A 335,686-nucleotide genomic window follows, 5' to 3' on the forward strand; every position below is an offset into this window, starting at 1 on the left:
CTGTACGACGCGCGGGCCCCGGGCGGTGCGATCAGCGGCAGTGCGGGCAGCTTGGCCACGAGGCCGGCCAGGGAGCGGTCGCCCTCGCCGTCGTCGACCAGGTTCCAGTCCAGGCCCGCGGTGTGGTTGAGCAGGTTCAGGACGGTGATCTGCGCCGCGGCCTGCTCGTCGGCCAGCTTCAGCTCGGGCACGTAGCGCCGCACCGGCGCGTCCAGGTCCACCTTTCCCTCGGCGACCAGGCGCATCAGGGCGGTCGCCGTGAAGGTCTTGGACACCGACGCCAGGTGGAACAGCGTCTTCTCGTCGACCGGCGACGGATCGGCGAGGCTCGTGACGCCGTGCGAGGCGTAGATCTCCTCTCCGTCCAGGAGCACCCCGACGGCGACACCGGGCACGCCGAACTCCGTGGCCTGCGTGGTGACGAACTCCGACAGCTTGTTCTGCAACATGGCTCCCCCTTCGGGCACTTGAACTAAGTACGAGGAGGAGCGTAGGTCTCACTTGAACAAAGTGCAAGACGGCACGTGAACTAAGTGCAAGTAGGATGGCGGCCATGCCGCGAGACACACTGACCGCAGACCGGATCGTCCGTGAGGCCATCGAGCTGCTCGACGACGAGGGGCTGGACGGCCTCAACATGCGGAGCCTGGCGAAACGGCTCGGCTCGGCCGCCACGGCCGTCTACTGGCACATCAAGACCAAGGACGAACTGGTCCGGCTCGCCAGCGACGCGATCTGGCACGAGGTCGAGCTGCCCGATCTCGACACCACCGACTGGCGCACGGCCGCCACCGCCCACGCCACCGGCATGCACGCGATGCTCACCCGGCACCCGTGGCTCGGCCAGGCATTCGGCAGCCACCTCCTGCACGGCCCCGGCCAGGCCCGCCATAACGACCTCAGCCTGGGCATCTACGAGAAGGCGGGTTTCGCCGCCGCCGACGCGGACCGGGCGGCCGCCACCGTCCTCACGTTCGTGCTCGGCAGCACGCTCGGCCCTGCCGCACAGGTCTCACTGAACCGCCGGCTGAGCAAGAGCGGCGCGGACGCCGAGCAGCTGATGGCCGACGCCATGACCCGCGCCACCGAGACCGCCAGGCAATTCCCACGGCTGCGCGAACGCCTCGACACCACGGCCGCCACGGAGTACGCCGCAGCACCCGACGACACCTTCGCGTTCGGCCTCCAGTCCCTCCTCGACGGCTTCGAGGCCCGCCTCACCGCCGCCCACGCCCGTCACCCCGAGTGACCCGCACCCCGGCCAACACCCGCCCGACCAGGGCCCGTTTCCCCTGCCGCGTCTCCGCTGTCCCCCTGGCTGCCTGGTGGCAGGACCACTCCGCACACTCCAGACGGACGTATCCGCTGCCTAACATGGGCTCATGGGTGTCAACATCATGCTCGACTTCGAGGTGCACGGGCTGGCCGACGAGGCGCAGACCAAGTACGTCCTGAGCGGACTGGTCGAACTGATCCGTGCGGAAGGCCTCCAGGACCACGAGGTCGGCCTCGGGTGGAGCGTGGAGGGCGGACGACACTGGATCTCCGGCGAAACGGACCACCCGATCGGCATCAGCCGCTTCCATACGTGGCGCCCGCACTTCGAAGCCGCCTTCCACCAACGGATCCAGACACTCGCACCTGCTGCCACCGCTTCGATCAACTGGCGCTACCCGGACGACGACTGACAACGTCTGACGACTTGACGGCCGGAGCCACCCCGCCGAACTGCCCCGTACCGCCGGCGAAGTGACCGACGAACTGCAAGAACTGCTGACGTGGCGCTAAACGGCACACGGGATCCCCGGGAACCCCGTCGTATGCCAGGTATCACCGTCAGCCGTTATCGCGAGACCCTCGTAACCGTCGAGGCCCTCCAGCCAGTCCTGTGCCCCCGCGCCCATGGCGAACGCTGCGGTGGCGTAGGCGTCGGTCGTGGTCAGGTCGGGGCCGACCACCGTGACGGATGCGGGGCCGGCCGCGGGAGTGCCGGTGCGGGGGTCCAGGATGTGGGGGCCGCGCTCGGCGCTGCCGGAGGTGGCGACGGCCAGGTCGCGGCCGGTGACGACGGCGCACAATTCCCCCGGACGCAGCGGATGGGCGATCCCGATGCGCCAGGGCACTCCGGGCGCCGCCTCGCCGCTGAGCTGGAGGTCTCCGCCGCCGTTCACGCAGGCGTGCCGGGCGCCGGCCGCCCGCAGGAGCCGACCGGCGCGTTCGACCGCCCAGCCCTTCACCAGTCCGGACGGGTCGAGAGTGCCGCCCGGGGTGGCGCTGAACCAGCCGCGGGTGGCGACTCCCACCTGTTCGCAGAGGTCGAGGACCTCGCGCACCTCCGCGGGGCAGTCGTCGAGTCCGACCTCGCCGCGGGCGAGCCGGCTGATGGCGCTGTCGGAGCGGTAGGTGGAGAAGACCTCGTCGACGTGGTGGAGCCAGGCGACGGCGTCGTGTACGGCGGCCTCGATGGCGGGGGTGCGTGCGTCGCGGATGTCGAAGGAGAACACCGTGCCCATCGCCTGCTCGACATGGCGCAGACCGCGCCGGAGCTCAGACACCGGCCCGGTCCAGTGCGCTCTGCAGGGACCGGATGTATCCCGCACTGGTGTAGCTGGCGCCGGACACCGCGTCGATGTGGGCGCTGTGCGCGCTCAGTGCCTCCTGTGTCAGGCGCGGCAGGGCGTAGGCGGCGATCTCGCGGTCGCGACCGTTCCCGGACGGGGCGCGCAGCACCTTGACCGCGGTCAGCCGGCCGGCCCTGACGGTGGCCCTGACCTGCACGGTGCCGTAGCGGGTACTGATCGAGGCGCCGGTGTAGGTGCCGTCGGCCGGGCGGCTGCCCTGTGATGCGTGTCCGGAGGGCGTCGGGGCCGGTGCGGCGCCCGACTGGGCCGGGCCACCGGTCAGCCCGGCGGGCTGGTGGGGTTTGAGGGAGAGCAGGAGGACGACCAGTGCGCTGGTCGACGCTGCGGTCAGAACGGCTCGGCGCACGGCGGGCTCCTCAGAACTCGAACGACTCGTGGTGGATGTGGCGTCGGGGTATCCCGGCACCGCGCAGCGCCCGCCGGGCCGCGGTGGTCATGCCGGGCGGGCCGCACAGATACACCTCGTGCGCGGCCAGATCCGGCACCAGGCGACCCAGTGCGCGGGCCGTCAGCGGCGCGGAGTACGCGGCGGGTTCATCGACGAAGTAGTGCACGGCCGCGCCGCGGGCCGCGGCGATCGCATCGAGCTCGGTGCGCAGCGCGAGGTCCTCGGGGCGCCGCGCCCGGTAGACGAGCGTGACCTCGCCGGGGAGGGTTTCGAAGAGTGCCCGCAGGGGGGTGATGCCCACGCCGCCCGCGAGCAGCAGCACCTTGGAGCACCGCCGCCGCGCCTCGGTGAAGGCACCGTACGGGCCCTCGGCCCACACCCGGGTGCCGGGCCGCAGCCGTGCCAGGGCCGCGCTGTGGCCGCCGGCCTCCTTCACGGTGATGCGCAGGTGGTGGGGGAGGGGCGGGGCGGAGAGGGAGTAGGGGTTGGCGGTCCACCACAGGCCCGGCGCCAGGAAGCGCCAGCGGAAGAACTGGCCCGGCCGGGCGCCGAGTTCGTCCAACCGTTCGCCGGTGAGGTGCACCGAGACCACGCCCGGCGCCTCCGGGCGGACCTCGGTGACCCGCAGGCGGTGGCGCCGGGCACGCCATAGCGGAGCGACGAAGCGGTACCCGGCGACCAGCGCTGCCACCAGCGCGTACATGGCGTACCAGGCGAGCTGGGCGGGCCGTCGCCCCACGAAGTCGGCGCCGTTGGAGAGTTGATGACCGAAGGCGAGAAAGATCGCCAGGTAGGTGGCGAAGTGGAGGTAGTGCCAGGTCTCGTAGCTCATCCGGCGGCGGGCGAACCGCGCGGAGACGGCACCGGTGCCCACCAGCAGCAGGAAGCCCGCGGTGGCCTTGAGCATGTCCGGGTAGTCGAGGACGAGGGTGGTCGCCTCGTGCAGGACGCCGTTCCGCGTGGTGAGGGTGTAACCCCAGATGATCAGGAGGATGTGCGCGAGCACCAGCGAGACGGTGTAGCGGCCGCCCGCCGCGTGCCAGCGCGCCAGGCGGTCGGTGCCCAGGGTGTGGTCGAGCAGCGGAACGCGGGCCATCAGCGCGACCAGTACCGCGCAGGCGTAGCCGGCCAGCAGACCGGTGATCCGGCCGGCCCCGGTCAGCCAGCCCGCCGGACCCACGACCGACGCCGTACCGGTCCACCACAGGGCCAGCACGCCGGCCGCCCCCGCCCAGATCACGACGTGCGCGAGCAGGGGTGCCAGGGACGGCGGCCGCCGCGGCGGGCTGCTGCTGGTGGATGTCCGGCGGGTGGCGGAGACGGTGCTCATGGAGGCTTCCCTTCCGTGGTCGGCGCCAGCGTCGCAGCGCAACCTCTGAAGACCCTCTGAGCGGCGCCTCCGCCCGCTGATTCACAGGAAACTCAGAGCCGGCTCATACCTCCGCCGGCCACCGGGCGAGGGATGCTGGAGGCACCATGCACATGCACCGCACTCCCGCCCCGCTGCACAGCGCCGACGGCTCGCCGGTACGGGTCCTCGTGATCGACGACGAGCCGGACCTCACCGAGGTGCTCTCCGGCGCCCTGGCCGGCGAGGGCTGGGAGGTCCGCAGCGCGGCCGACGGCGCCTCCGCGCTCGCCGTGGCACGGACCTTCCGCCCGCACGCCGTCGTCCTGGACTGGATGCTGCCCGACATCGACGGCCTTCAGGTGCTGCACCTGCTGCGCCGGGAGCTGCAGACGGTCTGTGTCCTCTTCCTCACCGCGCGCGACGCCGTCGAGGACCGGATCGCCGGGATCACCGCGGGCGGTGACGACTACGTCACCAAGCCGTTCAGCCTGGAAGAGGTGCTGGCGCGGCTGCGCGGTCTGCTGCGCCGGGCCGGGATGGCTCGTGAGCCGGACGGCGACCGGCTGGTCGTCGGCGACCTCGTGATGGACGAGGAGGCGCGGGAGGTCCTCCGCGCCGGCGAGCTCGTCGAACTGTCCCGCACCGAGTTCGAGCTGCTCCGCTTCCTGATGCGCAACCCACGGCGGGTGCTGTCCAAGGCACAGATCCTGGACCGCGTCTGGTCCTACGACTTCGGCGGCCGGTCCCACGTCGTCGAGCTCTACATCAGCTATCTGCGCAAGAAGATCGACGTCGGCCGGACCCCGATGATCCACACCGTCCGCGGGGTCGGATACGTCCTCAAGCCGGAGTCCTCGTGACGCGGATCGGCCCCCGCACCCTGCGCAGCCAGCTCACGGCCGGTCTGGTCGCCCTGCTGGCGCTGGCCTGCCTGGCGGTCGGCATCACCACGGTCGTCGCGCTCGAAGGATTCCTGGTGAGCCGCCTGGACCAGCAACTCTCCGCCTCCGCGGGCCGGTTCGCGGTGAGCCTGGAGCACGAGGCCCGGCCGGACGCCGACAACCGGCCGGACACCCGCGGCCAGTCCGACGGCACCTTCGGCGCCCGGCTGCTGCGCGGCACACCCACCCAGGCGGCCGTCGTACGGGACCAGACGGATGCCGCGGTGCCGCTGTCCGCCGAGGACCGCCGCGCGTTGGCGGCCCTGCCCACCGACGGTTCCGGACACAGCGTCCGACTGGCGGCACTGGGGCGGTACCGCGTCAACGCGGTCTCGGGCGACGACGGCGACGTCCTGGTCACCGGCCTGCCGCTGCACCCCGTCGAGGAGACCGTGCACCGGCTGGAGGCGGTGGAGGCCGCGGTGTTCGGCGGGGCGCTCGTGGTCACCGGCGTCCTGGGCGCACTGTGGGTACGGCTGTCGCTACGCCCCCTGCGGCGCGTCACCACCACGGCCGCGCGGGTCGCCGAGCTGCCGCTGGCCAGCGGGGAGGTGGCGATGCCGGCGCCGGTGCCGGTGGCCGACCCGCGCACGGAGGTCGGGCAGGTCGGTACCGCCCTCAACCGGATGCTCGGCCACGTCGGTAACGCACTGGAGCGCCGCCACGCCAGCGAGAACCGGCTGCGGCACTTCGCCGCCGACGCCAGCCATGAGCTGCGGACTCCGGTGGCGAACGTCCGGGGGCACGCGGAGCTCGCCCTCCGGCACAAAGGGCCGGTACCCGGCGAGATCCGGCGTTCCCTGGAGCGCATCCAGGCCGAGTCGGAGCGCATGAGCCGGCTGGTGGACGACCTCCTGCTGCTCGCCCGCCTCGACGCCGGCCGTGCGCTGGAACGCAGGCCGGTGGATCTCACCCGGCTCGTGCTCGACGCGGTCGACGACGCGCGGGCGGCCGGTCCCCGTCACCGGTGGCTGCTCGACCTCCCCGAGACAGCCGTCACCATGACCGGTGACGAACACCGCCTGCACCAGGTCGTCAGCAATCTGCTCGCCAACGCCCGGACCCACACCCCGCCCGGGACCGCCGTGACGGTGCGACTCGCCACCGACGACCACGACGTCCGGTTGACGATCCTGGACGACGGCCCCGGCGTTCCCGAGGAGATCCAGCCGGAGGCGTTCGGCCGCTTCGTCCGCGTCGACCACAGCCGCTCGCGCGCGGCCGGCGGTACCGGCCTGGGGCTCGCCATCGTGGAGGCCGTCGTCACCGCCCACCACGGAGAGGTAGCCCTGACGAGTCGCCCCGGGCACACCGAGTTCACGGTCACCTTCCCCGCGACTCCTTCCGGTCCCCCGCACCGATGAGGTGGTACCACGGTGACCAACTGGGAGGGCCAGCGATTCAGATCCTTGGTGATGGTGCCCGCTGCCTGGGCTTTGTCGAGCTCGTCCGTCGCTCCCTGCACGCTGCTGGGTGCCTCGGGAATCGGGGTGGGGGAGGAGCCCCGTAGTCAGGTGAGGTCCCACAAGTTCCGGTAGAAGTCGGTGCGTTCCGGGTCGGGGGTGATGCCGTAGGCGTCGAGGAAGGTCTGCTCCCATCCGGGGCCGTAGTTCCACTCGGTGCTCCAGCTGGCGACGGCGATGTCCGCCCAGCGGTCCGCGACGCCGAGCGCGCCCATGTCCACGTGACCGGACCAGGAACCGTCCTCGCGAAGCAGCGTGTTCGGCGCGCAGGCGTCTCCATGACAGACGACGAGGCGGTCGATCGGCGGCGTCCTCAGATCTGCGGGGACGTCCATTCCGGCGCTCCGGGCGCGTTCCAGGCGGTGGGCGACCGACCAACGGAAAGGGCAGTCGGCCACCGGCAGTTGCTCGTGCAGGGCGCGCAGCCCCGCCCCCAGCGCACGTACCGCGGTGCCGGGATCGGCCGTCCAGCGCGGGCTGACGGCGCTGTCGCCGGGCAGCCCGTGGGTGACGAGCCAGGCCCCGTCCTCGTCGGCTCCGTGGTCCACAACGCGTGGCACCGGTGTGAAGCGGGCAGCCCAGCTCAGGCGGGTGACCTCGGCGGCGAGGTCCAGTCCGGAGCCTGCCGGTGCCCACTTGGCGAACAGGCGGGCATTGCCGGTGCCGATCTGGAAGGTCAGGCCGCCCAGCCCGTTCTGCCAGACAGGCCGCAGCGTCCGGTCTCCGGCCTGGGCGGCGATCGGGGCAGGGACGCTTACCTCGCACGTCGGCGGTCCGGAAAGATTCATCCGCTCATGCTGCTTCTGAGACGGCGCCTCGGGCGAGCGGTTTTCGGGCCCGGGCCGCACTCGCCGCCTGGGGTTGCCCGGCGCCACGGAATGCCTGGGCCGGAGGACCCGTGACCGCGTCAGAAGACCACAGTGATCTTGCCTGCCAGGCCGCCCTGGAGAAACCGCGTGTGGGCGGCTTGGATCTCCTGGAGGCCGAAGGTGGAGTGCACCCGTACCTGCAATGCGCCGCTGTCGACGAGCTTGGCCAGCTCGTTCAGTGTGCCGCGCCGTCCTCCCGCACCTGGTGGACAGTGGTACGGACACCTCGGGAGGACAGGTCGGGGACCGGACCTGCCTGGGTGGCGATGGAGGCGTATCGGCCGCCATCGGCCACTGCCTCGGTCACGAACGGCCCGAAGGTTTGTCCCGTGCCTGAGCCGTCGCATGCTTGGCGGGCGAGTCGTCGGCTCACCGACCGGGTCCGCCAACCTGGGGTACGATCGACCGTATGGGTAGTGCCACGGCAGATGTCGCAGATGTCACCGACAAACGCCTCCTGCGCGGCGCCCGGACCCGGAAGACCGTTCTGGAGCGGGCGGTCGACATCGCCTCGCTCGACGGGCTCGAAGGGGTCAGTTTCGGCCGTCTGGCCACGGACACCGGGCACAGCAAGGCGGGCATCCAGACGCTCTTCAAGACGAAGGAAGCGCTGCAGCTGGCGGTCGTCGACTTCGCCCGCGAGATGTTCATCGACCACGTCATCCGGCCGGCCAGGTCCGCACCGCGTGGCGTCGCACGTCTGCGCGCGCTGCTCGACGAGTGGGTCGTCTACGCCTCGACCCCGCTGTTCGCGGGCGGATGCTTCCGAGCCGCGAACCTCGCGGCGTTCGACGGCAAGACCGGGCCCGTCCATGACGCCCTCTTCCGCGACCAGCAGGAGTGGCTCGAAGTCATCGCCGGCGAACTCCGGCACGCCGTCGACAACGGTGAGATCGCGGACCTGGACGTCGAACTCGCCGTCTTCCAGATCGACGCGCTGCTGTGCGCCGCCAACACGGCTCTACGGCTCGGGGACGACAGCGCGGTGAGCAAGGTCCGCCGCATCGTCGAGGGCCTGCTCACCGCCCCGCAATAGCACGGTAATGACACGACGATGCGGCGGGCCGAGGCCCAACTCATCGTCGTGTCAGGCCACTTGGCCGCCTTAGCCGTCCTTCACCGTGCTGCACCGTGCTTCACCGTCCCTCATCCCAGCCGAGACGCGGACCTTCCCAAAGGCGGACGTCCGGGCAACCGACCTGCCCGGACGTCGCTACGGCTGGGCCCGCTGTCGACCGCAGCCTGGCCGTGACTGGTGATCCTCGCAGTCAGGCCTGGGCCGCCGGCCGCTTCGGCAGAAGGAAGACGGCGATGCCCGCGATGACTGCGAAGATCAAGACCCCGAAGGACGCGACGGCGAAGGCGTGACCGGCGGCGGCAACCCTGCCGACTGCCGCGGGATGGAACGAGCTGAAGAAGACCGCTCCGATAGCGGCAACGCCCAGCGCTCCGCCCACCTGCTGGGTCGTGGACAGGACCCCAGACGCGACACCGGCCGACTCCGGCTTGACGCGGCTCAGCACCGTGTTGAGTGCCGGCGTGATGACCAGTCCGCCACCGACGCTTTGCAGAACGAGGGTGGGGATCACCAGCAGTGGAGTGATCCGCGGACCGGACACCAGCAAGAGGCCGGTCGCCAGGTATCCGATCGCCAGGATGATCGCCCCCACCTCAAGGACACGTCGTCCGTATTTCGGGATGATCCGGCTCGCGACCATGCTGAACACGAAGAATGCTGTGGCTGCCGGTGCCTGGACCAGGCCCGCGCCGAGCGCCGACATGTTGAGCCCTTGCTGCATCGTTACCGACAAGGCCAGGTAGTACGAGTAGATCAGCGCGTACAGGGCGAGGACGAGAACGATCCCGAGCGAGAACGAGCGCTGCCTGAACAGCGTCAGCGGTACCAACGGATCCCCGCCCCGCCGTTCCAGCCGCCGTTCGATCGCGACGAACAATCCGAACGCGACCGCACTGCCCGCGAAGCAGGCCCAGACCCACCACGGCCAGCCTGCCTCCTGCCCCTGGATCAGCGGGAGCACCAGGAGGAAGAGAGCCGCGCTGAGCACCAGCACGCCGGGCATGTCCAGTGTGCGGGTGGCGGCTCGGCCTGTCTCCGGCACGTGGCGCAGGGCGAGCAGGAACAGCGCAATGCCGATCGGCACGTTTACCCAGAAGACCATGCGCCAGCCGGAGTCGAAGAGGTTGGCGCCGATGAGCAGCCCGCCGATGACTTGTCCGCCGATGGTGGCCATACCCATGACGATGCCGAGCACGCCGTAAACGCTGTGCCGTCGCGCCGCCGGCACCAGCACCGTGACGAATGCGAACACCTGGGGAACCATCAGGGCGGCTCCCAGACCCTGGATGACCCGCGCGGCAATAAGGTTGCCTGCGGTCGGGGAGAGCGCACAAGCGACTGATGACAGGGTGAACAGGGCCACCCCGAGAAGGAATATCCTCTTGCGACCGTACAGATCAGCCAGGCGAGTAGCGGTAATGATGAAGACCGCGTAACTCAGCTGATAACCCGCCAGAACCCACTGGGCATCGCTGTCCGAGGCATGCAGGTCCGCCACGATCGAGGGGTCGGCGACCACGACGATGAACGAGTCAAGGACCGCCATGAACAGCGCGGCCAGGACAACCGACATCGTCATCCACGGAATGGCATCAGGCTTCGCGGTCACTGCCCGCTGGCCTACTGCTTGCTGACTACTTGCCACGACAAGAAACCTCTTGATTCGTCAGGGTCTGGCAATGCCTGAACCCAGGAAGCTCGGCTGGCGCGTTTCGCCAGGCGGCGGTTATTACTGGGGGAGAATTACGCCGATACGATTCGCCAGGCGGCGGTCAGAACCGGGGGAGAGTCACGCCGATGCGAGGTGTCCCAGGGAGCCGGCCAGCTTCTTGACCACCTCGGCCGCCATCACGGCCTGACCCGAGGTCGAGAAGTGGATGCGATCCTCACTGAGCAGGTTGCCGCGGTCGTTGACCGGGTGATCCCACATGTCCACCACGACGGCGTCGTATTCGGAAGCCAGCCCGCGCACGATCTCGTTGACCGCGACAATCCGCTCCGGCCAGTCAGGGAAGACCGGGACGACATACGCCCTGCCGAGCGTGAAAGTGGTCAGCAAGGCGCCGGTGCCCTTCGCCAGGTCGTACATCCGCCGAAGCGTGCGCTCGATCTCACCGAAGTCCGGCCTGCGCCGCACGATGTCGTTGGCCCCGCAGGGCAGATGGAGCAGGTCCGGGGCGAACTCAACCATCCGGGCTGCCTGGTTCTCGAGCGTCCGGGCGGTTGTTGCCCCGATCTCGGAGGTATTGAGGTATGCCAACTCCGGCCGGACAGACCGTAAGACCCCGGCAACCCGGTCTGACCAGCCCTGATCCCCGTAGCCCGGCGTGGGGTCGCCGGTTCCCGCCGAAAGGCTGTCGCCGATAACGGCATACCTGCCCCACGGCGCCCCAGTCAGCAATGCCACGGCATCCGCCTGGTCCAGGCAGAACGGGTCGGTCGCTTCGGTGAAGACGGGTTGCTTCATGCAGAAGAGAGTACGGTCGGCCGTATGTTTTCTCAAGAGGCTGCCTTGACTGCCTCTTTCCTTCACCGCACCGGGCGGCGGCGCGCGGGCTGACGGCCCGCGAGCGGCACAGTTCCCGGTCCCCACTGGCGAGGTGCGCGTTCTCGCTGGCCAGGCGGGGACATCCCCACTCAGGACCCGAGCCCAGCCGTCCGCAAGAAGGCGGGCTGGTACGTACCCGGCGGGACCCTCTACGAACGGACGGCCCCACCCGGTTCCACGTGAGACCAGGCCCCCCGCGGGAAACCCTCCGGCGGCCTGACCAGGCGTCAGGACAAGGCCCAGCGGCTGGCGGCGCGCATCGTTCGACGAGAACGACCAGCTCGCCGCGGGCAGCAACGGCTCGGCCCGCGCCCACCGGGCGCCGGTCAACGACCCGCGCCCGGACCAGCGATCCGACGTTCTGGAACACGTAGCACGGCGCAGCCCCGACTGGCCGCTGGGCGCTCCTGCCGTGCACAGCAGGTCAGTTGACGTCCAGCACCGCTTTGCCGTGCAGGCGACGGCCGAGCAGAGCCTCGACCGCTTCGTCGTGGCGGGTCCACGGGCCGCGCCAGCTGATGCCCGGGTCGATGCGGCCTGCGGCGACTTCAGTGGCGAGCCACGTCAGGTCGGCGGAGAAGTCGGTGGCGGGGTCGCCGAAGAGAAAGAACGTGCGGATCGACCTGTCGTGCCGTCCCTCGGTCCCCAGGAGCGCTTCGGGCGGGAGGACCGCGTCCGTCACGGACGCACGCCCCACGCTGAACAGCGTGCCGTGCGCCTCCAGAGCGGCGAAGGCGTCCACCAGTTGTCGGCCGCCGACGTTGTCCAGCACCGTGAACACGGGCCGGTCCACGGTGGCCGGATCGGTGTGCACCTCGCTTGCGCCCAGCGCTCGCAGGCCGTTCGCCTGGGCAGGGTTCCCGCTGATGGCCACGACCTCTGCCCCCGCACGAGCGGCGAGCTGGATCGCGAAGCGACCGACGCCGCCGGATGCGCCGGTGATCATCACTCGGCGGCCGAGGAGGTGGCCCGCGCGGCGCAATACGTGCAGGGCGCTCAGTCCGGCCACCGGGAGCGTGCTCACGGCGCCGAGGTCGGCGTCGTCCGGCACCTGGCCCAGCAGGGAGGCCGGTACCGCGCGCAGCTCCGCCCATCCGCCCGCCGCGCCGAGGGTGACGACACGGGTGCCCTCTGCCGGCCCCGACCCGTCGGCGGCTGCCTTCACCACGACACCGGCGGCATCCCAGCCGATCACTGTGCCGTCCGGCGTCTCCGGGCTGGTAGCGCCTTTGACCTCGCCGTGGTTGAGCGAAACCGATGCGACCTTCACCAAGGCCTCATCCGGTGCCGGTATCGGAGCTGAGGTCTCGGCCAGTGACAGGTGCGTTGCTGCGCTGTGGTCGATAACGAGTGCTCGCATGTGCCCGTCTCCTCAAAGTGAAAGTGACACAGTGGAAGTGCCACAGTGTGGCGTTTGCGCCATTGAAGCACATGCTCGCTGGGGGCGTCGGCGGTAAGCTGATGTCCATGACGACCGCCCCGCAGCCCGCCTCGTTGCGTGAGCGCAAGAAGCTGCGCACCCGCCAAGCGCTGGCCGAAACCGCTGTGTCGCTGTTCACCGAGAGCGGCTTCGACGACACCCCGCTGGATGCGCTCCTCGAAGCGGTGGAGGTCTCGCGGCGTACCTTCTTCCGCAACTACCGGTCCAAGGAGGATGTGACCCTCACAGCCGTCAAACAGCTGTGGAGTACCTGCTTGGAGGTCATGGAGCAGAGCGAGCAGAGGGAGCTGACCGACCACACCGAGCACCTGGTCGAGGCGTTCCAGGACGCGATGCTGACCACCCTCGAGCGCATGGACGAGGACTGGTTCCCCCGGTTCGCGGCCACTTTGCAGCTGATCGACCAGTCGCCGTCTCTGCACGGGCACTCCCTGCGGCACTGCGCTGAGATCCAGGCCGGGATCACCCGCCGACTCGGCGCCCCGGACACGCTGGAAGCACGACTGCTCATCGAGTTCTGCGTGGCGACCTGGCGTTGCGCCCTGGACGAGTGGCTGCCCCAGTGCTCCCCCGCGGAGCTGCCCCGCTGCGTGCGACGCGCCTTCGACGCCATGCGTCACGGCCTCAACGTGGCGGCGTAGAACCGCCATTCATCCGGAGCGCGCCGTCGCGGCCGGACACCTGACGGGCGGCGTTCTCGCTCGACGAGTCAGTGGTGCGGGTTCCCGTTCGTCCTGCCGTCATTGACGGCGACTTCCAGGAGCTCGGGCAGTCAGCGGGCTCCGCATCGCGTGGGTCGAGCCACCAACTGCCGCCGCTGAACGGCCGGACTGCGTCCTGAGGGCCTCCCATTCCGCCTCGCTCGTCGTACCTGCGCGGACGAGTGCGCTGCGGATAGCTCAGGCGGTGCTTGACCTTGACACAGTGACAAGCCCTTCACTGCAGCCAAGGAGGTGGCCCACATGCCCATGCCGAAAGAGGACATCAACCTGCCGAAAGAGCACATCCACACGAGGCGTGTTCTCCAGGGGCTGGAGAGCAACAGCTCGTCGGTCCGGCTGCAGGCAGCGCTGGCGGTCGGCACGACGCCGGACCCGGGGTTCATCGGAAAACTCATCGAGCGATGCACGCTCGAACCCGACTTCTACGTGCGCGAAATACTGACGTGGGCGCTCACCCGCCACCCGGCATCGATGACGGTCCCCCTGCTTCTCGACGAAGTCCGTTCGACACATGCCCAGGCACGGAGCCAGGCATTGCACACGCTGTCCAAGATCGGGGATCGGCGGGCGTGGCCGGCGATCACACCGGCGCTACTGTCCGATGCCGACGACGAGGTGGCCCGGAGCGCCTGGCGGGCAGCGGTCGTGCTCGTACCCGAAGGTGCGGAGCGCGAGTTGGCCGTAGCGTTGGCGACGCAGCTCGGGCGGGGCGAACGTGAGACGCAGCTGAGCCTCAGCCGGGCGCTGATCGCGCTCGGGGAGGTGATGTTGCCGACACTGGCAGCCGCGACGACGGATCTCGACCCTCGCGTACGCGCGCACGCAATCGCCACGGAACGGCTGTGGCGCGACCCGGATGCCGGATTCGAGTTCGCGATCGAGGAGGCGAAGCGCATCGTGGCTCTCGGCGGGCCCGGCCAGGAGGGACGGTAGGCAGTGTTGATCGGTGATGTCGCGCGACGGTCCGGGGTCAGCGCCCGCATGCTCAGGCACTACGAATCGCTCGGCCTGGTGCGGCCAACGGGTCGTACCGGCTCCGGCTATCGAGAGTATTCCGGCGAGGACATCCGGCGAATCTTCCACATCGAGAGTCTGCGGTCATTGGGGCTATCGCTGCGCGACGTCAGGCGCGCGCTCGATGATCCCGGCTTCGCGCCCGCGGAGCTCGTCGACGACCTCATCCGCCAGACACGAGACCGCATCGCAGCGGAGACGGAGCTGCTCACGCGCCTTCGTCGGATCGGTGCCGCGGAACCCGCCGGCTGGGAGGAGGTCCTCCACATCGTCCCGCTCCTCCAGGCATTGGGGTCGAGCAGCGCGGCGGCGCGGCAGCGCGCGGCCCTGTCCGCGGTCGAGGACGTTCCCGTGCCGGTGGAAGCACTGGTCGAGGCCGTGCTGAGCGAGTCGGACCCGAACGTCGCCGGAGCCCTTCGGTGGGCTCTGGCGCAATCGGGCAGCGAAGACGGGCTGGCACTGCTGGCGGAGGGCCTTGGGTCACCCGCGGCCGAGGTGCGGAAACGTGCCGTCCAGTCCATCGCCGAGCTTCCGCACGGTGCGGCGACCGCACTGCTGCACGACGCCCTCACGAACCCCGACATCGTGGTCCGCAGGTACGCGGCTCTGGCGCTCGGGGCACGTGGAGTAGCCGACGCGGTCCCGACGCTCCTCGACATGATCGTCGAGGAGCGGAACGACGCCGACGCAGCCGACGCACTGAGCACGCTGGCCAGTGACCCCGCCTTGGCGGATCAGATCACTACCGGGCTCGTCGACCGCCTCGCCCACGACACCATTGGACCGCCTGCACGTCAACGGCTGACACAGGCGCTCGCGGACATCCCGGGGACCCCTGCGGCGCGTGCCCTCGCCGATCTGTCACATGACGAAGACCGTGCCGTTGCGCTTACTGCGACCTACATCCTCAAGTTACGCAACGCACGCGAGTGAAGCTCTCCTGGGGTGCGGGGTGCGGGGTGCGGGGTGCGGGGTGCGGTGTGGCGGTGTGCGTGCGGCCAGTTGTTGCTGGTCACGAACCCGCGAATCTGCGGGGAGAACCAGGACGGGAAACCTCGCCGAGACCGGGGCGGTCCGCCATCTTTCCTCACTCGCCGGCGACAGGCGGCGCCCGCCTTGAGCAACCTCCGCGAGCGCCAGATGGTCTTGCCAGATGCCGAGGTTGGGCAGTGTCCACGCCGGACCCTGAACCCCGAACCCCGGACCACCGGGACAGGGGCGGCAGACGCCTTTGCCGAGTGCCTGAGTGAGGGTGGAGATGACGCATCTGAACACCGTGGTGACGTGGGTCGACGCACGCGGGAAGCTGCCTCGCAGCGGTACACCGGTGGCAGCCGCGATCACGGGCCGGTACCCAGCTGACCGCACCACGGATTCCAACTCGCCGTCGGGTGAGGAATTCTGGCTGGTGCGGCCGATGTACTTCACGACTCGACACTGGAGCGAGGACGGAACGGAGCACAGAGACTGCTTCGTCGACTCCGACGGGGTCGTCCGGTTGCCTCACGGCCGCGCCAGTGCTGAAACCGTGACGCACTGGGCTGAGCTGCCCACGCTGCCAGGAGGGACGACGCACGTCGTCCTTGGAGAAGACGTGCAACCAGCCCTCCACGACGCCTGGGGCACTCGTCTCGAATGAGCTGGGCCAGTTCCTCGCGGAAGAACTTCGCGGGGCTGAGGGTCTGGTTGCGCCTGTGGCCATAGACCTCCAGTGACACCAGGCCGTGCAGGTGCCCCCAGATGCGCAGCGCGAGTGCGCCGGTTCACGATCGGCTACTGAGGCCCGCCGCCGGCATGCGCCATAGGGGACCCCATGCATTTCCCTATGGCGCACCACCGCGACCGACCTCAGCCCAACAACGCAAACCGCCCGACAACCAGCCCATACATCAGCCGCGGCTCACCGCCAGGCGACCCACGCCAAAATGGCGGCGTTCCTCACTGGCCGCGTTCCTCGACGGAAGCGCCTGCTCTGCTGGATGTTGACGCGTAAAAGAGGGGAAGACATCGGGAAGAGATCATCTGAGAACGCATCGCCGGCCGGTATTGCCATGCCGGGAATCGAGGAGAATACTCAATAGCCCTAGCGGGAAGCCGCCGGGAGCGCGCTGCGTGTGGAGAGATATCCTCACGCAGCGTTTGTCTATGCAGGCAACGGGCAGGTTCGACGTCTCATTCAGCGTCTCATTACCGAGCGGGACGGCGTCTGATTACCGTGGGTGGTAGCTTGATTTACCAGGCGCACGCGGATGCTCGCCGTCACTGGCGATAGCGGTTCCTCCCGTAGCCGCTCCGGTTGGCACCGACAGTGTCGAGAGAGACCGGGCGTTCAGACCTCAACGTTGTCGGAGAATGTGGGCTTCGCCTGGCCCCGCACATCATGAAGCCGGCCCCCGAGGACGGGGACCAGCCTCGCAGTTGGGTCGTGGGGTCGCTAGAAACGGCCTCCGCGACCGAATCCGCGTCCGTCACCAAAGCCGTATCCGCGGTCGAACCCGCGTCCGCGCCCATAGCCGCGTCCGCGTCCGTAGCCGCGTCCACCGCCGTAGCCGCGTCCGTAGCCGCGCCCACCGTGGTCGTGGCCCCAGCCGCCGTTGAGGGGAAGTATGCTTCGGATGCTCATCGTGTCCCTCCTTTGAGCCCGAAAGATGGTTCGACCCCTGTTCAGTTGAACCGCTTTCTACGCTACGCCGCGAGACCTGGCCAACTCAAACGGAGAAAGCTCGAAAGGTTGCGTAAATTCGCGTATTGCGGGTACGCAAAGTGGCCACTTGTCGCTCTACGGATTTCCGTCAACCCTAAGGGTTCAAACGAATTCGGACGTCATTCTCCATCCCTCAAGAAGGTGGTTGGTGCGGGCGGCGAACCTTAGCCGTAGCCGGCACGTGCTGCGCGCCGCCCTCCTGTCGTTCTGCTGCCTGCGCCGGTTCCACCGGTCCCCGGTCGGCTGCTGCTGTCTGGGTGTCGGCCGATCGAGGGACACCACGAGGCCGGCCCTTACACCACGCCATGCCGCAACGTCATGCCGCCACCTGACTCGTGCCGCTTGGCCGCTGCGCCCGGGCAGATCTCCTCGATCACCAGGACTCGCGGGCCGGTGCGCCTGCCTTTAGCGTCGCTGTGGCGACTGGATGTGCCCAGGCGTCGTGCCGCCGTCCCTCAGCGAAAGGAGCCGGGTCGTGGTGGAGCATGTCCTCGAACCGGAGGCGCAGGCACTCGCGGATGCGAGCGCCACGCCGCCCTTCCTCTACGAGCTCGGTCCGGAGGGAGCCCGCAAAGTACTCGATGACATCCAGGCCGCTCCCATCGACAAGGTCGAAGTCGGCGAGGACCGGTGGATCACCGTTCCGGCCCAGGTCGGAGACGTGCGGGTCCGGCTCGTCAAGCCGGTGGGTACCAGCGGGCCCCTGCCGGTGATCCTTTACATCCACGGTGGTGGATGGATCCTCGGCAATGCCGGCACCCATGACAGGCTCATCCGTGAGCTGGCCGACGGCGCCCGGGCGGCCGTCGCGTTCGTCGAGTACGACCGCTCGCCGGAGGCGCCGTACCCCGTCGCCATCGAGCAGGCCTATGCGACCGCGCAATGGATCACCAAGAACGCAACCAGCGAGGGCCTCGATGCCAAGCGGATGGCCGTCGCAGGCGACTCGGTCGGCGGCAATATGAGCGCGGCGGTCACGCTCATGGCCAAGCAGCGCGGGGACGTGCACTTTGTGCATCAATCGCTGTACTACCCGGTGACCGATGCCGGTCAGGACACCGACAGCTACCGGGAGTTCGCCGACGGACCGTTCCTCACGGCCCGGTCGATGGCCTGGTTCTGGGACGCGTACATTCCGCCGACCTCCCCGGCGAAACGAGCCGAGATCACGGCATCGCCGCTACGTGCCACCCTTGAGGACCTCGCAGGGTTGCCTCCCGCCTTCGTGATCGTCGATGAGAACGACGTGTTGCGGGACGAGGGCGAGGCCTACGCCGCCAAGCTCACTCAGGCAGGCGTCCCGACCACGAGTGTGCGTTACAACGGCATCTGCCACGACTTCATGATGCTCAATCCCGTCCGCTCCACCAGGGCATCAACCGCCGCCATCGAACAGGCCATTCACGTCCTGCGGAAGGCACTCGGGACACTGTGAATCAGGGGGCAGCAATCATGGCCCCGTGCAGCGGCTGGCCCCTTCAGGAGACTCGGCTGCGAGCTGCTCTGCAACTTTCTTCTGCGCCGCGCCTGATCTCAGGCAACTAGGGCCGGCCCGCCTGATCACGCACGGGGTGAACGGTCGCTCGCAGTCCGCTGACGGCGAGGACGATCAGTAGAGCAAAGGCTGCGATGGCGGTGAGCGTGCGGATGTCGTTGAACAGTTCCCAGCGCCGCAGGATCTCCGCGTGGTCGGCCGGGGCCCCGGTGAGCGCCCACTGCTTGATCCGTCCGTTGATGGGCACGTTGCCGAACCGGGTTATCAGGAAGGACGCGAGGGCCAGTAGACCTGCCCCACCCGCGAGCAGGCGGGCGCGGCCCGCTGTCAGGACGGCGAGCGTCAGGGAACTCAGGATCGACGCGCCCATCGCCGCCTGCATGGTGATGCCGTTCATCTTCATCAGTTCGGCGTGGAATGACAGCCGCATCTCCAGCGGTACGGCGTTGAAGGTGGGAACGAGATTGGCTGCGCCGTACCCGAACGCGCCGGCGAGAAGGCCGGTGCACAGCAGGGCGATTCCGTGGACGAGTCTGAGGCGCATATTGGTTGGCTCCGGTGCATTGGCTTGGGGCGGGCGGAAGTTCCTGCCCGTGGAGGTCGGCTCTGATAGGCGATGAGCCGGGAGTCGAGGCGTACTTCAAGGGTGGCCGGGCCTCCGCCAGAAGTCCAAGATCCTTCGCTTCTGGCATCCAGAACCCCCGCTTCTGGACCGTCGGTAGTTCTGCGGTGGAGCGGCGGGGGCGCAGGGCTACGACGAAAAATCCCCTTATGCCCAATCCCCTGACATCAGACCAGGTGGAGCGCTTCGTTACCGATGGCTTTGTCCATCTTGAAGGCGCCTTTCCGCGGTCGCTGGCCGACGAGTGCCGCGCGTTCCTGTGGCGTGAGACCGGATGCACCCCGGACGATCCCGCCACCTGGACCCGGCCAACTGGCTCAACCTCCGCTCACGCGAGCGGGCGCTGCTGATGCTCTTCCTGTTCTCCGACGTCGATGCCGACCACGGGCCGACCAGGATCAAGGTCGGTTCGCACGTGGACGTTCCGCGCTTCCTCGCCCCGGCGGGTGAGCGCGGCCTCGACGCCATGGAACTCTGCAGGACCATGGACGCAGCGGGCAGGCTCGACGCCCCCGACCGCCCGTTGGCGCTCGCCACCGGGCAGGCCGGTGACGTCTATCTGTGCCACCCGTTCCTGATCCATGCCGCCCAGCCCAACCAAGGGACCCGGCCCAAGTTCATGGCGCAGCCTCCGCTGATGGCGGCCGCTCCGCTCGACCTCGATCGCGCCGACGGCGCCTACTCGCCGCTCGAGCGTGCGGTGCGCCTCGGCCTGGGCCGGCCCGGCTGAGGGCATCCGACGTAGCCGGCCGGCCGGCAGACAGGCAGGTTCGTTCGGGCGCACGCGCTGCGTGCTGACGTACAGGGTCAGGCCGGACGTTTCCTCGCGGCGATCCGCTGCCGGGAAGCCTCGTACAGTACGGCGGTTGCGGCGTTCGCGGCGTTCAGCGAACTCGCCGAGCCGGTCATCGGAATGCTGACCGTGTGGTCGCACAGCCCCCGCCAGGCGCTGCTCAGCCCGGACGTCTCGTTGCCGATCAGCAGCAACACCGGCTGGGTGAAGTCGAAGTCGAAGACATCACAGTCCCCCTTCTCGTCGGTGCCGACCAGGACGATCGACTGCCCTTCGGCCCGCTGCGCCTCGACCCAGGCCATCACCTCGCCGGGCCTGGGGACGCGGACCGCAGGCACGGCGAACAGCGAACCGGTGCTCGCCCGCACCGACTTGGGGTCGTACACGTCGGCCGCGTGTCCCGACGCGATGAGCCCGTGCGCCCCGAAGGCGTCCGCTGACCTGATGATGCTGCCGATGTTCCCAGGGCTGGTCGGCCGGTCGAACAGCACACCCAGGAAGTTGTCGTCGGCGCTGAACCGGCCGAAGTCGTCGGCCGGCATCTCGATGACGGCGACAAGCTCCGGCGCGTGCTCGTTCTTCTCCCCGAGGTCCGCCAGCATGTCCGGCGCCATGGCGATCCGCTCGGCGTCGACAGTCCGCAGCAGGTCCTCCGCCCACTGCGACAGCGCCCGGCTGCCGTCGTATATCAGCGCCTTGACGGGCCAGCCGTACCGGACGGCCATCGAGATGGGACGGACACCCTGCACCAGGAACTCGCGCGCTCGCGTTCGCTTGTTGCGGTTGTTCAGCAGCGACTCCCACTGCTGAAAGCGGGCGTTGCGTGAGGTGATGCGCTGAACCGACGGCACACGTTCTCCAAGCTGAGCCAGTAATGATGCTGTGTTCAGGTCACCCTATGAGGGTTTACGGAGGTGTCGGACATGGCGCCGGGTCTTGGTCAGGATCGTGCGGGGTCAGGGGAGGGATGAGGTGTGGGGGCCGGACCACCGGGAGGGGGATCCTCGGCACCCGTTGCGCGCAACGTGGCCAGATGATGTGCCCCCGTACAGAGTCACCAGGACGACCGCTCCACCCCCGGGCGATGGCCCGACGACGGACTGCCTACAGTGAGGAGCGATTGCCGGATCGAACGGAGGCCGTTGTGTCGCACTTCGAGATCACCACCGTGCTCGCAGCGCCCCCACGCCAAGTCTTCGATGCTTGCCTGGACGTTGAGGCGCACACCCGATCGATGGCGTCGTCGAGAGAACACGCCGTTGGCGGCACTACCCAAGGCAAGCTCACCCTCGGGGAGACAGTCACCTTCCAGGCCCGCCATTTCGGGCTGACCTGGCGGCTGACCGCTCGCATTACCTCCTGGGACCCGCCGCACTCCTTCGTTGACGAGCAGGAAGCCGGGCCTTTCCGGTACTGGCGGCACGTTCACCACTTCGCGCCGCACGGTCAAGGCACCTTGATGACCGACGTCATCGATTTCGCCTCGCCATGGGGCCCCATCGGCCGGCTCGCCGACGCAACCCTCCTCAACCGGTACATGCCCCGGCTCATCCGGTCGCGCAACGCTTACCTGGCCGCCACCTTCTGACACGTTACGCACACCGGTCGATCTGCTGTCACTTTCCATGAACAGCATCGCCATGCCCGGGCGGTACAGTTTCCCCGTGGTCGCACGCCATTCGGGCTCCGCGACACCCAGCCCGGCCTTGGGCACACGGAACGTGGTGAAGCGGAAGTCGTCCGGCTGCTCCCTCCGGTACGGCCGTTCCGCGTCGGAACAGGTGAAAGTCCCGGGCCTGACCAGGCCTGGCGCCCGTAGCTCCGTCACCGGGGTCAGCCCCGCTGTTCGGGATCTCGAAGTCCGCGGCCGACCGCATCGTCGACCATCTCGGTCCGTCGCTCGCTCTCAAGCCGCGCCAGCGGTTCCGCAAGGACACCGTCCTGATCGTGGACGGCACGCTCGTGCCGACCCGTGACCACCGGGTTGCCGAGCAGTCGAAGAACGGATAAACCCTCAATGCCGTGCGTGGCGAATCTTCAACCGTCCGAATTCCATGGCCCCGGAGATCCGGATCGTCGGCCCGCCGGGGCGGGAGCGCCGCCGGATCTTGTGCAGTGGGTGTTTCCAACCGGTCCGCAGGCCCTCAATATCGACGATCGCGTCGCGAGGCACCGTGATCTTCGCCCTGCCGGAGCCGAGGTGCAACTCGATGTCCACTTCCGGATGTTCGATGATCGCCCGGGACAGGTCCAGGTACACCCTTCCGTAGGCGGATTCGACCTTGAGGAACCGAGGCACCCGCCACGCGCCGCGCCGCTGGATCCGTCCGCTGGCGGCAGCAAGTGTGGACGTGGAGCCCGCACTTTCCGCCGGGAGGGAGACCAGGGCCTGCGCGAGCTCATCGCGTGTCTTGGCAGTGAGCACCTGGTGAAGGCGTTCGTCCATCTCCTCGTGCGAGACGAAACCTTCGGCGTACGCCTCCTGCAGGCGCTTCGCGGCCCTGTCGCGGTCGTCGTCGCCGGCCAGCGGCCGCGGATCTTCCGGCAGAGAGGTCATCGCTTCACTCTAATACCGCGCCAACGATGGGAACCCGCCAACTTCCTTAGCCAGCAACGCCATTGAAGGTGGTGGGTGAGGAGCCGGGCGGTTCACCTCCGCGATCGGGTACGCAGAGGAGGCCGTCCAGCCGGTCATGAGCGAGGTGCCTGTGCAAGCGTTGAGCACCAGCAATTGCCCGGGCGATCCACAGTGCGGCGGCGCGGGTGCGCCGAGGCACGGTGCCGCTGAACGCGCCCGGTAGGCCGTCTGGGCAACGGTGGCATGACGGCACGGTCGTGATCGGCAGTGCGAAGGTGAGCCGGCCCGATCGGGTGACGCAAGGGTGGTGTTGGCGCGAGTGTCTCGACTCTTGGAGGCAGCAGCCGGATAGGTTGAGGGAGATCCGGCCGCTGAGAGTGGTCCTGACCAGGACGAATCTCCGGCCCTCGGAGTCCGGTCGCAGTAGGGAGTGCCACCACCGGCATGGACGTTCTCTTCATCACGAGCGTGGCGGTGGTCGTCGCCGACCCGCCGGTGAGCCGCAAGCTGTTCATCGAGGCCCTTGGCCTCCCCCTGGAGGGGGAAGACAACGGCTACTACTCCAGCGGGAACGTCCCCGGCAGCAAGCACTTCGGCCTGTGGCCGCTCTCGCAGGCAGCCGAGGCATGCTTCGGCACGGCCCAGTGGCCCGCCGACCGGGTGGTCCCGCAGGCATCGATCGAGTTTGAGGTGGCGAACGCGGAAGCCGTCGCAGCCGCCAGTGCCGAGCTTCAGCGCGCGGGCTTCGAGCTGGTGCACCAGGCCCGCACCGAGCCATGGGGCCAGACGGTGGCCAGACTCCTCACGGCGGACGGCTTGATCATCGGGATCTCCTACGCCCCCTCCTTGCACGACGTGCAGGACGACCAGCACCCCGGGGTGAGCCCGGCCCGAGACCCGTGAAGGCGACGCGATCCCCGGCGTACTCCTCGCCTGGGATGAACGTGTGACGAGCAAGGGCGGGCGTGGTGCTGAAGGCGAGGTGGGGTAGGTGGAGGACGCCGACGTGCGCGGGGAGTCCTCCCAGGCACTGTCGGCTGCTGTGGTGATGGTGTCGGCTCCTGGCGTTCGGTGGCTCCGGTGCCGGGGATTTTCTGGCGAACTCAGGGGCCGGGTGGTGGGGTAGATCCGCTGTAGGCCCTCGGTGGTGCACCTGGATACTGATCCCATGCGTACTGACTTTGATCCCGCTGTCATGTCCCGCAACGACTTCTACCGGCTGCTGACCGCCACCGTGGTGCCGCGGCCGATCGCCTGGGTGTCGACCACCTCGGCGGACGGGGTGCACAACATCGCCCCGCACTCCTTCTTCAACATTGCCAGCGTCGCGCCGCCCGTTGTGCAGTTCAGTTCGGTCGGACGCAAGGACACTCTCCTCAACATCGAGGCGACCGGGCAATTCGTGGTGAATTTTGCGTCCGAGGGGCTTTTTGAGCAGATCAATGACACGGCGACCGATTTTCCGCACGGTGTGAGTGAATTCGAGGCGGCCGGGATTGAGTCCGAGCCGAGTCTGCGGGTCAAGCCGCTGCGGGTGGCGGCCTCGCCGGTGGCGCTGGAGTGCGAGGTGCATTCCACCGTGGGCATCGGGGACTCCGTCATCGTATTCGGACGGGTCGTGCATGCGGCCGTTTCGCAGGACGTGCTGGTTGACGGGCATCCTGAGATTTCCCGGATGAAGCCGTTGGCGCGGCTGGGGCGGGACGAATGGGGGACGGTCGGTGAGGTGCGGGAGCTGTCACGTATTCGGCACGCGGACTGGCGGGGGCCGGCCAGCGACCGTTGAGGCTGATTCCGGGCACCTTCCCCTGAGGGTCACTTCCCGCTCACTGCATTCTTCGGGAGCCTGTGTGGGATGACCGACGTGACGGACGTAGCTGAGTGAGCTGAGCGCAGCGACGTAAGTGAGGGGGCTGGCGTGGCGGGTGCGATTGCCGGCGGTGCGGGTCGCCCGGGGTTTCGGCGGCGGGCCGTCGTGCGGGCGGTGGCGGCTGCGGCGGTCACCGGGCCGGTGGTGACGACGACGGCGTACGGGGCGGAGAGCGCGTACGCCGCCGACGTCGGGCCGGCGCTGCACGTGATGACGTTCAATCTGCGCTATGCCTCGGACGCCCGGCCGCATTCCTGGGCCGAGCGCCGCCCCGTGATGCGGGCCCTCCTTCGCCGGGAGGGCCCGCATCTGCTCGGCACCCAAGAGGGGCTCTACGGTCAGTTGCGCGACATCGCGGAGGACCTGGGGCCGCGCTACGCCTGGCTGGGCACTGGGCGGGGCGGTGGCAGCAAGGACGAATTCGCGGCGATTTTCTACCGGGTCGGGCGGCTCGCTCCGCTTGAGTACGACCATTTCTGGCTGTCCGATACTCCCTCTCTGATCGGGTCGGCGACCTGGGGAAATACCGTTATCCGGATGGTGACCTGGGTGCGTTTCCGGGATCTGCGCACGGGGAGCGAGTTCTACGCCCTCAACACGCATCTGGATCATGCACATCAGTATGCGCGGGAGCGGTCCGCGGCACTGATCACCGAGAGGCTGGACGGGCTTGACTCCGCACTGCCCCGGATCGTCACCGGCGACTTCAATGTGGCGGCGCACGGAAATCCCGTGTACGACGCGATGCTGCACGGCGGGGCGCTTGTTGACAGCTGGGACACGGCTGAGGAGCGGAGCGCGCGGTACGGCACTTTCCACGGATACCGGCCGCTGGTACCGGACGGGGACCGTATCGACTGGATCCTCACGTCGCCGGGCGTACGGACGCGGCGCGCGATGATCAACACCTATTCCGCACACGGTCAGTTTCCAAGCGATCACCTACCGGTGCAGGCGGTGGTCGGGTGGGGAGGGTGAGGGTGTGGGGAGAGTGAGACTGGGGGGCGGGTGAGTTTTGTGTGGTGGCGTGGCGGTGTGGGGCTACTGGCTGCTGGGCTGGCGGGTGCTGGAGCCACGGATCTGTAGGCCGTCGAGAAGGTCCTGGGTCGCTGCCGCCACCGCCTCCACCGCGTGATCGAACACCTCGCGGTTGTGGGCGGCCGGGGCGCGGAAGCCGGAGATCTTGCGGACGTACTGCAGGGCCGCGGCCCGGATGTCCTCGTCGGTGACCTCGGGGGTGATGGGCGGGCGGAGCGTCTTGATGCTGCGGCACATGAGTTCAGTGTGCGGGCTTCGGGCGTCGGAGTCACCTGGCCTGGCGGGCCTGGCCTGGTGGACCTGACGTGGGGAGTTCATCCCCTCCTTCTAGCCCTTGAGGCCCGTCATGCGCAGGGTGATGTTGAGGCGGCCGCCGGCCAGGCCGGTGGCGGGGGAGCCGGTGCCCGGTCGTATCTTGGGCACGCCGTGGTACGCGAAGCGGGACGGCCCGCCGAAGACGAAGAGGTCGCCGGAGGCCAGCTCGACGTCGGTGTACGGCTTGGTGCGCGTCTCGGTGTTGCCGAAGCGGAAGACGCAGCGGTCGCCGATGCTGAGGGACACCACGGGCGCGTCCGAGCGCTCGTCCTTGTCCTGGTGCATGCCCATCTTCGCCTGGTCGTCGTAGAAGTTGATCAGTGCGGTGTCGGGTGTGTAGGCGCGGGGTGTGCAGATGTCGGGTGGGTAGGTGGGGGACGGGTACGCGGCCGCTGCGGCGGGATCGTTGTCTTGGTATGCCGCGGCTACTGCCCTGCGGCCCAACTCGACCAGCCAGCAGGGGAGTTCGGCGACCTGTGCGCCGTTCACGTCGTCGGCGGTACGGGTGTAGGCGTACGGCTGCCAGTGCCAGCCGAGGCACACGGTCTGGACGGACATCACGCCGCCGTTCGGAAGCTTGGTGTGCCGGATCGGCGCGGGGCCGCGCGCCCAGTCCCGGCAGGCGACGACCAGCGCCTGCTGCTGCGCCAGGGACAGCCAGCCGGGGACGTGTACGGCGCCGGGGGCGATCTCCCGGCGGGCGCTCGTCGTCCTGCTGCCGGCCGGCTCGCGTGCGTCCTGCGCGCCTGAAAAAGCCTGCTCGCTCCCCGCAGCTGTCGGCTCTGCTGCGGAGGCGCCGAAGCTCTCGAAGCCGGGGAGTGGCGTGCTCATGTGTTCCTGCCTGGGGTCCTGCCCGTCCGCTGGCCTGGCCGACGGCGCCGCACACCTGTCTCGCTGATTGGCTGATTCTCTGCGGGCCCGATGCGGCCCTGGCATGGGCCGACGTTCTCCTGACCTTGTTTCGACTTCGTTTTGATCTTGGTCTGGTGAGCGTGCTGAGACCTTACGCGACCGCTTCCACCATGACGTCCGCGCCCTCTGACCGTACCGCCAGGGTCCAGACCTCCAGCAGTGCGGCGTACTCCGCCATGTCCTGCGCCGTCCACGTCAGACCGCGCCGAGCGCGCACGAACCGCCGAATCGATTCGTTCGCCTCGGAGACAGGGACAGGCACACCCATATGGGTAGAAGGAGTTGGGGACATATGAGCAATGCTAGGGGCAGACACTGACAACGCCTCCCCGCCTGCGGAGCGCTGTGGCTCACATGGCGCGATCCGGTCCTCGCCCCTGTCTCCCCCTCAACTCCCTGACCAGCCAGGACCGATGCTCCGGTGTACACAATGCGCTGCCTATATGTGTCCATTCCCACACGCTCCGCGTCCGGGCGCTGAGCCCGGCGGGCTCCAGGTGGACCGAGGGGAGGGAAGGGCGGGGGAGGGGAGAGGAGAGAGGAGAGGAGGGGAGAGAGGAGAGGAGTTGAGGTGGGGTCAGTCGCGGAAGAGGCAGAAGGGGTGGCCCGCCGGGTCGTACAGCACCCGCACATCGTCCTGGGGCTGGTACTCGGCTCGGACCGCGCCGAGTGCGACCGCGTACTGCTCGGCCTCGTCGAGGTCGTCGACACGGATGTCGAGATGCAGCATCTTCTGTTGCTCCTCGGGGCGTTCGGGCCACACCGGTGGTCGGTAGCCCGGTTCGGACTGGAACGAAAGACCGGTGCCGCCATCAGGGCATCGGAGCAGCACCCAGTCCGGTTCGCTGGCGGTGACCTTCCAGTCCAGCAGCCGCCCGTAGAAGCCGGCCAGCTGGTGGGCGTCCGGGCAGTCCAGGACGATCGTCGCGATCGCGAAGTGGGGTTTCCTCGTCACCTTCCGCTACCTCATTCATGGGGTGGGTCAGCTTTCCAGGCTTCTGCCCGGCTCGTCCCGGCTTGGTCGGCGCATGTGTCTGTAGTCGGCTGCGTCCGTCCGTTCTGTCGGGGTCCTGGGTTGACCGGAGGGTACTCCCCTGATCGAGTGATGCCCCGATGCCGCGCCGGGTCAATTTTCGGGTGGCCAGTCGCTGTCGGGGGTCGTCCGGGCGGCACCTCATGCTCTCTCCCGGCCCGCGATTGTCAGTGGTGGCCCGTACGGTGGGACCCGTAACTATCCGAGCTGCTGGCGCTTCTCGGACCCGCCCCGCTCCTGTGACAGCGCACGGGAGCGGGGCCCAAACACTCCGTGAGGGCACTGTGCGATCTTCCGCGTTGGCCTAGCGCCGTTTCCTCAGGCGCGCTCGGCGGGCCTGAGTCACGATGGAAGGGCCAAGCCGTATCGGGAGGCCGCCATGGATTACCCGGAACGCTATGAGCTGGTATTTCAAGCCCCCGCAGTAGAGGACGACGTGGTGGTCGTCCGCCGCACCGAGCGGGCCGGAGCGGGCGGCTATCCCATCTACGAGGACGAGTCGGGGATCGTCCGCGCCGAGATCAGCGACCGGGGCGAGGTCCGCATGCTGGCCAGCGGCGGACATCAGGCACCCCGCACGCCGCTCCTCGCGCGCCCTCTTGAGAGCCGCTGACCCCGCTCCGGCCAAGCAGGCGCTCGTCGGGCCGAAGCACCTTCGGGGTGCGCCTCTCCGTAGTGGAGCGAATACGTCACGCGAGGAGAGGAAAAGGGTGGGGGCGGGGCGCTCGGAGCCGGCGGTGACTGGTCAGAGGCCGCGGAGGTGGGGCCGTCGCTGGGGGGTCGGGTCCTCGTCCGGGGCTTGGCCTTCCTCGGGGGCCTCGCCGGCGTCCGGGGCCTTGCCGGCATCCGGGGCCTGGTCGGTATCCGGGTCATTGGGCTCGGCATCCGGAAGAGGACGGTCCGACTCGGTGGCGTGGTCGGTCTCGGGGTCGACCTCGGGGGCCGGGTCGGTGGCCTGTCCTTGGAGTACGGCCATGGCGCGTTCGAGCGTTTCCCCGGTGACCTGGATCCGGATTCTGGCCAGTCGTTCTAACTCGGTACGCGACACCACGTCAGAGTACCTGTCGCCACTTCAAACCTCGGGGCCGCTCGAGAATTCGTTGGAGAAAGGGTAGTTGAACGCGTGGCCCGTGTGGCGTGCCGGCGGATTCGCTCGCTCTTCGTGCCATGGCCGTACGTGAGTTTCAGGGCCGCTCGGCGGGCGGCGGCCGGCTAGCGGGCGGAGGGGACGGAGGGGGCGGAGGGAGCGAGCGCGTGGTTGACGGCTGCTTCGGCGTGCAGGCGGGTGGTGGGGAAGACGGGGACCGGGCTGTGCTCGGGGCCGATGAGCAGCTCGATCTCGGTGCAGCCCAGGACGATGCCCTCGGCGCCGGCCGCGACCAGATCATCGATGACTGCCTGGAAGGACGCCCGGGACTCCTCGCGGACGATGCCGAGGCAGAGTTCGTCGTAGATCACCTTGTGGACGGTGTTGCGGCCGGCGGCGTCCGGGACGAGGACGTCGAGCCCGTGGCGTGCGAGGCGGCCGCGGTAGAAGTCCTGCTCCATGGTGAAGGCGGTGCCCAGCAGTCCGATGCGGCGTAGCCCCCGCGTGCGGACGGCCTCGGCCGTGGTGTCGGCGAGGTGCAGGAGCGGGACGGAGGTCGCGGCGGCCACCTGATCGGCGACCTTGTGCATGGTGTTGGTGCAGATCAGCAGCAGGTCCGCACCGGCCGCCTCCAGGGCCTTGGCCGCCTCGGCGAGTATCTCGGCCGCCTCGTCCCAGCGGCCTTCGACCTGCAGTCGTTCGATCTCGGCGAAGTCCACGGAGTAGAGCACGCACTTGGACGAGTGCAGGCCGCCCAGACGCTCGCGGGTGAGCTCGTTGAGCAGCCGGTAGTACTCCGCCGTGGACTCCCAGCTCATGCCGCCGAGCAGTCCGATCGTTCGCATTTCCATGGGGTCACTGTGGCACAGGTGTGCGGGGCGGGGCGGGGGAGCGGCGAGGCAAGGCGAGGTGATCATTGCATTGGTCTGGACATGGCCAACTGCGGCTGGCTAGCCTTCCGTTGAGCTTCACTTGGTCTAGACCTTGGCTCGTCCCTCTCTGTATGCCCGTGCGCACGATTCCTGTCGCGGTTCCTGTCGCGAACCTGTCGCGATTCCTGTCCCCCACCCCTGCGGCCGCCCCGCCCCGCCTCGCTCGGCCCTGCTCCTGAGGCTCGCGGCGCCCGTCGGCCGCGTGAAGGAGTTTCGCAATGAGAACACGTATGGCCGCGGTGCTGAGTGCCGCGACGCTGGCCGTCGGTGTCGCCCTCGTCCTGCCGACGGGGCCGGTGGCGGCCGCGGTGGGCTGTTCCTCCTGTACCGCTGGTCCGGCCGGAGCCCGGGCCGATGCGCGAGCCGACGAATTCGTCGTCAGTGAGGCGCAGTTCCACCAGATGTTCCCGAACCGGAATGCGTTCTACACCTACAGCGGACTGACCGCGGCGCTCAGTGCCTACCCGGAGTTCGCGAACACCGGGAGCGACACCGTACGGCGGCAGGAGGCCGCGGCGTTCCTCGCGAACGTCGGCCATGAGACCGGCGGGCTCGTCTACGTGGTGGAGCAGAACACCGCCAACTATCCCCACTACTGCGACGCCGGCCAGCCGTACGGGTGCCCGGCCGGGCAGGCCGCCTACTACGGCCGCGGGCCGCTCCAGCTCAGCTGGAACTTCAACTACAAGGCGGCGGGCGACGCGTTGGGCATCGATCTGCTGCACAACCCCTACCTGGTGGAGCAGGATCCCGCCGTCGCCTGGAAGACCGCGCTCTGGTACTGGAACACCCAGAAGGGCCCGGGCACCATGACACCGCATCAGGCGATGGTGAGCGGGGCCGGTTTCGGCGAGACCATCCGCAGCATCAACGGGTCCCTCGAATGCAACGGGGGCAACCCCGGTCAGGTGCAGAGCCGGATCAACAACTACGAGAGCTTCGTGCAGATCCTGGGCACCCCACCTGGCGACAATCTGAGCTGCTGAGGGCGGCGGAGCCGGGCGTGGGCGCAGGCGTACGCGTACGGAGGCGGGCCCACGCGTACGGGGGCGAGCTCACGCGTACGGGGCGGACCGGCCCTGCCCCGGCTCAGTCCGCCCGTCAGGTCAGCAGCGGGCGTGGGCCGTGATGTCCGCGCCGAACTCGTCGATCATGGCGGGGGTGACGGACGGCCGGCACTGGGCGATGGCGGCGAGGTAGTCCTCGGTGCTCGCGCCGAACCGGCCGTGCGTGCCCGCCCCCGCGCCGACCGACTCCAGGTCCCGCTCGAACGACGCCTGCGCGGCCACCCGTGCGGCGTGTTCGATGTCGGCCGGGGTGAACAGTTCACTGGCCGCCACGAGCGCCGCGACGTCCACATCGGTCCGCCCGTCGGTGTACCGGGACCAGATCGCCGAGCGGGCCGCAGGGTCCGGCGTACCGATCGGGATCAGGTAGTCGAACCGGCCCGGACGCAGGAACGCCGGGTCGAGCGAGCGGATCGAGTTGGTCGCGCACACCAACAGCCGTTCGTCCCGCTCCCGGAAGCCCGGTATCAGCTTGAGCAGCTCATTGGTCACGCCGTGCAGCCCACCCGGCTGGGCGGGCTCATGGCGTACCGGAGCGATCTCTTCCACCTCGTCGATGAAGACGAGCACCCGTTCCAGCTCCGCGATCCGGGCGAACGCGCTGCGCAGCGCCGCCGCGAGATTGCCCTCGTCGGCCAGCCGGGACGGCAGCAGCTCGACGAACGGCCAGCCGAGCCGGGCGGCGATGGCCCGGGCGAAGGTGGTCTTACCGGTCCCCGGCGGGCCGAACAGGGCGATCGCCCGCGGCGGCCTGACCCCGTGCCGGGCGGCCCGCTCCGGCTCCGCCAGCGGCAGCACGACCCGCCGTTCGATCAGGTCCTTCTCCGCCTCCATCCCGGCCACCTTGGCCCAGAGGTCGGCGGGCAGGAACCGCCCGCCGAGGTCCTCCAGGAGGCTGGCCGCCGGACCGTGGTGCGGTTCGACCTTCTCGAAGTAGGCCACCGCGGGCTGACGCATGTAGCCGGCGTTCAGCAACCCCTCACCGAGCAGGTCCTCCTCCGGCAGGACGTACGCGATGCGGCTCACCCGGGCCGCGATCAGCCGCCGTTCCAGTTCCACCAGCAGCGCGCTCGCCAGGCCCCGGCCGCGCCAGGCCGACGAGATCGCGATCCGCATCACCCAGCCCCGCTCACCCGCCACACAGGCCAGGGCGGCGCCGATGGGCGCTCCCTGGTGGACGGCCACCACGGCGGGCTGCCGCGAGGTCAGCGCGCTGATGCACTCGGCGAGTGAGAAGACGGACTCCTGCCCGAGGTCGGCCGTGGAGTCGATCAGGTGGACCACTTCGGCGAGATCGTTCTCGCGGTAGTCATGGATGAGCCAGTTCACCGGTACCGCCCCTCGTTGGTCGTGCTCGTGATGTGGGTGCCTTTGGGTGACGTCGATGCCTTCTGATGTCGACGCCCCGCGACGTGGGTGTCGTCGTGATGTGGGTGTCGTGGTGATGTTCGTGGGGTGGCAGTGAGGCTAGGGCTGAGGGGGGAGCGCGGGCCTGCTCCACCGTGCACAACCGAGGGCGCGAACCACTACGGTCCGTACGTAGTCAGATCCCGTCCGGGCTTGAGCGGTGCGCGGTTCCCGCTGCCCCGGGCCGATCGCCGCGCCCGCCTCCCCACCGGCTGCGACCGCTTCCGCGGAGGCCGCCCGCCGAGGCGGAATCTGCTGGCCGGCCGGTCCCGTCCGATGACATGCTGTGCGACGTGAACGCACCGGTAGTCCACTTCAGCTTCGCCCCTGAGCTGCACCTTTTCGTCGCGGCAGAGCACAGCGCCGCGGATGTCCCCGTGGTGACCGACGGGACGTCGACGCTCGGCCATGTCGTCGAGTCGTTGGGCGTGCCGCTCACCGAGGTCGGCGGTCTGGTGGTGGACGGGGCCGGGGCGACGCCGGCCCACGTACCGAGCGCGGGCGAGCGCATCGAGGTGCGGGCCGTCGCACGCCCGCAACAGGTCCCCGGTGCCCCGCTGCGCTTCCTGCTCGACGTCCACCTCGGCACCCTCGCCCGCCGGCTGCGGCTGCTGGGCGTCGATGCGGCGTACACGAACCAGGACCCGGGCGACGCCGCACTGGCGGCGCTCTCGGCGAAGGAGCGGCGGGTGCTGCTCTCCCGGGACCGGGGGCTGCTGCGCCGACGGGAGATCTGGGCGGGAGCGTTCGTCTACAGCGACCGGCCCGACGACCAACTCCGCGACGTCCTCAGGCGCTTTGCGCCCGCGCTGGCCCCCTGGACGCGCTGCACGGCCTGCAACGGCGAGCTGGCGGACGCCGACAAGGACTCGGTGCGCGAGCAACTCCAGCACGGCACGCAGCGTACGTACGACGTCTTCGCGCAGTGCACCGCCTGCGGCCGCGTCTACTGGCGCGGCGCCCACCACGCCCGACTGGAGGCCATCGTCCAGGAGGCGCTTCGGGAGAACGCCGGCTGATACGGCGAGTGACCGCCCGTTGGCCATCGCCCGCTGCCGCTGGAACACGCGGCGCGGGCGACGCCTCCCGGGGCGGCCTCTTGGCCGTACGAATTCCTCAGGGTGGGTGACGAGCGGGAGGGCAATCGCGGGGCGGAGGGCAAGTGGGGGCAGGGCGTGCGGGCGCTCTGCGCTGTGTGGCGCAGCAGGAAGGCGCCGGTGCGCTGCACTGAGGTGATCAAGGTGACGCTTCGTCAGTGAGCACTCAACTTCCGGTCGCCGCAGGGAAGTTCACGGACCAGCCAGGCGGCGGCCCGGTCGGCGTCGGCTCGGTGCTGGGGTTCTCTGCCGCCCGGCCGTAGTTGACCGCCGAGGTGGCAGTTGCAGCGCCGCCGCAGTTGCCGTCGCAGTCGTTGAGTCGTGAACCATCCCGGTGGTGAGTGCGCCCTCGCACCCCTAGCCCACTCGTTGCGCGACACGCCGACGACGCGCGCCGTCCAACGGGTGAATCCGCTGCTTTCGGCCACCCGAAGAGCCCATCGGGTACCTCGAATGCGACGTTCTCCGGTGGTGCGCGGTCGCAATCCGGCTGACGGTGATCACGTCGCTACTGCGATCCGATGTGCCGACAAAGAGTCAGCCTTCGCAGTCGCGCCGAAAGGAACATGTCCCCATGCGCACTGCCCGCACCCTGTTCGCTTCGGCCGCCATCACAGCGGCCCTCGCAATCTCCGCGCCCGCCGCACACGCAATGATCATGGAGGATATTGCCTCGGGCAGCGGGTCGTCTGCCACCAACAACGATCACGACAGGAACGGCGACCGCGACCGCGACCGTGACCACGGCCGCGACAACCGTTGCGACTACGGCCGTGGCGGCGGACGTGACTACGGCCGCGGCGACGGACGTGACAACGGTCGTGACAACGGTCGCGACAACGGCCGGGACAACGGTCGCGACAACGGCCGGGACCGCGACCGTGACAACGGCCGGGACAACGGTCGTGACAACGGCCGGGACCGTGACCATGGTCGTGACTACGGCCGGGACGGTGGCCGTGACCACGGCCGGTACCGCAACTGCGACCACGGCAGGCAGCGGCCGAGCGGTGGTGTGCACACCGGTGGCGGCGCGCTGGCCCAGACCGTGCTCGCCGACTGGGACCAGGGCAGCGGCTACGGTGACGACGACCACGGCCGGGGCGGCGGCCGCGACCACGGCCGCGACCACGGCCGGGACGGCGGCGGCCGCGACCACGGTCGGGACGGCGGCGGCCGGGACGGTGGCCGGGACCACGGCCGGGACGGTGGCGGCCGGGACCACGGTGGCTACGGCGACCGGGACCACGGCGGCTACGGCGACCGCGACCACGGTGGCTACGGCGACCACCGCCGGCCGCACGGCGGCATCCACACCGGTGGCGGTGGCCTCGCGTCCGGCAGCAGCATGGCTGCCGGCTCGGTGCTGATGCTCGGTGGTCTGGGTGCCGGTGCCTACATGCTGCGTCGTCGTTCCGGCTCGGGCTCTGCGACGGCCTGACAAGACTGCCCCGTACGGAGGCCGCTGCGCCGTCGCGGCCACCGTTCCTCGTGGACGGTGGCCGCGGCGCTTGCCTTTCCCACCGCCTCCCCACGACTCGTCGCCGCCCGTTCATGAAAGGCATCCGCACATGACCGCCCAGCAGTCGTCCCAGCCGAAGAAGAACCCGCCCCGGACCCCCGCCTCCCGCCCCGTCGGGCGCGGCCTGTTGTGGTCCGCGGCAGCCTTTCTGCTGGGTTCGCTCCTCGTCTACAACTCCGTCGACACCTCGGCGGATCCCCAGCCGCAGTCCCACGCCGTGGCCGCCTCCGCGACCCCCCGGGCGAACGGCCACTCATCCGCTCCGACCGTCGCTCCGGGACTGGCCCTGCCCCGCTCCGCGCCGAAGCGGCTGTCGATCCCGGCGATCGCGGTCGACGCGCCCTTCACCCCGCTCGGCATCACCCCGACCGGCCAGCTGGAAGCCCCTCCCGCAGGTGACAAGAACCTCGTCGGCTGGTTCAAGGACGGGGCCACGCCGGGCGAACGCGGTTCGTCGATCATCGCCGGTCACGTCGACACCAAGACCGGACCCGCGGTGTTCATGCAACTGGAATCCCTCAAACCCGGCAGTACGGTCAACATCACCCGTGAGGACGGGGTGATCGCCACGTTCAAGGTCGACTCCGTGGAGACCTTCAGCAAGGCGAACTTCCCCAACGACCGGGTCTACGGCGATGTGCCGGACGCGTCGCTGCGGATCATCACCTGCGGGGGCGCCTACGACCGGAAGGTCAGGGACTACGTCGACAACGTCGTGGTCTTCGCCCACCTCTCCTCGTACAGGCGTGCCTGATCTGCCTCGTACGCCCTTCCCCCCTCCCGGCTCTCTCCCCTTCCTCCCGTCTCCACCCCAGTGCCCGTCTTCGTGTTCCGTTCCGCTGCAACCCGACGATGCCCGGGCCGGCCGCCGCGCCGGTCCGGGCACCGTCCTGTTTCCGGCCCGCGGGCGAGCGACACGCAGAACCGTGGATGCTTCCCCGGCCGGGAAGGGGCGAGGGAATAATGAACGCGCTCGGCCTCGCCGCTCGGTATTCGTGCGTTTTCCGCTTTCCGACTACGCGAAGTGCTCACCAGGCGTTCCGGTCGTGAGCCGTTTTGCCTGGCGATCACTGGGCACACGCGAGACGACGTGAGTACCGCAGCCCTGAGAAGCAGAGCTGCGTACCGCAATCGTGAGTGCGTCTGACTCACTCTGCTCGTGATGCCGAAACCTCGCCCTGATGACGGGATGAAATGAACCCCGGACGTCAACCACCGCCCACCCCGCGGCGGGGCCGGAAGCCGGCCCGCGGGGGTACGCCCGCGACCGACCGCATGCTGCGCATTCTGCTGCGCCGCCGCAAACAGCCACTGAGCCCCCAGGACGTCACCGTCACGGACCGGCCCGCGGTCCGCAAGGCGGTCTCGGCGGCCGCGCTGGGCAACACCATGGAGTGGTTCGACTTCGGCGTCTACGCCTATCTGGCGGGCACGCTGGGGAAGGTGTTCTTCCCGGCGAGTTCGCCCGGGGCGCAGGTCGTCTCGACGTTCGCAACATTTGCCGCGGCGTTTCTCGTCCGACCGCTCGGTGGCCTCGTATTCGGTCCGCTCGGCGACCGCATCGGCCGTAAGCGCGTACTCGCCGCGACCATGATCATGATGGCGATCAGTACCTTCGCGGTCGGCTTTCTGCCCAGTTACCACACCATCGGCTTCGCCGCCCCGATTCTGCTGCTGATCTGCCGTCTGGTGCAGGGCTTCTCCACCGGTGGCGAATACGCCGGAGCCACCACCTATATCGCCGAATACGCCCCTGATACCCGGCGCGGATTCCTCGGCAGCTGGCTCGACTTCGGCACCTTCGTCGGGTACTCGCTCGGTTCCGGACTGGTCACGCTGCTCACCGGCGTCCTCGGCACGGACGGTCTGGTGAACTGGGGCTGGCGGCTGCCGTTCCTCGTCGCCGGGCCGCTGGGGCTGATCGGCCTGTACATGCGGCTGCGGCTGGAGGAGACGCCGGCCTTCCAGCGCGAGGCCGAACAGGCCCACCACGACGCGGAGGCGGTCCGTGCCGCGGGTGGCGAGGACCCGGTCGAGGAGGCCCGCCAGTCCGGACACGGACGGCTGAAGGAGATCTTCACCCGGCACTGGCAGGCGGTGCTGATCTGCATGAGCCTGGTGCTGCTCTACAACGTCACCAACTACATGGTGACCTCCTACCTGCCGACGTACATGACCGAGACCCTCGGCGAGGACCCCCTCACCGCGCAGCTGCTGGTGCTCGGCACCATGGTCGTCGTGGTGCTCACCATCACCACCGTCGGCCGCACCTCCGACAAGTGGGGCCGGCGGCCCGTCTTCATGGCGGGCAGCGCCGCCCTGATCGCGCTCGCCGCGCCCGCGGTGCTGCTCATCCGGGCCGGCGGCATCCTGCTGCCCGCCTTCGGATGTCTGATCCTCGGCCTGCTGTTGGTGTGCTTCGCCGGGACGTCGGCCTCGACACTGCCGGCCCTCTTCCCGACCCGGCTGCGCTACGGAGCGCTGTCGATCTCCTTCAACATCTCCGTCTCGCTCTTCGGCGGTACGACACCGTTGTTCGCCTCCGCGCTGGTGCAGGCGACCGGCAGCGCCATGGTCCCGGCGTACTACCTGATGGCGGCCGGTGTCATCGGGCTGATCGCCACCTTCTTCCTGCACGAGACCGCCGGCAAACCGCTGCGCGGCTCCGGCCCGATGGTGGAGACCGAGGAGCAGGCCCAGGCACTCGTGGCCCAGAGCCGCACCGAGGCCGGCCGGCGGGCCAGGGACGTCTGGATCCGGCTACGGCACCCGTGGGCGAGGCACTGAGCGCGGTACCGTACCGCGCCCTTGCCCTCCACCCGACGCAGCCCGACGACGCACGTTCCCGGGCGGGATCGACGAGGGCTCCGTCGTCACGACAGGCTCCGTCGTCACCCCCTCGTCACCCCGTCGGCGCAGTCACCTCGGACTTCATCGGCGCACGCTGCTGTCCCAGCGCCAACTGGTCGGACGAGGACGCCCCGGCAGCGCACCGCGTCCGGTGGCCCACAACAGGACGGCCCACGGGTCGGGGGTCGCCGGGGCCCCCGCGTCAGCTGGAGCCCCCGGTGTGCCCGCCGCACCCGGGTCACCCGGATCACCCAGGACACCCAGGGCGTCCGGGAACAGCCGGGCGAGCACCCGTGTGCACAGGTCGGCGGGCGGCTCCCAGGTCAGCCCCAGCCCCTCGGCCAGATCGTGGGTGTGGACCAAGGTCTCCACCGCCCCCATCGCCGCGAAGCCCGCCGGGTCCGACAGCCCGAACACATGGTGAGCCCGGACCTCCGGAGACGCCGTGCGCACCATGGCGACCAACAGCGCGCCGCACGCCTCCAGCACCTGCAACAGCCCCGCCGGCCCCGCCGCGCGGTCGGCATGTACGGCGTTCGCGGGCCCGCCCGGCCGCCGGCTCTCCCACACGAAGGGCACCTCACCGTCCAACGGCGGCTTCCGCGGCCCGAGTTGGACGGCGTAGGCGAAGAGGTCGTCACTGAGATGCTCGACCGTCTCCCAGCAGTCCCACTCCAGCGAACCGGCTTTTTGCTGCCACGCGTCCGCGGGCGCCCGGCGCAGCGCGGCCACCGCGAGCTGCACGCAACGGTCGAGGTCGTCCGCGGTGACGGTAAGGGAGGACGGGGGCGGGGACAGGGGCAGGGGCCTGGACGCGGACGCAGGAGGCTCGGAAGCGGCGCCGCAACGGAAACTCGAACCGGCACTGTCGCTGGAACTGGCGCTGGAACTGGGCGTTGACCGGGACATGAAGGGACCGTATCCCGCGATCACGTGGACGAAGCGAGAGGACGCCGAGGAAACGCCCCCGCGGGTGGCCTCCTGAGGGCTGCCGTCCATAACTGACGGACTATCGTGGGCGCATGTCCGCCCCAGAACTGATCCGTATCGTCTCCCGCGACTCGCCGATGGCCCTGGCCCAGGTGGAGCGGGTACGCACCGAACTCGCCGCGCTCCATCCCGGCATCGCCACCGAGGTCATCCCGGTCAAGACCACCGGTGACCGCTGGATGGGCGCGCTCTCGCAGGTCGAGGGCAAGGGCGCGTTCACCAAGGAGGTCGACGCCGCGCTGCTCGCCGGTGAGGCGGATCTGGCGGTGCACTGCGTCAAGGACATCCCGGGCGACCGCCCGCTGCCGGCCGGGACGACCTTCGCCGCGTTCCTGGAGCGCGATGACGTCCGCGATGCGCTGATCGACCCGGGTGGCCGTACGCTCGACGAGCTCCCCGCCGGCACCCGGATCGGTACCTCCTCGGTCCGGCGGATCGCCCAGCTCGCCGCCTCGCACCCGCACCTCCAGTGCGTGCCGATGCGCGGCAACGCCAACCGCCGCATGGAGAAGCTCGCGGCCGGCGAGGCGGATGCATTGCTGCTGGCCGTCTCGGGCCTTGAACGCATCGGCCGTACGGACGTGATCACCCAGATCCTTTCCGTCGAGGAGATGTGCCCGCCGATCGGCGCGGGTGTGCTGGCGCTCCAGTGCCGTGAGGACGACACCGAGACCATCGACGCGGTCAGCGGTCTGGGCCACCCCCCAACGCACCAGGAGACCACCGCCGAGCGGATGCTGCTGCACGTCCTGCAGGGGCACTGCAACAGCCCGATCGCGGGTTACGCCACCACGGACCGCCGCGGCGAACTCTCCCTGCGCGCCTGCGTCTTCACCCCGGACGGCAAGACGGTCCTCAACGCCCACGAATGGGCCGGCCCGCTCACCCCGGAGACGCTCGGCACCTCCGTGGCCGTGACCCTGCTGCGCCAGGGCGCCCGCGAACTCATCGACGGCATCCCGCACTGAGTCCGCGACACCCCGAGCGGACGCGGGCTCTCCTCAGCCCCGGGGTACGACCACGACCTGGTCGTCGTCCTCGTAGATGATGCGGCCCGGGTCGGCGGACTCCAGTCGTTCGTACGGGACGCCGTGTGCGGTCAGTAGGTGCAGGTAGCCGTCCACGCGCTCTATGAGGTGGGTCGCAGTGGTCTTGAACCAGGCCACTGCGCACGGGTTCCGTTGCCGGTCGTAGACGAGTGGGTCGGTGTGGGACGGATCGGCGTAGTGGGCGTCGTACCAGTCGTTACCGGCGCGCCAGAAGCGGTACTGCTCCTCGCTCAGCCTGCCGTCCCGGGCGAGCCCGTTGGCGAGGGCGAAGATGCCGGGGAAGTGGCCGTGCGGGCTGCGCGTCGTGCCTTGGAACCGTAGGTAGCGGATCTGGGTCACGGGTTGACCTCCGGTGGGGCGATGGGGCGGGGTAATCGCGGCGGGCATGGGCATGGGCATGGGGTCGGGTTGCGGACTCGTGTGTCCTTCATGGTGCGCCATCCGTTCCATGTGTGTCGTGACTGACGGCGCGTCAGCTCTACCTGCCCGCAGGCCGGCCGGACCATGGCGCGATGGGCAAGGGATACGGCGGGACGGGCCGGTGGGGGTTCGCGGAGTGGGGGGTGCGGTTTCCGCGGCGGGTGCTGGTGGTGGCGGGGGTGGTGTGCGTCCTCTTCGGATGTGCTGCCGCGGGGCTGGCCGATCGGCTGTCCGTAGGCGGGCTGGCCGCGTCGGGGACACCTTCGGCGCGGGCCGAGGCATGGGCGGCGCGCTACGGGGCCGGCAGTCCGGAACTCGTGCTGGTCGTCCGGCCGGTCTCACCGCGGAATGCGCTGGACGGTCCGGCGGTGCGCGTCGCGGGACGACGTCTGACGGAGCGGCTGGCGGCCGAGGGAGGGGTGGCCGGGGTCCGCTCGTACTGGACGGCGGACGTGGACGGTGTGCACAGCCCTCGTGGTACCGGTCTTGCTCGTGATCTCGATCCTCTTGATCTCGGCCTTGAACGTGGGCGTGCGGCCGGGTTGCGGTCCAGGGATGGGCGGGCCGCGCTCGTGCTGGTCGATCTGGCGGGGAGCGAGACCGAGACGGCGCGTACCGCGGAGCGGGTCGTACCGCGCTACACCGGGGAGATCGGCCCGTTCGCGATCCGCGCCACCGGGCCCGCGTGGAGCCTGGCGCAGTCGACCGGACAGGCACGTACGGACCTGCTGCGGGCCGAACTGATCGCCGCACCGCTGACCTTCGTGATCCTGGCCCTGGCGTTCCGTTCGCTGGTGGCGGCGCTCCTGCCGGTGCTGGTCGGCGGGGTGGCGGCGGTGGGGGCGCTCGCGGTGCTGTGGGCGCTCACCGCCGTCACGGACGTCTCCGTTTTCGCCGTCAACCTCATCGGCGCGCTCGGCTTCGGACTGGCGGTGGACTACGCCCTGTTCATCGTCGCCCGGTTCCGTGAGGAGCAGGCCCGCGGGCGTACCGCACAGGAGGCGGCGCGGGCCGGCGTGGCGACGGCCGGCCGTACGGTCGCGGTGTCCGCCGGTACGGTGACCGCGGCCCTGGCGGCGCTGTTGGTGTTCCCCTTCTCGTTCCTGCGCTCGATGGCGTACGCGGGCATGGTGGTGGTCGTACTCGCCGCCCTTACCGCGGTGTTCGTGCTGCCGGCCGTACTGGTCCGCTGGGGGAGCCGGGTCACGGCGCTGGATCCCCTGGGACGGTTCCGGTGGGCGCCGGCGCCGACGATCGGCGGGGACAGTCCGCTGTGGGGCGCGGTCGCACGGGCGGTCACCCGGCGGCCGGTGTGCTGGGGAGCGGCCTGCCTGGTGGTGCTGGCCGTGCTGGTGGTGCCGTTCGCACACGGCCGCCCCGGGCTCGCCGATGAACGGATCCTGCCGGCCGGCGCCGAATCGCATGCGACCGCCGATCTCGTACGGAGGGAGTGGGGGATGTCCGCGGAGGGCACCCTGGTGGCGGTTCTCCCGGGCGTCGATCCGGCCGCCGACCGGACGGCGCTGGATGCGTACGGGCGCAGGCTGTCCGCGCTGGCCGGGGTGCGGGGGGAGGCGACGGTGACCGTTCCGGCGACGGGACGGTACGAGGGCGGGCGGCGGGTGGGGGGCGAGGGAGCGTATCCCTCGGAGACGGGCGGGGGAGCGTATGCGCCGAGGCCGGGCGGGGCAGCCCTCGGGCACGTGGTGCGGGGCACTGTGGTGACGTTGACGCTGCGGTCCGATCCGCAGTCGGCGCGTGCCGCCGCACTCGTGCACGCGGTCCGTCGGCTGCCGGCCCCCGGCGGCACCCTGCATCTCGCCGGCTGGGCCGCTCAAGTCGTCGACGCCCGGGCCGCGTTGGCGCACCGGCTTCCGCTGGCACTGGGACTGATCGCCGCCGGGACCATGGCCGTGGTGTTCCTGTTCACCCGCAGCGTGCTGATTCCGCTGAAGGTGCTCGCGGTGGCGGCGCTGAGCCTCACCGCCGCCCTCGGCGGTCTCGTCTTCGTCTTCCAGGACGGTCATCTGCGGTCACTGCTCGGCGACTTCACCGTCACCGGCACGATCGACATGACGATTCCGCTGCTTCTGTTCAGCGTGGCGTTCGGCCTGTCAGTGGACTACGAGCTGTTTCTGCTCTCCCGCATCCAGGAGCACTACCGGGCGACGGGCGACAATACGGCGGCGATCGTCCACGGCATCTCCCGGACCGGACGGCTGTTCACCGCGGCGGCGCTCGCGGTAGCCGTGGCCATGGGCGCGCTCGCCTCCTCGGGCGTGCTGCTGCTCAAGGAACTGGGAGTCGGTCTGGCGCTGGCCGTCGTGGTCGATGCCACGGTGGTACGGGGGGTGCTCGTCCCGTCGGTGATGCGGCTGGCGGGGCGGGCCAACTGGTGGGCGCCGGGGCGCGGCCGCCGTGATCGTCATCCCCGACAGGGGCACCCGCACCATGACGGCCCGTCAGTCACGTCCGGTCACGCCGATGTGACCGACCTGACCTCACCCTCGAGCCGAGCCTGATTCCGACCACGAGCGGCCGTGCGGCGGAGCGGGTGAGAGGCGGGCGCCGGTCACGACCGCACGGAAGACGTCTCGACGAGCGCTGTTGCCTCCGCGAGCGTCATACCCGGACGCAGCTCGGTCTCCCCGGTCACCCCGAGGCGTTCGCCCATGACGAGGGCGAATTCCAGGAGTGCGAGGGAATCGACGTCGAGTTCCTCGAACGTCGCGTCAGGACGCAGTTCGGCCGTGTCGATGCCGAAGGTCTCGCTCAGGGCCGCGCAGATGACGGCGTAGGCGGGGGAGGGAGCAGGGGGAGTGTGCGTCGGGCAGGAATCAGACACGAGCCGTCACGGCTCCCTTCTGTGGAGAGGAGAAAGAGGGGGAAGAGGAGGAGGGAGAGGGAGGAGGGGCGGAGAAGCCGGGCGACGAGGGCATGCTCATGCCCGCGCGGACGTACTCCCCGGACAGTTCCGGCGGTGGTGCCAGGCCGGCCGCCGCGGCCTCCAGGCGGGTCCGGTCGTAGTGGCGGCGGGACCACCAGTGCGGAGTCAGTCCGGCGGCCAGGCGGATGAGGAACCGCTCCAGCGGGCGCATGTCTTCGGCCGTCAGGTCCGGGTCAAGCGTGACATCGAGCCAGTCACATCCGCTCAAGGCGATCCGCACCAACTCCTGCACCGAGCAGTCCTGTTGGTGCGTCACGTGATAGGTCTCCACGGGTGACTCCGGGTCGGCCACCGTCTTCGCGGGGCGGGCGGCGGCGCAGCGCAGCATGGCCGTCACCGCCCAGTCGACCTGCAGCAGGTTGACGACGGCGTCCGGCCGGCCCGGCACGCGCGCCGTATAGGGGAAGCTGATGTCGCCGCCGGCCAGACCGGCGGCGCGTAGGACGAAAGCCGGATCCTGTCGCTCCAGCATGCTGATCCGGGCCGCCTGGACCGCCAGCCAGTGGCGCGGCTCACCTGCCTGGGACGGCCGGTCGGTCACCAGCAGACTCGGGCGGAAGACCACCGCCGGCCGGCCCTCGGCCCGTGCCCATGCGCGCACCAGGCTCTCGGCGCGGAACTTCGACTCCTCGTACAGGGTGGCAAATCCGTACTGCTCATCCAGCGTGTCCTCGTACACCAGGCCCGTTCGGCGCCCGCCCGCGACGAACGCGGTGCTGATGTGGAACAGCCGCCCGGTACGCCCGCCGGCGCTCAGCAGCTCCAGGACGCGGCGGGTGCCCTCCACGTTGGTGCGGTGCAGTGCCGCCGCCTGGCCCAGCGGGCTGGTGTCGGCGGCGCAGTGCCACAGCTCCTGCGTGCGCCGCGCCAGCACCGCGTGTTCCGCCTCGGACAGCCCCAGCCGCGGGGCGGACAGCTCGATCCGCATCGGGGTGACCCGCCGGTGGAACTCGTCGGCGTCCCACGCGATCCGCGATCCGGCCTCGCCCCCGGGCCCGGCGGCTGTGCTGCGTACGGCCCGTAGCAGGCGTTCGCGTGCGGAGACCGGATCGCCTCGTACGAGGGCGCAGACGGGACGGTCGTCCCTGCGCAGCAGCGCGGCGAGGAGCTGTGCGCCGAGAAAGCCGGTGGCACCGGTGATCGTGATCAACGACTCACTCCTTCGACCGCGCGGCCGGCCGCGGCGCGGCAGCGTCCGCACCGCGGGCCCGCACTGTGGCATGGGGCACTGACGTTATTCCTATTTATGAGGAATGTATTGCAGTATGTCGAAGTGTCAGGGATCAGCGGCCCCGGCGCACCGGCGCACCGTTGCAATGCGAGCATTCGCGTGATCTCCGGCCGCGTCCGTGCGCCCCCATCGGCTCCACGGCTGGACTGGCTCTACGACGCCGCGTGGAAGACCAGTACGGCGTTCTGGCCGCCGAACCCGAACGCATTGCTCACCGCCACCGCCATCGGCAACGGCCGTGGCGCCTTCGCGACCACGTCGAGCTCGATCTCGGGATCCTGCCGCCGCAGATTCGCCGTCGGCGGGATCACCTGCTCCGCCAGCGTCAGGACCGTGCACGCCGCCTCGATCGCCCCGGCGCCACCGGCCGAGTGCCCCAGGGCCCCCTTCACCGCGGTCACCAGCGGCGGCCGCCGGAAGACCTGCCGCAGTGCCAGCGCCTCCGCCCGGTCGTTGAGGACCGTCGACGTGCCGTGCGCATTGACGTGGTCGACATCGCCCGGCTCGATCCCCGCGTCGCCCAGCGCGGCCGACAACGCCTCGGCCGCCCCGCGTCCTTCCGGGTGCGGCGCCGTGAAGTGGTACGCATCGCACGACGCCCCGTAGCCGGACAGGTAGGCGTGCGGGCGGGCACCGCGCGACCGGGCATGTGCCAGCCGCTCCAGTACGAGCACCCCGGCCCCCTCCGCCAGGACGAACCCGTCACGGTCCGCGTCGAAGGGGCGGGACGCGCCCGCGGGGTCGTCCGCCCGCCGGGACAGCGCGCCCATCTGGTGGAAGCAGGCGGCCGGCACCCGGCTGCACAGCGATTCGCTGCCACCCGCCACCACCACGTCGCAGGCGCCCGCGAGCAGCAGCTGGCGGGCGGTGCCCAAGGCCGTCGCGCCGGACGCGCACGCCGTACTGACCGTCAAGTTCGGCCCCCGCACCTGGAGGTCCATCCCCACTTCGCCGGCCACCATGTTCGGCACACTGCGCGGAATGGCCAACGGGGAGATGTCCGTGGCCCGTCCCTCGGTGAGCTTGGTGAACTCCGCCTCGTAGCGCTCCATGCTCGCCGTACCCACCCCCAGGACGACCCCCACCCGTACGGGATCCCACCTGCCGGCGCCCAACCCGGCGTCCTTCACCGCCTCGCGGGCGGCCACCAGGGCCATGGCCGCGCACCGGTCCAGCCGCCAGGAGAGCCGGCGTCCGAGCTGCGCGGCAGCGTCGAAGTGGGGCACCCGGCAGCAGAAGTCCACCGGAAGGCCGGCGAGTGACGGCTCGGTCGCCGCGGTGGATGCGCCCGTCAGCAAGCCCTGCCAGGTCGCGGCGACCCCCACGCCCGCGGGCGTCACCAGCCCCAGCCCCGTGACGGCCACCTCTCGCGCGCTCATTCCGCCCCCACCCTCCGCACCCGCGCCTCAGCGATTTCCGGCATGCGCTCAGTATTGGCAGCCGTCCGCCCGCCCCGGGCGCGCCAAGCCGCAGCGTCCCCCGACCAGCCGCAGCCTTCCCGGGCATGGGCGGGGAGTGGGGGCTGTGGGGGGCGGCGGGGCGCGCACCGTGCCCCGCCGCGCCCCTACGGGTCCTCCGTGCGTACCCTTCGCACGTGCCTTTCGTGCGCACAAACCGTGCGTTCGATCATCAACGGTGATCAACAGTCTCAGGCTCTGGGATGATCTTTGCATGCTCGCCAGGCACATGACACGATGGCCAGCGCCGCACGGGGGAGCGGTGTATCAGTGGGGACAACCTCCCTTTGCGCACCAAGGTTTCAGTCGACCCACCGAGGCCGGCTGACCCCACCGGTGCTCCCTTCTTCCCGGGGCGGCGAATACCTACCGAGCCGAACCAGCGTAAGCACACGGAAAGAAGGAACCGCCGATATGAGCACCGCCACGCACTCCTCCGGCACCACGCCCATCTACGAAGAGCTCGTCGAGGAGCACGGCGACGTCCTCGCCGCAACCCGTGAGGCGGCCGAGCATTCCCAACTCAAGGCGTCCCAGGCTCTCGACTGGAGCGATCTGCGCCGCCGTCACCACCAGTAGGTAGCAGTCGTTCTCGATTGCGCCTTCTCGTGATTGTGCCTTCTCGATTACGCATTCTCGCTCGGGCGGAAGCTGTCCAACAACCGTGCCGGGGCGGCCTGCTTCCAGGAATCCACGAGGATGTCCCGGAGTTCGTCCACGTCCTCCAGCGCGGCCAGCCGGACCCGCACCCAGTGAGAACCTGCCTCATGCGGCGGCACCCAGAATTTGTGCGGTTCCGCGGCGATCAGCTCGTGCCGCTCGTGGATGGGGCAGCGCACGGCGAATGACGTCTCGTCGTCGGGAACGGTGACGAACATCTTCCCCGCCACCCGGAACGTGGGCATCTCCCAGGCTTCCTTCTCCACCGTTTCCGGGAGGGACAGGGCGATACGGCGGACGTCGGAAGAATCGATCACGTCACCACTTTAGCCCCGCCGACCACCTCCTGAAGCGTTCAGGAAGGCGCGGAGGGGCCGCGGCCCCTGATCAGATTCTCGACATGGTCGAAACGCGCATGCAGCGTCCGCAACTCCGCCCGCAGCGCCTCCGCATCCTCGCGCGTGTGGCTGCCGATCGCCTTACCCAGCCGGATCGCGTCCTGCTCCGCACGACCGACGAACCACGTGGCGAGGGCGGCCGTGAGGACGCCGAACGCCGTAATGGCGCCGAGCATCAAAAGGGACGCGATGACCCTGCCCCACACCGTCACCGGGTAGAAGTCCCCGTACCCCACCGTGGTCGCCGTCTCGATCGACCACCACACCGCTTTCGGGTACGACGTGATATTCGCCCGCGGTGCGCCCGATTCGGCGACGACCACCAGAGCAGCGCCCGCGAGCAGCAGCGCGCTCATGCCGACGGTCACCCAGAAAGCGGCCCGTGCGTGCAGCCGACGCCATGACTCGTTCCGGAAGAGGCGATTCAGGGCGGATACGAGAAACGACGGCACCAACGCGGGTCATCACCTTCCACTGCCGGCCTGACCGGAATTGAGATCTGCCGTGCGAAAACCGGCTCTCCGACGGAAAGCCGGTTTTCTTACGGCATTGCCGACATTAACAGGGGGCGATGCCGGGGCCTGGTCACGCGGAGGGAACGCGGGGTGCGGCCGGAGTGTCGCCGCGTACGGCGTGCAGATAGAGCGCCATCGTGTCGAGGGTGAAATACGAGCTGTAGGAGACGTCGGGGAAGTCCCCGCCGGTGTGGTAGCCGCCGATGACCCCGATCAGGGCGTAACCGGTGAAGTCCCGTACCAGGAACGGCCCGCCGGAGGTGCCGCCGATGTAGCCGGCGCAGGCGATCTCCAGGAAGTCGCCGGGGGCGGCCGGGTCGGTGCTGGTGTAGCGGTGCGTGGACGAGGTGCAGTCCAGCGGCTTGGGGTGGGTGGTGTCACTGTTGCCCGGGTAACCGATGAGCCGCACGTTCCGGTGGTTGTACCCGGGATACGGGACCAGGTCGTACCCGCCGGTGACGTCCTCCACCTCGGCCCCGTCGGCCCGCGCGCCGAGTCGTACGACCGCGTAGTCCCAGCGTGCGCCCCCGGCCGTACCGAGGTCGTAGTAACGCTGGTCGAGGTAGATCCGGTCGACGGGGTAGATCCCGTGGGGCTTCAGGCCGTCGTGGTACTGCGGCACGAACGACAGGTGGCGCTTCGGATTTGGCGCGCGCAGGCAGTGCGCGGCGGTGACGACGAGGTTGCGGAGTGGGCTGCGGACGACCGTTCCACCGCAGAAGCGGCCGGTGTTGGTGCCGTCCGTCCAGAAGAAGGTGCCGACCTGCGGGAGGCCGTCGAACGGGTGGCTGGGCGGAACCGGGTCCGCCGCGGTCGAGGGGCGCGCCGGGCGAAGGCTGTTGCTCCTCTTCGCCGGGCCACTCCTGTCGGCCGCGACCGGCTCGGCGGCCGCCATGCGCTGCGGGGTCCAGTACGCGTCGTCCTCCGAGGCGGACGAGGTTGCCGATGTCGACGTGGGTGACAGTCTTGCCGGCGCCGGATGAGGAGCGCCGGTTGCATGGGCGACGGGGGCGAAGGGGGCCGGCGGGGCGACGATGAGTGCCAGTCCGGCGAGACCGAGGAGGAGGTGGGTGAGGAGGAGGGGGCGGAGGCCGCGTACGGCGATCGGTCTGTGCATGATCGGGGTCCTCCCGAGGGATGCTGGCCGAGCGTGAGAGCCGAGGGTGCGTGAGGGGCCGAGCGGGCGAGCCATGGTCCTACGGGATGGTCCTACGGCGGGGCCCGGTGTGGCGAGAGGGCGTGCCGAGGGGCCCGGTCCGGGCGGCGTGACGGTGCGTTCCGGCGTGCGTTTCGCGGGGGGAGTGGGGGTGCGATTCGGATAGGGTGGCGAGGGAGGTGGTTCCCGTGGCCAGTGAGCAGGATGCGCTCTTTGCGTCGGTTGATGCGTTGCTGGCGCAGGCCGGTGCGCCGGATGCGCTCCCGGAGCCGGCGGAGCGCAAGCGACTGCGCGAGGCCGCCGGCCTGAGTCAGGATCAGGTCGCCGCGGCGCTGTCCGTCCGGCGGGAGACGATCACCAGCTGGGAAGCCGGCCGGACCGAGCCGCGCCAGCCGAAGCGCGCCGCGTATCTGCGGCTGCTGGAGGGTCTCGCGGAGAGATTTCCTGCCGGGCCGGGTGCCGACGATCGCCCGGAACCCGCCGAGCCTGCACCGGCTCCCGCGCCGATCCCTGCCCCGGTCTCCCCTGCCGCCCGGGCCGCAGCACCCGCATCGGCGCCCGCCTCCACGGCGCCCGCCGCGATTGTCCCTGCCCTCCCTGTCGCCCCTGCCGCGCCCGCCCCCCGGTCCACCCAGCCGCCCCGCCCCACCCGTACCGCCGCCCGTCCTGCCCGCCCCCCACGCACCCCCCAGCCACCGTCCCAGCCGTCCTCGCCCGACCCCGGCCCCGACTCCCGGTTCGCGCACGGGCCGCTTGCCGTGCTCGACGGGGACGGTTCCGCGTACTGCGTCGAGGGGCTGGTGCTGGACTGTCCGGCCAAGAGCGTGCCGGCGCTGGTCGAGTGGGCGTTGACCGAGGCGAAGCTCGGGGCGCCGCGGCTGCATCGGCACGGCAAGGACGCGGACCCGCTGGTCGTGATCACCTCCGGTGCCGCCGAACGGCTGGGGCTGCCCGCCGCCCTGGAGGACCGGCGGAGGCTGCGCCTGGCGGCCGACCACAAGATCGTCAAGCAACTCGCGCGCGCCAAGTGGCAGCTCACCCGGCGCGGTTTCGGTCCCTGGCCGCGGATCTACCGTCCCGCAGACGGTGGCCGGCGGCAGTGCGTGCAGCTCGCGATCCTCCCTTGGGGCGCGCTCGACGCCCGTTCCTGGGGAGAGGCGGAGCACCTTCCGGCGGCCGAACTCGCCCGCGTACTGGGCTCGTTCGCGACGAGGGTCATCACCCCGCGCGGTTCGACGGCCGTCTGCGGACTGGAGCTGATGACCGCGCTGCGCCCGCCGACCCGCGCCGTCAGGGACGACGGCACCGGCGCCTGGGTTTCCGGGCCCAACCCGGGCGCGCTCACGGAACCCGTCGATCCCGCGCCGCCCGAGGCGCCCGGCGAACACCCGGTGGTCGCCGCCCGCTACCCGCGCCATCATGAGCGCACCCCCGACCAGGTCCTCGACGAAGAGGCCTATGACTGGTTCCGGCCGCTCACCGACGAGGAGTGCGCCCAGGGCTATGCGTACGGGGTCGGCATCGACGTCAACATGGCGTTCGCCGCGGCGGCGAACCGCCTCACCGTCGGCACCGGCCCGGCCACCCACGTGCACGCCCCGGCCTTCGACCCCAAACTGCCCGGCACCTGGCTCGTCGACCTCTCCGGCATCGACGTCGACCCGCGGCTGCCCAACCCGTTCACCCCGAGGGGCGTCCGACCGGCCGGGCCGGCCTGGTACGCCACCTCGACCCTCGCGTACGCGGCCGAACTCGGCGCGCACGTCGAGCCGTTGGAGGCATACGTACGGTACGAGCACGGCTCCTATCTGGACGCCTGGTACACCCGGCTGCGCGATGCCTACATGGCCACGATGGCCGATCTCGGGGTCACCCCGGGAATGCCGGACGCCGACTTCCTGGCCGCCATGGCGCGCCACAAGGACGTGGACCCCGGGCAGGCGGCCGTGCTGTCGGCCATCAAGTCGACCGTCAAGGGCGGCATCGGCAAGCTCCGTGAGCGGCCGCAGGGTGTCGGCCACAAATACGGCGAGCGCTGGCCCGCCCTGGAACGGCCCACCTGGAGCCCGCACATCCGGGCGGAACTCATCGGCAAGGCCCGCACCAACATGCACCGCAAGATGACCAAGCTCGCCGCCGTCGGGCGCTTCCCGGTCGCGGTCCTGTCGGACTGCGCCGTCTACCTCTCCCACGGTCCGTCGCCGCTCGACTTCCTCCCGTACACGGAGGAGGGCAAACCGCTTCCCGGGGGTTTCCGGCTCGGGGTGTCGCCCGGCATGGTCAAGCACGAGGGCACCCAGGACTTCCTGTGGGTGGCCGCGATGATCGAGGACGAGCGGATGAACCCGGCCCGGCACATCAAGGGCACCGACGCCGCCGGAGACGGGGAGTAGGGGCACGCCATGGGCATCATCCAGGACAGCCTGGACAAGGCCGAGGAGCACACCGCCACCCGCCCCCTCCCCAAGTCGGCGCCGGCGCAGATGCGCTTCCTGGTCAGGTCGGAGAAGGGCTCGACCATGGCGGTGGCACGGCTGCTCGGGGTCTCCCAGCGGACGGTCGAGCGTTACGTCAAGGCGCAGATCAAGCGGCCCCGCCAGGACCTGGCCGCCCGTATGGAGCGCGAGGTCCGCAGGCGGTGGCAACCGCGGGTCCGCGAGCGGGCCAAGAAGCGGGCGGCGACCGTCGGCGGCATCGTCATCGAGACCCGCGCCCGCTTCGGCTTCACCGCCGCCCCGGGCAGCACCGACGACAGCCGCATCCGGCGCATCACGCAGGCCCTGCCCCCGGCCTACGCCGCCCGCCTCTTCGACGCCCAGGCCGCCGGGGCGACGGAGCAGCAACTGCGCGACATCGCCGCCGAGGGGCTGCAGGAGATCTACTTCAAGGACCACGGCCGCCGCGCCGACGGGCTGCGGGTGGAGTTCACCGACATCGAGTATGTGGAGATGGAGTTTTAAGGAGCGACCAAGCGACCTAGCGAGCCAGGTGGCTGGTGGCTGCGGTTCGTTGCCCTCGGCAACATTTGCGCCTGTCCCGCCCCCGCCCGCTGTCCCTGTCCCGCCCCCGGCCCGCTTCCCCGCCCCCTCCCGCGTCCCCGCCCCCGCCCGGCAACGTTCGCGGTGCGTCATGGCCCGGAGGTAACCTGAACGGAGCCCTCCTGCCCTCAGAGCCGGGGAGGTCACATGGTCGCCGGTGAGAGCCTGCGTCCCAGTAGGGCGGACGCGCCGCGCTACATCCCGATAGCCGAGCACGGTCTGATCGGCGATATGCGGACGGCCGCGCTCGTCGGCACGAACGGGACCATCGACTGGTACTGCTGCACCCGTTTCGACGCGCCGAGTGTGTTCGCGTCGATCCTGGACGCCGACCGTGGCGGGTCCTTCGAGCTGGCGCCGGACGTGCCCACGCGGACCAAGCAGTTCTACTTCCCCGACACCAACATCCTGATCACGCGCTTCTTCGCGGACAACGGTGTCGGCGAGGTCCAGGACTTCATGCCGATCGTCGACGACTCACGCGAGGCGGACCGGCACCGGCTGATCCGCCGGGTGCTGTGCGTCCGCGGCACGCTGCCGTTCATCGCCCGGGTGGCTCCCCGGTTCGACTACGGCCGGTGTGCGCACACCGTGAACAGCCACGGGTGCCATACGGTCTTCGAGTCGCCGGGGCTGACGCTGGCGCTGACGTCCAGCGTTCCGGTCGAGATCGACGGTCCGGACGCCTGGTCCTCGTTCAAGCTGCACGAGGGTGACGCCGCGGTGTTCGCGCTCGACCGTATCGGCGGGGGGCTGGAGCCGCGGGCCTGTCCGACGATGGAGGCCGAGGAACTGTTCGGCGCCACGGTGCGGTACTGGCGGAGCTGGCTGTCCCACTCCCGGTACCGGGGACGCTGGCGGGAGATGGTGCACCGTTCCGCGCTCACGCTCAAGCTCCTCATCTACGCGCCGACCGGCGCCATCGTGGCCGCGCCCACGACCAGCCTGCCCGAACAGATCGGCGGCGAGCGGAACTGGGACTACCGGTACGCCTGGGTGCGGGACGCCGCCTTCTGTATTTACGCGTTGCTCAGGCTGGGCTTCACCGATGAGGCCAAGGCGTTCGTGCACTTCCTGTCCGGCAACATCCGGTCCGAAGCGTGCGCGGCCGGGCCGCTGCAGATCATGTACGGCATCGACGGTCGCAGCGAACTTCCCGAGGAGGAGCTGTCCCATCTGGAAGGGCATCTCGGTTCGGCGCCCGTCCGGATCGGCAACAACGCCGTCAAGCAGCTCCAACTGGACATCTACGGCGCCCTTATCGATTCGCTCTACCTCTATGACAAGTGGGGGGAGCCGCTGTCCAGTGAGCACTGGGATGCCGTCGGCAACCTGGTCAACTGGGTCTGTGACAACTGGGACCAGCCGGACGAGGGGATCTGGGAGACCCGCGGCAAGACGCAGAACTTCCTGTACTCGCAGCTGATGTGCTGGGTCGCCATCGAGCGGGCGATGCGGATCGCCACCCACCGCGGTCTGCCTGCGGACATGCTCCGGTGGGGGCGGACCCGCGACGCGATCTACCGGCGGATCATGGACCGGGGCTGGTCCGCGGAGCGGAAGGCGTTCGTCCAGCACGAGGGCGACACCGTCCTGGACGCCGCCGTCCTGATGATGCCGCTGGCCAAGTTCATCTCACCCACCGACCCGAAGTGGCTCTCCACGCTGGACGTGCTGGGCGAGGACCTGGTGTCCGACTCGCTGGTCTACCGCTACGATCCGCGCAGCAGCCCGGACGGCCTGCGCGGTGAGGAGGGCACCTTCTCGATCTGCTCGTTCTGGTACGTCGAGGCACTCTCCCGCGCCGGCCGCGTCGACGAGGCCCGGCTCGCCTTCGAGAAGATGCTCACCTACGGCAACCACCTGGGTCTGTACGCCGAGGAGATCGGCCGCACCGGCGAACAGATCGGCAACTTCCCCCAGGCCTTCACCCACCTGGCACTGATCAGCGCCGCCTTCAACCTCGACCGGGCTCTGGGCTGACGACCGTCCCCGATGGGGCAGCCCCAGTGGCGGCCTCCCGGTGACGGCCTCCCCGGTGGCGGCACCGCCGACGGCTCCGCCTACCGTAGGGCGCTGCCGTTGATGCCGGGAGAGGTATGACCATCGAAGATTCCGTGTTCCGTGGGCGGATGCCCGGGCGGGCCGGTGACCTGGCGGTTGAGGGGCACGGCATCGAGCCGGTGCCCGAGGGCAACCGTTACGGGACGCCGGCGCGGCTGTTCACCGTCTGGTGTGCACCGAACCTCACCATGACCGGGGTCTTCACCGGCACGGTGGGCGTCTCGCTGGGACTGGATTTCTGGACGGCGCTCGTCGCCATGGTGCTCGGCACGGTCGTCGGGGCGCTGCCGGCCGCCTACCTGTGCACCTGGGGCAGCCGGACCGGCACCGGGCAGCTCCCGTTGGCGCGGCTCGCGTTCGGTGGTGGGGTGGTGCTGCCCGGCGTCATGCAGTGGCTCACCTCCGTCGCCTGGGACGCCCTCATCGGGCTCTTCGGCGGGGAGGCGCTGGCGCAGCTGCTCGGCTGGCCGTTCTGGCTGGGCGCGCTGGTGGTGCTGCTCCTGCAGGGGCTGGTGGGGGTCTTCGGGTACGAGGTCCTGCACCGGCTCCAGACCGTGATGACCTTCGTGCTGGGCGCGGCGTTCCTGGTCATCGGCGCCAAGCTGCTGACCGGTGTGCCGCTCCCGGTGCCCGGCACCGCGCACGGCGCCGACCGGGCCGGCGCCTTCGTGCTGACCAGTACCGTGGCGCTCAGCCTGGCCGTCTCCTGGGCGCCGTACGCCTCCGACTTCAGCCGCTATCTGCCGCGCGACACCTCCCGGCCGCGGATGTTCTGGTACTCGCTGCTCGGCATGGTGCTCTCCTTCGTCTGGGTGCAGACGCTGGGCCTGTGGGGAGCCGGGTTGTTCACCGACCAGACCGCGGCCGCGGTGCACGACCTGCTGGGCGGCGGGGCACTCGGTGCCTTCGGCCTGCTCGCCCTCGCGGCCGCGGCCGTGTGCAGCAACGCGATGAACGACTACAGCGGCTCGCTGGCCCTCCAGGCGGCCGGCCTACGGGTGCCCAGGCCGCTCGCCGCGGCGGCCGCCGCCGTCCTCGGTTTCCTGCTCGTCCTGTGGCTGCACGGCGCGCACACCACCGTCCGCTTCCAGAACCTGCTGCTGTTCGTGGGCTACTGGATTCCCGGTTTCGTGGGCATCGTGCTCGTGGACGCGCGGGTGCGGGCCAGGGCCCGGGGCGGCGCACCGATCGACGTCGCGGCCGAGTTCGCCCGGCCGCAACCGTGGTGGCCGGCCTGTGTCGCCTTCCTCGCCGCGTTCGCCGCCGCCGTGCCCTTCATGAACACCTCCCTCTTCACCGGCCCGGTCGCGGCCGCGCTGCACGGCGCCGACCTCGCGTACTACGTGGCCTTCGCCGTGTCGGTGGCGGTGTACGCGCCGCTGCGGTGGGTGGTGCGGAAGCGGGGCACGGGGGCGCCGGAACCGGTCGTGGCGGCACGCGGCTGAGCCCGCCCGCCGGGTGGCTCACACGGCCGGCGGGGCGCTCAGCCAGTGGCGGCCCCGCGCGCTCCAGCCCAGGAAACGGCGGGCCCGGCCGCCCCGGGCCGTGCCGTCGGGCCCGAAGCTGCCACCCCCGGCGACCAGGCGCAGGCCCGCAACGGCGGGCGCCAGCCGGGCGGCCACATGCCAGGGGTGGCGGGCCGCCTCGTCGTCCAGCCGGGCCAGCACCCGGGCCTGCTCGCCGGGGTCGCACAGCGCCAGATGGAACACCAGGTGGCGCCAGGCGTACGCCGCGTCCTTGATCGTCGCCAGCGGCCGCGGATGGCCGTGCACCCGGGCCGTCAGCCGGCACACCGTACGGAAGCAGCGCCGCGCCAGATCGGCCGGGCCCGGCTCGGGGGCGATGCCGACCCGCCCGACCAGGGTGGCCAGATTGTGCGTGGTCAGGATCTGCGCCTGCTCGATCACCGCACCGCACTCCGCCACCGAGCCGTGCCCCAAGACCCCGGCCCGCTCGCCGCACAACCGGGCGAAGCCCGGCGACGTCCGCGGCTGGTAGCCGCGGACCAGTGCGGTGCTCGTCTCGACGATCGCCAGATTGCGCAGCGTCGCATAGTCGATGCCGTAGTACCGCTCGTAGAGCGTGCCGCCCAGCAGTTCGCCGGCGATCCGCGCCGCCGTGAGGAACTTGCGGGAGAACGTGCCCATGAAGATGTCCGCGGCGAGTTCCTCCACCAGAGGGGCGTCGAAGTCTGCCTGGCGGGCCAGCGAACCGAGTTCACGGATCAGCGGGTTGGGCAGGAGCGTGCCCGGGAAACCCTGGACGGCCAGCTCGCCGAGGTGCCGCAGCGTGGTGAGCGCGTCGTCCTGGGCGGCGTCGGCCGTCCGCTGCCCGGCCACCGCCCGCATCCACGGCAGTTCCTCGACCCGCACCTGGCGCTCCAGGTTGAGCAGCAGCAGCGAACGGCGGCGCGCGAACGCCCGGTAGTGCGCGGCCATCAGCCGGCGCAGCGCCGCGTCCGGATAGGCCTGCGCGGTCGTCGTCGCCACCAACTGGGGCACCAGCTCGGCCAGTACCTCCGCCGACGGCACCACACCACGCTCGATGAGCGTGCCGGCCGGGGCGCTCAGGGTGGACTCGACGACCTGCCGGATCGCCGCCGGAACTGCGGCTCCCACGGGCAGTCCGGTTTCCCGGTGCTCCTCCTTTGTCACCGCGACGACCAGCGACTCGACATCGGCCGTCCCCACGTCCTGAGGCAGATCGCCGAGCCGGCGGAGCACCAGCTGCGCCAGCGCGTGGTGGGACGGCAGCGCCGCCTGGGCCGCCTGCCGCGCCCGCAGCGCCGTATGCGGAACGGAACCTGGGGCTCCGCGCCGTCGCACCATGGAGGACACGGCGTGCCGCAGCAGACCGAGCCGGCGGGCATCGAGGGGACGCCCGGCGACGGTGGTCTCCAGGGAGGCCCGCAGGATGGCGAGGTTCTCCTTGGGCTTGCGGTGCTTGCCGCAGTGGGTGTGGACCGCGGCCAGCTGCCGGTAGCGGTCCAGCAGTGCCGCGCCGCGCGCGAGCCAGTCCTCGCCGGGGGCGCGGACCAGCACCCGGCCGCCCTCGGCGGTCTCCAGCCAGTGGACCAGCAGCTCATCGGCGAACGGCTGCCAGACCGTGAGCGCCTCGCGCTGCGCCTCGACGGCCGCATGCGGCCGACGGCGTGCCAGGGCCTGCCCGGCCTCGGCGACCGTCCGGCGGTGCACCGCGGAGGCGTCCGGTGCGGGCGCCGCCGCCGGCCGCGGCGTGAACCGCAACTGCCCGGCGAACGGCTCCAGTACGTCGACGAGTTCCAGCGCCTCGGCCACTTGTCCGGAGCGCACCAACCAGGCCACGGTGAGCAGCGCGGCCTCCTCGGGCACCGCGACGTCGTAGCACCCGTTGTCCAGCAGCCGGCCCAGTCCGGCCAGTCCGGCCTCGGTCAGGGAGTACGCGAAGAGCGCCCGGCGCTCGGCCGGAATGCCCGCACGGCGCGCCGCGTCCCGCTCGTACGGCAGCAGCGGACCGCCCGCGCTCGCCGCACCGGTCGCGTAGCCGCCGCGGACGACCTCGGGGGTCACCCAGGCCGGCAGGCCCGCCACCGGGGTTCGCGACCCCACGGACAGGCGGCCGGTGGTGATTCCGTCGAGCACGTTCCGCCAGCGGCGGATCCGCTCCTCGGCGCGTCGGCGGGTGGCGGCGTCCTCATGGGTGAGCGCGGTGCCGAAGGCCCTGGCCAACTGCGCCTGGGCGTAGGGCGGTCCGTCGGCGAAGGGAAGCTGCTGCTCAGCGTCGTCGTTCATAAGCCGACGTGGCGGGTGCCGCCCCCGCGCCCTCCGGGTCCCGAGCCCGGTGCTCTGCTGTTGAGCTACACGTCGATGATCGGGGAGCGTAGGCGGCTCTGAAGTCGTCGGGCAAACGGATTTCCGGGGAGCGGGTGAGGCGTTGCCCGGGGCGTCCGAACCGGCCGGTCAAGGGCGGGTCGGTGCGGCCGGGTGCACCGGCTTCGATGCAGGTCAGGGGGCATTGTCAGACCCTGCGGCTACGGTCGTCGACATGAACGAACTGTCACCGCACGCGGCCCAGTTGCGCGCCGCGATGGCCGGACCGCCGCAGGACGCCGCGTGGTCCGGCGGCCTCTGGGCCGCTTGTGCGCAGCTGACGTCGGCGGAGCTGGGCATGCTGCTGCCGGTCGCCTACCGCACCCTCGCCGCCGAGGACGCGCCCGACCACGCCCGCCAGGTCGCCCGCGAGGTCACCTGGACGAAGGTGCAACCCTCGTTCACCTCCCTCACGCTCACCGAACTCTTCCTGGCGCTGGCCGAGTCCCCGCGGCCCCGCGATGTGCGGTTCGCGGCCGGTGGTCTGCTGCGCTGCACCGAAGCCTGGGACGAGGAGGCGCTGCGCAAGCCCGCGGCAGTCCTGGTGGAGGTCGCCGGCCGCAAGGCCGACGAAACCGCCGATGCCGCCCTGGCGGTGGCCCCGCTGGCCGGCCCGGAGGCCGAACGCGAGCTGGCCGGGCGTCTGCGGGAGCTGTACGCCGACAGCCCGTTGCGCTCCGCGGAGATCGAGGTGCTGCTCGCGACGGGCCCCCGCGAACGGGCCCTGGTCGCCGAGGACCGGCGGTACGCACCACTGACCGGCGAGTGGCCGCTGCTGACGGACGCCGCGCTCGGGCCGCCCGCCGAGGAACTGCACACCGAGCTGGCCCGCCAGGTGCTGAGCACCGCGGCCGACCACCTGGCCGCCCTGCACGCCGGCCGGGTCCCGTACGCCGCCGACAAGGCATTCACCGCCTCCGACAGCGACACCCTGTGGCGGGCGGCCCGGCGCGCCCTGCGGCGTGACGAACCATGGGCCGGGCAGCTCCTCGCGACCCTGCTGCCGCACAGCGCCGTGGCCCCGACCACCGCCAAGACCCTGCCGTCGCAGGCCGCCTGTATCGGCCTGGCACAGGCCGTCGAGACCCACCCGACCCCCGAAGCCGTCGCCGCACTCCGCGAGGCCCGTCGCGTCGTCCGGCACGCCGGCGTCACCAAGAAGCTCGACCGCACACTGCGGCGCGCCGAGCGGAACCTCGCCCGTCGCCCCGAACTCGCCCTGCGAATAACGGACTTGGGCCTCGACGCCGACGGTGTCCGGCGCCTCCCCTGCGGCCCGTACACCGCCGTGCTCACGGTCGGCGAGGAGGCCACCCTGGCCTGGGAGAAGGCCGACGGCCGGGCACTGAAGTCCCTGCCGGCCGCCGCCCGGCGGGATCACCCCGACGAGGTCGCGGCCGCCCGTGACCTCCTGGCGAAGGCACGCGCCCAGATCCGCACGCTGATCCGGGGAGTGGAAGGCGGCTATCTGGAGGGCACCGTCCATCGGTACGACCGCTGGCGCGATGCCCTCGACCAGAATGCCGTGGTCCGTGGCACCGCGCGCCGCCTCATCTGGGAGGTCGAGTACGCGCCGGGGGAGTGGCGGGCCGTCCTGCCCGCGGCGGGACCGGCCGACGACGCCCCCGAGCCGGCCGGGTCCGCCGCGGTCCGGCTCTGGCACCCGGCCCGCGCCACCCCCGCCGAACGTCACTATTGGCGCGACCGCATCGCGGAGCTGGGGCTGCGCCAGCCGTTCCGCCAGGCCTACCGGGAGCACTACCGCCCCGAGGACATCGGAGACGGCGCCTCCGGAGGCAGCCATACCGGACACGAGGCCACCAGCGACGGCCCCACCGGAAGCGGGGCTACCGGAAGCCCCGCCGCCACGGGCTCCGCCCACACCACGATCATGTTCCACGGTCATCTGCTGCGGATCGAGGCGGTCCTCGGGCTGGCCGTGCGCCAGGGGTGGAACATCGAGGACGACGTACTCGTCCTGCCGGTGGGGGAGTTGACCGCTTGTTTCGTGATCGCCGGGTCTCTCTATCCCGGGGCCAGTGGCTGGGCGGAGGCCATGGAGGTCAAGCTCTTCCGCGCCGACGGGAGTCCCCAGCCCCTGGCGGAGGTCGATGCCGTACGGCTCTCGGAGATCCTGCGCGCCGTCGATCTGCTCGTCAGCGCCGGCAGCTTCGGCTGGTGCGAGACCCACGCCCATGAACGAGGCGCCTGGCAGCAGCTGAACCGCCTCTACGACCAGCCGCTCGGCGAGGGTGCACGGATGCGCAGGGAGGCGCTGCGCCGCGTCCTGGCCGCGCAGATAGCCTCCGGCCGGGTCGAACTCGGCGCCCGGCAGCTGCTGTTGGACGGGCGTTATGCCGTCCACCTGGCCACCGGACGGGTCACCCGCGACGGCGATCCGGTGGAGATCAACCTGCCGACGGGGCGACGGGCCGTCCCCCTGCCGTTCCTGCCCTACGACGAGACATTGCTGGAACGTGTGGTGCGCACGGTGGAACACCTCATGTGAGGCAAAGGGTCCACGAGATGAGGGGGGGCTCCCCCCCCTCATGGCCCATGAGATACGGGGGGTTCGGCCGTGGCCCGGAAGGGCGACGTCCCCGCGCAGCCGCGGATCTGCGCGGGGACGGCCGTTGATGCGGAGGGTGCGCTAGGAACCACCAGTGGCCCACCGGTTGCCGATCAGTGGCCTACCAGCGGCCTACCAGCGTCGTGAGCGGCCCAGGGCGGCTTAGAGCGGACGGGCCCACAGGTCCCACATGAGGCCCGAGCCGTCGCAGAAGGGGTCGGCCCACTTGCCGCTGGCGACCAGGTCCGTGCCGGCCGCCTGGCAGCCGCTGAGGGTCCAGAACTTCTTGCCGGTCCACACCGTGCCGGGCGGACCGTCCATCGGCCGGACCTGCTGCCGCGCGGCGGCGGCGGGCTCGGTCGCCGTGGCATGGGACTGCGTGGCGGTCTGGGCGCCGGTGAGGGCGTGGGCCTGGGCGGCGCCGCCCAGGCCGGCGATCGTGAGCGCGGCGGCCGCCAGCGCGGTGGTGAGAACTCGCCTGTTACGCACGTGATGTCCTTTCCCCGTAGGTCCGGGCCCGGTGCGGGCCCGACACCCCGTACACGGAGGAGGGGGCTTGGGCGTATGACACCTCGCCATGTGACCTGGGTCACAGGGCGAGGGGGCTGTGAGGTGGCTCATCGGCCGATGGTGCCGTCGAGGCGTTCGCGCAGGAGGTCGGCGTGGCCGTTGTGCCGGGCGTACTCGGCGATCATGTCCACCAGGATGCTGCGCAGTGAGACCGGTTCGCCGGTTCTCTTGTGGATTCCGGTCTCCTCCAGTGACGTTGCCGAGGTGACGATCTGCCGGGACCGCTCGCACTCCGCCCGCCAGACGGCGAAGGCTTCGTCGACATCACCGTCGAGCGAGGTGAAGTCCTGGTCGGGGTCGTCGTCGGAGTAGTACAGCAAGGGGACCTCCTCGCCGGCGAACTGGATCCGGAACCACCAGCGTTCGCAACCGGCCAGGTGCCGGACCAAGCCGTGCAGGGAGAGCCCGGAGGGCGGCACCGCCTGCCGGGAGAGCTGCTCCGCCGACAGTCCGGCGCACTTCAGCGCGAAGGTCGCGCGGTGCCAGTCCAGCACCGCACTCAGGGTCTCCCGCTCCCCACCCGTCGCCGGTGTCGGGCGGCGGGTGTCGCTGTCCAACTGGGGGGAGTAGTGCGCAGGGGTCGATCGGTCGGTCATCGTGTGGCTCCCGTCGTCGTGCTCCCGGTGCCGGGCTCCCGGCGTCGGGACCCCGCCTCGCGGTCGTGCCCTCTCGGACGCGAACGGTTCCGGATGCGGATACCGCCGAGTGTGGCAGGGGCCACTGACAATCGCCGCTGACCTGCGCATTTACGGGCTCACCGCCCCTCCACTCCCCGAGTTCCGGAGCTGGCGGGGAGGGGCGGTGTCGCGTTCGAGGCTCGTAAGGGTCAACCGCCGCCCGGCGGACGGCGATTGACCCCGGCGGCCGTTACGGGGCGATCTTCCAGCTCAGCGCGCCCGACATCAGCCGGCGCACTGCCGGGTCGCGGACCGCGGCGGTCCGGTCGGCGGCACGGGCGGTGACGGTGTGCCGGCGGCCGTCGGCCGGGACGCCCAGGGCGCGCGGGACGACCGTGGTCCGGCCGCGCGCCGACTTCCGCTCCCGGCCGTCGACGTACCACTTGAGCTGCGCGGACGCGGGCACGGTGACATGGATGCGGGTGCCGCGGGTGAGCGTCCGGTCGGTGGGCAACGGGCTGCTGAGCACGCTCCCGAACCGGTAGAAGCCCGCGATCATCGCCTCCCGGCCGGGGAGGTTGAACTCCCGTCCCAGGCTCCGCATGATCGAGTTCTCGGTGGGGCGGTTGAGCCCGTACTGGTAGTAGCCGCCGCCCTCGTAGGCACCCACGGTGCCGCCGTCCGGGGATTGCCGGCCGAGCCAGCGGTACCACTTCTGGCGCTGTGCGGCCATCTGGTCGGCGGAGAGGGTGGAGAGGTTGGCCTGCTGGGGCTCGGGCCCGGAGTAGGTGCCGGACTGGCCGTAGTCGTACTCGTCGGCGAGCTTCCCGAGCGAATGGCCGGTCTCGTGCACCGCGATCTGGTCGGACCGGTCGTTGTCCGAGGAGGCGGTGGCGATCCCGTCGTAGCCGACCTTGGAGGAGATGTCGTTGTAGCCGGCGCCGCCGTATTTGGTGGAGTTGGAGAGGACGACGACCAGGTCGGCGGCGGGGGCCTTGGCGGCGTACGCCTCGACCTTCCCGGTGTCGACGCAGAGCAGCCGCTCGGTCCCGTCGCAGAAGAACGCGGAGCCGAGAGCGGTGTTCCGCACCACGTCCTGGGTCGGGTCACCGGAGACGCCGGAGTCGTGGGAGACGGCGTCCACCGCCCAGACGTTGAACTGGCCGGCGTAGGACGCGTAGGGCTCCACGGCACTGATCTTCGCCCACTTGGCGCGGACGTCGGCGTGGAAGTCCTCCTGCTGGGCGGAGGTGTAGCCGTCGCCGACGAAGACGACGTCGAGCTTGCTGCCGACCGGGCCGTTCTGGACGATCGGCGTGACCTCGCCGTCGCCCGCGGCGATCGCCGACTTCTGCGAGCGGGACAGCGGCTTCGGGGCCGCTACGGAGGTGTGCCGGGGGTGGCCGCCCGGGCCGGTGAAGTACTCGACCCGCTGGGTCTTTTGGGCCTGCGGGGAGGAGGGGGCCGGGGTGGTGGCGCCCTGTGCGGTGCTCGCCGCGGCCGTCCCGGCAGCCAGCGCGGCGACGGCCACCGCGCCGAAGAGGGAGGTGCGCAGCGACGGGCGGCGCGGAGTGCGTCCGGTGGCACCACGGTGCCGACCGGTGCCGGGTATGGAGGGGGAACGTCTGAGCATGGGGGGTTATTCCTTCCGAACGTCACCATGAAAGCGGTGAGTTGTGCCTTGTTCAGGCGCCGCTCAACGTAGAGGGTCGGAAGGGCAAGAGCAACGGGAATGCGCAGGGACCACAGAAGAGCGCAGGGATAACGGAAAACCCCACGGGTCACGGGAATGCCGCCACGGCCTCGCGGACCGTGACGGCACCCGGGTCACCCGGCACGGGCGGACGCGCCCGGCTCAGACCTCGATGACCAGCTTCCCCCGCACATGGCCCGCCTCGCTGAGCTCCTGGGCCTTGACGGCCTCGGCGAGCGGGAAGGTCTCGGCGACCGGTACGGACAGCCGGCCCTCCACGGCCAGCCGGGCCTGCCGGACCAGGCCCGCGCGCACCTGCTCCGACGGCGTACCGCCCGCGGAGAACGGCACGCCGTGCTCGGCCGCGTTCGGGTCGGCGATGGTGACGATGCGGTCCGTCGTCCCGCCGCGCAGGGCGATGGAGAGCGGCAGCACGTCCTGGCCGGCCGCGTCGAAGACGGCGTCCACGCCCTGCGGGGCCGCGGCCCGGACCCGGTCGGCGAGCCCCTCGCCGTACGCCACCGGTATCGCGCCGAGCGCCCGCAGGAAGTCGTGGTTGGCCGGCGACGCCGTGCCCACCACCGTGGCGCCCAGGGCCACCGCCAACTGGACGGCCACCTGGCCGACCGCCCCCGCGGCCCCGTGCAGCAGCAGCGTCTCGCCCTCGGCCAGGCCCAGTTGGTCGAGCACCCGCTGCGCGGTCTCCCCGGCGACGGGCAGCGTCGCCGCGGCCCGGAAGGACAGTTCGGCCGGCTTGGGCACGATGTCGCCGGCGAGGGCGTACTCGGCGTAGGCGCCGGTGCTGGTCCAGCCGAAGACCTCGTCCCCGACGGACACCTCGTGGTCGCCCGGGCCCAGCGCGTCCACGATCCCGGCGAACTCCAGACCGGGCACCGCGGGGAACGTGGTCGGGTAGTACTGCTCCACCCATCCGTAACGCCGCTTGTAGTCCAGTGGGTTGACGCCGACCGTCACCACCTTCACCCGGACCTGCCCCGGGCCCGGTTCGGGCTTCTCGGTCTCGCCGAACGTGAGCACTTCCGGGCCGCCGAAGCTGTGGTAAATGATCGCCTTCATGGTGGATCTCCCCGCTGATGGTGTGAGAACGCTTGTGGTGTTCGGGCTCCAGCCTCGCCCCCGGGGGCGTGCTTGGTCCCCGGCCATCGGGCCAGTCCCCGCTGGCCAAAAGTCCAGCGCCCGTTCCGCCGCGGCTGGCTAGGCTGATGACCATGGAGCTGACCGGAGCCGTCCCCGCACTGACCGCCGCCTACGAGGTGATCCGCCGGCCGCTGGGCGAGATCCTGCCGCGGCTCTCCGAGGTGCTGTCCGGGGCGGTCCCGCACCGTGCGGCGGCCGAACTCTCCACGCACTGCGCGCACTCACCGTTCAAGACGGCCGGTGATCCGGAGATCACCGGACGGCTCTCCACCGCCGACCTGGCCCCGCTGCTCGCCGCCGGCATCCCGGGCCGGCCGTGGCAGGGGACGCTCGACCTGGCCGGGGCCGAACGGCCGGTGCTCGCCGTGACCAGCCATGCGACGCCCCGCGGCGCGGTCCTGTTGCTGGTGCGTGACACGCCGGCCACCCTGGTCGACGAGAGCGTCACCGCGCTTGTCCAGGCCCTGTGGGACATCGTCACCAGCCACTTCGATCGGCTGGCGGCGGAGGCCATGCCGGGTGCGCTGGCCCGTTCGCGGACCGCCGCGGGCACCCGGGCCCGGGTGATCGCCGAGCTGGGCGAGGCGTACTCGGCCGCCCTCACCGGCGTGCTGGGCGTCCTGCGCAGCCGCACCCTGGACGATGCGGCCGCCCGCGCCACCGCAACGGACCTGGCCGTCTCCGCCCTCGTCGAACTGCGCGCCGAGGCCGAACGCGACCAGCAGATCGCCGAGGAACCGGCCGACCAGGCCTTCGCCCGGCTCGCCGAATCCCTCCGGCCGCTGGTGCGCTACAGCCCCGTACGGCTCGAACTGGGCGCGCCCGACTCCGTGCGCACCCTGGCGGCCGACGTCGCCCACACCGCACGGGCGGTCGTCCGGGCCGTACTGATGAAGGCACTGGAGCAGGAGGCGGTGACCCGGGTGCACGTCTGCTGGCAGATCAACGACGACGAACTGCGCGCGACCGTACGGGACGACGGGCCCGGCACCCTCACCCCCGACGCACTGGCTCCCGGCCGGGTCCGGGACCGGCTCGACGTCCTCAAGGGCCGCTTGGACGTCGACGCGGTGCCCGGCTGGGGCACCACGGTCTCGGCGACGATCCCGCTGCGGGTCTCCCAGGACCCCGCGCCCGACCCTCTCATCGCCCTGGGCGAACGGGAGTTGGAGGTACTGGCGCGGCTCGCGCTCGGGCACCGCAACCGGGCGATCGCCCAGGAACTCCACATCAGCGAGTCGACGGTGAAGTTCCACGTCGCCAAGATCCTCACCAAACTGGGTGTCGAGTCACGGGGCGCGGCGGCGGCGCTCTTCCACGCCGTGGCGTGAGGGCACGGGCGCGGCCGTCGCTGCGCCCGCTACGCGAGGTGCTTGCCGTTGCCCACGTGCCGGGCCTTGGGCACGCCGCTGAACCGCGCCGCCTGCCCGGCCGGTGCCGTGCGCATCGTCCGTTCCGCGCGGGCCCGGCGCTCCTCGCTCTCGTCCACCGGGGTCACCTCGCTCCAGTAGATGTCCAACATCGTGCGCAGCGAGGTCGGTTCGTTCGCCGGCCCTATCGGGACGGTGATCCGGTCCAGGGCGCGCCAGAGTTCGTAGTCGGCCTGGTCGGCGATGCCGCCGGACCGGGCGTGCGCGGCCTGGTGGCGGTGCACCGCACAGGCAAGGTCGCGCAGCCGGTCGCGGTGGTTCTGCGCGACCTGGTGGTTCATGGAGCGGTTGAGCTCCTTCTTCGCCTTGTTGATCTCCGACAGGGCGTTCTGCACCGTCCGGCTGAAGTTCGCCGCGCGGTGCCGCCAGGCGTCGTACTCCCGCTTCGAGGCGAACCACTCCTGTTTGCCGGCCGGTCCGCGGGCGAAGCACTCCAGGCGGAACCGCTCGCGCTCCTCCCGCCGCTTGCGCAGCACCGACGAACTGCGCTGGAAGAGGGCGTTGAGGGCGTCGCGGGTGCGGTCGATGAGCGCCGGGTCGATCAGGGCCGCCCACACCTCCGGGTCCCGTGCGGGCGGGTGGGCGTGGTCGAGGACGAGTTGTTCGTACGCGGCGTCGTCGAGACGGGACAGGCGGCCTGCGTCCATCAGTCGGCCTCCAAGCCGGTTGTGGGCTGCACCGCCCCATGGTGGCGGCTGGGTGCGACAGCCGACAGGGCGCACTCAGGACGCCGGAATGCGCCCGTGGCACAGTCCGGGCGCACGGTTCGCAAGCTCGGGGGCGGGGCGCGCGATGGTGACGCGCCGGCTCAATTCGGATATGGGGTACGGGTGAGCACCTCGCAGCCGTCCTCGGTGACCAGCGCCGTGTCGGAGCACGCGTACGTGCCCAGCCGCTCGTCCAGCAGCCAGGACTGGACGTGGAACGTCATCCCGGCGCGCAGTCGCAGCGGGTTGCCGGGCCGCAGGGTGCGGGTGCCGCCCATCCAGCTCGGCGGGAAGCCGATCCCGACGAGATACCCGCAGTGGTGGCGGCGGTACGGCCGGCCGATCGCCTCCTCGACGACCGCGCGCCAGGCGCCGAAGACCTGCTCGGCCGTGCGGTCCGGGCGCAGTGCCGCGCACAGGGCCCGCATCGCCGCCTGTGCTGCCTCGGCCGCCGGGCGGTGCCGGGCCGCCTCCCGGGGGTCGAGGTGGTGCAGCCGGGCGAGGGGTGCGTGGTAGCGCCCGTAGGCGGCGGACAGCTCCAGGAAGACGCCGTCCCGGGGCCCGAACTCCCGCCGGGTCCAGGTCAGATGCTCCTGGTCGAGCCGGTCGGTGCTGCGCACGAGCGGGGCAAAGCCGGGCAGGTCACCGCCGGCCCGGAACATGGCGTCGTGCACCGCGGCGGCCACCTCGTTCTCCCGTGCCCCGGCGGTGGCCGCGGCGAGTCCGGCGGCCATGGCCGTGTCGGAGAGCCGGGCCGCGGTGCGAAGGTGGCCGATCTCGCGGGCGGTGTGCACCGACCGCCGGAGGATGAGCAGGTCGCTGCAGTCCGTCCAGGTCACCGGGACATCGCGGCGCAGCCGGTCCCACACGGCGGGCGGCAGGGCGAGGGCGTCGGCCTGGTATCCCACGCGGTGTGCGGGCCGGGCCAGTTGGGCGAGCGCGTCGACCAGTGCCTCGGCCGGAGCGGTGCCGTCCGGGTAGCCGTGGTGCGCCACCTCATGGGTCTGTGCGCGGGCCGTGGGGGCCTCCATGGCCCGTTCGACGAGGACGGGTGTCCCGTCGAGGGGCAGGAGGAGGGCGGTGACGGCGAAGTGGCCCTGGTGGTTGAGGCCGCAGTGGTAGTGGATGTCCTCGGGGGCCGTCACGAGCAGCAGGTCCAGCCCGTCGCGCGCCATCGCCTCCCGCGTACCGGCCAGCCGCCGGGCGTATTCCTCTGGTGGGAAGCCGGGTTCGGGCAGGTCGTGGGGCGCGTCGGGCTGCCGGGGCGGTGGGGGAGGGAGATGCGGCATACGTCCAGTCTGCCCCGGGTGGTGCCCTGCCTCTCACCGGATCTGACGGGAAGTGAACGCCCGCGGGCCGTCGTCCGTATCTTCCGGCAACCGTGCCCCACGGGGGCATGGGCCGACGAAGTGAGGAGCGCCCATGACCGACGCCGGTAACCCGCAGCTCCAGGCCCTGCCGGAAGGTGATGCCCAACTGTCGCTGGTGGTCCGCCTCCAGTGGGAGGACGTCGCCGCCCTCGGCCAGGAGGCCACCCGGCTCGCCGCCCGGTTCAAACGCCCGGTGACGCTGGACGAGGCGGCGTCCCACCGGCTGCGGATCCGGCCGCCGGCCCCGCCCGTCAAGACCGTGCCCCAGGAACGGACGCCCCCCGCGGTCACCTCCACCACGGTGTCCCCGCTGCCCGCCCGCTCCCCACAGGAACAGGCCCGGCAGGCGATCGAGCGGATCAACGGCACGGCCGGACACGAGACGGCGTAGGAGGGGCACCGGCCGGGCGCGGAGGCCCGCGGCCGGCTGCCCGACCCGCCGTCAGCAGTGCCGGTCGACATGCCCCTTGGTGCCGGCCGGCCGGAGGTCCCGGTCGCGCAGGGTGACGGAGAGCCTCGGGCCCCAGGTGCGGCAGGCGTCGGCGAAGTCCTTCTCGCGGTACTCGATGACGAAGATCCGGTCGTCGTAGGCGTCCGCGAAATCGCCGCACTCCTTGTAGCGGGCGCATTCCTCGACGACGGCGAAGTCGAAGCCGAGGGACCGGCGGCGGGGCAGCAGGTCGGCGGTGTTCTTCTGGGCGACGGCCAGACCCCGCTGGTGGGCGCGGCGGACCAGCAGCCGGGCGAAGGCCGCCGCGTCCCCGGCGGTGAGCCGGCCGTCCGAGCGCTCGTAGGAATCGAGGTTGTCCGGTTCCACCGCCTCGTAACCCGCCGTGGCGCAGCCGTCGATCCACGGGCCGACGATGTCCATGAGTGCCGTGCGCTTGGCGGCCGTGGAGATGTCCAGCAGCGGCTCGTCCCAGTCCTCGTCGACGACGGGCCTGCCGTCCGCGTCACGGAGCAGCAGGTCGGGGTGGCGCCGCTGCCAGCTGCCAGTCTCGTCCGGCTGGGCCTGGAAGGCGTTGACGTAACAGACGTTGTAGCGGCCGGGGGCGGGCTTCGCCGTGCGGTCGCGGGAGACCGCACGGACGCCGCGGGGCGGCGGATAGGGGCCGCCGAGCTGGTAGTCGAACTCCGCGTCCGCGGCCGGCGGCCGCACCGCGCGGGGCGTCGCCGCGCCGGTGTCCTGTGGGCCGCGGCCGGGGGAGCATGCCGCGCCGAACGGCAGCAGCAGGGACAGCGCCAGGAGCAGGGCGCGGGTGGGGCGGGAAGGGTGAAGCTGCACGAAGTGGATCTTAGGTGCGAAGGCGATGTTCCTTGCCGCCGCGCTGCGTTCGGTGACCAACAGCACAGGTACTGACCAGTAGCGTTACCGGTCCGCGGGCCTAGAGTGAGGGCCCGATGGCGCCGCCGGACAGCCGGCGGCGGCCCGCACCCCTCTTTATCCGACCAGGGAGACTGCATGCGCTCTCCGAAGGACTTCTTCCGCCCACTGGCCGTCGGTGCACCGGCACCGGTGCGCGAAGTACCCTTCCGGCCGTCCCGGATGATCCACTTCTTCGATCCGGGCAACGAGAAGATGGCCGCCAAGGTGCCGGACATCGCGCCGACCGTGGACGTACTGCTCGGCAATCTGGAGGACGCCGTCGCCGCCGACCGCAAGGAGGCGGCCCGGTCCGGCCTGGTGAAGATCGCCAAGGCGACGGACCTCGGCGACACCCAGCTCTGGACCCGGATCAACAGCCTGGACTCGCCCTGGGCGCTGGACGACCTCCTGACGCTGGTCACCGAGATCGGCGACAAGCTGGACGTCATCATGGTGCCGAAGGTGGAGGGCGCCGAGGACATCCACTACGTCGACCGGCTGCTCGCCCAGCTGGAGGCGAAGGCCGGGATCGAGCGGCCGATCCTGGTGCACGCCATCCTGGAGACCGCCACCGGCGTCGCCAACGTCGAGGAGATCGCCGGCGCCAGCCCCCGTATGCAGGGCATTTCGCTCGGCCCGGCCGACCTGGCCGCCAGCCGCCGGATGAAGACCACCCGGGTGGGCGGCGGCCACCCCGGATACCTCGTACGGGAGGACCCGCACGGGGCGGACGGCAGCGCGCCGCGGGCCACCTTCCAGCAGGACCTGTGGCACTACACCCTCGCGCGGATGGTCGACGCCTGCGCCGCGCACGGCATCCTGCCGTACTACGGGCCGTTCGGTGACATCAAGGACACCACCGCCTGCGAGGACCAGTTCCGCAACGCCTTCCTGCTCGGCTGCGTCGGTGCCTGGAGCCTGCACCCGGTGCAGATCGCCATCGCCAAGCGGGTGTTCTCCCCGTCGCCCGCCGACGTCGCCTGGGCCCGCAGGGTCATCGACGCCATGGGTGACGGCACCGGAGCGGTGATGATCGACGGCAAGATGCAGGACGACGCCACCTACAAGCAGTGCCAGGTCGTCGCCCAGCTCGCCGACGCCCTCGCCGCCCGCGACCCCGAGCTGCGCGACGCCTACGCCGCGGCAGAGTCCCGGCAGAACAAGGAGTAAGTCCGTGTCCGACGCGATCCTGCGGCCGCGCCGCTCCGTGCTCTACATGCCGGGCGCCAACGAACGCGCCCTGGAGAAGGCCAAGTCGCTCCCCGCCGACGCCCTCATCCTGGACCTGGAGGACGCGGTCGCCCCCGACGCGAAGACCGACGCCCGCAAGCGGGTCGCGGCCGCCGCGGCCTCGGGCGAGTACGGCTACCGCGAGGTGACGATCCGGGTCAACGGACCGGGCACCGAATGGCACGCCGACGACCTGCGGGCCGCCGCCGAGGCCGGCCCGGACGCGGTCGTCGTCCCCAAGGTCGAGTCCGCGGCGACCGTGCGGGAGGTCGAGCGCGCACTGGAGGCGGCCGGCGCCCCGGACCGTACGGCCATCTGGGCGATGGTCGAGACCCCGCGCGCGATGCTGGACGCCCGTGCGGTGGCGGCCGCCAGCGAACGGCTCACCGTACTGGTCATGGGCACCAACGACCTGGCCAAGGAACTGCACGCCGAGCACGTCCCCGGCCGGGCCCCGCTGCTGACCGGGCTGTCGCTGGCGCTGCTGGCCGCCCGGGAGTCCGGCAAGGTGATCCTGGACGGGGTCTACAACGACGTGAAGGACGCCGCCGGGTTCGAAGCGGAGTGCGTCCAGGGGCGGCAGTTCGGCTTCGACGGGAAGACCCTGATCCACCCCTCGCAGCTGGAGCCGTGCAACCGGGTCTTCGCCCCCTCGGCCGAGCAGATCGACCGCTCCCGGAAGATCATCGACGCCTTCGAGGAGGCCACCCGCGAGGGGCGCGGCGTGGTCACCGTCGACGGCCGGCTGATCGAGAACCTGCACGTCGAGGACGCCCGCCGGATCCTGGCCCTCGCCGAGGCGGTCGCCGGCCGCGACTGACCGGCACCGGCCGGGACGTACGTCGAGCGCCCGCCCGTGGACGGCCGAAAGCGGCCCCACGCGGCGGGCGTCGGCGCTCGGGCACCTCCCCGGCGGCCCACGGGGCGGCCGCCCGTCAGAGCACCGGTGCGCGGCGCGACCGGCCCAGCCGCAGCCGGCCCCGGAGCTTGTCCACCAGCGGATACCTCTCCCGCTGCTCACGGGACTGCCGGTCCAGCTCCTCCACCAGCCGCTGGGACCGCTTCTCCACGTCGAGCTCGTCCAGGATGCGGTCGATCTCGGCCAGCAGCGCACCGTGCAACTGCCACTGCCGCGGATGCTCCTGCACCTCGTCGAGCAGCAGATGCGCCACCGTCTCGCGGCTCTCCCGGCTGGCGGCCAGCTCCTTGACCAATCGGTCCTCCGCCTGGTCCGCGTTCGCGCTGACCTGCGTCGTGATCAGCACGGCGAAGCTGTCCACCGCCCGGGCCATGTGCCGGAACAGCTCGCTCAGGGAAGCACCGATCCGCGACGAGAACAGCGACTCCTCGGTCCGGGCCTTGGCCAGGTCGGTCAGCGTCCGGCAGACCGTGCGCAGCACCACCGCGGAGATCTCCAGGGTGTCCAGACCGGTCCGCAGCACCACCCGGGAGAGCAGCCCCTCCTTGACCCGGGGATTGAGCCGCAGACTGTCCTCGGCCTGCCGCAGCGCCGCGTCCACCTGCACGATGTCGTGGTCCAGCCGCCGCGCCTCGTGCAGCCGGGCGGCGGCCTCCGCGACCGGCGTATGGCCCACCACCTCGTCGCTGAGGCTCAGCAGCAGCACCCGCATCCGGCCGGCCAGCCCCTCGATCGCCTCACTGGCGGGGTGCACCAGCACCGGCGGCACGAACAGCACGTTGAACAGCAGCCCGACCACCGCCCCGATCAGCGTCTCCAGCACCCGGTCCCAGGCCGTCGCCGCCACCCGCGTCGTCGTCACGCCCAGTACCAGCATCGCGCTGATCGCCACTTCGGGGACGAACTCGCCGGCCTTCACGAACCGGCCGATCACCAGCGAGGCCAGGATGATCAGCCCCAGGCTCCACCAGGTCAGCCCCACCAGCGAGCTGAAACCGATGGCGATGACCACCCCGACCACCACCGAGTTCACCCGGCGCATGCTGGTGGTCAGCGTGGTGTAGAGGGTGACCTGGACGACGAGGAGGGCCGTCAGGGGTGCGGTCAGCGGCGCCGGTTCGCTGCTGACCATCAGCGCGACGACGTACGAGATCACGGCGGCGATGGTCGAGCGGAGCGTCTGCGCGACCACGGGCTCGCTGTGCCGCCGGACGAGATCCAACAGCGGATCGGTTACTTCACGCACTCTTCTCCCCCTTCCCGCTTTCCGCACCGAGAGCAACATGCACGGCCGCCCTACCCGCATTCGGCCCCCTGCGGTCGTCCGGCCGGCCGTCGCCACCGATGATCGTCCGGAGAGGACGGACCGGCCCGGTCAGGGACGGCGGCGCACGGGAGTGGTGCGATGAGCGGCGACGACGCGGACCAGGAGGCGCGACCGCGCGCCCCGCACGACGGTCACGGCGGCCCCGCCGACGGGCCCGGCGGCCTCGTCCGGCGGCACTTCCTCGGGGCCGCGGCGGCCGGCGCCGCCGCTCTCGCCCTCCCCACGGCCACCGGCTGCGACACCGCCTCCGACAAGACCCCCGGCCCGGCCCCCGGCACCGGCCCCGACGACCTCGCCGCGGAACGGGCCCGGGCCGGCAACCCCGACTGGCGGCTCCACACGCCCGGCCCGCCGGAGGCCGTCGAGGGCTACACCGACACCGTCAGCGTCCGGCCGGGCGAGGAATTCGGCCTGTACGTCTCCACCACCGCGCCCGGCTTCCGGGTCTCGGCCTACCGCGTCGGCTGGTACGGCGGCGCCCAGGCCCGGCTCGTCTGGCGCTCCCCGAGGATCGCCGGACAGCACCAGCGCCGCCCGCGGCTGCTGCCCGGCACCCGGACCGTCCGCGCGGACTGGCGGCGCACCCTCGCCGTGCGCACCACCGGCTGGCCACCGGGCGCGTATCTGCTCCGGCTGGACGCGGACCACGGGCACCAGCGGTACGTGCCGCTGGTGGTCCGCTCCGCGACCGCCGCCGGCCGGACCGTGCTGATGCACGCCGTGACGACCTGGCAGGCGTACAACCGCTGGGGTGGCCACAGCCTCTACGCCGGCCAGGACGGCGCCTACCGAACACGGTCGCTGGCCGTCAGCTTCGACCGGCCCTACGACGCGAACGGCGCCGAGAAGTTCCTGGTCCACGAGCGTGCCGCGGTCGTCCTCGCCGAACGGCTCGGCCTGCCGCTGGCCTACACCACGTCCGTGGACGTCCACCGCTCCCCGTCGGAGCTGCGGGGCGCCACCGCCGTCCTCTCGCTCGGCCACGACGAGTACTGGACGCCGCAGCAGCGCGCGCATGTCACCCGGGCCCGCGACACCGGCGCCAACCTCGCCTTCCTCGGCGCCAACGCCTGCTTCCGCCGGGTCCGGCTGGACCCCGGCCCCTCCGGCGCGCTGCGCACCGTGACCTGCTACAAGACCGCCTACCGGGACGACCCGTCCTTCGCGGCCCACCACGAGCCGCCCACCCACGACTTCCGCCTGCCACCCGCCGCCGACCCCGAGTCGTCCCTCACCGGCGTCTTCTACGAGGGCTACCCCACCGACGCCCCCTACGTCGTCCACCAGCCGGACCACTGGCTCTTCGCGGGGACCGGAGCCGGCCGCGGGGCGTCGTTCGACCACCTCGTAGGGGTGGAGTACGACCGGGTCACCCCCGAAGCGCCCACTCCGGAGAAGCTGGAGATCATCGCCCACTCACCGCTGGTCTGCGCGGGCCGCAGCAGCCACGCGGACTCCGCGTACTACACCGTGGCGAGCGGCGCCGGGGTCTTCGCCACCGGCACGATGCGCTGGGTCGAGGCGCTGATGGCCGGCACCGGCGACGACGGCCGCGACCACGGGATGGACACCCGGACCAGGGCGTTCGTCACCCGAACCACCGAGAACCTGCTCCGCGCCTTCGCCTCGGGGCCGACCGCCCGGACCAGGCCCGCACCGCGGAACAACGTGGCCGCGGTGTACGGCGCCTGACGGGCCGGGGCGCGCCGGGCTCGCTCAGTCCTCGGCGCGCTGGGTGACCGGCGCCCCGGTGCGGTCGCCGAGGAACTCGTACCACCGGCGCTGCAGACAGACGTACCGGGCGTCGGCCTCGACCAGGCTGAGGAAGGCCGTGACGGTCTCGGCCAGCCGCTGCTGCAACCCGGAGTCGGCCAACTGCCCGTCGTCGGTGAAGCCTTGGTGTGCGGCGGCGAGACTGAACATGTCCGGATAGACCCTGGTGCCGAGGTGCTCCAGCGGCACCCGCAGCGCCCACAGCCCCCGGTTGCCGCCGACCAGCGAGGGAGAGGCGGAGACCAGCAGGGCGTGCTTGGTCTTGAACGGCTGCGGCCGGACCCGTGAGACCCAGTCGATCGCGTTCTTCACCACGCCCGGCACGGAGGCGTTGTACTCGGGCGAGGCGATGACGAAGGCGTCGGACCGCTCGATCCGGTCCCGCAGCGCCAGCGCACCGGCCGGCAGTCCCTCCGCCACCTCCAGGTCCCCGTCGTACAGCGGCATGCCGAAGTCCCGCATCCCCGCGAGGTCGACCGTGGCGCCGGCCTCGGTCATCATCCGGGCCACCAGGGCGGCCAGCCGGGCGTTGGCCGACGCGGCCCGCAGCGAAGCACCGAGGACCAGTACGCGCAGCGGACCGGGGTGGGCGTCGGCGGGCAGGGCCATGGTGTTCGTCCTTTCCGCACCCGGGTCGGGTCGCCCGGTGCGGGGGCAGCGTATCCGCGGCACGACCGGAAACCCGGCATCCACCGGGCCCGCCGTGCCACGTCACCGTGACGAGGAGTTGCTGCGGGCCCGCCGGCGGGCCATCCGGCGCCGCTCGGCGCGCCGCTCCTCCTCGTCCATGCCGCCCCAGACGCCGTTGTCCTGTCCGGAGGCGAGGGCCCAGTCCCGGCACTCGGCGATCACCGGGCACTGCCGGCAGACGGCCTTGGCCTCCTGGATCTGCAACAGCGAGGGACCGGTGCTGCCGACCGGGAAGAAGAGTTCCGGGTCCTCGTCCCGACACCGGGCACGATGACGCCAGTCCATGGGAGTACCTCCGTTCCGCGCCACGGGCGCGGTCGATGTCCGCTGCGGGGGCGGGCGGGCCTGGCCGCACACCGGTCGGCAAGTTCCGCACCGGGACGCCCCGTTGTGGTCGGGTGCCCCGTCCCGCCCCGGCAATGCGCCGGAACTCAGCGGACCACCCAGCCCCGGTCGCGCAGCGCCTCGGTGAGCGGGCGCGCCACGTCCGGGGCCACCCACAACTCGACCGCGCCGTCCGTCGCGTCCGGGACCGCCGGGGCATCCGGCAGCACCATGCCTTCGAGGTCCACCCGGGCCTCGGCCACCTCGCCGAGCAGCCGCTCCAGCTGCCGCTGCGGACCACCGACGGTTATCGAGAGCACCCGGTGCCGGCCCGGGCCGGTCGGCCCGTGCGGGGCGGCGATCCGTGCCCGTCCCGCGCTGCCCCGCCGCAGTACCCCGGTCAGTTCCGCCAGGGCGGCGGGGTGCTGTTCCGGAACGTCCTCGGTCAGCCGGGCGAGTGCCCCGGCCGCCGTGGTCAGGTCCCGGCCCAGCTCGGCCAGCAGCGGGCCGAGGGCGGCCGCGTTCGCCGCGAGGATGTCCGTCCACAGTCCGGCGTCGCCGGCCGCGGTCCGGGTGACGTCCCGCATGCCGCGGCCGGCCAGCCGCACCGCGTACTCCTCGCCGTCCACCAGCCGGGCGGCGGTGAGGCTCGCCATCAGGTGCGGCAGATGGGACACCAGCGCCACGGCCCGGTCGTGGTCGGCCGGCGGCAGCAGGACCGGCACCGCACCGCACAACGACACCAGCTCCAGCACCCGGTTCAGCGCGCTCTCCCGGGACTCCGGGGTCGGCGTCAGTATCCAGTGGCGGTCCTGGAAGAGATCGGCGCGGGCCGCCAGCGGACCCGAGCGCTCCCCTCCGGCCATCGGATGCCCGCCGACCAGACCGCTGGTGTCACAGCCGAGGGCCAGGCACTCGGCGTGCACCAGCGCCTTCACGCTCGCCACGTCCGTGTAGACCTGGGCCAGTTCGGCCTTCTGGTGGTCCGCGATGGTCCGGGCGACCTCCGACGGGGGGACCGCGATGACCGCGACGTCCACCGGGCCCGGCGGGGGACCGGGGACGCCCGCCCCGAGCGCGGCGGCGATCCGCACGCTGTCCGGGTCGCGGTCGATCAGATGGGTGGTCACGCCCCGGCCGGTCAGTGCCAGGGCGATGGACGTACCGATGAGACCCGTGCCGACGACGCAAGCGGTATGCAAGAGAACGCTCCTGGGCCGTGAAGGGGGAAGGCGGACGCGTCCGGGCCCGCCCGGCAGGGGAACGGGCGGGCCCGGAGGGTCCTGGGCAGGTACTACCGGTCGGCCGGTGCCTGGGCCGGGGCGGCCTGCTCCGCCGCCTCGGCCGGCCTGCCGAACAACCGCCGCACCAGCGCCGGATTGGTCAGCATCACCGCGTTGCCGATCAGGATCAGGGCGACACCCACCAGGTCCCGCACCGTCCAGTGGAAGCTCTCGAACACCGTGGACAGCAACAGCGCCACGATCGGGAAGAGCACCATGGCGTACGCGGCGCGCTCACCGCCGATCCTGCCGAGCAGCGTGAGGTACGCGCCGAAGCCGACCACGGAGCCGAACACGGCCAGATAGACCAGCGAACCGGTGTACTTCAAAGACGGGTCGAAGGCCGCCCCGTCACCGAAGACCAGCGCGAACGGGGCCGTGAGCAGCGCCCCGTAGGCCATCGCGAAACCGGTGCCCTGCACCACCGGAATGCCCGCTGCCTGGGTCTTGCCGGAGACGACGTTGCCCAGACAGAAGACCAGGGTGCCGAGGGCGGAGAGCAGGATGCCCTGACCCGACCCGGACGACAGCCCGAAGTTCTGGAACTCCGGCCAGAACACGGTGACGATCCCCAGCAGCCCGACCGCCCCGCCGACCAGCATCTTCGCGGTGATCGTCCGCCGGAAGAAGACGCGGGCGAAGACCATGTTCACCAGCAGCGACATCGCGAAGATGATCGAGACGAGGCCGGTGGTCAGATGCTGTTCGGCGAAGTAGAAGCAGACGAAGTTGGTGGAGAACATCAGCCCGCCCATCAGGACGAACTGCCCGTGCACCCGCAGGGGATAGCGCAGCGGCAGCCCCCGCAGCCGGGCCCAGGCGAGCAGGATCACCGCGGCCAGCGCGAACCGGTAGGCGACGGACACCGTGGGGTGCACATCGCCCAGCTGGCCCTTGATGGCCAGCCAGGTCGAGCCCCAGATCAGCACCGTCACCACATAGAGAACGGCGTTCACAGGCAGCTCCGTTCCAGCAGACCCACCAGCCGGCGGGCCCCTTCGGCGACCTGTTGGGGGGTCAGATAGCTGAGCGAGAGCCGGATGTGGCACCGGCCCCCCTCGTCGTCCGGGTAGAAGTAGTTCATCGGTGTCCAGATCACTCCGTGCTCGCGGGCGGACTCTTCCAGCAGCGCATTGTCCGCCGGCACGGGGAGGGTGAGGGTCAGGAAGAACCCTCCGTCCGGCACGTTCCAGCCGATGCCGGCCGCCTCCCGCCGCTCGGGTGGCAGCAGCCGTTCCAGACTCTCCAGCAGAACCGCCAGGTTCTCCTGGTAGAAGTCGGCGGCCGGCTTGTTGGCCTCGCGCAGCCGGAAGTCATGGGTGAGCAGCATCCCCCCGATGACCGCCTGGCTGAGCGCCGGGGTGTTCACCGTCACCATGCCCTTGATCTTGGACAGTTCGTCCGCCAGCAGGGTGCGGCGGCCGTCCGCGGCCTCGACCTCCTGGTCGGCGACGACATAGCCGACCCGGGCCCCCGGGAAGCAGGTCTTGGCGAACGAACCGAGGTAGACCACCCGCCGCCGCTCGTCCAGCGCCTTGAGTGTGGGCAGCCCGCTGCCGGTACGGGTGAAGAACCCGTAGGGGTTGTCCTCCAGGAGGAGCAGGTCCTCCTCCTCGGCCAGCTCCAGCAGCCGCCGGCGGGCCTCGACCGGCATACAGGTCCCGGTCGGATTGGCGAAGTCCGGCACGACGTAGAACGCCCGTGGGCGCTTCCCGGCCGCCCGGAGTTCGGCGACCGTACGGCGCAGCACCTCCGGGTCCGTCCCGCGCGGGCCCTCCGGCACGTGCGCGACGGACAGGTCCAGCAGCCGGGCCGCCCCGGTGATCCCGACGTAGCACGGGGACGGCACCAGCAGCACGTCCGACGGCTCGGCGAACAGCGCCCGCAGGACCAGGAACATGCCCTCCTGGCAGCCGACGGTCACCACCAGCGACTCGGGTGCCGCCTCGATGCCCTCGTCGTTGCGCAGCGCCCGGGCCACCAGTTCGTGGATCTGGCCGTTGGTGCGCCCGTACTGGAACAGCAGCGTGCGGACCTCGTCCGGGGTGCGGCCCAGGTCTTCCACGAGGTGGCGCTGGTAGGCCGCGAGGTACTCACCGATCCGCTCGACCTCGAAGAGCCCTTCGTACGGGCGTCCCGGGCCGAAGGAGATCGCCTCCGGATAGCGGGAGGTGACCTCGTTGAGGAAATTCATCACCTCCATCAGGGGGTCGCCGAGCGAGCCGTGCAGCTCGCCGGCCGGAAGTACGGTGGGGGTGGAGCCGTTGGTCACCGGGGGTCCTCCCAGAGGACGGGGCAGAAGTCCGGGTCGGTGTAGTCGGGGTTGCCGTGCGCGTCCGTGCGCACCAGCACGTCATTGTTGTAGACGACGAGGTCGCCGGAGGACAGCTCGTAGGGCCGCCACTGGTTGGTGCGGTCCTGGAGGTGCAGCGAAATGGCGCGCCGCGGACGGTCGCTGACGTTGTACCCACTGCCGTGGTAGGTGCGGCAGTGGTGGAAACTGATGTGGCCCTTGGGGATGTTCACCGGGACCTTGACCACTTCGGAGTTGTTGAACGCGGCGTTCTCCGCGAGCATGTCCTCCAGCTCCGACCGGTCCCGCTCGGCGAAGTGCCGGCTGGTGGTGTCGTCCCCGCCGGTCTCCTTCCAGCGATGGCTGCCGTCGACCATCGTGATGGTGCCCATCTCCTCGCCACAGTCGTGGAACGGGATGAACGCGGTCAGCATCTCGTCGGAGGAGCAGGTCTGCCAGTAGTGCCGGTCGAAGTGCCAGGGCACGATGTTGCGCTCGTCGTCCGCGCGCTGCGGCTTGTGGATCAGGGTGCTGTTCCACAGGCGTATCTGGCTGGTCTCCGCTATCCGCGCGGCGACCGCGGCGATGAGCGGCTTGGACAGGATGCTCCGGATCGTGTCGTCCTCGTAGAAGATGTAGTCGTTGTGCCGGTGCACATCGCCCTTCTCCGGCTCCCAGTACGCCAGCCGCGGCGGCCGGACCGGGAGGGTCCGGTCCCGGTGGCCGCCGTAGAAGCGGTCGGCCGCGGCATTGAGCGTGTCGACCTCGTCGTCGGTCAGCAGCTTCTTCGACAGATACCAGCCGTGCTCCTGGTAGAACTGCACCTCGTCATCGGTCGGCAGCAGCGCCTCTTCGGCGGCGGTCAGCGGGCGCGGGGCGTCATTGCGAGTCATGCCATATCCCTGTCGTTGGTGAGGAGGGGCTGGGAAAGGGGGCCGGGGGAGAGGTGGGGCAGTCCGGCGGCGGGTGCCGCCGCGGCGGGGGAGAGGTGCAGCAGGTCCGGGGCGATCGCGTCGAGGACGGGGCGGCCGGTCAGGGCCATCGCCTCCTCCAGCTCCGCGCGGAGGGTGGCCAGCACCCGTTCGGCGCCGGCCGCCCCGCCGACGGCCAGGCCCCACAGGACCGGGCGGCCGACCAGCACCGCACGGGCCCCCAGCGCCAGCGCCTTGAGCACGTCCGTGCCGCGCCGGATGCCGCCGTCGACCAGCACCTCACAGGTCTCCGGTACGGCCGCGACGACCTCCGGCAGGGCGTCCAGCGCCGCGATCGCACCGTCGAGCTGCCGGCCGCCGTGGGTGGAGACGATCAGGCCCTCGACGCCCAACTCGGCCGCCCGCCGCGCGTCCTGTCCGGTCAGTACGCCCTTGAGGACCAGCGGCAGGCTGGTCAGTGAGCGCAGCCACGCCAGGTCCTGCCAGGTGAACGCGGCGTCGTGGTGCCGGGCGGCGTGCTCGGCCAGGGTGGAGCTGCCGGCCCGGCTGCCGTGCAGACCACCGGCCTGGCCGTCGTCGAGGTTCACCGGCCGGAGGTGCGGGGGAAGGCTGAAACCGTTGCGCAGGTCGCGCTCCCGGCGCGCCATCCGCGGCGCGTCGACGGTGATCACCAGCGCCCGGTAGCCGGCCGCCTCGGCCCGGCGCACCAGCGACTCGGTCACCGTGCGCTCGCGCAGCACGTACAGCTGCAGCCAGAGCGGTCCGGACGCCGCCCGGGCGGTCTCCTCGATCGTCCGGCTGGCGAAGGTGCTGGTCACGGTGAGCGCGCCGACCGCACCGGCGGCCCGTACGGTCGCCGTCTCGCCCTCCGCGTCGACCAGGCGGTGGTACGCCATCGGCGCGACACCGACGGGGAAGGACACCGGGGAGCCGAGCAGGGTGGTGCCGGTCTCGCAGTGGGAGACGTCGACCAGGGTCCGCGGGCGCAGCCGGTAGCGGTCGTACGCCGCCCGCTCGCCGCGCAGCGTCACCTCGTCCCCGCTGCCGCCGGCGATGAAGTCGTACACCGCCCGGTCCAGCCGGGCGCGGGCCGCCGCTTCGTAGTCCTCCGGCGACAGCAGCACCTCCCCGGCGTCGGCCCCGGATTCCCGGCCGGCCCGCGCGGTCATACGCCGGCCTTCGCGGGCGCGCCGGCGGGGACCGCGTCGCCGCGGGGGTCGTCGGCCTCGTCGGTGCGTGCCCGCTCGCGCTCCACGGCCTCGTACAGCGCCTTGATGTTGCCGCTGCCGAAGGTCCGGGCGTCGAGCCGCTGGATCAGCTCGAAGAACACCGTGCGGCGGGCGTAGGGGGACCGGGTGAAGACCTGGACCAGCTGTCCCCACTCGTCCCGGTCGGCGAGCAGACCGAGGTCCTGGAGCACCGCCGGGTCGATGCCCACCTCGATGCCGCGCTCGGCGAGCGAGGCGTAGTAGCCGGCCGGGGTGGAGAGCAACTCCACGCCCGAGAGCCGGAGTTCACGGGCGGCGTGCACGATGTCGTCGGTGCTGTAGGCGACGTGCTGGACGCCCGGGCCGTTGAACCCGTCGAGGAAGTCGTTGAGCTGTCCGCGGCCGCCGACCGGGTCGGGCTCGACCATGGTGAAGGTGATGCCCCGGGTCTCGTCCTGGACGACCTTGGAGGCCATCGCCTGGCCGCCGACCACGATGTACTCGTCGTAGGTGTGCTTCAGGCCCAGCGCCCGCTGGTAGAAGTCGACCATGGTGTCCAGCGAGCCGGCCCGCAGGCAGAGGGCCAGGTGGTCGACCGAGCGGAGCAGGGCGGGGCCGGACGCCTCGGCAGCCTCCGCCACCGGCCGGTACCGCCCCGGCAGGAAGTGGGCCGTCGCCTCGTCGTCGCCGTCGCGCTGGACGAAGCTGTGGACCAGGTCGTTGGTCGCGGCGACGGTGGCGCGGACCACCCGCACCCCGTCGTCCTCGAACGTCTCCGGCCCGGCCACCGGCTCGGCCCCGGCGGCCAGCGCCTGCTCGAAGTCCGCGACGGCATCCGTGGACCGCAGGGCCACGTCCCGTACGCCGTCGCCGTGCCGGTGGACGAAGCGGGCGGCCCGGTGGTCCGCGTGCAGGGCGGAGGTCAGCACCAGGCGGACGCCGCCGTGCGCCAGGACCAGCGACCGGGCGCCGGCGAGACCGGTGAGCGGCCCCGCCTCGGCCACCACCCGGAAGCCGTAGGTCCCGCAGTAGTAGTGGGAAGCCTGATTGACGTCCCCCACATAGAACTCAACGTGGTCGATGGAGTGGGCGGTCACAGTTGATCCAATCTGTTGCTCGGGAGGTGGGGAGCAGCCGCAGCCGGCGCACCGCGGCTCGGCGCGGCGCCGGAAGCGTGCGGCGACGGAGCAGGGGGCAAGGGGGGAGCGGCGCTACCGGAGGGGACCGGAGGCCTCGGCAAGTGAGCGGAAGATGGCGGCGGTTGAGGTGGCGCCGGGGTCCTGGTGGCCGATGCTGCGCAGCCCCAGGTACGCCGCCCGGCCCTTCCGGGCCTGCAGCGGAACGGTCTCCCGCATCCCGGCCTCGGCGGCCTCGGCCGCGGCGTGCGCCGCCGTGCCGAAGGCGGCGCCGGACTCCGCGGCGGCCCGGAAGGCGCCGACCGCGGGGGCGTATGCGTCGATCATGGTCTTGTCGCCGGGCACGGCCGCACCCAGCTGCTGGATCTTCGCCAGCGCCGCGGTGAGCCCGGCCGCGAACCGCCGGGCGTCGACCTCGGGGGAGGAGCCGAGCGCCTCGCCGAGGGCCCGGAACGCGCCGCCGAACAGCGGTCCGGACGCGCCACCGACGACCGAGACCAGGCAGTTCCCGGCCCGGAGGAGGATCTCGCCGGGTGCGTCGGTGCCGTCCGGCGCCGCGAGGGGTGCGGACGGCACGGGCCCGGAGCGGGCCAGGCCGGCCTGTACCGCGGTGAACCCCCGGGCCATGTTCGCCCCGTGGTCACCGTCGCCGATGGCGGAGTCCAGACGGGTGAGCAGGTCCCGGTCCCGGTGCATCGCCGAGGCGACGTGCTGCATCCAGCCGAGGGCGAGCGCCGAGTCCACCGCTACTCCTCCGGTTCTGCCGATCATCCTGCACCGGCGGGGTCGTACCGTCCGGCTCGTCGGGTGGTCGCCCGCAGGAGCGTCCGGGCCGCCCGGCCACCGCGGCGGAGTCCTCGTCGACGCGCGGAACCCCGGCCACGGCACCGGCGTCACCGGCCCGGACCGACTTAAGTTGTCGCTCTTCTCCGCAGGCTTCCGCATGGCAGGCGCTCCTTCGTTCCCCCGGTGCCCGCGACCTTGAGGGCGAGTCGGATAACTAACGCTTTACCGAAAGCTGTTCGGCATTGCCGAATGGCCATAGGAAGCAAAACGCAGCGACCCCGGCCCCGTCAAGGGCTTGGGCGCATTGGCAACGCAGGCAACACAATCGCCGGGCAACCGGCCCCTGAGCACTGCGGGTTGATGAACCCGTGATGAAGTCGCGGGGTCCGCGGCGCCCGTCAACCGGCGGCGCGCAGCCCGGCGTTGCGCGGCGCTCCGAGATCACGCGACAGGCTTCGGGCCACCTCGCGGACCGCGATCGCACACTCCTGGCGAACGGTTTCGGCCAACAATCGCTCGACCGGTCCCACCAGCCCGAGCGCGCCCACCACCTCGCCGCTGCGGTCGAACACCGGCGCCGCGATCCCGGCGTCGCCGAGCGTCAACTCGCCTTCTTCCAGCGCGTATCCGGTCTCCCGGGCCCGGTCCAGCTGGGTCGCCAGCCGGTCCGGATCGTCGATGCTGGCCCCGGTGACCCGGGCCAGCTCGCCCGCGAGCAGCTCGCCGCGCCGCTCGGCCGGCAGGAACGCGGCGATCGCCTTCCCGATCGCGCAGGCGTTCCAGGGCAGGCTGGCCCCGGTCTCCAGCACCTGCACCGACCCGCCGGGCCGGAACGCATGGTGGATGACCAGAACCTGACTACCCGTCAAAATGCCTACCCAGACGGCCGCGCCGGCCTGGTTGGCCAGCAGGTCCGCCCAGGTCACGGCGCGGGTGCGGAGCTCGTGCGAGTCCAGATAGGCATTGCCGAGGGTCACCAGGCCGGGGCCCAGCCGGTACTTCCCGGTCTCCCGGTCCTGGACGACCATGCCCTCCGACTCCAGGGTGCGCAGCAGGGCGTGGACGGTCGGCTTGGCCACCCCGATGCGGTCGGCCAGCTCGGTGACGCCCAGGCGCGGCGTCGCCGTGGCGAGCTCCCGGAGCACGTGGATCGCCCTGTGCACAGCCTGGACCATCGATCAACTCCCTGTTCGGTATTGCTGAACGGCGTTCCGCTCCGTAGAGTCCTCGTTCATGACACCGCTGGTTGGCATCGTACTTGTGTCGCACCGTGCGGAGATCGCCTTCGGCGTACGGACCCTCATCGAGCAGATGGCCGGCCCCGGAGTCGTCGTCGCCCCGGCCGGCGGTACCGATGACGGCCGGACGGGCACGAGTTACCCCCGCATCCTGCGCGCGCTGCGCACCGCCGCCACCCGCGAAGCAGGAGCGGTGGTCCTCCCCGACCTGGGCAGCTCGGTCCTCGCCACCCGCCTCGTCCTGACCGATCACCCCGGCATCCACGCCGTCCTAGCCGACGCCCCCTTCCTCGAAGGGGCCGTGGCGGCCGCCGTCACCGCGGCCGGTGGCGCCGCCCTCCCCACCGTCCTCAAAGCGGCCGAAGAAGCCCGCCACACCTCCAAGTTCTGACCGGATCCGACTGCCCTGCCGCACTCCCGGTGCTATGTCTGACCGGATCCGAGCGGTCGCGGCTCACCCCCGGAAGCTGCGGACCAGGAGTTCGGTGTTGCGGTCCGCCGGCCGGCCCGCCATCTCCTCGTGCACCCCGCCCGCCATCCCGTCGGCCAGCCCCGGGGCGTTGTACGACAGCTCGCGGTACAGGGACGCGAGGCCGACCGCGGAGAGATCGCCGAGGTCGGTCCGGTGCGGTGCCGCGGACTCGATCAGGGTGGTGAACAGCGACACCGTGCCGTCGTGGTTGTCGACCAGCTCCAGCAGCCGGGCGTGCTGCGGATAGTCCACGTGTGAGGCGGTGTTGACCTCCCAGAAGGACCGGGCCGGCGTCGGGTGGGGGTGCGGGGTGATGCGGTTGACGTGGCTGTGCCCGTTGATCCACGCCACCACGTTCGGGAACCGGTTCAGCAGCGCGATGAGCTCGGCGCCGTCGTGCCGCGGCGCGTCCGTACGGGCCGCGTCCGGGCGCCGGGTCATGCTCGGACTGTGGTGGTGGCTGAAAACCAGAACGTGGGCGTCCGTCGCGCCCGGATTATGCACCGGACGGCCGTCCGCATCGAAGTAACGGGAACTGTGCGCCGCCAACGTCCGCGCCAGCCAACCGAGTTGCTCGCTGTCCAGGGACCCTTCGAAGTGGCCGCTGCGATACGTCGTGTCGAGGCTGATGCCGAGCACGTTCTCCGCGACCGGGAACGTGTAGTACATGCGCTCGCCGTCGAGATGGTTCTCGGTGTAGCCGTGCCCGGCCGGCCCCGCCCCGGCGTGGGCCGGATCCAGGTGCGCGCGCAGATACGCCTGCGGGGTCACCATCCGTCGCCGCTCATCGGCGACCACACTCCGGGCCCCGGCGGAATTGCGCTGCAGAATCTCCTTCAGCACCACGCTCTTGGGATCGTCACCGGTGTTGAGCACCCGGGCCAGTGCGGCCACATCGGCGTCCGGGACGGAGAAGATTTTGCGGGCCCCGGTGACGTAGTCACACAGCCAGGGATCGGCCGGATTCAGGCATCCGCCCGGCAGGTCGTCGTGGTTGCCCGGCGTCGAATACCAGGGAATGCGCAGCCCGGGGCTGGTCACCGGACGGATCGCGGCGTCGAGGAATCCGGGGATCTCCGGAAGCCCGCGCCGCTTGTCCTGGTCGCGCAGGCCGGCGTCCGGATGCCAGTAGAGCGGAAGCCCGGAATTCTGGACGCCCTCGTACGACGCCGGGGCTCCGGTATTCGGCGTGATGCGGCCCCCGCTCATCAGCGTGAGGAACCACTCCAGCTCCACCATCTCGTGATTGTCGATGTTGTCGCCGGTGGACATCGCGAAGGCCGGCGCCCGCCCGGTGTGCGGCCCGCCGCGGATCGCATTGACCTGTTCCACCAGCGACACCGCACCGGCCACCGACAGCGCCTCCTGCACCCGCCAGGACCCCGGCGACCCGGCGCGCAGGAATTCGGTCCGCAGCGGGCTCTGGACATCGGCCACATGCAGATCGGTGAGCTGGACGAAACAGGCCAGCGGGGTCCCCCGGTCCCGCCGTCGGGGCCCGGCCGCGGCCAGCTCGTCCCGTACGACCAGGGGCCAGCCGGGCCCGGAGGCCATGCGCCGGTAGCCGCTCGTGCCGGTGAGCCGGGCGGTGGTCTCCAGGGTCGTGACGCCGTACGGCGCCGGACGCCCGGAGGCGGGCCGGGCCGGCGACGGCACCGGGCCGGTCCGCGCGGGGCGGGGGTCGGCGGCGGCGCTGCTGCGGCGCTGGCCGGGCAGTGCCCAGGCGGCGCCGGCGCCGGCGACCGCGGCACCGGAGGAGAGAAGGAATCGACGACGGTCGGTGGGGGTGTGCAAACCGGCCATGGGGCCCTCCGTAGACGGCGGCCGGAATGGCGGGCCACCGTGGTGTCACCAAACGGAACATCTCGTTCCGAAGAGTGCGCGGGATGCGTGGCCGGAAGTTGAACGGGCCCGGAACGCGGAACACCCATCGCCCGTCGATTCGGGGACGCAAAAATACCCCGCGACGCATTTGACGTCCGGGGTATTTCTCTGCGTATATTGAGGGCTTCTGTGTCTTGGTTGCACAAGACCACTACCCAATGTTCCAAAGCAAACTGTACTTGAGCGGAGTCGAATTGTCAAACGAGGAATTGCGGCAGGAGCAGGAATTCATCGACCTGCTCTACGAGCGCCTCGCGGAAATGCGCGCGGAAGCCGCGACCGCGGTACGAAAGGCCCTGGCGCTCGCGGGGAACAACGCCCAGGCGCGGCTGGAGCGCGATGTCGCGGTGGCCGAGCAGTCCGGCGTGCTGGCCGCCGTCGACGCCGGGGAGTCCGGGCTCTGCTTCGGCCGGCTGGCCTTCCGCGACGGCCGCGACCACCACATCGGCCGGATCGGCATCCGCCGCGACGACGCCGACCACACCCCGCTCGTCCTCGACTGGCGCGCCGAGGTCGCCCGCCCCTTCTACCTCGCCACCGGCCACACCCCCATGGGCCTGCGGCGCAGACGCCACATCACCACCGAGGGCCGCCAGGTCACCGCCCTGCACGACGAGATCCTCGACCTCACCGACACCGTCCGCACCGGACACGAAGGTGCCGACGCGGACGCCGTGCTGCTCGCCGCCCTGGACACCGCCCGCACCGGCCGGATGCACGAGATCGTGCAGACCATCCAGGCCGACCAGGACCGCATCATCCGTGCCCCGCACCACGGCGTCCTCGTCGTCGAAGGCGGCCCCGGCACCGGCAAGACGGTCGTCGCCCTGCACCGTGCGGCCTATCTGCTCTACGCCCACCGGGAACAACTCGCCCGCCGCGCCGTGCTGATCGTCGGCCCCAACCCCGCCTTCCTGAGCTATATCGGCGAGGTGCTGCCCGCCCTCGGCGAGACCGGGGTGCTGCTGGCCACCCCCGCGGAACTCTTCCCGGGCGTCACCGCGACCGGAACCGACACGCCCCGGGCCGCCGAGGTCAAGGGCGGCGCGGCCATGGCCGAGGCGCTCGCGCGGTTCGTCCAGGAGCGGCAGACCCTGCCCGACCCGGAGATCGTCATCGAGCACGACGACGGCGAACTGCGGCTGGACGCACCGATGGCGGAGGCGGCCCGGCGCCGGGCCCGCGAGACCCGGCTGCCGCACAACCTCGCCCGCCCGCACTTCGCGTTCCGCATCATCGACGCACTCACCGCCCAACTGACCGACCGGATCGGCGCCGACCCCTACGGCGGCCCGAACCTGCTCGGTGCCGACGACATCGCCCAGCTCGGCAAGGCCATCGCCACCAGCCGCGAAGTGCACCGCGCCATCGAGGAGTTGTGGCCCGCCCTGACGCCCCGGCAACTGGTCGCGGACTTCCTCGCCGAGCCCGTCCACCTCCCCGAGGCGGACGCCGACGCGATCCGGCGGACCGGTGGGGAGTGGACGCCCGCGGACATTCCGCTGCTCGACGAGGCGGCCGAACTCCTCGGCGAGGACGACTCGGCGGCCCGCGCCGCCGCCGAGGCCGAGCGCCTGGAACAGATCTCCTACGCCCAGGGCGTGCTCGACCTCTCCTACGGCTCCCGCACCCAGGAGTTCGAGGACCGCGAGGACGAGGACTCGGAGGTGCTCGCCGCGCACGACCTGGTCGACGCGGAACGGCTCGCCGAGCGGCACGAGGAGGCCGACCACCGCAGCGCCGCCGAACGTGCCGCGGCCGACCGCACCTGGGCCTTCGGCCACATCATCGTCGACGAGGCACAGGAACTCTCCGCGATGGCCTGGCGGTTGCTGATGCGCCGCTGCCCGACCCGCTCGATGACCCTGGTCGGAGACCCGGCCCAGACCGCGGAACCAGGCGGCTGCGGTGCCTGGGAGACGATCCTCGCCCCGTACGTCGGCGACCGCTGGCAGCACACCCGGCTCGGCGTCAACTACCGCACGCCGACCGAGATCATGGAGGTCGCGGCCGAGGTGCCGCGGTCCCTGGACCCGGAGTTCGCGCCGCCCCGCTCGATCCGGTCCACCGGCGTACGGCCCTGGGCGCAGCGCACCGACGACCTGGCGGGCGCGGTGGCCGAGGCCGTCGCACGGGAGAGCCGGGCGGACGGCCGGCTCGCGGTGATCGCCCCGCGCTCCCGGCACGCGGACCTGCTGCCGCTGCTCCCGTCCGCCTCCGCCGGACCGGCCCCGGACCTGACCCGCCCGGTCGTGCTGATCGATCCGCGGCAGGCCAAGGGCCTGGAGTTCGACACCGTGCTGGTGGCGGAACCGCAGGAGCTGGGGGCCAGCGATCTGTACGTCGCGCTCACCCGGGCGACCCAGCGGCTGGGCGTGCTCCACACCGGGCCGCTGCCAGCCGGGCTCGCGGCGGCGCCGCTGGCGGAGGCCGCCGCGGCCGACCGGTGACGCCCGGCGCGGGCGGCGCGGGGCGGGGGAGCGGCGGCGGAATGCCCGCGCCGGTCCGCCGTTCCACGCCGCCCCCGAGCGCCGGTGATGCCCCGTCAGGCCCGCGGACCGGGGCATGAAGGCACCCGCCCCCGGCCAGGCACTCTGCGCCCCGCGCGCACCACCCGGCGAGCGGGCCCGTCCGAGATCACGGTCCCGTTCCGCCAAGGGGGAGTTTCGGCATGCCCGGACCGCACGGCACGCTTCCGCACCACGCCCGGCAGGGGAGGCGTCCGCGTCACGCCCTGACCCTCGTGCTCGCCGCCGCGGTCCTCGCCCTGCCGGCCGGCCCGGCCGCACTCGCCGCGCCGGGCCCCGCCGCTGTCGAGCGCCCGCCCACCGGCTCCCTGCGGCAGGCCGCCCACCAGGTCATCCCGCTGGTGAACGGAGAGCGGGCGGCGCACGGCTGTCCGCCCGTGCAGGGGAACGCGGCGCTCCAGCGGGCGGCGCAGCGCCATGCGGACGACATGGCCGCCCGCCGGTTCTTCGGCCACACCCATCCGGACGGTGCCGATCCGGGAGCCCGGATCACCGCGGCCGGCTACGCGTGGTCCGCGTACGCCGAGAACATCGCGGTGGGCCGGCCGGCCCCCGGCCGCCGTCATGAAGGACTGGATGAACAGCGCCGGCCACCGCCGTAACATCCTCCGGTGCGACCCGAAGGACATCGGCGTCGGCATCCGGGAGGGCACCGGCGGGCCGTGGTGGACACAGGACTTCGCCGCCCGCTGAGATTGAGAGCGGTGCGGAGGTCGGCGGTCCGGTCGAGCGAGGCGGTGACCCGGACGTCCAGCAGCCGGGTACCGCGGGCGAACGCCTTCGTCGCGAGGGCGGTGTTGAGCCGCTCGGCGGCGGACGCGGAGAGGGTGATCGGGGCCTTGAGGCGCAGCACCCGGGTCCTGGGGTTCAGCGCGGTCCTGAGGTCGGTGCGGGGGAAGCTGCCCAACGTGATCCGGGTGCCGCGGCCGGTGCCGGCGCTGAGCGTGCCCTGGCCGAGGTCGGCGGTGAAGCCGGTGAGCCGGAGGGTCTTGTGCGCCTTGGCACGTACGAGGGCCACTCCGCCTCCGCCGAACCGCAGTTCGCCGCCTGCCTTGCCGCCGCTGTTGGTGACCGCACCACCCGAGAGGGGCAGGCTCAGCGTGCGGCTGCCGTCGCGTGCGAGGCGCGGGCGCGGCTTGCCCTTCGCGCCGAGGGTCTTGGGCACCACACCGCGGGCGGCGAGCCGGGTGAGGAGGGCGGACGGGACACGGAAGCGGGCGGTGCCCCGTTCGACGGGAACCTCGGTGGTGCCGGCGTGCCGCGCGGCGGTGGTCCGGCTGTGGGGTGGGGGAGCGGCGCCGGGTGGGGGGCCGGCGGCGACGAGTGCGGTGGTCGTGAGCGTGAGAGCGGCGGCGGTGGCGAGACGGCGAGCGTGCATGCGGGACCTCGCTATGTCATGTGATGTACCGATCTGCCACCTTACGTTCCGATCGGTCGGCCGCGGCTGAACGGCGCAGTGCGGCTGACGGCCGGTCAGTGCCGGCCGGCCGGAACGGCCCTACCCTCCTCGACCACGGCGGCGGCGGACGCGGTGAACTCCGGGTCCGGTTCCAGGAACCGGATGGCGACCGCGGTCAGGAGGTGCAGTCCGGCGAAGATCCAGACGATCCCCTCGATCCCGAACGGGCCCAGGGCGAGCGCGACGACGGCCGGCCCGGCGAAGGTGCTGAGCCCCGCGCCGAGGTTGAGCGCGGACATCGCCTGACCCTTGTGGCGCGGCGCCAGCGCCGGCACGAGCGCCGAGATCGGTACGTAGCCGGCCAGTGCGATGCCGTAGAGCGCGGCGGCCACCGCGGACGCGGCGAAGGACGGGCCGGCCACCAGCGGGACGTAGTACAGCGCGAGGCAGGTCAGCGCACAGGCCACGGCGCCGAACCAGGTCATGGTGCGCTGCCACCCGAGCCGGTCCCCGACGGCGCCGAAGAAGAGATTGGCGAAGATGTTCGCGGTGAACATCACGCTGAGCAGCCGCAGCCACGCCGAGGTGGTGAATCCGGCCGTCTCCGTGAAGAAGAACGGCATGCAGACGAGGAACCCGAACTGGGAACCGGTGCTGACGACGCGTACCGCGGCACCCACGGCGACCCGCGGGCGGCGCCGCATGATCGAGACGCTGCCCGCCAGCGTCGCCAGCGGCCGTTCACCGGCCGGGGCGAGCCGGCACCGTCCGGTGGGTTCGCGCACCAGCAGCAGGGCGAGCAGTCCGCCGAGCGTCACCAGCCCGAGCGCGAGCCAGAGCGTGCGGTACGAGCCGACCTGCGGGATCGTCGCGCTGGCGAGCAGCGAACCGAGCGTCGGCAGGCCGCCGGTGAAGGCGAACCAGTACCAGCCGACCGCCGTGCCCAGCCGGTGCGGCGGGGTCGCCGCGGTCACCCACACCAGGAACCCGTAGGCGAACAAGGGGTAGCCGAAGCCGCGCAGTCCGTAGACGAGCAGCAGCAGCGGATAGTTCATGGCCGGCAGCGCGACCGACAGCAGGAGCAGCTGGAAGACGAGCCAGATGACGAACCCGGCGGTCATCACCCGTCGCGGTCCCCAGAGGTCGGACAGTGCTCCGGAGAGCCAGGCGCCGACGGCGACGGTGATGCCGTAGACGGCGATGACGACCGCCGCGTCGGCCTTGGTCAGGCCGTGGTCGGCCAGGTACTTCGAGAAGAACCCGGTCTCCACGCCGTCGCCGGTCATGAAGAGCAGGACGCCGACGAAACCCCAGGTCAGGGCCGGGGGGATGCCCAATCGTGCGAGGCGGGAGCGGTCGGTCGCCGGCCGGGGCGCACCGGCCGGGGTCCGGGCCGGGCTCGACGAGGGGGCGGGGCTGCTCATGGGCCCTCCAGGGCGGAGAAGGGAGGAGATGCGGGTTCCACCGCCGCGTCGGCGGAGTCGGAAAGTGCCGCCGGGTGGTGGACCGGCCGCAAAGTCTTCTCGTATTTTGTGCGAAATCAAGACTGCTCTGTTAAAAAAGAGCGCACATCCTCGAAGACCCCAGGGAGCCGTGCCCGCCATGACCGCCACCCCCGCACAGCCCGCCACCCCCGCGAAGACCGCGATCCCCGCCACCATGCGCGCCGCCGTCCTGCACGGCCCCGGGAAGCTGACGCTCGAAGAGCGCCCCGTCCCCGCCCCCGGACCGGGAGAGGTCCTGGTCCGCGTCGAAGCGGTCGGCACCTGCGGCTCCGACGTGCACTACTACCGGCACGGCCGGATCGGCGACTTCGTCGTACGGGAACCCCTCGTCCTCGGCCACGAGGCGGCCGGCACCGTGGTCGCCTGCGGGCCGGGCGTCGACCCGCGGCGGACCGGCCGGCGCGTCGCCGTCGAGCCCGGCACCCCGTGCGGCACCTGCGGCGCATGCCGGGCCGGCCGCTACAACCTCTGCCCCGGCATGCGCTTCCTCGCCACGCCCCCGGTCGACGGTGCCTTCTGCGAATACCTGGCCGTCCACCAGGATTTCGCCCATGACGTCCCCGACTCCCTGACCATCGAGGACGCCGCCCTGCTGGAGCCGCTGTCGGTCGCCGTCTGGGCCTGCCGCAAGGCCCGCGTCGCCCCCGGGGACCGGGTGCTGATCACCGGAGCGGGACCCATCGGCCTGGTCGCCGCCCGCACCGCACGCGCCTTCGGCGCCCGGGAGGTGCTCGTCACCGACGTCGTCCCGCACCGCCTGGAACTCGCCCGCGCGGCCGGCGCCACCGCCCTCGACGTCTCCCGAAAGCCGCTGCCCGAGGCCGGATACACCCCCACCGTGCTGCTGGAGTGCTCCGGCGTCCCCGCGGTGACCGGCGAGGCGATCCGCACCGTCGGCCGGGCCGGCCGGGTCGTGCTCATCGGCATGGGCGGGGACGAGATCCCGCTCCCGCTCGGCCGGGTGCAGAACCACGAACTCGAACTCACCGGGACCTTCCGCTACGCCCACACCTGGCCCACCGCGATCGCGCTGGTGGAGTCCGGTGCGGTCCGGCTCGACTCGCTGGTCTCGCACCGTTACGGTCTTGCCGAGGCCGAGCACGCACTGACCGTCGCCACCACGGACGCGACCGCCGTGAAGGCCGTCATCCATCCGCAGCGGTAGGCGTGCCGCTGCCGCTGTGCGACCGGGAAAGGGGCGGCCCCGATGGCTTCCACACGGTCGTCGCTGGCCGAGGTCGACCGGCGACGCCAGGACGTACTGGCCTTCGTCGTCGAACGCGGAGAGGTCCGGATCGACGAACTGGCCAGGCACTTCGGGGTCAGCCTCGCGACCATGCACCGCGACCTGGACCAGCTCGCCGAACGCCGGCTGCTGCGCAAGGAACGCGGCCGGGCCGCCCCCTTCCCCACCCTCACCATGGAAACCGCCACCCGCTTCCGCATCGGCGTGCAGCGCCCGCTGAAGGAGGCGCTGTGCGCCGCGGTCGCCGACGAGATCCGGCCCGGCAGCACCGTCGTCCTGGACGACTCGACCACGCTGTTCCCGCTCGCCGCGCGGATCGCCCGGACCGAGGCGGTCGCCGTGGTCACCAACTCCCTCGGCGTGGCCCGGCTGTTCGACGAGACGCCCGGCGCCGAGGTCACGCTGCTCGGCGGCCGCTACCGCGGCGAGTTCGGCTCCTGCGTCGGCCCCGACGTCCTGCGCGCCCTCGGCCGGCTGCGCGCCGACCTCGCGGTGATGTCGGCCGTCTCCGTCCTCGGCGGCCGGCTCTTCCACCCGATCCGCGAGTACGCCGAGATCAAGGAGGCCATGCTGGACTGCGCCCGGCGCTCCCTGCTCCTCGTCGACCACACCAAATTCGGCAAGACCGCCACCCACGTGTACGGCGACGCCGGCCGCTACGACCGCATCGTCACCGACCGCGCCACCCCCGCCGCCGAACTCACCGCCCTGCGCGACCGCGGCGCGACGGTCGACGTGGTGGACGCCTGACCTGTCCGCGCGCGCAGCGGCACGGTCGTCACCCGCCGGGGCGCGGGTCCTCCGCGGACGCCGGTGCGCGGTTGCCGGTGCGGGTGGCGCCGATACCGGCGAGCACGACGCAGACGACCCCGGCCGCCGGGCCCGCGCCGGGCAGCTGGCCGAGGGTGACGGCGCCGATGACGAGGGCGATGGCGGGTTCCAGGCTCATCAGGGTGCCGAAGGCGCTGGTGGAGAGCCGGCGCAGGGCCAGGAATTCGAGGCTGAACGGGATGACCGGGTGCAGCACCGCCAGCGCCAGGCCGGTGAGCACCAGCGGCCAGGTCACCGCCCCCAGGGCGGACGGTCCGGCGAACAGCGTGGCGACCAGGGCGGCCACCGGCATCGAGACGGCCAGGCCGTTCAGACCGGTGACCCGGTCGCCGACGCGCTGGGTCAGCAGGATGTACCCGGCCCAGCAGGCCGCGGCGGCCAGCGCGAGCCCGAGGCCCACCGGGTCACTCCCGCCGTGCCAGGGTTCGGTGAGCAGCACCACCCCCACCGCGGCCAGTGAGGCCCACAGCTTGCGGCCGCCCCTCGCCCCGAACATCGCCACGCCGAGCGGCCCCAGGAATTCCAGTGCGCTGGCCGTCCCCAGCGGGATGCGGGCGACCGCGCACATGAACAGCAGCATCAGCCCGGCCGTGACCACACCCAGCCCGAGGCAGGCGAACAGGTCCCGGCCGGTGAAATCGGAGCGGCGCGGGCGGACGAGGACCAGCAGGAGCACCCCCGCCCACGTCAGGCGCAGCGCCGTCGTTCCCACCGGCCCGAGCTGGTCGAAGAGCCGCACCGAGAGCGCGAGGCCCAGCTGGACGCAGCTCATCGAGGCGAGGGCCATCAGCACACCGGCGTCCGCCCCGCGCAAGGAGGGACGGCGGGCGGTGGTCGGGGACGTCAGGGCAGGTGGCGCGGTCATGGCCGTCAGTAGACGGTCTCGGCATCGTTGCCGTCCACGTGCCGATCATGGACATTCCGTTCGGGAAAGCTGAACAATGACGCGCATGGAGACGCGGCGCCTGGAACTACTGGTCGAATTGTCCCGGCTCGGGTCGATGCGTGCCGTCGCCGAGACGCTCGGAACGACCACCTCGACGGTCTCCCAGCAGATCGCCGCGCTCGCCCGTGAGACGGACACCACGCTCATCGAGCCGGACGGGCGCCGGGTCCGGCTGACCCCGGCGGGCCGGCGGCTGGCCGAACACGCCGTGACGATCCTCGCCGCGGTCGAGGCGGCCCGGCTCGACCTGGGACCCGGGGCCGAGCCCCACGGCACCCTCAGGGTCGCCGGATTCGGCACGGCGATCCGTACGTACCTGCTGCCGATCGTCACCGGGCTCGCGACGAGCCACCCCCAGGTGCGGATCCTCATACGCGAGCACGAGCCCGCCGAGGCCCTGCACGCCCTCGCCGCCGACGAGACGGACCTCGCGCTCACCTACGACTACAACCTCGCACCGGCCACCCTCGACCCGTCCGTCGGCGCGACGCCGCTGTGGACCACGGAATGGGGCCTCGGTGTCCCCGCCGGTACGCAGGTGCCCGAGGGCACGGCCCTGGGCGTCGTCACCCACTTCCGGGCGGAGAACTGGATCGTCAACTCCCGGAATTCCGCGGACGAGGTGGCCATCCGCACGCTCGCCTCGATGGCGGACTTCACGCCCCGGGTGACCCATCAGGCCGACAGCCTCGACCTGGTGCAGGCGATGATCGCCGCCGGGCTGGGCGTCGGGCTGCTGCCCGGGGACCTCGCACCCTTCCCCGGCGTCCGCATCGTCCGGCTCACGGCTCCGGAGGTCGTCCTGCGCGCATACGCCGTCGCCCGCCACGGCAGCATCAACTGGCCCCCACTGGCGCTGGTGACCGGCCTCCTCGCCCGCCGGACCCACGAGGACAGCCGCCCGCCGCGCCGGTAGCCGCCGGGCGGGTGACGTACGGTCGCGTACCTTCGGGGGAATGCCGGCCCGCGGGCGTTCGGGAACCGCTGCCGGGTGATACCACCTCTGGGTAGGCACGGGCGCGCGGAGGGCGGTGGCGGCCAGGTGCGGAACCGACCCGGCAGGAAGCGGGAGAGTACGTCCGGCGCCTCCGAAAGCGGCGGCCGGCCACGCGGCCGGCTCGCGGTCCTGCGGACCCGCGGCGGCCGGCGGACCGTGACCGTACGCCGGACGGCGGGCGGGGGACCGGAGCGCCGCCCGGTCGTACCCGCCGGGCCGTCCCCGATGCTCCAGGCCGCCGCCGCGTACGGGTGGCGCCTGATCATCGTGGGCGCGGTGGTCTACGCGGTCTTCGTGGCGCTGGGCAAGTTCCACCTGGTGACCCTGGCGGTCTTCCTGGGACTCGTCCTGACGGCCCTTCTGGAGCCGCTGACCAGCCTGCTCGACCGCTGGATGCCCCGGTCGGTGGCGGTCGCCTCCGGCCTGCTGCTCGGCATCCTGCTGCTCTTCGGTGTGCTGAGCCTGATCGGTGCGAACGTCGCGGGGGAGTGGGCGGGCCTGCGCCGGGAGTTCGACGGCGGTGTGGCCAGGATCGAGCGATGGGCCCAGGGCCCGCCGGTCCACCTGAGCCGCGAGACCCTCGCGCATCTGCAGACCTGGGTCCGCAGGTTCGTCTCCACGCACCGGTCGGCGCTGATCAGCACGGCACTGAGCGGCGTGGACCGGCTCGTCGAAGCGGCGACGGTGGGCGTGCTCGCGCTGTTCTGCTCGGTCTTCTTCCTGCATTCCGGCGGCCGGATGTGGCGCTGGTTCGGCGGCCAGCTGCCCGGCGACCGGCGCCGCCCGGTCCAGCTCGCGGGCCGTGCCGCCTGGACCACGTTCACCGGCTACACCCGCGGCATCGTCCTGGTCGCCGCGATCAACGCCGTGCTCGTGGGCGTCGCGCTGTTCATCCTGGGCGTGCCGCTCGCCGTCCCGCTGGCCGTGTTGGAGTTCTTCGCCGCCTTCATCCCGCTGGTGGGCTCGCCGGTCGCGCTGGCCGTGGCCGCCGTGGTGGCGCTGGCCGCCAAGGGCCCGTTGATCGCGCTGATCGTCGTGCTGCTGATCGTGGTCATCGGCCAGATCGAGGGCCATGTGCTGCACCCGCTCGTGATGAGCCGCGCGGTCCAGCTGCATCCGGTCGTCGTGGCGCTCTCGGTGGTCTGCGGCGCGGTCACCGCCGGTGTGCCCGGCGCGATCGTCGCGGTACCGCTCGTTTCGGTGGTGTGGTCCGTCTACAGCGTGCTGCGCGCGCTCCCCGCCGCGTCCTTCCGGGCCCCCTGAGCGCACCGCGCGCCCGGACGCCGATTGCGGCTGCGGCACCGTCCGGGGCACTCTTGCGTCATGTCATACGTGCGGCTCGAAGCCTGGATCGGTGGGGAGTGGCTGGAGGTGGACTCGGTGAGCGTGAGCCTCGTGGAGTCCGCCCTCACGCTCTCCTTCGAGCACCAGCGGACCGAATCCGGCTACCGGGATCTCATCTGGGAGCCGTTGGAGAAATTCCTCCGCGAGTACCGCGACGAACCGCTCGTCGTCGTACCGCGCCGACGCAACCTGCCGGTGATGTTCGGCCCCGGCGCCGCGGGGCCGTTCCGGCTCGCCGAGGTGACGACGGACGGCTGACCTCCGCTGACATCCCGTCAGCGGAGGGGACATTTCGTGGCCATCTACGGCCCGGCTGAGGGAATGCTCTCCTAGGGGCCCAGTTCCGTGCTGTCAGACCGAACGTACCGGGTCGGCAGCTACGTTCTCACCGCATTTCCGTCAAGAGGATCGTCGGAAACGAGCAAAACTGGCAACTATTTGACCGGACTGTCGCGTCCTCCGTGCAGAGTCATCAGGTGGGGGCTCCCGTCACCACACCGCCACCGCGGCGGGTGGGAACCGGGTCTTGTAAAGGAGAAAGCATGCGACCGTTTGCGTTGAGCTACGCCCGTCCGGCGGTGACACCGTCGACCGCCGCGCCGTACACCTATGACGCCGCGCGGCAACTCAACGTACTGCCCGACGGACGCCCGGCCACCTCCAGCCGGGCCGTGCTGCTGGCCACCGGCACGACCGCGTCCACGGCCGGCTCCAAGACCCACTTCGACGACTGAGCGTCCATGACCGTCCTGGTCCTCACGTGCGAGGAGGACTTGACCGCGGACATGGTGGTCACGATCCTCCACGACCGCGGTGTCCCGCTCGTCCGCCTCGACCCCGCCGACCTGCCGGGCCGGGTCGCCCTGTCGGCGGACTACGCCCACCACGTCTTCCACGGCCACCTGAAGGCGGACGAACGCATGGTGAGCCTGCGCAGCCTGCGGTCGATATGGGTCCGCCGGCCCGGGGCCCCGGGCACCCGTGCCGAGGAACAGTCCGCCTGGCTCGCCACGGAGGCCGAGCACGCGCTCTACGGCATGCTCACCTGCACCCCGGCGCGCTGGATGAACCACCCCGTCGCGGCCGCGCAGGCCCGCTACAAGCCCTGGCAGCTGCACCTCGCCCAGCAGAGCGGATTCACCATCCCGCCCACCCTGATCACCACCTTCCCCTCGGTCGCCCGGCAGTTCGCCGCCACCCACCGCGACCTCGTGGTGAAGTCGGTGTCCGGCAAACACCCCGGCGAGCCCCCGATGGTGCTGCCCACCACCCGGATCGGCCCGGACGTGGACTTCACCGGAGTGGCCGCCTCCCCCACGCTGCTCCAGCGCCACATCCACAAGCAGGCCGACATCCGGCTCACCTGCGTCGGCGGCCGGCTCTTCGCCGCCCGCAAGCAGGCCGATCCGGACGAGGTCGACAGCCGTTTCACCCAGAACGCCGCCTGGAAGCCCACCGAGGTCCCCGACACGGTCCGGCGCTCGGTCGCCGCGTACCTGCGCCTCGCCCAACTCTCCTACGGAGCCTTCGACTTCGCGGAGGACCGGGAGGGGGCCTGGTGGTTCCTCGAATGCAACCAGGGCGGTCAGTTCGGCTTCATCCAGCTCGACACCGACCAGCCCATCGCCCAGGCCATCGCCACCTGGCTGGCCGAGGAACCCGGGTGACGCCGGCACCCACCCCCTCGGGCCCCGCGGCCCGGTGACCGACTCCCGGAACGACGGGCTCAGCGGATCCATACGGCGATTGTCGCCCGGACGGGGCGCTGAGTGGGGGTGGGACGGTACGGCGAGTGTGGAGGGACGGTGTGCCATCCGGTGCGAAATCTCCCACGCAGGTCGTCCAGGACGGTGCGGCGCACACCAGCCGTCAGATTCCGCGCATCGCCGGCTTCCGGCTACCGCAGCAGCCACTTCCCGGTCATTCCCCTCACCTCCGCGCGGTGGCGCGGGCCGTGGTCGGCGGCGACGAAGTGGTTGCCGGTCCGCAGGGAGAAGGCGAGCAGGCTGCGCACCTCGACCTCGTCCTCGTCCTCGTCAAGCCCGACGGGCGGTTCGGCGCCCTCTCCATGGCGGCCTTCAAGCCCTTCCGCTACCTGGGCGTCCACCCGGCACTGTGCCGCGGGATGGGCCGCAGGTGGCAGGAGGGCTGACGCACCGGACCCCGTGCGGACGGCTCGTCAGCCGCCGTCGCGTGTCCCGCCGGTGCGGTCGCGCCGGGCCGGGACGAGCGCACCGAGCATCAGGACGGCGGTGACCGCGAAGGCCGCCGGATAGCCCGTCCAGCCGGCGATCACCCCGAAGCCGGCCGCGCCCACGCCCATGCCCGCGTCGTACGCGACGTTCCACAGCGCGCTCACCGTGCCGTAACCGGAAGCAGGCACCCGGGCGTACATCAGCGTCAGGGTGGCGTTCTGGACGAGGCCGAATCCGGTACCGAAGAGGGCGACCCCGGCGACCACGGCGGCGGGGCTGTCCGTCAGCACCAGGCCGAGCGTCCCGGCCGCGGACAGCAGCAGACCGGGCAGCACCAGCCGGGACGGGCCGTGCCGGTCGCCGTACCTGCCGGCGACCCAGCGCGCGACGACCGCGGCGAGCGGCTGGACGAACAGCGCCACCGCGACCACCCCGGCCGAACCGGACGCCACCGCGAGCGGCAGGAACGTCACGATGATCCCGGCCGCCAGCGCGGTCGTGGCGAAGACGGCCGCCGGCCGCAGCAGCGCCCCGTCCCGCAGCCCGGCGACCACGCCCACCGACGGCCCCGCCGCCACCTCCCGGTCGGGCAGCCCGGGGACCGCGGCGACCGACACCAGCGCGACCAGTCCGGCGGCCACCGCGACCGGGCCGTACCCCACCTGCGCCACGAGCCACACACCCAGCGGCAGACCGCACAGCGAGGGCACCGCCGAAACGACGCCGACCAGCGCCAGTCCCTCCCCGCGGCGCGCGGCCGGTATGAGCGAGGCGGTCAGCGCGCCACCCGCGACGACGGCCGCCGCGAACCCCAGTCCGCGCAGGAAGCAGACGGCGACGATCCCCGCCATCCCGCCCGAGAGGGGCAGCACCAGCGCGGGCGCCCCGAGGAGGAACAGGCCGCCACCCAGCACCAGCCGGTATCCGAAGCGGCTCACGAGGCGGGGAGTGGCCAACTCCCCCAGCACCGTGGCCAGCATCAACGTCCCGGTGGCCACGCCCGGCGCCCCGCCGCCTCCACCGGACGCCTCGACGTACCGCGGCACGACCGGCAACAGCAGGAAGAAGCTCGCGGAGGCACCGACCATGCTCACGAAGCGCAGCAGCAGCGCACGGGTCACCAGACGTGGCCGCGCACCGGCCGCGGTGTCCGGGCAACGAGGGTCCATCGATGTGGTCATGGGGCGACGCTAGAGTCCGGGTGGACCCCCGGTAAGCTCCAATTCCGTGTCGCCACAGTGGTCCGGTCTGTCGCCCGATCTCCTGGTGGCCCTCGACCGGAACAGCGGTGAACCGCTGCGCTCCCAGGTGGAACGCGCACTGCGGGACGCCATCCGCACCGGACGGCTCCAGGTAGGGGAGCGGCTGCCCTCCTCCCGCCAACTCGCCCGCGAGGCCGGGCTGTCCCGCGGCCTGGTCCAGGACTGCTACGCCCAGCTCCAGGCCGAGGGCTACCTCGTGACCCGGGTCGGCTCCGCCACCAGGGTCGCCGCCGGCGCCTGCGCACCACCCTCGCCGGCCCCGCCGTCCCGCCCCGAACCGCCGCGCCTGCTGGCCGACTTCCGCTGGGGCGTCCCCGACCTCCGGTCCTTCCCGCTCGGCGACTGGCTGTGGGCGATGCGCGAGGCGGGCCGCACCCTGCCCACCGCGGAACTCGACTACGGCGACCCGCGCGGCAGCGCCGTGCTCCGCGAGGTGCTCGCGGGCTACCTGCGCCGGGTACGGGCCGCCGCGGCCGCCCCCGAACGGCTCGTGATCTGCTCCGGCTACGCCCAGGGCCTCGACCTGGCCCTGCGCGCCCTCGCGCGAACCGGTATCCGTGCCGTCGCCCATGAGGACCCCGGCTCACCGGCCACCCTCACCGCGGCCGCGGCGTCGGCCGGCCTGGCGGCGGTGCCCGTACCGGTGGACGAGCAGGGCATCGATGTCGCGGCGCTGGCCGCCACCGACGCCCGGGCCGTCGTCGTCACGCCCGCTCACCAGTGGCCGACCGGCGTGGTCCTCGCCCCCGAGCGGCGGCTGGCCCTGCTCGACTGGGCGGAGCGCCGGGACGGCTTCGTCATCGAGGACGACTACGACGCGGAATTCCGCTACGACCGGGAGCCGGTCGGGTCGTTGCAGGGACTCGCGGCCGGCCGCGTACTGGCCGTCGGCACCGTCAGCAAATCCCTCGCCCCCGCGCTGCGCCTCGGCTGGCTGCTCTGCCCGCCCGCCCTTGCCGCACCCGTCACCGCACTCAAGCAACGGGCCGACCGCGGTTCCCCCACGCTCGACCAGCTGGCCCTGGCGAAGCTGATCGAATCCGGCAGGTACGACCGGCAGCTGCGGCGGATGCGGACGGTCTACGCGGCCCGCCGGGACGCCCTGGTGGCGGCACTGGCCACCCATGCCCCCGGCGTCGCGGTCACCGGCCTGGCAGCCGGCTTCCACGCCGTCGCCCACCTCGCCCCCGGGACCGACGAGCAGGCCCTCATCGCCGCCGCCCGCACCCGGTCCGTCGGCCTCCACGGCATGAGCGCCTGCCGCTCGACCGGCGCCACCGCACCCGCCCAACTCGTCCTGGGCTTCGGCGACCTCGGCGAGCGCGCCATCACCGCCGGTATCGCCGCAGTCGGGGACCTGCTGGGCGGGTGCGGGCCGAGGGAGGCCGACCAGGACGCGGGCGACCGGCCAGGACGAATTCCTGCCCTTCCACCGGTCGGCCCGCACTCTTCCTGATCGGACCGCTCCGAACTGGGCATCCTCATACGTGACCGCCTCGGTAGCATTGCCGCGGCGAGGAAGATCGCGAGCGGCCGGCGGCCGCTCGCGTGGACCGGACCGGGGCGGCACCGCCCCGGTAAGTCGTCAGAAAGGACAGGGGTTTGCGTACCACCGAGGCGGCAGCACGGGAGCGCATCGCGGCAGCGCTGCGCACGGACGCCGACGATATCGCCGACCGCTGGGTGCAGTTGCAGCTGGCCCGGGCGGCCTCGGGGGACGGGGTCGGGGAGAGCGCACTGCGCGAGGAGGCCGACGCACTGCTCGGCGCCCTGCTCGCCGGACTCGAAGGCGACCTCCCGGTGGAGCGGGTCTTCACCGGCCACCAGGCGCTGCGGCAGGCGGTGTCCGACCTCTCGCTGCGCCGGGCCCGCAACGGCGTGAGCCCCACCGTCACCGCGCTGGCGGTGATGGCGCTGAAGGAGGCGCTGCTGGAGGCCGTACAGCGGCACAGCGGGGACGGCGACGAACTCTTCGCCGCGTCCCTCCTCGCCAACCGTCTGCTGGACACCGCCGGCGCGCTGTCCTTCGAGACCTACGTCGACGGCCGGGAAGAGATCATCCGCCGGCAGAGCCGGCAACTGCTCGAAGTCTCCACGCCCGTGGTGCGGTTGTGGCGCCAGGTCCTCGCCGTTCCCCTGATCGGCACCCTGGACACCGCCCGCACCCAGGTCGTCATGGAGAACCTCCTGGAGGCCATCCAGGAGCACGAGGCGCTGGTCGCCATCATCGACATCACCGGCGTGCCCACCGTGGACACGGCCGTGGCCCAGCACCTGATGCAGACCGTCAACGCGGTACGGCTGATGGGCTCGGACTGCGTGATCAGCGGGATCCGGCCGCCGATCGCCCAGACCATCGCCCAGCTCGGCATCGACCTGTCCACCATCCTCACCCGCGCCACCCTCGCCGACGCGCTGGCCGCCGCGATCCAGCTCACCGACGCCGCGCCGGCCGTGACCGCACCGGGGGCGGACCGATGAGCAGCCCGCCCGCCACCGGAGTGCCGATCCTGCGCCTCGGGGACGTCCTGGTCACCGGCCTCCTCAACGAGCTCGACGACGAGTCCGCCGTGCTCTTCACCAGCGAGCTCACCGAGCGGATCGCCACCGAAGGGGCCCGCGGGGTGCTGATCGACATCTCCCGGCTGGAGATCATCGACTCCTTCGTCGCCCGCATGCTGATGGAACTCACCACCACCGCACGGCTGTTGGGCGCCCGGGTCATCGTGGCCGGCATGCGCCCGCCGGTGGCCATCACGCTCGCCGAACTCGGACTGCAGCTGAACGGGGTGGAGACCGCCCTCAACGCGGAACAGGGCATGGCGGCCCTGGGCTGGCACCAGAGCCCAGAGCCACCCGGAGAGGCTCGTCATGACCGGCGCCGGTGAGTCCAGGGGCACGACCGTGCTCGGGGACGCGGAGCGCCGCGCGGCCAACGGCGAGGCCGTCGCCCGGCCGGCCACGTACGGCGTGCGCAGCGAACAGGACCTGCTGACGGTCCGTCATGCCGTACGGGCCGCCACCCGCCGGGTCGGCTTCAGCATCGTCGACCAGACCAGGGTCGTCACCGCCGCCAGCGAACTCGCCCGCAACGCCTACGTCCACGGCGGCGGCGGAACCCTCACCATCGACTACCCGACCCGGCGGGACGCGGTCGGCCTGCGGCTGACCGTCACCGACGACGGCCCCGGCATCGACGACGTCCCCACCGCGCTCGCCGACGGCTACACCACCGGCTCCGGACTCGGACACGGCCTGGGCGGCGCCCGGCGGCTGATGGACGAATTCGACATCCGCACCGAGGTGGGTGGCGGGACGACCGTGACGGCCACGCGGTGGGCCGTACGGTGACCGCCCCGCCGCCCACGGCGTACGTGCCCATCGACCACTACAGCGCCGTCCACGTCGCCGCGGAGACCGCCCGCGCACTGGCCCGGGACTGTGCGCTGCCCGCACCGCTGCCCGACCAGGCCGCCGTCCTCGCCTCCGAACTCGGCAGCAACCTCGCCAAACACGCGGTCAACGGCGCCCTGTACGTGCAGCGGACCCCGCTCGGCGACGGCGTGGAGATCCTCGCCGCCGACCGCGGACCGGGCATGACCGAGCTCGGGCGGTGCCTGGCCGACGGCTACACCACCACCGACACCCTCGGCGCGGGCCTGGGCGCGGTCGGCCGGATCGCCACCACCTTCACGATCCGCAGCGCGCCCACCGACGGGACGTTCGCCTGCGCCCGGCTCACCCTGTCCGCACAACCGGCCACGGGCCTGCACGGACTCGGTGCGGTCTGCCTCCCGGCCGCCGGTGAACGGCTCAGCGGTGACGCCTGCGCCGTCGCCGACGGACCGGACACCCGCACCGCCCTCGTCGTCGACGGACTGGGCCACGGCCCGCCGGCCGCCGAGGCCGCACAGCTCGCGGTGCGCACCTTCCGGCGCGAGCCGCACGGCCCGCTGCCCGACATCCTGCACGCCGTCCACCGCGCCCTGCGCCACACCCGCGGCGCCGCCGCCGCACTGCTGCGGTTGCACCCGGACCGCGCCGAGTACTGCGGGGTCGGCAACGTCCGCGCCCTGGTGGTCACCCCGGACCGCGTCCACCACCAGCTCACCGGGCAGCCCGGCGTGGCCGGCCTGAACCTGCCCCGCGCCCATCCCCGCGAGCTGCCCATGGAGGACGGGGCCACCGCCGTGCTCCACACCGACGGCCTGGACCACCGCTGGACCCGCACCCCGCCGCCGTTCCTGCTGCGCCTGCCGCCGCCCCTGCTCGTCACCGCCCTGGCCCACGGCCACCGCCGTACCAGGGACGACGCCACCGTCCTTGCCACCAACCGCTACCAGAGACCCTTGTGACCCCACGCGTACTCCACACCCTCCCGGCGCTCCAGCAGGCCGTCCGCGGGCTGGCCGAATCCAGTGCGCTGCCCGTCGAGACCCGGGCCCGTCTGGTGCTCGCCGTGAGCGAATCGGCCGGTGCCGCGCTCGACGCCGGCCAAGCGGTGACCCTGGAGGTCACCCGGGAGACCGGCCGGGGCCGGGCCGCGGCGCCCGCCCTCGTCCTCACCCTCCGCACCCCGGGCGCGGCCCGCCCGCCGCGCGCCGGGCGCTCCCCGCTGCCGGCCCGCACCGGATCCGACGGGTCACTGACCTGGCGCGTCCCGCTCACCGACCCCGGCGGCGGCCCGGAACCGCACCGCCCGCACGGTGCCGCGGACACCGCGACGACCGAGACCGCCGCGCTGGAGGAGGAACTGCGGGCGGCGCTGGGCCGCGTGGACGCCCTCGTGGCCGAAAAGCGCCGGCTGACCGAGGAACTGGAGGAGACCAACACCGGTGTGCTGGCCCTCTACGTCCAGCTCGAAGAGCGCGACGAGCGGCTCCGCAACGCCCACGGCCAGACGCTGCGCGAACTCGAGGACGCCCTGCGGCCGCCGCCACTGACCGTCGACGGCCTGGAACTCGCCGTCCACTACGCACCGGCCGGCACCGACGCCCCCACCGGCGGGGACCTCTACGACTGGTTCCTGCTGCCGGACGGCACCGTGCACATCACCATCGTCGACGCCCTCGGCCACGGGGTGCGCAGCACCCGCAGCGCGCTCAACGTCACCCACGCGGTCCGCACCCTGGCCCTCGAAGGCCACCCGCTGGAATCGATCGTGGCGCGCACCCACGAGATCCTCACCCCCTTCGACCCCGAGCTGATGGCCACGGTCCTGCTCGTCCGGCTCCACCCCGCCACCGGCGAACTGCAGCTGGCCAACGGCAGCCACCCGCCGGCGCTGGTGGTCCGCCGCGACGGGACCGCGGAATTCCTGGAGGTACGCGGCCGCGGCGTGGGCTTCCCGCTGCCCGGCAGCGAACGGCTGCTGCGCACCCGGCTGCACGAGCAGGACCTGCTCGTGCTCTACACCGACGGCCTCACCGAAAGCCGCCGGGACCCGCTGGAGGGCGAACAGCGGCTGATCGAGAGCGTCTTACAGCACCGGCACCGCCCGATAAGGGAGATCCCCGGCGCCCTGGCGGAGGACATGCACGCGGTCATCCTGCACTCCGACGACACCCTCGCACTGACCCTCCGGCGGGCCCCGCAGCCGGGGTAGGCAGGAGCACCTCCGGTGCTCACGGGGTGGCGCTCACCGCTCCCGCCGGCGGCACGGGATCAGCGCGTGCACCGTCTTGCCCTGGTCGGTCAGGCACACCGACGTGGCGATCGCGAGCCGCTGGACCATCGGCCAGCCGAAACCCCCGGTGTCGCCGTCGACATCGGCCACCCGTCCCACGGGCGGATCGCTGGACGCGTCGGTCACGCCCACCGCGAGCGCATCGCCGCAGACGGCCAGCCGCAGCGAAAACGAGGAACCGGTCGCGTGCCGTACGGAGTTGGTGACGAGCTCGCAGACCACGAGCACCACCGCGTCGGCGGCGCGGGCGTCCACCGGGGGCCGCAGGCCCGCCAGGAACTTCCGGGTGACCTCGCGCGCGGTGGCGGCCGCCCTGGGCCGCCTGGCCATCGTCGTCACCTGCGCCGACGGCGAGGGGGCCGACGGCGTCATGCCGTGGTGCCGGGCCGTGGTGCTGCTCAACAGGATCACCTCGTTCGTGTCGTCCTCGAGACGGGCCACCGGGCCGCCACATCGTCCTCCGCGCATGCCTCCGGTCCGCCGGACGGTGACCGCCGGCAATCCCGTGTGCCATACACGGAGAGTCACTCCCCTCGTGTGTCCGTCGCAGCACAGGTCAAGAGCATGGCCCTGACCTGCTATTCCGTCAGCCTCTTCAATTGCAGATCCTTACTACCCTGGTCACACTGCGTTAATCCGCCCGTTTGGTAAGGGATCACCAGAGCTTGTCGATCGTCCCCGGATACAGCGCGAGACGGGCATACCGGAACGCGGCGCGGTGCCGCCGGGCCTCGGCGGAGAAGAAGTCGGCCATGGTGACCTTGTCGAAGGGCGGTTGGTCGCTCGGGAGGGGACACCGCGGCGTGCCGCCGATGAGATGGGTGCCGGGCAGCAGCCGCCAGCCCGCGCTCCGGTAGAAGGGTTCGAGGGGCCGGTCACAGGTGAACACGCCCAGATCCAGGCCCGCATCGGCCATGGCCGTACGGGCGGCGGCGACCAGCCGTCGGCCGTATCCCCTGCCGCGTACGTCGGGTCGGGTCACGACGGTGCTCAGCCCGCCCGCCCGGTAGCGCCGGCCGGCGTGCACCAGCGGCTTGGACAGCACGTCCAGCGCCGCCACCACTGTGCCGTCGTCGACGAGCAGCATCGAGCGGGGATGCAGCGCCGGATCGTGGGTGAGGGCGGCGCCGGGGCCGGGGGAGGGCTCGGCCGGGGGCCATGCCTGGTGCTGGAGGTCCAGGACCTGCGCGCGCAGGGTGGCCGGGGTGTCCGCTTCCGGGAAGCACAGGAGTTGCATGCGGTGATCGTGCCTGGCCCCACTCCGCACCGAAAGCGCGTTTTCGCCCGCGGGGCGGCTCAGGTTCCCAGACAGTCGACGAACGACACCCGCCCGCCCGCGCCCTCGATGAAGTCCTGCGCCGGGTGGTTGCGCAGCAGGCACATGTCGTAGCGGGCCTTGGGGCCGCCGTCGCCGTCCTCCTCGTAGAAGTGCTTCCCGGACAGCTGGCACGAGTCGTAGCGCACCAACGGGCCCCGGGGGCCGATGCGGTAGCGGTGCGGGCGGCTGGCCCCGGCGAACGGCTTGAAGGCGTGCGCGGTGTCGTCGCAGTCGTTGAAGTGCACCGTGCCGCTGTCCCAGGCGCAGTCGATCACGACGGTGTCCGGGCCGCGCACCTCGAAGCGGATGTCCTCGGCGTGGAAGCGCTGGACGGAGTCGTGGTGCGGGCCGCGCGGGAAGCGGAAGAAGGTGCTGGTCCGCCCGTAGTCGGGGGAGTCGCCGGGGCGGCGGCCGGTGATGATGTACGAACCGCCGCGGCAGGTGACCGAGCCCCCGTAGGGGAACTCCAGGAAATTCCCCCAGGAGTACTCGACCTTCATGTCGGTGAACCAGTAGTTGAGGAACTGGTCCTGCTGCGACTGGTCCGGCGACTTCTGCGACAGCCCGGAGTAGAGGAACGCCTTGCGGTAGGAGCCGCCCACCCGGCACGCGTCCCAGCGCATCTCGGAGTTGGTGTTGCTGCCGTCGAGGGCCAGCCCGTAGGTCCACTCCCCGGTCCACTCGCACTCGGAGAAGCGGTAGTCCTGGGCCTGGCCGGTCGAGAACGAGTAGAAGAACGAGGCGCCGGGCGTGCCGGAGCGGAAGGCGATCTGCTCGAACATCACATTCGCCCAGCCGTCCTCGTTGCGGCACAGGTAGGCGTCCTTGGCCCGGGACGGCGCGAAGATCAGCTGCGTCATCCGCTTCCCGGCCCCGCGGAACCGCAGGCCGTTGGCCTTGAGCTTGCCGGCCGGCGCGTCGAGCAGCGCGTGCGGCGACCGGATGAGGTACGTCCCGGCCGGAATGTCGATCACGGTCCGGCCGATGTGGTCCCAGACCCGGCCGGCCGCGTAGGCGTAGGCCCGGGCGAACGCACGGCTGTCGTCGGTGCGGCCGTCCCCCTTGGCGCCGCAGTCCGCCACCACGTCGATGACGTCCTTGCCCTTGGGCTTGGGGCCCGTGACCAGCGGCCCCTGCGGGGCCTCGTCGGACGGCTGCCGGTCGGACGCGGAGTCGCAGCCGGCCAGGGCGGCCGCGAGCGCGGCGGCCGTACCCGCCAGAACCGTCCGGCGGCCGGCGCCACCGTTTGACGGAGAGGTCCTGCCTGCCATGATGTGCTCCTCCGGGGGGTCCATTTCATCGAGTGGGGGGACATGAGTCAGTTCGGATATGCGCTCAGGGAACTGTCGGCGGCCCAGAAATCCGCGAAGGGGGTGTCCCTGTATTCGCGCTATGTGAACCGGCCGGCCGGGCGGATACTCGCCGCGGCGGGCCATCAGCTGAAACTCACGCCCAATCAGGTAACGCTCATCAGCGCGGCCGTGACCTTCGCCGGGGTGGTGATGATCGCGACCCTGAAGCCCTCGCCCGCCGCGGCGCTCGGAATCGTCGCGGCACTCGGCCTGGGTTTCGCACTGGATTCGGCCGACGGCCAGCTCGCCCGGTTGACCGGCTCCGGCAGCGCCGCGGGGGAGTGGCTGGACCATGTGGTCGACTGCGCGAAGATGCTCGCCGTCCACATGGCCGTACTCCTCGCCTTCTACCGTCACTTCGGATTCTCCGACCCGGTGTTCCTGCTGCTGCCGGTGGCCTTCCAATTCGCTGCGGTGATGGTCTTCTTCGGCGGAATCCTCACCGACCAGCTCAAGCGCGCCGAGCGGCTGCGGAACGGCGCGGGCCGGCCCGCCGCGGCACCGGTGTCCACCCTGCGTGCGGTGGCCCTGCTCCCCGTCGACTACGGCGTGTTCTGCGCGGCCTTCCTGCTCTTCGGCAGCCGTGACCTGTTCGTCGCGGCGTACAGCACGCTGCTCGCCGCCCATCTCCTCTTCATGGTGGCGTTCCTCGTCAAGTGGTACCGGGAACTGTCCGTCCCCGTGCGCTGACGGCCGGGAACGAGGCAGCGGGGCGTTCCCCGGAAGTACTCCGGGGAACGCCTCCGCACACCTCTGCCGGCCTCCCGTATTACGCCGAATTCGCCAGCCCGTCGAGCGCCTTGCGCAGCAGTGTGCTCGACGTGTGCACGGTGTAGGGGAAATAGATCACCTCGACGCCGACCGCCGCGAAATCCCTTTCGAGCTTGTCGCCCTTGCTCGTTCCCCGCCAGTCGTCGCCCTTGAAGAGGACGTCGAACCGGACCTGCTCCCAGGTCACCAATTTGTCCGGCACGGTTTCCACGAACGCCGCGTCCACGAAACGGACGCTGCGCACGATTTCCAGCCGCTCGGTGAGCGGAATGACCGGTGCCGTGCCCTTGGCCTGCTCGGCCATTTCGTCCGAGACGACCCCGGCCACGAGATAGTCGCACTGGCTCTTGGCATGCCGGAGAATGTTCAGATGCCCTATGTGGAACAGGTCGTAGACCCCGGGTGCGTATCCCACGCGGTGCGTCATGTGCTCCCCAGTCGGCGAATGGTCAGTTCTTGGCGGTGACGTTGACCGGGCCGTTGCGGCCCGAGACGTTGGTGCCGTCGGTGACCTCCAGCGAATATCGGTGCGCCGAGCCGGGCTCCACGGTGTCCGTGAAGCTCATCTCCGGCCGGTCCCAGTAGCGCGAGTCCTTGGTGAGCGAGGTCAGGTACACCCCGTCCCGGTAGAGCTTGTACGTCAGCGCGCCGTTGTCCCGGTCCCACGAGGACTTCCAGGTCAGCGTGATCTTCCCGCGCGACGGGCTCGACCCGCTCATCAGCGGCACCTGCGGCGCACCGGTGTCCGGAGCCGCCGCGAACCGCGTCAGACCCTGCTGCGGCGCGTCGTTGACGGTGGTGAACTCGCCGCCCGCCCACAGGATCCCGTCCGCCATGGTCAGCGCACGCGGGCCGATCTGCTCGCCGATCCCGTCGTTGGTGTCCGGGAACCACGGCAGGATCGTCTTGTCCGCGATCGACTGGGCGAGGAAGTGCTGCCGGTTGCCGATGTCGGGGAAGCCGCCCGGGGTGTCGGAGCAGTTGTGCGCGTGCGACCCGCTGTAGAGGACGCCCTTGTACGGCAGCACGGCCTGGGTGGCGCCCAGGCAGGTGTCCTTCCAGATCTGCCCGCCGTCCGACAGCCGGCCGGCGATCCGCCCGTCGAAGACACCGCCGCCGGTACCCTCGGCGCCCAGATAGAAGTTGGTGCCGTCGTTGACGAGCGCCTTGACCGCCGACCTGCTGGGGATCCAGCCGGTGAAGGTGTTGACGACCTTGCCGGTGGTCGCGTCGAGCCCGGCCAGCGCGTGCACGCTCAGCAGACTGCCGTTCACCGAGGTGAACCGGCCGCCGATGATGACCTTGTTGAGCTTCGGGGCGACCGTGATCGCGTTCACCCCGGGCGTCGGGTCGTTCGGGATCGACGAGCCCCGGATCGTCGCCTTGAACGGCAGCAGCTCACCCGTCGGACGCAGTGCGGCGACCCGCTCGCGGGTCTGCCCCTGGACGGTGGCGAACTGGCCGCCGATGTAGACCGCGTCGTCGGTCACGTCGAGGGCGCGCACGGTCGAGCTGACCGTCGGTTTCCAGTCGTCGCCGATCGTGCAGTCCGCGGTGTCGAGCGAGGCGGTGTTGGAGCGCCCGACCGGACCGGCCTTGCCGAACGAGCCGCCGATGTAGATCAGCGAACCGTCGGGCGAGGCCTTCATCGCGCGGATGGTGTTCTCACCGCCGCTGAACGCCGGGGCGCAGGCGAGCGGTTGGCCGGTTTTGGCGTCGAACGCCGCGAAGTTCCTACGGGCGAGCTCACCGCTGCCCGGGGCCGCACCGGGCGGCCGGATGTGATCGAACCGGCCCCCCACGTAGACGATGCCCTTGGCGTACGCCAGGGACCACACGATGCCGTCGGTCTGCCAGGTGCTCAGCGGATCGGCGGTCAGTGTGGCCTCGCCGTTGGCCTGGGCCGGACCGACGGCGAGCGCCGTCGAGGCGGTGCCGAGCACCGCGGCCGCGAGGAAAAGATGGACGGGTCTGCTTCGTTGGCGCACAGGTCCCCCCTGGAAGCATGGCGCGAGCAAGAAATGTTGTCGGGACAGGAAGCGCGAACGAGTTGATTTCCGTGTGGAATTGCGACCAGCGTTCACCGTGAGTTTTCCGAACTGCGCTTGCGCAGCGCACCGAAGAACTCCCCTACCCCCAGCGGCAAACGATAGCGCCAGACGAGGGCGCCGAACGCCCCGATGGAAAAAACTATTGCGAAAAGCGCACCGGCCACGCTGTCCCCCCATAGCGCCCGCATACCGAACGCCCCGCACGACACCGCTCCGAGCCCGGTCAGCGCGGCCAGCAGATAGCCCCGGTCCACGGTGCGGAACCCCAGCCGCCGGCGGACCAGCAGCGCCGAGGCCCCGTTGTCCACGACGATCGCCAGCCCCCAGGACACCGCAGCGCCCAGTACCCCGTACCGCGGCACCAGCCACACCCCGCTGCCCACCTGGACCGCGAAAGCGGACCCCGCCACGGCAAGGTTCGCCGCGCTCCGCCCGGCCATCAGCAGCGCGGTCTGGGCGTTGCCCACGCCGACGTTGACCACAGCGGCCACCGCCAGCACCACCAGCCCCGGCGCGCCGGCGGCGAAGCCGGTACCGAACACCGACAGCACGGTGCGCGGAAAGGCCGCGAGCAGTACGAACACCGGCCAGGAGAACAACGCGATCCACCGCGTCGAGTGCCGGTGCAGCCGCTGTGCCGCGCCCGCGTCACCGCCCGCCAGCAGCCGGCTGATCTGCGGCGCCACCGCCAGCCGGACCGCCAGTTGCAGCAGCGTCCCAGCGGTGATCAGCCGCCCGATCGCCGTGTAGACGCCGGCCTCCGCGCTCGTGCCCAGCACCGACAGCAGGATCACGCCGATCCACACCGCGGCGATGTCGAACAGCGACGACACCGCGCGCGGTCCGGCGAACGCCCAGAACTCCCGGGCCCGCGGCGGCGGCCGGCCCGTTCCGGGATGGGTGCGCCGGGACCGCCGCAGCGAGATCCCGGCCGCCACCGCGCCCAGCACCCCGGGCAGCAGCCAGGCCGCCCAGACCCCGGTCACGCTCGGCGCCCACAGCACCAGCGGCACCGCAAGGAGCACCCGCAGCACCGGCTTGCCGAGCTGCTCCACGCCCACGAACGGCACCACCGACCCGTACCCCCGGGTCGCACCGAGCAGCACCAGCGTCACCGTCGTCACCGGCAGGAACACCGCACACAGCCGGAGGACGGCACCGGCCTGCCCCGGGTCCAGTTCGGGCAGCAGCCGGCCGGCGAGCCCGGGGGAGCACAGCAGCACCGCCGCCGCGGCCCCGCTCGCCACCAGCGCCGGCAGCACCGCGGTCCGCAGCAGCCCCGGCACCCCGGACCCACCGGTCAGCTCCAGGTCCCGGGAGACGAACCGGACCAGCGCGGTGTCGGCGCCCAGCTTCAGGGCGTTGCTCAGGATGGTGAAGGCCGCGACCGCGGTGAAGACCGCACCGGCCCCGCGGGCCCCGAGGCCCTGGGTGACGACGGCCACCAGCAGGAACCCGAACACCGCGTTCGCCGCGGAACCGGCCAGCGCGAACAGACTCCCGCGGGCCGTCGTCCGCACGCCGAGCCCACCAACGTCCTTGGCCCGCATGCCCGTTGGCGTCGTCGCGCGGCCCGGGCCCGCCGGGCGGACGCCGGTCACCCGCGCAGCGGTCGGGCATCGGCGGACGCGCCGTCCGCCGCCACCGGGCCGGTGCGCGGAGCCGGCGGACCGGGCCGGACGGAGGGTGCCACCACGGTCGTCCGGGGCTGGTTCCGGCCGCGCTTGCGACGGGTCGGCCCGCCGTCCGTCAGCCGGCGCAGCGACGGGCCGCGGCGCCCCTTGTCCAGCACGGCGCCCAGAATGTGCCCGCCCGCGCCGGTGATCAGCTCCCACACCCGGTCCAGATCGTCCCGGCGCACCTCGTTGAGGTCGCAGACCACCACCACGCCGGCGCCCTGCTTGGCGACGGCCAGCCCGTCCGCGTGCGAGAGCAGCGGCCCGGTGACCACCACGACCCGCTCGTCCGGACCCGACGGGGCGTTGAGCAACCGCGCGAACTGCGGCGAGGACAACACCCGGGCCGGATTGGGGACTTCCCGCCCGGGCAGCAGCTCGAACCGGCCGTCCACCCCCGCCTCCACCGCGAGCCGTTCGCCCTCCGCCCAGCTGCCCGGGACCGGCCGGCCGTGACCGGGCCGCAGCGGCAGCCGCTGGGCGAGTTGCGGCGTCCGCAGATCCGCCTCCACCAGCAGGATGTCGTTGCCGATCTCGGCGAACGCGCCGGCCAGATTGACCGCGACCGGCACCGCCTCCGCGTTCTCCCGCGGGGAAACGATCAGCAGGCTGTCCGTACCGGAGAACCGCAGGTCGTGCATGAGCCGGAAGGCGATGGTGCGATAGGCCTCCGCCCGGTTGCCGTGCCCGGACCGCCCCACCTCCAGCACCTGCTCGCCACCCCGCCGCCGCGGCAGGATGCCCAGCACCGGAGCCCGCAGGTTGTCCTGCACGTCCGCCACCGACCGGACCCGCGGCTCCAGCACCGACCGGACCCAGGCCGCCAGGATTCCCAGCACCAGTCCCGCCACCGCACCGGCGAGCAGCAGCACCGCCAGGCCGGGGCTGGACGGGAAGGCCGGCGGATCGCCCTTGCGCACGATGTCACCCGGCGTGGTGTCCAGGGACTTCAGACTGGAGATGCGGCCCTGCAGGTCGGTGATCTGCGACACCAGGTCTCTGCGCTCGGACTCGTCGGCGGCCCGCCCGGCACCGCTGCCCGCGTCCGCGATCCGGCGGTCCAGCACCTTCCGCTGCGCCATGAGCGGCTTCAGCTCGTCCCCGAGCTTGCTGACCGTGGTGTCGATCCGCTGCGTCGCGGCCTCCTGACGGTACGTCAGGTAGGCGTGGACGAACGCGTTGACCAGTGCGGACGCCCGGTCCGCGGAATCCGCGCTGTACTCGAACAGCAGGGTCTGGGTCTCGGGCGGATTGCTCACCCGCAGATCGCGCTGCAGAACGGCCGGATCCGTGCGTTCCCCCAGGGCCTTGGCCGCACCGGCCGCCACCGACGCGCTCTGCGCGATCTGCCGCTCGGTGCCCATGCTGATCTGCTTGTCCGCCGAGACCCCGCCGGCCTCGAACGGCGCGGTGCTGATCGCATGCACCACCACCTCGCCCGTCGCCGTATAGGTCGGGCCGCCGAGCACGAACACCGCACCGCCACCGAGCAGGCCCAGAACCAGGCCGAGCAGGATGAACGCCCGGTACCGGAAGAGCCGGCGCAACTGGTCGCGGATCTGGTCCGGCTCCTCCGCGGGCTCGTCGAAGACGCTCACGTACGTGTTCCTCCTGTGCATAGCGACGGTGCGGTGCGGTCCGCCGGGGCCACCGGCTCCGGCGCGGCCGCGGGCGGGGACGGGCGCCCCGGCTTGCGGGTGATCAGCAGCGGGATGCACACCAGCAGCGCGAGCGGTCCGACGATCGCCATGAGGCTGCCGCGCAGCAGCACCAGCTGGTAGAAGCCGAACGCCGGGACCAGCAGCGCCGCGAGGGTGCCCCGGTGCCGCCGCAGCCGGTGCCGCAGCTTGTCGATCCGCCGCCCCACCGCGCCGATCAGACCGAAGACCGCGACGACCGACGGGAAGCCGGCCCACATGTACGTCTCGATCCACAGTGGCGCGGAGAGGTTCTCGAAGGTGTACCCCGCGTGCCGGGCGAGCAGGATGCCCGCGTCGTCCGGCTTGCCGGGCCACGCGGCGCGCGGCACGAAGAACAGCGGCGGCCCGAGCGCGGCCGTCGGCGTGAAGCCATGGGTGCGGACGTAGTCCACACCCGTCTCGATCTGCTGGAACGCGTCGTAGTCCCCGTTGGACGTGAACTGCTCGGCGAGCGAGACGATGCGGACCGGCTCCCGCTTGTCGTAACGGAAGTAGTCGCTGTACGGGAAGACCACCAGCACCACGGCCGCCACCGCCGCCGCTCCGACCCGGAACGCCCGCGGCCCGCGCAGCCACGACGCACCGAAGACCAGCGCCAGCAGCACCGTCCCGGCCCAGAACCGCGGCTGGCTGACGGGGTTGTTGACGATCACGTTGACCGCGGCCAGCACCGGCAGCAACAGCCAGCGCAGGCCGCGCAGAATCCGGTCGCCGGCCGGGAACCGCGGCACGTGGACCAGTGCCACCAGCGCCCAGAACGCCGGCACCGACAGCAGCCAGGCCGACATCGCCCGGTCCGCCGACCCCGCCGGCTCGGCGAGCGCCGCCGCTTCGTTGGCCGCCTGCCGGCTGAGGAAGAACGCCGCCAGCCCGCCCTGCTGCGGGATCAGCACCACCGCCAGCAACAGTGCCGCCCCGCCCAACAGCAGCACCCGCCCCGGCGCCAGGCGCCGCGCGAGCAGCGGTTCGAGGACCGCGGACCCACGGCCGGACCGCCAGGCGGCCACCGCCGACCCCGCGCTGTACGCCAGAAGTCCCGTCTCCACCAGGGCGGTTGAGACGAACGCGGTGTGCGCATCGACCACGAACCCGCGCGGATACGCGTCCGTGGCGAGCATCGCCAGCGGCGCCAGCCCCAGCCACACGTAGGAGAACAGCCAGAAACCGAACGCGATCAGCCGGGCCCGGACGTCCGTCAGCACCCGCGCCAGCGCCGCACCGGTGTGCACCACCACCACGAGTTGGACGGCGAGCGCGGCACCGAAGCGGGCGTCCAGCGACCGCAGCACCAGCAGCGGCAGCAACACCACCAGCAGCAGCGCCCAGCAGCCCAGCGCGGCCATCGCACGCCCGGGCCCGCCGGCCACCCCACGCCCCGCCGTCACCGGCCCACCTCCCCCAACTCCCGTTCAGCGGCCCACAATCTAAGCGACATCGGATGACAAGAGTGGCTTCGGGACACAATCGCAACCCAATTCACAGTCCGGGACGCCTTGACCGCTTCTACGATGACCGGCACAGCCTGAGGGGGGCATCCGTGGAAAACTCGTTCGACGGGCGGCGCGTGCTGGTCGTCTCGACCAACTACGCACCCGAGCACACCGGCATAGGGCCGTACTCGACGCAGGTGGCCGAGCACCTCGCCGCGTCCGGGGCCGACACCCACGTCCTCGCGGGCCTGCCGCACTACCCGTCCTGGCGGGTGGCGGAGGGCTACCGCGGCCGCTGGCGGATGCGGGAGCACCGCGGCGGGGTGACCGTGCACCGCCGGCGGCACACCGTACCTGCCCGGCAGACCGCCGCCCGCCGGGCGCTTTTCGAGGCGAGCATCCTGGCGCACGGTGTGCTGGCGCCGCCGCCCGTCCGGCCCGATGTGGTGCTCACCCAGATGCCCACCCTGGCCGGGGGAGTGCTGGGCGGCCGGCTGGCGCGGCGGGCCGGGGTGCCGCATGTCGTGGTCGTCCAGGACCTGATGGGCGCGGCCGCCGAGCAGAGCGGCATCCAGGGCGGGGACCGGGCCGCGGCCCTGGCCGGAGCCGTCGAGGCCCACGTCCTGCGCGGCGCCGCCGTCGTCGGGGTGGTGCACGAGTCGTTCGTCGCCCGGGTCACGGCGATGGGGGTGCCCCGCGAACGGATCCACGTGGTGCCCAACTGGACGCACGTGGCGGGCCCGCGCGGCGACCGTGAGCGGACCCGGGCCCGGCTGGGCTGGGCGGCCGACGAGACCGTGCTGCTGCACGCCGGCAACATGGGTCTCAAACAAGGACTGGAGGTGCTGGTCGAGGCGGCCCGGCTCGCCGACCGCGAAGCCGCCCCGGTACGGATCGTGCTCATGGGGGACGGCAACCAGCGCGCCGCCCTGCAACGGCTGGGCGCCGGCAGCCGCGCGTTGTCCTTCCTCCCGCCGGCCGACGCCGAGGAGTTCCCCGAGGTGCTGGCGGCCGCCGATGTGCTCGCCGTGACGCAGAAGGCGTCCGTGCTCGACATGAGCCTGCCGTCCAAGCTGACCTCGTACTTCATGGCCGGCCGGCCGGTGATCGCCTCGGTGGCGGCCGACGGCGGCACCGCCCAGGAGGTCCTCCGCTCGGGTGCCGGAACCGTCATCGCACCGGAGGACCCCAAGGCGCTGCTGGCCGAGGTCCGCGCGCTCGCCGAGGACCCCGTACGGGCCGCCGGGCTGGGCGCCCGCGGTCCCCGCTACGCCGAGGAACGGCTCAGCAGCCGGGCCGGACTGGCGCGGATCACCGGCCTGCTGCGGCTGGCCGTGGACGGGCGGGCCGGCGGCCGCTAGGCACCGGCCCGTGAGGTACCGGCGGCGGGGCCGGAGCCCCGCCGCCACCCGGCTCATCCGCCTCCCGCGAGGGACCGGTAGTGCTCCTCCAGCCGGTCGGCCACCGCGGCGAGCGAGAACTCCTCGTCCAGCGCCGCCCGGCCGGCCCGCACCACCCGCTCCCGCAGCGCCTCGTCCTCCAGCAGCCGCAGCACCGCATCGGCCAGCTGCTCCGGCGAACCGTCGGTCACCAGGGCCGCCCCGCGGCGCTGCAACGCACCGGCGATCCCGCAGCGGTCCGTGCAGACCACCGGCGTGCCGACGGCCAGGGCCTCCAGCACGCTCATCGGGAAGGGCTCCTCGACGCTCGGCAGCACGTACACCGCGGCCCGCGCGGTCCGCGCCACCGCGGCCCCGTGGTCCAGCGCCCCGCCGTACGTCACCACCTCGCCGAGCCCTTCCTCGGCGATCAGCCGCCGGAGGGCACCGAGCCGGCCCTCGTCCGCGCCGTACACGGGGAACGTCACCTCGGGGCGCTTGCGGTGCACCAGCGCCGCCATCCGCACGAACGCCTCGGGCCGTTTACGGGCCTGCAGCCGGGCCAGGAACAGCACCTCGGCCGGCTCCCGCGCCGCCGCCTCGGTTGCCGCCGGCCGCACCCCGTTGTGCAGCCGGACCAGCCGCGGCCCGCGCGGGCCCAGCACCCGCCGCAGCCCGGCCTCCTCCTCGTCCGTGAGCACCAGCGCCGCGGCCGCCCGGCGCAGCAGCGGCACATAGATCCGGTCGAAGAGCCGGGCGACGGCCGACGACCGCGGCTGGACCATGCCGTGCGTCTGCACCACGAACGGCCGGCGGCGCAGTACGGCGACGGTGAGCGCGGCCAGCGACACCAGATCGCGGCCGGCGTGCAGATGCAGGGCGCCGGCCCGGCCCGCGGCGCGCCACAGCAGCGGCAGCAGCCCGGGGTGGAACAGGCCGAGGAACCCCTGCCCCGGAACGAGCGTGCGCGCGGGGCGGGCCCGCAGCGGCACCCCGTCCACGGTGCGCGGCGGGCCGCCCCGGCCGCGCCACAGGGCGATCAGCTCGACCTCGTGCCCCCGCGCGGCCAGTTCGCCCAGCTGCCCGGTGGCCACGCTCACCGGCCCGCCGTACGCCCCGTCGTCGCTGACCAGGGTCACCACATGGCTGATCCTCACCGGGCACCCCCGGTGGTGTGCACGGCCCCCGCGGGCACGTCCCGGTGGGCGACCGCGCCCGCACCGACCACCGCGCCCGCACCGACGGTCACCCCGCGCAGCACCATGGCGCGGGCGGCCACCCAGGAGCCGGGCTCCAGACGGATCGGCCCGTTGTCGAACTCGAAGGTGGGGGAGCGGCGTTGATGGCTTCCGGTGCACAGCACGGCGCCCTGGGACACACAGACGTCATGGCCGATCGTGATCGGCTCCAGCGTGATCAGCCAGGCGTCCTCGCCCACCCAGACGTCGTCGCCGACGGTGAGCTTCCACGGCCACTGCACCCGCACCCGGTGCCGGATCAGCACCCGGTCACCGACCCGCGCGCCGAACGCCCGCAGCACCGCGGGGCGCAGCCGCGGCGGGAACCACCACTTCACGAAGAACAGGTTGAGCACGGCGAACCAGAGGGCCTGGGTCAGCAGGCCGCGGCCCTTGTCGTAGCCGGCGCCGGTGAAACCGCGCAGCCGGCGGACGGTGGCGGACGTGGTCATCGGTCCACCCGCACCCGGTGGCCGGACAGTTCGTCCTCCAGCTGCCGTATGTCGGACTCCACCATGATCCGCGCCAGCTCGTCGTACTGCACCTTCGGCGACCAGTCCAGCAGCCGCTTCGCCTTGGACGGATCGCCGATCAGCGCGTCCACCTCACTGGGCCGCTCGTACTTCGGGTCGAACCGGACGCTGCGCTCCCAGTCCAGTCCCACGCAGTCGAACGCGGCGTGCAGGAAGTCGCGTACGGTCGCGGCCACCCCGGTCGCCACCACGTAGTCGTCGGGCTCGTCCCGCTGGAGCATCAGCCACATCGCCTCCACGTACTCGGGCGCGTAACCCCAGTCGCGGACGGCGTCGAGATTGCCGAGATAGAGGTGCTGCTGCAGACCCGCCTGGATACGGGCCACCGCGCGGGTGATCTTCCGGGTGACGAAGGTCTCGCCGCGCCGTGGGCTCTCGTGGTTGAAGAGGATCCCGTTGACCCCGAACAGCCCGTACGCCTCGCGGTAGTTGACGGTGGACCAGTAGGCCATGACCTTGGCGCAGCCGTATGGACTGCGGGGGTGGAAGGGCGTCGTCTCGTTCTGCGGCGGCGGGGTGGCGCCGAACATCTCCGAGGACGACGCCTGGTACAGCCGGGTCCGCACGCCGCTGGCCCGGATGGCTTCCAGCAGCCGCAGCGCACCCAGTCCGGTGACGTCGCCGGTGTACAGCGGGGCGTCGAAGGAGACCCGGACATGGGACTGCGCACCGAGGTTGTAGACCTCGTCCGGCTGCACGTCGCGCAGCAGGTTCACCAGTGCCACCCCGTCGGACAGGTCGACGTGGTGCAGCAGCAGCCGGCGCCCGGGAGTGTGCGGGTCCTGGTAGATGTGGTCTATGCGCTCGGTGTTGAAGCTCGACGAGCGTCTCATCAGCCCGTGCACTTCATAGCCCTTGCTCAACAGCAATTCCGCGAGATACGAACCGTCCTGGCCGGTGATGCCGGTGATCACAGCGGTTTTGGTCATGGCTTCCCCCCACGAGAAACGTAGTTATTTCCTGAAATGGCCGGTGGATGTAAGGGTTCCACTGCCACAATCCGGGCCATGGATGACTTGCTGCCCCCGCCCGCCCGGGTCTTCGTCGCCGGACACCGGGGCCTGGTCGGTTCCGCCGTGGCCCGGCGGCTGTCCGCCCAGGGTTACGACGTACTGACCCGCCCCCGCACCGCACTCGACCTGCGTGATGCCGCCGCCACCGCGGACTGGCTGCGCGCCGCCCGGCCCGATGCCGTCGTCCTGGCGGCCGCCAAGGTCGGCGGAATCATGGCCAACAGCACCCAGCCGGTGCAGTTCCTGGAGGACAACCTGAGCATCCAGCTCAGCGTCATCGCCGGCGCCCACCAGGCAGGCGTCCGCCGGCTGCTGTTCCTCGGGTCGAGCTGCATCTACCCCAAGCACGCCCCCCAGCCCATCACCGAGGACGCCCTGCTCAGCGGGCCGCTGGAGCCCACCAACGAGGCGTATGCGATAGCCAAGATCGCCGGCCTGGTCCAGATCCGCTCCTACCGCCGGCAGTACGGCGCCTCCTTCATCTCCGCCATGCCGACCAATCTCTACGGCCCCGGTGACAACTTCGACCTGGAGACCTCGCACGTCCTGCCCGCACTGATCCGCCGCTTCCACGAGGCGAAGGAGCAGGCCCGGCCCGAGGTCACCCTCTGGGGCACCGGCACCCCCCGGCGCGAATTCCTGCACGTCGACGACCTGGCCGCGGCCTGCGAGCTGCTGCTGCGCCGCCACGACGGCGAGGACCCGGTCAACGTCGGCTGCGGCGAGGACCTCACCATCGCCGAACTCGCCTCCTGCGTCGCCTCCGTCGTGGGCTACGAGGGACGGATCGCCTTCGACCCGTCCCATCCCGACGGCACCCCGCGCAAGCTCCTCGACATCAGCACGATGCGCGCCCTGGGCTGGTCGCCGACCGTCCCGCTCGCGGACGGCATCGCCGCGACCTACGAGGCCTGGCGGTCGCAGCCGGCCCCGGCGTGAGGAGGCCGCCGGGCCCCGGGTGTGCGCACGGCGGCAGCTCCCACGAGCGCCCGCACCGGCCGCACACCCGGGCCGGCCGACCCGCTCAGTACGCACCGCGGCCGTCCAGCACCGCCCGGACCGTACGGGCCAGCACGCCGATGTCCCGGCCGTAGGACCAGTTGTCCACATAACTCAGGTCCAGCCGCACGGTCTCGTCCCAGGAGAGATCGGACCGCCCGCTGACCTGCCACAGGCCGGTCAGCCCCGGCTTGACCGACAGCCGGCGCAACTCCGTCCCGTCGTACCGCTCGACCTCTTCGGGCAGCGGCGGCCGCGGCCCCACCAGGGACATGTGGCCCGCAAGGACGTTGAAGAGCTGGGGCAGTTCGTCCAGCGAGAGCCGGCGCAGCACCCGGCCCACCCGGGTCACCCGGGGATCCCGCCGGATCTTGAACATCGCCCCGTCGTGTTCGTTCGCCGACTCCAGCGCGGCCCGCATCCGGTCGGCGGTGACGACCATCGTGCGGAACTTCCACATCCGGAACGGCCGCAGATCGCGGCCGACCCGGACCTGCCAGTAGAAGACCGGGCCGGCCGAGGTGAGCCGGATCGCCGCTGCCACCATGGCGAACAACGGGGAGAGCAGCACCAGCAACAGCAGCGCTCCCACCCGGTCCGTGGTCTGCTTCAGCAGCCCCGGCAGCCCCCGTCGTGCCGCCGGGTCTATGTGCATCACCGTCAGTCCCGCGGCCTTGGTCAGCCGGACCCGGTGCCGGGACACGTCGATCAGCCCCGGAAGTATGGCCAGATCCCGTCCCTCGTCGTGCAGCGCCCAGGCCAGCCGGCGTATACGCGCGGCGGACATCCGGCGGCCGGGCGCCACGAATACCAGATCGGCGTCGAGTTCGGCCGCACACCGCAGCACGGTCTCGCCGTCCTGCGCGCCGTCCGGCCCGTCCCCGTCGAAGGTCAGCCGGCCCGGCACCGGCAGCGCCGAGTCCGTGTCCTCCTCGCCGACCAGGCAGCCCCCCACGACCACGTACTCGTGATCGGTACGGTGCGCCAGCTCCTCCAACACCAGGTCGACGGCGCCCGGTTCCCCGACGAGCAGCACCCGGCGCAGCGCCTGTGCGCGGCGGCGTACGCCCTGCAGATAGCGGTGTACGAGCTTGCGCCGCAGCACGGCCAGCGCCAGCCCCGGCACCAGCGCGAGCACACAGATCTCGGTGGAGACGTCGATCCGTGCCACCACACAGGTGACGGCCAGCACGCCCAAGACGGTCAGCCAGTCCCGCAGGACCGGCAGCACCGCACCGCTGCCGCCCAACTCATCTTTGGAGTAACGATTCTTTGCCGCTCCCACGGCCAGCCAGGCGGCGCCGGCGAGCACCGCGACGAGCAGCGGCTGCGGCTGCCGGGTCGCGGTGCAGACCGCCCCCATCGGCACCAGCGCGCCGAGGAGATCGGCGGCCAACGCCACCTGTAAGAGCCGCTGTTCGGTGGATCGGTGCCTGCTTTCCTCGCGCTGTGGCGATGTGCGCTCCAGCTTGGCTGTCCCGGCGGGTGACGCGATCACCCGTGATCCGGCAGCTTCGAACAACCCCATGGCCCCCCACTTGGTCGTCCCCTCACGTCCGGTGCGGTCGGACCCCCCGGTACTCGACCGCCTCCGTATCGGAGGTGAACGCTAGAGCACGGTGCGTCCGACTGCTGAGGTTTACCTATTTTGAGTGTTCTTGTGCCTCGTTGTTTACAAGCGCGTGCCCGCATGCTCCACTTCCGGACCCTCCAGAAGCAAGAGACGCAGAGGCCCCGGGGGTGTGATCCAGCCCCGGGGCCCACGTGCCTATCGCGTCAGATGCTCAGTGCCGGTGGCACACCAGGTGCGTCCGGTGCCAGGTCCGGGTCCAGTAGCCGGGGTGGCGGTGGCCGCGCCGGTCCTGCCAGACCGGGTGCCAGACCCGGACCCAGCGGCCGTGGACCACGCGACAGTGGCCCCGGTCGACGTGCCGGGACGTCGTGTGGTCGCCGTGCGACGACGGCGCGGCCGAGGCGGAACCCACCGAGGAGAGGGCCATGCCCCCGGTGAGGGCAACGGTGGCGGCGCCCAGTGCGAAGGCGCGCTTGAATCCGTCAATCATGAGGATCATGCCTTTCTGCATTGCCATGCTGCGAGATGCCCCGGCTCTGGCCGGGCAGCAAGGAGAATGCACCCGCGGGACGGCAGGGGCCCGGTCAACACCGGGGCCTTTGCCGAATGCAGACATAAGGCAAATGAGGCGGATAATCCGACGTATGCGACCAGGGCTGTGATGGGTTACTGAAGCCCCGTCTGTGACTTGCTGAAGAGCACGCCCTCGGAATAGAAGAACACCGCGTTGCTGCTGCCGTCCGCGCCGTAACACGTCCAGGTGACGGGGTAGTTGTCGGCGGGCTCGGTCTTGTTCTCCTGCTGGCAGGTGCTCGCGTAGCGGAGCAGGGTCTGCACGCTGCTGCCCGCCTTGATCTCGTTGAATTCGGCGAGGGTCAGCGGGTCACTGGCGATGGCGATGCCACCGTAGGCGCCGGCGGCCACGAGGAGGCCGAGGGTGCAGAGGCCGGCTATCGCGCTCTTCTTCACGGGTGGGATCGTCCTTGTGCGGCGGTGGCGACGGAAGGGTGCGCAAGGAGCGTAGCCGTCCGGCCCGATTCCCGGCACCGGTGCGGCGAGCTGCATCACAGCCGGTGCCCTCCGGGGCCCGGGCGCCGTAGCGTGGGCAGGTCCCGCGAGAAAGCTGGCGATAATTCGTACAACGCGGGTAGACGCAGGGGTGTCACGAAGATCGGCCCGGTTCGGAGGAGGGGGGAAACGGTGACCCAGGCAGCGTCCCACATACCGGCCACGGCCGCGCAGGCACGCGATCGCGTCAACGACCTCTTGAAGGCCCATCCCGGCCCTGTGGAGGCGATGAAGCTCACGGATGCCCTGCTGATCACGTCGGAGCTGGTCACCAACGCCCAGCGCCACACGGACGGCCTGATCGCCTTCACCGCGCGCATCACGGGCAACCGCCTCAGCCTCCTCGTCGAGGACGCCAGCCCGCAGCACCCCGTGACGGCCTCCCGTCACGGGCCGGGGGACATCGGCGGCTACGGCTGGCCCATGGTGCGCCAACTCGCCACCTCCGTCACCATCGTTCCCACGGCCCGCGGCGGCAAGGCCATCAACGTCACGCTTGACCTGATGTGAACCGATATGCCCTGACGTGATCCGCTCTGGGGCGACTTGGCCTGCTGCGGAGAGGGTCCGGGGCCCTCAGGCCCGTCCGGACTGCGGAATGCGTTCCAGCAGCCCGCGCAGATCGTCCGCGTGCTCCTCCTCCTGCGCCAGCAGGTCCTCGAACACCCGCCGGGTGGTCGGATCGCCGTCGCCCAGCCACTGCGCGATCTCGGTGTACGCGGCGATGGCCACCCGTTCGGCCACCAGGTCCTCCTTGATCATCTCCACCAGATCGGCGCTCGCGTCATAACCCGCGTGCGCCCGCTGCGTCAGCGTGTCCGGGTGAAAATCGGGCTCCCCGCCGAGCTGCACGATGCGCCGGGCGAGCTTGTCGGCGTGCTCCTGTTCCTGCGTGGCATGTTCCAGGAACTCCGCCGCGACCGGCTCCGAATAGATCCCGGAAGCCGTGTAGTAATGCCTCTTGTACCTCAGCGTGCACACGATTTCGGTGGCCAGTGCCTCGTTCAGCACCTGCAGCACGCGTTCCAGATCGGCGCCGTAGGCATCGGTCACCGGACCCTTTTCGATTTCCTGGCGGGCCCGGGCGCGGATGGTTTCGATGTCGGTAAGGAAATCAGCCATGACTTCTCCCTTTCCATTGATCGACTTTCGTTGATCGTATTCCGCTGGTCCCCCACTTCGGGTGAGGGGACGCGTCCGGCTCCGCATGTGGCGATGTCCGGTTCAGATGTGCCAGCTCACCGTTCCGGTGGCCGTCGACACCACGACCAGCAGCACCAGGTCGGCCGCCCCGAAGGCCAGTCCCAGCCAGGCCCGCAGCCGGCGGATCGTCCCGCGGCGGAGCGCGAGGAAGCCGAAGACCAGCGCGCACGGGCCGAAGAAGACGTTGAAGATCAGCGTCCCCACCAGCCCGCAGACGAACGAGGCCACGGCCATGCGGTCGGCCTGCGGATGCGGGCCGGTCTTCAACGGAAGCCGGGTGGACGTCATCGGTGTGCCCCCTTCGACGGGGTCGTCGCCTTACGGCGCTCGCGGACGAAGAACACCGCGAGCCACGCCGTGATCGCGATCCCGGCGACGACAGTGACGGCCACCGGGATATGACCTGCGGTCCCCAGCAGCACGCCGAAGAGGAAGACTGCTAAAACCAGAAAGAGCATGGTGTGCCTGTGCCTTTCCCCAGAGGGCCGGCGGACGCGCAGCGCGCTGCCGACACGGACGGGCACCGGCCGCTCCATTGCGGCGGCTTGCACGAACGCTGGTACCCGCGGATCGCCGGAAAAATCAGCTCGGCCCGGCGCAGATCGCCCCCTTCCCGGCCGTTCCCGGGACCCCGGAAGTCATTTCACCCCCACCCCTTACCGATGCCCTTCCCGCCCTCCTGCGAGAAGCCCCGATGGCCTGTCACGGTGTCCGCCCGCCTCGCCGGAAGGAGGCCCCGGCCGGCACCGGATCTACGATCGCCGGACGGAATGAGCACCGAAAAGCGGAGAGGAAAGGGGAGGGCGGATGAGGCAGGAAAGGAAGGAAGGGAAAGAGCGGAAGGAAAGGAAGGAAGTGGCGAACGGCGGCGGGAGCCCCGCGGACCGGACCGGCCTGATCGACCGTCACATCCGCAGCGTCGACGACGTACTCCGGCTCCTGGACGGGTTGTTCGCGCCGGAGGCCGACCGCTGGACGGCCGGTGCGGCCTCCTGGTGGGACGGTTTCTACGCCGACCGTTCCAGGCCGGTGCCGTTCTTCGTGGCGAAGCCCGACGAGAACCTGGTCTCGTACCTCGACCGCGGCCTGATCGCTCCCGGGCGCGCGCTCGACCTGGGGTGCGGGCCGGGCCGCAACGCCCTCCACCTCGCCGCCCGGGGCTTCCGGGTGGACGCCGTGGACCTCTCCCCGGCGGCGATCGACTGGGCCGGGGACCGCGCCCGGGAAGCCGGGGCCGACATCACCTTCCGCTGCGGCGACGCCTTCACCCTCGTCGGCTCCGATGACGGTGCCCCGCTCCACGGCCCGTACGACCTGATCCACGACTCCGGCTGCTTCCACCATCTGCCGCCGCACCGCCGCATCAGCTACCTCGCCCTGCTGGACCGGGCCCTGGCCCCCGGTGGCCATCTCGCCCTCACCTGCTTCGCGGCGGGCGAGGAGCGGGGCGGTTCCGAGATCGGTGACGCCGACCTCTACCGCCGGGCCGCCGGCCTGCACGGCGGCCTCGCCTACACCCCCGGGGCCCTGCGCCGGATCTTCGCCGACCTGACGGTGGTGGAACTCCGCCGCATGCACGACGAGCCGTCCCACTCCCGGTACTTCGGCGAGCCCTTCCTCTGGACGGCACTGCTGCGGCGCGGCACCCGGCCGTAACGGTCGCCCGGGGGGATAGGCCCTAGCAGAGGCTGAGGATGGCCTCGGCGGTGAATTCCGGTGCCTCACGGGGCGGGAAGTGGCCGACCCCGCCGAGGACTTGACGGGTGTAGCCGTCGGCGAACAGCTGCTGCTTGCCGGCGGTGGTGCCCAGGAGGTTGTCGGCGTCCTCCGCGCCGTGCAGCACGATCGTCGGCACCTGGATCGGCGCCGGGGCGGCGAGGCGTTCCTCGACGGTGTCGTACGCCGGGTCTCCGGGGGCCTCACCCCAGCGGTGCAGGTAGGCGTGCACGGTCACGTCCGCCCAGTCGTCGTTGTCCCACGCCGCGGCCGTCTCCTCGAACTCCTCCGGTGTGAAGTCCCAGCCCGGGGACCAGGCCGTCCACAGGTAGTGGCAGAAGGCCCGCCGGTCCTGCACCATGGCCCTCCGGCCGCGGCCGGTGGCGACGAACCACTCGTACCAGTACGCCTGCGCAAGCGCGTAGGGGAGCGGTGCGTCCGGGCGGTGGGTCGCGTATCCGGCCGACAGTGCCGCGATGGCGCGTACCCGCTCCGGCCAGAGGGCGCCGACCACGTACGCGGCGCGGGCGCCCCAGTCGTGCCCGGCCAGGACGACGTCGCCGAGGTCCAGCGCGTCGAGGAATTCGCCGAGGTCGCTGCCGAGCGCCGCGATCTGCCCGCTGCGCGGCCGGGCCGGGTCGCGGAACCGGGTCGGGCCGAATCCCCGGAGGTACGGGCGGTAGACGCGGCATCCGGCGGTGTGCAGGGCGGGCAGTACGCCGTCCCAGCAGTGGATGTCGTCCGGCCAGCCGTGCACCGCCACCACGGGGCGCCCGGTCTCGGGGCCGCTGACGGCGTAGGCCGTGTCCAGCGTGGGCGTGCGTACGGTCCTGACGTCGGGTTCGGCCCCGGCTCCGCTCGCCGCCGCCGTCCCGGTCTCGCGTTCCGTCACCGATGGGCCTTCCGCAGAGTCGAGTCGCCGGTCATGGGGGCGCGCCCCCTGCGACTGTGCCAAGCGGCCCGGCTCCCGCCCGTCATCGACACGCGCGGGGACGGCGATGGCCCGGCGGAGGGGGAATCCGCCGGGCCATCGCCTCACACTCTGCGGGCTCTGCCCGCCTCGCCGCCGGTGTCGCCGCCGAAGCGGCCGTGCGACGCGGTCATCGCTCCATGGCGTCGCGGGCCTTCTGCCCGGCCTGACGCAGATCGCCCTTGGCCCGTTCGGCGCGGCCCTCCGCCGTCATCCGCTCGTTGCCCACGGCGCGGCCGACGGTTTCCTTCACGGCGCCCTTGATCTGCTCGGTCTTCGCAGAGGTCTTCTTGTCGGCAGTCATGGTCGTGCTCCCTTGCTGTCGAGCCGTTCCTTGACGAAGAGCCGTCTGCCCGGGACGCCCGGGCGCAAACACAGACATCCTTCCGCCCGTACGGGGCACATGTCCGTGGTCCTTCCCCTACGGAGGACGCCCTACGGAGGGAGACGACACCACCGATGAGCGACCATCGCGAGTTCGCAGCCGACCACGAGCGCCACCACGACCAGGAGCGCCGTCACGAGTACGAGCAGTGGCAGGCCCGCACGGTCCGGCGCCCCGAGGACGTACCGGTGACCACGCCGCTGTCCTGGATGGCGGAGAAGCACTTCGCCCACGGGGAGCGGTTGGCCGACCGCCGGCTGCCCGCGGCGTACCGGGGGCCCGATGCGCGGGGCGATGCGGGGGACGCGCTGGCGCAGCTCGCGCTCGGCGTCCGGATCGCCCGCGCCGTCGAGCAGTACCGTGCGGAGACCGTGCACGAGGCGCTGCAACTGGGCGCCACCTGGCGTCAGATCGCCACCGCCCTCGACCTCGGCACCGACGAGGCGCGCGGCATCCTGCGCAGCCATGCGGACGGTCAGCTGCGGCTGTACGAGAGCGAGGACAGCGGGGGAGCCGGTCTGCTCGGCATGAGCCCCGAGCAGCACCGGGCCGCGATGGCACTCACCGCACTGGGCGACGACGAACCCGCCACCGTCCCAGCGGAGGCGGTCACCCGGTGACCGTCGCCGTCAGCTCCCCGTCACCGTCTCGTCCCAGTCGATGCGGTGGAAGTGGAGCGGGCGGAGCATCTGCTCGGGGGCGGGGAAGGCGGCCGCGGCCCCGAGGTCGGTCTTGCCGGCCTTGACCTTGTTGGCGGCGGCCGCGTTCCGCCCGACGGCCTCCACCCGCTCGCGGCGCAGCCCGACGTAGGCGCGGAACGCCTCGGCGGGCGTGGGCAGATCGCGCAGGCAGCGGGCCAGTTCCACCGCGCTCTCGATGGCCAGTGAGGCGCCCTGGCCCGAGCTGGAGGACGGGGCGTGTGCCGCGTCGCCCACCAGGACCATGCGGCCGCGGTGCCAGTGCGGCACCGACGGCATGCGTTCCATCCGGCCGACCACCACCAGCTGGTCGGCGTCGGTGTGGTCCAGCAGCAGCTCGCCCGGGAGATGGCCCGCGTAGGTCTCGCGCAGCACGGCCAGCCACTCGGCGGCCGGGACCCGCGCCATGCCGGCCGGGTCCGGCGGGGTGTCGGTCGGCAGTCCGGCGAACCAGATCAGCCGGCCGTCCGGACCGCGCCAGTGGCCGGTGAAGGTGCGGCCGAAGGCGAAGTACATCGTGCCGGGGGCGGCCTCGACGCCGCTGTCCGTGGCGTACCCGCCGAAGCTCAGCACGCCGCCGTACTCCGGCTCGGGCGCCTGCGGGTCGATCAGGGTGCGGACGGTGGAGCGGATGCCGTCGGCGCCGATGAGGATGTCGGCGGTCGCCGACGTGCCGTCGGAGAACCGTGCGGTGACGCCTTCGGGGGTCTCCTCGGCGCCCACCAGCCGTTTGCCGTACGCGAACGAGATGCCCTGGTCGGCGGCGTGGTCGGTGAGCGCACGGTAGAGCGTGGCGCGGGGCATCGCCAGGCTGGGGGGCAGCTCGGCGAAGCCGTCGAAGGCGGCGAAGCGGTGTCCGGCGCCGTCCGCCATGACCATCCCGGGCACCGGCTGGCCGAGGGCCTCCACCGCCTTGCCGGCGCCGATCGTCCGCAGCGCCGCAAGGCCGTTGGGGGCCAGGGCCAGCCAGGCGCCCACCCCGTCCGCGGCCGCGGGGTAGGCCTCGTGGACCGTCGCCCTGATGCCTGCCTTGTGCAGCGCGAGTGCGGTGACCGGGCCGGCCACCCCGCCCCCGATGACCAGTGCCGTCCGCACGGCCGCACCACGACGCCCGCCCTGAGTGCCGTTGACGTTCATAACCCCTCCCGAGGATGCGCCCGCCGGTCAGCGGGCTCCCGGGTCAATAGTTGCACTGCACCTAGTCGCAATGCAACTAGTCTCCCCTCGCTACGCTACCGGCATGACCGCTCCCGTGAAGAGCTCGCCGCTCGCCCTGACCGTCCTGGCGCTGCTGCACTACAAGCCGCTGCACCCGTACGGCATCCAGCAACTGATCAAGCAGTGGGGCAAGGAACAGGTGGTCAACGTCGGCCAGCGGGCCGGTCTCTACCGGACCATCGAGCGGCTGCATGCGGGCGGGCTGATCGCCGTACGGCAGACCGAGCGCGACCAGCAGTACCCCGAGCGCACCGTCTACGAGGTCACGGACGAGGGCCGGGCGGTCGCCCGCGAGTGGCTGGACCAGATGCTGGCGGTCCCGAAGGGCGAGTTCCCCGTCTTCCCGGCCGCCCTGTCCAACCTGCCCATGCTCACCCCGGCCGAGGCGCTGGACGTGCTGGAGCGGCGCGCCGAGCGCCTCGCGGCCCAGCGCGCCGACCTGGCGTCCCAACTGGCCGTCCACACCGAGGAGGGCGTCCCCCGCGTCACCCTCATCGAGCACGCATACCTGCTGGCCATGGCCGAGGCCGAGGAACGCTGGGTCCGCGAGGTGACCGCTGACCTGCACAACGGCCGACTGACCTGGTCCCCGGAGATGCTCGCGGCCTTCGACGAGCAGCGGAACGCGGGGGCTGCCTCGGGCGGTTAGCCGGGCTTCGCTCCCGTTCACCTACCGTGTCCACGGGCCGACTCCCGTCCTCGGCCGCGACGACTGTGCGCCTGTGCGCCTACGAAGGGAAGAACCACCGTGTGGAATCCGACCGAGCTGTGGCTGGAGGGCGCGGTCATGGCGGTCGTGCACGCCGCCGGGCCGGAGCAGGGCTATTGGGTCGAGGAGACCGGACTGTTCCATGACGACGGCAGCAGCAACTGGTGGCAGCTGATGCCCTTCGAGGGCGGCCGGGCGATCGTCCTGGGCAAGGACCACGACCTGCCCGGAGACCTCTACGACGCACTGCCCCGGGCGCTCTCCGACGCGCCCGGCTGGCTCCGCGACGCCTGGCAGGACGACGACGGGCCGCTGCGGAGCGTGGTCCGGGCCAGGGCGCCGATCGGCTTCTTCTGCTGGGTGGACGAGCACGGCACCTGGGGCGAAGTGCCCACGGACCCGGCACAGGACGACGGAAGCGCCCTCGTGAGGGCCCCCTACAGCGGGTCCGGCGAGCGGCTCTTCGAGGAGTGCACCGACACGGACGACCTGCGGGAGGCGTACCGCCTCGCCGACGCGGCGTTCGACGCGGCCCGCGCCGGCACGCTGGACGCCGAGGTCCTGCTGCCCGTACTGCGCCGCGCCGATCCGGAGCGCGCCCACCCCTTCGACATCGAGGCGGCCCTGACCGTGGCCGCCCGGGCGGGCCTCACCCCCGGCACCGCCAGACCCGCCCTGCCCGGCGCGCCCCTGCCGCAGGAGGTGAAGTGACCCCCTATTCCCTGGCGTTCTACCTGGACGTCGTGACGTCGGGAACGGTGCTCGGCGCGAAACCGACCGATCAACCCGACCGGGTGACCGGCCTGCTGGGAACGGATTTCGCGGAGAACCGGTCCGGGCGTCACCACATGTGGCGGGACTACGGACTCGCGGAGTTCTTCTGGCAGCGGGAGGCCGGCGACGGCCCGTGGGCCGGGCACCACTTCACCCTGCAGGTCCACCGGGTCGCCCACGGCGGGCAGGTCGTCAACGGGGAGATCCGGGCCAGGTACGGACGGTTCGCCCGCAGATTGCGGTTCGCGAAACTGCAGCGGCTGCTGGAGAACCGCGGAACCGTGCTGCGGGAGATCCCGTCCGGCCAGGAACCCTGCTACCGCCTGTTCTGGAACCCCGATGCGTGGGTGGGCGTCAGCGTGATCGGCGCCAAGGACGAGTACCGGACGCCGGACGACCTCCAGGTCGGGGATGTATACGGCATCACTGCGCCGATGACTCCCGAAGAGGTGGCGTGGCGGGCCGCGCGGTAGGGCCCGCGGTCCCGCGGTCGTAGGCCGCGACCGCGGCGCGGTCGACCTTGCCGTTGGTGTTGAGGGGGAGTTCGGCGAGGTGGGTGAAGGAGCCCGGGATCATGTAGACGGGCACCAGCCGGCGCAGGAAGGCGGTCAGCTCCGCCGCCGCGGTGGGCTCGCCGGAGTAGTAGGCGACCAGAATGGAGTCCTCGCCGGTCTCGCGGACCAGCGCGACCGCGTCCCGTACGGCGGGGTGGCGGGCCAACGCGGCGTCCACGTCGCCGAGTTCGATGCGCTGGCCCCGGATCTTGACCTGATGGTCGAGGCGGCTCAGGAACACCAGGGCACCGTCCTCGACCCGGACCCGGTCACCGGTCCGGTACCAGTGGTCCCGGGTGAGCGGCGCGGTCCCGTCGTGGATCACCGCGCGTTCGCCCGGGCGCCACTCCAGGAACCGGCCGATGTTGTCGGCCGGTTCCAGATAACCGTCGAAGCGCTGGCTGCCGCGGAGGCACAGCTCACCGGTCTTCGCGGGCTCGCCGGCATCGTCGAGGACGATGTAGTCCAGGTGGTCCGGCACCCGGCCGATCGGCAGCGTCCCGTTGGAACCGGCCGGTCGCAGCGAGCTGCCGCTGCCCAGTTCGTGTGCCGTGGAGACGATCGCCACCTCGGTGGGGCCGTACAGGTTCCACAGCCGCGCGCCGGGCGCAGCCGCCGCCCACTGCTCGGCCTGCTCGCTGAGCAGCCGTTCGCCGCCGAACATCACCCCGGCCATGGTCGGCATCGAATCCGGGACCAGCGCGTTCGTCCGGGCCGCGATGCTGCCGACGGACGGTACGCAGAACCAGCGGGTGATCCGCTTGGCGCTGACGAAGGCCGACGGGCGCACCACGTCGTTCGGCCGCGGGACCACCAGCGCCGCACCGACCGACCAGGTCGTGAACAGTTCGAGCACCGCCACGTCGAAGGAGAGCTCGACGTTCTGCGACAGGCGGTCCTCGGGGCCGAAGCCGTGCTCCTCGACCAGCCACCGGAGGGTCGGCAGGACGTTGGCGTGCCGGATGGGGACGCCGCGCGGCCGGCCGGTCGAGCCGGAGGTGTAGAGGACGTAGGCGATGTCCTGGGCGGAGGTGGGTGCGGCGGGGGAGGGGGGCCCGTCCTCGGGGCCGGGTGTGCGCAGCCGGGTCAGCTCGGCGGAGGTGAGGGCGAGCACGGGCGGCAGCGGCGTGCCGTCCTCCGCCGCCTGGGCGGTGAGGAGTTGGACCGCCCGGGCGGAGTCCTCGTCGGTGACGATGATGTCCAGGTCCGTGGTGGCCGCGATGGCCAGGATGCGGGAGGCCGGGAAGGACGGGTTCAGCGGGACGACGGCCGCGCCGGCGCGCAGGGCCGCCAGATATCCGGCGTACGCCGTCAGGCTGCGGGCGGCCAGCAGGCCGACCTTGGCGGGGCGCCCGGCGCCGTGCTCCGCGGCGGCGGCCGTCAGCCGCCGCGCCAGACCGGCCGCCAGCCGGTCCAGTTCGGCGTAGGTGAGGACCTCGTCCCGTACCTCCAGCGCGATCCGCTCCGGATGCCGCTCGGCGCTCGCGGCGAACAGTCCGAAGAGGGTGGGGGCGAGCGGGTGCGGCGTCGTGGGGGAGGGGGCGGCGGAGGTCATCGGAGGGTCCTGTTCGTCGGCCGGTGTGCCAAGGGGCAGGGCGGGGGCGGGAGGGGCGCGGCGGTGCTCACAGCAGCTCCTCGATCGTCCGCCACACCTCGTCCCAGTGGTCCGTCAGATACATGTGGCCGCCGGGGAACTCCGCCGTCCGGAAGGCGGCCGAGGTGAACGCCGACCAGTCCAGCCACTCGTCGGCGGGCGCCAGATGGTCGGCGTCCCCGCGGAGGGCGGTGAGCGGCAACGGCAGCGGGGTGAGCGTCCCGGGCGTGTAGTCGGCCAGCAGGTCCACGTCGGCGCGCATCGCCGGGAGGAGCAGCGAGCGGGCCATGGGGTCGGCGAAGATCTCGATCTCGCGGCCCGCGATGGCGGCGGCCTGGGCGGCCGCCACCTCGTCGTCGGGGTCGAGCCGCTCGGCCTGGCGGTGGCGCGGGCTGGTCGAACCGCTCACGACGAGGTGGTCCGGGAGCGGGCCCCCGGTCGCGACCAGGTGCTGGACGGCCTCGTACGCCAGGATCGCGCCGAAGCTGTGCCCGAAGACGACGAACGGCTCCTTGCCGGCCGCCGCCCGGAAACGCTCGGCGGTGCCGGCCGCGGCCTGTGCCATCGTCCGGTAGAACGGCCGGTTGAACTCCTCCTCCCGGCCCGGCACCTGCACGGGCACCGCGCGCAGCACCTCGGACTCCCGGCGCCGCCAGGGACGGTAGACACCGGCTCCCGCCCCGGCGTAGGGCAGGCACATCAGCGTGGTCGTCATGCGGGACCTTCCGGTACGAGGGAGTGCGGTGGGACGGATACGGGGGCCAGCAGGCCGAGTTGGGTACGGAACGCGTCCGTGAGGTCGGTCAGGCGGTGCGCCCAGGCACCGGTCGTCGGCGCCTGGACCACACATTTCAGCGTCCCGTCGGGCAGCTCGCACACCTGCAGCTGGACCTCGGCGACCGCGCCCACCGGCGGGACGGGGACGGTGTGCATCCGCACCGGACCCGCCGGGTGCTCGACCCGGCGCCAGCTCTCGAAGGCGAACACCGCCTGGAACACCGGCATCCGGCGGCCCACGACGGTGCGGGCGGCCCGCACGATCTCGTCGCAGGGCAGCGCGGAGCCCAGGATGGTCTCCCGGACCGAGGCCCAGACCCGTTCGACCGCTCCGGGCGCGGACAGCTCCGGCATCCGGACCGGCACGGTGTTGATCAGGCAGCCGAGTTCGTCCGGCTGCCCGGCGGAGCGGGCGACCACCGGAGTGCCCACGCAGAAGTCCGCACCCCCGGTGAGCCCGGCCAGCGCCCGGCCGTACGCGGCCAGCAGCACCACGAACGGCGAGCAGGCGCGGCGCCGGGCCTCGGCGCATACCGCCTGCCAGACGGCGGGCGGACAGCTGGTCCGCCGCTCGGCGAGACCGGCCCGGGCCAGGGCCCGCTGGCCCGGCGCCGGCCCGTCGTCCGGCACCGGCAGGTCGGCCGCGCCCGCGAGCACGGTCCGCCAGTGCGCGGCGAGTGCGGTGCGCTCCGCGGCAGCGGGCTCCACGGGCGCCGGCCGCTCCCGCACCGGCAGTTCGGGCGCCCGTCCCTCGGCGGCCAGGCCGTACGCGCGGGCCAGATCGGTGGCGAAGACCTCCTGGGAGAGGCCGTCGAAGGCGATGTGATGGACGGCGAGGAAGACCGTGGCGCCCTCGTCGTCGGGGGCGACCGCGGCGCGGTGGACCCGGCCCGCGGCGATGTCGAAGGTGTCCGCACCGAGCAGCGCGGCCGCCGCGTCCGCGAACCCGGTGCCCGCGGGCAGGCGCAGCGGGGGCTCGGCGACCGGCTCCGCGAGGACGGTCCGCACCACCTGTCCCCGCTCGATGACGAAGGCGGTGCGCAGTGACTCGTGGCGGCGGGCCACGGCGGACAGCGCCGCGTCGAGCGCGGACGGCTCCACCGGGCCGTCGGCACGGACCTCGGCGAGCACCCAGTTGGCGGGGCTCGCCGGGGCGATCTGCTCCCCGAGCCAGAACTGCCGCTCCAGCGCGGAGGCCGGCTGCACCCGCACCGCCGTGCGCTCAGTCACGGGCCAGCTCCTTGTCCGCGCCCGCCGCGCCGTCACCGTCGCCGGTGCCGTCCGGCGGGGTCAGGTTGTCCATCTCCCGCAGCGCACGGTTCCGCAGCGAGACCAGGACCAGCACCACGTAGGTCGCGCCGAAGGCCAGCAGGGTCCAGCGCAGCCCGATGCCGTGGATCGCCCAGCCGGCCACCAGGATGCCGACCGGCGCGGCACTCATCGCGACGGCCGAGGTCAGCGCGAAGACCCGGCCGAACAGGGCCTGCGGCACCTTGTTGAGCATCACCGTCGACAGCACCGGGTTGAGCGGTCCGGCGGCCAGCCCCAGCAGGAACGAGATCGCGATGGACAGCACCGCGCCCGGCTGCCCGCCGAGGGCCAGCCGCAGCCCCCCGATGACCAGGAAGCAGCCCAGCAGCGTCCAACGGCGGCTGGTCAGCAGCCGCTTGCTGGCGGGGCCGTAGAGGAACGTGCCGGCCACCGCACCGCAGCCGGAGGCGGCCACCAGCCAGCCGAGGTACTGACCACCGCCCAGCACCTGGTCCGAGTAGACCGGCAGGATGACCGGCGTGAAGGCGTCGTCGAGGAAGTTGGTGACGAACACGAACGAGGTCATCGCGCCGATCACCGGCAGCTGCTTGACCAGCCGGAGGCCCTCGGTGAGCTGCCGGACGAAGCCCTGCCGCTCGGCGGCCGGAGCCACCGGCCCGCCCGGCACGGCGACCCCGACCAGCAGCGCGGAGAGCAGGAAGGTCGCGGAGTCCACGTACATGCCGATCACCGGGCCGGACACGGCCGCGAGCAGACCGCCGAGCGGGGCCCCGACCAGCAGACCGAGCCGCGGGGCGCCCTGCATCCAGGAGTTGGCGCTCTCCAGCCGCACCCCGCCGCGGTCGGCGAGCCCCTTGAGCAGGCTCTGCCGGGCCGCACCGGTCGGTGTCGAGCCCAGACTGCGGACGAACAGCAGACCCATCAGCACCGGCAGGGCGAGCCCCACCGTGTCGTTGAGCAGCGGGATCAGCCCGATGACGGTGCCCGCGAGCAGATCGCAGAGCACGCTCATCCGCTTGCCGCCGATGCGGTCGATCCAGACCCCGCCGACCGCGCCCGCGAAGATCAGCGGCAGCGTGTTGGCGAAACCCGCCAGGCCGGTCGAGACGGAACTGCCGGTGACGCCGAGCACGTACAGCGGGATGGTCACCACCGTCACCGCATTGCCGAACGACGACAGGTAGTGGGCCAGCAGCAGAACCACCAGCGGTCGGCGTTCCGGCACCGCGGTGCCGGGCCCGGGGGGCGAGGTCATCGAATCTCCTGTTCCGCACGGCGGGTGCTGGCGAAGAGCTGCTCCAGGTACTCCTCCGAGACCCCGGCCCGACCCGGGACCTCGGAGTCCGCGATGCCGGCCGGCACCAGCGGGTTGCCGCGTTGCCGCAGCAGCTCGGTGAGTGCGGAGAGGGTGGTGTGCTCGGTGATGTCCCGGGGGCCTGCGGTGAAGCCCCGCGCCGTGAGCAGCCGGGCGAGCCGCACGGCCAGCAGCGGCGTGCCACCACGGTCGGCGAACGCGTCCTGCGGGTCCGCGGCGGGCAGGTCCAGTGCCTCGCACCACGCCGCGGCCACCAGCTCGGCGGCGCGCCCGGCCGGGCTGGCGAGCGGGGTGTCGGGCGAGGTGGCGAAGACCTCGACCAGCTGCAGCAGCCGCCGCGCGAGCCGGTCGATGGTCTCCGGCTCGAAGAGCGCGGTCCGGTACTCGAACCGCCCGTAGACCAGGTCGCCCAGATGCCACCAGGCGACCGTCGCGTCCATCGAGGAGATCCCCTCGGGCACCGCGTTGGCGTAGACGGTGGCGCCGGGCACCGAGTAGGACACCGTCTCGGCGAGGTCGAGATGGACGAGCATGGTGCGCAGCAGCGGATAGCTGTGCACCGACCGCTCGGGGGCGACCGCCCGTACGATCTCGCCGAACGGCGTCTCGTGGTGTTCCGCGACGGCGGCACCGGCGGCCTGGGTGGCGGCCATGAAATCGTGCGGGGTCGGATTCTCGGGCAGCCGGATCCGCAGTGGCACGTTGGTGAGCAGGAAGCCCACCAGGTCCTGGACGGCCGGCTCGCCGCGGGTCACGCTGGGCACCCCGAGGAGGACGTCCCGCTCGCCGCTCTCCTCGTACAGCAGCGCCGCGTAGACGGCGGCCATCGCGTTGGCGACCGTGCTGCGGGCCTGCTTGGCGCGGGCGATGAAGGCCGCGGCGATCCCCTTGTCCAGGACGAAGTTGTACTGCCGCCCGGCGCGGTCCTCGGTCTCGGGGGAGTGGTCGTACGGCAGCAGCGGCCGGTCCGGGAGGTCCGCCAGGTAGCTGCGCCAGAACGCCCGGTGGCGTTCGCCGTGCTCGCTGTCGAAGTACTCCCGCTGCCAGTGCGCATAGTCACCGAACTGCACCGGGAGATCGGGGAGTTGGGGCTCGCGGCCCTCCCGGACCGCCCGGTAGACCTCCAGCAGCTCGCTGTTGAGCCGCACGTAGGACCACTGGTCGGTGAAGGAGTGCGGCATGGTCTGCACGATCTGGTGGTCGTCGCCGCCGAGGTCGGCCACCCCGATCCGCAGCACCGGGTCGCGGGCGAGGTCGAACGGACGCCGGACCTGCTCCCGGATGAACTCCGCCCGGCGCCGCTCCCGTTCACCGTCCGGCCCGGCCGACTGGTCGGTGAAGGTCAGGTCGGCGCCGCGGTCCGGGTGCAGCCGCAGCACCGGCCGGGTGCCCTCCGTCTCGATGGCCGAGCGCAGCAGCTCGTGCCGGCCCACCACGACGGCCACCGCCTCGGTGAAGGCCCGCCGGTCGAACTCCCCGAGGAAGCGCAGCCCGAACCCCAGGGTGTAGGTGGTGGTGCCGGGATAGAGCTGGTCGAGGATCCACAGCCGTTCCTGGTCCATGCCGACCGGGAAGGTGTCGCGCGGCCCGGGCCGGGGCCGCAGCGGGCGCTTGCCGGAGCGCTGCTGCGACAGCTTGGCCAGGAGGGCGGCGCGCTTCTCGGGAGCCAGTCCGGCGAGCCGGGCCGCGAGCGCCGACTCCGCCCCGCTCATCGGGCACGCTCCGCGGGGAGGCAGCCGAACAGGGCGGGCAGCGCGGCCAGTACGTCCCCGGTGGGCAGCCCGAAGTCCACCAGGAAGCCCACCTCGTCGGCGCCCGCGGTAGCCAGCAGACCGAGCACCTCCGCGGCCTTGCCCGGTGAGCCCAGCAGCGAGGGGCCCTGCAGGAAGTTGAGGTAGGCGCTCTCCAGCAGCACCTTCTCGTCCTCGCCCGGTGCGGTAGTCTGACTGCGGTAGGCGCGCAGATAGCCGTGCATCGCGGGGCGCAGGTAGTCCTCCAGATCGGGCCGTTCGCTGACGTAGGCGTGCACCATGACCACCACGTCACCTTCTCCCGCATGCCCGGCCTGCCGCCAGGCCGCCCGGTAGCGGGCGATGTTCTCCCGCAGCACCGGCAGCGTCTGGCCGAGCAGCGCGGTCATCACGCCGCAGCCGGCCCGCCCGGCGGCTTCGAAGGTCTCGCCGTGGCCGGCCGAGGTCAGCCAGACCGGGAGCTCCGGCTGCACCGGGCGGGGCCCGGTGCGGACCTCGGCCGTGCCGCCCGCCGTGGTGGGGTGGGGGAGCGCCTCACCACGCCAGTGCGCCCGCACCTGCTCGATGATCCGCAGCGTGTCCGCGCGCCGCCCGGCGTAGTCCGTACGGGCCAGCACGAAGTCGTCGGGGTGCCAGCCGCTGGCGAACGAGATACCGGCCCGGCCGTCCGACAGGTTGTCGACCACCGCCCAGTCCTCGGCGATCCGGGCCGGATGGTGCAGCGGCGCGGCCACACTGCCGGCCCGGATCCGCAGCCGCTCGGTGCGCACGGCGACCGCGGCGGCCAGCACCGACGGGTTCGGCGAGTGCCCGCCGAAGTCCACGAAGTGCCGTTCCGGCAGCCACACGGCGTGCAGCCCGGCCGCGTCCGCCTGCTCCGCCGCGTCGAGGACGAAGCGGTAGTAGTCGCGCGCCGAGACCGTGTCCGCGCTGGCGAAGAAGTACAGGCTCTGCCGGGCGGGCGCGCCGCCGGCCGCCCCGTCCGCGGGCGGGGTGCCGGTACGGGCCCGGCGCCGCATCTCCTGGCCGAGGACGCGGCGCTGTTCCGGCGTCAGGGCCGCCAGCCGTTCGGAGAGGTCGCTCACTGCACACCTTCGATCTCGTCGAGCAGCCGCAGGAGTTCGGCGTCGTCCCGGTCGGCGGCGAGCTCCTCGGCGCGGCGGATGAAGGAGCCGAGGTCGGAGTGCTCGTAGAGGTCGCCGAGCGCGACGCCGAGCAGCAGCGTGTCGTTGACCACCGTGAGCAGCTGCGCGGCCTGCAGCGACGTTCCGCCGAGGGTGAAGAAGTTGTCCGACGGGCCGAGCGGTTCGCCGCCGAACGCCTCCTGCCAGATGGCGGTGATCGTGGTGGCGAGATCGCTGCCGGCCGCTGCGGTGTCCTCCGCCGTCGCCGGGGTCGACGGTTCCTGCGGCGGTGCCGGCTCGCGGAGGGCTGCGGCGGGCGCGGCGGGCCGTTCGTGGGGCAGTGCCCCCGGGGTCGCCTCGATCCAGTGCCGGGTGTGCGCGAACGGGTAACGCGGCAGCGGAACGGGGGAGGTGACCAGGGGCACGTCGAAGTCCACCGGGCAGCCGGCCGCCCAGAGACGCGCCAGCGCGTCCTGGTGCGCCTGCGACTCGTCCGCACCGGAGTGCCCGAGCAGCTCGATGATGCCCGGTGGGTGCGCAAGGCCCAGCAGGCGGGCGGTCTGCCGTACGGGGTTGGTCAGCGCCCGGCCGCCGTGGATGCCGACGACCGCGGCGGGGCGGCCGGCCAGCAGCGTCCGGACACCGTCGGCCAGCCGTACGGTGCCGCGCAACTGCCCTGCCCAGTAGGCGGGGTCGGTGGCCTCCTCGGCGCTCAGCTCCGCGCCGGTGCGGTTGGAGATGACGGTCAGCCGGGGCGCCGACAGCGGCACGGTGGCGAGGAACTCCCCGAACCGGGCGGCGGCCTCCTCCATCGCGCGGGAGTGGAAGGCGTGCGCGGTCTCCAGCCGGCGGGCGGTGAGCCCGCGTGCGGCGCAGCGCCGCTCCAGCTCGGTGACCGTGTCCGGGTCGCCGCCGAGCACCGTCGTCCCGGGGCCGTTGACCCCGCAGACGTCGGCGGGCAGCCCGGCGGCGAGGTCGCGGGCGGCCTCCTCGTCCAGCGGGACGGCGAGCATCGCCCCGGCCGGGGCCCGGCTCATCAGCTCCCCGCGCCGTACGACGGCCGCCGCCGCGTCCTCGACGCCGAACACCCCGGCGTACGCGGCCGCGGTCAGCTCGCCGACGCTGTGGCCGAGCAGCGTCGCCGGCCGCACGCCCCGGCGTTCCAGCCGCCACAGGTGTGCCAGACCGACCACGAAGAGCAGCGGCTGCACCACCGCGGTGTCCAGCAGCCGCGCATCGTCGGCCGCCCACGTCTCGAACCCGCGCAGATCGGGACCGCCGGCCCGCAGCACGGCGGCGGACAACCGGTCGAGGTCCGCGCCGAAACGGGGGTCGTCGGCGGCCGACGCGGCGGTACCGGTCAGGCGGATGCCCTGGCCGGGCAGCAGCACAGCGACCGGGGCGTCCGCCACGGCCGGTGGTGTGTCGGCCCGCTTCGCGGTCTCCAGCAGCCACTCCCGCAGCCGCTCGCGGGCGGCGGCCGGGTCGGTGGGCAGGGCGACGGCGGCCCGGTGGGCGAGTTGCCGCCGGCCGTGCCACAGCGTGCCGAGCACGCCGGGGAGGGCGGCCCGTGCGCCGGGGCCGTCGAGCCAGGCGGCCAGGTCCGCGGCCTTGTCGCGCAGGGCCTGCGGGGTCGCGGCGGAGAGCACGGCGACCGGCGGCCGGACGTCCTGGGCGGGCGCGGGTTCCGGGACCGGGTCGGCCGGGGCGAGGATCACATGGGCGTTGGTGCCGCCGAAGCCGAAGGAGCTGACCGCGGCCCGGCGCGGGACCTCGGCGCTCCAGGTCGCGGCCGCCCGCGGCAGGAAGAACCGGTCCGCGCCGAGCTCCGCGTCCGGGCCGTCGCCCGGCTGGGAGGCGACCGGCAGCAGCAGGTCGTGCTGGAGTGCCAGCACCGTTTTGATCAGGCCGAGGACCCCGGCCGCGCTGTCGGTGTGGCCGATGTTCGGTTTCACCGTGCCGATGGCGCAGCGCGGGGCGGCGGTGCCGGTGCCGTAGACCTCGGCCAGCGCCGCCAGTTCGACCTGGTCGCCGAGGACGGTCCCGGTGCCGTGCGCCTCGATGTAGCCGATGTCCGCGGGGGAGAGCCCGGAGACCTCCAGGGCCTCGCGGAGCACCTCGGCCTGGCCCCGCGGGCTGGGCGCGGTCATGCCCATGCGGTCGGCGCCGTCGTTGTTGACCGCGCTGCCGATGATGTGCGCACGGGCCCGGCCGGGTCCGTCGGCGAGCTCGGCCGACCGGCGCAGCACCACGATGCCCGCGCCGCTCGACGGGACCGTGCCCCGGCTGCCCACGGTGAAGCTGCGGCAGCGGCCGTCGGGCGCGTAGATGCCGCCCTCGGGCCCGTCGTGCTCGGGCCGTTCGACCGGGAAGACGGTGATCCCGCCCGCGATCGCCACATCGCATTCGTAGGTGAGCAGACTGCGCACCGCCTGATGGACGGCGACCAGGGAGGTGGAGCAGGCCGTCTGCACGGTCATGCTCGGGCCGGTGAAGCCGAGCCGGTAGGAGAGCGCGGTGGCGAGGAAGTCACGGGAGTTGCCGAGCATGATCTGTTCGGTGCCGTGGGCCCGCACGGTCCGCTCGTCCGGCAGGACGTTGCGGTGCAGGTAGATGTCGGGGCCGCCGCCGAGGAAGACGCCGACCCGGTTGCCGGCGCGCGTGGTGTCGAGGCAGGCGTCCTCCATGGCCTCCCAGACCAGTTCGGCGATCACCCGGTGCTGGGGGTCCGTCAGCGCCGCGTGGGCGGGGGCCATGCCGAACAGCTCGGCGTCGAACTCGGCGAACCGGTCGATCTGCCCGCTGAGCAGTCTGCCGTTCCCGGCCCGTTCGCCCCGGGCCGCCGGCAGCGCGACCTCACCCCCGGCGAGTCGGGAGAGGAAGGTCTCCGGGTCCGATGCGCCGGGGGCCCGCAGGGACAGCCCCACCACGGCCACGGCATTGTCCAGCTCCGTCATGCCGGTTCTCCTTCCATTGCGTACGAGCTGCTCGGGTGCGGTCCGGCCGGCGGGGCCGGCAGCGGCGGCCTCATGCGTCCGTCCGCGGGGCGAGCGCGGCCGCCAGCCGGCGGGGGGTGGAGTTGCGGAAGATGTCCCGCAGGCGGATCGCGGGGTAGTTCTCCGCGCGCAGGGCGGTGGCCAGCAGCACCGCTTGCACGGATGTGCCGCCGAGGTCGAAGAAGTTGTCGTCGGGGGCGACGGGCACCTCCAGGACCCGCTGCCAGAGGGCGGCCATGGCGGTCTCGGGACCCGAGAGCCCGTCGGGCTCGGGCGCCGCGGCACGCTCCGCGGGCCGCGGGTCGGGGAGCCGTGCGGTGTCGAGCTTCCCGTTGGCGGTGAGGGGCAGTTCGGGCACCGCGGTCAGGGTGGCGGGCAGCAGGTGGCCGGGCAGCCGCTCGGCGAGCCGGTGCCGGATGTCGGCCAGGGTCCCGGGCGCGTCGGTGTCGTTGTCGGTGTCGGTGACCACATACGCGTCGATCCGCGCGGTCGCCGGCCCGTCGGGGGCCCGGACCAGGGAGGCGGCCGCCCGGACCCGGTCGTCCTCCAGGAGGGCGTGCCGGATCTCGCCGAGCTCGATGCGGTGCCCGCGGATCTTGACCTGGTCGTCGCGCCGGCCGAGGTACTCGAGCTGCCCGTCGGGCAGGAACCGGCCGAGGTCGCCGCTGCGGTAGAGGCGGGCGCCGGGCGTTCCCGTCAGATGGTCGTCGGTGAAGCGTTCGGCGTTCAGTTCCGGACGGTCGAGGTAGCCCTGGGTGACCCCGGCGCCGCCGACCCAGATCTCACCGGGCACACCGGGAGCCGCCGGGCGCCCCCGGTCGTCGAGGACGTACAGGTCCCAGCCGGGTATCGGCCGGCCGATCGAGCGGCTGCCGCGCAGCGCCTCGGCGGGGTCGACGGGGTGCCAGGTGCAGAAGACCGTGGTCTCGGTGATCCCGTACATGTTGACGGGCCGGCAGACGTCCGCGGGATAGCGGGCGAACCACGGCACCAGGACACCCCGGTCGAGCGCCTCGCCGCCGAAGATGACCAGACGCACCGCGAGGCCGCCGTCGCGGAACGCCTCGGTGTTCACCAACTGGGCGAACGCCGAAGGGGTCTGGTTGAGGACCGTCACACCCTCGCGGAGCAGCAGTCCGTGGAACGCCTCCGCGTCACGGGAGACGTCGTAGGGGACGACGACCAGCCGGCCGCCGGTGAGCAGGCACCCCCAGATCTCCCAGACGGAGAAGTCGAAGGCCAGCGAGTGGAAGTACGACCAGACGTCGTCGGGGCCCGGTGCGTACTCCTCGCGGGTCGCGGCGAGCAGGGCGGCCACATTGCGGTGACTGACCCGCACCCCCTTCGGGCGGCCGGTCGAGCCGGAGGTGTGGATCAGGTACGCGGTGGCTTCCGGGTCCACGGCCGGCAGGGCCTGCGTCGGGTCCTCGGGTGCGGCGTCCGGCGCGACCCGGCGCAGGCCGGGGACGTCCGCGAGCAGGTCGCCCTCGGTGATGGCGGTCCGTAGTCCGGTGTCCTCGATGACGAAGGCGAGCCGCTGCGGCGGGTAGTCGGGGTCGAGGGGGACGTAGGCGGCGCCCGCCCGGAGTACCGCGAGCACGGCGGCGACCTGCCCGATGCCCCGGTCCAGGCAGACCCCGACCCGGTCGCCGGGTCGGACCCCCGACTCGACCAGTACGGTCGCCAACCGCCGTGACATGGCGTCGAGTTCGCGGTAACTGGCCTGTTCTTCCCGGCAGACCACGGCGGTGCGCCCGGCGGCCTCGCGCACCTGGCGCGCGAACAGTTCGGTCAGCGCCACCGGTGGTTCGCCGAGCCGGGTGCCCCGTCCGGTGGCGAGCAGGGCCGTGAGTTCCTCGGCCGGGAGGGTGTCCACCTCGTCCAGGCGTCCACCGGGCCGGGCGGTGAAGTGGGTGAGTACGGCCGTCAGTTGGCGGAAGAAGAGGGCGGCGGCCGCGTCGGTGACCAGTGCCCGCTGGTGGCGCAGGAGCATCCGGATCCCGTCCGTGCGCCCGTGCTCCTGGTAGAGGCCGAGGGTCAGCGGGAAGTGGGCGGTGCCCAGGCCCTGGTCCTCGTGCGGGACGGCGTGCCGGTCGCCTTCGCGCAGTTCGGGCAGGGTGTCGATGGCCGACACCACCAGCTGGGGCGCGGTGAGGCCGGTCCCCGGCAGTACGGAGGACAGCGGCAGGTCGGCGTCGCGGTAGGCCTGCACGCCGCGCTGGTGCACCTCCCGCAGGAAGTCCGCCACGGTGGCCTGTCCGTCGAGGAGGACCGGAACGGGAGCGGTGTTGTTGAAGTACCCGACGGTGTCGGCGTGTGCCGGTGAACGCCGCGAGACGGTGGTGCCGATGACCGGGCGCGCGGCTCCGGAGTTGCGGCCGAGGACGAGGGCGGCCGCGGCGAGGACGGCCGAGTAGGGGGTGATCCCCAGTTCGGTGCCGAGGTCGCGGAGGCTTTGGTGCAGTCCGGCGGGGAGGAGCGCTTCGGCGACGCCGCCGCCGGTGGAGTGCGCGTCGCCGGAGCCGGTTGCGTCGCCGGCGGCGCCCGCCCACTCCAGGGACGGGACGACATCGGCGGCGGCCAGCTCGGCCCGGATCTCGGCCGCCCGGCCGGCCCGCCGGGGCAGCCGGCCGTGGGCCGCGGCCGCCCAGTCGGCGTAGGGGGTGGCGGGTTCGGTGGGCCGGTCCGTCAGGAGGCCGCGGGCGAGCAGTTCCATGGACCGGCCGTCGACCACGAGGTGGTGGGCGACGAGGACGAGGTCGGCGGCGTCCGGCGCGTACCGGAGCAGCACGGCGCGGCACAGCGGGCCCTTGGCGAGGTCCAGGGGCCGGGTCAGCTCCTCGCGCACCCGCAGGCGGGCCGCGGCGCTGTCCGGCGCGTCCGCGACGCGCACGGAGTGCAGTTGCGGCGGGTTGGGCGCGGTCTCCAGGAACCACGTCCCGTCGTCCTCCACCACGCGGGAGGCGAGCACCGGGTAGGTCTCGGCCAGGCGCGCGAAGCGCTCGGCGAGCAGCGGCCCGTCGGCCGGCCCGGTGATCCGGTAGACGCAGTTGACCAGATAGGTCGAGGGATCGTCGGCGGCCTGGTCGGCGGTGTAGAGGTCGACCTGGTTCGGGGCCAGTGCGCAGCGCATGTCAGCTCCCCGCGCCGTCGGCCGCGAGCAGGCGGGCGAGGGCACCGGCGCCGTCGGCCTCCAGGACGTCGAGGTACTCGACCTCGCGGCCGGTCAGCTCGTAGAGCCGGCTGGTCAGCAGGACCGCGCGGAAAGAGTCCCCGCCGTTCTCCAGGAATCCTTTAGTGGGATCAGCACCAGCCCCGAGGATTTCCCTCCAGAGATTCTCCGCCACTTCAGCCGAATTCTCGGAGGAGGGCAGGGAGGGGTCAGCATTGAATTCCATGGAACAGCCCCCGAATTCTATGAGTCCGAATTCCCCGCTTCTGCGCCACGTTGTGTGCACGGGGCGTGTCACTGGGGGTGGTCGACTCCATCCAGTTTTCACGGCCGCAGGGCTCAATTACCCGCCTCAACGGTTTGGTTGACGCTACAGCGCCACCCGGAAGTTGATCAATGTGAGCTAGATCACAATGCCCTCTCCGGCATTCTTGTTGAATTCCCGCGCGGTGTGTGCGGTGACCCCGAGAATTCTTCTTGACACGGCCAAACCGCCTCCATAACCTGGCCCGACTAATTCCGGTGCGGATTTCAGTCGGGGGGCTGTTCGGTGACCAGCGATGACGATGCCGGGAATGCGGTCAGGCCCGCCGACGCGGCGCAGACCCGGTTCTTCCTGCTCGACCAGCGGGGCGGCAGAGCCACCACTCTCCTCCAGCACATCCGGATCGACGGCCCGGTCGACCCGGAGCGGATGACCGCGGCCGCGCGGGCGGTGTGCCGGGCGCAGCCGGCGCTGCGGACCTCCCTGCACCCGACGGCGGAGGGGCTCGTCCAGCGCATCCACCCCGTCTCCGCGGTCGACATCCGGACCGGACGGGCGGACGACGGGAGCGCCCTCGACGGATGGATCGCCGAGGCCCGCGCCCCGTTCCCGCACGGCGCCGGGCCGTTGTGCCGGATCCGGATCGTCGGCACACCAGGCCACACGCACTGCCTCGTGGGCGTCCACCACGCCGTGTTCGACGAGGACTCCGCGGCCGTCCTGCTGCGGCAGCTCGCCCGCGCGTACGCCGACGGCCCCCAGACGCTCACCGCCGCCGACCCCCACCAACCCCCGCCGCAGCCCGCACGCCTCGCGGCCCTGCACGCCTTCTGGACCGACCACCTCGCCGGCGCGCCCACGGACACCGCCCTGCTCCACCTCCCGACCACCCCGGAAACCGGAACCGGGACCGCGACCGGGCACGGCGCGGTGTCCCTGCCGCTGGACGCCCCACTCGCCGCCGCACTGCGCGAGCGGGCCCGGGAGAGCGGGGCCACGCCCTTCGCGCAGGTGCTGGCCGCCGTCGCGGTGGTCGTCGGCTGGTACGGCGACACCGAGGACGTCGTGCTCGCCACCGTCGCCACCACCCGCACCGCGGCGGACGCCGAGGTCATCGGCTGTCTGCAGAACACCCTGCCGGTACGCCTGCCGCTGCACGGCGCCGACACCGCCTCCGTGCTCGACCGCACCGCCGACGCGCTGTTCGACGCCCTCGACCACTGCGACCTGCCCATCGAGGACATCCTCACCGTGTCCGGGGCCACCCGCCGTCCCGGCCGGCCGCCGCTGACGCAGATCATCTGCACCCAGGCCACCGCAGCCGCCCCGCTGACCACCGGCGACCTGCGATGGCAGCTGGTACCGGCCGAGGACGCGCGGAGCGAGTACCAACTGGCCGTCACGCTCCATCAGAACTCGGCAGGCGACCTCTCCCTGGCGGTCGATTACGACCGCGCCGCCCTGCCCGCCGCGTCGGCGCGGCTTTTCGCCGAGCACCTGGCCGGCGCGCTCGCCGCGTTCGGCACCGCACCGGCAGCCCCGCTCACCGCGCTGCGCCTGTTCATCCCCGACCCACCGCCACCCGCCACCCCGGCCGCCGCGGCCGGCCCGGCGGTACCCGAGCTGATCGCCGGGCACGCCCGGCGCACCCCCGAGGCCCTCGCCCTGATCGCGGGCTCCCAGCGCGTGACCTACGCCGAACTCGACCGCCGGGTACGGGAACTGGCCGCCGCGCTGATCGACGCCGGTGTGCGGCCCGGCGACCGGGTCGGCGTGTGCCTGCCGAGGACGGCCGACCTGCTCGTCGCCCTGGTCGCCGCCTGGCGGGCGGGGGCCGCCTATCTGCCGCTCGACCCCGGCTACCCGGCGGGCCGGCTCCGGATGGTGGTCGAGGACGCCCGGCCGGCCGTGGTCGTCGGCGACGCCGCGGCCGCCGAGGCCCTGGCCTCGACCGGCGCCGTACTGATCGGCCCTGACGCGGTGGCCGACCGCGCGCCCGAGCGGTGGCCGGACCTTGCGCCGCAGGACCCCGCCTACGTCATCCACACCTCCGGCTCGACCGGCCGGCCCAAGGGCGTGATCGTCCGCCACGACAACCTGGCCGCGCTGTTCGCGGCCTTCGCGCAGGTCCTTCCCGCGCCGCCCCCGGTGTCGGTCGCGGGCGCGAGCGTCTCCTTCGACATCAGCGTGCTGGAGCTGTTCTGGCCGCTCGCCACCGGCCGCACCGTGCTGCTGACCAGTCACCAGCAGGTGGCCGACGCCGACGTGCCGCGCGGCGCGCTCTACCAGTGCACCCCCACCATGGCCCGGATCCTCGCCGACGACCCGGCCGGCCGGCGGCTGCTCGGCGGCCTCGCGGTCCTCCTCGTCGGCGGCGAACCGCTCCCCCGCGACCTGGCCGACCGGCTGACCGACCTGGTGCCGGGCCCGGTGTTCAACTGCTACGGCCCGACCGAGACCACCGTCTGGTCGACCGTGTGGCGGGTCGAGCCACAGGTGCCCGTGCACATCGGTCATCCACTCGCGGGGGAGGAGTGCCGGGTGGTCGACGCGCACGGCCGTCCGCTGCCACCCGGAGTCCCGGGACGGCTGCTGATCCTCGGGGCCGGCGTCGGAGCGGGCTACTGGCAGCGGCCGGACCTGACCGCCGAGCGCTTCGCCACGTACGACGGGCGCACCGGCTACGACACCGGGGACCTGGCCGTCCTCGACCCCGAGCACGGACTGCGCTTCCTCGGCCGGGCCGACACCCAGGTCAAGGTCCTCGGGCAGCGGATCGAACTCGCCGAGATCGAGACCGTGTTGCGCGCCCACCCCGCCGTCCAGGAGGCCGTGGTCACCGTCAGCGGTGACGGCACCGCGGTCACCGCCTGCCTGATCCCCACCGACCCGGCGAGCCCGTCCGGCGCCGGGCACCCGCGCCCGGCGCCCGCCGAACTCGCCGACGAGCTCCGCCGGCACGCGGCCGTCTCGCTCGTACCCGCGATGGTCCCGGCCGCCTGGCTGCTCGTCGAGGCGCTGCCCCAGCTGCCCAACGGCAAACTGGACCGCGCCGCGGTGGCCGACCTGGCGGCCCGGGCGGCCACGGCGGCCCCCGCACCGGACGACGCCGAAGCGTCGGCGGGCCCCCGTTCCGGGCAGGCCACCGAGGTGGTCCGGCGCGCCTGGGAGCGCGTACTCGGCGCCCCCGTCCGCGGCCTGGACACCCACTTCTTCGACCTCGGCGGCACCTCCGGACAGATCGTGCGGGTGCTCGCCCTCCTGCAGCGCCCGTACCCGAAGCTGACCACGGCCGACCTCTTCCGCTACACCACCGTCCGCGCCATCGCCCGCCATGTCGACGCGGCCGGCGACGACGGGGGAGCACCGGAACGGTCCCGGCCCGCGGTGCGCGCCGCCGCCCGGACGCAGGCCCTGAACGGCTGGCGCCGGCGAACCGAACGATCCCGATAGCCATACCGGTCACAGAAGGGCCGACGATCAGTGAGCACTCATCAGGCGGACCGGGCGGCTGCACCCGAAGAAGCACGTCCGGCCCGCACGGTCGCCGCGACGCCACAGCAGCAACGGCTCTACCTCGCCCACGCCCTGACCGAGGACCACGCCCGCCACCACCTCGTGATCGACCTCGGCTTCGACGGCGTACCCGACACCGCGGCACTGCGCTCCGCCCTGGAGGACGTGGTCCGCCATCACGAAGCACTGCGCACCCGCTTCGTCTTCGAGGGCACGACCCTGGTGCAGTCGGTCGCCGACCACCTGCCGCCGCTGTGGGAGACCGTGGGCGAGGACACCGAAGCCCCCGCGCCGGAGCGTCCGTTCGACCTGGAGTCGGGCCCACTGCTACGGGCCCGGGCACAGCGCACCGGCGCCACCGGACTCCGGCTGCGCCTCACCCTCCACCGCATCATCGCCGACGACAGGTCCGCCACCCTCCTGGTGGACGACCTCCTCACCGCCTACCGTGCCCGGCTGACTCCGGGAGCTCGTCAACTCCCGCTGCCCGTGCGGCAGTTCGCCGACTGTCCGGTACCCGCGGCCCCGGCCACCGAGCCGTCACCCACGCCGATCGGGGAGCTCTCCCCCGGGGAGCTGCCCTTGACCACGGGCCGCACGCCCGGCCGGACCCACCTGCTCCCGCTGCCTGACGGCACCCTCTCCGCGCTGGAAGCCCTCTGCACCGCCGCCGGCGCCCCGCTCGCCGACGGACTGCTGGCGGCGCTCGCCGTGCTGGTGAACCGCTACACCGACGCCGACGACGTCCTGATCGCCACCGACGGCCCCGACCCGCGCGGCGCCGACCTCGCCCGCACCATCGGCCCGTTCACCGCCCGGACGACCGTGCACGCCGACCTGTCGGCGCATCCCGGATTCCGGGCGCTGGCCGGGCAGTTGCGGCGGCCGGCCGAGCCGGACCCGCTGGCCGACTGGACCGCACAGGAGCAGCCCCCGCTCCCCGTCGGCTTCGCCCTGCGCGCCCCGCACCCCACCCACTGGGACCTCCCCGGCGGCATCACCGTCACCCGCCACCCGGCCCCCGAGGCGCACGGCCACGCCCTGCGCCTGGTGGTGACCACCGACGGCACCGCCCGCTTCGAGGGCGCCTGGCCGGACTGGCTGACCGAGCAGTTCGCTGCCCATTTCGGGCAGTTGCTGACCGAGCTCGTCCGCCACCCGGACCGCCCGGTGCACGAGCTGGCGCCGGACCTCGCCGAGGACCCGGCCGGCCGCACCACGCCCCTCGACGCCGCCGCCCCGCCCGAGGACGTCACCGTCCTGGAGCGCTTCGCCCGCCACGCCGCGCGGCGCCCCGACGCCGTCGCCGTCAGCCACGGCAGCGAGCACCTCACCTACGGCGAACTCGACCGCCGCGCCAACCAGCTCGCCCGGCACCTCCAGGCCCACGGCGTCGGCCCGGAAACCCTGGTCGGCCTCGCCGCCGAACGCTCACCGGACCTCGTCGTCGCCCTCCTCGGCATCCAGAAGGCCGGCGGCGCCTACGTACCGCTGGACCCGGCGTACCCCGACGCCCGGCTCGCCTACATCCTGCGGGACACCGCGCTGGCCCACGTCGTCGTCCAGGGCCGGCCCGGCGGCTGGCTGGACGGCTTCACCGGCGCCCTGGTCTCCCTCGACGACGACGCCGGGACGATCGCCGCCCACCCGGACGGCCCGCTCGCCTCCCGCGTCGCCCCCGACGACCTCGCCTACGTCATCCACACCTCGGGCTCCACCGGAGAACCCAAGGGCACCCTCGTCCCGCACCGCAACGTCGCCCGGCTCTTCACCGCCACCGAGCCCTGGTTCGGCTTCGGCGCGGACGACGTCTGGACGCTGTTCCACTCGTACGCCTTCGACTTCTCCGTCTGGGAACTGTGGGGCGCACTGGCCCACGGCGGCCGCCTCGTCATCGTTCCGCACGAGGTCAGCCGGGCCCCCGAGGACTTCCTGGCACTGCTGCGCACCGAGGGCGTCACCGTCCTCAACCAGACCCCCTCGGCCTTCGCCCTGCTCCAGCGGGCGGACGCGCGGACCGCGGACGCGCCGCCCGGCGCCGGTGCGCGGCTCGCCCAGCGCTATGTGATCTTCGGCGGCGAGGCGCTGGACCCACGCTCGCTCCGCCCCTGGTTCGAGCGGCACCCCGACGGGCCGCAGCTGGTGAACATGTACGGCATCACCGAAACCACCGTGCACGTCACCTACCGGCCGATCCGCAAGGAGGACACCGACGGCGACGGCAGCGTGATCGGCGTACCGATCCCGGACCTGAGCCTGGACCTGCTCGACCGCCGGGGCCGGCCGGTCCCGCAGGGCGTCACCGGCGAACTGTACGTACGCGGCGCCGGACTCGCCCGCGGCTACCTGGGACGGCCCGAACTCGACGCGGCCCGCTTCGTCACGCTCCCCGGCGGACGCGCCTACCGCACCGGCGACCTGGCCCGTCGGCTGCCGGGCGGCGAACTGGAGTACCGCGGCCGGATCGACGACCAGGTGAAGATCCGCGGCTTCCGGATCGAGCCCGGCGAGATCGAGGCCGCGCTTGCCGGACACCCGGACGTCACCGAGGCCCTGGTGACCGCCGAACCCGACCGGACGGGCGAACGGCGCCTCGTGGGCTACGCGGTCTCCGGCCGCACCGATCTGGCCGCCGCCGACCTGCGCGCTCACCTGGCCGGCCTGCTGCCCACCCATATGATCCCCGCCGCCTTCGTCGTGCTGGACCGCTTCCCCCTGACCGTCAACGGCAAGGTCGACCGGCGACGCCTGCCCGCCCCGGAACGCCCCGCCGACGGCCCGGCCACCGCCTCCGCCAACCGCGCCGAGGAGATCCTCGTCCAGGTCTGGAGCGAGGTACTCGGCCAGGACCGGGTGGGCACCGACGAGAACTACTTCCTGCTCGGCGGCGATTCGATCCGCACCATCGCCATCCTCGGCCGGGCCCGCGAACTCGGCCTGGAATTCGAGCTCCAGGACCTGCTGCGCCATCAGACCATCCAGGAACTGGCCCCGCACACCAAGGCCGTCACCCCGGGCGCCGCCCGACCGCACTACCGGCCGCTGTCCCTGATCGGCGACGCGGACCGCGCCCTGCTGCCGGCCGACGTCGAGGACGCCTATCCGCTGTCCCGTCTCCAGGCCGGCATGCTCTACCACAGCGGCCTCACCGCGGCCGAACGGATCTACCACAACGTGGCCGGCTACCACCTCAAGGCCGGCTGGTCCGAGGCCGCCTGGCGGTCGGCCCTCACCTCGCTGATCGCCGACCACCCGGTCCTGCGGACCTCCTTCGACCTCGAAACCTACGCCGAACCGCTCCAGTTGGTGCACCGCCGGGTCGACGCCCCGATCACCTTCGAAGATCTGCGGCAGCTCTCCGCCGCCGACCGGCGGACCGCCATGGACCGCCGGTTCGAGGACGAGAAGGCCCGCGAGTTCGCCTGGGACCGCGCCCCGCTGATCCGCTTCCACCTCCAGCGGCTCACCGACGAGACCTTCGAGCTGTGGCTCACCGAACACCATGTGATCCTCGACGGCTGGAGCGAACGCTCCCTGATCACCGAGCTGTTCGAGCGCTACCTCGCCCTGCTCGACGGCTCCGGCACCCCCTTTCGGGAACCGCCCCGCGCCCACTTCGGCGCCTTCATCGCCGAGGAACGGGCGGCCATCGCCGCCGAGGAACACCGCGACTTCTGGACCGGCGAACTCACCGGCAGCGACCTCGGCACCCTGCCCCGCCTGGTCCCGCCCGCCGAGCGGCCCGACATGCGCATCACCCCCGTGTCACTGCCGCCCGAGGTCTCCGAGGGCGTGGACCGCTGCGCCCGCCGGGTCGGCGTCCCCGTACGCACCGTGCTGCTCGCCGCCCATGCGCACGTCGTCGGCATGCTCACCGGCACCGCCGACGTCGTCACCGGCGCGGTGTACAACGGCCGTACCGAGGACCGGGACGGCGACCGGGTCCTCGGCATGTTCCTCAACACCCTGCCGTTCCGCGTCCGGCTGGCCGCCGGGAGCTGGGACGACCTGGTCGCCGCGGTGGGCCGCACCGACATCGCCCTCCAGCGCCACCGCCGCTACCCGATGCCCGAGATCCGCCGCATCCTCGGCGGCCGGGAGCTGTTCGAGACCTTCTTCAACTTCACCCGCTTCCGCGTCTACCAATCCGTGCTGGAACGCTCCGGCGAGCTGGAGGTGCTCGACGAGCGGCGGATCACCAACACCAGCATCCCGTTCGGCGCCGAGTTCGCCCAGGACCTCACCTCCTCCGAGGTCAACCTCCATCTGCGGTACGACGCCGCCCGGTTCACCGAGGAGCAGGTGCGGCTGATCGGCGGCTACTACCGCCGGGCACTGGCCGCCCTGGCCACCACACCGCACCGGCGCCACGACCGGACCGTCCTGCTCTCCGCCGAGGAACTGCGCCAACTCGACCGCTGGCACGGCGAGTCCCGCCCCCGCAGCGCCGACCGCCCCTTCCCGCTCCAGCTGGAGGAACGGGCCGCGGCACAGCCGCACGCCCCCGCCGTCATCAGCGGCCGCACCGTCCTCGACTACGCCGAGCTCAACGCCCGGGCCAACCGCCTGGCCCGGGAACTCCTCGCGCACGGCGTGCACACCGGCCGGATCGTGGCCCTGTCCGCGCCCCGCTCCGCCGAACTGCTGGTGGCCATGGTCGCCGTCCTCAAGGCCGGCGCCGCCTACCTGCCCATCGACCCGAACTACCCCGCGGAGCGGATCGTGCTGCTGCTCGGCGACGCCGCGCCCGCGCTGCTGGTGACCACCCGCGACACGGCCGGCGCCCTGCCCGCCGACGACACCCCGCGGCTGGTCCTCGACGACCCGGCCACCCTGCGACGGCTCGCCGACCGGTCCGGCGCCGACCTCACCGACGACGAACGCACCCGGCCGCTGGACCCCGCCGACCCGGCCTACCTCATCTACACCTCCGGCTCCACCGGCCGCCCCAAGGGCGTGATCGTCTCGCACGCCAACATGGCCGACCTGATGGCCTGGATCGCCGGATTCCTCGGCCCGGACGGACTGGCCCAGGTGCAGGCCACCACCTCGATCAGCTTCGACGTCTCGGTCTTCGAGCTCTTCGGACCGCTCGCCGCCGGCGGCACCGTACGCCTCCACCGCGATCTGCTGGCACTGGGCGAACCGGCCGCCCTCGAAGACGGCCCGATCACCGCACCCGCCCTGATCAGCGGCGTCCCGTCGGTCTTCGCCGGCCTCCTGCCGCGGCTCGACCCGCAGCTGACCGCCGGCACCGTCGTCCTCGCGGGCGAAGCGCTCAGCGCCCCGGTGGCCAACGAGATCGCGGCGGCCTTCCCCGGCGCCCGGATCGCCAACATCTACGGCCCCAGCGAGGCCCCGGTGTACGCCACCGCCTGGCTCGGCACCGGCCCCTTCGACACCGCCCCGCCGATCGGCCGGCCCTCCTGGAACACCCGCGCCTACGTCCTCGACCACGCCCTGCGCCCCGTGCCGCCCGGCGTCCCCGGCGAGCTCTACCTCGGCGGCCCCGGCCTGGCCACCGGCTACCTCGGCCGCCCGGCACTGACCGCCGAACGCTTCGTCGCCGACCCCTACGGCGCACCCGGCGCGCGGATGTACCGCACCGGAGACCTGGTGCGCCGACGCCCCGACGGCGACCTTACGTTCCTCGGCCGCCTCGACGACCAGGTCAAACTCCGCGGCTTCCGGATCGAGCTGGGCGAGGTGGAGGCCGCGCTCCGCGACCACCCGCAGGTCGACCGGGCCGCCGTCGTCGTGCGGGAGGACCGCCCCGGCGACCAGCGGCTGGTCGGCTACGCCGTCCGCACCCCCGGCGCCACCGCCGACGCCCTCGCACTGCGCCGCCACGTCGAGCGCCGGCTGCCCCGCCACATGGTGCCGGTCGTGGTCGTACTGGACGCCCTCCCGCTCACCCCCAACGGCAAACTCGACCGGCGGGCCCTGCCCGCACCGGAACCCGAAGCCACCACCCCCGGCCGCACCGGCCGGGCCCCGCGCACGCCCCTGGAAGCCCAGCTGCTCGCCCTGTTCGCCGAGGTCCTCGGCCTCGACCAGCGCGGCCCCGACGCCGGCCGCCTGGGCATCGACGACAGCTTCTTCGAACGCGGCGGGCACTCCCTGCTCGCCTTCCGCCTGGCCGGCCGGGTGCGCGCCGCCCTCGGCGCCGACCTCGACATCGCCACGCTCTTCCGCACGCCCACCGTCGCCGGCATCGCCGCGCTGCTCGCGGACCCGGACCGGCCCGGCGACCCGAACGACGCGCTGGACGTGCTCGTACCGCTGCGGTCGCAGGGCACCCGCGAGCCGCTGTTCTGCGTCCACCCCGGCGTCGGCATCGGCTGGGTCTACTCCGGGCTGCTGCGGCACCTGGACGCCGACCGCCCGGTGTACGCCCTGCAGTCCCGCGGGATCGACGGCACCCGGCCGCCCGCCGAGGACCTGCCGGAGATGGCCCGCGACTACGTGGCCCGGCTGCGCACCGTCCAGCCGCACGGCCCCTACCACCTCCTCGGCTGGTCCATGGGCGGGATCGTCGCCCACGAGATGGCCCGGCTGCTGCGGGCGGACGGCGAACGGGTCGCCCTGCTGGCCCTGCTCGACGCGTACCCCAGGCTCCCCGACGCCCGCCCGGTGGACTACGACGAACCGCAGGCGCTGGCCGAGGTCCTGCACTCGCTCGGCCTCCCGCAGCCCGACGGGGTGACCCTCGACCCCGGGTCGGCGCTGCGCCTCCTCAAGGAACACGGCAGCGCCCTGGCCACCCTCGCACCCCGCCAACTGTCCGCGATCGCCACTGTCTTCACCCACAACGTCAACGCCCAGCGCCGGCACCACTCCCGGCCGCTCGACGCCGACCTGCTGTTCTTCGAGGCGACCGAGGACAAGGGCCCGGACCCGGAACGGCCGGCCAACTGGGCACCGTACGTCAGCGGCCGGATCGAGAACCACCAGGTCGCCTGCCGGCACGGCGACATGCTCGCCCCCGAGCCGCTGGCCGGGATCGGCACCGTCCTCGCCGAACGCCTCCGGACGCTGCCTGGCCCCGAGTGACGGGCCGTGCCGCCGACCACCCCACAGGAGCCCACGTGACCAGCAACCCGGACGGGGAACCCGCATGACCGCACCGCGCCACACCATCCCGTTCGCCCACATCGACCCCGCGGTCCACCCGGACCCCGACGCCTGCGACGCCTGGCGCGACCTGCGGGAGACCCACCCGGTCGCCTGGTGCGAGGCCGACGGCGACCGCCCCGGCTTCTGGGTGATCACCCGCTACCAGGACATCGCCGCCGTCTACCGCGACACCACGCGGCTCAGCTCCGAACAGGGCAACATGCTCGGCACCCTGCTCACCGGGGGCGACCCGGCCGGCGGCCGGATGCTGGTGGTCACCGACCCGCCCCGGCACGCCGCGGTGCGCAAGGTGCTGCAGGGCGCGTTCTCCGCGCGGGCCATGGCGCAGATCGCCGACGGCGTCCGGGCGGCCACGAAGGGCCTGGTGGCGGCCGTCGTCGACGCGGGCGGCGGTGACTTCGTCGCCGATGTCGCAGCCCAGATCCCGCTGATGGCCATCTGCGAACTGCTCGACGTACCGCCCGCGGACCGCACCCTGATGCTCGATCTGACGATGGCGGCGATGGGCGAGGACGGCACCCCCGAGGCCGCCGAGGCGGCGGCCGACGCGCAGGAGGACATCCTGCTGTACTACGCCGGACTGCTGCCCGGCCGGCGGGAGTTCCCCGGTGAGGACGTGGTCAGCCTGCTGGCGAACGGCGAGGCCGGCGGCGCCCCGCTGAGCGACGCCGAAGTACTGCTGAACTGCTACAACATCATCATCGGCGGCGACGAGACCACCCGGCTGTCCTCCGCCGGCGCCGTGCTGGCCCTGATCGAGCACCCCGAGCAGTGGCGGCGCCTGCGCCGGGACGAGGGCCTGCTCGACTCCGCCGTCGAGGAGGTACTGCGCTGGACCACGCCGGTCACCCACCTCGGGCGGACCGCCACCACGGACCTCACGCTGCGCGGCTGCGACATCAAGGCGGGCGACATCGTCACCCTCTGGAACACCTCCGCCAACCGCGACGAGGACGTCTTCCCCGACCCCTACCGCTTCGACCTCGCCCGCACCCCGAACCGGCACCTCACCCTCGGCCACGGCCCGCACTTCTGCCTCGGCGGCCCGCTGGCCAGGGTCGAACTCCGGGTCATGCTGGAGGAGTTGCGCCACCAGGTGGGCGAACTGGAGCTGTCCGGACCGGTCGAACGGGTCCGTTCCAGCTTCCTGACCGGGGTCAGCCGGCTGCCGGTGCGCTGCACGGCCGCCGGCTGACCCGCAAGGGAAACCCTTCCGCTACCCCGCGTCCGGCCCGGGTGACCGCTCCGCGGCCCCGGGCACCCCGGCGGTGGCCTCAAGGTGCGCGGCCAGCAGCCGCAGCGTCGAATGCCGGTAGAGGTCCACCAAGGTGATCTCGGGGACCTGCGTCATGCTGCGCAGGGCCTTCATCGAGTCGCCGCCCAGCCGGAAGAAGTCGTCGTCCCGCCCGATCGCCTGGACCCCCAGCACCTCCCGCCAGGCCGCGGCGATCCGCTCCTCCCACGGGCCGTTCGGGGCGGCGTCCGTGGGTACGGCGCCGCCCCGGCCCCCGTCGTGCGGTGCCGGGGCCGCGGGCAGCGCCTTGCGGTCCAGCTTGCCGTTCGGGCTCAGCGGCATGGCGGACAGCACCAGCACCGTGCCGGGGACCATGTGGGCCGGCAGCCGGGCGGCGAGCCGGTCGCGGACCTCGTCCGGGTCGAGGGCCTCGCTCTCGCGCGGGACGACGTAGCCGATCAGGACCGGTGCGCCGGTGGCATCGGGCTGCGCCGCCACCGCCGCTTCCTTGACCCGGGGATGGTCCCGCAGCACGGACTCGATCTCGGTCAGCTCCACCCGCAGCCCGTGGATCTTGACCTGGAGGTCGGTCCGGCCGAGCAGCTCGATCAGCCCGTCGGCGTCGCACCGCGCCAGGTCGCCGGTGCGGTACAGCCGCTCGCCGGACACCGGACCGTACGACCAGTGCAGGAACCGCTCGGCGGTGAGGTCGGGCAGGTCCAGATAGCCCACGGCCAGGCCGTCGCCCGCGAGGTACAACTCACCGGTCACACCCGGTGGAACGGGCTGCAGCGCCTCGTCCAGGACGTAGGTCCGCTGATTGGCCATCGGCCGCCCGTACGGAATGCTGGTCCAGCCGGGGTCGGTCGCCTCGACCTCGTAGAGCGTGGAATAGATCGAGGCCTCGGTGGCGCCGCCGAGCGAGATGAACCGCGCGTCCGGCGCGAACTCCCGGGTCCGGTCGGGCATCCGCACCGGGATCCAGTCCCCGGCGAGCATGATCAGCCGGAGCGAGGCCAGCGGCGAGGGGCCGTCCGCGGCGGTCGCGTCGAGGTGGTCCAGCACCAGCTCCAGCAGGGCCGGGGCGGTGTTCCAGACGGTCACGCCGTGCTCAGCGGCCAGTTCGGCCCAGTGCGCGGGTTCCTTGGCGCGGCCCGGCGCCGGGAGCACGAGGGTGCCGCCGGCCGCGGTCATGCCGAGGAACTCGTAGACCGACATGTCGAAGCTCGGCGAGGACAGCCCCAGCACGCTGTCGCCGGGTCCCACGGCGAAGCGGGTGTTGAGGTCCGCGATGTTGTTGAGCACGCCCCGGTGGCGCAGCGCGATCGGCTTCGGCCGTCCGGTGGAGCCCGAAGTGTGGATCACGTAGCAGAGGTTGTCCGGGCCGGCCACGGGCTCCACGTCGTCCGCCGGCCGCCCGGTCAGGGTCGCCTCGTCCCGGTCCAGCAGGATCAACTGCCCCTGCCCCACGGCGTCCGCACCACTGCCCAGAGCGTCGGCGAGCCCGGTCCGGCTGATCAGGGCCACGCACGACGCACCGGAGATCATCGTGCTGAGCCTGGCCCGGGGATACGCGGGATCCAGCGGCACATAGGCCCCGCCGGCCTTGAGCACCCCGAGCATGGCGACCAGCAGCTCGGGGGAGTGGTCGAGGAAGAGGCCGACGCGGTCGTCCGGGCCGACGCCCAGCTCCCGCAGATGGCGGGCCAGCCGGTTGGCCGCGGCATTGATCTCCCGGAACGTCCGCCGGGCCGTCCCCTGGGCCACGGCGACGGCCTCGGGCGCCTGCCGGGCCCGCTCCTCGAACACCTCGTGCAGACAGGCGCCTTGGTGGGGCAGCGACACGGCGGTGTCGTTCCACTCCAGCAGGATGCGGCGCTGCTCGGTCTCGGTGAGCAGGGTGAGCCGCTCCAGCGGCCGGTCCGGGTGGTGCACGCCGTCGTGGAGCAGATGTCCGTAGTGGCCGAGCATCCGCTGCGCCGTCGCCGGGGCGAAGAGCCGGTCGTCGAAGTGGAGGGCGGCCCACCGGGAGCCCGCGTCCGGTGCGGGCAGGGCGAGTTCGGCCTCGTACGGCCGGGGATCGCCGTCCGCCGGGGGCGCGCCGATGCGTACGCCGAGCCGGGCCGGCTCCGCCCCGGGACGCTCCACCGCACCGGCCTCATCCGCCAGTTCGCGCAGGGTGCTCCCGCCGGTGACGGAGAAGCGGAGCAATGCCTCCTTGCCGCCTTCCCGGCCGAGCCGGAACTCGACCTGGTTCTGCCCGGAACAGCGGTACACCAGCGCGGCGAATCCGGCGAGGAGCACGTTCTCCGGGGTGGTCGCACACGAGGCGGCCAGCGCGCGGACCGCGTCGTCGTACAGCCCCGGAATCTCCTGGCGCACCACTGCCGTACACGCCGGTGCATCGACGCCTCGCGGCCGGTCCGCGGGGAGTTGGGCGGCATGGGAGGACAATTACCGTCTCCTGTCTCGGAGTTTCTCGACTTCGCAGGTGAATTTCGGCGGCGGGCAATCGGTGGGGCGCAACTGCGCGCCGATGCCGGGTCGGGAACCTCCGAGTCCGGGAACCGTCCCGCTCGGTGGCCAATCCGGGCTGCGCGCCCGGCTGTTGGCGACATTAACCGGCCACGCTGACCGCCACAATGTGGCGGGCGTCACATTCCCCGGTCCGTGCCTGCTGCATAATCATGTACTCCCCAAGGGGGCCTCGACGAGGACGTACGCGGGGAAATCCGTCGCCGTCTCCCTGTCGCGCGGCAACCGACCGGCCGCACGGCGCCGTGTCATCCGACCGCAGGGGGAAAAGCCGCATGAGCACCGACATGTCGCCGGCCGCGCTCGACGCCGTCGATCTGCGCCACCTCGTCCAACGGGACGGCGAGAAATGGGCGACCGCCGGCGAGGGCATGCTGTCCTCCTGGGTCGCCGACATGGACTTCCCGACCGCACCCGCCGTCCGCGAGGCGCTCATGCGCCGCGCGGACGGCGATCTCGGCTACCCCACGTGGTTCGACGAGAGCCAGGGCGGCCCGCTCGGAGAGGTCTTCGCCGCCCGGACGCACCGCAAGTACGGCCACCGGCCCGAACCCACCCACGCCCGGCTGTTCACCGACATCAACCAGGCGATGCTGGCGACGCTCCAGGTCGCCACCGACCCGGGTGACGCCGTCCTGCTGCACACCCCGGCCTGCCCGCCCTTCGTCGACGTCATCGAGAAGATCGGCCGCAGACCGCTGACCGTACCCGTCGAAGAGGGCCCGGACGGCTGGGGATTCGACCCGGCCCGCATGGCACACGCCGCCGCGGACGGCGAGGTGGGGCGCTGCCGGGTGCTCTTCCTGGTGAACCCGCACAACCCCACCGGCCGGGTCTTCCGCCGGGACGAACTGGAGGCGCTGGCCGAGCTCGTCCTCCGGCGCGATCTGCTGGTGATCTCCGACGAGGTGCACGCGGACCTGACCCACGCCCCGCACCGGCACCTGCCCTTCGCCTCGCTCGGACCGGAGATCGCCGCCCGTACCGTCACCCTCACCTCGGGCAGCAAGGCGTTCAACCTCGCCGGGATCCGCTGCGCGCTGGCCCACATCGGTCCGCGGGCCGTGCGCGAGGCCGTCGACGCCCGGCGCGGGCTGCTCTTCGGCCAGGTGGGGGTGCTGGCGGTCGAGGCGCTGAAGGCCGCCTGGACGGCGGGGGACGACTGGCTGGACGACGTCATGGCGGTCCTGGACCGCAACCGTCGGCGGCTGGCCGAGCGGCTGCCCCGTGGGATCCGCTGCCGCACGCCGGAGGCCACCTTCCTGGCCTGGCTCGACTGCCGGGGCCTCGGGCTCGACGCCGACCCGATGCCGTTCTTCCGCGACCGGGCCAAGGTGCTGCTCTTCTCCGGCCCGGCCTTCGGGGCCGACGGCGAGGGATTCGTCCGGCTCAATTTCGGTACGTCACCGCAGATCCTCGAAGAGACCCTGGAGCGCATGGACACCGCGCTGCGCCGGCACCTCGGGGAATGAAACCCGGGACCGGGGCGCCCGGGCCGAAAACGACAATGTGGACAGTTTTCTTTTGTCGTTGACGCGCGCCGGGCCGGGGCTAGTAAAGTTCGGAAAGATCACGGGGGACAAAGTCGGGGGACTTTCCCGGGAGTTCAGGCGCCCCTGCGCAGAACGTCCCGGCCACCATCGCCAAGAATGCCGCCCGCTCTTTTGTGGCGTCCCACCGGATCCCTTGCGTCACCGATGTCCGCGTTCCGGGCCGAGATCCCGGAAGAAATCGGAAATCCGGAGGGCTGATGGCCACGCACGCCATGGAAAAGGTGTATTCGGGGAACGGCACCGTACGGCTGCACCGGGCCGGGGACATGGCCGACCCCGACGCCTTCCGGGAACGACGGCGCACCCGCAGAAAACGCCTGGCCGAGTATCTGGCCGACGGCCGGGCGGAAACCCGCTATTTCCCGGTGCTGTCCGTACTGGCACCCGTCATGACCCAGTCCGAGGGGGAAATCACCTACCCGGGCGACCCGATGTGCCTCTACACCGCGCTGAGCCTCGCCGTGCACCGGGCGGTGGCCGACGCCGGCCCCTTGGCGGACGCCGCGCACTACACCGATCTCGCACCCGAGTGGACCCGGTTCCCGTCCAAGAAGTACCGGCTCTCCGCCGGCGACGACGGATACCGGGCCTACGGGACGGCCCCGAACACCGACCGCACCGTGTTCGACCCCAGGGTGTGGGACGACACCGCCCGCGACCTGTGGGTACGGATGCTGCGCGAGGTCCGGCCCCGGGTCGTCCTCATCAGCGCCGTATCGCCCGCCCACCGCTATGCGCTGCAGATCGCGGAACTGGCCAAGCGCGAGGTCCCGGAAACCTTCGTCATCCTCGGCGGCCGGCACGTCGACGAGACCACCACGGCCACCCCCGACGGCCAGGGGCTGCTGCTCAAACCCAGCAGCCCGCTGGCCGTCATGCAGCAGGGCAAGGTGCCCCAGGTGGTCGACGCGGTGGTCAGCGGCGAGGCCTACCACGCGGTGGACCTGCTGATGCGGGCCCTCGCACTGGCCACCGACCTCGACCGGCGCCGGGTCGACCGGGACCAGGTGCTGCCGTGTCTGCAGGGGCTGCTCGCCGAGGAGGGGCCCGGAGCCGGCACCTCCCTCGTCGTCCTGGCCGCGGGAGACACCCTCGACGCGGTACCCCTGCGCGGCGGCGCACTCGACCTCGCCACTCTGCCCTCGCCCTACGAGGCGTTCGCCATCCGCTCTCGTTTCCCGATCTTCACCGACCCGGAATCCGGGGAGGTACTGCGCACCGCCCACTTCATGGTGTCCAACGCCTGTCCCTACCGCTGCAACTTCTGTTCCGAGTCGGCCCAGTTGAGCAATGGCCTCAAGCGGTTCAAGGACGATGCGATCGGCACGGCGGTCCAGCGGGTCTGCGAATACGTCGGCTACGGCGCCGCAGCACTCTTCTTCGACGATTCGGTCTTCTGGAGCGGCCGCTACCGCGACATCGGCAATTTCTGCGAAGAACTCAGCCGCATACGCCGAACCCCGCCCACGGAACTCGACGCCCGTTACCGGCACTTCCTCACCCACGACGACGACATCGAGCGATTGCACGGCCTCCAATGGGGCGCACAGCTGACCGTCGACACCCTCGTCGCACTCCATTCCGCGGAGGAATCCGACACCCTCCTGCGGAAGATGAAGGAAGCCGGCTGCAGCTACGTCTACATCGGCATCGAAAGCATGTCGACGCAGGTCATGACCCATATCCACAAAAACCTCCGCCGGGACGAGCGCAAACCCTGGCGGGAAAAGGTCAGGGAGGCCGCCGCGCTGGTCAAGGCGCACGGTCTGCAATTGGGCACCTCCGTCCTCTTCGGCCTCGACGGGGAAACCCGGTCGAGCATCGACGAGACCATCCACGAGGTCGGCCGGCTCATCGACGACAAGCTGATCGATCTGGCCAGCCCCAACATCCTCACCTATCACCCCGCGACACCCGTCACCCGGGCCCACGGCATGCAGGACCGGCTCGACTACCACTCCCCGCGCATCGACAACCGAAAGCCCTACATCTATTTCGAGGAAGCCTTTCCCGACGTCGTCTCCGTCCTGCTGACCGAGGACGACATCTGGCACATCCACCACGAGACCCGGCACCGCTGGGGCGGTGCCCGCAATGACGCGGCCCCGGTCCCCGTCGAGGCCGGCGCGGAATGAGGAGAATCTGATGCCCGCTTCCCTCCCTGTCTCCGGTCAGCCGCTGCAACAGCCCTCGGGCATGCCCACACAGAGATACACCGCCTATCCCCGGGTCGACCTGCCGGACCGTTCCTGGCCGGCCGCCTCCCTCACCCGGGCCCCGCAATGGTGCGCGGTGGACCTGCGGGACGGGAACCAGGCGCTCGCCGTCCCCATGGACCTCGCCCGCAAGCGGAAACTCTTCGAACTCCAGGTCCGGATGGGGTTCAAGGAGATCGAGGTCGGTTTCCCGGCGGCCAGCAAGACCGACTTCGATTTCATCCGGCTGCTCATCGAAGAGGACCTGATACCGGACGACGTCGCGATCCAGGTCATCATGCCGGCCCGCGAGGAGCTCATCCACCGCACCTTCGAGTCCCTGGCCGGCGCCCGCCACGCGATCGCCCATCTGTACAACTCCACGTCCTGCCTCCAGCGGGAGGTGGTGTTCGGGATGGACCGCGCACAGATCAAGGACCTGGCGGTGCGCAGCACCCGGCTGTGCAAAAAGCTCACCGAGGACCTGGGGAGCCCCGGAATCCGCTACGAATACACACCGGAGTCCTTCACCGGCACCGAGCTGGACTTCGCACTGGAGGTCAGCAACGCGGTCGCCGACGTATGGGACCCCGCGCCGGATCACAAAATGATCCTCAACCTCCCCGCCACCGTCGAGATGTCGACCCCGAACATCTACGCCGACCAGATCGAGTGGATGCACCGCCACCTCGACCGGCGGGACTCCCTCATCCTCTCCATCCACCCGCACAACGACCGCGGCACCGCCGTCGCCGCCGCCGAACTCGCCTGCATGGCCGGCGCGGAACGCATCGAGGGCTGCCTCTTCGGCAACGGCGAACGCACCGGAAACGTCGATCTCGTCACCCTCGGACTCAACCTCTTCACCCAAGGCGTCGACCCGATGATCGACTACTCGGATCTCACCGAGGTCGCCGCCACGGTCGAATACTGCAACCGGCTGCCGGTGCACCCCCGCCACCCGTACGGCGGCGAACTCGTCCACAGCGCCTTCTCCGGCTCCCACCAGGACGCCATCAAAAAGGGTTTCGAGGCCCTGGAACACCGGGCCGCCACCACCGGCACACCCCTCGCCCGGCTGCCCTGGGCCGTGCCGTACCTCCCGATCGACCCCAAGGACATCGGCCGCGACTACGAAGCGGTGATCCGGGTCAATTCCCAGTCCGGAAAGGCGGGTTCGGCATACCTGCTGAAAACCGCATGCCATCTGGACCTGCCGCGCCCGCTGCAGGCGGAATTCGCCCGGATCATCCAGGAGCACACCGACGGCACCGAGGGAGAACTGTCGGCCGACGAAGTCTGGTCGGCATTCCGCCGCACCTACCTGGAAGCCACTCGACCGCTCGCACTCCTCGACCACACCGCGCAGAGCTCCGACGACGGCGCCACCCGGTCCCTCACCTGCACCCTGCTGACCGGCACCGGCGACACCCTGACGCTGCACGGCTCCGGCCCCGCGCTCGCCGACGCACTCCTCGACGGCCTCGCCACGACGGCCCACCCCGGGACCCCCGACCCCACCGCCCTCACACTCGGGGACCTCACCCAGCACCCCCTCCCCCCGGAGGACGACCGGGCCCCGCGGTTCGCCGCCTACGCCCGCATCGACCACCACCAGCGCTCCGCCTGGGGCGCCGGGATCGCCCCCGATACCGCCACCGCCACCCTGCGGGCCGTCCTCAGCGCGGTGAACCGGCTTTCCGCAGAAAGCGCCGGAGTTTCGTCAGCGGCCAGGTGTTGATGACGTCGTCCTTCGTGAGCCAACCGCGCTGCGCCGTGCCCACGCCGTACCGCAGATACGGCAGATGCGTGGTGGAGTGCGCATCCGAATTCACCGCGAACTTCACGCCGTGGCGCTTGGCGCGCAGGATGTCCTCGTCGCACAGGTCGAGCCGTTCGGGATGGGCATTGATCTCCAGCGCGGTGCCCGTCCTGGCGCAGGCCGCGAAGACCGCGTCGAAATCGGCGTCGATTCCCGGGCGTTTACCGATCCGGCGCGTCGTGGGGTGACCGATCACGGCCACGTACGGGTTCTCACAGGCGCGGATCAGGCGCCGGGTGAGGGCCTGCCGGCTCTGGTTGAAGTGCGAGTGGACGGAGGCCACACAGAGGTCGAAGCCCGCCAGGAAGGCGTCCGGCCAGTCGACCTCACCGTCCGGGCCGATGTTGAGTTCGGTGCCGTGCAGCAGTCGCATCCCGTGGTACCGGCGGTCCAGCGCACGCACCTCCTCCCGCTGCGCGAGCATCTTCTCGTCTGTCATGCGCTGCATGTAGAGGTTGGGGGCGTGGTCGGTGACGGCGTAATAGGCATAACCGCGTCCGGCGGCCGCGGCGACCATGTCGTCGAGGGACGAGAGCCCGTCGGTGAGGTCGGTATGGGTGTGCAGATCGCCCCGGATGTCGCGCTCGGTGACGAGGTCGGGCAGTTCGCCTCGGAGTCCGGCCGCGACCTCACCGCGGTCCTCCCGCAGGGTCGGCGGGATCCACGGCAGCCCGAGCCGGTCGTAGATCCCCTCCTCCGTCTCCGAGGTGATCATCTCGCCGCTCTTGGCGTGGAACAGCCCGTACTCGGACAGCTTGAGCTTGTGGCGCACCGCGATCGCCCGGGTGCGGATGTTGTGCGCCTTCGATCCGGTGAAGTACTGCAGTCCCGCACCCCAGGACACCGGCGGCAGCACCCGCAGGTCCACCTGCAGCCCCTTGGTGGTGCGGATCGACGTCTTCTTCTCCCCGTGCGCGATGACCTCGGCGGTGTACGGCAGCTCGGCGAGCGCCGCCATGAACGGCGCGGACCGCTCCGCCGCGACCAGGATGTCGATGTCCCCGATCGTCTCCCTCATCCGGCGCAGCGACCCCGCGTACGTACACCGCCGGCAGCCGCGGATCCCGGACAGTTCGGCGACGATCTGCTCCGCCAGCTCCATCGCGGCACCCAGCAGGATCCGGCCTTCCCCGGCCTTCTGCATCAGCGAGATGCCGTGCAGGATGTTCTCCTCGGTCCGCTCACCGAACCCCTTGAGCTCCCGCAGCCGCTCCTCATGGACGGCGTCGAGCAATTGGTCCACCGAGGTGATGCCCAGCACCTCGTAGAGGACCATCGCCTTCCGCGGCCCCAGGGTGGGGATGCTGATCAATTCCCGGACCCCGGCGGGGACCGACGCCCTGGTCTCCTCGATGGTGGCGACCCGCCCGGACCGCAGATACTCGACGATCTTCTCCGCGATCGAGGCGCCGACGTGCGGAATCTCCCGCAGCCCCGGCACATCGAGCTGGGTGACGTCGACGGGGTAGCCGCCGACGGCGCGGGCCGCCTTCTCGTAGGCACGGGCCTTGAAGGCGTCGCCACCACTGATCGCGATGAGGTCGGCGTACTCCTGCAGCAGCGCCTCGACCTCCTCGTTGGCGCGGACCATACCTCCAGGGTGCGCCCGTATCCGCCCCGCGGCACGGCCGGCCGTCACCGTCCGCGCACGACCGTCACCGACCGTCCCCTTCGGCCCGGCGCCCGCCTGTCCCCCCACCCGGCGGAACCGCTCACCGCCCTTCCCCCGCGCGCGTTACGGTCGAACTCCTCGGCCGGTGCCGTGCCGGCCGTACGCGGTGATCGGAGGTCGGACCGGATGCTGGTGGTGGGGCGCTCGGAGGTGGCGGCGCTGCTCGACATGGACGCGCTGATCGATGCGCTGGCGTCGGCGATGACCGACCTCAGCGCCGGCCGGGCCGCCGCGCCGGACCGGGTGGCGGCGATGGTGCCGGAGCGGACGGGCTTCGTCGCCGCCATGCCGGGCTATGTGCCCTCCGCAGGGGCGCTGACGAGCAAACTCGTCTCCGTCTTCCCGCGGAACGCCGGTACGCCGTTGCCGACCCACCAGGCGCTCATCGTCGCCTTCGACCCGGACACCGGCGAGCCCACGGCCCTGCTGGACGGTACCGCGATCACCGCCGCGCGGACCGCCGCCTGCTCGGCGCTCTCGGCGCGGCTGCTCGCGCGTGCGGACGCGTCGGTGCTGGCCCTGCTGGGCACCGGCGCCCAGGCCCGCTCCCACGCCCACGCGATGTGCCGGGTCCGCCCCCTCCGCCACATCCGGGTGGCCGGCCGCAACCCGGCCCACGCCACCGCCCTCGCCGCCGAACTCTCGGCCGAACTCGGCATCCCCGCCGAGGCGGTGGCCACCTACGCCCAGGCGCTCGACGGCGCGGACATCGCCGCGGCCACCACCCACGCCGTCGACCCCGTCGTCCGCCGCCCCTGGCTGACGCCGGGCGTCCACGTCACCTCGGTCGGCTTCAACCCCGCCGGCCGCGAGGTCGATGACGCCACCATCGCCGACGCCCTGGTCTGCGTCGAATCGCGGCAGGCGGCCCTGGCCCCCTTCCCCGCCGGAAGCAACGACCTGCTCCACCCGATCCGCGACGGCGTCATCACCGCGGACCATGTGCACGCCGAACTCGGCGAACTCCTCACCGGAAGCCGGCCCGGCCGCACCGCGCCCGATCAGATCACGCTCTACAAGTCCGTCGGCGTAGCCGTCCAGGACGCCGCGGCGGCAGCCCTCGTCGTCGCAGCCGCCCGGGAACGGTCCGCGGGGACGCACATCGACCTGGGCTAGGACCGGGGCCACCGCGGCGTCCACAGGAAACCCACAAGTTTTCCTCCTACCTTCCCGATGCGGCTACCGTGCACGGATGCCGCCGGCGGGTGCGTCGGGAACCGGGACGGCATGGACAGTGAACTGCACACGATGCGGTGCCGCGGTGGTCCAGGGGCCGGACGGCCGATGGTGCTGCGGCAACTGCGGGGCGAGCGGATGAGCCGAGGCGCCCGACGAGATGAGAGTGGAGCCTTGCATGTGCGCGGCCAAGCGCCTCGACCGAGTCCTGGTCGTCGACGACGACGCGATGATCCTGCGGTCCCTGGGGCGCGGCCTGCGGCTGAACGGCTTCGCCGTCGCGCTCGCCGAGGACGGCCCGACCGCTCTGGCGCAACTGGCCCGGACCCCGCCGGACGTGATCGTCCTCGACGTGTCGCTGCCGGGAATCAGCGGCATCGAGGTGTGCCGCACACTGCGGGCCGACGGTGACGAGGTGCCGGTGCTGATGCTGTCCGCACTGGACGAGCTGGCGGACCGGGTCGCGGGCCTCCAGGCCGGGGCCGATGACTACCTGGTCAAACCCTTCGCGCTCAAGGAGCTGGTCCTGCGGCTGCAGGCCCTGCTTCGCCGCCGCCCGCCCGCAGGCAGAGACCTCGTGCAGGTCGGCGACCTGGTCCTCGACACGGCCGCGCGCGAGGTGACGTACGCGGGCGCGGCGGTCGGGCTCACCCGGCGGGAGTTCGAACTGCTGGAGGTCCTCGCCCGCAACGCGGGCGTCGTCCTCACCCGCGATCAGCTCCTGGACCGGGTGTGGGGCTACGACTTCGAGGTGCGCACCGATGCCGTCGACACGTTCGTGAGCTATCTCCGGCGCAAGACGGAGGCCGGCGGCCGACCGCGCCTCGTCCACACGGTCCGCGGCGTCGGCTTCGTCCTGCGGGCCTCCGCAACGGACCCCGCGCGATGAGGCTCACCACCCGGATCGCCCTCGTCATGGGCCTCGCCATGCCCCTGCTGGTGCTGGGCTCGGGCGCGCTGCTGCTGCGCCTGGTCACCCGCGACGTGCACGCCGAGCAGGACGCCCATCTGCGGGAACGGGCCGCGGTGCTGCTGCCGCTGGCCAGGGGGCTGCTGCGGACCGAGGAGAGCGGACAGCCGCGGAAGGCGGCGAACCGGGAGCGGCGGCTGCTCGACGCGGGCCTCGACGTCGGGGTGCGTCTCCTGGCGTCCGGCGGCGGATCGGTGACGGGCGGGAGCGGCGGCGGCAATCCGGCCGGGCCCGGTCGGAACCTGACCACGGACGGTGGCCCGCAGGGGTACCGGCTGGTGGCCGCGGCGGGTCCGCAGCCGGTCGCCACCGTGTCGTTGCCGGTCGCCGCACCCGACCCGGTGACCGTACGGGCCCGCGGCCACGCCTGGCGGGCGCTGTCGGTGGCGGTGGGCGGCGCGCACGCCCGAAAGGGCCCGCGCGGCACGCTGTGGGTGTTCTCCCGCGGATCGGCCGGGACCGCCGAGGTCACCGCCGTACAGCACCGCATGCTGGTGGTGGCGCTGATCGCCGCCCCCCTGGCCGGGCTGCTCTCCTGGGCCATCGCCGAACGGGCCACCCGCCCGCTGCGCCGCCTGCAGCGCCGGGCCGGCGGCCTCGACCCCGGCACCAGCGCGGCGCGCCTGGACCACGCCCCGTCGCGGATCACCGAGGTGGACGACCTGGCCCGCACCCTGCAGACCGTGCTGTCCCGCTACGACGAGCAGGCGGCGCGGACCCAGGAGGCACTGGCGACCGCACGGGCCTTCTCCGCGACCGCGTCCCACGAACTGCGCACCCCGCTGATGGGCATGCAGACCAATCTGGACGTCCTCACCGACCACCCCGACCTCGATCCGGCCGACCGCGCCGAGGTCCTGGCCGACCTGCGCTCCGGACAGCAGCGGCTGATGGCCACGCTGATCGCGCTGCGCGCGCTGGCCCGGGGCGACTTGGTGGAGGCCGACGCCTTCGGTGTCGTGGACCTCTCCGAGCTGGTCGCGGCGGCGGTGGCCGAGGTGGAACGGCACCACCCCGGCGTCCGGCTGACCCTCCGGCTCACACCCGGGCTGATGCTGAGCGCCTGGGAGCCGGGGCTGCGGATGGCGGTCGACAACCTGCTTCGCAACGCGGTGCTGCACGGGAGCCGGGCGGGACTGCCGGCGCGGATCGAGGTGGCGCTCCGGCCGGGCGACGGGCCGGCGGACCCGGTGGCCGTGCTCACCGTGGACGACGACGGTCCGGGCATCGCACCCGAGGAGCGTCAGCAGGTCTTCCAACGGTTCCACCGACGCGCCGGCAGCCCCGGCTCGGGGCTGGGCCTGACCCTGGTGGCCCAGCAGATCGCCCTGCACCGCGGCACGGTACGGATCCTGGACCGGCCGGCGGGAACCGGCGTCCGCTTCGAGGTCCACCTGCCCCGGCCCGCCGACCCGGCGGCCGACACCCGCACCCTGGAACTGCCGCTGCACCGCGCCTGGTTGAGCGAGGTCCCGGGGGAGGGCCCGCACGAGGTGCCGACCGGGGCCTGACCGGCCCCGTCACCTCGTACGAGGCGGGGACTCCTTGACCACCCGCGCGGTGGCCCGGCCCGCTCCCGCGGAGCACCTCACCGAGCGGAACCGGCCGCCGACCTCCGCGACCCAGAAGGCGTCCGCCACCGTGAGCGCCTGGATGGACCGGTCGCGCCGCCACCCCCGGAAGCACGCCTCGACGACGTCGGCGCCGGGTGGCAACTGCCCCCACGCCAGCGTCCAGTGCCTCCCCGCCCGGCCGCCGTACCGGCCACCCCGGAGCGGGGAGACACAGAGCGTGCTCACGACCGACACATCGATCAGCCCGGCCCCGCTGTGCACCTCCAGCGCCGGACGCCCCTCGGACCCCCGCCCGACGCGCAGCAGCCAGCCGCTCAGGGGCAGCCGTACGTCACGTGGCCCGAGGGTGGTGAGGACCGTGGACCCCGAGGAGAAGGGCTCGTCCGACACGAGGAAACCATCGCAGTCCACTGTCTCTCCCAGGTTCGAGGCTCGGTGTACGAGACCGTCGCCGACACGCACGTACACCGTCGTCGACACCTACGCACACCGTCGCTGATGCTCAACTGCCCTCGACCATAAGGACGATCCTTGTGGATTCTCTGTGCCCGCCACGCCCCCGTACGGACGGAGAACGCACCCCGTAGCGGCTCACAAGGTCCCCACAAAGAACGCCCCTACGTTCTGCAACATGGCCGGCCCGCCCGCTCCTGCGAGCCCCTGCGGCCACCGTCATCCATTCCCAGACACCTCAGGTATCCCCAGACACACCTTCCCCTTACCCATTCCTTCCTGAAGGGAGCACCACCATGAAGCACCCCAAGATCGCCCTGGCAGGAGCCCTGTCCACCCTCGCGCTCACCGGTTGCCTGCTGAGCGGGGCAGCGTCGGCGAACGCGGCGGACTCCGGCAGCCCGTCGTCCGCCGAGCCCTCGGCAACCGCCCCGCACCACGGCAAGGGCAACGGCCACGGCAAGGGCATCTGCCACCGCGTGCCCAAGCTGGAGCAGCGCATCGACAAGGCTCTCGACCGGCTCAACGGCGATGCCCACACCCGTGGTTCGATCGCGCGCCTGGAACAGCGGGTGAAGAACGCCCGCGCCAAGCACCGCGACGCGGTCGCCACGTTCCTCCAGGACCGGCTCAACCACCGCAAGGAGCTCAGGCCCACGCTCACCCGCGAGCGCACCGACCTCAAGGCCGTCGCGGCCTGGTGCGCGACGAAGGACGGTGACAAGAAGAGCACCGCCTCGTGAGGCAACGCTCCCTCGTGAGGCAACGCTCCCGGCGCCCCGCGTTGCTGCTGACCGAGGAAGGCAGCGGACGCGGCCGACGCCGACGCGGCCGAGGACCCGCAGTGAGGGACCGGTAGGAGAGGTCGGAAGCACCGGCCGGGCCTGGGTCCTTGCCGGGCCGGCAGGCCAACCAGGCTTCCCACCCGACTGCTTGCGCATACGACGGATCCACGCAGCCGTAGGCCGCGTGGATCCGTCAGCCGGTCGGTCGCGTCAGTCCAGATCGTCCGAGTAGTCGGTGGTGACGCAGCCGTCCACCTCACCGTCGTCGGTGGTCTTGCCCTCGGGCGCGTGGAAGCCGGGGGTGCAGTTGAGGAACAGCAGCCCGGCATCGAGCAGCTTCCGCCGTTGGTCGTCGCTGCCCGGGTCGACGGCGAAGTCGTCCCCGACCATCAGGTCGTCCTGCTCGGACTTCTCCCCCTTGACGGCGGTCTGGAACGCCTCCATGTCCTCGATGGTGAGGAAGTCGGCGTCACCGCCACCGACCGCCGGGTCGTCACACTCGCCCCCGCCGTTGATGCCCTTCATGCCCATGGCCTCGACCTTTGCCACCTCCGGGGGCGTGGCGATGTCGACCTTCTCGCAGTGCAGCGTCGTTCTGAGAAGTTCCCCGGCCCCCTGCGGCGACCCACCGGAGGGCAGGCTGCTGCAAGCGGAAACCGATGCCAGGGCAACGACGGTGCCGGCCGTGGCAAGTATTCGATGGAAACGCATGAATCCCTTTGCAGTGGTGGCTTCGAGACGAGCACCGAACGGCTGTGACGGTGCATCGGCTGCCGAAAAGGCGAAGAAAGCCATCCGCACTCCCCCGTTCCCCCGCTCTGAACATTTGACCGGAACATGGTAAACGCAACCTGAGTCCACTGCGTCGCGCCAGCCGCGCGAGACAGCCGGATCAGGGCATGATCCCGGCCTGCGTCTGTCTGAGCCGTGCTACGTCGCGGCGGATCCGGCGGGGACCGGGAGGGGGCCGGCCGCGCAGGTCGTGTCGTGCTTGGGTGCCTTGCCGGTCAGCAGGTAGGTGGTGACGATGCTGTCGACACACGCGTTGCCGTTGCGGTACTGACCGTGGTCACCGCCGCCGGTGACGGTGACCAGGCGGGAGCCGCGCAGGGCCCGGTGGTCCCGGAGGGCGGCCTCGTAATAGGTCGCGGGGTCGTGCACCGAGTTGAGCATCAGGGTCGTCGGCAGTCCGGCCCCGGTGACCTTGACCTTCGGCGCGGTCGCCGTGGGCCAGTACGCGCACACGGACGAGAAGGCCAACTCGCGGGCGCCGACGAGCGGTTGGGCCGTCGTGTCCTGAGCGCTCCGCCGGACCCAGTAGCCGACATCGCGGTTCCAGGCGGTGTCGTTGCAGGTGACCGAGAAGTACTCGGCCAGGAAGGCCGGGCTGAGATACGAGCCGAAGACCTTTTCCATGAGCTGCCGCTCCGGAGCCCCCGCGCCGTCCCCGCGGTCGAGCGCGACGAGCGCCGACGCCAGTGCCGGGAAGCCTTCCTTGGCGTTGTAGACCGCTTGGATCGTGCCGTTGTCCAGCTGGTTCGGGCCGATGACGACCTGGCCGACGGTCACCGGGTGCTCCGCCAGCGCCTGCCGACGGGCCTCCCACCGTGCCTTGGCCTGCCGGGCCGTCCGCCCGTAGTGGTAGACGGCGTCGTACTTCGCCAGCCAGGGCAGGAAGTCCTGCTCGAACCGGCGCTGGAAGCTCTTCGGCTGTCCGGTCTCGAACGCCTCCCAGGAACCCGACCAGCCGACATTGCTGTCCAGCACGGTCCGCTCGATGCGCCGCGGGTACAGCGTCGCGTAGTAGGCGCCGATCATCGTGGCGTAGGAGGGCCCGTAGTACGAGATCTTCCGTGCACCGAGCAGCGAGCGGAACAGATCCATGTCACGGGCCGTCTGCTCGGTGGTCAGGTACGGCAGCAGCCCGCCGCTGCGTGTTCCGCAGTCCCGCGCCAGCTTGCGCGACCGCGCCAGCACGCCCTGGACGGCGGCGGGGGAGCGGTCCCGGAAGTCGTGCGCGAAGAACTCCTGGAACTCCGCGTCCGTCTGGCACACCGGGCGGGTGCTGCGACCGACGCCGCGCTGGTCGAAACCGACCACGTCGTACGCGGCGCCCACCGCGGGCTCGTCCTTGACGAAACCCTCCGGTCGGTTCAGCCCCGAGGCACCCGGCCCGCCCGCCGCCATCATCAGCACCCCGCGCCGCCCGGCGGGCCTGCTCGCCCGGTGCCGGGAGACCGCCACGGTGAGGTCCACACCGGCATCCGGACGGTGCCAGTCCCGCGGCACCGTCATCCGCGCGCACTCCAGCGACGCAGCACCCTCGCAGGGCCGCCAGTCCAGCCGCTGCTGCGCGTACCGGGCGGGCACCCGCATTCCTGCCCCGGTGGCCTGCGCCCCGCCCGCCGGCAGCACCGTCGCGGCCACGACCACCGCGGCCACACCCGCCAGTGCGGACGCACCCCACCACCGCGTGCGCGGCACCCTCCCCGAAACCCACGACCCTGCCATCGAACCCTCCCGGACGCGTTCCTTCATCTACCGGGACCGATCCTTCCGCCGGGCACACGGCCGCTCGATCCCCCCAGCATCCGTCTCGGGGGTGGTACTGGTACCACCCCCGAGCAGGGAAGACCCGGGAAGGCAGGGCGGCCTAGTCCGCGGTGATGGCTCGCGCGGCTTCGACCAGCGTCTTTCCTCCGTCCCGGCCGGTCATCACGACGCGTGGCAGCCAGGGCCCCGTGCGGTCGTAGGCATGGGTGACGGTCGGCTCGCCGGTCTCCTGCTGGGTGCCGTCACCGAAGTACCAGTGGTAGCGATAGCCGGCGGCGGGCGGGTTTCCGTGCACGGTTGCCGAGATGCGCACCTCGGTGCCGACCGGGGCGTGTGCGGGGAGGGTCAGCTGCGCCCGGCGGCCCTGGCGGGGGAGGCGGAACCACTCGCGCACACGGGGGTTGAGGAGGAAGGAATCGGCGTACTGCCGGGCGCCCTCGATGTCGGGATGGCCGACCGCCGCGCTCAGGCACTGCAGAGGAGTCGCGCTCAGCTCGGGGCAGGCTCGGGTGCGCAGCGGGAACGCCGGGTCGGTCACCGGAGTGTTCCAGACCTTGGAGTCCGGGGTGAGAAGGGCATTGTCCACGGTGAACAGTCCGTCGGCCGCAACCGCGTACGGACCGTCGGTGGACGCCTTGTTGGCGGCGGCCGCCGCCTGGTGGTAAGCGGCATTGGCCAGTTGGGTGTACTGCTCATAGCGCTCGGCCACCCTGCCGAGAGCGGCCTTGCAGGAGGCCAGCCGGGCCCCGGCCACTCCCGGGGCCGAACAGGTCTTCACCGGGATCGGAGAACTGCTGCGACTCAGCGCGTAGTAGAAGTCGGCCACGATCACCTTCGGCCGGCCCGGCAGGGAATGGGCCTTCTCGATCGCCGCCCGCATCCCGCGTCCGCCGTAGCCGACCTTCGCGCCACTGAAGTAGGGCACGTCCTTGGCCGGGTTCTCCGCTGCCGCACCGATGCCGGAGCACTCGCGCTGCACTGCCTCGGGCACGTTTTCCGAGCCGGGAGTGATGCCGACGCCGATGCCGAAGAAGGGATCGAGGTCATTGATGCACCCGTTGATCACGACCAGGTCGAGACCGTAGCCGCCCGACCGCGCCTGAGCCCCTGCCCTTTCCAACTGGCAGAAGACATCCGGCATTTGTTGGGTGACCTCGCCGAACTCCATTTCCCCGTCGCCGTCCGGGTCCTGCTTCTCGGTCGTGCGCAGACAGGCCGCGTCCTTGTTGCCCGCGGGCAGATCGGGCGCGTCAAGCACCGCACCGGAGATCGAATAGTCGTTGAGCCGAAAGCCCCGGCCGGTCTCGCGGCCGAGCAACTGCCCGGTCAGATAAGGGAACTTCTGGTCGTGGTCCAGACCCTGGCCCCAGACCACCGAGTCGCCGACGGACGCCACCCGCACCGGGTGGCACCCGCGGCGTAGCGTGTCCCGCCAGACCTTGCCGTAGCGGCCGGGCGCCTGGCCGTCGGGCGTGCCGGCGATGCGGGCGTCGACCTGGAGGGCGGTCTCGGTCGAGGGCACCCGGTCGAAGGGGATGCGGAACGCTGCCGTGCCGACAGGGGTGGTCATGTCGAGGCGCCCGCCCGCCAGTTGCTTCTCACCGGCGCGTACGCGCCACTCCACGGTGGCTCCGGCCTTCGCCGCGGCGGGGTCGTAGACCTCCACCCGGCCGCGCACGGGCCCACTGCACACCGGATTTGGCGTCAGGTCCACATCCAGGACGAGGGGGAACGCCGATCCCGGCAGGGCCCTGGTCTGCGCCGCGGCGGGGAGCCCGCCGAGGAGCTGGCCCAACAGCAGGGCGGCCGCGCCGACCGCCCCGCAACGCCTCGCCACCGACGAGCGACGGGTCGCCCCCGGCCCGCCCGACACGGAGCCGGCGCCTGTTCCGGCCCCCCACTGCCTCCGTGCAACCCGCCGCCGCGACCACGCCCATCTCATGCCAACACCCCTGTCGTCACCGTCATTTGGTCCCGTGCAGAGCCCACTGCATTCCGCATCGGAGTCAGCTGAGTCCGCATCGGTAGCGATCATGACAGTGGGAAGAGCGGTGTGGACTGCGTGCAGCGTCCCATACTGAGTGAAACTGATCACTTACTTGCAGTTACGCATGGAGGCGGCGGACGCGAGCACGGTTCCCTAACCGATGTCGGGCTCGGACCGTACGTCGATCCGGTCCCCCCGCCGTTCCATTTCCAGCACGACGAGCTCATTGCGACCCTTCCGCCACAGATGTCCGGGCGCGTACAGGGTGGTCTGGGGTCCGAGGGACCAGTAGCGGCCGAGCGCGAATCCGTTGAGCCAGACCATCCCCTTGTCCCAGCCCGGGAAGGCGAGGAAACCGTCCGCGGGGGCGGTGACATGGACCCGGGTCCGGTGGAAGGCGGGGCCGGTCGGGGTGTCTTCGTTGCGGAATTTCAGAGCCGAAAGGTTGTCGAGGGGGAGCCGGCGGATCTCCCAGTCGTGCAGTTCTTCGTCGTCGAGGAAGACCTTGCCGCTGATTCCCTTGGGGTCGTTGAGGCCCTGGCCGAAATTGACCCGCCCGGTGGGGTCCACCAGGAGGTCGAGGGTGCCGGACGCGCCGGCCACGGTGAAGTCGACGGTGTGGAGCGGCTGGTTGCGGTCGAAGGTGCCGATCCGCTTGCCGTCACCGAACACCAGCGCACGGTCGCCCAGTCCTGTGATCCGCAGGCGCCTGGTCCCCTGCGGCCCGCGCACCCGTGTGCGGTAGTGGATCAGGCCGTGCGGCTGCCCGAGGGCCTCCATATGGACGGGGGTGGTGCGCCGCACCGGGGTGCTGCTCAGTGCGTCGACGGTGTCCATCAGCGGCACCGACTCGCGTACGGCGACCCGCTGGGCCGGCATCCTGCGCGGCGTGGCCGGCAGTGGCGTGTTCGGCAGGGTGGTGTATTTGGCGAGTACGTCGCGCACTGCGTGGAACTTCTCCGTGAGTTCGCCGGATTCGCTGATCGGGGCGTCGTAGTCGTAGCTGGTGACGGTGGGTTGATAAGCGCTGCCGCTCAGATTGGCACCCGCGTACCAGCCGAAGTTCGTGCCGCCCACCGCCATGTAGAAATTGATCGACGCTCCGGCTTCGAGGATCTTTTCCACGTCGGCGGCGGTCCGCGCGGGGTCGGAGGTGTGGTGCCGCTCGCCCCAGTGGTCGAACCAGCCGTCCCAGAACTCCGTGCAGAAAAGGGGCTTGTCCGGCTGGAATTTGCGCAGTTCCGCGAAGGGACCGGTGGGGTCACCGGCGAAGTTGACGGTGGACAGGAGGTCGGGGAGGCTGCCCGCCTCCAGGGCTTTTTGAGTGGCTCCGTTGGAGCAGAACAACAGGCTGTCGATGCCCTGCGCCCGCATGGTGTCCCGCAGATGTTCCAGGTGGGCGTGGTCGTCGCCGTAGCTGCCGTACTCGTTCTCGACCTGCAGGGCGATGATCGGCCCGCCGCGCGTGGCCTGCAGATCGACGAACCGGGGAAGCAGTTCGGCGAACCACGTGTCGACCGCTCGCTCGTACGCGGGGTCGGAACGGCGCAGCGGCGCGTCCTTGTTCTTGAGAAGCCAGGCGGGCAGGCCGCCGAAGTCCCATTCCGCGCAGATGTACGGTCCCGGTCGCACGATCACCTTCAGCCCCACCTCGTCCGCGGTGCGGACGAACGCGGCGACATCGCGCCACCCGGTGAAGTCGGCTTTCTTCTCGTACGGTTGGTGGAAATTCCAGGCGACGTAGGTCTCCACGGTGTTCAGGCCCATGGCCCGCATGCGGATCAACCGGTCGCGCCAGTCCTTGGGATGCGTCCGGAAGTAGTGGAAGGCGCCCGAAAGGATGCGGAACGGTTTGCCGTCCAGCAGGAATTCCTTCCCGCGGACGGTCAGTCCCCGTGGGCTTTCGGCCTGGGCGAGGGTTGTACGGCTGCTGCCCAGGGCGACCCCCAGGGACGCGGCCCCCACCATGGCTGAGCTCAGAAACCTACGTCGGCTGAACTGCGTCATGTCTGCTCTCCTCGACTCGACCGGTCGTCGCCCAAGACTCGAACATGTTCAGGAGTGCGCGTTTCTGTGTGTTGAGAGTGTTGTATAGAACAGAAACAAGCACAAGGGTTCGCGGCTGTGCGCGCTGAACCGCGGTGCGGACGCACCTGAACTGCCCGGCGGGTGACGGAGGTTCGGGCCGCGAGGGAGGAGGGCGACCCGGGTGCTCAACCCGTGTCGGCTGCGGGCTCGGTGGCATAGCGGCTCATCGCCTGGATGCTTGCCCGGGGGGGCAGTGCCTGGCCGTCGGCAAGCATGTCCTGCAGGTCCCGGAAGTACTGCACGTAGAGGTCCGGCGTGAACGTGCTGAGCATGACGGCCGGTTGGTCGGTCACGTTGGCGAACGTGTGCGGGGCTCCGGGCGGGACCATCACGAGCGTGCCCGCGGTCGCGTCATGGTCCTTGTCCCCGACCGTGAACCGCACCGTGCCGGAGATGATGTAGAAGCCCTCGTCGTGCTCGGAGTGACGGTGCTGCGGTGGTCCGGGTGTGTGCGGCGCCAGGACGGACTCGGCCATCCCGAGACGGTGACCGGTGTTGCTGCCGTCTTCGAGGACGCGCATGCGCGTGGTGCCCAGGAAGATCGTCTCCCCGTCGCCCGGGCCGACCACCGATACGGCGGGCTCGGCGACCGGCCGGCCGGCCTTCGTTTCCTCAGCCATGTCCTCAGTCATGTCCTCAGTCATGACTCGATTCCACCGCCGGGGCACGGGGACTGTCCAAGACCCCTTCGGTGGGCTCGATACCGTGCCGGTATCGTCGCGCCATGGAGCTACGCACGCTGCGCTATTTCGTGGCTGTCGCCGAGGAACTCCACTTCGGCCGGGCCGCCGCGCGGCTGCACATGAGCCAGCCGCCCCTGAGCCGGGCGATCAAGCAGCTGGAAACCCAAGTCGGCGCCCCGCTGTTCGACCGCTCGTCCACCGGTGTCACGCTCACCCGGGTGGGAGTGGTGCTGCTCGATGAGGCGCGCGCCCTGCTCGACCAGGCCGACCGGGTGCGCGTGCGGGTGGCCGCGGCGGCCGGCACCGCCACCCTCACCGTCGGCGTCCTGGGCGGCAGCAGCGACCCGGGCGCAACCCGGCTGGCCGGCGCCTACCACCGGCGGCACCCGCGCGTCGAGGTGCGCATCCGCGACACGGACCTGACCGACCCCACCTGCGGATTGCACGCCGGAGCGGTGGATGTCGCACTGACCCGCGGGCCGTTCGACCGGACCGGCCTGAGCGTGCACGAGTTGCGTGCCGACCCGGTGGGAGCCTTGCTGCGCGCCGGCGATCCGCTGGCCCGCCGTGACAGCCTCACGCTGGCCGACCTCGCCGACCGGCGCTGGTTCCGCTTCCCGGAGGGCACCGACCCCCTCTGGCAGTCGTACTGGAGCGGCGGGGAACCTCGGGACGGTCCGGTGGTGCGCGCGGTCCAGGAATGCCGGCAAGCCGTCCTCTGGAACGGCACGGTCGGCATGACGCTCCTGGGCCACGAGCCGGTGCGGGCGCTCACCGTGGTGCCGCTGAGCGACATGCCACCGAGCCGGGTGGTGGTGGCATGGAACGCGGGCGACACGAATCCCCTGATCCGCTCGTTCGTCCGGATCGCGCTCGCCGCCTACCGCATCTGAGGCCCCCACCACCGCGCCTCCTCCGGTAGCGCCGGGCCGCGAGCCCCCAGCAGGTGCCGAAGAGCAGCCAGTACGGCGACCACAGCACCAGGTCCCAGTGCGCTTGGAAGCGCGCGAGGCCGGCGTGCGCGGGCGGAACGGAAGCCCAACCGGCCAGCACCCGCAGGTCACCGGCGAATCCGTAGCCCAGCAGGCCGAGCGCACGCGCCACCATGAACGCGCACCCTGCCCAGGAACCGGCGAGCAGCATCGTGCGGCGGAACCCGCCGTGCGGTCCGAAACGACCGGACAGGTGGAGCGCGGCCGCCATGCCGACCAGCGCCAGCGCGACGGACGCCCAGCTCCCGGCGACCGCTCCCGGAGCGGCGTTCAACAAGTCGTCCCGGGCACCCGCCGGCAGCGGGGTCTGACGCATCAGCAACGCCCCGCCCAGTGCCCAGTCGAGCTTCATCGCACCGTAGGCGAAGGCGCACCAGAAGGCGAGGGGGGAGGCGGCCGCCGTCGGGTCACGACGGACGGTCCGAGTACGGGTCCGAGTACGGCGAGCGGTCACGGGCGCGCCTCTGCCGCGAGGACGGCGTGCGGACGGCTGCGCAGGAAGTACGACACCGCCACCACGACCCACGCCGCGAGCCCGACACTGCCCGTGACGGCCTCGTAAACGGGGCCCCAACCAAGGTGCGCCAGGTCGAGGTCCGTGCGCCGGAGGGTGATCACCGCTCCCAGCGACTGCAGCACCGCGGTCAGCGCCAGGGCGCACAGCAGCGCCCAGCGGGGGATGCGCGCACCCCAGCGCGCGGTGGTCGCCCACGCCACCCCCACCGCAAGGAGACCGAGCGAAGCGTTGCCCGCCTGGGCCCATCCCGGGTGGGCGAACTGCGCCTGCACCTGGGCGGGCGCGGGGTGGCCGGGCATACCGACCTCCCCGCGCGCCGCCATGTACACCTTCTGCCCCACGTACACCAGCGAACCAGCCATCGCCAGCCACACCGCGACCCGGACGCGGGGCCCAGCGGGCGCCGGCCGGGCCGGCCGGAGCAGTATGCGTCGGGCCTCGGGTGCCATGCGGGCGATCGCGTCAACTCTCATGGACCCGATGCTGGCCCGGCACCCGCACCGCCCGCTTCCTGCCCTGGAGCCATCCCACTCCGCCGAGCGGGCGAACCGCGCGTCCCTCCGCAGGAGGAGTGGACCGCTGGGGCCAGGCCGCTACATCGCCAGCCACACCGCCTGGTCCGGGCCCAGACACCCGTCCTCCAGCGGGCCGCCGCTCGTCAGCAGTACCGCATCGTGCGCGGGCAGCTCGTACGGCTCCGAGGAGAGGTTGACGATGCAGGCGAAGCCGGGTTCGCGGTGGTAGGCGAGCACCCCGGCCGGGGCGTCGAGCCAGGTCAACTCGCCCTCACCGAGGGCGGGGTGGTCCCGGCGCAGATGCAGGGCGCGTCGGTAGAGCTCCAGCATGGAGGCCGGGTCGCCGGTCTGGGCCGCGACGCTGAGGTCCTTCCAGTGCGCGGGCTGCGGCAGCCAGGGCCGGCCGGTGGCGTCCTCGGGACTGAAGCCGTACGGGGAGCTCTGCCCGGACCACGGGATCGGGACGCGGCAGCCGTCGCGTCCGGGGTCGGTATGCCCGGAGCGTTCCCAGATGGGGTCCTGCCGTACGTCCTCGGGCAGGTCCTCGACCTCCGCGAGGCCCAGCTCCTCGCCCTGGTAGACGTAGGCGCCGCCCGGCAGGGAGAGCATCAGCAGGGCGGCCGCACGGGCCCGCCGGACGCCGAGTTCGAGGTCGAGGGGGCCTTCGGGCCGGTAGGGCGCGTTGGCGACCCACTTCTTCGCGACCGTACGGCCGAAGCGGCTGGGGTGGCGTACCACGTCGTGGTTGGAGAGCACCCAGGTGGCGGGTGCGCCCACGGAGCCGAGCGTGCCCAGCGAGCGGTCGATGACCTCGCGCAGGTCGGCGGCGTCCCAACTGGTCATCAGGAAGTCGAAGTTGAAGGCGGTGTGCAGCGCGTCCGGCCGCACGTAGGCGGCGAGCCGCTCGGGAGTGTCGGCCCATGCCTCGGCGACGAACGACCGGTCGCCGGGGAACTCGTCGGCCACCCGGCGCCACGCCCGGTAGATCGCGTGCACCTCGTCGCGGTTCCAGTACGGATGGTCCGTCTCTTCCCCGGGCGCCGGCGCGTCCCCCGCATCGCGGGTCGGCAGGTCGGGCAGTGCCGGGTCCTTGACCAGGCCGTGTGCCACGTCGATGCGGAAGCCGTCGACGCCGCGGCGGAACCAGAACCGCAGGACGTCCTCGAACTCGGCCTGGACGTCGGGGTGTTGCCAGTTGAGGTCCGGCTGCTCGGGGGCGAAGAGGTGCAGGTACCACTGGCCGTCGGGAAGCCGGGTCCAGGCCGGGCCGCCGAAGACGGACCGCCAGTTGTTGGGCGGCTCGGACCCGTCGGGCCCACGGCCGTCGCGGAAGTGGTAGCGCTCCCGCTCCGGGCTGCCGGGCCCCGCGGTCAGCGCTGCCCGGAACCAGGCGTGCTGGTCGGAGGTGTGGTTCGGCACGATGTCGGGGATGACGCGGATGCCGTGCCGGTGGGCCTCCTCGATCAGCGCCTCGGCGTCGGCCAGGGTGCCGAAGAGCGGGTCGATCGCGCGGTAGTCCGCCACGTCGTAACCGTGGTCGGCCATCGGCGACTTGTACCACGGGTTGATCCAGATGGCGTCGATCCCGAGCGACTTCAGGTACGGCAGGCGGGAGCGGATGCCGGCGATGTCACCGACTCCGTCACCGTTGCCGTCGGCGAAGCTGCGGACGTAGACCTGGTAGATGACGGCGCTGCGCCACCACGGTGCGGGGTTGCTGGGCATGCTGCTGCGTGCTCCTCGGGGCTCTCGGGGCATCGGTGTGCGGTGGGTGGGACTACTTCGCCGCACCGGCGGTGAGGCCGGCGACGATCCGGCGCTGGAAGACCAGCACCATGATCACGAGGGGGATGGTGACCAGGACGCCCGCCGCCATCTGGCTGCCGAACGGGGTCTCGAACTGGCTCGCTCCGGAGAATTTGGAGATGGCCACGGGTGCCGTCTGCATCTCCGGCTTGTTCGTCATCGACAGGGCGATGAGGAATTCGTTCCAGGCGGCGATGAAGGTGATGATCGCGGTGGTGAACATGCCCGGCGCGGCGAGCGGGACGATGACCTTGCGGAACGCCTGGCCGCGGGTGCAGCCGTCGACCATCGCGGCGTGCTCCAGCTCCTGCGGCATCTGCCGGAAGAAGGCGGTCAGGTTCCACACCGCGAGCGGCAGCGTGAAGGACATGCTGGGCACGATCATCGCCTGGTAGCTGTTGATCCAGCCGAAGTCGACGAACATCTTCAGCAGCGGGACCACGATCGACACCACGGGGAACATGGAGGTGGCGATGATCAGCGTGAGCACCAGCCGCTTGAACCGGAACTCCAGCCGTGCCATCGCGTAGGCGGCGAAGGTGGCCAGGACCAGCGCCACGGCGGTGGTGATGCCCGCCACCACGACGCTGTTGAGCAGCGCCCGGGTGAAGGACTCGGACGGGTCGAGGACCGCGAGGTAGTTCTCGAACGAAAGCCGGGTCGGGACCGGCGAGTTGGAGAAGATGTCGGAGGTCCGCCGCAGGCTGGAGACCAGCATCCAGTAGAACGGTGCCAGGCAGTAGACGACGACCGCGGCGACCCCCGCGTAGAGCAGCCCCTTGCGCAGTTTCGGGGAGAGGGTGTTCATGCCGCCACCTCCGTGCGTCGGTGCGCGCGCCACCGGCGGCGCAGCGGGGTCGGGCCGTCGTCACCGACGACGTCGGCGCCCAGCAGCCGGACGAAGGCCAGCGCGATCAGGAAGACATAGACGAAGAGGATCACCGCGTAGGCCGCGGCGGGACCGAAGCGCACGTTCGCCGCCTGGTCCTGGGCGAGCATGGACAGCGTCTCCACGGAGGTCTTCTGCGCGCCGATGAGGATGTACGGCAGGTCGAACATCCGCAGCGCGTCCAGCGTCCGGAACAGTACGGCCACCAGCAGTGCGGGCTTGACCAGCGGCAGGGTGATGTTCCAGAACTGGCGCAGCGCGCCCGCCCCGTCGATCCTGGCGGCCTCGTAGACCTCCTTGTCGATCACCTGCAGCCCCGCCAGGACGAGCAGGCCGATGAACGGAGCGGTCTTCCACACGTCGGCGATGATGACCGCGAGCTTGGCGTGGAACCCTTCGGTGGTCCACAGGATGTGCTGCCCGGTGAGGGCGTTGGCCACGCCGTTGCTGTTGAAGATCCAGCGCCAGAGCAGACCGCTCACCGCGGTGGGGATGGCCCACGGCACCAGGATGCCGGCCCGTACCAGGGCCCGTCCCTGGAACGCACGGTGCATGATCAGCGCCATGGCGATGCCGATGACCGTCTCCAGGGCGACCGTGGTGCCGGTCAGGAACGTGGTGTTCCAGAAGGCGTTCCAGAAGCGTGCGCCGGCCGCGCCGAAGATCGCGCCGTAGTTCTGCAGCCCGACGAACGGGTCGGTCTCGTTGACGAAGCCGGTCTTCGGGTTGAGGCCGGGAGTGCCGAAGAGCGAGTCCTTCAGCGCCACGATCGTCGGGTAGAGCACCACCACCGCCAGCACCAGCAGCGTGGGGGAGACCAGCAGGGCGGCGAGCCGGCCGGAACCGGAGGTGGCCCGGGCCCGGCGCTGCGGGTGCCTGGCCGGCAGGGACAGCGCGGGTGGCGCGGCCGGATTCTGCGTTGTCACCATGGTGTGCTCCTCACTCTCCCGCGGACTGCTGCCGAAGGGTCTGCTGAAGGTCCTTCAGGGCCTGCGCGCTGCTCGTGCTGCCGGTCAGGGCCGCGTACGCCTGCTGCTGGATCGCCGCCGTGACATCGCCGTACCGGAAGACCCGGGGCCGCGGCACGGCGTGCAGGATCGACCGTTTGAGGGTGGGGAGGTACGGATACTGCTTGACCAGCTTCGGGTCCTTGTACAGCGCGTCGTAGGTCGGCGCGCCCGGTGCGCGGGACAGCGTGAACCGCTGGACGTCCTGGCCGGCGAAGAACTTCATGAAGTCGATCGCCGTCGCCTTGTTCTCCGCCGAGGCCGACAGGGCCAGGTTGTGGCCGCCCAGGCTGGAGGCGCCGGGGCCGTTCAGGCCGGGCAGGGGTGCGGCACGGAAGTGGCCGGCGACCTTGCTGGAGCCGTCCTTCTGGGCCATCAGGGGGTAGGCGTAGGGCCAGTTCCGCAGGAAGACCAGCTTCCCGGCCTGGAAGTCGCGGCGGCCGTCCTCCTCCTGGTAGGTGACGGCGTCCTTCGGGATCGTGCCGTCCTTGAAGGACTTGACCAGGAAGTCCAGGCCCCGCTTCGCCTGCGGGGTGTCCACGTGCGGGATGCCCTTGGCGTCGGTGACGACCCCGCCGGCGGAGTTCACGGCCTCGGCGAAGTTGACCGTCAGGCCCTCGTACTTCTGGAACTGCCCCGCGTAGCAGGACATCCCGCGCGCCTCGGGCAGTCGCTTGACCTTGGCGCAGTCCGTCTTCATCGCCGCCCAGGTGGCCGGCGGCGCGGCGATCCCGGCCTTCTTGAGCAGGTCGGTGCGGTAGTAGAGCATGCCGCCGTCGGAACTGTACGGCAGGGCGTACAGACCGCCGCGGTACTTCCCGGTCTCGACGATCGGCTTGAGCATCTGCCGCAGCGGAAACTGCTCTTCGGGCAGCCGGTCGACCCAGCGGTGCGCGGCGAACTCCGAGGTCCACACGGCGTCGAGCGCCAGTACCGTATAGGCATCGGACTTCGTCTGGGCGTTCTGGATCATCTGCTGGCGCTGCGCGTCGGGGTCCGTGGGCAGCTGGACGAAGGTGACCTTCTCCTTGGGGTGCCGCTTGTTCCAGCGGTCGATCACCGTCTGGACGGACCCGGAGGCGTCCTTGCCGGCGACGTAGGTGATGGGGCCACGCCCCTCGAAGGTGGGCCGGCCGCCGGCCGTGGCGGTCCCGTTCGGGCCGCAGGCGGCGAGGGCGGCGAGCCCCGCGAAGGCCGCCGCGCCCTGCAGCGCTCTGGTGGTTCTGCTCTTCACTGTGTCTCCTGGATGTGCGAACCGGGGCGGTGGCCGGTCACTCGCCGGTACGCCGCTCGCCGGTCGTTGCTGAGAAGAAATACCTGCCGTCGGCCCGGAGCCGCAGGGTGATCCGATCACCCTGCCGGGGTGGGGTACTCAGTGTGGTCATGCGGAGGCTCAACCCTTCCCGGCAGCGGCCGCCGGATGGCATGGACAGGGGCGTGCAGAGCGTTACTGATTGCGCTGTCTCCGTCATCAGGTGGATGAGCGGGCAGGTCAAGAGGGGGGAGGATCACTCCAGGCACATACCGGTGACACCGCCGAGACAGCGCTTTCAAGCTATGAGGGCACCCAGGGGAAGTCAATGCGTTACGCCCTGGTAATCCGCAGGTCACTCGGCTGTACCGTGCAGCTTCTATAAGGGAAAACCGCCTCATATCGACCGGTTGCCAGGCCCGTGACAGCGCTGTCATGAGTGCCCGGAAACTCGTGCTCACCGTGCTACCTTCCGTGCATGTCACCAGCTCAACGGCACCCCACGATGGCCGACGTCGCCGAGCGCGCGGGCGTCTCCGCGTCCACCGTCTCGCGCACCCTGCGCGGCTACGCCTCCGTCTCGGCCGAGGTCCGCGAGCGGGTCGAGCGGGCGGCCCGAGAGCTGAACTTCGCCATCTCGCGGCAGGCGGCCAGCCTGGTCACCGGCAAGACCGGGGTGGTGGCGGTGCTCGTACCGATACTCAAGTCGTGGTTCGTCGGCTCGGCGCTCGAAGGGCTCGGACCGGTGCTGCGCGCGGCGGGCCTGGAGCTGGTGGTCTATTACGTGCCCGACATGGCCGCCCGGGCCGACTTCTTCGAGCGCCTGCCCGCGCGGCGGAACGCCGATGCGCTGCTGGTGTTCTCCTTCGACCTCACCGAGGAGGAGAGCGCCCGCCTGGACGACCTGCAGATGCCGGTCATCTACGTCAGCCAGCACGCCGAGGGCCGGGCGAGCGTGTACGTCGACGATGTGGCCGGGGCGCTGGGCGGAACCCGGCACCTGCTCAACCTCGGGCACCGCCGGATCGGCTTCCTGCGGGCGATCGGCGTCAGCGGCTTCACCTTCAGCTCCAACGAGCGACTGACCGGCTACCGGCAGGCGCTCACCGAGGCGGGCATCCCGCTGGACGACGAGCTGGTGGTCGGGGCCGTTCTGGGGCAGGACCGCACCATCGTGGAGGCGGTCGGCCGGCTGCTCAGCCTGCAGCAACCGCCGACCGCACTCTTCGTCGAGCAGGACGAGCTCGCCGTCGCCGTCCTGGCTTCCCTGCGCTCCAGCGGCTTCGACGTCCCCGACCGGCTGTCCGTGCTCGGCTTCGACGACCACGACATCGCCCGCTGGGCGGGGCTCACCACGATCGCCCAGTCACCCACGGACATCGGCCGGGCCGCCGGCGAGCTGGCCTGCGCGCTCATCGAAACCCCCGACGCCGACCGGGAGCAGCACATCGTCCTGCCCACGCACCTCATCCCCCGGGCCAGCACCGCCCCGCTCATGCCACCGTCCGCGGGGGACGACGGCGGGCGGGACGCGCCTTCGGACGGGACGGGCACCGCTCGCGGAGCCTGATCGGCGAGGGACTGCTTCGTGAGGTCTGCTCGGCGCGAGCCCGGTGCACCGCTGCCTGTGCACGCCACCAGGCGGCGACCCTCCGGCCCTCCCGATGTCGTTCAACCCGGAATCAACTCGACTTCCTCATCGACTCAACTTCCTTGCCCTGCCTTCGAGGTGCGCGGATATGACCGCCCCCATACGCTGGCATCAACGGCACATCGATGTGCAGGTCGCTGTCGCAGCGATGGGTATGTCCGGATGCTGAGTGTGGCAGCGATGGGTATGCCCGGACGCTGAATGTGGCTCCACTGCCGGCTCTCGGGCCTGGCAGTCGCCCCAGCCACGGCGTCCCCCAGCCACGGCGTCCCGCAGGGAGATCCCCATGGCCAAGAGATGCAGGGTGGCCAAGCGACCGGCCCACCGTCCGGCCTCGGTCTACGCACTGGCCGGAATCCGGCTCTTCAACGGAATCACCGGCCTGCTGACGCCGTCCGTGCTCATCCTGCGCCTCGACCCGGACCACGAGCCCAGCCCCGCGGCCGTCTACGCCTTCCGGCTCTTCGGGATCCGTACGGTCCTGCTCGGGCTCGCTCTGCTGACCCACGACGGCGACCGGCTGCGTGCGGACCTGCGCGAGGGGGTCCTCATCCACGGCAGCGACACCGTCACGGCCGCGATGCTCGGCATCCGCGGCCAGGTGCCTGCGCGCACCGCCGTCCTGACCACGCTCATCTCGGCCACCAATACGGTCCTGGCCGCCACCGGCGGGGGCGCCGGGAAGGGCAAGCGGAAGTGACCAAGGGGCAGCCCTCCTGACCAGTACTGAGCAAGGAGCACTGCGATGGGAACGCAACGACGCAGCACCTCACGGCGACCGTCCGCCGGATACCGCACCTCCCTCCCGTGGCGGGTCGTCACCGGCATCTCCACCGCCGTCGACCGACGCATCGGCTGGGACAAACTGCCCGTTCTCCCGGGACTGTTGACCCTTTTCGGGCTGCGCGTCAAGCTCCGGCAGAAGAACCTGCACGACACCACCGCACTGCCGTCCGTCCATCGTCCCGACCCCGCGCCACCCTCACCGAGCCACCGGGTCAACCGCACCGCCGACGGCAGCCACAACGACCTCGGCGAGCCACGCATGGGCATGGCCGGAAGCCGCTTCGGCCGCAACATCCCGCTGGACCGCATCGCCCCGGCCACGGCCGAGTCCGTCCTCTCCCGGCCGAACCCGCGAGAGGTCAGCCGGGCACTCCTCACCCGCCACGAGATGACCCCCGCCGACTCGGTCAACTCCCTGGTCACCGCCTGGCTCCAGTTCATGATCCGTGACTGGTTCAGCCACGGTACGAGCCCGACGGAACGCCCCTGGGAAGTGCCGCTCGTGGACGACGACCCCTGGCCGGAGCGCCCGATGCGGATCATGCGGACACCGGACGACCCGACCCGGGACCCCCACGCCCCCGCCGGGACACCCGACACCCGCGTCAACGTCTCCTCCCACTGGTGGGACGCATCGCAGATCTACGGGTCAAGCGAGGAAGAGCAACGCCGGCTGCGCACCGGCGAGTTGGGCAAGCTGCACCTCTGGAACAACGGGAAGTCCCCGTCGTCCCTGGACCCGGCCACCGACCCGTCGGTCGTTCCGGGCTTCTGGCTGGGCCTCGCCATGATGCAGAACCTCTTCGCCCACGAGCACAACGCGATCTGCGACCATCTGCACGCCGCCTATCCGTCGTGGGGCGACGAGGAGCTGTTCCAGCGTGCGCGGCTCGTCAATGCCGCGCTGCTCGCCAAGATCCACACCGTGGAGTGGACGCCTGCGGTGATCAGCCACCCCACCACGGTCAAGGCGCTGCGGGCGAACTGGTGGGGCCTCGCCGACGAGCGGGTTCACGATCTCTTCGGCCGGATCAGCGATAGCGAGGTCATCAGCGGCATCCCCGGCGGCCGGACCGACCACTACGGCGTCCCGTACGCGCTCACCGAGGAGTTCGTGGCCGTCTACCGGATGCACCCCCTCGTCCGGGACGAATGGCATCTGCGCTCCGCCGCGGACGACGCCACTCTGGGCGAGCGGACCTTCCGGGAGATCGCCGGCCCGGAGGCGCTGAAGGTCCTGGAAACCGTGCCCATGGCCGATCTCCTCTACAGCTTCGGAACGCTCCACCCCGGTCTGGTGACCCTGCACAATTTCCCGAAGTTCCTGCAGGAATACGAGCGTCCCGACGGGCATCTGCAGGACCTGGCCGCCACCGACATCCTGCGCAGCCGGGAACTGGGCGTCCCCCGCTACAACGAATTCCGCCGGCTGCTCCGGTTGAAGCCCGCGAAGAACTTCGAGGAACTCACGGACAACCCGGAGTGGGCGAGGGAGATCAAGCAGGTCTACGAGGACGACATCGAAAAGGTCGACCTGACGGTCGGTATGTATGCGGAGAAGCTCCCCAAGGGATTCGCCTTCAGCGACACGGCATTCCGCATCTTCATCCTGATGGCCTCCCGCCGGCTGAACAGCGACCGCTTCTTCACCGAGTACTACACGCCCGAGGTGTACTCCAAGGCCGGTATGACCTGGATCGACGACAACTCCATGGTCACCGTCCTGCTGCGCCACCACCCTGAACTGCGCACCGCCCTCGCAGGTCTGAACAATGCATTCGTACCCTGGCACACGGCTTGACGGCCCAGTCGTGTGGGACATTCAGCGTCTCGGCATGAGCATGGAGGGTGCCGGCGGAGCAGGCCACCGTCCCGCGGTCGCCCATGCTCGCGGGGAGGGGGCGGGCGGAACGGCAACGACCGGTGGGTCAGCGCGAGATCGGGCGGCTCCGTACGGCAGTTGACAGCCCGAGGACAGCACGTCAGAGTCCCGGCGTGAGCCAGACCAACGATCTGACGCCGCCCGAAGAACGTATATGGCGGGCCTTTCCGCGCGGCGAGTCCGTGGACTTCCGTTCCGCCGAGAACGAGGATCCGGCCCTCGGCGACACCTGGGGCGCCGAGCGGACCGTACGGGCGAGTGTGCTGCGGGCGCTGCTGCTCAAGGCGCCGCGGGAGGACGGGGAGATAGCCGCGCTCAAGATCAAGGGGGCACGGATCACCGGCATACTGGACCTGAAGTACGCCACGATCGACGCCGCCGTCCGGCTGAGCCACTGCCACTTCGACGGCGTTCCCCACCTGTACGGAGCCCAGCTGCGGCAGCTCAATCTGAGCATGTCCGTGCTGCCGGGCCTGACCTCGGCGACCTTGCGGGTCGAGGGCGTTCTGCGGATGACGGACTGCCGTATGCGGGGCCCGGTGCGGCTCGGTGGGGCGCAGATCACCGGCGCGCTGTTCATGGAGCGGGCGGAATTCACGGCGCCGGACGACTCCGAACCGGTGCTGCAGCTCAACCAGGCCACGATCGGGGACGACTTGTGGGCGCCGGAGATGCGCGCGCACGGGCAGGTACGGCTCACCGGCGCCTCCGTCGCCGGGCGGATCAACCTGCAGGACGCCGCGTTCACCGCGTCCGACGGCACCGCGCTGGACGCGCAGAACCTCACCGTGGGAGGCCACGTGCGGGCGCGGTGTCTCCGTGCGCAGGGCCGGGTCGAGCTCCGCGGCTCCCGCATCTCGGGCCGTCTCGACCTGCTCCACGCCCACCTGTCGCATCCGGGTGACACGGCATTGCGGGCGAGCAGTTGTGTCATCGGTGAACTCTGGCTGCGCAGGGGCGATCGCATCGAGGGCGCCCTGAATCTACGACGTTCTCATATAGAGATCCTGACGTTGGAACCGGAGATGCTGCCGGACCAGGTGTTCCTCAGCAATCTCAGGTACACCGTCCTCGCCCCGCACGAGCCCGCCGAGCGCCGGCTGCCGATGCTGGAGCGGGACGGCGAGCGGTACGATCCGCACGGCTACGAGCAGTTGATGGCGGCCTACCGCCACGTCGGTGACGACGACGCGGCCCGGCTCGTCCAACTCGCCAAGCAGCGCCGCCGACGCACCACGCTCGTCTGGTACGGACGGCTGTGGGGATACGTCCAGGACGCCACCGTCGGCTACGGCTTCCGCCCGTTGCGCGCGGCGCTCTGGCTGCTGTCCCTCATGGCCATCGGATCGGTCGCGTACGGCCTGGACCATCCACGCCCCGTCAAGGTGGACGAGGCCCCCGACTTCAACCCCGTCTTCTACACCCTCGACCTGCTCCTGCCGATCATCAACTTCGGCCAGGAGTCGGCGTTCGCCCCTGCCGGCTGGCACCAGTGGCTGTCCTACGCCCTGATCATCACCGGATGGATCCTGGCGACGACGATCGTCGCAGGCGTTACCCGAGCGGTCAGCCGCCAATGACCTGATGACGTGCTGCCGGGCATGCGTGGAACGCCCGGCGGGCAGGAAACGGCGATGGGACCTTCGGGGCGGCCTCCTTGACCTAGACCCCGTCGTCCTCCTCGTCCTGGTCCATGTCCATGTCCATGCGATGGAACTCCTCGTACACAGCCGTCCCCGGCTCCGCCACATACACGTCGAAGTCCGACCAGTCGGTGTCGTGGTACTCGCGAAAGAACAGGTTGGCGATGCTGTCGTTGATCTCGACACTGACCACCTGGAGGGCCGGTATCCGGAACGGCTTCTCACGCGGCCAAGGTTCGTCGCCCTCGTCGTCCAGGTGGATGTCGATGCCGAGCAACGGAAGATCGTCCGAGGCGAAGGTTTCGGCGTCTGCCAGATAGAGGTGGTCGTAAGGCAGGTCGTGGCCGGTGTAGGGAGCCGCAGCGAGCACCATGTCAGGGCCCAGATCCCGGTACTTTTCCCTGTCGACCGGAGTGACGTACGAGAGGGCACGGTCGTAGGCGCAGATGTCCTCTGAGCCTTCCTCGTGCGTGACCGGTGTCTCCAAGGCCCGCAACAGCCGATCCCAGCCGGCGGGATCGGTGAAGTCGGTCCGGAGGACGGGCGCGGCGTCCGTGCGGGGCAGCTTCGGCATGTGATGACGCTTCATGCGGTGGACCATAACGCCGGGCACTGACAGTGCGATGGAGGATCCGGGCGCGCTGCGGCCCGCGCCCTCAAGCACGGCGAGGTGCCGTCGTTCGAAGTCGATGCTCGCTGCGGTTCTTCGCACGGCATCTGAGCTGACGCGAGGTCGTAGAGCTCGACGCGCCGACCGGAACTCGTTCCCGGCCGGCGCTGCGGACCTGGATCGTTCTACTGGTAGGGGCCGCCCCGGTAGAACCTGCTCCCGCCCGACCGCGGCCGGTCGTCGCGGCGATGCGCGGCGTCGGAGCGCTCATCCGGCGCCGAGCGTGCGGCAAGAGCGCGCAACCTCCCCAAGCCGGCCAGGACTTCGGGGCGGTTGTCGGCCCGCTTCAGCCACACGGGGAGCCGGGGGAACATCGCCATCGTCGGCGATGCGGTGTGTTGCCGCAGCACGGCGCTGACGTAGGCGGCCAGCTCATCGATGTGCTCCTCGTTGTATGCCCACAGAATGTGCCCGACACAACGGGTCTGCAGCCACAGCGGCTGCCGGAAGAACGGATCCTCGGTGCCGCCCAGCGCCGCGCCCACGAGTGCGGCGCCCTCCACCTCGGCCTCCCATTCACCGGTGGCCCCGCATGCCGCGCACACGAGACGGCGCGGCATGAACATCAGCTCGCTGAAGTACCGAGGTGCTTCAAGGTCCGGCCTGGGTACGACGAGTGCGCGGCCTCCGCACCGCGGGCACACCACCAGAATCCGGCCGGCGAACTGCGCCAGCCACCGTCCAGTGTCGATATGACGTGCCGGACCGCTCGACTCAGACTTCATGCCGAGCACCATGGCACATCTCCCAGCAGTCCATTGGCCGGCCACTGCCTCCTGATGTTCAGGCCCGGTCAGCATGGTCAGGTCAGGTGAGCAGGTGGCCGGGTCCGGGTATTTATCCGGGGCGGTCGGGGATCCCACATGCGTACGGTTCCGTCGTCGCTCGCTGTGGCGGCGAGTGTGCGGCCGTCGGGACTGAAATCCACCTTCGCCACGGGCAAGCCGAAACCATGAGTACGTGCGCTCTTCGACGTGAGTAGGAGCCACGATGTTCGGAGGACGCGGGCGGGCCAGGATGGCGGCCATGACCGCACCCGATCCACATGTCGCTGACGCCCCCGTTGCGGCGACTGACCCGTTCGCGCCGTCCACGCCGGCGTTGCGCGTGTTCGCCGCCCTCGGCCTCTTGCTGCTCGTCGTGGCCTACGGGGCGTTCTTCATCATCGTCATGAATCAGGCCTACAGCGGCGACGGGGCAAGCGGGCCCCTGGTGGGTCTTGGCCAAGGGGCGATGGGCCTGTCCGCAGTCGTGGGGTTGTTGGCGCTTGCTCTGCCCAGCGAGGTGATGGGCCACGCGGCGCGACGAGGAGCCGTATGGCTGCAGTACGCGCTGGCGCTCGCCGGTCCCGTGCTGGCTGCCGTCGACTTCGCCTAGCGGCTGTTGCCGCGTCGCGGGCGTGACACTTTGACGGGCACTTCTGGTCGCCTTGAGGAGCACCTCTGGCTCTCCGGTCCCGGGCGCGGAGCGGTTGGCTCCGAAACAGCGGGCGGCGGGGGCCGCGAACGGCCGGTGCCCCGAACGGCCGGAGCGGGGAAGGGCAGGTGCCGGGAAGGGCCATGGACACGGGGGAGACCGGCCCTTCCCGGCAGATACATCGTCTGCCGGGGGCCACTGCGGCCTCCAGGGCCGAACGGCCCATATACGCCCTGCAACTGGCCCCCGGAGGTAGGACGGTCGGCCCTCGTTGCGGGGCTCCTCATTGCGGGCCCCTTCGGTGGCCGGTCGGCGCCGGTGCCCGGTGGTGCTGCCGTGCTGATCACGTACGCTGCCGCGCAGACGTACGGGATCTTTGGAGCAGCACGGTCATGTCCGAATCGCAGCAGTACGCACCGGTCGCGAGCGGTCCGCACGGGCCCTGGCTCCATGAGCCGGACCGGATGCGCAGCCTGCTCGATGCCGTGATGGGCCTGGGGCGGGGGCTCGAACTCCCGCAGGTGCTCAAGGGCATCGTGGAGGCGGCGGTGACCCTCACCGACGCGGAATACGGAGCGCTCGGCGTGGTCGGGGACGGTCAGCTGGCACAGTTCCTGCCCGTCGGGATGTCCGACGAGCTCATCGGGCTGATCGGCCGGACGCCGTGCGGCCGCGGCATTCTCGGGGAGCTGATCCGCAACCCCGCGCCGCTGCGGCTCACCGACCTGACCAGGCATCCGCACAGCTATGGGTTTCCGGCCAACCATCCGCCGATGCGGACCTTCCTCGGGGTGCCGGTCCGGGTCCGCGACGAGGTCTTCGGCAACCTCTACCTCACCGAGAAGCGGGGCGGCGGCTCGTTCGACGCGGATGACGAAGCCGTGTTGACCACGCTGTCCACCGCGGCGGGAGTGGCGATCGACAACGCCCGCATGTACCACGAGAGCCGCCGCCGCGAACGGTGGCTGGAGGCGCTGGGCGAGATCACCCGCAGTCTGCTGTCCGGCACCGACGCCCACGAGGTGCTGCGGCTGATCGCGGAGCGCGCGCAGGAGGTCGCCGACGCGGACAGCGCGGCGGTTCTCCTGCCAACGTCCTCGTCCTTGTCCCCGTCCTCGTTCGTGGACCAGCTGACGGTGGCGGTGGCGTGTGGCACGGGCGCGAGCCGGATCCTCGGGTTGCCCGTGCCGGTTGACGGTTCGCTGCCGGGGGCGGCCGTTCGCAGCGGTCGGCCGGTGGTCAGTGCCGGCCTGCGGGCCGACCCCCGGGCGTACCCGCTCGGCCAGGACGTTGCCAGGAACGGGGTGGTGAAGCCGTCCGTGGGGGAGCCGCCAGAGAAGGCAGCCATGGGTGAGGCGCCAGAGAGGGCAGCCATGGGGGAGGAGGGGCCGAAGGGCGAGGAGCCGTCCAGGGACGAGGAGCTGAACGGCGCCGCCCTGGGCGAGGAGCACGCAGAGCTGGTCGGGCCGACGGTCGCCGTCCCGCTCCAGGTGGACACTGGCCGTGGTGCACTGCGGCTGAGCCGCCTGGCCGGGCGGCCCGCCTTCGACGACGCCGAGGTCACCCTGATATCGGGCTTTGCCGACCAGGCCGTGATCGCTCTGGAACTCGCCCGCCGGCGGGCCGAGTCGGAGGAACTGACGGTGCTCCACGACCGTGACCGGATCGCCCGGGATCTGCATGACCTCGCCATTCAGCGGCTGTTCGCCACCGGCATCACGCTGCAGAGCGCGACCCGGCTGATCGACCGTCCGGAGGCCGCCGAACGGGTCGGCCGCGCGGTCAACGACCTGGACACCACCATCAAGATCATCCGGTCCACCATCTTCGGACTGCGCACCACGGGGGAGGGCAAGGACGGCCGTGGTCTGCGCCGCGAGCTGACCGCGACCGTGCAGCGGGCGGCCGGCCCGCTCGGTTTCACCCCGGCGCTGCGGATCGACGGCCCGGTGGACGCCGCGGTCCCCGACGACCTGACCGGCCACCTCGTGGCAGTGGCCGCCGAGGCCCTCAGCAACGCCGCCCGGCACGCCCAGGCCCGCCACCTGGATGTGACGTTGTCGGTGACGGCGGACGCGGTGACTCTGGCGGTGACGGACGACGGGGTGGGGGTCGGCGACGCACCGCACACCGGAGGACTGGCCAACATGCGGTCCCGAGCCGAGATGCACGGAGGCCAGCTGACCGTCGAACGGCCGGACGGCGGCGGCACCCGCATCGTCTGGCGGGTACCGCTGCCCGACTGAGCCGATCCGTTTCCGCTGTCGTCCCGAATGAGCCGGTCCGGTCCCGCTACCGCTGCCGGTCGGACCGAGCCGTTCTGGTCCCGCTGTCGGACCGACTGAGCCGCTCGGCTCCGCCCCCGCTGCCGGGCCGACTGAGCGCGAGCGCCCCGTTCGCGTCGTCCGGTGCCGCAGTTACGGTCGTGGTCCCTTCAGTCGTTCGACGACCATTGCTGCCTGGACGCGGCGGCCCACCCCCAGCTTGGACAGGATCGCGGACACCCGGTTCTTGACCGTCTTCTCCGACAGGAACAGCCGGTCGGCGATCTGGCGGTTCGTCAGGCCGAGGCCGATCAGGTCCAGCACCTCCCGTTCGCGCGGCGAGAGCCGGTCGAGTTCGGACGACTCCGTCCCCGTCCCCGTCCTCGTCCCCGTTCCCGCCTCCGCGTCGTCCGCCTGGTTCCGGCCCGGGGCGCGCAGTCGCTCCATCACCCGTGTCGCGGTGCGCGGATCCAGCGTCGACTGCCCCGCCGCGACCGTACGGACCGCGTGCACCAGCGCAGGGCCGTCGATCTGCTTGAGCACATAGCCTGCCGCCCCGGCCATGATGGCGTCGAACAGCGCCTCGTCATCGTCGAAGGACGTCAGCATCAGGCAGGCAAGATCAGGGACGCGGGCCCGCAACTCCCGGCAGACCTCGATCCCTTCGTGGTCGCTGCCGGGCAGCCCGTCGGTACCGCCCAGCCGGACGTCGAGGACGGCCACCTGCGGCCGTACCGCCGGCACCCGGGCGAGGGCCTGCCGGGCGTCCCCCGCCTCCCCGACGACCACGATGTCCTCCTCCGCCTCCAGCAGGTCCCGCACACCGCGGCGGACGACCTCGTGGTCGTCGAGGATGAAGACGCGCAGCGGTGCGTCCGGGGCGCCGACAGGCGTGGCGGTTACCGGGGCAGGGGTGGTGGGGTCAGGCGTGGTGGGGGCAGGGGGAAGGGGCTGCTGGTTCATGCACTCTCGCTCTGTGGTTCTCGCTGGATCGGCGGGGCACGAGGGTCCCGACCACGAGGTTCGTCGGGCCCGGCGACCGGCGCAAGGGCCGAACGGCCTTGGGGAGCGGGGCCCTTCGGGCACAGCACCGCGTTGCGATACTGGCGCCCCCGTTCAGGAGGTCGATCCCATGCAGCAGTCCCGCCAGCCCACGCGCCCGGCTCCCTCCACGCGTCCGGCTCCCTCCGCGCGTCCCGCTCCGTTCGCGCGTCCCGCCGTCCCCTCCGCGCCTCCCGTTCTGGCCGCTCCATCCGCCCCGACCGGACGGTCAGCCCCGGGTACCGTCGGCGGCGAGTACCACGCCCTGCTCGCCCGGCACGACGCCATGCGGCTGCGGCGGCGCATCCTCGGTCAGGGGCGGGGACCCGCGCAGGACTTAGCACCCGCCTCCTACGACGGTGCCGCGGACCAGCGGCTGATCACCCAGTACCTCGACCTGGTCACACCCTTCGGCGACCTGATCGCCCGCCTCTACGACGAAATGTTCGCCCGGTGGCCCTACTTGCGGTCGCTGTTCCCGGCGTCCATGGACTTCCAGCGTGCACATCTGGCCCGCGCCTTCTGGTACTTGATCGAGAATCTGCACCGCCCCGCCGAGGTGGCCGCCTACTTCCGGCAGCTCGGCCATGACCACCGCAAGCTCGGGGTGCGCCCGGCGCACTACGAGGCGTTCGAGACCGCGCTGTGTGCGGCGCTGCGGCGCACCGCCGGGCCCCGTTGGGCCGAGGCGGTGGAAGAGGCGTGGCTGCGGATGGTGCGGTTCGCCGTGGCGTCGATGGTCGAGGGCGCCGACGCCGCGCTCGCCGAACCTCCGTGCTGGCAGGGTACGGTGACCGCCCACGAGCAGCGCCGCCCGGACCTCGCGGTACTGCGGGTCCGGCTGCACGAGCCGTACCCGTACCGGGCCGGTCAGTTCGCGGCGGTCGCGTCCCCGCTGATGCCGCAGGCGTGGCGGCACTATTCCTTCGCGTCGGCGCCGGGGCCCGACGGCGAGGTGACGTTCCACGTCCGGCGGACCGGCCCCGGCGGGGTCAGCGAGGCGCTGGTCAACGGCACCCGGGTCGGCGACACCCTGCGGCTGGGCCCGGCGCACGGCACGATGACGCTCCAGGACGAGGACCGCTCCCGCGATCTGCTGATGGTGGCGGGTGGCACGGGCTGGGCGCCGATCAAGGCGCTGCTGGAGGAGTGGGCGGGCCGTCGCCACGGGGCCGACGGTCTTCCGCCGCGCCCGGCCGGCTGGGTCCACCTCTTCGTCGGCGCCCGCAGTCGCGCCGAGCTCTATGACGCCGCGGCACTGAACCGGTGGGCGGCACGGCACGACCGGCTGCGGGTGGTCCGGGTGCTGGACGAGGACGTCGTCGTTTCGGGCGGCGAAGACCCGCTGGCCGGGTACGCCCCGCACGAGGACGCCGTCCCGGGACGCGACGATCCGTCGGCCGGGTACGGTCCGCTGGCCGAGGCGGTGGCGCGGGACGGGCAGTGGTCGGCCCATCTCGCCTTCGTCAGCGGTCCGACGGCCATGGTCGGCGCCACCGTCGCCCGGCTGACCGCGGCCGGCATGCCGGCCGACCACATCCGCCACGACCCGGTCCCGGACCCATTGACCCCGCCGACCGGCCGCCGCGCGGCGTACCCGGCAGCTGCAGAGGGGGCGGTGAGCGGAGCGGCAGAAGGGCGATGAGCGGAGCGCCAGACGGGCGGGCTGTGACTGGAGCGCCAGTCGGGCCGTGAGCGGAGCGCCAGACGGGCGGGCGGTGACCGGATCGCCGGACGGGTGGTGACCGGAGTGTTGCCAGACGGGCGGTGACTGGAGCGGCGGGGTGACGCCGAGGGTGGTGACGCCGACCGGGCCCGGACAGCCGCGCACTCCCGAGACGGGCCGAACGGCCCCTGGTGGGCGGCCGCCGGGAGCCTTCTACTGGCCGGCAGCCCACTGCACCAGCAGGGCCAAAAGGAGAGGGAGCACGCCGTGAACAACATCCCGGCCCGGCACACCGCCGGGACCGCCACCGACGCTGACTCCGGGCCCGCCACCGCCTCCGACTTCGGGGCCGTCACCGACTCCCTGGGGACGGCTGCCGACTCCCCACGGGCCGCTGCCGACTCCGCGGGGACTGTCACCGACTTCGCGGGAACCATCACCGACTCCGCGTTGCTGGCCTGGGCAGATCGCGAGGCGTCCCGCTGCAGCACACAACTGGACCGCACCGAGGCCCTCCGCCTGTTGGGCAGCGTGTCGCTGGGCCGGATCGTCTTCACCCAAGACGCGTTGCCGGCCATCCGCCCCGTCAACCACCTCCTCCACCACGGCGAGGTGATCATCCGCACCCACGAGGGCGCGGCGCTGACCAGCTTGACCCAGCATGCGGAGGATGAGGGGGTGGTCGTCGCGTACGAGGCCGATGCCATCGACCCGGCCACGCACTGCGGCTGGAGCGTGGTGGTGACCGGCTACTGCCACCTTGTGACCGATCCCGACGACCTGGCGCACTACCAGGCGTTGCTGCACCCGTGGGCCGACCACCGGATGTCCTATGTGCTGCGCATCCGCCCGGACTTGGTCACGGGGTTGCGACTGGCCCCGAGGACTTGTCCGGGCGATGCCGGTACGGCCGGCGAGCCTGCCGTACCGGCGGTCGTCCACGAGGGCCACACCTTGGGCTGTACGAACGACCCCAAGAACTCCAGCGACCCCAAGAACTCCAGCGACCCCAACAACCCCAGCGATCCCAACGACGCCAAGGAACCCAGCAATCCAACGCGCTCAGGCTGGCGCGATCGCGGAGGGGCTGGACCGGTCAGCTGGCGTGGTTGATGGGCCAGCTGGTTAGGGACTCCTGCTCGCCACAGTCCTTGGTGTCCTTGTCACCGCGGCATAGGAAGACCGAGCCAGTGGTGGTGAAGGTGTAGCTGGCAAGGCTCAAGTCAACCGACTTAGTGCCCTTACCGCACAGGGTCGCCTGCTTGACGGGCGGCCTGGGCACCAGGTCATAGGTCCACTGGGTCCACACCGAATAGCAGTCGTTACCGGTGTTCTTGAAGTCGCCCTTGATGACGAGCTTGGAGGACACGGAACCGTCCTTGGGCTGCACCGACCTGGTGCCGGATGCCGTGGCCGTGCCGTACGTGGCCTTCCATGGGACGGGCGCGCCCGCCGCCTTTACGCCGGCTGCCGTCGCGGTGGACTGCCCCACGGTGAGGAGGACAGCGGTAGAAGCCAGCACAGCGGCTCCCGACGTGAAAATACGGCTGGATTTCACTGAGTTTCCTTTCCAGAGTTGTGCAGAGTTGTCATCAGTAGTTGTGGAGAGGGGTGATCGGAGAGCGGGATGATCAGAGAGTGGTGATCAGCGGGTCCGGGTTCATCAGAGCAACGTGGTCCGACCCCTGGTATGTCCTCTGTTGATCCGTCCGACACGGCGGCGCACTCAGCAGGCCGAAAGCGCAGCGTTTTCCGGGGGAACTGATGACGGTGACTGTTGTGCTCACCTGGGAAGGTGTCGTCATCCTCGTACCAGAAGTGGCCGTACGCCCGTCGGTACCTATCAGTACTCGCCAACACCTGCCGAAACCTACTGGCGCCCGTTGACTCCTGCTGCCACCGAATTCGATCCGCTCATCGAGCTAAGGCGAACGGTGTTGAATTCCTTGGTGCTTGCGGTCGGCCAACCGGCTTCTCACGGCGGGTTGGTCGTATCGATCACCATGGAAGAGGCGGCGGCGGTTGCCCGCATCTCGTGCTGAGCTATCCAACGTAGAATTCCCCCTGCTGTGATGCTGCACTGCACCCGCCACCCCGCCACCCCCTCCAACGAGTGCACTCGTTTCTAGCACGGGAAGCGCTGGCTAAAGAAAGGCGTTATTTGGGTGGTTGAGCGTTCTTCGACTGGATGCGAGCGGGCGCATGCGGGAAGCGAGATCCGCGTCCGTGACCGGCCCGTGCTGCTCCTCGCCCGCCCCGCCCGGCTCGACCGGCCCTGAGAGACGTCAGGGTTCGATCAGCCTGCAGGACGACGGCTGACGCGACCGTGGTCTGACGATCTCGCCAAGCCTCGTCGCTACGTTCGGTCGTTGAGCAAAGATCCATTCGGTATGCGAGAGATACGGGCGATATGAACAGCGAATTAGCAGGCGCGGCGGGCATGGTGCACGAGGTTGAGGAGGTGAACGAGGTGGGCGTGGTGCCCCGACGATTGAGAGCCGGGCGTCGCCGTCGGGCACATACCGGGGCGGTCTTCGGTGCGGTGGTGGTCGGTCTGGCGGCGGTCATGAGCACGGCCGGTGCGGCACACGCCATGTCGGGCGGCACGCAGCTGCCGCAGCCTGGGGCGGCACCCTGGCTGGCGACGCTCGCGGTGAAGGGCGACGCTCCGTTGCTGAACCGCGCCTCGTGCGGCGGGGCGCTCATCGCCCCGGACCGGGTGCTCACCGCCGCCCACTGCCTCGACGGCCAGGACTTCCGGCGGGCGGAGGTGCACATCGGCTCGTCGGTCCTGTCACGGGACCCCGGAACGGTGCGCGACATCCGCGCGGTCACCCTGCATCCGCGGTACGAGCTGCTGCCCTCACCCGCCGATCCCCATGACCCCGCTCTGTCGTCGGCGGCATCCGACCTGGCGGAGATCCGCCTCAGCGCCCCGGTGCGCGGTGTCACGCCGCTCCGGATCGCCCCGCATCGGCCGCGCCCTGGCGCCCACGTGTCGGTCTTCAGCCATGGCACCACGGCGGCACCGGACCCGTCCCGGCCGGGCCAGGAAATCCGCGGTGATGTCCTGCGGCGCGGTGATCTCACCGTCCGCACCCATGCGCAGTGCGCCGCCCAGACACCGGCTGTCGTGGACGAGGCGTCGGTCCTCTGCGCCCGTGATGTGCCCGGCGGCCGGACGACCATGTGCTTCGGGGACAGCGGCAGCCCACTGGTCGTCCGGGGACGGCGCGGCCCGGAACTGGCCGGGGTATTCAGCTTCGCCGGTGAGACGGCGGGCAAGGTCTGCGGACAGCCGGCCGACGCCGGATTCGCCGATGTACCGGCGCTCGTAGGGGAGTTGGGCTGACGGGGGTCGAACGAGAAGGGCGGCGGCGCTGTCGACCGCGTCCGATCCCGGCTTGCTGACGAGGACGAGGACGAGGACGAGGACGATGACGATGACGAGGACGAAGGCGGAGCAACGTCGTGTCTGCGCCGCGCACGGGTGGTTGCCTCCGCGCGCCCTGGGGAGTCTCTCCTGGGCCGACCACCGTGCATGCACGGCGCGGGTGGGCTGACAGATGCACTGCCAGACGGGGCTGACCGACGGATGCCCTACGCCCTACGCCCTCCGCCCTCCGCCCTGTGCCCTATGCCCTATCGACCGGTCCGCCTCGTCACGTCCCCCTCAGCACGCAGTCTCCGCACAGCCCACCGCCCGGCACGCGGTAGTACAGACAGCAACTGCGTCGTGCGAACGCCGGGACGGTGGGATCCAGGGTTCCGCAGCCACGTAGTGGCGGGGTGTCGAGAAGGGAGGCGGCCAGTGCCACGGCCCGCTCTGCGGCCTCCCCGTTCCCTGTGCTGCGGCACCAGCCGTACAGCACACGGAGGGTGCCGGCCAGCGCCGAGGCGGCGTTGCCCCACAGCACCTTGGGGGAGATCGTGGACGCGGCGCTGATGGCGTGGTGCAGCGGCACCAAATGCTCGTGCAGGACCGCTGTCCGTAGCCGGCTTACAAGGTCTTCTTCGGGAGACGACGGCAGGGGAGACGGGGAGGGGGACGGGAAGGGCGAGGCGGAGGGGGAGAGGGAGGGCAGCCACAGGTCGTCGGGCGCGCTCCGGTCCGGATGCCACCACAGGGCGTCGCTGCCGAGGTCGGGGACGCGTCCGGCCAGCACCGCCGGTCCGAGGGCGATCGACCACAGGCGCCCCGCGAGTCCCTGATGGACGAGGGATGCGGCGACCCGCGCCTCTCCTGTGCCGAGCCGCGTGGCCACCGTCTCCAGGCGGCTGCGCAGTGCCGGTGAGACGCCCTCTCCGTACAGCTCCGCCAGCGGGAGAAAGCCCTGGTCGCGTGGTGCTCCGGCGCCGGTCCTCACGGAGAAGAACGGCCCCACGGCGGCGGTGCGGCCGAGCACCGCGGTCATCGGCTCCTGCGGCACCTGTCCTCCTCGCTCCCGGCTGGGTTGCCCGGCCCGGATCGTAACGGCCGGACCTGATCACGTAACGCACCGGGCGGCGGCACGGCGACGAGTTCCGGTAGCCGTACACGGTGGCCGGCTCGTGATCGACGTAGCGCGGCGCGCTCGCCCCCAACGCGGCCTCTCAACGGCTTGAACAAGGATGCTCCGGGCCACTCGGGCTCGCCCTTGCGGGCCGGCCGCAGCAGCTGGATGGCGTGCTCGGCCAGTTGATGTTGGAAGTCGCGGCCCAAGTAGTTCTCGTCGCCGGTCAGAGTCTGCCCGGGCCGGGCGGCGACGATGCCGGGTGCGGCCGCGAGCAGGTCGAGCAGGGGCGCGCGCTCGTCGGCCTTCCCTCCGGCCAGGTGGAAGCGCTTGACTTGGCTCGCGCGAGCGACCGCACTCGACGGGTGCGGAGTACACGATCCACACGTCATCACCCCACACGGAAGTGCCGGCGGCAAGAAGCCTGGTGACCCGGCGGAGCAGCTCAGCGACCTTGCGCAGCCGCTTGTTGTAGCCGAGCTGCTGGGGCAGGTACGGGAAGTGATGCCGCAGGTGGCAGCGAGCAGCGCGGAGCCACTTGGCCTCGGAGGTGAAGCCGAGCATGGCCTGCAACATCGCATCATCGCGAGAGTGACCTGTTGGCGCCTCGGCGTCGGTCAACTGCGGCGCGATCCCCACTGTGGGCCGCCATGGGGTGAGATGCGGCGACTCCTTCAGCAGGTCGTCGGGTTTCGCACAGAGCGCGGTCGCGGGGGAGTCCAATTCGGGCGTCACCACGAGATCGTGGGCTCCCTTGCGCTGGTGTGCCGGGACGGACCGAGCATTGTCAGTGGTGACGTATAGCGTGCGAGGACCGACTGGTGCAATGCGATGGGGGATGTACGGATGGAGTTCCGGATCGAGCGAGGCGCTCTCGCCGAGGCCGTGGCCTGGGCGGCCAGGTCGTTGCCCGCACGTTCGCCTGTGCCTGTGCTGGGTGGCTTGATGCTGGACGCGGCGGAGGGACGGCTGCGCATCTCGGGCTTCGACTACGAGGCGTCCGCGACCATCGAGGTCCCGGCGGAGACACTGACAGCCGGTCGGGTGCTCGTGTTCGGGCGCAGACTGCTGGATATCTGCAGGGTATTGCCCGATGCGATGGTGGCGTGCGCGCTGGAAGGAGCGCGCTTCACGATGGAAGGGGGCGGTACGCGCTTTGGGCTGTCGACCTTGCCCGTGCAGGAGTATCCGGTCCTTCCCGAACTTCCCGACTTTTGTGGAACGTTGGATGCGGCAGAGTTCGCGGCGGCGGTCGCCCAGGTCGTGATAGCCGCCGGCCGTGACGAATACCTCCCGGTGCTCACGGGGATCCAGCTCCGGCTGGATGGCGAGTCCATGACGTTGGCCGCTACGGACCGCTACCGGTATGCCGTGCGTGTGGTGCCGTGGAAGCCGGAGGGAGCGGTTTCCGATGCGGTGGAGGTAGTGGTTCCCGGCCGCAGGCTGACCGAGATCTCCCGTGCGCTGACGAAGTCGGGGCTGATCCGCGTCGGGCTGAACGGCACGGGTGGCTCGGGTGGCTCGGGTGGCGGCTTGATCGCCTTCGAGGGCACCGGGATGCGTACGACACTGCGGTTGCTGGAAGGGCGGCTGCCGCGCTACGACAAGTTGTTCACACTGGACAGCCCGGCAGTCGCGGTGATGGAACGGGAGGCGCTCGCCGACGCGGTCCGCCGTGTCGCGGTCGTCGCGGAGCCGAACAGCCCGATCCGGCTCGACTTCTCCGCCCAGGGAACCGTCCTCCTACAAGCGGGGTACGAAGACGACATCGCTTCGCAGCAGCTCGCGGCCACGTTGGCCGACGCCGATGACCTGGCGGTCGCCTTCAACCCCGCGTACTTGCTGGAAGCCCTCAACTCCTTCAACGCCTCCCGAGTGCGCTTTGAACTTCTGGGGCCCGGCCAGCGGGCACTACTCAGTGGTGTACCGAACGAGGATGACGCGGCATGCGAAGACCACCGCCATCTACTCATCTCAGTACGGCAATTGAGCTGACGAACAGCCGGACCGACCCCTGGAAATTCCGGGGTGGTGGGGCGGCGGGGAGCAGCGGGGAGCGGCGGGGTGGCAGAGCGTCGATATATCGACGCAGGGGTCGACTCTCGCCGTTCCCGCAGCGCCCGCTCGGAGTGCTGCCGTCCTGGGTGGCCGGGTCACTACAGCCCACCGTTCGACGACAGTTGATGCCCCGAGTACGTCGCAGTCGTCCCGGCTGCGACTGTTCCGGGCCTTGGTCACCGGGCGGCCTTCCGCAGTCGCCGGGCGGCCTTCCGTGGTCGCCGGGTAGCCTTACGGCCAAGATCACGCCATCGGGGAAGGCGGTTCGACGTGCGGGCTGTCCTCCAGCATCGGAAGGGACAGCGCATGAGGCAGAGGCTGGCCAAGGTGGCCGTCGCCGTCATCGCCACCGGATCGCTCGCAGCGTGCGGCGGTGGAGGTGCGAAAGGCGCGCCGGAAGCAACCGGCGGCGGTAAGAAGCCGTCCGCGCACGCCTCGGAGTCGGCGCCGGCGCCGTCGCTCAAGCTCAAGGTCCCTGCCACGTACGACACTTCACACGGCTGGCAGCTCTCCGGGCGTCAGGTCGGAACGTACGCTCTGCTGCCGAAGGCGGGCGCGGTGGCCGTGATGACCGGTACGAAGTCCGGCTACCGGGTGACCGTTCGCGACGCGGTGACGGGTGAGGTCCGCTGGACCGGCAAACCCTTCAAGGACCTGGCCGAGGGCGAGGCACCGGGGATTTTCGTGTCCACTGTCGGGGGCAAGGAATACCTGGTCACGTGGTCTCACGGGGAGAAGGGCGGGGACGCGGTCACCAAGGCAAAGCTGGTCTATGCCGTGGACGTCTATTCCGCGGACGGCTCGGGCGGCGCGGTCGCCCCCGCCCGCCACATCGAGGTACCGGCGAGCGACTACGGTAACGGCCGGATCACCGACGGAGGGGAGCGCCTGCTCATACCCGAGACGGACAAGCGCATAGGCGCCCTCGACGTGACCACGGGCAAAGTCACCACCTACGACACCGGTTCGGTCAAGCCCGACCACTGCTCGTCGTGTTCCTACGGCAACGAGGTCGTCGCCCTTACCCAGCAGGACCCGGTGGTGTCCAACGAGGGCGCCGGTTCCTTCGGTGTCCCCGGCTCCTGGGACAGCAGCCGGATCGCCCCGGCACAGGCCGATCCCGCCACCGGTGCAGTGTGGCCGAGCACGGGCGGCAACCTCATCGCCCGCTGGGGGGAGAAGAACGGCGGCGACCACAACGTGTGGGCCGTCCTCGACAGCAAGACCGGTCGGGTCCGGGCGTCGGTGATGTGCGCCAAGCCGTTCATCGGGCCGGGCAGTGACCCTGACTCCGCCCTATCCCCGAAGGGCCGTTACCTCGTTTCGGAACACCTCGCCTTCGACCTGGAGTCGAAGAAGGGCCTCTGCTTCGAGGAGAGCGACAGTCGCAAGCCCCTTACCTTCAATGCCGTCACCGACGACGGCATCGCCTACGGGACCTCGCTCACCAAGGGCAGCCTGACCGGCACCAAGGCCCCCGTCCAGCTCGCACTGGCCACGGGCGCCCCGAAGGCGCTCCCCGACAACTCCTCGGTGCCGATCGCCGACTTCGCGGGGGTCGGCATCTTCAGCCACGCGGAGGGCAATGTGCCCTACCTGATCGTCTACCGGCACAAGGGCTAGGCGGTTCCGCTTGCATCAGGGGCCCATTGGTCCCGGGGGTGCTGTGGGCTTGGATGTGCTGTTGGCTCCGGGGTGCTGTGGGCTCTGGGTGTGCTGCCTGGCTCCGGGGTGCCGTGGGCATTGGGTGTGCCGTTGGCTCCGAAGGTGCCGTGGACTCTGGGGGCCCTTGGCTGACTGACGCGCAGGGGGTGTGCATCGAGGCGTAACTACCGACAGGCATGGTGGTCGGCCGGTGGGGCAACCTCAGGGCTTCCACGTGCGCCCCGTCGACCGTCCTGGCGTCCAGCGCCCCATCGACCGTCATGGCTTCCAATGCCCCGGCGACAGTCCTGGCCTCCCGGCGGACCTCCATCGGCTCAGCAACCGGTCGTGGTCCGCGGCGCCACCGGTCGACTGATGCCGGGCGGCGGCCTCCCTCCGGGCAAGTTCCGGCTGGCGCGCACGCATCCCGCGTCCGGGCCGGTTTCAGTCCTGCGGTTGCTGCCCACCGTCCACCAGGCGGAGGGTGGCGAGCGCGCCACCGTCGGGGGCGTTCGCCGAGCACCCGGGTCTGGCCGGTGGCGATGGTCAGGCCCAGCCCGTGGCCGCTCTTCCGGCCGTTCCCCGAGCGGGTCTTGAACCGTTGGGGGCCGTGATCGAGGAGGTCGTCCGGATAGCCGTCGCCGTGGTCCCGTACGGTGACGACCGGGCCGTCGACGGTCAGCACCACCGGCGCGCGGCCGTGCTTGTGAGCATTGGTGATCAGGTTGCCCAGAACGCGTTCGAGTCGGCGCCGGTCGGTCTCCACCTGGGCGTCCCGTACGACGTCGACATCGGCTGCCAGGCCCGTGGCCTTAACTGCGCGCTCGGCCAGCGGCCCCAGTTGGTGGACGGCGAGGTCGGCCTGCTCGACGCGGGCGTCCAGCCGGGAGATCTCGAGCAGGTCCTCGGTCAGCCGGCGCATGGTCTGGATGCGTTCCTGGACCATTTCTGTCGGACGGCCGGGCGGCAGCAGCTCGGCCGCCGCGTGCAGTCCGGTGAGCGGGGTGCGCAGCTCATGGGAGACGTCCGCGGTGAAGCGCTGTTCGCTGTGCAGCTTGGTCTGCAGGGTGGCGGCCATGGTGTCGAGCGCGGCGGCCACCGCTGCCGCCTCGTCCTGCGCCAGGTCGGGGCGCAGGGCGCGGGGGTCCCGCACGCGGGCGTCGAGGTCGCCGCCGCTGATCCGGCGGGCGACGCGAGCGGTGCGATGCAGCCGACGGGTGATGCGGGAGACCGCGAAGAGGCCGACGAGCAGGGTGACGCCGATCGCCGCGGCGGAGGAGCCGATGATGGCCCGGTCCAGCCCGTGAAGGGAGGCGGCCCGGTCGGTGTAGTCCACGCGCACGGCCAGCACCCGGCCGCCGTCGGCGGGGGCGACGGCCCACATCGTCGGCCGGCCCTGGTGGTCCGCGAGCTGGGTGCCGTGTTCCTTGTGGCGCACGGCCAAGTCGCGGAGATTGTGGGGGAGGTCAGGCGGGTCCACCGAGGCGTTGTGGCCGAGTGGTTCGCCGGCGACGTAGGTGGCCACCGCGTCGTCGAGTGCGTCCAGGGCGGCACCGCGCGCCTGGTCCTCGGTCTGCTTGCCGACCAGGGTGTGCACCAGGATGCCGAGCAGCGCGGCGAGGGTGCAGCACATGGCGGTGATGAAAACGGCGAACTTCCAGTAGAGGGACGCCGTCCAGGAGGGCAGCCGCAGCGCGGCCCGCTGCCGTGCGCCGCTCATGGCGTGTGTCCCGTTCATGGCGTGTGGCCCGGTGAGGGGGTGCGTCCCGGTGCGGTAGTGCGTTCCGTTAGGGGCGTGCGTTCCGGTACGGGCGTGCGTTCCGGTACAGGGGAGGAGACCTTCTGGTCGAACTCCATCGTCCGGATCTCCATGGTCTGCCGTCGCTCGTCCCACGCGTGCACGGTGCGCATCTCGTAGCCCGGCGAGCCGGTGGGCTCCCGCATGATCACGTCGCCGTCGGAGACTTCCACGGACAGCGGGGTGCCGGCGGTGTCCAGGATGCGGTTCACCACCCCGCCCCTGAGCATGTAGGCCCAGACAGCCAGTGTGTGCTCGGTCCCCTCGATGCCGACGATCAGCTCGTCCTTCCCATCGTGCGTCAGGTCTTGGTATTCGGGGGCCCGGACGGGACAGTGCTGCGGCTCGTCGCCGCACCGCTGAATCTTTCGCTCGGTGGCTTTGTCGAAGGCCGGCGCGTCGTGCCGTGCGTCGTCGGCGATCTGCGCTTTGACCACGTCCAGCGGGTCCAGCGTGCGGATATTGCCGGACGGCACCCGGGGCAGCCCGGGGAGGCGTGAGGGTCCGTCCTGGCCGGTCTTGTCCGGGGGCGGCTGCGGTGCAGGCGCCCGCTCGGGCCAGAGGCGGGCCGGCGCCGACGCTACGGGGGCGGCTCCGGCACTGCGGGGTTCCCCGGTCGCCCCTGTGCACCCCGCCGCCACCAGTGTCATCGCGGTCATCGCGCCCACCGTCGCAAGGGCGAAGACGACGCTCCGTGCCCGGCGGGGGAGCGGCTGGGAACGGCGGAGGGGCACAGGACTTCCAGACAGCACGGGACGGCAGCGTATGGGGACAATGATGTTCGCTGACCTGCATGACGGCAATCCCACGGTTGTGTAACGGCGACCCATAGATGGGCCTTCAGTGACTAGTGAAAACGGTGAACAGTGCCCAGTAACCAAGGACCAGTAACCAGTGGGCAATGACCGGTAATCGGTGAGCAGTAACCGGTCACCGGTGGGCAGTGACCCGTAACCGGTGTTGCAGTTGACTTGATCGATTTGGCCTCCCGGTCGAGTGGTGCGTTTTGAGTGGCTTGTTGTGTGGTGCGCGTCCGTCCGCTATGTGGCGGCGCCGTCCGGCGGGGTGGCAAGCCCGATGACGAGCAGGGCGACGGGCGCGGCGCGGCGAGGCGGGATCGGCCGCGCTGCCGCGCTGCCGCGGCCAGGCTGAGGCATTGAGCGGGCTGATGAACGGTCAGAGCCGCGCGAGGAGCGCCGGTGGCTGGAAGGGGGGCTTGCTTGCCGGCCTGCCGCGCAGCTTGCGGCTTGTGCCGCGGGAGATGGGTATGACGCACAAGAGCCGGTGCGGACGGATGAGCGCGGGGATCTGCGGTCTGGTGCTGCCGAACCTCGTCATGGAGTTCCATTCCAGGCCGACCAGGCTGACCAGGCCGACCCAAGAGCCGTTCCAGGCGTAACGCAGCATCCGTTCCAGGCCCCACGTGGTAGCCGGTCCAGGCATCACGCGGCATCCGTGCTCAGTCGGCGGTCGGCCAGGGCCAGCCGAGTTGGAGGAACATGCCGAGGCGGTCGCTGACCGCGCGTATCTCCGAGATCTTGCCGTCGGTGATGGTGAACCACCAGATCTGCTCGACCTCGAAGGAGCGGTTGGTGGGCTCGGGCATGCGCGGGTGGTAGCCGGTGTGCGTACCGGTGACGGTCAAGCGGGCGACGACGGTGTCGTCCTCGGCGACCAAGGCGTCAGGCTGCATCACGCCTTCACCGAAGGCGTCGAGCTGTTGGCGGAAGCCGTCGAAGGCCGCGCCGGGCGCGTCCGCCTCGCCAAAAATGATCTTGTTGTGGTCGATCACGTCGAGCGCCATGTACTGCGGCAGATCGTTGAGTCTCCGCTCGTTGATCGCTCGGAAGAAGTTCGCGACGACCTGCTTGTTCGCCATCGGTGACAGCATGGGAACCCCCCAAAACTTACGACGTAAGAAAGCTTCCGAGTGTCACGGTAGACTTACGGCGTAAGAAAAACAAGGGCGGTCGGAGGAGTCACGGTGGGAAAGCGAACTCGCGGTGAGCGGGCGGGCCTGTCGCGGACGCAGGTACTGGACGCTGCGCTGGCCCTGGTGGATCGGGAGGGAGCCGGTGCTTTGACGATGCGTCGCCTGGGAGTCGAGCTGGACGTGGAGGCGATGACGCTCTATCACTATGTGCCCAACAAGGACGCCCTGCTGGACGGCCTGGTGGAGCGGCTGTTCGCCCAGGCACTGCCCTTCGCCGACGAGAGTGCGGACGCGGAAACAGGCGCGGAGAGCGCCGACTGGCGCGCACTGCTGCGGACGTACGCGGTCTCGCTGCGCCAGGCGCTGCTGCGCCACCCTGGAGTGCTCTCCTTCGCGGCGAGCCGCCCAGCGGTGACCCCGGCAACGCTCGATGCGGTGGAACGCGGTTTGGCGGCCCTGACGGCATCAGGATTTCCGCTGGGTGCGGCGGTGCACGCCCTCAATACCCTCTCGCTCTTCGTCGTCGGCCACACCGCAGCCGAGGCCGCCCAGCCCACCCAGGCCGACGCGCCCGGTTCCCCCGCCTGGCTGGCCGAGCTGGATGCGGCCCGCTACCCACTACTCACCGAGGCTGCCCGCAGCGGCGCGGGAACAGACGACGCCGAACGGTTCGACTTCGCCATCAACGCGCTGGTCAACGGCTTTGGTACGGCGCTCGACTAGCCACTGAGTCGGCCGCGCGGCGTCCGCGAAGGTGCACGCGAAGCGGTCGGTGGCAGCCAGACCAGCCGCGGCCTCCGGCTCACCGCCGCGCGCCGGGCTCCCACGTGCCATTTCCCCAACGAGTCGCTGGAAGCAGGAACTTCGCGAGATCCCCAGATCCCCAGATCCTTAGCAGTCCCCCCTCGGCCCACGTGCGCGGCATCCCGTCCATCCGCTCCCGTCGTGGCCCGCGTCGCCAACGCCGGCGAAGCTGCACGCAGACAAGGGCTAAGGCTACGACTACCTGCGCCGATGGCTCCGCAGCCGGGGCATCGCCCACCGCATCGCCCGCAAGGCGGCGAGTCGTCACAACGGCTGGGCCGCCATCGCTGGGTCGTCGAACGGACCGTCTCCTGGCTGGCGGGCTGCCGACGCCTGCACCGCCGCTATGAACGCAAGGCTGAACACTTTCTCGGCTTCGTCGGCATCGCCGCCGCTCTGATCGACTACCGCCGTCTCGCACACTGAACCGCACCCGGGCCGGCCTCCAACGCTGAAAGAATCGATCGTGTGATCCGATGGATACCCCGGACCCCACGGTGGGTGGTGGCGCTGGTGGCCGTGTATGTCGTCGTGCTGGTCTTCGTGGGAGCCGTTTCACATATCGCCGACCTCACCCGCAGCGGCCTGCATCCGTACAGCTGGGCTCCGGACTGGCTGAATCTGTACTGGTCCTCACTGGCGGTATTCGACTCGTTGGCGGCTCTACTCCTGGTCAGCGGGAGGCGAGCGGGCGTGGACCTCACGTGCGTCGTCATGGCGACCGACCTGATGGCCAACTGGTATGCGGCCTACGGCATTCAGCACAGCGACTTCTTCGCACAGCCGGGCCTGCAACGGCTCACTGCCTTCACGCTGCTCGTTCTCGCAACAGGACCCTTCGTCCGGTCCCGTCTCAGCCTCAGCACCATCTGAAGCGACGCCTAATACTCCAGCCGTAGATCGTGATCTTGATGGTGAGGGGCGCCGAGGCGGCAGGTGGCCAGCGTGGATCATTCTCGCCCGAGATCGCCCACGCTGTCGCGGGCGTCGGCTCTCCTTCGTCTACCCGAGTTCACCGAGACGGAGGGCGTCCCTTATCTCGCTGAGCTTCGCGGTCGTTGCCGGAGTCCGCTGCTGCGCTTGTTCAGCGAGTCGGAGGGCTTCGTCAATCTCGCTGAGCTTCGTGGAAGACAGGACGGTCTCCCGTTTTATCAGGTCGTCCCGGGACACAGTGGTCAGCCACGTGCACGGGGTGAAGCCTGGACGCGGGAACGCGAGCCGTAGCACGCCTTCGAACGGCAGTCCTTCAGCGGCGCCCACGATCACTTCGATGCCCAGACCGCTGATGTCGACGCTCGCGGGAGCGACGACCTGCATCACCCGGATCCCGAACGTGTCCTCTCCGGACAGAAGTACGACCAGCCTCCGCTCGTCGAACTGAACCCACCAGACTTCGCCACGTTGCACAAGTCCTCCAGATACAGGACGGCAGGCAGACGCTGCGCGAACCTGATGCGCTGTGGAGACGGGTGCGGCCACCGTTGATCATCGGCGCGTGAAGACAAACGATCATGCGCTGGCCGCAGGTCACAGCGTAGACCCTGCCCGCTGGCAGGAAGCGTTCGAGGGCCTGATGAGCCGGATAGCGGGACGGTTCACGCGAGTGGAATCCCGGCGCCGGGCCCGGAAGTTGGTACTCGGCCTGCTGTCGGACCTGCCGCGCAAGAACGGCTGGACCATCGCCGAGTGGGCCGGGGACAGGACCCCGGACGGCATGCAGCACCTCCTCGGGCGGGCCAAGTGGGACGCCGACCAGGTCCGCGACGACGTGCGCGCCTACGTGGTCGAGCATTTGCACGACGACGAGGCAGTCCTGGTTGTCGACGGGACCGGCGGCATGAAGAAGGGCACCGACACTGTCGGTGCCCAGCGGCAGTACACCGGCACCGCGGGCAGGATCGAGAACGCCCAGGTCGCCGTCTACCTGGTCTACGCCGGACGGCGCGGGCACGCCGCGGTGGACGGGGAACTGTACGTTCCGCGTTCCTGGACCTCCGACCCCGACCGCTGCCGGGCAGCCGGCCTTGGTGAAAAGACGGAGTTCGCGACCAAGCCGGAACTGGCCGCTCGCATGGTCACCCGATTCCTCGACGCCGGCCACCGGGCCGCCTGGGCCGCGGGAGACGAAGTCTACGGCGGCAACCCGAGGCTGCGCGCCGCGCTGGAGGAACGTGGCACCGGCTACGTCTTAGCGGTGGCCTGCTCGCACGAAGTCACCACAGGCGCCGGGAAGTTCCGCGCCGACATGCTGGCCAGGAAGGTGCCCAAGAGGGCCTGGCAGAAGCTGTCCGCAGGGGCCGGAGCCAAGGGCCACCGCTTCTACGACTGGGCCATCATCGACCTCACCGACCCCCGGCCCGGGAGCCGGCAGTTGCTGATCCGCCGCAACCGCAGCACCGGCGAACTCGCGTACTACCGCTGCTACTCGCCGGCCGCGGTACCGCTGACCACCCTGGTGCGCGTCGCTGGATCAAGGTGGCGGGTCGAGGAGTTTCTCCAGTCCGGCAAAGGCTTGGCGGCCTTGGATGAGCACCAGGTCCGCCGCTACCCGTCCTGGTCCCGCTGGGTCACCCTGGCCATGCTGGCGCACGCCTTCCTCGCCGTCGTCCGCGCGAACGCACACAACCGTCATCCCTCACCCGACGAGCTGATACCGCTCACCTGCAACGAGATCCAACGACTGTTCATCACGCTTGTCATCCAACGCGCCATTGATCCTGTCCGCCGGCTTGGCTGGTCCGTCTGGCGACGCCGCCACCAGGCCCGATCCCAGAGCAGCCACTACGGCGACAAGCCGCTCAAGCATGAAGATCACGATCTACGGCTGGGGTACTCAGTGCCCTTGCCCCCAACCCGTTGCTGACCAGTGCACCGGCGCAAAGGCCGTGTTGGTCGTCACGCCCATGTGGACGTGCATGATGGCGAACAGGGGTGTCAGAGACCCGCTGATGAAGACTCCACCGCCGTGCCCAAGGACTCGTCGACCAGGCCGATGAACGGCCGATGAACGGCCGTGACTCCGGTCAGCACCGGAGCCCCGACCTCGTCGGCCAAGTGGACTTCGTGGTCGGAGGTGGCCACACCGGCCGGACCCTGCAGGTGGATGACGACGTGGATGCCGCGGGCCTGGCGGGGGAGCTCATCGGTGACCGAGTGACCGAGTGACCGAGTGACCGAGTGACCGAGTGAACGAGTCCTCGACGGTTGGCGCAGGCGCAGGCGCAGGCGCAGGCGGCCCTGTGTCGTTGGCTGCTGCCGGGTCGTGTCCTGGCTGAGGTTGTGCCTGACGTTCGCCTTCCGCTTCGAGAGTTGGTGTGTACAGCGAGTGAAGGGTGAGGCGTTTGATCCACCAGGTTCGACGCGAGCGTGCAGTCTGGCACGTGCGGGGGTCATTCAAGAGTTCCCGCTGCAGTGCGCCATGCATTGCGACCTACCATGAGAGAAGGACGCTCATCATCATGAGCAACACCTCCGGCATTGAGACCCGTGAGATTGCCGACGACGAGCTCGACGGCGTCGCGGGTGGCCTCTCCGTCAGTGGCTCCGTGGAAGGCCTGACTGCCACGTTCGCCCCGGGCCCCAATGGCGTGCCCATTCTGACCGGTGGCTCCGTGAAGTCCCTCAGCCTCACTGTTTCGGATATCCCCCTGGGCCCGATCAACAGCTGAGCCACACGTCCGGCGCGGTGCTGACCCACCGGGTGCCGGAACCACCCCCGGGCGTTGTTGAGTAACTCGGGATCCTGGCTGATGTCGGCCTTCAAGACCTGGTTGTGGTCTTGAAGGCCGACATTGTCGTGCCGGGTGGGGTCGCTGACAGCTGATTTACTACTCTCGGCAGCCGTCTGATTTACCGCTATCAACAGCCATTCGCCCCGTCGCGTCAATGCGCCAATGCGCCAGCGCGCCACCGACCGTCCACGGCTACGGAGCTACGGACGGGAACCACAAACGCAGCGTGCCGCTGCGGCCGACTCTTGACAGGTGCCTGCATGAACGCGAACGCCGTACCGATCACCTACGTACGGATAGCCGAAGTCCTCACCGGCCTTGGAATGATCACCAGAGAGAATGGCCAGAGCGTGCTGGCCGATGCCGTTGAGTACGCAACCGAGCCGATCACGCGCCGCTATGACATCGCAAGTGCCCTCGAAGCCTTCGGCGTGGCGGTGTCCATCCACTCCGATGACGTCGATTTCGCTGATGCGCACTACGAATGGCTGCTGAACGAGGCCGCAGCCCTCACCGGCGGCCAGGTCACTATCGCCAACTACCGCTTTGAGAAGGACAATCCGGACGACGAAGAATGTGGTCTGGGCACAATGCACTTCGAATGCAATGGTAAGCCCCTCTCCTTCTCCGTCGAGCAGGAGTCGAATGATTACCTCGACATGGGGGCAGCACAGGCAGCCATTGCAGCGCTCAGGGTCGAGGGTGACCCCCGGGAATTTCGTTGTGTCGTGCAGGAAGGCCGGCAACTCTCCGACGACATCATGGTCCTGGCCACCCCCGAACAGCGTGAGGGGCTCCGCCAACATCTCGGTATCACGTTCCAACGCCCTTGGTGCTGACCGGCTGAAGCCTGGACCGCGATGAGGTATGGACTGCGGAATTGCCGTGCAGCTAGGGTCCGTTGATGCCTTTGAGTGCTCTTTCGCTGCCGCCCGGCTACCGTTCGCGGGCCGCGAGTGTCCATGACGTCCCGGCGATCCACGCCTTGGTCATGGCCTGCGAGGAGGAGGTGTACGGGCGGGCACAGACCGATGTCGGGGGCATCGCCGCCGATCTCGCGCGGCCGGGACTGGTGCCGGAGTCGGACACCGTGCTCGTTCATGACCGGGCCGGGTGTCTGGCGGCCCGGGCCTGGGTGGAACGGCGCTCCGAGATCGACGTGCATCCGCAGCACCGAGGCCAGGGCCTGGGCGTCGCGCTGCTCGATTGGGTCGAGGGGAGGGCGCGGCAGGCCGGTAGCGACGGCATCGTGCAGACGGTGCCGGACGCGGACTTGGGCGCGGTCGCGCTGCTGCGCTCGCGCGGGTACGCGGCGCTGGTGAGGTCCTGGCTGCTGGAGTTCGCCATGCCGGACGAACCCGCCGTGCCCGAGCCGCCGACGGGTGTCGCGGTGCGGCCCTTCCGTGAAGGCGACGGACCCGCCGCGCATGTGCTCGTCCAGGATGCGTTCGACGAGTGGCAGCAGCGACGGCAGGCATACGAGGAGTGGGCCACGCATACCGTCGAGCGGCCTGCATTCGCCCCGACGCTGTCGGCCCTGGCCTTCGCCGGCGATCAACTGGTCGGTGCCGCTCTGGCGTTGGATCTGCCGGGCACGGACGAGGGCTACCTGGAGCAGGTTGCCGTACGCCGTGACCATCGTGGGCGGGGGATCGCCCGGCTGCTGCTGCGCCACACGTTCCGTGCCTTTCACCGGGCGGGCCGCCGTTCCTGCACGCTGTGGACGCACTCGGACACCGGCGCGCTCGACCTGTACCTCCGCGTGGGCATGACGGTCCGGCACAGCTCCACGGTCTTCCGCAAAGAACTCCGTTCTTAGGGTCGCGAGCGACGCGACCTGTACGTCACACCGGCGCTGGGAAAGGGCGGATGCCGCGGAGTGCGGGGCGGGGAGTGCGGATGGGCCTGGCTACCTTTCCGTCAGTGTCGTGACCAGTTCGTCCAGTCCGTCGAATCGCTGGTCGAAGACGTCGGAGCTCGTCGGCGGGTCTCCGACCGGTCGGTGGACGTAGGCGGTCCGCATGCCCCTTGCCTGGGCTCCGCGGAGGTCCCAGGCGTGGGCGGCCACCATGAGTACGCGGTGTGGTGGGTATCCGGCGGTGTCGATGGCGTGTTGGTAGATCTCCGGCGCCGGCTTGTAGGCCAGGACGGCTTCGGCGGACAGGGCTTGGTGCCAGCGCAACCCGGCGTGGGCGTTGAGTCGCAGTAGGGCGGTGTGACTGGCGTTGGAGAGACCCAGCACGGGGAACCGCTGGGCGAGCCGTTCGAGACCGGCGACCGAGTCACCCCACGGGGGCAGGCGCTGACCTGCTGTGGCCAGTCGGGCGATGGTCGCCGGATCGGTGAGCCCGACATGGTCGGCCACCCGTTGCGCGGCCTCGCCCTCGATGATCTCGCTGTTGGCGTACGTGCGTTGCCCCTGCCCGATGCGTTGCTGCTCGTGCTCCACGTGCTGCTGCCACACGGTGAGCAGCTCGTCGATGGTCGCCTCGTCGGACGCGGGCACCGCCTCGCGGATTCCGGCTCGTAGGCCGCGCGGTTCGTCGACCAGGGTTCCCAGGACATCGAAGACCACGGCCTTGATGTTGCAGAGCTCGGCCATGCGTTCTCCTCTTCGTCTTGCGTCCGCGTCTTGTGTCCGCGTCTTGGGTCTTCGCTTTGTGCGTCACCAGGTCAATAGGTGACGGATCTTGCCGAAGGGTCGCGTCACCGGTCAAGATGGTGACGTGGATTTCGCGTTCGTGAGTGGCAACCCCGCGCTCGACCTGGCCGGCACCGTGAGGGCTCGTCGAGACGAGCCCACCGACCTCCTGGCCTCGCCCGCAGACCTCGCGCGGTGGGTGGCCGCATGCGACGAGCTCCCCGACCGCGTCAGCGTCGACGCCGCAACCTTCGAGTCCGCGCTGTCACTGCGAGAGGCTCTCTACCAACTCGCGCTGGATCGCGTGCTCGATCGGCCCTTCGATCAGGGCAGCCTCGACATTGTCAACGGTACGGCCGCCGGGCCCGTGCTCACGATCAAGCTCAGTGACGCGGGGCTGCAGGTGTCGGGAGACCTCGTCGCAGTCCTTTCTCACCTGGCCAGAAGCGGTATCGCCGTGCTCGCCGATCCCGATGCCTGTCTCAAGGAGTGTGGCCGTACTGGCTGCACTCGCATCTACCTCGACCGTTCGCGCGGCGCCCGGCGCACCTGGTGCGGGATGGACGAGTGCGGCAACCGCGTGAAGGCCGCGGCCTACCGAGCTCGTAGACGCGCCTCGACCACGGCGGAGGGAACCCCCTGACCTCCCACGGGTCAACGGGTCACCGGGTCAACTCCTCTTGCACGGACGGGGATCGGCTCCTCTTGTGCGGGGGGGGCGGGTATCGGTCCGCCCCGCGGCCGTTCACCATCGCCCCGCAGCCGTCAAACCTGTCCGGCGGCAGGGCCGTCACATGTGGTGCCCTGCCGCCGTCAAAGCCACCGCGAGCCCGTTCAATCGCAGGCGGGTGGCGCCGCGCAGGTGGGGGAAGTCGTGGTCGGGCTCCGCGGAAGGGGTGAGGAAGGCCGCTTGCTCGGTCCACCGCAGATGGGTGCCGCCGGCCTCCGGGTGCAGTTCGACGGTCACCAACGAGGTCCAGCGCGGCACCTCGTCCACGCAGGACGTGTACGCGTAGACGATCCTCGACCCCGATGCGAGGTCGAGGTAACGGGATTGGTAGGCGAGTCGTTCCGGCGGTGCGTCCGGAACCGTGAAGAAGACACTGGACGCCGTCTCGCCGCCGTTCACGGTGAAGTCGTGGCGGTACGACACCTGTCGGCCCGGCAGCTTGAACCACCGGCGTCGGACCGGAGTGTCGGCGAACGCCTCGAACACCGCGCTCGGAGGCGCGGCCAGATGGGATTCGACCGTGAAGGTGTCGTGCCGCACCTCTGGGCCCGCACTGCCGGCCTGCCCGCCAGTGGCTCCGTCTGCGGCGTCTGCGGCACCGGTTCCGACGGGGTTGGTGGCCATCTTTTCCTCACATGGCATCGTGTTTTCCCACCTGGCATCGTGACGGATCGTGAAGGATCGGGCGATCGCGCATTAGTTACTATCCGTATGTAACGGGGTGTGGCCGCGCACGATCAAGGTCTCGCGCTCACGCACTTTGATGTCAGCTACGCACTCGGAGGGAAGGGAAGAGACACATGGATTCCGCACTGCGGGCCCGGCTGGCGACCGCCGGGGTCACGCCCGAGTGTGCGGCGACCATCGAGCTCGTGCGTGACGTGCTCGCCCGCGTCGGAGACAAGTGGACCGTCCTGGTCATCACCACGCTCGCCGAGGGACCGCTGCGCTTCACGACCCTGCACGAGCGGATCGCCGGTATCTCCCAGCGGATGCTGAGCCAGACGCTCCGCTCGCTGACGCGCGACGGACTGATCACGCGGACTGCCTACGCCGAAGTACCGCCGCGCGTCGAATACGCGCTCACCCCGCTGGGACGATCGCTCAGCGACACCGTCACGCACATGGTGCGCTGGGTGCAGGAGCACCAGGTCGAGATCGTCCGCAACCGCGAGGAGTTCGACGAAACCGGCCCCGCGACGCAGTGCGGCAGCGGGTGATCCTGCCCTGGTTCCCGTCGTCTCGTCGTCTCCGGCTCCGCGCATGACCCGTCAGGGAGAACCTGGTGGCCGCGTCATGTGCGGCGGCGATAGGAGTGTGCGGCGAGGGACAGGCCGATGCCCCACACCAGGAACTGCGGGATGCCGTAGACGACGATCCAGGGGCTGAAAACGCCGTCGTCGTGGAAGTCGTTGATCGTCTGCGCAGCGGCCCAGAGGGTGTACAGGAGGAGGAAGGCCGAGACGGTGAAGGCCGTGGCGGCCAGCGTCCGGCGCGGCACTCGGCGCCCGGCGAGGAACGGGGCCCAGCTCGGGAACACCACACCCCACGGCCGGACCAGGCTCAACGCCAGGATGCCCGCCAGCAGGGCCAGGCCGCTGAGCACGAGCAGGTACGGACCGCCCCCGCCCGCATACCACTCCCGGAACTTGGTCTTGTCCGCCCACAGGGGAATGCCCAGCGCCCAGACCGCGTGCAGCGGGATGAACCCGACGGTCGCGGAGAGCGCCGAGGCATAGGCGGCTCGGACGGCCCACCGGGGCGGCGGCGGAACTTCAGCAATGTCGATCCCTGGACGGCGGACGGCGCATTCGGACATGGCCCGGATCTCCTGATGAGAGGGAGGACTTGTGAACAAGAGCCACGGTTCCACGGGCCCGCGTTCGAGGGCGTCGAGCCTGGGACTGAAGATCGCTCATCCTCCGAGGCGACCAGCGCACCGAGCCGCTCCCCCGCGCGGGGGAGCGGGTCTTCTCGTTTTACCGGGAGCCACACGCCCGCCCACGAAAGACGGGATCCTGTTCCTTGTCTTCCAGGTCTTCGATGTCTTCCATGTGTTCCATGGCCCTCGCCAAGGACGGCACGACCGAGGGCATCTGGCGCAAGTGTCAACTCTGAAAGGGCATCGGCAGAATGACGCGTTTATCGGGCGACAAGGGCGACAAGGGCGAGAAGGGCGCGCCGGCCGGCGGGTATTCCCGCCGTAAGCTCCTCAAGATCGGCATCGGTGTCGCCGTGGGGGCAGGGGCGGTCGGTTCGGGTACCGGGGTGGCGGTGGCCGGCGGGCCGGACGATCCGTCCAGCCCGACCTTCGCGACCAAGGTGAAGAACCTGAGCGGCCCGGCCGAGACCGGCCCGTTCGCCTCGCCGTGGACCGACCTCGGCATCCCCGCGCTGTGTCCGGACGGCACCATGCTGTTCGTCGGCGGCGACACCTTCAACGGCGACCATGTACCGCAGCCGGGCGAGGGCGCCGACGACTGGCGCGCCCCGGTCGGCCTGCGCTCCAGCAGCGCGGATCTGAACAACCTGCGCATCGACGGCAGCGTCGGCGGGGACCACGCGATCAGCCTGGTCGACGAGCCGCACAACCCGGTCGGTGACAAGGCCACGACGGCGATCCCGTCCGACGTGTTCGTCGTCGACGGCGTCATGTACATGCATCTCATGCGGGGCGTCATCTACGACACCCACCACACGGACTTCTGGCGCTCCACCGACAACGGTGAGACCTGGGAGTACCTGTGCCAGTGGCCGGGTGACCTGCACGGCGGCCAGTTCCAGCAGAAGACCTACGCCGTGGCCGAGGGCGACTACTGCTACGTCCTGTCCACGGTCTTCAACCGCGAAGTCGCCTCGGGGATGCTGCTGCACCGGGTGCGGAAGGACAGCCTCGGCAATCCGGACGCTTACGAGCCGTGGGGTTACGCGGACGGCGACTGGCGGTGGGGCGCGCCGCCGGCGACCGTCTTCGGCACCCGCAAATGGGGCGAGATCTGCTTCCGCGCCATCGACGGCAAGTACGTCCTCACGTGGCTGAACATGAGCCCGCTGTCGATCCGGGCGATGGTCTTCCCGCTCCCTACGTCGGACCTGACCAGGACGCTGGAGCAGACGATGATCCTGCCCGGTGTCCCGGGGCAGGAGGCGGCCAACTTCGTCGCCAGCCCCTACGGCGGCTTTGTGCTCCCCGGCTCGACCTTCGGCAACTTCCACATCGTCGTCAGCCAGTGGTACGACCCCTGGAACTACCGGTTCATGCAGTACAAGATCAACATGTTGTCGTGAGCCGGCGCATCATGCGCAGGACTGCCGCTGTCCGCAGGCGGGGCACCTCTTGACGCTACTAGGTAGACTGGTCTACCTAGTAGCTGGGAGGGAATGCGATGAGTACATCCGGCACCGAGGCAGCCCGGCCCAGGAAGCGGCGAGGGGCCGCGCGCGAGCGCCTGCTCAGCGCCGCATCGCGCCGCTTCTACGCGGACGGTGTCTCGGCGACAGGGATCGACACGATCACCGCCGAGGCGGGCGTGGCGAAGATGAGCCTGTACAACAACTTCTCCTCCAAGGCCGACCTGGTGCGGGCCTACCTCGATGCGCGGCACGAGGAGTGGATGGACCTGTACCGGCGGCGACGGGAAGAGGCCCGGGACGCGCGCGGCGGCGTGCTCGCCGTCTTCGACGCGTACGCCGATCACGCGGCCTTCGCCTATGAGCACGGCTTTCGGGGGTGCGGTCTGCTCAATGCCGCCGCCGAACTGCCCGCCGGCGACGAGGGACGAGCCGTGGTGCGCCGGCACAAGGAGGAGGTCGAGTCCCTGCTCGCCGGGCATGTGGCGGAATTGCTGCCCGGGCGGCCGGAGGAGGCTCGTACGGTGGCGGAGCATCTGGCGTTCCTGCTGGAGGGCGCGATGGCGCGCGCCGGGCTGGAGGGCGAGGGTACGCGTCTGGAGCATGCGCGGACGATGGCGGCGGACCTGCTGGACCGGCTGTGAGGCGGCCCACCGGACACCCGGCCGGCTCGGTGGCCGTGGGGTCGCTGTGCGTGCTCGTCGCGTCGGCGCTGTGGGGCACCACGGGCACCGCGGCGACGTTCGCCCCGGCCGTGGGCCCCCTCGCGATCGGGGCCGTCGCGATGGGCCTGGGCGGACTGCTTCAGGCCCTGATCGCCGCCCCTCGCATCGCCCGGGAAATGCCGCGGTTGCGTGCGCAGCGCGGTGTGGTGCTGCTCGGGGCGATGGCCGTGGCGCTCTATCCTTTGGCGTTCTACAGCTCCATGCACCTGGCCGGGGTCGCTGCCGGGACGGTCGTGTCGATCGGCTCGGCCCCGCTGGCGTCGGCCCTGATCGAGCGCGTCGTGGACGGGCGCGGGCTGACGCGCCGCTGGATGTTCGGCGCCGCCCTGGGGATGTCGGGGACGGTGCTGCTGTGTGTGGCCGAAGCGGCCAGGGCGCACTCCGCATCCGGGGCAGGGTCCGTGCGGATGACCGTGCTGGGTGTGGGGTTGGGACTGGTGGCCGGGCTCACCTACGCGCTGTATTCCTGGGCGGCACACCGGCTGATCGGCCGCGGTGTCTCCTCCGGCGCGGCCATGGGCACCGTCTTCGGAATCGGCGGAGTGCTGCTCCTGCCCGTGCTGGTGGCCACCGGCGCCCCGCTCCTCAGCTCCTGGTCGAACGCGGCCGTCGGCGCCTACATGGCCCTGGTCCCCATGCTCATCGGCTACGTTCTGTTCGGCTGGGGCCTGGCGCACGTCCCCGCGAGCACCGCGACCACGCTCTCCCTGCTGGAACCCGCCGTCGCGGCTGTCCTGGCCGTGCTGATCGTCGGTGAACGCCTTCCCCTGCTGGGATGGATCGGCGTCGTCTCGGTCGTCGGCTGCCTCACCGTGCTCACCACACCGCCACGGAGGGCCCGGCAACCGCGAGCGATCACCACCAGGACCACCACCGGCGCCGAGGGCCCCGCCACCGACCGGCCCGGCGGCGCTGCGGTCCCCGTCACCGCACCCTCCGTACCCGCCGGGCGCGGACCGGGTTCCCCGCACTGAGTTCGTCGCCGTACGCGGTGCTCCCGGAGCGTGGTTCCAGGGCGCGAGGTGCGCGCCCTGGAGGGACGTTCACACGTCGCGGCGCCGCACGACGAGCACGGCGAGGGCGACCGTGATCAGCGGCCAGAGCAGGTACACGGCCCAGGAGCCGGGGACCGTGGCCGAGTAGCCCAGGGAGTGGGGATCGGGCTCCCAGCTCTCGATCAGGCGCTTCCAGGCGGCCGACACCATCGTGTGTTTGATGTCCGCCGACCAGCGAGTGCTGTCCGAGAACATGGTGGGCAGCATCAGCAGGACGAAGACGCCGGTGACCATGGTCGCGGCGGCGTGCCGGAGCAGCACGCCGAGCCCGAGGCCCACGAGTGCGCAGACCGGGGCCAGCAACGCGGTGGCCACCAGCGACCGGAACACCCCGGGGTGGGTGAGCGGGACCCCGGCGTGCTGCCCGTCCAAAAGGGCCTGGGAGACCAGGAAGGAACCGGTGGAGACGGCCGTGCCGATCGCGGTCCACAGCGCGGCGGTGACGGCTGCCTTGGCCAGTACGACCGAGCCCCGGGCGGGGACGGCCACGGTGGTGGTGCGGATCAGTCCGCTGCTGTACTCACTCACGACGGTGAGGGCGCCCATGCTGCTGGCCACGAGCATCAACGTCCAGTAGCCGGCCGGTGGGTAGGCGTCGAAGGGCCGGAAATCAGCGGGGCCGGAGCCCGCGGCCTTGTCCGCCAGCGTGGCCACGGCGGTGGACCCGATGACGAACAGGACGGTGAGGGCGAGCGTCCACGGAGTGGAGCGCAGGGACCGCATCTTGAGCCACTCGGAGGCGAGCAGGTCGCGGAAGCGGACGGGCGGCACGGCGACGGGGGCGGGCCGGGGGACGGAGGTGAGTGTGGTCATCGGGGCTGTCCTGCCAGGTATTCGGTGCTGTCGGCGGTGAGTTCCATGAAGGCCGCCTCCAGCGAGGCGGTGCGGGTGGTCAGCTCGTACAGCGGGATGCGGTGCTCGAAGGCGAGTGCTCCGATGCGGTCCGCCGGGAGTTCGCTCACGGCGAGCTTCTCGGCGCCGGCCGAGCCCTCCGGCTCGACCGAGGCGCCCGCCGACGTCAGCACGGCTGCCAGTTCGGATGCCTGCGGTGTGGCGACCACGACGCAGCGTCGGGTGCCGCGGGCCGCGAAGTCCCGTACCGGCTCGGCGGCGATGAGGGAACCCCGGCCGATGACGACCAGCTGGTCGGCGGTGTTCTCCATCTCCGACATCAGATGGCTGGAGAGGAAGACCGTGCGCCCCTCGGCGGCCAGGCGCCGGAAGAGCCGCCGTACCCACAGCACGCCCTCCGGGTCCATGCCGTTGATCGGCTCGTCGAACATCAGCACCGGCGGGTCGCCGAGCAGGGCGGTGGCGATGCCCAGCCGCTGCTTCATGCCGAGGGAGAATCCGCCGATGCGGCGGTTCGCCGCCTCGGCCAGCCCCACCTCCTGAAGCACCTCGTCCACCCGGCGCCGCGGGATGCCGTTGCTGCGGGCCAGGGCGGCCAGATGGGCCGCGGCGCTGCGTCCGCCGTGGACCTGGCCGGCGTCCAGGAGGGCGCCGACGTGCCGCAGCCCGCGCGGGTGGTGGCGGAAGGGGACGCCGCTGACGGTGGCGGCGCCGGTGGTGGGCGCGTCCAGCCCGAGGATCATCCGCAGGGTGGTGGTCTTGCCGGCTCCGTTGGGGCCGAGGAATCCGGTGACCTCGCCGGGTCGGACGGTGAAGGACAGATGGTCGACGGCCGTCTTGTTGCCGTAGTGCTTGGTGAGTTCGCTGACTTCGATCACGGCACCCACACTGCCGAGCGGACCCCCGTCCGGGCATGGGGCCGTGGACGGCAATCGTGCGGCCGGGTTGGCCCGTGGGCGTACATCCACGGGTTGATGCCGCGTGGGTGGTGACCGGTTAGTCTCGCGGCGTGAACCGCATAACGATCACTGTGCTGCCTGCGCGCAGGGCGCACTGCGGCCCTGTCCGCAGGAGGACATGCCGCCCATGACGAGAACGAAGGCCGTGGCCTGGGCGGGAGGCGCCTCCTACCTCCTCATGGTGGGTCTGCTGGTGGGGGGCGCGCCGCGCGCGTCGGGGACGGTCCACGGCGTCGGGGCACTGCTGGCCGTGAGCTTGCTCGTCGGCGTGCTGCGGCAAAGGCCGTTGCTGGCTCTGGCCCTGACACTCTTCGGATCCGCCGCCGTGGTGGTGGGCACTCCAAGCTCCCTCCACAAGAGTCTGGCGGTGGCGTACCAGGGCCAGTTCCTGTCGTTCCTGGCGGTGGACCTCATCCTGGGCTTCCTCGTGGCCCACTGCGCACGGCGGATCTCGATCGTCGCCGTTTCGGTGTCCTTCGTCGTGCAGTTGCTGGAGATCGGCCTCTTCGCGCACGGGGACAACCTGAGCGTCAACGGAGTGATCGCTCTCCTGGCGATGTCCGCCTCCTGCATCGCCGGTCTGCTCCGCCGCGAGCGTCGCGAGCACGCGGTGGCGCTGCGTTCGCAGGAGGTGGCCGAGGCCGTGACCGCCGAACGGCTGCGGATCGCACGGGAGTTGCACGACATGGTCGCGCACAGCATCGGCATCATCGCCATCCAGGCCGGTGTGGGGACCCGGGTCATCCAGACCCAGCCGGCGGAGGCCCGCGAGGCCCTGCGCGCCATCGAGGCCACCAGCCGGGAGACCCTGTCGGGACTGCGGCGCACCCTGGTGTCGCTACGTCAGGCCGAACGGGACGTGACCGCCTCGAAGCAGTCCCCGCTCGCCCCCGCGCCGGGACTGGCGGACATCGAGCGGCTGGCGGCGGCGACCGCTGACGCGGGGGTACGCGTCGACGTGCGCCGAACCGGCGATCACCGCCCGCTGCCCGCCGACATCGACCTGTCCGCCTACCGCATCGTGCAGGAGGCGCTGACCAACGTGGTCCGCCACGCCGGCACCGGCCGTTGCCGGGTGGCGATCGACCACGGGGACGAGGAGCTGTTCGTGGAGGTCGTCGACGAGGGGCGTGGCGTCACGGGCAACGGCTCGGCCCACGGCTTCGGCCTCATCGGCATGCGTGAGCGGGTCGGCCTGCTGGGCGGCCGGCTCAGCACCGGCCCGCGCCCCGAGGGGGGCTACCGGGTAGCGGCCCGGCTGCCGCTGCCCGCGCCCGTCGCAGTGCCGGTGGAGGCCCGATGACCGTCCGGGTGCTGCTCGCCGACGACCAGCCGCTGGTGCGGTCCGGTCTGCGCGTGATCATGGCCGACCACCCCGACCTGGACGTCGTCGGTGAGGCCGCCACCGGCTCCGAAGCGGTCCGGCTCGTCGGCGACCTCCGCCCCGACGTCGTGGTGATGGACATCCGGATGCCCGGCATGGACGGGATCGAGGCCACCCGCCTGATCACCGCCGGCCCGGCAACGACCCGCGTGCTCGTCCTGACCACCTTCGACGAGGACGACCATGTCTACGGCGCCCTCCGGGCCGGCGCGAGCGGCTTCGTCGTCAAGGACATGGCGCTGGACGACATCCTCGCGGCGATCCGCGTGGTCGCCGCGGGCGATGCACTGATCGCGCCGGGGGTGACGCGCCGTCTGATCGCGGACTTCGTCAAGGCCCCCGAGGCCGCCCCGACGCGCTCCCTACGGCCGGTCGACGGCATCACCGAGCGGGAGAGGGAAGTACTGACCCTGGTCGGACGCGGCCGGTCGAACCCCGAGATCGCGGAGGACCTCTTCATCACGGTGGCCACCGCCAAGTCCCACGTATCACGCCTGCTCACCAAACTGAACGCCCGTGACCGCGTCCAACTCGTCATCACCGCCTACGAGATGGGGCTCGTCACGCCGCCCCGCTGATCGCCTGCCCGGACCCATGACGCACATCACGACCAGGTCGGGGCACCGACCCGTCATGGTTTCCGCGTGGGTTGACCGGTGGTCCAGTTCCAGTTCGTGATCGTGTCGCGCTCCAACCGGGCGATGGTGCGGCTGAGTGACGGCTGAGCGATTCCGCGTCGCCATTCCGCCAGGGTCATCACGCCATAGCGATATTGGTCTTGGATGTGATGACTTGGATCATGACGTCGTGAGCGAGCAGCGAGGGTGGGGCGGCCCGTGCCCGACCGGCGTCGCTGCCCAGGAGATGCGTCAACGTGGGCTGAGCCTTTTGACCATGATGTGCTCCCTGCGTCCGTCCGGCAGTACCTCACCCACCGGCCCGGTGTCGTGAAATCCGTTGCGCCGGTAGAGCGCGAGGGCGTTGTCGTTGCCGGGCCTGACCGCGAGGTGCAAGGTTCCGGCTCGCGTCCGGCGCGCCCACTGTTCCACCGCCCGGAGCAGGTGATCTCCCACGCCCTGCCCCCGCGCGTCCTTGCTGACCCACATCGAGATCAGCTCGACGACATCACTGTCCGGGCCCGGGACACCGCTGATCATCCCGACCGGCTTGCCGTCGAGTACGGCGGCGAGATGGTGTGAACCGGGGATGCTCAGGCGGCCACGCCATCGCTCCTCGCGGTCGCCCTCGCCCTGCCAGTCCGCGAGCCGGGACCCGAACGCATCCGGCGCGTCCGTGAGCGCGGCGATCCGCAACTCTCGCCACACGGTCCAGTCGTCCGCCGTCAGCACCTGCAACTCGATCATGCAGGGAGACTGCCGCCCGGATGCGGTCGACGGCAACTCCCTTTCGGGCTCGGAAATTCCCTACCGCGGCGGCCGGGGAGGGCGGAGACTCGTCCCATGGCTGACATGGGGTCGTTTCGGGAGGCGGTCACCGCGTGGGCGGCCGGTGGCCCCGGTGACCCCGCGCGCGAGGTGGCCGCCCGGCTGCCCGTACGGGCGGTGGTCCTGCTCGAAGGGCTGAGTGACGCCGCGGCGGTCAGCGCGCTGGCCGCGCGCCGCGGCCGGGACCTGGCGGCCGAAGGAATCTGCGTCCTGCCGATGGGCGGTGCGATGAGCGTCGGCCGTTTCGCCCGCCTCCTCGGGCCCGCCGGCCTGGGCCTCCGCCTCACGGGACTGTGCGACGAGGCGGAACGCCGCTATTACGCCCGGGCCTTCGGGCAGTCCGGTGCAGCACAGCAAGGGTTCTTCGTCTGCGCGGCGGATCTGGAGGACGAACTCATCCGCGCGCTCGGCGTGACACGCGTGGCGGAGCTCGTCGGGGCGGAGGGCGACCTGCGCGCCCTGCAGACCTTCCTGCGCCAGCCCGCCCAGCGGGGCCGCGCCTCACAGCAGCAGTTGCGGCGTTTCCTCGGCACGAAGAAAGGCCGCAAGATCCGCTACGGCCGCGTCCTCGTCGAGGCCCTCGACCCCGACCGCGTACCCGCCCCACTCGACGACCTGCTCACCAGCCTCTGACCGCTGGGCGACGTCGAGCTCGGTGGAAGGGCGTCGGTAGGGGTGCCTCGGTGGTGTGTCGGGGCGACGTCGCCTGGTGTCTCATGGCGCTGGCGGAAGGTGCGCCGGTAGGTGTCCGGTGGTACGCCGAGCGTGCGGTTGAAGTGCCGGCGCAGTGAGGCGGCGGTGCCCATGCCGGTGACCGTGGCGATGGCGTCGATGCTGTCGTCGGAGTTCTCCAGGAGTTCTTGGGCGCGGTGGATGCGTTGGGTGTGCAACCACCGTAGGGGCGTGGTGCCGGTGACGGCGTGGAAGTGCCGGGCCAGGTTGCGGGGGCTCATGTTCGCCTGACGGGCGAGGTCCTGGACCGTCAACGGCTGGTCGAGACGGGCCAGGACCCAGGGGAACAGGGCAGCAAGCGGGTGGGGGCGGGGGTCGGGGAGGGGTGTGGTGACGAACTGTGCCTGGCCTCCGGGGCGGTGGGGTGGCACCACCAGATTGCGGGCCACCGCGTTGGCGATCGCCGAGCCGTGGTCGAGCCGCACCAGGTGCAGGCAGAGATCCATGGCGGCGGCCTTGCCCGCGGAGGTGAGCACAGTGCCGTCGTCGACGTAGAGCACGTCCGGATCGACGTGCACGGCGGGGTATCGGGTGGCCAGTGCCTTGGCATGGGCCCAGTGTGTGGTGGCGCGCCGTCCGTCCAGCAGGCCCGCGGCGGCCAGGACGAACGCCCCGGTGCACAGCGAGACCACCCGGGCACCGGCCTGGTGTGCCGCACGGACCGCGTCGAGGAGTTCGCCGGGCGGTTCCTCGTCGAGGTGCGCGTAGGCGGGGACGATCACGGTCCGGGCGTCCGGCAGCCGGTCCAGCCCTTGGTCGGGTTCGAGCCGGAAGTGTCCGCCGACCCGGGCGCCGGGCGGCCCGCAGACCGTCAACTCGTACCAGGGATCGGCTATGGCGGACCAGTCGACGCCGAAGACTTCGCAGGGCGCGGCGAGTTCTAAGTGGCGCACCCCGTCCGTGACGGCGAGCGCGACCGTGTGCGGGGCCGGGGCGACGGTAGTCATGTCCGGAACTGTACGAGGCATGGCATTCCTGCCGCTCGTCGTTCCGCTCCGCCGCAGGCACGCTGTCCGCGAGAGATCACTCGATGACGACAGGAGGACGCATGCGATCCCCTTCCCAGGTGGCGGTCTTCGGCGCCTATGGACACACCGGCCGCTTCGTGGTGGCCGAGCTCCTCGAGCGCGGCCTGCGCCCCGTCCTGACCGGACGCGACGCCGAACGACTACAGGAACTCGCCCGGGCCCACCCCGGCCTCGATGTGCGGCCGGCGTCCGTGGAAGACCCCGGCTCCCTCGACCGCGCGCTGGCCGGCACGGCGGCCGTGATCAACTGCGCCGGCCCCTTCGCCACCACGGCCGGCCCCGTGATCGAGGCGGCACTGGCCGCCCGGATCCCCTACGCAGACATCGCGGGCGAAGTGGAGGCCGTCGCCGACACCTTCGCGCACTACACGGAGCCGGCGCGCGCCGCCGGCCTCCCCGTCATCCCCGCGATGGCATTCTTCGGTGCCCTGGGCGACCTGCTGACCACCGCCGCACTGGGCGCTCGGCCCGCGGCCGACGAGGTGTCCCTCGCCTACGCACTGAGCAGTTGGCACCCCACGGCCGGGACCCGCGCCTCCAGCCAGGTCTCCCGACAGCGCCGCAACGGCCGCCGCCTCGTCCACACCAACGGCACCCTCGCCTTGCGGACCGATCAGGCCCCGACCACCCAATGGGACTTTCCCCTTCCCCTGGGCAAGCAGACCGTGGTCGCCGAGTTCACCACGGCGGACAGCATCACCCTCTCCCGCCACCTCCCCGTCCGGCACCTCCACACCTACATGACGGCCGCCGCGGTCACGGACGTCTTGGCCCCGGATGCCGAACCTCCGGTCCCCGTCGACGCCAAGGGGCGCTCCGCTCAGACCTTCCTGGTCGAGGTGGTCGCACGCGTCGGCGACACCGAACGGCGCGCCACCGCCCGCGGCCAGGACATCTACGCCGTCTCAGCGCCCCTGGTGGTCGAAGCGATCCACCGCATTCTCGACGGACGCGTCAAGACGGCCGGGGTCGCAGCACCCGGCGAGATCTTTGACGCCCCCGACTTCCTCCGGGCGTTGTCACCCCACCTCACCGTCGAGTTCGACCCGTCCCCGGATCGGTAGTCGGCAGCCGCCTTACGCCCGCTCGCCCCCAACTCATCCTGCGGATCACGGGTTGCGACACTTCGTCGTGAGGTACGACTGTTTTTCGATCAACGGGGAGAGAGCAATGCACTCATTCGACCGGGGACTGGTCCTGGGCAGCGGAGGTCCCGTGGGCACGGCCTGGATGGCCGGGCTGGCCTATGGGTTGCACCGTGATGGGGTGGATCTGGGGGAGGCCGACCTGTTCGTCGGCACGTCGGCCGGCGCGATCGTCGCTGCGCTGCTCGCCACGGGGCAGGACCTCGGGCGGGTCGCGACTGTCCCGGCTCGCCCGGCCGGTCGTCGGCCCGAGGTCGATCCGGCGCGGATGGGTGCGGTGTTCGCCGTGCTCGGTGACCGTGGCCTGGAGCCCGGGGAGGCCAGGCGCCGAGTTGGCCGGCTCGCGCTCGACAGTGCCGACCAGGAGGCCGAGGAAGCGCTGATCGCGGGGCGGGGCGCCCTGATCGGTGCGCACGGGTGGCCGGAGCGCCGGATGCTGATCACCGTGGTGGACGCCACCACCGGTGAGCCCGTGGTGTGGGACCGCGACAGCGGCGTGCCGTTGGTGCACGCCGTGGCGGCCAGCAGCGCTTTCCCCGGGGCGGCGGCGCCGGTTGCCATCAACGGCCGGCGGTACATGGACGGTGCACTGCGGTCGGGCACCAACGCCGATCTCGCGGTCGGAGCCCGCATGCTGGTGGTGATCGAGCCGATGGCGCACCTGTATCCGCGTGCGTTGCTCGACCAGGAGTTGGCACTCGTGGGGGCGGAAACCGTGCTGACCGTCGGCCCCGATCCGGCCTCCGTGCGTGCTTTCGGCCCGGACCTGAATGACCGGGCTGCCTGGGCACCGGCGTATCAGGCGGGCCTTCGCCAGGCGGAAGAGGTCGGTGGGCGGCTCCGATCCGAGTGGGGGAGAGGCTGACGGGAGCTGATCGCCGCGTCAGAGCGTGGGGCCCAAGGGGTGCGCCGACGGACGGGGGACGCGTGAGGCGGCGTCCGTGCCGGGGGCGAAGAGCCGCAGGGCGCCGGTGAGTTCGAGTACGCGGTGCGCGATGGGGCTGGTTGCCAGGAGGGAGACGGTCTTGCCGTGCTGAAGCGCCAGCTGACGGACGGCGAGGAGGACCTTCACGCTGGAGCATGCCCAGAAGGAGACCTTGCTGAGGTCGATCGCGATTCCGCGGTCGGAGCAGCTCAATGCGCTGGTGAGGGAGGTTTCGAGGGTCTCCTCGCAGCCGTGGTCGATCTCGCCGCGCAGTGCGACCACGGTCTCATCGGTGTGCGGATCGCTGTAGATCGTCACGAGACACGGCGAACTCGCCGGGTCGCTGACGGACTTCTCGGGTTGCGTGGGCGGCTGCGTCCTCCATGCGCGCCCTGTCGCAACCGCCTTTTCCCGAGCATCCACCTCGTAGCCCTCCTTCGGAGACCTGCCGACGCCGGAACATCAACACACGCAACGCAGTACACGAAATATATGTCATGTATTCAGTGTCGGCCAAGGGCGCCTTAAGATTGCCTCATGGGAGTGCCAGACCCTCACAACGGATGGACGTTCATCACCAACCACGCGCGCGTGCTGGCTGCCATCGCCGATGACCCGAACGCCCGCATTCGCGACATCGCCGCGCACTGTCGGCTCACCGAGCGCGCCGTCCAACGGATCATCGCTGACCTTGAGCAGAACGGTTACTTGTCCCACAAGCGCGAGGGACGCACGAACACCTACCGCATCGAGGAGGGGAAGGTGCTGCGGCACCCGGCGGAAGCCGGGCTCACCGTCGCCTCCCTCCTCTCGCTCCTGGTCCAGGACGAAGCCCGCCGCAGCGGTCAGCCGACCCAGCCGACCTCGCGGGCCGATGCGTAGGCCGATCTTCAGGGCCGACCGCCCGCGTGCGGTGGGGGACGAGGCGTGTCGGCTCAGGTTACGGTCAACCCCAGGTCGGCGGAGAGCCGGTGGCGGTGCCAGGTCGGGGGGCCGAAGAGCTGGGCCGCGCTGTGTGCGCGCTTGAGGAAGCGGTGGGCGTCGTGCTCCCAGGTGATGCCGATGCCGCCGTGCAGTTGGACCATCTCGCCCGCCACCGTCGAAAGGGCCTCGGAGCAGGCGGACTTGGCGACGGCCGCGCAGCGGGTCAGCCTCGGTGAGTCCGCGGCGGCCGCGAAGGCGGCGCCGAGTGCGGCCGAGCGCGCCGACTCCACGAGGACGTACGCGTCCGCCAGCCGGTGCTTGACCGCCTGGAAGGAGCCGATGGGCCGGCCGAACTGGATGCGTTCCTTGGCGTAGCCGACCGTGAGTTCCAGGGCGCGCTCGGCCGCGCCGACCTGCTCGGCGGCGAGCGCCGCGCAGGCCAGGTCCAGGACGTGCGCCAGGACGCGGTCGCCCGCACCGTCCGTGCCGATGAGCCGGCCCTCGGCGGCATCGAGCCGCACGCTTGCCTGGGCCCGGGTTTGGTCCATCGTGACCACGGCGTCACGGCGGAGCCCCGCGCTGTCCACGGCCACTTCGAAGAGCGAGACCCCGGCGGCCGTACGGGCCGCCACCAGCAGCACGTCGGCCTCGGCCCCGTCCAGCACATGCTCCTTGGTCCCGGTGATCCGCCAGGCCCCGTCGGGCCCGGGGACGGCTCCGGCCCGGATCGACGCCGGGTCCCAGGAACCCTGCTCGGCCCACGCCAGGCTCCCCACCGCGCGGCCCGCGGCGAGACGCGGCAGCAGCCGCGCGCAGACCGCCTTGTCACCTGAGGCGAGCAGCGCCTGCGCCGTGAGCACCGCGGAGCCGAGGTAGGGGACGGGACTCAGCGTTCGCCCCAACTCCTCCAGCACGGCGTGGACCTCCCGGGCCCCGCAGCCCGCGCCACCGTACTCCTCGGGGACGGCGAGTCCCGCGACGCCGATCTGCTCGGTCAGGGGCCGCCAGGCCGCCGGACCCTCGTGGCGTGCGAGCAGCGAACGCACGGCGGACCGCAGTTCTTCCTGTTCCTCCGTCAGCCTCACTCGTCTGCTCCTTTCCGTTCGGCGCGCCGCCCCCAGTCGCCCGGTGCGTCTTTGTCGAAGGCCGGTGCTCCGCCCCTGCGCCCCGGGGAGCGGGGGCGTGGGAATCACGGGGCTCAGGGGGCGAGGACGCGGGCGCGGCAGGCGGCCGGGGTTCCCCAGGCGCCGCGCAGTGCGCGGGCCTTGCGGATCCAGAGGGAGAGGTCCAGCTCCTCGGTGTAGCCGAGGGCGCCGTGCAGATGGAGGGCGGTGCGGGCGGCAGAACAGGCGGCCTCGCAGGCGGACACCTTGGCCGCCGCGATCTCGGCGCCCGACGACTCCGCGTGCCCGGCCAGCGCCAGGGCCGCGGCGCGCACCAATGGCTCGGCGAACTCCAGGGCGATCAGCGCGTCGGCCAGACGGTGCTTCACGGCCTGGAACGAGCCGATCGGGACTCCGAACTGGGTGCGTTGCCGGACGTAGGCGACCGTCCGGGCCAGCAGAGCCCGGCCCAGCCCGAGGGCCTGCGCCGCCGTCGCCAGGGCCGCGATCTCGGCGGCGTGCGCGGCCGCTGCGGACACCCGTGGACCGCGCGCCAGTACGGTGCCGCCGAGCGGTCGGGACAGGCGGCGCGCGGGATCGGCGGACGGCTGCACCGGACCGGCTGCCTCCGTCAGGCGGACGGTGTCGCCGTCGACGACGAAGACCGCGTCGGCGGAGTCGGCGTCCAGGGCGTACGGACTCCCGCCGGATCCGGAGGCGGCCCCAGGGCCGGATCCGGAGTCGGGCCCGGAGATCAGGCACAGCGAGGCGGCGGTCCTGCCGGACGCGATGCCCGGCAGCCAGGTGGCTGCCGCCGCCTCGTCGCCGAGCGTACCGAGCCGGTCCAGCAGGGCCGCCGCGGCGGCCGTCTCGACCACCGGGCCCGGCACCACGTGGCGGCCCAACTCCGTGAAGGCTACGGCGAGTTCCGTCGGTAGCGGGCCGAGCCCGTCGTGTCGTTCCGGTACGGCCAGGGCGAACACTCCGGCCTCGGCCAGCCGGGCCCAGACGGCGCGGCCGGGCGCGGTGTCCCCGGCCGCCCAGGCCCGTACGACTGCCGGGGTGTCCGCGGCCGTGAGCATGGCGTCGAGCGAGCGGGCGAAATTCCGCTGCTCGGCGTCGAGGAGGAACCGCATCACCGGCGTCCCTTCGGAAGTCCGAGCAGCCGCTCGGCGATGATGTCGCGCTGGATCTCGTTGGTGCCGGCGTAGATCGGCCCGGCGAGGGAGAACGTGTAGCCCTCGGACCAGCTGCCGTGCGCGGGCGCCTCCTCGGCCTCGTCCGACAGCTCGCCGTAGGGGCCGAGCAGGTCGAGGGCGGTCTCGTGGAGGGCGATGTCCAGTTCCGACCAGAAGACCTTGTTGAGGCTCGACTCGGCGCCGAGGGCACTTCCCGCCGCGATCCTTGATGCGTTGGCGTAGCTGAAGAGCTGGTACGCGCGGGCGCGGATCACCGCGTCGGCGACCCGGTCGCGCAGTGCGGTGTCCGCCTGATCGGCCCGGTCGCGCCACAGCGCGGTCAACCGCTCGGCGGCGGCCGTGAAGCGGCCCGGACTGCGCAGCGTCAGCCCGCGCTCGTTGCCCGCCGTGCTCATCGCGACCCGCCAGCCCTGGCCGGGCTCGCCGAGCACGTCCTCGTCCGGTACGAAGACGTCCGCGAGGAACAGTTCGGCGAAGGCGGGCTTGCCGTCGAGGCGGCCGATGGGCCGCACGGTCACGCCGTCCGCGTCCAGCGGGAACATCAGGTACGTCAGCCCCCGGTGCGGCGTGCCCGCCGCCAGGCCGTCCTGGTCGCTGCGGAAGAGGCCGAAGGCCCGGTCGGCGAAGGCGGCCCGGGACGACCAGGTCTTCTGGCCGTTCAGCAGCCAGCCGCCGTCGGTCCGTACGGCCGTGGAGCGCAGCGAGGCGAGGTCGGAGCCGGACTCCGGCTCGGACCAGGCCTGGGCCCAGATCACCTCGCCGCTCGCCATGGGCGGCAGGAGCCGGGCCCGCTGTTCCTGTGTGCCGTGCTCGAAGAGGGTGGGCGCGAGGAGGTTGATGCCGTTCTGGCTGACCCGGCCGGGCGCACCGGCCGCGTAGTACTCCTCCTCGAAGACCAGCCACTGAAGGATCGAGGCGCCCCGGCCGCCGTACTCCTCGGGCCAGGAGACCACCGACCAGCGGTCTCCGAACAGCATGTGCTCCCACTCCCGGTGTGCGGCGAAACCCTCGGCGGTCTCCAGGGAGGGCAGGGGCACCGGCGGCACATGGGAGGCGAGCCAGGCGCGGGCCTCGGCGCGGAACGCGTCCTCCGCCGCCGTGAAGTCCAGGTCCATCAGCCGGACGCCTTTCCGGGGAAGGGGGGCTGCCCCTCGGCATGTTGCCGCATGGCCTGGATGTCCATGCCGCCCAGCGAGTCCCGTGCGACCTCGGCGTTGTGCGCGTGCGCCACGTGGTGCAGTCCGAAGACGGAGTCCAGCCCGGTGTGCAGGCCCTGCAGGTCCTCGGCCTGGTTGACCGCGCGCTTGGTCAGGGCCAGTCCCAGCCGCGGCATCTCCGCGATGCGCAGCGCCAACTCCCGTACAGAATCCTGTAGTTGCTCGCGCGGGACGACCCGGTTGACCATGCCCACCTCGTATGCCCGGCGGGCGCTCATCCGGTCGCCGGTGAAGAGGAACTCCTTGGCGATGCGCGGCGGCATCACCCAGGGGTGGGCGAAGTACTCCACACCCGGGATGCCCATCCGCACCACCGGGTCCGCGAAGAAGGCGTCCTCGGTGGCGACGATCAGGTCGCAGACCCAGGCGAGCATCAACCCGCCCGCCACACAGGCCCCTTGGACGGCGGCGATGACCGGCTTGGGCAGCTCGCGCCAGCGGCGGCACATGCCGAGATAGACCTCGGACTCGCGTGCGTAGCGGCTCTCGGCGCCCTCCTTGTCCGAGTGGTCCCACCAGAGCCCGGCCTTGCGGTCGAACGGCAGATGGGCGTCCCGCTCCGGGGTGCCGATGTCATGGCCGGCCGAGAAGTGCTTGCCCGCCCCGGCGAGCACCACGACCTTCACCTCGTCGTCGCCGGCCGCGCGGGAGAAGGCCCGGTCCAGGGCGTAGGTCATCGCGGAGTTCTGGGCGTTGCGGTAGTCGGGCCGGTCCATCGTGACCAGGGCGACGGGCCCCTGGCGTTCGTAGCGGACGGGCCCTGAGGGCGCAGTGCGGGCAGCGGACATCCGCCCCTCCTTCCCTAACAATTGTTTGGTAGGTTAACGTACCGGCCCTCGGCCGTCGAGAAGTCGATCCGCCGGAACGCCCGCCCACGAGAGCCGTCCGGAGCCGCCCATGAGCAGCAGCGTCGAGGAGTTCCGCACCGGGTTCCGCGCCTGGTTGCGGGCCCATCTCACCGGCGAATTCGCCGGCCTGCGCGGACGCGGCGGCCCCGGCCGGGAACACGAGGCCTTCGCCGAACGCCTCGCCTGGGAGCGGCACATGGCCGCCGCGGGCTGGACCTGCGTCGGCTGGCCGGAGGAGTACGGCGGGCGGGGCGCCACCCTCGAACAGCAGGTGGCCTGCCACGAGGAGTACGCCCTCGCCGACGCCCCCGCCCGGGTGGGCCACCTCGGCGAACAACTCCTCGGCCCCACCCTGATGGCCTTCGGGACCCCCGAGCAGCGGAAGCGCTTCCTCCCCCGGATCCGCACTGTCGAAGAGCTGTGGTGCCAGGGCTACAGCGAGCCGGACGCCGGATCGGACCTGGCGAACGTACGCACCCGGGCCGAGCTCGACGACGAAGCGGACGAGTGGGTGGTCACCGGCCAGAAGGTCTGGACCTCACTCGCCCACGCATCCGACTGGTGCTTCGTCGTCGCCCGCACCGAACCCGGCTCCACCCGCCACCACGGCCTGTCCTACCTGCTGGTCCCGCTCGACCAGCCGGGCGTGGAGATACGGCCGATCACCCAGCTCACCGGCACCTCCGAGTTCAACGAGGTGTTCTTCGACGGCGCCCGCACCGCCGCCGGGAACCTCGTCGGAGCGCCGGGCGAGGGCTGGCGGGTCGCCATGGCCACCCTCGGCTTCGAACGCGGGGTGTCCACCCTCGGCCAGCAGGTCGGCTTCCGGCGCGAACTCGAATCCCTCATCGAGCTGGCGAAGCGCAACGGCGCCGCCCGGGACCCGCTGATCCGCGACCGCATCGCCCGGGCCTGGACCGGCCTGGAGATCATCCGCTGCAACGCGCTGCGCATGCTCGACGGTGTCGCGGCCGGCGCCCCCGGCCCCGAGGCGTCCATCGGCAAGATCTTCTGGGCCACCTGGCACCGCGACCTGGGCGAACTCGCCATGGACGTGTGCGGCGCCGACGGTATGACGGCCGTCGGAGCGCCGTACGACCTCGACGACTGGCAGCGGCTGTTCCTCTTCTCCCGCGCCGACACGATCTACGCCGGCTCGAACGAGATCCAGCGCAACATCATCGCCGAGCGCGTGCTCGGCCTGCCGAAGGAGGTTCGCCCATGAGGAGGCCGCCGAGCACCGACCGGGGGTACGGGGGGCGCCCCCCGGAAGACCGCAGCCTCGGCCTGCCGAAGGAGGTACGGCCATGAGCGCCCCGCCCCCGTATGTGCCCGGCCACCGGCTGCTTGCGGGCCGCACCGCCGTCGTCACCGCCGCAGCGGGCGCCGGAATCGGCGGCGCCACCGCCCGGCGCCTCCTCGAAGAGGGCGCGAGCGTCGTCATCTCCGACGCCCACGCCCGCCGCCTCAAGGAGTCCGAGGCGGAGCTGGCCGCCGGGTTCGGCGCGGACCGCGTCGCCGCCCTGCCCTGCGACGTCACCGAGGAATCCCAGGTCGCGGCCCTCTTCGAACTGGCCGAGGAGCGCCACGGCCGGCTCGACATCGTCGTCAACAACGCCGGGCTCGGCGGCACCGCCGACCTCGTCGACATGACCGACGAGCAGTGGGACAAGGTCCTCGACGTCACCCTGAACGGCACCTTCCGCTGCACCCGCGCCGCGCTGCGCCGGATGAAGGCCGCGGGCAGCGGCGGCGTCATCGTCAACAACGCCTCCGTCGTCGGCTGGCGGGCCCAGCAAGGCCAGTCGCACTACGCCGCCGCCAAGGCCGGTGTCATGGCCCTCACCCGCTGCGCCGCCCTGGAGGCCGCCGACTACGGAGTGCGGGTCAACGCCGTCTCGCCGAGCCTCGCCATGCACCCCCATCTGGTGAAGGTCACCACGCCCGAGCTGCTGGAGGAGCTGACCGCCCGCGAGGCGTTCGGCCGCTACGCCGAGCCCTGGGAGGTGGCCAACGTCATCGTCTTCCTCGCCAGCGGCTACTCCTCGTACCTCACCGGGGAGGTCCTGTCGGTCAGCAGCCAGCATCCGTGAGGCGACGGTGGCCGGGTCTCCCCAGGCCGGCGGTAGCAGTGGCCGGCGGAGGACCGCGAGGAGCCCGGCGCCCGAGCGGCGCGGGGAACTCCTGGCCACCGCCGCCGAGGTGTTCGCCGCGCAGGGTTACCACGCCACCACCGTCCGCGAGATCGCGGACGCGGCGGGCATGCTCGCGGGCAGCCTCTACTACCACTTCGACTCCAAGGAGTCGATGCTCGACGAGATCCTCGTCACCTTCCTGGACGAGCTCCGGGCCCGGTACGACGCCGTACTGGCCGCCGGACTCGGCCCCAGGGAGACCATCGAGGCCCTGGTCACCGAATCCTTCCGGGAGATCGCCCGGCACCGCGTCGCCGTCGCCATCTACCAGCAGGAGTCCCCGCACCTGCGCACCCATCCCCGCTTCGGCTACCTCACCGACGCACAGCAGAAGTTCGAAAGGGCGTGGCTGGGCACGCTGGAGCGCGGCGTGGCCGCCGAGGACTTCCGCGCCGACCTCGACATCCGGCTCACCTACCGCTTCGTGCGCGACACCGTCTGGGTCGCCGCCTCGTGGTACCGGCCGGGTGGACAGCACAGCCCGGAGGAGATCGCCCGCCAGTACCTGTCGACGGTGCTGGAGGGCATCGCCGTCCGGGAATGAGGCACGACCCGAAAAGTCCGGGAATGACGCACGGTCCGAGAACGTAGACAAGGAACAGGGAAGAAGAGGAGTGGCCATGGCCGAGGCATACATCGTCGAGGCGGTCCGCACCCCGGTCGGCAGGCGGAACGGCGGGCTGGCCGCCGTCCACCCCGCCGACCTGGGCGCGCACGTCCTGAAGGCGCTGATGGAGCGCGCCGGAGCCGACCCGGCGGCCGTCGAGGACGTCGTCTTCGGCTGCCTCGACACCGTCGGCCCGCAGGCGGGGGACATCGCCCGCACCTGCTGGCTGGCCGCCGGGCTGCCGGAGGAGGTCCCCGGCGTGACCGTGGACCGGCAGTGCGGCTCCTCCCAGCAGGCCCTGCACTTCGCCGCCCAGGGTGTCCTCTCCGGCACCCAGGACCTGGTCGTCGCGGGCGGCGTGCAGAACATGTCCCAGGTGCCGATCGCCTTCGCCAGCCGCCAGGCCGCCGAGCCGCTCGGCCTCACCCAGGGCCCGTACGCCGGCTCCGAGGGATGGCGGGCCCGGTACGGCGACCGGCCCGTCAACCAGTTCCACGGCGCCGAGCTGATCGCGGAGAAATGGGACATCTCCCGCCGTGCCATGGAGGAGTTCGCCCTGCGCTCGCACCAGCGAGCCGTCCGCGCCATCGACGAGGGCCGCTTCCACCGCGAGACCGTCCCGTACGGCGACGTGACCACCGACGAGGGTCCGCGCCGGGACACCACCCTGGAGAAGATGGCCGGCCTGAAGCCGCTGACCGAGGGCGGCCGGCTCACCGCCGCCGTCTCCTCCCAGGTCTCCGACGGCGCCTCCGCCCTGCTCCTCGCGAGCGAGCGCGCCGTACGGGAGCACGGCCTGACGCCGCGCGCCCGCATCCACCACCTCTCGGTACGCGGCGAGGACCCGATCCGGATGCTGTCCGCCCCCCTGCCCGCCACCGCGTACGCGCTGAAGAAGGCCGGGATGACCCTCGACGACATCGACCTCGTCGAGATCAACGAGGCCTTCGCCCCGGTCGTCCTCGCCTGGCTGAAGGAGACCGGCGCCGACCCGGAGAAGGTCAACGTCAACGGCGGCGCCATCGCCCTCGGCCACCCGCTGGGCGCCACCGGCACCAAGCTGATGACGACCCTGCTGCACGAACTGGAGCGCACCGGCGGCCGATTCGGTCTGCAGACGATGTGTGAGGGCGGCGGCCAGGCGAACGTCACGATCATCGAGCGCCTCTGACCCCCATCGATTCAGCTTGCGAGGGGGAGGGTGTGCAGTGTGTGCCGCGCTTCGGTCATGACGCGGTGGACGAGCTCGGCGCAGGACGGCAGGTCGTCGATCAGCCCCGCGACCTGACCCGAGGCCATCACCCCGAGATCGGTGCGGCCCTCGACCATCGAGGCCTTGAGCAGCATCGGGGTGTTGGCCGCCAGCAGTACCTGACTCCACGTCAGGTCCTTGCCGTGCTTCATGGCCAGACCGTCGCGCACCATCTGCGCCCAGCTCATGCCCGAGCCGCGTCGGAACGCGGCGGCGTGGCGCACCGCCCGCAGCAGCGCCGCCACCCGCCCCGAGCGCTCCAGCGCGTCGACCAGCTCGCTGCGCAGCATCCGGTGCGGCAGGCCGTCGACCTTGGTGGTGACGGTGATGTCCTGGACCGCCGCGGCCAGGTATCTGGCCTTGACCGCGTCCGGGACGGTGCTGTCGGAGGTGAGCAGGAAGCGCGTGCCCATGGCGATCCCGGCGGCGCCGTAGGCCAGCGCGGCGACCAGGCCCCGGCCGTCGTGGAAGCCGCCGGCCGCGATCACCGGGATGTCCACGGCATCGACGACCTGGGGGAGGAGGACCGTGGTGGCCACGTTCCCGGTGTGGCCGCCGCCCTCGCCGCCCTGCACCACCACCGCGTCGGCGCCCCACGCGGCGACCTTCTCCGCGTGCCGCCGGGCGCCGATCGACGGGATGACGACCACCCCGGCGTCCTTGAGCCGGGCGATCAGTTCCCGGGAGGGGGCCAGGGCGAACGAGGCGACCTTCACGCCCTCGTCGATGATGAGGCGGACGCGTTCGGCGGCGTCGCCCGCGTCCGCCCGCAGATTGACCCCGAAGGGCGCGTCCGTACGGGACGTGACCTCGCGCACCGCCGAACGCAGCTGGTCGACGGTCATGGTGGCGGAGGCGAGGATGCCCAGCGCGCCCGCGCCGGCGGTGGCCGAGACGAGCCGGGGGCCGGCCACCCACCCCATGCCGGTCTGCACGATCGGGTGCCGCACCCCGACGAGCTCGGTCAGCGGGGTCTCGATCCTGACCGTCTCGATCCTGGCGTCCGTCATGAGGACGGCACCTCGCGCTCGCGCAGGCCCTTCGGGTCCACCACCTCGCGGATCAGCCGCAGTTCCTCGGCGGTGGGCTCGCGGGTGTACGGCACCTCGTCCGGGACGGTGAGCGCGAAACCGGTGGCCTCGGCGATCTGCTCGACCGTGCCCCCCGGGTGCAGCGAGCGCAGCCGCATCGTGCGGTCCGGGGTCTCGAAGTCGAAGACGCCGAGGTCGCTGATGACCTCGGGGATGCGGTGGTAGCGGCTCGCGGACGGGCCGGCCGCGGCGGCGCGGTCGTAGCCGACGCCCGACACCATGTCGACCCGCTCGACGAAGACGCGCGGGGAGTGCCGCGGGACCCAGTAACTGGTCGGATTGTTGAGCGTGTTGATCGGCGCCCCGCGGACCCCCAGCAGTTGGCGCGTGGGCCGGGCCCAGTCCCCGATGCAGCTGATGTTCTGGTTGCCGTGCCGGTCCAGTTGGCTGGCGCCCATCATCACGTGCCGCCGCCCGGTGGCCACCAGCGCCAGGTGCTGACGGTACGGCAGCCATCCCTCGACCACCTCGGCCCGGGCGCCGACCGCCGGTACGTCGGCGATGAGCAGGGCTTCGCCGTCCGTCAGCAGCAGGTCGGGGGAGAAGGTGAGCCTCGCCAGCCGGGCGCCGATCACCGGGATCGTGCCCATGGGACTGGCCAGCACCTCGCCCGCGTCCCGCCAGGCCTCGGCGCAGGCCACCACGCAGTACTCGGCCCGGGTCGCCGTCGTCGCGCCGCTGCTCATGCTTCCTCCTCGTGGAACGCCGCAACGGCGGCCTGGTACGCGTCCTCGTCGTCCGACACGAACCTCCCCCAGCCACCGCTGGGAGGCGCCCCCATGCTGAAGGCCCGCCAGCCCTCGGGCTCGCGGGCGGCCCGGGCGTAGGCGCGCTGGAACGCCTCGTCGCGGTCGTAGTCGGGTGCGCAGGAGGTGAAGTGCGCGCCGTTCGGGGTCTCCACCACGCCGTGCACGAACGCCCGCTTGACCAGCAGTGACTGCGGGCCGTGCGCCTTGAGCAGATCCGCGGTGTCCACGATCCGCTCGCAGGAGAGGTACGCCCGGTCGGCGGCCTGGCAGAAGAGATCGTCGAAGTACGGGTCCGGGCCCAGGTACTGGCCGTTGCCGTGCACGTCCGCCCGGTTGAGGTGCACCAGCGCGGCGTCCAGTCGCAGGGCAGGGACGGCGACGAGCTCCTCGCCGTCCTCGTAGGGGGACCGGACCGTCCGCAGCTGCGGGTTGACGGTCATCACGTCCGAGGCGATGCCGGCGCGGACCGGCATGAACGGCAGCCGGTGCGCGGCTGCGGTCAGGCCCCACATGACCATGGCCTCGTCCAGCTCCACCATCGCGAACGCGGCGCGCTGTCGGGCCGCCCCGAAGTGGGGCTCCAGCGGGATCGAGTCCAAGGTGGCGAAGGGGGCGACCAGTGTGCGGATCTTCCCGGCGGCGGCGAGCAGTCCGACGTCGGGACCGCCGTAACTCACCACCGTCAGATCGGTGAGCTCGGACCGCAGCAGCGCGCGCACCAGTGCCATCGGCTTGCGGCGCGAGCCCCAGCCGCCGATGCCGAGGGTCATGCCGCTCTCCAGCCGGCCGACCACCTCCTCGGCGGTCATCGTCTTGTCCCTGCTCATGGCTGCCGCTCCTTTCCGGTGGCGGGCCCGGCGTCGGAGTCGGTTCCGGCGTCGGTGCCGAACGTGCCGCGGAGCCGGTCGGCGACGCCGCTGAGGTTGGCCTCGAAGGTGAAACCCTGCTCGAAGCGGTAGCTGCGGCGGACGTCCACCGGGTCGATACCGTTGATCGCGGCCTTGGCGAGGCGGATCAGAAAACCGTCCTTGGCGGCTATCTCGCGGGCCAACTCCAGTGCTGCGTCCGGGAGTTGCTCGCGGGGCACCACCCGCCACACCGAGCCGTGCCGGTGGAGCTCCTGCGCGGTGGCGGTGCGGGAGGTGTAATACAGCGCCCGCATCAGGTGGTGGGGGACCAGCCGGGCCAGATGGGTGGCCGCGCCCAGCGCGCCCCGGTCCAGCTCGGGCAGGCCGAAGGTGGCGTCCTCGCTCGCCACGATCGCGTCCGCGTTGCCGACCAGCCCGATCCCGCCGCCCAGGCAGAAGCCGTGCACGGCGGCGACCACCGGCACCTCGCAGTCGTAGACGGCGGCGAACGCGTCGTAACAGCCGCGGTTGGCGCCGATCAGGGCCTGGTGGCCGTCCGTGCGCTGCATTTCCTTGATGTCGACCCCGGCGTTGAAGCCGCGGCCGGCGGCGCTGAGCACCACGCAGCGCACCTTCGGGTCGGTCCCGGCGGCGCGTACGGCGGCGGCGAGGTCGTACCAGCCCTGCACGGGAAGGGCGTTGACCGGAGGGAAGTCCACGGTGACGACGGCGACGCCCTCTTCCGGGGCGGAGGTGGAGACACCCATGAGCAGATCAGCTACCTTTCCACCAAACATTTGTTAGGCGCAAGGTAGCAGCGGTCCGCCCGCTGCGGGAGGTGTGCATTGGCAGCGATCACCGATCTGTCCGGCCAGGTCGCCGTCGTCACCGGGGGAACCCGGGGCGTCGGAGCGGGAATCACCCGCGCCCTGCTCGCCGCCGGGGCCGAGGTGGTGACCTGCGCACGACGCCCCCCGGACCGTCCCGTCGAAGCGGCCGGGCGCACCGCCCGTTTCCTCCCGCTCGACGTGCGCGACCCGGACGCGGTCGACGCGTTCTTCGACCGGGTCCGCGACGACCACGGCCGGCTGGACACCCTGGTCAACAACGCCGGCGGCACCCCGTTCCGGCTGCTCGCCGACAGCGACCCCCACCACGCCGCCCGGCTCGTCGCCCTCAACCTCGTCGCCCCGCTGACCGCCTCGCTCGCCGCATACGAGCTGATGCGCGGTCAGGAGCGCGGCGGGTCGATCCTCATGATCGGCAGCGTCAGCGGGACCCGGCCCTCACCGGGCACCGCGGTCTACGGCGCCGCAAAGGCGGGCCTGGACAACCTGGCCCGCTCCATGGCAGTGGAATGGGCACCCCGGGTGCGCGTCAACACCCTCGTCCTCGGCATGGTCCGCACCGAACTGTCCCCTCTGCACTACGGCGACGAGGACGGCGTCGCCTCCGTCGGCCGCACCGTCCCTCTCGGCCGGCTCGCCGAGCCCACGGAGGTCGGTGACGCCTGCGTCTTCCTCGCCTCGGACCGGGCCGCGTACATCAGCGGCGCGAGCCTGCACGTCCACGGCGGCGGGGAGCGGCCGGCGTTCCTCGACGCCGCCACCGTCAACAACTGACGACACCAGCTGATCCGAAGGGAACGTCATGACCGGAATCTGCACCGGACGCGTCGCCGTCGTCACCGGAGCGGGCCGGGGGCTGGGCCGCGCGCACGCCCTCGCCTTCGCCGCCGAGGGGGCGAAGGTCGTCGTCAACGACCTCGGCGTCGGCCTCGACGGCACCGGAGGGGCCGCCGGCCCGGCCGAGCAGGTCGTCGACGAGATCCGCGCGCGGGGCGGAGAGGCCGTCGCCCACGGCGGCGACATCGCCACCACCGACGGCGCCGCCTCCCTCGTCGCCACCGCCCTGGAGACCTTCGGCCGCCTGGACACCCTCGTCAACAACGCCGGATTCCTGCGCGACCGCATGCTGGTCAACCTCGACGAGGACGACTGGGACGCCGTCATACGGGTCCACCTCAAGGGACACTTCCTGCCCCTCAAGCACGCCGCCGCGCACTGGCGGGCCGAGGCGAAGGCCGGCCGCGCGCCCGAGGCCCGGGTGGTCAACACCAGCTCCGGGGCCGGCCTGCTCGGCAGCGTCGGCCAGGGCAACTACTCCGCCGCCAAGGCCGGAATCGTCGGCCTCACCCTCGTCGCGGCCGCCGAGATGGGCCGCTACGGCATCCAGGTCAACGCGATCGCCCCGGCCGCCCGCACCCGGATGACCGAGCAGACCTTCGCCGACACCATGGCCGCGCCCGACGGCGACGGCTTCGACGCGATGGCCCCCGAGAACGTCTCCCCGCTCGTCGTCTGGCTCGGGTCCGGCGCCAGTGCCGGGGTCACCGGGCGGGTCTTCGAAGCGGAGGGCGGACGGATCACCGTCATGGCGGGCTGGCGGCCCGGCCCCACCGCCGACCGGGGCGCCCGCTGGACCCCGGCCGAGGCGGGCGACACCGCCCGCAAGCTCCTGGCCGACGCCGAGCCCCCGCAGCCGGTGTACGGAGCGCAGTAGCAGCCGCCGTACCCGCCGCCGGTCCGGGAGGGGGAGGGCCAGCAGCTGAAGGTCAACTACTCGACCCACGCCCCGTGTTCACCACCGTCCGCGAGGCACTGCGCCTGCGCTGACCGCAGCAACCCGCCCAGGGGGTCATGGCCGGGGGGGGCGGCGAGCATGGCACGGGTGAGACGGGCGGTGGTCCGGTGCCACCGCCCGGCATCCCGCAACATGGCGTGCCGGCCCCGGGACATGGTGAGGAATTGAGTCTCCGCGCCTGCCTGTCGCGCACGTTCGCTGAAGTCGCGGGAGCCCTGGTAGTCGGTTGTCCGGTCGCGGGCATCGTGGAGCAGCGCGAGAAGCTTTCCCCGCAGATGGGACACCGGTTCCCCAGGTGGGCACCAGGGCGCCAGCGCGATCACGCCGCGGACCGCCGGATGACCTCCGGCGTGCAGTGCCGCCCGACCGCCCATGGAATGGCCGATGAGGACGATCGGCACGCCGGGGCAGTGCGCCACCAGATCGTCGAGTGCTTGCCGAGCGTCCCGGGCGGCGTCGGCGGCCTCGCCGTTCCAACCGCGATAGCGGTAGCGCACGGACGCGAGCAGGACGTCGTTCCCCTCCGCCGCCCGCGCGACGGCACCCAGGAAGGGCCGCATGCGCAGGGCGGGGAGGTTCAGCAGCGGTAGCGGGTCGGTGCTGTCGGCCCGGCCACCGTGCAGGAACAGCACGGCGGACCGCGGGGCGGTGGGGCCGCGGTGGACGACGAGCCGCCCGCGCGCGGAATCCCGTCGCGGACTGCCGTCCTGCGCAGCGTCGCTGCCGGTGATCATCGGTCGTGATCCTTTGCGTTGCGGGGCGAGGGGTGACCGAGAAGGGCACCCGCCCCGGTCGCCGGCCGCGCCAGGTCCGCTGCACAGCGTATCGCCATGGGGTAACGCCCTTCGGGGCCCGGCGGTGGCGTCGCGTGGGCCGACGTGAGCATCGTCACAACTGCCCTGCTGCAAGGGTGCGTTGTCCACTCCGGGCTAGGCGTTGCTGCATGACAGGGGCTGGAGTTGACGTGATCGCCCGTGGGGCGAGTGTGCGCGGTCCGAGAGGGCCGGTGTTCGAGGGCGTGGACCTGGACGTGCCGGCGGGCGGGCTGCTGGCCGTGCACGGGCCGGCAGGCAGCGGGCGTACGTCCCTGCTGCTCGCGCTCGCCGGGCGGATGCGCTTGTCCGGCGGGGCCATCCGGGTCGGCGGGTACGTACTGCCCGCGGAGGGCCGGCGGGTGCGCGCGGCCGTTGCCGTCGCCCGGGCCGCGCCCGCCGTCGCTCTCGAAGGACGGCTGCGGGTGAAGGAGGTGATGGCCGAACGGCGCCTCACCGGAGCAGGGGTGACCGAGCGGCGCATCCGCGAGGCGTTCGAGACCGTGGGCATCGCCCCGCGCGGGACGGAGCTGGTCGAGGACCTCGACCCGGTCGAGGCGCTGCTGCTGGCGACTGCGCTGGCCCTCGCCGAGCGTCCCGGCGCCCTCCTCGTCGACGACGTCGACGACGGCCTGCCGCCCGATGCGCACGGACGCGTGTGGCAGGCGCTGGACCAGGCCAGGAACAGCGGCCCCGGGTGCACCGTACTGGCCGGGTGCCTCCGCATGCCGCCGCCCACCCCCGGCCTCGTCGCGCTGGCACTTCCGCGGCGCAGCCGGGACCGCCTCCCTGCCGGGACGGCCGTCGCCCGAGAGGACACCGACATATGAAAGCCGTCAAGCTGGCACTGCTGGAACTCCGGCGCTTCCGCGGCCCGGTGCGCCGCCTGGTTCCCTTACTGCTGTGCCTGGTGCCGCTGCTGTACGGGGCCATGTACCTCTGGGCGAACTGGGACCCGTACGGCAAGACCGACCGCATGCCGGTGGCCGTCGTCAACCACGACCACCTGGCCCACGCCAAGCAGGGCCGCCGGGTGGACGCCGGTGATCAGCTGGTGCAACAGCTCAAGGCATCCGGCACCTTCGACTGGCATTTCGTCGGCCAGGACGAGGCGCGGGACGGGCTGGAGCACGGCCGCTACTTCTTCACCATCGACATCCCGTCCGACTTCAGCCGGAAGATCGCCACCGGCGCCGACACCCGGCCCCAACAGGCCGGCATCCGGATCGAACTCAACGATGCCAACAACTACATCGCCGGCATCATGACCGAAGTGGTGCAGACCAAGCTGCAGGACCAGATCAACTCCGCCACCCATGCCGCCTATGTACGCAGCATCTACGGTGAACTGTCGGACGTACGCGGCAAGTTGACCACCGCCTCCGACGGCGCACACCGGCTGGTAGGGGCCACCCGCGTGGCCCAGCAGGGCACCTCCACGATCTCCTCGGCCACCTCCACCCTGCACGACGGCGCCGGCGACGTCGCCTCAGGAGCACAGCAGATCGCCCGCGCCACCGGACAGATCGACGACCTCGCGGGCCGCCTGGACCAGGCCGCAGCCGACCGGCTGCCCGGCGCCGCCTCCGCCCTGGTCAGCACCGCCCGGCTGACCACCGACGGGCTGGACGCCGTGCACACCGCCACCACCGCCACCCGCAAAGGCACCTCCCGGGCCGTGGCCGATCTCACCGATCTCGCCGCTGCCCACCCGGAACTACGCGACGACCCCGTCTACCGCAGGGCCCTGAGCCACGCCCGCAGTCTGGACTCGACCGCCACCGCCCTCGACGGACGGGCCGCCGCCGCGGAGGACAACGCCCGCCGGGCCCTCCACCAAGCCGAACGCCTCCAGGACGACGTCGGCTCCCTCCGCCGCGACGTACTGGCCCTGCACACCCCGCTCCGCCTCGTCGACACCGGTGCGCACAGCGCGGCCGACGGCGCGCACGGTCTCGTCGAAGGGCTCGCCACCCTGGAAAAAGGCTCCGGTGCCCTGCACACCGCCGCCGAACAGGCGCACGGCGGCGCCTCGGACGTCTCCCGCACCGTGGACGACGGACTGCACAAGATCCCCCGCACCAGCCCCGACCAGGTCGCCCACGCCGCCGAAGTGCTCGGCACGCCCGTGCACATCGACCGGACGAACCTGCACCCGGCCGGGGTGTACGGACGAGGGCTCGCACCGTTCTTCTTCGGCATCGCCCTCTGGGTGTTCGGCCTCTTCGCCTACCTGCTGCTGCGCCCCCTCAACACCCGTGCCCTGGCCGGCCGGGTCGGCGCCTTCACCACCGCCGTCGCGGGATGGCTGCCGGCCGCACTGCTCGGCGCCGTGGGAGCGCTGGTGCTCTACGGGGTCGTCGACCTGACCCTCGGCCTGAACCCTGTCCACGGCTTCTGGACGCTCGCGCTCCTGGTCACCGCGGCGGGGGCGTTCGTGGCCGTCGACCACTGCCTGCGCACCGTGTTCGGGGTGCCCGGCGACGTCCTGTCGCTGGTCCTGCTCATCCTGCAGCTCACCGCCTCGGGCGGCCTCTATCCGCTGCCCACCGAACCGGCCTTCTTCCAGATGCTCAACCCATTGCTGCCGATGACCTACCTCGTCGACGGACTGCGCGTGACCGTCTCGGGCGGCCTCACCGGCAATCTGCTCCGGGACTTCGCGGTCCTCCTCGCCTGCACCGCCGCTTCCCTGGCCGTGACCGCCCTCTCCGTACGGCGGCAACGGATCTGGACGGTCGGACGCCTCCATCCGGACGTCGCTCTGTAGAAGGGAGCCGACCCTCAGTGATGCTGCTGGTGGGGGGCGGCAGGATCGCCGGTGGGCCGGTCGGCTTCGGTGGCGGCCCAGGCGGCGAGGAGCTGCGTCATCGGTGTCGCCCTGCCCGTCGACGGCGGCTACGTCGCCCGCTGACGGTCAGGCGGTCAGGCCGAGCGTGGTCAGACGGTCAGGGTCGGTGAGGATGTCGAGCCCGGCGATGCGGCCGTCCCGGATGGTGAACGACATGACGGACAGCGGCCGCCCCTCGGCGAAGGAGACAACCCCGGGTGTGCCGTTGACCAGCACCAGTCGCGCGTCCGCCGCGAAGCGGGCGAAGGTGATCGCCTGGGACGCCACATCGGCCGCCCCGCGCCGCAGGACGCTCGGGACGAGCGTGCCGCCGTCGGAGCGCGCGACCACCTCGGGATCGAGGACGGCCAGGAGCGCTTCGAAGTCGCCACCGCGGGAGGCGGTCAGGAAGGCGTTGACGACGTCGCGCTTGCGGGCGAGGTCCGTGTCTGCCGCCGGGGCGGCGCCCTGAACCCGGCGGCGGGCGCGGCTGGCCAGCTGGCGGGTGGAGACCGTGGTCCGGCCGAGGACGGGGGCGATGTCGTCGAAGGGAACGTCGAACATGTCGTGCAGGACGAAGGCGAGCCGCTCGGCCGGGGAGAGGGTCTCCAGCACGATCATGAGCGCGATGCCCACCGAGTCCGCGATCAGGATCTCCCGCTCGGGATCGACGCGGGCCGACGCGGTGACCACCGGGTCGGGCAGCCGCACCGATCCGTCCTGCTCGGGCAGCGGATCCTCGCGGCGCGAGGTACGCGAGCGCAGCATGTCCAGGCATATCCGCCCGACGACCGTGGTGAGCCAGGCCGCCAGGTTCCGCACCTCGCTCACGTCGGTGCGGCTGAGCTTGAACCACGCCTCCTGGACGGCGTCCTCCGCCTCGGCGAGCGATCCCAGCATCCGGTAGGCCACCGCGCGCAGCCCCGGCCGCTCCGCCTCGAAGCGGTCGGCCAGAAAAGAGATGTCGCTCACCTGTCATACCCCCGTGTCCGGATCCGTCGGTCCGGTGCAGACGCTAACGGATCACCAGGAGAGCATCAGAGGAATGCCGCGATCGGCAGCAGTGCCCGGATGACGAACCCCGCGCCGGTTCCCCGGTGCATGCCGCCCCGAGCGCCGGCGGGTGGCCGAGCGTCGCCGGGCGGTCGGATGGTCGGTGGCCGGCCCGGGATCCGTTGGGCAGGATGCCTGTGTGGCGAAGGCGTGGGCGTGTGAGGCATGTGGGGCGCGGCTTCCGGGGCGCTCGCGGTCCGGGGCGGACGGCAGCCAGCGAGGGGGCCGGCCGGCGCGGTACTGCTCCGGTGCCTGCCGCCAGCGCGCGTTCCGGGCGCGGGCGGCCGCAGCGTCTCGTGCTGCCCCACGCGCCGAACTGCCGGGCCGCGGACTCCCGGTCTCGCTCGACGCGTTCGTGGGCCGCGAACGGGAGTTGGCGCGCTTACGCACGCTGCTGCGGTCGTCGCGACTGCTGACGCTGACCGGGCCCGGCGGAGTGGGCAAGACACGGCTGGCGGTCGAGCTCGCGGGCGGTGTGCGCGCCGGACGCGCGGGCCGTGCCCAGTGGGTGGAGCTGGACGGGCTGCACGACGGTGAGCTGCTGCCGCAGACCGTGGCCGCCGCCCTCGGGGTACCGGAGCGGGCCGGCCGGGCGGGGAGGGAGGCGCTGGTCCACGCCCTGGAGAAGCGCAGCACCCTGCTCCTCCTCGACAACTGCGAGCATCTGGCCGAGCCCTGCGCGGCGTTGGCCGCAGCACTCCTCACCCGATGCCCCGGCCTGCGCATTCTCGCCACCAGCCGGGAGCCGCTGCGGGTGCCCGGCGAGGTGGTCTTCCGCGTCGGCGTCCTGTCGCTGCCGCCGGCCCCGGCAGGTGCCGGCGGGGACCCTCACGGAGACCAGGGCATCGACCCGCTCCTCCGGTCGGAGGCGGTCAGGCTCTTCCTGGAACGTGCCCGCACCTGCGATGCGGGGTTCGAGCCGACGCCCGGTGATGTCCGGACCGTGGCCGAGATCTGTCGGCGGCTGGACGGGCTGCCCCTGGCCATCGAACTCGCGGCGGGCCGTACGGCATCGCTCCGGCCGGCCGGAATCCTGCGCGGGCTGGACGATCAGCTGTCCCTCCTGACCGACGGCAGCAGAACGGGGCCGGGACGCCATCGCGAGCTGGGGGCCACGATCGACTGGAGCCATCGCCTGCTGGATCCGCTGGAAAGGACGGTCTTCCGGCGGCTGTCTGTGCTCGCGGGTGGGTTCGACGCGGAGAGCGCGGCCGCGGTCTGTGCGGATTGCGGTCCGGCCGATGACCGGGGCGAGGGAGGTCATGGTTGCGGCGACGGGCGGTGCGGCGTACGGCGGAGGCAGGTGTTGCCCGTGCTGTGCGCCCTGGAGGCCAAGTCCTTGATCGTGCGGATGCCCGGGGACCTGCCGGGGACGGCGAGGTTCCGGCAGCTCGCGGCGATCCGGGCGTACGGGATGGACCGGCTCGCCGAGGCCGGGGAGCTACCGGCCGTCTGGGACCGGGCGGTGGAACGGCTGGCCGGGCAGGCGGCCGACGGCGCCGCCGTGGTGTTCCCCGACGCCGCCGCCCTGCCGCTGGCCCGGGAACAGGAGAACCTCGCGGCAGCCGTGGCCCGTACCGCCGAGCGCAGCGACCCGCGGCACACCGCGCTCGCCCTCGCGTTGGCCCGACTCCACTACCAGCAGGAGCAGTTGACGGCCGCCCGTACGCTGCTGACCGAGGTGCTGGCACGGACCACGTACGGCTCCCCGGACCACGGTGCGGCGCTGGCGCTGGCCGCCCGCGCGGCCTGTCAGCAGGCCGACCGCGCGGCGGCGCTCACCTTCGCCCGGGAAGCGGTCGCCGTGGAACGCGCCGGCCCGCCGCACCCCGGCCGGCTGGCCAACGCCCTGGACGCCCTGGCGGCCGCGCACCTGTGCCGCGGTGCCCACCACGAGGCCGTCGCCGTCTTCGCCGAGTGCCTGGCGGTGGTCCGTACGCTGGACCGCCCCTTGGACATCGCCGTGTGCCGGCACCACCTCGCCTGGGCCCTGCTCCAGACGGGCGACACCGCGCAGGCGGCCGCGGTGATGGCGGAGTGCCTCGCCGTCCTGGAATCCGACGCTCCGCCGGGACAGGCAGCGGCTGCGCTGCACACCGCGGGCGCGATCCATATGGCGCAGGGGAACTGGGACGCCGCCGAGAGCAGGTTCGCCGAGGTGCTGGTGAAGGTACCGGACGGCGAGAGCCTGCACGCGCTCTATCCGGTGGAGGGCCTGGCCATCGTGGCGGCCGAACGCGGCACTCCCGAGCGGGCGTTACGGCTCTACGCCGCGGCCGACGCGGCGCGCCGACGCACCGACACCGAACCGGAAGCGAGCTGGCGGGGAAAGGTGGAGGCGGCCGCAGCCCGGGCCAGGGAGCGGCTCCACCCTGCACGGGCCGACGCGGCGGTGACGGCCGGCCGCCGCCTGCGCGGGGCCCGGCTGCTGTCCTACGCCGCACGAGGCAACGCCTCAGCCGACTGCTCGGTGAAGCACGCCGAGCACACCGACACCAGGCACCGGACCTCGACCGAAGGGATCACACCTTCCGCCCAACTACCGCTCACCGCCCGCGAACTGACGGTCTCACAGCTGGTCGCCGAGGGATTGACCAACCAGCAGATCGCCACACAACTGGGCCTGGCCAAGAGCACGGTCGCCAGTCATCTCGACCGGGTCCGGGACAAGCTGGGCGTCCGGTCCCGTACGCAGATCGCCGTCCGGGTGACCGGACGGGCGGATGGTGCCGGCCCCGGGGACGAGCCGGTGTAGCTCCGTCCTGATCCGCCGGACCGGCCCTTGGCCTCCCCCTGGGGTTTCGTCACGTACGTAACCGGCCGGTCGTTCGACGGATGTGCGCGGTCGCCCTGACCACGGAGGCTGGCCTGAGCCGGGGGAGTACCTCATCGTCCCCGGTGCTGTCCCCCACGCCACCATCCCGCAAAGGAGACGCGATGCGGTACGCCGACGAGACCGGCCCGGACGGTGCTGCACCAGGAACACAGCGCAGTTCACGCAGGTCCTTCATCAGGTCGACCTCCGTCGGAGTGACGGCAGTGGCGCTCGGTGCGAGCGTGACCGCCGCTGCCGGCCCTCCGGCCCAGGCAGCAGAGGAGGCCGCCCCGGGGGCCCGGCCCGGCACCCGTCGGCTCGCCGTCACCCCGGCCTGCTCGGGCCACGAAACACCGGCGTCCATCGAGGGCCCGCTGTTCAAGCCCAACTCCCCCGAGCGCGGCGATCTGATCACGCCGGCGATCCAGGGCGTACGGCTCGACCTCAGCGGCGTCGTGTACGACACGTCCTGCAAGCCCCTGCCCGAAACGCTCATCGAGTTCTGGCAGTGCGACCAAAACGGTGACTACGACACCTCGGGCTTCTCCCTGCGCGGCCACCAGTACACCGACAGCAGGGGCGCCTACCGACTCCGCACCATCATTCCCCGGGACTACTGGGGCCGTTGGGGTCGACGGGCTCCCCACATCCACACCCAGGTCCAGACCTCCGGCGGCCCGGTGCTCATCACCCAGCTGTACTTCCCCGACAACACCCAGGCGTACGGCAGGGACTTCGCCGCGCTCAACGCCGCCGACCGACTCCTCAACCGCGCATGCACGATCCGCCTCACCGGCCCGGAGGACGACCGCTACACCGGCGCCTTCGACTTCGTCATCACGACCACGGTCTAGGCACCCTCCCACCCCCATCCGGACAAGGAATGCGTATGCCCTCGCACAGCTCCTTCCCCCGGCGGCGATCCGTCCGGGTCTCCCTGCTGGCCGCCCTCGCCACCACCGTCGTCACCGGGAGCCTGGTCCTGGCCGGCCAGAGCGGTGATCCGACCGCTCCGGCCGCAGCCACCGCTCCCGCGGCATCCCTCGCCCCCGCCCCGCACACGGGGCAGTGGCAGGCAACCCCGGTGCCCGTCAAGAAGGGCGATCTGACCGCCGTCGCCGCCCTGAGCGACAAGCAGGCCTGGGCCGTCGGCTACCGGCTCAAGAGCGACACCTCGCTGGAGGCGATCGCACTGCGCTGGGACGGTACCTCGTGGACCCAGGAATCCACCCTCCCCGACAACAGCTTCCCGCAAGCGCTCGCCGTCCGCTCGGCCACCGACATCTGGGCGGTGGGCAGCGCCTCGGCACATTGGGACGGCGCCAAGTGGACCGCGTACCAGCTGGCCGACGACCCCTCCGGCCATGTCGTCCCGGACGCCGTGACAACCACCTCCGACGGGAAGGTGTGGACGGTGGGCCGGGCCATGGGCCGCTCGATCAAGGACGGCGTCCCGGCCATCCAGTCCTGGGACGGCAATGCCTGGCACCGGCAGCCCGTGCCCGATGTCGGCAAGGGGGAACTCAGCGGCATCACGGCGGTCGCGCCCGACGACATCTGGGCCGTGGGAGCCGCCTACGCCCCCGATGAGAAGTCCCAGCAGTCGGCGCTGCTGCTGCACTTCGACGGCACCAGTTGGCGGCGTGTCACGGCGCCCGGCCCGCACACCACCCACAACTGGCTCGGCGCGATCACTGCCCTCTCGGCGAAAGACATCTGGGCGGTGGGCGGGACCACCACCGGCAGTACGGAGCGGCCGCTCGCCGTGCACTGGAACGGCAGCACCTGGACCACGGCCAAGACACCGGACGTGGCCGACGGCCGGCTCCGCGCCGTGGGCAAGACCGGCAACGGCGATCTGTGGGCCCTCGGCGGCAAGGGGGCAGCCCCCGTCGCCCTGCACTGGAACGCCCAGCGCGACCAGTGGGAGAAGACCCCTGCCCCGGACCTCGTCCTCCGCAGCTCCACCACCGTGCCGAACAGCGCCGACCTGTGGGCCACCGGAATCTCCCCCCACGGCGACCTCATCCCGACGATCACCCGCCTCACGAACTGATCGCCGTCAGGCCGGCGCACAAGCAGGGTTCTCCCTGCCCGAGGAGGCCCCGGGCAGGCTTCAGCCGAAGCGGAAAAATGACTCAACTCCGCTCACAGCAAAACGGATTGGGTTCCTCCATCGGGTCGATCCGCTGTTGACCAGCGGGTATGGTCCCCGCTCGCCTCCACCGCACCCGGCAGCCGCCACCGCACTCGTAAAGAAATTCGATCATGGCGCGATCCTTCGGTGTTAGCTTGTGCCCGAGCAGTCGGATGACTGCCGCTTTATACCCATGGAGGCTGATATGGAAGAGCAGAACGAGCTGTCGACCGTGGAGCCGTACGCCGCCCCGATGCTGGTCGAGGTCGGTGAGTTCAACGAGGACACGCTGGGCTTCATCGGCTGGGGCAAGGACATCTTCGGCCACTACGGCGGCTGACCGATCGTCACTGGCTGATCGACAGCCGGCTGACCGACAACGGCTGGTTCGACAGCTGACTTTCAGGAGTAGGCACAGATGACCGGTGCTGGGTTCGTGGTCCTGCCGGATGCGGCGTCCGCGGTGGAGGTTCGTGCGCAGGTGCCCTGGTCGGCGCCCCAGGTAATCTCGCACGCCTCCGGGCGTCCGTGGCTGGTGGGCACGTGGCTGCCTGACGCGGTTCAGGTGGCCACGGCGGGCCCGGTACGGGTGGCGGTGATCGGGATCTGCCCGGTCACCGCCACGCGGTTGTCCGAACTCACCGCCCGCATCCGCACCCTCGCCGACATCGACGCCCTGGCCGCAGCCCTCCCGGGCTCGTGCCACGTCATCGCCTCGGTCGACGGACAGGTCCGCGTACAAGGCAGCATCACCGGACTGCACCGGATCTTCCACACCCACGTCAACGGGCTGCCCGTCGCCGCCGACCGCGCCGATGTGCTGGCGGCGATGACCGGCGCCGGCATCGACGAACGCGCCCTGGCCGTACGCCTGGCCTGCGGCGGACTCGTTCCCCCGCCGCTGAGTGAGGCACCTCTGTGGACAGGCATCCACCCACTGCCGCCGGACCACTACCTGGTGCTCCAGGACAAGCAGGGCAGGCAACCCCGGCAGGTCCGCTGGTGGCAGCCCCCCACCCCCGAACTCCCGCTCGCCGCCGGCGCAACAGCCCTGCGCGAAGTGCTGGAGACCGCCCTGGCCGGCCGTGAGCCCTCCGAGGGCCGGCTGAGCAGCGACCTGTCCGGCGGCATGGACTCCACCTCCCTGTGCTTCCTCGCCGCCCGCACCCACCCCGGTCTGCTGACGTTCCGCTGGGGCGAGGCCGAGGCAGGCAACGACGACGCCGCCTTCGCCGCCCACTCCATCGACCACCTCGACCAGGCCGAGCACCTCGTCATACCCCCGGCCGACCTCCCGGCGCTCTTCACCGACCCGGCCACCCCGACCGACAGCGAAGAGCCCTACCCCTTCGTCCGCACCGCCGCGCGCACCCGTCACACCGCCCGGTTGCTCGCCGACCGCGGAGCGCACCGCCACCTGGCCGGACACGGCGGCGACGAGTTGTTCACCCCCTTCCCCGGCTACCTGCACCCCCTGCTGCGGCGCCGCCCGGTCACCGCGCTGAGGCACGTCCGTGGCTACGCGGCCCTGAAGCGCTGGCCGTTGCTGCACACCCTGGCCGCCCTGACCCGCCCCGGCAGCCAGGCATCGTGGTGGCGCACCCAGGCCGACCACCTCACCGACCCGCCGTTGCGCAAGCGCCGCCCCAGCCTGGGCTGGGGCCTGTGGCCGCTGCGCGCCCCGGCCTGGGTCACCTCCGAGGCCATCGAGACCGCCCGCGCAAGCCTTCACCACACCGCAGCCCGCGCACAGCCGCTCTCCACCGACCTCGGTCAGCACCAGACCCTGCTCGCCGTGCGTACCGCCGCCCCTTGGTACCGGCTGCTGGCCCGCCCGTTCGCCGACGCCGGCGTCCAGCTCGACTCGCCGTTCTTCGACGACCGCGTCATCGAGGCCGTGCTACGGGTCCGCACCCACGAACACGCCGGCCCCTGGCACTACAAACCCCTGCTCGCCCAGGCAATGCGCGGCATCGTCCCCGACACCGTGCTGGGCCGGTCCACCAAGGGGGAGTTCAGCGACGAGGCCAACACCGGCCTGCGCCGCAATCTCCCCGCCCTGCTGGAACTGTTCGACGATTCGGCCCTGGCCGCCCACGGCCTGATCGACCCGGCCGTACTGCGCACCCAACTGCTCGCCCCCCAGGCGACCAACGCCATGAACATCGCCCTGGAACCCCTCATCGGCTGCGAAACGTGGCTGCGCGCAGCCAACCGACCCACGCCCGTCCCCGTCCCGCCCACTCCTGCCCGAAGGACGACCGACGCCCATGAACCTGCACCCTGACGTGGTCTGCACCGACACCGACGACGGCACCGTGCTGCTCAACCAACGCACCGGCCGCTACTGGCAACTCAACACCACCGGCGCCCACGTCCTGCGCCAACTCCTGGCAGGCCACACCCCGCACGACATCGCCGCCGACCTCGCTGCCCGGCACCACATCGACACCGCCCGCGCCGAGCAGGACGTCACCGCGGTTCTCACCCAGCTGCGCACCGCGGACCTGGTGGCCGCGTGAGTCTGCCCGTCGCCCTGTCCGAACGGCCCCGCCTGCCCCTGCACCGCCGCCCGATACCCCTCCTGGCCGTCGCCGCTGCCCGCCTGCTGGCGAAGACCAAACCGGCTCGTCTGCGCCGGATCCTGGAGTTCGCCCGCCGCGGCGCCCACCCCGCCACCGCCGACCAGGCCCTGGCCGCCCGCGAAGCGGTCGTCTCGGTCAGCCTGCGCTGCGCCGGCCAGGGCTGCCTGCAACGCTCCATCGCCACCGCCCTGCTCTGCCGCTTGCGCGGTGCCTGGCCCACCTGGTGCACCGGCGTGCGCACCCACCCCTTCGCCGCCCACGCCTGGGTCGAGGCCGAAGGCCACCCCATAGGCGAGCCGCACCCCAAGGGCCACTTCAAACCGCTGATCGCCATCCCACCCCTGTCGCCGTCAGGGGAGTAACTCCGGCAGGGGAGCAACTGAGCGAAGGCACCGAGGATGCCCCCGCCTCATCGGGTCCGGTGGGCGTTGAGCCGGGCGGCCTGGCGCGTCAGGTGGTTGCGCTCGGCGAGGTTGGGTGCCTGGTGGGCCGCCTCGGCGTACAGCCGGGCCGCCGTCGCCAGGTCGCCGTCGCGCTCGTGGAGGTACGCCGCCACGGCGGTGTGGCGGGGAATGGGGTGTCCCCTGCTCGAAGAGCTTGGGGAGGAGTCGTCCAGCTCCGCGAGCGCCGCCAGCCCGGCGCGTGGTCCGTCGGCCTCGCCGACGGCCACCGCGCGGTTGAGCCGGACGACCGGGCTGTCGGTCAGGCGCGTGAGCTCGTCGTACCACTCGACGATCTGCACCCAGTCGGTCTCCTCGGCGGTGGGCGCGTCGGCGTGGAGGGCTGCGATGGCGGCCTGGGCCTGGAACTCGCCCAGCCGGTCGCGGGCGAGGGCGGTCTGCAGGATCGTGATGCCCTCGGCGATCGACCGTGTGTCCCACCGGCCGCGGTCCTGCTCGGCGAGCGGCACCAGACTGCCGTCGGGTGCGGTCCGGGCGGCGCGGCGGGCGTGGTGGAGGAGCATGAGGGCGAGCAGCCCCGCCACCTCGGGGTGGTCGACCTGCGCCGCGAGTTGCCGGGTGAGCCGGATGGCCTCGACGGCGAGGTCGACGTCGCCGGAGTAGCCCTCGTTGAAGACCAGGTAGAGGACGCGCAGCACCGTGGCGACATCGCCGGGCCGGTCGAGGCGCACGCCGGCCACGGTGCGCTTGGCCCGGCTGATGCGCTGCGCCATGGTCGCCTCGGGCACCAGATAGGCCTGGGCGATCTGGCGGGTGGTGAGCCCGCCGACGGCGCGCAGCGTGAGCGCGACCGCGGACGACGGCGTCAGCGACGGGTGGGCGCACAGGAAGTAGAGCTGGAGCGTGTCGTCCACGGAGGGTGCGGGCCCGGGCGGCGGTTCCTCGTCCACCAGGTCCTCACGCCGGCGGCGGGCGGTGTCCGAGCGGGCCTGGTCGAGGAACTTGCGCCAGGCCACGGTGACCAGCCAGCCCTTCGGGTCCCGTGGCTCGTCGGCCGGCCAGACGCGGACCGCCTCGACGAGCGCTTCCTGCACGGCGTCCTCGGCCGCCGCGAAGTCGGCTCCGCGGCGGACGAGGACGGCGAGCACGCTCGGCGTGAGGCTCCGGAGCAGGGCCTCGTTCATCGGGCACACCGGAGACATAGGAGGCACCGGGGGCACTCGATGGACACCTGAGACATCTGAGACACCTGAGACACCTGAGAGGTCACTCCGTGATGGTGGGCGGGGCGGCCAGGAACGGGCGCACTTCGAGCCACTCGTGGATCGGCTTCCCGCCCGCCCCCGGGGCGGCCGACAGCTCCCCGGCCAGCTCGACGGCGCGCTCATGGCTGTCGACGTCGATCACCATCCAGCCGGCGATGAGGTCCTTGGTCTCGGCGAACGGGCCGTCGGTGACCGGCGGGCGCCCCGCACCGTCGTACCGGACCCACGACCCCTCGGGGGCGAGCGCCTGACCGTCGACGAACTCCCCGGTCTTCTCCAGCCGGGCCGCGAAGTCCTGCATGTACTGCATGTGCGCCGAGACCTCCTCGGGCGTCCACTGGTCCATGGGCACGTCGTTGACCGGAGCCGGAGCGCCGCGGTAGTGCTTGAGCAGCAAGTACTTGGCCATCGTGATTCTCCTCGGTGCTGGTGCGACCCATTGTGGTCGCGTTCACCCCGGGGACGGAGCCAGTCACGGGTTCTCGACATCGCCGTCCGAAAATTTTTGACCCTGGTGGACGACCGCCCTCCACGACCGTCCTCCCGGCCGCTCAGTGGGAGAGCGGATCAGCCTCCTGATGTGCGGTCTTCCCGACGACTCGATCATGGCCGCCCGCGTCCTCGACCGGGGCTGCCGCTGGGTGCGACGCCGCGGGACCGGCCTCCGATGTCACAGACTGCCGGGCTGTCTTGTCTTGAGTAGCGAAGACAGACGCTCATGGCAGGAAGGTGATGATCATGCGGGTGTTCGTGGCAGGCGGGACCGGGGTCCTGGGGCGGCGGCTGGTGCCGCAGCTCCTGGCCCGTGGCCACCAGGTGACGGCCACGACCACGAGTGCGGCCAAGCTGGGCCGGCTGGCGCAGCTGGGCGCGGACGGTGTGGTGATGGACGGGTTGGACGCGGCGTCGGTGGGCGAGGCGGTCGCCACGGCACGGCCGGAGGTGCTCGTGCACCAGATGACCGCGATCTCCGTGGCGCACGCCGGCAAGCCCGATATCAAGCGTCCGGGCCAGCGACCTGGACTGGACGATCGTGCGCCCGAACGGTCTGTTCCACCTGCCGTCGGTCACCGACTACACCCTTGTCGAGGGCCACGCCGACGGCAGGTTCACCGCCCGTGGGGACCTGGCTGCCAGCATGCTCGCCCTGCTGGCCGACGACCGCCATGTGCGTACCACTGTCAGCGTCATCACCACGGTCGACAACCCTGCCTTGCTCCATTGGATCCGGCGCGAAGCACTCTCCAAGAGCTGAGCGGACGCGGGCTGTTGGATTCGCTGCCGCTGCTGCCGCCGCTGCATCTGTCTCCGTCCCGCAGCCGTTGGAATTCGGGGCGGGGGAACGGGCGCCCATCTTCGCCTCGTCCGCGTCCAGTTAGCACCTGATCCACATCTTTCCCCTGAAGCGATGACATGCGCAGGCCGTCGGTATATGGTTCGGCCACTGTCACCCAGGGTGTTGCTCTGGCCAACGGTTGACCGGTGGCTGGACGCTGCAGTGCCCCGGGTGCTGTGCCCTACCCCCCTCATAGCTCTGCCCGCGTGCACCGGCCCCGGTCGTACCTGACCGGGGTCGGGCGCGCCGCAGAAAGGCATGCCCATGTCCCGAATACGGGTCACCAGACCCGCCGCTCTGACCGCACTGGCAGGCGTTGGAGCCTGTCTGGCAGTCGTCGTCGTGCCGTCCGCCTTCGCGGGCACGACCACCCCGGCCGGCAGCAGCTGCACCATCCGCCCCGCGGCGAAGAAGTCCGAGGCACCGCTCAGCTGTCTCGGCGTCACCGCTTCTCTCGACCACCTGCCTGCTGTCGGCGAGCAGGCCACTCTCACCGTGAACGTCCAGGCACAGGCCGAGGTCAAGCACGCCGGACTGGCCGTCCAACTGCCGCCCTCGCTCCGGATGACCGGCGAGGAATCCGGCCTCGCCGCACCCACAACGGACACCTTCGGCCAGCGCACCAGTCAGACGCTCGCCCTCACCCCCGGCACCCGTGCCCTCAAGCTCAAGGTCAAGGCCGTCGCCGCCGGACCCGCCCAGATCCAGGCGGACATCAGCGACATCGACCGCCCCGACCCGCGCCGCGCCGGGCACGACTCGTTGGAACTCACCGTCGGCAAGGCCAAGGGCTCCTCCGACAAGGGCGTCTCGATCACCAAGGCCGACGCGGCCCCGGCCCACAGCCGCGCGCCCCGTGCCCGCAAGGCACGCCCGGTCGCGCCCAAGGCCGCGGCCCCCGCTCCCGTCTCCGGCCGTGCGCCGGCCGCCTCGGCCCCGGCCGCCCCGCGCGGCGCCGCAGCGGCCACGTCCAACGCCCAGGTCTGCGTCTACGGCACCTTCCGCAACCGCTTCCAGTCCGCCGAGGGCGGCAGTTGGAACGGCAAGGCCAACCGGGACGAGCCGGTCAGCAACGTCAACATCACCCTGTGGGGCAAGCCGACCGCCAACAGCGGCACGCAGAAGCTCGCCACGGGGATGACCGGCAACGGCGACGGCAAGTTCAACCTCTGCTACACCCCGAGCACCTCCGTCACCTCCCAGGCATGGGTGGAGTTCCAGACACAGGCCGGCCGCATGTGGTCGGTGGTCGACGGCAACGGCCGCCTCTACTCCACCGCCACGTACTCGCTGAACAACATCTCGCGCAGTACCAGCCTGGGCAACGTGTACGCCAACGACGGACAGAGCCGTGCCTGGCACGCCCTCGACACCCTCAACAAGCTGTGGTGGAACCGCGGTGCCACGACCAACTGCTGGACGAGCAGCCAGCAGGACGGCCACTGCACCCCGATCACCGTCCAGTGGTACCCCGGGTCCACCGACGGCACGTACTGGACCACCAACGAAGACAAGATCCACCTTGCGGACAACGACCCCGACTCCGAGCACACCACCATCCACGAGGCGGGCCACGCCCTGATGGGCAAGCTCTACAAGAACTGGTGGCCGAACGTGAGCAACTGCTCGCCGCACTACGTCAATCGCACCTCCTCCACCAGTTGCGGCTGGACCGAGGGCTTCGCCAACGCGGTGGCGTTCCACACCTTCAACGACACCACGTACTACTGGGGCAACGGCAGCTCCATGAACCTTGCCAATGACCGCTCCACGAACGGCATCGACCCGGGCGACGCCTGCGAGGCCCGCGTTGCCACCGCGCTGGTCGACCTGTGGTCCCAGGTCGACGGCGGCTGGACGAAGAGCAACACCATGATGACCAAGACCTGGCAGTCCAGCTTCCGCGAGTACTTCCTCACCGACCGGCCCGACTACGGCCTGGACAGCGGCTCGACGGCCCGGAACATCCTCTACCGCCACACCATCCAGTACTGACCAGTCCGACCGGTACCGACCAGTACTGAGCCTGACTGCTGTCAGCTGAATGACCCGTGGACCCACGGATCCATGGACCGGGCCGAACAGTCGGCCCGGTCCATGCGCGTGTGCCCACTGAAGTACCTCATGGTGCGGGGGAGAGGGGCGGTGCCAGGCCCAGACACTTCGGTCTCCCACCCTCGCATCGGCCTGGCGTACGGTCCCTCCTTCCGCCGTACGGCGGAGGCGCACCGGCCTGTGGTGCGATGCGGTGGTAAGGGCGCGGGCGGCACCGTGGTGAACGGCCGGGAATCGCCCGGCCGGCGGACCCGATGAGGGTCCGTCCACGCCACTTCCGTTGGAGGAAGCCATGCTCCGCACCCGCACCCGCCGCCCTGTCCTCATCGCCACCACGGCCCTCCTCGTCGGCGCGGCGACCGCACTGACCCTGGGCACCTCGGGCGCGGCCACCGCGGTCGAAGCCGCCGTCGGAGCCCCCGCCGTGACCGGGCACCATGCCGCCCGCCACATCGTCGACGAACCGCTGCTCAAGGGGTCGGCCAAGCTCAAGCGCCAGCCGGGCGACAACGTCCACTTCACCATTGACGCCCACGGATTCGCCGACAAGGCACGCGGCACCTTCTACGTGAGCCACCACGTCGGCAAGCAGTGGGGCGGCTACTTCAAGGGCCGCATCGACTGCCTGGTGACCGGCGGCCCGGTCGCCGTCGCCACCGGCATCGTGTCCGAGTCGCACTTCCAGGACGCACCGGGCATGCCGAAGATCGGCAACCTCAAGGGCAAGCGGTTCGGCTTCACCGTGCTGGACGACGGCAAGAAGGACCGGCTGGGCTACAGCTGGGCGATGGACGGCCTGCCCAAGAACAGCGTCGGCAAGTGCCTGGGCTCCGCCCCCTTCGAGACCCTGGAGAAGGGGGACTACACGGTTCACCACTGGATGCCGCCGCGCAAGCCCGCCAAGCACTGAAAGTGACGCGCCGTACCGTCCATCGACGGTACGGCGGCTTGGCCGGGCCTGCCCCCGCGGCCTCGGGACGGCGTTCAGCGCACGAAGGCGATCTCCGGGAAATGGCGCGAGGGACCGTCGAGCAGGTCGCTGTGCCGGTGGCGCAGATGCTTGTCGAAGAACGCGGCGACGTAGGTGCGCTGGACCTCGACGGAGCGGTTGGGGTCGATCGTGCCGAGTGCCTGCTGCATGACTTCCGGGGTTATCCCGAATGCGCCCGGCGCCTGGGGGAACAGGACCTGGTTGTCGACGAAGGAGTTGTGCCCGGAGCCGCGCAGCTTCAGGTCGAGCCGCTCTCCGTGCAGGTGGTCCCAGAGCCGCGCCCAGCTCCCGTCGGTGTTGCGGTTGTGGTGCTCGGAACTGAACAGCATGTAGGGGCGGTCGAGCCGCTTGTATTCCGACGAGCCGAAGAGCTGGCCGTCCAGGTTCACGCCGGCGTCGATCCTGGAGTCGGCGTGCATGGCAGCGGCCACCGATCCTCCGCCGAGGGAAGCGCCGAACATCCCGATGTGCTTCGTGCTCACGGCCTGGGTCAGCCCGTGGGGGAGCGGCTTGTGTTCCACATCCGGGTTGTGGCCGCGGGCGATCTCGGCCAGCTGGTTGATGACGAAGTGGGTGTCCGCCGCCCGGACGTCGATCAAGTCGCGCGATTTGGTGCCTGGCGGCAGCATGCTCACCTCATGTCGCCCGCCGGGGAACACCACATCGCCGGTGTCGTGGGTGTGGTCGATGGTGACGACCAAGTAGCCGCGGCTGGCCAGGTCCTGAACCAGTGCCGTGCCCGTCGCACGGTTCCCACGCCCGCCGGGCGAGTACAGCAGCACCGGCAGCTTGCCGAGTTTGCGGTCGACCGGGGCGCCGGTGTGCCCGGCAGTGGTGGGCAGGGTCACCCCGCCCGGCAGCACCTGCTGGCTGTTGGGGAGGAGCGCGGCGGGATAGCGGGAGGTGTGTGTGGCCGGGTACCAGAGCGAGACCATCAGCTCGCGCTGCTGTGCGGGCACCCACGGATCCATGCGTTTCGTGTCGCGCAGGTGGAGGTCGACCGTCCCGACGCGATGGCTCCCGGTCGGGGCGGGGAGGGTCAGCTGCCCCGGAGCCGGCGCCACCTTCAAGGACGCCGCCCGACGCGGGTGTTGCATCACTTCGCCCAAGTCCACCGCGTGGCCCGGGGCTTGCGCCGCGTCGTCCAAGGCCACGAGCCGGCCCGGGGCTTGCCCCGCGTCGTCCATGGCCGCCGCCGTGGTCGTGGGTGCACTGGCGGTCTTCTCCGCGGCGGTGGCCGGTGCCACCGCGGCGCCCAGGGCGAGGGTCAGTAGTCCAGTGGTGCCGGCGACCCGGGTGCGCAACCGGCTGTGGCGCCTTCGTGCGTGCTTCATGGGCGGCCCCCTCCATGGTGGTGATCGACACGTGATCAGCGATCGGCTGGCGGTCATCGTATAGGCAGTTTTGCCATGGCCGTGCCAACCCGCCGGAAAGGGCGGCGAGTTATCTCCAAGGTGGTGGGTGGGAGGGGCGTTGCTGACGCGTCCAGAAATGCCCGGCGGCGGCCTCGTGCCCGTCCGTTGCCCGGCCTCTACGACCCGCCTTTTCCCACGAGCTCCTCTGCGCGGGTAACGGCCTCTCGGCACTCGGTGGGTATGCCCTGAGGCGAGTGGCGTCGAGTGCCGATACGGGACAGGCGCGGGAGGAAAGCCCTGGTGCAGCCGGTGCCGAGTCGCCAGTTCCCGCCAGCTCGGCACCCTCGTGGGCTCGTCGCAGCAGCAAAGGGGTGAGCCGGCGGAGGCTCGGCGGGAGTGGCTGTTCCGTTGCCTCGACGTGGTGGCTCCCGGGGCGTCATCCCCGGTCAGGAGGGTTCCTCCGGAAGGGCTGATTCGCGCCATCGTCGGACGGCGGCCCTCGGACCCGGAATTGCGACTGCGTTGCCCGCCGTTTTCACGGAGCGTCTTTGTTACGCGCCAGTTCGTGACCGCCGGCTCTCGTCGACCGCCCGCTGCGGGCTCGCGGATTCCCCGAGAAGGGGCAGCTTCAAGGGCAGTCATCCGTGGCTGTGCGACTGTGTGTGACCCGGTGAATGCGGACGGAAAGGTATCGACAATTACCCGGCCTTGCAGCGGGTGTTGGGAATTGCGCCATGCCGGGACGAGATCCGAGAGGCATAAGCTACCTTTCCCTACGGTGAGTTGAGCGCAGTTCTTGCGGGCCGGTATACAAGGCCCAGCACGAAAGGCTTGTACTTATCCCGTGCTCCCCGTATTGATATGGGGCGAGTTGCCGCACGGCCATCCCCCACGTTCCGAGAGGACGCTGTCCTGCACGCTGTTGCCCGCGCGCCCCGTCCGCACCGCACCCGACGCCGCGCCGACATGCCTCTGCTCGGAGGCGTCCGTCCACCGATCGCCGCACTGCTCTGCGCCCTGCTGTCAGTTGCCGCGTTCACCGCACTCGGTCTCGGTACCGTTCACGAACAGGATGTTCCGCAGGCCTTTCGCGACGCCGAACGCCGGATCGCCGAGGACGCCGCCGACTCGGTCGGGACGGCCATCGACGCAAGAGCCGCAGCAGTGCGCCGCTCTGCGGCGTCGGGCGCGCCCGACGGCAGCCGTACTCCGGCGGCTCTTCTGCGGTCCCTTCTCCCGACCGGGCACCCCGCGGGAGGCGGTGTGCTGCTCGATCCGCACACCGGCAGGCCACTGGCGGCCAGCGGTGAAACGGTGCCGCTGACCGGGGTGGATGTCCCGGCGCTGGTGCGGTCCGACACCCCGAAAATCGCGCCCCGGCTGGTTCTTTCGAGCCGTGGCGAACCGCGGCTGCTGCTCTTCGCCCGGGTGGCCGTCCCTGCCGCCCACACCAAGCAGGACGAAAACAACGACCAGGCAGGTGACCTGAGAGCGGATCAGAACGACGAGGAGAACGAACTCCTCCTCGTCGTCTCGGAGAAGGTCGCTGCTCCGGCGGTGTACGGAGTGGGGCGCACCGGTCAACTGGTGGACCGGCACGGGAAGGTGCTCGCCACCGCCGCCACCCCCGGAACGGCCCCGACGCTCCGTACCGACCACCATGAGCTGCCGGCCGCCGCGGCACATACCGCGAACGCCGCGAACGCCGATCTCCGCACCGGCGACGTCTCGGGCAGCGTGCTCGGTGACGGCCACGACGGGCTGCGCGGGGTCACGGGGTGGGCCTCGGTCGCCGCGGCGGACGGCAAGGGCGACGCCTCCGACCTGGGGCTGACCGTCCTCACGCGCAGGGAGGTGCCCCCGGCGAAGGAGGAAGCCGACCCTACGTGGTTCGCCCTCGTGGCCGCGGGTGCACTGGTGTTGATCGCCGTGCTGGTCACCCTGGTGCTGTGGGCCGGCATGCAGCGTGCGCTGCTGAGACTGCACCTGTCCGCTGCCCGCCTGGCCAGGGCGGCCAGTCACCTGCCGTGGGACCGCAAGGAGCTGGCCCGGCCGGTGCCGGTCGTCGCGTTCGGGGAGCCCGGCAGGGTCGGCAGGGCACTGGAGTCGATACGTCGCCAACTGCTCGGCGAGACGGGACCGGAGTCCGTGCGGCCGGTGCGCCGCCGCCCCGGTGCCCGGGCTCTGGTCCTCGTCTGCGCGCTCGTGATCGCCGCATGGGGGATGCCGCTGCTGTTCCTCCTCAACCGCGTACCCGCGGCCAAGGCCGTACCGGCAGCCGCCGTCGCCGACCAGCAGGCACGCACCGAGGCCGCCGCCGATCGGGTGCGGCGGTCCCTCGATCGGAGCTGCACCGACCTCACGGCGGCAGCGTCCGGCCTCTCCGGTGCGTCCCGCGAGCGGGCGACGGAGGTGCTGCGGCGCGCACACGCCGATCACCCCACGTTCCGGTCGCTGTATGTCCTGGACCGGACCGGAGCCCTCGTGCTCCGGGTGGGCAAGCAGCCCCTGCGCACCCTTGACCACGCGCCGACCGGCGAGGGAATCGCCCAGGTCAACACGTCGGGCACGATCCCCGCGATCGCCGCCTACGCCCAGATCCCGGCGGCCCGGAAGGCGAAGGACGCCAAGGACGCCAAGGGCGCCGAGGACTCCGCCCCGGCCGTCGTCGTCGCCGAGATCGGGGTGAACGCGCTGAACTCCCTGGTCGCACGCGAGGGGCTCGGCAGTGTGTGGCTGACCGACGAGCGCCACCGGGTGCTCGCGGCGAGCGTCGGCTTTCAGGCCTTCCAGGCCCTTCCCCACCGGGGCCTCATCCGACTGGTGGCCAGGACCGAGGCGGCCCCCGGCAGCACGGGCACCCCGGCATCGGCCGTACTGCGCGCCGGGACGGCCCCGGGCGACGGTCCGTCGGTCGCGGCCGCGGCGCCGCTGGCGCAGAAGGGACCGATCGCCGGACTGGGCTGGCGGGTGGTCTCCGCCGAGCCCGCCGCAGCGCTCAAACTGGCGGCATACCAGCTCCAGGCACGCACCATGCTGGCCGGTCTGCTCGCGCTGTCCGTGGGCGTCGCCTGCCTGGGCTGGCTGCACATCGTGGTGGTCAGGCCGCTGCGCGTGGTCACCAGATGCGCGGAGCAACTGGCCGGCGGTGACCGTCGCACCGTGCTGTACCCGGTCCACCACGACGAGTGCGGCTCGGTCACCCGCAGTCTGGAACTGCTCCGGCAGGCCCTGGTGGACCGGGACCGCGGTGGTGGACGTGCAGCTGTGCCCTCTGTCCCTGCCCCATCGTTCCAGCGCGGCGGCCCGCCGCAGCAGTGAAGGACCAACTGACGTGCTTTTCCTCTATGTGGTGCTGCTGTTGAGCTGCGCCGTGCTCCTGGTCGCCGGCGTACTGGAGCAGCGGCGCCACTACGCCGCGCTGGCACAAGTACCCACTCGTGTGCTGGTCAACGGCATCCGCGGCAAGAGCTCGATCACCCGGCTGTGTGCGGGGGCGCTGCGCGGCGGCGGTCTGGTCACCGTTGCCAAGACCACCGGCACTGCTGCCCGGTTCATCCACCCGGATGCCACCGAGGAGCCGGTGTACCGCAAGTTGGGCATCGCCAACGTCGTCGAGCAGATCGGCATCGTCCGGCGCGCGGCGGCATACCGGCCGGACGCTCTGGTGATCGAGTGCATGGCGGTGATGCCCGCACTCCAGGAGATCAACCAGGAGAAGCTGATCCGTTCCACCATCGGCGTGCTGTGCAACGTACGCGAGGACCATCTCGCCGAGATGGGGCCGACGTTGGACGATGTGGCCCGCTCGCTGTCCCGGTCGATGCCGGTCGGAGGGGTCTGTGTCACCGCCGAACAGGAGCGGCTGCACATCCTCAAGGAGGAGGCGGAGAAACGGAGGTGCCGCCTGATCGTGGTGGATCCGGAGTCGGTCACGGATGAGGAGCTGCGCGGGTTCAGCTGGTTCACGTTCAAGGAGAACGTCGCCATCGCGCTGGCCGTGGCCGAACTGCTCGGTGTGGACCGGGCCACCGCACTGCGCGGTATGTGGGATGCGCCGCCGGACCCCGGTGTGCTCTCTGTCGAGCGCTACCGCACCCCGGACGGCAAACGGCTGCGCTTCGCCAATGTCTTCGCCGCCAACGATCCCGCCTCGACGCTGATGAACGTCCGTCAGCTGGAGGAACTCGGAGCGATCCGCCGCCCGCTGAACGTGGTCATCAACTGCCGGCCGGACCGGATCGAACGCAACGGGCAGATGGGAGCGATCATCCCGGACCTGGACCCGGACACGGTCCTGCTCATCGGGCATCCCACCAAGAGCGCCCGCGACGGCATCCCGCCGGGCTGGTCGTCGGGGCGGGTGGTGGACCTGGGCGGCGACCGGCGCGACGCACAGGAGCTGACCCGCGCCCTCCTCGCCGAACTGGGCCCGGACTCCTCGCTGGTGGCCGTCGGCAACATCCACGGCCAGGGCGAGCTGTTCCTGGAGCACCTCGGCAAGCTGCCCGCTGACGACGCCGACGAGCCGCTTCCGGTCGCGCCCCCGCCCGAGCCGCAGCCGTACCGCTGGGTGGCGTCGCTGAACCGCCACAGGTCCGGCACGCATCTCCCGAGCCCCGCCGCCCACGCCGACGCCCTGTCCCGGCCGACAAGGAACTCCCTGTGATCCCCGTCAACATCAATCCGCAGACCATCGCGCTGGGGATAGCCCTCGGACTGGTCTTCTCGCTGGTCTGCTACCTGACCACCAACCTCTCTCCCGGTGGCATGATCACCCCCGGCTGGCTGGCGCTGACCCTCGTCACCGATGTCGTCCGGGCCGGCATGGTCATCGGCGTCACCGCGCTCACCTTCCTCGTGACCAAGCTCCTGCAACGCCATGTGATCCTCTACGGGAAGCGGCTGTTCGCCGCAGTGGTGCTGTCCGCGGTGCTGCTCCAGACCACGGTTCTGTTCGCGCTCCAGCACGAGTTCCCGCTCCTGTACACCGCCCAGACCCTGGGCTTCATCGTGCCCGGCCTCATCGCGTATCAGTTGGTCCGCCAACCGTTGGCCGCCACCGTGATCTCCACCACGGCGGTGACCCTCAGCACGTATGTGGTGCTCGTCGCCGGGTTGCTGCTCGGGGCGCTGCCCGTCGGCTGAGCTCGCCGAACCACCGCCCGGAAGCCGACGATCTCGCACCCCAGCCCCACTCCCTGAGAGACCCCGCCATGGTCACCACCGCCCTCGCCCGGGACCCCGCCCGCCGCCGCCGGCGCGCCCCCCGCGCCCGTCAATTGCCCTTCGCACGACGGGAGTTGCCCGCCCTCCTGCTCATCCTGGCCACCGCCGCGGTGCTCTACGCCTGGGGCATCGACCGTGCCGGGGTGCACCCGTACTACAGCGCGGCCGCGCGGTCGATGGCGGCGAGCTGGCACGCCTTCGTCTTCGGCGGGCTCGACCCGAGCGGCTCGATCACCGTGGACAAGATCCCCGGTGCGCTGTGGCCGCAGGCGCTCTCCCTCAAGCTCTTCGGGCCGCACAACTGGGCACTGGTCCTGCCGCAGGTCGTGGAAGGCGTACTGGCCGTCCTGGTGCTGCACCGGATCGTCCGTGCCTGGGCCGGACCGTGGGCGGGGCTGCTCGCCGCGCTGGCACTCACGCTCACCCCGGTCACCGTCGTACTCGACCGGCACACCATCCCCGACACCCTCCTCGTCCTGCTGCTGCTCCTCGCCGCGGGATCGCTGCAGAAGGCCGTCACCACCGGGAAGCTGCTGCCGCTGATCGTCTGCGGGACATGGGTGGGACTGGCCTTCCAGGCCAAGATGCTCCAGGCGTGGCTCGTCCTGCCGGTCTTCGCCGCGGTGTACCAGACGGCAGCGCCCGGCTCCCGGTGGAACCGCGCCCGGCGGCTGCTGCTCGCCGGGGCCACCGCACTCCTCGTTTCCTGTGCCTGGCTGCTTCTGGTGTGGGCGACCCCCACACCCAACCGTCCCTACATCGACGGGACCACCAACAACAACCCCTTCACCCTGGTCTTCGGCTACAACGGGCTGAGCCGCTTCGGCCACGACCCGAACGCGCTGGGCGCCGTCGCCGGCACCGCGGCCAGCCGCACCACCGACAACACCGGTTGGACCATGCTGGTCAACGAGAGCGTGGGCCCGCAGATCGCCTGGCTCCTGCCGCTCGCCGTACTGGCCCTGGCACTTGGAGTGTGGTGGCGCCAGGGACAGCCGCGCACCGACGGCCCGCGGACGGGGTTCCTGCTCTGGGGAGGCTGGCTGGTGGTACACGTCGTGGTCTTCAGCAACTCCAACGGCAATCACGGCTACTACACCGCCGTAGTGGCCCCGGCCCTCGCCGCGCTGACCGGTGGCGGAGTCGCCCTCTTCTGGGCCGAGTACCGCGCCGGTGGCCGCCGTCGAGCGGCGCTGCCCCTCGCCATCGGGCTCACGGCGCTGTGGTCCGTGGCATTGGAAGGCCGGCACAGCGACTTCGTGCCCTGGCTGCTGCCGATGGTGCTGATGCTCGGTCTGTGCGGCACCGTCGGCCTGTGCACCCGCGGACCCCGCACCCCGCGACGGGCGGTGCACAGTGCCCTGGCGGCCTCCCTGGCGGCCTCCCTGGCGTCCGTACTGCTCGCCCCGGCGGTCTGGGCCACCTCCAGCCTGGACCCGCGCTATGCCGGCTCACCGCTGTCGCCGCTGGCCGGGCCGGTGGGACCCGACTACCGCGACCGGCCCCACCATCGGGCCACGTTCCGGCGCTACCCCTTGAGCACGCCGTCCGCGCGGGACGCCGCGCTGCTGAACTACCTCTCCGCGCACCGTTCCGGGGAGAAGTACCTGCTCGCCACCCAAGCCGCCTACGGCGCCGAGCCCCTGCTGCGCGCCACCTCCCAACCCACCCTCGTCATGGGCGGCTTCACCGGCCTGACCCCCTACCCGTCCGCACGCCAGCTCAGTGACCTGGTCTCCACCCACCAACTGCGCTACGCCCTGCTGACCACACGGCGCCCGCCCACCCCGGCCTCCGCCTGGATAAGGAAAAGCTGCACCCCCCTCCGCCCACGCGCCTACGGCCGAACCTCGGACGGAAGCTTCACCCTCTACGACTGCGCTCGACAGGCCAACTGAACGCCCCCCGCGGTCCGCGCCTCGAAATGCCCGGGCCTGTACAGACCCCTACGGACCTCTTCGGACCTCTTCGGAGCGGTACGGACGCTGTCTGCGCCGGCGTAGCTGGCGCCCGGCACAAGGCGGTGAGTGCCAGCACGGAGCCCCTCCCGTAAGCGTCGGGGGCACCCGGCGCGGTGCCGCTGACCAGCCCCTTTCTCTCGACCGGCGAACCAGCACCTTCTGAGGTAGTTTTTTGTTGAATCGCCTTTATCCCGCCTGCCCCGCTCGTCAGCGGGCGGGGAGGCGCGCAAGGAGGTGCGCACCATGCGCACACAGGACATCAAGCGCTCACTGGCGGCCGCTGCCGCCGGCGCCCTGCTGGCCGGCGGCGCTGCCATCGGAACGGCCGGCACCGCAACGGCCGCTCCGGCCGCAACCCCCACGACCGTGGCGAGCCAGCACGCCAAGTGCGTGTGGCACAAGGGCTACTGGATCAAGCACTGGCAGAAGGGGCACTGGGAGTACCGGTGGCACAACGGGCACTGGAGCAAGTACTGGAAGCCCGGCCACTGGGTGAAGCTCTGGCACGGCGGCTACTACATCTGCAAGCGGTGAGCCAGCCGGCTCACGACTGACCCTGACGGCGCCGCTGGGGGCTGCGTGCTGGGCTGTGCTGCGCTCGGCCATGACCGTGCTGGGACAGTCAGGTAAGGCATGGACGGTCGGCTGTCGTCGTCCTGGGCGGCCGACCGTGGGGTGCCACCACTATGAGGTGGGCCCTATGGGCGGTCGATGGCCGCTGTGCAACGTCAAGCGCGCGCTCGTTGTGCGTCAGTCCAACGACCGGGGCGGTGACGAAGGCCCCGACCGCAGCTGGCGTGCCGCCAGCGCCCAGCTGAGCTCAACTGTCGTATCCGGCGAGTCCAGGCGGACGCCGGTCAGTTCCTCGAAGCGTCGGAGGCGGTAGCGGACCGTGTTGACGTGGACGTGCAAGATCCGCGCGACGTCACCGAAATGCCGCCCCGTTTCCAGGTACAGGCGCACCGACTCCTCGATGAGCGTGCCGAACTCCCCTTCCGCCTCAAGTGGTCGCAGATAGCGGGCGAGGGCGTCGGCTCCCTCGGCGCAGGCGAGCCCGGCGGTGGCCGCGGCGGTGTCGACGCCATCGTGGTCAACGTCGGCATCGGCCTGGGCTCCGGTCTGGCGAACACCTCGCCCCAGGACTGGGAACGCGTGATGTCGCTCAACCTGGAGGCCCCCTTCCTCGCAGCCAAGTACGGCCTGCCCGAACTCGCCGACGGCGGCGCGATCGTCCTGATCGGCTCGGGCGCCGGACTTCGTGCGGCCACCACCTCGCCTGCGTACGACAGTTCCAAGGCAGCGCTGTTCGGTCTCGTCCGGCATGTCGCCAAGGAAGGCGCACCACGCGCCATCCGCGCCAATCTCGTCGTCCCCGGTCTGATCGACACTCCGATGGGCCGAGGCGCTTCCGCACGGCGGCCCTCAAGGACCGCCTCGTTCGAACGGATCCCCCTCGGCCGCCAGGGCACAGCCTGGGAGATGGCCGAGGCCGTCACCTTCCTGCTCTCCGACCGAGCCTCCTACATCACGGGGCAGAGTTTGGTGGTGGACGGCGGGCTGAGCGCGGTCTGAAAGAAGGGAAGCAGGGCGGCCGCCGTTCCCGTCAGGAAACCGCCTGGCCGCCCCCACCATCCGCCGCCCGCCACGATCCGCTACAAGGCAAGCGAGGGCGGCTCCGCCGCGTAGTGCGCGACGCCTTCGCCGAAGCTGAACCGGTTGCACGGTGGACTGGTTTACCGTACGCATCGTGAGAGTTCTGATCCTCGGCGGTAGCGGCTTCTTGGGCTCTGAGCTGGCCCGGCAGGCGGTAACAGCAGGGCACATGACGGCCGCGACCTACGCGACCAAGCCCGGCCCCACTCGCGAGGTTGCGTGGTATGCCCTCGACCTGCGGGACCCTGCGCGCATCGACGCGGTGATGGCCGAGGTCGGCCCGCATCTCGTCGTCAACGCATCGAGTGGCAACGCCGATTGGGCGGTCACGGCCGAGGGACCGGTCCGGCTGGCGATGGCCTCGGCGAAGTACGGCAGTCGCTTGGTCCATGTTTCCAGCGACGCGGTGTTCTCCGGCGCTCGCGTCCACTACGACGAGTCCTGCCTGCCCGATCCCGTCACCCCGTACGGGGCGGCGCAGGCCGCAGCGGAAACCGGGGTCCTCCTCGTGCATCCGCAAGCCGTCGTCGCCCGAACCTCGTTGATCATCGGCCGCGGCCAGTCCGTCCACGAACGTGCCGTCCACCACCTTGCGGCCGGTACCCGCGACGGCGTCCTGTTCACCGACGACATCCGCTGCCCGGTACACGTCGCCGATCTCGCCGCGGCCCTCCTGGAGCTCGCCTCGCATGACACCAGCGGCATCCACCATCTCGCAGGCGCCGACGCGGTGAGCCGCCACGAACTTGGCGTCCTTATCGCCAGGCGCGACGGCCTCGACGCCTCGCGCTTGCCCACGGGTCTACGGGCCGACAGCGCACTTCGCGGCGCCCTCGACGTCCGCCTCGACAGCCGCGCGACCCAGCGCACACTGCGCACCCCGCTACGTGGCGCCCACCAGTTCATCACCGCGGCGGTTTGAACGCCTCACCCCTGCACACGCCCGGAGGCGGGGCTGCTGGTCGCGCGCGCGGGGATCGACCTGAGCACTCGATGTGGAGCACAACCTCCGTAGGCGGGCCGATCTGCGAGGCCCCCGATCGCCGTGCTGCGGGAGCCCCTCACACGTGTGAAGCTGAAATCGGTGGTGAGGCGAGGCATGGACATCGAGCTGAGGTATGAGAAGGCGCTTTGGCGCGGAATCGACGGTGTGGAGATCACGTACGGCCGACGGGAGTGGCTGGACAGCACACCCCGAGCCCTGGGGGCATGGCCGCTCGAATACCAGCGGTTCAGTTCGACCTTGCGCGCCGTGGGCGGCGTCGAGATCACTTACCGCCGGTGGTCCAGCATGCCGCTCACCGTCGGTCAGTGGCGCTGTGAACACAGCAAGTTCGGCAACCGCCTGCTGCGCATCGGGCCGTATGAAGTGAGTTACGACCGGCACGGCAGCCGTGTCTGTGCCGTCGGCCCCCTCGAGATCTTCTACGACCAAAGCGGGAGGTGTCCTCTTTGCGTGCGGCTCCACGGCGAGGGTGAATCGCTCTCCGACGACCACCTCCTCGCACTCTTCCTCGTGCTGTTCTGGCAAAAGCAGACCTGGGACGCGTACTACCAAGCCAAGCGGTGATCGGCGCAGGAACTATCAGGCCGACGATGGGTGTGCGTCGATCGCCAGACCGTCCACGAGATCGCGTACGAGACCTGCCGCCTGAGTTCGGGCCTCGTCGGGGTTGTCGGTCTCGGCGATCGCGAGGGACAGTTCGGTGAGGGCGCCGTAGAACGCTCTGGCGATCAGTTCGGCCGGATGGGGCCGGATGCGGCCGGCGTCGAGCGCGGTGTGCACGATGTCGAGGACCAGGCCGCCCAGGTGGCGCTGGTCCAGTGCGCGCCATTGCTGCCAGCCGAGGGCGATCGGGCCTTGCTGGAGGACGATGTGGCGGTAGGCGGGTTCCATGCAGATGTCGAGGAACTCGTCGACGGCATGGTCGGCTCGCTCGCGCGGATCCGAGACGGGGTCGATCGCCGCCGTGATGCGCTGCGTTGCCTGCCGCTCCAGGTCTTCGAAGACAGCCTCGAAGAGTCCCAGTTTGCCGTTGAAGTGGTGGTACAGCGCGCCGCGGGTGAGGCCGGCGGTGCGCACCAGCTCTTCTGCCGACACGCTCGCGTATTCACGCTCGCTGAAGAGGCGCAGGGCGGTGTCGAGCAGGGTGCGGCGGGTGTTCTCCGCGTATTTCTCTCGCAGCGTTTCCACCCGGCATGGATATCACATACGCTTTGCATGTCAGATTCACTCTGTATGTGAGTTCTGGGTGTGAGGTGGCGATGGAAAAGTCGGTGGACCTCGAGGACGTCGTAGATGTGGTGGACGTCGTGGTCGTCGGGGCCGGAGTGGCGGGCCTGGTGGCCGCTCGCGACCTGGTTCGGGGCGGCGCGGAGGTGCTGGTCCTGGAGGCGCGTGACCGGGTCGGTGGCCGGGTGCTGAACGACGAGTTACCCGGTGGCGCCCCCATCGAGGTGGGCGGGCAGTGGGTCGGCCCGGGGCAGGACCAGGTGAGGGCGCTGATCAAGGAGCTGGGCCTGCGCACCTACCCCACCTACGCCGACGGCGAGCACATCGCCGAGATGGGTTCCTACCGCTCCCAGTACACGGGCCGGATACCCCGGCTGAACCCGCTGGTGCTGGCAGACATCGGACAGGCCCAATACCGCCTGGACCGGCTCGCGCGCCACGTCGCCGCGACCGATCCGTGGCGGGCATCCCGCGCAGAGGAACTGGACACCCAGACTTTCGGCACCTGGCTGCGCAAAACCGCGCACACCGCAGGCGGCCGGGCCTTCTTCCGGCTGGTCACCGAGGGGGTGTTCTCCGCGGAACCCGAGGACATGTCCGCGTTGTGGGCCGCCTTCTACGTCGGCGGTGCCGGCGGCCTCGACGCGCTGATCAACACCGTCGGCGGGGCGCAGCAGGACCGAGTGGTCGGCGGGACGCAGCGCATCGCGCTGGGGCTGGCGGAGGAACTCGGCGACCGGGTCGTCCTCGACGCACCGGTGACCGACATCGACTGGCAGAGTTCGGGCGTCCGCGTCGTCACGCGCAGCGGCCGGACCGTGCGCGCCCGCCGGGCCGTGGTCGCGGTGCCGCCCCCGCTCGCCGCACGCATCCGTTTCACCCCGGGCCTTCCGGGCGACCGTGACCAGCTCGTCCAGCGGATGCCGATGGGCAGGGTCATCAAGGTCAACGTCGCCTACGACGAGCCGTTCTGGCGCCATGCGGGCCTGAGCGGCCAGGCAAACAGCACCGATCGCGCCCTGGGTACGGTGTTCGACAACACGCCGTTCGGCGGCTCTCCTGGCGTGCTTGTCGGCTTCCTCGAAGGCCGGCACGCCGATACCGGCGCACGTATGGGCCTCGACGAGCGGCGCGCCCAGGTGATCAAGGACCTCGTCGGCTATTTCGGCCCTCGGGCCCGCAACCCGGTCGCCTACATCGAACGCGACTGGGCGGAAGAGGAGTACAGCCGCGGCTGCTATGGAGCGTTCGCCGTGCCCGGCACCCTCACCCGCTTCGGTCCGGCCCTGCGCAAGCCGGTCGGCCCGCTGCACTGGGCGGGTACCGAGACCGCCACGAAGTGGGCGGGCTACATGGACGGAGCCGCTGAATCCGGCCACCGCGTCGCGGGCGAGGTCCTCCCTCAACTCTCCTGATACCCACTACAGCATCGGGCGTGGGTCAGACCAGGCGTCTGCGCCGCCGCCGCCGACGCCGACGCCGCTGACTGTGCGGGAGGTTGGTAAGGGGTGGCGATCCCGCATTCCCGCACAACGTGCAAGGAATGCGGGACCGCCGGTATGTCGGCACGGCTTCGCGGTTGCCGGAGCCGGGGGAGGGCGGCGGTTAGGTGGAGTAGGAGTTGGCGTAGGCGTTGACGGTGGCGTAGGCGAGGTTCACGATCTCGTCAGCCAGCCGCCGCAGCGGCGCGTTCCTCACCCCTGCGTCGGGACCGCTTGCCGTACATCGTCGTCCACAGAATGAGGGCGCCGAGCACGCCGTACATGAGAATCGGGCTCAGGACCACCACGGTGCCGGTGCTCATGACGTAGGCCAGCGCGATCCGGACCGCTGCCTCCAGGCAGTACGCCACGCCCCAGACCGTCGTCATCGTCCGTATGGTGCTGCGGAATCCTTCGAATTGCCACATGCCGTTCCACCAGGCGGTGCTCGCTGCCGTGCCGTCGGTGGCGAACTTGCGGCCGAAGTAGAACATCAGGGGGCGCGGCGCCAACAGCGTCGCCAGGCACAACAGCCCGAACAACCCGCTGATGGCCGAGTCCTTGACCAGCAGTGCCTGGGTCGAGTGGGAGCCGATGAGCGACACCGCTGCGGTGATCACCAAGAACACCAGGGTCACTACGGCGAATTCGTCGAGACGGCGTCGCCATACGAGGTGAACGGCGCTGTCGAGAACAGGCCAGGCACCGCCTGCCAGCAGCGCCGCGAACTCGCTCCAACCCTGATCACACAAGGCGTTGTACGTGATGATCGGGGCGGCTACGTTGAGCGCGATGGTGAGCACCCAGCCACCGAGGGCGGCGCCCTGGGACCGGGCGGGCGGCCCAGGCCGCTCATCGGCTTGCGCCGGTTGCGCCGTCTGCGTCTCCGGTGTGCTGGGTCTGTCTGGTCCGGTCGTGTGGTCGTGAGCGAGCACGGTTCCCCCTGGGAGTCATTGGTGTGTGCGACCCGGGGCACGCAAAACAGGCGCGTGGCAGGAGACATGCTCCCCAGGCCACGCGCCAGGCCCCCCGATACGGCGTGATCATGCATGACCGAAAACCATCTGCGCAACTAACTCTGAGAACTGTGTCCCACGGGGTGAGGTGGGTCGGGCGTTTGTAGGGGCGCAGGGTGCCACGAGCGGGAGAAAGGCCAGGTAGTTGCTAGTTGCCGAGATCTCGTTCCTGACGAGGCAGAGCCTGCGGTAGCCGGACAACCAGGGAACGGCGCGTTCGATGAGACGAGGGCGCCGTCCCACCGATGGCTGGTCTCTGCCCCCTCGAGCGGCACGATGCGGACGCGGACGCGGACGCGCGAACTCGCTCTTCCCCTTGGTCGTGCCGACCAGGTAACTGTTCGGGTGAGGGCCGCCGCGCAGGTTGCTGCCGCCGTCCACGGTCGTGTCGACGCCGCTGGCGATCACAGCCGGGGCGGCGGCCGCTTCCGCGGATGCTGTGGCACTGAGCAGCCCCGCGGCGCTCGTGAGGGCAGCTGGCGCAGAAGGCAGAGTAGTGCCGAAACGGAAGGTGAACTCCCGTCTGATGGCCGTGGGTTGGTGAATACCGGTGAACCGCGCGCCCACCCCCGTGAGGCGCGCGGACGGCCGGTCACCAGTCCCAGGCCGGGTAGCCGTAGCCCCGGATCAGGTGGCCGGAGCGAGCGTACTTGAGCCGCTTGACCTGGTCGGAACGGTTTCCTTCGACGGTGTGGACGTAGGTGTCGTCGTAGGACGTCACGATGCCGATGTGGTTCTCGCCGTCGTGCCCGTTGCGGTAACCGCAGCGACCACGGCGGCGACAGCCACGCCGACGGGCATGGTCACAGCCACGGCCACAGTCACGGACACGGCGACTGACGGGATCGATTGACCCGCGTATGCCGGCGCCGATCTCACGGGCGCATTCTTCGCGAGAATCTGTCGAACAGTGAATGCGGCCCAGCTGCAACGCCGAAACGGTATTCCGCCCTGATTCATGTTTCGTCTATGTCGTTCTGCGTCGACCTTCACGATGGTATGGGGCTTGGGCGGGCTCCCGTATAAGTACACTCAACCACATTGCGGCTTGCCGTCCAGATCAATCGTGATAATCGAAGGTTGCGTCAGATGAAATCCGTGGACCTGAACCTCCTCACCGCCCTTGACGCCCTGCTGGAGGAGGGAAGCGTCACCGGAGCCGCGGATCGGTTGCGCACGTCCACACCGACCATGAGCCGGACCCTGGCCCGGTTGCGACGGGCCTTCGGCGACCCGCTCCTGGTCCGCGCGGGCCGTCAGATGGTGCCGACGCCCCGTGCCCTGGCAGTCCGTGACCAGGTGCGTTCACTGGTCGAGCAGGCCACCGGGATGTTTCTGGTCAGCGGTGCGCCGGACCTGGCCTCGCTGAAGACCACCTTCACCGTGCAGGCCAATGACATGGTGCTCGGGGCGCTCGCCCAGCCGTTGTTGAGCACCGTCCACCGTCAGGCGCCGCACGTCACGGTGAGGTTCGTACCGGAGGACTCGGGTGACAGCACCCCGAAACTGCGCGAGGGTGCCACCGACCTCGTGGTCGGCGTGGCCGACTCCGCTTCCGCGGAGGTCAACAGCGAACGTCTCCTCGTCGAGCGGGTGCGGGCCGTGATGCGTGCCGGGCATCCGCTGCTGCGCGGCGAGATGACCCGGGAGCGGTTCGCCGCGGCCCAGCACCTCAGCGTCTCCCGGCGCGGCCGGCTCGCCGGTCCGATCGACGACCACCTCGCCGAGCACGGGCTGCACCGGCAGGTGGTCTCCGTCGTACCGAGCTGGGCCGCCTCCTGGCACATGCTCGCGCAGAGCGATCTGGTGGGACTGGCCGCCGAGAAGCTGAGCAGCCAGGCCGTCGCCCTCCTCGATCTGCGCACGGTGAGCATTCCGCTGCGGCTCCCCTCGATAGTCATCTCGCAGTCCTGGCACATCCGGCACCAGGCCGACCCCACCCACACCTGGTTCCGGCACTGCGTCCGCAGCGTCTTCGAGAACTGGCAGACCGACGGACACTCCGAGGCCCACGCCGACGGACGCGCCGACATCCACACCCAGGGCGGCATGAACCCGCCTCTTCCCCGGCAGTCTGACACCACGTCTCCTGAAGCAGTTTGACACCGCTTCTCCCGAAGCAGTCTGCGGCACTTCGACTCGATGGATTGCCGCCAGACGCAATCGTGAGTTATCAGGATCGCACTTTGCGATTTCCGAGCCCCTGGATACCGTGGAATTCACACCTCTTCATTGGTGACTCCCGGTTGCCGCCGGGAGGAGAATTTATCCCTGCGCGGAACTCCGGTCCAGGTGTCCCCTTGCCGGAAACGCCCCGCGCGGATTTCGGAACGAGTTGGGCGGCTGGTGCTGGATATGCAGAGCAACGATTACGACGTACTTATCGCCGGTGGTGGACCGGTCGGCCTGATGCTCGCCGGCGAGCTGCGGATGTATGGAGTGTCCACGCTGGTCGTGGAGCGTCTCAAGCCCGGGGCCCACGAGCCGAGGACACTGACGATCCACGCCCGCACCCTTGAACTCATGGACCGTCGGAATCTGCTCGCCGATTTCACAGCAGCAGAAAAGGGCACGGCCCATCTGGGCGAATACCGCCGCCGTCTGGCGAACGACTCCGCGCGGGGACACTTTGCCGGACTGTTCGTACTGGGCCGTGGAGCCGCTACCACCGAACAGCCCCGGGAACTGGCGGTGCCCCGTGAGGCCATCGAGGCCGTTCTCACCCGCCGTGCGACCGAGACCGGGGCCGTCGTCCGTCACGGAGCCCAAGTCGTGGGGTTCGCGCAGGACGCCGGCGGTGTGGCCGTCACGGTGGAGGACGAGCAGGGCGCAAGCGTGATCCGGGCCGGCTACCTGGTCGGCTGCGACGGCGGACGCAGCACCGTGCGCAAGCTCGCCGGCATCGACTTCCCTGGCACCGAACCGCAGTTGGTGAGCTGGATGGGCCTGGGCGTGGTCACCGGCGGGGGCCACCTGCCCATGGGCTGGCAGCGCAACGAGCGCGGCTGGTTCATGCGGATGCCTGACGGCCGGATCTCCACCACCGAGTGGGACCGTCCTCTCCCCGAAACTCCGCCCACAGCACAGGAGTTGGTCGAGTCCGTCCACCGTGTCACCGGCGAGCACATCCAGTTCACCGACGTCCGCTTCCTCTCCCGCTTCACCGACAGCACCCGCCTGGCCGCGCAGTACCGCACGGGGCGCATCCTGCTGGCCGGAGACGCGGCGCACGTGCACTTCCCCGCGGGTGGGCAGGGAGCCAACCTGGGCATCCAGGACGCGGTGAACCTGGGCTGGAAGCTCGCCGCCGCCGGCCATGGCCGCCCCGGACTGCTGGATACCTACGACGCCGAGCGCCGCCCGGTCGCCGAGCGGGTCCTGCACAACACCCGCGCCCAAGCCGCGCTGATGCGCCCCGGCGCCCAAGTCGACGCGCTGCGCGAACTGTTCACCGAACTCATGGGCTTCGATGAGGTCAACGACTACCTGACCGGCAGCGTCTACGGCACCGACGTCCACTACGGCGGCAGCGACGACGCACGCGTGGGCGCCTTCGTCGCCGACCGTCAGCTCAAGACGGACTCCGGGCCCGTACGCCTGGCCGAGCTGCTGCGCGAGGGGCGCCCGCTGCTGCTGGACCTCTCCGGCACCTCCGCAGCCGTTCGCATCGCCCAGCCCTGGAGAGATCGCGTGCGGGCCGTCGCCGCCCTGGATACCGACGCCGAGGCCGCCATCCTGCTCATCCGCCCCGACGGCCATCTCGCCTGGGCCGGCGACGAACCCCTCCGCGGCGATGACCTGTCCACGGCCCTGACCGCCTGGTTCGGCCCCGCCCGCCCTTGATCCACCCCTCGCCACTACGCGTTCCAACGCCGACCAGTAACTACCGGTTCACGCCGCGCGCGATGGTCGGCACTCCCGATACCGGATATGAGGTCTCGACCTACGCCCTCGGGGTGGTCGTCGGTGCCCCGCTCCTCACTCTGGCCGCCCGGCGGCTGCCGACAAAGACACGCTGCTGTGACTGATGGGTCTGTTCGCCGTCGGCAACGTCACCACCGCGCTCGCCCCCAACGAGCCGGTCGTGCTGGTGACGCGGTGCGTGGCCGGGCTTCCGCATGGGGCCCTTCGGCGTGGGCGCCGTCGTCGCCGCGAGCATGGTCCTGGCCGGCCGGCCTGCCTGCCGCACCGCAAAGGCGGTGTCGATGATGTTCCTCGACCTCACCCTGGTCGGCCGATGGTGTGGGCCGTTGGTGGCAACGTGGCCGGCGCTTGCTTGCGCCTGCTGCTGGGACACCCGCCCAAGTCGAACAATGGGCCCGGTCCAGACGCAAGGATGTGTTTGTGCGGCACCGAGAGGAACGAGCGATGGGCAGAGCCGGACAGCCGGATCGTAGAGCGTTGCTTGGCATCGGACTTGCGGGCGCCGCGGCCGCGCTCACGGGGTGCTCCTCGACGAGGACCCCCTCGACGACCAACGCTTCGCCCGAAGCGCGGGCCGTCCAGACGGCCACCGCATCGCCCCAGGCACGGCCGACCACCCCCGCCGCGGCATTCGCGCGGCTGATGGCGGGGAACAAGCGCTGGGTGAGCGGAGACCTTCACCACCCCGACCGGGACCCGAACCGGCGCCAGTTCGTGGCCCAGTCACAGGAACCTTTCGGGGCGATCCTCTCGTGCATCGACTCCCGAGTACCGCCTGAACTCCTCTTCGACACCGGCCTGGGTGACCTCTACGTGATGCGCACGGGCGGAGAGGCGGTCAGCCCGGTCGTCACGGGCTCTGTCGAGTACGGGCCCATGACGAGTGGTACCCCGCTCGTCGTGGTCCTCGGGCATCAGCGCTGCGGCGCCGTCAAGGCGGCGTACCACTCCCTTCGTGACGGAAAACCGCTGCCCGGCAACCTGCAGGCGATCGTCAAGGCCCTGCAACCGGCATACGAGCAGGCCGTCCGCGAAGGCGGTGCCGACCCGGTGGAGACCATGGCGCGCGCTCAGGTCAAGCTGACCGCAGCCGATCTACGCTCCAACCAGGACCTGGCTCCGCTCGTGGCAAAGGGCACCCTGGCCGTGGTCGGCGCCTACTACTCACTCGACACCGGCAAGGTGGAAGTCCTGGGCGGTGCGCCTTCCTGAGCGGCCGGCCGGACAGACATGACGGCTTGGCAGGACCGGGCTGGCAGCGGGGCGGTCTTGGTGTCCCGTCCCTATGAGTCCCAACGCGCCCGCATCCGCAGCGAGAAAGGCATCCGCTGGGGCGGAGGCGTACCGGCTGCCGCAGCCTGAGCACCGCGCCTGACGCCACGGTCACAGCTCAGCGTTCTGCCGCGAACATTCCCATCAAGAACATTCCCATCAAGCGGGGGGGGGAACCCGGTGGGCAGAGACCTCAAAGACGAGTTCGAGACCGTCCTCTTCATCCCACTGTTCTCCGACCTCAACGAAGCCGAAGCCCGATATCGTGGCCAGGGATGCCACGTTGTCGGGGCTGATCGTCGCCCGCACGGTCGTGACTGCGGGTTCGGCTGCTGCCCGGCGAAGCAACTCGATCAGCGTGGATCGGGCGTATCCCTGGCGACGGAACTCGGGAGCGACGGAGTAACCGATTTCGACCATGCCGACCTCATCGGGCGGCCCGTGGAACCCGGCATGTCCGACGACGAGACCCTTGTCGCCGACGACCGCTTGCCGCACCATCCACCGCGCATGGCCGGGATCGGCGGCCATCTGGTCGAGCCGTAATTGCCACAGCCACCGTGCTGTGTCGGTCACGAAGTACTCGGTCAGCGAAACCCCGGCCATCCTGCTGGCTCTGGACAGGTCTCCATCCAGCAAAGCGGACATCGCCCCGCCGGCCAACTCGACAAAACGGATGCGTTTGGGTCCCCGCACGAGCGGCTTCCGGTGATCGGCTTCATCTGTCACCTGCGGATGCTCGCCGACTAACCCGAAGGTGTCCAGCGATTTCGAAGCGGCCGGGCGACCAGCCCGCGACACCATCCACCACAGCCTCGCCCCGGTGAACACTTCCGGTCATGGCACTGGAGAGCCCCGATGGCCGGTCCGCCCAGAAGCGCGTCGGCTATGTCGGTCGGCCCCGGCCGGAGCCGGGTCATCGCGGCTTCCACAGGGAGAATGCCTTCTGTACGTCGTGAGGCGACTGGGCGAGGGCAGCGTCGTCGGGTTCGGCTGCGGTGACGTGGGGGAGGTGGACGATGACGTCATACGCCTCCAGTGGGCTCACATCGCAGTAGAAAGTGCCGAGACGCTGCTGAGAGATGGCTCGAACGGCCTCGGTGTCTGCCAGTGACAGCCGTCGCAGGTCGGTGGCGAAGGGGCCCTCACCGCTGGCGGCCATGAGCGCGTCGAGGCTGCCGGACCGGGGTGGCTCCAAGTCGGTGAAGAGCTTGCCGGCGTAGAAGTCGGCTTCGGTGTTGAGGGTTTGGCCTGTGCCGTTGGTGATGCCGATGACCAGGTAGTCCTCGCCGATCCGGTCAGCGAGGTGCATGCCCATCGTCGCCGCGGCAGGCATGCCTGGCCAGTGGGCGGGCCAGCGCTGGATGTGGCCGTTGTGGGCGGCCAGCACGATCCGGTCCTCCCGGTGCAGGATCCACTCCACGGTGTCCGCGATCGCGCCGTCGCGGTTGAAGAACACGCTGTCATGGTCGCCACGGGCCATCGCGCGGGCATTCGCATCGATGGCGACGGTCAAGTGCAGCGATCGCAGCGCGCGCTCGTAGGCGTGGGAAGTCGTACGCTGCCGGTAGTCCAGGCGGCGTCCCTCCATCCGTGCGGCGAGGTCGGCCAGTCCTGCTGTCAACGCATCTCGCCGCGCAGGGGCGAGTTGTCCGTAGGTCGCGACGGCCTGGGGCAGGGAGAATGCGGACGGCGCCGCGAAGGCCGAGGCCGTCTCCCGAATGCTCGGATCTATCTCGAACGCGGGATCGGCGTGTGCGAGGTAGGCAATGACGGCGTCCAGGCCGGGTAACAGGGAGACATTCGAGCCGGACAGGTCGATGCCGTAGAAGGCGACCGGCTCGACGGACTCGACATTGTGCTGCCGCATCCACTCCAGATGGGCCCGCATCTCGGTCCACAGTCCCATCAGCGAGGTCATGCCGTTCGCCATGACGTTGCCGGTCTGGCCCTGCCCGCCGCGGATCCATTCGTCGGTCAGTGTTCCCTCGACAAATCCGGACTCCATCGCGTAGGCGCCGAACCCGTGCCGCTCGACCAGATACCGCATCAGGCGGTGGCGCAGCTGGTAGGACTCGCGGTTGTAGTGCGCGTTCTCACCGATCGCCACCACCCTTGCGTCACCGATCGCCTCATCCAGCCAAGCCAGATCGTCCTGCGGCCCGTCCGGGGCCAGCGTGCGCAGCGGCCGTATCGCCTCGGTACTCAGCCGAGCCGGAGCCGGCGAGTTGTTCGTGATCACGCCTCTACCCCTCTCATTGTTCCCAACTTTGGGAACGTTACCAGATGTGGGATCATTAGGAGGTGGACACTCTCGACCTGCTGCTGCACCCGGTGCGGCTACGCATCACCTATGCCATGTCCGGTGAGCGGACGCGCACCACCGCCGAGTTGTGTGCGGCGCTGGCCAATGTGCCCAAGACCACCGTGTATCGGCACGTCGGCCTGCTGGCTGAAGGGGGAGTGCTGGAGGTGGTGGACGAGCAGCGGGTGCGTGGTGCGGTGGAGCGGCGATACCGACTGCGCCGAGACCGGATGGTGATCGGGCCTGACGCAGGTGCGTCGATGTCCCTGGACGACCACCGCCGCGGTTTCGCCGCCGCCATGGCCGCCCTGCTTGCCGAGTTCAACGCCTACCTCGACCGCCCAGGAACCGACCCGTTCGCTGACTCTGTGGGCTACCGACAGGGCACCCTCTGGCTCACCCCCGACGAACTCGCCGATTTGATCAGCGAGTTGCGCCATGCCTTCGCGTCACGCGCGGGCAACAAGCCCGCGCCGGGCCGCAAGCCCCACCTGTTGAGCTCCATCTTCTTCCCGACTGAGGAACCACAGCGGCACGAAGATCCCCCGACAGCCACTAGCAGTGAAACCGGCAGGCACTGACGCCGTAACCAGTCTGGGTAACTGGCCTACCCCTGTAGCGTCAGCTGCCTCACGGCGACAGTCCGGCCGTACGGCGATGTACCGGATCGCGCTGGAGACCACGCGTCGGGTTCACCAGTCAAACTGAAACGCTCCACTGCCGGTTAGTCATGCTGGGCGTTCCCTCTTCCAAGCCACACGACGAGAGGTTCGTCGTGCTCTTCATGCCTTGGCTGGGCGATGGCCTCGATGAGTTCACGTAGCCCCAGGGGCCGCCGCAATCCTCCGGCGGTCAGGCCCAGCGGCCGGTCGGACAGCGGGATAGGTCGTTCCGAGGTCCCGGGTAGGTCGTTCCCAGACCCCCGGGCAGAGTCTTCTTCTCCTCGATGCGGTGTGTGTGGAATCGATGCAAGCAGCAGTTCTCCCAGCCCCTCAGGGTCTGGAACACCGGCTGCAGGCGGTCGAGAGTGAGGTCGGCTGGAACCTATAAGCCGACACCGACACCGACACCGACACCGACACCGACCCCAGCTCCGCGCGTGGGGTGCGCGAGGCTGGGGCCGACGTCGACCTGTGCCTTGTCAGGTCTCACACCGACGTGACGGGGGTGCTCGGGTGCACTTCACGTTCGATGCGCGGCATGATCTCGGGAACGTAGATGTCCTGGATAGCTGTGCCGGAGTCGTGGGTCTCCCAATGTTCCCGACTCGCCCAGCGCTCGACCAGGACAAACCGCGCGGCATCCTCGTCCGATTGGTACGCCTCCCAGCTGACGCAGCCGTCTTCGGCCAGGCACAGCGGACGCATACGGGCCAGAGCGTCCGCAACGTGGGCTATCTCTTCGGCCTTGGGTACGCGGATGATGACGATGAGGTCGAACACCATTGCTCCTCAATCGAGGGAGGACACAGCCCGAGCACCCTATCCCGCCTGGCACCTGAGCTGCGTAAACACCGTGGAACGGGAAACCTGGTGCACGCCGTCGAGTTCTGCTGATGGTGCCCGCTCGTTGGCGAGGCATGGTGTCCGATCCAGGCATGGCGTCCGATCCTGGTGATCGGTGCGTGCTGGGGGAACGGGTGCGTTCGCATGCCACATCGCAGCTGAAATCCATCCTGCGGACGATGCTGTCTCGGACCTGGGGACGACGGCACGCCGCAGGTGCTCGCCTAACATCCGGGTCATGAACAGTGAGCTCTTCGCCGCCGAGTACATGGCACAGCCGGCCACCGCGCCGGGCATGACGCAGCAGAACGCGAAGTCGATCAAGTACGCGGTGAACGGCGAGTGCTACGCGCGGCAGGGCGCGATGATCGCCTTCCGCGGCGACCTGCACTTCGAGAAGCAGGGCCAGGGGGTCGGGAACTTCCTCAAGCGCGCCGTGACCGGCGAGGGGCTGGCGCTGATGACCGTACGGGGCCAAGGCGAGGTGTGGTTCGCGCACGAGGCGGCCAACTGCTTCATCCTGGACCTGGCGCCCGGCGACAGCATCACGATCAACGGCCGCAATGTGCTGTGCTTCGACCCGTCCCTCTCCTACGAGATCAAGGTGGTCAAGGGCGCTGGTATGGCCGGCGGCGGAATCTTCAACTCTGTCTTCAGCGGCCAGGGCAAGCTCGGCGTGATGTGCGAGGGCAACCCCATCGTCATACCTGTCTCCCCGCAAGCCCCTGTCTTTGTCGACACCGATGCGGTGGTCGGCTGGAGCAGCACCCTGCAGACCTCGCTGCACCGCTCGCAGAGCATGGGGTCGATGCTGCGCGGCGGATCCGGCGAGGCGGTCCAACTCCGCCTGGACGGCGAGGGGTTCGTGATCGTACGACCGAGTGAACTGCGCCCGGAGAAGGCCGCGGGGAACTGATTCGTACGTACGTGGGTGAGGCTGTTGGCCAGGGCGGGGCGCCCCGGGCGTAGCGCGGGACGAACGACCTTGACCAGTGGGGAGCCGCGGCGACACTCGGCTCGACGAGTGAATCACCTACCGGCCCCGCTCGCCGCGGCCGCCTGAGAGGGGATGCGCGGCAGGCCAGTACCGGCGCCAGTGCCAGTGCCAGTGTCAGGGCACCGGGCGAGCAGGTTCACTCCGCGACGAACCCCCCGTCGTGGGCACCCGCCTCTGCCTGTCCACGCCCGCACCCCGCCCATCCGGCCTCGTCTCCAAGATCGATTGTCAGTGGTGGGTGAGACGATCGGTGCATCGAGTCGGAACAAGGGGGAGCGGCTATGTCCGGAAACCAGAACTACATCAATCACGTTGCTCTTGTGTTGGATGCCAGTTCGTCGATGTCACACCTGAGCCGCAAGGTCGTCGACGTCGCCGACCAGCAAATCGCCTATCTGGCCCGGCGGTCCAAGGAACTGGACCAGGAAACCCGCGTCACGGTGTACGTCTTCGCCGACACGGTGGAGTGCGTCATCTACGACAAGGACGTGCTGCGGATGCCGTCCCTGAAGCAGCTGTACCGGGTCGGTGGAATGACGGCTCTGCTGGCGGCCACGCTGAAGTCGCAGCGGGAGCTGGCGCAGACAGCTCAGCTGTACGGCGACCACAGCTTCCTGACGTTCGTGCTGACTGACGGCCAGGAGAATGCAAGTCATCATTGCGTGGACGCCCCTGCCAGGGATCCGCGTGAACTGATTCGGGCCGTGGCCAAGATGATCGAGACGCAGGAGGACAACTGGACGCTAGCCGTCCTTGTGCCGGACCAGATGGGCAAGCGCGAGGCCACGCAGTGCGGTTTCCCGAAGGACAACATAGCCATCTGGGATGCCACCAGCACCCAGGGTCTGGAAGAAGCCGGGCAGGTCATCCAGCAGGCAACCGAAAAGTTTATGGTGGGCCGCAGCCAGGGCATCCGGGGATCGCGGGCGGTGTTCTCCATGGGTGCCGACGCTGTCAACCAGGACACCATCAAGGCAGCCGGTCTCACCCCGGTGAATCCGTCCGAATACCAGCTGATTCCGGTGGCGCGCGAAGCGGCGATCCGGGAGTGGGTCGTCGAAAACGGCCACACGTACCGTACTGGTTGTGCGTTCTATCAGCTGAGTAAGTCCGAGAAGATCCAGGCGAAGAAGCAGATCGCGGTGCTGGAGAAGAAGACGGACCGGGTGTACACGGGGCCGGAGGCTCGAGCGCTGCTCGGCCTGCCGGACAGGGAAGTTCGCGTCAAGCCGGACCACAACGACGACTTCACGATCTTCGTGCAGAGCACCAGCGTGAACCGGAAGCTGGTACCGCAGACCCGGCTACTCGTGATGAGCTGACACCTTGGGGAGCCCCGGCCGACTGACGGGGCTCCCCTTGCGTTGAGCACGCCTCCTGGGCCACCTGGCCTGCGCCGGCCGGGTTGGCTGGACCACACACCACGCACCACGGTACGGCGATGGGCAGCGCTCCGCCGCGTAGTCGTGGCCGGAGGCCCCGCAAGGGGAGGAGCGTGTCGAGGGGCCGTAGGCCCTGGCCGGCCGTCACGAGCCGAGGCCAGAATCGGAAACCCAGACGGTCGGTCAGTGCTTGCCGCTGCTCAGGTGCGGCGAGCACCATGATGGTGTCGTAGACGTGGTACCTGTCGCTGTCAAAGCCGACGGTGTGCCCTTCGCGGGTGTCGTCGTCGTGGACGGTGTAAGCGATGGCATTGCAGGCGGTCTCGTGGTCGTAGTAGTCCTCCGCGAAGTGCTCGGCTTCGATGGAGACGACTTCTCAAGCGGCATTAGATGGGTTTCAGTCCCAGACTTATCCCTCGCCGCAGGGAACGTGGAGATCGGGCCCGTCGAAAGAGGAACCTCATGGGAACCCCATAGGACACGGTCTGAGTCGAAGTGTGCCGTCAATCCTGGCGGTAGGCGTTGCCGTGCTCGTTGATGAGCACGTACTCGGGGTCGAGGGCGGCGGCAGCGCGGGCGCGTTCCAACAGCTCGGTGAGAGGAGGAAGCGGGGCCAGGCCGAGGCGGTCGAGGAGTTCGGCGCGCATGCCTGGCAAGTCTTCCAGCTCAGTTGCCTCGATGTATTCCGCGTCGTCCTCGTCGCGGAGAGCTTGGAGGGCCTGCTCGTCCATGACGCGGCCCTCCCGTTCCCAGTGCAGGGCTTCATCGGCGCAGGGCAGACCGATCAGGAGGAGCAGTGCGTCCCGGAGGTTGGTTCCGATCAGCCCGGCGGAGCCTTCGGAGTCGGCGAAGAGTACCGGGCGGTTCTCGTCGTCGCCTTCACCGCAGAGGAAGTACGTGCCGCCGCTGTGGTCCTTGGCGATCGGGTCCAACCGGGCGCCGGAGGCCAGTCGCACTGGTTCCACGTGGGTGAGAGGGCCGAAGGCCGCGACGAGGGTGTCGAATTCGAAGGGGAAATCGGCCAGCTGCGCGGCTTCGGGGTCGACCTTGAGTCGCTTGAGCAGTGATGCGGAAGTCTGCACGGGTGGACCCTACAGGGGGTTCTGACAGCGTGAGCCGGAGGTCACGGCCGTGCCGGTCCATCGCCAACCGGCGAACGGTGTTGCTACGTCGTCTGAGCCATCTGCGACATCTGTGTCTACTCGTCGCTGGCCTGGCCTTCCTCCGCAGGTGTGGTGATCCCAAGGTCGATACGCATGATGTGCCGCATCCTCCACAAGGCGTCCCAGAGCCTTCTCGTGTCCTCTCGGGCGGCTGCCACGCTCTCGTCCTGCTCGGCGACGCCTCTGTCGAGCCGTTTCAGTAGGCCGTAGAGATCGCCCAAGCCGCGGTTCACCGTACTGGCTGCCGCCAACACCTCATCAGACAGCACCATTTGGGCCTCGGCGTGGCGCAGGCGGTGGTCCCGGCGGGCCCGGTCCAGGTCCGACCGTAATTCCTCGGTCACCTCGCCCGCTTGCAGGGCGTGGAGGAAGTTCGTCGTCACGGTGATGTAGTCGCGGGTACCGGCGTTGAGGGCGTGCGCCCTGCCTCAAACTGTGCCTGTCGAGTGGCGTGCTCGCGTTCCTGGATCGGGGCAGCGCCCGAGGGGGAGCCCCGTCGGGCTTCGTTGCTTGCGGTTGAGCCGTGGGGCGTGCAGGCCGGTCGGCGTGGTGGCCCGGGTAGCGGACCACCGCCGGGCGGGCAGATGACAACTCCTCTTCACCTCGGTCTTGCCCCTGGGTATGGACCGTGACGACGACTACGGGCACCCTGTCGCGCGACGTGTCACAGAGGCACTCCTGAGACGAGGGCGGGGCGAATGACACCGATCAGCCGAAGAGGCTTCGTGGGACTGGGCGCTTCGATGGCCGCGGGCGTGACGCTGGGCGCCGGCCCGCGCACGGCAGACGCGGTCCAGCGCGTAGCGACCGGCACGATCAAGGACGTGGAGCACGTGGTGATCCTCATGCAGGAGAACCGCAGCTTCGATCACTACTTCGGGCGTCTGAAGGGCGTCCGCGGCTTCGACGACAACAGCGGCATCACTCTCAGCGGTGGCCATTCGGTCTTCCACCAGCCGAACGGCCTGGGCCGGCAATACCCGTGGAAGCTCAGCTCCACCCCGCCAGCGGGCGGCAAGGACAGCGAGACCCTCGCCCAGTGCAACGGCGACCTGCCGCACTCCTGGTCCTCGCAGCACTCCGCGTGGAACAAGGGCCGCCTCGACAACTGGGTCTGGGGCGTGGGCAACGTCCGCTCGCTCGGCTACCTGGATCGCTCCGACATCCCCTTCCACTACGCGCTCGCCGACAACTACACCATTTGCGACGCCTACTTCTGCTCCACACTCAGTGCGACCGGTCCCAACCGCACCTACCTGTGGAGCGGCAAGGTGGACTCGTCCAGCCACGACGGCGGTGACGAGTCGGGCCTGGCCTGGCAGACCTACGCCGAGGCGCTGCAGGCCGCCGGGGTGACCTGGAAGGTCTATCAGAACGCGGCCGACAACTATGGGGACAACGGCTGTGCCTACTTCACGAACTTCGCCAACGCCAAGCCCGGCGACCCGCTGTACGACCGCGGCATGTCCTCGGTGCCGAAGGTGACCGGATCGACCCCCGACGACATCGCCGCCGCCCTCAAGGCCGACGTACTCGCCGGCACCCTCCCGCAAGTGTCCTGGATCGTCCCCAACCAGGGCTTCTCGGAACACCCCTATGCCCCGCCCGGCGACGGCGCCCACTTCGTCAACCTGGTCTACCAGGCTCTCGCGGCGGACGCCGACGTCTTCAACTCCACCGTTCTGTTCCTCAACTACGACGAGAACGACGGCTACTTCGACCACGTACCGCCACCGGTACCACCCGCCGGAACAGATGGCGAGTACCTCAGCGGCGTCCCGTACGGCTTCGGCTTCCGCGTCCCCATGATCGTCATCTCGCCCTGGACGCGCGGTGGTTGGGTCTCCTCGGAGGTCTTCGAGCACACCTCGGTGATCCGGTTCCTGGAGACCTGGACGGCGGCGTTGGGCAAGCCTGCCAACTGCCCCAACATCAGTGCGTGGCGGCGAAAGGTGAGCGGCGACCTGACCGGTGCCTTCAACTTCGCCAAGCCGGTCTACGGCCCCGTCTCGCTCCCCGCGACCAGCGTCATCGGCATCAGCACCTGCGCTCCCCTCCCCAATCCGGCGCCGACGAACAACGCCCTGCCCGCCCAGGAGCCCGGCACCAGACCGGCCCGTGCGCTGCCGTACCAGCCCAACGGGTACCTGGACCGCCTGGAGTTCGGCCCCTCCGGAAAGATCCTCGCGTGGTGCACGATGACCAATCAGGGCGGCCCGGCCGCACGGGCGGCCCACTTCTCGATCCATCCCCAGGCCTACCGCGACACCACGCCCTGGCAGTACACCGTCGATGCCGGTGGTACGGCGTCCGACTACTTCAACATCGGCTTGGGCTACGGTGACGGCAAGTACGACCTGACGATGGTCGGCCCCAACCGCTTCCTGCGCCGTTTCCAGGGCGACGCCACCAAGGCGGGTAAGTCCGCCGAGGTCAGCACCCGCTATGCAGTGGAACCCGGTACGGGGAAGCTCGCCCTCTACTTCAAGATGACCAACACGGGCTCGTCCTCCGTCACGTTCACGATCACCTCCCACCGCTACCGCGGCGACGGCCCCTGGACCTACACCGTCGCCGCCGGCGCCTCTACGGAGGACTACTTCAATGCCGTCGCGTACCAGAACGGCTGGTACGACTTCACGGTGACCGTCAATTCCGACGCGGCCTGGTCGCGCCGGTTCACCGGACACCTGGAGACGGGCACGGCCAGCGTCAGCGGCTGATCCTGGCGCTACAGGTCGCGTGCCCGGTTGCGTTACCGGTCGCGTTACAGGCCCGGTGGGGCGGACCTGGGCGTGGCCTGGCTCGCGGTGGCGGCGGCTCCCGGAATCCCACGGGAGCCGTCCCTTCCCGTGTTCCCACCCGCGCTTCAGTCCCAGTTGGCAGGTCGGGGCTGAGGCGAGGGCAACCAGTACTCTTCGGTCATGACTGACAGTACGCTCCGGCCATGACTGATCACCTGACTCGTGCCGTGAGCGATCGATGCTTGCCACGGGGAACCGCTGGCTATGCGGAGGCAGCGAAGGTGCTGGCTGTTCAGTACGAGGAAGTCACCTTCGATGAAGTCCACCGCGACGTACGGCAATTCGTTCCTGCCGAGCCGTGCCGGATTCTGGACGTGGGTGCAGGGACGGGGCGCGATGCCGCCGCGTTGGCGGCTCGTGGACACAGCGTCGTGGCTGTCGAGCCGACCACAGAGCTACGGGAACACGCCCGGCGACTGCACGCACACAGCGGCGTAGCTTGGGTCGATGACGCTCTTCCCGACCTGACGCTGAGCCGTCATCCGGGCGAGTTCGACGCCGTCTTCGCCACCGCGGTGTGGATGCACCTGGCTCCCGAGGAGCGCCGACGTGCCATGGCCAGGATCGCCGCGTTGCTGGTTCCTGGCGGCCGGTTCTTCGTCAATCTGCGTCACGGTCCTGTGCCCCCGGGCCGCCATATGTTCAATGTCTCCGCGGCTGAGACAGTCGAGTTGGGTCGTGCGCACGGGCTGTGCAGGCTTCATCGCAGCGAGCGTCTCGACCTTCATGGTCGTGACAACGTCCGATGGAGCTGTCTGGTCCTCCAAGCGGACGGGATCAGCGACACGGTCGGCTGACCGGGGCAGTCGCGGACGTCGGTCGAAGGCCGGTCATGCGGCCCCGGGCGGGGTGGTGAAGCGCGCGTGCAGGGCTGCCAGGCCGGTTGCGTACACCACGTCGCCGAAGAGCCGCTCGACCTGTTGGCGGACTGGCGGACTGTCGGGCCGGGGGCCGGGGGCCGGGAGCCGGGAGCCGCAGGTGGTGGGTCCTGGGCTGAGGGTCACCAGGTGCTGTCGCCGCGCAGGGTGGCGTCGGCGCCACCGTCGAGGAAGATGACCTGGCCGGTGACGTGCGAGTTCTCCGGGGAGGTCAGCCAGGCAAGCAGCGGGGCGACCTGTTCGGGGCGGGCGTGGCCGTGCAGCGGCATCGGGATCGTCGCGTCAACGGCTTTGCGTATCTCGGCGTCGGCGAGCATGCCCGCGGTCATCGGGGTGAGGATCGTGCCCGGTGCGACGGCGTTGAGCGGGATGCCGACGGCCGCCCAGTCATCGGTGGCGGCCGTGCGGCGGAGCCAGCGTGCGAGGGCTGCCTTGGACGATCCGTAGATCGCGTATCCCTCCCCGCGGTCGATGGCTGCCTGGGCGGCGGCCACGGTCGCCTCCTCGTCGCCGGAGAGTGCGGCATCCACGATGGCCGGGTCATGGGGGTGGATCGAAGCGACGGAGGAAATCAGGACGGCGCGCGGGTCGGTTCCAGCGGCGAGGAGCGGGCGCAGCCCGTCGAGGGTGGCGACCACGCCGAAGTAGTTGACCCGGATCGTGTCTGTGGTGAAGTGAGCGAGGCCGGCACAGGCGATGACGGCGTCCAGGCGTCCGTCGGTCAACTCCTTGGCCTGGTCGACGAGTTCCCTGCGGCCTTCGGGTGTGGCGAGGTCCGCGTTGATGTCGGTGCCCTCAAGGTCGGCACTGATCACGGTGTGGCCTTGCTGGCGGAGGTGGGCGGCGGTGGCCTTGCCGATTCCGGAAGCGGCCCCGGTGATGAGGTAGGTGCGCTCCGAGTCACAAGAGGTACGGGACATGGTCGGCTCCCTTTCGACATGTTTCGGCAGCACGCTCGGGGTGGCGCGGGTGGCGTGCAGCGATGATGCGCATGGCGCGTGGATGACGCGAATGAAGCGGATGAAGCGGATGACGTGTTGCGATGAGGTGTTGCGGGTTCGTTGGCGTGCGTGCAGTTCTCGAACTCTCCGGGTGCTCGACCACGTCAAGAATGGCGAGCAGCGGTGACCGCGCTCACTGTCCTCGCGGCAGCGACGAAACGCCGGCCGCCCCGTGCGGCCTCAAATAGCAGGCCAGCGACGGGAGTTGAGGAATTGGTTCATGCGGCGGAGTCAGCGTACCTCTTTTTTGGCATGACGTGCCAACTGGCTTGTCTGTGCCAACATGAGGGAACGCAGACATGGGGACCGGATCGAAGGGCGAGCAGAGGCGGATGACAGCAGCGCGAGGCAGGCCGTCATTGACGGAACGGCGGCGGCAGGAGACCCGGCAGGAGATCGCGGAGGCCGCCGCCGTCCTGTTTTCCGAGCAGGGTTACGACGCGACCACGGTCGAGGACATCGCCTCGGCCGCCGGCATCTCGCTGCGCACCTTCTATCGGTACTGCGAGGCGAAGGAGGACGCACTCACGCCCCTCTTGACCTCCAGCGTCAGCCGGCTTGTCGAAACGCTGGCCACCCTGCCGGCCGACGAACCGCTGACCAGTGCGGTGCAGGCCGCTTTCGGTGCGCCGGCCTCGGTCCAGCAGCTCGCGGACATGGAGCGCGCCCGCCGGCTGATTCGTGTCATGGGCAGCGTGCCGGCGATCCGCATGCGGTGGCTGGCCGCCGGGCGGGACATGCAGGACCAGCTGCTGGCGGTGCTCGCGGCCCGCACGGGAGCGTCGCCGGACAGCCTGGAGGTACGGCTGATGGCCACGGCTCTACTGGACGCGATCAACGTCGCTCTAGAGTACTGGGCCCGGCAGGACGAACCGGAGGACATCGTCCTGCTCACTCGTCGCGCACTGGACTATCTGCGCATTGACGAGCTGTAGGTGGTCTGGAGTTGGCCCGCAGGCGGTGCGGTTCGCGGTTCGCGGCTCGCGGCTCGCGCTTCGCGGTTGGCGCGATGAGCAGGTGGTGGCCGGACGCCAGACCCTCGCCGTCTTGCAGGTATCCGTCCACGGCTTAGAGGGCCTCTCAGAGATGTCTCAGGGGCTGGTCAGGGGCTGCTCAGGGATTGCTCAGGGTTGATCCCTGATGGCATCTGGCTCCACACCGAGGAGTGTTGAGGGTGTCTCAGCGATCTATGGCCATGCGGCCACCGCCCTTCGGAGCAGCCCGATGCACCTACGTCCTTCCGCCCTCCGCCGCTTTGTCGTGGCCGGCTTCGCCCTCGCCGCGATCACGGCAGGTGCATGCGCTCCTGCCGTGATGGCCTCCGATGCGGTTCCGCGGCAGGCGGCCGTCACTGCCTCGTTCGATCCTGCGCCGATGCGAAGACTGCTGACCCGTCTGCCCGATCCCGTGGTCGCCGGTGCTCTGGTCAGAGCGGCGGGGGAGGGGCGAGCGATGCCGTGGACCGGAACCGCGGGGGCGGCTTCCCGTGACGCTCACTTCCGTATCGGCAGTGTGACGAAGGCTTTCACCAGCACCATCGTGCTCCAACTGGTCGCCGAGCACCGGATCGGCCTCGACGCGCCGGTCCGGCGTTATCTGCCCGACCTCATTCCGCCCACGTACGGCACCGTCACCGTGCGTGAGCTGCTGGACCACACCAGCGGCCTACCGGCCCCGGCCGGCATACCCGGGCCTGCCGACGGACCCGGTTGGTGGCGGAAGAGTGTGGCGCCGCAGGACGTGGTGCGCAATGCCTTCGCAGCCGCCACATCCTCCAAGCCGGGGCATCAGCCCGCACCCGGCAGTGTCCAGCAGTACAACGGCGTCAATACCTTCGTCCTCGGCCTCCTGGTCGAGAAGGTGACCGGTCGACCCTTCACCGACGAACTCACCCGCCGCATCATCCAGCCACTAGGACTGCGCCACACCAGTCTCCCCTCGTCGGACGACATGTCCCTCCCAGCACCGCACGCTCGCGTATACATCGGTACGGACGAGGTGACCGAGCAGAGCCCCTGGGCTTGGGCCGAGGGCGGAATGGTCTCCACCGCCGCTGATCTGGACCGGTTCATGACCGCCCTGTTCCGCGGCCGTCTCCTCCCGCCAACCCAGCAGAAGCTGGTGTTCAGCGTGCCCCGGGTGGACAGCGCACCGACCAACACCAACTGCATCAACAAGACGAGTTGCTTCAGCATCGGCGGCCTGATGCGGGTCACACTCGACAACGGCGTCACCGTGTGGGGCAAAACCGGCTCCCTGCCAGGGTGGGCCAACGGTGTCTTCACCACCCGTGATCTGAAGCGCCGCGTTGTCTACTCCCTCAACCCCACCGGCACCGCCTCCGAACGCCCCTACGTCATAGCCGTCCTGAACGCCGCTTTTCAGAGTGTCGGCTGAACGATGGGACGGGTCGCCCGGAGGCTATTCGGCACGTCCGTCCCGCACCCGCAGCCACGGGCAGACCGCGCCCACCTGGTAGTGCTCCGGACTCCGGGCTCGATGTCGCTCTGGGCACCGGCCGGAACAACCGACCACCGGGGCCCACAGCGGGTGCGTACCAATCCCCTCGCACCCTTACGCGCCCTGAAGGCGGAGGAAGGGCGACGATTGCACCCGGACCACCCGCACCATCCGGACCACCTGGACCACCCGGAAGCGACCGCACCACCCGGGCCGCCCCGAAGCGCCCCGAAGGTGAGGGGTGACGCTGTCGCGCCCCTCTTCGTCCCCGCTCCCGTCCGCGAGGCGCACGAGATTTGAAGCATATTTTGCGTGAAGCATGCAACTGAAGCCCGTACCCTCGCCGTCTGACAGGGAGTCGGGCCCGTATCAGGGGCGAAGAGCGAGAGAGTGGGGCAAGTCGTGGGGCGGCGCAAGGGCAGCATAGGGATCGCACTCGTCACGGGGGCGATGCTGGTGGGCGCGAGTGCCTGTGGCGGGGGCGGCAGTGACAAGGCGAGTGGGGACGACGCAAAGGCGCCGGGCAAGCCGAGTGCGAGCGCCTCTCCGTCACCGACGAAGCCCGCGGGCCCGCCGATGCTGCTGGACACGATCACCCCGCAGACGGGAACCACGGTCGGCGTGGCCATGCCCATCTCGGTGATCTTCTCGAACCCGGTGTCGGCAAAGGCACGGGCCACGGTGGAGAAGCACATGAAGGTGAGCGCCTCGCAGCCGGTGGCCGGCGCCTGGCACTGGTTCGGCGACAAGCGTGCCGACTGGCGACCGAAGTCGTACTGGCCCTCCGGCACGAAGGTCAAGATCGACGCTGACATGAACGGTGTCAGCAACGGCAACGGACGCTACGGCGTGCGCAAGTACACGCACACCTTCACGATCGGCGACGATGTGCGCGCGGACGTCTCGGTGACCGGCCACACCATGAAGGTGACCCGGAACGGCAAGACGGTGCGCACCCTGTCGATCAACGCAGGCAGCGCTCAGTATCCGACGTGGAACGGCACGATGGCCGTCATCGACAAGCAGGAGAAGGTCCACATGACCTCCTGCAGCGTCGGCATCAGCTGCGACAAGGGCAGCTCCAACTACTACGACCTGACGCTGCCCTGGGACATCCACCTCACCCAGTCCGGCACCTACGTGCACTACTCGACCGGCGACCCCAATCCGGGCAGCGGCAGCGCCCGCGGCTCGCACGGCTGCGTCCACCTGTCCCTGTCGGACGCCAAGTGGTTCTACGGCCAGGTCAAGCAGGGTGACCCCGTCACCATCACCGGCTCGCCCCGTGCCAAGGCCCCGGCCGACAACGGTTACGCCGACTTCAACCTGGAATGGGGCCAGTGGCTCGCGGGCAGCGCGTCCGGGGAGGGGAAGACCGCGGCGCTGTGATGCGCTGCGGCGGCGGCCCCAGTCAGCAGCCGATGATGTCGACCGCGGGGCGACCCTCCTGGGCCAAGGCGGACGGCATCCGCACGATCCTCTTCGCCCACACCGACCAGGCACGATCTTCTGTGCCCACAGCGACCAGGCAGGGCTGAAGTCTCGCTGGCGTGGGGAGCTGACCGAGGTGCGCGCCCACCACGACCACATCGCCGCGCCCCTCGCCGTCTGACCCTGCTCTCCGGCCGAGCACACCACGCGTGCATCGGCAGCGCATGCCTGTTCACGAATCCGGGCGACGGATCACCGCCGCCCGGATTCCTGCTGCCTGCCCCGTCTTCCCTCTTCAACGGCTGGGTTTCCTGGCCGTGTGTAACGATCGTTGCGTCATGCAGCACGGAGAAGGGACGCGGATGGCTGACCGGGCCGGAGATGACAGCAACCAGGCGAAGGGCGCCCCGGACACGGAGCAGGCGGGGCGGGAGCCCGGGCTGGGGGCCACCGTGGCGGAGCGGGTGCGGCGTGTCGAAGGGGGCCTGTCTCCTGCCGAGCGGAAGATCGCCCGGGCGCTGACGGCCAATTACCCGGCGGCTGGGCTGGAGTCCGCTTCGGGGCTCGCCTCCCAGGCCGGGGTCAGTGCCCCCACCGTGGTGCGTTTTGTCGCCCGGCTCGGGTTCGACGGCTACCGGCACTTCCAGCAGTCACTGCGTGAGGAGGTGCAGGCGCGTCATGCCTCTCCATTGACCTTGGCACCGGTGATCGGCAAGGACTCGCCCACGTCCGAACTGGTCGAGGCGGCGCAGCAGGTGAGCAGTGCGGCGCTGAGCCAGACGTTCGCCGCGCTTCCGGAGCAGGAGTTCGATCAGGCGGTCGGCTTGATCTGTGACCCGGGCAAACGGATCGCATGCTTCGGCGGCCGGTTCTCCCAGCTGCTGGCCGAGTACCTCGACCTGCACCTCCGGCTGCTGCGGCCGGGGACCTTTGTGCACACCGCGGCCCCGGGGCGCGATGCGGGATTCCGTGTCGACCTGAGCCGGCGGGACGTGTGTGTGGTCTTCGACTTCCGCCGCTACCAGGACGACACCGTGCAGCTCGCCCGGTATGCGCATGGGCGCGGCGCCAAGGTCGTGCTCTTCACCGACCCGTGGCTCTCGCCCGTGGCCGAGTTCGCGGACGTGGTGCTCCCCGCGCGGGTGGAGGCGCCCAGTCCGTTCGACAGCATCGTCGCGCCCATGGCGGTCGTGGAAGCCCTGGTCGCCGCTGTGCATGCCCGTCTGGGGCCGGCGGCCGAGGAACGGATGCGAGCCGCGGAGGAGGCGTGGCGCGGGGCCGCCGACCCCTCGTGAAAAATTCATTTCAGACTCCCTATTGACGCGTCGCGTGTAACGAATATTTCATGAGGGTGTCTCGGGCCACAACCGTGCGGCCCCCCTTCTGCTCGGGAGTGCGTTGTGCCCGATCATCCTCAAACCTCACGCAAACTACGGCTGTGGGAAGCGCTGGCCCTCTCCGTCGGACTCATGGGCCCGACCCTGGCCATGGGCCTCAACGGGGCCGGTGTCGCGGCCACCGTAGGCAAGGCCGTACCGCTGGTCTTCCTGCTCGGCCTGCTCGGCGTCGGCCTCGTGGGCTACGGCTTCTGGCGGCTGACCCAGCACTTCCACCACGCCGGCTCCGTCTACGCCCTGGCCGGCGCCACCATCGGCCCCCGCGCCGGCTTCTTCGGCGGCTTCGCGCTGCTCGGCGCCTACCTCGCCTTCCTCATGTGCACCCTGGCCGCAACCGGAGTCTTCGCCCATGCGTTTCTGCGCGCTCTGGGCCTGACGTCCACCGGCCCGTGGGCGGCCTTCGCGGTCATCGCCGCCCTGGGCGTCACCCTGCTCAACTCGCGTGACACCCGGCTCACCGCCCGCACCCTGCTGATCGCCGAAGGCATCGGGATCGCGGCCATGCTGGCCCTCGCCCTCGTCGTCATCGGGCGCACCGGCACCGGCACAGCACCGCGCCACCAGTCCTTCGACCTGTCGGCCTTCACCCCCGGCACCGCCACCTACGGCGCGATCATGACCGCGACCGTCTTCGCCTTCCTCTCCTGGGCCGGATTCGAGGCGTGCGCCTCACTGGGCGAGGAGACCGACGACCCCAAGCGCAACATCCCACGCGCCCTCGCGGGCAGCGTGCTGCTCACCGGTGTGCTGTACGTCCTGATGATGTTCGTCCAGACCATCGGGTTCGGTACCGACGACAAGGGCGTGCGTGCGTTCGCCGGGGCGCAATCGGCCCTTGTGACGCTCTCCGGCAGCTACATCGGGACCTGGTTCTCACTCGTCGTCGCCTTCACCGCGGTTGCCTCCGCCTTCGCCGCCGCCCTGTCCTCGTCCGCCGCCGCTGCCCGCATGGTCTCCGCGCTGGCCCGCGACGGCTTCGGCCCGGCCGCGCTCGCCCGCACCGACCCGGCAACCGGCTCCCCCTTCAGGGCCCTGTGGCTGTGCGGAGCCGTGGCCGCCGCGCTCACGGCCGTCATGTACGGCCTGGGCACCACCGCCTTCGACACCTACTACTGGTACGCGACCATCGGCGTGCTGTGTGTCCTGGTCGTCTACGCGGTAGCCGGAGTCGGCGTGATCGTCTTCACCCTCTCCCGCCGCGGCAACATCCCCCGCCATGAGCTGATCGTCCCGCTCGCCGGTCTGGGCTACCTCTGCTTCGTCTTCTACCAGCAGTCCACCGGCCAGAGCGCGCCCTACACCTACTTCCCATGGATCGCCGCCGCATGGTGCGCGACCGGCCTGGCCGTCGTCCTGCTCGCCCCCTCTCTGGCCGCGCGCATCGGCGCCCGCCTCACCAGTGAACTGAACCGGGGACAGGGCGACCGCCGGCAGCAGAGCCCCGAACCGCCCGCCGCCGAAGCCATGAAGGTGACCCCATGACTCCCCGCACCGACGACTACGCGACCGTCTTCGTCGCCACCTGCGACCTGGCCGGCCAGGTACGAGGGCGGGCCGTGCCGCCCTCCGAACACGAAGCGGTCCTGCGCAGCGGCACCGGCTGGGTGCCCGCGAACCTCGCGATCTCCTCGTTCGGGCCGATCGCTCCCGACAACGTCTTCGGGTCCCGTGGCGACCTGCGGCTGATCCCCGACGCAGGCACCGCCGTCGCCATCCCGGCCGACGGCCCCACTCCGGGGATGCTGCTCTACCTCGCCGACCAGAGACTGCCGGACGGGCAGCCCTGGGCCTGCTGCCCGCGCACCTTCCTGCGGGACGCCCTCTCCGAGCTGCGCGAACGTACCGGCCTGGAGGTCGTCGCCGCCTTCGAGCACGAATTCGTGCTCGGCGATCTGCCCGAGAGTGCTCCGTTCTCCCTGCGACGCTTCCGGGACGCCGAACCCTTCGGCACCGATCTGGTCAGGCTCCTGGAACACACCGGGCTCGAACCGGAGACATGGATCCCCGAGTACGGCGACGGTCAGTTCGAGGTCACCCTGCGCCCCGCCCCCGCCACGGTCGCGGCCGACCGGGCCGTCCTCCTCAAGGAACTCGTCCGCGACCTGGCCCGCCGCCGTGAACTGCCCGTCACCTTCGCCCCGCTTCTGGACACTGGGGGAGTGGGCAACGGCGTCCACCTCCACCTGAGTCTGCGCGACACCGACGGACGCCCCGCGCTCTACGACCCGCAGCGCCCCGGCCGACTCTCCGCCCTCGGCTCCCGCTTCAGCGCCGGCGTCCTGGCCCACGCCCCGGCCCTCACCGCCCTGACCGCACCGAGCCCGGTGTCCTTCCTGCGCCTGACGCCGAACCGGTGGAGCGCGGGCGGGGCATTCCTGGCCGAGCGCAACCGCGAGGCGCTGCTGCGCATCTGCCCCACCACCGAGCTCGGCGGCGCCGGCCCCGCCGCCCAGTTCAACCTCGAATACCGCGCCGCCGACGCCACGGCCAATCCGTGGCTCGCTCTTGGCGTCCTCATCCGCGCCGGGCTGGCCGGCCTCACCGGTGACTACGACGAGCCCACCGTGTGGCCCGAGGACACCGACCGGTCCGTGCTCGCGCTGGCGCCGCCCCTGCCCACCACCCTCGACGAGGCGCTGGAGGCCCTGGAGAAGGACCACGTCGTCCGGTCCTGGTTCGACCCACGACTGCTGGCCACCCACCTCTCGGTCAAGCGGTCCGAACTCGCCCAGCTCGACGGTCTGGACGACGCGGCACGCATCGGAAAGGTCCGTCATGTCTACTGAACGACTCCTCGCGGAGATCGACCGGCTCCCCCTGGTGGACCATCACGTCCACGGTGCCCTCCGCCATGGCGCCGACCGTTCCACCCTGGAGCAGATGCTCACCGAATCCGACCGCCCGATCCCACCGTGGATGACCCAGTTCGACTCGCAGATCGGCTTCGCCGTCCGCCGCTGGTGCGCCCCGGTCCTCGGCCTCGAACCGCACGCCGATCCCGAGACATACCTGGCACGGCGCTGCGAACTCGGCGCCGACGAGGTCAACCGCAGACTGCTCGGCGCCTCCGGCATCGGCCACTATCTGCTGGAGACCGGCTACAAGGGGGAGGACATCCTCGGCCCCCAGGGCATGGCGGCCGCCTCCGGACGCCCCGTCGACGAGGTGGTGCGCCTGGAGGCCGTACTGGAGGACGTGGTGCGCGCCGGGGTCACCGCCACCGAACTCCCCGACCGGTTCCGGGAAACCCTGGCCGCCCGCACGGCCACCGCGGTCGGCCTCAAGAGCATCGTCGCCTATCGCCACGGCTTCGACTTCGACCCCGCCCGCCCCGACGAGGACGAGGTGGCCGCCGCGGCAGACGCCTGGCTCACCGAGTGCGAAGCCACCGGAACCGTCCGCGTCAGCCACCCGGTGCTGCTGCGCTTCGCCCTCTGGTGCGGTGTCGACCGAGGTCTGCCGATCCAGCTGCACGCCGGCTACGGCGATCCGGACGTCGAACTCCACCGCTGCGACCCGCTGTTGCTCACCCGGTTCATCAAGAACGTGGAACGGTACGGCACCGACCTGCTGTTGTTGCACTGCTACCCCTTCCAGCGCAACGCGGGCTACCTCGCCCAGGTGTTCCCGCACGTCTACTTCGACGTCGGCCTCGGCATCAACTACACCGGCATGCGCTCCGACGCCGTCATCGCCGAATCACTCGAACTCGCCCCCTTCGCCAAGATCCTCTTCTCCTCCGACGCCTGGGGACCGCCGGAACTGCACCATCTCGGCGCCCTGTTGTGGCGCCGCGGCATGGCCCGGACCCTCGGGGCGTGGACCGACAGCGGGGAGTGGGACCTCGACGAGGCCCTCAAGGTGGTGCGCATGATCGGCCAGGACAACGCCCGCCGCGTCTACCGGCTGGAGGACCGGGCATGACGAGCCGCTACCTCACCACGTTGGCCGCCGCGCTCGAAGAGGAACTGCCGGCCGCCGCGGCACTACGCCACCGCATCCACGCCCGCCCCTGCCTGTCCGGCGCCGAGGCCCCCACCCGCGACCTCGTACTCGCCGCACTCCCGGCAGGCCCGACCACCAAGGTCGCCGACACCGGCGCCGTCGTCCGGATCGGCGGACCGGGCCCCGCAGTCGCCGTCCGCGCCGAACTCGACGCCCTCGCGGTGCAGGAGCAGACCGGCGTGGCATGGACGTCCGAACACCCCGGCCTCATGCACGCCTGCGGCCACGACGTGCACCTGGCCGCGCTCACCGCACTGGCCCGGGCCGTCGGCCGGGTCGGCGGCCCGGCTCCACTGCTGGCCGTTCTCCAACCGAGGGAGGAGACCTACCCCTCCGGCGCCCAGGACATCGTCGAGGACGGCATCCTCGACCGGGAGGAGTGCGGGGCGGTGATCGGGGCGCATGTGCAGCCACTGCTACCGGCCGGTACCGTCGCCTGCACCCCCGGTGGCGTCAACGCCTCGGCCGACGAGTTCACGGTCACGGTGCACGGCCGCAGCGGCCACGCCGCCTACCCGCACCTCACCCGCGACCCCGTCGTCACCCTGGCCCATGTCATCGTCGCCCTGCAGAGCCTGGTCAGCCGCGGCACCGACCCCATGTCCCACGTCGTACTCAGCGTCAGCACCCTCGCGGCCGGCACCGCCGCCAACGTCATCCCCGGCACCGCCGAGGCCCGCGGCACCCTGCGCGCGCTGAGCCCCGCCGACCGGGAGCTCCTGCACACCCGGCTGGCCGAGGTCGCCGGTCTGGTGGCGCAGGCCCACGGTTGCACCGCGCGGGTGGACATCACCCGCGGAGAACCCGTGCTCGACAACGACGCGGCGCTGACGTCCGCCACCGGACCGCTGCTCGGCTCGCTCGGCCTGAGCGTCGGTGACGACCTGCGGTCCGCTGGTTCCGACGACTTCTCCTTCTTCTGCGCACATCTGCCGTCGCTGATGCTGTTCGTGGGCACCCACGGCGGCACCGAACAGCTGCACTCACCCACCTTCCTGCCGCCCGACGAGCGGATCCGGGACGTCGCCCACGCCATGCTCGCCGGCTATCTGGCCGCCGCGGAACGGACCACCTGAACTTCCCGGGCGCCCCGCCCTTCGCTTCCCAAGGACCACACCATGACCACGACCGACACCCACGGCACGCCCCGCCCCGGCTCGGCGACCCAGCACCACGTGTCCCTGGCCGAGACGGCCACCGCCCACAACTACCAGCCGCTGCCCGTGGTGGTGGCCTCCGGCCAGGGCGCATGGGTCACCGACGTCGACGGCCGCCGCTACCTGGACTGCCTGGCCGGATACTCGGCCCTCAACTTCGGCCACAGCCACCCCCGGCTGACCGCCGCGGCCCAGGAGCAGCTGGCACGCCTCACCCTGACCAGCCGGGCGTTCCACAACGACCGCCTCGGTCCCTTCTGCCGCGAACTCGCCGAACTCGCCGGCATGGACCTCGTACTGCCGATGAACACCGGCGCCAAAGCTGTCGAGACAGCGATCAAGGTCGCCCGCAAGTGGGGCTACGCGCGCAAGGGCGTGGCCCCGGACCGCGCCACCGTCATCGTCGCCGACGGCAACTTCCACGGGCGCACCACCACGATCGTCAGCTTCTCCACCGACCCGGTGGCCCGCGACGGCTTCGGCCCCTTCACCCCCGGCTTCCGCACCGTCCCCTACGGCGACAGCGCAGCGCTGGAAGCGGCGATCGACGAGAACACCGTGGCCGTGCTCCTCGAACCCATCCAGGGCGAAGCCGGCGTGCTCATCCCCCCGCCGGGCTACCTCCAGACCGTACGGGACGTGTGCACCCGCGAGAACGTGCTGTTCATCGCGGACGAGATCCAATCCGGACTCGGCCGTACCGGCACCACCTTCGCCTGCGACGCCGAGGGCGTCACCCCCGACGTCTACGTCCTCGGCAAGGCGCTCGGCGGAGGCATCGTTCCGGTCTCCGCCGTGGTCTCCCGCCACGACGTGCTCGACGTCATCCGCCCCGGCAACCACGGCTCCACCTTCGGCGGCAACCCGCTCGCCGCCGCCGTCGGCCACACCGTCGTCGAGCTGCTGCGCAGCGGTGAGTACCAGACACGGGCCGCCGAACTCGGCGAGCGGTTGCGCGGCCGGCTCGAAGGGTTCGTCGGACGTGGCGCGGTCGCCGTCAGGTCCCGCGGCCTGTGGGCCGGCATCGACCTCGACCCCGCCTTGATGACGGGACGCCAGGCATGCATACGTCTCCTGGACCGCCGTGTGCTCGCCAAGGACACCCATGGCTCCACCATCCGGCTCGCCCCGCCGTTGGTCATCGAACCCAACCAACTGGACTGGATGTGCGATCAGTTGGGTGAGGTCCTGACCCTGTCCGGCGGCTGACACCTGCACTGCTGGCGCACGTGTTCAACGCCGGCGCGCTCATAACGCCTTCTGCTGCCGGCAATTCAGCAGTCCAGCCGTCAGCCGACGCCGAGAACGCTGGAGAGCGGCTCGGCGTCGGCGTTGGCGTTGGCGCTGGCTTCGGCGTCAGGTTTGGCTTCGGACCGCGAGGCAGCTACCCGCGGAGTTGCGTGGCGATCTCGTGGGAGAAGGCCGCGACGCGGGTGTAGACGCCAGGGGTGGGGGTGGAGTTGCTGCTGTGGGACAGCCAGCTGACGATGCCGATCAGTGTGCCGTCGGCGACGAGCGGGCCGCCGCTGTCACCTTCCGCATGGTGGGCGCCGGTGACGGTGTCGTTGGCGCAGGTGTGCATCTTGGGGTCGAAGTCCCCGGGGTTGAGCCGCTGGCAGGTCCGGTCGGGGAGGACGCGCAGTTTCGCCGAGCGCAGGACGTTCGCCGGGCGGTCCTCGTTGTCCAGCAGCCCCCAGCCGTAGACCCGTGCGCTGGTGCCCGGACGGTACGGACCGGTGTCGGCGGTGGTGGCGATCGGCAGCGGGGTGTACTTCGTCGGCATGGGCTTGTCGAGGGTCAGGACCGCCACGTCGTTCTCCAGGTGCCGGCCGAACCGCGGGTGGATCCAGACCTTCCGCACCTTGCGCATCGTGCCGTCATGGCGGCGCAGGTCGGTGCGGCCCGCGACAACTCCCACATCGGTGGGCTCTTCGTCGACCACGCAGTGCGCTGCGGTGACGACCTTGACGGGGGTGACCAGGGTGCCGCCGCAGAACTGGCCCGAGCGGGGGTAGCTGTCGGTCTGTCGCCACAGGTTGATCGAGACGGCCCATGGCGCCTGTTCCGTGGTCGACTTCTGCCCGCCGATGATGGCGTGGGCGGTGGCGGCCGGCAGCACGGCGAGGCCGGTGCCCACGAGTGCCAGGAGGCAGGCCAGGGCGGGCAGACGCGCTGTCGTGTGTCGTCGTGTCATCGTCATTCCCCTTCCTGTCCGGCTATTTGGTCCTGGAGGAGTGGGTAGTAGGAGGCGGTCTTGTTGGCGACGCCCGGGTAGAGGCGGTCGGTGCAGCTGCCGCCGCCACTGATGACCCCGACGAGCCGGCCCTTCACGACCACCGGCCCACCGCTGTCCCCGTAACAGGCGTTGACGCCACCGGCCGGGTAGCCCAGGCACATCGTGTAGCGCTTGTCGTAGCGGCGGCTGCCGTACGCGGTGACGCAACTTTCGTCGCCCCGGTTGGGGAGCAGCGCGGTCTGCAGCGGCGGCACGCGCCGGTCGTCATCGCGGCCGGTCGTGGAACCCCACCCCAGGACCCTGGTGGGGGTGCCCTCCTCGTACAGCTGCTGCTGCGCCGGGGTGGCCAGCGGCAGTGTCGGGTAGGGCATGGGGGCGTTGAGGGTGAGCACGGCGATGTCGTGCACGTACTTGGCGCCGCTCCCGTCGGTGACGGCCTTGGGATGGATCCACGCCTTCACGACCTTGCGGACCGTGCCCTTGCGGGTGTCCCGAAGGTCTTCCCGTCCGCCGACCACCCGCATCTGATCGACGGTGGCCGGGTTCACGCAGTGGGACGCGGTCAGCACCTTGCGGGGTGCGACGAGCGTGCCGGCGCATTCCGGGTTCTTCACGTCATCCGCCGACGTCAGGGCGACCGCCCAGGGGTACTTCTTGATGTCGGCGCGGTCTCCTCCCACCACCGCGCCGGCCGGCGGGACGGCCGCCGCCACCAGTGCCACCCCGGCCAGCACCGCACCCATCAGGACACCGCGGTGTGTCCTCGCCGCGTTCCTTGCTCCCGTTGCTTCCGTTGCTCCCATTGCTCCTCCGTGACGATCGAACAATGCCGCCAAGTGAGAGCACGGGCAGCGCCGCACGGTTGTCCACGACACGGTGGCTCTTGCGGATCACGGCCATGGGGGGGCGGCAGTTCGGCCCTTCGCATGCCGATCGGGAGGAGCGTCCGGAGGTCCGGTTCCCCGGGCACGCCGCGGCCACATGAGCCGTGTCATCCGGCGGGGCGCGCCATCCGGCCGGGCCGTGTCATCCGGCGGGCAGGCGGACCACGAAGCGCGCGCCCGCCGTGTGGCCGGCGTCATGGGTCACTTCACCGCCGGCGGAGCGGGCCAGGCGTCGGGCAAGCGGCAGACCCAGGCCCGCTCCGGTGTGACCGTCCGCGGGTTCGGCGCGTCGGCCCGGTTGGAAGAGCTGCGCGGTGAAGGTGGCCGGGACGCCGGGACCGTCGTCGACGACCGCCACGCGAGTGCCGTCGGGCGCAGGCGAGACCTGGAGGGCGACCCGCGAGCGGGCGTAGCGCAAGGCGTTGTCGATGAGCGGGGCGACGATGCGCTCCAGCAGCGCGGCGGGCACCCCGGCCATCACGGTGTCCGGGCCGTCAAGCGTGATCTCGGCGCTCGTGGTCTCGCCGCCCGTGCTCTCGGCAACTGGGGTGTCGGCGCCCGCGGTCTCGGCCATCGAGACCTTGGCCTTCTCGTGGGGGCTGTGCTGACCGGTGAAGCGGCGCAGTACGGCCATGACGTCCGTCGTGCCGGGAACGGTGTGTGCGCCGGCCCGGGCGTCGTCCAGGATGGTCTCGCAGATGGTGCGCATGGAGGCGGCGGCCTCAGCGATGGAGGTATGGGTGGCGCGGGTCTCGTCGGTGGAGCGGGGACGGGCTTGCCACCAGTCGAGTTCGGCGGTGATCCGCGCCAGGGGATTGCGCAGCTCGTGGGAGAGCTCCCGGGTGAGTTGTTGTTCGTGGCGCAAGACGGCACGGATCCGGTCGAGCAGTTCGTCCAGCGAGGCCCCGAGCCGGGAGAGTTCGGCGGGGCGGTCGCCGGTGCCGAAGCGCTCTGGGGAGGCGACCACGCTCCACCGGGTGGCCTGTTCCGTCATGGTCCTGACCGGACGCAGCGCGCGCCCCACCGCGAGCCGGGTCAGGACGTAGGTACAGGCCAGGACGGTGGCATCGAGCGCGAGGGAGGCGATGAGCAGGGTGTCGGCCGACGCACGGTAGGGAGCGAGGTTTATGGCGGTAACGACCGTGACGGTGGCGGTGCGCCTGGCACCCGGCCGGACTCCGCCCACGGGCTCGGCACACAAACGTATGCGACCTCCGGCCGTCACGTCGTTGCAGCGCTTGTCGCCGTGCGCGGCGAAACGGGTGGCGGCCCGAGTGATCGTGCCGTCGGCCGCGGCTGAGTCGGGGTGCTCCAGCAGCCGGGTGCCCGCGTAAATCCATACGTTGGTGTCCAAGGCGGCGTCGTCCGGTGTTTCCAGGACGCGTACCGGCTGGTGACGGGTGTCGATGGTCGCGGCCACGGCACTTGCCCGAGTGCGCAGTTCGTCGTCCGCCTGTTGCTGGAGATGGTGGCGGACGATCGCGTTGAACACGACGGTGAGGACCACCATCACCAGCGTGGCAGTGGTAAGCGCCACGAGGGACAGCCGGCCCCGCAGCGTACGGGGGCGGCAACGGCCGGCCAACGCCGACATGCGGCGCGGGGCGGCGGTCATGAGAGCCGGTGCCCGATTCCCCGCATGGTGCTGATCGTCAGGCTGCTGCCCGCCTCCCGGATCTTGCGGCGCAACCGGCTCAGATACTGGTCGAGGGTGTTGTCGCTGACCTGCGCGCCTTCGGGCCAGCCGGCCCGGACGAGTTCCTGTCTGCCCACCACTGCCCCCAGTCCCGCCATCAAAGCGGCAAGGAGCCGGAATTCGGTGGGTGTCAACGCCACGCCGACGCCCCCTGCACACAGGCTGTGGTGCACCGGATCCAGGACCAGGTCCCCAGCGGCCGTAGGCCGGGCCGGCCCGGATCGCTTGAGGGCGGCGCGCAACCTGGCGGTCAGCTCGGCGAGATGGAAAGGCTTGGCGAGGTAGTCGTCACCACCGGCGGAGAACCCGCTGAGGCGGTCATGGAGCCGGTGGTGCGCGGTGAGGAAGACGACCGGGCGGGAGAACCCCTGCGCCCGCATCGCCTGGCACACGTCCCGCCCGTCGGCATCCGGCAGCCTGACGTCCAGCACCACCGCGTCCACGCTGTCGCCGGTCAGCCGGAGAGCGGTCGCGCCGTCCTGAGCGGCCAGCGTGCCGAAGTCCTCGTCACGCAGTCCACGGACCAGCACGTCCCGCAGCGCGTGGTCGTCCTCGACGATCAGAATGGTGGGACGCACAGTTGATCACCTCACAACAAGCTCGGGAGCCGGGCCCGGGATACCGCATGCGCCCCCACCTTTGAGCAACACTTCCGGTCGGCCAGCAGGCCGGTAGGTGGCGACGACAGTGACGGCGAACCGACTACAGTGCGGTAGACGGTCTACGGCACTGTAGACGATGAAGGCGGTAGGGCTCGTCAGTGTTCGTCGACAGCAGGGGCCCTCCGTTGTCGGCCCAGCGAACCATCAGTGTGAGACCGGTTCCCTGCGCCGGGTCGTTGCCCACAGGAGTAGGGCGGCGAGGCTGAAGGACGTGCCGAGGGCTGTCACGGCCGGCCAGCCTGCCGTCGCGTAGGCGAGGGAGGAGCCGAGGGCGCCGAGGCTGCTGCCCGCCGAGTAGAAGACCATGTAGCCGCCGATGATCCTGCTGCCCGCGTCGGGTCGGACGGCGTGGATCAGGGTCTGGTTGGTGACGTGGACGGCCTGTACGGCGAAGTCCAGCAGGACGGCACCGATCGCCAGCGCCCACAGCGAGTGCCGGGTCAGGGTGATCGGAAGCCAGGAAAGCGCCAGCAGGGCGAGGCCGACGCCGGTCGTGCGCTGGGCGAGTCCCCGGTCGTTCCAGCGCCCGGCCACTCCGGCGGCGACGGCCCCGGCCGCTCCGGCGAGCCCGAACGCGCCGATCGCGGTGTGCGACAGCGACCACGGCGGGCCGCTCAAGGGCTGAGCCATGCCGCTCCACAGCGTGCTGAAGGCCGCGAACACCAGCAGGGCGAGCGCGCCCCGGATCCGCAGCAGCGGATGGCGGACGAACAGGGTGACGGTCGAGGCCACCAGTCGTCCGTACGACTCCTCGCGCACCCGGGCGGACGGTGCGCCCGAGGGCAGAACACGACGCAGCAAGAGGGCGAGGACGGCGGTGACGCCCGCGGACGCCAGGTAGACCGCCCGCCAGCCGGCGAGGTCGGCGAGTACGCCGGCGGCGGCGCGGGCCAGCAGGATTCCGGTGACGATGCCGCCGGTGACCGTTCCTACGGCGCGGCCGCGCCGGGCGGGTGGGGTCAGGGCGGCAGCCGCCGCGACCATCGTCTGGGCGACGACGGCGAGCAGCCCGACCACGGCGAGTGCGCCGAGCAGCGCCCCCACGCCCGGCGCCAGCCCGGCGACCAGCAGCGCCAGTGCCAGCAGCCCGAGTTGACCGGTGACCAGGCGCCGATGGTCGAGCAGGTCGCCGAGCGGTACGAGGGTCAACAGGCCAGTCGCATAGCCGAGTTGGGTCACCGTGACGATCGCGCCGAGCAGCCCGGAGCCGAGCGCGAACCGCTCTCCGAGGGTCACCAGCAGGGGCTGTGCGAAGTAGACGGTGGCCACGGAGCTGCCGCAGGCGAGGGCGAGCAGGGGCACGAGCCGGGCGGGCGGCGACGGGTCCGGCATCGACGCCGTGGCATGCGCCTCGGGGCCGCCGGTTCCGCCGCACTCGCCGACCGTACCGGAGCACTGGATCGCCATATCGACACGCCTTCCGCTCGATTCGGTTGCATCTTGCTACCGACGTGACCGTAGTCATTCGAGGTAGCATGTTGCAACCACCCTCGGAGAGGGGTCCGGGGAGCTGGAGGAGAGGAGCCACGGATGGTCGCCCGCACCCGTTTCGACGCCGACCCCTGTCCCGTTGCCCGGTCGGTGAACGCCATTGGCGATTGGTGGTCGCTGCTGATCGTGCGGGACGCCTTCGACGGCAGCCGCCGGTTCGGCGAGTTCCAGCGCAGCCTCGGCATCGCCAAGAACATCCTGGCGGCGCGGCTGCGTGCGCTGGAGAAGGCCGGGGTGCTGCGCGGTGTGCCCGCGCCGGACGGCGGGTCCCACCGCGAGTACCTCCTCACGGACAAGGGCCGCGCCTTGTTCCCGGTGATCGTCGCCCTGCGCCAGTGGGGCGAGGAGGAGTGCTTCACCCCGGGCGAGGACCACTCCCGCCTGCTGGACCGCCGGACCAGCCGCCCGTTGCGCCGTTTGCAGATCCAGGCGGCGGACGGCCGGCCGGTCGGACCCGAGGACACAGTCGTGGAGAAACTGCACGAGACGGAGAGGGCTGAGAAGGAGTAGGCCGAGACGGGGAGGGGCGAGACGGAGAGCGACGAGACGGCCCCTGTGCCTCGCGCGAGGGTTTGCGCCAGGTCGCCGACTCTCCTGGCGCTGCCGGCCGGGTCGTGAGACATCATGCCGCTCATGACCTTTGCCCTCACACCCGCCATCCCGGCTGGGGCCCTGTCCGCTTCCGCTCAGCCCTCGATCGCGTCGGACGACGGTGAGTTGCTGTTGCGGCCCTGGGAGGCGGCCGACGCTCCGGTCCTGCAACGTGCCTTCCAGGACCCGTCGATCCGGCGCTGGCACACGCACCATGTGACGTCGCTGCAGGAAGCCCGGGACTGGGTTGCGGCCTCCCACCGGTCCTGGGAGCAGGAGCGAGCCGTCCAGTGGGTCATCTCCCGGGCCGATGGTGAGGTCGCCGGCCGGATGTCGCTGCGTTGGATGGACCTTCTCCATGGCCTCGCCGAAGTGGCGTACTGGGTCCTGCCCCACGCCCGTGGTACCGGTGTCGCCCCGCGTTCCCTGGCCGCGTTGGCCGCCTGGGCGCTGAACGAGGCCGGCTTTCACCGCCTTGAACTCGCTCACTCGGTCGCCAACGACGCCTCCTGCCGGGTGGCCACCAAGTCGGGCTTCGCTTTGGAGGGCACTCGGCGCGGCGCGCATCTGCAACTGGACGGCTGGCACGACATGCACCTCCATGCTCGTGTCCGGGGAGATGCTTGAGCGGACCGAGTGGTCTGTGCATGCGGTTTCTCAAGGCTGGCAGCCCGTCTGCCAAGGGGCGCGGGCCGAACGCCCGCCTCCCATACGGTCGTTGATGGTCCACGTCACGTAACGGTCCCCGTCATGTAGCCGCGAGAGTGGTTTACCGTTCCCGTCCGTGTGAACGCGCTGGCTCTGCGGCGTTCGTATGCCAAGTGTGATGAGCTATGAATTCACACGACATGAGCACTCCGCGCGTGACTCCGGGTACGGACGACAGCAAGGCATCGGGCGAAGCGCCACTCGCCTCGGATGCCTCGCCCGCCAGGCACCCTTCGCCCGTTACACATGCCTCGCCCACCACGCAGCCCTCGCCCACCACCCCACAACCCTCGCCCGGGGCGCACGAGGCGCAGCCCTCACGGCGTGCCGTGGTGGCGGCCACCGGTGCCTCGGCGCTCGCTGCCGGACTCACCGCCGCCTCCATCGCGCCCGCGACCGCGCTGAGCCCCGCCACCGCACCTGCGACGGCGCCGGCCGCAGTGCCGCCCGGTGTCGATGCCAAGGCATTCACCAGCGTCGCCCGCGCCATCGCCGTCTATGACGAGCATGACAAGTCCCTCATCCCGACCTACCTGAAGGCCATCGAAAACGGCCTCCCCACCAGGCGAGCCAAGGCGACGAAGCGGGTCCTGGTCGTCGGGGCCGGCCCGGCCGGGCTGCTCGCTGCCAACCTGCTCCACCGGGCAGGCCACGACGTCGTGGTGATCGAGGCCAACGGCAATCGTGTCGGCGGTCGCATCAAGACGTTCCGCAAGGGCGGTCACGAAAACGGAGAGCAGCCCTTCGCCGACCCCAAGCAGTACGCCGAAGCCGGTGCCATGCGACTGCCCGGCAGCCACCCCCTCCTCATGGCACTGATCAAGAAGTTCGGCCTCACGCTCCAGGAGTTCTACCTGGTGGATGTGGATGTCGACGACCCGACGAAGCAGGCCAACCGCGCCTGGATCCACGTCAATGGTGTCCACATGCGCCGGGCCGACTACGAGAAGAACCCTGAAAAGATCAACGACACCTTCGGTGTCACGGGCCCCCACCGCACGAAGACCGCATCCGCCATCCTCGCGCAGGCCCTCGAACCCGCACACCGGCTCATCCGAGGAAAGGAAGGAACCGCCCTCGTCGACGGGTGGGCCAAGGTCCTCCAGAAGTACGGCCATTGGTCCATGTACCGGTACCTCACCGAAGTCGCCAAGCTCGACACAAGGACCATCGACCTCATCGGCACCATCCAGAACCTGACCTCACGGCTGCACCTCTCCTTCACGCACAGCTTCCTGTCCAGCGCGCTGATCGATCCCAAGACCAAGTTCTGGGAGATCAAGGGCGGCACCGCGCTGCTCGCCGATGCGTTGTACAAGCCGGTCAAGGGGAAGGTGAGCCTCGACAGGCGCGCCGTACGTATCGAGCGCCACGCCGGCAAAGTCAGGGTGCACACCGTTTCCGAGGGCTGCCAGACCGGCAAGGGCGGTGTCACGGAGGTCTTCGAGGGCGATGAGGCCATCATCACCGTGCCCTTCTCGGGGCTGCGCCACGTGACCTTCGATCCTCCGCTGACCTACGGCAAGCGCCGGGCCATCACGGAACTGCACTACGACGCCGCGACCAAGGTGCTGCTGGAGTTCTCGCAGCGCTGGTGGGAGTTCACCGAGGCGCAGTGGAAAGAGGCGCTGAACTCCATCGAGGACAACCTCTACGACAAGTACAAGGCAGGCACGGTCAACCGCGGCACGTACCTCGGCGCGCACAAGTCCGTGAAAAACCTGGGGGTGACGATCCCCGACGAACTCAAGAAGTGCTTCGCGGTCTTCCGGCCCGTCACGAACAGCGAGCCGGGTGCCACTCACATCCGCGGCGGCGGGAACGTGAGCGACAACGCCAACCGCTTCATGTACTTCGAGCATGCGCACCCCATGGAAGGCAGCGACGGAGGCATCATGCTCGCCTCCTACAGCTGGTCCGACGACGCCCTCAAGTGGGACGCCTTCGCCGACGACGAGCGGTATCTTCGTGCGCTCGCCGGCGTGCAGGCCGTCTTCGGCCGCCGGTGCGAGGTCTTCTTCACCAACAAGTGCAAGACCCAGTCATGGATGCGCGACCACTACGCCTACGGTGAGGCCTCTGTGCTCTTCCCCGGCCAGCACGCAGAGCTGTTCCCTGACGTCCCCACCTCCGAGGGGCCGCTGCATTTCGCGGGGGACCACACCTCCATCAAGCCCGCCTGGATCGAAGGCGCGCTGGAGTCTGCCGTGCGGACGGCGCTGAAGGTCCACACGGGCTGACAGGAGGCACGATCACCCCGTCCGGCGCCCCGCCCCACCGGGACGCCGGACCGGCTCTCCTACGCGGTCGTCCTCTCCGCACGGCCGCCCCGGCGCTAGGAGCCGTGGGATTGCGGTTCGTAGAGGGTGATCGCCCCGGAGGGGCAGAGACCGGCGGCCGTCTGCGCGGCCGCGCGATGGGCGGTGGGCGGCTCGGCATGCAGCAGGAGCACGCGGCCGTCGTCGGGGTCCTGGTCGAAGACCTCGGGGGCGGTCAGCGCGCACATCCCGGCGCTGATGCAGCGCTCACGGTCGATGCGCAGGCGCGGCGCCCTCATGATCCCGCCTTGTCCCAGGTGACCGGGAGGCTCTTGACGCCGTAGATGTCCGCGGTCTCCGGACGCAGGAGAACCTCCTCGGCCGGTACGGCGAGGCGCAGCGTGGGGAAGCGGTCGACCAGCGCGCGGAACGCGACCCGCATTTCGACGCGGGCCAACTGCTGGCCCAGGCACTGGTGGATCCCGTGACTGAAGGCCAGGTGTCCGTCGTACGGCCGTCGGAGGTCGAGCACGTGGGGGTCGGTGAAGCGCTCGGGGTCGCGGTTGGCGGTGTGGTACGACAGGACGACCGTCGTGCCGGCCTCGATGGTCCGGCCGCCCAACTCGACGTCCACCAGCGCCGTCCGCATGAACGTCTTGGCGACGCTCAGATACCGCAGCAGCTCCTCCACGGCCCCGTCGGTGAGCCCCGGATCGGCGCGCAGCGCGGCCAGTTGGGCCGGGTTCTGCAGCAGTGCGAAGGTGCCGAGGGACAGCATGTTCGCGGTGGTGTCGAACCCGGCCGCCAGCAGGATCAGGCTGATTCCCTTCAGTTCCTCATCGGTCAGATCGCTGTCGGTGAGTTCACTGAGCACATCGTCGGTGGGGTTCGCGCGCTTGGCGGCCACCAGCTCCGCGAGGTACTCCTGGGTCGCGGTGTAGGCCGCTACCAGCTCCTCGTCGCTGGTCTCCCCGCCCATGAACGTGTCGATCTGCGCCTGGAAGGAGCCCCGGTCCTCGTACGGCACCCCCAGCAGCTCGCAGATCACGATGGTGGGGATGGGCTTGGCGAACGAGGTCACCAGGTCTGCCGGCGGACCGGCCTTCTCCATGGCGTCCAGGCAGTCGGCGGTGATCTGCTCGATGCGCTCGGTGAGCAGTCGCATCCGCCGTACGGTGAACTTGCCCACCAGCGGCTTCCGGTAGCGCCCGTGCTGCGGCTCGTCCATGAGCAGGAACTCGCCGGGCGGCGCTGGAGGCAGCTCGAAGTCGACCACGTTCATCAGCTCCTTGCGCGAGCTGAAGCGCGAGTCCGCCAGGACCGACCTGACCAGGTCGTACCCGGTGATCAGCCAGCCGGGTTTCCCGCCGGGGTGGGTGTAGCGGCTGATGGGTCCGTGCCGACGGGCGTCGAGCAGCTCTGCCGGCGGGTCGAAGGGGCGGCCCGGCTGACGCGCCGTCGGCTGCGTCGTGAGGGTGTGGACGGATTCACTCATGGCCATTCCTTCGGCTCGCGATATGACGTGTTTGACGCAGCTCGAAAGCTACGTTGCGTTCAACATGTCGTCAATCGGCAAAAAGGCATTCCCGCAGGCAGGAGCCGGGAAATTGATGCAATGACGCTGAGCCTGAATGCAATGCCGCGTTGCAATGAATGGCGGCGAAGGCAATACTGACGGCATGCCAGGAGGACGATTGACCCAGCAGGACCGCCAGCGCATCGCGACCGGCCTCGCCGACGGGCTCTCGTACGCTGAGATCGCCAGGCGACTCGACCGGTCGACCTCGACGATCAGCCGAGAGGTCGGACGCAACGGCGGGCCCGGCGGCTACCGGCCCCAGCAGGCGCACCAGGCGACGGCCCAGCGGGCGCGGCGTGGCATACCGGCACCCCCACGCGCGGCCGGACCATCGGTCGGCGCGGTGGAAGAGGAGAGCATCGAGCTGGCGGTCAGGTCCGGGATGCCGAGGATGATGGCGCGCGTCCACGTCGACCTGTTGCTGTCCGAGAACGGCAGGCGCACCGCAGCCGAGCTGACCCGCAGGCTGCAGGTCAGCCCGGCCTCCGTCTCCGTGGCCGTGAACTCCCTGGTCCGGAACGGATATGTGCGGCGCGAGCGCGATCCGCAGCGGCGTCGCGACATCTATGTGGTCGACGACGAAGCCTGGTACCACTCGGTCATGATCAGCGCGCAGCAGACGCTTGAGGCGGCACAGGCCGCGCTGGCGGGGGCGGAGACGGTCGGGCTCGACGGGCCCGTGGGGCAGCGGCTGGCCAGGGCAGGTGCGTTCCTGGAGCGGGTCACCCGGGACCTGACGGAGTCGGCCGACCGCTGGCGCACTTTGTTGGCGTGATGGGGTCGGCGTACACCCCGCCTGCCGCATACGCCCCGCCGCCCGGTGACACATGTGCCTCCGGGCCGCTGACTGACACCGAGGTGTTTGAGCACGTGTCTGAATCACCGGCGCCGAGAGCGTGGCGTCTGTCCATGGTGCGCAGGACGAGCCGCTCCTACCTTCGGCATACGCGAGATCCAGCGCTGGTGGTCCCCGGCATTCCTCGCCGGACCGGCCCTGGCCGGTCCTGGTCTGGAGTGCCGCGCCACCATTCGAGGGGAGTAGACCCGTGAACGCTGACGGCAGGCCGCCCGTCCCGCCGCCCACCGGCATCATCCACTCCGGACCGGCCGTGCGCGGCAGGTCCGCCGACGGGAGTCAACTCAGGTGTCACTGCGGCCGGTTGCTCACCAGCTGTCAAGGCTGCCAGTCCCCCCGCTGCCTCGACTGCGACCCCTATCGATCCGATGACTGTGCCTTCGATCTCTGAGCGAGCCCTCGACGGCGTCTCCACCGAGGAGCCCGACGCATTGCCGCATTCCTCAGGTGGTCCACGACTCGAAAACCAGGCACAGGCGCGGCACTTCGTGGTGATCGGCAGCGATGAGGCGCGCAGGGTCTGCGGCTTCCTGCAGTCGGCCGGGCATACGGTGCGCCATCTGGCACAGCCCACGGACGAGGATCTGCGCCGGGCGCTGGACCAGGAGACGACGGGAATGGAGGTCGCGGGGGTCGCGATCCTTTTCGATGACGACGTCGAGTCGCTGCGCTACGCGCTCGCGGTCGAGCACATCTGCCCAGGCGTCCTGCTGGTGGTGACCGTCTTCGACCGGACGGTCGCCGAGCAACTCGTGCGCGTGGTTCCGAACTGCCAGGTCACCTCGCCGGCCGAGGTCGCCGCCCCGGCCCTGCTGGCCGCCTGCCTCCAGCCCGACCTGCTGGCCCTCAACCGCACGCCCACGGGCCACATCGGCGCCCGTTGGGAAAGCGACGGCGTGCGCCTCGAGACGTACCGGCCACCGCGTGCCCTGAGGTACCGGGCCTGGCTGGGGAAGCTCAGAGGGCAGCTACGGCCCCACGACGGCAGCTCCCGCATCATGCTGACCGGTCTCACCGGACTTCTCGCCGTGCTGCTCGCGGACTGGAGCTGGGCCGTGACCCTCAACCACCGTCCGCCGGTGGAAGCCTTCTTCGAGGCGGTACGCACGGTCTCCGCCGTCGGCCCCGCGTCCGCGCACGGGTCGAGCGCCTACCTGCTGTTCGCCGCACTCGCGATGCTCATCACCATCGTCTTCACGGCCGTCTTCACCGCCGGCATGGTCGACCGCCTCCTTGGCCCCCGTTCGATCGGCATGGTGGGCCCCCGGGCGCTTCCCCGTGCGGGCCACGTGGTGGTCGTCGGGCTCGGACAGGTGGGGCTGCGGCTGTGCACCCGGTTGCAGGACCTGGGCATCGGCGTGATCGCGGTCGAACGCGACCCGGCCGCCCCCAACCTCCGGCTGGCCAAGGCCCTCGGCGTTCCCGTCGTCATCGCCGACGCCACCGACAGGTTCGTGCTGCGCAAGCTCAGCCTCCACACCGCTCAGGCCCTGGCCGCCGTCGCCTCGGACGACCTGGACAACATCGCGGTCGCCGTCGCCGCACGCGCAGTCGCGCCCGATCTGCGCGTGGTCATCCGGGCAGGTGACCACGAGGCCATCGCCGAGACCCAGTCCCTGTTCCGGATCGGCATCGTCCACGACCTGGGCAGTCTGAGCGCGGCGTACACGACCGCGAGCCTGACCGGGCTACGGCCACGCGGAGTGATCGCCCACGGCAGACGGCTGTGGGTCGAGCACGGCAGCGGACGCTTCACACCGTGGCCACACGCGCTCCGGTGCGATCACCCACAGGACGGTGCGTGAGCGGTGGGCCCGCCTCGAACCCACCATCACGGTGCACTCACGTGCCGACGGGGCCCTTCACGTCCCCGGCACCCGCCCCCGGCCCCGTCCCCGGCCGCGCCGAGGAGTCGGAGCACGGGCCCGCCCGGTAAGGGCCGGTCGGCATGCACCACGGTGAGGGACGAGCATCAATAGGGTGGGTGGCGAAGGCAGGGCCCGCCGCTGACCGGCATTCCTTAAGGCCCGGAGGAGGACCGGTGACGGCGCCGATCACAGACTGCGCACCGCGGCGGCAGATGTGGCCGCTGTACGCTGCCGGATTCACCACCGCGTTCGGTGCCCACGGCATCGCAGCCAACCTCGGCGGTCTCTCGCCGGACGCGGTGACCTCGGTCATGGTCCTTGGCGGCCTGCTGGCCCTCTACGACGGGGCGGAAGTACTGCTCAAGCCGCTGTTCGGCACCCTGGCGGACCGGATCGGCGCCCGCCCCGTGCTGCTCGGCGGACTGGCCGCCTTCGCCGCGGCGTCGGCCCTCTACGCGCTCGCGGACAGCCCGGGCTGGCTGTGGGCGGCCCGCCTCGGCCAGGGCGCGGCGGCCTCCGCCTTCTCGCCTTCGGCCTCCGCCCTGGTCGCCCGCCTGAACCCGGCGGCCAAGCACGGTCGGGCCTTCGGCAGCTACGGCTTTTACAAGAGCATCGGCTACACCTTGGGGCCGCTGCTCGGCGGAGTCCTGATGTGGGTCGGCGGGCTGCGCCTGCTCTTCGCCGTGCTGGCAGTGCTCGGCGCAGCTGTCGCGGTCTGGGCTGTGCTCGCCGTGCCGGACGTACGACCGTTGCCACGGGCTCGGCAGACGGTGGTGGATCTGGCCCGGCGGCTGGCCGACCCGGCGTTCTGGCGTCCCACCGCAGCTCTCGCCGGTGCGAGTGCCGCGCTGTCGGTCGGCGTGGGCTTCCTGCCGGTCTCCGGGCGGGCGGCGGGACTGGGCACGGTGGCGACCGGGGCCGCCGTATCGGCCCTCGCCGCCTGCGCCGCGATCGTCCAGCCACGCGCGGGGCGGGCCCTGGACGCCGGGCTGCTCACCGCGCCCGCCGGCATCAGCGTTGGCCTGCTGACCACGGCCGCCGGTTTGGCCTGCGCCGTGCTGCCCGGACTGACCGGTGTCCTGCTCGCGTCCGTATTGATCGGTATCGGCACGGGGCTGATCACGCCGCTCGGCTTCGCAGCCCTGGCGGCCTCCACCCCTCAGGCGCGGCTCGGCCAGACCATGGGCGCCGCCGAACTGGGGCGCGAACTCGGTGATGCGGGCGGCCCGCTGCTCGTCGCCGGCGCCGCCACGTTGGCCACCCTCGCCCACGGCTACGCGGTCCTGGCCGTTCTCCTGGCGACGGGCCCGGTCCTCGTGCTCACCCACCGCCGCCCACGCGGCAGCCATACCCGCGAATGACGCCGTACGGGGTCTTGCCCTCATCCGTCCAGCCGCGTCGGCGGTACGGAAGCTCAGCAACAGCCGGCCGTGCGTGCACCGGCTGTCCGATGAGACCCTCACCGCCTTCCGATCGGTCGCGCACCCCTGTCATCACGATCCCGACCCCCTTCCGGTCTCAAGTGGGGGCGCATGCCGCCACGCTGGTCCGGCGTTCACCCTCTGGCACGGGCGACCCCCGAGCCGTCCATGTAGTCCCGGACCCGCGTGATCAGTCCGCGGTGGACGTGGAGTATCAGGAGGCCGGGGACGGTGAAGGTGGCGTGGCTGGTCGGCAGCGTGCCCACCACGACATGCTCGGCGATGATCACTTCCGGGTCGGCGGTCTCGTGGACCGCGGTCTTCCTGATCTCCTCAATCTGGGCGGGGCTGGCGCCCCAGGCCGCCCGGTATCCCGCATGCACGGCCTCGCGGCCCTCGTAGCGCGGGGGAAAGCCGGGTGAGGTGAACGGGAACTCATGCACGGCGTCCACGGCATAGAGATCGGCGAGATCATCGGCGGACTTGTCGAGGATGGCCCGGTAGTAGCAGGCCAGCACCTCGCGAGGGGTGCGCACGGTAGATGGCTCCAGGCTCGACACAGGGGTCACTCCATTCGCTCAACAGCTGTTGACCCACTCACCGTAGGGGCGGATCGGAAGTTCGGTCAACGGCTGTAGAGTGAATCGCGTGACCACTCCTCACCGCTCCCGCGCCGAACGTCGCCAGGCCACCGAGGCGCGCATCCTCGACAGCGCGCGGGAGTTGTTCGCCGAGAAGGGATTCGACCGCACCACCATTCGCGCGGTGGCGACCGCGGCGAGCGTCGACCCGGCGCTGGTCATGCGGTACTTCGGCTCGAAGCGCGAGCTGTTCACGCAAGCCGTGCAGGCGCTTCCCGCGCCGCCGACGACCCCTGATGCCGACGCGCTCGTCGATCAGCTGCTGGCCACGCTCGGCCTCAAGCTCGGCGGCCTTCCCGAGGGCACACTGGCGATGATGCGGTCCATGCTCACCGACCCGGCAGCAGCCGAGCACGTCCGCTCGGCCCTCGGCCGGCAGATCAACGGCATCGGCGCTGCCTTGCCCGAGGCCGAGGACCCGGAGCTGCGGGCCGCTCTGGTCGTCACCACCCTGCTGGGCGTCACCATCGGCCACCAACTCCTCGGCCTGGCCCCGCTTCGCGACGCCACTGCCGATCAGATCGCCGCCTTGCTCCGCCCGGCCATCAAGGCCCTGGCAGAACCACCGGGGTGAACGGGTGGAAGACCCAGTCTCTCGCCGCGGCGGGGGAGCGGTCCGCCACCCTGGGCGCGACGAGGTGTACAACAGGCTTTCCCGGGCCCGGAGTTGCACTGGGGCAGACAGACAAGTTCGGCAAGCTCGTCACGGCGCTGCGGCTCGATGCCGTGGGAGACGGTGCCCTGCACTCTCGGAAGTGGCGAAAGGCGGTGCCCGGCGCCTGTGTGAGGGGCGGAAGGCCCGGTATCGCGCGATCACGGCCAGGGTGGCCACCCCCCACAGGAGTCACCCTGGCCGGGATCGCATACGCGCGCGATCAGGCGCCCGTATGAAGTTCTGCGCCGCAGGATGCTCCCGCGTTACCCGACCAGGCTATACGTCCCATATGCGCAGGCATATGTACTCATTCAGCCCTGCCTGCCGTGCGGGTGTGACAACTGATCAACCGGTGACGCAGAAGGAGTAGCCGACTGGTCATCGGCACACGCGGATCCGACGGTTCCCCCCGTGCCAGCGGATCCGCCCTCATGGCGCGGGCGGCGCTGCCCTTCCCCCGGCGGCCCCGCCCGCGTCAGACTTCCCCCCCCGCCAGGCCGCCCTCCGCGTGCGAGCAGGAGGTGGGACCGAATCGGCTGCTCTGCCCGCGTACTCCGAGCCCCGGTGCTGCTCCGACGCACGAAGAGCGGTCCGTGCGCATACCTCGCACGGACCGCTCGCGGCCGGATCGGTGTCGGTCAGCGGTCGCTGGTGACCGTGACCGGGGCGTCGTTCTTCAGCTCGTCCACGAGCTGCTTGACCTTCGGCCTGTCCCACTGGAGGTTGCCGCCGACGCTGCCGGAGACCGGCATGTTCATGGACTTGCCCTCGCCGCTGTTGACGTCCTTCATGGCGAAGAACATCTTGGCGAGCAGGTAGGGGTTCATGTCCTTGTCGACGACGAGGGTGTCCAGGCCCGCGCTCATGACCGGGTAGAGCGCGAACGGGTTGAGGAGGGTGCCGGGCGTGGCCACCTGGCTCGCGAGCGCGGAGAGGAACTTCTGCTGGTTCTTGGTGCGGTCCAGATCGCTGCCGGTGAAGGCGTGCCGGGTACGGACGTACGCGAGCGCCTGGGTGCCGTTGAGGCTCTGCTTTCCGGCCTTGAAGTCGGCGCCGGACCACTTGTCCGTGAAGCCCTTGTCGAGGTTCATCTCGACTCCGCCCATGGCGTCGACGATGTCGGCGAAACCGGTGAAGCCGATCTCGGCGTAGTGGTCGATGTGCAGCCCGGTGTTGTACTCGACCGTGCGGACCAGCAGTTGCGGGCCGTCGAAGGCGTAGGAGGCATTGAGCTTGTTCGCGCCCATGGTGGGCCTGATCCTGCCGGACTCGGAACCGCGGAACTCCGGGATCGTGACGTTCGAGTCGCGCGGCAGGGAGATCAGCGTCGAGCCGTGGGAACCGATGTGCAGGATCATCATCGAGTCGGTCCGCTGCCCCGCCTCCGCGCTGCCGCCGGTGTGCAGGCTCTTGCGCCGGGCCGCCGACATGCCCTTGCGGCTGTCCGAGCCGACGATCAGGTAGTTGGTGCCCTCGCCCGCGGCCGGTCGGTCGATGACCTTGCTGAGATCGACCTCCTTGCGCAGTTTGGAGTCCGCCCAGAAATACGTGCCGGCCGCCACCACGAGCAGGAGGACGAGGACGGATATCAGAATCCGTTTGGCCTTGCCGCGCCTACGTGGGGCCGGTTCGACGTCATACGGGCCGCGGTCTTCGGAACGGGGCGGCACCGCGGGCCGCTGGGTGGGTATGAATGGGGCGGAATTCGGGGGACGCGCCACATGTGCGGGCTCATACGGTTCCTGGAAGTCGGCATACCTGCCACGGGGCCTCTGATGCATGCTCAGCAGTGTGCATTCTCCCGTGGCCTCGAACGCAACTCAGGGAGCGACTCAGAGAAGACTGTTTCCGACCTGATGCACAGCGACAGAGGGAACCGGCTGCAATGTCCTGCCAAATACGCAAGGGAGCGACTGAACAGGCAGTCATGTCCGATTACGAGAATTCGGGCAAGTCGAACCTGCTGCCTTCGCTCCTCATCTCAACGCATCACTGAGCCCGCTCAATACCTTCACTGCACGACTGCAGAACGAGTATGCGGCATCGCCCGGCAGCCGGAACGCGTATCACGATTTCCGGGAATGACCCACGTGAGGAGAACAGGCACCGGCCTGGCGGGGCGTCCGCCTCGACGCTCAGGGGACACGATCGTCCACGTCCCCTGAGCGCGGCGGAAGCGCGGCAGTCAGAGGCGTCGCAGCCAGGCGGCTGTGCCATGGCCGACCGCGAGGTAAATCAGCGCGGGGAGGGCGTAGTTGAAGAACACCCGCAGCCCTTCCGTCTTCATGATGAAGATGTCCTGCGACCAGCCGGCGAGCCAGTCGGCCACACCGTGCACGAAACCGACGAAAACATTCACCTGATTCGCTTCGAGCAGATACAGCAGGATCCACAGCCCGAGAAATCCCGCGGCGACATCCGCGAGACTGTGGAAGATCAAGGCGAGTCGATCCGCTCCGATACCTCGTCGGTTTCCTTGCCCACTCCTCCTGGCGTTGGAGGTGGTGTTCGGAACGGAGTGGTACGGGACGGCCGGGGCGGGGTCGTACGGCGCAGCCGCCACGGGATCGTACGGTGAGGGTGAATTGCTGGGGTGCGGGCGCTGCGCCTGCGCCCCAGAAATCGGCAGCGGAGTCGTATCGCCGCCGTCCGGTGAGTTTGATCCGCCGGGGTACGGAGAGTTTACCCTGGAGCCGTATGGGTGATTTTGCGGTATGCCGTCATTGGGGTAAGTCACGGTCCGCGCATTTCCCGTTGAACGATTCCGAAACTCCCTTCACCGCTATTTCACAACGATGTCCGCGTACCGCCACTTCGCAATCGACGAGCCGATGGCGCGCGCAGCCACCTGGGGCCACCCGCGCCACGCGCAGCAACGAGAAGCGGGGGGGCCGCACACATCAAGGCACCTCACAGCCGATAACCATCGGCACCACTCCCTGCGGCGCGCCGGTCGAAAGTGTCACACCCGGCTGCGGCTGGCCCCCACCAGTACTCCAGCTGCAGATCGTGATCTTCATGTCTGGGATGCGGTTTGTCGTCGGTCATGACTGGCTCCTGATCGCGCCTGGTGGCGGCGTCGCCAGGCGGCCCAGCTGAGCCGGTGGGCCGGGCCGTGATCGGGTCGGATATCGACAGTGCACCGCGTCCGGCCGAGAGCTTCTGCCAGGCCCGCTTGGGCACCTTCTTCACCAGGGCGTCCGCGCGGAACGTGCCTGCGCTGGTGGGCACTTCGCCGACCAGGCCACCGCGAAGGCGTAGCCGATGCCGCGTTCCTCCAGGGCGGCACGCAGTTTCGGGTTGCCGCCGTAGACCTCGTCTCCGGTGACCCAGCCCACGTGGTGTCCGGGCGTCCAGGAACCGTTCGATCATTATTCGGGCCAACTCCGGCTTGGTCGCGAAGACGGTGTCCTCGCTGAGCCCTGCGGCCCGGCAGCGGTCCGGGTCGCACGTCCAGGAGCGCGGGATGTACAGCTCCCGGTCCACCGCCGCGTGCCCGCGCTCGCCGGCGTAGAGGAGGTAGACGGCGACCTGGGAGTTCTCGATCCGCCCAGCCGTGCCGGTGTACTGGCGCTGGATGCGGACGGTGTGGACGCACTTCTTCACGTCCCCGGTCTCGTCCACGACCAGCACCGCTGCCTCGTCGTGGAGGTGCTCGACAACGTATCGAACGCCTCCCGCCAACGGGCGGGATCTATGCTGCGGCCTGCGGCCACCGTCTCTTCGTAAGTCCACACAACTCACGGTGATCAACGGTGGCCACACCCCCTGCGGTGCCCCCTGTCAGTCCCGGACGAGACAGAACGGGTGACCTGCCGGATCCGTGAAGATGCGCCAACTCCGCTTTCCGTCCCCCTCATCGAGCAGTGCAGCGCCCAGATTGAGGACGTCTTCCTGAGCTTGGTCCAGGTCCTTGACGCCCAGGTCGAGGTGGAACTGCTGGGGCCGAGCCGGATCCGGCCACCGTGGTGGCTGATGGTCTTCCACCCGCTGGAAGGCCAGCACGAGGCCGTCCGTGTGGAGCGTCGCCCAGCCGTCGGCGAGCGACCACCGCGGATCCGGCTGGTTCACCACGCCGCCGAGAAGCGACTGGTAGAACCGGGACAACTCAACGACATCGGCACAGTCCAACACCACACACTGCAGCTTGGCGATCATGCAGGACAGCGTAGAGCAGCACTGCGCACCGGCCTCAAACGAGCCTGATCACGATCTACAGCTGGAGTATGAGGAACTCGCCGAGGACCGCCCCCGCAGCCGGCGAGGCTTCGGCTGCCTGCCTCACTGCTTTGCCCTTGAGGTACCCGTGTGTCGTTGGTTGATGCCCAATGGGCGCGGATCGGGCCGCCGTTGTCGGACCGGAGACCGAAGCGGGGCGGACGGTGGAGGGAGCGCCGACAAGTGTTGGACCGTGCCCAGGGCCCGAAGCGAACAGAGACCGCGCCTCGTCTTGGCCGGTTCGTCGATGCTCCGAGGCCCGCACGACGGCGAACACCTTGGGCGAATGCCCTAGTGGGACTGCTCGTGCCGGGTGAACGCGGCGATCAGGTCGTGGGCTGTGTGGGTTGTGTTGTTGTCGGAGTCGGAACCGTGGGCCTCGGCACCTTCAAAGAGGGCAGCCTCGGCGCTGCGGGGGAACATGGCCTGCTCGTATGCGGTGAGCGCGGCCTCGATGTCGTCGGGGTGCGCGGCGAGGGCCTTCCCGAGTTCGGCGCCGTCGAGCATGGCCAGGTTGGCGCCTTCGCCGTTCGGGGCCGAGAGGTGGGCGGCGTCGCCGAGCAGGGTCACTCCCGGCACCCGGTCCCACCGGTGCCCGGTCGGCAGGGCGTAGAGGGGGCGCAAGACCGGCGCGGTGTCGCCGTCGGTGATCAGGGCGGTGAGCTCCGGCGCCCAGCCGTTGAACTCCTGCGCGATCCGCGCGGCGGCCCCGGTGGCATCGGTGAAATCGATCGCGGCGAACCAGTCCTGCGGCTCGGTGAGCCCCATGTAGGCATGCAGAGTGTCGTCCCTTTCCCGGTGAGCGAAGATCTCCCTGCCCGGCGTGGGCACGATCATCGACCCGCCGCCGACTGCTTTTGCGGCGGCGGGGTGCCGGGTGTCGGCGTTGAACAGGTAGGTCTCGACGACCGACTTGCCGGTGTACTCGGGTGTGGCGGTGGAGAGCAGTGGCCGGACCCGTGACCACGCGCCGTCCGCGCCGACCAGCAGGCTGGTGACGACGGTGCTGCCGTCGGCGAAGGTCACCTCATGGCGACCTCCGCCGAGGGTGCGGGTGCTGCTGACCTTGTGTCCCCACCGCACGGTGTCGGCCGGGAGTGAGTCGAGCAGGACCTGTCGCAGCTCACCGCGTTGCACCTCGGGGCGTCCCCCCGTGCCGTCGTCGGCCTTGTCGAACAGTACCGTCCCGTCCGGGTCGAGGACCCGCATTGCCTGGCGGCCCTCCAGGATGAGGCCACGGAACTCGTCCATCAAGTCAGCGGCTTCGAGGGCGAGTTGGCCGTTGTAATCGTGGATGTCGAGCATCCCACCCTGCGAACGCGCGGTGGGGGAGGGCTCCGCCTCGTAGACCGTGGCCGGTATTCCGTGGACGTGCAGGACGCGGGCGAGCGTGAGGCCGCCGAGCCCGGCGCCGATGATGGTGATGTCAGTGGTCATGGTCATGGGACTTCCTTGCTGGCCGTGGACCGTTGGGCGGACACCCGGAGGCAGGTCATGCCGGGAGCGTCGTTCCAGTGGGTCGGGACGATCGGTGCTGGTGGCCGGTGCCGTTGAGGCGGACGCCAACCAGTTCCAATGTCCCGGCAGCCGATGACAGATCACCGACAGACCACCGACCACCGCCGACATCCACAGACGTCCGCCGACAACCACCCGATACCGGACCCCGACACGGACCTGGCCCCCGGGGACACGGCCGGCCCGGTCCACCTGGGGGCTCAGGCATGCAACTGTCACCAGTGCTCCGAGGGGTCCAGCCAGCCGGGTGGAGACCTGCTCGCCAGGGTCCAGCCAGCCGGGTGGAGACCTGCTCGCCAGTGGTCTCCTCAGGCCGTCCGGAGGAGCCTTGCCTGGCACGTGACCAACTGTGCCGCTTCCGACGCCTGGTCCTCAGCCGGGTTGCTTGGCCATGACGACCACACCCGGACCGGTGTGCTCATCCGCAGGGAGGCGAAGTTCGGCGACCGGGTGCAGTCCGGCCTGCTCGATCAGGGCCACGAGTTGTTCCGGCCGCCATTTGTGTGTCGTCCAACGAACGGGTACACCTCCATAGGCCTCGGTACGTACGAAGTCTTCGTCGCCGACGTGTGTGGCGGTGATGAAGTGTCCGCCTGGTTTCAACGCCCGCGCGAACATGGCGAGCACCTGAGGCAGGACGTCACGGGGCAGATTGAACAGTGACCACCACCCGAGCACGCCGCCGAGGGACGCTTCACCAAGGTCGAGGTCGGTGGCAGAGGCGACGCTGAAGCGGCATTGCGGATGAAGACGTCGCGCGTTCTCGATCATGCGGGGAGAGAGATCAACCCCGGACACATCGAGTCCGCGTTCGGCAAGGTAGGCGGTCACCGTTCCCGGTCCGCAGCCGACGTCGAGGACAGGCCCGAGATCGCTCACGGTGTCAGCGAAGGCATCGATCGATGCCTTGAGCCATGGATGGCAGCGGATGTCGCCGACTCCCGTCGTCACCACCATGTGGGCGTAGTTGTCGGCCACGCGGTCATAGGACTCACGTACCACGTCGAGATCGGCTGGGCGGTCAATGGGGCTGTCAGTGGGGCTGTCAATTGGGCGGTCAGTATCGTGTGCGGGCATCAGGCAACCATAGGACTGTCCAACGACGTTGGGACTGGAAGGGGCGGGATCGGAGCATGCCAGAAACCTGCCGTGGTGACTGGTAAGCAGGGGCCAGCCGGTGACTGAGCTTGGTGAGTGGGGCGCCGGCGCGCCGGTCGCGGCGGCATGCTGCGGTGATGTCCCACAGACCGGAGCTGGTGGCGGTCGACCGGCCTGGTTCGCGGCCGGGAGTGGTGGTTGCCGACCGGATCACTCCGTTACGGGCAGGCACTCGGCGAGCAGGGCGACGACGTCGTGCCAGGCTCGCTGCGCGTGCCGGGCGTGGTAGCCGACGCCGGGGCGCACGGTGTGGTCGACCGGCGGATGGTGGAAGGCGTGCAAGGCGCCGCCGTAGACCACGAGGCGCCAGTCGACGCCCGCGGCCTGCATCTCGGCGGTGAACGCCTCCCGTTGCGCGGGCGGCATGATCGGGTCTTCCGACCCGACCCCGGCCCATACCGGGCAGCGAATGCGCGCCGCCTCGCCCGGTCGGCCGGTGGTCAGTGCGTTGACTGTCGCGATCGCGCGCAGGTCGACGCCGTCGCGTCCGAGTTCCAGCCCGATTGCACCCCCGGTGCCGTAGCCGATGGCGGCGATCCGGTCGGGGTCGGTCCGCGGCTCGGCGCGCAACACGTCGAGCGCCGCGTGGCCGATGCCCCGCATCCGGTCGGGGTCGGCGAGCAGCGGGGTCGTATGCGCGAGCATCTCGTCCGGGTCGGTGAACCAGCGCCCGCCGTTGATGTCGAAGGCCAGCGCCACGTACCCCAGCTCAGCCAGGGCGTCGGCCCGGCGGCGTTGGAAGTCGTTCAGTCCCGGCCCCTCAGGCCCGACCAGTACCGCGGGGCGGCGGTCGACACCGGCCGGGAGCGCGAGGTGTCCGATCATCGTTAAGCCGTCGGCCGGGTACTCGGCCGTGCGTGTGGTAACCGTCGTCATGAGACGGAACGGTAGTGATCGTCGAGCCCGATCGGGCCGGTGTTCACCGCCGGCAGAACAGCGCGGTGTGCCTCTGCAATGCGGCGATGGCTCACCTACAACGCGGCGATGGCTCACCGGCAATGCAGGCCCCTGAACCCCTTGGCCGCCTGGCGTCGAGAGCAGCGTAAGGCGGCAGGGCCGACGTCCGCCGAGGTCGCGGCCAGGGCCGCGCCGGACGGATGCCGGCTAGCTGCCACCACGCTGCGGGGCCCGGCGGCCCAGGCATGATCCGCCGGACAGCGCACCTAGTGATCTGAGTCAGAGATTCGTCGGCAGTATGCAGCGACTTTGTCGAGGATCTCGTCGGCGGTCTTCGTCCAGGCGAAGGGCCTTGGGTGTT

At 71.0% G+C, this 335,686-nt stretch carries 295 protein-coding genes, 1 tRNA gene and 11 pseudogenes (1 of these 307 cut by a window edge); 155 read left to right on the forward strand and 152 right to left on the reverse strand.

The window, feature by feature from the left end; genetic code table 11:
• Positions 1-449 carry the 5' end (the start) of a serine hydrolase domain-containing protein gene (locus ACZ7MX_RS16810; protein WP_472132732.1) on the reverse strand. The gene continues 928 nt to the left of window position 1, outside the view, so 449 of the gene's 1,377 nt are visible here — the first part of the coding sequence; it begins with the start codon at positions 447-449; the stop codon falls past the left edge of the window.
• Positions 450-553: 104 nt separating this feature from the next.
• On the opposite strand from ACZ7MX_RS16810, the gene ACZ7MX_RS16815 reads away from it, so the two are divergent.
• Together ACZ7MX_RS16815 and ACZ7MX_RS16820 are read left to right on the forward strand one after the other, a co-directional pair.
• Positions 554-1,249: a TetR/AcrR family transcriptional regulator gene (locus ACZ7MX_RS16815; RefSeq protein WP_472132734.1), complete on the forward strand. Its 696-nt coding sequence runs from the start codon at positions 554-556 to the stop codon at positions 1,247-1,249.
• Positions 1,250-1,382: 133 nt separating this feature from the next.
• The gene (locus ACZ7MX_RS16820; RefSeq protein ID WP_472132736.1) at positions 1,383-1,688 is read left to right on the forward strand and encodes a hypothetical protein; all 306 of its coding nucleotides are present in this window, start codon (positions 1,383-1,385) and stop codon (positions 1,686-1,688) included.
• A 96-nt stretch (positions 1,689-1,784) separates the two neighbouring features.
• Here ACZ7MX_RS16820 and ACZ7MX_RS16825 read toward each other — a convergent pair whose 3' ends face one another.
• From ACZ7MX_RS16825 to ACZ7MX_RS16835, 3 genes are read right to left on the reverse strand one after another with little or no spacing between them, the layout of a single operon-like run.
• Positions 1,785-2,555 (reverse strand): FAD:protein FMN transferase, encoded by a 771-nt coding sequence (locus tag ACZ7MX_RS16825; protein WP_472132738.1) that lies wholly within the window; start codon positions 2,553-2,555, stop codon positions 1,785-1,787.
• A complete protein-coding gene (locus ACZ7MX_RS16830) occupies positions 2,548-2,988 on the reverse strand; it encodes an FMN-binding protein (protein WP_472132740.1) in 441 nt (146 codons plus the stop codon). The genes ACZ7MX_RS16825 and ACZ7MX_RS16830 overlap by 8 nt, the downstream gene beginning before the upstream one ends.
• Before the next feature lie 10 nt (positions 2,989-2,998).
• A complete protein-coding gene (locus ACZ7MX_RS16835) occupies positions 2,999-4,360 on the reverse strand; it encodes a ferredoxin reductase family protein (RefSeq protein WP_472132742.1) in 1,362 nt (453 codons plus the stop codon).
• A gap of 146 nt (positions 4,361-4,506) precedes the next feature.
• Here ACZ7MX_RS16835 and ACZ7MX_RS16840 point away from each other — a divergent pair, with 146 nt between their 5' ends.
• On the forward strand, positions 4,507-5,241 hold the full coding sequence (locus ACZ7MX_RS16840) for a response regulator transcription factor (RefSeq protein ID WP_030813837.1): 735 nt from the start codon (positions 4,507-4,509) through the stop codon (positions 5,239-5,241).
• Positions 5,238-6,686 (forward strand): sensor histidine kinase, encoded by a 1,449-nt coding sequence (locus ACZ7MX_RS16845; protein WP_472132744.1) that lies wholly within the window; start codon positions 5,238-5,240, stop codon positions 6,684-6,686. Before ACZ7MX_RS16840 ends, ACZ7MX_RS16845 begins: the two co-directional genes overlap by 4 nt.
• Positions 6,687-6,832: 146 nt before the next feature.
• Here the strand turns inward: ACZ7MX_RS16845 and ACZ7MX_RS16850 are convergent, their stop codons facing one another.
• Positions 6,833-7,573, reverse strand: coding sequence for a phosphotransferase (locus ACZ7MX_RS16850; protein WP_472132745.1), 741 nt, complete (start codon positions 7,571-7,573; stop codon positions 6,833-6,835).
• A 119-nt stretch (positions 7,574-7,692) separates the two neighbouring features.
• Positions 7,693-8,001 (reverse strand): zinc-binding dehydrogenase, encoded by a 309-nt coding sequence (locus ACZ7MX_RS16855; RefSeq protein ID WP_472132747.1) that lies wholly within the window; start codon positions 7,999-8,001, stop codon positions 7,693-7,695.
• A gap of 62 nt (positions 8,002-8,063) precedes the next feature.
• Here ACZ7MX_RS16855 and ACZ7MX_RS16860 point away from each other — a divergent pair, with 62 nt between their 5' ends.
• Positions 8,064-8,690, forward strand: coding sequence for a TetR/AcrR family transcriptional regulator (locus ACZ7MX_RS16860; protein WP_472132748.1), 627 nt, complete (start codon positions 8,064-8,066; stop codon positions 8,688-8,690).
• Between the two features lie 232 nt (positions 8,691-8,922).
• Here the strand turns inward: ACZ7MX_RS16860 and ACZ7MX_RS16865 are convergent, their stop codons facing one another.
• The 3 genes from ACZ7MX_RS16865 to ACZ7MX_RS16875 all read right to left on the reverse strand — a co-directional run bounded on the left by ACZ7MX_RS16865 (position 8,923) and on the right by ACZ7MX_RS16875 (position 12,640).
• The gene (locus tag ACZ7MX_RS16865) at positions 8,923-10,341 is read right to left on the reverse strand and encodes an MFS transporter (RefSeq protein ID WP_472132750.1); all 1,419 of its coding nucleotides are present in this window, start codon (positions 10,339-10,341) and stop codon (positions 8,923-8,925) included.
• Between the two features lie 180 nt (positions 10,342-10,521).
• Entirely contained in the window at positions 10,522-11,199 is a 678-nt protein-coding gene (locus ACZ7MX_RS16870) for an SGNH/GDSL hydrolase family protein (protein ID WP_472132752.1), read from the reverse strand.
• 505 nt (positions 11,200-11,704) lie between these two features.
• Entirely contained in the window at positions 11,705-12,640 is a 936-nt protein-coding gene (locus tag ACZ7MX_RS16875; RefSeq protein ID WP_472132753.1) for a zinc-binding dehydrogenase, read from the reverse strand.
• 107 nt (positions 12,641-12,747) lie between these two features.
• Here ACZ7MX_RS16875 and ACZ7MX_RS16880 point away from each other — a divergent pair, with 107 nt between their 5' ends.
• From ACZ7MX_RS16880 to ACZ7MX_RS16900, 5 genes are all read left to right on the forward strand, one after another.
• Positions 12,748-13,362 (forward strand): acyl-CoA-like ligand-binding transcription factor, encoded by a 615-nt coding sequence (locus tag ACZ7MX_RS16880; RefSeq protein ID WP_472132755.1) that lies wholly within the window; start codon positions 12,748-12,750, stop codon positions 13,360-13,362.
• Positions 13,363-13,683: 321 nt separating this feature from the next.
• The gene (locus ACZ7MX_RS16885; RefSeq protein ID WP_472132757.1) at positions 13,684-14,376 is read left to right on the forward strand and encodes a HEAT repeat domain-containing protein; all 693 of its coding nucleotides are present in this window, start codon (positions 13,684-13,686) and stop codon (positions 14,374-14,376) included.
• Positions 14,377-14,379: 3 nt separating this feature from the next.
• Positions 14,380-15,390, forward strand: coding sequence for a HEAT repeat domain-containing protein (locus ACZ7MX_RS16890; protein WP_472132759.1), 1,011 nt, complete (start codon positions 14,380-14,382; stop codon positions 15,388-15,390).
• A 325-nt stretch (positions 15,391-15,715) separates the two neighbouring features.
• Complete coding sequence (locus ACZ7MX_RS16895; RefSeq protein ID WP_472132761.1) at positions 15,716-16,096, forward strand: AQJ64_40280 family protein; 381 nt, start codon at positions 15,716-15,718, stop codon at positions 16,094-16,096.
• A 1,492-nt stretch (positions 16,097-17,588) separates the two neighbouring features.
• Positions 17,589-18,596 (forward strand): alpha/beta hydrolase, encoded by a 1,008-nt coding sequence (locus tag ACZ7MX_RS16900; RefSeq protein WP_472132763.1) that lies wholly within the window; start codon positions 17,589-17,591, stop codon positions 18,594-18,596.
• A gap of 106 nt (positions 18,597-18,702) precedes the next feature.
• On the opposite strand, the gene ACZ7MX_RS16905 is transcribed toward ACZ7MX_RS16900, so the two are convergent.
• Complete coding sequence (locus tag ACZ7MX_RS16905) at positions 18,703-19,200, reverse strand: anthrone oxygenase family protein (protein ID WP_472132765.1); 498 nt, start codon at positions 19,198-19,200, stop codon at positions 18,703-18,705.
• Between the two features lie 227 nt (positions 19,201-19,427).
• Here ACZ7MX_RS16905 and ACZ7MX_RS16910 point away from each other — a divergent pair.
• Positions 19,428-20,008, forward strand: a pseudogene (locus ACZ7MX_RS16910) (phytanoyl-CoA dioxygenase family protein).
• Positions 20,009-20,085: 77 nt separating this feature from the next.
• Here ACZ7MX_RS16910 and ACZ7MX_RS16915 read toward each other — a convergent pair.
• A complete protein-coding gene (locus ACZ7MX_RS16915) occupies positions 20,086-20,922 on the reverse strand; it encodes a TrmH family RNA methyltransferase (protein ID WP_472132767.1) in 837 nt (278 codons plus the stop codon).
• 293 nt (positions 20,923-21,215) lie between these two features.
• Here ACZ7MX_RS16915 and ACZ7MX_RS16920 point away from each other — a divergent pair, with 293 nt between their 5' ends.
• Positions 21,216-21,659, forward strand: a complete 444-nt coding sequence (locus ACZ7MX_RS16920) for an SRPBCC family protein (RefSeq protein ID WP_472132769.1) — start codon at positions 21,216-21,218, stop codon at positions 21,657-21,659.
• 248 nt (positions 21,660-21,907) lie between these two features.
• Positions 21,908-22,075, forward strand: a pseudogene (locus ACZ7MX_RS16925) (IS5/IS1182 family transposase); the annotation flags it as partial.
• Between the two features lie 10 nt (positions 22,076-22,085).
• On the opposite strand, the gene ACZ7MX_RS16930 reads toward ACZ7MX_RS16925, so the two are convergent.
• Positions 22,086-22,628 carry a DUF1707 SHOCT-like domain-containing protein gene (locus ACZ7MX_RS16930; RefSeq protein WP_472132771.1) on the reverse strand — a complete coding sequence of 181 codons (543 nt, stop codon included), beginning with the start codon at positions 22,626-22,628 and terminating at the stop codon, positions 22,086-22,088.
• A 465-nt stretch (positions 22,629-23,093) separates the two neighbouring features.
• Here ACZ7MX_RS16930 and ACZ7MX_RS16935 point away from each other — a divergent pair, with 465 nt between their 5' ends.
• From ACZ7MX_RS16935 to ACZ7MX_RS16945, 3 genes are all read left to right on the forward strand, one after another.
• The gene (locus ACZ7MX_RS16935) at positions 23,094-23,552 is read left to right on the forward strand and encodes a VOC family protein (protein ID WP_472132773.1); all 459 of its coding nucleotides are present in this window, start codon (positions 23,094-23,096) and stop codon (positions 23,550-23,552) included.
• 265 nt (positions 23,553-23,817) lie between these two features.
• A complete protein-coding gene (locus ACZ7MX_RS16940; protein ID WP_472132775.1) occupies positions 23,818-24,435 on the forward strand; it encodes a flavin reductase family protein in 618 nt (205 codons plus the stop codon).
• A gap of 225 nt (positions 24,436-24,660) precedes the next feature.
• Positions 24,661-25,497 (forward strand): endonuclease/exonuclease/phosphatase family protein, encoded by an 837-nt coding sequence (locus ACZ7MX_RS16945; protein ID WP_472133268.1) that lies wholly within the window; start codon positions 24,661-24,663, stop codon positions 25,495-25,497.
• 63 nt (positions 25,498-25,560) lie between these two features.
• Here the strand turns inward: ACZ7MX_RS16945 and ACZ7MX_RS16950 are convergent, their stop codons facing one another.
• The 4 genes from ACZ7MX_RS16950 to ACZ7MX_RS16965 all read right to left on the reverse strand — a co-directional run bounded on the left by ACZ7MX_RS16950 (position 25,561) and on the right by ACZ7MX_RS16965 (position 27,739).
• A complete protein-coding gene (locus ACZ7MX_RS16950; protein ID WP_472132777.1) occupies positions 25,561-25,794 on the reverse strand; it encodes a DUF2277 domain-containing protein in 234 nt (77 codons plus the stop codon).
• A 90-nt stretch (positions 25,795-25,884) separates the two neighbouring features.
• The gene (locus ACZ7MX_RS16955; RefSeq protein WP_472132779.1) at positions 25,885-26,703 is read right to left on the reverse strand and encodes an alpha-ketoglutarate-dependent dioxygenase AlkB family protein; all 819 of its coding nucleotides are present in this window, start codon (positions 26,701-26,703) and stop codon (positions 25,885-25,887) included.
• A 172-nt stretch (positions 26,704-26,875) separates the two neighbouring features.
• Positions 26,876-27,046: a hypothetical protein gene (locus tag ACZ7MX_RS16960; RefSeq protein ID WP_472132781.1), complete on the reverse strand. Its 171-nt coding sequence runs from the start codon at positions 27,044-27,046 to the stop codon at positions 26,876-26,878.
• Between the two features lie 315 nt (positions 27,047-27,361).
• Positions 27,362-27,739 carry a VOC family protein gene (locus ACZ7MX_RS16965; protein WP_472132783.1) on the reverse strand — a complete coding sequence of 126 codons (378 nt, stop codon included), beginning with the start codon at positions 27,737-27,739 and terminating at the stop codon, positions 27,362-27,364.
• Between the two features lie 457 nt (positions 27,740-28,196).
• Between ACZ7MX_RS16965 and ACZ7MX_RS16970 the strand changes: the two genes are divergently transcribed.
• Positions 28,197-28,430, forward strand: a complete 234-nt coding sequence (locus ACZ7MX_RS16970) for a DUF6296 family protein (RefSeq protein ID WP_472132785.1) — start codon at positions 28,197-28,199, stop codon at positions 28,428-28,430.
• 132 nt (positions 28,431-28,562) lie between these two features.
• Here the strand turns inward: ACZ7MX_RS16970 and ACZ7MX_RS16975 are convergent, their stop codons facing one another.
• On the reverse strand, positions 28,563-28,865 hold the full coding sequence (locus tag ACZ7MX_RS16975; RefSeq protein ID WP_472132787.1) for a hypothetical protein: 303 nt from the start codon (positions 28,863-28,865) through the stop codon (positions 28,563-28,565).
• A 164-nt stretch (positions 28,866-29,029) separates the two neighbouring features.
• The gene (locus ACZ7MX_RS16980) at positions 29,030-29,749 is read right to left on the reverse strand and encodes an aspartate/glutamate racemase family protein (protein WP_472133270.1); all 720 of its coding nucleotides are present in this window, start codon (positions 29,747-29,749) and stop codon (positions 29,030-29,032) included.
• Positions 29,750-30,054: 305 nt separating this feature from the next.
• Here ACZ7MX_RS16980 and ACZ7MX_RS16985 point away from each other — a divergent pair, with 305 nt between their 5' ends.
• On the forward strand, positions 30,055-30,822 hold the full coding sequence (locus tag ACZ7MX_RS16985; RefSeq protein ID WP_472132789.1) for a chitinase: 768 nt from the start codon (positions 30,055-30,057) through the stop codon (positions 30,820-30,822).
• Between the two features lie 120 nt (positions 30,823-30,942).
• Here ACZ7MX_RS16985 and ACZ7MX_RS16990 read toward each other — a convergent pair whose 3' ends face one another.
• Positions 30,943-32,232: an ATP-binding protein gene (locus ACZ7MX_RS16990; RefSeq protein WP_472132791.1), complete on the reverse strand. Its 1,290-nt coding sequence runs from the start codon at positions 32,230-32,232 to the stop codon at positions 30,943-30,945.
• A gap of 359 nt (positions 32,233-32,591) precedes the next feature.
• On the opposite strand from ACZ7MX_RS16990, the gene ACZ7MX_RS16995 reads away from it, so the two are divergent.
• The 4 genes from ACZ7MX_RS16995 to proP all read left to right on the forward strand — a co-directional run bounded on the left by ACZ7MX_RS16995 (position 32,592) and on the right by proP (position 37,716).
• A complete protein-coding gene (locus ACZ7MX_RS16995) occupies positions 32,592-33,329 on the forward strand; it encodes a Mut7-C RNAse domain-containing protein (protein ID WP_472132792.1) in 738 nt (245 codons plus the stop codon).
• A gap of 736 nt (positions 33,330-34,065) precedes the next feature.
• Positions 34,066-34,848, forward strand: coding sequence for a hypothetical protein (locus ACZ7MX_RS17000; RefSeq protein WP_472132794.1), 783 nt, complete (start codon positions 34,066-34,068; stop codon positions 34,846-34,848).
• Positions 34,849-34,978: 130 nt separating this feature from the next.
• Positions 34,979-35,683 (forward strand): class F sortase, encoded by a 705-nt coding sequence (locus tag ACZ7MX_RS17005; RefSeq protein WP_472132795.1) that lies wholly within the window; start codon positions 34,979-34,981, stop codon positions 35,681-35,683.
• Between the two features lie 521 nt (positions 35,684-36,204).
• On the forward strand, positions 36,205-37,716 hold the full coding sequence (gene proP, locus ACZ7MX_RS17010; protein WP_472132797.1) for a glycine betaine/L-proline transporter ProP: 1,512 nt from the start codon (positions 36,205-36,207) through the stop codon (positions 37,714-37,716).
• Between the two features lie 144 nt (positions 37,717-37,860).
• Here the strand turns inward: proP and ACZ7MX_RS17015 are convergent, their stop codons facing one another.
• The gene (locus ACZ7MX_RS17015; RefSeq protein ID WP_472132799.1) at positions 37,861-38,523 is read right to left on the reverse strand and encodes a hypothetical protein; all 663 of its coding nucleotides are present in this window, start codon (positions 38,521-38,523) and stop codon (positions 37,861-37,863) included.
• A gap of 278 nt (positions 38,524-38,801) precedes the next feature.
• Between ACZ7MX_RS17015 and hemC the strand changes: the two genes are divergently transcribed.
• A complete protein-coding gene (hemC, locus tag ACZ7MX_RS17020) occupies positions 38,802-39,737 on the forward strand; it encodes a hydroxymethylbilane synthase (protein ID WP_472132800.1) in 936 nt (311 codons plus the stop codon).
• A 33-nt stretch (positions 39,738-39,770) separates the two neighbouring features.
• On the opposite strand, the gene ACZ7MX_RS17025 is transcribed toward hemC, so the two are convergent.
• Positions 39,771-40,157: a hypothetical protein gene (locus ACZ7MX_RS17025; protein WP_472132802.1), complete on the reverse strand. Its 387-nt coding sequence runs from the start codon at positions 40,155-40,157 to the stop codon at positions 39,771-39,773.
• 173 nt (positions 40,158-40,330) lie between these two features.
• Between ACZ7MX_RS17025 and ACZ7MX_RS17030 the strand changes: the two genes are divergently transcribed.
• Positions 40,331-42,760: an MMPL family transporter gene (locus tag ACZ7MX_RS17030; RefSeq protein WP_472132804.1), complete on the forward strand. Its 2,430-nt coding sequence runs from the start codon at positions 40,331-40,333 to the stop codon at positions 42,758-42,760.
• Positions 42,761-42,810: 50 nt separating this feature from the next.
• Here the strand turns inward: ACZ7MX_RS17030 and ACZ7MX_RS17035 are convergent, their stop codons facing one another.
• The 3 genes from ACZ7MX_RS17035 to ACZ7MX_RS17045 form a co-directional block, all read right to left on the reverse strand.
• Positions 42,811-43,083 (reverse strand): acyl carrier protein, encoded by a 273-nt coding sequence (locus ACZ7MX_RS17035; protein ID WP_472132806.1) that lies wholly within the window; start codon positions 43,081-43,083, stop codon positions 42,811-42,813.
• Positions 43,076-44,335, reverse strand: coding sequence for an SDR family oxidoreductase (locus ACZ7MX_RS17040; RefSeq protein ID WP_472132808.1), 1,260 nt, complete (start codon positions 44,333-44,335; stop codon positions 43,076-43,078). The genes ACZ7MX_RS17035 and ACZ7MX_RS17040 overlap by 8 nt, the downstream gene beginning before the upstream one ends.
• A 233-nt stretch (positions 44,336-44,568) precedes the next feature.
• On the reverse strand, positions 44,569-45,795 hold the full coding sequence (locus ACZ7MX_RS17045; RefSeq protein ID WP_472132810.1) for a beta-ketoacyl-[acyl-carrier-protein] synthase family protein: 1,227 nt from the start codon (positions 45,793-45,795) through the stop codon (positions 44,569-44,571).
• A 492-nt stretch (positions 45,796-46,287) separates the two neighbouring features.
• On the opposite strand from ACZ7MX_RS17045, the gene ACZ7MX_RS17050 reads away from it, so the two are divergent.
• The gene (locus tag ACZ7MX_RS17050; RefSeq protein WP_472132812.1) at positions 46,288-46,452 is read left to right on the forward strand and encodes a hypothetical protein; all 165 of its coding nucleotides are present in this window, start codon (positions 46,288-46,290) and stop codon (positions 46,450-46,452) included.
• A gap of 47 nt (positions 46,453-46,499) precedes the next feature.
• Here ACZ7MX_RS17050 and ACZ7MX_RS17055 read toward each other — a convergent pair whose 3' ends face one another.
• The 3 genes from ACZ7MX_RS17055 to ACZ7MX_RS17065 all read right to left on the reverse strand — a co-directional run bounded on the left by ACZ7MX_RS17055 (position 46,500) and on the right by ACZ7MX_RS17065 (position 48,563).
• The gene (locus ACZ7MX_RS17055; protein WP_472132814.1) at positions 46,500-46,850 is read right to left on the reverse strand and encodes an MmcQ/YjbR family DNA-binding protein; all 351 of its coding nucleotides are present in this window, start codon (positions 46,848-46,850) and stop codon (positions 46,500-46,502) included.
• Between the two features lie 38 nt (positions 46,851-46,888).
• Positions 46,889-47,287, reverse strand: a complete 399-nt coding sequence (locus ACZ7MX_RS17060; protein ID WP_472132816.1) for a potassium channel family protein — start codon at positions 47,285-47,287, stop codon at positions 46,889-46,891.
• A 229-nt stretch (positions 47,288-47,516) separates the two neighbouring features.
• Positions 47,517-48,563: a trypsin-like serine peptidase gene (locus tag ACZ7MX_RS17065; RefSeq protein ID WP_472132818.1), complete on the reverse strand. Its 1,047-nt coding sequence runs from the start codon at positions 48,561-48,563 to the stop codon at positions 47,517-47,519.
• A gap of 227 nt (positions 48,564-48,790) precedes the next feature.
• Between ACZ7MX_RS17065 and tap the strand changes: the two genes are divergently transcribed.
• The 4 genes from tap to ACZ7MX_RS17085 all read left to right on the forward strand — a co-directional run bounded on the left by tap (position 48,791) and on the right by ACZ7MX_RS17085 (position 55,149).
• Positions 48,791-50,995, forward strand: coding sequence for a telomere-associated protein Tap (gene tap / locus ACZ7MX_RS17070; RefSeq protein WP_472132820.1), 2,205 nt, complete (start codon positions 48,791-48,793; stop codon positions 50,993-50,995).
• 9 nt (positions 50,996-51,004) lie between these two features.
• A complete protein-coding gene (gene tpg, locus ACZ7MX_RS17075; RefSeq protein WP_472132822.1) occupies positions 51,005-51,562 on the forward strand; it encodes a telomere-protecting terminal protein Tpg in 558 nt (185 codons plus the stop codon).
• A gap of 225 nt (positions 51,563-51,787) precedes the next feature.
• Positions 51,788-53,623, forward strand: coding sequence for a glycoside hydrolase family 15 protein (locus tag ACZ7MX_RS17080; RefSeq protein ID WP_472132824.1), 1,836 nt, complete (start codon positions 51,788-51,790; stop codon positions 53,621-53,623).
• A gap of 116 nt (positions 53,624-53,739) precedes the next feature.
• Entirely contained in the window at positions 53,740-55,149 is a 1,410-nt protein-coding gene (locus tag ACZ7MX_RS17085) for a purine-cytosine permease family protein (RefSeq protein WP_472132826.1), read from the forward strand.
• Between the two features lie 18 nt (positions 55,150-55,167).
• Here the strand turns inward: ACZ7MX_RS17085 and ACZ7MX_RS17090 are convergent, their stop codons facing one another.
• Positions 55,168-57,474 carry a hypothetical protein gene (locus tag ACZ7MX_RS17090; RefSeq protein ID WP_472132828.1) on the reverse strand — a complete coding sequence of 769 codons (2,307 nt, stop codon included), beginning with the start codon at positions 57,472-57,474 and terminating at the stop codon, positions 55,168-55,170.
• A 3-nt stretch (positions 57,475-57,477) separates the two neighbouring features.
• Positions 57,478-57,549, reverse strand: a tRNA-Pro gene (locus ACZ7MX_RS17095).
• A gap of 178 nt (positions 57,550-57,727) precedes the next feature.
• Between ACZ7MX_RS17095 and ACZ7MX_RS17100 the strand changes: the two genes are divergently transcribed.
• On the forward strand, positions 57,728-60,061 hold the full coding sequence (locus ACZ7MX_RS17100) for a DUF4132 domain-containing protein (protein WP_472132830.1): 2,334 nt from the start codon (positions 57,728-57,730) through the stop codon (positions 60,059-60,061).
• Between the two features lie 222 nt (positions 60,062-60,283).
• On the opposite strand, the gene ACZ7MX_RS17105 is transcribed toward ACZ7MX_RS17100, so the two are convergent.
• The 4 genes from ACZ7MX_RS17105 to ACZ7MX_RS17120 all read right to left on the reverse strand — a co-directional run bounded on the left by ACZ7MX_RS17105 (position 60,284) and on the right by ACZ7MX_RS17120 (position 64,078).
• Positions 60,284-60,610: a hypothetical protein gene (locus ACZ7MX_RS17105; RefSeq protein ID WP_472132831.1), complete on the reverse strand. Its 327-nt coding sequence runs from the start codon at positions 60,608-60,610 to the stop codon at positions 60,284-60,286.
• A gap of 128 nt (positions 60,611-60,738) precedes the next feature.
• Positions 60,739-61,287, reverse strand: a complete 549-nt coding sequence (locus ACZ7MX_RS17110; RefSeq protein WP_472132833.1) for a DinB family protein — start codon at positions 61,285-61,287, stop codon at positions 60,739-60,741.
• 271 nt (positions 61,288-61,558) lie between these two features.
• Positions 61,559-62,941, reverse strand: coding sequence for a M64 family metallopeptidase (locus ACZ7MX_RS17115; RefSeq protein WP_472132835.1), 1,383 nt, complete (start codon positions 62,939-62,941; stop codon positions 61,559-61,561).
• Positions 62,942-63,163: 222 nt separating this feature from the next.
• Positions 63,164-64,078, reverse strand: coding sequence for an NADP-dependent oxidoreductase (locus ACZ7MX_RS17120; RefSeq protein ID WP_472132837.1), 915 nt, complete (start codon positions 64,076-64,078; stop codon positions 63,164-63,166).
• A gap of 152 nt (positions 64,079-64,230) precedes the next feature.
• Here ACZ7MX_RS17120 and ACZ7MX_RS17125 point away from each other — a divergent pair, with 152 nt between their 5' ends.
• Positions 64,231-65,490 carry a LuxR C-terminal-related transcriptional regulator gene (locus ACZ7MX_RS17125; RefSeq protein ID WP_472132839.1) on the forward strand — a complete coding sequence of 420 codons (1,260 nt, stop codon included), beginning with the start codon at positions 64,231-64,233 and terminating at the stop codon, positions 65,488-65,490.
• 29 nt (positions 65,491-65,519) lie between these two features.
• Here ACZ7MX_RS17125 and ACZ7MX_RS17130 read toward each other — a convergent pair whose 3' ends face one another.
• On the reverse strand, positions 65,520-66,236 hold the full coding sequence (locus ACZ7MX_RS17130) for a hypothetical protein (protein ID WP_472132841.1): 717 nt from the start codon (positions 66,234-66,236) through the stop codon (positions 65,520-65,522).
• A gap of 161 nt (positions 66,237-66,397) precedes the next feature.
• On the reverse strand, positions 66,398-67,585 hold the full coding sequence (locus ACZ7MX_RS17135) for a M24 family metallopeptidase (protein ID WP_472132843.1): 1,188 nt from the start codon (positions 67,583-67,585) through the stop codon (positions 66,398-66,400).
• Positions 67,586-67,718: 133 nt separating this feature from the next.
• Between ACZ7MX_RS17135 and ACZ7MX_RS17140 the strand changes: the two genes are divergently transcribed.
• On the forward strand, positions 67,719-68,057 hold the full coding sequence (locus ACZ7MX_RS17140; RefSeq protein ID WP_467567610.1) for a hypothetical protein: 339 nt from the start codon (positions 67,719-67,721) through the stop codon (positions 68,055-68,057).
• A gap of 51 nt (positions 68,058-68,108) precedes the next feature.
• On the opposite strand, the gene ACZ7MX_RS17145 is transcribed toward ACZ7MX_RS17140, so the two are convergent.
• Positions 68,109-68,960, reverse strand: a complete 852-nt coding sequence (locus tag ACZ7MX_RS17145; protein ID WP_472133272.1) for an endo alpha-1,4 polygalactosaminidase — start codon at positions 68,958-68,960, stop codon at positions 68,109-68,111.
• Positions 68,961-69,128: 168 nt separating this feature from the next.
• On the opposite strand from ACZ7MX_RS17145, the gene ACZ7MX_RS17150 reads away from it, so the two are divergent.
• Positions 69,129-70,202 (forward strand): HpcH/HpaI aldolase/citrate lyase family protein, encoded by a 1,074-nt coding sequence (locus tag ACZ7MX_RS17150; RefSeq protein WP_472132845.1) that lies wholly within the window; start codon positions 69,129-69,131, stop codon positions 70,200-70,202.
• A 4-nt stretch (positions 70,203-70,206) separates the two neighbouring features.
• On the forward strand, positions 70,207-71,082 hold the full coding sequence (locus ACZ7MX_RS17155; protein ID WP_472132847.1) for an HpcH/HpaI aldolase/citrate lyase family protein: 876 nt from the start codon (positions 70,207-70,209) through the stop codon (positions 71,080-71,082).
• A 115-nt stretch (positions 71,083-71,197) separates the two neighbouring features.
• Here ACZ7MX_RS17155 and ACZ7MX_RS17160 read toward each other — a convergent pair whose 3' ends face one another.
• On the reverse strand, positions 71,198-72,427 hold the full coding sequence (locus ACZ7MX_RS17160) for an FUSC family protein (protein ID WP_472132849.1): 1,230 nt from the start codon (positions 72,425-72,427) through the stop codon (positions 71,198-71,200).
• Positions 72,428-72,586: 159 nt separating this feature from the next.
• Here ACZ7MX_RS17160 and ACZ7MX_RS17165 point away from each other — a divergent pair, with 159 nt between their 5' ends.
• The gene (locus tag ACZ7MX_RS17165; protein WP_472132851.1) at positions 72,587-74,200 is read left to right on the forward strand and encodes a N,N-dimethylformamidase beta subunit family domain-containing protein; all 1,614 of its coding nucleotides are present in this window, start codon (positions 72,587-72,589) and stop codon (positions 74,198-74,200) included.
• Between the two features lie 24 nt (positions 74,201-74,224).
• Here ACZ7MX_RS17165 and ACZ7MX_RS17170 read toward each other — a convergent pair whose 3' ends face one another.
• The 10 genes from ACZ7MX_RS17170 to ACZ7MX_RS17215 form a co-directional block, all read right to left on the reverse strand.
• On the reverse strand, positions 74,225-74,884 hold the full coding sequence (locus ACZ7MX_RS17170; protein ID WP_472133274.1) for an NADPH-dependent FMN reductase: 660 nt from the start codon (positions 74,882-74,884) through the stop codon (positions 74,225-74,227).
• A gap of 108 nt (positions 74,885-74,992) precedes the next feature.
• On the reverse strand, positions 74,993-75,256 hold the full coding sequence (locus ACZ7MX_RS17175) for a WhiB family transcriptional regulator (protein WP_472132853.1): 264 nt from the start codon (positions 75,254-75,256) through the stop codon (positions 74,993-74,995).
• 146 nt (positions 75,257-75,402) lie between these two features.
• Positions 75,403-76,497, reverse strand: a complete 1,095-nt coding sequence (locus ACZ7MX_RS17180; RefSeq protein WP_472132854.1) for a prephenate dehydrogenase — start codon at positions 76,495-76,497, stop codon at positions 75,403-75,405.
• Positions 76,498-76,589: 92 nt separating this feature from the next.
• Positions 76,590-77,534: a DMT family transporter gene (locus tag ACZ7MX_RS17185; RefSeq protein WP_472132856.1), complete on the reverse strand. Its 945-nt coding sequence runs from the start codon at positions 77,532-77,534 to the stop codon at positions 76,590-76,592.
• The gene (locus ACZ7MX_RS17190) at positions 77,531-78,781 is read right to left on the reverse strand and encodes an aminotransferase-like domain-containing protein (RefSeq protein WP_472133276.1); all 1,251 of its coding nucleotides are present in this window, start codon (positions 78,779-78,781) and stop codon (positions 77,531-77,533) included. Before ACZ7MX_RS17190 ends, ACZ7MX_RS17185 begins: the two co-directional genes overlap by 4 nt.
• Positions 78,782-78,846: 65 nt before the next feature.
• Complete coding sequence (locus ACZ7MX_RS17195) at positions 78,847-79,764, reverse strand: phytanoyl-CoA dioxygenase family protein (RefSeq protein ID WP_472132858.1); 918 nt, start codon at positions 79,762-79,764, stop codon at positions 78,847-78,849.
• Positions 79,761-80,972: an alpha-hydroxy acid oxidase gene (locus ACZ7MX_RS17200; RefSeq protein WP_472132860.1), complete on the reverse strand. Its 1,212-nt coding sequence runs from the start codon at positions 80,970-80,972 to the stop codon at positions 79,761-79,763. The genes ACZ7MX_RS17195 and ACZ7MX_RS17200 overlap by 4 nt, the downstream gene beginning before the upstream one ends.
• A complete protein-coding gene (hppD, locus tag ACZ7MX_RS17205; protein WP_472132862.1) occupies positions 80,969-82,108 on the reverse strand; it encodes a 4-hydroxyphenylpyruvate dioxygenase in 1,140 nt (379 codons plus the stop codon). Before hppD ends, ACZ7MX_RS17200 begins: the two co-directional genes overlap by 4 nt.
• 114 nt (positions 82,109-82,222) lie before the next feature.
• On the reverse strand, positions 82,223-82,918 hold the full coding sequence (dhaL, locus tag ACZ7MX_RS17210) for a dihydroxyacetone kinase subunit DhaL (RefSeq protein WP_472132864.1): 696 nt from the start codon (positions 82,916-82,918) through the stop codon (positions 82,223-82,225).
• A 413-nt stretch (positions 82,919-83,331) separates the two neighbouring features.
• A complete protein-coding gene (locus tag ACZ7MX_RS17215) occupies positions 83,332-84,108 on the reverse strand; it encodes an IclR family transcriptional regulator (RefSeq protein WP_472132866.1) in 777 nt (258 codons plus the stop codon).
• A gap of 58 nt (positions 84,109-84,166) precedes the next feature.
• Here ACZ7MX_RS17215 and dhaM point away from each other — a divergent pair, with 58 nt between their 5' ends.
• Entirely contained in the window at positions 84,167-84,562 is a 396-nt protein-coding gene (gene dhaM / locus ACZ7MX_RS17220; RefSeq protein WP_472132868.1) for a dihydroxyacetone kinase phosphoryl donor subunit DhaM, read from the forward strand.
• Positions 84,563-84,625: 63 nt separating this feature from the next.
• Here the strand turns inward: dhaM and ACZ7MX_RS17225 are convergent, their stop codons facing one another.
• The gene (locus ACZ7MX_RS17225) at positions 84,626-86,446 is read right to left on the reverse strand and encodes a TIGR03767 family metallophosphoesterase (RefSeq protein ID WP_472132870.1); all 1,821 of its coding nucleotides are present in this window, start codon (positions 86,444-86,446) and stop codon (positions 84,626-84,628) included.
• Between the two features lie 239 nt (positions 86,447-86,685).
• On the opposite strand from ACZ7MX_RS17225, the gene ACZ7MX_RS17230 reads away from it, so the two are divergent.
• The 3 genes and pseudogenes from ACZ7MX_RS17230 to ACZ7MX_RS17240 all read left to right on the forward strand — a co-directional run.
• The gene (locus ACZ7MX_RS17230; protein WP_472132872.1) at positions 86,686-88,977 is read left to right on the forward strand and encodes a HelD family protein; all 2,292 of its coding nucleotides are present in this window, start codon (positions 86,686-86,688) and stop codon (positions 88,975-88,977) included.
• A gap of 221 nt (positions 88,978-89,198) precedes the next feature.
• Positions 89,199-89,525, forward strand: a pseudogene (locus tag ACZ7MX_RS17235) (CAP domain-containing protein); the annotation flags it as partial.
• Positions 89,473-89,676, forward strand: a pseudogene (locus tag ACZ7MX_RS17240) (CAP domain-containing protein); the annotation flags it as partial. The pseudogenes ACZ7MX_RS17235 and ACZ7MX_RS17240, both read left to right, overlap by 53 nt.
• Here the strand turns inward: ACZ7MX_RS17240 and ACZ7MX_RS17245 are convergent.
• Both ACZ7MX_RS17245 and ACZ7MX_RS17250 read right to left on the reverse strand, forming a co-directional pair.
• On the reverse strand, positions 89,618-90,433 hold the full coding sequence (locus ACZ7MX_RS17245; RefSeq protein ID WP_472132874.1) for a hypothetical protein: 816 nt from the start codon (positions 90,431-90,433) through the stop codon (positions 89,618-89,620). The pseudogene ACZ7MX_RS17240 and the gene ACZ7MX_RS17245 sit on opposite strands and share 59 nt — an antisense overlap.
• Before the next feature lie 95 nt (positions 90,434-90,528).
• The gene (locus ACZ7MX_RS17250; protein WP_472132876.1) at positions 90,529-91,878 is read right to left on the reverse strand and encodes an MFS transporter; all 1,350 of its coding nucleotides are present in this window, start codon (positions 91,876-91,878) and stop codon (positions 90,529-90,531) included.
• 178 nt (positions 91,879-92,056) lie between these two features.
• Between ACZ7MX_RS17250 and ACZ7MX_RS17255 the strand changes: the two genes are divergently transcribed.
• Together ACZ7MX_RS17255 and ACZ7MX_RS17260 are read left to right on the forward strand one after the other, a co-directional pair.
• Positions 92,057-93,124, forward strand: a complete 1,068-nt coding sequence (locus ACZ7MX_RS17255) for an NAD(P)-dependent alcohol dehydrogenase (protein WP_472132878.1) — start codon at positions 92,057-92,059, stop codon at positions 93,122-93,124.
• 42 nt (positions 93,125-93,166) lie between these two features.
• Complete coding sequence (locus ACZ7MX_RS17260) at positions 93,167-93,955, forward strand: DeoR/GlpR family DNA-binding transcription regulator (RefSeq protein ID WP_472132880.1); 789 nt, start codon at positions 93,167-93,169, stop codon at positions 93,953-93,955.
• A gap of 28 nt (positions 93,956-93,983) precedes the next feature.
• Here ACZ7MX_RS17260 and ACZ7MX_RS17265 read toward each other — a convergent pair whose 3' ends face one another.
• Positions 93,984-94,901 (reverse strand): EamA family transporter, encoded by a 918-nt coding sequence (locus ACZ7MX_RS17265; RefSeq protein WP_472132881.1) that lies wholly within the window; start codon positions 94,899-94,901, stop codon positions 93,984-93,986.
• Positions 94,902-94,986: 85 nt separating this feature from the next.
• Here ACZ7MX_RS17265 and ACZ7MX_RS17270 point away from each other — a divergent pair, with 85 nt between their 5' ends.
• The 6 genes from ACZ7MX_RS17270 to ACZ7MX_RS17295 all read left to right on the forward strand — a co-directional run bounded on the left by ACZ7MX_RS17270 (position 94,987) and on the right by ACZ7MX_RS17295 (position 99,475).
• Positions 94,987-95,898 carry a LysR family transcriptional regulator gene (locus tag ACZ7MX_RS17270; protein WP_472132882.1) on the forward strand — a complete coding sequence of 304 codons (912 nt, stop codon included), beginning with the start codon at positions 94,987-94,989 and terminating at the stop codon, positions 95,896-95,898.
• Positions 95,899-96,024: 126 nt separating this feature from the next.
• Positions 96,025-97,242, forward strand: a complete 1,218-nt coding sequence (locus ACZ7MX_RS17275) for an AI-2E family transporter (RefSeq protein ID WP_472132883.1) — start codon at positions 96,025-96,027, stop codon at positions 97,240-97,242.
• A gap of 60 nt (positions 97,243-97,302) precedes the next feature.
• Positions 97,303-97,581 carry a hypothetical protein gene (locus tag ACZ7MX_RS17280; RefSeq protein ID WP_472132885.1) on the forward strand — a complete coding sequence of 93 codons (279 nt, stop codon included), beginning with the start codon at positions 97,303-97,305 and terminating at the stop codon, positions 97,579-97,581.
• 284 nt (positions 97,582-97,865) lie between these two features.
• The gene (tgmA, locus tag ACZ7MX_RS17285) at positions 97,866-98,057 is read left to right on the forward strand and encodes a putative ATP-grasp-modified RiPP (protein ID WP_030409928.1); all 192 of its coding nucleotides are present in this window, start codon (positions 97,866-97,868) and stop codon (positions 98,055-98,057) included.
• 6 nt (positions 98,058-98,063) lie between these two features.
• Complete coding sequence (gene tgmB / locus ACZ7MX_RS17290; protein WP_472132887.1) at positions 98,064-98,990, forward strand: ATP-grasp ribosomal peptide maturase; 927 nt, start codon at positions 98,064-98,066, stop codon at positions 98,988-98,990.
• Between the two features lie 140 nt (positions 98,991-99,130).
• Positions 99,131-99,475, forward strand: a complete 345-nt coding sequence (locus ACZ7MX_RS17295) for a hypothetical protein (protein WP_472132889.1) — start codon at positions 99,131-99,133, stop codon at positions 99,473-99,475.
• 27 nt (positions 99,476-99,502) lie between these two features.
• Here the strand turns inward: ACZ7MX_RS17295 and ACZ7MX_RS17300 are convergent, their stop codons facing one another.
• On the reverse strand, positions 99,503-100,699 hold the full coding sequence (locus ACZ7MX_RS17300) for an MFS transporter (protein WP_472132891.1): 1,197 nt from the start codon (positions 100,697-100,699) through the stop codon (positions 99,503-99,505).
• A 46-nt stretch (positions 100,700-100,745) separates the two neighbouring features.
• Here ACZ7MX_RS17300 and pdxR point away from each other — a divergent pair, with 46 nt between their 5' ends.
• From pdxR to ACZ7MX_RS17330, 6 genes are all read left to right on the forward strand, one after another.
• Positions 100,746-102,236, forward strand: coding sequence for a MocR-like pyridoxine biosynthesis transcription factor PdxR (gene pdxR, locus ACZ7MX_RS17305; RefSeq protein ID WP_472132893.1), 1,491 nt, complete (start codon positions 100,746-100,748; stop codon positions 102,234-102,236).
• Positions 102,237-102,382: 146 nt separating this feature from the next.
• Positions 102,383-103,261, forward strand: coding sequence for an STAS domain-containing protein (locus ACZ7MX_RS17310; RefSeq protein ID WP_472132895.1), 879 nt, complete (start codon positions 102,383-102,385; stop codon positions 103,259-103,261).
• Positions 103,258-103,668, forward strand: coding sequence for an STAS domain-containing protein (locus ACZ7MX_RS17315; protein WP_472132897.1), 411 nt, complete (start codon positions 103,258-103,260; stop codon positions 103,666-103,668). Before ACZ7MX_RS17310 ends, ACZ7MX_RS17315 begins: the two co-directional genes overlap by 4 nt.
• Positions 103,652-104,131, forward strand: a complete 480-nt coding sequence (locus ACZ7MX_RS17320) for an ATP-binding protein (RefSeq protein WP_472132899.1) — start codon at positions 103,652-103,654, stop codon at positions 104,129-104,131. The genes ACZ7MX_RS17315 and ACZ7MX_RS17320 overlap by 17 nt, the downstream gene beginning before the upstream one ends.
• Positions 104,128-105,135, forward strand: a complete 1,008-nt coding sequence (locus tag ACZ7MX_RS17325; protein ID WP_472132901.1) for a SpoIIE family protein phosphatase — start codon at positions 104,128-104,130, stop codon at positions 105,133-105,135. Before ACZ7MX_RS17320 ends, ACZ7MX_RS17325 begins: the two co-directional genes overlap by 4 nt.
• A complete protein-coding gene (locus ACZ7MX_RS17330; RefSeq protein WP_472132903.1) occupies positions 105,132-106,385 on the forward strand; it encodes a PP2C family protein-serine/threonine phosphatase in 1,254 nt (417 codons plus the stop codon). The genes ACZ7MX_RS17325 and ACZ7MX_RS17330 overlap by 4 nt, the downstream gene beginning before the upstream one ends.
• A gap of 33 nt (positions 106,386-106,418) precedes the next feature.
• On the opposite strand, the gene ACZ7MX_RS17335 is transcribed toward ACZ7MX_RS17330, so the two are convergent.
• From ACZ7MX_RS17335 to ACZ7MX_RS17345, 3 genes are all read right to left on the reverse strand, one after another.
• Positions 106,419-106,868, reverse strand: a complete 450-nt coding sequence (locus ACZ7MX_RS17335) for an ATP-binding protein (protein ID WP_472132905.1) — start codon at positions 106,866-106,868, stop codon at positions 106,419-106,421.
• Positions 106,869-107,121: 253 nt separating this feature from the next.
• Entirely contained in the window at positions 107,122-107,703 is a 582-nt protein-coding gene (locus ACZ7MX_RS17340) for a GNAT family N-acetyltransferase (RefSeq protein ID WP_472132907.1), read from the reverse strand.
• A gap of 59 nt (positions 107,704-107,762) precedes the next feature.
• Complete coding sequence (locus tag ACZ7MX_RS17345) at positions 107,763-109,055, reverse strand: glycosyl hydrolase family 28-related protein (protein ID WP_472132909.1); 1,293 nt, start codon at positions 109,053-109,055, stop codon at positions 107,763-107,765.
• A gap of 42 nt (positions 109,056-109,097) precedes the next feature.
• On the opposite strand from ACZ7MX_RS17345, the gene ACZ7MX_RS17350 reads away from it, so the two are divergent.
• Entirely contained in the window at positions 109,098-109,826 is a 729-nt protein-coding gene (locus ACZ7MX_RS17350; RefSeq protein ID WP_472132911.1) for a CDP-alcohol phosphatidyltransferase family protein, read from the forward strand.
• Positions 109,827-109,905: 79 nt separating this feature from the next.
• Here the strand turns inward: ACZ7MX_RS17350 and ACZ7MX_RS17355 are convergent, their stop codons facing one another.
• The 5 genes from ACZ7MX_RS17355 to ACZ7MX_RS17375 all read right to left on the reverse strand — a co-directional run bounded on the left by ACZ7MX_RS17355 (position 109,906) and on the right by ACZ7MX_RS17375 (position 116,719).
• Positions 109,906-110,334, reverse strand: coding sequence for an FAD synthase family protein (locus ACZ7MX_RS17355; protein WP_310722932.1), 429 nt, complete (start codon positions 110,332-110,334; stop codon positions 109,906-109,908).
• A 22-nt stretch (positions 110,335-110,356) separates the two neighbouring features.
• Positions 110,357-111,895 (reverse strand): fibronectin type III domain-containing protein, encoded by a 1,539-nt coding sequence (locus ACZ7MX_RS17360; protein WP_472132913.1) that lies wholly within the window; start codon positions 111,893-111,895, stop codon positions 110,357-110,359.
• A gap of 92 nt (positions 111,896-111,987) precedes the next feature.
• Positions 111,988-113,508: an oligosaccharide flippase family protein gene (locus ACZ7MX_RS17365; RefSeq protein ID WP_472132914.1), complete on the reverse strand. Its 1,521-nt coding sequence runs from the start codon at positions 113,506-113,508 to the stop codon at positions 111,988-111,990.
• A 47-nt stretch (positions 113,509-113,555) separates the two neighbouring features.
• Entirely contained in the window at positions 113,556-115,232 is a 1,677-nt protein-coding gene (locus ACZ7MX_RS17370) for a polysaccharide biosynthesis tyrosine autokinase (protein ID WP_472132916.1), read from the reverse strand.
• Positions 115,229-116,719 (reverse strand): hypothetical protein, encoded by a 1,491-nt coding sequence (locus ACZ7MX_RS17375; protein ID WP_472132918.1) that lies wholly within the window; start codon positions 116,717-116,719, stop codon positions 115,229-115,231. The genes ACZ7MX_RS17370 and ACZ7MX_RS17375 overlap by 4 nt, the downstream gene beginning before the upstream one ends.
• A 137-nt stretch (positions 116,720-116,856) precedes the next feature.
• Between ACZ7MX_RS17375 and ACZ7MX_RS17380 the strand changes: the two genes are divergently transcribed.
• The gene (locus tag ACZ7MX_RS17380; RefSeq protein ID WP_472133278.1) at positions 116,857-118,125 is read left to right on the forward strand and encodes a glycosyltransferase; all 1,269 of its coding nucleotides are present in this window, start codon (positions 116,857-116,859) and stop codon (positions 118,123-118,125) included.
• Positions 118,126-118,178: 53 nt separating this feature from the next.
• Here the strand turns inward: ACZ7MX_RS17380 and ACZ7MX_RS17385 are convergent, their stop codons facing one another.
• The 3 genes from ACZ7MX_RS17385 to gmd are packed head-to-tail and all read right to left on the reverse strand — an operon-like array spanning position 118,179 to position 120,843.
• Entirely contained in the window at positions 118,179-119,300 is a 1,122-nt protein-coding gene (locus ACZ7MX_RS17385; RefSeq protein ID WP_472132920.1) for a glycosyltransferase, read from the reverse strand.
• Positions 119,297-119,833, reverse strand: a complete 537-nt coding sequence (locus tag ACZ7MX_RS17390; RefSeq protein ID WP_472132922.1) for a DapH/DapD/GlmU-related protein — start codon at positions 119,831-119,833, stop codon at positions 119,297-119,299. The genes ACZ7MX_RS17385 and ACZ7MX_RS17390 overlap by 4 nt, the downstream gene beginning before the upstream one ends.
• Entirely contained in the window at positions 119,830-120,843 is a 1,014-nt protein-coding gene (gene gmd, locus ACZ7MX_RS17395) for a GDP-mannose 4,6-dehydratase (RefSeq protein WP_472132924.1), read from the reverse strand. The genes ACZ7MX_RS17390 and gmd overlap by 4 nt, the downstream gene beginning before the upstream one ends.
• Before the next feature lie 78 nt (positions 120,844-120,921).
• On the opposite strand from gmd, the gene ACZ7MX_RS17400 reads away from it, so the two are divergent.
• Positions 120,922-121,866, forward strand: a complete 945-nt coding sequence (locus ACZ7MX_RS17400) for a GDP-L-fucose synthase family protein (protein ID WP_472132926.1) — start codon at positions 120,922-120,924, stop codon at positions 121,864-121,866.
• A gap of 85 nt (positions 121,867-121,951) precedes the next feature.
• Here ACZ7MX_RS17400 and ACZ7MX_RS17405 read toward each other — a convergent pair whose 3' ends face one another.
• The 3 genes from ACZ7MX_RS17405 to ACZ7MX_RS17415 all read right to left on the reverse strand — a co-directional run bounded on the left by ACZ7MX_RS17405 (position 121,952) and on the right by ACZ7MX_RS17415 (position 124,468).
• Entirely contained in the window at positions 121,952-123,289 is a 1,338-nt protein-coding gene (locus tag ACZ7MX_RS17405; RefSeq protein WP_472133280.1) for a sugar transferase, read from the reverse strand.
• A 421-nt stretch (positions 123,290-123,710) separates the two neighbouring features.
• Entirely contained in the window at positions 123,711-123,989 is a 279-nt protein-coding gene (locus ACZ7MX_RS17410) for a hypothetical protein (RefSeq protein WP_472132928.1), read from the reverse strand.
• Positions 123,990-124,165: 176 nt separating this feature from the next.
• On the reverse strand, positions 124,166-124,468 hold the full coding sequence (locus ACZ7MX_RS17415) for a hypothetical protein (protein ID WP_472132930.1): 303 nt from the start codon (positions 124,466-124,468) through the stop codon (positions 124,166-124,168).
• A 231-nt stretch (positions 124,469-124,699) separates the two neighbouring features.
• Here ACZ7MX_RS17415 and ACZ7MX_RS17420 point away from each other — a divergent pair, with 231 nt between their 5' ends.
• Positions 124,700-125,077 carry an ATP-binding protein gene (locus tag ACZ7MX_RS17420; protein ID WP_472132932.1) on the forward strand — a complete coding sequence of 126 codons (378 nt, stop codon included), beginning with the start codon at positions 124,700-124,702 and terminating at the stop codon, positions 125,075-125,077.
• Positions 125,078-125,143: 66 nt separating this feature from the next.
• Here the strand turns inward: ACZ7MX_RS17420 and ACZ7MX_RS17425 are convergent, their stop codons facing one another.
• From ACZ7MX_RS17425 to ACZ7MX_RS17435, 3 genes are all read right to left on the reverse strand, one after another.
• Positions 125,144-125,689: a ferritin-like domain-containing protein gene (locus ACZ7MX_RS17425; protein WP_472132934.1), complete on the reverse strand. Its 546-nt coding sequence runs from the start codon at positions 125,687-125,689 to the stop codon at positions 125,144-125,146.
• Positions 125,690-125,791: 102 nt separating this feature from the next.
• Complete coding sequence (locus ACZ7MX_RS17430) at positions 125,792-126,058, reverse strand: DUF4190 domain-containing protein (RefSeq protein ID WP_472132936.1); 267 nt, start codon at positions 126,056-126,058, stop codon at positions 125,792-125,794.
• The gene (locus ACZ7MX_RS17435; RefSeq protein WP_472132938.1) at positions 126,055-126,228 is read right to left on the reverse strand and encodes a hypothetical protein; all 174 of its coding nucleotides are present in this window, start codon (positions 126,226-126,228) and stop codon (positions 126,055-126,057) included. Before ACZ7MX_RS17435 ends, ACZ7MX_RS17430 begins: the two co-directional genes overlap by 4 nt.
• Before the next feature lie 439 nt (positions 126,229-126,667).
• On the opposite strand from ACZ7MX_RS17435, the gene ACZ7MX_RS17440 reads away from it, so the two are divergent.
• Positions 126,668-127,426: a class I SAM-dependent methyltransferase gene (locus ACZ7MX_RS17440; RefSeq protein WP_472133282.1), complete on the forward strand. Its 759-nt coding sequence runs from the start codon at positions 126,668-126,670 to the stop codon at positions 127,424-127,426.
• 22 nt (positions 127,427-127,448) lie between these two features.
• Here ACZ7MX_RS17440 and ACZ7MX_RS17445 read toward each other — a convergent pair whose 3' ends face one another.
• Together ACZ7MX_RS17445 and ACZ7MX_RS17450 are read right to left on the reverse strand one after the other, a co-directional pair.
• Complete coding sequence (locus tag ACZ7MX_RS17445) at positions 127,449-128,378, reverse strand: alpha/beta fold hydrolase (RefSeq protein WP_472132940.1); 930 nt, start codon at positions 128,376-128,378, stop codon at positions 127,449-127,451.
• 208 nt (positions 128,379-128,586) lie between these two features.
• On the reverse strand, positions 128,587-128,760 hold the full coding sequence (locus ACZ7MX_RS17450) for a CsbD family protein (protein WP_472132942.1): 174 nt from the start codon (positions 128,758-128,760) through the stop codon (positions 128,587-128,589).
• A 155-nt stretch (positions 128,761-128,915) separates the two neighbouring features.
• Here ACZ7MX_RS17450 and ACZ7MX_RS17455 point away from each other — a divergent pair, with 155 nt between their 5' ends.
• Positions 128,916-129,461, forward strand: coding sequence for a hypothetical protein (locus ACZ7MX_RS17455; RefSeq protein WP_472132944.1), 546 nt, complete (start codon positions 128,916-128,918; stop codon positions 129,459-129,461).
• Between the two features lie 9 nt (positions 129,462-129,470).
• On the opposite strand, the gene ACZ7MX_RS17460 is transcribed toward ACZ7MX_RS17455, so the two are convergent.
• Positions 129,471-130,676, reverse strand: coding sequence for an FAD-dependent monooxygenase (locus ACZ7MX_RS17460; RefSeq protein ID WP_472132946.1), 1,206 nt, complete (start codon positions 130,674-130,676; stop codon positions 129,471-129,473).
• A gap of 103 nt (positions 130,677-130,779) precedes the next feature.
• On the opposite strand from ACZ7MX_RS17460, the gene ACZ7MX_RS17465 reads away from it, so the two are divergent.
• The 3 genes from ACZ7MX_RS17465 (at position 130,780) to ACZ7MX_RS17475 (ending at position 132,713) form a co-directional block, all read left to right on the forward strand.
• A complete protein-coding gene (locus ACZ7MX_RS17465) occupies positions 130,780-131,406 on the forward strand; it encodes a PadR family transcriptional regulator (RefSeq protein ID WP_472132948.1) in 627 nt (208 codons plus the stop codon).
• A 99-nt stretch (positions 131,407-131,505) separates the two neighbouring features.
• On the forward strand, positions 131,506-132,177 hold the full coding sequence (locus ACZ7MX_RS17470; RefSeq protein ID WP_472132950.1) for a hypothetical protein: 672 nt from the start codon (positions 131,506-131,508) through the stop codon (positions 132,175-132,177).
• Positions 132,174-132,713 carry a hypothetical protein gene (locus ACZ7MX_RS17475; RefSeq protein ID WP_472132952.1) on the forward strand — a complete coding sequence of 180 codons (540 nt, stop codon included), beginning with the start codon at positions 132,174-132,176 and terminating at the stop codon, positions 132,711-132,713. Before ACZ7MX_RS17470 ends, ACZ7MX_RS17475 begins: the two co-directional genes overlap by 4 nt.
• Here ACZ7MX_RS17475 and ACZ7MX_RS17480 read toward each other — a convergent pair.
• From ACZ7MX_RS17480 to ACZ7MX_RS17520, 9 genes are all read right to left on the reverse strand, one after another.
• The gene (locus ACZ7MX_RS17480; RefSeq protein ID WP_472132954.1) at positions 132,664-134,349 is read right to left on the reverse strand and encodes an amino acid adenylation domain-containing protein; all 1,686 of its coding nucleotides are present in this window, start codon (positions 134,347-134,349) and stop codon (positions 132,664-132,666) included. The two genes, ACZ7MX_RS17475 and ACZ7MX_RS17480, sit on opposite strands and share 50 nt — an antisense overlap.
• A 67-nt stretch (positions 134,350-134,416) precedes the next feature.
• On the reverse strand, positions 134,417-135,103 hold the full coding sequence (locus ACZ7MX_RS17485) for a thioesterase II family protein (protein WP_472132956.1): 687 nt from the start codon (positions 135,101-135,103) through the stop codon (positions 134,417-134,419).
• On the reverse strand, positions 135,100-136,395 hold the full coding sequence (locus tag ACZ7MX_RS17490; RefSeq protein WP_472132958.1) for a condensation domain-containing protein: 1,296 nt from the start codon (positions 136,393-136,395) through the stop codon (positions 135,100-135,102). Before ACZ7MX_RS17490 ends, ACZ7MX_RS17485 begins: the two co-directional genes overlap by 4 nt.
• Complete coding sequence (locus tag ACZ7MX_RS17495; RefSeq protein ID WP_472132960.1) at positions 136,388-137,692, reverse strand: MFS transporter; 1,305 nt, start codon at positions 137,690-137,692, stop codon at positions 136,388-136,390. The genes ACZ7MX_RS17490 and ACZ7MX_RS17495 overlap by 8 nt, the downstream gene beginning before the upstream one ends.
• The gene (locus ACZ7MX_RS17500; RefSeq protein ID WP_472132962.1) at positions 137,689-139,464 is read right to left on the reverse strand and encodes a condensation domain-containing protein; all 1,776 of its coding nucleotides are present in this window, start codon (positions 139,462-139,464) and stop codon (positions 137,689-137,691) included. Before ACZ7MX_RS17500 ends, ACZ7MX_RS17495 begins: the two co-directional genes overlap by 4 nt.
• Positions 139,461-140,588: a MupA/Atu3671 family FMN-dependent luciferase-like monooxygenase gene (locus tag ACZ7MX_RS17505; protein WP_472132964.1), complete on the reverse strand. Its 1,128-nt coding sequence runs from the start codon at positions 140,586-140,588 to the stop codon at positions 139,461-139,463. The genes ACZ7MX_RS17500 and ACZ7MX_RS17505 overlap by 4 nt, the downstream gene beginning before the upstream one ends.
• Positions 140,585-143,584: a type I polyketide synthase gene (locus tag ACZ7MX_RS17510; protein ID WP_472132966.1), complete on the reverse strand. Its 3,000-nt coding sequence runs from the start codon at positions 143,582-143,584 to the stop codon at positions 140,585-140,587. The genes ACZ7MX_RS17505 and ACZ7MX_RS17510 overlap by 4 nt, the downstream gene beginning before the upstream one ends.
• Before the next feature lie 70 nt (positions 143,585-143,654).
• A complete protein-coding gene (locus ACZ7MX_RS17515) occupies positions 143,655-146,756 on the reverse strand; it encodes a non-ribosomal peptide synthetase (protein ID WP_472132968.1) in 3,102 nt (1,033 codons plus the stop codon).
• Between the two features lies 1 nt (position 146,757).
• The gene (locus ACZ7MX_RS17520; protein WP_472132970.1) at positions 146,758-147,021 is read right to left on the reverse strand and encodes a phosphopantetheine-binding protein; all 264 of its coding nucleotides are present in this window, start codon (positions 147,019-147,021) and stop codon (positions 146,758-146,760) included.
• A 324-nt stretch (positions 147,022-147,345) separates the two neighbouring features.
• On the opposite strand from ACZ7MX_RS17520, the gene ACZ7MX_RS17525 reads away from it, so the two are divergent.
• The 3 genes from ACZ7MX_RS17525 to ACZ7MX_RS17535 all read left to right on the forward strand — a co-directional run bounded on the left by ACZ7MX_RS17525 (position 147,346) and on the right by ACZ7MX_RS17535 (position 158,908).
• A complete protein-coding gene (locus ACZ7MX_RS17525; protein WP_472132972.1) occupies positions 147,346-150,513 on the forward strand; it encodes an amino acid adenylation domain-containing protein in 3,168 nt (1,055 codons plus the stop codon).
• 30 nt (positions 150,514-150,543) lie between these two features.
• On the forward strand, positions 150,544-157,629 hold the full coding sequence (locus ACZ7MX_RS17530; protein ID WP_472132974.1) for an amino acid adenylation domain-containing protein: 7,086 nt from the start codon (positions 150,544-150,546) through the stop codon (positions 157,627-157,629).
• A gap of 64 nt (positions 157,630-157,693) precedes the next feature.
• On the forward strand, positions 157,694-158,908 hold the full coding sequence (locus tag ACZ7MX_RS17535; protein ID WP_472132976.1) for a cytochrome P450: 1,215 nt from the start codon (positions 157,694-157,696) through the stop codon (positions 158,906-158,908).
• Positions 158,909-158,929: 21 nt separating this feature from the next.
• Here the strand turns inward: ACZ7MX_RS17535 and ACZ7MX_RS17540 are convergent, their stop codons facing one another.
• On the reverse strand, positions 158,930-161,401 hold the full coding sequence (locus ACZ7MX_RS17540) for a non-ribosomal peptide synthetase (RefSeq protein WP_472132978.1): 2,472 nt from the start codon (positions 161,399-161,401) through the stop codon (positions 158,930-158,932).
• Positions 161,402-161,757: 356 nt separating this feature from the next.
• Between ACZ7MX_RS17540 and ACZ7MX_RS17545 the strand changes: the two genes are divergently transcribed.
• The 3 genes from ACZ7MX_RS17545 to leuA all read left to right on the forward strand — a co-directional run bounded on the left by ACZ7MX_RS17545 (position 161,758) and on the right by leuA (position 166,971).
• On the forward strand, positions 161,758-162,954 hold the full coding sequence (locus ACZ7MX_RS17545) for a MalY/PatB family protein (RefSeq protein WP_472132980.1): 1,197 nt from the start codon (positions 161,758-161,760) through the stop codon (positions 162,952-162,954).
• A gap of 278 nt (positions 162,955-163,232) precedes the next feature.
• Positions 163,233-165,170 carry a B12-binding domain-containing radical SAM protein gene (locus tag ACZ7MX_RS17550; protein ID WP_472132982.1) on the forward strand — a complete coding sequence of 646 codons (1,938 nt, stop codon included), beginning with the start codon at positions 163,233-163,235 and terminating at the stop codon, positions 165,168-165,170.
• Positions 165,130-166,971, forward strand: coding sequence for a 2-isopropylmalate synthase (gene leuA, locus ACZ7MX_RS17555; protein ID WP_472132984.1), 1,842 nt, complete (start codon positions 165,130-165,132; stop codon positions 166,969-166,971). The genes ACZ7MX_RS17550 and leuA overlap by 41 nt, the downstream gene beginning before the upstream one ends.
• On the opposite strand, the gene polX is transcribed toward leuA, so the two are convergent.
• On the reverse strand, positions 166,910-168,643 hold the full coding sequence (gene polX, locus ACZ7MX_RS17560; RefSeq protein WP_472132986.1) for a DNA polymerase/3'-5' exonuclease PolX: 1,734 nt from the start codon (positions 168,641-168,643) through the stop codon (positions 166,910-166,912). The genes leuA and polX overlap by 62 nt on opposite strands.
• Before the next feature lie 207 nt (positions 168,644-168,850).
• Between polX and ACZ7MX_RS17565 the strand changes: the two genes are divergently transcribed.
• From ACZ7MX_RS17565 to ACZ7MX_RS17575, 3 genes are all read left to right on the forward strand, one after another.
• A complete protein-coding gene (locus tag ACZ7MX_RS17565) occupies positions 168,851-169,840 on the forward strand; it encodes an ornithine cyclodeaminase family protein (protein WP_472132988.1) in 990 nt (329 codons plus the stop codon).
• A 238-nt stretch (positions 169,841-170,078) separates the two neighbouring features.
• A complete protein-coding gene (locus ACZ7MX_RS17570) occupies positions 170,079-170,789 on the forward strand; it encodes a response regulator transcription factor (protein WP_472132990.1) in 711 nt (236 codons plus the stop codon).
• Positions 170,786-172,381 carry a sensor histidine kinase gene (locus ACZ7MX_RS17575; protein WP_472132992.1) on the forward strand — a complete coding sequence of 532 codons (1,596 nt, stop codon included), beginning with the start codon at positions 170,786-170,788 and terminating at the stop codon, positions 172,379-172,381. The genes ACZ7MX_RS17570 and ACZ7MX_RS17575 overlap by 4 nt, the downstream gene beginning before the upstream one ends.
• 9 nt (positions 172,382-172,390) lie before the next feature.
• Here the strand turns inward: ACZ7MX_RS17575 and ACZ7MX_RS17580 are convergent, their stop codons facing one another.
• The gene (locus ACZ7MX_RS17580) at positions 172,391-172,834 is read right to left on the reverse strand and encodes a hypothetical protein (protein ID WP_472132994.1); all 444 of its coding nucleotides are present in this window, start codon (positions 172,832-172,834) and stop codon (positions 172,391-172,393) included.
• Between the two features lie 359 nt (positions 172,835-173,193).
• Between ACZ7MX_RS17580 and ACZ7MX_RS17585 the strand changes: the two genes are divergently transcribed.
• Positions 173,194-173,640 carry a hypothetical protein gene (locus ACZ7MX_RS17585; RefSeq protein WP_472132996.1) on the forward strand — a complete coding sequence of 149 codons (447 nt, stop codon included), beginning with the start codon at positions 173,194-173,196 and terminating at the stop codon, positions 173,638-173,640.
• A 252-nt stretch (positions 173,641-173,892) separates the two neighbouring features.
• Here the strand turns inward: ACZ7MX_RS17585 and ACZ7MX_RS17590 are convergent, their stop codons facing one another.
• From ACZ7MX_RS17590 to ACZ7MX_RS17610, 5 genes are all read right to left on the reverse strand, one after another.
• Positions 173,893-174,231, reverse strand: a complete 339-nt coding sequence (locus tag ACZ7MX_RS17590) for a hypothetical protein (protein ID WP_472132998.1) — start codon at positions 174,229-174,231, stop codon at positions 173,893-173,895.
• Positions 174,232-174,612: 381 nt separating this feature from the next.
• Positions 174,613-176,220, reverse strand: coding sequence for an alpha/beta hydrolase (locus ACZ7MX_RS17595; protein ID WP_472133000.1), 1,608 nt, complete (start codon positions 176,218-176,220; stop codon positions 174,613-174,615).
• 115 nt (positions 176,221-176,335) lie between these two features.
• Positions 176,336-178,108, reverse strand: a complete 1,773-nt coding sequence (locus ACZ7MX_RS17600; RefSeq protein ID WP_472133002.1) for a PKD domain-containing protein — start codon at positions 178,106-178,108, stop codon at positions 176,336-176,338.
• Between the two features lie 267 nt (positions 178,109-178,375).
• Positions 178,376-180,190, reverse strand: a complete 1,815-nt coding sequence (locus ACZ7MX_RS17605) for a glycoside hydrolase family 35 protein (RefSeq protein ID WP_472133004.1) — start codon at positions 180,188-180,190, stop codon at positions 178,376-178,378.
• Between the two features lie 245 nt (positions 180,191-180,435).
• Positions 180,436-180,930: a cupin domain-containing protein gene (locus tag ACZ7MX_RS17610; protein WP_472133006.1), complete on the reverse strand. Its 495-nt coding sequence runs from the start codon at positions 180,928-180,930 to the stop codon at positions 180,436-180,438.
• 104 nt (positions 180,931-181,034) lie between these two features.
• Here ACZ7MX_RS17610 and ACZ7MX_RS17615 point away from each other — a divergent pair, with 104 nt between their 5' ends.
• Entirely contained in the window at positions 181,035-181,886 is an 852-nt protein-coding gene (locus ACZ7MX_RS17615) for a LysR family transcriptional regulator (RefSeq protein ID WP_472133008.1), read from the forward strand.
• 549 nt (positions 181,887-182,435) lie between these two features.
• Here ACZ7MX_RS17615 and ACZ7MX_RS17620 read toward each other — a convergent pair.
• From ACZ7MX_RS17620 to ACZ7MX_RS17640, 5 genes are all read right to left on the reverse strand, one after another.
• Positions 182,436-182,975 (reverse strand): hypothetical protein, encoded by a 540-nt coding sequence (locus tag ACZ7MX_RS17620; RefSeq protein ID WP_472133010.1) that lies wholly within the window; start codon positions 182,973-182,975, stop codon positions 182,436-182,438.
• Between the two features lie 120 nt (positions 182,976-183,095).
• Positions 183,096-184,742 carry a glycoside hydrolase family 13 protein gene (locus ACZ7MX_RS17625; protein ID WP_472133012.1) on the reverse strand — a complete coding sequence of 549 codons (1,647 nt, stop codon included), beginning with the start codon at positions 184,740-184,742 and terminating at the stop codon, positions 183,096-183,098.
• Between the two features lie 52 nt (positions 184,743-184,794).
• On the reverse strand, positions 184,795-185,631 hold the full coding sequence (locus tag ACZ7MX_RS17630) for a carbohydrate ABC transporter permease (protein ID WP_472133014.1): 837 nt from the start codon (positions 185,629-185,631) through the stop codon (positions 184,795-184,797).
• Positions 185,628-186,641 carry a carbohydrate ABC transporter permease gene (locus tag ACZ7MX_RS17635; RefSeq protein ID WP_472133016.1) on the reverse strand — a complete coding sequence of 338 codons (1,014 nt, stop codon included), beginning with the start codon at positions 186,639-186,641 and terminating at the stop codon, positions 185,628-185,630. The genes ACZ7MX_RS17630 and ACZ7MX_RS17635 overlap by 4 nt, the downstream gene beginning before the upstream one ends.
• Positions 186,642-186,651: 10 nt before the next feature.
• Positions 186,652-187,953, reverse strand: coding sequence for an ABC transporter substrate-binding protein (locus ACZ7MX_RS17640; protein ID WP_472133018.1), 1,302 nt, complete (start codon positions 187,951-187,953; stop codon positions 186,652-186,654).
• 496 nt (positions 187,954-188,449) lie between these two features.
• On the opposite strand from ACZ7MX_RS17640, the gene ACZ7MX_RS17645 reads away from it, so the two are divergent.
• The 4 genes from ACZ7MX_RS17645 (at position 188,450) to ACZ7MX_RS17660 (ending at position 193,870) form a co-directional block, all read left to right on the forward strand.
• Entirely contained in the window at positions 188,450-189,541 is a 1,092-nt protein-coding gene (locus ACZ7MX_RS17645) for a LacI family DNA-binding transcriptional regulator (protein ID WP_472133019.1), read from the forward strand.
• 367 nt (positions 189,542-189,908) lie between these two features.
• Entirely contained in the window at positions 189,909-190,322 is a 414-nt protein-coding gene (locus ACZ7MX_RS17650; RefSeq protein ID WP_472133021.1) for a hypothetical protein, read from the forward strand.
• Between the two features lie 45 nt (positions 190,323-190,367).
• Entirely contained in the window at positions 190,368-192,209 is a 1,842-nt protein-coding gene (locus ACZ7MX_RS17655) for a peroxidase family protein (RefSeq protein WP_472133023.1), read from the forward strand.
• A 194-nt stretch (positions 192,210-192,403) separates the two neighbouring features.
• The gene (locus tag ACZ7MX_RS17660) at positions 192,404-193,870 is read left to right on the forward strand and encodes a membrane-associated oxidoreductase (protein ID WP_472133025.1); all 1,467 of its coding nucleotides are present in this window, start codon (positions 192,404-192,406) and stop codon (positions 193,868-193,870) included.
• A gap of 82 nt (positions 193,871-193,952) precedes the next feature.
• Here the strand turns inward: ACZ7MX_RS17660 and ACZ7MX_RS17665 are convergent, their stop codons facing one another.
• The 3 genes from ACZ7MX_RS17665 to ACZ7MX_RS17675 form a co-directional block, all read right to left on the reverse strand.
• Positions 193,953-194,522 carry a DUF6924 domain-containing protein gene (locus ACZ7MX_RS17665; protein ID WP_472133027.1) on the reverse strand — a complete coding sequence of 190 codons (570 nt, stop codon included), beginning with the start codon at positions 194,520-194,522 and terminating at the stop codon, positions 193,953-193,955.
• Positions 194,523-194,728: 206 nt separating this feature from the next.
• On the reverse strand, positions 194,729-195,340 hold the full coding sequence (locus tag ACZ7MX_RS17670; protein WP_472133029.1) for a hypothetical protein: 612 nt from the start codon (positions 195,338-195,340) through the stop codon (positions 194,729-194,731).
• A gap of 65 nt (positions 195,341-195,405) precedes the next feature.
• Entirely contained in the window at positions 195,406-195,648 is a 243-nt protein-coding gene (locus ACZ7MX_RS17675; protein WP_472133031.1) for a WD40 repeat domain-containing protein, read from the reverse strand.
• On the opposite strand from ACZ7MX_RS17675, the gene ACZ7MX_RS17680 reads away from it, so the two are divergent.
• Positions 195,630-195,980 (forward strand): hypothetical protein, encoded by a 351-nt coding sequence (locus ACZ7MX_RS17680; RefSeq protein WP_472133033.1) that lies wholly within the window; start codon positions 195,630-195,632, stop codon positions 195,978-195,980. The two genes, ACZ7MX_RS17675 and ACZ7MX_RS17680, sit on opposite strands and share 19 nt — an antisense overlap.
• 503 nt (positions 195,981-196,483) lie before the next feature.
• Positions 196,484-198,265 (forward strand): sensor histidine kinase, encoded by a 1,782-nt coding sequence (locus ACZ7MX_RS17685; RefSeq protein WP_472133284.1) that lies wholly within the window; start codon positions 196,484-196,486, stop codon positions 198,263-198,265.
• A 171-nt stretch (positions 198,266-198,436) separates the two neighbouring features.
• Here ACZ7MX_RS17685 and ACZ7MX_RS17690 read toward each other — a convergent pair whose 3' ends face one another.
• Positions 198,437-199,246 (reverse strand): response regulator transcription factor, encoded by an 810-nt coding sequence (locus tag ACZ7MX_RS17690; protein ID WP_472133034.1) that lies wholly within the window; start codon positions 199,244-199,246, stop codon positions 198,437-198,439.
• Positions 199,247-199,415: 169 nt separating this feature from the next.
• On the opposite strand from ACZ7MX_RS17690, the gene ACZ7MX_RS17695 reads away from it, so the two are divergent.
• Both ACZ7MX_RS17695 and ACZ7MX_RS17700 read left to right on the forward strand, forming a co-directional pair.
• Positions 199,416-200,969: a globin domain-containing protein gene (locus tag ACZ7MX_RS17695; protein ID WP_472133036.1), complete on the forward strand. Its 1,554-nt coding sequence runs from the start codon at positions 199,416-199,418 to the stop codon at positions 200,967-200,969.
• A gap of 471 nt (positions 200,970-201,440) precedes the next feature.
• Positions 201,441-201,869 (forward strand): annotated as a pseudogene (locus ACZ7MX_RS17700) (pyridoxamine 5'-phosphate oxidase family protein); the annotation flags it as partial.
• A 217-nt stretch (positions 201,870-202,086) separates the two neighbouring features.
• On the opposite strand, the gene ACZ7MX_RS17705 reads toward ACZ7MX_RS17700, so the two are convergent.
• Positions 202,087-202,548 carry a hypothetical protein gene (locus ACZ7MX_RS17705; protein ID WP_472133037.1) on the reverse strand — a complete coding sequence of 154 codons (462 nt, stop codon included), beginning with the start codon at positions 202,546-202,548 and terminating at the stop codon, positions 202,087-202,089.
• A gap of 882 nt (positions 202,549-203,430) precedes the next feature.
• On the opposite strand from ACZ7MX_RS17705, the gene ACZ7MX_RS17710 reads away from it, so the two are divergent.
• Positions 203,431-204,342 carry a S1 family peptidase gene (locus tag ACZ7MX_RS17710; RefSeq protein WP_472133039.1) on the forward strand — a complete coding sequence of 304 codons (912 nt, stop codon included), beginning with the start codon at positions 203,431-203,433 and terminating at the stop codon, positions 204,340-204,342.
• 310 nt (positions 204,343-204,652) lie between these two features.
• On the opposite strand, the gene ACZ7MX_RS17715 is transcribed toward ACZ7MX_RS17710, so the two are convergent.
• Positions 204,653-205,420, reverse strand: a complete 768-nt coding sequence (locus ACZ7MX_RS17715) for a (2Fe-2S)-binding protein (protein WP_472133041.1) — start codon at positions 205,418-205,420, stop codon at positions 204,653-204,655.
• 161 nt (positions 205,421-205,581) lie between these two features.
• Positions 205,582-206,218 (reverse strand): annotated as a pseudogene (locus ACZ7MX_RS17720) (IS982 family transposase); the annotation flags it as partial.
• Between the two features lie 111 nt (positions 206,219-206,329).
• Here ACZ7MX_RS17720 and dnaN point away from each other — a divergent pair.
• A complete protein-coding gene (gene dnaN, locus ACZ7MX_RS17725) occupies positions 206,330-207,478 on the forward strand; it encodes a DNA polymerase III subunit beta (protein WP_472133043.1) in 1,149 nt (382 codons plus the stop codon).
• A 369-nt stretch (positions 207,479-207,847) separates the two neighbouring features.
• A complete protein-coding gene (locus ACZ7MX_RS17730; RefSeq protein WP_472133045.1) occupies positions 207,848-209,164 on the forward strand; it encodes a hypothetical protein in 1,317 nt (438 codons plus the stop codon).
• Here the strand turns inward: ACZ7MX_RS17730 and ACZ7MX_RS17735 are convergent.
• The 4 genes from ACZ7MX_RS17735 to ACZ7MX_RS17750 form a co-directional block, all read right to left on the reverse strand.
• Positions 209,109-210,905 (reverse strand): histidine kinase dimerization/phospho-acceptor domain-containing protein, encoded by a 1,797-nt coding sequence (locus ACZ7MX_RS17735; RefSeq protein WP_472133047.1) that lies wholly within the window; start codon positions 210,903-210,905, stop codon positions 209,109-209,111. The genes ACZ7MX_RS17730 and ACZ7MX_RS17735 overlap by 56 nt on opposite strands.
• A 14-nt stretch (positions 210,906-210,919) precedes the next feature.
• Positions 210,920-211,642, reverse strand: a complete 723-nt coding sequence (locus ACZ7MX_RS17740; protein ID WP_472133049.1) for a hypothetical protein — start codon at positions 211,640-211,642, stop codon at positions 210,920-210,922.
• A 517-nt stretch (positions 211,643-212,159) separates the two neighbouring features.
• The gene (locus ACZ7MX_RS17745; RefSeq protein WP_472133051.1) at positions 212,160-212,426 is read right to left on the reverse strand and encodes a hypothetical protein; all 267 of its coding nucleotides are present in this window, start codon (positions 212,424-212,426) and stop codon (positions 212,160-212,162) included.
• 16 nt (positions 212,427-212,442) lie between these two features.
• On the reverse strand, positions 212,443-212,862 hold the full coding sequence (locus ACZ7MX_RS17750; RefSeq protein WP_472133053.1) for an ester cyclase: 420 nt from the start codon (positions 212,860-212,862) through the stop codon (positions 212,443-212,445).
• 105 nt (positions 212,863-212,967) lie between these two features.
• Here ACZ7MX_RS17750 and ACZ7MX_RS17755 point away from each other — a divergent pair, with 105 nt between their 5' ends.
• The 3 genes and pseudogenes from ACZ7MX_RS17755 to ACZ7MX_RS17765 all read left to right on the forward strand — a co-directional run bounded on the left by ACZ7MX_RS17755 (position 212,968) and on the right by ACZ7MX_RS17765 (position 214,593).
• Positions 212,968-213,639, forward strand: a complete 672-nt coding sequence (locus ACZ7MX_RS17755) for a TetR/AcrR family transcriptional regulator C-terminal domain-containing protein (RefSeq protein ID WP_472133054.1) — start codon at positions 212,968-212,970, stop codon at positions 213,637-213,639.
• Between the two features lie 191 nt (positions 213,640-213,830).
• Positions 213,831-214,146: pseudogene (locus ACZ7MX_RS17760) on the forward strand (transposase); the annotation flags it as partial.
• 75 nt (positions 214,147-214,221) lie between these two features.
• Positions 214,222-214,593, forward strand: a complete 372-nt coding sequence (locus tag ACZ7MX_RS17765; protein WP_472133056.1) for a hypothetical protein — start codon at positions 214,222-214,224, stop codon at positions 214,591-214,593.
• Positions 214,594-214,722: 129 nt separating this feature from the next.
• On the opposite strand, the gene ACZ7MX_RS17770 is transcribed toward ACZ7MX_RS17765, so the two are convergent.
• Positions 214,723-215,127 (reverse strand): type II toxin-antitoxin system PemK/MazF family toxin, encoded by a 405-nt coding sequence (locus ACZ7MX_RS17770; protein ID WP_472133058.1) that lies wholly within the window; start codon positions 215,125-215,127, stop codon positions 214,723-214,725.
• A gap of 166 nt (positions 215,128-215,293) precedes the next feature.
• Between ACZ7MX_RS17770 and ACZ7MX_RS17775 the strand changes: the two are divergent.
• The 5 genes and pseudogenes from ACZ7MX_RS17775 to ACZ7MX_RS17795 all read left to right on the forward strand — a co-directional run bounded on the left by ACZ7MX_RS17775 (position 215,294) and on the right by ACZ7MX_RS17795 (position 219,270).
• A pseudogene (locus tag ACZ7MX_RS17775) lies at positions 215,294-216,528 on the forward strand (IS701 family transposase).
• Positions 216,529-216,723: 195 nt separating this feature from the next.
• A complete protein-coding gene (locus ACZ7MX_RS17780; RefSeq protein WP_472133060.1) occupies positions 216,724-216,885 on the forward strand; it encodes a hypothetical protein in 162 nt (53 codons plus the stop codon).
• Between the two features lie 293 nt (positions 216,886-217,178).
• Positions 217,179-217,388 (forward strand): hypothetical protein, encoded by a 210-nt coding sequence (locus ACZ7MX_RS17785; protein WP_362134910.1) that lies wholly within the window; start codon positions 217,179-217,181, stop codon positions 217,386-217,388.
• Between the two features lie 323 nt (positions 217,389-217,711).
• Positions 217,712-218,290: a hypothetical protein gene (locus ACZ7MX_RS17790; RefSeq protein WP_472133062.1), complete on the forward strand. Its 579-nt coding sequence runs from the start codon at positions 217,712-217,714 to the stop codon at positions 218,288-218,290.
• Between the two features lie 65 nt (positions 218,291-218,355).
• The gene (locus ACZ7MX_RS17795; protein WP_472133064.1) at positions 218,356-219,270 is read left to right on the forward strand and encodes a GNAT family N-acetyltransferase; all 915 of its coding nucleotides are present in this window, start codon (positions 218,356-218,358) and stop codon (positions 219,268-219,270) included.
• Between the two features lie 90 nt (positions 219,271-219,360).
• On the opposite strand, the gene ACZ7MX_RS17800 is transcribed toward ACZ7MX_RS17795, so the two are convergent.
• A complete protein-coding gene (locus ACZ7MX_RS17800) occupies positions 219,361-220,053 on the reverse strand; it encodes a haloacid dehalogenase type II (protein ID WP_472133066.1) in 693 nt (230 codons plus the stop codon).
• 124 nt (positions 220,054-220,177) lie between these two features.
• Here ACZ7MX_RS17800 and ACZ7MX_RS17805 point away from each other — a divergent pair, with 124 nt between their 5' ends.
• Entirely contained in the window at positions 220,178-220,735 is a 558-nt protein-coding gene (locus tag ACZ7MX_RS17805) for a CGNR zinc finger domain-containing protein (protein WP_472133068.1), read from the forward strand.
• Between the two features lie 147 nt (positions 220,736-220,882).
• Here the strand turns inward: ACZ7MX_RS17805 and ACZ7MX_RS17810 are convergent, their stop codons facing one another.
• Entirely contained in the window at positions 220,883-221,446 is a 564-nt protein-coding gene (locus tag ACZ7MX_RS17810; protein ID WP_472133070.1) for an SRPBCC domain-containing protein, read from the reverse strand.
• 176 nt (positions 221,447-221,622) lie between these two features.
• Between ACZ7MX_RS17810 and ACZ7MX_RS17815 the strand changes: the two genes are divergently transcribed.
• Complete coding sequence (locus tag ACZ7MX_RS17815) at positions 221,623-222,042, forward strand: winged helix-turn-helix transcriptional regulator (protein ID WP_472133072.1); 420 nt, start codon at positions 221,623-221,625, stop codon at positions 222,040-222,042.
• 74 nt (positions 222,043-222,116) lie between these two features.
• Here ACZ7MX_RS17815 and ACZ7MX_RS17820 read toward each other — a convergent pair whose 3' ends face one another.
• Entirely contained in the window at positions 222,117-222,641 is a 525-nt protein-coding gene (locus ACZ7MX_RS17820; protein ID WP_472133073.1) for a hypothetical protein, read from the reverse strand.
• 314 nt (positions 222,642-222,955) lie between these two features.
• Between ACZ7MX_RS17820 and ACZ7MX_RS17825 the strand changes: the two genes are divergently transcribed.
• The 3 genes from ACZ7MX_RS17825 (at position 222,956) to ACZ7MX_RS17835 (ending at position 225,872) form a co-directional block, all read left to right on the forward strand.
• A complete protein-coding gene (locus tag ACZ7MX_RS17825; protein WP_472133074.1) occupies positions 222,956-224,110 on the forward strand; it encodes a DUF4185 domain-containing protein in 1,155 nt (384 codons plus the stop codon).
• A gap of 98 nt (positions 224,111-224,208) precedes the next feature.
• Positions 224,209-224,817: a TetR/AcrR family transcriptional regulator gene (locus ACZ7MX_RS17830; protein WP_472133075.1), complete on the forward strand. Its 609-nt coding sequence runs from the start codon at positions 224,209-224,211 to the stop codon at positions 224,815-224,817.
• Positions 224,814-225,872, forward strand: coding sequence for a DMT family transporter (locus tag ACZ7MX_RS17835; RefSeq protein ID WP_472133077.1), 1,059 nt, complete (start codon positions 224,814-224,816; stop codon positions 225,870-225,872). Before ACZ7MX_RS17830 ends, ACZ7MX_RS17835 begins: the two co-directional genes overlap by 4 nt.
• 69 nt (positions 225,873-225,941) lie before the next feature.
• Here ACZ7MX_RS17835 and ACZ7MX_RS17840 read toward each other — a convergent pair whose 3' ends face one another.
• Both ACZ7MX_RS17840 and ACZ7MX_RS17845 read right to left on the reverse strand, forming a co-directional pair.
• Positions 225,942-226,766 carry an ABC transporter permease gene (locus ACZ7MX_RS17840; RefSeq protein ID WP_472133079.1) on the reverse strand — a complete coding sequence of 275 codons (825 nt, stop codon included), beginning with the start codon at positions 226,764-226,766 and terminating at the stop codon, positions 225,942-225,944.
• Positions 226,763-227,683, reverse strand: coding sequence for an ATP-binding cassette domain-containing protein (locus ACZ7MX_RS17845; RefSeq protein ID WP_472133081.1), 921 nt, complete (start codon positions 227,681-227,683; stop codon positions 226,763-226,765). Before ACZ7MX_RS17845 ends, ACZ7MX_RS17840 begins: the two co-directional genes overlap by 4 nt.
• Positions 227,684-227,891: 208 nt before the next feature.
• On the opposite strand from ACZ7MX_RS17845, the gene ACZ7MX_RS17850 reads away from it, so the two are divergent.
• Both ACZ7MX_RS17850 and ACZ7MX_RS17855 read left to right on the forward strand, forming a co-directional pair.
• Complete coding sequence (locus tag ACZ7MX_RS17850; RefSeq protein ID WP_472133083.1) at positions 227,892-229,067, forward strand: sensor histidine kinase; 1,176 nt, start codon at positions 227,892-227,894, stop codon at positions 229,065-229,067.
• The gene (locus tag ACZ7MX_RS17855; protein WP_472133085.1) at positions 229,064-229,726 is read left to right on the forward strand and encodes a response regulator; all 663 of its coding nucleotides are present in this window, start codon (positions 229,064-229,066) and stop codon (positions 229,724-229,726) included. Before ACZ7MX_RS17850 ends, ACZ7MX_RS17855 begins: the two co-directional genes overlap by 4 nt.
• Positions 229,727-230,017: 291 nt before the next feature.
• Here ACZ7MX_RS17855 and ACZ7MX_RS17860 read toward each other — a convergent pair whose 3' ends face one another.
• Entirely contained in the window at positions 230,018-230,512 is a 495-nt protein-coding gene (locus ACZ7MX_RS17860) for a GNAT family N-acetyltransferase (protein ID WP_472133087.1), read from the reverse strand.
• 96 nt (positions 230,513-230,608) lie between these two features.
• Here ACZ7MX_RS17860 and ACZ7MX_RS17865 point away from each other — a divergent pair, with 96 nt between their 5' ends.
• The gene (locus ACZ7MX_RS17865; protein WP_472133089.1) at positions 230,609-231,226 is read left to right on the forward strand and encodes a TOPRIM nucleotidyl transferase/hydrolase domain-containing protein; all 618 of its coding nucleotides are present in this window, start codon (positions 230,609-230,611) and stop codon (positions 231,224-231,226) included.
• Between the two features lie 74 nt (positions 231,227-231,300).
• Here ACZ7MX_RS17865 and ACZ7MX_RS17870 read toward each other — a convergent pair.
• Positions 231,301-232,272, reverse strand: a pseudogene (locus tag ACZ7MX_RS17870) (helix-turn-helix domain-containing protein); the annotation flags it as partial.
• A 101-nt stretch (positions 232,273-232,373) separates the two neighbouring features.
• Here ACZ7MX_RS17870 and ACZ7MX_RS17875 point away from each other — a divergent pair.
• Positions 232,374-233,417 (forward strand): saccharopine dehydrogenase family protein, encoded by a 1,044-nt coding sequence (locus tag ACZ7MX_RS17875; RefSeq protein ID WP_472133091.1) that lies wholly within the window; start codon positions 232,374-232,376, stop codon positions 233,415-233,417.
• 106 nt (positions 233,418-233,523) lie between these two features.
• Positions 233,524-234,363 carry a patatin-like phospholipase family protein gene (locus ACZ7MX_RS17880; protein WP_472133286.1) on the forward strand — a complete coding sequence of 280 codons (840 nt, stop codon included), beginning with the start codon at positions 233,524-233,526 and terminating at the stop codon, positions 234,361-234,363.
• An 18-nt stretch (positions 234,364-234,381) separates the two neighbouring features.
• Here ACZ7MX_RS17880 and ACZ7MX_RS17885 read toward each other — a convergent pair whose 3' ends face one another.
• Positions 234,382-234,741 (reverse strand): STAS domain-containing protein, encoded by a 360-nt coding sequence (locus ACZ7MX_RS17885; RefSeq protein WP_472133093.1) that lies wholly within the window; start codon positions 234,739-234,741, stop codon positions 234,382-234,384.
• A 219-nt stretch (positions 234,742-234,960) separates the two neighbouring features.
• Here ACZ7MX_RS17885 and ACZ7MX_RS17890 point away from each other — a divergent pair, with 219 nt between their 5' ends.
• Entirely contained in the window at positions 234,961-235,305 is a 345-nt protein-coding gene (locus ACZ7MX_RS17890; RefSeq protein ID WP_472133095.1) for a helix-turn-helix transcriptional regulator, read from the forward strand.
• A gap of 53 nt (positions 235,306-235,358) precedes the next feature.
• Here ACZ7MX_RS17890 and ACZ7MX_RS17895 read toward each other — a convergent pair whose 3' ends face one another.
• From ACZ7MX_RS17895 to ACZ7MX_RS17910, 4 genes are all read right to left on the reverse strand, one after another.
• Positions 235,359-236,432: an acyl-CoA dehydrogenase family protein gene (locus tag ACZ7MX_RS17895; protein WP_472133097.1), complete on the reverse strand. Its 1,074-nt coding sequence runs from the start codon at positions 236,430-236,432 to the stop codon at positions 235,359-235,361.
• A 113-nt stretch (positions 236,433-236,545) separates the two neighbouring features.
• Positions 236,546-237,586, reverse strand: a complete 1,041-nt coding sequence (locus ACZ7MX_RS17900) for an acyl-CoA dehydrogenase family protein (RefSeq protein ID WP_472133288.1) — start codon at positions 237,584-237,586, stop codon at positions 236,546-236,548.
• Positions 237,586-238,764, reverse strand: coding sequence for an acyl-CoA dehydrogenase family protein (locus ACZ7MX_RS17905; RefSeq protein ID WP_472133098.1), 1,179 nt, complete (start codon positions 238,762-238,764; stop codon positions 237,586-237,588). The genes ACZ7MX_RS17900 and ACZ7MX_RS17905 overlap by 1 nt, the downstream gene beginning before the upstream one ends.
• A complete protein-coding gene (locus ACZ7MX_RS17910; protein ID WP_472133100.1) occupies positions 238,764-239,654 on the reverse strand; it encodes an enoyl-CoA hydratase in 891 nt (296 codons plus the stop codon). Before ACZ7MX_RS17910 ends, ACZ7MX_RS17905 begins: the two co-directional genes overlap by 1 nt.
• Positions 239,655-239,763: 109 nt before the next feature.
• Here ACZ7MX_RS17910 and ACZ7MX_RS17915 point away from each other — a divergent pair, with 109 nt between their 5' ends.
• The 4 genes from ACZ7MX_RS17915 to ACZ7MX_RS17930 all read left to right on the forward strand — a co-directional run bounded on the left by ACZ7MX_RS17915 (position 239,764) and on the right by ACZ7MX_RS17930 (position 243,687).
• The gene (locus ACZ7MX_RS17915; RefSeq protein ID WP_472133102.1) at positions 239,764-240,939 is read left to right on the forward strand and encodes an acyl-CoA dehydrogenase family protein; all 1,176 of its coding nucleotides are present in this window, start codon (positions 239,764-239,766) and stop codon (positions 240,937-240,939) included.
• 82 nt (positions 240,940-241,021) lie between these two features.
• Positions 241,022-241,807, forward strand: coding sequence for an SDR family oxidoreductase (locus tag ACZ7MX_RS17920; protein WP_472133104.1), 786 nt, complete (start codon positions 241,022-241,024; stop codon positions 241,805-241,807).
• A 7-nt stretch (positions 241,808-241,814) separates the two neighbouring features.
• A complete protein-coding gene (locus ACZ7MX_RS17925) occupies positions 241,815-242,453 on the forward strand; it encodes a TetR/AcrR family transcriptional regulator (protein WP_472133106.1) in 639 nt (212 codons plus the stop codon).
• A gap of 76 nt (positions 242,454-242,529) precedes the next feature.
• Positions 242,530-243,687: an acetyl-CoA C-acetyltransferase gene (locus ACZ7MX_RS17930; protein ID WP_472133108.1), complete on the forward strand. Its 1,158-nt coding sequence runs from the start codon at positions 242,530-242,532 to the stop codon at positions 243,685-243,687.
• A gap of 11 nt (positions 243,688-243,698) precedes the next feature.
• Here the strand turns inward: ACZ7MX_RS17930 and ACZ7MX_RS17935 are convergent, their stop codons facing one another.
• The 4 genes from ACZ7MX_RS17935 to ACZ7MX_RS17950 are packed head-to-tail and all read right to left on the reverse strand — an operon-like array spanning position 243,699 to position 247,223.
• A complete protein-coding gene (locus ACZ7MX_RS17935) occupies positions 243,699-244,778 on the reverse strand; it encodes an NAD(P)H-dependent flavin oxidoreductase (RefSeq protein WP_472133110.1) in 1,080 nt (359 codons plus the stop codon).
• Complete coding sequence (locus tag ACZ7MX_RS17940) at positions 244,775-245,545, reverse strand: CoA-transferase subunit beta (RefSeq protein WP_472133112.1); 771 nt, start codon at positions 245,543-245,545, stop codon at positions 244,775-244,777. Before ACZ7MX_RS17940 ends, ACZ7MX_RS17935 begins: the two co-directional genes overlap by 4 nt.
• Positions 245,542-246,435 (reverse strand): CoA transferase subunit A, encoded by an 894-nt coding sequence (locus tag ACZ7MX_RS17945; RefSeq protein WP_472133114.1) that lies wholly within the window; start codon positions 246,433-246,435, stop codon positions 245,542-245,544. Before ACZ7MX_RS17945 ends, ACZ7MX_RS17940 begins: the two co-directional genes overlap by 4 nt.
• Entirely contained in the window at positions 246,432-247,223 is a 792-nt protein-coding gene (locus ACZ7MX_RS17950) for an enoyl-CoA hydratase family protein (protein WP_472133116.1), read from the reverse strand. The genes ACZ7MX_RS17945 and ACZ7MX_RS17950 overlap by 4 nt, the downstream gene beginning before the upstream one ends.
• 78 nt (positions 247,224-247,301) lie before the next feature.
• Between ACZ7MX_RS17950 and ACZ7MX_RS17955 the strand changes: the two genes are divergently transcribed.
• Both ACZ7MX_RS17955 and ACZ7MX_RS17960 read left to right on the forward strand, forming a co-directional pair.
• A complete protein-coding gene (locus tag ACZ7MX_RS17955) occupies positions 247,302-248,078 on the forward strand; it encodes an SDR family oxidoreductase (protein WP_472133118.1) in 777 nt (258 codons plus the stop codon).
• A gap of 28 nt (positions 248,079-248,106) precedes the next feature.
• Positions 248,107-249,018 (forward strand): SDR family oxidoreductase, encoded by a 912-nt coding sequence (locus tag ACZ7MX_RS17960; RefSeq protein ID WP_472133120.1) that lies wholly within the window; start codon positions 248,107-248,109, stop codon positions 249,016-249,018.
• Between the two features lie 56 nt (positions 249,019-249,074).
• Here ACZ7MX_RS17960 and ACZ7MX_RS17965 read toward each other — a convergent pair whose 3' ends face one another.
• Complete coding sequence (locus ACZ7MX_RS17965; RefSeq protein WP_472133121.1) at positions 249,075-249,833, reverse strand: alpha/beta hydrolase; 759 nt, start codon at positions 249,831-249,833, stop codon at positions 249,075-249,077.
• Positions 249,834-250,063: 230 nt separating this feature from the next.
• On the opposite strand from ACZ7MX_RS17965, the gene ACZ7MX_RS17970 reads away from it, so the two are divergent.
• Together ACZ7MX_RS17970 and ACZ7MX_RS17975 are read left to right on the forward strand one after the other, a co-directional pair.
• On the forward strand, positions 250,064-250,741 hold the full coding sequence (locus ACZ7MX_RS17970; RefSeq protein WP_472133123.1) for an ATP-binding cassette domain-containing protein: 678 nt from the start codon (positions 250,064-250,066) through the stop codon (positions 250,739-250,741).
• Positions 250,738-252,681, forward strand: a complete 1,944-nt coding sequence (locus tag ACZ7MX_RS17975) for a YhgE/Pip family protein (protein ID WP_472133125.1) — start codon at positions 250,738-250,740, stop codon at positions 252,679-252,681. Before ACZ7MX_RS17970 ends, ACZ7MX_RS17975 begins: the two co-directional genes overlap by 4 nt.
• A 147-nt stretch (positions 252,682-252,828) precedes the next feature.
• On the opposite strand, the gene ACZ7MX_RS17980 is transcribed toward ACZ7MX_RS17975, so the two are convergent.
• Entirely contained in the window at positions 252,829-253,713 is an 885-nt protein-coding gene (locus tag ACZ7MX_RS17980) for a sigma-70 family RNA polymerase sigma factor (RefSeq protein WP_472133127.1), read from the reverse strand.
• Between the two features lie 436 nt (positions 253,714-254,149).
• Here ACZ7MX_RS17980 and ACZ7MX_RS17985 point away from each other — a divergent pair, with 436 nt between their 5' ends.
• The 7 genes from ACZ7MX_RS17985 to ACZ7MX_RS18015 all read left to right on the forward strand — a co-directional run bounded on the left by ACZ7MX_RS17985 (position 254,150) and on the right by ACZ7MX_RS18015 (position 261,693).
• Positions 254,150-256,549, forward strand: a complete 2,400-nt coding sequence (locus ACZ7MX_RS17985; RefSeq protein WP_472133129.1) for an ATP-binding protein — start codon at positions 254,150-254,152, stop codon at positions 256,547-256,549.
• A gap of 182 nt (positions 256,550-256,731) precedes the next feature.
• The gene (locus ACZ7MX_RS17990; protein ID WP_472133131.1) at positions 256,732-257,463 is read left to right on the forward strand and encodes a dioxygenase family protein; all 732 of its coding nucleotides are present in this window, start codon (positions 256,732-256,734) and stop codon (positions 257,461-257,463) included.
• A gap of 35 nt (positions 257,464-257,498) precedes the next feature.
• A complete protein-coding gene (locus ACZ7MX_RS17995) occupies positions 257,499-258,665 on the forward strand; it encodes a hypothetical protein (protein ID WP_472133133.1) in 1,167 nt (388 codons plus the stop codon).
• 286 nt (positions 258,666-258,951) lie between these two features.
• Positions 258,952-259,086, forward strand: a complete 135-nt coding sequence (locus ACZ7MX_RS18000) for a lasso RiPP family leader peptide-containing protein (RefSeq protein WP_018090024.1) — start codon at positions 258,952-258,954, stop codon at positions 259,084-259,086.
• A 78-nt stretch (positions 259,087-259,164) separates the two neighbouring features.
• A complete protein-coding gene (locus tag ACZ7MX_RS18005; RefSeq protein ID WP_472133135.1) occupies positions 259,165-261,033 on the forward strand; it encodes a lasso peptide isopeptide bond-forming cyclase in 1,869 nt (622 codons plus the stop codon).
• Positions 261,017-261,268 (forward strand): lasso peptide biosynthesis PqqD family chaperone, encoded by a 252-nt coding sequence (locus ACZ7MX_RS18010; protein ID WP_472133137.1) that lies wholly within the window; start codon positions 261,017-261,019, stop codon positions 261,266-261,268. Before ACZ7MX_RS18005 ends, ACZ7MX_RS18010 begins: the two co-directional genes overlap by 17 nt.
• Entirely contained in the window at positions 261,265-261,693 is a 429-nt protein-coding gene (locus ACZ7MX_RS18015) for a lasso peptide biosynthesis B2 protein (protein ID WP_472133139.1), read from the forward strand. The genes ACZ7MX_RS18010 and ACZ7MX_RS18015 overlap by 4 nt, the downstream gene beginning before the upstream one ends.
• Before the next feature lie 47 nt (positions 261,694-261,740).
• Here the strand turns inward: ACZ7MX_RS18015 and ACZ7MX_RS18020 are convergent, their stop codons facing one another.
• Positions 261,741-262,916 (reverse strand): RNA polymerase sigma factor, encoded by a 1,176-nt coding sequence (locus ACZ7MX_RS18020; protein ID WP_472133141.1) that lies wholly within the window; start codon positions 262,914-262,916, stop codon positions 261,741-261,743.
• 82 nt (positions 262,917-262,998) lie between these two features.
• Positions 262,999-263,406, reverse strand: a complete 408-nt coding sequence (locus ACZ7MX_RS18025; RefSeq protein WP_201806450.1) for a YciI family protein — start codon at positions 263,404-263,406, stop codon at positions 262,999-263,001.
• A gap of 329 nt (positions 263,407-263,735) precedes the next feature.
• Between ACZ7MX_RS18025 and ACZ7MX_RS18030 the strand changes: the two are divergent.
• The 4 genes and pseudogenes from ACZ7MX_RS18030 to ACZ7MX_RS18045 all read left to right on the forward strand — a co-directional run.
• A pseudogene (locus ACZ7MX_RS18030) lies at positions 263,736-263,948 on the forward strand (NAD(P)H-binding protein); the annotation flags it as partial.
• 82 nt (positions 263,949-264,030) lie between these two features.
• Entirely contained in the window at positions 264,031-264,252 is a 222-nt protein-coding gene (locus ACZ7MX_RS18035) for a hypothetical protein (RefSeq protein WP_472133143.1), read from the forward strand.
• A 345-nt stretch (positions 264,253-264,597) separates the two neighbouring features.
• The gene (locus ACZ7MX_RS18040) at positions 264,598-266,328 is read left to right on the forward strand and encodes a mycolysin (protein WP_472133145.1); all 1,731 of its coding nucleotides are present in this window, start codon (positions 264,598-264,600) and stop codon (positions 266,326-266,328) included.
• Between the two features lie 352 nt (positions 266,329-266,680).
• Positions 266,681-267,298 (forward strand): hypothetical protein, encoded by a 618-nt coding sequence (locus ACZ7MX_RS18045; protein WP_472133147.1) that lies wholly within the window; start codon positions 266,681-266,683, stop codon positions 267,296-267,298.
• A gap of 74 nt (positions 267,299-267,372) precedes the next feature.
• Here the strand turns inward: ACZ7MX_RS18045 and ACZ7MX_RS18050 are convergent, their stop codons facing one another.
• Positions 267,373-268,713, reverse strand: coding sequence for an alpha/beta hydrolase family protein (locus tag ACZ7MX_RS18050; protein WP_472133149.1), 1,341 nt, complete (start codon positions 268,711-268,713; stop codon positions 267,373-267,375).
• 987 nt (positions 268,714-269,700) lie between these two features.
• On the opposite strand from ACZ7MX_RS18050, the gene ACZ7MX_RS18055 reads away from it, so the two are divergent.
• The 5 genes from ACZ7MX_RS18055 (at position 269,701) to ACZ7MX_RS18075 (ending at position 276,458) form a co-directional block, all read left to right on the forward strand.
• Entirely contained in the window at positions 269,701-272,055 is a 2,355-nt protein-coding gene (locus tag ACZ7MX_RS18055; RefSeq protein ID WP_472133151.1) for a HAMP domain-containing protein, read from the forward strand.
• A gap of 13 nt (positions 272,056-272,068) precedes the next feature.
• Positions 272,069-273,403, forward strand: a complete 1,335-nt coding sequence (gene pgsB, locus ACZ7MX_RS18060; RefSeq protein ID WP_472133153.1) for a poly-gamma-glutamate synthase PgsB — start codon at positions 272,069-272,071, stop codon at positions 273,401-273,403.
• Entirely contained in the window at positions 273,400-273,882 is a 483-nt protein-coding gene (locus ACZ7MX_RS18065) for a poly-gamma-glutamate biosynthesis protein PgsC/CapC (protein ID WP_472133155.1), read from the forward strand. Before pgsB ends, ACZ7MX_RS18065 begins: the two co-directional genes overlap by 4 nt.
• A gap of 68 nt (positions 273,883-273,950) precedes the next feature.
• On the forward strand, positions 273,951-275,861 hold the full coding sequence (locus ACZ7MX_RS18070; RefSeq protein WP_472133157.1) for an ArnT family glycosyltransferase: 1,911 nt from the start codon (positions 273,951-273,953) through the stop codon (positions 275,859-275,861).
• 306 nt (positions 275,862-276,167) lie between these two features.
• Positions 276,168-276,458 carry a hypothetical protein gene (locus ACZ7MX_RS18075; RefSeq protein WP_472133159.1) on the forward strand — a complete coding sequence of 97 codons (291 nt, stop codon included), beginning with the start codon at positions 276,168-276,170 and terminating at the stop codon, positions 276,456-276,458.
• Between the two features lie 216 nt (positions 276,459-276,674).
• Here the strand turns inward: ACZ7MX_RS18075 and ACZ7MX_RS18080 are convergent, their stop codons facing one another.
• Positions 276,675-276,887, reverse strand: coding sequence for a helix-turn-helix domain-containing protein (locus ACZ7MX_RS18080; RefSeq protein ID WP_472133161.1), 213 nt, complete (start codon positions 276,885-276,887; stop codon positions 276,675-276,677).
• Here ACZ7MX_RS18080 and ACZ7MX_RS18085 point away from each other — a divergent pair.
• The 3 genes from ACZ7MX_RS18085 to ACZ7MX_RS18095 all read left to right on the forward strand — a co-directional run bounded on the left by ACZ7MX_RS18085 (position 276,825) and on the right by ACZ7MX_RS18095 (position 279,147).
• Entirely contained in the window at positions 276,825-277,496 is a 672-nt protein-coding gene (locus ACZ7MX_RS18085; protein ID WP_472133163.1) for an SDR family NAD(P)-dependent oxidoreductase, read from the forward strand. The two genes, ACZ7MX_RS18080 and ACZ7MX_RS18085, sit on opposite strands and share 63 nt — an antisense overlap.
• A 175-nt stretch (positions 277,497-277,671) precedes the next feature.
• Positions 277,672-278,499 carry an SDR family oxidoreductase gene (locus ACZ7MX_RS18090; protein WP_472133290.1) on the forward strand — a complete coding sequence of 276 codons (828 nt, stop codon included), beginning with the start codon at positions 277,672-277,674 and terminating at the stop codon, positions 278,497-278,499.
• 177 nt (positions 278,500-278,676) lie between these two features.
• The gene (locus ACZ7MX_RS18095) at positions 278,677-279,147 is read left to right on the forward strand and encodes a hypothetical protein (RefSeq protein WP_472133165.1); all 471 of its coding nucleotides are present in this window, start codon (positions 278,677-278,679) and stop codon (positions 279,145-279,147) included.
• A gap of 15 nt (positions 279,148-279,162) precedes the next feature.
• Here the strand turns inward: ACZ7MX_RS18095 and ACZ7MX_RS18100 are convergent, their stop codons facing one another.
• A complete protein-coding gene (locus ACZ7MX_RS18100) occupies positions 279,163-279,771 on the reverse strand; it encodes a TetR/AcrR family transcriptional regulator (protein WP_472133167.1) in 609 nt (202 codons plus the stop codon).
• A gap of 83 nt (positions 279,772-279,854) precedes the next feature.
• Here ACZ7MX_RS18100 and ACZ7MX_RS18105 point away from each other — a divergent pair, with 83 nt between their 5' ends.
• The gene (locus ACZ7MX_RS18105; protein ID WP_472133169.1) at positions 279,855-281,225 is read left to right on the forward strand and encodes a flavin monoamine oxidase family protein; all 1,371 of its coding nucleotides are present in this window, start codon (positions 279,855-279,857) and stop codon (positions 281,223-281,225) included.
• 251 nt (positions 281,226-281,476) lie between these two features.
• Here ACZ7MX_RS18105 and ACZ7MX_RS18110 read toward each other — a convergent pair whose 3' ends face one another.
• Positions 281,477-282,094 (reverse strand): VC0807 family protein, encoded by a 618-nt coding sequence (locus ACZ7MX_RS18110; protein WP_472133171.1) that lies wholly within the window; start codon positions 282,092-282,094, stop codon positions 281,477-281,479.
• Between the two features lie 805 nt (positions 282,095-282,899).
• Complete coding sequence (locus ACZ7MX_RS18115) at positions 282,900-283,028, reverse strand: hypothetical protein (RefSeq protein WP_472133173.1); 129 nt, start codon at positions 283,026-283,028, stop codon at positions 282,900-282,902.
• A 368-nt stretch (positions 283,029-283,396) separates the two neighbouring features.
• On the opposite strand from ACZ7MX_RS18115, the gene ACZ7MX_RS18120 reads away from it, so the two are divergent.
• The 3 genes from ACZ7MX_RS18120 to ACZ7MX_RS18130 all read left to right on the forward strand — a co-directional run bounded on the left by ACZ7MX_RS18120 (position 283,397) and on the right by ACZ7MX_RS18130 (position 287,443).
• Positions 283,397-284,410: a LysR family transcriptional regulator gene (locus ACZ7MX_RS18120; protein WP_472133175.1), complete on the forward strand. Its 1,014-nt coding sequence runs from the start codon at positions 283,397-283,399 to the stop codon at positions 284,408-284,410.
• A 252-nt stretch (positions 284,411-284,662) separates the two neighbouring features.
• The gene (locus ACZ7MX_RS18125; RefSeq protein WP_472133177.1) at positions 284,663-286,150 is read left to right on the forward strand and encodes an FAD-dependent monooxygenase; all 1,488 of its coding nucleotides are present in this window, start codon (positions 284,663-284,665) and stop codon (positions 286,148-286,150) included.
• Between the two features lie 525 nt (positions 286,151-286,675).
• Positions 286,676-287,443, forward strand: a complete 768-nt coding sequence (locus ACZ7MX_RS18130; RefSeq protein WP_472133179.1) for a carbonic anhydrase — start codon at positions 286,676-286,678, stop codon at positions 287,441-287,443.
• A 219-nt stretch (positions 287,444-287,662) separates the two neighbouring features.
• Here ACZ7MX_RS18130 and ACZ7MX_RS18135 read toward each other — a convergent pair whose 3' ends face one another.
• Positions 287,663-288,151, reverse strand: coding sequence for a GNAT family N-acetyltransferase (locus ACZ7MX_RS18135; protein WP_472133292.1), 489 nt, complete (start codon positions 288,149-288,151; stop codon positions 287,663-287,665).
• Positions 288,152-288,419: 268 nt separating this feature from the next.
• A complete protein-coding gene (locus ACZ7MX_RS18140) occupies positions 288,420-289,745 on the reverse strand; it encodes an erythromycin esterase family protein (protein ID WP_472133181.1) in 1,326 nt (441 codons plus the stop codon).
• 62 nt (positions 289,746-289,807) lie between these two features.
• Here ACZ7MX_RS18140 and ACZ7MX_RS18145 point away from each other — a divergent pair, with 62 nt between their 5' ends.
• Positions 289,808-290,389 carry a helix-turn-helix domain-containing protein gene (locus ACZ7MX_RS18145; RefSeq protein ID WP_472133183.1) on the forward strand — a complete coding sequence of 194 codons (582 nt, stop codon included), beginning with the start codon at positions 289,808-289,810 and terminating at the stop codon, positions 290,387-290,389.
• Between the two features lie 567 nt (positions 290,390-290,956).
• On the opposite strand, the gene ACZ7MX_RS18150 is transcribed toward ACZ7MX_RS18145, so the two are convergent.
• Positions 290,957-291,253 carry a putative quinol monooxygenase gene (locus ACZ7MX_RS18150; RefSeq protein ID WP_472133185.1) on the reverse strand — a complete coding sequence of 99 codons (297 nt, stop codon included), beginning with the start codon at positions 291,251-291,253 and terminating at the stop codon, positions 290,957-290,959.
• 298 nt (positions 291,254-291,551) lie between these two features.
• Here ACZ7MX_RS18150 and ACZ7MX_RS18155 point away from each other — a divergent pair, with 298 nt between their 5' ends.
• Together ACZ7MX_RS18155 and ACZ7MX_RS18160 are read left to right on the forward strand one after the other, a co-directional pair.
• Positions 291,552-292,229, forward strand: coding sequence for an AIM24 family protein (locus ACZ7MX_RS18155; protein WP_472133187.1), 678 nt, complete (start codon positions 291,552-291,554; stop codon positions 292,227-292,229).
• A 362-nt stretch (positions 292,230-292,591) separates the two neighbouring features.
• The gene (locus tag ACZ7MX_RS18160) at positions 292,592-293,632 is read left to right on the forward strand and encodes a vWA domain-containing protein (protein WP_472133189.1); all 1,041 of its coding nucleotides are present in this window, start codon (positions 292,592-292,594) and stop codon (positions 293,630-293,632) included.
• Between the two features lie 563 nt (positions 293,633-294,195).
• Here the strand turns inward: ACZ7MX_RS18160 and ACZ7MX_RS18165 are convergent.
• Together ACZ7MX_RS18165 and ACZ7MX_RS18170 are read right to left on the reverse strand one after the other, a co-directional pair.
• Positions 294,196-294,774: a hypothetical protein gene (locus tag ACZ7MX_RS18165; RefSeq protein WP_472133191.1), complete on the reverse strand. Its 579-nt coding sequence runs from the start codon at positions 294,772-294,774 to the stop codon at positions 294,196-294,198.
• Between the two features lie 116 nt (positions 294,775-294,890).
• A complete protein-coding gene (locus ACZ7MX_RS18170) occupies positions 294,891-295,238 on the reverse strand; it encodes a hypothetical protein (RefSeq protein WP_472133193.1) in 348 nt (115 codons plus the stop codon).
• 315 nt (positions 295,239-295,553) lie between these two features.
• Here ACZ7MX_RS18170 and ACZ7MX_RS18175 point away from each other — a divergent pair, with 315 nt between their 5' ends.
• Together ACZ7MX_RS18175 and ACZ7MX_RS18180 are read left to right on the forward strand one after the other, a co-directional pair.
• Positions 295,554-297,578, forward strand: a complete 2,025-nt coding sequence (locus ACZ7MX_RS18175; protein ID WP_472133195.1) for a phosphocholine-specific phospholipase C — start codon at positions 295,554-295,556, stop codon at positions 297,576-297,578.
• Between the two features lie 224 nt (positions 297,579-297,802).
• Positions 297,803-298,456 (forward strand): class I SAM-dependent methyltransferase, encoded by a 654-nt coding sequence (locus tag ACZ7MX_RS18180; protein ID WP_472133197.1) that lies wholly within the window; start codon positions 297,803-297,805, stop codon positions 298,454-298,456.
• 203 nt (positions 298,457-298,659) lie between these two features.
• Here the strand turns inward: ACZ7MX_RS18180 and ACZ7MX_RS18185 are convergent, their stop codons facing one another.
• Positions 298,660-299,457: an SDR family oxidoreductase gene (locus tag ACZ7MX_RS18185; RefSeq protein ID WP_472133199.1), complete on the reverse strand. Its 798-nt coding sequence runs from the start codon at positions 299,455-299,457 to the stop codon at positions 298,660-298,662.
• Positions 299,458-299,870: 413 nt separating this feature from the next.
• On the opposite strand from ACZ7MX_RS18185, the gene ACZ7MX_RS18190 reads away from it, so the two are divergent.
• From ACZ7MX_RS18190 to rocD, 9 genes are all read left to right on the forward strand, one after another.
• Complete coding sequence (locus tag ACZ7MX_RS18190) at positions 299,871-300,473, forward strand: TetR/AcrR family transcriptional regulator (RefSeq protein WP_472133201.1); 603 nt, start codon at positions 299,871-299,873, stop codon at positions 300,471-300,473.
• A gap of 517 nt (positions 300,474-300,990) precedes the next feature.
• Positions 300,991-301,935, forward strand: a complete 945-nt coding sequence (locus ACZ7MX_RS18195) for a serine hydrolase domain-containing protein (protein ID WP_472133203.1) — start codon at positions 300,991-300,993, stop codon at positions 301,933-301,935.
• Positions 301,936-302,388: 453 nt separating this feature from the next.
• The gene (locus tag ACZ7MX_RS18200; protein WP_472133204.1) at positions 302,389-303,387 is read left to right on the forward strand and encodes a L,D-transpeptidase; all 999 of its coding nucleotides are present in this window, start codon (positions 302,389-302,391) and stop codon (positions 303,385-303,387) included.
• A 404-nt stretch (positions 303,388-303,791) separates the two neighbouring features.
• A complete protein-coding gene (locus ACZ7MX_RS18205) occupies positions 303,792-304,724 on the forward strand; it encodes a MurR/RpiR family transcriptional regulator (RefSeq protein ID WP_472133206.1) in 933 nt (310 codons plus the stop codon).
• Between the two features lie 105 nt (positions 304,725-304,829).
• Entirely contained in the window at positions 304,830-306,308 is a 1,479-nt protein-coding gene (locus ACZ7MX_RS18210) for an APC family permease (protein WP_472133208.1), read from the forward strand.
• The gene (locus tag ACZ7MX_RS18215; protein WP_472133210.1) at positions 306,305-307,612 is read left to right on the forward strand and encodes a glutamine synthetase family protein; all 1,308 of its coding nucleotides are present in this window, start codon (positions 306,305-306,307) and stop codon (positions 307,610-307,612) included. Before ACZ7MX_RS18210 ends, ACZ7MX_RS18215 begins: the two co-directional genes overlap by 4 nt.
• Entirely contained in the window at positions 307,602-308,750 is a 1,149-nt protein-coding gene (locus ACZ7MX_RS18220; protein ID WP_472133212.1) for an amidohydrolase family protein, read from the forward strand. Before ACZ7MX_RS18215 ends, ACZ7MX_RS18220 begins: the two co-directional genes overlap by 11 nt.
• Entirely contained in the window at positions 308,747-309,907 is a 1,161-nt protein-coding gene (locus ACZ7MX_RS18225) for a M20 metallopeptidase family protein (protein WP_472133214.1), read from the forward strand. The genes ACZ7MX_RS18220 and ACZ7MX_RS18225 overlap by 4 nt, the downstream gene beginning before the upstream one ends.
• Positions 309,908-309,949: 42 nt before the next feature.
• Positions 309,950-311,197 (forward strand): ornithine--oxo-acid transaminase, encoded by a 1,248-nt coding sequence (gene rocD, locus ACZ7MX_RS18230; RefSeq protein WP_472133216.1) that lies wholly within the window; start codon positions 309,950-309,952, stop codon positions 311,195-311,197.
• 175 nt (positions 311,198-311,372) lie between these two features.
• Here rocD and ACZ7MX_RS18235 read toward each other — a convergent pair whose 3' ends face one another.
• From ACZ7MX_RS18235 to ACZ7MX_RS18255, 5 genes are all read right to left on the reverse strand, one after another.
• On the reverse strand, positions 311,373-312,182 hold the full coding sequence (locus ACZ7MX_RS18235) for a S1 family peptidase (protein WP_472133218.1): 810 nt from the start codon (positions 312,180-312,182) through the stop codon (positions 311,373-311,375).
• Positions 312,183-312,184: 2 nt separating this feature from the next.
• Positions 312,185-312,967 carry a S1 family peptidase gene (locus tag ACZ7MX_RS18240; RefSeq protein WP_472133220.1) on the reverse strand — a complete coding sequence of 261 codons (783 nt, stop codon included), beginning with the start codon at positions 312,965-312,967 and terminating at the stop codon, positions 312,185-312,187.
• 283 nt (positions 312,968-313,250) lie between these two features.
• A complete protein-coding gene (locus tag ACZ7MX_RS18245) occupies positions 313,251-314,702 on the reverse strand; it encodes a sensor histidine kinase (RefSeq protein ID WP_472133294.1) in 1,452 nt (483 codons plus the stop codon).
• A 17-nt stretch (positions 314,703-314,719) separates the two neighbouring features.
• A complete protein-coding gene (locus ACZ7MX_RS18250; protein ID WP_472133222.1) occupies positions 314,720-315,382 on the reverse strand; it encodes a response regulator transcription factor in 663 nt (220 codons plus the stop codon).
• Positions 315,383-315,610: 228 nt separating this feature from the next.
• Positions 315,611-316,873: an MFS transporter gene (locus ACZ7MX_RS18255; protein ID WP_472133224.1), complete on the reverse strand. Its 1,263-nt coding sequence runs from the start codon at positions 316,871-316,873 to the stop codon at positions 315,611-315,613.
• 123 nt (positions 316,874-316,996) lie between these two features.
• Here ACZ7MX_RS18255 and ACZ7MX_RS18260 point away from each other — a divergent pair, with 123 nt between their 5' ends.
• The 3 genes from ACZ7MX_RS18260 to ACZ7MX_RS18270 all read left to right on the forward strand — a co-directional run bounded on the left by ACZ7MX_RS18260 (position 316,997) and on the right by ACZ7MX_RS18270 (position 320,496).
• Positions 316,997-317,467, forward strand: coding sequence for a winged helix-turn-helix transcriptional regulator (locus ACZ7MX_RS18260; RefSeq protein WP_472133226.1), 471 nt, complete (start codon positions 316,997-316,999; stop codon positions 317,465-317,467).
• A 123-nt stretch (positions 317,468-317,590) separates the two neighbouring features.
• Positions 317,591-318,175: a GNAT family N-acetyltransferase gene (locus ACZ7MX_RS18265; RefSeq protein WP_472133295.1), complete on the forward strand. Its 585-nt coding sequence runs from the start codon at positions 317,591-317,593 to the stop codon at positions 318,173-318,175.
• A gap of 410 nt (positions 318,176-318,585) precedes the next feature.
• The gene (locus ACZ7MX_RS18270; RefSeq protein WP_472133229.1) at positions 318,586-320,496 is read left to right on the forward strand and encodes a flavin monoamine oxidase family protein; all 1,911 of its coding nucleotides are present in this window, start codon (positions 318,586-318,588) and stop codon (positions 320,494-320,496) included.
• Between the two features lie 95 nt (positions 320,497-320,591).
• Here ACZ7MX_RS18270 and ACZ7MX_RS18275 read toward each other — a convergent pair whose 3' ends face one another.
• Both ACZ7MX_RS18275 and ACZ7MX_RS18280 read right to left on the reverse strand, forming a co-directional pair.
• On the reverse strand, positions 320,592-320,813 hold the full coding sequence (locus ACZ7MX_RS18275; RefSeq protein WP_472133232.1) for a ferredoxin: 222 nt from the start codon (positions 320,811-320,813) through the stop codon (positions 320,592-320,594).
• Positions 320,810-322,009, reverse strand: a complete 1,200-nt coding sequence (locus tag ACZ7MX_RS18280) for a cytochrome P450 (protein ID WP_472133234.1) — start codon at positions 322,007-322,009, stop codon at positions 320,810-320,812. The genes ACZ7MX_RS18275 and ACZ7MX_RS18280 overlap by 4 nt, the downstream gene beginning before the upstream one ends.
• A gap of 184 nt (positions 322,010-322,193) precedes the next feature.
• Between ACZ7MX_RS18280 and ACZ7MX_RS18285 the strand changes: the two genes are divergently transcribed.
• From ACZ7MX_RS18285 to ACZ7MX_RS18295, 3 genes are all read left to right on the forward strand, one after another.
• Positions 322,194-322,868, forward strand: a complete 675-nt coding sequence (locus ACZ7MX_RS18285) for a helix-turn-helix domain-containing protein (RefSeq protein ID WP_472133236.1) — start codon at positions 322,194-322,196, stop codon at positions 322,866-322,868.
• 449 nt (positions 322,869-323,317) lie between these two features.
• The gene (locus ACZ7MX_RS18290) at positions 323,318-324,754 is read left to right on the forward strand and encodes an NAD-binding protein (RefSeq protein WP_472133238.1); all 1,437 of its coding nucleotides are present in this window, start codon (positions 323,318-323,320) and stop codon (positions 324,752-324,754) included.
• Between the two features lie 275 nt (positions 324,755-325,029).
• Positions 325,030-326,178, forward strand: a complete 1,149-nt coding sequence (locus tag ACZ7MX_RS18295; RefSeq protein WP_472133296.1) for an MFS transporter — start codon at positions 325,030-325,032, stop codon at positions 326,176-326,178.
• Between the two features lie 194 nt (positions 326,179-326,372).
• On the opposite strand, the gene ACZ7MX_RS18300 is transcribed toward ACZ7MX_RS18295, so the two are convergent.
• Entirely contained in the window at positions 326,373-326,774 is a 402-nt protein-coding gene (locus ACZ7MX_RS18300; protein ID WP_472133240.1) for a nuclear transport factor 2 family protein, read from the reverse strand.
• Between the two features lie 112 nt (positions 326,775-326,886).
• On the opposite strand from ACZ7MX_RS18300, the gene ACZ7MX_RS18305 reads away from it, so the two are divergent.
• Entirely contained in the window at positions 326,887-327,453 is a 567-nt protein-coding gene (locus ACZ7MX_RS18305) for a TetR/AcrR family transcriptional regulator (protein ID WP_472133242.1), read from the forward strand.
• Between the two features lie 719 nt (positions 327,454-328,172).
• On the opposite strand, the gene ACZ7MX_RS18310 is transcribed toward ACZ7MX_RS18305, so the two are convergent.
• The 7 genes and pseudogenes from ACZ7MX_RS18310 to ACZ7MX_RS18340 all read right to left on the reverse strand — a co-directional run bounded on the left by ACZ7MX_RS18310 (position 328,173) and on the right by ACZ7MX_RS18340 (position 335,304).
• Complete coding sequence (locus ACZ7MX_RS18310) at positions 328,173-329,315, reverse strand: LCP family protein (protein WP_472133244.1); 1,143 nt, start codon at positions 329,313-329,315, stop codon at positions 328,173-328,175.
• Between the two features lie 404 nt (positions 329,316-329,719).
• The gene (locus ACZ7MX_RS18315; protein ID WP_472133297.1) at positions 329,720-329,995 is read right to left on the reverse strand and encodes a hypothetical protein; all 276 of its coding nucleotides are present in this window, start codon (positions 329,993-329,995) and stop codon (positions 329,720-329,722) included.
• Between the two features lie 677 nt (positions 329,996-330,672).
• Positions 330,673-331,200 (reverse strand): annotated as a pseudogene (locus ACZ7MX_RS18320) (IS701 family transposase); the annotation flags it as partial.
• 117 nt (positions 331,201-331,317) lie between these two features.
• Entirely contained in the window at positions 331,318-331,692 is a 375-nt protein-coding gene (locus ACZ7MX_RS18325) for a VOC family protein (protein ID WP_472133246.1), read from the reverse strand.
• 351 nt (positions 331,693-332,043) lie between these two features.
• The gene (locus ACZ7MX_RS18330) at positions 332,044-333,189 is read right to left on the reverse strand and encodes an FAD-dependent oxidoreductase (protein ID WP_472133298.1); all 1,146 of its coding nucleotides are present in this window, start codon (positions 333,187-333,189) and stop codon (positions 332,044-332,046) included.
• Positions 333,190-333,642: 453 nt separating this feature from the next.
• On the reverse strand, positions 333,643-334,347 hold the full coding sequence (locus tag ACZ7MX_RS18335) for a class I SAM-dependent methyltransferase (protein ID WP_472133248.1): 705 nt from the start codon (positions 334,345-334,347) through the stop codon (positions 333,643-333,645).
• Between the two features lie 231 nt (positions 334,348-334,578).
• On the reverse strand, positions 334,579-335,304 hold the full coding sequence (locus ACZ7MX_RS18340) for a dienelactone hydrolase family protein (RefSeq protein WP_472133250.1): 726 nt from the start codon (positions 335,302-335,304) through the stop codon (positions 334,579-334,581).
• Positions 335,305-335,686 lie beyond the last annotated feature (382 nt).

The organism is Streptomyces sp. NPDC107765 (genome assembly GCF_055657085.1).

What these genes read in the sequence shown, in the direction of transcription:
- ACZ7MX_RS17200 (WP_472132860.1), bottom strand. Translation starts at nt 80,972, where the DNA reads ATGACCGCGCGGGCCGGCCGGGAATCCGGGGCCGACGCCGGGGAGGTG.
- ACZ7MX_RS18160 (WP_472133189.1), top strand. Translation starts at nt 292,592, where the DNA reads ATGTCCGGAAACCAGAACTACATCAATCACGTTGCTCTTGTGTTGGAT.
- ACZ7MX_RS17795 (WP_472133064.1), top strand. Translation starts at nt 218,356, where the DNA reads ATGCCTTTGAGTGCTCTTTCGCTGCCGCCCGGCTACCGTTCGCGGGCC.
- ACZ7MX_RS17565 (WP_472132988.1), top strand. Translation starts at nt 168,851, where the DNA reads ATGCTGGTGGTGGGGCGCTCGGAGGTGGCGGCGCTGCTCGACATGGAC.
- dhaL (WP_472132864.1), bottom strand. Translation starts at nt 82,918, where the DNA reads ATGATCGGCAGAACCGGAGGAGTAGCGGTGGACTCGGCGCTCGCCCTC.
- ACZ7MX_RS18235 (WP_472133218.1), bottom strand. Translation starts at nt 312,182, where the DNA reads ATGACACGACGACACACGACAGCGCGTCTGCCCGCCCTGGCCTGCCTC.
- ACZ7MX_RS17345 (WP_472132909.1), bottom strand. Translation starts at nt 109,055, where the DNA reads ATGGCAGGCAGGACCTCTCCGTCAAACGGTGGCGCCGGCCGCCGGACG.
- ACZ7MX_RS16840 (WP_030813837.1), top strand. Translation starts at nt 4,507, where the DNA reads ATGCACATGCACCGCACTCCCGCCCCGCTGCACAGCGCCGACGGCTCG.
- ACZ7MX_RS16880 (WP_472132755.1), top strand. Translation starts at nt 12,748, where the DNA reads ATGACGACCGCCCCGCAGCCCGCCTCGTTGCGTGAGCGCAAGAAGCTG.
- ACZ7MX_RS18225 (WP_472133214.1), top strand. Translation starts at nt 308,747, where the DNA reads ATGACGAGCCGCTACCTCACCACGTTGGCCGCCGCGCTCGAAGAGGAA.
- proP (WP_472132797.1), top strand. Translation starts at nt 36,205, where the DNA reads ATGCTGCGCATTCTGCTGCGCCGCCGCAAACAGCCACTGAGCCCCCAG.
- ACZ7MX_RS18070 (WP_472133157.1), top strand. Translation starts at nt 273,951, where the DNA reads ATGGTCACCACCGCCCTCGCCCGGGACCCCGCCCGCCGCCGCCGGCGC.
- ACZ7MX_RS16900 (WP_472132763.1), top strand. Translation starts at nt 17,589, where the DNA reads ATGTGCCCAGGCGTCGTGCCGCCGTCCCTCAGCGAAAGGAGCCGGGTC.
- ACZ7MX_RS17610 (WP_472133006.1), bottom strand. Translation starts at nt 180,930, where the DNA reads ATGGCTGAGGAAACGAAGGCCGGCCGGCCGGTCGCCGAGCCCGCCGTA.
- ACZ7MX_RS18260 (WP_472133226.1), top strand. Translation starts at nt 316,997, where the DNA reads ATGGTCGCCCGCACCCGTTTCGACGCCGACCCCTGTCCCGTTGCCCGG.
- ACZ7MX_RS17890 (WP_472133095.1), top strand. Translation starts at nt 234,961, where the DNA reads ATGGGAGTGCCAGACCCTCACAACGGATGGACGTTCATCACCAACCAC.
- ACZ7MX_RS17195 (WP_472132858.1), bottom strand. Translation starts at nt 79,764, where the DNA reads ATGACTCGCAATGACGCCCCGCGCCCGCTGACCGCCGCCGAAGAGGCG.
- ACZ7MX_RS17820 (WP_472133073.1), bottom strand. Translation starts at nt 222,641, where the DNA reads ATGTCCGAATGCGCCGTCCGCCGTCCAGGGATCGACATTGCTGAAGTT.
- ACZ7MX_RS17880 (WP_472133286.1), top strand. Translation starts at nt 233,524, where the DNA reads ATGCACTCATTCGACCGGGGACTGGTCCTGGGCAGCGGAGGTCCCGTG.
- ACZ7MX_RS17950 (WP_472133116.1), bottom strand. Translation starts at nt 247,223, where the DNA reads ATGGGTGTCTCCACCTCCGCCCCGGAAGAGGGCGTCGCCGTCGTCACC.
- dhaM (WP_472132868.1), top strand. Translation starts at nt 84,167, where the DNA reads ATGACACCGCTGGTTGGCATCGTACTTGTGTCGCACCGTGCGGAGATC.
- tpg (WP_472132822.1), top strand. Translation starts at nt 51,005, where the DNA reads ATGGGCATCATCCAGGACAGCCTGGACAAGGCCGAGGAGCACACCGCC.
- ACZ7MX_RS17905 (WP_472133098.1), bottom strand. Translation starts at nt 238,764, where the DNA reads ATGGACCTGGACTTCACGGCGGCGGAGGACGCGTTCCGCGCCGAGGCC.
- ACZ7MX_RS17800 (WP_472133066.1), bottom strand. Translation starts at nt 220,053, where the DNA reads ATGGCCGAGCTCTGCAACATCAAGGCCGTGGTCTTCGATGTCCTGGGA.
- ACZ7MX_RS17615 (WP_472133008.1), top strand. Translation starts at nt 181,035, where the DNA reads ATGGAGCTACGCACGCTGCGCTATTTCGTGGCTGTCGCCGAGGAACTC.
- ACZ7MX_RS17140 (WP_467567610.1), top strand. Translation starts at nt 67,719, where the DNA reads ATGACCGACGCCGGTAACCCGCAGCTCCAGGCCCTGCCGGAAGGTGAT.
- ACZ7MX_RS17400 (WP_472132926.1), top strand. Translation starts at nt 120,922, where the DNA reads ATGGATGACTTGCTGCCCCCGCCCGCCCGGGTCTTCGTCGCCGGACAC.
- ACZ7MX_RS17850 (WP_472133083.1), top strand. Translation starts at nt 227,892, where the DNA reads ATGACGAGAACGAAGGCCGTGGCCTGGGCGGGAGGCGCCTCCTACCTC.
- ACZ7MX_RS17465 (WP_472132948.1), top strand. Translation starts at nt 130,780, where the DNA reads ATGACCGCTCCCGTGAAGAGCTCGCCGCTCGCCCTGACCGTCCTGGCG.
- ACZ7MX_RS18190 (WP_472133201.1), top strand. Translation starts at nt 299,871, where the DNA reads ATGACAGCAGCGCGAGGCAGGCCGTCATTGACGGAACGGCGGCGGCAG.
- ACZ7MX_RS17915 (WP_472133102.1), top strand. Translation starts at nt 239,764, where the DNA reads ATGAGCAGCAGCGTCGAGGAGTTCCGCACCGGGTTCCGCGCCTGGTTG.
- ACZ7MX_RS16815 (WP_472132734.1), top strand. Translation starts at nt 554, where the DNA reads ATGCCGCGAGACACACTGACCGCAGACCGGATCGTCCGTGAGGCCATC.
- ACZ7MX_RS17875 (WP_472133091.1), top strand. Translation starts at nt 232,374, where the DNA reads ATGCGATCCCCTTCCCAGGTGGCGGTCTTCGGCGCCTATGGACACACC.
- ACZ7MX_RS17515 (WP_472132968.1), bottom strand. Translation starts at nt 146,756, where the DNA reads ATGCGCTGCGCACTGGCCCCGAACCAGGTCGACCTCTACACCGCCGAC.
- ACZ7MX_RS17625 (WP_472133012.1), bottom strand. Translation starts at nt 184,742, where the DNA reads ATGCCCAGCAACCCCGCACCGTGGTGGCGCAGCGCCGTCATCTACCAG.
- ACZ7MX_RS17750 (WP_472133053.1), bottom strand. Translation starts at nt 212,862, where the DNA reads ATGGCGAACAAGCAGGTCGTCGCGAACTTCTTCCGAGCGATCAACGAG.
- ACZ7MX_RS17665 (WP_472133027.1), bottom strand. Translation starts at nt 194,522, where the DNA reads ATGAAGCGTCATCACATGCCGAAGCTGCCCCGCACGGACGCCGCGCCC.
- ACZ7MX_RS17745 (WP_472133051.1), bottom strand. Translation starts at nt 212,426, where the DNA reads ATGCCTGGACCGGCTACCACGTGGGGCCTGGAACGGATGCTGCGTTAC.
- ACZ7MX_RS18215 (WP_472133210.1), top strand. Translation starts at nt 306,305, where the DNA reads ATGACTCCCCGCACCGACGACTACGCGACCGTCTTCGTCGCCACCTGC.
- dnaN (WP_472133043.1), top strand. Translation starts at nt 206,330, where the DNA reads ATGGAGTTCCGGATCGAGCGAGGCGCTCTCGCCGAGGCCGTGGCCTGG.
- ACZ7MX_RS17520 (WP_472132970.1), bottom strand. Translation starts at nt 147,021, where the DNA reads ATGGAATTCAATGCTGACCCCTCCCTGCCCTCCTCCGAGAATTCGGCT.
- ACZ7MX_RS18220 (WP_472133212.1), top strand. Translation starts at nt 307,602, where the DNA reads ATGTCTACTGAACGACTCCTCGCGGAGATCGACCGGCTCCCCCTGGTG.
- ACZ7MX_RS16980 (WP_472133270.1), bottom strand. Translation starts at nt 29,749, where the DNA reads ATGCGAACGATCGGACTGCTCGGCGGCATGAGCTGGGAGTCCACGGCG.
- ACZ7MX_RS18245 (WP_472133294.1), bottom strand. Translation starts at nt 314,702, where the DNA reads ATGTCGGCGTTGGCCGGCCGTTGCCGCCCCCGTACGCTGCGGGGCCGG.
- ACZ7MX_RS17655 (WP_472133023.1), top strand. Translation starts at nt 190,368, where the DNA reads ATGGGAACGCAACGACGCAGCACCTCACGGCGACCGTCCGCCGGATAC.
- ACZ7MX_RS18205 (WP_472133206.1), top strand. Translation starts at nt 303,792, where the DNA reads ATGGCTGACCGGGCCGGAGATGACAGCAACCAGGCGAAGGGCGCCCCG.
- ACZ7MX_RS18150 (WP_472133185.1), bottom strand. Translation starts at nt 291,253, where the DNA reads ATGGTGTTCGACCTCATCGTCATCATCCGCGTACCCAAGGCCGAAGAG.
- ACZ7MX_RS17635 (WP_472133016.1), bottom strand. Translation starts at nt 186,641, where the DNA reads ATGGTGACAACGCAGAATCCGGCCGCGCCACCCGCGCTGTCCCTGCCG.
- ACZ7MX_RS17790 (WP_472133062.1), top strand. Translation starts at nt 217,712, where the DNA reads ATGAACGCGAACGCCGTACCGATCACCTACGTACGGATAGCCGAAGTC.
- ACZ7MX_RS17450 (WP_472132942.1), bottom strand. Translation starts at nt 128,760, where the DNA reads ATGACTGCCGACAAGAAGACCTCTGCGAAGACCGAGCAGATCAAGGGC.
- ACZ7MX_RS17685 (WP_472133284.1), top strand. Translation starts at nt 196,484, where the DNA reads ATGCGCAGCCTGCTCGATGCCGTGATGGGCCTGGGGCGGGGGCTCGAA.
- ACZ7MX_RS17460 (WP_472132946.1), bottom strand. Translation starts at nt 130,676, where the DNA reads ATGAACGTCAACGGCACTCAGGGCGGGCGTCGTGGTGCGGCCGTGCGG.
- ACZ7MX_RS17595 (WP_472133000.1), bottom strand. Translation starts at nt 176,220, where the DNA reads ATGAAGGAACGCGTCCGGGAGGGTTCGATGGCAGGGTCGTGGGTTTCG.
- ACZ7MX_RS17710 (WP_472133039.1), top strand. Translation starts at nt 203,431, where the DNA reads ATGGTGCACGAGGTTGAGGAGGTGAACGAGGTGGGCGTGGTGCCCCGA.
- ACZ7MX_RS16835 (WP_472132742.1), bottom strand. Translation starts at nt 4,360, where the DNA reads ATGAGCACCGTCTCCGCCACCCGCCGGACATCCACCAGCAGCAGCCCG.
- ACZ7MX_RS18075 (WP_472133159.1), top strand. Translation starts at nt 276,168, where the DNA reads ATGCGCACACAGGACATCAAGCGCTCACTGGCGGCCGCTGCCGCCGGC.
- ACZ7MX_RS17435 (WP_472132938.1), bottom strand. Translation starts at nt 126,228, where the DNA reads ATGCTCTTTCTGGTTTTAGCAGTCTTCCTCTTCGGCGTGCTGCTGGGG.
- ACZ7MX_RS16950 (WP_472132777.1), bottom strand. Translation starts at nt 25,794, where the DNA reads ATGTGCCGCAGCATCAAGACGCTCCGCCCGCCCATCACCCCCGAGGTC.
- ACZ7MX_RS17425 (WP_472132934.1), bottom strand. Translation starts at nt 125,689, where the DNA reads ATGGCTGATTTCCTTACCGACATCGAAACCATCCGCGCCCGGGCCCGC.
- ACZ7MX_RS18295 (WP_472133296.1), top strand. Translation starts at nt 325,030, where the DNA reads ATGTGGCCGCTGTACGCTGCCGGATTCACCACCGCGTTCGGTGCCCAC.
- ACZ7MX_RS17855 (WP_472133085.1), top strand. Translation starts at nt 229,064, where the DNA reads ATGACCGTCCGGGTGCTGCTCGCCGACGACCAGCCGCTGGTGCGGTCC.
- ACZ7MX_RS18255 (WP_472133224.1), bottom strand. Translation starts at nt 316,873, where the DNA reads ATGGCGATCCAGTGCTCCGGTACGGTCGGCGAGTGCGGCGGAACCGGC.
- ACZ7MX_RS18010 (WP_472133137.1), top strand. Translation starts at nt 261,017, where the DNA reads ATGAACCTGCACCCTGACGTGGTCTGCACCGACACCGACGACGGCACC.
- ACZ7MX_RS16870 (WP_472132752.1), bottom strand. Translation starts at nt 11,199, where the DNA reads ATGAAGCAACCCGTCTTCACCGAAGCGACCGACCCGTTCTGCCTGGAC.
- ACZ7MX_RS17695 (WP_472133036.1), top strand. Translation starts at nt 199,416, where the DNA reads ATGCAGCAGTCCCGCCAGCCCACGCGCCCGGCTCCCTCCACGCGTCCG.
- ACZ7MX_RS17815 (WP_472133072.1), top strand. Translation starts at nt 221,623, where the DNA reads ATGGATTCCGCACTGCGGGCCCGGCTGGCGACCGCCGGGGTCACGCCC.
- ACZ7MX_RS16985 (WP_472132789.1), top strand. Translation starts at nt 30,055, where the DNA reads ATGAGAACACGTATGGCCGCGGTGCTGAGTGCCGCGACGCTGGCCGTC.
- tgmA (WP_030409928.1), top strand. Translation starts at nt 97,866, where the DNA reads ATGCGACCGTTTGCGTTGAGCTACGCCCGTCCGGCGGTGACACCGTCG.
- ACZ7MX_RS17430 (WP_472132936.1), bottom strand. Translation starts at nt 126,058, where the DNA reads ATGACGTCCACCCGGCTTCCGTTGAAGACCGGCCCGCATCCGCAGGCC.
- ACZ7MX_RS17510 (WP_472132966.1), bottom strand. Translation starts at nt 143,584, where the DNA reads ATGACGGAGCTGGACAATGCCGTGGCCGTGGTGGGGCTGTCCCTGCGG.
- ACZ7MX_RS17065 (WP_472132818.1), bottom strand. Translation starts at nt 48,563, where the DNA reads ATGCACAGACCGATCGCCGTACGCGGCCTCCGCCCCCTCCTCCTCACC.
- ACZ7MX_RS18020 (WP_472133141.1), bottom strand. Translation starts at nt 262,916, where the DNA reads ATGAACGAGGCCCTGCTCCGGAGCCTCACGCCGAGCGTGCTCGCCGTC.
- ACZ7MX_RS18175 (WP_472133195.1), top strand. Translation starts at nt 295,554, where the DNA reads ATGACACCGATCAGCCGAAGAGGCTTCGTGGGACTGGGCGCTTCGATG.
- ACZ7MX_RS17080 (WP_472132824.1), top strand. Translation starts at nt 51,788, where the DNA reads ATGGTCGCCGGTGAGAGCCTGCGTCCCAGTAGGGCGGACGCGCCGCGC.
- ACZ7MX_RS17225 (WP_472132870.1), bottom strand. Translation starts at nt 86,446, where the DNA reads ATGGCCGGTTTGCACACCCCCACCGACCGTCGTCGATTCCTTCTCTCC.
- ACZ7MX_RS17005 (WP_472132795.1), top strand. Translation starts at nt 34,979, where the DNA reads ATGACCGCCCAGCAGTCGTCCCAGCCGAAGAAGAACCCGCCCCGGACC.
- ACZ7MX_RS17690 (WP_472133034.1), bottom strand. Translation starts at nt 199,246, where the DNA reads ATGAACCAGCAGCCCCTTCCCCCTGCCCCCACCACGCCTGACCCCACC.
- ACZ7MX_RS18005 (WP_472133135.1), top strand. Translation starts at nt 259,165, where the DNA reads ATGACCGGTGCTGGGTTCGTGGTCCTGCCGGATGCGGCGTCCGCGGTG.
- ACZ7MX_RS17735 (WP_472133047.1), bottom strand. Translation starts at nt 210,905, where the DNA reads ATGAGCGGCGCACGGCAGCGGGCCGCGCTGCGGCTGCCCTCCTGGACG.
- ACZ7MX_RS17865 (WP_472133089.1), top strand. Translation starts at nt 230,609, where the DNA reads ATGGCTGACATGGGGTCGTTTCGGGAGGCGGTCACCGCGTGGGCGGCC.
- ACZ7MX_RS17960 (WP_472133120.1), top strand. Translation starts at nt 248,107, where the DNA reads ATGACCGGAATCTGCACCGGACGCGTCGCCGTCGTCACCGGAGCGGGC.
- ACZ7MX_RS17500 (WP_472132962.1), bottom strand. Translation starts at nt 139,464, where the DNA reads ATGAGCGGGGCGGAGTCGGCGCTCGCGGCCCGGCTCGCCGGACTGGCT.
- ACZ7MX_RS17670 (WP_472133029.1), bottom strand. Translation starts at nt 195,340, where the DNA reads ATGGTGCTCGGCATGAAGTCTGAGTCGAGCGGTCCGGCACGTCATATC.
- ACZ7MX_RS17620 (WP_472133010.1), bottom strand. Translation starts at nt 182,975, where the DNA reads ATGAGAGTTGACGCGATCGCCCGCATGGCACCCGAGGCCCGACGCATA.
- ACZ7MX_RS17365 (WP_472132914.1), bottom strand. Translation starts at nt 113,508, where the DNA reads ATGCGGGCCAAGGACGTTGGTGGGCTCGGCGTGCGGACGACGGCCCGC.
- ACZ7MX_RS17320 (WP_472132899.1), top strand. Translation starts at nt 103,652, where the DNA reads ATGACCGGCGCCGGTGAGTCCAGGGGCACGACCGTGCTCGGGGACGCG.
- ACZ7MX_RS17120 (WP_472132837.1), bottom strand. Translation starts at nt 64,078, where the DNA reads ATGAAGGCGATCATTTACCACAGCTTCGGCGGCCCGGAAGTGCTCACG.
- ACZ7MX_RS17315 (WP_472132897.1), top strand. Translation starts at nt 103,258, where the DNA reads ATGAGCAGCCCGCCCGCCACCGGAGTGCCGATCCTGCGCCTCGGGGAC.
- ACZ7MX_RS17085 (WP_472132826.1), top strand. Translation starts at nt 53,740, where the DNA reads ATGACCATCGAAGATTCCGTGTTCCGTGGGCGGATGCCCGGGCGGGCC.
- ACZ7MX_RS16885 (WP_472132757.1), top strand. Translation starts at nt 13,684, where the DNA reads ATGCCCATGCCGAAAGAGGACATCAACCTGCCGAAAGAGCACATCCAC.
- ACZ7MX_RS17405 (WP_472133280.1), bottom strand. Translation starts at nt 123,289, where the DNA reads ATGGGGGCGGTCTGCACCGCGACCCGGCAGCCGCAGCCGCTGCTCGTC.
- ACZ7MX_RS16820 (WP_472132736.1), top strand. Translation starts at nt 1,383, where the DNA reads ATGGGTGTCAACATCATGCTCGACTTCGAGGTGCACGGGCTGGCCGAC.
- ACZ7MX_RS17545 (WP_472132980.1), top strand. Translation starts at nt 161,758, where the DNA reads ATGAGCACCGACATGTCGCCGGCCGCGCTCGACGCCGTCGATCTGCGC.
- ACZ7MX_RS18340 (WP_472133250.1), bottom strand. Translation starts at nt 335,304, where the DNA reads ATGACGACGGTTACCACACGCACGGCCGAGTACCCGGCCGACGGCTTA.
- ACZ7MX_RS17645 (WP_472133019.1), top strand. Translation starts at nt 188,450, where the DNA reads ATGTCACCAGCTCAACGGCACCCCACGATGGCCGACGTCGCCGAGCGC.
- ACZ7MX_RS17245 (WP_472132874.1), bottom strand. Translation starts at nt 90,433, where the DNA reads ATGCACGCTCGCCGTCTCGCCACCGCCGCCGCTCTCACGCTCACGACC.
- ACZ7MX_RS17910 (WP_472133100.1), bottom strand. Translation starts at nt 239,654, where the DNA reads ATGTCCGCTGCCCGCACTGCGCCCTCAGGGCCCGTCCGCTACGAACGC.
- ACZ7MX_RS16955 (WP_472132779.1), bottom strand. Translation starts at nt 26,703, where the DNA reads ATGAGCACGCCACTCCCCGGCTTCGAGAGCTTCGGCGCCTCCGCAGCA.
- ACZ7MX_RS17270 (WP_472132882.1), top strand. Translation starts at nt 94,987, where the DNA reads ATGGAGACGCGGCGCCTGGAACTACTGGTCGAATTGTCCCGGCTCGGG.
- ACZ7MX_RS18130 (WP_472133179.1), top strand. Translation starts at nt 286,676, where the DNA reads ATGGGCAGAGCCGGACAGCCGGATCGTAGAGCGTTGCTTGGCATCGGA.
- ACZ7MX_RS18155 (WP_472133187.1), top strand. Translation starts at nt 291,552, where the DNA reads ATGAACAGTGAGCTCTTCGCCGCCGAGTACATGGCACAGCCGGCCACC.
- ACZ7MX_RS18055 (WP_472133151.1), top strand. Translation starts at nt 269,701, where the DNA reads ATGCCTCTGCTCGGAGGCGTCCGTCCACCGATCGCCGCACTGCTCTGC.
- ACZ7MX_RS17230 (WP_472132872.1), top strand. Translation starts at nt 86,686, where the DNA reads ATGTTCCAAAGCAAACTGTACTTGAGCGGAGTCGAATTGTCAAACGAG.
- ACZ7MX_RS17410 (WP_472132928.1), bottom strand. Translation starts at nt 123,989, where the DNA reads ATGATTGACGGATTCAAGCGCGCCTTCGCACTGGGCGCCGCCACCGTT.
- ACZ7MX_RS17605 (WP_472133004.1), bottom strand. Translation starts at nt 180,190, where the DNA reads ATGGTGGGGGCCGCGTCCCTGGGGGTCGCCCTGGGCAGCAGCCGTACA.
- ACZ7MX_RS17680 (WP_472133033.1), top strand. Translation starts at nt 195,630, where the DNA reads ATGACCGCACCCGATCCACATGTCGCTGACGCCCCCGTTGCGGCGACT.
- ACZ7MX_RS17050 (WP_472132812.1), top strand. Translation starts at nt 46,288, where the DNA reads ATGAGCACCGCCACGCACTCCTCCGGCACCACGCCCATCTACGAAGAG.
- ACZ7MX_RS17730 (WP_472133045.1), top strand. Translation starts at nt 207,848, where the DNA reads ATGAGGCAGAGGCTGGCCAAGGTGGCCGTCGCCGTCATCGCCACCGGA.
- ACZ7MX_RS17975 (WP_472133125.1), top strand. Translation starts at nt 250,738, where the DNA reads ATGAAAGCCGTCAAGCTGGCACTGCTGGAACTCCGGCGCTTCCGCGGC.
- ACZ7MX_RS17995 (WP_472133133.1), top strand. Translation starts at nt 257,499, where the DNA reads ATGCCCTCGCACAGCTCCTTCCCCCGGCGGCGATCCGTCCGGGTCTCC.
- ACZ7MX_RS17535 (WP_472132976.1), top strand. Translation starts at nt 157,694, where the DNA reads ATGACCGCACCGCGCCACACCATCCCGTTCGCCCACATCGACCCCGCG.
- leuA (WP_472132984.1), top strand. Translation starts at nt 165,130, where the DNA reads ATGACGCGGCCCCGGTCCCCGTCGAGGCCGGCGCGGAATGAGGAGAAT.
- ACZ7MX_RS17550 (WP_472132982.1), top strand. Translation starts at nt 163,233, where the DNA reads ATGGCCACGCACGCCATGGAAAAGGTGTATTCGGGGAACGGCACCGTA.
- ACZ7MX_RS17215 (WP_472132866.1), bottom strand. Translation starts at nt 84,108, where the DNA reads ATGGTCCAGGCTGTGCACAGGGCGATCCACGTGCTCCGGGAGCTCGCC.
- ACZ7MX_RS17930 (WP_472133108.1), top strand. Translation starts at nt 242,530, where the DNA reads ATGGCCGAGGCATACATCGTCGAGGCGGTCCGCACCCCGGTCGGCAGG.
- ACZ7MX_RS17965 (WP_472133121.1), bottom strand. Translation starts at nt 249,833, where the DNA reads ATGATCACCGGCAGCGACGCTGCGCAGGACGGCAGTCCGCGACGGGAT.
- ACZ7MX_RS17045 (WP_472132810.1), bottom strand. Translation starts at nt 45,795, where the DNA reads ATGAGCGCGCGAGAGGTGGCCGTCACGGGGCTGGGGCTGGTGACGCCC.
- ACZ7MX_RS18275 (WP_472133232.1), bottom strand. Translation starts at nt 320,813, where the DNA reads ATGAGGGCGCCGCGCCTGCGCATCGACCGTGAGCGCTGCATCAGCGCC.
- ACZ7MX_RS18125 (WP_472133177.1), top strand. Translation starts at nt 284,663, where the DNA reads ATGCAGAGCAACGATTACGACGTACTTATCGCCGGTGGTGGACCGGTC.
- ACZ7MX_RS17900 (WP_472133288.1), bottom strand. Translation starts at nt 237,586, where the DNA reads ATGCGGTTCCTCCTCGACGCCGAGCAGCGGAATTTCGCCCGCTCGCTC.
- ACZ7MX_RS16875 (WP_472132753.1), bottom strand. Translation starts at nt 12,640, where the DNA reads ATGCGAGCACTCGTTATCGACCACAGCGCAGCAACGCACCTGTCACTG.
- ACZ7MX_RS17920 (WP_472133104.1), top strand. Translation starts at nt 241,022, where the DNA reads ATGAGCGCCCCGCCCCCGTATGTGCCCGGCCACCGGCTGCTTGCGGGC.
- ACZ7MX_RS18240 (WP_472133220.1), bottom strand. Translation starts at nt 312,967, where the DNA reads ATGGGTGCGGTGCTGGCCGGGGTGGCACTGGTGGCGGCGGCCGTCCCG.
- ACZ7MX_RS16940 (WP_472132775.1), top strand. Translation starts at nt 23,818, where the DNA reads ATGCGTACTGACTTTGATCCCGCTGTCATGTCCCGCAACGACTTCTAC.
- ACZ7MX_RS17810 (WP_472133070.1), bottom strand. Translation starts at nt 221,446, where the DNA reads ATGGCCACCAACCCCGTCGGAACCGGTGCCGCAGACGCCGCAGACGGA.
- polX (WP_472132986.1), bottom strand. Translation starts at nt 168,643, where the DNA reads ATGGTCCGCGCCAACGAGGAGGTCGAGGCGCTGCTGCAGGAGTACGCC.
- ACZ7MX_RS17090 (WP_472132828.1), bottom strand. Translation starts at nt 57,474, where the DNA reads ATGAACGACGACGCTGAGCAGCAGCTTCCCTTCGCCGACGGACCGCCC.
- ACZ7MX_RS18045 (WP_472133147.1), top strand. Translation starts at nt 266,681, where the DNA reads ATGCTCCGCACCCGCACCCGCCGCCCTGTCCTCATCGCCACCACGGCC.
- ACZ7MX_RS16895 (WP_472132761.1), top strand. Translation starts at nt 15,716, where the DNA reads ATGACGCATCTGAACACCGTGGTGACGTGGGTCGACGCACGCGGGAAG.
- ACZ7MX_RS17190 (WP_472133276.1), bottom strand. Translation starts at nt 78,781, where the DNA reads ATGGAGGTGATGAATTTCCTCAACGAGGTCACCTCCCGCTATCCGGAG.
- ACZ7MX_RS17000 (WP_472132794.1), top strand. Translation starts at nt 34,066, where the DNA reads ATGGAGGATATTGCCTCGGGCAGCGGGTCGTCTGCCACCAACAACGAT.
- ACZ7MX_RS17265 (WP_472132881.1), bottom strand. Translation starts at nt 94,901, where the DNA reads ATGACCGCGCCACCTGCCCTGACGTCCCCGACCACCGCCCGCCGTCCC.
- ACZ7MX_RS17150 (WP_472132845.1), top strand. Translation starts at nt 69,129, where the DNA reads ATGCGCTCTCCGAAGGACTTCTTCCGCCCACTGGCCGTCGGTGCACCG.
- ACZ7MX_RS18180 (WP_472133197.1), top strand. Translation starts at nt 297,803, where the DNA reads ATGACTGATCACCTGACTCGTGCCGTGAGCGATCGATGCTTGCCACGG.
- ACZ7MX_RS17945 (WP_472133114.1), bottom strand. Translation starts at nt 246,435, where the DNA reads ATGAGCAGGGACAAGACGATGACCGCCGAGGAGGTGGTCGGCCGGCTG.
- hemC (WP_472132800.1), top strand. Translation starts at nt 38,802, where the DNA reads ATGTCCGCCCCAGAACTGATCCGTATCGTCTCCCGCGACTCGCCGATG.
- ACZ7MX_RS18265 (WP_472133295.1), top strand. Translation starts at nt 317,591, where the DNA reads ATGACCTTTGCCCTCACACCCGCCATCCCGGCTGGGGCCCTGTCCGCT.
- ACZ7MX_RS17780 (WP_472133060.1), top strand. Translation starts at nt 216,724, where the DNA reads ATGAACGGCCGTGACTCCGGTCAGCACCGGAGCCCCGACCTCGTCGGC.
- ACZ7MX_RS17990 (WP_472133131.1), top strand. Translation starts at nt 256,732, where the DNA reads ATGCGGTACGCCGACGAGACCGGCCCGGACGGTGCTGCACCAGGAACA.
- ACZ7MX_RS16935 (WP_472132773.1), top strand. Translation starts at nt 23,094, where the DNA reads ATGGACGTTCTCTTCATCACGAGCGTGGCGGTGGTCGTCGCCGACCCG.
- ACZ7MX_RS17830 (WP_472133075.1), top strand. Translation starts at nt 224,209, where the DNA reads ATGAGTACATCCGGCACCGAGGCAGCCCGGCCCAGGAAGCGGCGAGGG.
- ACZ7MX_RS17480 (WP_472132954.1), bottom strand. Translation starts at nt 134,349, where the DNA reads ATGACCTCCGCCGCCCCCTCCCCCACGACGCCGCACCCGCTCGCCCCC.
- ACZ7MX_RS16995 (WP_472132792.1), top strand. Translation starts at nt 32,592, where the DNA reads ATGCTGTGCGACGTGAACGCACCGGTAGTCCACTTCAGCTTCGCCCCT.
- ACZ7MX_RS17030 (WP_472132804.1), top strand. Translation starts at nt 40,331, where the DNA reads ATGGGCAAGGGATACGGCGGGACGGGCCGGTGGGGGTTCGCGGAGTGG.
- ACZ7MX_RS18325 (WP_472133246.1), bottom strand. Translation starts at nt 331,692, where the DNA reads ATGATCGCCAAGCTGCAGTGTGTGGTGTTGGACTGTGCCGATGTCGTT.
- ACZ7MX_RS18280 (WP_472133234.1), bottom strand. Translation starts at nt 322,009, where the DNA reads ATGAGTGAATCCGTCCACACCCTCACGACGCAGCCGACGGCGCGTCAG.
- ACZ7MX_RS17630 (WP_472133014.1), bottom strand. Translation starts at nt 185,631, where the DNA reads ATGAACACCCTCTCCCCGAAACTGCGCAAGGGGCTGCTCTACGCGGGG.
- ACZ7MX_RS17250 (WP_472132876.1), bottom strand. Translation starts at nt 91,878, where the DNA reads ATGAGCAGCCCCGCCCCCTCGTCGAGCCCGGCCCGGACCCCGGCCGGT.
- ACZ7MX_RS17935 (WP_472133110.1), bottom strand. Translation starts at nt 244,778, where the DNA reads ATGACGGACGCCAGGATCGAGACGGTCAGGATCGAGACCCCGCTGACC.
- ACZ7MX_RS16905 (WP_472132765.1), bottom strand. Translation starts at nt 19,200, where the DNA reads ATGCGCCTCAGACTCGTCCACGGAATCGCCCTGCTGTGCACCGGCCTT.
- ACZ7MX_RS17860 (WP_472133087.1), bottom strand. Translation starts at nt 230,512, where the DNA reads ATGATCGAGTTGCAGGTGCTGACGGCGGACGACTGGACCGTGTGGCGA.
- ACZ7MX_RS16860 (WP_472132748.1), top strand. Translation starts at nt 8,064, where the DNA reads ATGGGTAGTGCCACGGCAGATGTCGCAGATGTCACCGACAAACGCCTC.
- ACZ7MX_RS17060 (WP_472132816.1), bottom strand. Translation starts at nt 47,287, where the DNA reads ATGAGCGCGCTGCTGCTCGCGGGCGCTGCTCTGGTGGTCGTCGCCGAA.
- ACZ7MX_RS18095 (WP_472133165.1), top strand. Translation starts at nt 278,677, where the DNA reads ATGGACATCGAGCTGAGGTATGAGAAGGCGCTTTGGCGCGGAATCGAC.
- ACZ7MX_RS17355 (WP_310722932.1), bottom strand. Translation starts at nt 110,334, where the DNA reads ATGACGCACCGCGTGGGATACGCACCCGGGGTCTACGACCTGTTCCAC.
- ACZ7MX_RS17300 (WP_472132891.1), bottom strand. Translation starts at nt 100,699, where the DNA reads ATGACCACATCGATGGACCCTCGTTGCCCGGACACCGCGGCCGGTGCG.
- ACZ7MX_RS16970 (WP_472132785.1), top strand. Translation starts at nt 28,197, where the DNA reads ATGGATTACCCGGAACGCTATGAGCTGGTATTTCAAGCCCCCGCAGTA.
- ACZ7MX_RS17280 (WP_472132885.1), top strand. Translation starts at nt 97,303, where the DNA reads ATGTCATACGTGCGGCTCGAAGCCTGGATCGGTGGGGAGTGGCTGGAG.
- ACZ7MX_RS16855 (WP_472132747.1), bottom strand. Translation starts at nt 8,001, where the DNA reads ATGCGACGGCTCAGGCACGGGACAAACCTTCGGGCCGTTCGTGACCGA.
- ACZ7MX_RS17575 (WP_472132992.1), top strand. Translation starts at nt 170,786, where the DNA reads ATGAGGCTCACCACCCGGATCGCCCTCGTCATGGGCCTCGCCATGCCC.
- ACZ7MX_RS18330 (WP_472133298.1), bottom strand. Translation starts at nt 333,189, where the DNA reads ATGACCACTGACATCACCATCATCGGCGCCGGGCTCGGCGGCCTCACG.
- ACZ7MX_RS18040 (WP_472133145.1), top strand. Translation starts at nt 264,598, where the DNA reads ATGTCCCGAATACGGGTCACCAGACCCGCCGCTCTGACCGCACTGGCA.
- ACZ7MX_RS17740 (WP_472133049.1), bottom strand. Translation starts at nt 211,642, where the DNA reads ATGACCGCGATGACACTGGTGGCGGCGGGGTGCACAGGGGCGACCGGG.
- ACZ7MX_RS17255 (WP_472132878.1), top strand. Translation starts at nt 92,057, where the DNA reads ATGACCGCCACCCCCGCACAGCCCGCCACCCCCGCGAAGACCGCGATC.
- ACZ7MX_RS18185 (WP_472133199.1), bottom strand. Translation starts at nt 299,457, where the DNA reads ATGTCCCGTACCTCTTGTGACTCGGAGCGCACCTACCTCATCACCGGG.
- ACZ7MX_RS17825 (WP_472133074.1), top strand. Translation starts at nt 222,956, where the DNA reads ATGACGCGTTTATCGGGCGACAAGGGCGACAAGGGCGAGAAGGGCGCG.
- ACZ7MX_RS18195 (WP_472133203.1), top strand. Translation starts at nt 300,991, where the DNA reads ATGCCGTGGACCGGAACCGCGGGGGCGGCTTCCCGTGACGCTCACTTC.
- ACZ7MX_RS17130 (WP_472132841.1), bottom strand. Translation starts at nt 66,236, where the DNA reads ATGGACGCAGGCCGCCTGTCCCGTCTCGACGACGCCGCGTACGAACAA.
- ACZ7MX_RS18025 (WP_201806450.1), bottom strand. Translation starts at nt 263,406, where the DNA reads ATGGCCAAGTACTTGCTGCTCAAGCACTACCGCGGCGCTCCGGCTCCG.
- ACZ7MX_RS18285 (WP_472133236.1), top strand. Translation starts at nt 322,194, where the DNA reads ATGCCAGGAGGACGATTGACCCAGCAGGACCGCCAGCGCATCGCGACC.
- ACZ7MX_RS18050 (WP_472133149.1), bottom strand. Translation starts at nt 268,713, where the DNA reads ATGAAGCACGCACGAAGGCGCCACAGCCGGTTGCGCACCCGGGTCGCC.
- ACZ7MX_RS17940 (WP_472133112.1), bottom strand. Translation starts at nt 245,545, where the DNA reads ATGAGCAGCGGCGCGACGACGGCGACCCGGGCCGAGTACTGCGTGGTG.
- ACZ7MX_RS17110 (WP_472132833.1), bottom strand. Translation starts at nt 61,287, where the DNA reads ATGACCGACCGATCGACCCCTGCGCACTACTCCCCCCAGTTGGACAGC.
- ACZ7MX_RS16850 (WP_472132745.1), bottom strand. Translation starts at nt 7,573, where the DNA reads ATGAATCTTTCCGGACCGCCGACGTGCGAGGTAAGCGTCCCTGCCCCG.
- ACZ7MX_RS17135 (WP_472132843.1), bottom strand. Translation starts at nt 67,585, where the DNA reads ATGCCGCATCTCCCTCCCCCACCGCCCCGGCAGCCCGACGCGCCCCAC.
- ACZ7MX_RS17350 (WP_472132911.1), top strand. Translation starts at nt 109,098, where the DNA reads ATGAGTCAGTTCGGATATGCGCTCAGGGAACTGTCGGCGGCCCAGAAA.
- ACZ7MX_RS17785 (WP_362134910.1), top strand. Translation starts at nt 217,179, where the DNA reads ATGAGCAACACCTCCGGCATTGAGACCCGTGAGATTGCCGACGACGAG.
- ACZ7MX_RS18310 (WP_472133244.1), bottom strand. Translation starts at nt 329,315, where the DNA reads ATGCATCAGAGGCCCCGTGGCAGGTATGCCGACTTCCAGGAACCGTAT.
- ACZ7MX_RS17125 (WP_472132839.1), top strand. Translation starts at nt 64,231, where the DNA reads ATGGAGCTGACCGGAGCCGTCCCCGCACTGACCGCCGCCTACGAGGTG.
- rocD (WP_472133216.1), top strand. Translation starts at nt 309,950, where the DNA reads ATGACCACGACCGACACCCACGGCACGCCCCGCCCCGGCTCGGCGACC.
- ACZ7MX_RS17165 (WP_472132851.1), top strand. Translation starts at nt 72,587, where the DNA reads ATGAGCGGCGACGACGCGGACCAGGAGGCGCGACCGCGCGCCCCGCAC.
- gmd (WP_472132924.1), bottom strand. Translation starts at nt 120,843, where the DNA reads ATGACCAAAACCGCTGTGATCACCGGCATCACCGGCCAGGACGGTTCG.
- tgmB (WP_472132887.1), top strand. Translation starts at nt 98,064, where the DNA reads ATGACCGTCCTGGTCCTCACGTGCGAGGAGGACTTGACCGCGGACATG.
- ACZ7MX_RS17100 (WP_472132830.1), top strand. Translation starts at nt 57,728, where the DNA reads ATGAACGAACTGTCACCGCACGCGGCCCAGTTGCGCGCCGCGATGGCC.
- ACZ7MX_RS17585 (WP_472132996.1), top strand. Translation starts at nt 173,194, where the DNA reads ATGAAGCACCCCAAGATCGCCCTGGCAGGAGCCCTGTCCACCCTCGCG.
- ACZ7MX_RS17260 (WP_472132880.1), top strand. Translation starts at nt 93,167, where the DNA reads ATGGCTTCCACACGGTCGTCGCTGGCCGAGGTCGACCGGCGACGCCAG.
- ACZ7MX_RS18290 (WP_472133238.1), top strand. Translation starts at nt 323,318, where the DNA reads ATGACTGTGCCTTCGATCTCTGAGCGAGCCCTCGACGGCGTCTCCACC.
- ACZ7MX_RS17175 (WP_472132853.1), bottom strand. Translation starts at nt 75,256, where the DNA reads ATGGACTGGCGTCATCGTGCCCGGTGTCGGGACGAGGACCCGGAACTC.
- ACZ7MX_RS17570 (WP_472132990.1), top strand. Translation starts at nt 170,079, where the DNA reads ATGTGCGCGGCCAAGCGCCTCGACCGAGTCCTGGTCGTCGACGACGAC.
- ACZ7MX_RS17495 (WP_472132960.1), bottom strand. Translation starts at nt 137,692, where the DNA reads ATGACCTCGCCCCCCGGGCCCGGCACCGCGGTGCCGGAACGCCGACCG.
- ACZ7MX_RS18135 (WP_472133292.1), bottom strand. Translation starts at nt 288,151, where the DNA reads ATGTCCGCTTTGCTGGATGGAGACCTGTCCAGAGCCAGCAGGATGGCC.
- ACZ7MX_RS17455 (WP_472132944.1), top strand. Translation starts at nt 128,916, where the DNA reads ATGAGCGACCATCGCGAGTTCGCAGCCGACCACGAGCGCCACCACGAC.
- ACZ7MX_RS18000 (WP_018090024.1), top strand. Translation starts at nt 258,952, where the DNA reads ATGGAAGAGCAGAACGAGCTGTCGACCGTGGAGCCGTACGCCGCCCCG.
- ACZ7MX_RS17390 (WP_472132922.1), bottom strand. Translation starts at nt 119,833, where the DNA reads ATGACCACGTCCGCCACCGTCCGCCGGCTGCGCGGTTTCACCGGCGCC.
- ACZ7MX_RS17115 (WP_472132835.1), bottom strand. Translation starts at nt 62,941, where the DNA reads ATGCTCAGACGTTCCCCCTCCATACCCGGCACCGGTCGGCACCGTGGT.
- ACZ7MX_RS17650 (WP_472133021.1), top strand. Translation starts at nt 189,909, where the DNA reads ATGGCCAAGAGATGCAGGGTGGCCAAGCGACCGGCCCACCGTCCGGCC.
- ACZ7MX_RS17840 (WP_472133079.1), bottom strand. Translation starts at nt 226,766, where the DNA reads ATGACCACACTCACCTCCGTCCCCCGGCCCGCCCCCGTCGCCGTGCCG.
- ACZ7MX_RS17485 (WP_472132956.1), bottom strand. Translation starts at nt 135,103, where the DNA reads ATGACGACCACGCTGATGTGCCTGCCCTACGCCGGGGCGGGAGCCGGT.
- ACZ7MX_RS17340 (WP_472132907.1), bottom strand. Translation starts at nt 107,703, where the DNA reads ATGCAACTCCTGTGCTTCCCGGAAGCGGACACCCCGGCCACCCTGCGC.
- ACZ7MX_RS16930 (WP_472132771.1), bottom strand. Translation starts at nt 22,628, where the DNA reads ATGACCTCTCTGCCGGAAGATCCGCGGCCGCTGGCCGGCGACGACGAC.
- ACZ7MX_RS18335 (WP_472133248.1), bottom strand. Translation starts at nt 334,347, where the DNA reads ATGCCCGCACACGATACTGACCGCCCAATTGACAGCCCCACTGACAGC.
- ACZ7MX_RS18120 (WP_472133175.1), top strand. Translation starts at nt 283,397, where the DNA reads ATGAAATCCGTGGACCTGAACCTCCTCACCGCCCTTGACGCCCTGCTG.